Source organism: Sinorhizobium sp. NFACC03 (assembly GCF_900103435.1).
GTDB lineage: Bacteria > Pseudomonadota > Alphaproteobacteria > Rhizobiales > Rhizobiaceae > Ensifer.
The window spans coordinates 491041-936444 of the sequence record NZ_FMXF01000001.1 but is presented as its reverse complement, the minus strand read 5'-3'; the positions used below and the strand labels follow the sequence as shown (position 1 = coordinate 936444).

The window sequence follows — 445404 nt, the reverse complement described above, 5'->3', positions numbered from 1 at the left end:
TCGTAATAGATATCCGGGTCGCGCGAACCGAGTCGAACTCCTCTTCCTTATCGAGGAGGAGGTCGCCGTTGATGCCCTTGGCCGTGGCCGCGAGCGTGTAGCGCTCCATGATCTTGGCGCGGTACCGCTCATCACCGACGTTCTGCATGAAGTCGGGGATACGGATGACGTTGAAAATGATGGCATCGCCGATGCGGACGAACCAACGAAGGAGGCCGGCCCGCTCCGGTATCGGCAGACCGGTATCCTGGTTGATCCACCACGAAATGAACTCGGCGACCCAGCTATCCGCGTCCGGGTTACAGGTCGCCCTGACATACGGCCTGACACCGCACATCGAGCGGTTACGTGACAGCAGGTACCAGAACTGCTTGGCACTGAAGTGGGTGAGCTCGTCGAAGCAGATCAGCGGGATCTGCGAGCCCTGCCAGTTCGATACCGTCTTGTCGTGCTCAAGATGAGCGAAACTGACCAACGATCCTGCAGGAAACGTCCACGACAGGTCCGGCGCCACCTTCGGCTTTGCGTTCAGGCTGGGATAGAGCTTCTCGCTCTCGTCCCATAGGCCGCCCTCGTTTCGGACCTGCACCAGCGTGCGCCGGAAGAACACGGCGCCGAACTGCGGGTTCGCGACATGGCGCAGTGGCTCCATGAGGAGCGCCCACGTCTTGCCACCGCCTGCCGAGCCACCGTAGATGCCGATATCCGCCGTCGAGGCGAGGAATGTTGTCTGCGGGCCCGGCTGTGGCCGGATGATCGTCTGGGCGCCCTGCCCTTGCTCAACCCCTGCCATTATCGGGCAACTGGAAGATCGTCACCGGAGAGACCGGCGTCGGCAGGTCCTTGCCATCCTTGCCGGTGATCTCGCGCCGGTTCGTATATGCGCCGCCGACCTCTTCCGCTGCCTGCTTCAGGAGTGACGATGCCAGCACCATGTTGCCTTGGTTCTCTGCCTTGTCTGCCATGCGCTGAAGAGCGCGGAGACGAACGGCGCGATGGCTGATCGCGATGGTGGCCGTATCCTCAAGGAAGGTCTTGCGGGTCTCATCGAATAGGACGCGCCACTTCGGCGCCAGAGACCTGAAGCCGCCTTCTTGTTCGGATCGTGGCTCTCGACCAGCTGTCGACTGACATCGAGGCCGAAATCCTTCTTGACTGCTGCGGACACAACCGACGGGCTATCGAAACATGCCAGCGCCTGCACGATGTAGGTCTTCACCTCATCGGAGAGTTTTGCTTTCGCCATGGTTGTGTCAAAGTCCCGTCAAAGCCCCGGGGGAATGAAAGCTGATGCAGTCGAAGTCGAAAATCGGTGACGTGAACCGCAACAACCAGCGCTTGGTCGAGAAGACCGAGCATGCCGGCAACGATCACAATCAGCGCATCTGGGTTGTGCAATGCCAAGCGGACATTGAGAACTGCGGCCATGTCTATGGCGTCAACGGCTCTGATTTCTTTCAGCGTAAATGCCCTGCATGCCAAGGTGGCCTGCCGGGTCTCGTGGTGCCTACGCCACTCTAAGCTGGCAGGTGCCGCATGCATGTGCGATCTGCACTCTGGCGATCTCGGGTTTCTGGTTGGCTGCATCGACCATGGCACGAACGCCGGCAGCATCTGCCCCATAGCGTCTGACCACTCCGACAAACTCTTCGACGTCGTGCCCACGGATCACGAATACCGGGCGGCCGGTCGATCGGCTGAACTTCGGTGCGCCGAAAGCATCGACGTCCTGGGCGGCGTGATAGAGCTCGTGCTCGAGCAGCGCCATGAACTCGGCGCCTCCACACTCTCGGCAGTAGTCGGCGTCCATCGTGATGATGAAATCCGGAACGTGGCCGAACCACTGCTTTACCTGCATCTCTGCGCGGGCCCGGGACCACTTGCCCATCGTGCCTTGAGGAGATCCTGTCTCGCACTGGCCGATGACGCGGCGGCCCTTTTTGCTGTTGCCGACCGTGGTCCAGAGGTAGCCGATGTCGGCGGAGCTAAGGTGTAGGTGGTCCGGATTGTGGACCGGCGATGCCGGATCCAGGAAAGTCGCGTCCACCCATGCTGGCATGTCTTCGGCTGGGGCAAAGGTTGGCGAGTTGATGTCGTCGAACATCGATGACCGCGGATGTGGGCGCATCACATACCTCTTGCGTTCACACCGACTCAGTCGCTACTTCTCAACCTGAGATAGGGGGATGGATATGTCCGACGAGTTACCGCCTGTAGGGCGCAGATTTTCTCAGGTCTATTTGCGACCCGACGCACTTCTTCCAGAAAGTACGCGTGCTCGAAGGCGCATGGGCCATGTGGTTGCACATTATATGGACCGGGATACTTTCGGTGTAGTGCTCGCTAAAAAACTGGGAATTCCGGTCCCCTCGAACTACCGATACGGCGATTACTGGCCGAAAATAATGGAGAATTTGGAACTCCGGGACTTCCTAGATACTATTACGGTCCTGTACCAAACACTTGAGAATAAGTTTCAACCAGAACGATCTCGCGTTACTCGGGAACGCCTTCTTCAGGAAGCTCGGGAAATATTCGAAGAAGAGCAGATCGCTTACCAAATTGACGATCAGGGAGGCGTTCATCTAAAGATCGATGCCGCCTTTGAGGGTGAGCGAGCTTCTCTCATTAGTGGCTTGGGAGACGCGCGGTACAACAACGTCCGTTCCAATCTTGACGCAACGTTCCAGGCTCTCGACGAGACACCGCCTGACTACAAGGGTGCTGTGCGAGCCATTTTCTCTGCTGCCGAGGGCCTATTTAAACTGATCTTCTCCAAGCCCCTACAGATGAACACCGCGGAGATACAAGCACGGCTCAAGCCTGCCATTGACCGCATCTATGCAGACAACACTCCCGCCCTTCGCAGTTCACACAAGCAAGTCGAGTCGTTGCGAGACTGGGTCGACGGAGCCCACGTCTACCGTCACGAGTCTGGAACGGAGGAACCGTCACCGCCACCCGCCGAGACCGCAGTTCTAATCGTAAGCCAAGGGATGGCTTTCATCAGATGGCTTGTCGCAATAGATCGGCTTCTTATGCCACAACCTCTACCCTCTCCTGAGGGCACAAGTTGAGACATCGGGGAACCGGGCCTGAGGTCCGGCCCCCTATTCAGGCATGCGGGGTTAGCAGCGTCTTCGGAGATCGAGGAAGGAAGATCGGCTGCCGTCGGTGGATGCAAGGTGCAGGCTGTCGGCGCGCTGGAAACTTCGGGTGAAGACGCGGAAGGTGCCGGTGGGCGCTTCGCAGGTGAGAGCTGCACGATCGACAGTCGCGATTGCCGGGGCCGGATAGTCCGCCTTGATTCGCGCCATCACATGAATGCCGGGGTCGATTGGCACGGACGCGGCGACGGGCATGGTCATGATGGCACTGGCGCACAGCGCCAATGCGCAGAGCGCGATACTTCGAAGAAAGCGCATGCTGGTTCCTTTCGGGCTGGGGAAACGGTTATTCTGCCTTCTCGAACGTCAGCCGATAGACGGCGCCGATCTCGAACTGGTCGATGGCGGCCGGGTTGGTGACGGTCATGGAAAGCTCGCCCTGCGGCGTCCACTTCGACCAGTCGCCATTGCCTTCTGGCAAACCCTGCAGATAGCCGCCGAACGCCGCGGCGAGCTTAATCTCGACGTTCACGTCGCCGGGTTGGCTCGTGGCGCGATGGTTGATTTCCTTCATGTAGAACATTGCTTGGACGGACATTCGTCTTCTCCTTTGATTGGCCCGGTACCGCCGGGCGCGGATCTGGTTCAGGCTCCACGGTTCGAACGTGGGATGTCGGTACCAAAGACCGATGCCTTACCGCTTGGCTAAGCCTGAGAATTGGTTGCGGAGGGAGGATTCGAACCTCCGGCCTCCAGCTTATGAGGCTGGCGAGCTACCGGGCTGCTCTACTCCGGCGAAGGGAATTGCGTGCTACAATAAGCTAGCCTGGTTGATCAGGGAGGGTTTCAGCATGAGCCGAAACAACGTCGTCCTTGGAATTATGCTCACCACCGTGGTGCTCCTTCTCATCCTGCTGATAATACCCAGGAACGAGACGGCAATCGAAAAGTCTACACCGCCGGCTACCACGACCGAGCCGACAACGACGCCTACGACTTCGAGGCCGTCAACCACGACACCCGCTCAATAGACGCGCGGCCACCCTAATCTCATCGAAGCTGGCGGCCGCGCCTCACCATTCTGGCTTTGACGAAAACCCTGAATTTCTACCGAATGTTGAAGTTCTAATACTCGCCGAACGACGAGAGAACGCGCCGTGTACGAAAGACGATTTCTAATCCGTTCGGATTATTGCGAATTTGACACCTGTCAGATCTTGAAGTCGTGGCGTATCGGTAAAACCACGAGAAGCCGCCTCTAATCCGCACCAGAACGATCCGAGAACGACTTCTGTGCCAAAGCAAGACCCTTCAACCCAGTAGATTTATGGGCTCCGGCTTTCGCGGCGAAATGAAGACGACCACCTGTGTGGCGGTCCTTGGGTGGTCGCGATTTCCAGGGGCACAACTTGCATTTGTTGCGACGTTGAGTGAACGTTACGCTTGGGGAAATTTTGAGGGGCAACAGTGAAAAACACGTTGACTGCTACATTACTAATAGCTGGGGCGCTCTCGCTTTGTAGCGCAAACGCGATTGCCGCGAAGAACGGCATTTTTGTCTACGGCTGCACTTCCGACGGGAAACCCGCGCGCATGCGCGTGGTTGCTCCACTCAAGGACAAGGGCGCCGTCGAGGCAGGATTTCGCAACATGATACGGCAGAAAACCTCAGATTGGTTTCTTGCGCAGAAGAAGACTGTCGACCTGACAGAATTCGAGCAAGCCCTCGAAGTCATGATGCAATCAAGCGGCGGTAAGCTCCCAACGCAAAACCCTTCCGCTGTTGCGAGATCTGTTGAGATTGGCAAACGCTCAGCCTCACTGAAACTCTATTGCGGCGCCTAACATGGTGCTGGAAGCGACCGAAGTTTCCGCGCTCCCGCTTCTCTGGGTGACGGGCGAGGCTCTCTGGCGCCGTAACTCGTTGCGGAGACAGGATTCGAACCTGCGACCTCGTGGTTATGAGCCACGCGAGCTACCGGGCTGCTCTACTCCGACTTGACCGGAATTACCTCAGTTGGGGCGGCTTTTGTGCGCTTGAAATAGCTACGAACAGCGAACAAGTTGCGGCAGCCATCTGCCTCACCACCTGTGATCCCGCGCGGCGCTCCGGCGAGCGTGGTATAATCCTAACTTGCTACAGAGCTTCGAACTTTGTTGACCAGTCAGGCCGTCTGGCGGGAAGAGCCCATGTGACGGCGTCGCTCTCGTATGCACAAAGCGGTACCGGCCATGCTTGGTCGAAAGAACTTCCAAGAACCTGATCATCGCTCTTCAGCAGGGCTGCCGGTGAGCATTCTACTGCTCTCCATCCTCGGTATATCGGCCTATCTATTGGTCGAGGGATCCTTACTCGATGGAAAGCGCGTCGGATCCAAGGTCTACCTGCCCGTCTCGCAAACGCAGGATCGTTGAGGTCCTTTCGTGGTTATGCGCTACGCGGCTTACCGTTTACCCTGCCTGCGTAATGGGTGACGAGAGCGCTAAGCTCCCCAGCCGCGCTACTCGTCTATGCTCGCGACTATGGCGTCAGGCTTCGAGTATCTGAAAATGAAGGCGACCACCCTGCGCATAGACTGCGGTCATCGGGTGGTCGCGCTTGCCGGGTCTATCTAGGCTTGCGGCCGGCTCGCATTCGAATTCTAACTGCAGCCAACCAGTCGGCTAGGACAAAAACTCCGAACGCCGCAATTACGAACCGCTCGAACGCTGAGAAAGCCCATCGTTCTTGCGGCACGATCCCCATCGACAATGTGGCCAGCACAAAAATGCTCGCCTTGAAGAATAAGGCGCGTCGCAGTTCGGGATACGGTACATCCGCTAGCCGAGGCACGTAGTCGGGTTCGAGCCAAAGGATAAGGCCGGCAATCAAGCCAAAGGATGCGAGCGCCAATCCATAGATAAGCATGGTGGCTGTTCGGCCTGACACCACGCCATTGTTGTGCAGTATGCCGGCCAATACCGAGATGGCCGCCAAGACGCCTAAAAGCGTCCAGACAAGTTCGCGCTTCTTTCCAGCAAAGACGTACATGCCGCATTTCATAAATGAGTGGCGTTAATAGTTCACTCGTTGCGGGCAGCGGCGTCTCAAGAAATTTCGGCAATATACGGCTATGGCGGGAGGCGGTGACGTCCTCCCTAAGGCCCGGCGAGTATTCCCTCTAATCGAGGTCCGCGTTCAGAACAGCCTGCAAATCACCAATGATTGCAGGAACACTAAGCGACATTGTCAATTAGTTCAAGCGGAAGATCGACGTGAACGAGGCCGCCGAGGTACTGAACCACAGCTTTGACGGTGTTCCGGCCGGTGACGTCGAGGACGGTCGCTAACATGCCGCCAACCATGCGGTGTTCTGGTGCGATACGGATGGCCTTGTCCTTCGGGAATTCCTCCTGCAGCTGCTTGCGGCTGCGCTTCTTCCGGGCGTCACGTTCGCGCTGCAACGAGGCGCCGGCCATCTCCTCGGCCTCACGGATGCTAGAGACCTCGAAATCGGAGATGCGAGCCGGGCAGCCGTCGACGCCGAGGATCGCGGTAACTCCATCGACGCGGGAGAGCCGGTAGAAGTCCCGCGACGGCAGATACACGAACGAGTAGCCGACGATCATCGCAAAACGGCGCTCGATCAGTTCCTTGGTCCGATGGTGTTTGATGTCCTTCCGGAACGACGGCATGAAGATTTCGATGTCCGCGTCCCTCAGGTTTCGCTCGATGATGAACTCGCCCTTGCGCTCCTCGGGCTCGCCGATCCGCGGCGTTGCGAGGCGCTGGGTTCCGGGGCGGGTTTTGATGGCGTACCAGCTCATTGTGCGTTCTCCTATTCGATCCATCCAGAGCGAAGCGCGAGACCAACGAGGCCGGTAGCCTTGTATGCGCCTGCTTTGCTCATGGCATTGATGATGTTGCGATTGACGGTGTGGATGCTGATTCCCATGATCGCCGCCGCCTCTTCCGCGGTCTTGCCGAGGGATAGCCATTTCACGGTTTCGAGCTCGCGGTTGCCGAGCGGGCAACTTGTGGAACCAGGGCGCGGTATGGGCTTAGGCAGCATGGCTCGCCTCCTCGTGCCCTTCGGCGGCGTCAAGCTCCTGCTCGACGCGGCGGCGATAGGCCATCTGCTCGGCACTGATGTCCTTGGCGTCGGGTAGCGCGAGCATCCTTTCGAGCTCGGCCCCGCGCTCCGGCGAGAGTGTCTCGCGCTCACGAACGGCCATGCGCTTGGAGGATTCCACCTTCGACAGGTCGACGAAGCGGGCAACGGCTTCCGGCGCCCATACCTCGTCGATCGCCCTAGCAGCACGGACTTAGCCGGCAGGCCCCTGCTCTTCGCAAGGCTGCCGAACATCTGCTGATTGATGCCGTCGGCAACTTTCACATAGCCGTGGCCGGCCAGCTCCCTCGCCCGTTCCTGGTGGGTGACGCGAAGGTCCTTAAGGCCGAAGCGGGTCAAGGTAGGCGATCCGAACTCGGCATTCTCACGCGCCGCCTTGATCATCTCCGAGGCGCGCATGCGCTCTTCGCGGAGGCTCCGGCATTCGAGGTTCGCCATTGCGGCCATTTCGCCCGGGATTGGCAGGAAGGCGCGGTTCTGGATCTCATACTCGCCGCGCTTCAGCTTGACGAAGACGGTGCGCAGGCCATGGATCGGGACGCCCTTGAGCGCGATCCGGTATTCCTCGATCGGATCCTCGGCCTGGATCGAAGCCGGGATCATCATGCCGGCGTCCATGAGCGAGGCGATGCACTTGCCGACCTCGTCGATGCCGCAAGGCGAAAGCTTCTCAGTGAGAGCGGTAATCTCGCCCTGCAAGGTCGACAGTCTGGCCGGTAAATTCGTCATCTGGTTCACCGTAGAGGTCTCGTTCAAGTTTCTGGCGGATGTCGTGTTGGCGCTGCATGTGAGGGGTCATCCGAGGCGGCGCCTGAGCCTGCGGTTGCTGACGGCCACCGCCGCGGTCCTGATCGCGGGAGAGCCACGAAACGACGAAGCGCTTCATGCCTTTGGTCGTCTTGCGCTTCTGCGGATTGACGTTGAGCCAGGATCGGATCGCGGCGAGTTGCTGACTGACGTTGACGGCGGGGAAAGCCTGCGACCATTCTGAGACGTCGGCCTCGGTGATCGCTACCAATGCGCCTCCGACTGCAGGAAGCTCGATCGCCGTCCACGAGGCCGGAGCGGATTTTTCCGGCTCCGGGCAAACATCCGAACGAAGTGAGGATGTAGATAGGTTATCGGTTAAAGGTGGCACGCGCGTATCACTGCATGTGCTTTGCACTTGCTCTGCATTTGCATTGCTTTTGGATTTGCTATGCCGCGAAGATGCTGCCGATCGGCGCTTCTCAATGATGTCATCAGCCTTGGCGAGCTCGGCATCGATACGCTTATGCTTCCACCCGGGACCGAAGAGCATGGAAAGCATGTCCCTGCTCTCTTCCCACTGTTCCGGGCTGAGCTTGGCGATGCGGGCGATCAAGCGCTCGTTTTCAGGAAGTGCGCCGTTTTGCCAGTAATGCATGATCAGCAGCAGATACGCGCCGTGCTCGGTCGCGGTCAGATGACCGGTGTCAGCAAGGTAATCGGCGATATGGAGAGGCATCCAGGCGCGGTTACTCATTTCCACCAACCATGTCTCTCGGTCTCGTCGAAACCGGCGAAACGCACGAGCCCACGATGACCGGAATGCTGGCGCCCTGCAGCGCGCAGGCGTTCATTTTCACGCCGGAGGTAATCGCCGTTCATCTTCTCGTTGATCAGCATGTCGGCCTCATGCTCTTCGATGTCCAAGGCATCGGCGATGGCGATGGAGTCAGGGCCGAAACGGGCGTAGGCGTCGAGGAAGGTCATGCGAGACCTCCGAAGACGATTTTTTTGACAAGAGGCACCTTCATCCTCTTGAACTCAGGAGGCCGCGAAAATAAATTTTCGACGGGCGCTGAACACCAGCGCTTTCCTTGTTGAAAACCAACGAATTCAGTGAGGTAGCAATGCACTCGAAGATGTTTGAACGGCCAGTTTACCTGCGTGAAAGGAAGGATCTGGTCCTCGAAATCACCAACCTCGACGACGCGATCGATTTCCTTGAGGAGTGGTCCAAAGGAGATCGCGACATCATTCACGACGCGACTCTGAAGACGTGTTACCTGGCCCATGACGGCCACAAGCCAGTTCAGGTGGCGCGCGACGCCCTTCGCTCCTTCGCGAAGAAGAAGGGCATACTCGTCAAGGCCCCGGCGGTTCTGCCGTGGATGGTCAAGGCGAAATCGGGCGGCGGCAGGCTCTCCCCTTAAGCTGACAATCGAGAGCGAGAGGCTGCGCTCGCGGCCTCTCCGGTCCCAGCCTGACGGCGGGTATGGGAGGTGGAGCTTGATCATGCGGCCACCTCGTTCGGCTTTCTCGCGCCTTCGATGCGCCGGACGGCGATGTCGGCATATTCAGGATTGAGCTCGATGAGGATGCTGCGAAGGCCAAGTTGCTCGGCAACGAGGCCGACCGTGCCAGAACCACCAAAGGGATCGAAGACAACGCCCGGGGTCCGGTCGAAGGTCTCGCAGATAGGGCCGCAGCCGCTAGTCGCGCCGCAGCAACCGCAAACGGTCTTAGGAGAACCGGCAGACAGGCAACGTCGCGCCAGTTCGCGAGGGAACGTCGCAAGTGAGCCTCGCGGCAGCCTTCAATGCTGAAGGTCCAAACGTTGCGACCATTGCGCATGTCTGGGGTGTAAGTTTCCACCCATGTGCCCGCTCGGTTCTGACCGGGAGTGCTGCCCTTGGCGGGCTTGTACTGGCCATCCTTGCGACGCGCATGCGCATTGCCGGTCGTCGGCTCTTTGAGCGGCTCTGGGTCAAAGAAGTACTTTTCGCTCTTGGTGAGCAGCCAGACCTTCTCGTGAACGGCGGCCGGCCGGTCGTCGACAGATTCCGGCTTGGGGTTCGTCTTGTTCCAGATGATCTCGGAACGGACCCACCAACCGTCGTCCTGCAGCGCGATGGCAAGACGGTTGGGGATCATGCAGAGATCCTTCGGCTTCATGAAACCGCCAGCGACTACACGACCTCCGCTCTCGAAATTTGATTGGCGATCGCCAGAGGAAAACGCTCCGCGCGCCTTCGAGTGCTTCGGGTCGTAGACCGGGCCAACGGTTGAGAATGGCTTGTCCCGGAAGGTCCGGTCGTCGCTGCCATCGGCCTTGTACGCCTCTGCGCTCTTGCCGTTCGGCGTCGCCGCATAGCAGTCGCCGTAGTTGACCCAGACGGTACCGTGCGCCTTGAGAACCCGACGGATCTCGCGGAAGACGCGGACCATGACATCGAGGTGCTCGCCGAGTGTGCGCTCGAGGCCGATCTGGCCCTCGACGCCATAGTCGCGCAGGCCCCAGTAAGGCGGGCTGGTGACGACACAGTCGACCGAGCCCGAAGGCATGGCGCGCATAACGTCGAGGCAATCGCCAACATGGATAGTGCAGCGCCCGTGGAGGATGGAGCGGGTTTCGAAGCTCATGCCTCACCTCCCCGCTCACGGCGAGCAGCGAACGGATCGAGCTTTTGGAACAAACACCACTTGGTCGCGGTTGCACCACCAAATAGGAGGCGAGCATGCCCAAGACCCCAATTCCGCAGCCACCGGATCCGGTATTCCCGCCGGACCTGCCGCCGGATGTTCCACCAGATCTGCCGGAGCCCCCGATCGAGGAGCCAGAGCCCGACGTCGGTCCGGACGAAGCGCCCGCCATCACCCCCGTCCCCGGCGCGATAATTCCGCCGAAGATGGGAGATTGAGCTTGCCGTAGTGCTACCCAGCACCGCCCCATTGGAACAGCTCTCTCTAATATACGTTTGTGGGAAGCCTGACCCGCGGAGGACACCATGGCTAGCATCTGGGATGCAAACGTCGAGTTGAAGATAGACGATCGTTTTCACGTCATCAGGAACGCCCGAGAGGCGGTCGCATTCCTGATGAAGTCCTGGCCCGAGACGAAGAGCGAGAGTTACGCAACAGCTCGAAAGATCTGCCTGGATGCAGCCAATGGAGAAGTCCCAAGCGCGGAAGCCAGGGCGGCGTTCGAAGCTGCCGCGAAAGAAGCCGGCCTCCTGCGATAGGCCCGCGGTGAGGAACTTAATCATGCTGCCTGCCCTCGCCGCTCAAGCGCCTTCAGGTACGCGGCCTTGATCTCCTCGAAACGGGCGATGTCGTATTCCTTGATGGTGATCTCGTTTTCGGGGCGCGGCTTCTTAGAGCCGTGGCCATGGTCTTCGAGCCAGGTCATAGCGCTGGCGATGCGTCGATCGAGCCAAGCGATCATTTCGGCGGGATCCGTCATCAGTGCGACACCCCGTATTCAGCCTCGATGCTGCTCAGCCACTCCAGCCCCTTCCGCGCGACGCGGCGATGGCTTTCCTGGCAGCAACTGTCGTTCATGCGAACCGAGATGTCGGCCCAGCGCTGGTGCATCATCTTGAGGGCAGCGGTCAGTGCAACCTTGAAACTCTCGTGCTCGCCCCAGAACGGGCCGCCATGTCCGCAATACCCGCCGACACTGTCACCTGTATTGATCGACCAAGTACCGTCACCGTTGGCCATGATGCCGATTTTTCCATAGCTCCAACCGCTCTTATCGAGGTTGGTCTGGAGCCACAGCGGTTCATCGAAGGCGGACGCCGGCGGAGGCATCATCAGATCGAACATCGAAAGCTGCTGCATCACTGGTCGCTCCCTTCCGCGATCTCCGGGCAGATCCATTCCGCGAGTGACGAGCCGATACCGCGCAGCTTCTCAGCGATGATCAGCCGTTGCTTCAAGCTGAGCCAACGCACGAATACGGGCGGTCTTTTCGATGAATTCGACATGGTCCCTCTTTGCTGCGCGCAGCAGCGCTCGTTCTTAAGGACCACGCCGTCTGCATGCAGCTCGTCACCGATGGCTTCATGACCGTTCGGCCCGGGAATGAATTGAGCGGCGGCGATGATGTCTTTCGTGTAACCGATGCCGGCAAGGCTGCAGTTGCCGAGCATAGCCCAGCGCCTCCGAAGCTCACCCGCAGCCAGCAGCGGTATCAGGACTATCTCGATGCTAATTGCTCGATGACCTTCATCGAATACCTCCGGTACCGCGATCGGCGCGACAGGAGGGCAGCATGACGGTCGAACGCTCCATAGCCATCTACATCAGCGAGGGAGCCGCCAAGCGCCTTGCCCTAATCTCCGCCGAGACAGGACGGCTCGTCGAAGAACTCGCCGAATGCTCGATCGAGGAGGCGGCGCTTGATTACTTCCGCCATCGCAAGGACGACCCGGCGAAAGGCGGTGCTGCATGACCGACCTCCATTCCGAAAGAACGATCAAGGCAACGCGCAAGCAGCATCACTGCGAGCAATGCGGCCGTGCGATCGAGGTTAGATCTCCGGCTCACTACGCGTTCGGCATCTACGAAGGCGATACCTACAGCACTCACACGCACGTCGAATGCCACGCCTCTGCCCGCGCTTATGCGGAACTCAACGGCTGCTGGGGAGAAGATTACCCTTGGTTCCAACACATGGACCGAGACATCGATTGGACCTGCTGGCTACTCGAACACCACCCGATCGTTGCTGAGCGTCTGAACATTCAGCCCGTAGAAGACGAGGTGGAATCATGAACCTGCTCCGATCCTTCCGCACATGGCTCTTCCTTCGGAATGTCGACCGCCGGGTCTACCGCAAGCACCCGCAGCTTCGTGAGCGCGCCGAGGCTATTGCGGCCGCGCGTCAGAACCACCGCAAAACGAAACAGCTTCAGGAAGACCAGCAGAACGACATGCTGCGCCTTCTCCGGGAGAACATGTGATGACGGCTCGCTATTTCCACGGCGGGTTCGGTGGCCTCTCGGTCGGCCAGTTCGTTTTGCCACCGGCCAAGACCCGCGCCCCCTCGACCGCTCGGTTCGGCGCCGCAGGCGTCTGCGATCCCAGCAAGGTCTATGTCAGCACCGATGCTGGCGGAGCCTTGATCTACGCCGCCATGCATTTCTCCGGTCGCGGCAAGGTCTATGAGGTTGAGCCCATCGGCGAACTGACGCCGGATCCAGACGCTCGTGTCGATGGCCTCTCATTCGCTTGCGACAAGGCCCGCGTGCTGCGCGTCATCCGCCTCAAGGGCAAGACGATCAAGCGTGTCCAGAAAATCGTTGTAGAGGATGCCTGATGTCAAATCGACAGCAACACCTATCGACTGCTCTTGGGGACCTCTTCGTCGAAACGAGTCTTTTGGCGTCCCGGGTCGTCGTCAAGGATCTCCTCCTCCTCGTCTTCCGGCAAGGCTTCATCCGGCTCCATGTTCGCTTCGTCCCGACTTGGAACGGGCGGCACCCGGCCATTGTCGGCCGGACGCTCGTCGGCATCCTCTACAGAGGACGCTCCAGATCGGTCAGGCAATGGAATCGGCTCAAGATCCATCTCCGGCGGGCGTGGCCTTACAATGGGCTTCGGCATCGTCTCTTTCGTTTCGGTCTTGTTGACCTTGGCGGCTTTCATGTTTCGGCTCCTTTCCAACTGGAAAACGAACCGTTCGCTGTCGGTAAAGTTCCGTACGGGGAGGCAAGCTGATGCGCAGCATCCCAGAATGGATCGGCAAGCACGACGACCAGAAAGTCCCTGATCGCGTCCGCATGCGCATCTTCGACCGTGAGGGCGGCATCTGCCACCTGACCGGCGAGAAAATCGACCCGGTGCGCGACGAGTGGGATGTCGACCACAAGGTTGCCCTGATCCTCGGCGGCGAGCACCGCGAGACCAACCTATTCCCAGCCAAGCGTGAGCCTCACCGCCGGAAGACGGCGGTCGAGATGAAGGTCAAATCCAAGATCGCCCGCACCCGCAAGAAGCACCTGGGCATCGACAAGCCGAAGTCCAGCTTGTCCCACCCGCGTTTCAAGCGCTGCATGGACGGAACGGTCGTTGACCGTAGAACGGGAGAAATCATTCGATGAGCGATCTTCTCATGACAAGACGTGCGGTTTTCTCTGAATGCGGCCTGTACCGCTACCTGCTTGAGCATGACTTCGGCGGCAATGGCCCCGTCATATCGCTCGGAATGGTCAACCCTTCCGACGCGAACGGCGAAAAGAACGATCCGACAATGACGAAGGTGGACGGCTTCGCGATGCGTCTCGGCGCCAGCAAGGTTTCAGTCTGGAACCTGTGCGCGCTCGTCAACAAGGAAGTGAAGGCGCTCGCCGCTGCACCAGATCCAATCGGCCCCGAGAATGATGCCTACATCGCGAGAGCCATCACGAATGCCGACATTCACATCGTCGCTTGGGGACCCGCGTCAAAGCTCCCGAAGGCACTGCGCACAAGATGGCGGGCGGTCGTTGATGTTCTATCGACGGCAGGCGCCAACCCGATGTGTTGGGGCACCGCCCTCGACGGCCAGCCCCGCCACCCATTGATGCTGGCCTATGCCACTCCTCTTGTACCTTGGGAGGCCCCATGACCGCTCCAATGCTGCTCGACAGCGAGCAAGCTGCTGAACTGCTCAATGTCTCGACACGGACCTTGCGTGAATTTGTGAAGGCTGGCGATATAGCCTATGTGCCGCTCGGCGCCGGCAGGTCGAAACCGCGCCTCGGCTTCACCATGGACGACATCAACGAATTCATAAAAAGCCGGAGAACACGCGAGTGTCCGTCTACAAGCCAAAGAACACCCCGTACTACCACTTCGACTTCCAAGTCGCAGGTGTACGATATTATGGCTCTACGGAAACAGCGAACCGACGCGAAGCAGAAGCCCGCGAGAAGGTAGAGAAGGACAAGGCCAAGGCGGCTGCAAAGGCCGCCAAGCACGCCCAGGGCGCCGGCCCCCTCACCCTCGGCATTGCGACCGCAAGATACTGGACCGAGATCGGCCAGCACCACGCCAACAGTGAAACCACCTGGACCGACATCAACCGCCTCGTCGATTACTTCGGCGCGGCGAAGCTCATGTCCGCGATCGGCGACAACGATATCGCCAAGCTCGTCCAGTGGCGACGGGCCCAAACGGCATGGGGAAAGGCAGAGACGAAGGACGGCGAGCCGATGCGGCTCGTGTCGGCCGCAACCGTCAATCGGTCGACGACGCTCGTCATCAAGAAGATTTTCACCCGGGCGAAGCGCACCTGGCGCTATGACTTCCCGCTTGAACCTAACTGGCGCGACCATTGGCTCAAGGAGCCGGTCGAGCGTGTCCGCGAACTGAAGCAGACCGAAAGCTCGTCGCTCTATCTCGCGACCAGGAGCGACTATCAGCCAATCTTCGATTTCGTCCGCGCCACAGGTCTGCGGCTGCAAGAGTGCATTTTGAAGTGGTCCGAGGTGGACTGGCAGACGGGGTGGATAACGAAGCCGGGAAAGAACGATCGACCGGTGCGAACAGCGATCACGAGCGAGGTGCGGGAGATCCTGCTCCCGCTACGCGGGCATCATCACGAATTCGTGTTCACGTATCAGGCGGCCCGCCCGAGGGCTGCCGATGCTTCGTACAAGGGAGATGGGGAAGGACGAAAGAAAGGCGACCGGTACCCGATCACCTACAGCGGGTTGAAAACCCAATGGAAGCGGATCCGCGGCAAAGCCGGCGTCGATGATTTCCGATTCCATGACTTCCGCCACGATCTGGCGACCAAGCTACTGCGCGAAACCGGGAACCTGAAAACGGTGCAAAAAGCACTCAGCCACCGCGATATCAAGACGACGACACGCTATGCGCACGTGCTCGACGAGGAAGTCGCGGGCGCTCTCGAATCGCTTTCGAAGCGCAGACGTGCACAAAGGAAGAACAAATGACCGGGGCGCTTCGGGACTTTTTCGGGACTATCCGTTCCCGAACCCGAGTTTTGAGCGCGATATGTTCCGGTCGCCTCTTCTCGATGAGTGGCGGTAGCGAGCCAACATCATTGAAAATAAAGAGAAAAATGGTCGGAGCGGCGGGATTCGAACCCACGACCCCTTGACCCCCAGTCAAGTGCGCTACCGGGCTGCGCTACGCTCCGAACCGAGGAAACCCCTATATAACCAGCGCTTAGAGCGCAAGCGGGAATTTCGCACTCGGCGTGAAAAAGAAATCTCTGGCGTGGAAAAGCTGCGGGCACTCGGCGGGTCGATCAGAAGAAAAGTCCATTTTGTCGGAAGATCGCCCATGGATCGGCGATCCTCGATCGCAATGGAACCTTCACCAAACCTGAAATCACATCGTTGGAAACGCTGCCCCTGACGTAACGTGAGCTTGCCATCACAACCGATTTGAGGGACAGTTTGGTACTGGCCCTTGAGGCCTGGAGCCTCCCTTTCAGGAGTAGACCATGCCTCTTAAATCTCTGATGGCCGTAACCGCACTTGTCGTCCTGACGCTGTCCGGATGCGCGACGTCCGGTTCGACCAACACAACCTACGCGCAGTGGAACGGCCCCTATCCGCAGCCTGATGTTTCCGCATCCAGCCCCGGTGGTTTCCGTATGTCCTACTAAACGCGGCAACTTTAGTGTGAGCGACAGAACACGGGCCCTGTGGGCATCCCTCAGTCGCTCACGTCAATGCATGCGTGGTTTGCCCCTTCCCTTGGGCCTGCAGCATTTGAATGCGAGCCGCCAATCTCACAAACTGACGATCGAACGAGTATTCGCCGATTGCTCGGCCGGAACCGTCGGCTGACTGTTATGCGACCCACGACCGCGCAAGCGTCACGCCTGCGTCGTCGGTCAATTTTCCTATGGTCTTGAAGGCGGGGCGCCTCGTCGGACGAGCACGCGCTTGGTAGGCGACCGCGGTACTCTCAGCGCACCTGATCGAGCAGGCGTTTGCATTCCAGGAGATCGTAGAGCGCCTCCTGCAGCAGCGCCCGGTCTTCCTTGCCGACGGACGACGATTTGCCGAGCGAGATTTCCGGCACGTCGTCGCTGCCGCCGCCGAACGAGAAGAAGCGGCGGCTCGCCGGTGCCTTGGCGCGGCCGACGATCTGATCTTCTTCCGAAACGCCGGCCTTGGGCGGTGCCGGCTCCTCGTTGCTCGACGCCGCAAGCGCTTCGACGGTTGCGAGATCGCCGCTGGCAATGGCGGCAACGAACTTGTTGCCGTTGGTTTTCAACAGCTTCTGCACGCCCTTGATGGTGTAGCCGTGATCATAGAGCAGATGCCGGATACCCTTCAGGAGATCGACATCCTCCGGCCGATAATAGCGACGACCGCCGCCGCGCTTCATCGGCTTGATCTGCTGGAAACGGGTTTCCCAGAAGCGCAGAACATGCTGCGGCAGATCGAGGTCGTCGGCGACCTCGCTGATGGTGCGGAAAGCGTCCGGGCTCTTTTCCATGTGGTTCCCAATCCATGTCACGCGACTCACGCTCGCGGGCCGCAATGAACCGATATCATACCGATGATGGCACGAATCGGGTCCATTTCAACGGCTTATGGATGGGTTTTCAACCACATTTGTGGCTGAAGCCATGACTTCACGCCGCGGGAGATGCCGGCTTCTGCTTCGCTCTACGGCTGAGATGGGCCTTCAGCACGCGCTGCTTGAGCACGTTGGACGCCTTGAAGGTCATCACACGACGCGGCGAGATCGGCACTTCCTCGCCGGTCTTCGGGTTTCGCCCGATGCGTTCGTTCTTGTCGCGGACCTGGAAGGTCGCGAAAGAAGACAGCTTCACGCTCTCGCCACGCACGATTGCGTTGCATATTTCATCAATGACGGTTTCCACCAACTCGGCAGACTCTGTCCGTGACAGACCTACCTTGCGAAAAACCGACTCAGCCAAGTCTGCTCGTGTTACTGTTTTTCCGCTCATCTTCCCCCACCAACGTCTGGCACGCCGATCAGCGACCGAAGACTATTGCCCTTGCCTATTGTGGTCAAGCGCCTGCGTTGCCTCAGCATTTTTTACCAGCGTATCAGAACGGAGCCCCAAGTGAAGCCACCACCCATGGCTTCGAGCAGAACGAGATCGCCCTTTTTGATCCGGCCATCGGCCGCCGCGGTGTTCAGGGCCAGCGGAATGGACGCCGCGGAGGTGTTGCCATGGAGATCGACTGTCACCACAACCTTATCGAGCGGGATGCAGAGCTTCTTGGCCGAGCCATCGATGATGCGCCGGTTGGCCTGGTGCGGCACAAGCCAATCGATGTCCTCGGCCGTCGTGCCGGTCGCCTCGAAGGCTGCCTCGATAACGTCGGTGATCATGCCGACCGCGTGCTTGAAGACTTCGCGGCCTTCCATCTTGAGATGGCCCACCGTTCCCGTGGTCGAAGGACCACCATCGACATAGAGCTTGTCGCGATGGGCGCCGTCCGAGCGAAGCTTCGCCGTCAGCACGCCACGGTCGGCATTCGTACCCTCGCCTTCCTGGGCTTCCAGGATGATGGCACCGGCGCCGTCGCCGAAGAGCACGCAGGTCGTCCGGTCGCTCCAGTCGAGGATGCGCGAGAACGTCTCCGAGCCGATCACCAGCACGCGCTTGGCAAGACCGCCGCGGATGTAGGCGTCGGCCGTCGTCACCGCATAGACGAAGCCGGAACAAACGGCCTGCATATCGAAGGCTGCGCCATGGCGCATGCCAAGGCGATCCTGGATATTGACGGCGGTTGCCGGAAACGTGTTGTCCGGAGTCGAGGTCGCCAGGATGATGAGGTCGATGTCATCTGGCGTAAGCCCGGCATTGGCGAGTGCGGCGCGCGCGGCGCCTTCGCCGAGCGACGCGGTCGTTTCACCCTCGCCGGCGATGTGGCGCTGCCGGATGCCGGTGCGCTGCACAATCCACTCATCGGACGTATCGACCTTGGATTCCAGCTCCTGATTGGTAACAACGCGCTTCGGCAAAGCTGCGCCGAAGCCGCGGACGACGGAACGGATCATCTATTCAAACCTCATCATTCATGCCGGCGGAAAGGGCCTGCGGCGGTTCTGCACCATGGTACTTCGCCAGATCGAGCTCGATCTTCGACTTCAGGCCATTCTTCACCATGTCGTAGCCGACATCGATCGCGGCTGCGAAACCTTCGGCATCCGCACCACCATGGCTCTTGATCACGACGCCATTGAGGCCAAGGAATACACCACCGTTGACCTTCCTGGGATCCATCTTCTCGCGCAGGCGATCGAACGCACCCTTGGCCAGGATGTAGCCGATTTTGGCAAGCAGGGTGCGCGACATTGCAGCGCGCAGGTATTCGGCAATCTGGCGTGCGGTGCCTTCGGCTGCCTTCAGCGCGATATTGCCGGAAAAGCCTTCGGTCACAACGACGTCGACCGTCCCACGGCCGATGTCGTCGCCTTCGACGAAACCGTAATAGTCAAAGCCATCGATATTGGCTTCACGGATCAGGCGGCCAGCTTCCTTGACCTCTTCCTGTCCCTTGATTTCCTCGACACCGACGTTGAGAAGCCCAACCATCGGTCGTTCGATCTCGAAGAGGGCCCGCGCCATGGCGCCGCCCATCAGCGCGAAGTCCATGAGTTGCTGCGCATCCGCACCGATCGTCGCGCCGACGTCGAGCACGATGCTCTCGCCCTTCAGCGTCGGCCAGATGGCAGCGATCGCCGGGCGCTGGATCCCCTGCATCGTGCGCAGACAGAAGACCGACATGGCCATGAGCGCGCCGGTATTGCCGGCCGAAACGACGACATCGGCCTCGCCGGCATTGATCGCGTCGATCGCCTTCCACATGCTCGATTTGCCGCGGCCGCGGCGAAGCGCCTGGCTCGGCTTCTCGTCCATCGCCACGGCGATTTCACAATCGTAAAAGGTGCTGCTGGCCTTGAGCTTCGGATATTTTCCCAAGAGTTCCGCGCATTGCGCTTCGATACCGAACAACACGAACTTGATGTCCGGATGACGTTCGAGCGCTCTTGCGGCACCCGGGATGACGACTTCGGGACCATAGTCGCCACCCATCACGTCAAGTGAAATTCTGACCACGCGTGTCTTATCCTTCATTTCTGCCACACAACACGTGCCGTCGTGGCGCACTCACCTGGGACGCAATGACGAAACATATTGCTTCTGACGCTTGAGCCAAGCACGCGGCAGATCGCTTCACGGCTCTTTTGGCCGGTTTGGGGCCAAAATACTGCTTTTCCTTTGCGTGACAACCGAATTGTAGAAGAGGCTTTCGCGGCCTCAGTCCTTTTTCCAGTCCTTCAGGACAGCAAACGGGTTCGGCTTCTTGTCGTCCGCTGAGGTGCTCTCGATTCGCTCGCCGAAAGCCGCACCCGGCTTGCGCGGATAGGGGTCGATGGCAAGCGCCACCTGCTCGCTGACGACGACGCCGGCATCGATCGTGTCGCCCGTGAACGTGTCGGGGATGTCGGGACCATCCGGGTCGAGAATCATCTCGCCGCCGTCGTTGCTCGCCTGGCGGGCGAGCCGCGATCCTTCGGGAACCAGGATCGCTTCGACCGGTTCATGGATGTCGGCCTCGACGGGCTCGAGCGTCACCACGCAGCTTTGCACGATGCGGGCCGTGACATCGCCCTTGATCTTGACGCCATCCTTCTTCCAGCGCGCGATCTGCAACTCTGCGCTGAGCGACAGCACGTCCCTGACGCCCCAGAGCTTCGCCAATGCCGCCCTTTCCCGCTCGTTTGCTGAAAGCTGCACGCTGACAGCGTTCGCCGAGATATGCCCCACCTTCACCGGATAGGAGAAGGCCGGCTGGCTATCGTCTTTCATGATCGGATCCTTCCTCGCCAGGGCGATTGATGCCGCCCAGTCGCGAATGCAGCTGCCGCCCGGGTTCCGGCTCGCGGCGCTGATATCTCTTAATAACCGCTCTATTAAACGCCAGCGGATGGAATCTGCAACTGACCGGCCTCGACAACCTCTTCGGCAATGTCGGCGAGGTGCGCCTCGACAGTCAGCAGATAGGCTGCAAGCGCCTCCATCGAGGGTGCTGCATCGCCGCCTTCCGGATGAAAGTTACGCTTGAGTGCCGCTGCCAAGGCGGCCGTATCCTTCGCTTCCAGCGCTGCCGCGTAGGACTCGAGGCGACCGTAATACATGCCGGCCAGCTTCTTCATCTTCTTCGGAACGCCGGCATCGCCCACGCCGAGTTCGCGGATCGAGTGATCGACGTCCTCGAAGAAAGCGTCGATGATCTCCTGCGCGATCTCCTGGCCGGGCCTTGCCGAAGCACGGGTGCGGCGGAAGTAGAGGATCAGCATAGCCGACAGCATCTCGAACCGCCCCATGACCGTGTCCGGCACATTGAGGTCGGTGTAGAGATAAGGTTGGCGCGCGGCCGACGTCAGCAGTGCATACTGACGCTCGACAATCACGGCATTGCCGCTTTTTCTTTTGAACAGTCCAAAAATCATCACAAAGCTCGGGCTTGGCTTTCTCGAAATGCGCGCAAGCGCCCATCCCGTTGTTGCATGACAGCCGAAGCTGGTTTACCGAAGCAGGCACGAATTGCAATGGCGGATCTGCCATCGTTTCTCCAAGGGGAGCTGTCGTTGACGAAGCGGTATTTGAGAAAAAACTTTAAAACCCTCGGCCGCGTGGCGGCCGTAGCTACCATCGCTGGTCTCACCCTTTCAGCCTGCCAGTCCGCCAATGTCGGTGAAGTCCTTCATCAGGGTTATGTGGTTGACCAGGAAACGCTAAACCTCGTTCCCGTCGGCTCCAGCCGCGAGCAGGTGCTCCTGTCGCTCGGCACCCCGTCGACGACCGCGACCTTCGACAACGAAGTGTTCTACTACATTTCGCAGACCCGCAAGCGTCCCGTCGCCTTCATGAAGCCTCAGCTGGTCGACCAGTCGATCCTTGCTGTTTACTTCGACAAGGAAGGTACTGTCAGCCAGCTCGCACACTATACGCTGAAGGATGGCAAGGTCTTCGACATGCTGTCGCGCACGACGCCGACCGGCGGCAAGGAAACGAGCTTCCTCGGCCAGCTGTTGAGCGGACCAGGTGCCGGACAGGCTGCTGCAAAGAGCCTGTTCAAGGACTTCGGCAGCAAGTAGTTAACCCATCACAAAGCAAAAGGCCCGCGGAAGTCTCTTCCGCGGGCCTTTTTCGTTTCAGCGATACAATCAGGCGAGGACGGCCAGAAGCAGCAGCGCCACGATGTTGGTGATCTTGATCGCAGGGTTCACCGCCGGACCGGCCGTATCCTTGTAGGGATCGCCCACCGTGTCACCGGTGACGGATGCCTTGTGCGCCTCCGAGCCCTTGAGATGACGCTCGCCGTTCTTGTCGACGAAGCCATCCTCGAAGCTCTTCTTGGCATTGTCCCAGGCGCCGCCGCCCGACGTCATCGAGATCGCCACGAACAGGCCGTTGACGATGACACCGAGAAGCGATGCGCCGAGTGCTGCGAAGGCCGAGGCCTTCGAGCCCGACAGAAGCAGCACGCCAAAGTAGACGACGATAGGTGCGAGCACCGGCAACAGCGAGGGAACGACCATTTCACGGATCGCCGCCTTCGTCAGAAGGTCGACGGCGCGACCATAGTCCGGCCGCTCCGTGCCTTCCATGATGCCGGGTTTTTCGCGGAACTGTCGACGAACCTCCTCAACGATGGATCCGGCCGCACGGCCGACCGCCGTCATCGCGATACCGCCGAAGAGGTAGGGGATGAGACCGCCGAAGATCAGGCCTGCCACAACGTAGGGGTTGGAGAGATCGAAGGAGATCTGGCCCACATCGGCAAAGTACGGGTACTTGTCACCATTCGCCGCAAAGTAGCGGAGGTCGTTCGAATAGGCCGCGAAGAGCACCAGCGCGCCGAGACCGGCCGAACCGATCGCATAGCCCTTGGTGACGGCCTTTGTGGTGTTGCCGACCGCGTCGAGCGCATCGGTGGATTTGCGCACTTCCGGCGGCAGATGCGACATTTCCGCGATGCCGCCGGCATTATCCGTCACCGGACCGAAGGCATCGAGTGCCACAATCATGCCGGCAAGACCGAGCATGGCGGTGACGGCGATGCCGGTCCCGAAGAGGCCGGCGAGTTGGTAGGTGAAGATGATGCCGCCAACGATGACGATCGCCGGCAGGGCCGTCGATTCCAGCGAGACGGCAAGCCCCTGGATCACGTTGGTGCCATGGCCGGTGACCGAAGCCTGGGCGATCGAGTTCACCGGCCGTTTGTTGGTGCCGGTATAATATTCCGTGATCACCACGATCAGGGCCGTCACTATCAGGCCGAGAATGCCGCAGAAAAACAGATTCCAGCCGGTGATGTCCTTGCCGTCAACCGTACCAATGGTGCCCCATCCGATCGTGAAGGACGTGGCTGCGCCGAGACCGAGGATCGACAACACGCCGGTGACGATCAGGCCCCTGTAGAGAGCGCCCATGATCGAGTTGTTGGTACCGAGCTTGACGAAGAAGGTGCCGATGATCGACGTGATGATGCAGGCTGCGCAGATGGCCAGCGGATAGACCATGACCGTCGCGAGCACCGGCGTGCCGGCGAAGAAGATCGCCGCCAGCACCATGGTCGCGACGACCGAGACGGCGTAGGTCTCGAACAGGTCGGCCGCCATGCCGGCGCAATCGCCGACATTGTCGCCGACGTTATCGGCAATCGTTGCCGGATTGCGCGGATCGTCTTCCGGAATGCCGGCCTCCACCTTGCCGACGAGGTCCCCACCGACGTCGGCGCCCTTGGTGAAGATGCCCCCGCCGAGACGGGCGAAGATGGAGATCAGAGAAGCGCCGAAACCGAGCGCGACCAGCGCGTCGATGACTTCGCGCGAGGCGGGCTCATGCCCGAGGCCGGCCGTGAGGACGACGTAGTAGACGGAGACGCCGAGAAGCGCCAGGCCCGCTACGAGAAGGCCGGTAATCGCGCCTGACTTGAAAGCGATGTCGAGGCCGGAGGCAAGGCTGACGGAAGCCGCCTGGGCAGTGCGGACGTTTGCCCGAACGGAAACATGCATGCCGATGAAGCCCGCAGCGCCCGAAAGGATCGCACCGACCAGAAAGCCGAAAGCGGCGGCGGAAGAAAGAAGAACCCAAGCGGCGATGAAAACGACAACACCGACGATGGCAATGGTCTTGTACTGACGCGTGAGATAGGCCTGCGCCCCTTCACGAATGTAGCCTGCGATTTCTTGCATGCGGGCGTTCCCCTGGTCGGCGGCCATCACCGACTGTGTTGCCCAGATGGCATAAACCACCGCGAGCAACCCGCATGCGATAACGCCCAATAAAATGGTCATTTCGCATTACCCTCCGTTACAACCCGCGGACTCACTCCCGGCCACGGGCCCCTCAAAACCGCGAATCACGCGCCACCTCCTCAAGCAGCACCCCTCACGGCGCGGCCAGAGTGCGGTTGCAACGGGAGATCGTCAAGCCCCGGAAAACGCCAGTGAGAAGGCGCTCCGGCGGCTTTGAATGTCGGGAGAATGGAGTTAGGCGGCGGCGTTCCGCGGTGTGCGCTTCAGGAGCAGCAGAAGTACCAGGCAGACGATGGTGACCGGCCACACGACCGCGTTCAGCATGTCCCATCCATAGGCGGACAGCACTTTGCCTGAGGCAAAGGACGACAGCGCCACGGTGGTGAAGAGGATGATGTCGTGGAAAGCCTGGACCTTGTCGGCTTCCTGCGGACGGTAACTGCTGGCGACGATCGCCGTCGAGCCGATGAAGCCGAAATTCCAGCCGAGCCCGAGCAGCACCAGCGCACCCCAGAAGTTCCAGAGTTCGATGCCCATATGCGCCACAGTCGCACAGGCCATTAGGAGAAGCAGGCCGCAGCCGACGATGCGCTCGGCGCCGAAGCGGCTGATCAGCCAGCCGGTGAAGAAGCTCGGAGCGAACATCGCCAGCACGTGCCACTGGATGCCGAGCGTCGCAAGCTCGGTCGAAAACCCGCAGCCCACCACCATCTCGACGGGAGCACCGGTCATCATGAAGGTCATCAGCGCATAGCTGGAGATGCCGCAGACCATGCCGGTGGCGAAGCGCTGGCTGCGCACGATCACGCCGAGAGGACGCACGGCCTCATGGTGGTGATCTTTCACGATCGCACCCGGTTCGGGCAACCGCAGGGGTGCGAAGAAGAACGCCGCGAGCAGGCAGATCGGCAGCAGCACGACGAAAGCGCCGGCAAAGGCGACGGGCGCAAACAGGTCTCCGGCAAAGATGACGATCTGCGGGCCGAGTACGGCCGAAACGATACCGCCGCCAAGGATCAGCGAGATCGCCTTGGGTTTGTAGAACGACGGGGAAGCATCGGCGGCGGCGAAACGCAGCTTTTGGGTGAAGCCGTTCGACGAGCCGAGCATCGCGAGAGCAAAGGCGAAAAGCCAGAAGCTTTCGCGGAAGAGCGCGACGGCGGCGAGCGCCGCGCCTGCGGCAGCGATCCCGGTCCCGGTCATGAAGGCAAACCGGCGGCCGATCAGGCGCGAGAGCATCGCGACCAGCACGACGCCAAGCGCCATGCCGACGTTGAAGGCGGTGAGAGGTGCTGTTGCCAGCGACTTGTCTTCCGCCAGCAACTGGTAGCCGGCGACACCGCCGATGGAGAAGCAGATCGGTCCGACGACGCCGAGAATGGCCTGCGCGGCAGTCAGATGGAAAACGTTGCGGCGCGCTTCGCGAAGGGTGGCCCCCATGTCATCCGCAGCAACCGCAACCATAAACTCTACTTCCTGGACTCGCTACGAACCTGCTTGGCAATACGATCGAGAACGGCATTGACCAGCTTCGGCTCGTCATCCTCGAAGAAGGCCTTGGCGATCTCGACATACTCGGTGACGATCACCGGAACCGGCACGTCCTTGCGTTCCAGCATTTCGAAGGTGCCGGCACGCAGGATGGCGCGCACGGTAGAATCGAGCCGCGACAGTGCCCAGTCGTCCTGAAGCGCCGAACCGATCAACGGATCGAGCTTGCGCTGGTCGCGCACGACGCCGGCGACGATCGAGCGGAACCAGGAGGCGTCAGCCTTCAGATAGGTGTCGCCGTCGACGTCCTGGCCGAGGCGATGGGCTTCGTACTCGGCAACCACTTCGAGCACGCCGGTGCCGCCAATGTCCATCTGATAGAGCGCCTGCACCGCGGCAAGGCGCGCTGCGCCGCGCTGGTTGACCTGCTTCAGTGGCTGATCCGAGGGTGTCTTCGTCACTTTTCCGTGCCCAGTTTCTTCTTCAATTCAATCATGGTGAGCGCCGCACGCGCAGCAAAGCCACCCTTGTCACCTTCCGAACGGCGGGCGCGTGCCCAGGCTTGATCGTCATTCTCGACCGTCAGGATGCCGTTGCCGATGGCGAGGCTTTCGCTCACGGCGAGATCCATGATGGCCCGCGAAGATTCGTTCGCGACGATATCGAAATGATAGGTCTCGCCGCGAATGACCATGCCGAGCGCGACGAAGCCGTCATATTCCGTACCGCCTTCGTCGGCACCGTCGAGTGCCATGGCGATCGCCGGCGGGATTTCGAGCGCGCCCGGAACCGTCACGATATCATAGGTGGCCCCGGCTGCGTCCAGCGCATGTTTGGCGCCGTCGAGCAATGCATCGGCCATATCGTCATAGAAACGCGCTTCCACAATCAGAATGTGGGCTGCCGTGGTCTCTGCCATGGATCACCTGTCTTTGAGAGTTCGTCGCCGGTTGCGACCGGCAGGCGGCGGTCAAACCATGCCCGGCGCCGAATGGCAAGCAAATTCCGCCGCAAACGGCCTTTTGCCGCGCCGAACAGTGCCAGAATACCAAGCCCGAAGGGCTATCCTTGCCGTTCGGGCTTCGAACACAATCGCATGGTTGCTTGCGGTTTGCCACGCGGAACAGCAAGTTCAGGTACCAGACAGGAATTGAACGAGGCATCCGCATGCTTGCGACCCCGTCAACGATCCGCCTCCCCCGCGCCCCTCAAGCGGTCCTCTTCGATGTGGACGGGCTGCTTTTCGACACCGAGGCGCTTGCCCGCGACGCCATGATGCGGACCGCACCGGATTTCGGCTACGAGATGCCCGCCTCGCTCTACTCGACACGATCGGCCTCCCGGGCGACGCGACGCGGTCCGTGCTGAGGCACAGCGCGCTCCGCCGCCGCGGCTACCGTCATAGGATTGCAAAATCGAGGCATAAGCAACGTAACGTTTATCAATTTCGACGCTTGTCGGTTGACGTTCCCTCGATCGCGCGACACGGATAGGAACGGACCGTGGATGCTTATTGCGAAATGCACGGCGTCAGGGAGATAGACATGACGGAAACGCGAAAACCGATCGTCAATCCGAAGACCCTCAACCTCGACCATTGGACGAAAGGCGAAGGGTTCGAATCGAGCGACGCTTCCTTCGGCGCGTTGCTGGGCCTTAAGGATCTCGGTATTGGCTACGGTGAAGTGCCGCCGGGCAAGTCCGGCTGCCCGTTCCACAATCACCACGTCGAGGAGGAGCTTTTCATCATCCTCGAAGGCGAAGGCACGTATCGCTTCGGCAACGAGCGCTATGCGGTTGGACCGGGCGACATTCTTGGCGCGCCTGCAGGCGGGCCGGAAACGGCGCATCACCTGATCAACACTGGCAGCGTGGCGCTCAAATACTTGTCCATTTCGACCATGGCGGCCACCGAGATCTGCGAGTACCCGGACTCGGGCAAGTTCCTCGCCAAGACGCGCAGTGCTGATGGCCAGAGGCGATTCCGCTTCATTGGCAGACTGGAAGACACTGTCGACTATTGGGACGGTGAGCCCGGCGCCTGAGTTTACCCACAACATAGGATCGAACATGCATAGCGTGCCTATCATCGAGACAGACCGCCTCATCCTGCGCCCCTATCGCCGTGACGACTTCCCCTCCTACGCAGGGCTGTTCGGCGATGCCGAGGTGATCCGCTATGTCGGTGGGGTTCCTTTTACGCGTGAACAATCCTGGACGCGGTTCCTGCGCCAGGTGGGCATGTGGCACTATTTCGGCTTTGGCTTCTTTGCCATTCAGGATCGGGAAACAAGCGCTTTTCTTGGCGAGGCCGGGTTTCACGATGTACACCGCGCCATCACGCCCTCGCTTGAAGGCACGATGGAGACCGGATGGGCGCTTTCACCAAAGGCCCATGGCCAGGGGCTTGCGACAGAAGCGGTCAGTGCGGCGCTGAAATGGGCCGATCACCAGTTTCCCACGCTCCGCAAAACCTGCATCATCGATGTCGGCAACCGTGCCTCAATCCGGGTTGCGGAGAAGCATGGCTTCAAGGAATTCTGGCGGACGACCTACCATGGCAACCACGTGATCATGTTCGAGCGCCATCAGAAGGCAACGACGACGCACAAGTTGCGTGCGCACGCCGAAACATGAACAATTTTTAATTGTTTTCCAGACCCTTACGCCACGGAAACGGCCAGAATCCGGGCCAGCTTTCTAGGCGTTGGCACGACGCGCCCCCGCCCCAAGCCGAGGAAACGCCGCCCCAATCAGTCGAAACCGTCCAGCACGTCTCAATGCGGGTGACGCCACCCGCAATCGACGTTTGCTGGCCGCTGCGGCACGAGATGGTGACCGGTCTCCGAGGCCCATAAGGGTCACCCGTTCGGGTAGGAGCCCGGCAGTCGCGATGTCGCAAGCAAACAAAGAGCATGACTCGCTGCCCTCTCCGCCCTGTCCTTCGGCGGCGTTTCCTACGCGGCAGGCGCAGCGATGAACTGGCCGGCCGAGATCAACCACACGGTTCGCGAATTCAAGGGCGACCAGTTCACCGTCGTTGACGTCAACACGCTCAAGGAATCGAGCCAGACGCGCCTGTGGATCGACGAAGCCACGCCGCAACAACTCTCGTCCCTCCACGCAGCGGTCAACGCCAACAAGCCGCTTGCAGCCAAGCTGAAGGGCCAGAACGTCGAGATGAACAACATCGCCGGCGCTGAACAGGCGGCCGATGGCAACCTGACCTTCTATCTACGCTGAGCCGCCAATCGCCCTCTCAAAACGCCACCGCCCCCAATCGGGGGCGGTTTGCTTTTTTTGAGACATATTCGGCAAAGAATCTCAGACTTCGCTCATGCCGGCTTCGGCGCCGGGAACTCGGCCAGGCGCGCCGCGTAACGGGCCATGGTGTCGACTTCAAAGTTGACGAAATCACCAGCCTTGCGGTCGCCCCAGGTGGTGACCTCCAGCGAATGGCGGATGAGCAGCACGTCGAATTCGGCGCCATCGACCTTGTTGACCGTCAGCGACGTACCGTCGAGCGCGACGGAGCCCTTCGGTGCGACAAACCGCGCCAGATGTTCCGGTGCCCGAAGGCGAAAGCGCACCGCGTCGCCCTCCGACTCCACCGAGAGGATTTCCGCCTTGTCATCGATATGACCGGAGACCAAGTGGCCGCCGAGCTCGTCGCCAATCTTCAGCGACCGCTCGAGGTTGATCCGCGTGCCCTTTGTCCAGCCCGCAATCGTCGTCAGCCGCAGCGCTTCTTCCCAGGCCTCGACCTCGAACCAGCGCTCGTTGCTGCCGGCTTCAGGCAAGGCGGTCACTGTCAGGCACACACCGGAATGGGCGATGGAGGCGCCCATGTCGATGGTCTTCGGATCATAGCTCGTGGCAACACGCAGCTTGATGCCTTCCTTGAGCGGGGTGACGGCATCGACGGTGCCGATGTCGGTAACAATGCCTGTGAACATCAGTTTTCTCTTTCGTATTCCTCGAACAGATCCTCTCCGTAGCGCGCTTCGGCGACACGCGTGAAGCCGGTCGGCACGGACTTACGGTCAAATGGGGATGCAATGCCGTTTTCGCCAATCGTCCCCGGCCCGGTGTAAAGCTGGATACGGTCGACGAGGTCCGCATCGAGAAAGGCGCGCGCCGCGACCGCTCCACCTTCGACCATCAGCGAGGAGATACCGCGCGAGGCGAGGGCCGTCAGAAGGTCCGCAATCGAACCGGCTTCGAGCACCTCAACGCCGGCGGCCTCCAGGGCCGCCTTGCGTGCGGCCCGGCCGTCATCGACATCCGCGTCCGGACCGCCGGATCCGTCACTGGAGACCACGATCACAGGAACATCTCGCGCCGTTCGCACCAGTTTCGAGGAAAGCGGCAGGTCGAGCCGGCGGTCGAGGACGATGCGCAGCGGCGAGCGATTTTCGAGCCCGGGTAGCCGCACGGTCAATTCCGGGTCGTCGGCCGTCGCCGTGCCGATCCCGACGAGGATCGCGTCCGTCTCGGCTCTCAGCATTTGCACCTGCCCGCGGGAGATGGGACCGGTGATGCGGACCTGCCCTGCCCCCTTACGGCCGATCATGCCGTCGGCGGAAACAGCAAGCTTGAGAATCACATAGGGCCGCCGGCTTACCTGGCGCATGAGATAGGCTTCGAGTGCGTGGTGCCCCTCTTCAGCGAGAACGCCGATATCGACGGTGATGCCGGCATCGCGCAGGCGCACGACGCCGCGCCCGGCGACACGCTCATCCGGATCGAGGATCGAGATCACCACGCGGGCAACGCCGGATGCGACAAGGGCGTCGGCGCAAGGCGGCGTCTTGCCGTGATGCGAGCAGGGCTCCAGCGTCACATAGGCGGTCGCGCCCCTCGCTGTCTCTCCCGCCTCTGCCAGCGCCTGGGTTTCCGCATGCGGACGACCGCTTCGCGCCGTCACAGCGCGGCCGACAATGACGCCTTCCTTGACGATCAGGCAGGCGACGGAGGGATTGGTGGATGTCTGTCCGAGATGATGGCGGGCCAGCCTCAGCGCCGCGGCCATGAACCTCTCGTCTTCACGGGTGGGTCCTGCCATGGCTCTATCCAGCTTTCGCCTATTCGCCCGGATCGCGCGCGATCTTGGCGCTGATCTCGGTGATGACCTTCTCGAAATCCTCGGCATGCGAGAAATCGCGATAGACCGAAGCGTAGCGCACGAAGGCAACGTCATCGAGGCTCTTCAGGGCCTCGAGCACCTGCAGGCCGATTTCCTCCGAAGGGATCTCGGTCTCGCCGGAGCTTTCGAGGCGCCGAACGATGCCGGAGACCGCCCGCTCGATGCGGTCGCGATCGACCGGGCGCTTCCTGAGCGCGATCTCGAACGACCGCAAAAGTTTATCCCGGTCGAAAGGAACCTTCCGACCGGTCTTCTTGATAATCATCAGTTCACGCAACTGCACCCGTTCGAAGGTCGTGAAACGACCTCCGCAATCCGGACAAATCCGGCGGCGTCGAATGGCGTTCCCGTCCTCTGCAGGACGGGAATCCTTCACCTGACTGTCTTCAGAACCGCAATAGGGGCAGCGCATGAGCGACCGATCACATGTAGCCGTACATCGGGAAGCGATCGGTCAGCTTGAGGACCTTGTCGCGAACGCCGGCCTCGACGGCAGCATTGCCTTCGTCGGAGTTGGCGACCTTCAGGCCGTCGAGGACCTCGACGATCAGCTCGCCGATTTCCTTGAACTCGGCTTCCTTGAAGCCGCGGGTGGTACCGGCCGGCGTGCCGAGACGGACGCCCGAGGTGACGAACGGCTTTTCAGGGTCGAACGGGATGCCGTTCTTGTTGCAGGTGATGAACGCACGGCCGAGGGCGGCTTCCGCGCGTTTGCCGGTTGCGTTCTTCTTGCGCAGGTCGACGAGCATCAGGTGGTTGTCCGTGCCGCCGGAGACGATGTCGAGGCCGTTGGCCTTCAGCGTTTCTGCGAGCGTGCGGGCGTTCTTGACGATCTGGGCCGCATAGTCCTTGAACGACGGATGCAGCGCTTCGCCGAGAGCAACAGCCTTGGCGGCGATGACGTGCATCAGCGGGCCGCCCTGGAGACCCGGGAAGACGGCCGAGTTGATCTTCTTGGCGACATCTTCGTCGTTGGTCAGAACCATGCCGCCGCGCGGGCCGCGCAGCGACTTGTGCGTCGTCGTGGTGGCGACGTGGCAATGCGGGAACGGCGACGGATGCTGGCCACCGGCAACGAGACCGGCGATGTGCGCCATGTCAACCATCAGCCAGGCGCCGACTTCGTCGGCGATTTCGCGGAAGCGCTTCCAGTCCCAGATGCGCGAATAGGCAGTGCCACCAGCAATGATCAGTTTCGGCTTGTGCTTGCGCGCCTGCTCGGCAACGTTGTCCATGTCGAGCAGGTGATCGTCTTCACGTACGCCGTAGGAGACGACGTTGAACCACTTGCCGGACATGTTGACCGGCGAACCGTGCGTCAGGTGACCGCCCGAGTTGAGGTCGAGGCCCATGAAGGTGTCGCCCGGCTGCAAGAGCGCCAGGAACACGGCCTGGTTCATCTGCGAACCGGAGTTCGGCTGAACGTTGGCGAAGTTGACGCCGAAGAGCTTCTTGGCGCGTTCGATCGCCAGTTCTTCGGCGATATCGACGAACTGGCAGCCGCCATAGTAGCGCTTGCCCGGGTAACCCTCGGCATATTTGTTGGTCATGATCGAGCCCTGGGCTTCGAGCACGGCGCGGGAAACGATGTTCTCGGAGGCGATCAGCTCGATCTCGTGGCGCTGACGACCCAGCTCCTTCTCGATCGCACCGAAGATGTCCGGATCGCTGTCGGCCAGAGAGCGGGTGAAGAAGGCGTCATTGGATTGTTCAAGCATCGGCGCGAGGCTCCTCTCAAGGGTGGCAGTTCTTTAGCTTCCTCGCACGGCAAGAGCAATATCTGCTGTGCGGATTGCGCCATTTCCCCCATCTGCCGCGCCGAAATATCGCGAGCGCTGGCGCATGAAAAAGCCGCGCTTCCAGGGGAAGCGCGGCTTGTCGATCTCGTGTCGCAAATTCGCTTATTGCGGCAGCGCGTCCTGATCGACCGAGCCGGGCGACTGCTCGACGCCATAGGGCGACTGCAGCGCCAGCTCGGTGGCACCGTCGCGCTGGTAGATATCATCGCGGAACTGCACCACGCCATCCTTTGCGGACCAGGCCGTGATGTAGGTGAAGAACACGGGCACTTCCTCGGCGAGCGTGATCGGCGTGTTGACGCCGGTCTTGATGGTCGCCTCGATCTGCTGGCGCGACCAGCCGGGCGTATCCTTCAGCAACCAGGTCGAAAGATCGCGCACGTTCTGCACGCGAACGCAGCCGGAAGACTCGAAACGCATCAGCTTGTTGAACAGACCCTGCTGCGGGGTATCGTGCATGTAGACCTGATGCTCGTTGTGGAAGTTGATCTTCGTCGACGACATCGCGTTGATCTTGCCCGGGTCCTGGCGGAACATCAGGTTCGGCGCCTTCTCGGCGTTCCAATCGACCGTTTCCGGCGACACTTCGCCGCCACTGCCGTCGAACAGACGGATCGAGTTGCGTGCGAGATAGGTCGGGTCCTTGCGCATCAGCGGCATGATATCCTTCTGGATGATCGAGCGCGGCGCGGTCCAATAGGGGTTGAGGATGACCTCGTAGATCTTCGAGTTGAGGATCGGCGACTGGCGGTCGATCTTGCCGACGATCGCCGTATGGCGCAGCGCCACGCGGCCGTTCTCGACCGCTTCGATATAGGCGGCCGGAATGTTGACCATCACGTAGCGGCGGCCAAGATCGCCGGACATCGACTGCAGGCGAACGAGGTTGGTCTGGAGCTGGCCGAGGCGGGTGTTGGCGTCGACGTTGATCGCCTTCAGCGTGTATTCGCCGATGACGCCATCAGCCGGGAGGCCATGGCGAGCCTGGAAGCGCTTGACCGCGCCTTCGACGTAGGAATCGAAGGACGAGGAGACGCCCGCCGACTGCGGCAGATCACCGGAGACCATCAGGCGCTGGCGAAGCTGCTGCACCGACGGATCCGTGACGCCAAGCTCGAGCTTGACGCTGGTCTGGACCATTGGCCAGCCGCCTTGCGAAACGATGTTCTGGTAGTCGAAGATTGCCTGCTGCACGTGAGCGATCGTTTCCGGGCCGAAGACCGGCGTATTCGAAACAACCGTCGTCGCGGTGCGCGATGCCTTGGCATCGTACTGGTCGTCCCAGGAGCCGCGGCGTGGCGAATTGATGATCTCGTTCAGGGCGTCCTGTGCGCTTGCCGCGCCGGCAACTGCCACGGCGCCGAAGGTTGCTGCCGAGCGCAGAAAGGCGCGGCGCGAGAATGCATCAATTCCATTCTTTTTCGACATATTCCTACCATCCCAATGCGTTGGCACGCGCCCTATGCGCTGGCACGCACGTTGCCGGAGCCCTAACACGATCGTGGTTAACAAAGGTCAACCAACGAGCCACCCTGCCCTCACAAGATTTCACGATACCGCGAGTGAGGACCCTCATCCAGCAGGCGAAACGCGAAACGAATCCACGCTCAAGAAAACACGTGGCCGCACCTACCGCATGTCGTCGTCGCTGTCACAGCAATATGGCCAATTCGTGTCTCGGACAGGTTGAACGGCGACATGGCACGCCTTTTGCTTTTCGCCGCAACGGATAAGCCGGCGGACGAGCTGCAGGCGGCAACATTTTGATTTTCTAATACTTTCCGTTTGGAAAGCCGGCCGAACGCAGGAATGGCGTGCCGAAACGGTGCGGCTTTTCCGCAACAGGATGAGAAGCCGGCAAATGGCAAAGGTCGGACACGCAGGGATTGCGCCCGACCCTTGAACTGGAGGTTCTACAGCGCCGCGCGTCTATTCAGACGCGCAAAGGTCGCTGTACCACATTGAGTTTCTGCATAACTTTGTCCTTAGATCGCTTCGATCTAAGGACAAAGTTATGCAGGGCCTGGATTACAGGCGGTACATGATCGAGTCGTTCCAGAAGCGATCGAGGCGCTGCAGGAGCTTGTTCATCTGGGTGAACTCGTCCGAACCGATACCGCCGACCTTCTGGATCGAGCCGATGTGGCGCTCGTAGAGCTTGGCGACGGTTTCGGCGATTTCCTGGCCGTCTTCCGTCAGGCTGATACGAACCGAGCGGCGGTCGACGCGAGAGCGCTGGTGGTTGATCAGGCCAAGGTCGACGAGCTTCTTGACGTTATAGGAGACGTTCGAGCCGAGGTAGTAGCCGCGGGAGCGAAGTTCGCCGGCGGTCAGTTCCGAGTTGCCGATGTTGAAGAGCAACAGGGCCTGAACGGCGTTGACGTCGCTGCGACCTTCACGGTCGAATTCGTCCTTGATGACGTCGAGCAGACGGCGGTGCAGACGCTCGACGAGGTGGAGGGATTCCATGTAGAGACCGCGGATGGCTTCTTCCTGAGGGTCTCGGGGCTGAGCCGCCTGCGGCTTCATCTTCGTGTTCATTTGACTGCCTCACTGTTTTGTTTGGCGGTGTCAGTTTGTCTGCCCGCCTTGAGTGAGACCCTATCGAATACGTCTAAAATTCTACTTAAACCGCAGCCTTAACAAGAGCTTGCCATTTGACGAGCCTGTCTCAGGGTGAATCAACTCTTACCTGCTTGGCCAGCCGCCAGCGCTGAAAGACGAGTGCCGCCCGGAAAAGAACGAAGGTGACGGCAACCGCCACATGCAGCACGACCAGCAAAGGACGGGCGCCGAAACTCACCGGATAGAACTCATACATGGCGATCTCGATCGCCGCTGCGACCACCCAGACCACAGGGCCCCAGGAGACGAGCAACCAGAGGCCGAGCGCCGCAACGGGATAGACGACGGCGAGCGCCGTCGCAGCCGCGCGCCACTCCGGCGACAACAGATCGAAGCGCCCGGCGCCACCATGGGAAAAGCCGATCAGCATGGCCCAGTAGTTAAGTGCGAACCAGATGCACGAGGCAGAGACCAGACGCAGGAAGATACCGAAGAGGATCTCGGTCAGCGATGGTTTCAGCACGTGGGCAGAATCATGAAGCATGGCCAGCAAGATAGGGCGGGTCTTCCTCATCCGCCAGCAGGATCGCAGTTTCCCCTCCCCTGCAGCTATCTTTTTGAAGAGAAGAAATGCCGCAGTTCGTTCACCCGGCGCGCGGTTCCCAATTGCCGCCCCCCCATGATAAAGCGCTTGGCTAACGATGATTTTGACCGGAAAGGCGTGGGCGCGATGAACGACAGGACGAATCTTGTGGACAGGATCACCGGCCACCGCCGCATGCGCCGCAACCGCAAGGCCGACTGGACGCGGCGACTGGTGCAGGAAAACCGCCTGACCGTCGACGATCTGATCTGGCCGATCTTCATCGTGCCGGGCAGCAACATCGTCCAGCCGATCGAGGCGATGCCCGGCGTCAACCGCATGAGCATCGACAAGGCGGTGGAAGCGGTCAAGGAAGCGGCCGATCTCGGCATTCCGGCGATTGCGACCTTCCCGAACATCGACATGGGGCTGCGCGACGAGACCGGCTCCAACAGCCTTGCCGCCGACAACCTGATCAATCAGGCGACGCGGGCCTTCAAGAAAGCGGTGCCCGAGATCGGCATCATCACCGACGTCGCTCTCGATCCCTTCACCAGCCACGGCCATGACGGCATCCTTCGCAACGGCGAGATCGTCAACGACGAAACCGTCGAGATGATCGCAAGGGCGGCGGTCGCCCAGGCGGATGCCGGCTCCGACATCATCGCCCCCTCCGACATGATGGACGGCCGCATCGGCGCGATCCGCCAGGCGCTCGATGCCGCCGGGCACCAGAATGTCGGCATCATGTCCTATGCGACAAAGTTCGCGTCCGGGTTCTACGGCCCCTATCGCGAGGCGATCGGCACCGGCGGCCTTTTGAAGGGCGACAAGAAGACCTATTACATCGACCCGGCCAACGGCACCGAAGCGATCCGCGATGCTGCCCTCGACGTCGAGGAAGGCGCCGACATGCTGATGGTGAAACCGGGCCTGCCCTATCTCGACATCTGCTGGCGCATGAAGGAGGCCTTCGGCCTGCCCGTCTTTGCCTACCAAGTCTCCGGCGAATACTCGCAGGTCAAAGCCGCCGCCGCCAACGGCTGGATCGACGGCGAGAAGGTGATGCTGGAAACGCTGCTCGCCTTCAAACGCGCCGGCTGCGACGGTATCCTCAGCTATTTCGCCGTCGAGGTGGCTCGTATCCTTGCCAAAGGCCGTTAAGCGCAGGCTTCTGTTGCAGGAAATCAAAGTTCTACAGCGACCTTTGCGCGTCTGATAAGACGCGCGGCGCTGTGGTGAGCCTCCAATCCTTGTTTTGCAGGCATCACCATCCCATATCCTGCATTCAACCAAGCGAGGCTTAGACGGATGACCATGCACAACGAAGACCTGAGGCTGCCGAGCAATGACTGGCGCGCCTATCAGGGCGTGCTGTCGCGACGCATCTTTGCCTTCCTGCTCGACTACGCCATCATCGCGCTTCTGTGGATCCCGGCGGCGGTCGTCGTCTTCTTCCTGGGCATCCTGACGCTCGGCCTCGGCTTTATGCTTTACCCGGCGCTCTTTGCGATCGTCGCCATGCTCTATTTCGGCCTCACGGTCGGCGGCCGCGAACAGGCCTCCCCCGGCATGCGCATGATGGGCCTGGCGATCGCCCGCACCGACGGGCGCCCGATGGACTTCCTGACCGCCATCGTCCACCTCGTCATCTTCTGGATCGCCAACGCTCTGCTGACGCCGCTGATCCTGCTGATCGGCCTCTTTACCGACCGCAGCCGCCTGCTGCACGACCTCCTGATTGGCACCGTCACGGTCCGCCGTGACATGTACTGACCGGACGCAGCCATTGTCGGCAACGCTAAAATAACTGGACGGCGGAGGCGGAAGCTGCAAACGAGTGAGTTGACGTTTTCCATTCTTCCGCCATGCTATTGTCATGAACAACCGCGCGCAGAGTGACCTCCGCACTCGATGAACACACAGACCACACCGTCTCCGCAATTCTACCTGACTGCGCCGGCAGCCTGCCCTTATCTGCCGAACGAGATGGAGCGAAAAGTCTTCACCCACATGGTGGGCGAACGTGCGCCGGAACTCAACGATCTCCTGACCCAGGGCGGCTTCCGCCGGTCGCAGAACATCGCCTACCGCCCAGCCTGCGAGACCTGTCGCGCCTGCATTTCGGTGCGCATTCTTGCCAACGAGTTCAAGCCCACGCGCTCCATGCGCCGGGTGCTTGCCACCAATCAGGATGTGATCTCGGCAGAGTATCCGGCTGAGCCTTCCAGCGAACAGTACAATCTCTTCCGCCGCTATCTCGACCGCCGGCATCAGAAGGGCGGCATGTCGGACATGTCGGTGCTCGACTACGCAATGATGGTCGAAGATACGCACGTGCACACGAAGATCATCGAGTACCGCCTGCGGGTCGAAGGCGACGGCATCAGCGAGAAGGCACGCGGGCCACTCATCGCAGCAGCGCTGACCGATCGCATGGGCGACGGTCTTTCGATGGTCTACTCCTACTTCGACCCGGCGCGAGAGGACCGCTCGCTCGGCACTTTCATGATTCTCGACCACATTCGTCGCGCCCGCGAGCGCGGCCTGCCCCACGTCTATCTTGGCTATTGGGTCAAGGGATCGCGGAAGATGGGGTATAAAACAAAATTTTTGCCGCAAGAACACCTTATGGCCCGTGGCTGGGAACGCTATGAAGGCGGAGACGCCACCTTGGAAGCCGCTCCTACGAAAACGGGTTAGACATTGAGTTCATCTTCTGATGCCGCGATGCACCGGCGCGGCCTTGCCATCACCGGCCTGGGTGGCCTTGCCCTTTCCTTCGATATCCCGCTCATCCGTTCCGCCGGTGGCGACGTCTGGTCGCTGCTCGCGGTGCGCAGCCTGTCGACGTTCGTCATCGCGCTCGGCGCGTGGTTCGTGATCAACCGCGTGTTCGGCCGGAAGATTTCACTGTTGCCGGGCAAGACCGGGCTCGTCGTCGGCCTGTTCTACGGCGTCAATTCCTGCACGTTCCTGCTCGCGGTCTTCAACACATCGACGGCGAATGTGGTCTTCATCCTCGCCTTCACCTCGATGTTTGCCGCCATTCTTTCCTGGATCTTCCTGAAGGAACGACCATCGAACGCCACGCTCGTGACGATGTTGATCATGGTGTTCGGCGTCGGATTGATCGTTCAGGACGGGTTGGAAAGCGGCCACCTCTTCGGCGATGCGATGGCAGCATCCTCCGCCTTCCTGCTTGCCAGCGCGATCACGATCAGCCGCGCGAGCAAGCGCGACATGGCACTGGTGCCGCTGGTCACGGCGATCTTCCCGGCAGCGGTCGCTCTGTTGATGCTGTCCCCTTCGGGATTCACGATTGCGGAACCCGGCTATATCTTCTTCAACGGTCTGGTGATGATCCCGCTCGCCTTTTTCTGCCTGGCGACGGGACCGCGTTACCTCTCGGCGCCGGAAGTGGGCATGTTCTACCTGCTGGAAACGATCCTGGCGCCGATCTGGGTCTGGCTGGTCTTTGCCGAAACCCCGACAACGCAGACCTTGATGGGTGGCGCGATCCTGATCTTCGCGCTCATCGGCCATTCGCTCTGGCAGATGCGCAGCAGAGCGCTGAGGTCCGCGGTGGCCTGCGCCGAGTAGCGCTATCGATCAATTTTCACGGCGAGGACCGGTCGGCCGGGGGCGGCGCGACTTCTGTTCGGTTTCGCTGCGGCGGTCGCGAATCGGCGTCCGCTCGGGTACAGGCTCCGGCGCGCCGGAGGCCAGCCGGGTTTCCGGCATCTGCACACGCATCGCCCAAAGCTCGCGGTTGGTGTTGATCCAGGTGGCCGCCTCGCTCAAAGGCGCAGGATTTCCGCTTAGGGATTCGCCTTCGCGGCGCCGCAGGCGCGTGATGAGGCCCGCTGCCTCGAGGAGTGCTATGTGCTTCTCCAATTCTTCGCCGCGCACCGCAACGGCCGAGGCGATATCGGCGACACGCGCCTCACCGGCAAAGAGGATCTCGAAGATCCGCCGGCGTACCGGGCTGGCGAGCGCCAGGAGAATTTCGTCGAGGGCATTGGCGTTCGGCATCGTATCCATCCTGTTGGATGGGCAGTCATCCACGATACAACGGCACATACAAGCGCCGCTTTTCGCTCAAGTTCGACTGTATTTCCAATACCTTAATGCGTGAATTCAATGCCCCGGATTGGGACACCAGCCATGCGGCCCATCGGCCGCACGACTGGTATTTTATGGTCAGCCGCTGAACTTTCCGCTGCGCGGGAAGCCCTTCGGAACGACGCGGCCGGCCGATGCGCGATCGGCCTGCCATTCGATCAGCTCATCCTTCGTCTTGGTAAAGACGCGGCCAGCGCTGTCTTCCCAGATGAGCCCTTCTGCGATCGTGAAGCAGCGAATGTCGGAGATGCCGCCATCCTTGTAACGCTGCAGCCGGACGCCCTTGCCCCGCGCCATCTCTGGGATCTGGACGAGCGGGAAGACGAGCATCTTGCGGTTCTCGCCAACGACAGCAACGTGATCACCCTTGACCGGCACGACCAGCTTGGTTTCGTCCGGCATCGAGACGTTCATCACCTGCTTGCCCTTGCGGGTATTGGCAACGATATCGCTTTCCGTCACGACGAAACCGTTGCCGGCAGCCGACGAGACGATGAGCTTGCGCGCCGGATCATGGACGAAGGCGGTCAGGACGTCCTGGTCGTTCTCCATGTCGACGATGATGCGCAGCGGCTCGCCATGGCCGCGACCGCCAGGCAGCTTGTCGCCGCCGAGCGTGTAGACCTTTCCACCGGTCGTGAAGACCAGGATCTTGTCGGTCGTCTGCGCCGGGAACGCCACCTTGAGCGCGTCGCCCTCCTTGAACTGGAGCGACGACGTGTCGGAGATGTGGCCCTTCAGTGCCCGGATCCAGCCCTTTTCCGAGATGACGACGGTGATCGGTTCCTTCTCGATCATCGCCTGCTGGATCGCCTCCACGTCAGCCTCCGGTGCATCCGCGAAGGTGCTGCGGCGCTTGCCGATTTCGGTTGCCTTGGCAAACTTCTTTTTGACCTCGCCGATCTCCCAGGCGACGGTCTGCCACTGCTTCTCTTCCGACGCGAGCAGCGCTTCGATCTCGGCCTTCTCCTTCGACAGGGCGTCGAATTCGGTGCGGATCTCGAACTCTTCGAGCCGACGCAAGGAGCGCAGGCGCATGTTGAGGATCGACTCGGCCTGCAGATCAGTGAGCGAGAACCGCTCCATCATGACCGGCTTCGGCTCGTCTTCTTCGCGGATGATGCGAATGACTTCGTCGATGTTCAGATAGGCGACGAGATAGCCGGCGAGTATCTCGAGCCGGCGATCGATCGCCGCCAGGCGATGGCGGGACCGGCGCTGCAACACCTCGCGGCGATGCGCCAGCCATTCCGAGAGCACCTCGTTGAGCGCCATGACCCGCGGTACGCGCCCCATGGACAGCACGTTCATGTTCAGCGAGATGCGGCTCTCAAGCTCGGTCAGCTTGAACAGCGACTCCATCAGGATGCCGGCATCGACCGAGCGGCTTTTCGGCACGAGAACGATGCGAACGTCTTCCGCGGATTCGTCGCGAATGTCTTCGAGCAGCGGCAGCTTGCGCGCAACCAGAAGCTCGGCAATCTTTTCGATCAGGCGCGACTTCTGAACCTGATAGGGAATCTCGGTGACGACGATCTGGTAACCGCCCCGGCCGAGATCCTCCTGGGCCCAGCGGGCGCGGACACGAAAACCGCCACGGCCGGTGCGGTAGGATTCGGCCATGCTTTCGCGGCTTTCGACGATCACCCCACCGGTCGGAAAGTCTGGCCCCTCGATGCCGCCCTTCTGCGGATTGGCCGGATCGTAAAGCAGATCTTCGACGGTCGCTTGCGGATGGCGGATGAGGTGCAGCGCCGCGTCGCACAGTTCATGCGCGTTGTGCGGCGGGATCGAGGTCGCCATGCCGACCGCGATGCCGGTTGCGCCGTTTGCGAGCAGGTTCGGGAAGGCCCCAGGGAGCACGGTCGGCTCCTGGTCTTCCTCGTTGTAGGTGGGGCGGAAATCCACCGCGTCCTGGTCGATCCCGTCGAGAAGGAGCGAACAGACGTCCGTCATCTTCGCTTCGGTGTATCGCATCGCCGCGGCGTTATCGCCATCGATGTTGCCGAAGTTGCCCTGGCCGTCGACGAGCGGGTAGCGGATTGCAAATTCCTGGGACAGGCGCACAAGCGCGTCGTAGATCGAGGCGTCGCCGTGCGGGTGGAACTTACCCATGACGTCGCCGACGATGCGGGCGCATTTCTTGAACGACGAGTTGGGTCTGAGGCCCATTTCGCTCATCGCATGCACGATACGGCGATGCACGGGCTTCAACCCGTCGCGGACGTCCGGAAGCGCGCGGTGCATGATGGTCGACAAGGCATAGGCAAGATAACGCTCTTCCAGCGCCGCCTTGAGGTCAACCGGCTGAATATTGTCGTCCCCGCCTGACGGGGGATTAAGGCTTTGTCCCATGGGACCTTGCTAGCGCAACAAACCCGGAACAGCAAGGTTTTCAGGGGATGCGATTGTGGAGAACCCCTTACCCGCCAACAGTTGGCGCGTGAAGCGATCCGCTTGCTCCGGCGCAATGTTCGTGTAACGGTCGGACGGCTATGCGTCGGAGGCGAGCGCTTGGTAACATCCCGGAAAGCATGCCCGACCAGGAACATGTGCGGTTTGGCCAAGCGAATATAATTTCGCCCTGTTTCGTAATAGCTTCGGCTGTAGTTGATTTGGACGATTTGTGAGGGGGATTGCAAGACACGAACTGGCCGCCGAAAACTTCCGGATGTTGCCGTTCGCTCCCAGTTGACGCCCTCTGCGGAGACAAACCAGATTAGCCACGCCTCATCTTCGAAACAGTTACACAATCAAAGATTTTACGAAGGAACTCGACAATGATGCACACGCGCAAGATCCGCCTGATGATGGCGAGCGCCGCGCTCCTCACGCTTACCAGCCCGGCCTTCGCACTCGACGGCGCGGACCTGATGAAGAAGCTCGACGCGGCAACGAACGCGAACGGCACCTCCATCACCTATGACAAGGCCGAAGTGGACGGCGACAAGGTGACGGTGACCGGCGTGCAGCTGAAGTTCGCCAGCCAGCCGGGCGAACCGACGAGCGTGAAGATCGGTGATCTGACCTTCGAAGGTGTCGAGGAAACCGAAGGTGGCGGCTACTACGCCGAAACCGTGTCGTTCCCTGACGTCAATGTCAGCCAGGACGAGGGAAGCATTTCGGTCAAGGACATCCTGCTTTCCGGCCTGACGATCCCCGCCAATGCCAACGGTGGAACGATCAACGACATTCTTCTCTACGAAAGCGCCAGCACCGGCCCGATCGCTCTCAACGCCAAGGGCAAGGAAGTCTTCTCGCTCGAAAGCACCGAAGCGAACCTGGCACGCCAGGAAAATGACGCCGGCTTCGACTTCGACGCGACCGCCTCCGGCATCAAGGCCGACCTGTCGACCGTCGAGGACGCCAAGACCAAGGAGGCGATCGAAAAGCTCGGCCTCACCACGATCGACGGCGCCTTGACGATGAAAGGCAGCTGGGAGGTCGAAAGCGGCAATGTCGCACTCGAAGAATATGCCCTCGACTTCAAGAACGTCGGCCGGCTGAACTTTGCCCTGGACATTTCCGGCTACACGCTTGCCTTCGTGAAATCCATGCAGGAAGCGATGAAGGCCGCCGAGGCCAATCCGAACAAGGAAGAGGCGAACCAAGCCATGGGCCTTGCCATGATGGGCCTGATGCAGCAGCTGACCTTCAACAGCGCCGAAGTCCGCTTCGACGATGCCTCGATCACCAAGAAGGCGCTGGACTATGCCGGTTCGCAGCAGGGCGTTTCGGGTGAGCAGATGGCTCAGTCGCTGAAGGGCCTGGTGCCGATCATGATGGCGCAGCTCAATGTGCCAGAACTGCAGAACCAGGTGTCGGCCGCCGTCAACGCCTATCTCGATGGACCGAAGAGCCTGACGATCAGCGCGGCACCGGAAAAGCCGGTTCCGTTCCCGATGATCATGGGCGCTGCCATGGGCGCACCGAACACCATTCCGTCGGTGCTCGGCGTCAAGGTGACCGCGAACGACTGATCGCTCCGCTTGCTCCGCCCGGAGCAACCGACCTTACCACGAGCTTTGCGCGCCCACCGGGCGCGCAAACTTTAGCGGCTCAGCCTACCTGATTTGCCGTAGCCCACAGGACCTCTGGTCCAGCTTCATTCAGTAGATCTGTATTTTGCACCCGCCGGCCCTCCACAGGACAAGGGCTGTTTCTACTTGCGGCCATGCGAACGGTCGGCACCGTACGTCTTGAAGACGCGCGCTTCGGTTGCAGTGGCCGTTACTCTCTCCGAACGTCGTTCATGGCGCCAAGAAAATTTCACCGCCGGGCGATAGCGTTTTTCATCAAAATCGTGCATGCCACACTCAGGCGGCCGAGAATTCGACGTTCCGTGAACTTGAGAGCGTTTCAGCCTCGACGGGCAATTCTCGGACTCTGTGTAAGAATTACAAATATACGCCTGAATATCATCTTCACGTTACGACAGATCGGACGTAAATGCTCGCCTGGCTCCAGCAATCTGTAAACTTCAGGGAAGAATTGCTGGAGGGAAAGTTTGCTCCCGTCCGTGCCGATTACTACTCGGGTCCGCCAGGTAAGCCGCTACGGCTCCTGCTTCAGGCGCGGACGGATTTCCTGTCGATCTGGCGCGCCAGCGACTATACCGAAACGGTGTCGCAGGTCCGGATTCTCGGCCGGCAGATCATCGTCGTCAACTCGCCCGATCTGATCCGACAGGTGGTCGTCAAGCGACATGAGAACTTCGAACGCAAGAGCCCGCAGATGCGCCGGGCGCTCGAGTTTCTGCTCGGCGACGGGTTGTTCATCTCGGATGGAGACACCTGGAAGCAGCGCCGGCCGCTGGTGGCCGACATCGTCCACGCCAAGAGAGTGCCGTCCTTCGGTCCTGTCATGGAGAAGACGACCAGCGAACTGGTCGAGCGCTGGAACCAGATGCCCGACGGTGCCGAGGTCAACGCCCTGCACGAAATGGCGGGCCTGACCGCCGAGATCATCGCACGCAGCGTCTTCGGCAACCAACTCGGAGACGACAGTGCGGCCGCCGTGACCGAGGGCTTCACCAGCTACCAGTCGCTGGTCGATTCCATCAACATCGGCTATTTCCTCGGCTTCGACGACGGCTTGCCCGTCCTGCGCACACCGAGCCTGCGCCGCTCGGTCAAGCGCATCCATGGGACCATCGACAAGGTGGTGGAGGATCACCTTGCCGGGCGCGGCGATCACAATTCGATGGTCGAACTGCTCATCCGGCGGCAGCAGCGAAATCCGGAGCTGAAGCTCGACCTTGTCGCCTTGCGCAACGAGGCCGCGACCATCTTCATGGCCGGTCACGAGACGACGGCAGCCACACTTACCTGGACCTGGTATCTGCTTTCGAAAGCAGGCTGGATCGAGAAGGCCGTGCACGACGAGATCGCCAGGGTCTGCGGCGACCGGACGCCGACGATCGACGACGTGCCGCGGCTCGAATGGTGCCGGGCCGTCATTGAAGAAACGCTTCGCCTTTACCCGCCGGTTCCGATCCTGGCGCGACAGACGCGCGAGGCGGACATGATCGGCGACGTTGCCGCCGAGCCGGGCTCGCTCGTCCTGATCGTGCCATGGCTCTTGCACCGCACGGAAAGTCTGTTCGAAGACCCACACCACTTCCATCCGGAGCGGTTCACCGAAGGCCGTCGCCCGACGCCCTACAGCTTCATTCCCTTCGCCAGCGGCCCCCGCGTCTGCCCGGGCCTGCATTTCGGCCTGACGGAAGCGATCCTCTGCCTGGCGATCATCGCTCAGCGCTACCGGGTTCGCCTGCGCGAACGCCACGCGGTCGAGCCGATCTGCCGGCTGACCCTCAGACCGAAGGGCGGGCTTCCGGTCACTTTACACAGGCGAGAAGGCACGTCGCATGGCGCCGGATAATCCTGGCGTCAGGGGACCGATTGCCAAGCGCAAGGCCTGGACTTTCGCTGAGGAGCAACCGCCGCGTCTTGGGGACGCATTGGCAGGCGGTGACCGGTCCCGGGCCTTCCGGCGCTATTGGATTACCGACAATCTGTGGAACCTTGCCAATCTCACTGCCCATTTCGGCATGAAGCTTCTGCCGATGGATGCATGCTCACGCCTGGGGGCCGCACTCGGCCTTTTCGTGGTGCCGCGCTTTCACAAGATCGCCACGCAGCGCGCCCGGGATACGATCAAACATCTGCGTCCGGACCTGAGCCCCGAGGAACAGGAAGCCTTGTTCCTCGAAAACTGCCAGGCCCAGGGACGGCTGATGACAGAATTTTCCGTCATCAACAGGTTGCAGCGGCATGGCGAGAGGTTGCGGACCGATGGCCTTGCTCCGATCCGCGACGTGGCGAAAGACGGCCCCGTCGTCCTCGTCGGGCTTCATCTCGGAAATTGGGAAGTTGGGACGATCGCGTTCCGCAGTCTCGGTCTCCAGCCTCATGCCTTCTACGTACCACCCAAGAGCCGTGCCAAAGCATGGATCGCCGAGCGCGTCCGCAGCAAGGCCGGATTGCGGTTTCTGCCGCCGGGCATGGAAGGAATCCGACCGGCGATCAAGATCCTGAAGAGCGGCGGCGTCGTCAGTATGTTCTGCGACGAAGGCTTTGGCGGCATCATCCGCGGACCGTTCTTCGATCGCAAACCTCATCAGGAAGGCAATCTCGCGCTTGCCATCCGCCTGGCGCGCATGACGGGTGCCACGATCTGCCCCTGGTACGGCTTGCGCACCGACGGTTTCCGTTTCGAATGCCAGGCGCTGGAGCCCCTCCGGCTTCCGGCTTCCGATGAGCCGAATGCACGCCTCGTGAAAGATATGCTGCTGTTGAACGATGCGATCGAGCCCGTCGTTCGCGCGCATCTCGACCAATGGTATTTCCTGGACAACGCGCTTCGGCCGGAATGACGCCTCATGGTTTTCCGCCCACTTGGCTTCCATGATATGATCAGCGCTTGATGCCTTCAGACCCCGGCCTATTTACATTGGGCGGGGATCCGAGGTCCCCGCATTCCTGACCGATAAAACGGAAGGAGGAGCCCATGGGACTGAAGCATGCGGATATCACCGCTATCCTTGGCCCGGTCGACGAGACACTGATGGCCGAGTTGCTGGCGACGGGGGCCACGGCCGGCGAACTCGCCGAGGCCATTGCTTGGGTCAACAACGACGAGGCGCTGATCGGCGAAGGCCGCCACTTGCCGGCTGGCCGGGTTGCGGCGTTGATCGATATCCTGACGCCGGACAATGACGAGGAACGGGACTTCGCGACCTAGCCGATCAGGCGGCGAGGCTGCGCTAGTGATTTTTGATTGCATGCAAGGTTGCCCCCGCGCGGCGGGCGGCGGGAGCATCAGGCCACGTGTTTTGTGTTGAGGGAGGTCAACGATGGCAGCCAAGGAAGTCAAGTTCAGTAGCGATGCCCGCGACCGTATGCTGCGTGGCGTCGATATCCTCGCCGATGCCGTGAAAGTGACGCTCGGCCCGAAGGGGCGGAACGTGGTGATCGACAAGGCCTTCGGTGCGCCGCGCGTCACCAAGGATGGCGTCTCGGTTGCCAAGGAGATCGAGCTCGAAGACAAGTTCGAGAACATGGGGGCGCAGATGCTGCGCATGGTGGCGTCACGCACCAGCGATGTTGCCGGCGACGGAACGACGACGGCCACGGTGCTTGCTCAAGCGATAGTCCGGGAAGGCGTCAAGGCAATCGCCTCGGGTATGAACCCGATGGACCTCAAGCGCGGCATCGACCTCGCCGTCGAGGCGATCGTGGCACAACTGAAGATCCATGCCCGCAAGATTTCCAACAACGAGGAAATCGCCCAAGTCGGCACGATCTCCGCCAACGGCGACAAGGAAATCGGCAACTATCTGGCACAGGCGATGGAGCGCGTCGGCAACGAGGGTGTGATCACCGTCGAGGAGGCCAAGACCGCCGAGATCGAACTTGAGATCGTCGAGGGCATGCAGTTCGACCGCGGCTATCTCTCCCCCTATTTCATTACCGACCAGGAGAAGATGCGCGTCGAATTTGAGGACCCGTACATTCTCATCCACGAGAAGAAACTCTCCAACCTCCAGGCCATGATCCCGATTCTCGAATCGGTCATCCAGGCGAGCCGTCCCTTGCTGATCATCGCCGAGGATGTGGAGGGCGAAGCGCTTGCCACGCTCGTCGTCAACAAGCTGCGCGGCGGTCTCAAGATCGCAGCCGTCAAGGCCCCCGGGTTTGGAGATCGGCGCAAGGCCATCCTCGAGGACATCGCCATCCTGACGGGCGGCACGGTCATTTCCGAGGATCTCGGCATCAAGCTTGAAAACGTGACGCTCGACACGCTCGGGCACGCCAAGCGGGTGATGGTCGAGAAGGAAAACACCACGATCGTCGATGGCGCCGGAACGAAGGCGGATATCGGCGGACGTGTCAGCCAGATCAAGGCACAGATCGAGGAAACGACCTCCGACTATGATCGGGAAAAGCTGCAGGAACGGCTCGCCAAACTCGCCGGCGGCGTTGCGGTGATCCGGGTTGGCGGCTCGACCGAAGTCGAAGTGAAGGAAAAGAAGGACCGGGTCGACGATGCCCTGCATGCGACGCGAGCCGCGGTAGAGGAAGGCATTCTGCCCGGCGGCGGCGTCGCGCTGCTGAGGGTCGTCCACGCGCTCGACGGGCTCAAGGCCGCCAATGACGATCAGCGCGTCGGCATCGAGATCGTTCGGCGGGCGCTCGAGGCGCCGGCGCGCCAGATCGCCGAGAATGCTGGCGCTGAAGGTTCGGTGATCGTTGGAAAGCTGCGGGAGAACAGTGACTTTGCCCACGGCTGGAACGCCCAGACCGGAGAGTACGGCGATCTGTTCCGCATGGGTGTCATCGACCCCGCAAAGGTCGTGCGCGCGGCGCTGCAGGATGCGGCTTCCGTCGCCGGCCTGCTGGTGACGACCGAGGCCATGATCGCCGAAAAACCGAAAAAGAACGGACCGACGCCTCCGTCTGGTGCTGGAATGGACTTCTGACGGCCGCCAGACGCTCATTCTCGCATGGCGAACGCGACCGTCGAGGGCTTGGGGCCAATTCAGCCGCGCCGTTCTACGGCAAGCACTGAACCCAGATCACAGGCAGACCATGAAAAAAGCCCGGCGAAACGATCGCCGGGCTTTCGTTTTTGACAGGTCTCTTCGACCTCAATCCTTCTTCTGCGGGATCGGGCGAAGCGCCAGTTCACGCAGCTGGGCCGGCGTCGCCTCGGACGGCGCCCCCATCAGGAGGTCGACCGCCTGCTGGTTCATCGGGAAGATCGAAATCTCGCGCAGGTTCTTCGCGCCGACGAGCAGCATGACGACGCGGTCGATGCCGAATGCCATGCCGCCATGCGGAGGCGCGCCGTACTGGAACGCACGGTAGAGGCCGCCGAACTGCTCTTCGACTTCCTGCTGCGACTTGCCGGTCAGCTCGAAGGCCTTGACCATGACTTCCGGGAGCTGGTTACGGATCGAGCCGGAGGCGATCTCGAAGCCGTTGCAGACCATGTCGTACTGGTAGGCCTTGAGCGACAGCGGATCTTCGGTGTTCAGCGCCTCGAGGCCACCCTGCGGCATCGAGAAGGGGTTGTGGGCGAAATCGATCTTCTTTTCGTCTTCCAGCCATTCGTAGAACGGGAAGTCGACGATCCAGCAGAATTCAAAGCGGTCACGGTCGACGAGGTTCAGCTCCTCGCCGGCGCGTGTGCGGGCTTCGCCAGCAAACTTGTAGAACTTCGAAGGGTCGCCGGCGACGAAGAAGCAGGCGTCGCCGTCATCGAGGCCAAGCTGGGTGCGGATCGCATCGGTGCGTTCCTCGCCGATGTTCTTGGCAAGCGGACCGGCGCCTTCGAGCTTTTCGCCTTCCTTGCGCCAGAAGATGTAGCCGAGGCCCGGCTGGCCCTGGCTCTGGGCCCAGGCGTTCATGCGGTCGCAGAAGGCGCGCGAGCCACCGGTCTTGGCCGGGATCGCCCAGACTTCAACCTTCGGGTTCGAGGCGATCATGTTCGCGAAAACCTTGAAGCCGGAGCCGGCGAAGTGCTCGGTAACCGCCTGCATCTCGATCGGGTTGCGCAGATCCGGCTTGTCGGAGCCGTATTTGCGGATCGCCGTGTCATAGGGGATGCGCGGGAACTTTTCCGTCACCGGCTTGCCATCGGCAAACTCGACGAAGATCTCGCGGATGACCGGCTCCATCGTCGACCACACGTCTTCCTGCTCGACGAAGCTCATTTCCAGGTCGAGTTGGTAGAACTCGCCCGGCAGGCGGTCGGCGCGCGGGTCTTCGTCGCGGAAGCACGGCGCGATCTGGAAGTAACGGTCGAAGCCGGCAACCATCAAGAGCTGCTTGTACTGCTGCGGCGCCTGCGGCAGGGCATAGAAGTTGCCGGGGTGGATACGCGACGGAACCAGGAAGTCGCGTGCGCCTTCCGGTGACGATGCGGTCAGGATCGGGGTCGTGTATTCGGTAAAGCCGACTTCGCCCATGTGGCGGCGCATCGACGAGATGATCTGGGTGCGCTTGACGATGTTCTTGTGCAGCGTGTCGCGGCGCAGGTCGAGGAAGCGGTACTTGAGACGCACGTCTTCCGGATAGTCGGGCTCGCCGAAGACCGGCAGCGGCAGTTCCTTGGCAGCCGAGAGTACCTCGATCTCCTGCGCGTAGAGCTCGATTTCGCCGGTCGGCATGCCTTTGTTGACGGTGTCGTCGGTGCGAGCCTTGACGCGGCCGTCGATGCGGATGACCCACTCGCCGCGAACGGTTTCAGCCGACTTGAAGGCCGGGCTGTCCGGATCGGCGACGACCTGGGTGATGCCGTAGTGGTCGCGCAGGTCGATGAAGAGCACGCCGCCATGGTCACGGACACGGTGGACCCAGCCCGAAAGGCGAACGGTGGAGCCGACGTCCGACTTGCGGAGGGCGGCACAGGTGTGGCTGCGGTAACGATGCATCGTTTTATCCCGGAATTGCGAAAGAGCCGCGCAGGCTCGTGGGACACGGCGCGCGGCACATGGTCAAAATCGGGCGGAAAAGCGCATGATGCGCCGGCTTTGTCAAGCCGCGCGACCGCCGCCGCCCCAGATGGAGATGCGTTCTAAACCAAGGAAACGGCCAGTCCAAGACCGCTTGAGACAGAAGCAGGCCGAAATGCCGCGAAAAGAACGGCAATCGTCACAATTCGGGGCTGTCCGGCCACGGAATGCGGGGCTACACATTGGAAGGCCTCACAATGATCCCCCGAGTCGCGGCCGCTTTCCCGGATGTCGCCTGCCCCATGTCTCAGATTCGCCCGCTCATCCCCCTCCTCGTCACCGCAGGCATCCTCATCGGCGGCAATGGCCTGCAGGGCACCTTCATCTCGCTTCGTGCGTTGGAGGAAGGTTTCTCGACATCCCTGATCGGCGTCGTCGGGGCCGGCTACAATATCGGTTTCGCGCTCGGCTGCGTCTATGTCACCCGCATGCTGCGCGCCATCGGCCACATCCGCACGTTCTCGGCCATGGCGGCAATTGCCTCCGCCGCGGCCATTTCGATGATACTCGTCATCAACCCGCTGATGTGGTTTCTGATGCGGCTGCTTGCCGGCATCTGCTTCGCCTGCCTGTTTGCGACCGTCGAAAGCTGGCTGAACGCCAGCGTCACCAACGCCAACCGGGCGCGTACGCTTTCCGTCTATCGCCTCGTCGACCTTGGATCGGTGACGGCGGCGCAATATGTCATCCCCGGCATCGGCCTCGAGGGCTTCGAACTCTTCGCCATCATCTCCATGGCACTGACACTGTCGCTCGTGCCGATCTCTTTTGCCGACCGGTCGAGCCCGGTGGCACCGGAAGCGATCCGGTTCGACGTCAAGGCGCTCTGGAACATTTCGCCACTCGCGACCGTCGGCTGCATCGTCGTCGGCCTCACCAACGCCGCCTTCCGCTCGCTCGGGCCCATCTACGCCCAGGGCATCGGCCTTTCCGTGACGGCGATCGCCACCTTCATGAGCGCCGGCATCATCGGCGGCGTCGTGTTGCAATATCCGCTCGGCCATTATTCCGACCGGATCGACCGCCGGCTGATCATCCTGATCGCCACTTTCGGCTCGCTGCTCGCCGGCCTGTTCCTGGCCTTCGGCGCCGGCAACGACGAATGGCTGAACTTTGCCGGCATCTTCCTCTTCGGCGCTTTTGCCATGCCGCTCTATTCGCTCTGCTCGGCGCATGCCAACGACCACGCAGCCGAGGGGCAGCATGCGCTGGTATCTGCCGGCATGCTGTTCTTCTGGTCGCTCGGCGCGATCATCGGGCCTCTTTTTGCGTCCTTCCTGCTCGACATCTTCGGGCCGCAGGCGCTCTTCATCTACACGGCGGCGATCCTCTTCCTGTTCATGCTCTACACCCTGCAGCGCATGACGGCGCGCGGGCCAGTGCCCGCCGGAGAGCGTGCGATGCCGTTCCGCAACCTTTTGCGCACCTCGTCCTTCTTCAACAAGCTCGCCGCCGGCAACAACCACAAGCGCAAGGATGGCTGAGCCTGCGGCAAGATGCGCGCAGTTCGGATTATTGCTGAACTCCACAATCAGGTTTAGAACCGGCAGCAACCTGAACAGCAGCCGAGATTGCCGAAATGCCCGTCATCAGCCGCCGTACTTTTCTTCAAGGCTCCGCTGCTCTGGGAGGTGCCTTTGCGCTCGGGGCGGGCATGGCGGCACGCGCCGGGGCCGCGCCGGATCCGCAGACCCTGACGGCACGTCTCACCGAGGCGCAGATCGCCAGGGATGGCGTGACGCCGAAGGTGATGACCTACGGTTTGGGCGAGGCTGAGAACAGCGGCGTGCCGCCGGTCCTGCGCATGCGCAAGGGTGAGCCTTACGCCGCGCGTCTCATCAACCGGCTCGACGAGCCGACGACGGTGCACTGGCACGGCGTTCGCATCGCCAACGCCATGGATGGCGTTCCCGAGCTGACGCAGCCCTATGTCTATCCGGGCGACCACTTCGACTATCTCTTCACGCCGCCGGACGCCGGCACCTTCTGGTACCATCCGCACTGCAACACGCTGACCCAGATGGGCAGCGGGCTCACCGGCGTGATCGTCGTCGAGAACCCCGAGGATCCGGTCTTCGATGCCGAGATCGTGCTCAACCTCCGCGACTGGCGGCTTGGCACGGGCGGCGCCTTCATCGATCCGTTCAAGCCGCGCGATGCCGCGCGCGGCGGCACCTATGGCACGGTGCGCACCGCCAACTGGCAGCAGGAACCGACTTACGACGCACCGGCCGGCGGGCTCATTCGCGTGCGCATCGCCGCGACCGACGTTACCCGCATCTACACGATCGGCCTCGATGGCGCTGAGGCGATGGTGATCGCGCTCGACGGCAACCCGGTCGACAAACCCTTTTCCCTCGATCGCTACGACTTCGGGCCAGGCCAGCGTGTCGACCTGGCGTTGCGCATGCCCGATGGCGAGGGCCAGACCGTTTCCCTCGGCAATTTCCGCGGATCGCATCCCTGGACCATCGCACGCTTCCGGGCGATCGGCGCGTCGCTGAAACGCGACCTTAGGGATGTCGCCCCCCTGCCCGCCAACCCGATCGCCGAGGCGGATCTCTCCGTCGCGACCCGTGTGCCGATCGAGCTGACGGCGACGGCCGAGCACAAGGCGGCGCCTTCGATCTGCGGCTCTCTCGGCTATACGTTCTGGGCGATCAACAAGGTGCCGTGGCCAGGCGACACGCCGGACCCGATCGCGCCGATCGAGGAGATGAAACTCGGCAAGAGCTATGTTCTTGAGGTCGCCAACCGGACGCCGCACGCGCATCCGATCCATCTGCACGGCCTGAGCTTCCGCATCCTCAATTCCAACAAGCGGACTTTCCTGCCGCCGCCGACCGATACGATCCTGCTTTTGCCCGACGAACAGGCGGAAGTGGCGCTAGTAGCGGACAATCCGGGCGACTGGGTCATCCATTGCCACATCATCGAGCATCAGAAGACCGGCATGACGGGTTATTTCAAGATCGTCTGAGAATTTCGATTGTGACAGATGCCGCGAAGAGCTACACGAAAATCTAAGCCGCATTTTTGCCACAGTGATTTAAATCTGATGATTGAAACAACCACAGACCTTGAGGCCGCCTGCGAGCAGCTGGCCCGTTCAAATTATATTACGATTGACACCGAATTCCTGCGCGAGACGACCTTCTGGCCGGAGCTCTGCCTGATCCAGATGGCAAGTCCGGATCTCGCCGTCATTGTCGACCCGATGGCCAAAGGCATCGACCTTTCGCCCTTCTTCGCGCTGATGGCCAATCCTGAAGTCATCAAGGTATTCCATGCCGCGCGTCAGGACATCGAGATCATCTTCCATCTCGGCAACCTCATTCCGCACCCGATCTTCGACACACAGGTCGCGGCCATGGTTTGCGGCTTCGGCGATAGCGTCTCCTATGACCAGCTCGTCAACCGCGTGACTGGCACGCAGATCGACAAGTCCTCACGCTTTACCGACTGGAGCCGCCGGCCGCTGACCGACAAGCAGCTCGACTATGCGCTCGCCGACGTCACGCATCTGCGCGACATCTACAAGTACCTGGCCGCAGAGCTGGAACGCGAGGGGCGCTCGTTGTGGCTGACTGAAGAGATGGCGATCCTTGAGGCACGCGACACCTATGACCTGCATCCGGACGACGCCTGGCAGCGTCTCAAGATGCGCGTCAAGAAACCGATCGAACTCGCCGTCCTCAAGACCGTCGCTGCCTGGCGCGAACGCGAGGCGCGCGCCCGCAACGTACCGCGCGGCCGCATCCTGAAAGACGACGCCATCTACGAGATTGCCCAGCAGCAGCCGAAGGACGCGGAAGCCCTGGGACGGCTTAGGACCGTTCCCAAGGGCTGGGAACGGTCCAGCGCCGGAACTGCGGTCATCGAGGCGGTCAACGAGGCGCTCGCGATCCCGAAGACCGATCTGCCGAAGCTACCGCGCCAAAACCATACGCCGGAAGGCGCCGCTGCCGCAGGCGAAATGCTCAAGGTTCTTTTGAAGCTCATCGCCGAAAAGCAGGGCGTGGCCGCGAAGATCATCGCCAACAGCGACGATCTCGACAGGATCGCCGCCGAAGGCGAGAAGGCCGATGTCGGCGCACTCAAGGGCTGGCGGCGCGAACTCTTCGGTGAAACCGCGCTGAAGCTCATCAACGGCGAAGTGGCTCTTCGTTTCGTCGACAAGAAGATCGAGACGGTGGAGCTCGGCAGCTAGATCACCTTTGCGACAGGTGGCAAATGGTATCGGGCGGAGTCAAGTTTCCGCCCGAATCCGGCTCTAGCTGAAAGCCGGGCGGAACAGAATCACCATCGTCTCGAACGAAGGTGACTACTGCATGTTTCCTTTAATCGTACCCGATTAAAGGGCAAAAACATGCAGAAATTCAAAGTGCTACAGCGACCCTTGCGCGTCTGATAAGACGCGCGCCGCTGTTGGCGTGGCAGAGCGGCAACGTTGCGTGCCGACTGACACGTATGCCGCTTCTTCCGTACCGGGGCTTCCTATGCGTTGGCGCTTCTCCACTTTCGAAGGACTTCTGCTGCTGCTCGTCATCGCGGGCGCAGGGGCAGTTTACGCATGGGTTTTCTATGGAAAGGGCGCCCTGATCGGCGCCACCTACGCGCTCTTTATGTGCCTGCCGATCATTGCCTTCGAGAGACGCATCATCTTCCGGCGCCTCAATCGGCGGATCCACGCCTTCTCGACGCCCGTCTTCTTTGTCGCCTCGCTTGCGATCTACTTCGTGCTTCTCGACGTCGGCTACGCGGCGGCCGGCCTGATCATGCAGACAAGCGGCGTTATGGACGACAACTGGATGGAGGCGATGACGCCATCCAAGACGGTCCTGCTCTTCGCATTGGGCATCTCGGGTTCGCTCGTCTTCATCCTCCGGGTTCGCGAGCTTTTAGGCCGCGATGTCTTTCTGAGCCTGCTGACGGGCCGTTACCGCAATCCGGTTCAGGAAGAGCGCGTCTTCCTGTTCGTCGACCTCGCCGGCTCGACCAGCTACGCCGAGAAACACGGCGACCTCAGGATGCAGGAATATCTCGGCCGGCTGTTCGCGACGATTGCCGACCCTGTGCTGCGCTATCGGGGGTCGATAGACGACTATGTGGGCGACGCTGCCGTCATCACCTGGCCCTTCGACCGCGCCACCAACAATGCGGCCTGCATTCATTGCGTCTTCGACATTCTGGAAATTATTGATGTGGAGGCGCACCGCTGGCAGAAGGAATTCGGCGAGGTCCCGCGCCTGCGCGCTGCCCTTCATGGCGGCACCATCGTCGCTGCCGAAATCGGCCTCGACAGGCACAAGATCACCTATTTCGGCGATACGGTGAACACCACCGCCCGGCTGGAAGGCTTTTGCAAGACACTCGGCCACCAGGTGCTGATCTCCACCGACCTCGCCCGCAAGATGCGTCTGCCGCACTATGTCCGGGTCGAGGATCTCGGCGAGCACGCGATCAAGGGCCGCGGTCAAAAGCTCGGCGTTCTGGCACTGCGTGTCGGAGGCTCAACGCCTGCCCTTGCGCCCAGTGCGGCGGAATAGTCACGGTCGGGCTGTAGCCGCTTCAGCCGTGCAGTTTTGCGCCCTTGGTAATCTTGTCGACCAGCTTCTTGTCCGCATGGATGGCGATGCCGGCGACCGCGGCATCGTCCGGTCTGGTTTCCGCGAAAACCGCGCGATTGGCATTGTCGTGGCCGGTGGCGAACATGCCGTCGACATAGATCGAGGCTCGTATTTCTCTTTCGATCGCACGTCGTTGAATGTTGCCGAGTGTCTTCCCATCTGCAGCGAGCACGATGATCGGCTGGACACTCAGGGCGTTGTAGACGTTGCCGGCGCCGTCGCGATAGTCTTCACCGATGATATCGGGCTTCTGCCCGGCAATACCGGTGGCGAGGAAGGCGGTGACGTTCAGCTTCTGCCAGGTTGCCAGGTCTTCGCGCAATACGATCGCAAATTTGGTATCGAACATGACGGTCATCTCCATTTCAGCCCGACAGGGCGTGCCGGAAGACGCATTATCGGAGGGTGCTGCCGTCGATCTTGAACGATTGTGCGGGACTCAAGGTGACGGTATCCGGGTCGCTCCCGCCGTCGATGGCATCGAGCGCATAGAAGCGCGCCTGCATGGGAAATTCTTTGAGCCGCACCGCCACGACACCTATGCGATCGGCGTGACGCTGGGCGGCATCCAGACATTCCAGTACCGCGGCGAAAGCCGCTTCAGCAAACCCGGGAGCATCATCATCCTCCACCCGGACGAGATCCACGATGGCGGCGCGGGAACGGAGATCGGGCTGCGCTATCGGATGATGTATCTGCAGCCGGAACGCTTGCTAGCCGCGCTCGGAGAAACGGGGCGCGCCCTGCCCTTCGTCGCAGCACCTGTCGTGGGTGACGAGGCCCTGCGGCAGGCGGTCGGAGAAGCCGTGATGGACCTCGACAATGGCATCGACGAGCTGGCGCTTGACGACATCCTCGTTCGGATCGCGGAGGGCCTCTACCGGCATGCCGGCGCCAAGGACATCAAGCCCGGAAAGGCCGACAAGCACGCCGTTCTGGAGGCAACCGAATACCTTCGCGCCAATCTCGAGCGGCCCGTGGGTTCCCAGGAACTCGAGGCCGTCAGCGGGCTCGATCGCTTCACGCTGGCGAGGCAGTTCCGCAAAGTTCTCGGCACAAGCCCGCATCGCTACCTCCTGATGCGCCGGCTGGAGCGCGCCCGGCAGATGATTGCCAGGGGAGAAAGTCTTGCAGGTGCTGCGCTCGAAACCGGCTTTGCCGACCAGGCGCATTTCACCCGCCATTTCAAGCGCGCCTATGGCATAACACCAGGACGCTGGGCGAGCCTCGCCGTCGCCGGCTGAGCCTGTCACCAAAGCTTCATCGGTCTGTCAGACAAGCATCACCCCTTCGTCATCTAAGCCGCCTATCGGGTTGCGGTCTACAGCGCCGCGCGTCTTATCAGACGCGTAAAGGTCGCTGTAGTACTTCGAATTGCTGCATGTCTTTGTCCTTAAATCGAGGGCGATTTAAGGAGGCATGCAGGAGGCTCCAACCCATGGTGACTTTTATGACGAAAACGCTTCTCGCCACCGCGGCGCTCTCACTTTTGATGACGATGGCCGCCTCGGCCGAGGAAAAGTCCTTCACCGCAACGCTGAAGGGTCACGCGATCCTGCCGGCGAACACGATCATCGCCGCTCCCTCGGATGCACCCGATTACCTGAAGACCTCCGGCAAGTTCACCTCCGCGGACCGCAAGCGCGCAGAAGCGCTCGGCACCGTGCCGGGCAAGGACGGCGTTCGCCCGACCGGGCTTTCGCTGCCCTTCAACGGCCAGCCGATGCAAGGCTTTTCCGGCATCAAGGCGATGGAGGACGGTACGTTCTGGAGCCTCTCCGACAATGGCTTCGGCAACAAGCTGAACTCCACCGACGCCATGCTGATGCTGCATCACGTCAAGATGGACTGGGATGGGGGCAAGGTCGAAGCGCTGAAGACCCTCTTCCTCACCGACCCGGACAAGAAGGCACCCCTCCCGATCGTCATGGAAGGTTCTGACAAGCGCTATCTCACCGGGGCGGATTTCGACGTCGAATCGATCCAGCCGGTCGCCGACGGCTTCTGGGTTGGCGAAGAATTCGGACCCTACATCCTCAAGTTCGATCTCGACGGCAAGCTGACGGACGTGGTTGCGACGACGGTCGATGGCAAGCCGGTCCTGTCGCCCGACAATCCGACGCTGACGCTGCAGGCCGACCCGTCGAAGAAGACGCCCGCTTTCAACCTGAAGCGCTCCGGCGGCTATGAAGGCATGGCCCTTTCCAAGGATGGCAGCAAGCTCTATGGCCTGCTCGAAGGCCCCCTCTGGACGGACGGCGAAACGGTCGAGCAGGCCGATGGTCGCCCGGCGCTGCGCATCATCGAACTCGATGTCGCGAGCAAGGCCTGGACCGGTCGCAGCTGGCTCTATCCGCTGGCTGAAGGCGGCGAGGCGATCGGCGACTTCAACATGCTCGACGACAAGACCGCGCTGGTGATCGAACGCGACAACGGCGCCGGCACGGTCGACAAGGCGTGTGCCGACCCGAAGGACCCGAAGCCGGACTGCTTCGCCACCGGCTCCAAGGTCAAGCGCATCTACAAGATCGCCTTCGATGACAGCAATGTCGGCAAGGCCGTCCGCAAGATCGGGTACATCGACCTGCTCAAAATCGCCGACCCGGATAACAAGAAGCGCCAGGGCGGCGGCGAAGGCTTCTACGACATGCCCTTCGTCACCATCGAGAACGTCGACCGCGTCAATGAGACCCACATCATCGTCGGCAACGACAACAACCTGCCGTTCTCGGCCGGTCGCGCGCTCGACAAGGCCGATGACAATGAATTCGTGCTGCTCGAAGTCGGCGATTTCCTGAAGGCCGAATAATCAAAAAGGGCGCGCCAGCCCAGGTTGGCGCGCCCTTTCCGCAAGAAACAAGATTTTCCTCAGCCTCAGCTTTCGAAGTGGAAAGCGAGCCTCTTGCCGGTGAGCTTGCCGAGTTGCTGCAGGCGCCCATCCAGCCGCTCGCCGGCAAACTCCGAATAGGCGGCCGGAACGACGATCTCGAGATCCACGTCCGGCTGGGACGATTTGCGGAACGTCAGGTTCTGCGTAATCCCCGGCATCGACGCCGAGAACAGGTAGGCGACACGAAGCAGGCCGCCGAGCAGCTTCGCCAGTTCCAGCAAGCGCGGCGTGGTGATACCGGCAAGCGCGTTCGTGGCGCCGTCATCGTTCAGCCCTTCGAAGCGGTAGTAGTTGGCAAGCGCGATATAGGCGCGGCCCGCATGGGTGATACCGGAGAAGGTCGAGTGGGCGATGATGTTCAGCGCCTGCAGGCCGCGATAGTCGGGATGCGCGCGCCAGCTGATATCGGCGAGCAGGCACGCGGCCTGACGATAACGGCTTTCCTCTTCCGTCTCTTCTATCCCGAAGAACGGCACCATGCGGCCCGTCCAGTCGGCCAGTTCACGCGCATGCTCGGGTGAGCGGGCGCGCAGGATGGCGATTTCATTCGCCGCCGTCAGCAGCGGATCCTGGGCGCGTTCCTCGTCCTTCAGCAACGAGAACAGATAGCCTTCGCGCACACCGAGTGCCGAGAAGGAAATCCGCTCCGGCTTCATGATCGAGAGCGCTTCCTGCATGGCGATCGCCCCGAAGGGCAGAAGGCTGCGGCGGCTCTTCGAGATCGTCGCATAGGCCGACGGCTTGATGCTCTTCGGCTCGATCACTTCAGGCAGCAGCGCCATCGCCTCGTCGTAGGAAATCTCGTAGCCCTGCATCATGTGCAGCGGATAGTCCCGGGTCTCCATGTGCAGCTTGGCGATCGAGCGCCATGTGCCGCCGACGGCGTAGAAGGTGCGGCCCGTACCGGTCCTCAGCACGGCCGAGTTCTTCATGAACTTGCGCACCCAGGTGCGCGCTTTCGTGAGCGAGCCATTGCTGTGTTCGAACAGCCGGATGCCGCCGAGCGGCAGGGTGATACCCTTGCCGATCTTCGTGCCCGAGACGTCGACGAGCTCAAGGGAACCGCCGCCAAGGTCGCCGACGACGCCATCAGGATCGTGATAGCCGCTGACGATACCCATCGCGGAATAATAGGCCTCCTCCTCGCCAGTGAGGATACGGACCTTATGGCCGAGGATCGCCTCCGCCTTCTCGATGAAGGCCGGACCGTTGCTCGCTTCGCGTGCTGCCGCCGTGGCGAGCACATACATCGATATGGCACGCGCCTGCTTCGAGAGCGCGTGGAAGCGATGCAGCGCCCTGAGCGCGCGCTCGACGCTTTCTTCGTCCATGCGTCCGGTCGCATCGATGCCCTTGCCGAGACCGCACATCACCTTTTCGTTGAACAGCATGGCCGGCGAGCGGCTCAGGCCTTCATAGACGACAAGGCGGATGGAGTTCGAACCGATATCGATAACGGAAACCGGGCGGATGCCGGGCAGACGCCCCTGCGCTTCTGATTCGACCATGCAATTCCAGTTTATTTGTGCCAGCCGCTCTTCCAGCCAGCTATGAGCTTCGGTGCGCTGGACTTCAGGGCTTCACCCCGGCCGGAGAGGCTGGGATTGGTCATGAAATAGTGCTGTGCGTTGAAAGGCTCGGCGTCCTTGCCGACTTCCATCCGGCGAGAGGTGCCATCAGGAAGAATTTCGTAGCTCTGCTGGTTGTCGATGAGATTGCCCAGCATGATCTGCGACAGAACCTGTTCGTGCACAGTCCGGTTGATGAGAGGCACGAGCGTCTCGACCCGCCGGTCCAGATTGCGCGGCATCATATCCGCCGAGCCGATATAGACAAGGGCATTTTCCGATGGAAGCCCATGGCCGTTGCCGAAGCAGAATATGCGGGAATGTTCGAGGAAACGGCCGACGATGGACTTGACACGGATGTTGTCGGAGAGCCCGGGGACTTGCGGCCGAAGGCAGCAGATGCCGCGCACCACGAGGTCGATCTCGACGCCGGCGCGGCTCGCCTTGTAGAGCGCGTCGATGATTTCCGGGTCGACGAGAGAATTCATCTTCATCCAGATCGCCGCCGGGCGCCCGGCCTTGGCATGTTCGATCTCTTCGTCGACGTGCTTGAGGATGCGCGGGCGCAGCGTGTGCGGCGAAACCGCGAGCTTCATGCCGGCTTCCGGCTCGCCATAGCCGGTGATGAAGTTGAAGATGTTCGCCATGTCGTGGGCGATCACCGGGTTGCAGGTGAAGAACGACAGGTCGGTATAGATCTTCGCCGTCACCGGGTGATAGTTGCCGGTGCCGAGGTGGCAGTAGGTCCTGAGCCTGCCTTCCTCACGCCGCACCACCATCGACATCTTGGCGTGAGTCTTGAGTTCGATGAAACCGAAAACGACCTGCACGCCGGCGCGCTCGAGGTCGCGCGCCCAGCGGATATTGGCCTCCTCGTCGAAACGGGCCTTGAGCTCGACCAGCGCCGTCACCGACTTGCCGGCTTCAGCCGCATCGATCAGCGCGCGCACGATCGGACTGTCGTTCGAGGTGCGGTAGAGCGTCTGCTTGATGGCGACCACTTCAGGATCGCGTGCCGCCTGCAACAGGAACTGCACGACGACGTCGAAGGATTCGTAGGGGTGGTGGACCACCATGTCCTTCTCGCGGATCGCCGCCAGGCAATCGCCGACATGCTCGCGGACGCGCTCGGGAAAGCGCGGATTGTAGGGGTCGAAGCGCAGATCGTCGCGCGGCGCCTTGGTGATTTCAGAGAGCGTGTTGAGCGCCAGCAGGCCGGGGAGAACGGCGATGCGGTTTTCCGGAACGCCGAGTTCCTGCACGACGAACTGGCGCAGCGACGCCGGCATTTCCGAATCGGTCTCGATGCGGATCACCGAACCACGGCGACGGCGCTTCAACGCGGTTTCGAAGAAGCGCACCAGGTCTTCGGCTTCTTCCTCCACTTCGATATCGCTGTCGCGGATGATGCGGAAGGTACCGGAACCCTTGACCTCGTAACCGGGGAACAGCCGATCGATGAACTGGCTGACCATATCTTCGAGCGTAATATAGCGGATGACGTTCTTGACGTCGGGCAGCCGGATAAAGCGGTCGAGCGCGACCGGCAGGCGCAAGAGCGCGGTCATCGGCTCGCGGCCAGTCTTGCTGACGAGCTGCAGGCCCATCGAGAAGCCTAAGTTCGGAATGAACGGGAACGGGTGCGCCGGATCGATCGAGAGCGGCGTCAGCACCGGGAAGATCGACTGGTCGAACTCGTTGGCAAGCCAGCTCCTGTCCTGCGCCGACAGCGACGCCGGGCGCACGATCAGGATGTCTTCCTTGGCGAGATACTGCTGCAGGACCGCAAGCGAGGCCTGCTGCTCCATCTGCAGATTGTCGATTTCCTTGAGGATGTCTTCGAGCTGTTCGACCGGCGTCTTACCATCGGGCGAGCGCATGGAAAGGCCCTGGCGCACCTGCCCTTCCAGGCCCGCAACGCGCACCATGAAGAACTCGTCGAGGTTGGCAGCGGAGATCGACAGGAAGCGAATCCGCTCCAGCAGCGGATGTGCCGTATTCAGCGTTTCTTCGAGCACGCGACGATTGAACTGCAGCCAGGAGAATTCGCGGTTGATGAAGCGCCGCGGGCTGGTCAGCAGATCGATGTCCTCCACTGCCGCCTGGTTTTCGTTCACCGCCGATACCGCGTTATCCATGCTCATTCGATCCCATTGCTCCGGCTGCACCGGCTATCTCAGTTTGACGACGGTTCTGTGACAGTCAATCGGACCGCCGCCGATTCCCCAGTTCTTCGAGAACTTCGGAAGCAAGTGCCCGGCTGAGCTTCGTTCCGCGGGAAAGCGCCAGATGGTCGATGCGCTCGACGATCGTCTGCGCCGCCTCCAGCGACCGCTCCATGCGCTGAACGATATAGCCCACGAGCCGCTCGTCGACGAAGAGCTGGCGGTCGGCGAAAAGCTTGATCAGCACCTGCGTCAGCAACTCGTCATCCGGCTCGCCGATCTCGACGATGGTCGCCGCCTTCAGGCGCGAGCGCAGATCCGGCAGCGTAACCGGCCAGGACATCGGCCAGAGCCGCGTCGTCATCAGGAGACCGGTGCCATGCTGGCGCACGTTGTTGATGACGTGGAAAAGCGTCGTGTCGTCAAAGCCGCTGCGGTCGGCGTCCTCGAAGAGGACAGGCTTTTCCGCGGCGATCAGGGCGGCATCGGAGCCGGCGAGCGGATGGATCGTTTCGGCCCCTGCCCGCTCTTTCCAGATGCTGGCGAGATGCGATTTGCCGGAGCCGACCGGCCCGGCGATGATGACGACCGGCGACGGCCAGTCCGGCCAGTGGTCGACGATGGCGATCGCAGCGCTCAGCCTGTCGGAGACGAGCAGGTCCTCACGGCCCGTCGCCGGGTCGTGGCCGAAGGCCAGGGGTATTTGTTCGAATGGGCGTTTTGTCATGCTGTACTCGGGACAATCGTCGGAAATCAGGCGGCCTTGTCGCTCTTCGCCTTCTTTTCCACGGCCTTGCCGTGCCCGTGATAGAGGTCGCTATCAAGGTACCGCTGGATGCCGAAGCGGACAAGCACGCCGATGGCGGCTGCTGCCGGCACCGCCACCAGCAGACCGACGAAGCCGAAGAGCGCGCCGAAGGCAAGGAGCGCAAACATCAGCCAGACCGGATGCAGGCCGACGCTTTTACCCACCAGCTTCGGCTGGAGGATGTTGCCCTCCATGAACTGACCGCTGAAGAAAACTGCAAGCACGAGGCCGATCCAAAGGTAGTCCGGCCAGAACTGCACCAGGGCAACGCCAACAGCGAGCACGAGGCCGACCATGGATCCGACATAGGGAATGAAGCTGATCATGCCGGCGAAGAGGCCGATCAGCAGGCCGAAATTGAGACCGACCAGCGACAGGCCGATACCGTAATAGAGTCCAAGGATGACGCAGAGCGAGCCCTGCCCGCGCACGAAGCCGGCGATCGTCGTGTTCATGTCTCGGGCGATCTGGCGCACATCCGAGACGTAGTCGCGCGGAACCCAGCTGTCGACCTTCTCCACCATCCGGTCCCAGTCGAGCAGAATATAGAAGGCGACGACAGGGGTAACGACCAGCAGCGAAATGACATCGAGCAGCGCCACGCCGGAGTTCCAGATCTGCTGGAAGAGCGTGCCGACGAAAGCGGCTCCCTGTTCCAGCAGCTTGCCGGAGCTCTGCTTGAGCGACGGCATCTGGCTCGCCAGCCAATCGGGGATCAGGCGCGTCTGCGCTTCGTTGACGAGCAATTGCAGCTTGGCGGCGTAGCCCGGGATGTTCGCGATGAAATCCGAGGCCTGGCTGACGACCACGGGAATGATGACCATGAGCGCCAGCACGAAGACCACGACGAAGCCGATCAGGATGACGACCGTCGCCATCAACCGGCTGAGGCCAAGCCGCTCGAGACGGTCGGCGACCGGATCGAGGAAATAGGCAAGCGCCATGCCGGCAAGGAACGGCAGCAGGATAGAGCTGAAAACCATGAGGAAGGCAATGAAGGCGGCAAGCACCAGCAGCCAGAATATAACCTGGCGCTGCAATCCGGAACCGCTGACCTTGATATCCATGACACTCCCTTTAGATCGCGATGATTTTAGGTCGGGTCGACCTAAAATCATAACCGTGGTCGCTTGTCACAAGCGAGGGCGGGATGCGGGCGGAAAACCGCGCACACTTTTCCACATCCCGCGCTGGCGCGCCGCATGCGCCGATCGCGTATCACAACCCTGCAAGGAGATAGGGGGCGGCGCGGGCGCCGGTCAAGTCCAACCGGGTGAGGCCGCACGGTTTGGAGCTATGCTGCTTCGCTTCTATCGTGGGATATGGGCAAAATGTTGAAAAAACGCCGCCAATGCATGCTCTCGGCTTGCACTCCCTTGCCTGCCGTGCCAATCGCATCCGCAAAATATCTGTCGCACGACGAGCCTTGGAGAACGAGCATGAGCCAGTCGGGAAAGAACGGCCTCACCTATAGCGATGCGGGCGTGGATATCGACGCCGGCAACCTGATGGTCGAGAAGATCAAGCCGCATGTGCGCTCGACGAGGCGTCCGGGTGCCGACGGCGAGATCGGCGGCTTCGGCGGTCTCTTCGACCTGAAGGCGGCAGGCTTCACCGACCCGGTTCTGGTTGCGGCCAATGACGGCGTCGGCACCAAGCTCAAGATCGCCATCGACGCCAACAAGCACGACACCGTCGGCATCGACCTCGTTGCCATGTGCGTCAACGACCTGGTGGTCCAGGGCGCCGAGCCGCTGTTCTTCCTCGACTATTTCGCGACCGGCAAGCTCGACCCGGACCAGGGTGCCGCGATCGTCGCCGGCATTGCCAGCGGCTGCCGCGAAGCGGGCTGCGCGCTGATTGGCGGCGAGACCGCCGAGATGCCGGGCATGTATTCGGGTGGCGATTATGATCTCGCAGGCTTTGCCGTCGGCGCTGCCGAACGCGGCCAACTCCTTCCCGCCGGCGACATCGGCGAAGGCGACGTCATCCTCGGCCTCGCATCGTCGGGCGTTCACTCCAACGGCTACTCGCTGGTGCGCAAGATCGTCGCGCTCTCGGGCCTTGCCTGGGACGCACCCGCGCCGTTCGGCGAAGGCACGCTTGCCGATCTCCTGATGACGCCGACGCGCATCTATGTGAAGCCGCTCTTGAAGGCGATCCGCGAGACCGGCGCGATCAAGGCGCTCGCCCATATCACCGGCGGCGGCTTCCCCGAGAACATTCCGCGCGTGCTGCCGAAGCACCTCGCCGCCGAGATCGACCTCGATGCGATCAAGGCGCCGAAGGTGTTCTCCTGGCTTGCACAGACCGGCGGCGTTGCTGCCAACGAGATGCTGCGCACCTTCAACTGCGGCGTCGGCATGATCGTCGTCGTCCCGGCGGACAAGGCTGCGGAGATCGCCTCTGTGCTGACCGACGAAGGTGAAACCGTCTTCACGCTCGGCCGGATGGTCGCGCGCGACGAAGGTGCTGCCGGCACGATCTACAAGGGCACCCTCGCCCTATGACGACTGAGGTCTCGACGGGCAAGAAGCGGGTCGTCGTCTTCATTTCGGGTGGCGGCTCCAACATGCTGGCGCTGGCGAAAGCCGCGGCCGAGCCAGGTTTTCCCGCCGAGATCGTTGCGGTCATCGCCGACAAGGCGGATGCCGGCGGCCTCGTCAAGGCGGCAGCACTCGGTATTGCCACACGCAGTTTCCTGCGCAAGGATTTCGACAGCAAGGACGCCCACGAGGCGGCAATCCTTGCCGAGCTCGATCGCCTATCGCCGGATATCATCTGCCTGGCCGGCTATATGCGGCTGCTTTCGGCAACCTTCATCCAGCGCCATCAAGGGCGGATCCTCAACATCCACCCCTCGCTGCTGCCGCTCTTCCCCGGCTTGCACACCCATCAGCGGGCGATCGACGCCGGCATGAAGGTCGCCGGCTGCACGGTGCACTTCGTGACCGAAGGCATGGACGAAGGCCCGATCCTCGCGCAGGCAGTGGTGCCGGTTCTCCCCGGCGATACATCCGAAAGCCTTGCAGCGCGGGTGCTGACCGTCGAGCACCGCACCTATCCGATGGCGCTCCGGCTGATGGCCGAGGGCAAGGTGCGCATGGAAGATGGTCGCGCGGTGAGCCATAGCGCTGCCGAAGCAACCGCCACGCTGATCTCGCCTGCCGCCTGATTAGAGCACCCCGCTTTCAGTGAAATTACTGGAAGCGGAAGATGCGCTGGATCAATTCATCACTTCGCCGACGCCAGCCTGCGATCGAGCGCATCGAGCACACGCCGCGTCAATGCCGGATAGTCCTCGTCGAAGTGATGGCCACCGTCGATGCCGATGACGTCGACGCCCGTTCCCTTCAATTCAGGGCAGGCATCATCCTCTTCGTCGGTGCCGTAGATGCATTGCACCAGCGCCGGATCGATGCGCTTGATGTCGTCGAGCGGATCGCCGCCCTTGCCATCGCCTTCCGCACCCAGCCAGCCGAGCACCGACACCTTGTAGTCGACCAAGTGCGACAGCGCCATCAGCGTCACCTGGCGGACATGCGCCTTTTCGCCTGATGGCAGCAGGTTGAAGGTTCGCGGCAGAACGTCGGCACCGAAGGAATAGCCGATCAGCAGTACGTTGCGCACGTTCCAGTGCTTGCGGTAGTAGCTCATCACTTTGGCAAGGTCGTCCGCCGTCGCCTGGGGATCGCGTTCCGACCAGAAATAATGCAGGGAATCGAAGCCGACGACCGGCACCCCCTGCTGCTGGAGGACGTCGCCGACTTCCTTGTCGATGTCACGCCAGCCGCCGTCACCCGAATAGATCACCGCCATCGTATCGCGCGTCGGCTTGGCGTCGAGAATGGTCAGCGGCAGGCCGAACGGGTTGCCGGCGTCGCTTTCGCTGTCGATGATATCCGAGAGATGGTCGGACAATGCCGTGAAGGCATCATCGTCACTGTCTTCCTGATCGACATCCGGATGCTTTGCGATAAGCGCGGCCACATGCGAGCGCCCATCCGCGGAGGCTGCCGGCGAGAAGACGACGGAGACCGGGTCCGGCAAGGCACCATCGGTCAAGCCATAGACCATGCGGTCGCCTTTCTTCACCTTATCGGCCGGAGTGCAGAGCTGTTTCCTGAGCGCGATGCCCTCCTCCGGATCGACCGCCAGCGTCTGGCCGATCGTGGCTGGCGGCGTCTGGGCGGCAATCGCGAGCGCCATGGCGCCACCGGCGCCGACACCGGCAACGATCGGCAGTTGGTAGGCATCGCTGCCGATGGCGCGCTGTACCTGCTGGCTGAGCGATTCGATATCGGAGACCATGTAGATGCAGTCGCCGTCATCCTTGGCGAGCGACGCGAGATAAGCCTTGAGATCGACACCGATGACGATGGTCTTGTCACCGGTGAGCGTATCAGCGACCGCCTGCTCCTTGTCCGTCCAGCCTGAAGCATCCGAAAGCAGCACGACCAGTGCGGTCGCCTTTTCCTTGGGCAACATGATGCGCGGCGACGGGATCATCCCGGTATCGTAGCTCTTCGGCGCGTCTTCCGCGGCAGTAGGAAGAATGGAAACCGAAAGCAGCAACGCCGCCGAGGTGAGGCATTTCCAGGCGTTCGCGACACGGATCATTTCTTCACCACTCCCTTGAGACCGCCGCCGATCAGGAATGTCGCATCCATCAAGGCGAGGATCGGATTGATGCCGCCACTGGCGACAAGATAGCGCGGTTGCCACTGCGGATGAAACTTCGACTTGAAGGCGCGCAGGCCCTTGAAGTTGTAGAAGCGCTCGCCGTGTTCGAAGAAGGTACGGCCGGCCCGATCCCATACCGGCGCGATCTGGCGCGTCGACATGCCGGACAGGGGTGCCATGCCGAGATTGAAGGCGCGGAACCCCTCCCCCTTCAGATATTCCATTACCTGGGCGAAGAGGAAATCCATGGCTCCCTTCGGCGCGTCCGGCGAGAAGCGCATCAGATCGACGGTGCCCTCCTCCTTCGTCCCGGTCACGAGGATATTGGCGAAAGCGACAATGCGTCCGTTACATGTGAGGATCGCAACCGGCTGCTCCGTCAGATAGTCCGGATCGAAGGCGCCGAGCGAGAAGCCCTTTTCCTTGGCGTTGTGATGGGCGAGCCAGGCATCGGAAACAGCCGTCAGGTCGGCCATGATTTCAGGAACGTCCGCCGGCGGCACGACCTGGAACTCCAGCCCGTCGCGCTGGGCGCGGCTGACCTGCTGGCGCAAGTTTGCCCACTTGCCGCCCTTCATCTCGAAACGGGCGAGATCGACGCGCGCCAGTTCACCGAGCCGGAAGGCGCGCAGCCCCGCATCGGCATAGTAGGCAAGCCCTTCGGCCGACACCTGGTAGAAAACCGCACGACAGCCGGCGGCTCGCGCCTTCTCGATGAAATGCCAGATCAGTTCCGGCCAGGCGTCGATTGGTCCGACCGGATCGAAGAGCGCAATCCAGGAACGGGCCCGCTGCCCGTACATGATGAAGGCCCGCCGGTCGGCCGAGAACAGGATGCTCTTGTCGCCCATGCGCACCAGATTGGCGTCGGACATGTTTTGCGCCTCGACGATCGCCAAGGCGCGCTCCATCGCATCGTCGGACGCGGGCTCCGCCGCCCCGGTTGCCGGGCGCATCAGGCTCCAGATCGCAAGCATGCTGGCACCGATGGTGACGCCAAGGAGCGCCCGCAGCCCACGCGGCGCCTCGGCCGAAAATTCGAACTGCCACCAGAGCTCGTGGCTGTATTCGACATCGCGGTAGACGAAGAGCAGGACGACCAGTCCGCCGAGGCAGATGACCCCAAGCGCCGTCAGCCACGGTATGGTGAGCGCCTGGCCAAAGAGGGATGCCGGACGGACGAACAGGCGACGGCTGACGAGCAGCCCCAGGAGAAAGAAGGCGAGCATGCCCGCTTCCACCACCGCGATCGCCTTGATCAGCGACAGCAGGAGTGCGGCGATCGCAATCACGATCGACGCCCACCAGGCACCATCCAGGCGCAGCGCCAGGCCGCGGGAGACGACGACGAGCGCAAGGCCGAGCAGGCTTGCGAGGAAATGGGCGCCCTCGACGATCGGCAGGGGCAGCAGGCTTTCAAGAAAGGCCAGATTTTCGTCGGGTGTCGGCGTCACGCTCGAAAGCACCAGCATGATCGCGAGCACGACGCCGAGCGTCGCCAGCAGCAGCGGCGTCATCCGGCCGCCAACGCGCCGCACACTTGAGGCGACCGGATGGCCGGAGAGCTGGCGGAGCTCGATGCCGATAACGACGGCGATCGCAATCACCAGCGGCAGCACGTGATAGATCACGCGATAGAGAACCAGCGCGCCGAGAATGGTGTCGACATCGGTGTTGTGGCCGAGCGTCGCGATGATGATCGTCTCGAAGACGCCGAGGCCGGCTGGAACGTGACTGAGAACACCGACGCCGACGGCGAGCGAGTAGACGGCGAGGAAAGCCGGCCAGCCGATGGTGCCGGCCGGCAGGAGCACATAGAGGACGGTTGCCGAAGCGGCGAGATCGAGCGCGGTCACCAGGAACTGGCGCGAGACCGTGCGCGAATCCGGCAGCCGCAATGTCAGGCGTCCGAGGCTGACCTCGCGGCCGTCGCGCGCAAGGAAGAACACGGTGAACAACCCGCCGAGGATGACGACGGCGATCAGGCGCAGCAAAAGCGGATCGAGCCCGGTCATCGGCGCCACATATTCGCCGACCGCCAGCAGGCTGAGGCAGGTCACCGTCAGAAGGCCGAGCCCAAAGGCAAGCGTCACGAAGGCAATGATCCGGGCAATATTTTCCGGCTCGATGCCGAGGCGGGAATAGGACCGGTAGCGGATCGCGCCACCGCTCAAGGCGCCAAAACCGGCGGTGTTGCCGACCGCATAGGCGCAAGCGGCCGTCAGCGCCACATCGGCATAGGGCAGCTTGCGCCGGACATAATCGAGCGCGCCGACGTCATAGAAGGTCAGCGCCAGGAAGCTCAGCGCCGTGAAGAACACCGCCGCCGCAAGCGACGCCCAGGGCGTATCTGCCAAGGCTTGGACGACTTCATCGTACTGAACTTCGGATGTCAGGTGAAAGATCGCAAAGCCGAAGAGAGCGATCACAAATAGCGTACCAGCGGCCGAAAGAGAGCGACGGTTGCGGCGCAGGAAGGAAATCCAGCCCCCCTCCGCCTGCTGCTCGTCGTCGGTTGCGCTTTCCGAAAGGGAGGATGTCATGGGGCGCCCATGTCAATGATGAGAACATCAGCGCTTTAGCTTACCCGATACCGATCAAAAAGTGAAATATCCGTAATAAATTATCTTCTTATAAAACAATGATTTAGCCGCTGAGTTCGTTGCGGTTGAGCTTTGCCCATTGCAGCAGCATGATCGTCTTGGCGTCGCAAATCTCGCCGGTGGCGATCATAGCGAAGGCCCGATCAAGCGGTATTTCGAGAACTTCGATGTCCTCTCCCTCATGCGCAAGCCCGCCGCCATCCCCACGCTTTTCCGTGACGTCGATGTGGCCGACGAAAAAGCTCGTGCGCTCGGTGAGCGCGCCCGGGCTCATATAGGCATCGAAAAGGTGGGTGGCGCCTTCGACATGGTAGCCGGTCTCTTCCAACGCCTCGCGGGCGATCGCAACTTCCGGGGTGTCGTCGTCCAACAACCCGGCCACCGCTTCGATCATGTAGGCCTCGTCCCCCTGCAAGAGCACGGGAACGCGCAGCTGCCGCACAAGCACCACGCTTTGCCGCTTGGCGTCGACGAGCAGGATGGTCGCGGCACTGCCATGATCATGAACCTCGCGCTTCAAGGTCGCGGTCATGCCGTTCGACATGTCCTGTTCGAGCGTCACTTCCTCAAGATGGATGAACCCGTCCCAAAGCGTGCGGCGACCGATGATCCTGACGCGCGGATCGTGATGTGTGCTCATGCGAAATCCTTCGTTGGCGGCAGCCATCCGGCCGTTCCTGCCTCTAGAGCATCCCGCTTTCAAGTGGAAGCACTCGAAAGCTGAAAGATGCTCTACAATCAAAGTGCTAGAGCGTCCTTTGTGCGTTCGTCTGAACGCACGGCGTTCTAGTGAATGTGTTCCGTTGTCGCGCGGTCTTCGCGCTCCATCTGCAATGTCGTGTGATGCAGGTCGAACTCCTGGCGCAGCCGCTCTTCGATCGCCCGGCGCACCGTTTCACCATCGGCGCCCTCGGCGAGCACCGCATGGGCGGTCAACGACGGTTGGTTTTGGGTGATTGCCCAGAGGTGAAGATCATGCACCGAGATGACACCAGGCACGGCGGCGATCGTCGCGTGGACATCGGCGAGCCGCACGCCCGGCGGCACGCCTTCGAGCAGGATGTTGATGCACTCCTTCAGCAGCACCCAGGTGCGCGGGAAGACCATGAAGCCGATACCGACGGCGAGCAGGGAGTCCACCCATTTCCAACCGGTGAACCAGATGACCGCGGCACCGACGATGACGGCGAGCGAGCCGAGCATGTCCGACCAGACCTCGAGATAGGCACCCTTGACGTTGAGGCTCTCGTCCTTGTGGCTCGTCAGGAGCCGCATCGAGGCGAGATTGACGGGAAGGCCTATGACGGCGATCACCAGCATGCCGCCCGACTGGATCTCCTGCGTTTCCGACAGCCGCTTCCAGGCTTCGTAGAGAATGTAGAAGGCAACGGCGAGCAAGAGCAGCGCGTTGAAGGCGGCCGCGAGGATTTCGAAACGCGCATAACCGTAGGTGCGCAGCAGATCGGATGGGCGGCGGCCCACATGGATGGCGACGAGCGCGATCGCAAGGGCCGCGGTGTCGGTCAACATGTGCATCGCGTCGGAGATCAAAGCCAGACTGCCGGTCAGTACACCGCCGACGACCTCCGCCAGCATGAAGCCGCCGGTCAGGCCGAGCGACGCCCAGAGCCTCGAAACCGGCGTGCTACCGACATCTGCATGGTGGTGGTCGCCGCTCATGGAGGGTTCCGTCTGCCGTTGAACAACCTGATTTAGCGCGCCAATCTGACCCAGACCCTGTTGTCGTGGAAGGCGGCACCGCCATAGGGCGCCACCGCATCGGCACCGGTCAGGACGTTGATCCCTTCCCCGTCGAGATGGGCGCCGTTCGGCCAGAGCCCTTCTGCGATCACAACGCCGCGACGCGTTCCCCCGCCGATCTTCGCATGCAGGCGGATCTCACCACGCTGGTTGCCGAGCTGAACGATATCGCCATCGGCGATGCCGAGCGCCTCGGCGTCTTCGGCATGGAGCATCACTTCCGGGCGCACTTCCTTCTGAATCGAAGAAGGCGTCTCGGCAAAGGTCGAATTGAGGAAGGAACGGGCCGGCGAGGTCGCGAGGCGGAAGGGATGCTCGGCGTCCGCAACCTCGATCAGGTCGACATGGTCAGGGAACTCCGGCAGCGCTGCATGCGGCCCCTGAATGCCCATGGACTTCGGCGGCCGGTTCGCCGCCGGCGTTCCCGTCCAGTCCGGCTTGAAGCGGAACTTGCCGTCCGGATGACCGAAGCCTTTGAGGTAGTGCGCGTCTTCGAATGCCGGCTGGCAGTCCAGCCACTTCTCTTGTCTCATCTCCTCGTAGCCGATGCCGTAGTTGGCAAGCAGCCGGTCGATATGCTGGCGCTCCGTCAGGCCGAAGCCGGCATGGTCGGCAACGCCCAAGCGCTTGGCCAGTTCCTCGATGACGAACAGGTTTGTGCGCACGGTCGACGGCGGCTCCACCACCTTCGGGCCGATCAGGATGTGATGGTGACCGCCGCCACGATAGAGATCGTCATGTTCGAGGAACATGGTGGCCGGCAGCACGATATCGGCGACGGCAGCCGTATCGGTCATGAACTGCTCGTGCACCGCAACGAAAAGATCATCGCGCAGGAAGCCACGCTTCACCAGCCGCTGTTCCGGCGCGACGTTCACCGGATTTGTGTTCTGGATCAGCATCGCCGTCACCGGACCTCGGTGGCGCAGCGCCTCGGCATCGCCGGTCAGCACGCGACCGATCTGCGACTGGTCGAGCATGCGGACATCCGGATCGTGGAAGGCCGAGCCGATCAGTTCGCGCTTGTCGAGCTTGAAGATATCGTTGTTGGAGTGGAAGGCACCGCCGCCTTCATGCTTCCAGGAGCCAAGAACGGTGGCGACGGAGGCGGCCGCATGGATGGCGACCGAGCCGTTGCGCTGGCGGGTAAAGCCGTAGCCGAGGCGGAAATAGGTTCTGGGCGTCGTGCCGACAAGCTTGGCGAAGGCTTCGATTTCATCGACCGAAAGACCAGTGATGGCGGAAGCCCATTCCGGTCCGCGCGACTTGAGATGTGCTTCGAGCCCGGCGGGGTCGTCGGCGAATTCCGTCATATAGGCCCGGTCGGCATAGCCGTCGCGAAAGGCGATGTGCATAACGGCGCAGGCGAGCGCTGCGTCGGTGCCGGGCTTCAAGACGAGACCCATATCTGCCTGTTTGACCGTCGGGTTGTCGTAGATGTCGATGACGACGATCTTTGCGCCGCGATCCTTGCGCGCCTTCACCGCGTGCGTCATCACGTTGACCTGGGTCGCGACAGCGTTCGTCCCCCAGATCACCACGCAATCGGCCTTGGCCATCTCGCGCGGATCGGGTCCGCGCAAGGCGCCGGTCGCCATGGCGAAGCCGGTCCAGGCCATGTTGGTGCAGATCGAGCCGAAGAAGCCGGAGTAACGCTTGGCGTGGCGCAGGCGCTCGATGGAATCGCGCTGCACTTGCCCCATGGTTCCGGCATAGAAGTAGGGCCAGATCGCCTCCGCACCGTGTTTCTGCTCGGCGCGGATGAACTGGTCGGCGATCTCGTCGAGCGCCGCCTCCCAGCTGACGTCCTGCCAGTTCCCCTCACCCTTGTCGCCCTTGCGCCGCTGCGGCACCATGAGGCGGCCGGGATGGTAGATGCGCTCGGAATAGCGCGCCACCTTGGCGCAGATCACACCGGCGGTGTAGGTGTTGGCGGAAGCGCCACGCACGCGGCCGATCCGCCCTTCGGCAGTCAGATCCACCTCCAGCGCGCAAGCGGAGGGACAGTCGTGCGGACAGACCGAATGGCCGATCGATTTTTCTGCTTTGATGGGGGTCGCAACGTTCATGGCTTTTCTATATGGCATCGACAAACGGGCTCAAAGAGCCAATCGTTCACCCATCGCAACAATTGATCTCAGCCATCGGCGGCGCTCATGAACTATCGGCACATCTACCACGCGGGCAATTTTGCCGACGTCCTGAAGCACGCGGTGCTGGCACGCCTCGTCACCTATCTCCAGCAGAAGGAGAAGGCGTTTCGCGTGCTCGATACCCATGCCGGCATCGGGCTTTACGACCTCTCCGGCGAAGAGGCGCAGAAGACCGGGGAATGGCGCGACGGCATCGGCCGGCTTCTCGAGGACGATCTGCCTGTCGAAATCGCTGCGATCCTCGCCCCGTATCTCGAAACCATCCGTACGCTCAATCCCGGCAGCGAGCTGAAGCTTTATCCCGGCTCGCCGAAGCTTACGCGCATGCTCTTCCGTCCGCAGGACCGGCTGTCTGCCATGGAGTTGCACCCGGACGACTATGAAACCCTGCATCGGCTTTTCGACGGCGACTTCCAGAGCCGGATCACCGAACTGGACGGCTGGCTGGCGCTCGGCGCCCATCTGCCGCCGAAAGAGAAGCGCGGGCTGATCCTCGTCGATCCGCCCTTTGAAAAGGAAGGCGAATACGAACGCCTCGCCGATGGCCTGGCGCGCGCCTACCGGCGCTTTGCCGGCGGCATCTATTGCCTCTGGTATCCAGTGAAGCAGGGCGCGCCCATCAAGGCTTTCCACGAAGCACTGAAGGCGCTCGAAATTCCGAAGATGCTCTGCGCCGAACTGTCGGTCCGCAGCGACCGCGAAACCACCGGCCTCTCCGGCTCCGGTCTCATCATCGTCAATCCACCCTTCACGCTGAAGGGCGAACTCGATCTGCTGCTGCCGTTCCTGAAAGCACGGTTGGCGCAGGATCGCTTCGCCTCCGCCCGCTGCTTCTGGCTGCGCGGTGAAGAACAGGCAACCCGAGGGGCTTGACGGACGGGCGCGACACACCGCAATCTCCTGTGACGATATAGGGAGACGCCCATGACTCGCACGCTCGCAGCAACGCTTCTCATCTCGCTTTCCCTCGCCGCCGCCGCAGCGCCGGGCGCATCCGCCGCCGACTATATCGGCAGCGGCCAGGTCCAATCCTATAACGCAGGTGTTTGCAGCGAGTCCTCGGTGCTCGGTTTCATCACTTCGCGCTTCGAATACCGGGATGCGAACTACCTGCACGCCAATCTGTCGATCGCCGATATCCGCAACATGGGACAGAACCGGCAAGAGTTCCGCGATGAGACTCATCTGGTCGAGCGTGAATATTGCTATGCTACGGCGGTCATGACCGACGGCCAGCAGCGCTCGCTCTACTACCTCATCGAACGCCCCTGGGGCTTTGCCGGCGTCGGCAGAAGCATCGAGTTCTGCGTCGGCGGGCTTGATCCCTGGTATGTCTATGGCGCGCATTGCGCCTCGCTCCGCTAATCATGAAAGCAATCCGGAATGCGCGCCGGCTTCTGCCGGCGCTTCTCGTTGCGGCTAGCCTGGCCGGCTGCAGCGATCAGAGTACCGAGAAGGCGCCGCCGGCTGCCGAGACGAAACCTGCAAAAGCAATCGCCGCGGTGCCGGTCGGCAGCGGATTCGATTTCTATGTGCTTTCGCTCTCCTGGTCGCCGACCTGGTGCGGCGACAACGATCCCAACGGAAAATCCAGCCAATGCGAGATCGGCAGCAACCGCGGCCTGATTGTGCACGGCCTATGGCCTCAGAACGAAAGAGGTTTCCCGGATTTCTGCCCGACGCGGCAATCGGACCGTGTGCCCTCCTCGCTCGGCAAGCGGTATCTCGATCTCATTCCGTCGATGGGCCTGATCGGCCATCAGTGGCGCAAGCACGGCACCTGTTCCGGGCTCAGTCAGGAGGACTACTTCGCCGTCACACGCGCGGCCTGGAACAGGCTCGCGCTACCAGCAGAACTCTCCCCGCCCCGGCAACAAACGAACATGTCCGTCAACGCGATCGAAAGCACGCTCGTCGCCCAAAACCCTGGCATGACAAAAGACGCGGTCGCGGTTACGTGCGAAGGCAACATGCTCGAAGAAATCCGGATCTGCTTCGACAAGTCGCTGAATTTCCGATCCTGCCCGGCGGTCGATCGCCAGGCATGCAGGAAAGACAGCGTTTCACTGCCTCCGGCTCCATAGGTATTTGTTCTTAGGCAATTCCGGACGCAATTCCGCTTCGCACTCTCGTCGGAATTGCTCTGGACCAGAAGAAAGACGCTCGATGAAGATACTGTACTCTCCTGCCTCGCCCTATTCGAACAAGGTTCGGATGGCGGCGCATTATGCCGGGTTCTCCGCCGACAGCGTCCTGACCGACACCGGAGCCAATCCACCCGAACTGATCGGCAACAATCCGCTCGGCAAGATACCGACACTCATCCTTAACGATGGGCGTTCGGTCTATGACAGCCGCGCGATCATGCACTTCATCGATCGGGAAACGAAGGGCAAGCTTTACCCGAAGAACGCGGGCAAGCGGACCGATGTCGAGATCCTCGAAGCTTTGTGCGACGGTGTCTGCGACAGCCTGCTGGCGATCGTCTACGAGAAACGTTCACACCCGCCGGAGAAGGTGCATCAGCCCTGGATCGACCGGCAATGGGAAAAGGTCGAACGCAGCCTCGACCATCTGAACGCCAACCTGCCGAAGACCGGAGCCAAGCTCCATGGCGGCCATTTCGCCCTTGCGGCGATGCTGCGCTACATCGAGTTGCGCTTTGCCGGCGAATGGCAGAAGGGTCGCGCCAAACTCAAGAACTGGCCGGAGAAGTTCGAAAAGCACTTTCCCGACTATTCCAAGTTCAAAGCGTAGGAAACGCGCACAAAAAAGGCCGGGTCGCCCCGGCCTTCTTGTTTGATCCGGCGAGAGCCGATCAGAACTTCACGCCCATACCGACGCGAACGCTGTGTTCGTCGTAACCGGAGGAGACGTTGGTGCCGCCCATCCGGAAGTCCTTCGAGCCGTAGTCCGTGTAACGGTACTCGACGCGTGCGGTGATGTTGTCGGTGACAAAGGTTTCCGCGCCGGCACCTGCGGTCCAGCCGACCATGGTGTTCTTGTCGGAAGCGCCACCAACGGTGCCCTTGGCCTGGCCGACGGCGAGACCGGCGGTGCCGTAAAGCAGAACCGGGTTCAGATCGACGCCGACGCGTGCGCGCAGCGAGCCGTTGACGCCCTGCTTCATGCGCAGGTTGCCCTTGCTCGAATCCTGACCGGAGTAGCCGACATCCGCTTCGCCGCCGTATACGATCTGGCCGCTCTGCATGTTGTAGCCGCCGTAGAGACCGCCGCCGAAGCCGGCTGCCGTGTTGCTGCCGGTCGCGTCAAACTGACCATGGTGCCAATCGGCGGTACCACCGACATAGGCGCCCGACCAGTTCTTCTGCGCCGGCTCGGTGTATTCGGCCTGCGGAGCAGCCGGAACTTCGTCGATCGCATCAGCAGCCTGGGCGGCCTGGAAGGCGATGAGGGTCATAGCCGAAGCCATGAGGGTGGTGGTGAGCGTACGCATAAATATTCTCCTTTTCGTACCGATGCCCCTTGGGCTTGGGGTCCCACAGTGAAACATCGGACAACTTTCAATTAACCCGCCCGGTTGAGCTGAAATTGGTCAGCAAATGCGGATTCACAAGAGCCAAAATGTGAAATTTTGGTGGCACAAACACGCCCGAAATTTGATGTTGCCTTGGCGCAACAGGGAATTTATTAACCATGATTCAAGATTAACGAAAGATATACTATACACATACAAAATAATACAATTTACGCCAATTCCATTAATTTTTCGGCAAGGAACTGTCAGGGAGTGTTTCAGGCTCACGTTTCTTGCCTATATCTTGGTCGGCTGACGCGAAGATTCGAAAAAGCGGGATGAAACGTTGAAGAAAGCACGGAAGGCCGCCCTCGTGACCGGGGGCGCCAAGCGGATCGGCAAAGCTATAGTTGAGGACCTCGCGGCCCATGGCTTTTCGGTCGCCATTCATGCCGACGCCTCATTTGACGAAGCGGAAGCTCTGGTCGAAGCACTCTCGAAAGGTGGAACGAAGGCCATCGCGCTTCGCGCCGACCTCACCGATACGGCGGAGACTTCGACGCTCATCGCACGCGCCGCAGAGGCGCTTGGCCCGCTGAACCTGCTCGTCAACAACGCCTCGGTCTTCAAGAAGGACAGCCTCGACGCTTTCGACGAATCAATCTGGGATCAGCACTTCGCCCTGCATGTGAAGGCCCCTTCCCTGTTGGCGCGCGATTTCGCTGAACTGCTTCCGGCGGACGCCAATGGACTCATTGTCAACGTGATCGACCAGCGCGTCTGGGCTCCCAATCCGCGCTTTTATTCCTATATGTTGTCGAAGTCGGCGCTTTGGACCGCTACCCGGACGATGGCGCAGGCGCTCGCCCCGCGCATCCGCGTCAACGGTATCGGCCCCGGGCCGACTTTGCCAAACGAGCGGCAGGACCCGCAGGATTTTGAGGCGCAGGTCGAAGCCCTGATTCTCAGACGCGGGCCGACGCTCGACGAATTCGGACGGACGATCCGCTTCCTGTTCGACACGCCGTCGATTACCGGACAGATGATCGCGCTTGACGGGGGCCAGCACCTCGCCTGGGAAACGCCCGACATCAGGGAGATAGTGGAATGAACGGACGCGTGCCGACAGACGGCGGCATCCTCTATGACGGCAGCGAAGCGGAAGACGACGACGATCTGATCGAGGTCGCAGAAAGCACGAGTGCCACGCCACCCGTCGAGTGGAACGAGAATCGCGCCGAAATGGAAGGCTTGAAGGGCGCAGAGCTGATCCAGGCCTTCGTCAAGCTCCTGCCAAACGGCCCTGGCGTCTACCGCATGTTCAACGAGACCGGCGACGTTCTCTATGTCGGCAAGGCGCGCAGCCTGAAGAAGCGCGTCAGCAACTATGCCCAGGGACGCGGCCATTCCAACCGCATCGCGCGCATGGTGCGCGAGACCGCCAACATGGAGTTCGTGACGACGCGCACCGAGATCGAGGCGCTGCTGCTCGAAGCGAACCTGATCAAGCGCCTCCGGCCGCGCTTCAACGTGCTTTTGCGCGACGACAAGTCGTTTCCCTATATTCTGGTGACGGGCGACAGCCGGGCGCCGGCGCTTTACAAGCACCGCGGCGCACGCAGCCGCAAGGGGGACTTCTTCGGCCCCTTCGCGTCGGCTGGTGCCGTCGGGCGAACGATCAATTCGCTGCAGCGCGCCTTCCTGCTCAGGACCTGTACCGACAGCGTCTTTGAGACCCGGACGCGCCCCTGCCTGCTCTACCAGATCAAGCGCTGTTCGGCGCCCTGCACCCGCGAAATCAGCGACCCCGACTATGCGGAACTGGTGCGCGAAGCCAAGGACTTCCTGTCGGGCAAGAGCCAGGCGGTGAAGGCAACCATTGCGGCTGCCATGGGCGAGGCTTCGGAGAACCTCGACTTCGAGAGGGCCGCCCTTTACCGCGACCGGCTGGCAGCGCTCAGCCACGTCCAGAGCCACCAGGGCATCAATCCCGCCGGTGTCGAGGAGGCCGATGTCTTCGCGATCCATCACGAGGGCGGCATATCCTGCATCCAGGTCTTCTTCTTCCGCACCGGTCAGAACTGGGGCAACCGCGCCTATTTCCCGAAGGCCGACCCGTCGCTGCCGACAGCGGAGGTGCTCTCGCAGTTCCTGGCACAGTTCTACGACGACAAGCCCTGTCCCCGGCAGATCCTTCTCTGCGAGGCGGTGGAGGAGCAGGAACTGCTCGGCCAGGCGCTGAGCGAAAAGTCCGGATACAAGGTCGCGATCCAGGTGCCGCAGCGCGGCGAGAAGAAGGATCTCGTCGATCATGCGCTCGCCAATGCGCGCGAAGCCCATGGCCGCAAGCTGGCGGAAACCGCCTCGCAATCGCGCCTGCTCGAAGGCTTCTCGGAAACCTTCAAACTGGAGCGCGCACCGCGCCGCATCGAGATCTACGACAACTCCCACATCATGGGCACCAATCCCGTCGGCGGCATGGTGGTGGCGGGGCCGGAAGGTTTCGTCAAAGGCCAGTACCGCAAGTTCAACATCAAATCGACCGACATTACGCCGGGCGACGACTTCGGCATGATGCGGGAAGTGATGACGCGGCGGTTCTCGCGACTGCTGAAGGAAGAAGGCAAGCCGGACCGGACCGTAGAGTCTGACGACGGCGCTTTCCCCGCCTGGCCCGATGTAATCCTCATCGACGGCGGCCAGGGCCAGATGACTGCCGTGCGGGCCATCCTCAAGGAGCTCGACGTCGAAGACTGCGTCACCGCGATCGGCGTCGCCAAGGGTGTCGACCGCGACGCCGGACGCGAACGCTTCTTCGCGCTTGGCCGCGACAGCTTCACGCTGCCGCCACGCGATCCGGTGCTCTACTTCATCCAGCGGCTGCGCGACGAAGCGCACCGTTTTGCGATCGGCTCGCATCGCGCCCGTCGCAAGAAGGAGATGGTCAAGAACCCGCTCGACGAAATCGCCGGCATCGGGCCGACGCGCAAGCGTGCGCTGCTGACGCATTTCGGCACCGCGAAGGCCGTCTCGCGCGCGGGCATCAACGACCTGATGGCCGTCGCCGGGATTTCCGAGACGGTGGCCCGGCTGGTCTACGAACATTTCCACGACGATGGTGCCAAATGACAACCGGGTGTCACAATTCACCGGGCGTTCACATGGAATCAGGCAAATATGACAATTGCCGCGTGATGACCTGTTGACCTCCGGTCAGCAAAGTCATTCTGTACCTGACGAACCAGAGAACACGAATCCATGCCCACGCCCGTCGCCTACAGCATCCCGAATCTGCTCACCTATTTCCGAATCCTGATCGTGCCGCTGATCGTCCTTTGCTTCTTCATCGAAGGGCGGCTGCATAGTTCGGATTTCGCGCGCTGGACGGCGGTCACGCTCTTCGCGATTGCGTCGATCACCGACTTCTTCGATGGCTATCTCGCCCGCATCTGGAAGCAGACGTCGAACATCGGCAAGATGCTCGATCCGATCGCCGACAAGCTGCTGGTCGCATCGATCCTGCTGCTCGTCGCTGCCGATGGTACCATCGCCGGCTGGTCGATTTGGGCTGCGATCATCATTCTCTGCCGCGAAATCCTGGTGTCGGGCCTGCGCGAATATCTGGCGGCACTCAAGGTCAGCGTACCCGTCACCCGCATCGCCAAGTGGAAGACGACGATCCAGATGGTCGCGATCGCCTTCCTGCTCGCCGGTCCTGCTGGCGACAAGATTTTGCCCTATACGACGGAAGCGGGTATCGTGCTCCTGTGGATCGCCGCCGCCATCACGCTCTACACGGGCTACGACTATTTCCGCGCCGGCCTCAAGCACGTGGTCAACGAATGAGCACCGTCAATCTCGTCTATTTCTCCTGGGTGCGCGAGCGCATCGGCAAGGGCGAAGAGACCCTGGACGTTCCCTCAAGCGTCGTTACCATCGCCGACCTGCTTCAGCATCTGAAGACGCTCGGCGAGGAATACGAGACGGCGCTCGAACATGAAAATGTGATCCGCGCGGCCATCAACCAGGAACATGTCGACCACAAGGAGCCGATCGCCGGCGCCCGCGAGATCGCCCTGTTCCCGCCGATGACGGGCGGCTGAGCCCATGAACGCGCCGGTGAACGTGCGCGTCCAGCGCGAGGATTTCGACCTCAATACGGAGGTCGCGAAGCTCTCTGCCGGACGGGCCGATGTCGGCGCGGTCGTCACTTTTTCCGGGCTTTGCAGAGATGAAGCGGGCACGCTCGCTGCCCTCGAACTCGAACATTATCCAGGCATGGCCGAAGCGGAGATCGAACGCATTTGCCACGAGGCGGTCGAGCGCTTCTCGCTGCAGGCCGCCACCGCCATTCACCGCTACGGCAAGATCATGCCCGGGGACAACATCGTCCTCGTTGTCGCCGCGTCGCGGCACCGGCAGGCCGCCTTCGACGGCGCCAACTTCATCATGGATTTCCTGAAGACCTCAGCGCCTTTCTGGAAGAAGGAGCACCTTGACGACGGCACCACCGGCGGCTGGGTCAGCGCCAAGGATGCGGACGACACGGCGCGGGACCGCTGGTCGACGAAATAGCGCTGCGCTGGCACGCGAACTTCCGTGGCACATCCGCTAATCAGGGAATGATCTTCTCCTTGCGCGTCACCGCAAGCACGATCACCAGAAAGCCGAAGATTGCAAAGTCGCGCCAGAGGATCGGACCGTAAGCGCTCCACAGCGTTTCCAACAGGCCGATCCCGGCGGCACCGAGTGCGGCGTAGAGCGGCGAGGCCTGGCCGCCGATCGCGGCGATGAACAGCACCTTGACGCCGAAGGTGAGGCCCGTGCCAAAATCCATGTTGCCGTAGTAGGACGCAGCGAGAATGCCGCAGACGGCGGCGATCAAAGATGCCGCGCCATAGGCGGCGATGTAAACGGTCGCGGCGTCGACACCGCAGAGCGCTGCAGCCCCCCTGTCCTCCGATACGGCGCGCCAGAACCGCCCTGCCCGGGAATGCGTGAGATACCAGTGCCCGGCCGCCACGAGCGCAGCCATGAGCACGGTGTTGCCGAGCTGGATGACCGTCAAGGTCACCGGAAAGCGAGGATCGTCCCAGAAGACGATATTCCCGTTCAGGAACGGCGGCAGCCACAGGCTGCGTGTTTCAGAGGCGAGCCGCGCCGCTTCCATCAGCACCAACAGGCAGCCGAGCGAAGCGACGACGACGGTGTTGGCTGACGAAAAGGCGAGCGGGCGCATGACATAACGCCCGGCGACGAGCCCGGCGCCAACGCTGAAGCTCAGGGCCGCGGCCGCGCCGAGGCCAAGGGCGGCCGGCAACACCAGCCACAGCCGGTTCCAGCCGAAATCAGCAAACAGCACGAACATCTGGCCTGAGAAGGCAAAGAGCGCGCCATAGGTGAGATCCGCCCGACGCGTCACCGCGAAGGCGATGGCATAGCCGAAGGCGAGCGCCGCATAGAGCGCAGCGATTGGGACGGCATTGGCGAGCTGCTGCAGAAAATAGAGCATGGCGCATCCGGAGCGTGACAAGATCAATATAACTGGTAAAATCAATTTTACCAGTTAGGATTTTCGCATGACCTTCACCTGGACAGCCCATCGATTTGCCGGCGGCGCATTGGCGCTGGATGTGGCCAATTCCATCATCCTACGCGCCGATCCGGAGCGCCGGATCGACCGTTTCGCCGATGTTGCGGCAATCGATTCTTTTGCGGAAGCGGCCAACCGTTTCGGAGCAGAGAGTGCCCGCTTCGGTGCGCTGGCGCCCGTCGCAGCGGAGAATCGCGGCCGGCTGCTGCAGCTGCGCGAAGCGACTGACCGGCACTTTCGCGCGGCGATATCGGCCACGGGACGGCCGGAGTTCTTGGCCGATTTGCTCGAGGCGATTGCGGCGGTTCTGCGCGGTTCCCTGCCCCACGTCGGCGCACTTTCGCTCGACACGGCGACCGCGCAATCTGCCCTCAGCCTTGCCGCCAGCACCGAGCCCGACCGGCTGAAGATCTGTCCGAATTGCGGATGGCTGTTTCTCGACCGCAGCCGCAACCGCAGCCGGACCTGGTGCGACATGGCCGTCTGCGGCAATCGCACCAAGGCCAAACGCCACTACCATCGCAACAGGGAGGAAACCGGCTTATGACGAGGATGATCGTTACGCTTGCGGCGGCCGCCATCACACTGCTCGCCGCCGGGTGCCAGCGCGAGACCGGTCCGGATCCGCTGAAGCTGACGGGAAAGATGTTCGTCTTCAACTATCGTCTCGCCTATGCGGTCTACACGATCACGCTTCAGAAAACAGAGCCCGTGCCCGAGGGCAGCGTCGTCATTGCCACCTTCGAGAATCCAGTGGGCGGCGCGCCGTTCACGCTGACGCGCAAACTTTTTCCAAAGCTCGACAGGGTGGTGCTGGAAAGTCCTGATTTGACCTGTGTGAAAAAGGAAAGGCCTTATGCGGTGACGATCGAGGTCAAAGGACCTGCCGGCGAAACGCTGCAGAAACTGGAGACCACGGTCGTCTCCGATATCGACCAGGACATCCTGCCGGCGAAGCCGCTGGTCGAAGGCCCCGCTTACGACAAGAACCCCGAGGTCTTCAGGGACGGCAAGGCGCCCGAACGTTTCGAGACGGCGACTTGCCCGATATGAAAAAACCGGAGCATTTCCGCTCCGGTTCAAATCCGAGTCAATTCAAGCCTTTGCGGCTCGAACCGAAGATTTTGAATCAGCCGACGATCTCGGTGCCCGAGAACCAGTAGGCGATTTCTTCAGCAGCGGTTTCCGGAGCATCCGAACCGTGAACCGAGTTTTCGCCGATCGACAGGGCGTGAACCTTGCGGATGGTGCCTTCGTCAGCGTTTGCCGGGTTGGTGGCGCCCATGACTTCGCGGTTCTTGGCGATTGCGTTTTCGCCTTCGAGAACCTGAACGATGGTCGGGCCGGAGGACATGAACTCGACCAGTTCGCCGAAGAACGGACGTTCCTTGTGAACGGCGTAGAAGCCTTCGGCTTCGCGGCGGCTCATCCAGACGCGCTTGGAAGCGACGACGCGCAGGCCGGCATCTTCGAGCATCTTGGTGATGGCGCCGGTCAGGTTGCGCTTGGTCGCGTCCGGCTTGATCATCGAGAAGGTACGTTCAATAGCCATTGGCTCAAATCCCTTGTTTCTTGAGAAGTGGCGGTTCATTAGCCGCCAATCCCGCGCAAAACAAGGGGGTTCACCGATGATTCGGCTCGGGCCAAGCGGGTTTCACGCAGCCGTCACACTACGTCCAAGCCCACCGTGCAGATCGAGGCACCGCTCGAACCAATCGGTGACGGGATCGCCTAGCTGAAGCAGGCGCTGCGGCGAGACGATGCGCGCCCACTGAAACGCGCCGAAGACGATATAGTCAGCGAAAAGCGGCGACGCGCCGCCCAGAAAATCCTGAAACTTCAGCATATGGCGCAAAGGCTCAAGTTTCTCTGCGAGGGTTTCGAGCGCGGCGCCACCGCTTTCGGCTACCGCTTCAAGCGACTTGCCAAAGCGCTTCTCCCGGCTCTGCCGGAAGTAGGCCTGATCGACCGGATCGAGGCGATCGTGAATATCCCTGATGATGATGCGGGTGATGGCGGGATGCAGCGTCGTCTGCGACCAGCCCTCGACGAAGCGGGAGACCGCCATCGCCCCCTCACCGGCGAAGAGCGGCGGGCGATCCGGATAGGTTTGTTCGAGATAAAGCGCGATCTCGAAGCTGTCCTTCACCAGACGTTCACCGTCACGCAGCAGCGGCACCAGGCTCGTCGCTCCATCCTCGACCGCGGGGATCTCGGTGAAGCCGATCGGCACGACGTCGAAATCGAGCCCCTTGTGCGCGAGCGACATCTTCGTCTTCCACACATGCGGCGAGAAAGGACGCGTCCTGTCGGCCCCGCAAAGCGAATAGAGTTTTCTCGACATATAAACTCCCGGTCGGTTGGCGTCCCGTTGAACGACAAATCGGCCACGTCATCAAATCAGTAAATTTCATGAGTGATATCAGCCACAGAAATGCGGTTTCGAGTTAGCTTCGCCGCCCCTTCAAAGGAGATACCCGATGCTCGATCACTTTCGCATGTTCGCCGACTATAACCGCTGGGCGAACCGCCTGATCTATGCCGCTGCGGCAGAACTGACCGATGCCGAATTGCGGGAAAGCCGCGGCGCCTTCTTCGGCTCGCTGCTGGCGACCCTCAACCATATCCTCGTTGCCGATCGGGTCTGGATGAAGCGCTTTACGCACGAGGGCGACGCCCCCACCGCGCTCGACACGATCCTCCATGAGGATCTGCCGGCGCTTGCCGCTGCCCGCACTGTCGAAGACGAACGCATCATTGCCTGGATCGACGGCCTGAGTGATGCACGCCTCGGCGCCGACCTCACCTATACGCCGCTCACCAGCCCCACGGTCATCACGCAGAAGCTGGCGCCGACGCTCGGGCATTTTTTCAACCATCAGACCCATCATCGCGGCCAGGCGCATGCGACGCTGACCGCACTCGGCCGCCCATCGATAGCGCTGGATCTCGCGTATTTCCTGAGAACCGAAGGGTCTCCAACCCAAGCGACCGCAGTGGTCGGAGCTCACGCTCCCGCCACTCCGCAAGCTTCTTGAGCACCAGGCGCTGGCCGAGCCAGGCGACCAGGCCGAGCGCGACACCGCCAACGATCGACAGGACCGAAAACACCACGGACGGCAGCGCCGGCTGCAGCGGCAGCATCAGCAACTCCGGCACGAAGCGGTGCAGGATGTAGATGTGGAAACCCGCCGCCGATAGAGGCAGGATGAGCTGTGCCGCCCAGCGCGGCACATTGATGCGCGGAAAATAGAGCAGCGCCGCGAGGACAGCGATCTGCAGGAGGTACTTGACCTTCGTCCCGATCCACACCCCCTCGTATAGACCGAAGAACAGCAACGCCCCCGTGGCGGATAACATCAGCAACAGGCGCTGCTTGCCGGTTTCTGCGACAGCGGCGCACCAGCCGATGACCGCGAGATAGAAGATCCACGGCAGGGTAAAAATCTGGCGATTGCCGATCGGCCACAGGAGCGGCAGCGCCAGCCGGGCGGCGAGCGCCGCCAGGAGCAGGCTCATACCGGCGGCGAAAGGCCTTGCCGACACGAGCCGCCGGAATTGCGGGATGGCGAAGAGCCCGACGAAGACGAGCATCATCTGGCAATAGGCTTCGATGAACCAGTAGAGATACGGCACCATGCCGTGCGTCTCCGGCAGGGCCACACCGAAATTGCCGACGAGGAAGACCGAGGCCCAGGGCACCTCGCCCCAGGCGACCGCATAGGCGGCGACGATCAGATAGTATGGCACGAGCACCTGGGCGAGTGGGCGCAGGATGGCCAGGCCGTCTCCCGCCAGAAGCGGGCCCATCTGGAAGCGGGCGAGGCTGAAGCCCGCGAGAACGACCATGGCTGCCGATCCGCCGGGGATGGGCCAAAGCAATTCGTGGTGCAGCACGACCAGCAGAATGGCCAGTGCGCGGATCACCAGATCCATCTCGATCCGCCGCGTGGCGGTCTCGCGGCGCTCCTGCGCCGATAACTCGACGATAGACAAGGTCTCCCAGGCGTCGGGAACCTGTCCCAGCGCCTTTTCCAGACCGATCGAGAGCTGAACGAAGCGCAGGGAATCGCCGCCCAGCGACACAAAACTGTCGGAGCGCTTTACCCTTTTCGGATAGAAGACCTGCGCAAAAAGCTCTTCGATGCCGCCGTTGTCGTCGTCAACGTTCGCCGCTGCCTGGCGGGCTGCCATGTTGAGCGCGTTGTAGTCGACCTTGCCGCTGGCAAGCCGCGGCATTTCGGCGAGGGGGGTGGCCTTGAGATGCGAAAGCGTCAGCCCGCTTGCCTGTGCGAGGAACCGTCTGATCTCTTCCGCATCGCGGCTGCCGGCATAAAAGGCGTGAAGGCCGGCATCGTCACCGACGACAGCAGCAGTAATGCCGCGCCTTTCGAGCGCCGCTTCCAGCACATCGTGAGCGATCCTGAGGCCCGCGATCTTGGAAATCCGCTTCATGCGGCCGACGATCTGGAACAGGCCGTCGGCATGGCGCATCGCGAGGTCGCCGGTGCGCAGTTCGGTGAGTTCGGCGCCGCGGCAGAGATCGTCACGCGACGTGGCATAGCCCATCATGACGTTCGGGCCGCGATAGACGAGTTCGCCGGCCACACCGTCGTTTTCAATCGGCGCTCCGCTCTCGTTCTCGATCAAAAGGCGCCCACCGGGGATCGCGACGCCGATCCTGTCCTCGTTGCCGGCAAGCAGGGCGGGCGGCACATAGGCGATCCGCGCGGTGGCCTCGGTCTGGCCGTACATGGCGAAAAAGGCAGCGCCTTGAGCTTTGAGGTGGTCGCTGTACAGACGGATGACGTCCGGGCTCAATCGACCGCCGGCCACTGTCATGAAGCGCAAGCGCGGGAACCGCCGATCGCGGAAGCCCACCTTCTCCAGCAATTCGTAGGAATAGGGCACGCCCGCAAGGTTGGTACTGTCGCTTGCAGCGAGACCTTCGAGAAAATCGGTATCGAGGATCGATCCACCGGGAATATAGAGGCTGGCGCCGACTGCCAGGTGAGAATTCAGCACCGACAGGCCGTAGGAATAATGGAGCGGCAGAATGAGGCAACCGCGGTCATCCGCCGTCAGGCCGAGATAGTCGGCGATGGACGCGGCGTTTACGGAGATGTTTTCCCGGGACAAGCGGACGGCCTTGCCACAACCGGTGCTGCCCGATGTCGAGAGCATCACCGCCAGCTCGGAATGCGGCGCACTGCCATTTTGCCGCAGCGGCTGTTCCGTGCGCCAGCGGCCGTCAATCCGGCGAAAGGCATGATCGGGATCGAAGGCATCGACCCAGGATCCGGCGGCCCCGTTCTTCGGGGCTTGCATCGCCACGGCATGTCCAGCTGTCAGCGCTGCCAGATAAGCGACGATGGCATGTTCGGAAAGCTCGGCCTCGTTCGCCACCAGCCCACGCGGGCCGCGGAAGGACGGCGCCTGGCGCGTGACCCGCTCGCCGAGTTCCCGATAAGTGACAACCCGCTGCCCGGAAAAGACCAGCGCCGGCCGGTCGCCCCATTTCGCCAGATCCGCAATGAACGAGAGGGACATCCTTGACCGTCGCTGTTTGCCTCGGGCCCCCATGCCCGATTTAGCAGCGCCGAATATAATTGGTGACTAAAGGCGTCAAGTATAAAGATTGCCCGGACTGACGGCTGTCAGTTGGCATGCGATTCTCGGTTGCGCCGCCGCCTGGCAGATGAAATTCAGCAACCATACCGGGCAGGAATAGGCGACTGCCCGAAATCTTCAGACTCCCTTAAATGCAGCCTTCCATAGTGCATCGATCCGGACATCACCATCCGACAGGCATTGAGGAACACGACAGAATGACCAGGCAAGTTCCAGCGGACGCCAGCCGATCGCAGGCGAGGCAGGCGGCGATCATTCTGAAGGTGGCGCACGCAATGTCCGCGCACGGTGTCGCTGCCCTGCCCCGCAACTACGAGCTTTTCTACGAGGCGCTGTCCGGTCGCCTGCCCCAGCTTTCCCGGGAGCTTCCCGAGCTCGGGCACAATCCGCAACAGGACTTGCTGGACGCCTTGGGCCTCAAGCATCACCTCGTCTCCCACGCGGCCCTCGCCGCGGACCGGGCGAGAGCCGCAGCCCAGGAAGCCCTCGCCGACATGGCCAGCACGCTCAAGCTTGCGCTGGCGCAGAAGCAGTCATTCAAGACCGAACTCGATCATTTCGCCGGTCGGTTGGCAGCTGACCCTGTCGTCGGCCTGTCGGAGTTCGCGGACGACGCCGCGCGGCTGCGCGAAGCGGCAGGCCGTTTGATGAACGAAGAGAATGCTCTGCAGCACGCCTTGGAAACCAGTGCGCAGCGCATGGCCGAACTCGAGGGAGATCTCGCCGAAAGCCGCCGGTCGCTCACCCGCGACCCCGCTACCGGCTTGCCGAACCGTCTGGCGCTGACGGCGAAGCTCGACTCCATTCTCGAAACGGAGCGAACCGACCAGCCGGTTGCCATGCTTCTCGTCTCTGTCGAAGGACTTCGCGAGATGGCCGAGCACCACGGCGGCACGGTTGCGAGCAAGGCGCTTACCAAGCTGTCGGCGCTGTTTCGCAAGTCGATCAAGAAGAACGACTTCGTCGCCCGCGTGGGTCAGCAGGACTTCGCCTTCGTCTGCCGGGACGCCAGCGTCGAAAACGCCGAAGCCATTGTTCGGCGCCTGTGCCAATCCGTGGAGGAACTGAAGGTAACCCTTCCGGGGCGCGCGCACACCGCCGAGACGCTCTCGCTTGCGGCCGGCATCACCATAGCGCAGCCGGCATCGACGAGCGCCGATCTCCTGACCCAGGCCGAATTGGCACTGGCCGGCGCGCGCGATGGCGCCGGCATCCTCTGTTATTCGGCGGCACTCGGCCGCGACCGCGGCAGGACCTACGGTCAGAACGCCGCCTGAGTGTCGCGCGTCAGGCGGCGACCGGCTGGCGGTTTTCGTCGATCTCCGTCGCCTTCTCCCGCAGACAACCAAGCAGGCGAAAGAGTTCGGTGCGCTCGCAATCATCGAGCGCCGAGAACAATTCGTCGATCGTGCGATGACGTGGCTGTAGCGCCGCTTCCAGTGCGAACCGGCCGCGATCGGTGATCGAGATGATCTTCGCGCGGCGATCCTCCGGGTCCGCGTCACGGACGACCATGCCGTCCCGCTCCAACCCGTCGATCGCTTCGGTGACGGTTCTCGCCGCAAAACCGAGCGCTGAAGCGATATCCGCGCAGCGACAGGGCCCCAGCCTGTTGAGATAGAACAGGAATTTGCTGCGCGCGAGCGAAACGCCTTCCTCCGACATCGATGTGTTCACCAGGCGATGAACGCACTGATAGAGATCGAAGAGCCGCTCGGCGACTTCGATTTTTTCTGTCATGGCAATGTACCTCATTTGGCAACGCCAAAACGAAACAACCCGGCCCCGCGTGGCGGGACCGGGCTGTTCGGTCAACCGTTTGGCGTGACTTACTGTTTGTTTTCGTCGGCCTGGCCGAGAGCCTTGGCGCCGCTGCCGGCGATCGCGCCGGTTGCCGTCGTGTCGACGGATCTGTCTTCGACGCCCGCATAATAGTCGCCGCGGCTGGTCGTGCTCGCGGAGACACCGGTGCCGGCGGACGCTTCGGCGCGGCCGGTGAAGAGCGGCGTGGAGCTCACACCCTCATAGTAGCTGCCGCCGGCCACAGCGGCCGACGCGCCGCCAAGCACGGCGGCCGCAACGAGGATCGCGGCAATGGACTTCTTCATAGATCGGTTCCTTGGTGGAGATAGACGGTGGGGGCTAAGCCCCGCCTGGGCGCTTGGGAGGTCGCCTCATAGGATCATGGCAATGATCAATCAAATCCCTTGAAAGAGGGTGCGGGGAGAAACCCGCACCCCTTCTTCGTCGCGGTTAGCGCGAAATACCCTGATAGTATTCACCTTCGCCGCCGATCACGCTCTTCGGCGCAACGCCGTAGTTGACGACCGAACCGGTCCGGGTGCTGTCAACATAGCCAGCTTCCGAATTGCCGATGGTGAAGGAGGTCTTGCCGGTGACGGCAGGCGTGCGCTCGGTGTAGAGCGGCGTCGGGCTGACGCCTTCGTAGTAGCTGCCGCCGGCGAAGGCAGCGGAGGCGCCACCGAGGATAGCGGTTGCAACGAGAGCGGCGGAAAGAGCGGTCTGGATTGCAGTTTTCATGGTCTTCACTCCTGGGAGGCTCGTTCACATGAACGAGGTTTCATCTAAATTGTCCGTGGCCGGATCGGTCGTCTCTCCAAACGCGGGGCCCTTGCCGATGGCGTTCAGTCGATCGAGGCGGTCAGAAGAGCGTTCCCCGCCCTTCCGTTATTGAGATGGTCCCTCACGATGAGGATGTGTAGTATCGATTGTCGGAACGCCTTGTTCAAAAATCGATAACAATGACCCCTTGAAATCGCGAACGGTCACAAGAGGGTAGCCAAGGCGGATGCGGTCGAGGCCGCGCCTCTTGCCTTCCCGGCCAAGTCCGGGCAAAAGGCCGCAATGATCCAGATTTCCGGCCTTTCCGCCCGCATCGCGGGCCGTCTCCTCATCGAAAACGCATCCGTGACGCTTCCGGCGGGCACGAAGGCCGGGCTCGTGGGCCGCAACGGTGCCGGCAAGTCGACGCTGTTTCGCATCATCACCGGTGAATTTGCCTCCGAGGCCGGCAGCGTCTCCTTGCCGAAGAACGCCCGCATCGGTCAGGTGGCCCAGGAAGCGCCCGGCACCGAGGAACCGCTGATCGAGATCGTGCTGAAGGCCGACAAGGAACGCTCGGCCCTGATCGCCGAAGCCGAGACCGCAACCGATCCGCACCGCATCGCCGAGATCCAGACCCGGCTTGCCGATATCGGCGCCCACTCGGCCGAAGCGCGGGCCGCGAGCATTCTCGCCGGCCTCGGCTTCGATCACGAAGCGCAATTGCGCCCGGCCTCCTCCTTCTCCGGCGGCTGGCGCATGCGCGTCGCGCTCGCCGGCGTGCTCTTCTCCGAGCCGGACCTGTTGCTGCTCGACGAGCCGACCAACTATCTCGACCTCGAAGGCACGCTCTGGCTTGAGGACTACATTCGCCGCTATCCGCACACGGTCATCATCATCAGCCACGACCGCGATCTGCTGAACACTGCGGTCAACGCCATCGTGCATCTCGACCAGAAGAAGCTTACCTTCTATCGCGGACCCTATGACCAGTTCGAGCGGCAGAAGGCCGAGGCCGACGAGCTGCAGATGAAGGCGAAAGCCAAGAACGATGCGGCGCGCAAGCACCTGCAGAGCTTCATCGACCGCTTCAAGGCCAAGGCCACCAAGGCCCGCCAGGCGCAAAGCCGCGTGAAGGCACTTGAGCGCATGGGCACGATTGCGGCGGTGATCGAGGATCACGTCCAGGGCTTCTCCTTCCCGGACCCGGAGAAGGAAGCCGCCTCCCCGATCATTGCCGTCACCGGCGGTACCGTTGGCTACGAGCCCAGCAAGCCGATCCTCAAGCGGCTGAACCTCAGGATCGATACCGACGACCGCATCGCGCTGCTCGGTTCGAACGGCAACGGCAAGTCGACCTTCGCCAAATTCATCTCCGGCCGACTGGCGCCGGAGGCGGGCGAACTGAAGATCGCGCCGAACCTCAAGGTCGGTTTCTTCGCCCAGCACCAGCTCGACGACCTCATCCCCACGCAGAGCGCCGTCGAGCATGTGCGCCGGCGCATGCCGGACGCCCCCGAAGCCAAGGTGCGTTCGCGCGTGGCGCAGATGGGGCTGGCGACGGAAAAAATGGAAACGCCTGCCAAGGATCTCTCGGGTGGCGAGAAAGCACGGCTGCTGATGGGCCTTGCCGCCTTCGACGCACCGAACCTCCTGATCCTCGACGAGCCGACCAACCACCTCGACATCGACAGCCGCAACGCGCTGATCACCGCCCTCAACGACTATTCTGGCGCTGTCATCCTGATCTCGCACGATCGCCATCTGATCGAGGCAACGGCCGACCGGCTGTGGCTGGTGCGCGACGGAACGGTGACGAGCTACGACGGCGACCTTGAGGATTATCGCAGCCTGATCGTCGGCGGACCCAAGCCCAAGGACGACAAGGCCAAGCCGAACGGAGCCGATGACAGCCTCTCGAAGGCGGACCAGCGCAAGGTCAATGCCGACAAGCGCGCTTCGCTGGCGCCGCTCCGCAAGAAGATCAATGAAATCGAATCCTTGACCGGAAAACTGGAGAAACTGATTCAGGCACTTGATGTGGAACTGGCCAATCCGGTGCTCTACGAAAAGTCGCCTGCGAAAGCCGCCCAGAAAGCCAAGGAACGCTCCGACGCGGCAGTGAAACTCGCTCACGCCGAAGAGCAATGGCTTGAGCTTTCCGCCGAGTATGAAGAGGCAATGGCCGGCTGACAGAAGCCTGTCCGACCGGTCAGCCCAGTTCGAACGTGGTGATGCCGTAGATCCGTGCCAACGGCAGCCCGGGGTCGGGCCCGCGATACATGCGCGCCGTCTCGAACGCTGCCCGCAGATTGTAGCGATCGCAAAGCGCCTTGGCCGAGGCGTTCGGTTCGGGGATGTCGAGGTAAATTTCGCTGCCATTGACACCGGCGGCGAGCTTGCGAAAGACCAGATCGGCGCCGGTCTCGGTGTCGGAGAAGAGCGGTCCGATCTTGAAGCCGTTTCGGCAAGCCCGGATCGTTCCATAGGCCGCGACTGCGCCGTCGCGCAGCAGCAGGACACTGCGCCGTCCATCGCTCGACTTCAGCCATTCACGAAGGAACGCCTCGCGACGCGCCGGGACGAAGCGGCGGTCATACTCGGTGAGGAGCGACATATGGACCGGGGCGACCTCCAGGAGGTCGGCGCCCGGCGGCTCGATTACGTCGATGACACCGCCGTAGCGGATGTTCGCATGGGCATAGGTGAAGCCGGACCGCCGATAATTCTCCTGCTGTGCGACCACGCCGTCGAGGCCGACGATGCGGTTCCCGGCGACGACCATCGCCTGTTGCCACAGTTGCCGACCGATCCCCTTGCCGCGGTGTTCCGGTCGCGTGATGTAGAAGCCGAGAAAGGCGTAGCTTTCGTTGTATCGCACCAGCGAGATGGCGCCGACCGGCCCGTCCTCTCCATCGGCTATCCAGTAGCCGTCCGGATCGGCCGCCCAGAAGGGGCCGACATCACCGAGCCCGGGATTCCACCCCTCCTCGGCCGCCCACTCGATCATGACGTCGAGTTCGGCGCGGCTGGCACGACGGATTTGCTGCTGCATGGTTCACTCCTCTTGGGCGGTCAGATCGCCCTATCGTCAGCCCGGTTGACGGGACGAAACGGCACGTCCGGTGGTAGAGCTAGCGCAGTGGCGTTCAGAGGGAATGATAATCTGTCGATTTCCCCGACATTGACGGCATATGCTGGCGACGGACCGGCGCCGCTTGTCCGCCCTGCGCAATCTGCTACAAGAGCCGACAATAAGTCATACAAATCGAGCGGAACACCATGGCCCCCATCAAAATTGCCCTTGTCGGCGTCGGCAAAATCGTTCGCGACCAGCACCTGCCGGCGATCGCCAAGAACAGCGACTATCACCTGATCGCCGCCGCAAGCCGGCATGGCACGGTCGACGGCATCGACAACTTCAAATCGATCGAGGCGATGCTCGAAGCCGTGCCTGCGATCGAGGCCGTATCGCTCTGCATGCCGCCGCAGTATCGCTACGAGGCCGCCCGCGCAGCACTCGACGCCGGCAAGCATGTGTTCCTGGAAAAGCCTCCGGGCGCCACCCTCAGCGAGGTCGCAGACCTCGAGGCGCTGGCGGCATCGAAGGGGCTGTCGCTGTTTGCGAGCTGGCACTCCCGCTACGCGCCGGCCGTGGAAGCGGCAAAATCCTTCCTGGCGGCAACGACGATCAATGATGTCCAGGTCATCTGGAAGGAAGACGTGCGCCACTGGCACCCGAACCAGGAATGGATCTGGGCGGCGGGTGGCCTCGGCGTCTTCGATCCCGGCATCAACGCGCTTTCGATCGTCACCCACATTCTGCCGCGCCCGCTGTTCGTAACCTCGGCCGTGCTCGAGTTCCCCGAGAATCGCGACGCGCCGATTGCTGCCAACATCGCCTTCACGGATGGGAAGAAACTGCCGGTTTCCGCCGAATTCGACTGGCGCCAGACCGGCAAGCAGAGCTGGGATATCGTCGCCCGGACGGCGGCGGGCGAGATGGTACTGTCCGAAGGCGGCGCCAAGCTCGCCGTCGACGGCAAGCTCGTGCATCAGGAGCCGGAACAGGAATACCCGATGCTCTATCGGCGTTTCGCCGAGATCGTCAAAGCCGGACGGTCGGACGTCGATCTCGCGCCGCTGCGTCACGTCGCCGACGCCTTCATGCTCGGCAAGCGCAAGTTCGTCGAAGCGTTCCACGACTGATTTTCCAGACAGGCAGAAACGCAAAGCCCGCGGTATCGGCCGCGGGCTTTGTTTGTCGCAACGCGTTGTAAACTCAGGCCTTCTTTTCCCACCGGCCGTCGCGGTTCTGCTGCCAGTAGGTGAGGTTGTGCCCCTCCCCCTTCAGCCGCTTCCAATGGGCGCGTGCGCCTTCAAGCTGATCCTGATCGTAGCCGTCGAACATGAAGACGATGCGCTCATAGGCCGAAACATCAGGCGGGCTGGCGCCATCGATGACGAAACGCACCGTCGCCGCATTCGCATTGCCTTCGTCGGCCACCAGCAACACCGGCTGGTCGGCAGCGAAATCACCGGCATCCGTGCCATGCGGCAGGAAGCTCTCGTCTCGATAGACCCAGAGATGCGTGTCCAGCGCGTCACGCCGCTCGGCATCGATCGTCTGCACGGCTACCCGCCAGCCGCGCTCGACACTCTTGTCGAGCAACGGCGGCAGCGCGTCTTCGAGCTTCGATTCCGTCAGGTGATAGAACAGGATTTCGGTCATGCCGATTGCTTCCCGCCTTTCGTCACGTCCAGCACGGCGGGTCAGGACTCGTAGCTCGCCCGCACCAGTTCATCGAGCAGTCGTACGCCGAAGCCCGAGCCCCAGGACTGGTTGACCTCATCCGTCGGCGTGCCCATGGCGGTGCCGGCGATATCGAGATGCGCCCAGGGCGTGTCCTTGACGAAACGCTTCAGGAACTGCGCCGCCGTCACCGCACCGCCGTGGCGGCCGCCGGTGTTCTTCATGTCGGCGAACTTGCTGTCGATCATTTTGTCGTATTCCTTGCCGAGCGGCATGCGCCACAGGCGTTCCTGCGTCGCCATGCCGGCGGCAAGGAGCTGCCCGGCCAGACGGTCGTCGTTGGAGAACAGGCCGGCGTGATGGGTCGCAAGCGCAACCATGATGGCGCCGGTCAGCGTCGCAAGGTCGATGATTGCCTGCGGCTTGAAGCGGTCGTTGCAATACCAGAGCGCATCGCAGAGCACGAGACGGCCTTCGGCATCGGTGTTGATCACTTCGATCGTCTGGCCGGACATCGACGTTACGATATCGCCGGGGCGCTGGGCGCTGCCGTCGGGCATGTTTTCCACAAGGCCGATGATGCCGATGGCGTTGACCTTCGCTTCACGCGCGGCCAGCACATGCATGAGGCCGGTGACGGCAGCCGCACCGCCCATGTCGCCCTTCATTTCCTCCATGCCGGCGGCCGGCTTGATCGAGATGCCGCCGCTGTCGAAGACGACGCCCTTGCCGACAAAGGCGAGCGGCCGCTCCTTGGCCTTGCCGCCCTTCCACTGCATGATCACGAGGCGCGGCGGTCGGGTAGACCCCTGGGCGACGCCAAGCAGCGCGCCCATGCCGAGCTTTTTCATTTCCTTTTCCGTGAGGATCTCGACCTCGACGCCGAGCTTCTCCAGTTCCTTCGCCTTGGCGGCAAACTCGACCGGTCCCAGTACGTTCGCCGGCTCGTTCACCAGGTCGCGCGCCAGGAACACGCCTTCGGCCACCGCCTCTGCTGTGCCGAAAGCCTTCTTCGCGGCAATGACGGTACCGGTGACGATCGTGACCTTGGTCGGCTTGCCGGAGGACTTGGCGTCGTCATCGGCCTTCTTGGTCTTGTAGCCGTCGAAGCTATAGGCGTTCATCTCCATGCCGAGCGCGAAATCTGCGGCCGCCCTGCCGGTCACGTCGACCCCAGGCGCATCGACGAATACGGTCACCTTGTCGACTGAGCCGAGTTTCGCCGCAACGGCGCCGCCGGCCTTCAGCCAATCGTGATCCGAAAGCACATCCGCCTCTCCGAGGCCAAACACAATGATTCGGTCAGCCGGCGAGCCATGCGGCGCAACAATATCGAGGCTGGAGAACGCCTTTCCGGTGAACTTCTTCACCTTGGCTGCCTTTGTCACGACGTCTTCCGGATCGGCGACATCCGCGCCGGCCGCGGCTCCGCCACCCGACGTCTTGAGGAGCACGGCAACGCCGCCGCTCGGCCGGTGGGACTTGGCAAAGGTGAACTCGAACTTCATCGGCATTGAAAAACTCCGGGATATTTTCCTGTTTCCGTGCGCAGCCAGAGAATCGAAAGTAGCTTCCGAGAGCCGGGCGCCAGGGCAAGGTGATCTGGCCGCGACGCATCTGGATGACACGGCGAGGCTTGTGGCGATCCGCCCTGTTACCGGGCGGTTACAGTGGAAAATATTCGCAACATTCGCCACCGTCAAAGCTGTGGCCGGCACCCTTCTCGCTTTTCAACCGCTTGGCAAGATGCCCCCGGATGTTTACATGCGGTTAACCGAGGTTCTTCGCCTTAAATTATCCCTGTTGCTTCACAGTTTGAGCGACACGAAATATCGGGTAAGAACCGGGCTTCGGTTTGGACCCGGGCAAATGCCCGGTCCGACGCCGCCGCCGGACAGAAACATGAGCAGGATTTTGGACCGGACACGGGCATGAAGCTGATCGAACGCTACATCTTCCGGCGTGCCTTGGTCATGTTCCTCGCGACACTCCTGCCATTGCTCGGCATTGTGTGGACGACGCAGGCGCTTGCCAACGTCAACCTGGTTACCGACAGCGGCCAGTCGGTTCTGGCCTTCGCCAAACTGGCAACCCTCATCCTGCCTTCGGTCATCCCGATCATCCTGCCCTTCGCACTGGTCATCGGCGTCACCCAGACCCTGACCACGATGAACACCGATTCGGAACTGACCGTGCTCAACGCCGCCGGCAGTTCGCGCATGGCCATCATCCGGCCGGTCATCTATCTGGCCGCGGCCCTGAGCGTCCTGTCCTTCGCGGTCGACAACTTCGTCGAGCCCTATTCGCGCGTTTCGGTACGCAAAATGCTGGCGACCGCCAACGCCGACCTTCTGTCGTCGGTCGTTCAGGAGAATTCGTTCCGCAAGGTTGCCGACGGGCTCTACGTTCAGGTCGGAGCACGGCGCAGCGGCGGCGTATTGCAGGGCATCTTCGTTGCCGATTCGCGCAATCCCGCCTTCGAGCTCGTCTATTACGCCCGCGAAGGCGCGGTGGATGAAAAGAGCTCCGCGCTGGTGATGAAGGACGGCGAGGTGCAACGCAAACTGCCTGACGGCAGCGTCTCGATCATCAAGTTCGATTCCTATGCCTTCGACCTCGCCGACATGACCAAGACCACGCGCGAGGCGACGATCCGGGCGAAGGACCGCGACCTGGCCGGCCTTCTCAATCCCGATCCGAACGATCAGGTCTACAAAAACAATCCGCTTGCCTTCACAGCCGAGATCAACCGCCGCCTGACGGAGTGGACCTTTCCGCTGCTCTTCGGCCTGATCGCACTGGTGTTCAGCAGCGATGCGCGCTCTCACCGGGAAGCACGCGTCCATCCAATGGTGAGCGCGCTCGGAACAGCGCTGCTCATCCGCTGGATGACCTTCTATGCCGGCAACAGCGCCGAGGATTCCATCTGGTTCGTGCCGCTGATGTATATCGTGCCGCTCGCAGCCGGCGGGCTCTGCATTCACCAGCTGGTGAGCAACAAACGTCTGGATATCCCGATGACCGGGCAGGAAAAGCTGCAGGATCTCCTGGTTCGCCTGCGCCTGGTGCGGCGTGACGCCGAGGGAGGGCAGCCATCCTGATGGGCACGCTCGGACGCTATTTCTTCATCCGCTATGTGATCACCACTTTCTGGTTCCTCGTCGGCATCTTCTCGCTGATCTTCATCATCGACTTCAGCGAGCAGGCGAGCCGCCTGGCGAACCTGCCGCACTATTCGATCACCGGCGCTCTGCTGATGACCGCCCTCCGTATCCCGCTGATCCTCCAGCAGACGATACCGTTTGTGGCGCTGTTTTCGGCAATGGCGGCGCTCATCTCCCTCAACCGGCGCTACGAACTGGTCGTGACCCGCGCCGCAGGTATTTCCGTCTGGCAGTTCCTGCGTCCCTTCGTCCTTGGCGCCTTCCTCTTCGGCGTGCTCGCTGTCGTTGCGCTCAACCCGCTGGCGGCCTGGGGAACGAAGCGTGGGGAGGCACTGCTGGCGGAATGGGGCGCCTCGCGATCCTCGGATTCCGGATCGATTCCGTGGCTGCGACAGATCTACAACGGTACCGATACAATCATCGGCGCGCGCTCGGTCCAGGACAATGGCACGACGCTCCTCAACGTCACCGTTATCCACTTCGATCCACAGGGAACGATCATTCTGAGACAGGATGCGACGTCCGCGAAACTCGAAGATGGTTACTGGCTTCTTAACGAGGTAACTGAAACGCGAAACGGGCAGCTGCCGCGGCGTTTGAAAACAGCACAACTCAGCACCAATCTGAAAGCCGAGTTTGTTCAGGAACGTCTTGCAAAGGCTGATTCCATTCAGTTTTTTGACCTTCCGGCAAAGATCGAGGTGGCTCGCTCCTTTGGTTTTTCAACCAATGGCATGGAAACCCAATTTCACTCGATGCTCTCGCTGCCACTGCTTCTCGTCGCCATGACGCTGATAGCCGCCTGCGTGTCGCTCAAGTTTAGCCGGTTTAACCAATCTAGCTCCGTAATTCTCGGTGGCATCCTTTCAGGCTTCGTGCTTTATGTCGTCACCGTGCTTGTCAAAGCATTCGGGAGCAGCGGCATTGTGCCTCCTTTCGTTGCAGCCTGGTTGCCAGTTGTTGTAGCGATGGCGCTGGGCTCGACGATTCTTTTAAATCAGGAGGATGGCTAGTGGCGGTAGTGAACCGCAAACGCATGACGCTGATCAACGCTACCCTGCTTGCAGGCGTGGCGCTGCAGACACTTGCCATGGGAATGAGTGCGCCTGCGATGGCGCAGCAGACTTCGGACCGCCTCGATTCGCTGCGCCCGAACATGCCAGAAGACGCCAAGCTGCTTCTGTCCGCCAATGAGCTCGTTTACAACAAGGACGCCGAGAAGGTGATCGTGCGCGGCAACGTGCAGATCGACTACGGCGGCTATAAGATGGTGGCCCGTCAGGTCGAATACGACCAGAAGAATGGCCGCATCTATGCATCCGGGGAAATCCAGTTCATCGAGCCGGGCGGCAATGTCGTCTACGCCGACAAGATGGACGTCACCGACGATTTCGGCGACGGCTTCCTTGAGCAGATGCGAATCGAAACCACCGATCTGACCCGTCTTGCCGCCACGAGCGGCGAGCGTCGGAACGGTGAGGAGTTCATCTTGAACGAGGCCGTCTACACGGCCTGCACGCCCTGCTCGACCAAGCCGGAGCATCGCTCGCTGTGGCATATCAAGGCGCAACGCGTCGTTCAGAACGGTCGCACGCGGACGATTCGGCTTGAGAATGCCCGCTTCGAACTCTTCGGCAAGCCGATCGCCTATATCCCGGTGATGGAGCTGCCCGACCATACGGTCAAGCGCAAGAGCGGCTTCCTGTTCCCGACGTTCCGCTCGGCCCAGAAGCTCGGCGTCGGCGTCGGCGTCCCCTACTATTGGGCGATCTCGCCCTATATGGATGCAACGGCAACCGTGACGGGCCTGACCCGGCAGGGCTTCCTGCTGGAGGGCGAGTTCCGTCAGCGGTTCCACAACGGCTTCCATACGCTGAACGTTGCCGGCATCAGCCAGCTCGACAAGAGCAAGTTCACGCCGGGCACGGTCGACGCGATGAAGACCAATCGCGGCATGATCGCGTCGCGGGCTGAATTCGAGATCAACCCGCGCTGGACGTTCGGCTGGAACGTCCTCGTCCAGTCGGATGCCAACTTCGCCAAGACCTACGAACTGTCGAACTTCGATAACACGACCTATGTCAACCAGGCCTATCTGACCGGCCTCGGCAAGCGAAACTTCTTCGATCTGCGCGCCTTCTACTTCGACATTCAGGACGCGGACCCGAATAGCATCAATGAAAACCAGCAACCCGTTACGCAGGTCCTTGACTACTCCTACAAGGCGCCAAAGCCCGTGCTGGGCGGCGAGCTTTCGGCAACCGTCAACTTCACGAACGTCAAACGAAACCGGCTGGACCTCGAAACCGTCCCCGGTGTCGTCAATCGTTTCCGCGGCCTTGAGGGCACGACCCACCGCCTGACCGGCGAGCTTGAATGGAAGCGCATGTTCATCGCTCCCGGCGGTCTCGTCGTCACGCCGCTCCTTGCGGCGCGCGGCGATGCCCTCGGCCTCAACATGGACGCGCCGGGACCGCTCTACACCGGCGACTACGACACCAGCGACGCGGCGACGCGGCACATGTTGACCGCCGGTCTCGAAGCCCGTTACCCGATCCTGTTCGTCGGCGAAAACAGCAGCCACGTGCTTGAGCCGATCGCTCAGCTCTACGCACGCCCTGACGAACAGGACGCCGGTGGCCTGCCGAACGAAGACGCCCAGAGCTTTGTGTTCGATGCGACCAACCTTTTCGACCGCGACAAGTTCTCTGGCTTCGACCGGGTCGAAGGTGGTACGCGCGCCAACATCGGCTTCCGCTATACCGGTACCTTCGACAGTGGCTACGGCCTGCGCAGCATCGTCGGCCAATCCTTCCATCTCGGAGGCCTGAACTCCTTCGCAACCGACGACCTGGTGAAGGCCGGCGCGAATTCCGGTCTGGAAACCAAGCGCTCGGACTATGTCGCGATGTTCGGCATCGACGCACCGTCCGGCCTGATGGCGAGCCTCTCGGGCCGCCTCGACGAAAAGGATCTGGCACTGCGCCGTGCCGATGCGACCGTCGGGTATCTCGGCACGACGTGGCAGGCTGCGATGACCTATACACGCATCGAAGCGCAGCCGCTTTATGGCTCGCAGGTGAACCAGGACGAAATCCAGACGGCGGCCGCCTACAAGTTCCATGACTACTGGTCGGTCTTTGGTGCCATCACTTACGACATCAACCAGGACGTCATCACGCGCAACGGCTTCGGCATCACCTACGACGATCAGGACACCCTGTTCTCGCTTGTCTACAAGCAGGAACGCGATACCGGCAGCACGCTGGCGAACGATTGGTCGATCGGCGCCAGAATCAGCTTCCGTACGCTCGGTGACGTGAATGTCGGCGACACCAAGTTCGAAGAGCTGGATTACTATTAAGATCATTGAAACGAGGGGGCGGAACGCGAAGTTCGCCCCCTCGCGCAATTTTGGGCTGCTCAAACGGTCTTGTCATCGTTTGGCCGCATGTATTATGCATTTCCTCCGACAAGATAAGGCAACGGCGCAAAGCCGGTAGGCGGACAAGGCCCGACGGCGGTGATCGTCCGGCAAACAGGAAAAGGTAATGGGCGGGAAAATGTCGATCTTGAGGACGCTTTCGGTATTGGCTGTGGCCGGAGCCCTGAGCATCGCGGCATGTGCCGGTGCGCAGGCTGCAAGCCAGGTCAAGGTAACGGTCAACAACACCGTGATCACCTCGGGCGATATTGCCAAGCGGGTTGCATTCCTGCGTCTTCAGCGCCAGAAGGGCGGCCCCGAGGAAGCGAAGAAGCAACTGGTGGACGAGGTCCTGAAGCGCGCCGAAATCGTTCGCATCGGACAATCCGTCAGCACGCAGGACGTCGATGCCGCCTATGCCCGTTTTGCTGCGGGCAACAAGCTTTCGGCGGAACAGCTCGGCAAGATCCTCGACCAGGCCGGTGTCGGCGCCGATCACTTCAAGCAATTCATCGCCGTACAGATGAGCTGGCCCCGCGCGGTCAACTTCCGCTATGGCAATTCGAGCCGCCTCCAGGGCGCCGATCTCGTCAAACGGATGATGGAAGGCGGCGGCAACAAGCCGGTGACCACCGAATACTTCCTGCAGCAGGTGATCTTCGTCATTCCCGAGAAGAAGCGCGGCGCCATCACGGCAAAGCGGCAGGCCGAGGCGAACGCCTCCCGTTCACAGTTCCCGGGCTGCGAGACGTCGAAGACCTTTGCCGCCAACTATCGCGACGTTTCGATCCGCAGTCTCGGCCGGATGCTTGCCCAGCAGCTGCCGGACGAGTGGAAGCCGTTGGTCGAGAAGGCCGGGGAGAACGGCACGACCGGAACCCGCGTGACCGAAAAGGGCGTCGAGTACCTGGCAATCTGCAAGAAGCGTGAAGTCAACGACGACACGGCCGCAGAAATCGTCTTCCGTGCCGAGGACATCGGCAAGAAGAAGGCCGGCGGGGAAGATCCGAACAGCGAAAAATACCTCGAGGAACTGCGCAAGAAAGCGCAGATCGTCAACAAGTAAGCACAACGGCAACATGCGCGAACCAACCGGCGGACCACTCGCCCTGACCATGGGCGACCCGGCCGGTATCGGGCCGGACATCAGCCTTTCGGCCTGGCTTGGCCGCCGCGAACACGCGACGGCACCCTTCCTGTTCATCGGGGATCCTTCGGTGCTTGCCGCGCGTGCGGCGACGCTTGGCTATTTGGTTCCCCTTCGGGAGACGGATTGTGCCGGCGCCATGTCCGCGTTCGATGCGGCGCTGCCGGTGCTGCCGCTTGCCTGCCCTCACCCGGTCACTGCAGGCGATCCCGACACTGCCAATGCCAGCGCCGTCATCGGCGCGATCGACACGGCAGTACGGCTCGTGACCGCCGGCGAAGCCTCCGCGGTCGTGACCAACCCGATCGCCAAGGCAGTCCTTTACGATGCCGGCTTCCGCTTTCCGGGCCATACCGAGTACCTGGCGGATCTCGCCGAGAAAGCAACGGGGCAACCTGTTCTGCCTGTCATGATGCTTGCCGGGCCGAAGCTGCGCGCCGTCCCCGTCACGATCCACATCCCGCTGAAGGATGTGCCGCACCAGCTGACGCCGGATCTCATCTATCGCACCTGCGTGATAACGGCGGCGGATCTGCGCAACCGCTTCGGGCTTGAGCGCCCGCGCCTCGCGATCGCCGGACTGAATCCACACGCCGGCGAAAACGGCGCGCTCGGCCTTGAGGATGACGCGATCATCCGCCCCGTCATCGACCGGCTGCGCGCTGAAGGCATCGATGCCGTGGGGCCGCTGCCCGCGGATACCATGTTCCACGATCGGGCGCGCGCGACCTACGACGTTGCGATCTGCATGTACCACGATCAGGCGCTGATCCCGGCAAAGGCGCTCGGCTTCGACGACAGCGTCAACGTCACGCTCGGCCTTCCCTTCATCCGCACATCGCCCGACCACGGTACTGCCTTCAGTCTGGCCGGCAAGGGCGTTGCCCGCGACGACAGCTTGAGAGCTGCGCTCGACCTTGCCGCAACGCTCGCGGCCAATATGCCAGGAGATACCCGCTGATGGCCGCGCTCGACGGTCTCCCCCCCTTGCGCGACGTGATCCAGCGCCACGGCCTCGACGCCAAGAAGGCGCTCGGCCAGAATTTCCTGCTCGACCTCAACCTGACACAGAAGATCGCGCGGACTGCCGGTTCGCTCGAAGGCGTGACGGTCATCGAGGTCGGCCCTGGTCCCGGTGGCCTGACGCGCGCCATCCTGGCTCTCGGCGCCAAGAAGGTCATCGCGATCGAACGCGACTCCCGCTGCCTGCCGGCGCTTGCCGAAATCGGCGCGCATTATCCCGGCCGGTTGCAGGTGATCGAAGGCGACGCCCTGAAGACGCGGTTCGAGACGCTTGCCGACGGCGGGCCGGTCAAGATCATCGCCAACCTGCCTTACAATGTCGGCACGCAATTGCTGGTCAACTGGCTGCTGCCCGAACGCTGGCCGCCTTTCTGGCAATCGCTGACGCTGATGTTCCAGCGTGAAGTGGGCCTCAGGATCGTCGCCGAGGCGGATGACGATCACTACGGGCGCCTCGGTGTGCTCTGCGGCTGGCGTACAGAGGCACGGATGGCCTTCGACGTGCCGCCGCAAGCTTTCACGCCGCCACCCAAGGTGACGTCATCGGTGGTCCATCTGGAGCCCGTGGAAAATCCGATCCCCTGCTCCGTTTCATCTCTGGAGAAGGTAACGCACGCTGCCTTCGGCCAACGCCGCAAAATGTTGCGGCAAAGCCTGAAGCCGCTTGGCGGCGAGGCCCTGTTGGCAAAGGTCGATATCGACCCGCAGCGACGGGCCGAGACGCTTTCGGTGGAAGAGTTCTGCCGGTTGGCAAACTGCCTCTAAGCGAGAGACCAATCGCGACCGGTCAACCGCCAGTCGGGCGAGATATGGCGCGATTCGAAAATGGCTCCCGAAGGAGCCATTCTTTTGCAGTTGTCAGAACGGGTTCTCCGTCAGGAGCCCGTTGACGAAGTCAAACAGACCCGGGCGCCGGTCGCGGCGCAGACGCTCCGCCTCGACAATCGCCCGCACCGCAGAAAACGCGCGGTCGAGGTCGTCGTTGAGGACGATGTAGTCGTATTCCCGCCAGTGCTCGATCTCGGCGCGCGAATTGGCAAGCCGCGTGGCAATCACCTCTTCGCTGTCCTCCGCCCGGCGATGCAGGCGTGACTGCAGCTCGGCCATCGACGGCGGCAGAATGAAGATCGACACGACGTCGCCGGCCATCTTTTCCTGAAGCTGCTGAGCGCCCTGCCAATCGATGTCGAAGAGCATGTCGCGGCCGGCGGCCATCGCCGCTTCGACGGCGTCGCGCGGCGTTCCGTAGAAGTTGCCGTGCACCTCGGCCCATTCGAGCAGCGAGTCGGTTGCCCTGAGCGCCTCGAATTCACGGATCGTCTTGAAATGATAATGCCGTCCGTCGATTTCGCTCGGGCGGCGCTGGCGCGTCGTCACGCTGACGGAAATGCTCATCTCCGGATCAGCTTCCAGGAGGTTGCGCGCGATCGTCGATTTTCCAGCACCGGACGGCGAGGAAATGACGAGCATCAGCCCACGACGGGCAATCTTGATGGGCGAAGGGGTCGCCGGGGTCATGCTTTACTCCAGATTCTGGACCTGTTCGCGGAACTGGTCGATGACGACCTTGAGTTCGATGCCGGCGGCCGATACGGCGGCCGCATTCGACTTGGAACAGATCGTATTCGATTCTCGGTTAAATTCCTGTGCCAGGAAGTCGAGCTTGCGGCCAACTGGGCCGCCCTTCGACAACAGATCGCGCGCCGCAACGATGTGCGAGCCGAGCCGGTCGATTTCTTCCCGAAGATCCGCCTTGGTGGCAAGCAGCGCCACTTCGGCGTAGAGGCGTTCCCGGTCGAGCGAGGAGCCATTGTCCATGACCAGGGCCACCTGCTGCGCGAGCCGATCGGCGATCGCCGCGGCGCTGCGCGATGGATCAGCCTCTACCGTCGCCGTGAGTGTCTCTATGCCTTCAACCTGCGCCAGCAGGATCTGACAGAGCGCGGCTCCCTCGTCTTCGCGCATGACGCGGAGATCGGAAAGCGCCAGCCTCAGTCCTTCGAGGATGTCCATATCAAGCGCAGCGCGTTCCTCTTCACTTTCTTCCGGTTCGCGAAAATCGACAATGCCGCGGATGGAAAGCAACGTGTCGAACTTCAGCGGCGCCGGGTCGACGAGATCACCGAGTTGTTCGCGCAGGTTCAAGACCGCCGTCAGCGCACCCTGATTGACCACTGCCTCGACGGTCGCTTCCGCGCCGCTGACGGAAAGTCCGATCTGGAGATTGCCGCGCGAAAAATAATCGGCCGCGAGCCTGCGCACTTCGGGCTCGAAGCGCTCGAGCCCCTGCGGCAGGCGTAACCTGAGATCAAGACCCTTGCCGTTGACGGAGCGCAGTTCCCAGGCCCAACGGCGGCGGCCACTGCTGCCTTCCCTCCGGGCAAAGCCGGTCATCGATTGGAGCGGCATCGTCACCTCCGTTGTGTTTCAGCAGAAGCAATAAGTCGACGGCGCGGCATCCCGCAAGGGATATCCGCGCCGTGATCTATCCGTCCACAATGCAGGCGTTTATTGCGGCTGCGCTGCTGTCGCTGCCGGTTCGGCCGTTCCAGCGTCGGCGGCCGCCTTTGCGGCTTCCGCAGCCTTCTCGGCTTCCACCTTGCGCCAACGCCTTACATTCGCGTTGTGTTCGTCCAGGGTCTCGGCAAAGACATGGCCGCCCGTACCGTCGGCCACGAAGTAGAGCTCCGGCGTGCGCGAAGGATTGGCGACCGCCTCCAGCGCTGCACGGCCCGGATTGGCGATCGGCGTCGGCGGCAGCCCCTTGATGATATAGGTGTTGTAGGGCGTCTGCTTGTCGATGTCGGACTTCAGGATCGGTCGGTCCGCCGGCTTTCCGTCACCGCCGAAAATGCCATAGATGATCGTCGGGTCGGACTGCAGCCGCATGCCCTTGTCGAGCCGGTTGATGAAGACGGAGGCGACCCGTGGCCGTTCGTCGGCGCGGCCGGTTTCCTTCTCCACGATCGAAGCCAGCGTGACGAGTTCCTCGACCGTCGAGACCGGCAGGTTCGGATCACGCTTCTCCCAGATCTGATCGACCAGAACCTTCTGGGCGGCAACCATCTGCTGAACGATCTCGCCGCGCTTGGTACCGCGTGTGAACTTGTAGGTATCGGGCATCAGCGAACCTTCCGGCGGAAGCTCGGTCGGCAGATTGCCAACCAGGACCGGATCGTCGGAAAGCTTGTGGAACATCTGCTTGACGGTCAGGCCTTCGGGCAGAGAAACCGAATAGAGGATCGACTTGCCCGACTTCAGAAGCTGCATCACGTCCTGCATCGACGAGCCGGCCTTGATCTCGTATTCGCCGGCCTTCAGCGTCTCGTTGTCGAGATAGGCCTCCGAGACGAAACGGAAGACGCGCGCATCGGTGATGATGTTGCTGCGCTCGAGACCGCTGGCGATCTCGCTCATGCCGGCGCCGCCCCTGACGATGAAGTTCTGGTTTGCCTGCAGCGGACCCGGCTTCTCGTACTGATGCATGGCATAGTAGACCGTGCCGGCCGCAGCGAGTGCCGCAAAGACGATGATGGTCATCACGAAATTCAGGAAAATCACCACCTGGCTGCGCGCCTTGCGCGACCGCTTCGGGGGCTGTGGCACTTTTTCCGGGCGCAGTGCCTCGTTTGCCGATTTCGGAATGATCGGCCCGTTGCTCGCGTTTTCATTGCGGCCGAATTGCGCCGCGCCGTTATCGTTTGAGTCGCTCACGATTATCCCGAACCCGAAATTCGCAGCCTCATTCTCTATCCTGCCCCGGTGCGAATTTCGGACTGGACCATGGCAGGCTTAAGTCAATTTCATAAACGGCGCCGACCTGGCGGGCGGCATTCCGCAGTCTTCAACACAATAGACCTGCGGCGCGGTGCATTGGCACCCAAGAACCACAGAAATGTGTCGGTTCACCGTCCATTCAAGAGAACGCGACGGGGACCTGACACTTTACAGAACCGCACGTCTTATAGGACGCGTTAAGGTCGCTGTAACACTCTAAATGGCTGCCTGCTTCATCCTTAAACCGGACAGGAGACATGCAGTCGTTCGGAACGCGCCGCCTTCGGTTATCCCTGGGGCGAACGACATGTTCCCGGCAATAGCTAAATGGCAAACTGACAGATATGCCTTGCGCGAACATAGCGGTCGGCAACGCCGCCGCGATGGCGGCGCATCCTCCCAAAGCATGCTTGTAGCGAGCAATGCGGCAAAAGCAGGATCATCGGACCGACTTGTTGGATCGATCCGATGATTGCCAGGGCCCCGATCAGGCGCCCGTGTAACGGCGCAGGACCAGAGAGGCGTTCGTGCCGCCGAAGCCGAAGGAGTTCGACAGCGCCACGTTGATCTCGCGCTTGCGCGCGACGTGCGGCACGAGGTCGATCTTGGTTTCCACAGACGGATTGTCGAGGTTGAGCGTCGGCGGCGCAATATTGTCGCGAATCGCGAGCACCGAAAAGATCGCTTCGACAGCACCGGCAGCGCCAAGCAGGTGACCGATCGCCGACTTGGTCGAGGACATGGAGATCTTCGACGCATGCTCGCCGACAAGGCGCTCGACGGCGCCAAGCTCGATCGTGTCCGCCATGGTGGAAGTGCCGTGGGCGTTGATGTAGTCGATGTCGGCCGCCGTCAGTCCGGCGCGCTTCAGCGCCATCTGCATGCAGCGATAGGCGCCGTCACCATCTTCCGACGGGGCGGTGATGTGGAAGGCATCGCCGGAAAGGCCGTAACCGACCACTTCCGCATAGATCTTGGCGCCACGCGCCTTGGCGTGCTCGAGCTCTTCGAGGATGACGACGCCGGCGCCCTCGCCCATGACGAAGCCGTCACGGTCGATATCGTAGGGGCGCGATGCCTTTTGCGGGTCGTCATTGTGCTGCGTCGACAACGCCTTGCAGGCTGCAAAGCCCGCGAGCGAAATGCGGCAGATCGGCGATTCCGCGCCGCCGGCGACCATGACGTCGGCATCGCCGAGCGCAATCAGCCGGCTGGCGTCGCCGATGGCATGCGCGCCGGTCGAACAGGCGGTGACAACCGAATGGTTCGGGCCACGCAGCTTGTGGCGGATCGACACCTGGCCGGAGGCAAGGTTGATGAGGCGGCCGGGAATGAAGAATGGCGAAATGCGGCGGGGGCCCTTGTCGCGCAGCGTATAGCCACCTTCGACGATGCCTTCGAGACCGCCGATACCCGAACCGATCAGCACGCCGGTCGCGATCTGGTCTTCGTCGGTCTCCGGCTTCCAGCCGGCGTCGGCAAGCGCCATGTCGGCGGCCGCCATCGCGTAGACGATGAACGGATCGACCTTGCGCTGCTCCTTCGGCTCCATCCAGTCGTCGGCGTTGAATGTTGCGTCGGTGCCGTCACCGAAGGGAATGCGGCAGGCGATCTTGGCAGGAAGGTCCTCGACCTCGAATTCGGTTACCTTGCGTGCAGCATTCTGCCCGGCAAGAAGGCGCGCCCACGTCGCCTCAGTTCCGCAACCCAAGGGAGATACCATGCCGGTACCGGTGATAACGACACGTCTCATAGTCCGCGACCCACCCTGACTTTTCAATTTCAGAGCCGGATCGGACCACGTGTAACGAACCCGATCCGGGCATCCATTTTAAGGTTCTCATTCACGATCAGAGGGAAAAGCGGAGAACGCTTGCTGATCGGCACCCGCGCTTGCGGGACAGCCCACTTCCCTGGGCTGAAACGGGCCGCTTTCGGCGGCCCGTCTGCGGCCGTAGCCGCTCAGATATTAGGCCTGAGCCTTTTCGATGAACTTGACGGCGTCGCCGACAGTCAGGATCGAGTCAGCAGCGTCGTCCGGGATTTCAACGCCGAATTCTTCTTCGAAAGCCATGACCAGTTCGACGGTGTCGAGCGAGTCCGCGCCGAGGTCATCGATGAAGCTTGCGCCTTCGCTGACCTTTTCGGCGTCGACGCCAAGATGATCAATAACAATTTTCTTTACGCGTTCTGCGATATCGCTCATGTCGGAGTTCCTCGACCTTCGTTTCTGTAGGCGCCTATTCCGGCACCGGTACTCTTATGTAAGCCTGATAGACCAAGACGGCCTACCCGGCAATCCATCCAACCGGAACTGCGGCAAACCCAGGGCAGCCAAGGCTGCCGGACACCTGGCGGGACCGGTCGACTGCTAACAGTCATGGCCCGATTAACACGGTTTAAGTCTGCCGCAAAGTCCGAAAATGCCTGACATTCGCTTGCTCAACATTGAATTTCAGGCATTTGGCAGGCGGTGTCCCGAGACGTTGAATATCACCCGTCGCACAATCTCGGCGGGCGGCACATCCCGGAAACCGGATCAGATCATGGCCATGCCGCCATTGACGTGAATCGTCTGGCCGGTGACGTAGCCAGCCTCGTTCGACGCGAGATAGACGACGGCCGACGCAATCTCCGCGCCGGTGCCCATGCGCTTCATCGGGATCGCGCCCATGATCGCGTCCTTCTGCTTGTCGTTGAGCTTGCCGGTCATCGCACTTTCGATGAAGCCCGGAGCAACGCAATTGACGGTGACGTTGCGCGTCGCGATCTCCTGAGCCAGCGACTTGGAGAAACCAATCATGCCGGCCTTGGAGGCACAGTAGTTGGCCTGACCGGGATTGCCGGTGACACCGACGATCGAGGTGATGTTGACGATGCGGCCGAAACGGCGGCGCATCATCGGGTGGGTCAGCTCGCGCGTCAGGCGGAAGACGGCGGTCAGGTTCACCTCGAGAACGGCATCCCAGTCCTCGTCGCTCATGCGCACGAAGAGGCCATCCTTGGTGATGCCGGCGTTGTTGACGAGAATATCGACGCCGCCAAGCTCGGCCTCAGCCTTTTCGCCGAGCGCCTTGACTTCGGCGCGGTCGGAAAGGTTCGCCGGGAAGAGCTGCACGCGATCACCGAGTTCATTGGCGAGCGCTTCCAGCTTTTCGACGCGCGTGCCGTGCAGGCCGACGATCGCGCCCTGCGCGTGCAGCATGCGGGCGATTTCTTCGCCGATACCACCGGATGCACCGGTGACGAGAGCCTTGCGGCCGGAAAGATCGAACATCTGATTGATTCCTTGTAACTGGTGCGCTTGTTCGACGGCTTACGCGAGCAGTGCTGCAAGAGCCGTGTCGATATCGGCAGGCGTATTGACGGCGATACCGTTGACAGTCTTGTCGATCCGGCGGGCAAGCCCGGTCAGGACCTTGCCGCAACCGAGTTCATAAAGCGTCGTGACATTGTTGGCGGCAAACCATTCGACCGTCTCGCGCCAGCGGACCTGGCCGGTGACCTGCTCGACGAGCAATCGGGCGATTTCGTCGGCATCGCTGACCGGTGCGGCGAGCACGTTGGCGACCACGGGTACGACGGGATTGTGCTTCTCGACCTTGGCGAGAGCCTCGCGCATGGCGTCGGCGGCCGGCGCCATCAGGCTCGAATGGAAGGGTGCGGAGACCGGCAGCATCAATGCGCGCTTCGCTCCCTTTTCGGATGCCAATGCGGCAGCCTTCTCGACGGCAGACTTCTCTCCGGAAATGACCAGCTGGCCGCCGCCATTGTCGTTGGCGATCTGGCAGGAGCCGAGTGCCGAAGCCTCGCGGCAGACGGCTTCGACATCGGCATGCTCCAACCCGATGATCGCGGCCATCGCACCCTTGCCGACCGGTACGGCCGCCTGCATCGCGTTGCCGCGAATGCGCAAGAGACGCGCCGTGTCGGCGATCGAGAAGGTGCCGGCAGCACAGAGCGCCGAATATTCGCCCAGCGAATGGCCGGCGACAAAGGAGACCTTCGACTTGATGTCGAGTCCCTTGGCTTCGAGCACCCGGATGACGGCCATCGATACGGCCATCAGCGCCGGCTGCGCGTTCGCGGTCAGCGTCAGCGTTTCCTCGGGGCCGTTCCACATGATCTCGGACAGCTTCTCTCCGAGCGCCTCGTCAACCTCGGCGAAGACGGCAGCGGCTTCCGGAAAAGCGTCCGCCAGATCCTTGCCCATGCCGACAGCCTGGCTGCCCTGGCCTGGAAACGTGAATGCAATGCTCATGGGATAGTCCCTTCCCTAGATCACTATGATTTTGGGTCGAATCGACACAAAATCATAGTGATCGGTTCTTATGAGTTAGAGCGGGACGCGGGCGGATAACCGCACACGCTTTTTCTTGCCCCGCTCTGGTTTCCTCTCCATTCACATTCCTGAACGGCGAGTCAAGCGCGCAAGGCCCGCCGAACCGAGCCGCAGCCGCCTTTTGCCCTTGATCTTCACCAATCAAGGCGTAAGTTTGCCGCCCGAAGTCGACCTGCCTTCAACACTCCCAAGGGCGAAGGCTATCACTCCATTTCCGGCGCGCGCACCCCTTGTCCCACGGGGCCGATGCACGTCTTTCACAAGGATCTCCATTCAATGCGTTACAACACGCTTGGCCGCACCGACATCAGGGTCTCGGAAATCTGCCTGGGCACCATGACTTGGGGCTCGCAGAATTCCGTCGCCGAAGCGCATGAACAACTGGACCACGCCTTCGACAAGGGCGTGAATTTCATCGATACGGCAGAACTCTACCCGACGACGCCGCTCTCGTCCGAGACCTACGGCGATACCGAGCGCTTCATCGGCGAGTGGCTGGCAAAGCGCGGCCGCCGCGACGACGTCGTGCTCGCGACCAAGGTCGCCGGCCCCGGCCGGCCCTATATTCGCAATGGCGGTCCTACCACGCCGGAAGGCATCGAACAGGCAATCGATGCCAGCCTTCGACGTTTGAAGACCGACTACGTCGATCTCTACCAGATCCATTGGCCGAACCGCGGTCACTACCATTTCCGCAATGCCTGGTCCTACGACCCGGCCAAGCAGGACAAGGCGCATGTCGCCGGCGATCTCAGGGCGATCCTCGAAAAGCTCGGCGATCTCGTGAAGGCCGGCAAGGTCCGCGCCATCGGTCTCTCCAACGAAACGGCCTGGGGAACGATGAAGTTCATCGACATGGCCGAACGTCACGGCCTGCCGCGGGTCGCCTCGGTCCAGAACGAATACAATCTGCTTTACCGCGCCTATGATCTCGACCTTTCCGAGCTATCGCATCACGAGGACGTGGGGCTGCTTGCCTATTCGCCGCTCGCAGCCGGACTGCTCAGCGGTAAGTATTTGGACGGCGCCAAGCCGACGGGCTCCCGCCTCTCGATCAACGGCGACCTCGGCGGCCGGTTCACCCCGCACCAGGAGCCGGCGGTTGCCGGTTATGTGCAGCTTGCACGCGAGCACGGCCTCGATCCCGCTCAGATGGCAATCGCCTTCTGCCTGACGCGGCCGTTCATGGCGTCCGTCATCATCGGCGCGACATCGATGGAACAGCTGAAGACCAATCTTGGCGCCGTCGACCTCACCCTGTCGCAGGACGTCGTGAATGGCATTCGGCGGCTGCACCGTCTCTACCCCATGCCGATCTAAAGGCGAGAATCGATCGCCGATGGCCGTGCCTCAGACAAAAGCGGAGTTGCTCAAGGCGATCGACGTCCAGTTCGCCAAGCTGATGCGCGAACTGGAACAGGTCTCCGACGACCAATTTCGCGAGCCTTCGCTCGAAGGGCACGCCAAGGGCACCACGATGAGCGTCGGCGATCTCGTCGCCTACCTCATCGGCTGGGGCGAACTCGTCACCAAGTGGATCGACCGCGATCAGCGCGGCGAACCGGTCGACTTCCCCGAGACCGGATATAAATGGAACGAGCTCGGCAGGCTCGCACAGAAGTTCTATGCCGATTTCCGGGCTCTTTCGCCGACGGAGCTCATCGCCCGCCTGAGACGCAGCAAGGAAACGCTGGAAGCGCTGATCAAGGCGCGGGACGATCAGGCGCTCTACGGGAAACCGTGGTACGGCAAATGGACGCTTGGTCGCATGATTCAGTTCAACACATCCTCTCCCTACGCCAATGCCTCAGGGCGTTTGCGCAAGTGGAAGAAGGTCAAAGCGCTGGCCTAGATATCTAAAAGATGCGCCAAGCCTTGCCTTCCGTGGAAAAATGCGTATAAGCGCGCTGTTCGAAATGCCCGGTCTTCTGGCTGGTGGCTGAACGGAGGGCCGGCTTCCTCGAGGGGAGCCGTTAGGATTGCAAGTCTTTCCGGCCTCCCGTGTCTCCGCTCTCGACCGTCTCGATACAACACTTTCTTGCCGGCTGCCTGTCAGCCACTAAGAACAGTCGTTGAGGCTTAGCCGCCGAGGTCCGGGCTGATTAACGCAAGAAAGGCAAGCCACAATGGCTCTTTATGAACACGTATTCCTGGCCCGCCAGGACATCACGCCGCAGCAGGTCGACGGTCTCGTCGAGCAGTACAAGGGCGTGCTCGAAGCAAACGGCGGCAAGGTCGGTCGCGTCGAGAACTGGGGCCTGAAGTCCCTCACCTACCGCATCAAGAAGAACCGCAAGGCTCACTACGTTCTCATGGACATCGACGCTCCGGCAGCGGCTGTTCACGAAATCGAGCGTCAGATGCGCATCAACGAAGACGTTCTGCGCTACATGACGATCGCCGTTGAGAAGCACGAAGAAGGCCCGTCTGCCATGATGCAGAAGCGCGACCGCGACGATCGTCCGCGCCGCGATGGCGACCGTCCGGAGCGCAGCTTCGGCGACCGTGGTCCGCGTCCGGACCGTGGCGACCGCGAAGACCGCCCGCGTCGTCCGCGCGAAGACCGCGCGTAATCAAGAAGCTTTAGGAGATAAAGACAATGGCTGAAGTTTCTTCCGCTCCGGTTCGTCGCCCGTTCCACCGTCGCCGCAAGACCTGCCCCTTCTCGGGCGCAAACGCTCCGCGGATCGACTACAAGGACATCCGTCTGCTGCAGCGCTACATTTCCGAGCGCGGCAAGATCGTTCCTTCCCGCATCACGGCCGTTTCCCAGAAGAAGCAGCGCGAGCTCGCCCAGGCGATCAAGCGTGCACGCTTCCTCGGCCTGCTGCCCTACGTCGTTTCCTAAGAACGGCTGACTCTCCGTTGGTCATCTGACTCGACGGAAATTGACTCCAGGGAGAGGCGCTCCCCTTAGGTGAGCGCCTCTTTCTCTCCCTTCCGCGGTGGGCGCGGATCGGAACAGGTGCGACAGCACCAAAATCCCATGCTGGGGCCGGGCTCTGCCATCCCCTAACTGCACGAAGCAGGACAGCGAACGTGACGAACGTGAACAGGACATCGCTGCTGACCGGCGTTCTCGCCGGCTTTACCGCCGCCCTCTTGTCGATGGGCGCGAACACGCAGTCGTCTCTTGCGATCGTCCTCTATGCCGCCTCCGCACTCCCGATCCTGATTGCCGGCCTTGGCTGGGGCAATGCAGCGGCGATCACCGCGATCGTCAGCGCAGGTGCCACCGCTGCCGCGCTCATCTCGCCCTATTTCGCGCTGCTGATCCTCGTCGTCACGCTGATCCCGGCCGGTTGGCTCAGCCACCTCGCCAATCTTGCCCGTCCGGCCTCCGAACTCGGTGGCCCCGACGAAGCGCTCGCCTGGTATCCGCTCTCCGATATTCTCAGCCACCTCGCGGGTCTCGTGACGGTCGGCATGATCATCGTCGGCTTCATCGTCGGCTATGGCGCCGACATCTCCGACCGCATGGTCGATATCGTCATCCAAGCGGTGAAGGCGCAGGACCCGGGCTACAATCCGGACGTCACTGCCGTTGCCCAGATCAAGTCGCTCTTCACACTCGCTTTGCCGCTCGTCCAGGGTGCGATCTGGGTGCTGATGCTCTTTACCGCCTATTATGTCGCGACCCGCATCGTGCAGATGTCGGGCCGGTCGCTGCGCCCGCGCGAGGATATCCCCTCGACGCTGCGCATGCACCGCAACGCGATCTTCATCTTCCTCGGCGGCCTGGTCCTCACCTTCCTCGGCGGCGCGCCGGCAACGATCGGCGCGCTGATCTGCGGAACCTTCGGCGCAGGCTTTCTGCTCGCCGGCTTCGCCTCCTTCCATTTCCGCACGCGTGGCAAGTCCTGGCGGCTTCCCGTGCTGTGGATCGCATACCTGTCGGTGCTCGTGTTCACGATCCCGGCATTCTTCTTCCTCCTGTCCGGCCTGATCGATACGCGACGCACCATCGCGGTCACGCCGGTTGGAAAAAACTGACCAACGAATTGGAACACTGAAAGGAAAACCAACATGCAAGTCATTCTTCTCGAACGTATCGCCAAGCTCGGCCAGATGGGCGAAACCGTAAAGGTCCGCGACGGCTTTGCTCGCAACTACCTGCTGCCGCTCGGCAAGGCGCTGCGCGCCAACGCCGCCAACAAGGCCCGTTTCGAAGCTGAGCGTTCGACGCTCGAAGCCCGCAACCTCGAGCGCAAGTCGGAAGCCCAGTCGGTTGCCGAAAAGCTCGACGGCAAGACCTTCGTCATCGTCCGCTCCGCTGGCGAAACCGGCCAGCTCTACGGTTCGGTTGCTGCTCGCGACATCATCGAAGTGCTCGCTGCCGAAGGCTTCAACGTCGGCCGCAACCAGGTCGACCTCAACCACCCGATCAAGTCGATCGGCCTGCACAAGGTCACGCTGCACCTGCACTCGGAAGTCGAGATCTCGATTGAAGTCAACGTTGCCCGTTCGGCTGAAGAAGCCGAGCGCCAGTCCAAGGGCGAAAGCCTGACCTCGGCCGACGCCATCTACGGCGTTGACGAAGACGCTCTGAAGCCGGAAGACTTCTTCAACCCGGAAGCCGAATTCGAAGGCGAAGAAGAATAAGCCTTAGCGGCCATCCCATATACGAAAGCCCGGATCATCGATCCGGGCTTTTTTATTGGCCCCAGGGGGTAGAACTAAAATCGCAAGACGCGAGGCGGCAGATTACCCATGCGCAGCGACGGGCACGGCGTCGCTGGTCACCTGATCCGCCGCAGTCCGCGCCGGCGCGTCCTTGTCGACGCGCACGACGACCGAGAGACCGGGCGAGAGCATCTCAGCCAGCGGCTGACCGGGATCGACCACGATCCGCACGCCGACGCGCTGAGCCACCTTGGTGAAGTTGCCTGTGGCGTTGTCCGCGCGGATCACGCTGAATTCCGAACCGGCTGCCGGCGAGAAGCGCTCGATGTGTCCCGTAAGTTCGCTCTTCTGCAGGGCGTCGACCGCAATGGCGACGGGCTGGCCAGCCTTCATGCCGTCGAGTTGCGTCTCCTTGAAATTGGCGACGACCCACACTTCGTTCGGCACCAGCGCGAGCAGTTGTGATCCCGCCGTCACATATTGACCGATCCGAGCGCCGATCTCGCCCAACCTGCCGTCACGCGGTGCAACGATGCGGGTATTTTCGAGATCGATACGCGCCAGTTCGACGGCCGCCTCGGCACCGGTCACGGCAGCTTCCAATCCGGCGCGCGCGCCAAGCGTGGTCGCCAATGCCTGCTTCGACACTTCCAGCCCGGCCTCAGCCTGGCTCACAGCCGCGTCCGCCTGTTCGAAGCCGGCACGCGCCTGATCGGCATCGCTGCGCGTCGACACGCCCTTTTCGGCAAGCGGGCGAATGCGATCCCAGGTGGCGCGCGCCCGATTGAAGGCCGCCTTGGCGCTATCGAGCTGCGCTTGGCTGGCGGCGATACCGGCCTTGGCCGACAGTTCCTGCTGATGGGAGTTGGCGAGCGCCGCCTTCTGCCCGGCAAGCGTCGCTTCGGCCTGCGCCAGCTTCTGGGCGTAGATGCGATCGTCGATCTTCACCAGCAACTGCCCGGCCTTGACCGCCTCGTAGTCGTGCACGGGAACATCGGCGACATAGCCCGAAAGCTGCGGGCTCATGATTGTCACGTAGCCGCGCACATAGGCATTCTCCGTCATCTCCACGGAGCTGTGGAACGGTGGCAGCCGCCAGGCATAGAGCACGAGGGTCACGCCGGCGATGCCGGCGAGAAGCACAATGATGGTGGTCGGGGAACGGAGGAACTTCAGCATGGTCTTCAACTCTTAATCAGGCGGCCGGCGCCGGCGCGGGGCCGGTCAGCCGCTGCGTGAGCCAATTGTAGGACATGTGCAGGAGCAGGCCGGCGAGCGCGACAAGCGCGATCACGGCGGCAAGCAGGAATGCGTCGTTGTAGGCGAGGATATAGGCTTCACGGGTGACCTGCTGCGACAGGAGCACGGTGCCCTCGCCGCCCAGCAAGGTCTTGTCGCCCATCACTTTGCTATAGGCGGCGGAGAGCTGGTTGACGCGCTGGGCAACCAACGGGTTCGACAAGACGATCTGTTCGGAGAGAATGTTGGAGTGGAATTTTTCACGGATCGTTACGAAGGTGCCGAAGGCTGCGGAGCCGATCAGGCTGCCGATGCTCTGGGTGAAGAGGAAGATCACGATGAAGCTCAAGATGTAGCTCGGCCCCTTCGCAAGCGCCGCCTTGAAGCCGCGCGCCATGGCCGGCGGCAGGAAGAGCGCAGTGCCCGCGGCAATCATCGCCTGGCTCAGATACATCTGCTCGGGCCGTGTCAGGCTCGTCGCCTGGCTGTCCATGTAGGCGCCGGTCGCCAGCAGGCCGAGCGCCAGGACGTGCACACGCTCTGCATGCTGCGGGTTCATCAGCACGGCACAGAGCAGGCCGCCGGCTATCGCCGCGGCAAGGATGATCCAATACAGCGTCGCGACCTGTTCGAACTGGAGGCCGAGCTGTTGATAAAAATTCGTCGCGATCGTGGACTGCTCGGAGGCAACCAGGCGGAAGATGAGCAGAACGGCGGCAAAGTGCACGATCTCCTTCGAGGCGATCCAGCGTATGTCGATCAACGGCACCTTGCGATGGAGCTCAATCAGCACCACGGTCGTCAGTGTTGCGATTGAAACGACCAGGAGAACGCCGAGCCAGGGTGCCTCGAACCACCAGTAGAGACGCCCCATGGTCAACACGATGGCTAGGCAGCCGAAGGCAACGGCGACGAACAGATAGCTCAGGATATCCATGCGCTGGATGACCTTGGCATGCGGCACCGGCGTCAGCGGCAGCAGATAGATGATCGGCAGCGCGATCAGTGCCAACGCCATTTCGAGCGTGTAGAGCGCATGCCACTGGCCATATTCGATCAGGGTCGGCGAGATCAGCCGGGTGATCGGCGCGGAGATCGTCGTGCAGGTGAGCGCCAGTGCCAGACCGACTGTCAGCTTGCGCGCCGGCGGAAAGGCTTCGAGCATGTAGAGGAAGCCGAGCGTCGACATCGGTGCAGCAGCAATGCCGCTGATGAAGCGGACGACGATGGCGGAATGCAGGTCGGAAACGAAGACGTTCATCAGCGATACGATGACGAAGCCGACGATGCTGATTTCGGCAAAGCGGCGCAGCCCGTATTGAGCGCGAATCTTCACCAGCGCGATCGACAGGCTGACATTGGGCGCCATGTAGGCCGCAGACAGCCAGCCGGTCTCGACTGAGGTCGCCGAGAGCGAACCCTGGATCTGCGTCAGATTGGCAAGCGCCAGGTTCATGCCCAGGCCCTGCGTCAGGAACAGGAGAACCGAACCGACGACATAGACCGCCGATAGTGCCAGGCCTTTGTCGGCCGGCATTGGGGCGGGCGCCGGGACCGGTGCAGGAGACATTTCCTCCTGGTCGTCGCCGGCCGCGCCCGTCTCCAGCGGAGCGGCGTTGCGGTTGTCGCTTGCAGCAGCAGTCGCGACTGCGCTCATCGCCGTCACTCCCGCGCCAGCGACTGGACGTTGTCGGCGATCGCCCGCACCACCCGCTGCGTCACGGCAAGTTCGGCGGCATCGATACCTTGCAGCACTTCCGCCCGAATCTCGTCGGCAAGCCTCAGGATTTCGTCAGCGACCGAGCGACCGAACTCAGTCATATGGATCTGCTTGGCGCGCCGGTCGGAGGCCTCGACCCGCCGTTCGATGAAACCTTGCTTCTCCATGCCATCGAGCAGACGCACCAGTGTCGGCGTTTCAATATCGAGCTCATCGGCCAGCTCGCGCTGGTTCAAACCATCCTTCCGGGTCAAGCAGAAGAGCGCTCGGGCCCGCGACAGCGTGAGACCCCTCTCCTTCACTCGAGCATCGAACACGGCCCGCAGCTTGCGATTGACCAGCGACAGCGCATCGAACAATTCGCGGTTCACGGGGGGCTGATACATTGGTATCTTTTCCATATTACTAGCATGCTAATTATTTTGACTCTATCTAATCCAAATGCGGGGGATTTTCAAGATCAGGATTTTGAGGTGGGGGAGGACGGCGCTAGACTCCCCCATGCCCGGAAGGCTCGGGTGATTCGTCGCGTCAACGGCCAATTTTGTGGCAAGGCGAGATTCTACGCTTTTGTGAACCTGGCCTGTGGATCAGTCGAACAACGGGAAAAGCGCGAGGCCGCGATGAGACGCTTTGCGAGTGTGTCCCCCCTGCACTTGACCCGGCTCGCGGTAGATCGCAAACCGGTGCCACACCAGACAAAGGCAGAGATAAAACGACATGAATGACGCGGCGCGAAAGCTATCCCCTATCGGCAAGGATCAGGCGGACCAGCACTATCGCGAGGCGCCGAACAACCTTGAAGCCGAACAGGCTTTGCTCGGCGCGATCCTCGTCAACAACGACGCCTTCTATCGTGTCTCGGACTTCCTGAAGCCCGTGCATCTGCACGAGCCGCTGCACCGCAAGATCTTCGAGGTTGCCGGTGACATCATCCGCATGGGCAAGACCGCGAACCCCGTCACCATCAAGACCTTCCTCAAGGCCGACGAGAAGGTCGGTGACCTGACCGTCGCGCAGTACCTTGCGCGTCTCGCTGCCGAAGCCGTGTCGATCATCAACGCGGAAGACTACGGCCGCGCGATCTACGACCTCGCTCTTCGCCGTTCGCTGATCACGATCGGCGAGGACATGGTCAATATCGCCTATGACGCGCCACTCGACATGCCGCCGCAGGGCCAGATCGAAGATGCCGAGCGTCGCCTGTTCGAACTCGCCGAGACCGGCCGCTACGACGGCGGCTTCCAGTCGTTCAACGATGCCGTCGCGCTCGCGATCGACATGGCGGGTGCGGCCTTCGAGCGCGACGGCAGCCTCTCCGGCATTTCCACCGGCATCCTATCCCTCGACGCCCGCATGGGCGGCCTGCAGCGCTCGGACTTGATCGTGCTTGCAGGGCGTCCCGGCATGGGCAAGACCTCGCTTGCCACCAACATCGCCTACAACATCGCCGCCGCCTACGAACCGGAAGTCCAGGCGGATGGTTCGTTCAAGGCCAGGAACGGCGGCGTCGTCGGCTTCTATTCGCTCGAAATGTCGTCCGAACAGCTCGCCACCCGTATCATCTCCGAACAGACCGAGGTCTCCTCGTCGAAGATCCGCCGCGGTGACATTTCCGAGGCCGACTTCGAAAAGCTCGTTGCCTGCTCGCAGATGATGCAGAAGGTGCCGCTCTATATCGACCAGACCGGTGGTATCTCGATCGCCCAGCTTTCCGCACGCGCCCGGCGCCTGAAGCGCCAGCGTGGCCTCGACTGCCTGGTGGTGGACTATATCCAGCTCATGACCGGCTCGGGCAAATCGAGCGACAACCGCGTGCAGGAAATCACCCAGATCACCACCGGCCTCAAGGCGCTCGGCAAGGAACTGAACGTTCCGATCATCGCGTTGTCGCAGCTCTCCCGTCAGGTGGAGAGCCGCGAAGACAAGCGCCCGCAGCTCTCCGACCTTCGTGAATCGGGCTCGATCGAGCAGGACGCCGACGTCGTACTCTTCGTGTTCCGCGAGGAATACTACGTGAAGAACCTCGAGCCGCGCGACGAGTTCGACCCGAAGTACGAAGAGTGGAAGATGAAGATGGAGCAGGTGAAGGGCACGGCGGACGTGATTATCGCCAAGCAGCGTCACGGACCGACCGGCACCGTGAAACTCGCCTTCCAGTCGGAATTCACGCGCTTCACCGATCTCGCCGATCCCTCCTTCACCCAGTACGAAGAACACTAGAGTTCCGTGGGGGCGGCCGGAGCGGGCTGGGAAAAATGTTTGCGGTTTCCCAGCCCACTCTACTTCATAACGAGCCGCCCAAGCGTGATGGGCTCAACCGGCACCGCCTTTTACCAGGCACCGCCTAGAACCTGACGCAACAACGCCACCGAAACCACGCCGACGGCAACGGATGCCAAGAGCGGCAGCCTGGTTGCAGCAACCGCCGTCAAGGCAGCGGCAACCGTTTCTGCCGGGCCGGTGACCACCGCCGTCGGAGCGATGACCGCCATCAGAACCGCTGGCGGAATGGCCTCGAGGGCGCGCTTCTGGTTTTCTCCGATCGTCACATAGCGGATCAGCACGAGACCGCCGATGCGGGTCGCGACCGTCGCGACTGCCATGGCCAGGATCGCAAGCAAAGTGTTGAGATCGACGCTCATGCGTGGGCCTCCTTGTGTCCGCCTGAAAGCATAGCCACGACGACGCCGGCTGCAGCACCCGCCGCAATGTACCAGACGCCCGGCAGCAATTGATGCGTGACCACCGCCGCACAAGCGCTCGCGGCCAGAACGGCACCCGTTTCGCGCCCCTTCCAGAAACCCATGACCAGGATGATGAAAACGGCAGGGAATGCGAAGTCGAGGCCGATGACCTTGGGATCGCCCAGCAGGGCGCCAACCATCGCGCCCGTCAGGCTCGTCAGGACCCAGGCGCAGTAGAAGGGCACGGCGAGGCCGGCATACCAGGCGGGCGTGAGTTTGCCATTGCTCGCGCGCATCTCGGCCATGGCCCAGATTTCATCGGCGAGAAGCAGCATCGAGGCATAGCGCGCCGGCCCGGAGAAACCGTCAAGCTTGCTGCCGATCGAAGCGCTCATCAGCACATGGCGGATGTTGACGAGCAGTGCCGAGAAGCCGAGTGCGGCCCAGGACGCCGGATGTGTCCAGATATCCATGGCGACGAATTGCGATCCACCGGCAAAGACCAGTGCGCTCATCAGCGTCACTTCCGCCGGCGTCAGCCCCTTGGCCGCCGCCACGGCACCGAACACCAGGCCGATCGGCATGACGGCGACGATCAGCGGCGTCATCGCGATCGCCGCGGCCCGAAATTCCTGCAACGCATTTCTTACCTGCAACGTCCCTGTCTCCATTCACACGAAACGGAGAACGTCTATAGGCGGAAGCGGGTCCCGTATTGAACGAAAGTGATCAGCCGGCGCGGAAGGCGCCGGGTGTTACGCCGGTGCGCGCCTTGAAGTGGCGGCTGAAATGCGCCTGATCGGCGAAGCCACACTGATAGGCCGCATCCACCGCCGACCAGCCATGCCTGAGCAAGGTCTTGGCGGTGCGCACGCGCTTGTCGGTCAGAAAGGCATGTGGAGTGATATGGAATTCCTTGCGGAAGGCGCGGATCAGGTGCGCGCGGCTGAGCCCTGCGACCTTGGCGAGTTCCTCGAGCCCGACGTCTTCAGCATAATTCTCGATCAGATAGTCCCGCGCCCGATGCACGGGGGACTGCTCGCGCGTCTCGATCGGGGTGATGATCGTACTGCCGTGCCTCTCGAACATCGCCGCAAGCACGCCGAACATTCTTTCTTCGGCCTCGAGCGTGCCGCCTGCCACCTCAAGCGTTCGGTGCGCTTGATGAAAGGACAAGGCGAGGTCCGGATCCTGCAGCACCCGCCTCGAGAAGGACGGCGTTCCCTTGAAAGCGCGACCCGTTACGTCCTCGATGATGTTCACCAGCAGATCGGCGCTCGGATAGACCATGCGATAACGATAGCCGCTGCCGCCGGGGTGGCCGTCGTGGATTTCGTCGGGGTTGATCAGGTAGAAGAACCCAGGGCCCGCCTCCGAACGTTCGCCCTTGATCTTGCTGATCTGCGAGCCGGCCTCGATCGCGCCGATGCTGAACGTCTCATGTGCATGCGGCGCGAATTCATGGGTAATGAAGGTCGCCGTCAGACATTCCATGCCCATAAAGCGAGGATCGCGCCAGAAGCGCGTGCGCTCACCGCCTTCAATCGGCATGACCTCTATGGCTTCTTCCTGCGAAATCGTCTGCATTGGGCAACCATAGTGACCCGAGGCGATCCCGTCTTGCACAAAAGTGCTCATCCTTCCTTCAGGGCCCGCGTGACGGCGATGCGACAGGCGAGCATTTGCGACCATGGGCCGTTGGCTGTATTGCTCTTCGTATCGTCCACGAAGAGTGTCCGGCATGCTCCCCCCAGAATTTCTTTCCGCCTCCAACCGCCTCACGATCGATCTCGGTGCGCTTGCCGACAATTGGCGGACGATGAATGCCCGCTCCGGCAAGGCGCGGGCGGCAGCGGTCCTGAAAGCGGACGCCTATGGCCTCGGCATCGATGATGCAGCCCCTGCCCTCTATGCCGCCGGTGCGCGCGACTTCTTCGTCGCCAATGCCGAGGAAGGTGCGGAACTGCGCCCCCTCGTTCCGGAGGGCCGCATCTACATTCTCGCGGGCATGTGGCCGGGCAACGAAGAGCTCTTCTTCGACAATGACCTGGTGCCGATCATCAATTCCGACGAGCAGCTTGCGGTGTTCATGGCGGCTCTTTCCGAGCGCGGCGACCACCCCTGCGTGCTGCATATAGATACCGGCATGAACCGGTTGGGCCTCTCGGTCGAGGCCGCCGTGGCGCTTGCCAATGACCCGGCGCGACCCGCAAGCTTCTCGCCAGTCCTGATCATGAGCCACCTCGCCTGTGCCGACGAACCGCAGCACCCGTTGAACGCCTACCAGCTCGGGCGCTTCCGCGAAGCGATAGCTGCCTATGAGGGTGTCGATGCAAGCCTTGCCAATTCCGGCGGTGTGTTCCTGGGCGCCGACTATCACTTCGAGCTCACCCGGCCGGGCATTGCCGTCTATGGCGGCGAGGCGGTCAACGATGCCATCAACCCGATGACCCCGGTGGTAACCGCCGAAGCCAGGATCATCCAGATCCGCGAGGTCGCGGCCGGAGGCACGGCGAGCTACGGCGCCTCCGCCCGCTTCGACAGGGACAGCCGCATCGCCACCGTCGCTGTCGGATACGCCGACGGCTACCATCGTTCGGTGTCCGGCGGCGGCGTGACTCTACGGCAGGCAACGCCATCAGGTGCATTCGGCTTCCTGCACGGCAAGCGCGTGCCGCATGTGGGGCGCGTCACCATGGACCTCAGCCTGTTCGACGTCACCGACCTGCCGGCCGGTGCAGCGCGGCCGGGCGATTACATCGAGCTTTTCGGCCGAAACATCGCCATTGACGACGTGGCGCGCGCCGGCGGAACCATCGGCTACGAGCTGCTGACCAGCCTCGGGCATCGTTACGTCAGGAACTATGTCGGCGCCGTCTGACGTGGCTTTCCCGTGAATTCCTTGCAGCCCTCGCTAAATTCACCTTTTGTTCCGCGATCCGCGGCATTATGTGACGACAAAGATGATTCTCCTGTCGTCGGCGGCATCGCCTCGCATGTGTGCCGGCGGCTCCCAGATTTCGAAAGTCCGATCCTGATGGCGAAAGCCCGTACCCAATTCATCTGCCAGAACTGCGGCACCGTCCACACCCGCTGGGCGGGCAAATGCGAAGGCTGCGGCGAGTGGAACACGATCATCGAAGACGATCCGACAGCGGGCATCGGCGGCGGTCCGACGCGCGCGCCGAAGAAGGGCCGCCCGGTGGCGCTCACCACGCTTTCCGGCGAGATCGAGGACGCGCCGCGTATCCAGACCGGGATTTCGGAATTGGATCGGGTGACTGGCGGCGGCTTCGTGCGCGGCTCCGCGCTGCTCGTCGGCGGCGATCCCGGCATCGGCAAATCGACGGTGCTGATGCAGGCGGCCGCCGCACTTTCGCGCCGCAAGCACCGCGTCATCTATGTCTCCGGTGAAGAGGCCGTTGCTCAGGTGCGTCTGCGCGCCCAGCGCCTGGGTGCTGCCGATAGCGACGTGCTGCTTGCCGCAGAGACCAATGTCGAGGACATCCTCGCTACGCTTTCGGAAGGCAAGCGCCCCGATTTGGTGATCATCGACTCGATCCAGACGCTCTGGAGCGACATCGTCGATTCGGCGCCCGGCACCGTCACCCAGGTGCGCACCGGGGTGCAGGCGATGATCCGCTTCGCCAAACAGACGGGCACCGCCGTCGTGCTCGTCGGTCACGTCACCAAGGAGGGCCAGATTGCCGGCCCGCGCGTTGTCGAACACATGGTCGATGCGGTGCTTTACTTCGAAGGCGACCGCGGCCACCACTACCGCATCCTGCGCACCGTCAAGAACCGCTTCGGCCCGACGGACGAGATCGGCGTCTTCGAAATGTCTGACAAGGGTTTGCGGGAGGTCGCCAACCCGTCGGAACTGTTCCTCGGCGAACGCAACGAGAAATCGCCGGGTGCGGCAGTCTTTGCCGGCATGGAAGGCACCCGCCCCATTCTTGTCGAAGTGCAGGCGCTCGTCGCGCCGACCTCGCTCGGTACGCCGCGGCGCGCTATCGTCGGTTGGGACTCGGCCCGCCTATCGATGATCCTCGCTGTGCTCGAAGCCCATTGCGGCGTACGCCTCGGCCAGCACGACGTTTATCTCAATATCGCCGGCGGTTACCGCATTTCCGAGCCGGCCGCCGATCTAGCTGTGGCTTCCGCACTGGTTTCATCGCTTGCCGGGCTTGCCCTTCCGGCGGATTGCGTCTATTTCGGCGAAGTCAGCTTGTCGGGCGCCATCCGGCCGGTTGCGCATACCGCACAACGCCTTAAGGAAGCCGAGAAACTCGGGTTCTCGCAGGCGGTCCTGCCGTCCGCGTCCACCGAATTGCCGAAAAACGGCAATGGCCGATGGAGCGAAATGGAAAGCCTGCCGGATCTGGTGGCGCGCATCGCGGGATCGCGAAACGCGCTGAGACCGGTGGAGGACGAAGATTGAAGATGCGGGTGTCGCAGACCGTCCACTACTGCATAATTCCTTAGATCAGGATCGATTTAAGGACAAAATTATGCAGCAGGTCTGGGCGCTACAGCGACCTTTGCGCGCCCGAAAGGACGCGCGGCGCTGTAGGGGCCGCGAAGAGGCTGAAGATGCCCTGAACGTCAAGCAGGGCCGATGGCGGATAGGCTTGAGGAGACCCGGACGAACCGGGTCCGGAGTAAGGACAAAATGCCCATTACAATTCTCGACGGTATCGTTCTCGGCGTCGCCCTGTTTTCCGCAATCCTGGCCATGGTTCGAGGCTTCTCGCGCGAGGTGCTCTCGGTCGCGAGCTGGGTGGGTGCGGCCGCGGCCGCCTATTTCCTCTACCCGCAGCTTCTGCCCTACGCCAAGCAGTACACCAACAGCGATACTGTCGCGCTGATCGGATCGGCGGCGGTGATCTTCCTGATCGCGCTGATCATCATTTCCTTCATCACCATGCGGATTGCCGATTTCATCATCGACAGCCGCATCGGCGCGCTCGACCGCACCCTCGGCTTCCTGTTCGGTGCCGCCCGCGGCATCCTGCTGGTCGTCGTCGCCATGCTGTTCTTCAACTGGCTCGTCGCGCCGCAGCAGCAGCCGACCTGGGTAACCCAGGCGAAATCGAAGCCGCTGCTCGACAATCTCGGCAACAAGCTGATCGCGCTTCTGCCTGAAGAAGCCGACGCCACCATTCTCGACCGCCTGCGCGGCAAGGACACCACCGGCGAAGGTGAAGGCGAAGCACCGACGGCGACCCCCGGCCAGACACCGTCGACGACGCCGGAGCAGGCGCCCGCCGACGACGCACCGGCCACCAACGGCTGAGACAGGAACGATTTGCCGACAAAGCCCGCCCCGCGGGCTTTGTCCTTTTGGGGAATAACGCTTGCAGCCGTTTTCAGCTAAGATCGCTTGAAGATGGCGGGCCTGATCACGATATGCGCACCGGTACGGAGCAAAGGCGACAGTGATGACCGATCTGAGATCCATGGAAATCCACGATGAACTCGAAGGCGATGAACTGCACGAAGAGTGCGGCGTCTTCGGCATATTGGGGCACTCGGACGCGGCGGCGCTGACGGCGCTCGGCCTGCATGCGCTCCAGCATCGCGGCCAGGAAGCCGCCGGCATCGTCACCTTCGACGGCAAGCAGTTCTGCACCGAAAAGCGCATGGGCCTCGTCGGCGACCACTACACCGACCCGGCGACGCTGGCAAAGCTCCCCGGCTTCATGTCCATCGGCCACACCCGCTACTCGACGACGGGCGAAGTGGCGCTGCGCAACGTCCAGCCGCTCTTTGCCGAACTTGAAGTCGGCGGCATCGCGATCGCTCACAACGGCAACTTCACCAACGGCCTCACCCTTCGCCGTCAGTTGATCGCCGATGGCGCCATCTGTCAGTCGACCTCCGACACCGAAGTCGTCCTGCACCTGATCGCCCGTTCCAAGCAGGCCTCCTCGTCCGACCGCTTCATCGACGCCATCCGACAGATGGAAGGCGGCTACTCGATGCTGGCGATGACGCGCACCAAGCTGATCGCCGCGCGTGACCCGATCGGCATCCGACCGCTCGTCATGGGCGAACTCGACGGCAAGCCGATCTTCTGCTCCGAGACCTGCGCGCTTGACATCATCGGCGCAACTTACGTCCGCGATGTCGAGAACGGCGAGGTGATCATCTGCGAGATCCAGCCCGACGGATCGATCTCGATCGATTCTCGCAAGCCGGAGGTATCGCAGCCGGAACGCCTCTGCCTGTTCGAATATGTCTATTTCGCCCGCCCGGATTCGGTCGTCGGCGGCCGCAGCATTTACGTGTCGCGCAAGAACATGGGCATCAATCTCGCCAAGGAGGCGCCCGTCGAAGCCGATGTGGTGGTTCCGGTACCGGACGGCGGAACGCCGGCCGCCCTTGGCTATGCCCAGCAGAGCGGCATTCCCTTCGAATACGGCATCATCCGCAACCACTATGTCGGCCGCACCTTCATCGAGCCGACGCAGCAGATCCGCGCCTTCGGCGTCAAGCTCAAGCACTCAGCCAACCGCGCGATGATCGAAGGCAAGCGCGTCATTCTGGTCGATGATTCGATCGTGCGTGGCACGACGTCGGTGAAGATCGTGCAGATGATGCGGGAGGCCGGTGCACGCGAAGTGCATGTGCGGGTCGCGAGCCCGATGATCTTCCACCCGGATTTCTACGGCATCGACACGCCGGATCGCGACAAGCTGCTCGCCAACCAGCATGTCGACCTCGCCTCCATGTGCCGCTACATCGGGGCAGACTCGCTCGAATTCCTGTCGATCGACGGCCTCTATGAGGCGGTCGGCGGCGAGAAGCGCGATCCGAAGGCGCCGCAGTTCACCGACCACTATTTCACCGGGGACTATCCGACCCGCCTTCTCGACCAGGAAGGCGCCAGCAATGTCCGCAAACTCTCGGTTCTCGCCAGCAACGGATAATCAGACAATAAAATGACGATCGATCTCAAAGGCCGGGTGGCCGTGGTCACCGGCGCATCGCGCGGTATCGGCTATTTCACCGCTCTCGAACTGGCCAAGGCCGGTGCCCATGTCGTCGCCTGCGCGCGCACCGTCGGCGGGCTTGAAGAACTCGACGACGCGATCAAGGCGGTCGGCGGTTCGGCGACGCTGGTGCCGTTCGATCTCGCCGACATGGCAGCGATCGACAAGCTCGGTGGCGCCATCAACGAGCGCTGGGGCAAGCTCGACATCATGGTCGCTAATGCCGGCGTGCTCGGCACGATCTCGCCGATCGGCCATGTCGAGGCCAAGGTGTTCGAAAAGGTGATGACCATCAACGCCAACGCCACCTGGCGGCTGATCCGTTCGCTGGAGCCGCTGCTGATCAAATCGGACGCCGGCCGTGCGCTGATCCTCTCTTCGAGCGCCGCGCACAAGTGCAAGCCCTTCTGGGGCCCCTACTCCGCATCGAAGGCCGCCGTCGAGGCGCTGGCCCGCACCTGGGCCGGCGAAACCCAGCGCCTGCCGCTGCGTATCCTCTGTGTCGATCCCGGCGCAACCCGCACGGCGATGCGCGCGCAGGCGATGCCCGGCGAGGATCCGGAGACCGTGCCGCATCCGTCCGAAGTTGCCGCCAAGCTTCTGCCGCTCGTCGGCCCGGAGCAGACCGAGACCGGCAAGCTCTATATCGTCCGCGAAGGCAAGATCGTCGATTACCGGATGCCGGAATAAGCTTCGGCGCGCTTTCCAAACAAAAAGGCCACCGTGTCACCACGGTGGCCTTTTTTGTACCTTAGCTGAAACTCAGTCAGTCCTTGTCACCCGGCAGGCCGTCGCCGCCCGTCGATGGATGGGCCGGCCAGTCGCCGCCATATTTGCGCTGCCAGGAGCGCGCGCCGAAAGGCAGCGTGATCAGGTAGCCAAGGGCCGTCACCGCCATCGTCTCCCAGGTATAGGTCATCAGCGTCGCGACATAGAAGACGACACCGAGAATGGCCGGCAGGACGAGATCGCGGCGCACACGGCTATTTTCCGACTTGCCGGACCAGACCGGCAGACGGCTGACCAGCAGGAAGGCGATCAGCACGGTGTAGCCCGATGCAATCAGCGCGAAGGTGCGCTCGGGCGCCAATCCCAAGAGGCCGAGATAGACCGGAAGCAGGACCAGCATGGCGCCTGCCGGTGCCGGCACGCCAACGAAATATTCCGACTGCCACGGCGCCTTGGACTGGCGCTCGGCCATGACGTTGAAGCGCGCAAGCCGCAGGCCACAGGCGATCGCGTAGATCAGCGCCGCGATCCAGCCGATCGAGCGGGCCTGATCCAGGATGAAGACGTAAAGCACGAGCGCCGGCGCAACGCCGAAATTGATAATATCGGCGAGGGAGTCCATCTGGCCGCCAAAATTCGACGTCGCCTTCAAGAGGCGTGCGACGCGGCCGTCGATGCCGTCGAGGAATGCCGCGAGCAAGACCATGGCAACCGCAAGCTCGATGCGGTTTTCGAAGGCGAGCCGAATGCCCGAGAGACCGGCACAGATCGCCAGCACCGTGATCAGGTTCGGGATCATCAGGCGCAGCGGTATCTCGCGCAGCCGAGGACCACGACCGGTGTCGTTTGAACCGCTCGCGTCGCCGGTAGCTTTCGGCGGTTCGGCTGGGTTTTCCTGTTCAGAGTCTTCCATGTACACTCCTTATGCGCGACGGCTGAGGACCGGGCCCTTGGCCGAGCCGAACTCGGCAAGCACGGTTTCGCCGGCAACGGCAGTCTGGCCGACGCTGACGCGCGGCTCAGCTCCTGCGGGCAGGAAGACGTCGAGGCGCGAACCGAAGCGGATCAGGCCGAAGCGTTCGCCGGCCTCCAGCGAGCCGTTTTCATACTTCCAGCAGAGAATGCGACGGGCAACGAGGCCGGCGATCTGAACGACTCCGATCGCGCCGTGCTTGGTCTCGATCACCAGGCCATTGCGCTCGTTCTCGTGGCTGGCCTTGTCGAGCTCGGCATTGACGAACTTGCCGGCGCGGTAGGCGACGCAGGTGATGGTGCCGGCCATCGGCGCACGGTTCACATGGCAATTGAACACATTCATGAAAACTGAAACGCGGAGCATCGGTTCTGAGCCGAGGTTCAGCTCTTCCGGCGGCAGCACCGTTGCGATCGACGAAACGCGGCCATCGGCCGGGCTGATCACCAGATCGTCGTCGATCGGCGTCATGCGTTCAGGGTCGCGGAAGAAATAGGCGCACCAGGCGGTCAGCACGAAGCCGATCCACATCAACGGCTCCCACAGGAAGCCAAGCACCAGCGACACGACAAAGAAGATCGCGACGAAGCGATAGCCTTCCTTGTGCACCGGTACGAGCGTGTTGCGGATCGTATTGACCAGGCTCATAAACTCTACTCCAGATTTTCCGTGGAACGTGAACTAGCGCGAAATCCCCTGGCGGGCAACGTTGCCCGCCAGACAGCGACAAAACGCGTCGCGCTCAGCAAAGAAAGAAACGCCATCAGATCGCCGGCTCGCCGCGGGTAACGATGCCGAGATCGTCACTTTCGCGCACGCGCTTCAACTGCTCCTCGGCCTGCGTTGCTTCGCGCTGGCGGCTCCACATCGACGCATAGAGGCCGTCGCGGTCAATCAGCTCGCCATGGGTGCCGCGCTCGGCGATGACGCCATCCTTCAGCACGATGATCTCGTCGGCGTTGATGACGGTCGAAAGCCGGTGGGCGATCACGAGCGTCGTGCGGTTGCGCGAGACCACGTCGAGCGCTGACTGGATTTCCTGTTCCGTGCGCGTGTCGAGTGCCGATGTCGCCTCGTCGAGGATCAGGATCGGCGGCGCCTTGAGGATGGTGCGGGCGATTGCGACGCGCTGCTTCTCGCCGCCTGAGAGCTTCAGGCCACGCTCGCCGACCATGGCCTGGAAGCCTTCGGGCAGCGTGTGGATGAAGCCGGCGATCTGTGCCGCCTCAGCGGCCGCTTCGACCTCGGCCTCGCTGGCAGAGACCCGGCCGTAGCGGATGTTATAGGCAATGGTGTCGTTGAAGAGCACGGTATCCTGCGGCACCATGCCGATGACCGAGCGCAGGCTCTTTTGCGTCACGGTCCGCACGTCCTGGCCATCGACGGTGATGGCCCCTTCCTGCACGTCGTAGAAGCGATAGAGCAGCCGGGAGAGCGTCGACTTGCCGGCGCCCGACGGGCCGACGACCGCGACCGTCTTGCCGGCGGGCACTTCGAAGGTAATGCCCTTGAGGATCGGTCGCGCCGGATCATAGGCGAAATGCACGTCCTTGAAGGCGATGGCGCCCTTGCCGATGACGAGTTCGCTCGCATCCGGGCGATCCACCACTTCGGCGCGTACGTCGAGCAGATCGAACATGTGCTCGATATCGGTCAGGCCCTGGCGAATTTCGCGGTAGACGAAGCCGATGAAATTGAGCGGAATTGCAAGCTGGATCAGCATTGCGTTGATGAAGACGAAATCACCGAGCGTCTGTTCACCGCGCTGAACGGCGAGCGCCGACATGATCATCATGACAGCCGTGCCGGCGCCGAAGATCAGCGCCTGGCCGAAGTTGAGCCAACCGAGCGACGTCCAGACCTGGGTCGCCGCGGCCTCATAGCGCTCCATCGACTTGTCGAAGCGACGGGCTTCCATCTCTTCGTTGCCGAAATATTTGACCGTCTCGAAGTTCAGGAGCGAGTCGATCGCCTTGGTGTTGGCGTCGGTGTCGCTGTCGTTCATCGAGCGGCGAATGGCGATGCGCCAGTCGCTCGCCTTGACCGTGAACCAGATGTACAGCCAGACGGTGACGGCCGTCACAAACAGATAGCTGAAACCGTAGCCCCACCAGAAGATCACCGCCGTCAGCAGAAATTCGATCAGGGTCGGCACGCTGTTCAGGATCGTGAATCGGACGATCGTCTCGATGCCCTTGGTGCCGCGCTCGATGACGCGCGAAAGCCCACCGGTGCGCCGCTCCAGATGGAAGCGCAGCGAGAGCTGGTGCATGTGGACAAAGGTCTTGTAGGCAAGTTGGCGAACCGCGTGTTGGCCAACGCTTGCAAACAGCGCATCGCGAAGCTGGTTCAAGCCGGCCTGCAGCAAGCGCGCGAGATTGTAGGCGAGCACCAGCATCACCGCGCCGGTGAGGAACTGAGGCAGGAAACCCAAGGCATCCGGCTTGCCGTTCAGCGCATCGGTTGCCCACTTGAAGGAATAGGGAACGAGGATCAGAACGACCTTGGCGATGATCAGAATGACCGTTGCCCAGATGACCCGGAGCTTGAGATCGGCCCTGTCCGTCGGCCACATATAGGGCCAGAGATTGGCGATCGTCTGCAACGGATTGCTCGTATCGGCCGAAACAGTTTTCTTCTGGGGTGCCACGTTCTGATCCGCTCTTACGTTTCGCGCTGCTTGACGGCTTAGGGAGCCCCACGAGCCTTGCCGCACCGTGCTTTCCCTCTACAGCGCCGTCATCACCGTTCAATGAAAAGCGGCGCCTCGTTGAAGGCGCCGCCCTTGATCGAGAGATAGGCATCCATCGCCGCCGCCGCAATGTTGTTGGCGGGCGATCGACTGCCTATTGCTCGTGTTTCATGTGCTTTCTGTGAATCTCGCGCGATTCATCGTCCGGCAGCGCCTTATCCGGCACACCGAAAACCTGTCCCGGGCGAATGCGGTCCGGGTCTTCGATCTGGTCCTGGTTGGCCAGGTAGATCGTGGTGTAGCGCAAGCCGGCACCGTAGACGCGACGCGAAATCTGCCACAGCGTGTCGCCGCGACGGATGATCACGGAGGATTTGCTCTCCTTGAGCGGCTCCTGCTGGACCGTCTGAGGCTCTTCCTGCGTGGGGGCCGCGGCTGCGGTTTCAGTGCTTGGCGCCGGCGTCGTCGTGGCGTCGCTCGCCACTGCGCTGCCTGCACCCATCGCCTTTGCCAGTTCACCCTGCGCCGGGGCATTGCCCTTCGGCTGGGCCTGCGCGTCCGACGCCGGCGTCGCGCTGCCGCGCTCGGCCAGAACCGGACCGACGCTCGCGTCGACCTTGGCAAGCGCCGAAGCAACGCTCGGCGCATCCTGCGGCGCGGCCTTCAAGGCTGCCAGCGCATCGGCTGCCGCCTTCGACGCCCGTGCCGAGGCCGCGGCCAGCGCCTGATCGGAGCTGTCGGCGAGCCGGAAGTCGGCCAGCGACTTCAGAGCGATCTCTGTTGCGGAACGCGCTGCGGCGAGTTGCTCGCCTGTCGGGACCTTGCCATTGGCATAGAGCCCCTTCAACAGAGCCAGCGCCTTGCCTGCCTCGGCGCGTACGCCGTCAAGACCGGCTGTCGCCGAAGGCGTACCCGACGGTGCCACGGCGGCGACCTGCGAACCTGCGGGCCGGTCGAAGGGAACCGAAGCGCGCATGGCGACCTTGGTGCCATCCTCGTTCAGCATATCGGCGCGGATGATATGGCTGCCAACGGTCAACTCGATCTCGCCATCGACGACGAAATTGCCCTTGTCGTCGGCCTTCATTTCTCCGAGCAGCTTGTCATCCGCATAAACGCGCACCAGCGCACGCGGCCTGGCGCTGCCCGCGACGAACATCTTGCTTCCCTCGATCTCAACGGCACTCACCTGCAAGCCGGGAACGCCGAGCGCCTTTGCCGGAGCCGAGGATGCGTCACCGGTCGCGAGCGGCGTCTGCGTCGCCGTCGATGCGACCTCAGCCGGCTTGTTGTCGGTCCCTTGCTCGCTTTCGGCCTTGGCAGCTTCCGGCGTCGCGATCAGCCGGCTTGCCTCACCTGGCTTCGACACCATGGCGAGCAGTTGCCCGGACGGGTCCTTGGGAACCGAGACGGTCGCAACTTCCTCGGAACTCTTCACCGTGCCGTCTTCACCGGTGCTGCGCAGCGTCAACTGATAGTCGCCAGCCGGCAGAGGCTTGTCGAAGACGGCCGCAAAGTCACCCGTCGAGCCGACATCGGCAGTACCGACAACGGTGTCGCCGCTCAGAATCTCGAGCTTCGAACCGGGCTCGGCGTGCCCAGCGATCACGGTCGATCCATCGGGCTCCACGCGCAGCACATCGAAACCGGGCACGTCCGGATTTTCGGCGGGTGCGTTCGTCGGCGCAGCATTGGCTGTCTGTTCGGCTTCACCGGCCTTGGCGTTCAGCGGCTTCGCGGTTCCTTCGGTCGCCTGCGGGCCACCGGTGCCAGAAGCAGTCTCGTTCGATTGGCTCGCGTTGCCTGCGGCCGGTTCGTCCGCCGGCTTCTTGCCGTCACCACGCAGGTTCGGTTGCACCACGAATACCATCAACGCTGTCGCTGCCACGAGGACAGTAATGGCCACCCAGCCGGCCTTATTTTTGATCATGCCACTCTCCACACGGAGCGGAGCAACGCTCCGCGCATGCCCACTCATCGGCCTGCGGTGCGGGCTTGCGCCATTCATTATAGCGCAACAGCAAGCAACTCGTCCGATTTCTTCAATCAATCCCTGAAATTGCTAGCGATTCGCGATTCGGCATACAAGCAGTCAAGGGCGCCGCAACCGCCGGAAACCCGGCTTTCCCCTCATTTTTCTTGACCCATGCTGCGCTGCAATGTTTTTTGGGGGCATGAGCACTGAGAAAAGCACGATTCGATCCATCTGTGTCTATTGCGGTTCACAGCCGGGACGCGACAACGCCTACATGGAAGCCGGCCGCGCACTTGGCCGCTCGATTGCCGATCACGGTCTTCGCCTGGTCTATGGCGGCGGCACGCGCGGCATCATGGGAGCCGTCGCCAGCGGCGTCCTTTCCAACGGCGGCGAAGTCACCGGGATCATCCCGGAATTCCTGATGGACAAGGAAGCCACCCGCCATTCGCTCGGCCAGCTGAACGAACTGATCGTCACTGCCGACATGCACGAGCGCAAACACACGATGTTCGAACGGGCCGACGCTTTCGTGGCGTTGCCGGGCGGCATCGGCACGCTGGAAGAGATCGTCGAGATCATGACCTGGGCGCAGCTTGGCCGTCACCGCAAGCCGATGGTCTTCGGTAACATCAATAACTTCTGGCGGCCGATGCTGGATCTGCTGCAGCACATGCGCGAGGAGGGTTTCGTACACACGGCGCACCTGGTGCAGCCGCTCGTCGTCAATGATGCGGTCGACATCGTTCCGACCATTCTTGCTGCTGCCAGTGGTGGCAACGGGCGCGAGGGCGAGGCTGAGATCATTTCCAGGCTTTGATCTTTTAATTCCCGGACAACAAAAAGGCGCGCTCACCGGCGCGCCTTTTTCGTTTTTGTCCCATTCGCTTGCGTTACTCGGCCGGACTCGCCTGCAATGCTGCGCGACGCGCACGGCTTTCGGCCAACATCGCGCCCGAATAGATCACCAGCGCCGCCCAGATCAGGCCGAAGGCGATGAGCTTCGCGGTGCCAAAGGGCTCGTGGAAGACGAAAACGGCGATCAGGAAGATCATCGTCGGAGCGATGTACTGCATGATGCCGATGGTCGACAGCCGCAGCAGCTTGGCGCCGTTGGCATAGATCATCAATGGAATGGCCGTGACGACACCGCAGGACATCAGCCAGAGAACATCGGCTGTGCCAGTATCGCCGAAATGCCCCTGCCCGGTCGCCTCGAGCCAGATGATGTAGCCGATCGCTGGAACGCTGAGCAGCAACACCTCCAGGAAGAAGCCCTGGTTCGGACCGACCGGCAGCGTCTTGCGGAAGAAAGCATAGAAGCCCCAGGACAGGCAAAGGCCGATCGACACCCACGGCAGGCCGCCGGCATCGAAGGCGAGCACGGCGACGGCCGATGCCGCAAGCGCGATCGCAACCATCTGCGCCGGGTTCGGCTTTTCCTTCAGCAGCACCGCGCCGAGGAAGATCGAAAACAGCGGGTTGATATAGTAGCCGAGCGCCGTCTCGATCGCGCGGCCGGCGCCAATCGCCCAGACATAGATGCCCCAGTTGATGGTGATCAGCACGGCGGTCAACGCCGCCATGCGCAGCATGCGCGGCGAGCGCAGCGCCACCTTGATGTCATCGGTACGACCGAGCCAAAGCAGAACCAGACCCGCGAGCGGCACCGACCACACGATCCGGTGCGCCACCACTTCCGGCGCCGGAATGTGTGCGACGGCCTTCATGAAGAAGGGCAGAAAGCCCCAAAGCAGATAGGCGGTCAGCGCGAAGGCAAAGCCTCTCGCGGAATCGGTATTTTCGGCGGGTGCTTTTGGCTCAGCCATAACATCTTTTCCTGGTGTGTTTGCCGGAGAGCCATAGTGGCGAAGCGCCGCTCTCCAGTCGTAAGGGAAGGCGCGGCCTACCACCGGCGCAAACTCCCACGGATGCGTCCTACTCCAACGCCCGGGAATGCACCAATTCATTTCCGTGAAGAGATGGTGAGTTTCGCTCATCATCCCACCACAGCGAAGCCTGCCCTACCTTGCCGCCGACGTCATTCGGCGGCAATCAGGCCGACATGGTCGCGGTTCTTCAACAGCTTGAAGATGATGCTGTCCATCAGTGCCTGGAAGGATGCGTCGATGATGTTGTCGGAGACGCCCACCGTCCACCAGCGTGCGCCGGTCCCGTCAGTCGACTCGATCAGCACGCGCGTGATCGCCTCGGTGCCGCCATTGAGGATACGGACCTTATAGTCCGCCAGTTCGAGATCTTCGATTTCCGACTGGTACTTGCCGAGGTCCTTGCGCAGCGCCAGGTCGAGCGCATTGACCGGGCCATGGCCTTCGGCAACCGACATCATCGTCTCGCCGTCGACCACCACCTTCACCACCGCTTCCGATACGGTCTTCAGATGGCCGTTGGCGTCGAAGCGGCGCTCGACCATCACCCGGAAGCTTTCGACGTGGAAGAAATCCGGCACCGTGCCGAGGATGCGGCTTGCCAGCAGCGCGAAGCTCGCATCCGCCCCCTCATAGGCATAGCCGGTCGCTTCCCGTTCCTTGACGATGGCGATCAGCTTGTCGAGTTTCGGGTCGTCCTTGCTGACGACGATGCCGCGGCGCTTCAGCGCGTTGATGAAATTGGCCTTGCCGCCCTGATCGGAGACCATGACCTTGCGCAGGTTGCCGATGCTTTCCGGCGCGACGTGCTCATAGGTGCGCGGGTCCTTGAGCAGCGCCGAAGCATGGATGCCGGCTTTGGTGGCAAAGGCCGATGCGCCAACATAGGGCGCCTGCTGGTCCGGCGAGCGGTTCAACAGCTCGTCGAAAGAATGGGCGAGCTTTGTCAATTCCTGCAGGCGATCGGCATCGATCGCCGTTTCGAAGCGATTGGAATAGGTCTCCTTGAGCGCGAGCGTCGGGATCAGCGTGACGAGATTGGCGTTGCCGCAACGCTCGCCGATGCCGTTCAGCGTTCCCTGGATCTGGCGCACGCCGGCTTCCACCGCCGCCAGCGAGTTGGCGACCGCCTGGCCGGTATCGTTGTGGGCATGAATGCCGAGATTGGCGCCCGGCACGCCGGCAGCGATCACAGCAGTGACGATCTCGCGCACCTCCGGCGGCTGCGTGCCGCCATTGGTGTCGCAGAGCACAACCCAGCGGGCGCCGGCTTCAAAAGCGGTCTTCGCGCAGGCGAGCGCGTAAGCCGGGTTGGCCTTGTAGCCATCGAAGAAATGCTCGCAGTCGACCATCGCCTCACGACCGGAGGCGACCACCGCCTCGACAGAAGCGCGGATGTTGTCGAGGTTTTCCTCGTTCGTGCAGCCGAGGGCGACCTCGACATGATAGTCCCAGCTCTTGGCTACCAGACAGATGGCGTCGCTTTTTGCGGCAAGCAGGGCCGCGAGGCCCGGATCATTCGACGCCGAAACCCCGGCGCGCTTGGTCATGCCGAAGGCGACGAAAGATGCCCTCTGCGTGCGCTTGCGCGTGAAAAACTCGGTATCGGTCGGGTTCGCGCCGGGATAGCCGCCCTCGATGTAGTCCATGCCGAACGCGTCGAGCAGACCCGCAATCGCAATCTTGTCCTCGACCGAAAAGTCGATGCCGGGCGTCTGCTGCCCGTCCCGTAGCGTCGTGTCGAAGAGGTAGATGCGTTCCCTGGTCATGGCTAATCGTCCAAATGCTCGGTTCTTGCTGGTCTTACTCGGTCTTGCCTGCGTATCGGTCCGTCGCCCGGATCAGCCGGTCGAGAATGCCGGGCTCGGAATAGGCGTGCCCTGCTCCTTCGATCAGATGGAGCTCGGACCCCGGCCAGGCCTTGTGCAACTGCCAGGCGTACTTCGCCGGGCACGGCATGTCGTAGCGCCCGTGGATGACGACGCCGGGAATTCCGCGAAGCCGGTGAACTTCCCGCAACAACTGGCCGTCGTCCATCCAGCCGGCATTGACGAAGAAGTGGTTTTCGATGCGCGCGAAGGCATCGGCATATTCGTCGTCGGCGAAAGGTGCGCTCGTCGACAGTTCCGGCAGCAGCGTAATCGTCTCGCCTTCCCAGATGCTCCAGGCCTTGGCGGCGGCAAGACGCGTCGCCTTGTCGTCGCTCATCAGGCGGCGGTGGTAGGCGTGCATCATCTCGTGCCGTTCGTCTTCCGGGATCGGCGCGATGAACCGCTCCCATTTGTCCGGGAACATCTCCGAGACGCCGAACTGATAGTACCAGTCGAGCTCGGCCTTCGTCAGCGTGTAGATGCCGCGCAGCACGAGTTCCGAAACCCGCTCCGGGTGCTTCTCGGCATAGGCGAGCGCCAACGTCGATCCCCAGGAGCCGCCGAAGACCAACCACTTGGCGACCCCAGCCTGTGCGCGCAGCCGCTCGATATCGGCGACGAGATGCCATGTGGTGTTGGCCTCGATCTTCGCGTGCGGAGTCGACTTGCCGCAGCCGCGCTGGTCGAACAAAGTCACATCATAGAGCGCCGGATCGAACAGGCGACGATGGTTGGCAGAAATCGTGCCGCCCGGTCCGCCATGCAGGAAGACGGCAGGCTTGGCGCCTGGCGTGCCGACCTTTTCCCAATAGATCACGTGACCGTCGCCGACATCGAGGTGGCCCGATGCATAGGGTTCGATTTCCGGGTAGAGCGTACGCAGTACAGTCGTCATTTTCAGTCTTTCGTCAGCGGCCAGTGCACGGTGTCGTAGTCCGGGTGCTGGCGGTTCGTTTCGAGTATGATCAGATGGCGGGTGGCGGACACCTCGCTGCCGTCATCCGTCTCTTTTTCGGGCAGTCTGGCGAGCCGCGAAAACCACAGCACACGAGACTCGACGCCGGCCTGATAGACGGGCAACACGTCATCCGGATCGTCGAGCGAACCGAGCGTGATATTGATGAAATCCGCATCCGGCATGTCATAGAACAGCGGCGTGCCGCAGTCGCTGCAGAAGCCGCGTCGAACCAGATGCGACGAGCGGAACCAGGACGGCTGGCCGCGGGTAATATCGAAACTGTCGCGCGCGACATTCGCCAGCGGCATGAAATAGTTGCCGGCCGCCTTCTGGCACATGCGGCAATGACAGATATGCGGATCCGCGAGCGTGCCTTCGGCCCGGTAGCGGACGGCGCCACACTGGCATCCACCGGTATAGATGCGGGCGATGGTCACCGGAATGCCCCCGAAGGGTGCCATTGCTCGGTCTCGTGATCCGGGTGCTGGAAGGAGATGATGCTCTCCTGCCGCGCATAGAAGTCCTGATCCTCCAGCACCGGCTGTTCGAAGATGGTATCGACCCAGGGCAGCCGCGACGCGTGATTGACCTGGATTTTCGGCGCGAGATCGGTGCGATCGTCAAACGTGCCGATCGCGATCTCGAGGCCGCCGGGGTGCCGGTAGGTCATCGGCGTGCCGCATTTCGGGCAGAAGCCGCGATCGATGTTGACCGAGGACTGAAAGTAGCTCGGCTCGTCCCGTACCCATTCGACGCCATCCTTCGGCGCCGTCACCAGCGCCGAGAAGAACGAGCCGAACTGCTTCTGGCACATGCGGCAATGGCAGATCGACGGACGGCCAAGCTGCCCCCGGATACGGAAACGGACTGCGCCGCATTGGCATCCGCCTGTTCGAACGTTTTCGCTCATCGACTTTCCTCCGGGGGCCAGGTTTCGGTGTCGTGGTCGGGATGCTGGTAGGAAACGAGATTGGTCAGAAATTCGATCGCGTCCGGATCTTCCATCGTATGAACGCCCGGCAGATCGGCCACGTGATCGACATAGGGCAGCTTGCCCTCGATGCCCCACTGGATGGTGGGCACGATGCCCTGCGGCTCGTCGAAGGTGGCGATGGCGAGCGCCATGCCATCCGGTGCCTCGTAGGTCAGCGGCGTGCCGCAATCGGCGCAGAAGCCGCGTCGCGCGGCGTTTGACGACTGAAAGCGCTTCGGCTCGCCGCGCGTCCAGGTCACATGGGCGCCGCGAACGGAAACCAAGGGCATATAGAAGTTGCCGCTCGCCTTCTGGCACATGCGGCAATGACAGACGGATGCGTCACCAAGTTTGCCCTCGACGCGGAAGCGGACCGCGCCGCACTGACAGCCTCCGGTATAATAGGGCCTGTTGTCGAGACTCATCGCAACCCCTCCTCAAGCCGGCGCGTGGCAGACGGCTTCGATGTTGTTGCCGTCGGGATCGAGTACGAAGGCGCCGTAGTAATCGGGGTGATAGTGCGGCCGAAGCCCGGGCTTGCCGTTGTCGCGCCCGCCGGCCGCCATCGCCGCCTCGTAGAAGGCATCGACTTCGGCGCGGCTTCTTGCCGAAAACGCATAGTGCCGTCCCGGACCGGTCGTCGCCTCGTGCAACCAGAAGACCGGCCGTTCGCGGCCATAGCCGCCAACCTTGACGCCGCCGGTATGTTCCACCGGCACCATCATCAGCAGCGAGGCGCCGAGCGGAGCGAAGGCCTTGTCGTAGAACGACCGCGCCCGGTCGAAATCCGAGACGGGAATGCCCGTGTGGTCGATCATCGCACGAACTCCTCTTTCATGCATGCTCTCCGCGTTTCCGCCGTTCCTGGAGGCATTGTCCGATCCCGCTCAAAGGGATCGGACAAAATTCGCCGCCGGGCTCGCGATCACCGTTTGATGTCCCAGGTCGTCACACGCTCGCCGGTTGCCGCATCCTTGCCATCCTTGAGCTGGATGCCCTGGGCGAGAAGATCGTCGCGGATCTTGTCGGCCTCGGCGAAGTTCTTCGCCTTCAGCAGTTCCAGGCGGGCGCGGACGCGGCCGTCGATGTCGCGTACCACGCCCTCGTCGAGTTCGACCGCCTCAGGCACAACGCCGATCAGCGCAGCACTGGCAGCGAAGGTGCCGAGCAGCTTCGGATCGGCCGCCGCCTTCTGGGCGAGCGCATGGAGCGCCTGAACCGCAGCGACGGTGTTGAGGTCGTCGGCGAGCGCCGCCACGACGGCCGGATCGGCCTCACCCTTCGCCTCGCCCGGCACCGGCCATTTCGAAAGCAGGTGTTCGGCTTCCTCCAGCCGCTTCACCGAAAAATCGATCGGTTCGCGGTAATGCGTCATCAGCATGGCAAGCCTCAGCACGTCGCCCGGCCACTGGCGGCCGGCAAACTTCTCCGTGTGCAGCAATTCGTAGATCGTGACGAAGTTGCCCTCGGACTTCGACATCTTGCGGCCTTCGACCTGCAGGAAGCCGTTGTGCATCCAGACATTCGCCATCACTTGCGTGCCGTGGGCGCAACGGGACTGGGCGATCTCGTTTTCATGATGCGGGAAGATGAGGTCGAGCCCGCCGCCATGAATGTCGAAGACCTCGCCGAGATAACGTTTGCTCATCGCCGAGCACTCAATATGCCAGCCCGGACGGCCCCTGCCCCACGGACTGTCCCAGCCCGGCTCGTTGTCGGCCGAAAGCTTCCACAGCACGAAGTCGCCGGGATTTTTCTTGTGCACTTCCACGGCAATGCGGGCGCCGGCCTGCTGTTCGTCGAGGTTGCGCTTTGAAAGCTGACCGTAGTCGGCCATCGACTTGGTATCGAACAGCACCTCGCCGCCCGCCTGATAGGCATGCGCCTTGGCAAGCAGCTTTTCGATGATTTCGATCATCTGCGCGATGTTGTCGGTCGCCCGCGGCTGCACGTCGGGATCGAGGCAGCCGAGCGATTTGGCGTCCGCCAGAAACTGCGTTTCGGTCTTCTCTGTCACCCGCCGGATCGCTTCATTGAGCGGCAGGGTCGGATAGTCGCGCAGCGCCCGCGCGTTGATCTTGTCGTCGACGTCGGTGATGTTGCGCGCATAGGTCACGTGCTCCGCGCCATAGACGTGGCGCAGCAGCCGGAAAAGCACATCGAAGACGATCACCGGCCGAGCATTGCCGATATGGGCATAATCATAGACCGTCGGGCCGCAGACATACATACGGACGTTGTCGGGATCGATCGGCCGGAACTCGACCTTCTCCCGCGTCAGCGTGTTGTACAGCTTTAGTGTCGGCGCTCTGCCCATTCCCAATCTCCATACGCATACGACCGTCGAAACACGGCGCCCGGGCGGCCCGCGCGTTTGTCATCTTGGATTTTAGGAGACGAAAACGGCCAGGCCAGCGGGACGCTAGCGAATAATCTTCCGGCAGATAATGCAGATAACCGTTTTCATAGGCTCACTTATCGCGCGTCGCCTGTGCTCGGTCAAGAGGTCAGCCGCATGCAAGCACAGTAAGCAATCGAAACAGAATCGGCGGCCATGGATTTGTCATGATTAAGCTTATCTGAGAGCGCCACGCGGAAAACAGATTCGCGGTGTAGTTGGTTCTGCACCACGGTTCCTGTCTCCGGAGAACAGGGAGGAGCGTCGTTTTCGCGCTGAATGACGAGAACGGCATGTATCCGGTTCAGGTAAGCATCAAGGAGTGAGTGCAAGTGAAAGCCGCAAAGACCAAAGACGTCGCCAAATCCGCAAATCTCATCGAACAGTACCGCCCGCTCGGCCTGAAGGCCGTACTCGCCGCTGCGCTGCAGGCAAAGGTGAAGCCTGCGACCAAGCTGACCAAGCGGCCCGCCTGACCCTCAGAAGAGAGACATCTGTGCGTTAGCGGGTTCGGCCGGTTTGCTCTCGGGTCGAGCGTCCGACACGACATTGGGCGTCACCGCCTCCTGAATGTCAGGGCCGGCATTGGCAACCTTGTTGACTTTGTCGGAAACGGGGATCGCCTCGAAGTAATCCTCCGCCACCGGGCCGAAGAGATCGACAACCTCGCGCGGCTCCTGCGTCTTGCAGTCCAGCCAGCGGGTGAAATCCTCGGGCTTAATGACGACGGGCATACGGTCGTGGATCTGCCGGATCGAGGCATTGGCCGCCGTCGTCAGGATGGCGGCGGTGTCGACTTCCGAGCCATCGGCCGACGACCAGGTCTCCATCAGGCCGGCGAAGGCAACGATCCCGCCCTTGCGCGGGCGCACCCAATAGGCTTGCGACGGCTCGCGGCTGCCTTTCGGTGGCCGTCGCCATTCATAAAAGCCGGAGGCCGGCACAAGCACGCGCCGGTGTCGCATGGCCGCCCGGAACGAGGCCTTTTCGATAGCCGATTCGGCGCGGGCATTGATCAGCAGCGGAAAGTCACGCGGGTCCTTGACCCACCCGGGCATGAACCCCCAGCGCACGAGGACCGCCTTGCGCTCTGGAAGATTGCTGCCGGGCTGAGCCCGTTCGCCGGCAACCACAACCATGATCGGCTGGGTGGGCGCTATGTTGAAGCGCGCCGGAAAGTCTTCGCTTTCCAGCAGCGCAAATAATTCCATCAATTCTTCTGGCGTCGCCGTCAACGCAAAACGTCCGCACATGACACGGATGTGGCACTTCACGTAGGATGGGTCAACGTTACTGAGGCAATTTGATTCCCGATGTCGACCAAGCCTGAACTCGCCTCCTCCGTCATTCTCGAACGCGACGGCCGCTACCTGCTCGTGAGGCGGGCCAACCCGCCGTCGGCCGACATGTACGCCTTTCCCGGTGGACGGGCGGAGCCCGGAGAGACGCCGGCTGAAACTGCGCTTCGCGAATTGTTGGAAGAGACCGGCATAGAGGCCCGCAATCCTGTGCTGTTCGAAACCTACGACCTGCCCGGCAAGGAATCGGAAGGACGGCATTTCCTGCTTTCTGTCTTCCGAGCCGACGCGGGTGGCGACGCGGTAGCCGTTGCCAGCGACGACGCCGCCGGTCTTGGCTGGTTCACGCCGGCCGAAATCTTTGCCTTGCCGATCCCGGACAGCGTGCGCGAATGCGTGGAAAGGCTCGCGGAGATCGACACGGAATCCGGCCGCGGCCTTGAAACCGCCGTCAATTCCGGCTTGGTGGAGCCATGATCACTGCCCCGATGCTTGCGCGGCTTGCCCTGGCCGGCCTCGCGCTGACAGCCGCCACCGGTGCGGCGGCGCAAAAAACGCCGACGAAAGAGACGGCAACCACCGAGGCTGCAGCCCCTGCCGTCGTGGAGGAGAAACCCACACCCTACGACCAGAGGTTGATCCGGCTTTCCGAAATCATCGGCTCCGTTCACTATCTCAGGAACCTTTGCGTCAAGGAGCCGGAGGATGTCTGGCGTCGTTCGATGCAGGAATTGATCGACAAGGAAACGGCCGACGAGATCAAACGACGCGAAAGGATGACCGCCGCCTTCAACCGTGGGTATCGCACCTTTGCCTCTGTTTATACGACCTGCACGGGACCGGCGATCGTCGCCGAGCAGCGATACCGTGCCGAAGGCGCAACACTTGCGTCAGAAATCGTCGCCCGCTTTGGAAATTAGCAATAAATTAACCTCTTTTCTCACGACCCCGTGTCGTTTCGGGAAAAGGCTGCTAAGTTCGTTAAGAGAGTGGTAAGAAGTGGCGAGTCCGTCACAGCCGTTCAGTTGGAGTTCAGCCGGACGGCCAAAGAATGAACCGCTTGCACAATGGAAGTCGCATGGAACGAATGATGGAACCAAGCCTGACCGACATCGATGACATGATCGTCCACGAGAAAATGCAGGCTGCGCTGGAACACCAGAGCGAGGCCTGGGCGGACGGCATGGCTGATGGTATCGAGCCGGAAATCATCGCCGATGCGGCCATCGCGCTCGCCATGCGGGAAACCGTTCGGCTTCATGGCGAAGACGGTGCGGAAGCGATGCTCAATTCGCTTCGCGAACGCGTCCTCGCCGGCGAGTTCTCGCCCCAGCGCACGCTTCAGTAATATCAGGACTGCCCGATGATTCGGAATCTTGCAAACCGGACCCTTCCGGTTCGCCTCGCCACGCTGCTTTTGGCCGGTGTCGCCGTGAGCACCCCGGCAGCGTTTTCCCCCGCCTTTGCTCTCAGCGAATTGCAGGGCGCGCCGCAACCCGTTCCCACCGAACAGCCCGCTACCGGCGACCAGAAGGCGGCGCCGCCTGTGGCCGAACCTGTCGCGGAGGAGCCGGACGAAGAAGAGAAGCTTCCGCTCGAAATCCCGATGCCCGATCCGCTGATCAACAAGTCAGCGACGGCCACCAAGGACGAGGCCCCCGCGGCCGAAGAGCCTGAGACGGCCGGGCCTGTCGAGGTTCTGACAGACGTTTCCAAGATTCCGGCGCCGGTTGCCCGGATGCGTGAACTGATCGTCGAAGCGGCTGCTTCCGGCGATATCGAGCGCCTGCGCCCGTTGCTCGGCAAGGGCCCGACCCAAACCCAGGTCACCGGCGTCACCGGCGACGAGGACCCGGTCGCGATTCTGAAGGGACTTTCGGGCGATCAAGAGGGTGTCGAAATCCTGGCAATCCTGCTCGACGTTCTATCGACCGGTTTCGTGCTGGTGGACAAGGGCACGCCGCAGGAGGCCTATGTCTGGCCCTATTTCGCCGAGAAGAAGCTCTCGACGCTCACGGCACCGGAAAAGGTCGATCTGTTCCGCCTGGTCACCGCAGGGGACTTTGCAGACATGGAAGAGTTCGGCAGCTACAACTTCTACCGCGTCGGCATCATGCCGGACGGAAAGTGGAAATTCTTCATCGCCGGCGACTGACCGCGGGCGACCGAGCTTGCCGATCCTCTCCGAACATCCTACCTCTTCGCCAAGAGATCACGATGGTACCAGGTCGAGTCGACCCGGATCGCGACGTGATCGGTGTTTGTTGTACGCATTTCTGGGCACAAAACCGTTACATACTTTTGCTGGAAATGCTCTAGGTTGAGCGGGTTCCCACCCGCCGAGCAGGATTCGAACGATGCCCAGAGTTCGCCTCGACGACCGCGCGATTGTCGCCGTCTCCGGCAAGGACGCCGAAGATCTCCTCCAGGGATTGATCACCACCGACCTCGATGCGCTGGCGCCCGATGAATCGCGTCCCGGCGCCTTGCTGACGCCGCAGGGCAAGATCCTGTTCGACTTCATGATCTCCCGTGACGGCGACGGCCTTAGGCTGGAGACCGCGCGCGACCAGGCGGAAGCACTGCTGAAGCGCCTGACGATGTACAAGCTTCGCTCGGCGGTCGACCTTTCGATCGATGCGTCCGCGGTCGTCACCGTGATATTTGACGAGGCCCCGCCTGAGGGGGCTTATCGGGATCACCGCTTCGAGAAAGCCGGCGTCGCACTCTTCCGCGCCTATGGCGAAGCAGCCGGCGACACGGCCGGCGTCGAAGAACTCGAGCGGATTCGCATCGCAGCGGGCGTCGCGCGTGCCGGCACTGATTATGTGGCGCAGGATGCTTTTCCGCATGATGTTCTCCTCGACAAGAACGGCGGCCTTTCCTTCAAGAAGGGATGCTACGTCGGCCAGGAAGTGGTGTCGCGGATGCAGCACCGCGGCATGCCGCGCCGCCGGGTCGTGATCGTCTCTGCGCAGACCGCGCTTCCCCCGACGGGAACGACGATTACTGCGAACGATAAGTCCATCGGCACGCTGGGTACGGTTCAAGGCAAGTCGGCACTCGCGATCGTGCGCATCGACAAGGCGGGAGAAGCCATGGCGAACGATGTTCAGTTGCTTGCCGGTGACGTACCGGTGACCATGGTCCTGCCCGAATGGACCGGGCTCACCTTCCCGACGAGCGCCGACGGGGCAAGCGCGTGACGTCGACTCGCGCCTGGCAACGCATGCTCTCCGGCCGCCGGCTGGACCTGCTCGATCCGTCGCCGCTCGACGTCGAAATCGGCGACATCGCCCATGGGCTCGCGCGCGTTGCCCGCTGGAACGGCCAGACGGCCGGCGACCACGCCTTCTCGGTGGCGCAGCACAGCCTGATGGTCGAGGACATCTTTCGCCGCAGCAACAAATGCAGCACCGACGACTGCCTGCTGGCCCTGCTGCATGACGCGCCGGAATATGTGATCGGTGACATGATCTCGCCGTTCAAGGCCGTGGTCGGCGGCGGCTACAAGTCGGTGGAAAAGCGGCTGGAAAGCGCCATTCACCTGCGCTTCGGCCTGCCAGCGCAATGCTCCAAGGAATTGAAGGATCGCATCAAGAAGGCCGACCACGTCGCCGCCTATTTCGAAGCGACCGTGCTTGCGGGCTTCTCGGTCGAAGAGGCGCGCAAGTTCTTCGGCCAGCCACGCGGCATTACCCGCGAAACGCTGCTGATCGATCCCTTGCCGGCCGTCGAAGCGCAGCGGCTGTTCACGGAACGGTTCCAGGTTCTGGAAGCAGAGCGCCTGCCGGCGCGCGCGGAAATCTGACATGCCGGAGATCGTCGTTTCGCCACTCGCCCGCATCGCCGAAATGGCCGTTCGCCATGGCTGCACCGAGATGATCAGCCTTGTCGCCAAGGGCCAGGACTTTCATCGCCCCGGGGTCATCGCCAAGGCGCGGCACCTGACGCTCGGCATGAACGACATCACCTTTGCCGGCACCGGCGACCTCATCGCGCCGCAGGAAGAGCATGTCCGGCAGATCGTCGCCTTTGCGCGCGAATGGGATCGCGCGCGGCCGTTGCTCGTCCATTGCTGGATGGGCGTTTCGCGTTCGCCGGCAGCGGCGCTTATCGCGGCCCTTGCCGCCGAGCCGGACCAGGATGACGCAGAATTGGTTCAGCGCCTGCGGCGCGCCTCGCCCTTCGCAACGCCAAACAGCCGGCTTATCGAGATCGGTGATACGGTGCTCCAGCGTAACGGGCGGCTCATGGCCGCCGTGCGCGGGATCGGCCGAGGTGCGGACACCGATGGTAACGCACCCTTTGTCCTGCCGCTCCTTGCCGAGGGGGCAGCCGTTGCCGACTGAAACGCAGCCGACGACGGTCGAAATCGGCCTGAATGCGGCGATCGTCGCCGTCGTCCAGCGCAGTCCTCGGATCCTTGCCGTCAGCGAAACCGACGGCGACGCGCGAGACAGCCTGCCCTTCGGCCCCTTTGATCCGGCGCTGCATCGGACCTTTGAGACGAGCCTGCGCGATCGCGTCGAAAAGCGCACGGCGCTGAAACTCGGCTATATCGAACAGCTCTACACCTTCGGTGATCGCGGCCGGCAGCGGCTTCCGGGCGAAGAAGGCAAACACATGGTCTCGGTCGGCTATCTGGCGCTAACCAGGACCGACGCCGAAAACACCGAGCGGCTCGCCGAAGCCGGCGCGCACTGGCGCGACTGGTACGGCTACCTGCCTTGGGAAGACTGGCGGCAGGGCCGCCCACCGGTCCTCGATCAGGCGATCCTGCCGGGGCTTGCCCGCTGGGAGACTGGCGCCACCGGCGAAGAACAGGCCGCCCGGATCGCCCGCCGCCGGGCACGCATTCGCCTGGCATTTGGTCTCGACGATTTTCCCTGGGACGAGGAGCGGGTGCTGGAGCGCTACGAGCTGCTCTACGAGGCCGGGCTCGTGCCCGAAGCTGTGCTCGACGGCCACGGCAACGGCCACGACGTTCTGACCGTCGGACAGGCCATGCGCCATGACCATCGCCGCATCGTCGCGACAGCGATCGCGAGGTTGCGCGGCAAGCTCAAATATCGCCCTGTCGTCTTCGAACTGATGCCGCCGGAGTTCACGCTGACCGACCTGCAGGCGACCGTCGAAGCGATCTCCGGCCGTCACCTGCACAAGCAGAATTTCCGCCGCCTCGTCGAAGGTGCGGAGCTGGTGGAACCGACAGGCATGACACTGTCTTCGACCGGTGGGCGCCCGGCCGCCCTCTTCCGCTTCCGCCGCCAGATCCTCGACGAGCGCCCTGCCCCCGGCCTCAAGGTTGGCGGGCGATGATCGCAGTCAATAATCCCTGAAAAGCGGACCTGCGTCTAAAAACATCCCGAGACGCCACCTACATTGCTGGATCATGATATGATTGGTGCAGCGGGTGGAGACGAAACTCACGTATGCCGCCATCTGACGTTTGAGACCGAGGTAAGCCCATGCTGCTCGCACTGACCCTGCTGACGTCGCTGCTCGGAACCTCGCCCCAGTCGGGTATCGACGAGAAACCAAAGATGCCCGACTACTTCAAGAACCAGCAGGGCGGCGGCATGCAGCCGCAGACCACAATTTGCAATCTCAACAGCCAGGATTCGAACGGGCAGTTCAAGACCTGCCGCTACGATTGCGGCACGCAGATCACCGTCGGCGAGCGCTTCGCCTGCCCGTTCATCATGCAGCGATAACGCTGGTTGAACTGCTCGTTACCGGTTGATCACCACATCGAGGCCAATGTCGAGCGTTGGAGCGGCCATGGTGATCTTTGAAGTCGAGATGTAGTCGATGCCGCTTTCGGCAATCGCGCGCACAGTATCGATCTTGACGTTGCCGGAGGCCTCGAGCCGGGTGCGGCGGGCGTCGAGCGCGTAGGCGTCGGTGGAGAGCTGCCAGAATGCCTGGTTGACGGCGACGGCTTCGCGCAGCAGCTCCGGGCCCATATTGTCGAGCAGGATGACGTCGGGCTGGGCGGTCAGCGCCTCGCGCATCTGGTCGAGACCATCGACCTCGACCTCGATCTTGACGAGATGGCCGCAATAGGCCCGCGCCGCGTGGATGGCGCTGGCGACACCGCCGGAAACGGCGATGTGGTTATCCTTGATCAACACCGCGTCGTCGAGCCCGTAGCGGTGGTTGGAGCCACCGCCGAGACGCACGGCATATTTCTCGAGTGCGCGCAGCCCCGGGATGGTCTTGCGGGTACAGCAAACCTTCGCACGCGTATGGGCGATCTCGTCGGCGAATTTCGCCGTATAGGTCGCAATACCCGAGAGATGCATAAGGAAATTCAGGCCCACCCGCTCGGCCGATAGCAGGCCGCGGGCACGGCCGGAGATGCGGGCGATTGCCGTGCCCGGCGCCACCCGGTCCCCATCCGCCGCCAACGCCTCGAAACCGATCGACGGGTCGACCAGACGGAAGGCGGCGCGCGCGAGATCGAGCCCGGCGACGACGCCGGGGTCGCGGGCATTCATGCCGGCCGTTGCCGTCAGCTCCGGTCCGATCGTCGACAGCGTGGTAATGTCGCCGGCGCGGCCGAGGTCCTCAAGCAGTGCGGCGCGCACCTGGTCCTCGATCATCAGTGCGGGCAGTTCGGGGCGGAAGGCTGCGGTCATCTGCTGGCGGTCCTTGAGCTTCAGTCACATGCGAGTGGCGGAGTGCCGGATCACGCCGGTTCCGTTTCAGCCAATTCCTTTGAAAGGCGATTGGCTTCGGCGAGCGTCAGGTAGGTGCGTCGGCGCCATTCCGGCCGCTCCGCCGGGCAATCGGCGCGGAAGTGGCCGCCGCGGCTTTCCGTGCGGCGTAGCGCACCGACGGTGATCAGCTTGGCTGTGGTGATGATGTTGGTAAAGCGCATGCGCGAATTTTCGCGCTCGAGCCGCTCGATCTCTCGGATTGCCTTCAGCAGGCTCTCGCGGGTGCGGATCACACCGACGCAATCGCTCATCACCTGGCGCAGAACCTTGAGCTGCGGGCTGTCCTCGACGGTCACCGGATCGTCATTCTCGCCGGCATTGTCGCCCCACTCGGTGAGCTGCGGCGTCGGCAGCGTGCCCTTGATGTTTTCGGCAATGCGGGCCGCAAAGACGACCGCTTCGAGCAGCGAATTGGAGGCAAGGCGGTTGGCGCCATGCACGCCGGTCGATGTGACTTCGCCGGCGGCCCAGAGGCCATCGATCGACGTGCGGCCTTCCGCGTCCGTCAGCACGCCGCCCATATGGTAGTGGACTGCGGGCACGACAGGGATCGGCTGGGTCACCGGATCGATGCCGGCCGCGGTGCACGAGGCATAGACCGTCGGGAACATGTCGGGGAAGTGCTTGCCCACCGCCTTGGTGCAATCGAGGAAGGCACCGCGCCCCGCCTGGACTTCGGCAAAGACCCCGCGCGAAACGATGTCGCGCGGCGCAAGCTCGCCGTCCGGATGAATGTCGAGCATGAAGCGATGGCCGGCCGCATTCAGGAGATGGGCACCGTCGCCGCGCAGCGCCTCGGTCGCCAGCGGCGCCGGATCCTTGCCGATATTGATCGCGGTCGGATGGAACTGCACGAACTCCGGATCGGCGATGATCGCGCCGGCGCGCGCTGCCATGCCGACTCCCTGCCCGCAGGCTTCCCAAGGGTTGGTGGTGACCGCATAGAGATGACCGACGCCGCCGGAGCAGAGTACGACGGCACGCGCCGGAAACGAGACGCGCTTCTTCGATTGGCCGGCATCCGGCCGCGCGATGACGCCGGAGATGAACCGGCCCTCGCGAACCAGTTCCTCCACGACGTAACCCTCGATCACGCGGATCGACGGCGTCTTGCGCACCGCGGCAATCAACGCTTCCATGATCGCCTTGCCGGCCATGTCACCCTTGACCCGGACAATGCGCCGCTCGGAATGCGCCGCCTCGCGCGACAACAGCAGCTTGCCTTCGAGGTCGCGATCGAAGGGCACGCCATATTCCAGAAGATCGTGAATGCGCGCCGGGCCTTCGGCGACCATCATGCGCGTCATCTTCTCGTCGACGATGCCGGCGCCGGCGGCGAGCGTGTCGGCAACGTGTTTCTCGAAGGTATCGCCCGGGCTCATGGCCGCGGCGATGCCCCCTTGAGCCCAGGCCGACGAGGCGCCGTGGCCGATGGGCGCGGCAGCCAGGATCGTCACCGGCCTCGGGCTCAGCTTCAGCGCGCAGAAAAGGCCGGCCAGGCCGCCGCCGACGATGACGATGTCGTCAATCCCGTTGAAGGATTGCGGGCGGAAGTGGTCGGTCAGCATGTTTCATTCTCCTCCAATGCGCATGCAGAGTTTCTATATTCTACAGCGACCTTTGCGCGCCTGATAAGGCGCGCGGCGCTGTAGGCCGGGCGAACCGCCAGGCGGAATTGCTACTGCTTGAGGTTCACCATGCGTTCGACCGCAAGGCGGGCGCGGGCAGCGATCGCCGGATCGACGAGAACCTCCTCCGTCATGTTGAGCAGGCTGTCGAGGATCTTCGGCAGCGTGATGCGCTTCATGTGCGGACAGAGGTTGCAGGGCTTGACGAACTCGACGCCCTCGATCTCGGCCTGGATGTTCGATGCCATCGAGCATTCGGTGACGAGCAGCACCTTCGACGGGCGGTTGTCCTTGACATAGTTGATCATGCCCGACGTCGAACCGGCGAAATCGCAAACGGCGATCACATCCGGGTGGCATTCCGGATGGCCGATGATCTCGATGCCCGGATTGGCTTCCTTGTAAGCGAGCAGCTCGGCAGCGGTGAAGCGCTCATGCACTTCGCAGTGGCCCTTCCAGGTCAGGATCTTCTTGTTGGTCTGGCGCGCGACATTCATCGCCAAATATTCGTCGGGGATGCAGAGCACCGTGTCGGATTCCAGGCTCTCGACGACGTCAAGCACGTTGGACGAGGTGCAGCAGATATCGGTCTCGGCCTTCACGTCGGCGGAGGTGTTGACGTAGGTGACGACAGGAACGCCGGGGTAACGCTGCTTCAAAAGGCGCACATCGGCGCCGGTGATCGATTCCGACAAGGAGCAGCCGGCTTTACCGTCCGGGATCAGAACCGTCTTTTCCGGGCTCAACAGCTTCGACGTTTCGGCCATAAAGTGCACGCCGCACTGGATGATGATCTCGGCATCGACTTTGCTGGCGTCACGGGCAAGCTGCAGCGAGTCGCCGACGATATCGGCGACGCAGTGGAAGATGTCGGGCGTCTGATAGTTATGCGCGAGGATGACGGCATTGCGCTCCTTCTTCAGCCGGTTGATGGCGTGCACATAGGGCGCATAGACCGGCCACTCGATCGCCGGGATAAAGTCCTTCACCTTCTCATAGAGATGTTCCGTCTCGCGTGCGACCGCTGGCGTGAAGGCAAGTTCGGGTCTTTCGATGACACCAAAGCGCTGGGCAGCGCTGACAAGAACCGGGTTCGCCACCGCCTCTTTGCGGGAAACAACGCGCGTCATCGAGATCTCCTCTCCGCCCTCTTCCCGGGCAGCTTTTTCAATTATGCTCAATCTGAGCATAATTGAACCAAAACAAAAGCGGCAAAGCCGCATGGGTTGATTTAGAAAGTTTTGTGACAGAATTCAAGAATGGAGCGCTGTTTTTCGCAGCGCCCCAGTTTGCACATGCGGTCAGGCCATCGCCGGCCGCACCACGCTCTTCTCCTCGATCGGCCAATGGACGATCGCCGCGAAGATACCGAGCACCACGCCGAGCCACCACACCGGATCGTAGGAACCGAAGTGGTCGTAGAGGTAACCGCCCATCCATACACCCAGGAACGAACCCACCTGGTGCGAGAGGAAAACGATGCCGCCGAGCAGACCCAGATGCCGCGTGCCGAACATGATCGCGACCAGCGCGTTGGTCGGCGGCACGGTCGAAAGCCAGAGCAGGCCCATGACGATCGCGAAGATGACGACGGAGACCGGCGTCTGCGGCAGCAGCAGGAAGGCGGTCACCGCCACCGAGCGGGCGATATAGATCAGCGCCAGAAAGTAGGGCTTCGAGTAGTGCTGGGCGATGAAACCCGCAGACAGCGAGCCGATGATGTTGAAGAAGCCGATCAGCGCCAGCGCGATCACCGCATAGCGCGCGTCGATGCCGATATCGCCGATATAGGCCGGAAAATGCGCAGTGATGAAGGCGACCTGATAGCCACAGACGAAGAAACCGGAGACGAGAAGCAAGTAGCTCTTGTGGCCAAGCGCCTCCTTCAGCGCCTCGCCGATCGACTGCTTGTATTGCGCCTCGCTCTGGCGACCGGAGGAGGCATTGCCACGCAGTGGAATCGCGAAGAACGGCACCAGCAGCATGAGGACGCCGAGATAGACGAGGCTGTCCGACCAGCCATAGGCGGAGATCAGCCCCTGGCTCAACGGCGCGAACAGGAACATACCGGCAGAGCCCGCCGCCGTGCAGATGCCGAAGGCGAGCGACCGCTGATGCGGCGTGACGTTGCGGGCAAAGGCCGACAGGAGAATGCCGAAGGAGCCGGAGCCGACCGCCATGCCGACGAGCACGCCGCCACCGATATGCAGCCAGATCGGCGCATTGGCAAAGGCCATGATGATGAGGCCCGCAGCATAGAGAAGGCCAGACATGGCAAGCACCCGCCAAGTGCCGAACCGGTCGGCGATCGCGCCGAAGAACGGCTGGCTCAAGCCCCAGCAGAGGTTTTGCAAGGCCATGGCGAGGCCGAAAGTCGTCCGATCCCAGCGGGTGTCGGCGAGCATCGGCAACTGGAAGAAGCCCATCGCCGAGCGCGGGCCGAAGGTGAGCATCGCAACGACCGAACCAGCCGCGATGATCAGCCAGGGCATCTCCTGACGAGCATGGGACGGCGCGGATGCTTCGGAAACAGCGGACATGAAATATCTCCGATTGATGGACCGGCATCCTAGGCGGCGGCTAAAACAGATAAAAGCCAATTATATTGACGCCGCGATCACCGGAATTGATGCCTGAGTTACGCAGCGCTTCGGAATCGGTTGCGGAACTCCCTGGGCGTCATGGCCTTGGCCGCCTTGAACTGCCGATTGAAGTTGGCGATCGAGCGATAGCCCACGGCTTCGGCGATGTGGGCGATCGATCGTCCCGAGCCGCTGAGGAGCGCGCAGGCTTCGCCGATCCTCAACCGCATCAGATACTCCGAGACCGGCATGTTGAGGTGGCGCAGGAACAGGCGATGCAAACCGGAAAGGCTGAGGGCGGCAAGGTCGGCGAGTTCCTCCATCGATGGGTTCTCGGCGTAGTGCAGATGGATATGGTCGAGCACACGGTCGAGGCGACCACGATCGACCGATCGGCCCGATGGCGTGACGACACGGCTGGACAACGGCGCCACCTGTTGCTCACGCGCCAGGATTGTCAGCAGAGAGAGGACATCCGGCAGCCGTTCCTCCGGCGCCAGCCTGCGCAACCCTTCAAACAGCGGCCTGACACGGGCGGCAACTTCCGGAGTGAACTGCAAGCCCGGGGCGGATCGCTCGAACATCGCCTTGACACCGGTGAGCTCGACAAAGCCGTCGTCCAGACGTTCCACCCATTCCGGATGAAACCAGAGCACCAGCGCCACGTGCGGTTCGGCACTGTCAATCTTACCCGACGAGTGCCAGGTGTGCGGCAGGTTGGAACCGACGAGCACGAGATCGCCGTCGTCATAGGCGCCGATATGGTCGCCGATGAAGCGCTGGCCGCGCGAGTTGAGCGTCAACGTCAGTTCGAACTCCGGATGATGGTGCCATTGGAACGGAATGGAATCGTCGAGGCGGCGGTCGAGCAGGATCGACGAAGCATTGGTCGCCCGCGGTATTTTCTGCACAACAGGCTTCATGTTGCATGCCTTCGCCTCACGATGCCAGAATAGTATCAATTTTGGCATGCTTCGTGCAACATGGCGTCGACCAGAAGGCTAGGCTTTCTCCATCGACCAATCGAACATTCAAGGCGAGGAGACATTCATGCAGGCGCTCAGAGACAGCCACCCCACGGCTGCCAATCTCGAGGTACAACTGAAGGACATCAAGAAGCGGCTGCCGCTGCGCGTGCTTTCGGAAACGGACTGGCAGCATTGGGTCAGCAAGGGCTACGTCATCGTGAGACAGGCGGTGCCGCCGGCCAATGTCGAGCGCCTCGTCGATCTGCTCTGGCGCTTCGACGAGAAGGATCCGAGCGATCCTTCGACCTGGTATGCGCCGCAGCGGCGCGAGCACAAGATGAAGGAACTCAACAACACCGGCATGCTGGAGATCTACAATCACCAGTATCTCTGGGACAACCGGCAGGAGCCGCGCATCTACGGCGCCTTCGTCGACATCTGGGATCGCGAGGATCTGTGGGTGACGATTGACCGCGCCAACCTCAATCCGCCGAAGAAGGTGAAGGGTAATCCTGACGGATTCATCCATTGGGATGTCGACACCTCGATTCGGCCGCTGCCGATCGGCGTTCAGGGCGTGCTGAGCCTGAAGAAACAGGACGGCGACGTCGGCGGCTTCCAATGCGTGCCGGAACTCTTCGAAAACTTCGAAAGCTGGGAGAAGACGCAAGCTGCCGACCGCGACCCGATGCACCCCGACATGGCCGGTCTCTCGACTGTCAACATCGAGATGGAGGCGGGCGACCTGATGATTTTCAACAGCCTGCTCGCCCATGGTGTGCGCCCCAACCACTCCGACGACCGTGTGCGGATGGCGCAATATATCTCGATGCATCCGGCGGAATGGGACAATGTCGCCGAGCGCGAGGAACGGGTGCGGCTGTGGCGGGAACTCGACCACCCCAAGCGTGACGCCTTTCCCGGCGACCCGCGCCAATGGGAAAAGCTCAATGCCTCCCCCGCCAGCCTCTCGGATCTCGGCGCCAAGCTTCTCGGAATCACGCCCTGGGCGTGATGCGGCCCGGAGCAATTCCGAGAAGAATGTGAAACGGCTTTCCGTCCGGAGTTGCGTCCGATTTAAGCCGAAGCACGCACCTTCATCGGCCAGCGTTCACCGCGCCGGCCGGTGACCTTGACCTCATCGCCAAGCTTGAGGGTGCCTTCGCTGCGCGGCACCGCGTTCCAGCCGAAGAGCACGCCGGGCACGCGCCGATCAGACGACATGCGCTTTTCGGCCAGTCCCTGGATCGGGTTGCCGCCAATACGCTCGCCGGTGATCTGATCCTGTGTCGTCATGATGCAGCGGGCGCAGGGCTTGACGAGATCGAACCGAATGCCGCCGATCTCGACGCTTTCCCAGAAATCCTCATCCCAGGCGTCGTCGCAATCGACGAGGATGTTGGTGCGGAACCGGTCCATGCCGACGGGCTCCTGGCCCTTTTCGGCGAGGGTCCGGTTGAGATCGGCGAGCGAGCCGGTCGTCGTGATCAGGACCGGGAACCCATCGGCAAAGCCGACAGGCGCTGCGGTGCCGGCCCACTCGGCACCGACCAAGCGCTCGGCCGAGGCGTCCATGTGGGCAAGCTTGACCGGGCGGCCGAACCATGCGGACAGCGTCTCATCCGCCGTATCGTCGGAAACGGCGGCATCGACTTCACTGCCCCAGACCTGGACGTTCAGCCGGCGATCCGGATCAAAGCGTACCGAGGTTTCCCGGTCGCCCATCCTAAGATGCACACCGCCATCGATGTGGCTGGCTTCGACCTTCGCCAGCGCCTGCAATTCGCGCTGGGTGATGAAGCGCCCGTCCGGCTCGATCAGCATGAAGCGCCGGTCGCCCTCGACGCCATCGAGGTTGACGGTAACCGTCTCACGGGCGATGGCGCGGCCGCTTTTCAGCGGATGAATGTTGAGACCGGTCACCTTCATGGACAATTCCTTCATGTTCAAAAATAGATTCAAGCGCCTGACGATCCGATTCACGGGATAGCGGCAATATCTTGAAAGAATTAGATTTCATCGAGCATCATGGCAAGCACGTCGCGCAGGCGCTCCTCGCGCTCCGCCGCCAATCGGCGGCCAGCTTCGGTCTTGAAGCCATCGGCCAACCGGAACAGCTTGGTCTCGAAATGATCGATGGCGAACGCCTTGTCATCGAGTTCCCTTGCCTCCGCCAGCGGATCGAGGGGGTCATAGAGACCGCTGCCCATGCGCCCGGCGATATAGAAGCAGCGGGCGGCGCCGACCATACCGATCGCATCCAGCCGGTCGGCATCCTGAAGAATCCTCGCCTCCAGCGTCTCCGGTGCAATGTTGGCGGAGAAGCTGTGGGTCAGGATGGCGTGCGCCACGGCGCCGGTCTCTCCCGTACCCCAGCCGAGTTCCTGCAGAATGCCGGTCGCCTTCTCCGCCGCCAGACGTGATGCCTGGGTGCGCAAGGGCGAGTTCTTCTCGACCGAGACGCAATCATGGAGCAGGACGGCGGCGGCGAGCGAACGCGTATCGCCGCCCTCCTCCGCGTGGATGCGCGCAGCATTCTTCCAGACGCGGATCAGATGCGCGGCATCATGCGAGCCGTCATCGGCGGCAAAGGCATGCGGCAGCAGCACCGCGGCGAGATCCTCATGCGGCGCGAAGGCTGCCGCCAGTTTCGAAATATGTGTCATGACGTCCTATTGCTGTTCGGCAGGATCTGTCGGCGCCGTCGATGCGACGCCGACACCGGACAGGATCTTCTGATAGAAGAGCCCTATCCCGATCAATACCCCGCCAAGGCCGATGAAGGACAGGGCCCGCAGGAAACCTTCGAGGTTGGACATGTCGATCAGGAACACCTTCAGGACAGCGACGAAGACGAGAACGGCCGAAGCGATGCGAATGCTCTTGGCATGGAAACGCGAACCGAGCACGAGCAGCAACACGCCCAGCAGCAGCCAGACAACCGAATAGGTGTAGGTCTCCCCCTGCAGGAAACCCTTCCAATCCGCGATGTCTTCCCCCTGCCATGCCCGGCGGACCGTGAGGCTCGCCCAGGCGAAGGCCAGCACAGCGCCGCTGACCGCAAGCGCCATGACATAGGGCAACGGCCGCTTGTCACGCGCATACCAGGCTAGCCCCGCATAGCCGAGCCCCGGTAGCAGATAGCCGATCAGCAGGAGATCGAAGAACGGGATATGACCGAGAAGCTCGCCGCTGAAGTAAGGGTTGAGGCCGAGGAGATGCGCCGAAAGCACCGACAACATCGAAAGTACGCCGAGGCCCATGCCGCCATAGCGGAAGACCGGGCTCGGCGACTTCATGTCGAGGCTCATGAAGATCGCCGAGGCGCCGATCGCCAGCAGCGTGTAGATCGACTGCTCGCCGAGCGTCGGCACAGCGCTGTCGAGCACGCCGCCGTTCATCGCGTGACGCACGAGGATCGCGAGCGTCAAGAGCACGAAGAGACTGGCGAGCGCCTGCAGGAGGTTGCGTACTCGTGTGTTCGACCAGGATCTCAGGAAATAGGCGGAGCCGGCGAGGAGCGCGGCGGGAATGCCGTAGCCCGGCAGGAGCGCGTTGAAGACAGGCGTGGTGCCGAGATTGCCAGCACCGACGATCGTCGGCTCCCAGGCGATGCGCCCGAGAACGACCACAGCCGCAGCACCGGTCATCCAGGGCAGGATCGGCCAGGTGCGGATGCGTGTCGCGAGCGCATAGGCTGTTCCGAGCACGGCAATCGCAAGTGTGGTGACGAGCCCATCGGTCCAGGCATGAAGGGCAAGGACAAAGAACGCGAACGAACCGGCGACCAGTAATCCAGCCGTGATATCGCGCGCCTCCGCCTCGCCGCCGCGGCGGTAAAGCCAGTCCACTAACGCGAGCAGCGCGGCTCCGGCGAAGAGCGAGAACAGGCCGTGCGGCAGATCGAAGGCATAGTTGCCGGTCATCAGGAACGACATCGCCGTCAGGGCGATCGGGACAACCGCGGCGATGCCGGCCCAAAGGGTCGAATAATGCGGATGGGTGACGAGGCGGCGCGATAGCACGAAGCCGCCGAGCAACACGAACAGCGCCGCAAGCAGCATTGCCGTGATCATGGCGGTGCGGCCAGGCAGCACGATCGTCGGCAGAGCGTCGGCAAGCGAGGGATCGAGATAGGCGAGCACGCCACTCAGCGCCGTCAGGCTCCAGACGCCGGCGACTGCGCCGACGGCGGAAAGTACGGCGGGATAGACCGCCGTCGCTCGCCAGGCTCCCAAGGCAGCGAGGACAGCAATGACAACGGCAAACTCCGTCACCGGATACGTCGCCGCGGAAACCGCCGGGCTGATCAGAAGGAGCGCAAGCACCGTGGCGGCGATGGCCGCGGAAATGGAGATTGCCGCATGCGGCGGGATAAACAACCGTTCCCACTGTCCGGCAACGGCGCCGCGCCGCTGCGCACCCTCAGGCACTTCGGGCGCGGGAGCAGCTTCCGTAGCACCTGGCCAGACGAGGCCGATGCCGACGATCATCACCAACAGCGCAAATGTGACCGGCAGCGGTTCGAATGGCGAGGCCGCAGTGATATAGGCAAGCCCCCAAAGCCCGATGCCGACGTTGGCAAGGGTCGGCACTACCGTCCAAGTCCGCAGCCGCGACGCGAGCAAAGTCGCCAGCCAGACGACCGAGAGGAAACCGAAGAGGACCCAGGGGCGCGGTTCGTCGCTCGAGACGAGTGCCGGGGTTGCGAGCGAGGCAAGCAGACCGAGGCCGGCGAGCGCCTGCCCATGCAGCAGCGACAGACCAACGGTCGCCAGCGAGGTCGCGGCCAGCAGAACGAATGCCGCGCCCGTGCCGATATAGCCGTAGATGCCATAGGCGGCATAGGCGACACCGAACAGGGTGACGGCACCGGCCGCAGTCAGGATGCCGGGGATCATCGCGTTCTGGAATTCATTGGCGATGACAGGCACCGCACGCCTGCGGATGACCTCCCCTGCGGCCATCAACAGGAGGCCGAACAGGGCGGCAAGCGTCAGGCGAACCGCCGGGCTCAGGAGGCCGGCATCAATCGAATATTTGACCATGAAGACGCCGCCGAGCGCGAGCGCAATGCCGCCGACCCAGACCGCCCAACGCGCGCCGAGGCGGCTTTCCAGGCTTTCGGTCTGACGGAGCGCAGCCGGTACCGGCTGTGGCGCTTCTGTGCTGGCGGCAATGGTCTCGCCACCCTCGATGTCTTCCGCCGCCTTCTCCACTTCGCCGAAGATCCGGGCACCCTCGCGCGCGCCGGCCGTCAGGCCGATCGCAGTCTCCTCGACCGTCTCCGGTTCCACCGGCGATTCGGGCGCGGCGGCGAGCTCTTCGGTCGTCGCTTCGGCCTGAACGCCTTCGCCCGATGAGGTCTTCAGCTTTGCGACCTCGGCCTTCAGCGCGGAGATTTCAGCCCCCAGCCGCTCGGCCGTCTTGCGACCGCCGGCGAAGGCGGAAAGAGCGAGGATAAAGGCAAGAAAAGCAAAGAGTTCGAACATGTATACCCCTGACGGTCGCACCGGCGTGCTCGGCGCAACCATACAAACTTTTGTACGCTCGCCAAATCTCTACAGCGCCGCGCGTCTTATCAGACGCACAAAGGTCCCTGTAGCTGCATGTTTTTATCCTGAAATCGAATGGGATTTCAGGAAACATACAATAGACGGCCGAGCGCTGTAATCTCTTCACGGAAATGTCGCAGAACTGTCACCGGGCAACTGGTACAGGCGGATGAACACCGCTGTCTCGGCGCGGTGGTTTCCATCGTTCAACCAGGAGACCCGATCATGGACAAGCATCTCGGCCAGACGGAAGAGACCGAATTCAAGACGCTGACGGAACGCAGGGAAGAGCTGGAAGACATTGGCCACAACTGTTCCACCAACCCGACGATGGGCGACATCATCCATCGCCGTTTCTCGCGCCGCTCCTTCATCGGCGGCTCGCTCGCCGTTGCCGCGATTTCGACGACGGTCAGCCCGCTGGCTCTCCTGACCGCACAAGAAGCACGCGCCGAGGAAGGTTCGCGCTTCGACTTCACCGAGATCGAAGCCGGCGTCGACGAGAAGCACCACGTCGCCGAGGGTTACGATGCCGACATCCTGCTGCGCTGGGGCGACAAGATCTTCGCGGATAGCCCGGAGTTCGACCCGAAGAACCAGACGGCCGCTGCCCAGGAAAAGCTGTTCGGCTATAACAACGACTATGTCGGCTTCATTCCGCTCGACGGCAGCGCCGACCATGGCCTCCTGGTCGTCAACCACGAATATACCAATGCCGAGCTGATGTTCCCGGCCTTCGCCAGCGTCGTGAAGGAAAAGGTGACGAAGGACGGCAAGGAAGTCGAGGAAGAGAAGGTCGTTCTCGGTGAGTACACCAAGAAACTGGTCGACATCGAAATGGCCGCCCATGGCGGCACGATCATCGAGATCCGCAAGGTCGACGGCAAGTGGCAGCCGGTTCTCGACGGCAAGAACAATCGCCGCATCACGGTCAACACCGAGATGCAGATCACCGGGCCGGCCGCCGGTCATGACCGCCTGAAGACGCCGTCCGACCCGACGGGAAAGAAGGTGTTCGGCACGATCAACAATTGCGCCGGCGGGGTCACCGCCTGGGGCACCTACATGATGGCCGAAGAAAACTTCAACGGCTATTTCGGCGGCGAGCTCGCCGAAGACCACCCGGAGTACAAGCAGCTCAAGCGCCTGGGCGCACCGGGCGGCCAGTACGAATGGGCCTCCTTCTACGACCGTTTCGACGTCTCCAAGGAACCGAACGAAGCCAATCGCTTCGGCTGGATCGTCGAGGTCGACGCGCTGGATCCGACCTCGGTACCGAAGAAGCGCACCGCACTCGGCCGCTACAAGCACGAAGGCTGTGAATCGATCGTCAACAAGGATGGGCGCGTCGTGCTCTATTCCGGCGACGACGAGCGTTACGACTATGTCTACAAGTTCGTGACCAAGGGCGCCTTCAACCCTGATGATCGCGCCGCCAACATGGACCTCTTCGACGAAGGCACGCTCTATGTCGCCAAGTTCGACGAGGACGGCACCGTCACCTGGATGCCGCTTACCCACGGCGAAGGCCCGCTGACCGAAGCCAACGGCTTCGCCTCGCAGGCGGACGTGCTGATCAACACCCGCTTCGCCGCCGACGCGCTCGGTGCCACCAAGATGGATCGCCCGGAGGACGTTCAGCCGAACCCGAAGACGGGCAAGGTCTACGTGATGCTGACCAACAACACCAAGCGCAAGGCAGAAGAAGTCGACGCCGCCAATCCGCGCGCCAAGAATGCTTTTGGCCACATCGTCGAGATCACCGAGACCGACGGCGACTTCGCGTCGCTCAAGAGCCGCTGGGACGTGCTGCTGAAGTGCGGCGATCCCGCCGTTGCCGAGGTTGGCGCCTCGTTCTCGACGGCGACCACCAAGAACGGCTGGTTTGGCATGCCCGACAACTGCGCCATCGACACCGACGGCCGCCTCTGGGTTTCGACCGACGGCAACAACCAGAAGGAAACCGGCCGGACCGACGGCATCTGGGCGATCGACACGGACGGCAGTGCCCGCGGCACGTCGAAGCTCTTCTTCCGCGTGCCGGTTGGCGCGGAAATGTGCGGCCCGTGCTTCAACCCGACGTCGGACACCTTCTTCCTGGCCGTCCAGCATCCGGGCGACGCCGGTCTTGCCACTTTCGAGACGCCAGCAACCCGCTGGCCTGATTTTAGGGATGACATGCCGGTGCGCCCGGCCGTCGTCGCGGTGACCAAGCAGGGCGGCGGCCGTATCGGCTGACAAGAGCTGCGATCGCAAAGAAGAACGCCGCGCACTGTCGCGCGGCGTTTCTTGTTTCTGGAGTTGTTTTCACGCCGCAATTCCGGATGGAAACCGCTTCGCACTTTTCCTGAAATTGTATTTGAAGCGACGCAATTCCGGACGGAAAACCGCTTCGCACTTTTCCTGAAATTGCTTTTAACGCCGCAGATTGTCGATCGGGAAGATCGCGCAGGTTTCGGTGCCGTGGGCCAGCAGCTTGCCGTTTCCATCGCGAAGCCAGGCTTCCGAAGTCGCGATCGTCCGTCCGCGATGCACGATGCGCCCCTCGCAGAAGACCTCGCCCATGCCCGGCAGTAGCGGCCGGACGAGGTTGACCTTGAATTCGACTGTCGTATAGGCCTCGCCGGGTTTCACCGTGGTGAAAACTGCACAGCCGAGCGCCGAGTCCATGATCGTCGCCGTCCATCCGCCATGCACCGTGCCGAGCGGATTGAGATGTTCCTCGTTCGGAAATCCCTTGAAGACCACCCGGCCCTCTTCGACTTCGCTCAGTCCGAACTTCAGCGTCTTCGACATCGGCGGCGCCGGCAGCTCGCCGCTCAGCAAGTCCTGCATCGCCTTGAGGCCACCGTCGCGGGCGACGCGGTCCAGCGACAGTACGCCGATACCGGATACGGACATGCCGGGATAAAGTTCTTGATACATTGATAACTCCTGGGGGTCAGGCGGCGGAGGATTGCGCCTTCAGCGCTTTGAGCGCCGCATGGACGAAGCCGTCGCGCGCGGAAGAAACGTCGAGGCCGCGCGGCTCATAGACATGGCGGTGGAGGAAGAAGGCGGTCAGGCGGAAAGCGGCGGCAAGGCTGTCGTGATCGGCAGCTCGGCGCGCTTCGGCGGAAAGGAAATCCGGCAGCGCCAGCATGCGGTCCGCATAACGCTCCCCGGCCGAGCGGCAAACCGCCCTGCCCGATTTCGGCGACACATAGACAAGCTCGGTGCGGGCGCCGGTTGCCACACATTCCGTCAGATCGAGCCCGAAGCCGAGATCGTTGAGAACCGCGAGCTCGAAGCGCACGAACAATTCTCCGGCATCGGCCGGATCGGCGAGATGATCGACAATGACGGTGAGCGCCTCGTAGAGATGCGGATGCGGGTCACGCTCAGGCAGCAGCCGCAGGAGTGATCCGAGCGCCTGAATGCCATAGACCGAGGTTGCCGTTTCCATCAGCCGCGCGGCCCGCAACTCCACCGGCTCGATGCGGAATTCGCCCATATGCTCGTCAAGCCGCGCGCGCCAGGTGACTTCCACCGAATTGCCCGGCTGCAACACCGGCTGCATGATGCGCGAGCGGCCCGAGCGCACCATGCCGAGATGCCGGCCGTGGGTGGCGCTCATGACCTCCACGATGGCAGAGCTTTCGCCGTGCCGTCGTATGCCGAGAATAATGGCCTGATCGCTCCATTGCATGGATATGGCATACACCCGCGGTCGAAAGCGGATCAAGCGATGTTGCGATAGCCAGCGTGACACGGCCGACTGTCACCTTTCGGTCACACTCACCGGTTGCCTCGTTTGCGACATGCTGTCGCCGCCCCGACGCCGTCTTTGACATTAGAACGGAAGAGCGGCAAAAGCCGTGCCTCCCGCCCAAAATGACAATCAGCAGGATAATAAATTTCATTATGTGTGTGTCCCGGAACAGCGCCGGCCGCCTGGCGCAGCTCTTCGCCCTTCTTCTCGCCACCTCGACGCTCGCCAGTTGCATCACCACGTCGGGGCCGGCCAAGCCGAAGGGGCCGGATCCATACTATGTGGCGATGTACGGGCCGCTGCCCAACGAAAAGTTCCCGCTGGATGCGATCGACATCAGCAAGGTCGACAAGCGTTATCTCCGCCAGCAGGTCGCCTACCAGACGCACGAGCCGCCGGGCACGATCGTGATCGATACCCAGAACCGCTTCCTCTATCTCGTCCAGGATGGCGGCATGGCGATGCGCTACGGCATCGGCGTCGGCAAGGCCGGCCTGGAATTCGAGGGTGAGGCCCGCATTGCGCGCAAAGCCGAATGGCCGCGCTGGACGCCGACACAAAGCATGGTGGCACGCGAGCCGGAACGCTACGGCCCGCTTGCCGGCGGCATGGAGCCGGGTGTGCGCAACCCGCTCGGGCCACGCGCGCTTTATCTCTTCCAGGGCAGCCGCGACACGCTGTTCCGCATCCACGGCACCACCGAGGCCTGGTCGATCGGCAAGGCCGTTTCGAGCGGCTGCATCCGTCTCTTCAACCCCGATATCATCGATCTCTACAGCCGTGTGCCGCTCAATTCGCGCGTCGTGGTACTGCAGGCGGAACCGCCGTTGACAGAGCCGGCCGGCGGCGTGCCGATGGCGAGCGTTTCGAACGGCGGCCTGCCGCCGGCCTACTGATACCTGCTTGACGGAATGCCGGCCGCCTACCAGGCGTCCGGCGTCCGCACCATGTGCACGATATTGGCCGGGTTCATGATCCAGCCGCCGCGAAAACCTTCGCCGAGATCTTCCACGGCATCACAGCGCACGACGCCCTTGGCTTCGAGATGATCAAGCGCACCCACATGGTCATCGGTAAAGAGTTCGAGCCAGACCTCGGCCTGGCTGTAGTTCGGCGCCTCGTCGATCCAGAGTTGGTTGGGCCCAAGCTTGAAGCCGATGGCCGGCAGGTTTTCTTCGATGGGTTCGAGGCCGACCGTGTCGCGATAGAAGGCGACGACTGCCTCATATTGATGCGAGGGAACCTTCACGGCGATATTGATGCCGCCTGTGATTTTCGTCATGACGCAATCTCCCATTACCGCCCGGCGCCTGCCGATGCGGCTCATTGTTTGTGTTTCGATTGTCGATAATCGCGCCCGGATCCGGAACGGAAAGCCCGGTGCCGGCTGGCTCAGGCTTGCGGCTCGAGTGCCGGCTTGCCTGAGAGTTCGCTGAGGTAATAGCCCTGGCGCAGGTTGATGCCGTATTCGAGCCAGGCCTTCATGCAGGCAAGCATCTGCGACCAGCCTTCGCAGTTGACATAAGACCCCTTCTGCCCCTGCCCGTTCTCGGGCCATCCCTTTTCGGCGATCGTCACCATAGTGGCGCCGTCATCCAGCGACTGGAAGCACATTTCCACACGGGTCTGGTAGGGCTCCTCGCCCTTGGCGACCATGGCGTCCCAGCGGAAGACGATCCGTTCGTTCTGCTCGACCGCCTCGACCTGCACCGGCACCCGCCCCCACCATTTGACCGTAGCCCCGGCGACCAGCGGCCCGCTGATGCCGCCAAGGGTGACGAAATAGCGACTGAGCTGATCCGGATTGACGACGGCATCGAATACCTGGGCGACCGGGCGATCGATCCGTCCATTCACACGGAATTCGAAGGGCATCTGATGTTCCTCCTATTGAGCCCGAACAGAATATGTTATAAAAACATAACATGTCAACCGAATCGAAAGACGATCTCGTTTTCAAAGCTTTGGCCAATGGATTGCGCCGCCAGATGCTCGACGCCATGAAGCACGCGCCGCAGACGACGGGCATGCTCTGCGAACAATTCGGCAATCTCGATCGCTGCACCGTCATGCAGCATCTGAAGGTGCTGGAAGAGGCAGAACTCGTGCTCGTTCGCCGCGAGGGCCGCGAGCGCTGGAACCACCTGAACGCTTTGCCGATCCAAGCCATTCACGACCGCTGGATCAGCCAATATGCGGGGCACGCGATGTCGGTCCTCTCCGCCCTGCAACAGGGGCTGGACCAACCGTCGGAGTGATGGTTTCGACTTTCCATTGCCCGGCTTTCTTCGTAAGAACGCCCTGACAACACAATCTGGGGACATGGTCGTGCGCTACCTCATCACCGGCACCGCGGGCTTCATCGGCTTTCATCTCGCCAAGCGATTGATCGACGAAGGACATTTCGTGGTCGGCTTCGACGGCATGACGCCCTATTACGACGTGACGCTGAAGCAGCGCCGGCATGAGATCCTGGCGCGTTCGAACGGCTTCAAGGCTGTCGTCGGCATGCTTGAGGATCGGGCGGCGCTCAACCATGCGGCGGAGATTGCCGAGCCCGAGGTCATCATCCACCTCGCGGCCCAGGCCGGCGTCCGCTACAGCCTTGAAAATCCCAAGGCCTATGTCGATTCCAACCTCATCGGCTCGTGGAACATCCTGGAACTGGCGCGGGAACTCGGCCCGAAGCACCTGATGCTCGCTTCGACGTCCTCGATCTACGGCGCCAACGAGAAGATCCCGTTTGCGGAGACCGATCGCGCCGACGAGCCGATGACGCTCTATGCCGCCACCAAGAAATCGATGGAACTGATGGCGCATAGCTATGCCCATCTCTACAAGGTTCCAACCACCGCCTTCCGCTTCTTCACGGTCTATGGTCCCTGGGGCCGGCCTGATATGGCGCTGTTCAAGTTCGTCGACGCCATCCACAAGGGGCAGCCGATCGACATTTATGGCGAAGGCCGTATGAGCCGCGACTTCACCTATATCGACGACCTCGTCGAAGGCATCCTCAGGCTCTCGCACGTGGCACCGGCGGAAGAAAACCGCGTGCCATCCGAGAAGGCCGAGGACACGCTGTCGCGCCAAGGACCGTTCCGTGTCGTCAACGTCGGCGGCGGCCAGCCGGTCGAACTGATGACGTTCGTCGAAACGGTCGAGAAGGCCGTCGGCAAACCGGCACTGCGCAACATGCTGCCGATGCAGCAGGGCGACGTGCCGCGCACCTATGCCTCCCCTGATCTTCTGGAGGCATTGACAGATTTCAGACCCTCAATCCCGGTGGAAGAAGGCGTGGCGCGCTTTGCCGCCTGGTATGAGGAATACTACAATGCTGGCGGGAAAGCCGGATCCTCGGCCTCGCAGGCATAGATACGTGCAAACCAGCATGGTTTCCGCGTTCGCGGACAAGAGCTCGCCAGACAACAAAGGAAAGAGCCTATGAAAATCACAATGATCGGCGCCGGTTATGTAGGCCTCGTTTCGGGTGTGTGTTTTGCGGATTTCGGTCACGACGTCGTCTGTCTCGACAAGGATGAGAGCAAGATCGACGCGCTGATGCAGGGGCGTATTCCGATCTTCGAACCCGGCCTCGACCATCTGGTGGCCAGCAACGTCGCCTCGGGTCGACTGTCGTTCACGACCGATCTCGTGTCCGCCGTCGCCGACAGCGATGTGATCTTCATCGCGGTCGGCACCCCTTCCCGCCGCGGCGATGGTCATGCCGACCTCTCCTACGTGTATGCAGCGGCCCGCGAGATCGCCGAGAACCTCAGGGGGTTCACCGTCATCGTTACCAAATCCACCGTTCCGGTCGGCACGGGCGATGAGGTCGAGCGCATCATTCGCGAAACCAATCCTGACGCCGATTTCGCCGTCGTCTCCAATCCGGAATTCCTGCGCGAGGGTGCGGCGATCGAGGACTTCAAGCGGCCGGACCGGATCGTCATCGGTGTTGTCGACGATGATGCGCGGGCGCGTGACGTCATGACCGAGGTTTACCGGCCGCTCTATCTCAACCAGTCGCCGCTCGTGTTCACGTCACGCCGCACCTCCGAACTGATCAAGTATGCCGGCAATGCCTTCCTGGCGATGAAGATCACCTTCATCAACGAGATGGCCGACCTCTGCGAAAAGGTCGGCGCCAATGTCCAGGACGTCGCCCGCGGCATCGGCCTCGATGGCCGCATCGGCTCGAAGTTCCTGCATGCGGGCCCCGGCTATGGCGGCTCGTGCTTCCCGAAGGACACGCTGGCCCTGGTCAAGACCGCGCAGGACCATGACGCGCCCGTCCGGCTCGTCGAGACCACGGTTGCGATCAACGACAACCGCAAGCGGGCAATGGGCCGCAAGGTGATTGCGGCTGCCGGCGGCGACGTGCGCGGGCACAAGATCGCGATCCTCGGCCTCACCTTCAAGCCGAACACCGACGACATGCGCGACAGTCCGGCGATCGCCATCGTGCAGACGCTGCGGGATGCCGGCGCCCACATTATCGGCTACGACCCGGAAGGCATGGAGAACGCCAAGAAGATCATCGACGGCATCGACTATGCCAGCGATCCCTATGAGGCGGCCAACGAAGCGGATGCGCTAGTGATCGTAACGGAATGGAACGAGTTCCGCGCGCTTGACTTCCGCCGCCTGAAATCCGCGATGAAGACGCCTATTCTCGTCGACCTCAGGAACATCTACCGCCAGGACGAGGTTGCCAAGCACGGCTTTGCCTATTCCAGCATCGGCCGGCCCCTCTGAGGGCTTCGGCTGGCGGGAGGGCCGACTATGCTTTTGGAACTGGCAGCGGCGGCAGAGCTTCCCAACTCTTGCCGGCAAGGATGACGCAGCTACGGCCGTTGACGTCCGTGACGATCAATGTCCAGCTGCCGTTGTCGGCCGCATAGACTTCCAGGATCGCCTGAGGATTGATGAGCGCCGTGGCGGCTGGCTTTTCCCGATACTGCCGCGCCAGAAACTCGATCACCTCGGATCGGTTCGCGCAATTTATCGGGGCCTGCGAAACTGCGGGGACCGGGCGCGCCGTCACCCCGGCTGCCAGAAGGGCGGCCAGCGCGAAGCCGCGGATCACCTTGCGTACCATCACGCAACTCCTTTCACCGGATGCCCGGCGGAGGAGGAGTTTCCGCTAACCTTTTCCGCCGTAAATCCGGCTGCTCCATCGGCGCACTGCTCACAAAACAGCGCAGTTGCCACGATGGAGAGAGTATGGCGGAAAGCCGCGATTATTACAATTATCTAAATTATAGACCATCCATCGGAAACGCCGCGCGTCGTAATGACGCGCGGCGCTGCAGAACCGATGCCGAAGCTGCTATTTGCGCTTCATCGCCTCCATCAGGGCCGCACCAAAGGCGCCCTGCGACGGCGCTTGCGGCTTCTGCGGGCGCGTGGGCGCGCCACGGTTGCCGCCATTCGGTGCGCTGCCACGGGCCTCGCGGCCTGACTCAGCGCCACCATCCTTCCGCATCGTCAGGCCGATGCGCTTGCGGGCGACATCCACCTCAGTGACGCGGACAGTCACGACATCCCCGGCCTTCACCACTTCATGGGGGTCCTTGATGAAACGGTCCGCGAGTTGAGACACGTGGACGAGGCCATCCTGGTGGACGCCGATGTCGACGAAGGCACCGAAAGCCGCGACGTTGGTGACGGTGCCCTCGAGCTGCATGCCGACCTTCAGGTCCTTGATGTCGTCGATGCCCTCGGCAAAGGTCGCGGTCTTGAAGCTCGGGCGCGGGTCACGGCCCGGCTTTTCGAGTTCGGCGAGAATGTCCTTGACGGTCGGCAAGCCGAAGCGCTCGTCCACGAAGGTCCGTGGGTCGAGTTGCTTCAGGGCGACACTGTCGCCCATCAGAGCGCGCACGTCGCGCCCGCAGGCGGCCACGATCTTCTTGGCGACGCCATAGGCTTCCGGATGGACGGAGGAGGCATCGAGCGGCTCCTTGCCGTTCGGGATGCGCAGGAAGCCTGCGCACTGTTCGAAGGTGCGCGCGCCGAGCCGCGGCACTTTCAACAGTTCCTTGCGGCTTCCAAACGGCCCGGTCGCGTCACGATGCGCGACGATCGCCTCGGCCGAGGATTTGCCGAGGCCGGACACCCGGGCAAGCAGCGGTGCCGACGCCGTGTTGACGTCGACGCCGACGGCGTTCACCGCGTCTTCCACCACCGCATCGAGCGAGCGGCTGAGCTTCGACTGGTCGACGTCGTGCTGGTACTGGCCAACGCCGATCGACTTCGGCTCGATCTTCACAAGCTCGGCCAGCGGATCCTGCAAGCGGCGGGCGATCGAGACTGCACCGCGCAGCGAAACGTCGAGGCCGGGGAACTCCAAGGCGGCCGTTTCAGATGCCGAGTAAACCGAGGCGCCGGCTTCGGAAACGATGACCTTGGTCGGCTTCGGCGCCGGCAGCTGCAGGAGCATGTCGGCAACGAGCTTTTCGGTCTCACGGCTGCCGGTTCCGTTGCCGATCGCGATCAGCTCCACCTTGTGCTTGCGGATCAGCGAGGCGAGCTCGGCCTGCGTGCCACGAACGTCGTTCTTCGGTGGGAACGGGTAGACGGTTGTCGTTTCGAGCAGCTTGCCGGTGCCGTCGACCACCGCGACCTTGACGCCGGTGCGGATGCCCGGATCGAGGCCCATCGTGGCCCGCGATCCCGCAGGCGCGGCAAGCAGCAGGTCCTTGAGGTTGCGGGCGAAGACGTGGATCGCCTCCTCTTCGGCACGCTCGCGCAGTTCACGCATCAGGTCGAGCGACAGCGACATGGAGAGCTTCACGCGCCAGGTCCAGCCGATCATCTCGGCCAGCCATTTGTCACCCGGCAGATGGGCGCCGACATTGTAGGCGGCGGCAATCATGCGCTCGACCGGCTTTACCGGCGACGTGTCGTCCTGATCGACGACGATATCAACGGACAGAACCTCTTCGTTCCAACCGCGCAGCATCGCCAGCGCCCGGTGACCGGGCGTCGTCGCCCAGCGCTCGGAATGGTCGAAATAGTCGGAGAACTTGGCGCCGGCCTCCTGCTTGCCGTCGACGACCTTGGCGCGCAGGAAGGCGGCGCCCTTCATATGATTGCGAAGGCGGCCAAGCAGATCGGCGTTTTCGGTCATGCCTTCGGCGATGATGTCGCGCGCGCCATCAAGCGCCGCCTTCACATCAACCACCTCGGCGGTCAGGAAGGCCGTTGCGCGATCGGCCGGCGCGACGGAGCGATCGGCCAGAATCGCTTCCGCCAGCGGCGCGAGGCCACGCTCGCGGGCGATCTCAGCCTTGGTGCGGCGCTTCGGCTTGTAGGGCAGATAGATGTCTTCAAGTTCCGCCTTGGTTTCGACGGCAGCGATCTTGGCTTCCAGTTCGTCCGTCAGCTTGTCCTGCCCGCGGATCGACTCGAGGATCGATGCCCGACGCGCCTCGAGTTCGCGCAAGTAAGTCAGCCGCTCCGACAGCATACGCAATTGCGTATCGTCTAGGCCGCCGGTCACTTCCTTGCGGTAGCGCGCGATGAACGGCACCGTTGCCCCCTCGTCCAACAGCTCGACAGCGGCTTTAACCTGCGAAGGTGCTGCCTTGATTTCGCTGGCAATAATGGCGGCGATGGATTTAGCGGGGTTGGCCATGGGAATTCCGTCTTTCCTGCAGCGCTTGGAAGCACTGCACGTTTTGTCCTTGGATCGGAGATGATCCGCGGAAACAGGCAGTCGTTTGGTCGGCGACCATAAAGGCGCAGGGCTTCGAGGCCAAGTGAAGGCCTTCGGAGGAAATTCCGAACTCCACAGAAGATGGGGGACGGCCATCCCGTGTCGAACTATCGCGACAGGGATGGCCTTAAATCAGACCGCCATTGCAGCCGGTTCGATGTGTTCTTCCGCCGGCGCCTCGTCCCAATTGTTGACCGGTTCGAGCGGCGGCCGACGCTTCTCGAACTCGATCAATTGCCGCTCCCGCTCCTCGATGTAGTCGCGCGAGACCGGCACGGCATCGAGAGAAGGCGAGAGCTGAAGCTGGAAGATGAAGTGTTTGTCGTAGAGGAAGGCCGTTTCGGAAGCCGCCAGATAGAACTCCCACATGCGGAAGAAGCGTTCGTCGTAGAGCCTTACCGCCTCTTCGCGGCGCGCGACGAAACGCTCACGCCAGGCCCGCAAGGTCCAGGCATAGTGCATCGGCAGGATCTCGACATCCTTCACCAGCAGCCGCATACGCTCGACCGACGGCAGAACCTCGGAGAGAGCGGGAATATAACCGCCGGGGAAGATGTACTTTTCGATCCACGGGTTGGTCGCCCAGGGCTTGTAGACCTGGCCGATCGAATGCAGCAGCATGACGCCTTCCGGCGTCAGCAGCTCCTTTATCTTGCTGAAGAAATTTCCGTAATTGCCGATGCCGACATGCTCGAACATGCCGACGGAGACGATGCGGTCGAACTGCCGGCCCTCAAGGGTGCGGTAGTCCTGCAGTTCGAAGCGGACACGATCGGAAAGCCCGCGCCTGGCGGCACGATCACGGGAAACCTTCAGCTGCTCCTCGCTGAGCGTGATGCCCGTGACTTCGACTCCGGAGGATTCGGCCAGATACATAGCCATCCCGCCCCAGCCGGAACCGACCTCCAGCACCTTCTGCCCCGGCTCCAGCAGAAGCTTCGCGGCGATGTGCCGCTTCTTGGCGAGCTGTGCTGCGTCGAGCGATATTCCCCGCGGCTGGAAATAGGCGCAGGAATATTGCCAGTCCTCGTCGAGGAACAGGTTGAAGAGATTGCGATCGAGATCGTAGTGATGGGCGACGTTGTTCCGGTTGCGATTGACCGGCATGCGGCTCACCAACTGCTGGCGCAGCACATGCCACAGGCCTGTGATCGTGTTGGTGGCATTTGCCGCATTCTCGATGCCGTTCGCCTTCACGATCGAAAGCACGTCGAAAATGTCACCTCTTTCGATGACGACGCGCCCATCCATGTACATTTCACCAAAGCGAAGGCCCGGGTCCCGGACGATCGCATTCTCCGCCTCCGCGTCGACGATGCGGATTGATGCCGGTTTTCCGGTGCCGTCACCCAGAACGACCTGTTCGCCGGAAGAAAAAGTCACCGTCAGATTGCCGTTGCGCACCAGACGGCGAAGCAAAGTCAACAATGCTGCATTCATATCTCACCCCTACCAGACCTACCCACGGTGTCCTGGCGCATGAGAGATGCGAAGGGTCGGCTCGTTCGGGGCTTCCGGAGGGTTTGCGCGAGCGCGCCTCGGGAGCAAACGCGAGCGCGTCCGGAAGCGGCGAGAACCGGCTCGGGCGTGGCGTCACGGGCATCCAGCGGGCGTCGTCAGGCTCCTTGTGCTTGCCCCGCCGGAAATTCGTCAGGCCAGCCGCCATCGGGCTCCTATCCATCAGAACTTCCATTAATTTAGGAAGCTTCCATCGATTGGCAATGGGTTCTCTATGGCCCCTCATAGATTTGTTTCCTTAGCAAATGGGGAAACGCGGCTATGCGCCAACGACTCCGCGCCCTCGCAAGCGAGCACGATCATGCGGGCGATCGAAATCCAGCATCGGGCCGGCAGGAACGATGCGGGTCGGATTGATGTGGGCAATGCCGTAGTAGCCGCGTTTGATATGATCGATGCGCACGCTCTCGCGGATACCCGGCCATTGATAGATTTCGCGCAGATAGTTCGACAACGCCGGGTAGTCCTCGATCCGGCGGATGTTGCATTTGAAGGCGCCATGATAGGCCGCATCGAAACGAATCAGGGTGACGAACAAGCGGATGTCCGCCTCGGTCAGGTACTCGCCTGCGAGATAACGGTTGACCGCGAGGTGTGCCTCGACTTCGTCGAGCATGCCGAACAGGCTCGACACCGCCTCATCATAGGCTTCCTGCGTCTTTGCAAAGCCGGATCGATAGACGCCGTTGTTGACCCGCTCGTAGATCGGGCCATTCCAGTGATCGATGTCTCCCCGCAGCGCCTCCGGATAGAAATCAAGCCGGTTGCCGGTCAAGTGATCAAAGGCCGAATTCAGGATGCGGATGATGTCGGCGGACTCGTTGTTGACGATCCGACCCTCCTGCATATCCCAGAGAACCGGAACCGAGACCTTGCCGGTATAGGTCGGGTCGCTCGCCACATAGAGCTCATGATGGAAACGGATCTTGCCGACGCGCTCACCGGCATCGACCGGCTCGTTATAGGTCCAACCATCCTCTCCGAGCACCGGGTTGGCCACCGTAAGCCCGATGATATCCTGCAATCCCTTGAGGTTTCTGAAGGCGATCGTGCGCGAGGCCCAGGGGCAGAGATAGGAAACGAACAGGCGGTAACGCCCGGCCTCGGCCGGCAGAGCCGGCTGGCCTTCCGGGCCTGGGCTCCCCTCTGGCGTGATCCAGCGGTGAAAGCGCGTCGGCTCCCGGTGGAATGCACCCCCTTTCATCTCGCTGGCCGCAACGTCGCCCTTGACCCATTTTCCCTCGACAAGCTGCGGCATCTCTTTTCTCCGGATCGCAAAATCAACGATAGCTACGTCTCACAGGGCTCCGCTGCGGGTCAATCGCGCGCGCGGGTGACACATCGTTCGCAATCCGCGACACGCACGTGAGGCGTGTATCAACATCCTGGCGCCACAATGTCGAGCAATCCGGATTCGAAGAGGAGAATCAGGATGAAGAAGTTCGTTGCTGCCATTGTTCTGTTTGCCGCCGTCGTCTGGCTGATGAACACGTCGCTGTTCGTCACGCCACCGGCAGGCTCGGCGAAACTGCTCGCGCACCGAGGCGTCCACCAAACCTATCCGAAGGCCAATGTCGGCAACGACACTTGCACTGCAACGATCATCGATCCGCCACAGCATTCCTATCTCGAAAATACAATCGCCTCGATGGGGGCTGCCTTCGATGCGGGCGCTGATGTCGTCGAACTCGACGTGCATCTCACGCCAGACAAACAGTTCGCCGTCTTTCACGACTGGACGCTCGACTGTCGGACCGAAGGCAAGGGCGTTACCGAAGAAACGCCGATGGCGACGCTGAAGTCTCTCGATATCGGTTACGGCTATACGGCCGATGGCGGCAAGACCTTCCCCTTCCGCGGAAAGGGCGTCGGCCAGATGCCGACGCTGGATGAGGTGCTGGCTGCCCTGCCCGACCGCAAGTTTCTCGTCAACTTCAAGAGCCGGCGCGCCGAGGAGGGCGCGGCACTCGCAACGCTGATCGAAGCGCGGCCGCAATGGCGGCAGGCTATGTTCGGGGTGTATGGCGGCGAGGAACCGACTCGCGAGACTCTGAAGCGCGTGGAAGGGATGCGCGGCTATGACCGGACGTCGACGATGGCGTGCCTAACGCGCTATCTCGGCTATGGCTGGACCGGTCTGATGCCGGAGGCTTGCCGGAACACTCTCGTCATCGTGCCCGGCAATTACGCGCATTTTCTCTGGGGTTGGCCCGACCGTTTCTCCGCCCGCATGAAAGCGGCCGGAAGCGATATCATCCTGCTCGGCCCTTATCACGGCGGCGACTTCACCACCGGGATCGATACGATGCAGGATCTGGAATTGGTCCCGCCGGGGTTTTCCGGCTACATCTGGACCAACCGTATCGAGATGATCGGCCCGGCCCTGGGAAAGCGGCAGGTCGCTGAGGCCAGGGCGAACTGAGGCGGCATCCAAGGCACGGCTTCCCCCTTGCCGTCATCGTGCGACTTTGCGCGTCTCGATAGACAGGTATCGCTGCAACGCGACGCCCGTCCTGCACGGGTACCGAGACCGTCTTGAACCGGATCGCCCCAGCTTATCGCGGGAATTCGAGGCCCATTTCGCGGAAGCGCTCGGGGTCGTCGCCCCAGTTTTCGCGCACCTTGACGAACAGGAAAAGGTGCACCGGCTGCTCGAGGATCTCGGAGATCTCCTTGCGCGACGCCGTCGAAATCGCCTTGATCGCGTCGCCGTTCTTGCCGAGCGCGATCTTCTTCTGGCTCTCGCGCTCGACGTAGATCACCTGTTCGATGCGAACCGATCCGTCCTTGCGCTCTTCCCACTTCTCGGTTTCGACATGCGAGGCATAGGGAAGCTCCTGATGCAGGCGCAGAAACAACTTCTCGCGGGTGATTTCGGCCGCGAGCTGGCGCATCGGCAAATCGGAAATCTGATCCTCCGGATAGTACCAGGGACCTTCCGGCAACGTCTCGGCGAGATAGTCCATGAGGTCCTTGCAGCCCGAACCGTTCAGCGCCGAGATCATGAAGGTGCGTTCGAACTTGATCGTCTCGTTGGCCGCAGCCGCGAGCTTCAAAAGATCCTCCGGCCGTACCTGGTCGATCTTGTTCAACACGAGGATCTTCGGCTGGTGCACTTCCTTCAGCCCCTCGAGGATCGCTTCCGCATCACCCTTCAGGCCACGCTCGCTATCGATCAGGAGCATGATCACGTCCGCATCCTTGGCGCCGCCCCAGGCGGTCGTGACCATGGCACGGTCGAGCCGCCGCCGCGGCTTGAAGATGCCGGGCGTGTCCATGAAGACGATCTGAGCGTTGTCGTGGATGGCAATGCCGCGCACGATCGCGCGCGTGGTCTGCACCTTGTGGCTGACGATCGAAACCTTGGCGCCGACGAGGCGGTTGACCAAGGTCGACTTGCCTGCGTTGGTCGCGCCGATCAGCGCCACGAAACCCGAGTGGGTCGGCGCGCCTTCAGCGGCCGTATCTTTTTCCATGTCCGTCATTTTTTCCGTCAATTTCCGGCGGAGTTTTTCCGCCACACGCCTTCGCGTTCCAGCAATTTCATCGCGGCGACCTGCTCGGCGCCACGCTTGGACCTGTCGATCCCGGTCTCCGGCGCGACCCCCGCGATCTCCACGGTTACCGTGAAGCGCGGATCATGATCCGGGCCGGAACGATCGTCCGTCCTGTAAGTCGGCGCGATGCCAAACTTGGCATGCGCCCATTCCTGCAATTCGGTCTTCGCATCGCGGCGGGCACCGTCGGCGCGGACCGCCCGATCCTTCCAATGGCGCAGCACGAAGCCGCGGGCGGCCTCAAGGCCCCCATCGAGATAGATGGCGGCGATGAGCGACTCTACCACATCGGCGCGCACATTCATCATCGCCTTGCCGGTAATCTTCTTGACGTCGGAACCGGTGCGGATGAACTGGTGCAGTTCGAGATCGTCGGCGACCATGGCGCAGCTTTCGGCGCTGACGAGCTGGTTCAGCCGTACCGACAGCTCGCCTTCATTTGCATCGCGAAACGTCTGGAATAGAAGTTCGGCAATGCAGAGCCCAAGTACCCGGTCGCCCAGGAACTCCAGGCGCTGATAGTTGGAGCCTTTGGCGCTACGGGCGCTGGAATGGGTGAGCGCCCGATCCAGGCGCTCCTTCTCAGCAAACTGATAGCCAATCACGGTCTCGAGTTTTGCCCGATCCTCCGCGCTCAGCGACCGCGACTTCATTATTCGACCGCCTTGAACAGACGATCGTAACGCAGGTTCGCCGGCCACTTCCAGACTTCGCGGAACGAGGTGTCGTTGCCGAGCGAGAAGAAGATCATGCTGGCGCGGCCAACCAGGTTCTCGGCCGGGACGAAGCCGACGTCGAAGCGGCTGTCGGCCGAGTTGTCGCGGTTGTCGCCCATCATGAAGTAGTGACCTTCGGGCACGATGAATTCGCGGGTGTTGTCGCCGCGCGAATCCGGGAACTGGTCGAGCGTGTCGTAGGACACGCCATTGTCCATCGTCTCACGATAGACCGGGACGTCTCCGCCGGTGTCGTACTGATCGTCGGCGCGGAACGCACCGTCCGGCACGCGGTCGACCGGCTTGTCGTTGATGTAGAGGATGCTGTTGCGCACCTGGACGCGATCCCCCGGCAGGCCGACGAGGCGCTTGATATAGTCGATATCGGGGTTCGGCGGGAAGCGGAAGACGACGATATCGCCACGTTTCGGCTCGCTGGCGAAAATGCGGCCGGAGAACAGATCGGGAGAAAGCGGCAGCGAATACTTGGAAAAACCGTAGGCGAACTTGTTGACGAAGATGTAGTCGCCGACGAGCAGCGTCGGCATCATCGAGCCCGAGGGAATGGTGAAGGGCTGAAAGAGAACGGTACGGATGACTACGGCCAGGAGGAGCGCCTGGATAACGACCTTCACGTTTTCCCAGAGACCGCTCTGCTTCGCTTCTGTCTTTTCTGCCACGCTAGTGTCTTCCTTTATCATGGCAACGCCCTCACCGGGGCTTGCTCTTAACTTTCTTCCGCAGTTCTGATCCCACCTTCAAACTGCGTACAATCCGGTCTCATATGCTGCAGACTGCCTGCCCTTCAATCGCCTCGGACCGGGTTTTCCAGCGGAATGCTCTAAACCGTTCCCTCAACCGGGGCAACGGGCAGCGCTTCGATAATCACGAAGGCCTGCGCCAGAGGAAAATCGTCGGTGATCGTTAGGTGAATGGCCGCCCGGTGATGGGGCGGCAGCATCTGCGCCAGACGCTCCGCCGCACCGCCGGTGAGGTTCATTGTCGGTTTGCCGCCGGGCAAATTGATAACGCCCATGTCCTTCCAGAAGACGCCCTGCGCAAGACCCGTCCCCAGCGCCTTCGAACAGGCTTCCTTGGCGGCGAAGCGCTTGGCGTAGGACGCAGCCCTATTCTTCCGGCCTTCGGACTTGGCGATCTCGATTTCCGTGAAACAGCGCTGCACGAAGCGCTCGCCGAAGCGAGAAAGCGAGTTTTCGATCCGCCTGATATCGATCAGGTCGCTGCCTATGCCAATGATCATGAGGAAGATCCGAAGTCTTTGGTGCGCGCCCGGCGTCGCTTTTGAAAGATGCGAGCAGCGTGGTAGGCCGCAAGATAGGAAATCAGCGCGCCGGCGGCGGCCAGCGGCAGGGAACCGATGAGCATCGGCTTGAAGACCGGTCCCCAAAGGGCAGAGAGGTCAAGGTGCTCGACCATGCGCATCACGTCGGCGCTGCTGGCGGCGTGCGCGCTTTCCACACCCAAGATGGCGATGCCCAACTCATAGGACGCGGTCAGGATCATCGGGATCGTCACCGGATTGGCAAGCGCGGTGGTGATCGCGGCGGCAACCAGATTGCCGGAGAACACGAAGGCCAGAGCGACGGCTATGACGATGTGCAGGCCGAAGAACGGCGTAAACGACGACGCTACGCCCGCAGCCACCCCGACAGCAATCGAATGCGGCGTCGAGGAGAGGCGCAGGATGCGCAAGGCAATGTAGCGCGGACCACGCCGAAAGCCCTTGCGCGGCCACAGGAGTGCGCGGAGCCTTTCGGAAATCGTGACCGGTTTTCTGCGTCTAAATAACATTCTGCCGTCATGACCGCATCTTGGAGCCGTCGACCGGCACAAGACGGCGCGTCCGCCTGTTTGCTGGCCGCAAGATAGGCGTCATGCCTGCGGCTTGCAACCCGCCGGCGCGCCGCGCATATGTCGCAGGCAAGCCATTCACGGAACGCATGACTTCAGCATCCCGCCACCAGACGGGATGCGATCGACTTAGTAGTTGCGGAACAGTCCGCGATCGATCTGGCGCTGACGGTACTCGAGATCGATGCGATCGACCGAACTATTGAGATAGGCGAGCTCACGCTCTTCCTGAGTGGGGACGCGCAGTGCGCGGGTGATCTTCTTCAACTGATTGAACATGGCAAACCTCTTTGTTTACCTCCCGATACAAAAGATAGTTTAGAAGTCCCTTTTCCACCAGTTCCTGGAAAAGGCGGCAGCCATGCAGTCACAGCATGCCTTGCCGCTTTGCCATGCACCTCGTGCCTGTTTTTGAGGCAGCGCCATGTAGAACCGACGGCCACGGCCGCCCTGCAGGCGCCGCGCCGGTTGGCTCATTCAAAGAGGCGCTTCACCGTGGACACGCTCGGAAGCTCCTTGAGCTGCGTGATCAGATGGTTGAGCTGGCGCAGATCCCAGACTTCAAGATCGAACTGCAGCTCGCTGAAGTCCGCCGCCACGCGGCCCATCGAGAGTGAGCGGATATTGACGTCGCTGGTCGCGATCGCCTGAGCCACTTCGGCCAGCGTTCCCGGCTCATTCAGGGCGCTGATTGCAATCCGAGCCATGAAGCGGCTGCTGTTGGCTTCGTCCAGATCCCAGCGCACATCGATCCAGCGCTCCGGTTCGTCGTCGAATTTCTGCAGGATGGGCGACTGGATCGGATAGATGGTGATGCCCTTATCCTTCTCCATGATACCGACGATGCGGTCGCCGGGAATGGCGCCGGCGGGGCTGAAATGCACCTCGGCATTGCCGGAGAGACCGCGGATTGGAAGCGCTTCCGGCCCTTCGACCTGTACTGAGCCGTTCGCATCCTTACCAAGCCCCGGCAGTTTGAACACCATGCCGGCGGCGCTGCGCATGTTGAACCAGCCATCGTCGGCGCTCGGCTTCACCGTCACGCGCTCATCCTGGTGATCCGGGAAGACCGCGCGCAGGACATCGAGCGAAGAGAGCTCGCCGCGACCGACCGCAGCGATCGCGTCTTCGACTTCCTTCTGACCGAGACGATGCAGCGCCGGCTTCAGCGCCTCGCGCGAAAACGTCTTGCTGGCGCGCTCGAAGGTGCGCTCCAGAATGCGATAGCCGAGGCCGGCATATTGCTTGCGAACCGCGGCGCGCGTCGCGCGGCGGATCGCCGAGCGCGCCTTGCCGGTGACGACGATCTCTTCCCAGGCCGGCGGCGGCACCTGAATGCCCGAGCGAATGATCTCCACCTCGTCACCATTGTTGAGGCGTGTGACCAGCGGCATGATGCGGCCGTTGATCTTGGCGCCGACGCAGGTGTCGCCGATGTTGGTGTGTACGGCGTAGGCGAAGTCGATCGGCGTCGCGCCACGCGGCAGCGCGATGAGCTGCCCCTTGGGCGTGAAGCAGAACACCTGATCCTGGAACAGCTCGAGCTTGGTGTGCTCGAGGAATTCTTCGGGGTTGTCGCCCTCCGCGAGGGATTCGATCGTGCGCCTGAGCCAGGAATAGGCGTTCGACGTCGGCGACAGGGCCTGATCCGCCGAGTTCCCCTCCCCGTCCTTGTAGAGCGAGTGGGCCGCGATACCGTATTCGGCGATATCATTCATGCGCCGCGTGCGGATCTGCAGCTCGATGCGCTGGCGCGAAGGGCCGACGATCGTGGTGTGGATCGACTGATAGTCGTTCTGCTTCGGCGTCGAGATGTAGTCCTTGAAGCGACCTGGAACAACGCGCCAGCGGGTGTGCACGATGCCGAGCGCCCGGTAGCAGGACGGGATGTCATCGACGATGATGCGGAAACCCCAGACGTCGGAAAGCTGTTCGAAGGACAGCGACTTCGACTGCATCTTGCGGAAGACCGAATAGGGCTTCTTCTGGCGGCCCTTGACCTGCGCAGCCTTCAGGCCTTCGGCCTGAAGCAGTTCGCGCAACTCGTCCTCGATCTTCTTGATCAGACCTTCGTTGCGCTGGGAAAGCTCTTGCAGTCGCCTAGTGACCGTCTCGAAAGCTTCCGGGTTGATGTGGCGGAACGAGAGATTTTCGAGCTCTTCGCGCATATCCTGCATACCCATGCGGCCGGCGAGCGGCGCATAGATATCCATCGTTTCTTCGGAGATGCGGGCCCGCTTTTCCGCCGACATGTGGTCGAGCGTGCGCATGTTGTGCAGCCGGTCGGCAAGCTTGACCAAAAGCACACGCACGTCGTCCGAGATCGCCAGCAGCAGTTTGCGCAGGTTCTCAGCCTGCTTGGCCTTCTTGGTGACGAGATCGAGCTTCTTGATCTTCGTCAGCCCCTCGACGAGCGCACCGATATCTTCGCCGAAGAGATCATCAATCTCCTGGCGGGTCGCGGTCGTGTCTTCGATCGTGTCGTGCAGCAGCGCGACCGCAATGGTCGACTCGTCGAGCCGCATTTCCGTCAGGATCGCAGCCACTTCCAGGGGATGAGAGATATAGGGATCGCCGCTTGCCCGCTTCTGCTGGCCATGCTTCTGCATCGCATAGACGTAGGCCTTGTTCAGCAAGGCTTCATTGACGTCGGGCTTGTATTTTTGCACGCGCTCAACGAGCTCGTATTGGCGCATCATTCGCTAGCGGTCCTCTGGATCAGGGTGATTTTAGGTCGAAACGACCTAAATCATAAACGTAATCGTTTCTCATAAGGTAGAGCGGGATGCCGGCGGACAACCGCATCCACTTTTCCTCATCCCGCTCCAGAAGAAATCAATAAAAAAGTGCGCCAATCATACGAGTGGCGCACTGCTTTGAAAACACGCAGGAACGGTCGTTCCGCGAAGGATCTCAGTAGTCGTCGCTCTTTTCCGGCGGCACAAGACCTTCGATGCCGGCCAGCAGTTCTTCTTCCGACATGCGGTCGAACGTGATCGCTTCCGGCTGATCTTCGTCTTCGGCAACTTCGGTGAACGTGGTTTCCGCTTCCGATTGAAGCAGCGAAGCCGGATCGGGCTCGGGCTCGTCCACTTCAACATGCTTCTGCAGCGAATGGATCAGATCTTCCTTGAGGTCGCCGGGAGAAAGCGTCTCATCGGCGATCTCGCGCAGCGCAACGACCGGGTTCTTGTCGTTGTCGCGGTCGATGGTGATGGCGGCACCCTGGGAAATCAGGCGCGCGCGGTGGCTGGCAAGCAGAACGAGTTCGAAACGGTTATCGACCTTGTCGATGCAATCTTCGACGGTGACGCGGGCCATTGCCTGTCCTTTTGGGCTCGAAGCGCGGCGGCATCGCCGCTGCACGGATTGACGACACGAAACCGGAACGGCCGTCTAGCGACGGCCTCGTCGGCTCCGATTTCTGGAATTAGCCGCCCGGATACAATCAAAACAAGACAAGTTCAAGTTTTTCCTGCAAGTGCCGCTCACGTAACGTCACACTTCGTGATAAAATGCGATCATAATGGGCTGGAAAACCTTAGCCGCAAACATCTGGTTGCATCATTGGCCTCGACGCCAAAACGCCTGGTAGAAAAGGCACTCCAGGGATGTGGACTATCTATAGCAACTGCTAAAACTAGCTATATTCGCGAGCGCCCTGCTGGAATAATGCAATGCCTAGCCTACATTATTTGCAATATCAGCAATTATTAATGTAACCGACTTATTTTTGCGTATCGGCCGGCAGCGGGCATTTGATGCGCCGGCATTGAAAAGGAAAGACGATGTTTGATCCCCGCGAAAAGATCGCACTTTTTATCGACGGCGCCAATCTCTACGCGGCATCGAAGAGCCTCGGCTTTGACATTGACTATCGCAAACTCCTGAAAGCCTTTCAAAAACGCGGTTACCTGCTGCGCGCCTACTACTACACCGCCCTCATTGAAGATCAGGAATATTCTTCGATCCGCCCGCTGATCGACTGGCTAGACTACAATGGTTACAAGGTCGTGACGAAGCCGGCCAAAGAATTCACCGACTCACTTGGCCGCCGCAAGATCAAGGGCAACATGGACATCGAACTGGCGATCGATGCGATGGAACAGTCCGAGACCGTCGATCACCTCGTCATCTTCTCCGGTGACGGCGACTTCACCACACTCGTCGAAGCGCTGCAGCGCAAGGGCCGCAAGGTCTCGGTCGTGTCGACAATGTCCACCCAGCCACCGATGATTGCCGACGACCTTCGTCGCCAGGCCGATCACTTCATCGACCTCGCAACGCTGCGGGCCGAAATCGGCCGCGAGCCTTCCGAACGCACGCCGCGGCATACGGCCGAACCGGTGGCGGACCCCGTCGAAATCTAAAGCGGCGATCTAGCGGACCAAGGATCGCCTAGATCATTTCATTGTCTCATCGAAACACTGAAGTGATCTAAGTCTTTGAAATTACGCAATTCCGGACGGAAAACCGTTTAGCACTTTTCCTGGAATTGCTCTAGCCACGATCCTTCAGCAGGCGGTTTTTCTGCCGGTTCCAATCGCGCTCTTTCGAGGTCTCGCGCTTGTCGTGGAGCTTCTTGCCCTTGCCGAGCGCCAGTTCGAGCTTGGCCCGACCGCGCTCGTTGAAGTAGATGCGCAGCGGGATCAGCGACATTCCTTCGCGATTGACCGCGCCCTGCAGACGATTGACCTCGCGCTTCGACAGAAGCAGCTTCCGCCGCCGCCGGGTTTCATGGTTGAAGCGGTTCGCCTGCAGATATTCCGGCAGATAGGAGTTGATCAGCCAGATCTCTCCACCTTCGTCCGTCGCATAGGATTCAGCAATGTTGGCCTTGCCTTCGCGCAACGACTTGACCTCGGTGCCGGTCAGAACCAGACCGGCCTCGTAGGTGTCGACGATCTCGTAGTTGAAGCGGGCCTTTCGGTTTTCCGCCACAACCTTGTTGACCGTGCGCTGGCTTCCTTTGGGTGCCATCAGTTCATCAATCCTGCATGCCTCAGCGCCGCGTCGATCGCCACCTCGGTTGCCGGCTCCAGCGTCGACAGCAGCGGCGAGCGCACGGTGCGGCTCATCCGGCCGAGGCGGTTCAGCGCATATTTCGCGCCGCAAAGGCCGGGCTCCATAAAGATCGCCTTGTGCAGCGGCATCAGCTTGTCCTGATAGGCAAGCGCCTTGGCGAATTCACCGGCAAGCGTCGCCTCCTGGAACTCGGCGCAGAGGCGCGGAGCCACGTTGGCCGTGACGGAAATGCAGCCGACGCCCCCATGGGCATTGAAGCCGAGCGCGGTCGCGTCCTCGCCGGAGAGCTGAACGAAATCCGGACCGCAGGCCATGCGCTGTTCCGAAACGCGCTCGATCTTGCCGGTCGCATCCTTGACGCCGATGATATTCGCATAGGCCTTGCTAAGCGCCGCCATGGTCTCGACACTCATATCCACGACCGACCGGCCGGGGATGTTGTAGATGACGATCGGCAGCTTCACGCTTTCGGCGATCGCGGCATAATGCGCGAAGAGGCCCTTCTGCGTCGGCTTGTTGTAATAGGGCGTGACAACGAGGATCGCATCGGCACCAGCCTTTTCGGCATGCTGCGCGAGCTCGACTGCTTCCGTCGTGTTGTTGGAGCCGGCGCCGGCGATCACCGGCACCCGCTTGGCCGCCGCCTCGATGCAGAGCTCGACGACTTTCTTGTGCTCGTCATGGGAAAGGGTCGGAGACTCGCCGGTGGTGCCGACCGGCACGAGACCATGGCTGCCTTCTTTTATCTGCCATTCCACATGCGCGACGAAACCATCCGCATCCACCGCGCCGGTGGCGGTGAACGGTGTTACGAGAGCGGGAATGGAACCCTTGAACATGCACAACTCCTGACGGCGCAAAGACGCAAAATGCACTCATGCTTTGGCCGTAATCGACGGTTAAAAAACTGCCGCACCATAATCATGTGAGGGGGCTGCGGCAAGCGTCGTGACACGGCATTTCACGCCGGTTTTCATGCAAAAGCTTGACGTTCGGCCCGCATAATGGTCCCGCTCCCGCCATAGGCCTGGGGCGGCATGGTGCGATTGCCATGATCAATATTGGCCGCTAGTCTTGCCTCAGACAATCCGGCGGCAGCTGAATGTGAGACACGGGGAACACGGCCTCTTGATGCGCGGATCAAATTTTCTGCCTGTCGCCGCCATCGTCGGCGCTGCGTTGCTCACATCGCCGGCCTTCAGTTCCGAAACGCCGGAACGGATACCGGTTCCGGCGCATAAACCCGACATATCGAACAAGGCCGCGCAGGTTGCCGTCGACGAAACCACCAATGCCATTCCGGCGATCGTCACCCCGGTCAACAGCGATCTGAAGACGGGCCTCGACGCCCTCTCCAACCGGCAGCCGGCGACCGCGATTTCCGTGCGCAATGCCATGAGCCGCGATGCACTCGACCGTCACATCCTGACCTGGGCGATTGCCGTTTCCGGCCAGCGCGGCATTCCTTCCTTTGAGATCGCCGATGCCCAGCGCGAACTTCAGGGATGGCCCGGCCTGAAATCCCTGCGCGCCAATTCGGAGCGGGCGCTCTATCGCGAAAACCCGCCGGCGCCGGACGTCCTTGCCGCCTTTGGCAACACGCAGCCCGAGACAACCGAGGGAACCCTCATCCTGGCTCGTGCCCTTGTCGCCCAGGGACAAACGGAAGCAGCGGCGAAACGGTTGCTCGGAATTTGGCAACGGGACGCGCTCGACAAGGATATCGAGACCCGGATTCTCGCGGAGTTCTCCAGTCTACTAACACCCGTCGATCAGCAGCGGCGCATGGCCATGCTCCTCTACCGCAATCGCGTCGAACAGGCCGAACGCTTTGGCGATCTCGGCAAGGCGCAGTCGCTCTATCGTGCCTGGGCAGCAGTCAGCCGCGGCAACGACAAGGCAGATGCGCTGATCGCGGCGGTCGATCCTTCCTGGCGCAAGGATCCCGCCTATCTCTTCATTCTGATCGAGTCCCTGCGCAAACAGAAGAAGTACGAGGAAGCGGCCAAGTTGCTTGCCCGTATGCCAAAGGACAGAGGGGTGCTCGTCAATCCTGGCGAATGGTGGGTCGAGCAACGCGTTGTCAGCCGAGGCCTGCTCGACGCCGGCGACTTCAAGGGCGCCTACCGGATCGCCGCCGGTCATATGGCCACGGAGGCGACCGATATCGTCGATGCCGAATTCCACGCCGGCTGGTATGCACTACGCGGCATGGAAGATCCGGCGATCGCAGCTCGCCATTTCCGCCGCATCCTCGATGCGTCAAACCGCCCGCTTTCCGCCTCCCGCGCCTGGTACTGGCTGGGCCGGTCGGCCGAGGCCGGCGGACCGGGCAATGCCAGCGAGTATTTCGCCAATGCGGCGCGCTACCCCGGCACCTTCTATGGGCAACTCGCAGCCGCCCGGCTCGGCCGCAAGGCGCTGAATGTCGCCTACCCTGCCCCGTCGGCGGGCGATCGGACACAATTCGAAAATCGCGAGGCGGTGCGGGCGATCTCCCGCCTTGAAAGCGCCGGCCATGCCTGGCGCGCCGACAGTATCTACCGTGCGCTTGCCGAAGAACTGAACAGTCCCGGCGAACTCGCCCTGCTTTCGGCGCGCGCCGAGAAGGCCGGAAACCACCAGCTTTCGCTCCAGATCGGCAAGATTGCATTCGGACGCGGCATCGATGTCGCGGCGCTCGCCTTTCCCGTCGGCGTGATCCCTTCAAGCGCCAATATCGACGGTTCCGGCAAGGCGCTCGCCTATGCGATCGCGCGACAGGAGAGTGCCTTCAATCCCGCAGCCATCTCCACCGCCAATGCCCGCGGCCTGCTGCAACTGATGCCGGGTACCGCCAAGGGCGTCGCCAGCCGCTATGGCCTTGCCTATTCGCAGGACCGGCTGACCAGCGATGCCGGCTACAACGCCACGCTTGGCGCGCACTATCTCGGCGAACAGATCAGTAGTTTTGGCGGGTCCTATATCCTGACCTTCATCGCCTACAACGCCGGACCGCGCCGTGTTCCGGAATGGCTTGGCCGCTATGGCGATCCGCGCGGCAAACCGATCGACGAAGTCGTCGACTGGATCGAGCGCATTCCATTCCAGGAGACCCGCAATTATGTGCAGCGGGTCATGGAAAACTATCAGGTTTACAAGTCGAGGCTCGGGCAGAACGCCGACATCGTCGAAGATCTGAGGGTGGGGCGGCAATAGCCGAACGCGCCACCCGCCGTTCAAGCAATCGTGATGATCGCCGGCGGCACAAAAGGCGGCTTAAGCCATTTCCCTTCTGAAGGTTCGATCTTTCCTGAAGGAAATGGTGAACACAATGAAGACCTTATCCATTATCGCCCTGTCTCTGGCGACGGCAATGAGCAGTGTTCCGCCTGCCAATGCATTCCCGATCGCTCCGCAGGTATCTCGAACGACTGACATTCAAAAGGCTCAGTTCCCATACGAGCGCGGCGAAGCCCGAAAGAACCGCCCCAGTTGTGTCGTTCCTTATTGCGAGCGCGGCGGCCGGCGCGGCTATTACCGGGATGGCGATAGACGCGGATACTATCGGGACGGCTATTACCGGGATGGCTACTATCGCGACCGTTATCGCCGCCACTACCACAACGACAATGATGTCGGCGCTTTCATTGGTGGGCTTGCGGCAGGCGCAATCGTCGGCGGTTTGCTGAGTCAGCCGCGATACTACAATGGGTCGCGTGCAGTCAGCGGCAATGCCCATACGCGCTGGTGCTACGCCCGCTATCGGTCCTATCGCGCCTGGGACAACTCGTATCAGCCCTATGGCGGTCCACGGCGACAATGCTCGCCCTACTGACAAGGCAGATGACCACGTTCGCAAGTAGCGCGCTGTTAGCGAGCCATTCGCAGCGAATGCGCGCTATGCACGCGCCTTGCCCTTTCACCTCGAGCCGCTACGATCCTGCCGTTAGCGGTTGGAGGCAGGCAGACGATGAATCAAGGCGGGTTTCGGGAACATTGGTTCCTCGCGGCTGATGATTTGCAACTCTACGTGCGGAGCTACGGCCTTGTGCGTCCCACACCTGCAGTTCCGATCATTTGCCTGCCGGGCCTCACCCGCAACAGCCGCGATTTTCACGAACTCGCAATCTTTTTGTCGTCACCGTGCGGTGGCGGACACACCGTCTTCTCACTCGATTATCGCGGCCGAGGCAATTCGCAGCGTGACGACGACAAGAGCCACTACTCAATCGCAATCGAAACAACCGACATCATTACGGCCTGCACGCATCTGGGGATTGATCGCGCAGTTTTTATCGGCACTTCCCGCGGGGGGCTGATCCTGCACCACCTCATCGGGGTTGCACCCGGCCTCATTGCAGGCGCGGTGGTCAATGACATTGGGCCCGTCATCGAAATCGAGGGCCTGCTGGCCATCCGGGACTATCTCAACAAGGAGCCAGGCGAGCCGACAAGCTGGTCCATGGCGCCTGGCTATCTGAAAGAACTCCACGGAGCCGATTTCCCGATCCTTGGCGAACGCGATTGGCTACAAATGGCAAAGGCGGTCTACCGCGACGAGGACGGCACGCCGGTGCCAGATTTTGATGTAGCCATCGCGCAGCAACTGCTTGGCCTGACCGCTGAGACATTGTTGCCAGATCTCTGGCCGCAGTATGGGGCCCTTTCCCGGATGCCGCTTTTGGTTATCAGAGGCGAGCACTCCCGGCTACTCTCGGAAGGGACGGTAAGCGAGATGTGCAAGCGACATTCGGGAACGGTAGCATTCACCGCACGAGGTCAAGGCCATGCACCGCTACTGCACCTCGACGGCCCTCGCCAGGCAGTGAGCGCCTTTGTCACCGCCATCACAACTGCGGCGCCAAGCTAGCACCGATCGGCTGCACTCAGAGGGCCATCTCGACCATTGACCTCGACGGGCGCATGCACCCGGCTTAACCGGGTCGCGTCGCCGGCGCGTGGCTGAGCGTTGCACAATTCAGAAACGAAAAAACCCGGCTCGAAAGCCGGGTTTCTCTCTCCTGACCGAAGTCAGACGATATTAGAAGTCGCGCTGCAGGCGGACGAAGCCAAACACTTCATCGTCGCCGTCGTCAGCATCTTCGTACTGAACCGAAACGCGGGTCGCGAGGCCTTCGGTGATCTTGTAGTCAACCGTTACACCAGCGCGCCATGCATCGTCGCCGCCGAAGTCGGTGAGCGAAGTCTGCAGGTTGTCGAAGTACTGAACGCCGGGGGTGATGGCGAGCTTGTCGGTGGCGTTCCAGCGGTACGAAGCTGCAACGGTCCACTCGGAAGCAGCCCAGTAAGCGTTCGGGTTGGAAGCCCAGATACCAGCGATCTGGAAGACGCCCGGACCGAGGTCAGCCGAGAGCAAGCCGCGGATCGCGCCTTCTTCGAGTTCGGAGTCGTAACCGCCGAGCAGGTCGAAGGAAACGCCGCCGACCGAAGCCGAAACGATACCGGAAACGCCGATGCCGTTGGACTTCGTGGAGGTGCCTTCCAGTTCGTCGACCGAGAGACCAGCCTGGAACGAACCGCCGTCATAGAGGTAGGCGATCGAGTTGAATTCGGTGAAGTTGCCGAGCGTGTCGGTTTCGCCGTTCAGGCCCTTATCCCACCAGTTGTAGAAGAAACCAGCCTTGAGGCCACCGAGCTGGATGTAGGCTTCATCAACGTCGATGAAGTCGCTGTCGCCAGAGTCGGTGTCGTTGTCGGCGTTGAACTCAGCAGCGAAGAAGCCGGTGAGCGTGCCGTACTCGGTGTCGCTCTTGGCGTCGAACGAGATGTAAGCGCGCGAGAAGGCATCCCAGTCAGACGTGGACTGACCACCGAAGTCTTCCTGGTTGTAGCGGCTGTCAGCAGCGTCACGACCGAACGAGGTCTGGAAACGGATGAAGCCGCCGATCTTGAGGCAGGTTTCGGTGCCCGGGATGTAGAAGTAGCCAGTGCCGAAAGCGTCGCAAACGCGAACGTATTCCATGGGCTCCGGCTCGGCTGCGACGATTGCGTCGGCTGCCTGTGCGCCGGATACTGCTGCGAGAGCAGCAGCGGAGCCGAGAAGAAGGCTCTTGATGTTCATTTCTGACCTCCAGTCAAAAGTTTCAAACGGGTCTGGGTATTTTGCTGAAGGACAGCTTTCCCTGCCCCATCCCCAACGTTCAAGAAGTCGGACGATCAACCGCCCTTGCTTCCGGAGTTGAAAATACAAGACCGGATCATCGGCGCAACGTCCAACTAGCGAGATCACGTGCTTTGCATCGCCCTTCGCCGAACCCTGTTGCTGAAACGACACAAAATCGCCGCAGACCCCGGAAGAAAATTAACAAAGCATTAAGAAAAGCCTTTGGTGGCAGGGGTTTAGCGTAAGGGAAACACACGCAGCCTGTTTCAGAAAGAGGCAGAAAGCTGCCCAAAATAGGGGAAAGGATGGCCACAAACACCGACTCCACCTCCGCAGGGAGCGGCTAAAACAGCATTCGCTCCAGGAAATGAGAACAGGACGGACCGTTCGCAACCCAAAGATTCATCAGAATCAATGCCGAGATTCGCAAACGAAACGCATCCTTGATTCTGGTTCTGCGAGAATCGTGGCCCTGCACCCGCAGGAAGAGAACATCAATCGACGGACACCGCCCGCAGAGATCTCGGACGACGGATGATGCCGGCCAAGCAGAGAGAGAGAGAGAGAGAGAGAGAGAGAGAGAGAGAGATGCTGAAGCTGAAGCTGAAAACAGAGGGTGAGACAGCAGCCGAGATAGTGAACGCGGTAGGAATAGGCCGTGCGAGCGTCCTTAGGATACTGAAAGAGGCTGCGTAGGGTGAAGATGCAGAACGAAACTGGAGGGCTCGCGGCGAGCCTCCATCGGTGAGATGTTGGGATAAGCCGCCGCTAGAGCAGTCAGTTCATCTCTGACTTCCTTCGAGGTCTTTAGGCCGAAGATCAGTCCATCGGGTTCCTCTGCACCAATCGGGCAATCGTCGTAGGGCCTACCGGAGGACCTTCCTGCCCCGTAACTAATCGCCATTCACTCTCATACACCCACTCGGCCCGGTATTGATCTAAACCGGAGCAAGACTTCGAAAGGGCAAACGTGCCTGGGTGCGGATTGGTCAGGCTGGAGGAGTACAGCGAGGACCCACGTCAAAAGGTCGCCTCCCTAACCCGGAAGGGCAGACATCTGGCCGACAGCCTTTATCGTCTTCTGGAATCTTAGCCCAAGGTGTCCCAAAACATTTCTGGGTCACACGACTGGGTCACAGCAGCAACAAGCCCCATCATTAGGGCTGTCCGCAAATCACTGAAAACTTAGAAGAAATTGGGGCCGCCTGTGACCCAAAAGAACAGTGGCGGAGAAGAAGGGATTCGAACCCTCGATACCGTTTCCGGTATACTCCCTTAGCAGGGGAGCGCCTTCGACCACTCGGCCACCTCTCCGTTAGCGCCTGACTAGTGACACTCAGCGGCCAATGCAAGATTTTTTTGTCGGTTTCCGGCAATTCCCCCCATTTTCCGTGTGGGCCTGGCCGGCAGGAAGCAAACGTGTGGGCGTAGCGACAGGCCACTCGTGCAGCCAAGTAGGAGTAGCTGGAAAGTTTCGGCGCTTGCCGTCCCCCGATTCTCACAAGCAATAGAAATGGAAACCCGAGATCCGCGAGTCTTGCCTCTCATGCCCTACGATTTGCGTGCGAGACGCTCGATCGCCTGCTGAGTGGCGGCACCGAAGTCGCCGTCAATCGGTCCACCATAGTAGCCGCGGTCCTTAAGCAGCGCCTGCATTTCCTTGCGGAACGCCGGCGTGAAGTTGTTGGGCTGCGTTCGCAATTCTTCCAGCTTGGCCGGGTCGCCGCCCTCGATGCTGGCTGCGGCCCAGCGAACCGCCTCCTTTGCGTCTGCCTTGGTACCGAGGCCGTAATCATAGAGACGGCTCAGATTGCCCATGGCGTAGGCGCTGCCGGCATTCGCGGCCATCTCGTACCAGGTGCGCGCCTGCACATAGTCCTGCGAGACACCGTTGCCGATATCGTAGAACCAGCCGAGCAATGCCATGGAATAAGAATCGCCCATATTGGCCGCCTTCTCGTACCAGACCTTGGCTTCGCCGTAGTTCTGCTCCGTCCCCAATCCGTTCTGATAGGCCCATCCGAGTGACGACATGGCATTGGTGTCGCCGCTTTCAGCTGCTTTCTTGTACCAGGACAGCGATTGCGCCAGGTCCTTGGGCAGGCCGAGCCCTTCCCGGTAGAACCAACCCATCGTTGCCATGGCGTTGGCATAGCCCTGGCTGGCCGCCTGCTCATACCACCTCGCCGCCTCCGCATAGTCCTGCGCGATGCCGCCGTAGCCCTCGCGATAGAGCCAGCCGAGTGACGCCTGGCCGTAGGCGTTGCCACCTCTCGCCGCCTCCTCGAACATGCGCTTGCCCTGGTCTACGTCCACCGGACCATCGGTCCCATAGACTGAGAACCAGGCCAGGTTCGTCAGCGCATACATGTTGCCGCCGTCGGCCGCCTTCCGGTAGTTGCGCCGCGCGTCGACATAATTGCGGCCGGCATCTTGCGCCCGACCCAGCATGTTGACGAGCATCATATCGTCCGGGTTCTCGTTGACGGCCTGGGCGCAGGCGGTCAAAGCCCGCTCGGAATCGAGCTTCAGGAAATTGACCCCGAGGAAGCCCGGCATCGATTGCGGCTCGCCCGCCAGCAGATAGCAATCGCGCGAGGCCTGGGTGTCCTTACCGGTCGGCGAGACGTTGAGACCCTTTTGCGGCTCGAGCGCCGCGATCTGCTGCTCGGCTTCGGCTTTATACTTGCTGTCAGGATAACGCTCAATGAAGCGCGTCAGCGCCGCCGCATCGGTCGACTGTTTCAGGGCTTCCCAGGCAATCTCGTCAGGCGTCACGCTCGACGTCTGCTCGGCTTCGGTCAAAAGCTTCAGCTTCTTTTCGGCGAGCATCTTATAGACCGGGTCCGATCCATGCTTCGCCAGGAAGGCGGTTAGCAGATCCTTGTCGGCGAGGTCGCGGATGTTCTGCCAGTCGGCAGCCGCCTCGGATTGGCTGTTCGGCGACAGTTGTCCGCCGTTGTTGGTGATACTGATGTTCACCTCTTTGATATTGAGGAAGATCTGCGCACCACCGAGCGACCCATAAACGAACGGCTCCTGGCCGCGATTGGTCACCGACACCACCTCGTCCCGCACCTTGCCGAGCGCAATGCGGACATCGACGCCGGGTTCGGTCAGGTATTTGGCGAGTGCGGTGGCGAAGGGGCTGTTCTTGCCCTCCCCATCGAGCGCGACCGTGCCGGCCTTGGAGGCAAATGCGACGAGCAGGTCGGCCGATTCCGGTTCGACCCGCGCCAGCCCGCGCGAAACCGCCCTGGTCGAGATCGAGCGTGTCATGCTCTGCTCAAAGGGATTGTTGCGGCAGGCGTCGAGGATGACGAGCTTGAGCTTGGTGGCGCCTTCGAGCGAACGCTGAACCCGGTCGAGCCCGATGGCCTCGTCCTCGACGTCCTTGTCCGTTTTCAATTGCACGTCGACGGGAAGCAGAAAATTCTCGCCGTTCATCTCCATGCCGTGACCGGAATAATAGACGATCGCGACTTCGGCACCGGTTGCGAGGTCTTCGAACTCGCGCAACGCCTTGACCATGTCCTGGCGACTAACGTCGTGCACCGTCGTGACGGTATCGAAACCGGCCTCCTCGAAGGAGGCCTTCATCAGTTCCACGTCATTGGCAGGGTTGTTGAGCGGTGACGTTGCTTCATATTTCTCGTTGCCGATCAACAGTGCGACGCGCTTGGCAGCCCACGCATCGGACGCCGACACAAACAACGCCATACAAAGAATAGAGAGCGGCAGCCAATGCCGCAAATGCCCCATGAACATGCCCTTCCCTCCGGCACCGACCATCGTTCTTCGCCTTGCCCGGCTTGAATGACGAGCGATGCCCTCACCCCTCTGAACCGCGGAATCACCACATCGGGCGTTCCGGTCATGCCGGACCAAAGTATTACGTATGAGGTGGGGGCTTTCAATGTGCGCACGCATCATAATTTATTCCGTGACACGCGCGTGGCCGGCACAAGGTCGAAGCAAGTCGGTGCGCTTAGCTGAAACATGATAGCGGCACGGCTGTCGATTCCATCGACGACGACGTTGCCGGAGGTTGCGAAAGGCTATCGGTCTCGGAGCTTGCCATGTCTATGAAGATGCATGTCGCGGAAGGAAAGCCCGGCCAGCTTGCGACTGCCCATCAGCACTACTTCATCGAGCGGCCCTGCCGCATCCTCGTCATCGGCGAACACCTGAAGGCGAAGACCAAATATCAATGCCTGCTGCGCCATATCTCGATCGCCGGCGCGATGCTCGATTTCAACGCGGCAATCCTGATACCAAAACACTTTTTCCTGGAAATCGAGGGGTTCAAGGAGGAAATCGGCTGTTCGCAGGTCCATCGCGAAGGCGCAGAGCTTGGCGTGCGCTTCAATATGCTGCTTTCGCCGGACTTCCTGCGCCGGCTGATCCGCATGCAATTTTCAAGTGGCGGAATCTGACCTTTCAAAGCAGGCCGTGCGACATTAGATTTTTAGTGATCGATTTCAGGGGATTGCAAGTTTCTCATGCAAAAGTGATTCTAGCATCGGTGGAAATCGCCCACCGATACAATGTGGGACAAATGAATTGTCCGGGGTCAAGGAATGCGGTCAGAAACTGATCGCGTCCGACCCGGTACTGGCGGAGAATGACGCATGCAGAACCAGACGATGTACTCCTGCGTCCCGTCGCCTTTCTACGAGCGGCGCTATGAGCGATTCTCCATCGGGCACGCCGGTACGCTGACCGCTGTGCAGCCGGGGCTCGGCAGCGTCTCCGTGCGATCCTGCCGGATGATCGACATTTCGCGTGGCGGCGCGAGCTTTGCCGTCGACACCAACATCGGCCTGCCCCAACACTATTATCTGCATATCGTCGGCACGCCGCTCAGGATCGGTTGCGCCGAAGTCTATCGCAACGGCGAGCGCATCGGTGTCCAGTTCATCAAGCCGATCGAGCAGACCTTGCTGCGCGAGATCATCCGGCAAGAGTTCTTCACCGGGCAGGTCAAGAACGCAAAGCCGCGGCTGTAGAGCACCGGAATTCCTGCAGCTTTTCTCGCGGGGATGATTCCGAATTGCCAAAGCATGCGATAAGTTCCCCGTGACGCTATTCGAACGGGGCCTATTATTCAACATGTCCGCATTTTCTCGCTTCACGCCGCTCATCCAATCCCTGCCGTCAACAATTCCGTTTGTCGGGCCGGAGGCCATCGAACGCCAGAGGGGTCGCCCGATCGCCGCGCGAATCGGAGCCAACGAAAGCGGCTTCGGCCCCGCCGAAAGCGTGATCTCAGCGGTCCGGGAAGCAGCCGGCGGAACCTGGAAATACGCCGACCCGGAAAACCACGACCTGAAGCAGGCACTTGCGGCCCGCCTCGGCATCAGCCCGGCCAATATCGCGATCGGTGAAGGCATCGACGGGTTGCTCGGCCAGATCGTCCGCATGGTGATCGAGCCGGGCATGCCGGTCGTCACGTCGCTTGGCGCCTACCCCACGTTCAACTATCACGTCGTCGGCCATGGCGGCCGGTTGGTCACGGTGCCCTATGCCGGCGACCGGGAGGACCTCGACGGCTTGCTTGCGGCCGTGAAGCGGGAAAATGCGCCGCTCGTCTATTTCGCCAATCCCGATAATCCGATGGGAAGCTGGTGGCCGGCAGACCGCATCGTCGAGTTTGCCAGGGCCCTTCCGGAAACAACGCTCTTCATTCTGGACGAAGCCTACTGCGAAACAGCGCCGGCAGATGCGGTGCCGGCGATCAGCGCCCTGATCGAGATGCCGAACGTCGTGCGCACGCGCACTTTCTCGAAAGCATACGGGCTCGCCGGTTCGCGTATCGGCTATGTGATCGCCACGCCGGGCACGGCCCAGGCATTCGACAAGATCCGCAACCACTTCGGCATGAACCGGATTGGTGTCGCTGCGGCGATCGCCGCGCTTGCGGACCAGGGGTATCTGAAAGAAGTGACGGCTAAGATTGCGGCCTCTCGCCAGCGTATCGCTGCGATCGGCACAGGGAACGGCTTGTCGCCGCTCGCTTCGGCCACGAACTTCGTGGCGATCGACTGCGGCCGTGATGCGGTCTTTGCCCGCGCGATCGTCGATACCCTGATGAACGACCATGGCATCTTCATTCGGATGCCGGGAGTGGCGCCCCTTAATCGCTGCATCCGTGTCAGTACCGGACCGGAAGCGGAGATGGCCCTGTTTGAGGCCGCGCTGCCCGAGGTTCTGAAAAAGCTGGCCTAATCCAGCTTTCAGAGTCCGGCTGTTGGGCGGCGCCCCTCTGGGGGCCGCTCATTTGGTTCAATGAACCGTCATCCATTCGCGAGCGGCGCGCAGAGCTGCGGCGAGATCTGCCTTGCTCATCGTCATCGCCAGATCGGCGCGCAGATCGACTGCACGGTCGCAGCCCTTGATCGCGGCAATGTTCAGCCACTTGTGGGCGGCGACGAGATCGACCGGGCGGCCGTGGCCGGTCGCATAGGCCAAACCCATTTCACAGAAGATTTCCGCCTGGTTGTCACCACCCATCGCGGCATCCGAAGCAATCTGCATATCAAAGCGTGCCATTGTCTTGTCCCTGTCTTGCCTGGTTGGTTCTTCCGAAGCGGCCCGCCCGTTTGGGGCGAACCATGCTCCAGATCAGCACTTGTTTTGGTCCCTGTTCGACCTTGCCTCTTTGCGGGCCTTTCCGGAGCGCACCGTCTTTTGCGGCGTCGTCTTCGGTGGTTTTTCGGAGCGTTTTTGTCCGCTCGTCTTATGGCTTCACTATGCAGCACGGGCTTCAATGCGCGCTTAAAATGCATGCTTAATTTGCGACAAACAAAGTTCAAACACTTGGTAAACTTGAGTTTTTGTTAAACATCGGAAGTCCGAGAATCCGGCGCATTCGCTTCAAAATTTACGAAAAATTCAACTGCCGATTTCAACCAAACGCTAACCACGAAAAGATCGACGGTGGCAGAGCCGCCAGGATTTCCTAGATTTCGACCTGCTTGAAACGGCCAAGAAAAAGCGGCAAAAGCCGCCGTTTGGCTTGTTTACCTTTACGTGCGCGTAAGCTATCGTGCGCGCGGCAGTGAGGAGACTGCCTTTTTGCATACGAGGACATCTAAAGCTGCCGGCGGAGCGGACCACGCCGGCAGCCTCGATCTGGAGGACTGGAATGTTACGTACCTTGCTCATGACCGCGACGCTCGCCCTTGGCATTGCCGGGACGGCGGCCGCGGCAGAACCGATCGTCGGCAACTGGAAGACCGCAAGCGGCGCGACCGCGGAGATTGTGCCTTGTGGCGGAGCCTTTTGCGTGACGCTGAAGACCGGCAAGCATGCCGGCAAGCGCATCGGCAACCTCGCCGGTACCGACGGCAGCTATTCGGGCGAAATCACCGATCCGGATACCGACAAGACCTATAGCGGTTCTGGCGCCGTCAACGGCAATTCGCTGAAGATGAAGGGCTGCGTCCTGAAAGTGCTCTGCAAGTCACAGACCTGGACGCGCCTCTAAGCGCGCGATACGGCGGCACCGGACACATTGACGAATTGAAAGGGCGGCCATCGGCTGCCCTTTTTGCATGTGCGGTCCATGGACTTCGCTGTTACGCGACCGTTCGCAGCGCCGCCCCCTTGGCTCCTCCTTGCGCACCCACTGTGATCGCGCCGGTCTCGATCTCCCGGTCCGTGCAGCGCGGCTCGCCATGCAACCGAAGATGAACGCCAGATGAACGGACATCTCAGCATCAATTCAGTTTGGGTGTGCGAAAACACACTCAATCGATTTGAACCTGCCTCCAAACAACGGACAGAACCATGGATATCCTTGCTCGGCGCCTCACCATCATCAGCCTTCTGATGGTCGTTTTCGCTGTAACTCTCGCCGCTGCCGTCAGCGCGGACACCGAACGTCGCCGCACCAATACCTATCTCGGTTCGCTGACGGATTGCACCGCGCATACGGCGCAATACTGCCAGGCCAAACTCTAACCCGGGACGAGACGGGCTACGCCCTGCTCCGCCGCCAAGTGAAACCGATCACCGCGTGATCTGATGGAGAAACGAACATGCTGGCCGCTCTTTCGACATCCGCGTTTCTCTCGCTGCGCGTGCTTGCACTGGCCGGCCTGCTGATGGCACCGGTTGGAGCGCTTGCCTACTCCAAGGCCAACGGTGCCGGCATCGGCAAACAGGGCGCGGGCCTCGTCCTCTTCGTCACCCTGCAGCGTCAATCGATGACGTGAGGCGGGTGCCACATGAAAGGGGCGCTCGCGCCCCTTTGTTCTTTCCGACTTGCGCTTGGCGTCCTCTCGCACCTGCAGCGTCGTGCTTCTTTTAAGATACGCCAAGGTTGCTGGCTTGTTTCCCCTAATTGGATACGATTGTGGGATTCGCCACAACAGCCCCTTGTCAGCCCCGATGCCCGCCTATCTCGTCTATACGCTTGCCGCCCTTGCCGAAATCGCCGGCTGCTTTGCCTTCTGGGCGTGGTTGAAGCTCGATAAATCCATCGTCTGGCTTATTCCAGGCATGGCCTTCCTGGCACTTTTCGCCTGGCTCCTCACCTGGATCGACAGCGAAGCTGCGGGCCGCGCCTACGCGGCCTATGGCGGCGTCTACATCGCCGCGTCGCTGCTCTGGCTCTGGCTTGCCGAAGGGGTCAGGCCCGACCGCTGGGATCTGGCCGGCATGACCATCGCCCTTCTCGGCAGCGCGGTCATCCTCGCGGGCCCGCGTTGAACCGATGACCTGAGGCCGCAGCGCGGTTGTGCAAGCCAATATCTTGTCGTTTGCTTGTCAGAAGCCGCAGCCTATAATGCGACATGAACAAGCGAATCTCTTCACACTCCGTCCTTTCCGTCGCAACGCCTGAGCCTTTCGAGCCGCAATACTTCGACGATCCTGCGGCTGCTGTCGATTGCCTCGAGGCGCTCTACGAGCGCAATACCCGGTTCCTCTGCGAAGCGTTCGAGGGCCTGGGCAAGTCCGATGAGCCCCTCACCCGCTATCGTGCCTGCTACCCGCAGGTCAGCATCGAGACGAGCAGCTTCGGACATGTCGATTCCCGCCTGTCCTTTGGCTATGTCAGCGCGCCCGGCGTCTATACGACCACGATCACCCGGCCGAAGCTTTTCCGGCACTATCTGAAGGAACAGCTCGGGCATCTCATACGGAACCACGGCCTCGGCGTCACCGTCTCGGAATCGGCAACCCCGATCCCCCTGCATTTTGCCTTTGGCGAGGGCGCCTATGTGGAGGCGTCGGCGGCAAACACCATCGACATTCCGCTGCGCGATCTGTTCGATGCGCCTGACCTGACGACGACCGACGACGAGATCGCCAACGGCTCCTACGAGCCGGGCCCCGGTGAACCCTCGCCGCTTGCGCCCTTCACCGCTCAGCGCATCGACTACTCGCTGGCGCGGCTCAGCCATTATACCGCGACGAACGCCACGCACTTCCAGAACTTCGTGCTCTTCACGAACTACCAGTTCTATATCGACGAGTTCTGTGCCTGGGCCCGCCAGCAGATGGCCGAAGGCGGCAACGGCTACACGGCCTTCGTCGAGCCCGGCAACATCATCACGCCCGCCGGCGCCGACAAGCCGGAGACCGACTATACGCTCGCACGGCTGCCGCAGATGCCCGCCTATCATTTGAAGAAGAAGGGGCACGGCGGCATCACCATGGTCAATATCGGCGTCGGCCCGTCCAACGCCAAGACGATCACCGACCATATCGCTGTGCTGCGCCCGCATGTCTGGCTGATGCTCGGCCACTGCGCCGGTCTTCGCAACAGCCAACGCCTTGGTGACTACGTGCTCGCGCATGCCTATATGCGCGAGGATCACGTTCTCGACGACGACCTTCCGGTCTGGATCCCCTTGCCGGCGCTCGCGGAAGTGCAGGTGGCACTGCAGGACGCCGTTGCCGAGGTCACCGGCTACCGGGACTACGACCTCAAACAGATCATGCGCACCGGAACCGTCGCAACCATCGACAACCGCAACTGGGAACTTCGCGACCAGCGCGGCCCGGTCAAGCGCCTGTCGCAGGCCCGCGCCATTGCGCTCGACATGGAATCGGCGACGATCGCCGCCAACGGCTTCCGCTTCCGCGTGCCCTATGGAACGCTGCTCTGCGTATCGGACAAGCCGCTGCATGGCGAATTGAAGCTGCCGGGCATGGCGACCGCCTTCTACAAGACACAGGTCAGCCAGCACCTGAAGATCGGCATCCTTGCGCTGCAGAAGCTTGCGGCCATGCCGCCGGAGAAGCTGCATTCCCGCAAGCTCAGAAGCTTCTACGAAACCTCGTTCCAGTAACCATTGGAATTGCGCAATTCCGGACGGAAAACTGCTTCACACTTTTCCTGGAATTGCTCAGCGCCGTCTCCCGAGCGCCATCGACAGCATCGTGCCCGCCACCGCGGACACGATGATCAAGAGATGTGCGTTGACGCCGGCCGCCGCGAGTCGTTCCACTCCGGCGCGATCGGCGCCAGCGCCGAAGGACACTGCCCCGGCCGCGATCGCGGCCGGATAGGTGCCGACGCCAGCGGGCGCATGCATCGGCAGCACCGAGGAAAGTTCGCCGCCGAGGGCACCACCGAAACAGGCGGCCAGCGGCGCAACGCCCATGAAGGCCAGCACCCAGGCAAGGACAAGCACCTTGACCGCCCAGTTGAGGATGGTCATGCCCCAGGCGCGCAGGAACGCGACGATATTGGCCGGGACGCCCGCCTCCAATTCGTCGACAATGACATCGAGCTTTGTCGGCAACAGCCGACGCGCCAGCGCAATCACTTGATCCTTCAGCAGGAAGAAGAGAAGCGGCGAGACGAACGCGGCAAGCCATGCAATCCACAGCGCGGCTGATCCGCGGCCGATGACGAGGCCGACGGCCGCAACGACGAGAAGGGCGTGCAGGTCGAGCAGGCGCATCACCAGAAGAGCGGACGTGCCGCGCGCGAGCGGCACGGAAAACTCCGAGCGCATCAGCAGCGGAAAGCTCGTTTCCCCGGCACGAAACGGCAGCATGATGTTGAGGAGATTATGGACCTGGGTGACGCGAAACAGCGGCAGGAAGCGCCCCGCCGTTTCGTTCGGGAAGTAATCGTAGATGCGATAGCAGCGAATGAAATAGGTTGCGACAAGCAGCACCAGAGCCGAGACGGCGGAACTGAAGCCGATCTCGGACCATTGCCTCAGCAGCGCCGGCCATCCCCAGAACCAGTCGACGAAGGCCGCATAGGCCGCAATGGCACCTGCCGAAAGTAATGTCATCCGGTTGCGGGCGAACCAGGATCGCCGATCGGACTCGCAATCCGAAGTCATCAGGTCTCGATTTCCCGTGTTGAAACGCAAGATTGAACGTTGGTTATCACTGATAACTGTGCAAGAAAACGGTTATGTAGCCCAATCCAAATCTTGCGGCATTGTAAGCGCCGCATGTACGAGCTGTTCCTATGTACCCCATCGAACTATCCGTCGTCATTCCCGTGTTCAACGAAGAGGACAGCGTCCAGCCGCTGATCACACGTGTCCGCGATGCGCTGGCGAACTTTCCGTCTCCGTGGGAACTGATCCTCGTTGACGACGGCAGCACCGACCGAACGCTGGCAAATGCAAGAATGGCTCTTTCCGATCCGGGCCTCGATCTCAAGATTGTCGAATTGCAGAAGAACTTCGGGCAAACGGCAGCGATGCAGGCCGGCATCGACGCTGCCGCCGGGCGCCTGATCGCCACGCTTGACGGCGACCTGCAGAACGATCCGGCCGATATTCCCGAAATGGTCAAGGCGATCGAGGAGCGCGAGCTCGACCTGTTAGTCGGCTGGCGAAAGAACCGGCAGGATGGTCTCCTGCTCAGGAAGATCCCGTCCTGGTGCGCCAATCGCCTGATCGGCAAGATCACCGGCGTCAGGCTGCATGACTATGGCTGCAGCCTGAAGGTCTATCGGACCTCGGTCATCAAGCAGGTGAAGCTGATGGGGGAAATGCACCGCTTCATCCCCGCCTGGGTCGCCGGCGTGGTGCCGAGCAGCCGCATCGGCGAGATGCCCGTTACCCATCACGCACGGCAGCACGGCCAATCCAAGTATGGGATCTCCAGAACCTTCCGCGTGATTCTCGATCTGCTGTCGGTGCTCTTCTTCATGCGTTACAAAGCGCGCCCTGGGCACTTCTTCGGATCGATCGGGCTTGCGACCGGCGCGCTCAGCGCGCTGATCCTGGTCTATCTCGGCTTCGACAAGTTCATCCTCGGCAACGACATCGGAACGCGACCGATGCTGATCGTCGGTGTCATGCTGTTCCTGTCGTCCGTTCAGCTCATCACGACAGGCATTCTCGCTGAGATGATGGCGCGAACCTATTTCCGCGACGACGGTACCACCAACTACATCGTGCGGCAGGTCTTCGTCCGGGACCCGGCCGATGCTTGACGTCGTCAATCGTCGGCCAAACACCGTCGTTGCGCTGATTGCCGGTTACTTTCTGCTCTGCATCGGCTTACGCCTCGCCATTTCCACATCGCTCGAAATCGACGAGTCGGAACAGGCCTTCGTCTCGCAGTTCCTGATGCTCGGCTATGGTTCGCAGCCCCCGTTCTACAATTGGCTGCAATACGGGCTGACCTCGGCCTTTGGGCCGTCGCTTGCGACGATGACGGTGCTGAAGAATGGGCTCCTGTTTCTCTGTTGCCTCTTCTACCGCCTCGCAGCACGCGAGGTCCTCAGCGATCGACGCCTGACCGCGCTCGCAACGGTCGGCGTGCTGACCTTTCCGCCGATTTTTCTGCTCGCACAGCGCGACCTTTCGCATACGGTCGCTGCACTGTTTGCCGTATCGCTGTTCCTTTACGCTTTCATCCGGACGATGACACGGCCAAATCTGTTCGCCTACGTCCTGACCGGAGCGGCGGTCGGCATCGGCGTCATCTCGAAGTACAACTTCGCACTCGTCCCAACCGCCGCGATTCTTGCGATCCTGCCCGAGCCTAAGCTTCGCGCCCGGCTCTTCGACTGGCGCATTCTGGTTGCGATCGCCGTCTGCACGCTGATTGCCCTGCCGCACGGCTACTGGATCCTCGAAAATCTCGGCGCCGCCTCGCGCAATACCCTCAATGAAATGGGAACGGCCCAACAGACGAGCTACCTGACGAAGGCGCTCAAAGGGATCGTTGCGCTGGTCGCCGCCACGCTTCGCGGCGCCGCACTTCCCCTGATCGTCTTCGCTCTCGTCTTCCGCAAGGACCTGCCGACGATCTGGCGCGCCGAAAGCCCCTGGACACGCGTCATCGGGCGTATGTTGCTGCTCTGCCTCGGCGCCGTGCTGCTGATCATGCTCGCCGTCGGTGCCACCCACATGCGAGAGAAATGGCTGGTTCTCTTTCTCGTCCTGCTGCCGCTCTACCTGGCCCTCAAGGTGGAGGCTTCCGGCGTCGACACCACACGCAGCGTTCGCCCCTTCCTGCTGCTCGTCGCCTTCATCATCGTCACCACTTTGGTGGTCGTCTCGGCACGCGCGGTTGTTCGCCCCTGGTTCGGCAAATTGTCGAGGCTCAGCATTCCCTATAGCACCCTTGTCGATACCGTGGTCCGACAGGAGGGAGCCGAGCCGGCGATGGTCATCGCCGCGGACAAGCTGCTTGGTGGCAATGTGCGCACGCGCCTGCACGGTGCCAAGGTCTTCGTCCCCGGCAACAGCAGCAGCTCTCCGATCGAGCATCCGGCCGGACCGCTCCTCGTGGTCTGGAGCGACAACGGCAAGCTCGATGCTCAACCACCTGAAGGGCTTCTCGGCATCTTGAAGTCGCTCGGCGTGCCGGAGGCGGCGATGAAGCCGCAGCAACTCGCCCTGCCCTATCTCCACGGCAATCTGCCGGATCGCTATGGCTTCGGCTACTTCTGGATTACCGACCCGTCGCGGTCGGCGCCGACGAGCAACTTGAGTTCGCCCGGGTGAATGCGAAGCGCGACGTCACGGCCCATCGGCAGGAGCTCCCCGTCGATGACGCAGTTGATCTTGCGTTCTACCTTGGGAAAATGCAGATCGAGCGCATGGCCGCTCATGGCGGTAATCAGCGGGCTGTCGCGGAATTTGCCGCGCATCACATCAAAGGCGAGCTTGGCCACGCCCGGCGGGCTCAGGGGCGGCGCCGTGTAGAAGCCGAGATGGCCGGCTGTGACATCGTCGGCATACATCAGCGTATCGCGGCCGAACGGATTGTTAGAGACTGAAACCGCCGAAACATGACGGCTCTCCTTATGGCCGTCGACGTCGAACTCGATCTCGAAATCGGGCGGATTGAGGATTACGCCCACCGCGGCGCGGGCGCTTGCGGCGATTTTGCCTGCCCTCGAACGAAAGCTGAAAGACTCGCGATAGCGCACCATGCGGGCATGCAGGCCCATCGAAAACTGATGCACGAAGGCCCGGCCATCGGCGCTGCCGATGTCACCGTCGATGATCACGCCATTCGCCAGCACCTCCGGAACCTTCCAGATATCGAGCGGCAGCTTCAGCGTGCGGGCAAAAAGGTTCATCGTCCCGGCGGGAACAACGCCGAGCGGCATGCGGTTTTTCCAGGCGACCCCGGCAGCAGCCGAGATCGTGCCGTCACCGCCGCCGGCGATTATCGCATCGAGGTCATCGCGGCGGCATGTGCGCTCCAAGGTCTCGCGCATCTCGCTTCCGGGAACCGTCGCAATTTCGATCTGGTGGCCGGCGGTATGGAAGACCTCCTCGACCTTCCGGCCATAGACCGCCATATCCGTCGTGCGGAAGGTTCCGCCTTCACGATTGAAGATCGCCTTGATTTTCATGAATGGGTCACTGACTCCGTTGCCGCGGCAAAGCTGCTCACCGCGATCAGATAATCGCGATTGCGGCCAATTCCAGAACTTTGCCGAAACTTAACGGGAATGGAGCGCGTGCCGGTCGGCGCTCGGAGACCGGTAATGGCAACCGTTCAGCGCGGCTCGGGCAACTTCAGTGGCCCGCCGGTCTTGATCGATCGGATCGCGAAGTTCGAACGGATGTCGGTCACACCCGGCAAGGCAAGCAGCGTCTCGGTCAAGAGCGTCTCGTAAGCCGGGAGATCCTCGACGACGACCTCGGCGAGGAAGTCGGCATTGCCCGAGATCAGGAAACAGGACACCACCTCGGGAATGGCGAGCAGCGCCTCCTGCTGCCGCTGCGCATTCTCGCGGCTGTGCCGTCCCACCTTGATCTCCACGAAGACGGTGAGCCCGAGACCGGCTTCCTTGCGGTCGATATCGGCCCGATAGCCACGCAGGATGCCGGATTTCTCCAGATTGCGGATGCGCCGCAGGCAGGGCGACGGCGAAAGATTGACCTTTTCTGCGATCTCGACGTTCGTCGCGCGCGCATCCTCCTGAAGGATCCTGAGGATAGCGAGATCGAATTTATCGAGATTTGGCATGTTCACAAACTTCAGAGGTTACTATTGGCACATTGTTGCTGATAATAGTCTATTTCTGGCATAAATTGCAAGGACATGCCCGGCCTTCCGGGCGTAATCTTCCTTCCAGACCCAAAAGCCCCTCAGATATCCAAATCGGGAAGGAAATTCAAATGGTTGCGCTTACGCTTGCTCGCGGCAATACGTCGCCTGCCACCGCCGGCTATGCCGGTGCCTTCGTGACCGTCCTCATCTGGGCGGGCTGGATTCTCGCAACCCGCCATTCGGCCGGCACCGCACTCAGCACAATCGACCTTGGCCTGATCCGCTACGGCGTACCGGCGCTCCTGCTCGCGCCGCTCTGGCTCAAGACCGGGCTCTTGCCGCGCAAGCTGCCGATCCTGCTCCTCGCCTTGATGGTCGCGGGCTCCGGCGCGGTCTTTTTCCAGGTCTCCGCCTTTGCGATCCACTCGGTTCCCGCCTCCTCCGTCGGCATTCTTCTCGGCGGCTCGATGCCGCTTGCCACCGCCCTGATCGGCATCACGATCTTTGGCGAGCGTCCGGACCGAATGCGGATGGTGGGTTTTGCCGCGATCGTCGCCGGTGTCGCTATCCTGCTGACGCGCAACCTTGCCGTTTCAGTGTCCACAGGGTGGATCGGATACGCGCTGTTGCCCGCAGCGGCCACGCTCTGGGCGATCTACACCCACGCCTTCCGCCGTTCGGGCCTGAGCCCGCTGCAGGGAAGCGCTTTGATTGCGGCCTGGTCGTTCCTGATCCATCTGGCGCTTGCCGCCTGTTTCGGAAGCACGCTTGCCAGCGTTCCGGTCAAGGAGATCGCCCTGCAGATCACCAGCCAGGGCATCCTCTCCGGCCTCATTGCCATGGTCGCCTATGGCTTTGCGGTGAAGAGCCTCGGCGGCACGCAGGCCGCTGCCTTTACGGCGCTGACCCCGGTGCTGGCGATGATCGGCGGCGCGATCCTGCTCGGCGAGCAAATCGGCCCGTTCGAAATGCTGGCCGCAATCGTCACAGCTATCGGCGTGGCGCTTTCGACCGGCATTCTCTCTACCCGCACCTAAACCGAGAAGTTCCCCAATAAGACAAAGGCCCCGGCGCGTTTCCGCTCCGGGGCCTTTTCTTTTCCTGAGATCGCTCGGCTCAGCCGTGGATGATCTCCCGATGCTTCTGCAGGCGATGGCCATAGGCCTGGCTGACACGATCGAAGATGATCGCGATGCCGACGATGGCGAGCCCGTTGAAGATGCCGAGCGTGAAATACTGGTTGGCAATCGCCTTCAACACCGGCTGGCCGAGGCCCTGAACGCCGATCATCGAGGCGATGACCACCATGGCGAGCGCCATCATGATCGTCTGGTTGATGCCCGCCATGATCGTCGGCAGGGCCAGCGGCATCTGCACGTTCTTGAGCTTCTGCCAAGCCGACGAGCCGAATGCATCGGCTGCCTCAAGCACGTCCTTGTCGACAAGGCGGATGCCGAGATTGGTGAGCCGGATCATCGGCGGTATCGCGTAGATGACCACGGCAATCAGTCCTGGAACCTTGCCAATGCCGAGCAGCATCACGACCGGGATCAGATAGACGAAACTCGGCATGGTCTGCATCACATCGAGGATCGGATTGACGATGTTCTGGACCCGGTCCGACCGGGACATGACGATGCCGAGCGGAATGCCGATGGCGATCGACAAAACGGTACAGACGAAGATCATCGAGATCGTCTTCATCGTGTCGTCCCACATGTCGAAGTAGCCGATGAGCAGCAGCGTACCGATGCAGCCGGCGACGATCTTCCAGTTCCGACTCGCCACCCAAGCGATCAGCGCGATCAGCACCAGGATGATCGGCCAGGGCGTCTTCGTCATGAAGCGCTCCGACTGGATGAGGAAGAACTGCAGCGGTTCGAAGAAACCTTCGATTGCGTCGCCATAGGCGCGCGTGAACGACCGGAACCCCTCGTCGATAGCCTTCTTCAGCGCCCGCAGGCTTTCGTCGTCCATATGCGGAAACTGGGTCAACCAGTCCATTCCAATTCCCCTTCACATTTCACCGGCCGCGATTGTTGTTTTGCTGTTGCCGGGGGTCAAACAAAGAGGCGGCGCAAGGATCGCGCCGCCCATGGATTCAATCGGTCGCAATCAGAGCGCGGCCTTGACCTTTTCGGCGACCTCGGGCGAGACCCACTGGGTCCAGATGTCGGGGTTTTCCTGAAGGAAGTGCTTGGCGCCCTCCTCGCCGCTTGCCTGGTTGTCGGTCATCCAGGCCATCAGCTTGTTGACCGTGTCGTTGGTCCAGGCGCGCTTGTTGAGGTAGTCCATGGCCGGGCCGGCGCGATCGGCAAAAGCCTTTGTCACCAGCGTCTGGACCTTGTCCTTCGGCCAGTCGTTCTTCTTCGGGTCCGGGCAGTCGGCAACCGTGTTGCAGCGTTTCCACTCGGCTGCGTCCGCCGCGACCCCATGCCCGAGCTTGACCATCTCGTATTTGCCGAGAAGGGCCGTCGGCGCCCAGTAGTACCCGACCCAGCCCTGCTTGCGCTCATAGGCCTTGGCGATCGAGCCGTCGAGACCGGCGGCCGATCCGGTGTCGACCAGCGTGAAGCCCGCCGCCTCGCCGCCATAGGCCTTGTAGAGCTGCGTCGTCACTACCGTTCCGCCCCAGCCCTGCGGGCCGTTGAAGACGGCGCCCTTGCTGGCGTCTTCCGGATCCGGGAACAGCTCCTTGTGCTTCAGCACGTCGTCGATCGTCTTGATGTCGGGATTGGCGTCAACGATGTATTTCGGGACCCACCAGCCCTGAACGGCGCCATCGGAGAGTGCGACGGCGGCACCGACGAGCTTGCCTTCTTCGAGGCCGCGATTGACGACGTCGGGCAGAAGATCCACCCAGCCTTCCGGCGCGATATCGGGCTGGCCCTTTTCGATCATCGAGGTGATCGTCGGCACGGTATCGCCAACGACGAGCTCGGCGTTGCAGCCATAGCCTTCCGCCAGGATGATCTTGTCGACGCTCGCCAGCACTTCGGCGCTCTGCCAGTTCATATTGGCAATCGTCACATCGCCGCATTCGGCGGCCGAGGCCGCACCTGCAAGGCCAAGAAGGCCGGCGGCCAGGCACGTCGTTGCAAGAAGCTTCTTCATTTCCGTTCCCTTTGTTCTGGCGGTGCATCCCGTCGCACTGCCGATCTCACCGCGGGGATCGGCAGCGTCACAAGGCTCGGTCCAACTCGAAACAACAGGGACCGAAAGGCCTGCGGATTCGTCGGCTTCGAGCCGATGACACCATGAAAGCTAACGGGGTTTGCCGGCAAGGACTTTCCCAATAGCGGCACGGATTGCCTTTTCGATGATCGGACTACCGCTCGACAGGTGCGCGCGAATACAAAAGAGGCGCCGGAGTTCCCTCCGGCGCCTCGAACAATTTCGTTTCCGCGAACCTCGGAGGTCCTGCGGCCGCCATCCAAAGATCACATATTCGGATAGACCGGGCCCTCACCGCCCTGTGGCGGCACCCAGTTGATGTTCTGGTTCGGGTCCTTGATGTCGCAGGTCTTGCAGTGCACGCAGTTCTGCGCGTTGATGACGAAGACAGGCTTGCCGTCCTTCTCCACCCATTCGTAGACCCCGGCCGGACAGTAGCGCGTCGACGGGCCGGCAAAGACGTCGAGTTCCGACGTGCGCTGCAGCTCCGGATCCTTGACCTGCAGATGGATCGGCTGGTCTTCCTCGTGGTTGGTGTTCGACAGGAACACCGAGGAGAGCCGGTCGAAGGTCAGCACGCCATCGGGCTTCGGGTAATCGATCTTCTGGTGCTGCGCTGCCGGCTCCAGCGACTGGGCATCGGTCTTGCCGTGCTTCAGCGTGCCGAAGAACGAGAAGCCGAACAGCTGGTTGGTCCACATGTCCAAGCCGCCGAGCGCAACGCCGATCGCCGTGCCGAACTTCGACCACAGCGGCTTGACGTTCCTGACCCGCTTCAGGTCCTGGCCGATGGCGCTGTCGCGCCAGCCGCGCTCGATCTCGATCGGCTCGTCATTGGCGCGGCCCGCTTCGATCGCCGCCGCCAGCTTCTCGGCCGCGAGAATGCCCGACAGAACCGCATTGTGGCTGCCCTTGATGCGCGGCACGTTGACGAGACCGGCCGAACAGCCGATCAGCGCGCCGCCGGGGAACGACAGCTTCGGCACCGACTGGTAGCCGCCCTCGGTGATCGCACGGGCGCCATAGGAAAGGCGCTTGCCGCCCTCGAAGGTGCCGCGGATCGCCGGATGGGTCTTGAAGCGCTGGAATTCCTCGAACGGGAAGAGATAGGGGTTCTTGTAATTGAGGTGCACGACGAAGCCGACGGCGACCAGGTTGTCTTCGAGATGGTAGAGGAACGAGCCGCCGCCGGTCTTCATGCCGAGCGGCCAACCGAAGGAGTGCTGCACGAGACCCGGGCGGTGATTCTCCGGCTTCACCTGCCAGAGCTCTTTCAGGCCGATGCCGAATTTCTGGACGTCGCGATCCCTGGAGAGATCGAATTTCGCAATCAGCTGCTTGGCGAGCGAACCGCGCACGCCCTCGCCGATCAGCGTATATTTGCCCAAGAGCGCCATGCCACGGGCGAAGTTCGGTCCCGGTTCGCCGTTGCGCTCGACGCCCATGTCGCCGGTGGCAACGCCGATGACGGCACCTTCGTCGTTATAGAGCACTTCGGTCGCGGCAAAGCCCGGATAGATCTCGACACCCAGGGCTTCCGCATGGCTTGCCAGCCAGCGACAGACATTGCCGAGCGAGACGATATAGTTGCCGTGATTGTTCATCAGCGGCGGCATCATGAAATTCGGCAAGCGGATTGAGCCGGCCGGGCCCAAGAACAGGAAGTGGTCGTCCGTGACCTCGGTCTTGAACGGATGATCCGCCTCGTCGCGCCAGCCCGGCAGCAACCGGTCGATGCCGATCGGATCGACGACGGCGCCCGAGAGGATATGCGCGCCGACTTCGGCGCCCTTTTCCAAGACGACGACCGAAAGCTCCGGATTGACCTGCTTCAGCCGGATCGCCGCCGCAAGACCGGCAGGCCCCGCCCCGACGATGACAACGTCGAACTCCATGCTCTCGCGTTCGGGCAGATCTTGCTCGGTCATACCGTCTCTCCAGTCTCACCGGTCTTCTGCCGGTTCAGTTCCCAGGACATATCATTCCGTCATGGCAAATGCAGTTTGGCTTGTCGAGCCGGGATGCGACAGACGATGCCCGCTTTTGCGCATGAGGTCATGAGTTTAGGGCAAATGTTTATATGACGTATACGTAAACGTAAATACATCATTTTGTCGCGTGCCGACGCTATGAGCCATTCGGCCTTGCTTTTGCCGAAGAGCCATGCCACGAGGCCGCCGCACTCTTCCGGCGGTCCGCGCCGGCATATCCCATTCGCAAACGGCACTCGACTCGGCGCCCCTCTGGCGCCCGGACGACGTGTCTTTTGCCGACTTCGGGGCCGGCCGCCTGAACATGCGGAGACGGCCCGACAAAATTACATGTTGCGTTGCGCGCCGCCGGCTTGCTCCGGGCGGCGGAGCGACGCCAGACGCAAGGAGACCACCATATGGCCAAGGCACTGGGCTTCGACTTCGGCACCACCAATTCCGTGCTTGCCGTTGCCGCCGGCGATACCACCCACTCGATGCAGTTCGACAGTCTCGCCGGCACGACCGACGCCATGCGCACCGCGCTTTCCTTCATGAAGGACGCCAACCTTGGCGCCCAGGCACTGAAGGTCGAAGCCGGCCAGGCGGCGATCCGCGCCTTCATCGACAATCCGGGCGACTGTCGTTTCCTGCAATCGATCAAAACCTTTGCCGCAAGCCCCCTCTTCCAGGGCACGCAGGTCTTTGCCAAGCGCCACAGCTTCGAGGATCTGATGCGGGTGTTCCTGAACAAGCTGCGCGACTATGCAGGCGACAGCTGGACGGATCAGTATAGCCGCATCGTCGTCGGCCGACCGGTGCATTTCGCCGGCTCCAGCCCTGATCCGGCGCTCGCGCTTGAACGCTATGGCGCAGCCCTCTCGGAATTCGGCTTCCCGGAGGTGCACTACGTCTACGAGCCGGTGGCGGCGGCCTTCTACTTCGCGCAGAACCTGAAGCAGGATGCAACGGTCCTGGTCGCCGATTTCGGCGGCGGCACCACCGACTATTCGCTGATCCGCTTCGAGACCAAGGCAGGGCGGCTGACCGCAACCCCGATCGGTCATTCGGGTGTGGGCATTGCCGGCGACCATTTCGACTTCCGCATCATCGACAACGTCGTCTCGCCGCTGATTGGAAAGGGGAGTCTCTTCAAGAGCTTCGACAAGCTGCTTGAAGTGCCGTCGAATTACTATGCGAATTTCGGCCGCTGGAATCAGCTGTCCATCTTCAAGACGTTGAAAGATTTCACGGATCTGAAAAAGCTCGTGCGCCAGAGCCTCGAGCCGGAAAAGCTCGAAGCCTTCGTCGACCTGATCGAACATGACGAGGGCTATCCGCTCTACAACGCGATTTCGGCGACGAAGATGCGGCTGTCGCAGGAAGACGAGACCGAATTCTATTTCGCCCCGCTCGGCGAAATGTCGCGCCGCACCGTTCGCCGCAGCGACTTCGAAGGCTGGATCGCGCCGGAACTGGCCAGCATCGAGGGCGCACTCGACGACGTGCTGCAGTCGACCGCAACGGCGCCCGGGTCGATCGACAAGGCGTTCTTGACCGGCGGCACGTCTTTCGTTCCAGCGGTGCGCGGCATCTTCGAGCGGCGCTTCGAGGCCGACCGTATCGAAAGCGGCGGCGAACTGCTGTCGATCGCCCACGGCCTGGCGTTGATCGGCGAGCACGAGGACATTGCCCATTGGACGGCCAATGCGGCGTAAGCCGGACGTCATCGATGACCTTGGATAGGCATGCCGTGGGCCGGAAAAGCGGTTCCGGTCCGACGGCTTATGGGTTAGGTTGGCGGCCATGATTTCCGCCCACGATCTCTCTCCGGCGCAGCTTGCCGCCCTCCTCGCCTTCCATGCGGATGCGGGCGTCGAATGGCTGCTGGAAGAGGAGCCGGTCGACCGCTTCGCCGAGTTCGAGGCAATGAAGGCGGCGCGCGGCAACGCGCGCGCGCCGGCGGCCAACAGCCGTGCGGAGACGGCCGCTTCGCAAGCGCCGGCGCGCCAGACAGCGGCAGCGGCGGCCCCCGCCTCCGCTCCATCCCGCGAAAGCCGTGCACCGGCTCCAGCCGCGAGCGCCCCTGCTGTTGCCATTCCCGATGCGCAGGCGATCGAAGAGGCGCGCTTTGCCGCCGAATCAGCCCGATCGCTCGTCGAGCTCAGGGTTGCGATGGAGGGTTTTGCCGGCTGCAATCTCCGGAACAGCGCCCGCAACCTCGTCTTTGCCGAGGGCGACCCGGCAAGCGGCATCATGATCGTCGGCCCGATGCCCTATGCCGACTGCGATCGCGACGGCCAGCCGTTCGCAGGCCGGCTCGGCGAGATGCTGACCCGCATGCTCGCCGGCATCGGCTTGGCGCGCGAAAGCGTACTGCTCAGCAACGTAGTGCCCTGGCGCCCGCCGGGCAACCGCGTGCCGACGGCGCGCGAAGCCGACATCTGCCGTCCCTTCATCGAACGGCAAATCGCCCTTGCCGAGCCCAAACATCTGCTTTTGCTCGGCAATTTCACCGCCCGCTTCTTCTTCGGCGGCAACGACACGATCCACCAGCTTCGTGGCGAATGGCGGGAGCTTTCGATCGGCGGCATCACGGTGCCGACGCTCGCAACGTTGCACCCGCAGGATCTGATGACGGCGCCCGTCAACAAGCGCTTCGCCTGGCAGGACCTGCTTGCCTTCAAGGCCCGGGTCCAAGGCTGATTCTCGCCGAATTACGGTGCGCCCATGCGGCGCCAACCTGCCTGCCCGCTTTATGAACAAAGAATGAAGAAAGCCATGTGGTTTGCGCATATCAGCGGCGCATTATGACGCATTGCAAAATGAGATGTTGCAGCGCAATATACTGGCTCGGGAGGAATGGAATAAGGAATTGAACCATGACTGCCCGCTTTCGTCCGATCCACAGCAGCTTTGAGACGCTCCGCCACACCGGCGCTGCTTACCGGACGCCGTTCAACCGCTTCGGCACGGCAGCCAACGAGCAGATGACCGCGATCGGCCTTGCCCGGACCACCCGTCCAGCGCAGATTTTCGCCGATTTCATTCAGCGCTGATCCCCACGCGATACGCTTGAGCGCGTATCGCGTGCACAAGTCGCCATGATTGGCCGACGACGAAGAAAGGAACGCAACCATGACCAAGCCCATCGTTAGCCTCAAGGTCCTGTTCGATTCGATCTCCGACATCGGTACTGCCGTGCGTGCCTCGCGCGAATACACCATTCTCAGCACCAAGAAGGATGCACGCCGCGCCCATCGCGTGGCCGTGAGCCCGCTGCTGCCGAACTGATCGCTGCCGGCAAAGAGGCCTAACGCCTTTTTGCCATCGCCTGTCGCAATCGACAGCGCCTGAAAAACTGGATAGAGCCACACTCGCTTTGACCTTGGAGTGTCGGGCTCGTCCGGTATCCGCCAGACCGTCCTCGCTCCACCTGCGCTTGCCTGCCGTCGCCGTCGATGGAGGGGCGCCTTGTTTTCAGGAGCGCCGATGCTGGCCAGCCTCGCTTCCGTCCTCAGCCTGATGGTGTCGACCCTGCTCATGATGGTCGCCTTCGGCCTTCAGAGCTATGTCATCCCGGTGCGCTCGGTCGCCGAGGACTGGTCGACGCTGACGGTTTCGATCATCGCCACCGGCTACACGGTCGGCTTCACGCTCTCCTGCGTCGTCACGCCCAAATTCGTGTTGCGCGTCGGCCATGTGCGCGTCTTCACGGCACTGATCACGCTGCTGTCGATCGCAATTCTGCTCTGCGGCCTCATTGTCGACTGGCGCGCCTGGATCGCGTTTCGCGCCATATCGGGCTTTGCGATTTCCGGAAGCTACCTCGTCATCGAAAGCTGGCTCAACGAGCGCGTCACCAACGAAAACCGCGGGCTGCTGTTTTCGCTCTACCTGATCACGACGATGGTCGGCACGATCGGCGGACAATATATGGTGCCGCTCGGCGACCCGACGAACACATCCCTGTTCATGCTCTGCGCCGTGCTGTTTTCCCTCGCCCTCCTGCCGACGGCCCTCTCCTCCTCGCCGATGCCCGCACCGCCCGCGCAGGCCAAGTTCGACATCCCGACGCTCTTCCGCCGCTCGCCGGTCGCCGTCGTCGGTGGCTTTCTGGCCGGTGCGCTCTCCGGCGCCTGGCTCAATCTCGGCGGCGTCTTCACCCAGAAGATCGGTCTTTCCACGGCCGAAGGTGCAACCCTGCTCGCCTCGCTTTTGACCGGCAGCGCGATCTCGCAGATCCCCATCGGCCGCCTCTCCGACAAGATCGACCGGCGTATCGTCATGATCGGCTGCGGCGTCGTCGGCGTCGTCTCCTGCCTGGCGATGTCGGCAGCAATCGGCAGTTCACCGGCTGTGCTCTACCTGGTCGCCGCTCTCGTCGGGTCGGTTCTGTTTCCGATCTATGCGCTCAACGTCGCGCATGCGAACGACCTCGCCAAACCCAAAGAATATGTCGAGACATCGTCCGGCCTAATGATCACCTATGGGCTCGGCACGATCTCCGGTCCTCTGATGGTCGGTCCGGTCATGGATCGCTTCGGCCCGGCGGCGCTGTTCCTCGTTCTCGCTGTCTATTTCGCCCTCTATGGCGGCTACGCCGCCTGGCGCATCCTGCAGCGCGAGCAGCACAAGGGCCTGGTCGCCAAGACCGATTTCCAGGCAACGAGCGTCATGCCAACACCCGGACCTGACGTGACGAGCCCCATCGCCCAGCAGATGGCGCAGGAACCGCTGATCGATGACGACACGGTTCCTGCCTGGGATAAGCCGCGCTCATAAAGGCCACCGACAGAAGCGAACTCGCGCTTCGTCCTCAGCCCTGCGGCGTCACGTGCTTGCGGGCGCCCCTGCGCTCCAGCCCGAGCCGATGTTCGCGGAAAATGATGAAGATGCCGGCCCCGACGACGATGGCGGTGCCGATCAGCATGGTGGCCGTCGGAGCATCGTCGAACAGAAAATAACCGATGATCAAGCCGAGCACGATCGACGTGTATTCGAACGGCGCGATCGTCGACATGTCGGCATGACGATAGCTCTCAGTCAAAAGGATCTGCGCGACGCCGCCGCAGAAGCCGGCGACCATAAGCAGCAGGAAGGCTTCGCGCGAGATCGACGGCCAGCCGAAGGGCAGCGTCGCCAGCGAGAAGACCGAGGCCGACAGCGAGAAGTAGAGCACGATCGTATGGGTCCGCTCGTTCTTGACGAGCTTTCGCACCAGCACCATTGCCACCGCGCCGAGAGCCGCCGAAACCAGCACCGCTGCGGCGCCCAGCGCCTCCAGCGAACCGAAGCCGCCTTCGCGGAAAAGGGTCAGCCGCGGCCACGTGATGATCATCACGCCGACCAGCCCGATGACCACCGCCGACCAGCGATAAAGCCGCACCGTCTCGCCAAGGAAAAGTGCCGCGAAGGCGACGGCGATCAGCGGCATGGCGTAGCCGATGGCGATCGCTTCGGGCAGCGGCAGATGCACGAGGCCGTAGAAGCCGAAGCTCATTGCGAGAATGCCGACGAAGCCGCGGGCGATATGGCCGGTGAAATCCTCTGTCTTGAAAGCATCGCGCAACTGTCCGCGGAAGGCGAGATAGCCGAGAATGGGCACCATGGCGAAGGCCGAGCGGTAGAAGGTGATCTGGCCGGTGGCCATCTCGTTTCCGGCGGCCTTGATCAACGTCGACATGCAAACGAAAATGACGACGGAAAGGACCTTGAGCAGGATCCCCTTCATCGGGCTTTCGACTTCCGCATCCATTGAGGGCACTTTTCGAACAGCCTCCGCCGGCGATCAGCAGACACGAGGGCTGGTTTGGAGATTTTTAGGCGGAGAAACCGCCACAGGACTTCGTCACCTTAGCGACGCTCGGCAAGAAAGTCGGATCAAACTTCGTGATGAATGACGTTTTTTCTTGATCGATTGCCGTTCGGCAAAACGACGTCGAGCTTTTCTTTAGCTGCCGCGAAAAAAACCTTTCCAATTCATGTCTTGTTAGTCCCACTTCGGTACACGTCAATCCGATAAGGGAGCGGGAAGACCTTCGGGAAGCCATGCCTTTTCTGTCGAAAGTGCGGTCGCCGGCATCACAATCGTGTGGCATTATCCGACTTTTCGCCCCTTGGCCTTTTCACCATCACAGGCGCCCACTACAAATTCTCCAGTAGAACGGCGCAAGCGGGACTGACCATGCGGACAAATACTGGCCAGATTATTCATCTGGAAGACTATCGGCCGACCGACTTCGTTCTGGAGAGAGTGGATCTGACCTTCGAGCTAGACCCGAAGGAAACCAAGGTCGAAGCCCGATTGATCTTCCATCGTCGCGAAGGCGTCGACGCATCGGCGCCTCTGTTGCTCGACGGTGACGAGTTGAAGATGACCGGCCTGCTGCTGGACCAGGAAGAGCTCGCAACCGCCCTCTACGACGTTGCCGACGATACGCTGACCATCCGCGGCCTACCGGAAACCGCACCCTTCGAAATCACCATCACCACGCTGCTTTCGCCTGATACGAACACGCAACTGATGGGGCTTTACCGCACCAACGGCATCTACAGCACCCAGTGCGAGGCCGAAGGCTTCCGCCGCATCACCTATGTCCCCGATCGTCCGGATGTGCTTGCCGTCTACACGGTCAACATCATCGCCGACAAGGCGTCCGCTCCCCTCCTGCTGTCCAACGGCAACTATCTCGGCGGCGCCGACATGGGCGACGGCCGCCATTTCGCCGCCTGGTTCGACCCGCATCCGAAGCCGAGCTACCTCTTCGCGCTCGTCGCCGGCGATCTCGGCGTCGTCGAGGATACGTTCACGACGATGTCCGGCCGCGAAGTCGCGCTGAAGATCTATGTCGAGCACGGCAAGGAGCCACGCGCCTCCTACGCCATGGACGCGCTCAAGCGCTCGATGAAGTGGGACGAAGATGCCTTCGGCCGTGAATACGACCTCGACATCTTCATGATCGTCGCCGTCTCCGACTTCAACATGGGGGCGATGGAGAACAAGGGTCTCAACGTCTTCAACGACAAATACGTGCTCGCCGATCCGGAAACGGCGACCGATGCGGACTACGCCAATATCGAGGCGATCATCGCGCACGAATACTTCCACAACTGGACCGGCAACCGCATCACCTGCCGCGACTGGTTCCAGCTGTGCCTCAAGGAAGGCCTGACGGTTTACCGCGACCACGAATTTTCCGCCGACATGCGCTCGCGTGCGGTCAAGCGCATTGCCGAGGTGCGGCACCTGAAGTCGGAGCAGTTTCCCGAGGACGCCGGCCCGCTGGCCCATCCGGTGCGGCCGACGAAGTATCGCGAAATCAACAACTTCTATACGACGACCGTCTACGAAAAGGGCTCGGAAGTCACCCGCATGATCGCGACGATCCTCGGCCGCGATCTGTTCAAGAAGGGCATGGACCTCTATTTCGACCGGCACGACGGCCAGGCCGTCACGATCGAAGATTTCGTCGCCTGCTTCGAAGAGGCAAGCGGCCGAGATCTCCGCCAATTCGCGCTCTGGTACCACCAGGCCGGAACGCCGCTGGTCACCGCTTCTGGCGCCTATGACGCGGCCAAGCAGACCTTCACCTTGTCGCTCGAGCAGACCGTGCCAGCGACGCCAGGACAGGGCGCCAAGGAGGCGATGCATATTCCGCTGCGCATGGGTCTGCTGCTTGAAGGCGGCAGCGAAGTCGACCTCTCCTCGGTCTCCGGCGCCGACTTGACCGGCGACGTCCTGCACCTCACGGAGCGCAAGCAGACGGTGGTTTTCTCCGGCATCCCGTCGCGCCCGGTGCCGTCGTTCAACCGCGGCTTCTCCGCGCCGATCAATCTGCATATCGAGCAGAGCGCCGAGGACCTCGCACTAATCGCGCATCACGAAAGCGACCTCTTCGCCCGCTGGCAGGCGCTCAACGCCATTGCGCTCAGCAACCTGGTCGAGGCCACGGCGAATGTCCGCGCCGGAAAGCCGGTCGTTTGCGACACGGCGCTCATCGACGGCCTGGTCCGTGCGGCCGCGGATGACACGCTGGAGCCCGCCTTCCGCTCGCAGGCGCTGGCGCTGCCGAGCGAATCCGATATCGCCCGCGAGATCGGCACGAACAACGATCCCGACGCGATCCACGCCGCACGTCAGCAGATCCTGGTGGCCGTTGCCGCTGCCGGACGCAACACCTTCCTCAAGTTGGCCGAAGACCTCGTTTCGTCAGGCGCGTTCAGCCCGGATGCTGCGAGTGCAGGCCGGCGGGCGCTGCGCAACAGCGCCCTCACCTACCTCGTCCAGGGCGATGAAGGGCCGGAGCGCGCCGCCAAGGCCTTTGCCGCCGCCAACAACATGACCGATCTCAGCCATGCGCTGGCGCTGCTCGCGCACCGCTTTCCGGATGCCGCCGAGACCTCGGAAGCGCTTGCGACGTTCCGCAAGCGTTTTGCCGACAACGCACTCGTCATCGACAAGTGGTTCGCCGTCCAGGCGACGATCCCCGGCGCCGCAACGCTCGATCGCGTCAAGGCGCTGATGGCCGAGCCCCTGTTCAATGGCAACAATCCCAACCGCGTGCGCTCGCTGGTGGGCACCTATGCCTTCGCCAACCCGACCGGCTTCAATCGCGCCGATGGTGAGGGCTACCGCTTCCTCGCGCGCCAGATCCTCGACATCGACCCGCGCAACCCGCAGCTTGCGGCCCGTATCCTCACCTCGATGCGTTCCTGGCGCTCGCTGGAGGACAAGCGCGCCGGTCATGCCCGCAAGGCCTTGAAGGAGATTGCCGGAGCGTCGAAACTTTCGGCCGACGTCGGCGACATCGTCGAGCGGATGCTCAAGGCCTGAGTCCTAGAGCATCCGGCTTCAAGTGGAATCACTGCTCTAGAATCAAAGTGCTGGAGCGTCCTTTGTGCGTTCATCTGAACGCACTGCGCTCTGGAACTCATTGATTTTGTTTAGGGCCGGGCCGCTCACGCGACCCGGCCTACTATTTCCCAACGATAAGAAATGGTTAACAAATCTTTACCAACGCCTCTGGACAAGGCGAATCGCCCTGTGATTCATTGAGTCAGATTCGGGCGAGCGGCGCGCCGAATCATCAGAGGGTTTTCAGATTGGGAAAGATGGCGGACGCGCGACAGGCGAGCGCAGCCGACGGGCGGTTGCGACTCAAGTTTCCGGGGCTTGCCGGCCGCCTGGAGCAGGAGTTTATCTCGCAGGCGAAGATCTTTGCCGGACCGACCTCGCGGCGTCTGGCGAGCGCGGAGCCCGTTCTCAAGCGTTCCATCCCGATCCTCATCATCGCATTCCTGATCATCGTCGCGGTCTCGCGCATGTCCAGCATCATGGACGAGCACGCCCGCATGGAAGAGAGTTCGCGCCAGACGGTCGGGCTCGCGGCCGCCATCGCGGTTGCGGCTTTCCAGACGGACGGTGCAGCCCTTTTTGACGAGGGCCGCCGCGCGGACGCGGAACAACGTTTCAGCCAGTATCTGCCAACCGGCATGCTCGATCCCGGCACATTTATCCTTGCGGTCCGGAAGGATGGCCGGATCTTCGCAAGCACCCAGGAAGGCGGACCGCTCATCGGCCGGACGCTGGCGGCGGTCGCGCCGGATATCGCGACGCTGCAGTATTTCGGCGAGCATTCCAGCGTCATGAAGACACCGATCGTCGGTGTCGACCATATCGTGGCACTGGCGCAATTGCCCGATGCGGCCGGGGTGGTGCTGGCCGCGACGCCGATCACCCAGCTAGAAACGACCTGGCGCGACGAGGTGTCACTCAACGTTACGCTCTTTGCGGGCATTTCGGCGATTCTGCTGATGGTGCTTTACGCCTACTACATTCAGGCCAAGCGGGCCCGCGACGCGGATTCGGTCTTTGTCGAATCCAACCTGCGTGTCGAGACGGCGCTGTCACGTGGCCGTTGCGGCCTCTGGGATTTCGACCTTGCCAACCGTCGGCTGTTCTGGTCGCGGTCGATGTACGAGATGCTCGGCATGCCCGGCGAGAGCAGCGTGCTCTCCTTCGGCGACGCCGCGCGGCTGATGCATCCCGATGATCGCGGCATCTACGGCGTGGCACGCACCATCGCGCGCGGCGACGCGCGCCAGATCGACCAGGTTTTCCGCATGCGACATGCGGATGGCCACTATGTGTGGCTACGCGCCCGCGCGGAAATCATCCGTACCGTTTCCGGGCGGGCGCATCTGATCGGCATCGCCATGGACGTCACCGAGCAGCACCGGCTTGCCCAGCGCTATGCCGAAGCGGACCAGAGGCTCGCCGACGCGATCGAATGTACGTCTGAGGCCTTCGTCCTTTGGGACAAGCATGACCGCCTGGTCATGTGCAACACCCACTTCCAGGAAGCCTACAAGCTGCCGGATCACGTGCTTGTTCCGGGCACCGAACGCATTGCCGTGCAAACCGCGGCAGCACGCCCCGTGGTCGAACGGCGCATCGCCGATCCTGACCGTAGCAACCAGTCGCAGACGAGCGAGGTTCAACTTGCCGACGAACGCTGGCTGCAGATCAACGAGCGGCGCACGCGCGACGGCGGCCTCGTTTCCGTCGGCACCGACATCACGCTTCTGAAACGCCACCAGGTGCGCCTGCGCGAATCCGAGCGGCGTCTGATGGCGACGATCGGCGACCTTTCGGCGTCACGCATGACGCTGGAGCGGCAGAAGACCGAGCTTTCGGTCGCCAACTCCAATTACCAGGCGGAAAAGGAACGCGCCGAAGCGGCGAACCGCGCCAAGTCGGAATTCCTGGCGAACATGTCGCATGAACTGCGCACGCCGCTCAACGCCATCCTCGGCTTCTCGGAGATCCTGCAGAACCAGATGTTCGGGCCGCTCGGCTCGGAGAAATACAACGAATACTCGCGTGACATCCACGAGAGCGGCAAGCACCTCTTGAACGTCATCAACGACATCCTGGACATGTCGAAGATCGAGGCCGGGCACATGCGCATCAGCCGCGAGAGGATCGATCTGGCGCCGTTGATTGAAGAGACGCTGCGCTTCACGACAATCCCGGCGGAGCAGAAGAACATCCGTGTGGTGCAACAGATCTCGTCGGGCCTCACCATGGTCGCCGATCGACGCGCCATGAAGCAGGTGCTGCTCAACCTGCTTTCGAACGCCGTCAAGTTCACCAACAATGGCGGGCGCATTTCGCTTCGAGCGCGCAAGGTGACCGGCGCCGTGACACTGACGATCGCCGATTCCGGCATCGGCATTCCGCGCGACGCCCTTCAGAAGATCGGCCAGCCTTTCGAACAGGTGCAGAGCCAATACGCCAAGAGCAAGGGCGGATCGGGCCTCGGGCTCGCGATCTCGCGCTCACTCACCCGCCTGCACGGCGGCAGCATGAAAATACACTCGACGGAAAACGTCGGCACCATCATCTCGGTTAGAATCCCCGACCGCGCCTGAAGCGGGATCAGGAGAAGTGCGAACGGTTTCCGCTCGCATCCCGCTCAGCATATTGATCGCGATGATTTAACGCGTCAGTGAACGACGCTCAGCCTGAAACCACCGATTGGAAAACGCGCCGCACCGCCTTCGACAGGCGGCGGATGTCTGCCTCCAAGGTTTTCAGGTCCGGATAGTCCCCTGCCCGGCAGACGAGATCGATCAGCCCGGCCGGCGCCTCCTTCGGCTCGAACTCTCCCTCAATGCACAGCCGCACGATCTGCGACAACTCGGTAAAGAGATGCAGCGCCTCCAGGGCGACATCGAGATCGTTTGGGTTCATCAAGGCGTCGCCGAGCAGCTTCAGCGCATCGCCGGTATTGGTGCCGGCAGTCAGCGGCTGAACGCCATTCGCCGGCGCGACGAGCGCCAGGTACTGGCTGATAAATTCGATATCGACGAGACCGCCCGGGATCAGCTTGAAATCCCAAATGTCGCTCGGCGGCTTCTCACTATCGATCATCTCGCGCATGGAGATCACGTCGGCACTCACCTTGGCAACATCGCGCTTGCGGCCGAGGATTTCGGCGAAGATCGCATTGGCCTCGGCAATCAGCTTGTCGTCGCCACAGATGCAGCGCGCCCGGGTCAGAGCCAGATGCTCCCAAGTCCAGGCCTCTTCGCGCTGGTATTTGGCGAAGGCGTTGATCCTGGTCGCGACCGGCCCCTTGTTGCCGGACGGACGAAGCCGCATGTCGACCTCGTAGAGAATGCCTTCGGCGGTCGGCGCGGAAAGTGCCGCGATCAGGCGCTGCGTCACCCTCGTGAAATAGCGCGTCGGGTCCAGCGGCTTGGTGCCATCGGACTCGGTTGCCGCCTCATCGTAGTCATAGAGCAGGATCAGGTCGACGTCCGAGCCCGCGGTCAGCTCGTGGCTGCCGAGCTTTCCCATACCGACAACGGCGATGCGGCCGCCGGGGAAATCGCCGTGCACGGAGCGGACTTCGTCCTGCACCGCCTTCACCGCCGCGGCGATGATCAGGTCGGCGAGATCGGTAAAGGCGCGGCCCGCCTGGGCACCCGATATGGCGCCGGTCAAAAGCCGGATGCCGATCAGGAAGCGCTGCTCGGCAGCGATGATGCGCAGGCGGTCGAGCACCTCCTCATAGTGCCGCGCGCCGCCGACGAAATTGGCGATGCGCGGCGCGAGGTAGTCCCGGGTCGGCAGTTCGGCGAGCAGGCCCGGATCGAGCATGCCGTCGAAAACATGGGGACGCGCGGCGATGATTTCGGCAAGCCGCGGCGCCGACGACATGACGTTGACGATCAGTGACAGTAGGCCCGGATTGTTGCCGAGCAGCGAAAAGAGCTGGATGCCCGCCGGCAGGCCGGAAATGAAATTATCGAACCGCAGCAACGCTTCGTCGGCCCGGCGGCTTTCGCCGAAGACGCGCAGAAGCTCCGGCGTCAGCTCGGTCAGCCGTTCGCGCGCTTCCACCGATTGCGTCGCACGGTAGCGGCCGTAATGCCAGGTGCGGATCGTATGGGAGATGTCCGACGGCCGCTGGAAGCCGAGCTTTCGCAATGTCTCCAGCGTATCGGGGTCGTCGCGCTGGCCAGTGAAGACGAGGTTGCCGGTCTCGGTCGAGAGCTTGGCCTCCTGCTCGAAAAGCTGGGCATAGCGGCGCTCGACGGTTTTCAGCACGCGCGACAGCGCCTTGGAGAAAGCGGCCGTGTCCTCGAAGCCGAGCATATAGGCAATACGCTTCAGCTCTGCCTCGGTCTCGGGCAGGACATGGGTCTGCTCGTCGCGCACCATCTGGATCCGGTGCTCCACATCACGCAGGAACCAATAGGCCTCGACAAGTTCGTCGGCTGTCTCCTCGTCGATCCAGCCGGCCTTGACGAGGACCCGCAGCATCGGCTCGGTCGCCCGCTGGCGCAGCTCCGGCATGCGGCCGCCGGCGATCAACTGCTGCGTCTGCACGAAGAACTCGATCTCGCGGATGCCGCCACGGCCAAGCTTGATGTTGTGCCCCTTGACCGCGATCTCGCCATGCCCCTTGTGCGCATGGATCTGCCGCTTGATCGAATGAATGTCGGCGATCGCCGCATAGTCGAGATACTTGCGGAAGACGAAGGGGACCAACTCGCGCAGGAAGCGCTCGCCGCCCTCGATATCACCGGCCACCGGCCGCGCCTTGATGAAGGCGGCCCGTTCCCAGTTCTGCCCCCTGCTCTCGTAATAGAGCATCGCCGCTTCGACCGGGATCGCGAGCGGCGTCGAGCCCGGGTCCGGCCGCAGGCGCAGGTCGGTTCGGAAAACATAGCCGTCGCCGCTGCGCTCCTGCAGGATGCGGATCAGGCGGCGCAGCAGGCGGCCGAAGGTTTCCGAGGCATCATCGCGATCGACGATGATGCCGGATTGCGGATCGTAGAAGACGACGAGGTCGATGTCGGAGGAGTAGTTGAGCTCGAAGGCGCCGAGCTTGCCCATGCCGAGCACGACGACGCCGGAACCGACACTCGGGTAGGCGACGTCCTTGACGATCAGCTTGCCGCTCTCGTGCGCACTCAGCAGCAGGTGATCTATCGTCGCCGACACGGCAGCACCGGCAAATTCGCTGAGCCAGCGCGTGGTTTCGCGGCCGTCGAAATGCCGGGAGAGGTCAGCAAGCGCCACGGCGAAGGCAAGCTCGCGCTTGGCTCTCCGCAGCCGCGCCATGATCTCCGTGTCGGGCAAAGCAGCGCCACCCTCGTTCGGCTTCCAGGCGTCGCGGGCGCGCCGCACCCGTTCTGTCAGGAAGTTCGTAAGATCAGTGGACAGAAGTTCTTCGAGAATGGCCGGGCGGCTGGCACCGGTGTCGCGCAGGAAGGGCGACAGCGCAAAGGCCGAGACGACGAATGTCTTGAACGGGCTCTCCGAAGCGAGCAGGCTTGCGATCTGGTCATGACCCTTGGCCATGTCCTTCAGCACCGAGAGCGCCGCCTTGGCGTCGGCCTGGGTTGCAGGACGGATCGGCGCCGTCTCGATCTCCCAGCACTGCTGCACCTGTTCCTGCATGCCCTCTCCCTTCCGCTGCAGCGGGTGTGGCGGAACAACCGCGCACACATTCCTCATACCGCCTCTTCTCCGGGAACCGGTCTATCAGGTTGCAGCCATCGGGAAAACCATTTGCACGGTCAGACCCTTGCCACCGTCGCCGGCCGCGGGCTCGGTATCGGCAAGACGCAGCGAGCCGTGATGCGTCTCCATGACCGCCCCCACCAGCGACAGGCCGAGGCCCGTGCCCGGTTTGGACCGGCTCTCATCCAGGCGAACGAAGCGCTTCACCACCTCGTCATGCATTGCTGCAGGTATGCCAGGGCCATGATCGGCGACAGACAGCAGCACATACCCATCGCGCTTTTCCAGAGAGACCTTGATCAGCGGATTGTCCGCACCGTCAGCATATTTGATGGCGTTGTCGATGAGGTTGCCGAGGGCCTGTCCGATCAGTTCGCGGTTGCCCGATATCCCGACGTTCTTGATAACCTCGGCTTCGAGTTTCAAGCCGACATCCTCTGCAACGGGCTCGTACAATTCGACGCAATCGGAAACGATCTCAGAAAGGTCGACCTCGCTCATCTCGGCCGCGGACGAGCCGGCCTCGACCTGCGAAATCATCAAGAGAGCATTAAAGGTCCGGATCAGTTGATCGGACTCGCCAATGATCTCCTCGAGCGCGCCGCGCTGGCTGGTTCCCTTGCGGGCAAGTGCGGCTTCCGCCTTGTTGCGCAGGCGCGTCAGCGGGGTCTTCAAGTCATGGGCGATGTTATCGGAGACTTGGCGCAGACCTTCGTTCAACTTCTCGATGCGGCCGAGCATGGCATTCAGCGATTCCGACAGCCGATCGAACTCGTCGCCGGAGCCGCTCATCGGCAGGCGCTGCGAGAGATCGCCGGCCATGATCTTGGTGCTCGCCTCCGACATGCGGTCGATACGCTTCAAGGCGTTGCGGCCGATGCCGAACCAGATGACGAGCGCGCCAAGCCCCATGACGCCGAGCGCCACCATCAGCGCCTGACGCACCAGCGCGCGAAACTTCTGCGGCTCCTGCAGATCGCGACCGACGAGAATGCGCAGACCATTGTCGAGCACCAGCACGTGGGCGAGCGCCACATGGCTGTCCTTCTTCGTCTCGTCCGTATAGCGCTGATAGGCGAAGGGACGTTCGGTCCAGCCTTCGCTATCAAGCAGTCCCGGTTCGAGGCTTGCGACGTTGCCGGCAAGAATTTCGCCGCTCGGCCCGGCGATGACATAGAGATTTGCGCCCGGCTGACGCGCGCGGCGTTCAAGCGAGCGCAGAAGACCGTTCATGCCGGCGCGGTTGTAGACCTGCTCGATCTGCGCCACTTCCGCAGTCACGGCATCGCGGGTCTGCTGCTGCAGCAACCGCTCCGACATGCCGGTGACATAGAAGACGAGGAAGGCCGCACAGAGCGAAAAGAGGATGAGGTAGAGGGCGGAAAGCCGAACCGCGGTCGTTCTGAAGAGAACGCGAAGCTTGCTCATGCGGGGGCCCGGTCATCCTTGATCATATAGCCGGCGCCGCGCACGGTGCGCAGCAGCGGTACATCGAAGTCCTTCTCGATCTTCGAGCGCAGCCGCGACACGTGCACGTCGATGACGTTGGTCTGCGGGTCGAAGTGATAGTCCCAGACGTTTTCCAGCAGCATGGTGCGGGTGACGACCTGGCCGGCGTTCTTCATGAGATATTCGAGCAAGCGAAACTCACGCGGCTGCAGCGGGATCTCCTTGCCCTGGCGGCGGACGGAATGCGACAGACGGTCGAGTTCGAGATCGCCGACGCGGTAGACCATGTCCTGCTCGGGCGTACCCTTGCGGCGGCCGAGCACCTCGACACGCGCCAGCAGCTCGTTGAAGGCATAGGGCTTTGGGAGATAGTCGTCGCCGCCGGCCCGCAGGCCCGTAACACGGTCGTCGACCTGCCCGAGGGCCGACAGGATCAGCACCGGCGTGTGGATATCCTTGCGCCTGAGCTCGGTGATCACAGACAGGCCATCACGGCGCGGCAGCATGCGATCGATCACCAGAACATCGTAGCTGTTCTCGCTGGCCATGAAGAGGCCGCTCTCGCCGTCGCTGGCGTGATCGGAAACGATGCCTGCCTCACGGAAGGCTTTCGCCAGATAGGCTGCCGCCTCGGGATCGTCTTCAATGATGAGAATCTTCATACGCGCGACCATAGTCCCGGACCCCTATCTGTCTCAACCCGTTTCGGCCTTCCGACAACCGGCCAGACAACCGGATTGGCGAATGCCCTCGATCGCGAAAGCATCGGTCGTATGGACCCAAAATCATCGTGATCGATTTTCGTAAGTGAGAGCGGGATGCGGGTGGAAAACCGCACACACCTTTCCTCATCCCGCTCCAAACGGCGAGCGCCGCGAAATCACTTGGAAATCGCGGCGCTCCGGTCAATCATTGACTGCCGCGATCAGCCCTGATCGATCGGTAGGGCCACGAAGCGGCTGCCGTTCTCGGCCTCTATCTGGAAGAGCGCCTTGCTGCGGCCGTCCTTCTTGGCAGCGTTGATGACCTTGAGGATATCGTCGGCAGACTTCACCTCCTGATTGTTGACGGAGACGATCTTCTCGCCCGTCTTCAGGCCACGGTCGCTGGCATCGGAGTCCTCATCGACCGAAGCGATGGTGACGCCCTTGCCGTCGTCGGACGGCACGACGGTAACACCGAGGTCAGCCAGCGCCTGTTCGCTCGAAGGCTGCGTTTCTTCGGACTGGTCGTCCTGGCTCTTGGCTGCTTCCTTGTCATCCTTCGGCAGGGTGCCGATTTCCAGCTTCACGCTTTCGGACTTGCCGTTGCGCCACAGCGCGAGGTCGACGGTCGTGCCCGGACGGATTGCGGCCACCTTGCGGGCAAGATCACGCGGATCCTTGACCGTGTCGCCATTCAGAGCGGTGACAACATCGCCCTTCTTGATGCCAGCCTTTTCACCGGGAGAGCCGGCCTGCGGCTCGACGACGAGCGCGCCGCTTGCCTCAGCCAGGCCGAGCGATTCGGCGATGTCCTTGGTCACCGGCTGGATCTGCACGCCCAGCCAGCCGCGGGAAACCGAACCATCCTTGATCAGGTCGGAGACGACGTCCTTGGCAGTCGCTGCGGGAATGGCGAAGGCGATACCGACGTTGCCGCCCGACGGCGAAAAGATCGCGGTGTTGATACCGACCACTTCACCGGAGAGATTGAAGGTCGGGCCGCCCGAGTTGCCGCGGTTCACGGCCGCGTCGACCTGCAGGTAGTCATCATAGGGGCCGGAGCCGATGTCACGGCCACGGGCGGAGATAATGCCCGAGGTGACGGTGCCGCCGAGGCCGAACGGATTGCCAACGGCCACGACCCAATCGCCGACGCGGACCTTGCTGTCGTCAGCCCAGCTGACATAGGTGAACTTGCGCTTGTCGTCGACCTTGAGCACGGCGAGGTCGGTGCGGCTGTCCTTGCCGATCAGCTTGGCGTCGAGCTCGGTGCCATCATTGAGGATGACGGTGAAGGCTGCGCCGTCTGAGACGACGTGGTTGTTGGTGACGAGGTAGCCGTCTTCGGAGATGAAGAAGCCGGAGCCTTGCGAAGTCGGACGCAGGCGGCCTTCGCCATGCGGACCACGGCGACCCGGGCCGCCGCGCTCAGCACGGTCACCATCGCGCGGGCCGAATTCCTTGAAGAAGCGCTTCAGCGGGTGGTCATCAGGCAGATCGTCGAAACCGCGACCATTGAAATCGAAGGTGAAGTTGTTGCCCTCTTCGGAAACCGGATTGACGCGCGACTGAACGCGCACCGAAACGACGGCCGGCGAAACCGCCTCGACGACATTGGCAAAGCTCGGCACCGACGGTGCTTCCACCTTCACCGCTTCCGCAGAGGACTGGGAGACGCGCGCCGGCAGGCCGGAGGTCAGCATGACGGCGGCAAGGCCGGCAACCGTCGAGGCCTTCAGAACGGTCTTGAGGGAGGGACGCAGGGATTTGGTCGTAAACATCCGTTTTGCCTTTTCTCTTCCTTGATGCTGCCTGAGCGGCCGCACCGAAACCTGGTTGCGATGCCCGTCTCAGGGAAGACGAGCTCGGTTGGCTGACTGGAGGGGCAGCCGATGACGAAAGATGTAACGGATGGGACCTTACTGAGTTCTGTCCGGAAGATGAATTTTTGGTAATGTTCGGCGACAGCGAAGATGGACGCTGCTCAAGCCCGTTCCAAAGCGTGGGCCATCACAAATGGCTCCGCTCTCCAACCGGAGAGATCCCCAACGGTTTCAACATGTTGGCCTGGAGACGAGGAGCGCGAAGCGGCAAATTGCGCCACGTCGCTTTTGGCAGACGTCAGGGCTGAAGCAGTTTCTTCAGCTTTTCCTTTTCATCCTCGGAAAGCGGCGTTCCCTTTGCTTGGGCTCCGCGGCGGCGGGCCGCAATGACAAGGGTGATCGCCCCGACGAGCAGCAGGGTCGCCGGCATGCCCCACAGGATCAGCGTCTTTGTCTCGAAGCGCGGCTTCAGCAGCACGAATTCGCCGTAACGGGACACGACATAATCGATCACCGCTTCATCGCTGTCGCCATTGGCCAAGCGCTCGCGCACGAGCACCCGCAGGTCCTTGGCGAGCTCGGCATTGGAATCGTCGATCGATTGGTTCTGGCAGACCATGCAGCGCAGCTCGGCCGAGATTGCACGGGCACGCGCCTCCAGCGCGGGATCGGCGAGTACCTCGTCCGGATTGACCGCGAAGGCCGAGCCAACAGGCGAGAGGAGCAGCAGGAGCGCTAGCAGCAGACGGATCATTCGGCAGCTCCCACCGGTACTGTCTTCGGCCGCTTCGCCCGGGTCGGCGCGCCGACCCGCAGGCGACGGTCGCTCAAGGACACGAAACCGCCTGATATCATGAACAGCGTTCCGCCCCAGATGCAAAGGATCATCGGCTTCCACCAGATGCGCACGACGATACCGCCTTCGCTGATCTGGTCACCGAGCGAAACATAGAGCTGGCTGAGCCCGAAGGTCCGGATGCCGGCCTCCGTCGTCGGCATGCGGCGTGCCTGATAAAGACGCTTCGACGACCAGACTTCGGACACGGCAACGCCGCCGCGGCTGATGGTAAAGTGACCGGATTCTTCGGTGTAGTTCGGGCCGCTACCGTTACGCATGCCATCGAAGCGCAGGGTGTAGCCACCGGCATCGACCGTCATGCCGGGCTTCATCTCGACCACGGTCTCGGTTTCGAACGCCGTGACGGCGACGATGCCGATCAGGGTGACGCCGAGGCCAATGTGGGCAAGCGCCGTGCCGAAGGCGGAGCGCGGCAGGCCGGTGAAGCGCCGCCAGGCCACGTTGCCCGCGACCTTGCCAAGACCGGAGCGCAAGCCGAGATCCGTCAGGGAACCGGCGATCAGATAGACGCCAAGAGCGATGCCGAAGACCGCCAGGACCGGGCCGCCATTCATTGCGTAATAGTAGCCAGTACCGAAGACGAGACCTATCGCAACCGCAGCGAAGAGCCGCTGGGCGACGCCGACGAGGTCACCGCGCTTCCAGGCGAGCAATGGACCGAACGGCACGGCGAAGAGCAGCGGCAGCATCAAGAGACCGAAGGTCATGTTGAAGAACGGCGGACCGACGGAGATCTTGTCGCCGGTGAGCGCCTCCAGCACCAGCGGATAAAGCGTGCCGGTCAAAACCGTTGCGGTCGCCGTCGTCAGGATCAGGTTGTTGAAGACCAGCGCGCCCTCGCGCGAAATCGGCGCGAAGATGCCGCCGGCTTTCAGGTGCGAGGCGCGCAAAGCGAAGAGTGTGAAGGCGCCGCCGATGAAGAAGACGAGGATGGCGAGAATGAAGATGCCGCGGGTCGGATCCGTGGCGAAGGCATGAACCGAGGTCAGCACGCCTGAACGCACGAGGAAGGTGCCGAGCAGCGACAGCGAGAAGGTCATGATCGCGAGCAGCACGGTCCAGATCTTCAGCGCTTCGCGCTTCTCCATGACCAGGGCCGAATGCAGCAGCGCCGTGCCCGCGAGCCAGGGCATGAAGGACGCGTTTTCCACCGGGTCCCAGAACCACCAGCCGCCCCAGCCAAGCTCGTAGTAGGCCCAGTAGGAGCCCATGGAAATGCCGGCAGTAAGGAACGTCCAAGCGGCAAGCGTCCACGGGCGCACCCAGCGCGCCCAGGCGGCATCGATGCGGCCCTCGATCAATGCCGCGATCGCGAAGGAGAAGCAGACGGAGAAGCCGACATAACCGAGGTAGAGCAGCGGCGGATGAATGGCGAGGCCGACATCCTGGAGGATCGGGTTCAGGTCCTTGCCTTCACCAGGCGCCGGGATCAACCGCGCAAACGGATTGGACGTCAGCAAAATGAAGAGCGCAAAGGCCATCGCGATCCAGGCCTGGACCGCAAGCACATTCGCCTTCAGCGTTTCCGGCAGGTTGCGCCCGAAGGCTGCGACCAGTGCCGAGAAGAACGTCAGGATCAGCAGCCACAGCAGCATCGATCCCTCGTGGTTCCCCCACACACCCGAGATCTTGTAGATCAGCGGCTTCAGGGAATGGGAGTTTTCCCAGACGTTGCGAACCGAGAAGTCCGAGGTCACATAGGCGAAGGTGAGCACAACGAAAGCGAAAGCGACCAGCAGAAAACAGGCGACCGCTGCGCTTGACGCCAGTTCCATCAAGCCGCGATCGTTCAGCCGTGCTCCGAGGATCGGCAAAGCGGCCTGGATGACCGCGGTCGCCAATGCCAGGACCAGCGCGTAGTGTCCGAGCTCGATGATCATTTAATGGTTTCCTTCCCGCTGAGCTCAACGCCCTGGGCCTTCAAGCGGTCGGCGACGTCCTTCGGCATATAGGTCTCGTCATGCTTGGCGAGAACCGTATCCGCCACGAAGACGGAACTCCCTTGAACGAAGGCTCCCTCCGTCACCACGCCCTGCCCTTCGCGGAACAGGTCGGGCAGGATGCCCGTGTAGGTTACCGGCACGCCGGCAAGCGTATCGGTGACGGTAAAGGTGACCGTCTTGCTGTCGCCGCGTTTCACCGACCCCCCTTCAACCACACCGCCGAGGCGGATGCGCGTACCCGGAGAGACGTTCGCCTTGGCGAGATCGCTCGGCACGTAGAAATAGGCGATCGCCTGGCTGAAGGCGAACATGACAAGAAAGGCTGCGAGAACCAGGAAGCCGACGCCGCCGCCGATGATCGCCAGTCTTTTTTGTTTGCGCGTCATTGCGTCACTCCATCGGTCGCAATCCCGAGTTCACGAGCAAGCGTCAGGAGCTGTTTGCCCCCGTCGCCATCGGCCGGGAAGGTCTTCAGGCCCTCCTTTAGCGCTGCCGCGGCCTTGTCTCGTTGATCAAGGACAACATGGGAGCGGATCAGTCGCGCCCAGCCTTCGAGGTTATCTGGATTTTCCTTGAGGCGGCTTTCGAGGCTTTCGACCATGCCGCGGATCATTTCCTGACGATCGCCGGAGCTCATGCTCTCGGCGGCAGCGACATCCTCGGCGTTCGGATTGCCAGGTGCGGCAGCGCTGCTGGTGCCGGCGCCCGTCAGCTCTGCCACATGCTGCTTGACCAGCCGCAGCCATGGCGCGTCCGCAGGCGACGTCGCGACCAGCCTGTTGAAGGCAGTCAGCGCCTCCTCCTTCTTGCCTTCCTGCTTGAGACCGAGGGCAAGGTAGAATTCCGAGCGCGGATCATTGGGGTCGAGCGTCAGTGCCTGCCGGAGCGCCTCCTGCGCCTTCGTCGTCACGAGGCCGTCGGATTGCACAACGAGCGCCTCCGCGTATCCGCCGAGACGCGCCGGCGTCGGCCCCAGCAAGCGGATCGCCCGGTCATAGGCGTCAACCGCTTCCTCAATGCGGCCGTTGCGCATGTAGATCGGTGCGAGCAGATCCCAACCGGCGCCGTCGTTCGGGTTCACCGCAAGGTGGTTTTCTGCCTTGGCGATCAGGACATTGATGTCGCCGTTGGGATCGGCAAGACGAGCGGCAAGCGGCTGCGCCGGCACGCCCGGGCTGCCGGTCAGCAAATAAAGACAGAGCCCAACCGCGGGAAGACAGAGGAGCACGAATATCTGCGCCAGACGATTGGCCCCGCGCCGTGGCGAAACAGCCGTCGCCACAGCGCGATCGCTGTCGCCGGCTGCCAGCAGTCGGCGCGCCACTTCGGCGCGCGCAAGCTCGGCATCGTCGCTGCCGATCAGACCGCTGTCCTGATCGCGCTTCAGTTCGTCGAGCTGGTCGCGATAGACCTCGATGTCATGGCTGTGGGGAGACGATGGGGCTTCCCCTGCCCGCATCAGCGGGAGGATCAGCACGGCGGCGACGGCCGCCGTCAAAGTGGCGACGAGGATCCAGAACAACATGGACGCTCAATACTATGAGGCCCATGCCATTCCAACTCGAAAACCCGTCATGACGGAGATTTGAGGCGTTTCGCCGCAACGGCCGGCCAAGCCCGTCCCTGACAACGCTCGGACGCCTCAGAGAAGCTGCGCTCAGGTCAGCGGCGTCCAGCTGCCGTCGGGATTGCGGCACGCGGCACCCCGGGCCGTCTTCGCCTGGGTCTTGACCGTGACGGTATGGCTGTACTGGCGGCAATTCTGCGATCCGACCTGATAGGGAGCGGCCGCAACGACGGAGCCGCTGACGCCGCGTCCGTTCCAGGTCACAGGCTGGCCACCCGGTGCCGCCTCGAGTGCGCGATACTCCGCCTCAAGCGCCCGCTGGCGGTCGGACGTACCGATATCGAGATCGGCAAGGCGACCGATCACGCCGCCCTGAAGCGCAGCGATGTAGGTTGTCGAGGAGACAGCGCGGGTCGCGGTCGAACCGAGGCCGGCGACACCACCCTTGCCGCCCGAGGTGGTGCCGCAACCGGCAAGAGCCACGGCCGACGCGATCACCACGATCCTACCGCCAACGACAAAAGTCCGTGTCATTTCTGCCTGGTTCCTCATGATCCGCGACACTCAATCATCCCTATCCGAAGCCGCATTCAAGAACCCCATGCATTCGGGTCAAATGACGACTTGTCCTTGATTTTCTTTTGGCATTCCCCGCCTGCCGAGGCAACGGCGTGCCCTGCCGATGTGACATTTTCGAGCACGGGTGTGACACCTAGATCACGAAACCGCGTACGCCCTTCCTCATCTTGCACTAGGCCGCGGCCGGCAACAGGAGCTGCGCGCGCAAGCCTCCTTCGTCCCGTCGCGACAGCTCAATGGTGCCTTGATATTCCCGCACGATCTCGCTGACGATCGAAAGCCCGAGCCCGGTTCCAGGCTTGCTTTCGTCAAGCCGCTTGCCGCGCTTCATCGCCAGCGCAATCTGGTCGGGATTGAGCCCCGGGCCGTCATCATCGATGTCGAGCACGATCCACTGCCTCCCGGGCTCCTTCGCATGCAGCTCGATCGGCGCCGGCCGCACGTTCAGCCACACCTCGCCACGGGCGTGGCGGGCGGCATTTTCAAGCAGGTTGCCAACGGTTTCCTCGACGTCCTGCAACTCCATCGCGAGCACCAATCCCGGCGGGTTGATTGACAGATGGACCTGCTTTTCCGGGTTGAGCTTGCGCATCACCCGAACCAGGCGTTCGAGCGCCGGCTGCGCCTCGGTCCTCGCCAGGACGGATTCCCGCTGCGCCGCGATCCGCGCGCGGCTGAGATAGGACTGAACCTGCATCTGCATCGCATCGACTTGGCTGCGCACCAGTTCGCCGTGCGATGCATCCAGCACGCGGGCCTCGTTGAGGAGCACGGCGATCGGGGTCTTCAAGGAATGCGCGAGGTTGCCGACCTGCATGCGCGCACGCTCGACGATGCGGCGGTTGCTGTCGATCAAGGCGTTGACTTCGTTGGCAAGCGGCTGGATTTCACGCGGGAAGGCCCCGTCGAGCCTTTCGCTTTCGCCGGTGCGGATCTTCTCCAGGGAGCGGCGGACCTGATCGAGCGGACGCAGGCCGAAGAGGATGGTCAGCGCGTTCACCCCGAGACCGCCGAGACCGAAGATGGAGAGCGCGATGGTCAGGTTGCGGGTGAAGCGATTGATGTCGGCTTCGAGCACGTCGCGGTTGCCAGCCACGCGAAAACGCGCGGTGTGGCCTTGAATGTCGAGCACGACCTCGGTCTCGGACACCTCGACCTCGTTACCGAACGGATCCTTGGTGGTGTAGAACCGGACGTAGCCGGTGTCGAACGGAACCTCATCGACGCTGGCGATCGGCAGCTTGCCGTTGCCGAGCGACGTCGAGATCAAGGGCGGTGTGTCGAATTCGCCGATCGGATCGACGATCCAGTACCAGCCGGTCTGCGGCTGCGAAAAGCGGAGATCGCCGAGCTGCGGGCTTCCAGAGAGGACCGTCTTCTCGTTGACCGAAATCGAATTGACGACATTGAAAAGCTGCGCGCGCAAGAGGTCCTTGAAGCCGCGCTCGGAGCCCTGCCGATAGAGTTCGGAAATGACCACGCCGATCACGACCAGGGCGACGACCGCCCAGACGGTGGAAACCGCCAATACGCGGGCTGTGAGCGATCTAATTGCCATTGCCCGGCGCTTGCATTCGGTATCCGAGACCGCGCACCGTTTCGATCAGGTCGTTACCGATCTTCTTGCGCAGCCGGCCGATGAACACTTCGATCGTATTGGAATCGCGGTCAAAATCCTGGTCGTACATATGCTCGACCAGTTCCGTGCGCGAAACGACCTGGCCCATGTGGTGCATGAGATAGGAAAGCAGCCGGAACTCGTGCGACGTCAGCTTGAGGGCCACGCCATCGACGGTTGCCTTGGAACCCTTGGTATCGAGGCGCACCGGGCCGCAGACGATCTCCGAGCTTGCATGGCCGGCAGCACGACGGATCAGGGCGCGGATGCGAGCGAGAACCTCTTCGACATGAAAGGGCTTGGCAACATAGTCGTCGGCGCCGGCATCGATGCCCGCGACCTTGTCGCTCCAGCGATCGCGCGCCGTCAGGATCAGCACCGGCATGGTCTTGCCATCGCCCCGCCACTTCTCCAGAACCGTGATGCCATCCATCTCCGGCAGGCCGATATCGAGGATCACGGCATCGTAGGGCTCGGCGTCGCCGAGATAGTGCCCCTCCTCGCCGTCATAGGCCTGATCGACGACATAGCCGGCCTCCTTCAGCACTTCGGCGAGCTGCCGGTTCAGGTTGGCGTCGTCCTCGACAATCAGAATGCGCATTCGCCTCTACTTCCTCTCGCGGCCATCCCCGCTGCTTGTTTCGCTAAATCCTAGCCGATTTAAGGACAGAAACATGCAGGCATTCAAAGCACTGCAGCGACCTTTTCGCATCGGACAAGACGCACGGTACTGCAGGGATCGCTTACATCGGCACCTTGACGGTCACCTTTTTCGGTCGCCCACCGTTACCGGGAACGAGCACCGTGATCACGCACTGGCCATCGGACGTCGGTTGTGCCGACAACAACTCGCCGCCGGTGTCGGCGACCACCTGTGCAGCGGCCGCGCTGCAATCGCCGGCCACACGGACGACATTATCCGACGGCACGTTGATCGCAGGCGGGCTGAAGCCCGCGAGGCCTGCAGCAAGCGCGGCTATGATCACTGGTGAAGACATGAACGCACTTTCGACTTGGGAAGCATCATGGCAGAAGCAATAACCGAATGAGGCTGAATGGCAAATGAATGTCGGCCTTCCGAGCCACCAGGAACCCATTGGAAAACCCACAGACTCAACTGGAATTCCGACCCTAGATTGCAGCGATTCCATCCCTGACGGAACCCGGGCCAAGGCCCTCGTTCGGCAAGCGATAGCCACTTCATGCGACAGTTTCATCTGCGCGGCTGCTGGGAGAACAGAGCTTGAAGCTCACCGGCCTTGGTCGTGGCAGCCTTTTGTTAAGTATGTTTCGCTAGACTTCAGACGTCGTCATAGGCTCGCGCGTCGCGATGGCCAGGGCATCCGCCATAGCCCGAACACTGAGACAGCACATCAAGCACGAAGCGATTCCCGATTCCTTTGAATCCCTTGGCGGCGATCGTTCGAAAACTGAGTCAACACCCTGCGAGGTTGAGTCAAGTCGATCGCAGCCCGATTCCGGCAGCGTGCCGACGTTCGGCACATCCTATTCGTGCCTGAATACGTGAAGCTTGGCGTTCGCGTACAAAGAATAGACGTTCGCAAAATTACTTCAAAAGAACAGCCAATTTAGTCGCATCTGAACTACCACATCTGTGAATTGACGGACGGCTGTGGATCAACGAAAAATTAATCGATTTAAATATTTTTCAATCGTTTAAATGATTTAAGCCACTGATTTACAAAGTCTTTACGATATGAAATTGTCCGCCGCATCAAACGTCATGAAACCGTCATAGGCCCGGGAGGATCGGATGCAGACGCTCGCCAACAACCAGCCCGCATCTCAGCAGTCCAAAGTACCGCAATCGCTGCTCGACCGTTTCGAAAACGAATGGCGCGCCATGCGCGCTGCCGGCGAAAGCACCCCGAAGCCGATCCAACCGGCTGAGTAACGCCTGTCAACGGCGCATCGATTGTCGCGCGCCATGACCCTCCCAACATAGAGAAGACGCAACACGGAGTTGAACCTTCGGGTCGGGATGAAACACGTCCTGCAATGCCGCGTGTTCCGTCGCCGCTCGAACGGATAGGCGCCGTGGCAAATGCTGCGGCCCTTCGATTTTTGTGGCGATTTTCAGCCTTTTGGCCATTCGGAAAAACCATGTTACTCTTCCCGAATGCTAACCGAAGAGATCGAAAAACTCGCGCTAAGCTTGCCGGGAACGGAAGAAAACGCGCATTTCGGCACACGGGACTTCCGGGTGGGAAAGCGCATTTTTATGAGCTTGCCGGAAGCGGGTCGCGCGGTCTTCAAATTCACGCCTGACCAGCAGCGCATGCTTCTGGAAATGGAGCCCGGGGTCTGCGCTGCCGTGCCCGGCGGCTGGGGAGACCGCGGCTGGACCTCATTCTACTTCGTCGAAGCGGACGAAGGTCTCGTCCGCCAGTCGATGGAAACCGCCTGGCGTAACGTCGCGCCGAAAAACCTCGTCAAGAAGAACGGTGGCAGCCATTAAAGCCTGTCACGCAAAAGTGGGCAGCGGTTTTGCGATAACGACATGCGAAATATCAAAAACTTAAAGCGCAAGGCGCGAATCTGAAAGATCGCGACGCGCATTACGCTGGCTCGAAAAGCGGATAGCCGCCTCGCCGGAATGCAAAGCGCTCCGCTCTCAGGGCGATTGCGAAGCGCCGGCCGGTCCCCTCTCAATCCACGCTTTCCTGTCCCACTTCCAGCGGCCAGGTGACGAGATAATCTTCATAGTCTTCGATATCGATGCCATCCTCGGCGACGGTGCGGCCACGCACCGAAATGCCTGCAGCATGAACCGTGTCCGGGTCGCCTGAAACCAGCGGGTGCCACCAATAGAGATCGCGCCCCTCGGCAACGAGGCGGTAACCGCACGTCGGCGGCAGCCAGGTAATCTCGCGCACGGCCTTGGGTGTCAGTTGGATGCAATCGGGCACCGTCGCCTGCCGGTTTTCATAGTCCTTGCAACGACAGCTCTCGCCATCGAGCAAGGTGCAACGGATCGAGGTCCAGGCGATCTCGCCGGTATCCCAATCCTCCAGCTTGTTCAGACAACAGAGCCCGCAGCCGTCGCAAAGGCTTTCCCACTCCGTATTGGTCATGTCCTCAAGGCTTTTCGCCTTCCAGAAAGGCATTTCGCCCATCGTCATCACACTTTCGTCAAATAGCCCGCGATACAGAAATTTCGCAGAAAATTGCCGGTTTTTTAAGGCCGGCGGCGCGATATGCAAGTAGATTGGAATTTGACGTCGTGCAAATATTGCCCGGCGCCGGCATGATGCCACAAAGCCTTCAGGACGTTGAGACGTGCGGGAACCGAGGAAAGACGATAACCGGCCGAAAAAACGGCACATCTTTCTCAGGGTCGACTCCTGGATCGATTCCACGGTCTGGAATGCCGGCTTCAAGCTGTCGCAATGGTGGGAAGATACCACCATCTTCTTCCGCCGTTTCCGCGTCACAGGCTGGAAAAAGGTCGTCTTCGAGGTGCTCGGCGAAGGCATGAACTGGGGCACCGTCGGCTCCGTGCTGATGCTGGCGCTCGCGCTTCCCGCCTTCGAGGAAACCAAGGGAAACTGGCGCGCCCAGAGCGATTTCGCCGTCACCTTCCTCGACCGCTACGGCAATGAAATCGGCCACCGCGGCATCATTCACGAAGATTCCGTGCCGATCGACGAACTGCCTGACCATCTGATCAAGGCGGTGCTGGCGACCGAAGATCGCCGCTTCTTCGACCATTGGGGCATCGACTTCCTCGGCCTTGCCCGGGCGATGACCGAGAATGCCCGCGCCGGCGGTGTCGTCCAGGGCGGCTCGACACTGACCCAGCAGCTCGCCAAGAACCTGTTCCTCACCAACGAACGCACGATCGAGCGCAAGATCAAGGAAGCCTTCCTTGCCGTCTGGCTCGAATGCAACCTTTCGAAGAAGGAAATCCTAAGGCTCTATCTCGACCGCGCCTATATGGGCGGCGGCACCTTCGGCGCGGCAGCGGCAGCGCAGTTCTATTTCGGCAAGTCGATCACCGATGTCAGCCTGGCGGAATCGGCGATGCTGGCCGGCCTCTTCAAGGCGCCGGCCCGTTACGCGCCGCACGTCAACCTGCCGGCCGCGCGCGGACGCGCCAACGAGGTTCTGAGCAACCTCGTCCAGGGCGGGCTGATGACGGAAGGCCAGGTGATTGCGGCGCGGCTCACTCCCGCAACCGTGATCGATCGCGCCCAGGTGAAGGCACCCGACTTCTTCCTCGATTGGGCCTTTGACGAAGTCCAGCGCATCGCCCGTCCCTTCGCGCAGCACTCGCTGATCGTGCGCACCACGATCGACATGGGCCTGCAGAACGCTGCCGAGGACTCGGTCGAATCGAGCCTGCGCCAATATGGAGAGAGCTTCCATGTGAAGCAGGGCGCGCTCGTGATGATCGAAAATGGCGGCGCGTTGCGGGCCATGGTCGGCGGCCGCGACTATGGCGAGAGCCAGTTCAACCGGGCGACCCGCGCGTTGCGCCAGCCAGGCTCTTCCTTCAAGGTCTACACCTACGCAGCGGCGATGGAAAAAGGCATGACGCCGGAAACGGTCGTCGTCGACGCACCGATCACTTGGCGCGGCTGGTCACCACAGAACTACGGCCGCAGCTATGCCGGGCGTATCACCATCCTGACGGCGATCGCCAAGTCGATCAACACCATCCCCGTGCGCCTCGCCAAGGACAAGCTCGGCACCGATCTGATCGCTCAGACCGCCAAGGCAATGGGCATCGAAACACCGCTGCGCACCGACAAGACGATGCCGCTCGGTACCTCCGAAGTGACAGTGCTCGATCAGGCGACCGCCTATGCCGTGTTTCCGGCCGGCGGCATGCAGTCGCGCCGCCACGGGATCAGCCAGATTCTCAACTATGACGGCGACATTCTTTACGACTTCGGGCGTGACGAACCGCCGGCGCGGCGCGTGCTTTCGGAAACCGCAAATACATCGATGAATTCGATGCTGACGCAGATTCCGATCATCGGCACGGCGCGCAAGGCTGCGCTCGACAACGGCATTGTCGTCGGCGGCAAGACAGGCACGACGCAGGCCTATCGCGACGCCTGGTTCGCCGGCTTCACCGGCGACTATACGACCGCCGTCTGGTTCGGCAACGACGACTACACGTCCACCAACAACATGACCGGCGGCTCCCTGCCGGCGATGACCTTCAAGCGGCTAATGGACTATGCCGAGCAAGGCATCGAGCACCGCGCTATCCCCGGCGTCACCGCCCCGACGGCGCCGGCGAAGCAGCCAGAGGTCGCGACGGCCAAGCCGGACGAGAACGCCCTGCCGCCACTCGTCCGCCCGCGCTCGTTGTCGGCCGAGGTCACCCGCTTGCTGCGCACGATCGGCGAGACCTTCGAAAAGGCCCCAGCACTGAAAGCGCCAGAAAAGGCCGGCGGCAGGCTCGCCGCCCTCGGCGCTGCCGAAGAAAAACGCTCCGGACAGACGGACCCCAATGCCGCCAGCAACTAAAGTCTCCCGGCCAGGCCCGCGGCATCCATCTCATCGTGAGGCCGCGCGCGCCCCGTCAGTCGCCGTTGCGCCGGGCGCCAATTTCGGCGAGATATGGAGGCAACCCCATGTTGCCCCGCCGCCGAACGATTTCCGATAGAGCCGCCCTTGTTTCGAATCCCCTTCCTCGTCGCCCTCGCTCTTGCCATCGCCTTCGGCGGCGGCATTGCCTCGGCCGTATGGGCGCTGAAGGCGACCGTCGGTTTCGGCTCGATCGCGATCGGCCCGTGGGTTGCTTTTCCGGAAGCGCAGACGATCAATGCCGATCCCTATGCCAAGGCGCACCGGGCGCGCGCGGGCGAACTTCTGTACGGTGGCGCCGAAGGATTGATGTTCAGCGCCCAGACCGACGACAAGGGCCAGAAGCTCCAGGCGACCTGCTCCTATGACGTCACGGGGCTGACGCCGCAGGCTCGCTTCTGGACGCTTTATGCCGCGAATGCCGACGGCCTGCCGTTGCGTCCCGGCTCCGACCTGCCCTCGGCCCTCAATTCCTGGATGGTGCTGCGTAGCGAAAACAGCAATTTCACTATCCATGTGTCGCCGAACGCCCAGCCGGACAATTGGCTGGCCGTGCGCCATGCGGGGACCTTCCGGCTGGTCCTGACGCTGCTCGACACGCCGACTGCAGGTTCCTCGGGCCTGATCGACCTCGCCATGCCTGTTATCACCAAGACCGGGTGCGGCGATGCGTAAGGTTCTCTTCGCCACGGTCCTCGGCCTCGTAGGCGCCGCCCTGCTGCACATCATCATCATCCTGTCGCTGCCGCAATTTACCGGCCGCGACGCCTATACCCGCGTGCTGGGGCTGCTCGAGATGGACAGTTTCTTCGCGCTGACGAGCACGCCGGGGTCGACCGGCCTTGCCAATGACGATCCCTATCTCAGGGCGGCCGTTTGCAGCTTCTCGATCTCGGACGGGCCGGCGCGCTTCCTCGCCAGCGGCAGCGTGCCGTTCTGGTCGCTCGCGGTCTTCGACAGCAATTCGAACGAAGTCTTCAGCATGAACGACCACACGGCGGTCAACGGCAAGCTCGATCTTGTCGTCGCGACGCCGATTCAGCTGGTAGAACTGCGCAAGTCTCCGCCGGAGGCACTGGCACAATCGATCATGGTGGAGATGAAGGAACAGGACGGCTACGCCGTTTTGAGAGCGATGGCGCCAGTCGACAGTTTCGAGGAGCAGGTCCGCAATTTCCTTGCGGAATCAAGCTGCGAGCCATTTCGGCGCTAGAGTATCCCGCTTTCAAGTGGAATCACTGGAAGCGGAAAGATGCTCTAGAAACAAAGTGCTAGAGCGACCTTAGTGCGTTCATTTGAACGCACGGCGCTTTAGATGCTTCGGACGTGAAGGCATCTGACCGCGCTGTCGCGGTTGCGCGCGGCAGACAGCCAACGCAAAGACTACGTTCAGTGCAGGAATTATGGTGAAGGACCCTGAGGTTTCGGGCCAAGGACGCGCGCCCGGTCGTAACCGGCCGCCGATGCGGGAAATCGAACGTTACTGCTTCTTGATCCGGCGTCCATCGGGTGCCGTCGGCTGCGGGTCGCGGTCGAGGCGTTCGTAGCGGATACCGGTAAACAGAAGCACTTTGGCCCCGCCCGATATGGCCGGCGGTCTACGCGGCGGTACGCGAACCTTTCGGTCCTGAATTCTGATCACGTCTGCCATGCTCGTCTCCACAAAGTCTTGAGACGGATGAACTACCGTACAGATTTCACCCTGCCCTCTCGGGCCAGCGCATTTTTCCAGGCCTTGCCTGGACAGGCGCGCTTTTCTCGTTTGCTCCTTCTTCCGGTCGCCCGGATGTTGCTCTTCTGGTTCACACGACGCAGCCCGATGATAACGGGTCCGCCCCGATTGAGCCATAGGCTGGTTAACAGATTGCTAATACACCGCTGCGACACCAACCTAGATTCATTATCTCGCCAGACGAGCCCCCGAGATGTATCCGAGGTAACAACCCGGAGCGGCGGTTCGCAAACCGCGGCTTTTCGCTAGCGTCGCGAGATCAGGCCAAACAGAAACGACACCCCGGCAACCGCCACCAGCGTCGACAGCGGCTCCTCGCGCACGCGCTCGCGAACGCGTTCCACCATCAACTCCGCCTCGCCCTGCACGACTGCCCTCGTGCCGCTGCCAATCGCAGAGACTGCTTCGGTCAGCCGGGCGATTTCCGCCCGCAGTTCGGCAATCTGCACATCAACCTCAGCCCGCGCTTGCGCCTGCGAAACGTTTTCGCTGACTGTCTGCACGGCCTCCAGTTTCTTTTCCACCATTACAATGCTCCCTTGTCTGCGCCGTCTCAACGCTCCGGATGGCGTTTGGTTCCGCCAGAAGCTGCAGAAAACCGGAGCGCCGAAAAGCAAACGGGCGGCCAGAGCCGCCCGTTTTCCAGTCCAACGCAAGAACGCCGTTTCAGGCGCTCCACGTCAGTTTTCGCAGTTCGGATCGTCGAACTGGCACCGAACAAACGGTGCCGGGCGGGCGCCTTCGTAGATGCCGTCATCGTTCTGGCGAACGCGCACGCCGTCGCTGCGACGTTCCCATTCGCGGCGCTCTTCACGCACGGTCTGCTCGCGGTTCCATTCGCTCTCGCGGCGCCGCCACTCGTCTTCACGTTCACCGGTTTCCCAGTCCCGGCGCTCGCGGCGGCGGTCACTTTCCCAGTCGCGGCGGTCGCGCTCGCGCTGGCGCTCCCAGTCGCGACGATTCCGGCGGTCGTCGACCCAATCCGGTCCGTGGCGCCAACGATCGCGCTCGCGATAGAAGTCACGACCGCGGTAGTTGCGGTCCCAATAGTTGTCGAACTGGAAGACGACCGTTGGAATTCCGAGCGGGCGATAATAGCGGGGCTCGACGTAAACGCGATTGCGGCGATAGTCGGCCTGGACATAACGCCCGGCGACCCAGCCGCGCCCACCGTAGAACGAGACATCGCACCACGGCAGATCTGCAAGGCATCCGTGGATTTCCACCGATTCGCCGACCGGGATCATCGATACCGCCGGATAGCGGGTGCTCGGACCGGAGCGCATGTTCACATTGGCAGTGGCAAAGCCTTCGGCAGCCTCGGCGACAACCGGGGCCGCGAGGAGCGCACAGACCGCCGCTGCGCGCAGGATAAATTTCTTCACAGTTCCATATCTCCCATGAGAGGCCCCTCTTCATTTGGCCTCCAAACGTCGGCGGGCGTCCGGAGCCCTTGACCGTCGCCGCGATAACTCCTGACCGCATGTGGATTTTTTATGGCTGATGCCGCGGATGTCCCCGAGAAATGCGGGGCCAGCGGGGCGAATGGGCGGCCCTGTCGCGCGCCACGCATGTGCCGTAAGCCTGAATAAAGCTCCAACATCCATAGTTAACAGTGCGCTAACGCTTTTCTTCTAATTTTTGCGACGTGTGCCTTTCCGGATCACCGGAAACGGCGATCATGTTTTGCGTGCAGGGAATTACCGTGACGGATCGCTTTCGTGAGTTGGAAAGGCCACAGACCGGCCGCTTGAAGGACGTTGTCCTGATGGCGACGGTTACCGGTTTCGAAAGCCTGCGCATCCCCCGCAAATCCGATATGAAGCAGTTTGCCGAACTGTTCGAACCGCTCTTCCTCGGCTCCAGCAACGAAGCGCGCCGTCAGGCGGCGGCAGCCCTTTCCCAGTGCTCGCAGATCCCCGAAACAGTCGCCGCATTGATCGGCGGCATGCCGATTTCGATTGCCGCGATTTTCCTGACGCGTTCGAAGGCGATAGCCGACCGCACTCTCATTGCGGTCATCCGCGAGCGCGGGCCGGAACATGCCGCAGCAATCGCGCGGCGTCCCAACCTCTCCCCTCTTGTCGTCGATGCCCTGGTCGAGCACCACAATCCACTCGGGCTTGCCGCGCGCAGCAGCGCGGCAAAGCAGGCGGTGGCGGAACAGACACACCCGGAGGCTGCAGCCGCTTCCTTGCGCACCGCCCGCGAAGAAGCGCTCAGGCACGAGATCAAGACCCTGGCGCGAGCGGGGTCACGCAACCCCACGCCGGCCGCCTCATCCGAGGCAATCAATGACGTGCATGCTGCATTGCTTGTTCGCTTTGCCCGCAGCGGCGAGATCATCCTGTTCTCGCGCGTCCTCGGCCAGGCGCTCGGCACCAAGGACGCCCACGTCGAGCGCATCCTGCTCGATATTTCCGGACAGCGGCTTGCGACGAGCCTCGTCGCGCTCGATGTCCAGGCGACCGATGCCGGTTTCGTGCTTCAGGCCTTGTATCCGCATCTTCGTGAGCCCTTCGGCGAGACGAGCCATGCGGAAGCGTTGATCGGCGCCATGAACCGTACCGCCTGCCGCGAACAGCTCGATGGCTGGTTCGAGGCAGAGGCCGAAGAAAGCGCTCCAGCGGCAAGGCACGAAGCCTACTTTGCCGAAAATCCCGCCAACGATGCGCGGCAGACCGGCGCCCGCAAGATTGCAGCGGCCGCCGGCAATGTGCAGCCCCAGCGGCTTTTCGGCCGGCGACGCGGCTAGGCGCAGAAAATACTCATCCTGCTCCTCGCCTTGACGCGGTCTGCTTCCCGTTTCGGGAACATGCCTGGGCGTACCGGTGAGTCCTCGCCCGCCCTAGAAAAGCTGCTTCATCGCTTCGATGGTCCAACTCCACTCGCGACCCGTCGGAGCCTGCGGTCCTGCGATGCGGCCATTGCGATCGGCAAGACGGTGTCAGGGCCGGCTTGCCCCTTCCTCCGGAACCACCTCGAACAGATCGCCATGGTCGTCCAGCTCGATCTCCACGATCCAGCAATCCGGATCGAAGCGGATTTCGCCTGCGAGCGCCGCATCGACCCGCTCAGTATCGCTGTCGCGCAGCCTCACTTCGAACTTGCGGCCGAGCGCGACTTCGTCGTCGAAGAAATTCTGCGGCGCCGGGGCAAAGAGCGTCTCCGTGCCGAGCCGCGTCCGCTGGCGGATGAAGATCGCACCGGCCTCCTCCGCTCCCTTGCGCAGCACGGCCGCATAGCCGCCGAGCGAAAACGCGCGGCGCAAGAGGGACGAGACGAAGATGTGAGACTTCAGGCGCATGAAAGGCTGATACACGCGCTGGACGGCGCAGGCAAATCGGCGGCGCGGTCAAACCCCACTGGCAATCAGAGTGCGCCGATTTCCTTGAGCTTTTTCAAGACCTGGGCATTCGGTTCACCGGTCTGCGGCAGGCGGTAATGTTTCTCGAAATGGCGGATCGCCGCCCGCGTCTGCGCTCCGGCGACGCCATCGACCGTCACATCCGCATAGGCGAGGTTGCTCAGCCCCTTCTGGATGTTCAGCACCAAGGCGCTCGAAACCGGGATTTCGGCACGCGGAACGAAATTGCTCTCCTTCTCGGAGGAACGAATGGCGGCAGCGACCGGATCGATCTCAACGCCACTGCCCTTGGCCTCGGCGAGAGGTCTTCCCGCCGGCATGACCTGAGCAGCCTGATCGCCAGGTGCCGCCCGAAGTGCCTGCAGCAACTCTGTACTGGCCGAACCCGTCTCGGCGCGGCCGGCCTGCGCTTCGAAGCGCAGGATCGCGGCCGCCGTCCGTGGGCCGCTGCGCCCGTCCGGCGCGCCGTCATAAAGGCCGACGCGGTTCAGTTCCTTCTGGATGTCGGCAACGAGCTTCGAGGTCGCGCCACCGGGCACGCTTGCCACGCGCTCAGGCGACGGTTTTTCCGTCGGCAGATCCGCGGAAGCCGCAGCTATCACGTCCTCGACATTGTCCGCCTTGGCCTCGCCCTCGCGCTCGATGACGAAGGTGGTCACGTTGCGCGGCTCGATCTCTTCGCCCTTGGCGATGGCGATCCGCTGCGCGGTTTCGGCGCTGACGAGCGGCACGCGGGTGCGCATCAGCGGTGACGGGTGCACACCGTGCTGGTACCACATGGCATTGGCGGCAACGAAGGAAAACACGACCAGGAAGGCGGCCGAGCCGCCAGAGACCAGGGGATGGCGCGCCATCAGCCGGCCGGCAAGCCCAACACCCTGTCCGGCAAGAGCCAGCCCGCGCACGGCCAGGCCAGGCGCACGCCGCGCGGCCTTCTTCCGTTCAGGCTGTTTTCGCTTGCGCGGCGCCATATCCCCGTTCCTCGTTCAAACCAACGTCTTCGGACCGCCCTCCTTCGGCGGCCGGCCTCGCCTCTCCGTCGCGTAGGCGCGGCGGAAATTCCACCGTCACCGACGAACGCTGCTCTTCTTGCTCGGCAACGGCGATGCCGGAGCCGTCGCGCGGTATCGTCACGACGATGACGGTCCCCTCACCCTCGCGGCTGCGAATCGTGAGGTCGCCACCATGAAGGGCAACGAGGCCCTTGACCAGCGAAAGGCCAAGACCCGTGCCTTCGTAGCGGCGTGTATAGTCGTTCTGGATCTGGACAAAAGGTTGACCGAGCAGCTCCAGCTTGTCGGCGGCAATACCGATTCCGGTGTCGCTGACCGAGAGCTTCAGCATCGCACCGTCCACTTCAGCGTCGATCGTCACGACGCCGCCATGGTCGGTGAACTTCACGGCGTTGCCGACCAGGTTGATGAGAACCTGCTGGAAGGCGCGCTGGTCGGCATTGACTTCGCCAATGCCGCGGGTGACGCGGCTGACGAGCTTGACGCCCTTTTCCGCGGCCTGGTGCGACAGCATCGCCTCGCAGGCGGCAACCGCCTCGGCGACGCGGAACGGCTCGGGCATGAGCTCGTAGCGTCCCGCCTCGATCTTGCTCATATCGAGCATGGTATTGACGACGGAGAGCAGATGTTCGCCCGACTTGTGGATGAGGCTCACATACTCGCGCTGGCGATCGTTCTCGAGCTTGCCGAAATACTCGCCGCCCAGCACGTCGGAAAAGCCGAGGATCGCATTGAGCGGCGTGCGCAGCTCGTGGCTGACGGCGGCGAGGAAACGGGTCTTGGCATCGTTCGCAGACTCCGCTTCGGCGGTCCGGGCCGCCGCCTCGGCGCGCAGGCCTGCCTCCTGAGAGACATCGCGCGACTGCGCAAGGATCGCCGTCAAGTTGCCATCGCGATCGCGCAAGGGCGCCAAGTCGCAGGACATGTAGACGAACTGTTCGCCTTCGATCGGCAAGGTCCGCCGTTCGATACGGATATCGACCGTCGCCCGATCGCCGCCCTGGCGAAGGATGTCGATCGCGCTCAGGAACGTAATGCGGTCGGAGACGTGGATCTGCTCGATGAAGCCGCGGCCCGCCGGGTCGCGCATCAGCGTCAGGTGCTCGGCGGCATCGCGCCCATGCACGGAAAGGACATTGCCGCGCAGGTCATGCACGGTCACGAGGCCCGCAAACAGGTCATAGGCTGCCGAGAGGTCCCGGAGAACGGGATCGGACGGAGCCGGCGCAGCAGTTTCCGGCGCTCGGCCGCGAGCGATCGCCACGGCTGCCGCCAGTAGCGAAGCGGAAGCCCAAAGAGCGGTTCCGAGCGGCAGGGCCGAGGACACGGGTATGGCGAGCGACAGGGCGAGCGGCGCCACCGGCAGTGTCGTCAAAGACACGGCCGCAACAGTGCGCAAACGTTTCGTGTCGCGGCGCCCGGCGGGCGAAGAAGCCTCACGACGGGGCAGCCACAGGGCCGCGATCTCGTCCACGCGGGACGCCCATCTGCCAGCCATGTTACGCAATACGCTCACGCTTTACCCTGCTACATTTGTTGTTCTTGCGAGGCTGGCGCGACCGATTTCCCCTATTTGGAAACCGCGGTTCAGACCGCCTCGTGACATGTCGGAATCTCGCATCCCCGGCTTAATGAAAGAATAAACGCGCCCGTGCCGGAACGGTGCGAAACGGCCGAAAAATCCCGTTTTGGAGCAAATTGAGCGACCTTCATTTCTTGTGGTTAACGGGGCGTAAGCAACGGATTTCTGTGCATTTTCTGCACAGCGTTAACGATTGTGGCGAGCCCGCCGGCACGCCATTGCCGACGCTTCCGGGCTTCGCACACAGGGTCCCGCCACGAACCTTAACGGCGAAAGCTAAAATGCGACACAAATGCGCGGCAAAGCACTCGGCGGCGGCATTTCATTAAAATTTGAAGCAAATGCCGCGCGATTTTGAAAAGCCGTCTTGTGATTCCCGTCCTAATGTCGGTGTCAACAAAGGGACGGATGCTGCCTCGAAGGCAGCAGCTCCCCGAGGAAACGACGGCAGCGTGAACGGGTATCAGGGGATACGACGGCGCTGCGGGATGCCGAAGGCACAAAAGCCGGCTAGAAGACTGGCGAGCTCAGGCAGCTGAACGAAGTATGGGCAGAACATGTGGTTTCTCATCAAGGCGACATTTTGGTTTTCGCTGGTGCTGGTGCTGCTGCCATTCCTCGATCCGTCGAGCTCGCAGAAGCTGGAGCACGCTCCCAAGGTCGAGCTTGGCGACACCTTCGCCGCCGCCAATGAGGCCTTCCAATACATCAGCGCCATCTGCATCCAGAAGCCTGAGATTTGCGAGAAAGGGGCAGAGACCTTCGTCGCCCTCGGCCACAGGGCCCGCGAAGGCGCTCGTATCGCCTATGAGTTCCTGGATACCCAGTTTGCCGAAACCGATGCGGCCCAACCCGATGCCAAGGTGATGACCGGAACGGTCACACCGGTCATGACCGGCACGGTCAAGCCCGCTGCCGATGTGGCAGCACCCGCCACCGAGGTCAGCACCATCGATGCAGAGCCTGTCTTCAAGCGCACGCCGGTTCCGGAAAAGCGCCTCGATCCCAAGGCCGCGATCATCCAGTAGTCATGCCAAGCCCTCGGTCGAGACCGGCGGGCCACCCATTCGCAACTTAACTGCCTGACTTGCCGCCCTGTCGTGGCCGCCGCGAGGATCCCATCCCCTCGCGGCGTTTTCTTTTCAGGCGCAACCTTTGATCGCCAAGAGCCAGCCACGCACAAGCCGTGGCTGCTTAGGTCCGCCGCACGGCAAGCGGAGGCACCCAATGCAGATCTACGGGCTTTTTTCGAATGCGGGCGTGACGCGGCCAGCGACAGCCGGCACATCGACCGCCGTCGAAGGCAAGAGCCCGGCATCGGCCGCATTGCTCCTCGGCACCGATGACGACACTGGTGACCGCGCCGCCGCAGCAAAGAAGAAGCTCGACGACATCAAGGAACAGCTTCGGATGCTCCGGTTCTTCGCATCGGATCCGGAAACGCTCGCGAGGCTCGCCAAGCAACTCGCTCAGCAACTCGGCACGGCAGCCCAGCAGTTGGCCGGCGCAGACGGTGCCGGAGCGATAAACGGCGTTGCCTCCGCTGCGGCCGTGGCCGCCTTGGCAGATACCGGCAGTGCGCAAGTTGAAGGTGCTATCGCCGGAAACGATGCAGCCACGTCCGCAGAGCCGACAAGCTTTGCGGAGCGCGCCTATCGTGAATTCAGCGACGATGACGGTGAGTCCGGCGCCACCACGAAACTGGCCGCCGAACTCAAATCGCTTGCCGAGCAGATAAAGCAGCTGTTGCAAAAGGCCGAGCAGGAATTGCACACCGAGGGATCTGCCCGTGACGCTGACGATGCGCGCGCGGCCGGCCATGCCTTGTCGGCGGCCGTCGGCAAACTCGGCGGGATCGATGCAGGCGCCGGAAATGCCTTCATCTTCCCGTCAAGCGTTTCGATCTGACCGCGCCGGCGAAATGCCGCCGACACCCAAGGTAACTGTTATTGGCGGTTCTCAATGGGCTTGCCATCCCCTATATGAGGACTGAAAGCCCGCATGCCTGATGGCAAAGGGGCATGAACAGGGACAAAGCTCGTTCGCGGCAAGGACCGGCGGGCGTATAATCCCCTGATAACTGGACCCGGACCATGACGACGCTTGACCAGATCATCGACGATTTCGCCTTCCTCGACGAGTGGGAGGATCGCTATCGCTATGTGATCGAACTCGGCAAAGCTCTGCCGGACATGCCGGAAGCCAAGCGGACCCAGGAAAACAAGGTTCAGGGTTGCGCCAGCCAGGTCTGGCTCGTCACCCAGACGGCCGGCAATCCGGAGGACCCTGTCCTGACTTTCGAAGGTGAATCGGATGCGCATATCGTGCGCGGCCTGGTCGCAATCGTGCTCGCCATCTATTCCGGCAAACATGCCTCGGAGATCACCAAGACCGATGCGATCGATACCTTCGGCAAGATCGGCCTGATCGAGCACCTGTCGACGCAGCGCGCCAATGGCCTGCGCTCGATGATCCGCCGCATCAAGAACGAAGCCGAGCTTCGGCTGGCCGCCTAAAGCGCGTCGCGATCTCTCAGGTTCGCGCCTTGCGCTTTAAGTTTTATGATATTTCGCATGTCGTTATCGCAAAACCGCTGCGCACGTTTGCGCGAAAGGCTTCAAGGCGCCGTCAGGACCTGCCGCAGCGACCGCGCTGTGACAGTACAAAACACAAGAGCCGGACGCTCAGGCCCGGCCCTTGTGTTCAAACCAAATGCCGTCAGGCAAATTGCAGCAACCAGCCGCAAGGCTTCACCAGACGGTTGAAGTCTTATTTGCCACGGCGTTTGCGGCGCTGGCCGAGGCCCATTTCCTTGGCGAGACGCGAGCGTGCTTCCGCATAGGCGGGCGCGACCATCGGGTAGTCGGTCGGCAGGTCCCATTTCTCGCGATATTCTTCCGGCGACAGATTGTGGTGAGTCATCAAGTGGCGCTTCAGCGACTTGAAGGTGCCGCCACATTCGAGGCAGGTGATCTGGTCGTCCTGGACGGACTTGCGAACCGACACGGCCGGCTTCGGCTTTTCAACGGGGATGACGACCGGTGCCGGCGCCGCGGTGTTGTTGAGCGCCGAGTGCACATCTGCGATCAGCGTGGAAAGCTCGGCGACGGGAACCACGTGATTGCTGACGTAGGCGGCAACGATTTCCGCCGTCAGCTCAACCAGAAGTTCATGGCTCGCGCCAAGCGCTGTTTCAGTCATTTCTTTCTCCTATCGGACTTCAGCACAACCCGAAACGGCGTCTCGGGGGGAGGAACGCTTGCAAGAGCCGCCAGGAAGCCTTCGCTGCCTTGGGATGGACCATCAAACGCGGCAAGGACAAACGCCGGCCACGATATCAAGAGTAGGAATTTTGATTACGAAACCTGCTGCCGAGTCACCGGGACGACCGAACTCTCAAAGCAACAACCAACATTCACAACTCAAGCTGGAATTTCAGATCAAAGTATTTCCACGACGACACTTTACATTTACTCGATTAACATCGATGCGTGAAATGTCCAAACATAAATTTGCCGACAGTTAGCAACTTTATCTCCGAATTGCTAAAATGGCCACACTGCATCGCAAAGTTCTGAAATACAGATTCAGAAATGTCATCGATCAGCGATGACGTGGCTCTACTTTTGTGGAAGCTGATCTACAACTGACAGCTTCGTAAGTTTGTAACCGGCCTGATGTGCGGCTTTTGCCAAGAGATGAGCCGAGATTGGTGCAGTCAGAACGAAGAAGAAGAAGCCTGCAAGCGCCCGAATCAGTATCGCTGCATCCAGAGAATGAACGCCCGCAGCCAGCAGCAACAGGCCTGAACCTACGGTGCCGGCCTTAGACGCTGCATGCATACGGGTGTAGAGATCGGGAAAACGCAAGATGCCAATTGCCGCAAGCAGCGAAAAGATCGCGCCGACGATCAACAGAGCGGCAACCAATACAGCAACGGCCATGTCCAGGACGGGGTTCATCGGCGCCCTCCCTTATACTTGCGACGGACCGCATTGGATCTCGGTGCGGACGCGCGCTTTGATTCCGGCGAGCTACGCTCAACGTTGGCCGTCTCTGGCGAAAGCCCGCGAGCCAGGATGAAGCGGGCAAAGGCGACGGTCGCGAGGAAGCCGACCAAGCCAAGGGCAATGGCAATATCGATGTAGAGGTTGAAACCGGTGCGGATCGCGACGACGGCAATCAGGCCAATGGCGATCGCCACCAACATGTCGAGGCCGAGCACGCGGTCCGGTAAGGTCGGGCCGCGGATGATGCGCCAGACAGTAATCAGAAGGGCAACAGACAGCGCGATAAGTGCGAAGCCCGTAGCGAGGGCTTCGATCTGGTCTGGCAGGCTCATTCGAAAGCCTCCTTTATCCGCCGTTCAAAGCCGTTGGCGATATCGCGCCTGAGGCCGCCGGGATCGGCGCAATCGAGCGCATGGACGTAGAGCGTCCGGCGGTCGTCGGAAACGTCGACCGACAAGGTCCCAGGCGTCAGCGTGATGAGATTGGCGAGCAACGCGATTTCGAAATCGCTCCTGACCGTCAAGGGATAGGCAAAGATGCCGGGCTTCAGCTTCATCTTCGGCTGGATGACCATGAGCGCGACCTTTGTGGCCGAGATTGCGAGTTCCTTGAAAAAGAGAGCGGTCAACAACAACAGTCTGAGCGGACGCACCGGATAGGTGATGGGCTGGAGCTCGCGGCGGATCAGCCATAGAGACAGCGCTCCAACGGCGAAGCCGAGGATCAGGTTGGCCAGCGAGAAGCTGGCGCTGATCGCGCCCCAGATCGCCGTGAACAGCAGGTTGATGGTGAGGAACTTGGTCACGGGGCACCTCCCGGGAAAACCGAGTTCAGATAGGCCGAGGGCTCAGCGAGCGAGGCAGCCGCACTTTGAATGGTCGAAAGCAGTGGCTCCGGGTAGAGACCAATCGCCAAAGCCAGGATGACCAAGACGGTGAGCGGCAGCAGCGCCGCCGGCGAGATCGTCGCGGAAACCGTCGTGCCCTCCCCGGCTGCCGCATCGCGCCAATAGGCCAGCAGGAAAAAACGCCCGGTGACAACAGTCGTCAGGAAGCCGGTGAAAAGCAGGGCCGCGGCCAGCCACCAGGCGCCGATATCGAGCGCCGCCTTGACCAGCATGACCTTCGGCCAGAAGCCGGAGAATGGCGGCAGACCGGAAACGGCGAAGGCCAGCATGAGCGTCAGCGCCGCGAAACCGGCATGGCGACGGTAAAGGCCTGCCAGCGACGAAAGCGAGAAGCTGCCGCCGAGCTTGGCCGCAACGCCGGATGCGAAATAAAGCGCAGTCATGACGAGCATCGAGTGCAACGCATAGAAGATCGCACCGCCAATGCCGCCCGGCCCGCCGACCGCAATCCCGGCGAGGATCGAGCCGATGCCGGAGACCACGAGATAGCCGAGCATGCGGCGGAAATCCGATTGCGCCAGCGCCCCGAAGGCACCGACGAGCATGGTGAGCGCGCCGGCAAGGGCAATGACGAAGCTCAGTTCCTCGCGCTGGAGCGGCAGCAGCATGACGGTGACGCGGATCAGGGCGTAAATGCCGACCTTGGTGAGCAGGCCGGCGAAGAGCGCCGACACCACGACGCGCGGCGTATGGTAGGAGGCCGGCAGCCAGAAATTGACCGGGAACGCCGCCGCCTTCATGCCGAAGGCCAGCACGAAGAGCGCCGTCAGCGTCATCAGCGGCGCCGTGCCGGCAAGGCCTTCTGCCTTGCGGGCGATATCGGCCATATTGAGCGTGCCAAAGCTCGCATAGAGATAGCCTGTCGTGATCAGAAACAGGGTGGTCGCGACCAGATTGAGGAAACCATACTTCACCGCTCCGTCGATCTGCTCGCGCTCGGAGCCGAGCACGATGAGGCCGAACGACGAGATCAGCAGCACCTCGAACCAGACGTAAAGGTTGAAGATGTCCCCCGTCAGAAATGCACCCGAAACGCCGGCCATCAGCAGCATCAGGAACGGGTAGAAGCCGTAGCGCCGACCGCTGTCGTTGATATCCGCGAGCGAATAGATCCCGCCGGCGAGTGCCACCACCGAGGCGGTCAACGCAAACAGAGCGCCCGTCAGATCAACGGTGAAGGCAATGCCGAAGGGCGGCAGCCAGCGTCCCATGACCATTGTCACCGGACCGCTCGCAAGCACATGCCGAAGCAGGAGAATGTCTATCAACACGAGACCGGCCAGTCCGAGGACAGCGATGTAAGGGTGCCAATCGATCTTTCGGCGCAGCATGACAAGCAGTGCGCCGATCGCCAGGCACCAGGCGACCGGCAGGATCACCAGCCAATCGGCAGAAGCGGCCGGCTCGAGAACGAGTGCGGCGGAAAGATCTGCGTGGGGAGAAGTTGAAGCGGCCATGGGTCGGTCAGTATCCAAGCGGCGGAGCCGGCTCGTCCTTCGGCTCGGCGACGCGCATCTCGTCGGTATTGTCGGTCTGCAGCACCTCGTAGGCGCGCCACGCGAGAACCAGCAAGAAAGCGAAGAAGGAGAAGGAGATCACGATCGCTGTCAAGATCAGTGCCTGCGGCAGAGCGTTTGCCGCCGGTCCCGTGAGCGCGTCCTGGTGGCCGGGGACGACCGGCGGCACGCCGCGCGTCAGCCGCCCTCCGGTGAAGATCAGCAGATTGACGGCATTGCCGAGAATGGCAACACCAAGCAACACCCGGATGATGGATTTCGACAGCAGCAGGTAGACGGCGACCGTGAAGAAGATACTGACGAGCAGCGCGAACCAGGCTTCCATCATTCGCCTCCCCGCTCTTCGAGCGAAAGCGCAATCGAGCTGATCGCCCCGACGACGACGAGATAGACGCCGCAATCAAACAGCATCACCGTCGAGAGCGGGACTTCCAGGCCGAGAACCGAAGGATAGATCCAGAGACCGGTCATGAAGGGGACGCGTGCCGCAATCGAGATCAGGCCGGCGACCGTCGCTGCGAACAGCCCCGCGCCGGCAATCGCCATCGGGTGAAAATAGATCGCACGGCGCACCGTCTCGACGCCGCAGGCGATGCCGTAGATCGCCAGCGCCGAAACCGCGATCAACCCGCCAATGAAGCCGCCGCCGGGCTCGTTGTGGCCGCGCAGCAGCACGAAGATCGAAAACAGCACCATCAGGCTGGTGAGAAAAGGGGCGACGGCCCGGAAGATCACCGACTTCATGCGCGTTCCTCCGCATCCGGATCATTGTCGGCGATGCGGCGGAGAGAACCAGCCCTCAAGCGGACCAGCGACAGGATGGCAAGACCGGTGACCATCACCACGGCGATCTCACCCAGCGTGTCCGTACCGCGGAAATCGACGATGATGACGTTCACCACATTGGCGCCGTGCGCGATCGATTTCGAATAGAGATTGAAGAATTCCGTCAGCGTGGAGTCAAAGGGAACGCCCGTCGTCTTCAGTAGCATCAGGCCGAAACCCAAGCCGCAGGCGAGTGCAATGGCAAAATCCGGGACCTTCTGGGCAAGCGGCCGATGGTCGGACGGCGAGAGCCTGAGGCGCGTCATCACCAGTGCCAGGACGACGACCGACAGCGTCTCGATCATGAACTGGGTGAAGGCAAGATCCGGCGCACCATAGAGCAGGAAGATGACGGCAACGGCAAAGCCCTGGATGCCGAGCGAGACGATCGCTGTCAGCCGATCCGGAGCGAGCACGACGGCAACGAGACCGATGACCGCGATGGCCATGATCGCAAGCTCGTGCAGTGGCACGTCGGGTGCAAAGAACGGCGCGCGCGGCAGTTCGCCGTAGGTGAGCGGAACGACCAGCAGCACGCAGGCAACCAGGATGAAGGTCGCCGTCATGTAGACGTCGAGGCGGCCGGATTGCAGCCGGCGCGTCAGCCCGACGGAAAAACGAACGAGCCCGCGGATGAGCTGGTCGAAACCACGGTCCGGCCCCCAGCCGATATCGGCAAGGATTGCGGCGATGAAACCACGCAAACGATCGAGCTTCAGGTAGAAAACGATCCCGATCAACGCGGTCGCGGTCGACATGGCCAGCGGCACCCCGACATGCGGAACGACGGACATCGTGACCGCACGCGGTTCGCCTGATATCGCCGATGCCATCGGCGTCGACACGAGTTCGTGGGTCAACCCCGAGAGCAAGGCGGCGGAAAGCCCCTTGGCGGCAAGCAGCGCCGGCCCGAGCCAGAGCAGCACCGGCGCCTCGTGCGCCGCATTCGGCGTCTCCACCTTCGCACCGATGAAAGGCTTGAGGGCGACGGCAAAGGCCACCGCGAACATCAGAGCATTGCCAAGGATCGCGATTGCCGCAAAGACCACGGAGCGCCGGTCGAAGCCGGAGAGCGCGTAGTAGATTTCCTCCTTGGCGATGAAGCCGAAGAAGGGGAACAGGCCGCCCATCGAAAATGCGGCTGCAAGCGCAATGACGAACGTAAGCGGCATGGCGGAGCCCAAGCCCCCGAGCCTGGTCACGTCACGCGCGCCGGTCTCATGATCGATGATGCCAGCAACCATGAACAGGGCACCCTTGAACAGGGAGTGTGCGACAAGATAGAGCGCCGCCGCCTCGATCGCGTGCGGGAAGCCGAGACCGGTCAGCATGACCAGCAGCCCGAGCGAGGCCATGGTCGTATAGGCGAGCATCAGCTTCAGATCGGTCTGGCGGCAAGCAAGAGCTGCGCCGATGACGAGCGTGGCGCCGCCGAAGAGCGGCAGCAGGATCTGCCATTCGGGCGTGCCGCCGAGCACGGGATTGAGCCGCATCAACAGATAGACGCCGGCCTTCACCATTGTCGCGGAATGCAGGTAGGCCGAAACGGGAGTCGGTGCTTCCATCGCGTTCGGCAGCCAGAAATGGAACGGAAACTGCGCCGACTTGGTGAAGGCGCCACCGAGGACGAGAATGAGCGCGGCCAGATAGAACGGGCTTTCGCGCATCTCCGTGCCAAAGGCCATGAGCAGCGAAAGCTGGGTGACGCCGCTGACGTTCCAGATGATCAGGAGCCCCGCGAGCAGAAACAGGCCCCCTCCTCCGGTCACGACCAGCGCCTGAAGGGCTGCGCGCCTTGCGGCTTCGCGCGAATGGTCGAAGCCGATCAGCAGGAATGACGTGATCGAGGTCAGTTCCCAGAAAACGAAGAGCATCAGGAAGCTGTCGGACACGACGAGCCCGAGCATTGATCCCATGAACATCAGGATGAACGAGAAGAACCGTCCCTGCTGCGGATGGCCCTTCAGGTAACCGCCGGAATAGAGCACGATCAGCATGCCGATGCCGGCGATCAGCAGGACGAAAGTTAGCGACAGACCATCGATCAACCAGGAAAAGCTGACATTGAACGACGGGATCCAGGCATAGCCACCGGTGACCACCTCGCTTTTGGCCACGTCCGGCCAGAAGCGGGCGAAATGCAGGACAATGGCCGCTGGGAAGAGTGCCAGAACCCAGGCCGCATTGTGCCCGAGGAGGCGCGTGAGCAGCGGGGCGACCAAAGCCCCCACGAAGGGGAGTGCGAGAGCCAGAAATGTCAGGGCCGCAACATCCATCGTCCTGGCCTGCTCCTTTATGTTTTCACGATACAATCAATCGAAGACCCGACATAAAAGAAGGGTTGTGGCGGCTCAAGCCTTATCCAGATAAAATCGACGTTATGTGCCGTTAAGTCGCTTCGGAGATCGGACGCAGCAGTCCAAGCACTATCAGATTCGTTCGTTTCATGCGGCGGCGGCCGACAACAATTAAAATGCTGTTAGCATAATATTCAGTTGTCGTCGCAGCAGGATCGAACGTCCTAGAATCGGGACAATAAGACGTGGTAGTTGTACGTAAAGGCTTCTTCAATTCAAAATAATACGAAGCCTGGATCCGCCTGCCGGCGGAAACCAACGGCTGCTCGGAACGTCTGCCTTCGACGATATCTGTGAACCGCAAGGCGCCGGCTCATCGACCGTCTTTCTGCCGCAAGCAGCATGAAACGGAACAACACAACGATCACGGGCGAGGCCTGCTTGGAACGATCTCGCATAGTCGTCATCGCCAGTATCCTGGCTGCACTCGGCGCGATCCTGCCGATGATGGCGGCCTATTATCTTTCCTGGTCGATCGCGGTGCGCAGCGAGCAGACACGGCTTTCCCATCTTGCCGACTACGCCATCATGCGCGCCGATGCGGCGCTCGAGGAAGCCTCCCGGGCGCTGAAAGCCGCCGACCGGTTTGACATGCCGCCCTGTATGGCAACACATATCGCAGCGCTGCGCTCCCTCGTCGTCAATACGACCTCCATCGAAGACATCGGCTATTTCGAAAACGGGCTGCTCAGGTGCACGTCGTGGGGCTATCCGCCGCGCCGTCTCACCCGCTCTCCGCCCGCCGATTTCTTCGCGAGCAACGGCGTCGAAGTCATCCCGCGGATGTACCCGACGATCAGTACCGGCGCCCCCATGACGGCGTTTCGCTATCGTTCCTACACCGTACTGACCAACCCGGCTCGATTTGTCGACGTGATTGCGGAGCCCGGCACCCGGCTTGCAGTCGCCACGAAAAACGGCGTCCTGATCGGCACTCTGAACAATCCTGACGCGTCGCTTACGGCCCGGCTCGCCGAACTTCCCGAAACCGGCAGCAACGCCGACGATCTGTTCGCAACCTCCCATGGAGCAAACTGGATCGCCGTCGCGAGCGCCCCCAACATCGCCATTTTTAAGGACATGGACCGGGAGCGCCTGCTGCTTCTGCCGGTCGGCGCCCTGGTCGCAGCGCTTATGGTCGGCCTCGTCGTCTGGCTGTCGCGGCGCCGCCTTTCGCCGCTCGGAGAGCTCTCCATCGCCGTTCAGCGGCGCGAATTCATCGTCCACTATCAACCGCTCATCGAACTGAAGACCGGCATCTGCGTCGGTGCCGAAGCGCTCGTACGCTGGCGGCGGCCCGACGGGCAAATGGTCCGCCCCGATCTCTTCATACCGCTGGCGGAAGAGAACGGCCTGATCGAAGAAATCACCGACCAGGTCATCTATGCCACGATTGCCGAGCTGAAAACGGTCCTCCTTGCGGATCGCTCGCTGCACATTGCCGTCAATCTTGCCGCCGACGACATCAAATCGGGGCGCATCCTGCCGGTGATCCAGGCGGTGCTGGAAAACACCGGCATACTGACCCAGCAGATCTGGCTGGAAGCGACCGAACGGGGCTTCATGGATGTGAAATCGGCCCGCGCAACGATCGAGGAGGCCCGCCGGCGCGGCCACTCGGTGGCGATCGACGACTTCGGCACCGGCTACTCAAGCCTGCAATACCTGCAGGAGCTTCCGCTCGACGCACTGAAGATCGACAAATCCTTCATCGACACGATCGGAACGGACTCTGCCACCAGTTCGATTACGCCGCATATCATCGACATTGCCAAGTCGCTCGATCTCTACATCGTCGCCGAGGGCATCGAGCGGCAGGAGCAGGCCGACTATCTCATCGAACGCGGTGTCCAGTATGGCCAGGGCTGGCTGTTCTCCAAGGCGTTGCCCGCAGCGGAATTCATCGCCTTCTACAACAACAGCAAGCGCCGGCGCGGCGCCGGCCCGACCGTAATCCGCCGCGAGATCGCCTGACGCCACGCCGTCGACCGCAATGCCGGGCCGCGACGTGAATTGCGCGCTTCCGGCGGCATTCCTATATAGTCGCCGCAACGACAGGAGATCTTTCATGACGACCGTTAAGACGCCCAAGGTGGTGAAGACCGATGCGGAATGGCGGGCCATACTCTCGTCGGAACAATACCGCATCACCCGTCAGCAGGGTACCGAGCGTCCGTTCACCGGCCCTTTCGTCAACAACAAGCAGACCGGCACCTATGAATGCGTCTGTTGCGGCCGAGCCCTCTTCCGCTCGGACACCAAGTTCGATTCCGGTTGCGGCTGGCCGAGCTATTTCGCTGCGATCGACGACCAGGCGATCCGCGAGATCGAGGACCGCTCGCACTTCATGGTGCGCACGGAAATCCGCTGTGCCGACTGTGACGCCCATCTCGGTCACGTGTTCCCGGACGGCCCGCCGCCGACGGGGCTTCGCTATTGCCTCAACGGCCATGCGATGACGTTTACCGAGGATTGACACCGGCGCGCGGAAGGAGTGGCATGGGGGCTGCTGTTCCATTAGGAACAGGCCCTGCACCGAAGCCGCGCTATCTAGACTTTGGGTCGAGCAAGCGAGAGGAGGTCCGCATGCTACGCATCCTGACAGCACTCACGCTCCTGCTTTCGTCTGCCCTGGCAGCGGCGGCCGCCGACGATTGGCTACCCTATGCCAATGCGCGTTTCGGCTACGTGCTCGACATTCCGCCTGGCTTCGAACTGCAGAGCCAGGGCGACAATGGCGACGGCGCCAGCTTTCATGCCAACGACAATGGTGCGACCCTTTCGGTCTTTGGCAGCACATTGCTGGATGGCGACTTCGAGACTGACGTCAACGACCGCATCGGGATCGAGCGCGAGGGCGACTGGCGGATCGCCTATGCGCGGGTGACGGCAGCCTGGGCAAGCTTTTCGGGCGTCCGTGGGGAAGAAGTGTTTTATACCCGTGCCATCGCGCTCTGCGACGGCAGCGCCGCCTATTTCCGCCTTCAGTACCGCAAGAGCCGGCTCACCAGTTTCGACGGCGTGATCTCGCGGATGGCGGAGGCCCTCAGGCCATCGGAAGGCTGTCAGCACCCGCCTGTCGCTGCGGTTGCGGGCGAAGCGCCGAACTGACCGCCGCTCAGGCTGCGGCGCTGAAGCAGCTCACCACGGCCGAATAGTGAACGGCCGCACCGGTCACAACGAAACCGTGCCAGATCGCGTTCTGGAAGCGCAGCCTTTCCCAGACATGGAAAATCACGCCGGCGGAATAGATGATGCCGCCGATCAGGATCAGCACCAGCGTCGTTGCCGTCAGCGCCGACAAGAGCGGCCCGACAGCGAGCACGCCGCTCCAGCCCATGGCGAGATAGAGCAGGATCGCCAGCCGGTCGAACCGGCCGGGGAAAAGACATTTGATCGCAACGCCAAGGGCCGCAATCGCCCAGATGCCGATCAGCATCACGAACAGGAACGGGTCTTCCAACCCGCGCTGCAGGAACGGTGTATAGGTCGCGGCGATCAGGATGAAGATCGAGGAATGGTCGAAGCGGCGCAGGAACCATTTGGTCCGCGAGATCGGATAGAGATTGTAGAGAAACGAGATCGACAGCGTCGCGAGCAGCCCTGCCCCGTAGACGGCGGCGGCAGCGAGTTGGCCGCTGGTGCTCCAAAGCGTCGCATAGAAGATCAGTGCGGTGACACCGACGAGCGCGGCGGCAAGACCGATGCCGTGCACGATGCCGTCGGCAATCAATTCCGAGCGGTCATAGTTCCATTTGACGCCAGCGAATTCCACGCGATCCCTCTCCCGGGTCTCTGTCTTTTTCTCGGGCACGCTCGTAGCTGTCGCGCCATCATCGCCATCCTGCCACAGCCCTGGGCCGCCGCAAAGATATGGTGGCGTGGCGAAAGCATCAACTTTTGCAACGCATTACAACAATCGCATGACATATCTGCTGAGTGCGCGGGACCTTGTTCGCAGGCGCGGCGATGACCACATGCGCTGACAAGATTACGCCGATCGGGAGGAGAACCATGTCGAAGTTGCGCACCCCTCAGCCGGAACTGGCGGCCGCGCTCAGCGAGCTTTGCCTGCGATCGAAAGCGGTATGGGGATACGACGCCGCCTTCCTGGAGGCTTGCCGTCCGGCGCTGACGCTGACGGCCGAGGACTGGAAGGATTCGGACCTGCAGATCGCCGTCGATGGCGAGCGGATCCTCGGTCTGGCGCAGGTTCGCTCCGATGGCCAGATCGCCGAACTCGACAAGCTCTTCATCGATCCGGACGCGCGCGCCACTGGCATTGGCCGCAGCCTTTTCGCCTGGTGTGTCAAAGCAGCGCTCAACCGCGGCGCCACGGTCATGACGATCGATGCCGATCCGGGCGCTGCCGATTTCTATCGCCGCATGGGCGCGGTCGATGACGGCGTCATGGCATCGACCGTAATCCCGGGGCGCTTTCTGCCGAGACTGAAGCTGGAACTAAGATAACCATCCGAAGATCGCCGCTGCGGGCACGGCGGCGATCGCTCGATGGTTCATCTTCCGCCCCGGGCAACCTCCGCCGCACATTCCTGACAGAGCGGCGCATGGGGAACAGCTTGCAGGCGCGCTGACGAAATCGGCAGGCCGCAGCGGACGCAGGTGCCGAAGGTGCCGGCGGCGATCCGGTCGAGTGCCGCGTCGATCGCGCGGATCTCTTCCTGCCCGGCAAGCCCGAGGCCTTCCAGAACCTCGTCGCCTTCCCGCTCGGTCACGCGATCCGGCACATCGGCGTTCATGGGCTCATCGAGATCGTGCTCGATCTTGACCAGCCGCCCCTGCAGCTCCTCCTTGCGGTGGGTGAGGCGGCTGCGAAAATCGTCAAGCGCAAACTTGTCCATCTGAAGACTCCTCGGCGGTGGCGGCGCAGGATCGCGCCGCAGCCGCTCTTATTGTTGGTGGGTTACCGGTCGACGAGTACGGCGCAGGGGCAATGGCTGACCACGCGGCTCGCGGTCGATCCGATGAAGTAATCGATCAGGCCCGGCCGGTGGGAGGCGATGATCACCAGATCGGCATTCTCTTCGCTCGCGCAGGCGTTGATGGTGCCGGCAGCACCGCCGGTGCGAATTTCAACACGGCCGTTGATCCCGTGCTTGGTCTTCATGTCCTCGAGCGTCTTTTTTGCCTGCTTGCGGGATTCCTCGACCATCTCCAACGGGAAATCGACGATCATGTAGCCCTGCGCATAGGCATTCAGATCTTCGACAACGTTGAGCAGGACAATCTCGCCCCCTTCGTCGATCAGCTTCTCGGCGATGCCCAGCACAGATTCGCCGTGCTCGAGCTGATCCATGGCAATCGGGACGATGATCTTCTTGTACATGCTGTACTCCTTCTGTTGCCCTCATGGATCGCCGCGCCAGATGTGGCGGGCCAATCCCTCGTCTGGAGATTGCGCCTCGACCGCTTTCCCGGCTTTGATTGAAATCAAATCGAAAGCGCCGCGCTCGCGTGACCCTACTCAAATGGAGGTAGGGCGACGGCAACCACTGTCAACGCTCATCGAACACAACATCAAGCGACTGACGGGCTTCCGTGAACGGACGAGCCGGCCCATATTCCTGACAACAGTTTCAACGAAACTGGGCCGGCAGAGCGGCTACGGTTTCGACGCCCAAGGAGGCAGACATGACGGATACCCCGACCGAACACGCCCTTGCCATGCCTGCGCATGTCGACCACGCACATCTGGTCGTCCGGGATCTGCCCGTTGTTTCGGCCTGGTACCAGAAAATCATGGGCTTGAAGCCGATCGAAACGAGCAAAAGCGGCGAAACGCTCGGCGTTGCCGGCCACCCGCTCCTCAGCCTGACAACCGAGGGCAACGCTGCCAGGGCACCCCGCAATGCGCCGGGTCTCTTCCACAACGCCTTTCTCGTGCCGAATCGTGGGGAGCTCGGCCGTTGGCTGGCCCACGCCGCCCACAACAACACCAGGCTACAGGGCGCTTCCGACCATCTGGTCAGCGAAGCGATCTACCTCGCCGACCCCGAAGGCAACGGTATTGAGGTCTATCGTGACCGGCCGCGCTCCGAATGGAGCTTCAACCCCGACGGCACCGTCGGCATGGACACGCTGCCGCTCAATCTCCAGGCGCTCTATGACGAAGCACCCAAGGACAATTGGGACGGCATGGCTGATGGAACCGCCATCGGCCATATCCATCTGCAGGTCTCCAACATCCCCGAAGCCGACGCGTTCTTCCGCGACGTGCTGGGGCTCGGGCTGATGGCACGCTATCCGGGCGCGAGCTTCTTCGGTTCGGGCAAGTACCACCACCATGTCGCCGCCAACATCTGGAATTCGCGTGGCGCACCGAAGCGCGAAGGCCATATGACCGGGCTTTCGGACTATACGATCCAGTACAAGGACCCGGCCGAACGCGCCGCGGCGCTTGCCAAGCTCGATGCGCTGGAAATTCCGGTCAACCGCGCCGGCGATGGCTACAGCCTCATCGACCCCTGGGGCATCGGCCTCAAGCTGGTCGCCTGACCCCTCTCTCCCGGGCTGCAGACGAATGATGTCTGCGGCAACTCGTCGGCCGCAGCCGCCTCAGGCGCTGCGGTCGTATTTTTGCTGCGCCTCCAGCACCGCCTCGATGTTGTCTTCGGCCCAGCGCGTCAGGGCGGCGACCGTCGACGTCAGCGTGCGGCCAAGCGGCGTGATCGCATATTCAACGGTCACTGGCACGGTAGCATAGACGCTGCGGCTGACGAGACCGTCGCGCTCCAGCTTCTTTAGAACCTGCGACAGCACCTTCTGCGAAATGCCATCGATCTCGCGCTTCAGCTGATTGAAGCGCACCGGCTGTTCGTCAAGCTTGCCGAGCACCAGGACCGCCCATTTGTCGGCAAGCCGGTCCAGCACCAAGCGGGTCGGGCAAGTCTGGATATAGACGTCGTATTCCATCAGGCACGCCCCCACGGCGGTTTCCGGCCGGAAACCATGTCACCAAAACCTGCCTCCTTTACAGCATTTTTCTGGATTTATATCTAGTATCCATCCGCAATATGGTTTCATTTTGATACTAAGGAGCATGACGATGGCAGGCAAGATTCTGGTTCTCGGGGCAAATGGAACGATCGGCAGCAAGGTGGTGCGCGCGTTGATCGCAGCCGGGGAAACGGTCAAGGCAGCATCCCGCAAAGCGACGCCGGTCGAAGGCGCCGAAGCCGTCGCCTTCGACTACCAGGACGCCGCGACCTTTGGGCCTGCGCTAAATGGCGTCGACCGCATCTTTGTATTGACGCCGGGAGGTTACCTCGACCCGGTGAGCCTGCTCGGCCCGATCGTCACCGCTGCTGCCGCACGCGGCATCAAGATCGTGCTGATGACCGTCATCGGCGTCGACGCGGATGACAAGATCCCCTACCGCCAGCTCGAACTGCTTGTCGAAAAGACCGGCGCGCCCTTCGTCATCCTTCGCCCCAACTGGTTCTCCGACAACTTCCAGACCTACTGGATCGAGGGCATCCGTCATGGCGCTATCGCCGTGCCGGCGGCCGAGGGCAAGACGAGCTTCATCGATACGCGCGACATCGCCGAATGTGCGGCAGCCGCCCTCACGAGCGACGCCTTCAACGGACGCGCCTACAATCTCACCGGCCCGGAGGCGCTGAGCTACGACGAAGCCGCCGCGATCCTGTCGCGCGTCACCGGCAAACCGATCGCCTATGCACCGGTCGACGACGATACCTTCGTTGACATTCTGACAGCTGCCGGACTATGCCCGCTTCCTTGCCTCCATCTTCTATCCGGTGCGCGAGGGCTGGGTCGCCAAACCGACCGGCGACGTGAAGACGATGACGGGCCATGAGCCGCGCAGCGTGGAGACCTACGCCAAGGACAACATCGCGGCGCTCAAAGGCTAATCACTATCTGATCGCTCCCGCCCGCCGACTGGCGGGCGGCATGCCGACAGAGAACTATATATTCCTAAAGTTGCGGATGAAGCTTTTTGAAGTCCTGCGTCAACACGTCGCTGGATAGCCGCTGCTTAGTCGATCAATAAACTTGAGTATTTTACTCATATATCTTAACCGCATGCCCAAGTGGCCTCGCCCAAGGCCACATACATGCGGAGTTAATGATATGAAAAATAAGAATATTTTTATAGCTGCCCTGGCAAGCAGCACCCTGCTTTCAAGCCCTGCCCTGGCCGTTGACTTCCGCCCCCAGGCGGAGATCGAAGGCGGCTTCTTCAGCGGTGGTTCGGGTGCCAGTGGCGGCTTTTTCCTGCCCTTCGTGCTCGATTCGGGCAATGCGATTTTCATCGATACACGCGGCGCGATTGAAAATGACTCCGTCCGTCAGGGCTCGATCGGTGCGGGCTATCGCTTCCGCGCCAGCGATCAATGGGTGATCGGCGCCTATGGCTATTACGACTATCTGAAGAGCAGCTACGGCAACTCCTTCAGCCAGCTGTCCTTCGGCCTTGAGGCGTTGAGCGGCGACCTCGAAATGCGCGGCAACTTCTACCTGCCGCTGACGGGTGCCAAATCACTCAGCGCGTTCAATACGGCCTACGTGCGCGACCACGTGCTCGTCTTCCAGGAAGGCAAGGAACGGGCGCGGCGCGGCATCGATGCCGAAATCGGCGGCCGGCTGCCGGTGTTCGAGGAAGACTCCAAGGTGCAGCTCAAGGTCTTCGGCGGCAGCTACTGGTATGGCGGCCGCAACCTCGACGACATGTTCGGCGCCAAGCTGCGTGCGGAGCTGACCTTCGCCGACCTGCCCGGCCTCTCCGACGGCTCGACGGTTTCGCTCGGCGTCACCGGCACCTATGACAACGAGGACAAGCTCAAGGGCGCCGTCATGGCCCGGCTGCGCATTCCGTTCGGAGCGACCGGTTCGACCGGCAACGCCTTCGACCCGATGACGCAACGTGTCGAAAGGTCGACCAGGATCCACACCCACGCAGGCGCCACCGGCGACATCGAAGCGGCCCAGCTCGCCAACAGCGGCCGCAACGCCGGACGGGTCGTCACAGTTTCCTCGGCTTCGGGCAGTGCCTCTGATATCAACGCCCTGATCGGAGCTGCGGGCGCCAACGCGCTGATCCTCACCGACGGCAATCTCGGCGTCGACCAAGCGCTCGCACTCGGCAACGGCCAGACACTTCTCGGCGGCGGCGGTGCGCTTGCCGTGCGCGGCACAAGAAGCGGCGCGACGGCCACCTTCGTCAATGACGGCGCGGCCACGACGATCACCGGCTACAATCCGGCCCAGGACGTGATCGCGATGGCAAGCGGCAGCACGGTCTCGTCGCTTGCGGTCCGCGGCGGTCTCGCCGGCATCTCGGCGACCGATGCAGCGAACGTGACGATCGACAACGTCGATATTTCCGCCACCAATCACGACGGCATTCGCTTTACGCGGGTCAATGGCGCGCTGGTTCAGGACAGCCGCATCCACGATCTCTTCATCTGCGAAAACAACACGACCTGCGAATTCTCGATCTACAATCCGAACAAGGCGCCCTTTGCCGCCGTCAGCTCCGTCGGCAGCCGCCACGTGACAGTACGCGACACCTCGATCGACAAGGTGACCTACGGCGTCTTTGCCGGCGGCGAATTCAGGAAGGTCGGCCGGACAGACTATGAGCTGGTCACCGGCACGGAAAACGTCACGATCGACAACGTGACGATCAGCAACTCCCGCCGCGAAGGTGTGCTGCTCGTCGCAGGCAAGGATGTCAAACTCGATCGTGTCTCGGTCGACAATTCCAAGCAGGATCGCGACATGGATCTCGTGGTGCTCCAAGGCACTTCGAATGTCGCCATCAACGACATGCGGCTCATGGGCGGCATCAACGGCCTGATGCTCGTTTCCAGCCCGAACCTCGATGCGACGACCACCGACGTCAACGTAAAGGGCCTGACGGTCGACGGCACGCGCAATGCCGGCATCTTCTTCAATCCGGTCTCGGGCATCTCGCTTCAGGACGTCGCCGTTACCAATGCCGGCACCTATGGCGCCTACATCTACGGCAACGAATACGAGTTCCTGGGAGGACCGGTGCGCGACATCGTGCTGAAGAACATGACGGTCGACAAGGCCGGCAAGGCGGGCCTCTACTTCTCCGGTCCGACCGAGGACATTACGGGCAATGTCAGCGTCACCAACACGCCGAAGGATTGCCTGCTCGACAACGGCTGGTCGGCGGGAACGATCACCCAGTCGCCCGGCTCGGTGCTGACAGTCAACGCTACCAAACTCGACCAGGGCAACGCCGCGGCCCGTTGCCGATAACGCGCAAGCCACGCCCGGACAGCTGGGCGTGGCTTCTCTTTGTTCCGATCGGGTTGACCTATTCTGGTTGACGGCACTCGAAGGTGACCGGGTGGTCACCGGCGATGCGGGGGACCGCCCCTCCCGGTTTCCGGGACGGTGCCCTGTCAGACCGGCAGGCGGCAGACTGCGCCGACGAGCCTGGCAACGAGCGGTCGCACGAGAAGCACGCAGATGAAGGCGACGGGCATTGCCAGTCCGTAGGAGCTGAGCACGCGGGCCGGATAACCGGCATCGATGCCTGTGTTGGCGCCGACGATGACGCAGCACATCAGAAACGCCATGATCGCCGACATGAAGAAGGCAAAGGCGATGGGCGCCGCTCGGGGCGGCAACTTGCGGCGACGCGCGATCCGCGGAGTCGATAGGGTGTCTTCCATCAGAAGCTCTCCTGAGATGACCGAGGGGACCACCCCTCGCTTCGGACCGAACTTATACGGATCGCGCTGCGGCGATGTAGGCCATTGCAGCCTCCTTCAGAAATAGGCAAAACCATCGAATAGATACCAATATTCGATGGATGGGATTATGGACACGCTGCGCGGGGTGGAGAGTTTCGTCAGAAGCGTCGAAGAGGGCAGCATCGCCGCGGCCGCGCGAAAGCTGGGGATCACCCCCGCATCGGCAAGCCAGAACATTGCGCGGCTTGAACGTACGCTCGGCAGTCGGCTGCTCAGCCGGACAACCCGCCAGCTCGGGCTCACCGAGAGCGGCAGGATCTATTACGAGCGGGTACGCGGTGTCGTTCATGAACTGGAGCTTGCAGCCGCTGCCGTCTCGGCGCTCAACGCCGAACCGCGCGGACCGCTCAAGATCGCTTCATCTGTCGCCTTCGGCCGCCATGTCGTGGCACCCCTGGTGCCGTCCTTCGCTGCCAAATATCCCGATGTCTCGATCGAACTCGTCGTCACCGATCGGGAGATCGACCATATCGGCGAAGGGATCGACATCAGCGTGCGCTTCGGTCTGCAACTGGAACAGGGCTTGATCGCCCGCAAGCTTGCTTCCGTGCCGATGATCATCTGCGCCGCGCCATCCTATCTGGAGCGGCGCGGCCGTCCGCAACGGCCGGAAGACCTCATCCACCACGATTGCCTCGTCTATCGCTATGCCGGGCACGGCCGCATCTTTCGCTGGGCATTCACCCGCGACGGCTTGCGCTTCGAGCCGGAACTGAAAGCGACGATCGTCAGCAACGACATCGACACGCTTGCCGAAATGGCGATCGCCGGCGCCGGCATCACCCGCCTCGGAGCCTTTATCGCAGCGCCGCTGATGGAGCGCGGCCTGGTCGTGCCGCTGTTTGGCGGCGCACCTCGCGAAGGCGTTGCCAACACCGACCACGAGCCCTTCGACTTCTATGCCTGCTTTGCCGATCGCCAGGCGGAAACACCGAAGGTTCGGTCGTTCATCGACCATGCGGTGCAGTCGCTCAAGGGCCGGTGGTAGCCGTCACAATCGCCCGGTAGCCACGCTATAAGGCGGGCACCGCCTGCGGGACATTCTGCTGGTCGGCTTCCTCCGCGAGCTTTGCCTCGCGGCGAAGCTTGAGTTTATTGCCGACTTCGACGATCGCATGGATCGCCGGCACGAATTCCTCACCGAGGTCGCTGAGCCTGTATTCGACCGAAGGCGGTGACGTTGGCACGATCCGCCGTTCGATCGCGCCTTTCTCCTCCATCTCCTTCAGTCGTGTGCTCAGCACCTTCGCCGATATCCCGGGGATATCAATCTTGAGCTCACTGAAGCGACGCGGACCGCCGCTCAGATACCAGATGATGTTGGGCGCCCAGGCGCCGCCGAGCATGACCATGCACTCGCCGACCGGGCAGGTAGGCGGCAAGGGGGCGGCCCTATTCTTTCGAATTTTCAAGCTCATGGGCAAAATTCTCCAGTTACCGCGGGGAAACCGGAAACATCGGTAACATAAAGTTATCTCATATACAAAAGTTATCGCCTGAGGTTAGGTTCCGCCCGTCTTCGACAGAGACCACCATTGCAAAAGGAATTTGGCCATGAAGCTTTTTTATGCCCCCGGCGCCTGCTCGCTCTCGCCCCATATCAGCCTGCGCGAGGCCGGCGTCGATTTTGAGATCGTCAAGGTCGACACCACGACCCACCTCACCGAAGGCGGCGCCGATTTCAAGGCGATCAATCCCAAAGGCTATGTGCCGGCGCTGGTGCTGGAAACCGGCGACGTCGTCACTGAGGGTGCGGCCGTCGTGCAATATATTGCCGACCGTTTTCCTGAGGCCGGGCTGGCGCCCGCCAACGGTACGCTGGAGCGCACTCGCCTGCAGGAGCAACTGAACTTCATCGCTTCCGAATTGCACAAGGCGTTCTCGCCACTGTTCAGCAAGACGGCGAGCGCCGACGCAAAGGAAGCCGCCGCAGCGCAGGTCGGCAAACGCCTCGGCAACGTCGAGACGCTGCTATCCGATGGGCGCGCCCATTTGCTCGGAGACGCTTTTTCCGTAGCCGACGCCTATCTCTTCACCGTCGTCAATTGGACGAGCGTCACGGGTATTTCGCTTGGCCCTTGGCCCCACCTGACAGCCTATATGCAACGGGTCGGCCAGCGCCCGTCCGTGCAGGCGGCAATGCAAGCCGAAGGGCTGATCGCGGCATGAGTGGCGCCCCGAACGATCCGCAATTCGCCGCCATCGTCGAGGTGCTGCAAGGCTACTTCGATGGGCTCTACCGAAGTGACACCAGCATCCTCAAGCAGGTCTTCCATCCGAAGGCACTCTACGCTACGGCGACGGACGGCACCCTGCTGGAACTCGACATGGACAGGTATTTCCCTGTTGTCGACAAGCGTCCCTCGCCCGAAAGCCGTGGCGAGGAGCACGCCGACCGGATCCTTTCGATCGAATTTGCGGGACCGGTGACGGCACTTGCGAAGGTTCAATGCGCTATCGGCGAAAAGGACTTCACCGATCTTCTGTCTCTTGTCTTCGTAGACGGCCGCTGGCAGATCATCGCCAAGGTCTTCCACTACGACATCAAGCCCGCGAAATGAGGAGATGCAAATGCCCTATGTAAACATCAAGATCACCCGCGAGGGCGCGACCGCCGAACAGAAGGCCGCCCTCATCAAGGGCGTGACCGATCTGCTGCAAACGGTGCTCAACAAGGACCCCGCCACCACCTTCGTCGTCATCGACGAAGTAGCGCTCGAAGACTGGGGTGTCGGCGGACTGCCGGTTGACGAATACCGGCGAAAGGTCGGGGAAAAGTCCTAGCTGAACGAGGCCCCTTCTCCACCAAAGGAGGAAGGGGCAACTCAGCCGCCCGATGGCCAACATCCGTTGGGCGGCTCGTTTGCGCTTGATCGCTTTCGACAGGCTCTCTATCTCATTGTCTCCCGCCGCATTGATCCCGGAGACGCATCTTGTCCGTATTCAGCAACCTCCCCAAAGCTCCCGTCGCCGCAAAAAAGCCGGTGAGCGACACGCGCCACGGCATTACCCGCACCGATGACTACGCTTGGCTGCGCGCGGACAATTGGCAAGCGATGTTCCGCGATCCCTCGATCCTCGATCCGGAAATCCGCAAGCACCTGGAAGCGGAAAACGCCTATATGAACGCGGCCATGGACGACACGAAGGCGCTGCAGAAGGCGCTGTTTGCCGAGATGCGCGGCCGGATCAAGGAAGACGACAGCTCGATACCGGTCAAGGACGGCCCGTTTGCCTACGGCCACGCCTATGTCACCGGCGGCGAGCAGCCGCGTTACTTCCGCATTCCGCGCAACGGCGACCACAAGGACGAGGCGATCCGCCAACTGCTGCTCGACGGCGACAAGGAGGCCGAGGGCAAGGCTTATTTCCGCCTCGCGGGCCTCGACCACTCGACCGACCACAGCCTCGGCATCTGGGGCTATGACGACAAGGGCTCGGAATATTTCACGCTGAGGGTTCGCGATCTCTCCACCGGCGAGGACCTGACCGATATCATCGAGAACACCGGCGGTGGCGGCGCCTGGGCGCCGGACGGCAAGAGCTTCTTCTACACCGTGCTCGACGACAACCACCGGCCATCGAAGATCTTCCATCACGTGCTCGGCACCAGCCAGGCGGACGACCGGCTGGTCTATGAAGAGGACGATCCGGGCTTCTTCATGTCTGTCGGCGGCTCGCTGCTCGACGACTTCATCTACATCGACATCCATGACCACGAGACGAGCGAATATCGGCTGCTTTCGACCAGCGACCTGACGGCAGAACCGAAGCTCGTCGCCGAGCGCGTCACCGGTCTCGAATATTCGATGACCGAGGGCGGCGACGTCTTCTACATCCTGACCAACGCCGACGGCGCCAAGGACTTCAAGATCTTGGAAGCGCCGGTAAATGCACCGGGCAAAGAGAGCTGGCGCGAGGTGGTGCCGCACAAGCCGGGCACGCTGATCCTCAGCCACATGGCCTATGCCCGTCATCTCGTCTGGCTGCAGCGGCGTGAAGGTCTGCCGGAAATCGTCATCCGCGACCGAAAGACCGGCGAGGAACATGCGATCGCCTTTGCCGAAGAGGCCTATTCGCTCGGCCTTTCGGGTGCCGCCGAATACGATACCGACGTCATCCGCTTCTCCTACTCTTCGATGACGACGCCGTCGCAGCTCTTCGACTACGACATGGCGACGCGTCAACGCACGCTGCTGAAGACCCAGGAGGTGCCTTCCGGCCACAACCCGGACGACTATGTCACCCGGCGCGTCTTCGCCCCCTCCTGGGACGGCACTGAAGTGCCGGTGACGCTGCTCTATCGCAAGGACACGCCGCTCGACGGCTCCGCCCCCTGCCTGCTCTATGGCTATGGCGCCTACGGCATCACCATTCCGGCCGGCTTCAACACCAATTGCCTGTCGCTCGCCGATCGCGGCTTCGTCTACGCCATTGCCCACATTCGCGGCGGCAAGGATCGCGGCTTTGCCTGGTACGAAGACGGCAAGATGGCCAAGAAGACCAATACCTTCAAGGATTTCATCGCCGCCGCTGACTATCTGAATCAGCAGAAGTTCACATCCTACGCAAAGATCGTTGCCGAGGGCGGCTCGGCCGGCGGCATGTTGATGGGCGCTATCGCCAACATGGCTCCGGAGAAGTTCACCGGGATCATCGCCGCCGTGCCCTTCGTCGACGTGCTCAACACCATGCTCGACGACACGCTGCCGCTGACCCCGCCGGAATGGCCGGAATGGGGCAACCCGATCGAAAGCCGCGAATTCTACGACATCATCGCCGGCTACTCGCCCTACGACAATGTCGGCGCAAAGTCCTACCCGGCGATCCTCGCGCTCGGTGGCCTCACCGATCCGCGCGTCACCTATTGGGAGCCGGCAAAGTGGGTCGCGCGGCTGCGCGAGAAGACCACCGGCAGCGAACCGATCCTGATGAAGACCAACATGGATGCCGGCCATGGCGGCGCGTCCGGGCGCTTCCAGCGGCTCGAAGAGATCGCCTTCGAGTATGCCTTTGCGATCAAGGTCGCCGGCAGGATGTAACCAGTGCGGGATGAGGAAAAGTGTATGCGGTTTTCCGCCCGCATCCCGCTCTAGCTTATGGAATCGATCACGATGGATTTGGGGTCGATCCGACCCAAAATCATCGTGATCTAGGAGGCACTGCCATGCCCGTCCATGTCGCCCTGCTCCGTGCCGTCAATGTCGGCGGCACGACTTCGCTCGCCATGGCAGACCTGAAGGCAATCTGCGAGGGGCTCGGCTTTGCCGACGTCAAGACCTACATCCAGAGCGGCAACGTCCTGTTCCGCTCGGATCTGCCGGCAGCCAAAGCAGCAGCAATGCTGGACGGCGCCCTTCTCGAAAAGTTTGGGAAGGCGCCGGGCGTGATGGTCCGGACCGGCGCACAATTGCAGGCGATCGCCGATCGCGCCCCTTTCCCGGACGCCAAACCCAACCTGCTGCACATCGTGTTCCTCTCGGAGCCCGCACCCGCGGACGCGCTCGACAAGCTTGTCGCCCCGGATGATGAGGAAGTGCGGTTGGCTGGACACGAAATCTACATTCATTTCCCCAATGGCTCGGGACGTTCGAAGCTCAAGCTGCCGGCGGCAAAGGCCGGCACCGCGCGCAACCTCAATACGGTGCGCAAGCTCGCCGCTTTGGCGCTTGAGATGGAAGGTTAGGCGGCGGCCGGCTGGAACAGCAGCCGGACCAGGGATCGGAGTACGAGCAACTGCTGCGGCAGGCTTTCGGGCTGCTTCAGCGCTTTCGACAGGATGATGCCGCCTTCGAGCACGGTCGAAACCATGTCGGCCAATTGATCGACATCCAGCGGTTCGCGGGGCCGATAGACGCGCATGATCTCCGCGAACATCGCGCCGAAGCGTCGACGCCACGCCAACGCCGCCTGCCGGTTGATTTCCTGAGTCTCGCGATCGAAGGCGCGCTCCTGGGTACACATCACCGCAACCAGACATCCGGGGTGGCCGTTCGGCAGGTCGGACAGAGTTTCGGACAGCAGTTTCAAACCGAGCAGGAACGCCTGCAGCGGGTCGTCGGCCAACTGATGGGCTCGACCGAAGATCTCATCGTAGATGCGCTCGTCGTTCTCGATGTAGCGTTCGAGCAGCGCCCGGGCGAGTTCGTTCTTGTCACGGAAATGGTAGAAGAACCCGCTCTTGGTAATGCCGATCTCGGCGATCAGTTCGTCGATCGAGGTCGCGCCGAAACCCTTCGCCAGCACCGCCGCCTCCGCGGTGTCGAGGATTCTCGCTCGCGTTTCCTCACCCTTTCGCATTAGCGGCTGCCCTACCATTGGTGCGGTTTCCGACAACGAAGGGGCCATCAGCCGACGACGCCGTGACGGAACCAACGCAGTAAGTGACTAATTTCGCTACAATATGCGGATATATTAGCAATAGTATACCTTAAGTCGTCTAGTTTAGAAGACGATAAAAAGGCAGTAATTTACGTGGTTCTGCGGGATTGGAGGCGTCCCCGAGCCCCATCAGCAAGACTGAACCGGTGGAGACCGACATGGCCAAATACCGACGGAGCCTGCCACTCTTGAAGGGTGGGCTGTTCCTGAGCGACGGCGGCATGGAGACGACGCTGATTTTCCACGAAGGCGTCACGCTTCCACACTTCGCAGCCTTCGTGTTGCTTTCGACCGCCGATGGGCGGCGTCGGTTGCTGAGCTACTACGCGCGCTACCTCGCGATCGCTCAGCAACATGGCATCGGCTTCGTGCTCGATACGCCCACATGGCGGGCAAGCTCGGACTGGGGCGTAAAGCTTGGCTACAATGACGAGGCACTGGCCGTCACAAACCAGAATGCCGTCTACATGCTTGCGGAACTGCGCGGCGAATATGAGCGCCCGCAGGCACCGATCGTGCTCAGCGGGGCGATCGGGCCGCGTGGCGACGGCTACCGCCTGGGCCGTATGAGCCCTGACGAGGCCGAAGACTACCATTCGCCGCAAATCTCGGCCTTTGCCGTCAGCGATGCGGACATGGTGAGCGCCTATACGCTGACCAGCATCGACGAAGCGACCGGCATTGCCCGTGCGGCCCAGAGCCACGGCATGCCCTGCGCCATTTCCTTCACGGTGGAGACAAATGGTCGGCTACCGGACGGCCGCACGCTTCAGACAGCAATCGAGACCGTCGACGCTGCGACCGGCGGCTATCCGCACTACTACATGATCAACTGCGCCCATCCGAGCCACTTCGAAACAATCCTCGACGCCGAAGGCACCTGGACGCAACGCATTGCCGGCATCCGGGCCAACGCCTCGATGATGAGCCATGCTGAACTCGACAATAGCGAAACGCTCGATGCCGGCGATCCCGCCGACCTCGGGCAGCGGTACAGAACACTGACAGCGCATTTGCCACGATTGCGCATCCTCGGTGGCTGCTGCGGCACCGATCATCGCCATATCGCGGCAATCTGCGAGGCCTGCCTTCCACCGACGGCGCTGAGCGCCTGAGGCACGGGGCCTCGCCCTCCCGGCCCTCTCGCGAGTAATCGCGGGAGGGCGCCGCGTTTTTGGGCTCCCGCAAAGCCATAGTGTTAGGGATGAGGAATGCGTGCGCGGCTTTCCGCCCGCATCCCGCTCACTTCCAAGAATCGATCACGATGATTTTTGGCCGCGCCGACCCACAATCATCGTGATCTCGTGTAGACTTGGGCGGAAAGGACGGCCCCGGGTTATCCCGGCAGACGCCGTTGACCGCTTGATCATGAACTACGCTCCCCCCTCACCGACCGGAAATGCTGAAGCCTTTGTCTTCGACAACAGCTATGCGCGGCTGCCACAGCAGTTCTTCGCCCGCGTCGAGCCGACCCCTGTTGCCGAACCCTGGCTGATCAAGCTCAATAAGTCCCTGGCAGAGGAGCTCAGGCTCGACGTCGCCGCACTCGAGCGCGAAGGTGCACAGATCTTCTCCGGAAACCATGTGCCTGTTGGCGCCGAACCGCTTGCCATGGCCTATGCCGGCCATCAGTTCGGCACCTTCGTGCCGCAGCTTGGCGACGGCCGGGCGATCCTGCTCGGCGAAGTGATCGATCGAAACGGAACGCGGCGCGACATTCAGTTGAAGGGACCGGGCCAGACGCCGTTTTCACGCCGTGGCGACGGTCGCGCGGCGCTCGGGCCGGTGCTGCGCGAATATATCGTCAGCGAGGCGATGTTTGCCCTGGGTATCCCGACGACACGGGCGCTGGCGGCCGTCGTCACCGGCCAGCCCGTCTATCGCGAACAGATCCTGCCCGGCGCCATCGTTACGCGCGTTGCCGCGAGCCACATGCGCGTCGGCACCTTCCAGTTCTTCGCTGCGCGCGGCGACATGGCTTCGGTGAAGATCCTCGCCGATTACGCGATAGACCGGCACTATCCCGACATCAAGGACAAGGACCGGCCGTATCTCGCCTTCTTCAAGGCGGTGACCGCGCGCCAGGCGGAGCTGATCGCCCGCTGGTTGCATGTCGGTTTCATCCATGGCGTAATGAACACCGACAACATGACGATATCCGGCGAGACGATCGACTTCGGCCCCTGCGCCTTCATGGACGCCTACGACCCCAGGAAGGTGTTCTCCTCGATCGACCAGATCGGCCGTTATGCCTATGCGAGCCAACCCGGCATCGGCCAGTGGAACCTCGCCCGCCTCGCAGAGACCCTGGTGCCGCTCTTCGACGATAATGCGGACACGGCGGTCGAACTGGCCAACGATGCGCTCGGCGAATACGGCGCAATCTTCCAGCGCCATTGGCTGGACGGCATGCGGGCCAAGATCGGACTGGCCACGAGCGAAGAGAGCGATCTCGATCTCGTGCAATCACTGCTGACCGCCATGCACAAAGGCGAGGCCGATTTCACTCTCACCTTCCGGCGGCTGTGCGACAGTGCCCGCGATCCGGCAGGCGATGCGATGGTCAGCGCTACCTTTGCCTCGGCCGAGGCAATCCAGCCATGGCTTCAGGACTGGCGCCAACGGCTTTCCCGCGAAACGGCAACGCCCGAAGCGCGCTCGGCGGCGATGAAGGCCGTGAACCCCGCCTACATCCCCCGCAATCACCGCATCGAACAGGCGATCGCGGCGGCAACCGACGACGCGGACTTTTCGCTGTTCGAAGCGCTGATCGACGTCACCGCGAAGCCCTCCGAGGATCAACCGCAATTTGCCGCCTACCAGGAGCCGCCAAAGCCCGAAGAGGAAGTGCAGCGAACCTTCTGCGGCACTTGACCGCCGCCTGAAGCAAGCCAGCTGATGCAACGTCGCCTTGAAGCGATCCCGCACAGTTCCTCCGGTATTGATTCACCGAAACGCTCTATCTTCTTGTTTTTGCGCGCTGCGAAGGCAGCGCCGCTTTCTCTGGCAGCGGGCCGAGCCGAAGCGCATGTCCGCCTTGCCTTCAGCTACCTCGGCGCCTTGAGCACAACCCCATCGCATGCCTCTAAATTTCCGCGCTGCGGAATTGTGGCTATTGAAAGGCAGGTGCGGCGCGTTAGGTGCTACCGGTAAGGGTGCCAAACGCGCCATTCCACGCCAGGCTGCCGCGAAGTTGCTTGCGACCGCCAACTCCGAAACCGACCTGTCTCACGCGGCCCCGAACGGGGACCGGCGTTATGGAAAAAACCGTGCCGCGGCACCGTTCTTCAATGCGGGAGTTTCCATCATGCTCATCCTGACGGCCATCGTCTTCGCTCTCATCGGCCTCGTGCTCGGTGGCGGCGGGGCCAAGCTGCTGATACTCGGCGGCAGCCCCTACTACCTCGTCGTCGGTATCGGTTTCCTGCTGACGGCCGTGCTCCTGTTCATGCGGAAATCGGCGGCGATCTGGCTCTATGCGTTCATTATCGTCGGCTCGCTCGGCTGGGCGATCTCGGAAGTCGGCTTCGACTGGTGGCAGCTTGGCCCGCGCGGCGGCGTCATCGTGCTTCTGGGGCTCTGGCTGCTGCTGCCGGCCGTCCGTCAGCCACTCGGCTTCCAGAGCCCTACGGGCGAGCGCTATGCGGTGAGCGCCTGGCCGCTGGCGATCGCCATACTCATCTCGATCGGCGTGGCGGGCTATGCCCTGATGCTGGATCAGCACGATATCCGCGGCGATCTGCCAAGCGATGTCGTTGCCGCCAACCCGCCGCTGGGAGGTTCGGTGCCTCCGGGCGAATGGCATCAATACGGGCGCACGCCGTTCGGTCAAAGGTATTCGCCGCTCAATCAGATCACGCCGGACAATGTCGGCAATCTGAGGGTTGCCTGGCAATACCAGACAGGCGACGTCAAACGGCCCGACGACGTCGGGGAGACGACCTATCAGGTCACGCCGCTCAAGATCAAAGACACGCTCTATGCCTGCACGCCGCACAATTGGGCGATCGCGCTCGATGCCGCAACCGGTGAGGAAAAATGGAAGTATGATTCCAACTCGGGCATGAACCCCGACCGCCAGCATCAGACCTGCCGCGGTGTCACCTATTGGGCCGATCCGGCTGCCGCGCCGGGCAGCCCCTGCGCCGAGCGGGTCTACCTGCCGACCTCCGATGCGCGCCTGATCGCGCTCGACGCGGCGACCGGCTCCGTCTGCACCAGCTTTGCCGATAACGGCGTGCTGCATCTCGAAACGGGCATGAAGTACAATCCGGCCGGCTACTATTATTCGACGTCACCACCGGTGGCCGTTGCCGGCAAGCTCATTATCGGCGGCGCCGTCAACGACAACTACTCGACCCAGGAACAATCCGGCGTCATCCGTGCCTTCGACATCAACACCGGCGCGCTGATCTGGAACTGGGACAGCGGCAACCCGGATGTAACGACGCCCCTTCCCGAGGGCCAGACCTACACGACCAACTCGCCAAACAGCTGGTCGGTGTTCAGCTACGACGAGGGCCTCGGCCTGGTCTACATCCCCATGGGCAACCAGGTGCCGGACCAGCTGGGCATGGGCCGCAGCGAGCACGTCGAGAAATACTCGTCGTCAATCGTCGCGCTCGACATCAACTCCGGCGCCGTGCGCTGGGTGCGCCAGACCGTGCATCACGACCTCTGGGACATGGACGTGCCGGCGCAACCGGCCTTGCTCGACATCACCAAGGAAGACGGCACAGTGGTGCCGGCGCTGGTCGGGCCGACGAAGCAGGGCGATATCTACGTGCTCGACCGCAGGAGCGGCGAGCCGATCATCCCCGTTGAGGAGGTTCAGGCGCCGGGCGGAGCGATCGCTGAGGATTTCACCGCGCCGACGCAGCCGGTCTCCGGCCTCACCTTCATGCCTGCGCCGCTGCAGGAGAAGGACATGTGGGGCGTCACGCTCTTCGACCAGCTTGCCTGCCGCATCGCGTTCCGGTCGCTGAAATACGAGGGGCGCTACACGCCGCCGTCGATCGAAGGGACGCTCGTCTATCCCGGCAACTTCGGCACCTTCAATTGGGGCTCCGTCGCCATCGATCCGGAACGGCAGGTGATGTTCGGCATGCCGACCTACCTTGCATTCACCTCGCGTCTCGTGCCTCGCGATCAGGTTCCGCCAAAGGGACAGGACGAGAAGGGATCGGAACAGGGCCTCAACCGCAACGACGGCGCGCCCTATGGCGTCTTTATGGGCCCCTTCCTCGGGCCGCTCGGCATTCCCTGCCAGGCGCCGCCATGGGGTTATGTCGCCGGCGCGGATCTTCGAACCGGCAAGATCGCCTACAAGCACAAGAATGGCACCGTCGAGGACATGACGCCGCTGCCGTTGCCGTTCAAGGTAGGTGTGCCAGGCATCGGCGGACCAATGATCACCAAGGGCGGCCTCGCCTTCCTCGGCGCCGCGGTCGACGACTATCTGCGCGCCTATGACCTGACGACCGGCCGCCAGCTCTGGGAAGCACGCCTGCCCGCCGGCGGCCAGTCGACACCGATGAGCTACGCGGTCGGCGACAAGCAATATGTGCTGATCGTCGCCGGGGGCCACGGCTCGATCGGCACGAGGCCCGGCGACTACATCATCGCCTACACCCTGCCTTGAGGTGCGAGAATCATCCCTAATTCTCGCTAGAAGGTTGCATGGGCAAGCTCCGCGCAAGCCCGCAAAAGCAGCTTCCCCCGGACGACAGATTCCGGGGGTTTCCCATGAAGATCGACAACAGCATCTCGAACTACTACTTCTCCCAACGCCGCCAGCAGATGGGTACGGTTTCGCCGATAGAAGAGACCGGCACCGACGCGCGCCCGCGCCAAGCCCCGACGATTGCGCCGCCGTCGACGTTGAATGCGCTCTCCAACGCCTTGTGGGCGACCGCGACCCGCGACGAAACCGGCACGGCCTCGATCACGGACCAGGAAGGGGCGGCTCCCTCAGGCAACTCGGTCAGCGACGAATTCCTGAAGCGCGCGAAGATGAGCCTGGCGGAACAGATCCGCGCGCAGATCCTGGAATCGCTTGGTCTCAGTGAAGAAGACCTCAAGGCGATGGATCCCGATCAGCGCAAGGCTGTCGAGGACGAAGTCCGCCAGGCGATCGAACGTGCGATGGGTGTCGAAAAGCAACGTGATGACGCCGCTACGGACATCGCGAACGGCGGCGATGACATCCTCTGAGCAAGCGGAATTGCCGGTCCGGCTTGCCTCGGTCCGGTTATGGATTGTAACCGCGAGCCCGGCGCGCAAAGCGACCTTCGGCCGGGAGATGGCTGAGCTTGGCGCTGTTCGAGTAGGTCAGGCCAGGATTTGCCGACGCCACAGTCTCGGCATTCGGGAGGGCCTAGATGGGCCCTTCCCTCCCACTGCCATTGACACCCGACAGCGTGTCATTATCTATTGCTCCAGTAGCTATAGGTTTGAGGCGAGCATGTATTCCATCGGCGATCTCTCACGGCGCACCGGCGTCAAAATCCCGACGATCCGCTATTACGAGCAGATGGGGCTGATCGCGGCACCCGAACGGTCCGAAGGCAACCAGCGGCGCTATGAGAAGAGCGAGCTCGAGCGACTTGCCTTCATCCGCCATGCGCGCGACCTCGGCCTGTCGATCGATTCCATCCGCGACTTGCTCGCCCTCAGCCAGCATCCGGAACGCCCGTGCGGCGAAGCCGACCGGATCGCCAGCGAACATCTGGCGACCGTTCGCGAGAAGATCGCCCGGCTGAAGAAGCTGGAGCAGGAACTGGAACGCATCGTCGCCTGCGACGGCAACCATACGGTGGGCGACTGCTATGTGATCCGGGCCCTGGCCGACCACTCGATGTGCGAAAACGAGCACTGAGACTGCCGAGCCACCGTCGCTCGCGCGAAAAAAATCCCGTTGACAAAATCGCGAAAACGAACAATCTAGCGCCCATGATCAAGAACGCACCCATTTGCCGCGTGTATTTTTGGCTGTTCCGATAGGAGCGGCCTGCTGATCATATTCAACAAGGCCGCCATCAGGCGGCTTTTGTTTTTCCGGCTCCTGATGGCGAGAAAACCCGAGGAGCCAAGACATGCTACAGACCGCCATCCCTACCCTTCATCCGGTCCCGTCGACGCGGCCACCGATGGTCACGATCCGCTGCGCCAAGCAGCGCGACCTGCCGGAACTGCGCGAGATGATCGCCGAGCTTGCCGCCCACCACGGCGATGCCGCGCCGATCACGCCCGAACAGCTCGAGCGCGATCTCTTCGGCCGCACGCCCTGGATCACGGCACTCGTTGCCGAGGCCGGCAATCGGCTGATCGGCTACGCGATCCTGGTGCCGATCTACCGGGCAGCCGAAGGTGCACGCGGCATGGAACTGCATCACCTCTTCGTTCGCCCTGAAAGCCGCGGCACCGGCATCGGCCGTCACCTCGTTGCCAAGGCGCGCGAGCAGGCGAAGATGGCCGGCTGCGACTTCCTTTCGGTCAGCGCCGCCACGGGCAACTTCCAGGCGCATCATTTCTACGAATCCGAACGCTTCGTGCCTCGTCCGGTGACCGGCATGCGCTATATGCAGAAGCTTGGATGAGGATCGAACGATGCGTCTTGCAATCGTGCTCTGTGAAGGCTTCGCCGATTGGGAATGTGCGCTGTTGATGGCGGCGGCGCGCACCCATCTCGGCATCGATGTCGAGGTCGCCACAGCCGACGGCGCACGCGTGACGTCGATGGGCGGGCTCGACGTCTCGGCGCATCTGTCGATCGACGCGCTCGATCCTGCGGGCTTCGATGGCTTGGTGATCTGCGGCGGATCGATCTGGGACACGAATGAGGCTCCTGATCTCTCGACAACGATCCGCGCTTTCGATCGCGACAAGCGGGTGGTCGCGGCCATCTGCGGTGGTGTCAATGCGCTCGCCACAAGCGGTCTTCTCAACGGCATCGACCACACCGGCAACAGCGCCGAAAGCCTTGCGGCGCTGCCCGGCTATCGCGGTGGGCCGCACTATCGCGATCAGCCGCAGGCACTGCGCGGCGGCCATGTCGTCACCGCCGCCGGAACCGCGCCGATCAGTTTTGCCGGCGAGATCCTGCACGGACTTGGCCTTGGCTCGACGGAACTCGACGGCTTTCTCGCGCTCTACGGACACGAGCATCGGACGAATGAAAGCGGCAGCGTCGGCTGAGACTTGCGCTAAAGCGCCGTGCGTTCTTATGAACGCACAAAGGTCGCTCTAGCACTTTGATTCTAGAGCATCTTTCTGCCCACAGCGATTCCACTTGAGGGCAGGATGCTCTAGAGCCAGTTCGAGATCTGATCCAACGGCTTTTTCACCTTGCCGGCGACCGGAACGGTCGCATCCGGGGCGGGATAACCGACAACCAGGATCAGGAACGGCTTTTCACTTTTCGGTCGGCCGCAGATCTCATTGAGGAAATTCATTGGCGCCGGTGTATGGGTGAGTGTCGCGAGCCCGGCATGATGCAGCGCCGTGATCAGGATACCCGTGGCGATGCCGACACCTTCGTTGATGTAGTAGTTCTTCTTCAGGTCGCCCGGATTGGGGCCGCCGCGCTTCTGCGAGAAGATGACGATCAGGTAGGGAGCGGTCTCAAGGAAAGGTTTGTCCTCGTCCGTGCCCAGTGGCGCCAATGCGTCGAGCCATTCCTGCGGCGCCTTATCCCGATAGAAGATGCGCTCTTCCTCTTCCGCCGCGCGGCGCACCTCGGCCTTGATCGCGGCGCTCTCGATGACCGTGAAATGCCAGGGCTGATGATTGGCGCCACTCGGCGCCGTGCCGGCCGCCTTCAGACAGGTTTCGATCACCTCCCGCGGCACCGTGCGATCGCTGAAATAGCGTGTGGTGCGCCGACGGTTGATCTCGTCGTAGAAGTCGGCGGCACGCGTCGCCATCTCCTCGGGGCTGCGCTCGATCCACTGGTCATAGGGCACGGTTTCGTGTGGGCGCATTCAGTCTCCTCCTCGTTGTCCTGCAGCAACGCGCGCCCCTCTTGACGCACAAAGGTCGCTGCAGCACTTTGAATTCCTGCATGTTTTTCCCCATCGGGGAAAGCATGCAGAAGGAGTTGAGCGCGCCTCGACGCGAAGATCAAGGGTCAGAGCGCCGGGACCGCCTTGAGATAGGCGGCAATCGCCTCCCGGTCGGCCGGCGTCAGTTTCGCCATGTTCTTCTGCACCTCGACCATCGAGCCGCCGACCGAATCGAATTCCGGCGTGAAGCCGGTTTCCAGATAGGAGGCGATATCTGATGCACTCCAGCCGCCGATGCTCTTGGAACCGGGTGTGATGTCGGGGATGCGGCCCTGGCCCTCCGGATTCGGCGCGCCGGCCAGCCACTGATCGGGCTCGAAACCGCCAATCGCATTACGGGGCGTATGGCACTCGCCGCAATGGCCCGGTCCCTCGACGAGATACTGGCCGCGGGCAAGCTTTGGATCGTTGGCGTCCACCGCGACGCGTGGCTTGTCTGTCAGGAACAGCAGCTTCCAGCCGCCCAATGCCACCCGCATATTGTAGGGGAACGGCAGTTCGTGCGGCGGCGCCACGTAAGCGCTCTTCGGCAGGGTCTTCATGAAACCCCAGAGATCGTTGACGTCATTGGGCGTCATGCGCGTATAGGAGCCATAGGGGAAGGACGGATAGAGATGCTCGCCGTTGCGTCCCACGCCGCGGGTCATCGCATTGCCGAAGTCCGCAAGCGTCCACCCGCCGATGCCGGCGGTCTCGTCAGGCGAGATGTTCGGCGCATGGAAGGTTCCGAACGGGCTCTTCAACGGTGCGCCGCCGGAAAGAACGAGGCGAGCGTCACCTTCGGCGCCCCGCTTGGCGTGACAGCTCACGCAGCCGCCGGCCCAGAAAACCTGTTCGCCGTTGGCAAGATCCGGTTCCCCGAGCCCCTCCCAATGAGACGCACTCCACGGCGCCGGCTTCGTCAGCCACCAGAAGGCTGCTCCACCCACGACGCCCAGCACCACAAGACCCGAAATCAGCTTTCTCGTGCGACGCCCCATTGTCACCCCTCATGCCTAGCCGCAGGCGGGCCGGCTCTAAATGCAGATAGAGGCACGCGGCTCGAAGTCGCGTGCCTCCCTAGTCAACATGATGCGACGTCGCCGCCCCTTAATCCTTCTTCAGGCGATAGCTCTCATGACAGCTGCCGCAGTCCTTGCCGATGCCGCCAAGGGCCGCGCCGACTCCGGCCTGGTCAGCCGGGAGCTGTGCCAGAACCGTCGCGGTATCCGTGCCGAGCTTGGCGGCCTTGGCCTTGAAGTCATCCATGTTTACCCAGATCTTCGGGCTCGCCTCGGTCTCATGCCCCGTCTCCGAACCGGCCGGGAAATGGTCAGGGAAGGTCTTTATCGTTTCGCTGATCGTCGTCAGCGACGCTTTGACGACCTCGGCGTCATAGGGTTTCTCACCTTTGGCGATGCCGGCAAGCGCGCCGGTCGCCGCACCCACCTTTTTCATCAGCTGCTGACGAACCACCTGCGGCTCGTCGGCTGCCGTGACGGCAGTAACCCCCAGGCCCGCAAGAGCGGCAGCCAACATCAGTGCGCGTATTTTCATCAGGTTCTCCCGGTCAATCAAATCTGTTTGGCGAATCTGCCTGGCAAGCCTTCATGTCCAATGCGCCGGCATGATGTCATCTTGATTATTCTGCGGAAGTAACATTTTTTTGATGTGCTTGTTACGACAGCAGAATTTCCAATGATCGCCTCGTATTTCCGGGATTTCGACCGGTCAGAAGTATAAATATGACATTTATAATCATGTTTATACTTCACTCGCGGCCACGATGGACATCAGTTCGCCCAGCCCTGCCAGATGGTGAACGCCGCGACCAGAATGAGCACCACGCCGGCGGCGCGGCCGATCCACATCGTTGCGCCGGGGCTGCCAACCAGGAAATCACGACCGCGGCCGGCGGCAAGCGCCAGGCCGCCATAGATCGCGAGCTGCGTTGTCGCGATCATTGCGGCCATGACCAGAGCCTGCGACCAGATCGGCCCAAACTGGGGTTTGAGGAACTGCGGATAGACCGCCAGCATGAAGAGATAGGCCTTGGGGTTCATCAGGCTCGTCAGCGCACCCTGCCGGAAACTCGTCCAGCGCGAGAGCTTCCCCGAGCCTTCGATGCCGCCGATGGTGATCGAACTCCTGACGAGCGAAAAGCCGATCCAGGCGATATAGGCAGCACCGGCGACGAGCAGCACGTTGAAGAGACCAGGCACCAGATGCAGAATGACGCTGACCCCGAGCGCCGCATAGAGCGTGTGCAGCACGCCGCCCGCCATGATGCCGGCCGTCGCCGACAGGCCGGAGGCCCGGCCGCCGGTCAGCGAGTTCGCCAGAACGAAGACCATGTCCATGCCCGGCACGATGATGATGCCGAACAGCAAGGTGAAGAAGAGCCAGAGATTTTCCGTGTAGGTCATGTCAGTTGTCCGTCGCCTGATTTTTCATTTCTCTATACGAATTGCTGTTTTTTCAATTCGTTGGCTGATGGTATAAATCCGGGCAACTGACAAGGCATTGTCAGGAGCGTTGACGACGGGAGCGGTTTTCGATGCGCAAGGCGGCACGGCTTTTCGAGATCATCCAGATCCTCAGGCTTGCGCGAAAGCCCGTGACCGGCGCGGCGATGGCCGAGACGCTGGAGGTGACGGTGCGCTCGATCTACCGCGATATCGCAGCACTTCAGGCGATGCGGGTGCCGATCGAGGGCGGCCGCGGCATCGGCTATATCCTCAGGCCCGGTTTCGACCTGCCGCCGCTGATGTTCTCGATCGAAGAAACGGAAGCGATCGCCGTGGCGCTGGCGCTGCTTTCACGGACCGGCGACGAAGAACTGAAGGCGGCAGCCGGCCGCGTCAACAAGAAGATCACTGCCGCGGTGCCCGAGCCGCTCCGGCTCGCCTTCCGTTCCCAGGCGCTGCATGCCTGGGGAACGATCGCCCCTTCGCCCGCCGGCATCGATCTCGCTTTGGTGCGCCGGGCGATCCGCGACGAGCAGAAGCTCGAACTCAACTATCGCGACGAACTCGGCCGCGCGACGGAGCGGATGATCCGGCCCGTGGCGCTGATCTACTATTCCGAAACTGCCAACATCGTTGCCTGGTGCGAATTGCGGCAGGCTATCCGCAATTTCCGCGCCGACCGCGTCGAACATTGCGAGGCGGCGGGCGCGTATTTCCCGGGCGAAGGCAACCGCCTGAGGGAACTCTGGGTCAGCGGCTGGAAAACGCCACCGACCGCGGCCTGACCCATCTATTGCCGGAGCGCAGCCCAAATGAAAAGACCCGGCGCAAGCGCCGGGTCCAAACGTCATGCACGGAAAACGAGCGACTTACTTGGCCGCGGCTTCGTACATTTCGAGCACGTAGTCCCAATTGATCAGGCTGTCGACGAAGGCTTCGAGGTACTTCGGACGGGCGTTGCGGTAGTCGATGTAATAGGAGTGTTCCCAGACATCGACGCCGAGGATCGGCGAAGCACCGTGAACGAGCGGGTTTTCGCCGTTCGGAGTCTTGGAGATCTCAAGCTTGCCGTTCTTGACCGAGAGCCATGCCCAGCCCGAGCCGAACTGGCCGGTGCCGGCAGCGATGAAATCGGCGCGGAACTTGTCGTAGCCGCCGAGGTCGGACTTGATGGCCGCGTCGAGCTTGGCCGGCAGGCTGGTGCCGCCGCCGCCCTTCTTCATCCACTTCCAGAAGTGGATGTGGTTGTAGTGCTGGCCGGCATTGTTGAACAGCGGCTGGTTGGTGCCATAGGACTTCTTGACGACTTCCTCGAGCGACAGGTCGGCAAGGCCGGCTTCTTCAGCAAGCTTGTTGCCGTTGGTCACGTAAGCGAGGTGATGCTTGTCGTGGTGGTATTCGAGCGTCTCGCGCGACATGTAGGGCGCCAGCGCATCGTAATCGTAGGGAAGGTTCGGCAATTCGAAAGCCATGTGGGCATCTCCTCTTGGCATGGGATTTCGTCAGGTAAATCTGTGAGCGGGAACATAGGCACCGGCCCCCATGGAGGCAACCGATGCAATGCCAATTTTTCCTCAACCCACGGAATATACTTTCAACATCATTTTGAAAGCATGACACTTTCGAGCACATTGACGCCACGGTTTGCCTGCAGCCTCGCCGCTCTTGCAATCATGCACTAAGGATCACCCATGCCACAGCGCTTGCTCCCCGCTCTCGTTCTCTCCACTGCTGCGGCCTTCACCGCATCCGGTGCCGCGGCCTCTTCCGGCGATGCGTGGGAGACGTTCCGGGCAGAGGTTTCGAAGAAGTGCCTGGCGGCCGCCACCTCCCTGCAAAAGGCCAGCGCCGTCGTCGATCCCTTCGGCTCCGAGAGCTTCGGTCTGGCGCTGGTGATCGGTACGCCAAAGGGCTCCAAGGCCGCGGTCACGCAGATCTGCGTCTTCGACAAGAAAAAGAAGACGGTCGAACTCGGCGGCGAGCTTACGCCCGACACGGTGAAGGTGGGCGTGCCGACAAAGAAGAAATAGCCGAGAGCCGACCTAGACCACGAACTGCCTGCCGTTTGCAGCCAGTTGGCGTCCGCCACAATGAGTTGCGAATCGAACATGCGATCCTGCAAGGCCGATAGGCCGGCAGCCGCAGACTTCGTCTGCCCAGCCGCACAGACCGGCTGGGCGCCTCTGCACCAAGACAATGGCACAAGCGCCTCGACGGCCGCTCGTCGCTTGAGCTTCAACCGACCCGTTGATAAGTCTTGGTCATGGTGAGCGATACCTATGAGAGGATCCTGGACTCAGCCGAACACCTCATGGTGTCGCGGGGCTACAACGCGTTCAGCTATGCCGACATCTCGGGCGAACTGGGCGTCGGCAAGGCGACCATCCACCATCACTTCCCGACCAAGGCTGACCTTGCGGCTATGGTGCTTGCTCGCTACCGCAAGAGCAATCGGCGCCACGTCGAGGGATTGTTTGCCGCCGTCAGCGATCCGGTCGCGCGGCTTGAAGCCTATGTCGGCTACTGGGAAGACTGTATCGCCAGGCAGGATTTGCCCTTCTGCATTGGCGCCCTGCTCGCCTCGGAGTTACCCTCGCTGCCGGACGCTGTCGTTCAGCAGGTACGCGGTCATTTTGCCGACCTTTCCGGCTGGCTCGGCGCAGTGATCGAGGACGGCGTGGTCAGCGGGCATCTGAAGGCGGTGCGAGGGCCGAAGGCAGAGGCCGAGACCCTGATGGCCACCGTCCATGGTGCGATGCTTGCCGCGCGCGTCGCCGGTTCCGATCCGGCCGTTTTTTCCGCGATCGCCCGGCCCGCATTGGACCGGCTCAAGCCGACAGTCGAAGCTTGATCGCCGACCCGAAAGCGCCGGCGATGGAACGAGCATGTGCAGGACGCTGTTCCCGCGGGAACGGTGGACTGTGCAGACCCGCGCTAAAAATCAAAACCAACGGACGCGATGGGCAGCTAAATCCATCGCGTCTCTTTTTCGCCAAGTTATCGACCAACTAGTCGGTCGAAATCTGAAGGAGTAAGCTCATGGCAAATCCGCTTTCCACGCTCGGCATCATTCATACCGCAATCAGCCTCGCGCCCGTCGTTACCGGCCTCTACGGCTTTGCCCGCTACGGCGCGATCGTGCCCGCCACCCGATCCGGCAAGATCTACCTCGCCACGCTCGTCCTGGCGGTCCTGACCGCTGCCGGGCTTTCAAGCACCGGCGGCTTCAACGAGGGTCATGCGCTTGGCATCGTGACGCTGGCGGTCATCGCCGGCAGCTTGGCGATCGAACGGTTGGCCTTCGTTGGCCGCCTGAAACCCTATCTGACGACGTTGGGCTTCTCCTTCAGCTATTTCCTGCTGATCGTGCCGGCAATCGCCGAGACGCTGAAGCGCCTGCCCGCCTCGCAACCGCTTGCCAGCGGGCCGGAATCGCCGATCGTGCAGACCACGCTGCTTGCCTGGCTGGTCATCTTCCTGGCAGGCTTGTCGGTCCAGGCCTACCTGATCCACAAGCGCGCCTTGGTCAGGGCGCGCGCTCCCCGCTCGTACTGAGTGCCCGAACCGACAGCCATTTTGCCCCAGCGCCGAGCGCCGGGGCATTGCATGTGAGCGTGCGTCAGACGTCGCGGACTGCGTGCGCCCAATCCATATAGAGATCGCGCGCCTTGGCGGCGACCGGACCGGCCTGCAGGTCTCGGCTTTCGAGGCGCGTGACCGGCAGCACCTTGGAATAGTTGCCCGTGGTGAAGATCTCGTCGGCCGTTTCGAAGTCGGCCATGGTCAGTGTCGCCTCGACCACTTCGAAACCGGCTTCGCGCAGGAGCGTCATCACGCGGAAGCGGGTGATGCCGGCGAGGAAGGTGCGGTTGGCGGCCGGCGTATAGACGACGCCGTCCTTGACCAGGAAGACGTTGGAAGAGCCGGTCTCGGCGATGTTGCCGAGCATGTCGCGCACCAGCGCATTGTCGAAGCCCCGCGAGCGGGCTTCGGTCAGGACGCGCGCATTGTTTGGATAGAGGCAGCCGGCCTTGGCATCGGTCGGCATCGATTCCAGCGTCGGTCGGCGGAAGGGCGAGAGCGTCAGCGACGAGCCGCCATGGCCGTTGCCCATCGGCGCCTCGAACAGGCAGAGCGCGAAACGGGTCGATTCCGGGTCGATGGCGACGACCCCGGCAGCGCCGTGCTCGGCCCAATACATCGGCTTCACATAGAGCGCTGTCTCGCCGTCGAACTTCTTGGCACCCTCCCAGGTCAGCGCCTCGATCTCTTCCGCTGCCATCGTCGGCTTCAAACCAAGCGCCGTCGCCGAGCGGTTGACGCGCTGGCAATGCAGATCAAGGTCGGGCGCAACGCCGTCGAAGACGCGGGCGCCGTCAAACACCGTCGAACCCAGCCACATCGCGTGCGAGGTCGGGCCGATCAGCGGCGGGTTGCCCGAGAGCCATTCGCCATCGACATAGGTCCAGGTCACTGAGCGGGGGGATGTATCGACGGCCATCGGCGTCTCCTTCAGGTTTTTTGTTCTGCTTACTCGGCATAACCCGAAAAAACAGCATCGTGGTGAATGGGTATATCAAAAAATGTCATGGCGGCCATTCTGGTACCTGGACGGCCTCTCGCTTAGTCTCATGCGCAAAGGAAAGGGACAGCCGTGCGCATCAAGCATCTGGACGAGGACGACGTGGATATCTTCCGCCGCATACGGCTGGAAGCGCTCAACCGCGAGCCACAAGCATTCGCCTCGACTACGGCAGACTGGGAGCGCCTTTCGACGGAGGAATGGCGGGCGCGGCTGACGACCAACGCCGTCTTTGCCGCTCTCGACGGGGACCAGCCTGTCGGCATCATGGGGCTGATGCGCGAACGCGCGAGCCGGCTGGCGCACCGCGCCACGATCATCATGGTTTATGTGCGCGACGAAGCCCGCGGATCCGGCGTGGCGCGGCACCTTCTCACCCATCTGACCGACCATGCCCGCGCGTCCGGCATCCGCCTGCTGGAACTGGTCGTACGCGCCGACAACCCGACGGCCATCCGCTTCTACGCGCGTGAGGGTTTTCACGAAATCGGCCGTGTCCCCGGGGGCATGCTCGACGGAGACGTAGAGGTCGACGAAATTCTGATGGCGCGACACATCGACGGCCGCGCCGTACCCGCATTGCAAGGAGCGCCCCGATGAAAGCCATGTATTACGATGCGTTCGAAAAGACGCCCGAAATCCGAACCCTTCCCGATCCGACCCCGACCGAAAACGGCGTCGTCATCAAGGTCGAGGCCACAGGGCTTTGCCGGTCCGACTGGCACGGCTGGATGGGCCATGACGCCGATATCCGGTTGCCGCACGTACCGGGCCACGAGCTGGCGGGGGTTGTCACCGCCGCCGGCCGCGGCGTGATGCGCTACAAGGTCGGCGACCGGGTCACCGTGCCCTTCGTTTCCGGTTGCGGCCGCTGCGGCGAGTGCCGCTCCGGCAACCAGCAGGTCTGCGAGGCACAGTTCCAGCCGGGCTTTACCCATTGGGGTTCTTTTGCCGAATATGTCGCGCTCGACTTTGCCGACCAGAACCTCGTGCATCTGCCCGAAAGCATGGACTTCACCACGGCCGCGAGCCTCGGTTGCCGTTTCGCCACCTCGTTTCGCGCCATCGCCGACCAGGCGAAGGTGAAGGGCGGCGAATGGGTCGCTGTACACGGCTGTGGCGGTGTGGGCCTGTCGGCGATCATGATCGCAGCCGCCCTCGGCGCCCAGCCGATCGCGATCGACATTGCCGAGGACAAGCTCGCCTTCGCGAAGACGCTCGGCGCGGTCGCGACGATCAACGGCCGAGAAGTACAGGATGTGGCTGCGGCGGTGAAAGACATCACCGGCGGCGGCGCGCACGTCTCGATTGACGCGCTCGGCAACCCGGTGACCTGCTTCAACTCGATCAAGAACCTGCGCCGGCGTGGCCGCCACGTGCAGGTCGGGTTGATGCTCGGCGACCAGGCGACGCCGCAGATCCCGATGGCGCAGGTGATCGGCCATGAGCTCGAGATCTATGGCAGCCACGGCATGCAGGCCTGGCGCTACGACGCCATGCTGACGATGATCGCCGACGGCAAGCTGAAGCCGCAACAATTGATCGGCCGGGAGATCTCGCTTTCAGAGGCGATCCCTGCACTGACCGCCATGGACCGCGCAACCGACCTCGGCATCAGCGTCATCACGCGGTTCTGATAGCGCCATGGGCGGCCGGAAAAGCGCCGTCTACGAGAGGGTGCCGGCAATGCCCATTCCGACTCACGGCCTCAATGCGCTAAACCTTGTTCCGGATCGGGGGCAAGGCAGATGACCATTGGGAGACGGCGAAGGTTGATCAAACGTCAGCGCACCGGCACGGCGCTTGCCATTGCCGCGACGATCTCTTTCCTTGCCGGCATGACCGACGCGATCGGGCTCTTGAGCATTGGCGACTTCGTCTCCTTCATGAGCGGCAACACGACCCGGGCAGCAATCGCCCTCGGCGATGGCGATTTTATCGGCGCCTTGCTGCTCGTCGGCGCGCTCGGGGCGTTCATCATCGGCAACGCACTTGGCGTCATCGCAGCCGCGCGCCTCGGCGTCGTCGGCGTGCTCTCGACGGTCAGCCTCGTGCTGATGCTCTGCGCCGGTTTCGGGGCCCTTATGCCGCGGCCCTTCTATTTCTACGGCGTCGTGCTCGCCATGGGCCTGGTCAATGCGGCGGTCGAACATATCGAGGGCTTGCCGATCGGGCTTACCTACGTGACGGGGGCACTTTCCCGCTTCGGGCGCGGTCTCGGCCGCTGGCTGCTCGGCAACAGGAACCGTCAGTGGCTGGTGCAAATCGTGCCCTGGCTCGGCATGTTCTCCGGCGCGGTCGCCGGCGCTCTCTTGCAGCGCCACTTCGGCGCGGCCTCGCTCTGGGCGTCCTTTGCGCTCGCCGCTGGGCTAGCGCTTGCCACTGTTCTCGTGCCGTCTCGCTGGTCGCGGCGCTATATCCATTCGGGGTGAGCCTCAGCTCCAACGGCAGCTTTTCACCCCTCCCAAGATTTTGCCCTTAAGCGCGGCCGGGTTTCAGGGCAAAATCTGCAAAGAAGAATCACGAGCGAGGTCCTGCCATGGCGCTTGCGGCAGCCGTCACCACGGATGAACTCTATCATCCCATCCTCAAGGCCAATCCGGCGCATCCGGCCGGATGGCCGATCCGGGCAATCGTCAGCTCACAGACCGAAGCGCGACACAATCGCGCGCTCTGGGCGCCAACGCACCTGATCTCGATCCGCGCTCCCGGCAGCCGACTGCTCTCGATGATCGAGCTGCCGCCGGAAAAGCATCTGGAACTCTTTTTCGGCGATACCACCGATCCGGACGAGCCGGATGCGGCGCGCCCGCAAGCCATCGAAGCCACCTTCGCCTTTGTCGACCGCCTGCCCGAAGACGCCCATCTGCTCGTCCATTGCCTTCGGGGCATTGGGCGCGCGACCGCGCTCACCCTCGGCATTCTGGCGCGCTACATGCCACCGGAGGACGCCGCCGCCGCACTCCATGCGCTGCGCCCGGAGGCCAAGCCGAACAGGCATGTCGTCAACCTTTGCGACACGGCGCTCGGGCTCAAGGGCAAGCTCGCCAAGCAGGCACTACGCTTCCCGGCGAAAGTCTGGAAACCAGCCAAAAGCTGAAGCTAGAAATACGCAGCTTGGCCGCCAGCCGTTGTGCATCGCACAAAGATTTGACATGATCCCACGAAAGAACGGTGACAGTTGACTGCCTGATCAGGCATGATGCTGTAAGCCTTTGTTTTCGGACGGGCTTTGACGGGAAGATTCGACCTTGACCCGCCAGCGCCGAATACAAAAGACGGGAGGAAAAGATGTCCCACGCGGCCTATGTGTTTGACGCTTACGGCACGCTCTTCGACGTGCACGCGGCCGTCAGGCGCCACGCGCAGGAAATCGGCCCGGACGGGCAGGCTTTTTCCGAACTCTGGCGGGCCAAGCAACTCGAATATTCCTGGGTGCGCTCGCTGATGGGCAGCTATCAGGATTTCTGGCAACTGACCGAACAGTCGCTCGACTACGCCTTCGCACGTTTTCCCTCCGCCGACCCGAAACTTCGCAAGCGATTGCTCGACGCCTATTGGACGCTCGACTGCTATCCGGAAGTGCCGGCGGTTCTGAAAGGGCTCAAGGAGCGCGGCGCCCGCATCGCCATCCTCTCCAACGGCTCGCCGGCCATGCTCGCCTCTGCGGTCCGCAACGCGGCACTCGACATCGTCATCGACGACGTGTTTTCCGTCGACGCGGTGAAGGCCTTCAAGACCGCGCCTGCCGTCTACGACATCGTCACAACCGGCTACCGGCTTTACCCGCATGCCGTTTCCTTCCAGTCGTCGAACCGCTGGGATATCGCCGGGGCGACGAAATTCGGGTTTCGCACCGTATGGATCAATCGGGCGGACATGCCGGACGAATATCGTGATCACGGGCCGGCGCTGATCCTGCCCTCTCTCGAAAGTCTGCAATTCGGTATCTGAAGGATCTCCCCATGGTCTGGTCGCCTGCGCAGTATCTGAAGTTCGAAGACGAACGCACGCGCCCAGCCAGAGATCTCCTCGCCCAAGTGCCCGACCTGCCCGAAGGCATCGCCTTCGATCTCGGCTGCGGCCCGGGCAACTCCACCGAGCTCATCCGCGACCGGTTTCCCGAGGCCACACTTTCAGGCATCGACAGCGACGAGAACATGCTCGTTGCGGCGGCGAAGCGGCTGCCGGGCATCACCTTCGAAAAGGCGGATCTCGCAAACTGGGTCCCCCCTGCCGGCGCTTCGCTGTTTTACGGCAACGCTGTCTTTCAATGGCTGCCGAACCACCTCACGATCTTCGAAAGACTGATGGGAGCGCTCGCATCAGGCGGCACGCTTGCGGTCCAGATGCCGGACAATCTCGGGGAGCTGAGCCATTTGCTGATGGAGGAGACAGCGCGCAGCTCGGCTTTCACTGACGCCTTTGCCGGCAAGACCGTCCGCCGCAATCCCATGCCGGGCCCGGCAACCTATGTCGAACGCCTGGCGCCACAGGCCGCCAGCATCGAGGTCTGGCACACGATCTACTACCACCGGCTCGCCAATGCCGAAGCGATCGTCGAATGGGTGAAGGGGACCGGCCTCAGACCCTATCTCGATGCCTTGCCGGAAGATAAACGCGACGCCTTTGCTGCCGACTACACGGACCGGATCCGCGCTGCCTATCCGGCCATGAGCGACGGCAAGGTCCTTCTGCGCTTCCCGAGATTTTTCATCGTCGCGGTGAAGGCCTAGCGCCGGGCGACGCTACATGCGTTCGACCAGGAAATCGATGAAGGCACGGATACGGGCGGCGAGATGCTCATGTCCGGCATAGACGGCGTAGACCGTCTCGATCTCGCCCGACTGATAATCTTCGAGCAGCGGCACGAGCGTTCCGGCTTCGAAGTCCGGCTCGACATGGAAACGGCCGATACGGCCAACGCCAATGCCGGCAAGGCAAAGCTGGCGGACGATCGAACCGCTCGAGACCTGCATGTTGCCGAAGACCGAGCGCAATTCCGCAGCCGGCTGCCCCGGCATGCGGAACGCCCATTCGTCGACGCTGCGACGGAAATTGAAACGAATGCAATTGTGGCCGTCGAGTTCATCGGGCGTTTGCGGGACCCCATGCTTTTCCAGATAGCCCGGCGATGCGATCACGACCGGACGGCTTTCCATGAGCTTGCGTGCCTTGAGGGATGAATCGCGCAACGGACCGGTGCGGATCGCCACGTCGGCGCGCTCTCCGACGACATCGATCATGCTGTCCGTCAGCGTCAGATCAAGTTGCACCTCCGGATAGCGGGCGAGGAACTCTGGCGCGAGCGGCATGATGTAGCGCTCGCCAAAGCCGACTGCGGCGTTCACCCGCAACAGCCCGCGCGGCGTCATGCGGCCCCCGGCAGCGACCAGTTGTTCGGTCTCCGCGATTTCCGTGAGAATCCGCTGGGCGCGTTGCAGATAGACTTCCCCCTCCGGCGTCAGCTGCAGGGTCCTGGTCGAGCGCACGAGCAGGCGCGTGCCCAACCGGTCCTCGATACGGGTCACCAGTTTGCTGACGGCCGACGGCGAAAGCTTCAGGCGCCGCGCAGCCGCCGAGAAGCTGCGGGTCTCCGAAACGGCAACGAAGACCTCCATTTCACCTGCCCGATTGTCCATGCGTCACCTTTGAATCCAATTCACAGTCCTTTGTACCATTATGCTGATTATCATGATGAGTGCCAAGGCTCATATTCCGCCCGACTTCAACAACAACCAACGCGCCCGGTTCCTCCCAGCCGGGTGGGAAAGGTCTCGTCGTGCCTATTGCTATCCTTGCGCTGACGATCGCGGCCTATGCGATCGGAACAACGGAATTCGTGATCGTCGGTCTGCTGCCGACGGTCGCCACCGACCTCAATGTCACCCTGCCGCTCGCCGGCCTGATCGTCAGCGTCTATGCGCTCGGCGTCACCTTCGGCGCGCCGGTGCTGACGGCACTCACCGGCCGGATCGAGCGTAAGCCGCTCCTGATCGGCCTGATGGCGCTGTTCATCGTCGGCAATGCTGCGGCCGCCCTGTCGCCGAGCTACGAACCGCTTCTCATTGCGCGGGTCATCTCCGCCTTTGCCCATGGAGTGTTCTTCTCGGTCGGCTCGACCATCGCCGCCGACCTCGTTCCGGAAGACCGGCGCGCATCGGCCATCGCCATGATGTTCATGGGCCTCACCGTCGCGATCGTCACCGGCGTGCCGCTCGGTACCTGGGTCGGCCAGACCTTCGGCTGGCGTGCCACCTTCTGGGCCGTGACCGGTCTCGGTGTCGTCGCGCTCACCGCGATCGTCGCCCTGCTGCCGAACACGCTCTCCAAGGCCCCGCCGGCCAAGCTTATCGACCAGGTGCGCGTGCTCGGGTCCGGCCGCCTGCTGATCGTCTTTGCCATGACCGCGCTCGGCTACGGCGGCACCTTCGTCGCCTTCACTTTCCTGGCGCCGATCCTGCAGGACATCACCGGTTTCTCGGAAGGCGCCGTCAGCCTGATCCTCGTGCTCTATGGCGTCGCGATCGCCATCGGCAACATTGCCGGCGGCAAGATCGCCAACCGCGATCCGGTCAAGGCGCTTATCGGCCTGTTTCTGGCCCAGGCGGCCGTGCTGGTGCTCTTTACGTTCACGGCCCCCTCGCCGGTGCTGACGCTGGTGACGCTCGCCGCACTCGGCTTCCTGTCCTTTGCCAATGTTCCCGGCCTGCAGCTCTATGTCGTGCAGCTTGCCAAGCAGTACCGGCCGGGCGCCGTCGATGTAGCCTCGGCGCTGAATATCGCCGCCTTCAACCTCGGCATTGCCGTCGGCGCCTGGCTCGGTGGCTTGATCGTCGCCTCACCGCTCGGCCTCGGCATGACGCCCGTCATCGGCGCCCTGCTTGTCGCCGCCGCGCTGCTGCTCACGCTTTTGAGCGGCGTTCTTGATCGCCGGGCCGGCGCCGCCTACCAACCGGCTTGAACCGCCGCACCTGAGGACCACCTATAGATCGTTCCTTTTTCGCCCGGCCATCCGGCCGGGCGCTCGCCAAGTACAGCAGGTCAAGTACAAGGAGTTACCCACCATGCATTCCGTCAATTCAAACGGTGCCAACATCCCGGCGCTCGGCTTCGGCACCTTCCGCATGCCCGGCGCCGACGTGCTGCGGGTGCTGCCGGAAGCGCTCAAGCTCGGCTTCCACCATGTCGACACGGCCCAGATCTACGGCAACGAGGCCGAGGTCGGCGAAGCCATCCATAACTCCGGCGTGTCACGCGCCGACATCTTCCTCACCACCAAGGTCTGGGTCGACAAATATGCGCATCGCGACTTCCTCGCCTCGGTCGACGAGAGCCTGAAAAAGCTGAGGACCGACCATGTCGACCTGCTTCTCCTGCACTGGCCGGGCGGCAGTGACGTGCCGATGGCCGAGCGCATCGGCGCCCTCAACGAGGTGCAGAAGGCCGGCAAGGTCCGTCATATCGGCGTCAGCAACTTCAACACGGCACAGATGGAAGAAGCGGTGAAGCTCAGCGACGCCCCGATCGCCACCAACCAGGTCGAATACCATCCCTATCTCGACCAGACCAAGGTGCTCGAGATCGCGCGCAAGCACGGCATGTCGATCACTGCCTACTACGCGATGGCGAACGGCAAGGTCCCGAACGATCCGCTGCTGAAGGAGATCGGCGCACGCCACGGCAAGACGGCCGCCCAGGTGGTGCTGCGCTGGCTGGTGCAGCAGAAGGACGTGATCACGCTTTCCAAGACCGCGACGATCGATCGGTTGAAGGAAAACTTCGCGATCTTCGACTTCGCGCTCGGCGACGGCGAGATGGCAGAGATCCACGCGCTTGCCCGCCCCGACGGTCGCATCGTCAATCCGGAAGGTCTGGCTCCGGTCTGGGACAAGGCCGCCTGATCTACTCTCTTGTAGTGGAGCGGGATGCGGGCGGAAAACCGCTCACACTTTTCCTCATCCCGCTCCGCCATTTCGCCGCCGGCCAATTCCCAGCCGGCGGCGGATACGATATGGACATGCCCCGCAGACACCGATCAGAGGGAGGGGGCGATGTCTTTGCATGAGGCGCAGACGAGCGATTTCGCTCCCGATTGGCCGGCGATCATCGCCGTCGTCCTGGGGGTCACCGCCTTCTCGGTGGCGCAGGGGCTCACCTATCCGCTGATCTCGCTTTCGCTTGAAAGCCGTGGCGTCTCTGCCGGAATGATCGGCCTCAATGCCATGGGCTTTGCCGCCGGTCTCGGCGTGGCGACCCTGCTTCTCGGCCGGTTGACGCGGCTTGCCTCCGCCGACCGGCTGATCATCGCCAGTCTCTGCGGCTGCTCCATCTGCCTCGCGACGCTTGCCTCGACGTCAGAGCTTCCCATCTGGTTTATCGCCCGCTTCGCCCTCGGCTTCTTCGTCAGCATGGTGTTCATGCTCGGCGAAGCCTGGCTGAATACGGCCTGTCCCGACCGGCTGCGCGGTCGCGTTTCCGGCCTTTACGGCGCCGGCATGTGCGGCGGCTTTGCCGCCGGTCCGCTGGCGATCCCGTTGCTCGGCACCAGCGGCGGCCTCGGCTTTGCGCTGCTGGCGATCTATATCGCGCTCGTCGCCTTCCTCACCGGGCTCCTGACCATGGGTGCGCGCACTCGGCCCGAGCCTTCCTCGACACGCGACCTCTTCGCCTTCTTCAAGAAGGCACCGATGCTGATCCTCATGGTGCTGATGTTCGGCATTGCCGATATCGCGGCGATCTCGGCAATGCCGGTCTACTTCGTCAAAACGGGCCACAGCCAGGCCTTTGCCGCGCTCAGCGTGACGGCGCTTGCGATCCCGACCGCGCTGGCGCAGCCCTTCATCGGCGTGCTTCTCGACCGGCTGCCGCGCCGCCGTGTGGCGATCTCAGCAGCCGCCGTCGCCGCCACCGGCTACCTTCTGGTGCCGTTCCTGTCTTCGAACGTGGCTTTGCTGCTGACATTCGCCTTCATCGGCGCCGCCAGCTTCGCGCTCTACACGGCCGCCCTGACGATGCTTGGCGAAGAATATCGCGGCAGCATGCTCGTTGCCGGCAGTGCCGCCTTCTCGCTCGCTTATGCCGCCGGCAGCGCTGCAGGGTCGGGCGCCACCGGCGCGCTGATGAACTTCATCGACCCTATCGCCGGCCCGCTCGGCGTGGGCACCGTCCTCGTCTTCTTCACTCTGATGTTTGCAGCGACAGGGCGCCGTTAGGCCTCGGCGCAGCGCAAGGCAAGCGCCTCACCGAAAACACGGGCAGCCGGCCCGAGCGGCTCATCGATCCGATGCACCAGATAGGCCTCGGCACCGACTTGACTGTTGCGGCCAAGGGCCGTCGTCGGCATGCGCACCAGCCGGCCCTCTTCGAGATCCCGCTCCACCTGCCAGAGCGGCAGCCGGCCCCAACCGAGACCGGCGCAGATCATCGCATGTTTCGTATCCTGGCTGCTGACGCGACAGGTCTGCGGCGAAAGCACGCCGAAATCCCGCCCCACCGTGCGCTGCGACGGATCGGACTGCACGATCTGCAGATGGTCGGCAAGCGCGGCGTTTTCGAGTGCACCATCGCCGGCACTCAGCCCCAGGGGATGATGCGCCGCAACGACTGCAACGATCTGAACCGTCGAGAGCGCCTGGCGGGCGATAGCCGGATCGCGGAAATCCTCGCCGACCATGATACCGAGAGTGAAGCGGCGTTCGACGAGGCCATCCAGCGGTCCGCCCAGCGGTGAAACCGCAAGCCTGATTGAAACATTGGGGTAGATCGTCCGCATCTCGTTCAGGGCGAGCCCGACCGTCTCGATCGGGAAGAGCGTGTCGACGATCAGCGAAAGCTCCAGTTCGATCCCCTCGCCGAGCCCTCGCGCGCGGGCCCGCATGGCGTCCACCCGCAGCAGGATATCGCGGGCATTGGCAAGCAGGGCCTGCCCTTCCTGTGTCAGCACCGGCCGATGGCCCGAACGATCAAACAGAGCGACTCCGAGTTCCGTCTCGAGATTGGCGATGGCATGGCTGACCGCCGACTGCACTCGGGAAAGCCGGGCTGCACCCCCGCGGAAACTCCCGCTTTCGGCGACGGTCACGAAGGTCCGCATCTGATCGAGTGTCAGGGCATCCAGCATGATCGATTCCATAGATCAATTTGATGAAATTTATCTCACTTCATCAGATCATGGAAAGCATCCATCTTCTTTTCCGAACAGCAAGTGCTCAGCAGGAAGGAAGGCCCGATGGCCAGGATACTCGTGCTCTACTACTCATCCTACGGTCATATCGAGACCATGGCGGCGGCGGTTGCCGAGGGCGCGCGCGCCGCTGGCGCCACCGCCGTGCTCAAGCGGGTGCCCGAAATCGTGCCGGAAGCCGTTGCCATCAAGGCGGGCTACAAGCGCGATCAGGTCGCACCGGTCGCGACCGTCGCGGAACTGCCTGACTATGACGCGATCATCATCGGTACGCCGACACGCTTCGGCAACATGGCCGCGCAGATGAAAAACTTCCTCGATCAGGCGGGCGGTATCTGGGCGCGCGACGCTTTGGTCGGCCGCATCGGCAGCGTCTTCACCTCGACCGGAAGCCAGCATGGTGGCCAGGAATCGACGATCCTCGCCACCCATACCGTGCTTCTCCATCTCGGCATGGTGATTGCCGGCCTGCCCTACAGCTTCAAGGGTCAGATGCGCATGGACGAAATCACCGGCGGCTCGCCCTACGGCGCCTCGACGCTCGCCGACGACGGCAACGGCGGCGACCGTCGGCCAAGCGCCAACGAGCTGGAAGGCGCACGCTTCCAAGGACGCCACGTCGCAGACCTGGCGGCGGCGCTGGTCGCCGGTCGTGCGCGCGTGGCGGAGATTGCCTGATGGCCACGGCCACAACCTTCGCTCGGGAGAGAACAGATTGGGCGGGCGTGATGACGGTCGTTGCCGCCGGCGTGGTCGCGGCCATGCAGGTCGGCAAGGGGCTGATTGCCGGTCCGTTGCTTCAGTCCGACCTTGGGCTCGATCTCCCCGCCCTCGGCTGGATCACCTCGGTCTTCGCCATCGTCGGCGTCGTCGGCGGCATGGCGGCCGGCGCGTTCGTCACTGCTGCCGGGGACCGGCGTCTGGTCGGCATCGGGATGGCGATGCTGGCGCTCGGCTCCTTCAGTGGAGCGGCCAGCCACGCGTTCACGCTGCTTCTTCTGTCACGCATCGTCGAAGGCTTCGGGTTCCTGCTTGTCGTCGTCGCCGGCCCGGCCATTCTGATGCGCTTGGTGACATCGGATCGCCGCGACCTCGTCTTTTCGCTGTGGAGCTGTTTCATGCCGGCGGGCATCGCGGCCGCCATGCTGACGGGGCCACTTTTTCCCGATTGGCAAGCGATCTGGAGGAGCAACGGGCTGATCACGCTGGCAAGCCTGGCTTCCATCTTCCTGGCGGTGTCGCCGTCTCGGGAAACATCCAGCATCGCCGCCAGCTTCCGGGATGATGCGACCGAAACGCTTACAAGCCGCGGCCCGGTGCTGCTCTTCGTTCTGTTTTCGCTCTACAGCCTGATGAGCTTCACGCTTTCCAGCTTCCTGCCGATCCTGTTGGTCCAGCGTATGCACGTCTCGCTCGGGACCGTCGGCCTCCTCAGCGCCATCATCACACTGGTGAACGTCATCGGCAATCTTGCCGCCGGCCATCTGCTGTCTCGCAGCTTTGCCCGCGGCCGGTTGATCGCCAGCGCTGCCTTGCTGATGGGTGTGTTCGGCCTATGGATCTTCCTGAGCCAGTCCGGTGGAAATCTGATCTTCGGGCTTTGCGTGCTGTTTTCCGCGATCGGCGGCCTGATCCCCGCCACGTTGATCTCGTCGGTGCCGATCCTGTCGCCGCGTCCGGCGCTTGCGCCGTTGGCAATGGGGCTCTTGATGCAGGGCAGCAATCTGGGGCAACTCGTCGGGCCGGTTGCAGTCGGAACGGCGATCGAACGCTACGGCTGGGCCTCGGGCGCGGCCTTCATCGGCGTCGGCGCCCTTCTCTGCATCCTGCTTGCGAGCACACTGGAGCAGACCCTGCGAAGCAAGGCCCAACGGCGATGATGGCCTGCATGCAAAGAGCAAATCGCAAAGAAAAACCCACCGGCGGCAAACCGGTGGGTTCGGCATTTCCGGCGGATTGTCCGCGGATCAGACGAACTGGCTGAGGCCCGGAACCGAGGCGACGACTTCGTCGACCACTTCATCGCCTGCCTTTTCCTTGGCAAAGGCGATGGTCTCCTTGGCGAGCGAGGTGATTTCGCCCATGCCGAGACCCTGGCTCATCAGCTGCTGGCCGAGCGCCATGACGCCGCCGCCGCCGATCGCCGACATCAGGCCGCCGAGCAGACCGCCGCCACCCGTGCCTTCGCCATTGTACTGGGCGATGAGCTCGGAGGCGCCCGGAATCGCTTCGATCATCTGGGCAACCGGGCCGTCAGCGGCTTCGCGCTGCAGGAAGCCGAGGATCATGCCGACAGCCTTTTCGGCCGTTGCAGGCTCGATGCCGACATTCTCCGCGACGCGCGTGACCAGTTCATTCATGGAAAAACTCCCTCACTTGGATTTTTGACGTTGACGTCAAGGTAAATGATCGCCCACCAAATAACAAGCCGTGAGCAGTGACTATCGGCCCGTCGATAACGCCGCTTTCCGGTCGCGCGCTGGCACAGCCTTGTTGCCGGGCGCAACCGCAGCACCTATAACAGAAAACCAGGCACATTTCGATGACGGGCACTTGCGATCAACCGCGAACCGCCCGCTTTCATTGATGAAACGGAGATGAAGCCCACATGTTGGAAGAAGGCAAGCTCTTTATCGGCACCAGCCGCAAGCCTGATGATTCGATCAACAAGGGCGAGTATCTGGAACTCAAGTTCGGCAACCGCCACGGCCTGATCACCGGCGCCACCGGCACCGGCAAGACGATCACCCTGCAGGTCCTCGCCGAAGGTTTTGCCAATGCCGGCGTCCCCGTCTTCTGCGCCGACGTCAAGGGCGATCTCTCCGGCATCGGCGCGATCGGCGAGCCCAAGGATTTCATCCTGAAGCGCGCCGAGCAGATCGGCCTGCCGACAAATCCTTACGAGTTCCAGGAATTCCCGGTCATCTTCTGGGATCTCTACGGCGAGAAGGGCCATCGCGTCCGCACCACCATGTCGGAAATGGGGCCCCTGCTCCTTTCGCGGCTGATGAACGCCACGGATGCGCAGGAAGGCGTGCTCAACATCGCCTTCAAGATCGCCGATGAGGGCGGCCTGCCGCTGCTCGACCTGAAAGATCTGCAGGCGCTGCTCAACTACATGGGCGACAATGCCAGCGCGCTCTCCAATCAGTTCGGTTTCATCTCCAAGGCCTCGGTCGGTTCGATCCAACGCGAACTCCTGATCCTCGAACAGCAGGGCGCCGAACATTTCTTCGGCGAACCGGCGCTGAAGATCACCGACATCATGCGCACGACCAATGACGGGCGCGGCGCGATCTCGGTGCTGGCGGCCGACAAGCTGATGATGAACCCGCGGCTCTATGCGACCTTCCTGCTTTGGCTGCTTTCGGAACTGTTCGAGGAACTGCCTGAGGTGGGCGACCCGGACAAGCCGAAGCTGGTGTTCTTCTTCGACGAGGCGCATCTGCTTTTCAACGATGCGCCGAAGGTGCTGACGGAGCGTGTCGAACAGGTCGTGCGCCTGATCCGCTCCAAGGGCGTGGGCGTCTACTTCGTCACGCAAAACCCGCTCGACGTGCCGGAAACGATCCTCGGCCAGCTCGGTAACCGCGTTCAGCACGCGCTTCGCGCCTATACGCCGCGCGACCAGAAGGCGGTGAAGACCGCCGCTGACACCTTCCGCCCGAACCCGGACTTCGACTGCGCCACCGTCATCACCAATCTCGGCACCGGCGAGGCTCTGGTCTCGACGCTCGAAGGCAAGGGTGCGCCCTCGATGGTCGAGCGCACGCTCGTGCGTCCGCCGCAATCGCGCGTCGGTCCGCTGACCGAGGCCGAGCGGAAAAAGGTGATGGATGTGAGCCCGGTCCGCGGTCTCTATGACGAGGATTTCGACCGCGAATCGGCCTATGAGATGCTGACCGCGCGCGCCAAGAAGACGGCCGAAGCGCAGGCGCAAGCACAAGAACAGGCCGAACAGCAGACAACGGAAGCGAATACCGGCGGCAGCCGCTGGACGCTGCCCGGCTTCGGCGACGACGAGGCGGCGGCACCAGCGGGCAAGCAGGCGCGGCCACGCAGCTCCGGCTACCAGCGCGAGACGGTCGTCGAAGCCGCGATGAAATCGGTCGCTCGCACCGTCGCGACCCAGGTCGGCCGCGCCCTGGTGCGCGGCATCCTCGGCAGCCTCAGCCGACGCTGAACATAGCCGCGGCAACCGGCAATGCTTGAGGTCGATATTTTGCCCGCGCCCTGATTTCGATCGAGGCGCGTCGTTATTTTGAAAGGAACATTCGCATGGACGTTAAGGATTCGAACGGCGCCATCCTCCAGGACGGCGACAACGTTACCCTGATCAAGGATCTGAAGGTCAAGGGCACCTCTACGACGCTGAAGCGCGGCACGATGGTCAAGGGTATTCGCCTCACCGACAACCCTGATGAAGTCGAATGCCGGGTGGAGAAGATCAAGGGCCTGGTGCTGCGCACCGAGTTTTTGAAGAAGGCATAGCCCACGGCTGACGGCCTTCTCCGTCGGCAGCCACCTCATGCAGCGCCTGCGTGGAGCATCATGATCTCCGAGAACACAAAAGCCCGGCGGAACGATCCGCCGGGCTTTTGGATTCCGATTGGAATTCAGATATCAGGCAACCGTCAGCTTGACGTCGATATTGCCCTTGGTCGCATGGCTATAGGGGCAAACGATATGCGCCTTCTGGACGAGGTCTTCGAGAACCGCCTTGTCGACGCCCGGAGACGTGATCTCAAGCGCGGCATCGATACCGAAGCCGGTGCCATCTTCGCGCGGACCAATGCCGACTGTTCCCGTCACTTTCGTGTCTTCCGGAAGCTTTACCTTCTCCTTGCCGGCGACGAACTTCAGGGCGCCGAGGAAGCAGGCCGAGTAGCCAGCGGCAAAGAGCTGTTCAGGATTGGTGCCGCGGGCGCCGTCGCCGCCAAGTTCCTTCGGCACAGTAAGGGTGACATCGAGAACGCCATCGGCGCTCTTGGCCTGGCCAGCACGGCCACCGGTTGCGGATGCAGTGGTGCGGTAGAGAATAGGCATTGGCGGTCTCCTTTGCGTTTCCAAGTGGATGAGGGTTAGATAGCGCAAAATTCAATTGCGTGCAAATTAATTTTGCAAATTGCATTTTCGCCCTGTTTTTGCGAGAATGCGACCATGGCAAACAAAGCGGCACATATAGATACCATTCCGGAGGAGGCGCTGTCGCTCGGCAAGCAGCTCTGCTTTGCCGTCTATTCGGCGGCGCATGCCTTCAATCGTGCCTACAAGCCGCTGCTCGATCGTTTCGGCCTCACCTACCCGCAATATCTCGTGCTGCTTGCGCTATGGCAACAGGACGAAATGACGGTGAAGCGCATTGGCGAGGAGATAGGGCTCGATTCCGGAACGCTGTCGCCGCTTCTGAAACGCCTGGAGGCAGCCGGCTTTGTCGCGCGCCAGCGCGACCCAGGTGACGAGCGACAGGTAATCGTTCGCCTCACGGAGAAAGGCCGCGATTTGAAAAGCGAGGCCTTCGGTATTCTCATAGATATCGGCAAGGCTTCAGGCTGCAGCCTGGAAGAAGCGGGCGAAATCCGCGAGACGCTGCATCAGTTGACGCGGCAGCTCAATTCCGGCCATGGCGCGGACTGACATTTGCAGAGGCCGCCCCTCGTGACTGGGGGATGCCGCGAGCGACGACGCCCGTGGTTGTTAGATGACGAGGATCGGCGCCTTGCCACGCACGCGATCGTAGAGGTCCATGACATCCTGGTTGAGCATGCGAACGCAGCCGGACGAGACGGCCTTGCCGATCGACTTCCATTCCGGCGTTCCGTGGACGCGGTAGAGCGTGTCCTGACCATTCTGGAAGATGTAGAGAGCGCGTGAACCGAGCGGGTTGTTGAGGCCCGGCGCCATACCGCCATTCTTGGCCGAATAGGGTTTCAGCTGCGGCTGGCGGGCGACCATGCTGTCCGGCGGGGTCCAGCGCGGCCACTTCTGCTTCCACTGGATGACGCCGCGGCCCGACCAGGCGAAACCTTCACGGCCGAGGCCGACGCCGTAGCGCAGTGCCCGGCCGCCCGGCTGGATCAGATAGAGGTAGCGGTCACCGGTATCGACGACGATCGTTCCCGGCTGTTCGCCAAAGGGATCGCTGACCTCCTGACGATAGAAGCGCGCGTCGATCTGACGGAACGGTACCTCCGGCACCTGATAGCCGCCGTCGTACATGGAGGCATAAATATCCGAAACATAGAGGCCCGGCGGCGGCAGACCGGTCGGAACTGGCCCTGGGCCATCCTGCCTTTCATAGATGCCTTCCGCGCGCGGATCGGTAAAGCGTCCTTCGAGCGCAGGATTGCGGAACACAGGCGCCGTCTCATAGCGGAAGACGTCCGTGTTCATCGAGGAGGTGCAGCCTGCAAGACCGGCGGAGGCAAGAGCCAATCCGGACGAGCGGAGAAATTGACGGCGGGAGAAGACGACTGAAGAGGACATCGAACTCTGAAGGGCTTGAGTGCGGCCTGAGGAGTGCTGCATGAAATTGCTTAACGAAATACTACGCACAGCCCCTCGGAATGGGGCGATGCTTGCATTTCCGACTGGACCGAAGCTTGCGTCTTGGCGTGAAACGAAGAGAACTCAGACGCTGTGAGCGTTGAAACGTGGCTGGCGCATCAGTGTTTCAAAATCCGGCGCGGAGAGCGGCCGGCTGAAGAAATAGCCTTGGATCTCGTCACAGCCGCTCTGGCGCAGGAACTCGACCTGGGCCTGGTTTTCCACACCTTCGGCGATGACGCGCAGGCCAAGATTTTGGGCGAGTGAGATGATCGCCGCGGTGATCGCGTTGTCGTCGAGATCGACAGGAATATCCGCAACGAAGGACCGGTCGATCTTAAGGCGGCGCACCGGGAAGCGCTTCAAGGCGCTGAGGCTAGAATAGCCGGTGCCGAAATCGTCGATTGCCAGGTGCACGCCGATCGCCTGCAGCTCATGCATGGTGGCAATCGCCCCCGGCACGTCCTGCATGATCAGGCTTTCCGTCAGCTCAAGCTCGAGACAGCAGGGCTCAAGCCCGGTTTCGGCGAGAATTGCCGCCACGTGACCTGCCCAGTTGCGCTCGCGGAACTGGCGCGCCGAAACGTTGACGCTGACGATCAGCGGCGGCAGGCCGTCATCCTGCCAGTCCTTGGCCTGGCGGCAAGCGGCGCGCAGCACCCAGTCACCGATCGGCACGATCAGCCCGGTTTCTTCGGCAAGCGGAATGAACTCGGCCGGCGAAACCGTGCCGCGCTCTGGATGACGCCAACGAAGCAAGGCTTCGGCTGCGAAAACGCGGCCATTCGCAAGGTTCATCTGCGGCTGGAACTGCAGAAAGAATTCTTCGTGTGCCAGCGCCCTGCGCAGCTCCTCCTGCTGACGCAGCTTCTCGTGCGCCTTGGCGGCCATTTCCTCGGTGAAGACCTGCAGATTGTTGCGCCCGAGCTCCTTGGCCCGATACATCGCCATGTCGGCATTGGCGAGCAGCTCGCCGACGGTCTTGCCCTGATTGGGAAAGCAGGCGACGCCCATGCTGCAGGTGACCTGCAGGCTTCGGCCCTCGATCTGCATCGGCCCCGCGATGGCGCGGCGAATATCTTCAAGCCTTGCCAGCACGACATCCCGTTCGCAGGGAAGGCCGTTCAGAAGCAGAATGAATTCGTCGCCGCCGACACGCACGACCATATCCGACTTGCGCACCGACGAGCGCATGCGGGAGGCGGTGACCTTCAACAGCTCGTCGCCGGCCGCATGGCCGAGCGTATCGTTGACCAGCTTGAAATTATCGAGATCGAGGAAGGCGAGCACCGCCCATTGACCGGTGCCGCGCAGGGCCTCCAGCGCCTCGGCGACCTGCTCCTCGAACAGCGCCCGGTTGGGCAGGCCCGTCAGCGCATCATGATGCGCCATGAAACTGATACGGTCCTCCGCGTGCTTGCGCTCGATTGCAATACCGGCGAGATGCGCCGCCATCGCAATCAGCTCCTTCTGCCCTTCGTTGGGAACGCAGACCGCGCCGGAATAGAGCGCAAATGTGCCAAGCACCTTGCGGTCGCGCGAATGGACGGGAGTCGACCAGCAGGAGCGGAACCCATAGGGTCGAACGAGCTCGCGATAATCGTCCCAGAGAGGATCGGCGAGAATGTCCGAGACGATCACCTGTTCGCCGCGCCAGGCCGCCGTGCCGCAGGAGCCCATGTGAGGGCCGATCTCGACGCCATGGATCGTCGCGCAATAGCTCTCGTCGAGGCTTGGTGCCGCGCCATGGAACAGGTGGCGGCCATCGGCCGACAGCAACAGCACCGACCCCTTGATGCCAGGCATCAGCGCCTCGATCAGCAGGATCATGTCGCGGAAGAATTCGTCGAGCGGTCGGCTGTTGGCGATCATTTCCAGTAGGCGGGCCTGCCCTTCGAGCAGGCGTTCGGCCGCCTTTCTGTCGGAGATATCGCGCGACACGCCGACGACGCCGACAATCTCGCCGCGCTTGTTGCGCAGCGGCACCTTGGAGGTCATCAGCCAGCGGTCGCGGCCCTTGCTGACGATCGCCCGTTCCTCGATGCCGAAAATCGGTTCGCCGGTTTCGATGACGCGGCGCTCGATGTCGGCGATCGCCTGTGCCATGTGCGGCGGATGGAGATCGAAGTCGGTCTTACCGACGATATCCTTGAGACCTTCCAGGCCGTTGTCGGCAACAGTCACCTGGTTGGCGATGAGGAACCGCCCTTCGACATCCTTGGCATAGATGTAGTCGGGCACATGGTTGATCATCGTCTCCAACCAGTAGTGGCGGTCGGCGATGTCGGGTTCGGTCGGAAAGATCCGCGCAACTTCTTCCGCCAGCCGATGGCTGGCATCGATCAGGCGACGTGTATCCTCGTTGCCGCCAGCATTTAAGGCGGCATATCGCGGATTGCGAGACGTGTTCTTCGCCAAGCAAGGCCTCCCGACGCGCTCAGCCGCGTCGCTGGTCGATCTTTCCCCACTGCACGTTAGACGAGCAAGAGTTAGCCTTTCCTAAATAACTTGTAGAAAAATCGTGCAGAGGTTGCAATCTCCAAGTTGCGTGCCTGAAAAGAAGGGGTGACGGCGCCACCCCTTCGTCGATTTCAGGACAGACGTCGGCGCGCCGCCGGCGCGAGCATCAGCAGTTGGTCGGCCACCACCATGATAACGATCGCAAGCCCCGTCAGCGGAAAAGTGAGGCCAAAGAAAATGGCCATGATCCACAATCCTGCATAGACACTGCGCTTCGGCGGCATCGGCGGCACCCCGACGCGCCCCGCCGGGCGACGCTTCCACCACATGACGACGGCGGAGAGCGAGATGAGCACGATGGACAGGCAGGCGGCAAGCATCAACAACTGATTGGCGCGCCCCCACTCCTGCCCCTTGTGCACGTTGATGCTCCATTCGATCGCCTTTCCGAGCGCCGGGTAATCGCCAAAGGCTACATCGACAAGCGGTTTGCCGGAGTACTGGTCGATGTGGATCGTGCGCTCCCGTGCGAGCTCGGCCGGAAAGATCGCGGCCGTGTAGACGCCGCTCTCATCGGTCGGGAGCGCCAGCTCATAGCCGGGCAGCATGCCGGCCTCATCGGCGATCGCGACCGCGCGGTCTATGCCGACCGGCTCGGCGCCGACGCCGACGCCGCTCGACGTCGGGACCGGAGCATTCTCCATCAGCCAGTTCGCCCTGGGGAGGACATCGGTCGAAACCTTGGTCGCGGTTGGCACCTGGTCCCAAAGCACCGCGGGATAGCCGAGCCCCATGGCCGTCAGCTTGCCGTTGACGGTGGCGCCCCAGTAGCCGGACCACAGAAGACCGGAGAAGGCGAGGAAGACGATCAGCAGCCCGGCGACGATGCCGGTCACGGCATGAAGGTCACGCCAGAACACGCGGCGCGCGGGCGTGCCGCGCACGGTCAGCACACCGCCGGTCTGCTGGCGCGGCCACCAGAGATAAATGCCGGTGAAGACCAGCAGAATGGCAAAGCCCGCAACAATCTCGATGATCGTTTCGACCGACTTACCGAAATAGTCGAGGCTGTGCAGGTCCTCGACCACCTGATTGAACTCTTCCGTGGGCGCGACGTGATCGAGGATGGCGCCGGTATAGGGATCGACGAAGACCAGCATTTTGGCCTTGCCGATACCCACCGTGACGCGCGCCGAGCGATCGGCACCGGCGGGTGTGCGATAGGAGACGGCGGCGCTGCCGGGCACGGATTCGACAGCGGTGGCGACGATCGCCGAAGGCGGCAGCCGTTCGGTCCCGGCAGGCACGATGTTGCGATAGGCGAAGACGGTATCGTCGATCTCGTCGTTGAAGAGATAGAGGCCACCGGTGACGGCCAGGCTGATCATGAACGGGATGACGAGCAGGCCGGCAAAGAAGTGCCAGCGCCAGATGGCGCGATAGAGGGAAATGCCGCGCTCGGCGGCGACCGGCTGCGCTGCGGCGCCGGTAAAGGATGCGGTTGTCATGGGTTTCTCCGGGAAATCCGCATTATCGCGGCTTCGCCTCGTGATGGTCGGGTCGGTCGCGGATCACGGCCGGCGACGTCGAACAGCAGTTTCGACGCCTGGGAGGCCGTCAGCCGCCGCTCAAGCGGATATCAGGGAGAAACCCGATGGTGGCGCCCTAGGCCCTGTGCCGCCGCGGAGCACACCGCGAACAAACAGAAGTTCATTGGCAGGAACCGACACATGCCAGGCGAGAGATAGCGGTGGTGCGGCGATCGGATACGGCGCCGGCAGATCAGCGGGGGCGACGAGGCAGCAGGACTGGCATCCATGGCCTCTCGTACCACCTTTTCCGTCGGCATCGTCGTGGCCGGTGAGGCAGAGATCGGCAAACGTTCCATCGGGAAGCGCGTAGGCGGTCGTATCAGGCGCAACCGGCATGGCGACCGCCGGCTGCTGGATCAGGGCCGAGATGACGAGGACAAGCGCGCAGAGCAAACGCGCCGCCATGTCCGTCAACCGATCGCCTAGAAACCGTCGCGCCAAAAGTGCCCCCAAAATCGACTGCGACAGCTAAAGACCAACGGCGCGAAAGGCAAGCGGGCAATGGGCCGCATGGCCTATCAAAAGATTTCATGTGTGGTATCAGCGGCGCCGGCTTTCGCCGTCCAGCACGCTTGGCTTAAGACAAGGTCACGGCAACGACGGGAGGACGACATGCTGACGATCTACGGAGTCTATCGCTCGCGCGCATCGCGCAATTACTGGATGGCGCGGGAGCTCGGAATCCCCTTCACGTCCGTTCCGGTCATCCAGGCGCGCCGGGTTGCAGATCCGCTTGCCGCCGATGCGCCCATCAACACCAAGTCGCCGGCCTTCCTCGCCGTCAACCCGATGGGTCTGATTCCGGCGATCGAAGACGACGGCGTCGTACTGACGGAATCGCTTGCCAACAATCTTTTCCTTGCGCGCAAATACGGCGGCCCGCTGGGACCGGCTGATATCCGTGAAGAGGGACTGATGGGCAACTGGACGATGTGGGCGGCGACGGAGGTCGAGCCGCATGCGGTGCAGATCATCCTCACCTACGACTACGGCACTGAGGAAACCGACCAAGGCAGGGCAACGATCACTACCTGCGCCAAGTCCCTCGACAAGGTGTTTACCCGCCTGGAAGAGCACCTCGACGGGCGCGACTACCTGGTTGGCGATCGCTTCACCGTAGCCGACCTCAACCTCGCGGAAGTCTTCCGCTACGCCATAAGCCAGAAACAGCTCTTCGAGAAGCATCCACGCGTTTCGGCCTGGCTTGCCCGCTGCCATGCCCGCCCGGCTTTCAAGGCGATGATGGAAGAGCGGCTGAAAGAGCCGGCGGATTGAGCCGTCCGGAGGGGGGCTCGTTTCAAGTGATCAGCGCATGGTCGCCGCGTCGAAGCGTACGCGCGGCGCCCTGAGATCGAGCAGGCGCATGCCCTCCTCCACCTCGTCACGAACCCAGCGCTTGAAGGCGGCTGCGGCCTTGCTTTCCCGCCGCGATGGCGAGCTGACGAAGTAGTGGCCGTAGCCGGTGCCCACGCGGATACCGAAGGGCACGACCAAACTGCCTTGGGTGATCGCGAAGCCGGCGAGCGTCTGCCAGGCGAGCATGACCCCCTGCCCCGAGATCGCCGCATCGAGCACCAGCGACGCCTCATTGAACGTGTGGCGAACGGTCATTTCGGCACCGGAGAGGCCGACTTCGCGAAGCCACACCTCCCAGCTGAACATCGAGTGTCCGTCGATCACGGCGGGGAGCTTTAGAATATCTGCAGGTACGCGCAAGTTCTGCGCCACGACCGGCGAACAGACGGGAAAGACCTCCTGCTGCAACAGCAGTTCGGATTTAACGCCAGGCCAGTCGCCCGAGCCCACACGGATGCCGACATCCACATCCGATGTGTCGAGATTGACGAGCTTGGTCGTGGCATCGATGCGCAGGCGAATGTCGGGGTGGCGCTCGGCGAAACGGTTCAGCCGATAGACCAGCCAGCGGGCGGCAAAGACCGGTGCCACCGAGATCGTCAGCACCGACTCGTCGCGTCGCCGAGCCGAGGCCACGGCCTCCGCCAGCTCCTGAAAGGCGTTGCTGAGGCGGACGAGGAAACGCAGGCCAAAGTCGGTCGGGACGAGGCCGCGCGGCGTGCGCTCGAACAGGATGCGGCCAAGCTGGGCCTCCGCCTTGGCAATCTGCTGGCTGACGGCGCCTGAGGTCACGCCGAGCTCCTCGGCAGCAGCCGCCAACGAACCAAGGCGACCGGCCGCTTCCACGGCGCGAAGCCCGTTCAAATGGACGGAATTCAGATCTCTCATATAGTTTTCCTAAACCCGTTCGGTGCTATTCTCAATTGAAAAGACAGCGAGACAGGCAGATCATCCAAGCATCGAAAGGATGGGCCGCCATGTTGAAGCTTCTCTCGATGTTGACCGCATTCGCCACTTTTGAAAGTCGGAAGCAGGATACGCGACTAGCCTGGGCGCGTGACCCGCTGCAGCACCCGGATCTCGAGCGGATGGACGAACGCGAACTCGGTGATCTGCCCTTCCCCGGCTGGCCCTGGCCGCGCGCGGCCGAGTGCGCCAGCGACTGCCTGCAAGCCGGGGGCCGGTGACGGACAATGACCCTGTGATATGCTGACGGGATGAGCGAGGATCTCGACCGCAATTTCGCACGGGTCGTCAAGCTGGCGGAAGCCGCCGGCTTGCCGGAGGTTGCCATCGGCACCTCCTACGGCACGCCGGCACTGCTGGTGAAAGACAAGAGCTTCGTGCGCATGAAGGACGGCGACACGCTTGTCGTCATGTGTGCGCTCGAGGAAAAGGAATTGCTGCTGGAACTCGACCCGCAACTCTATTTCGAGACCGATCACTACAAAGGCTGGCCGGCGATGCTGGTTCGGCTTTCGGTGATCGACGATAAGAGCCTGACCGGGCGACTGGTTGCAGCCTGGCGCCAGAAGGCGCCAAAGCGGCTTGCTGCGAAACTCGCCGGCTGACCGCTTTCAGCTTCGATCCCCGACCTTGTAGATCAGGCAAACCTTGCCGTCATCGACCCTCTTCACGTCATCGAGTTGCACGTAGTGGCGCTGGGCGATGGTTTCGAACAGCGCCTTGCCCTTCCCCACCACCAGGGGATGGATGGTGAGACGCAATTCGTCGATCAGGCCGTGATCCATCAGGCTCGACACGGTGCGAGCGCCGCCGACGACATAGATGGTCCGACCCGGCTGGCGCCTTAGCTGCTCGATCTCGGCAGCATCGCGAACGATGGTGGCGTTGGCCCATTGCACCTCCGAGCGCTCTTTCGAGAGAACATAATGCGGCGTGCTCAAAGCAAAATCCGTATATTCGATCTCCTCCTGCGTCGGCACCTTGCCGGTAAACTCCAGCGGCGCATGCGGATTCTGTTTGATCGCGCTCCAATATTGCTCATAGCCCGAATACATGCCGCTCCCGAGGACGCAGGCATCGATCTCAGGCAGGAGGTCGAAGGTGTCCGACCAGGAATCGACCCAGTCCGTATAGCCATCCGGTCCATCGATCATCCCGTCGATGGACATCTGCATGCCGGCAACCACCTTGCGCATCGTCGTTGTCTCCCTGTTGGCGTTACGCAACAAGGACGTGCGCGCGGCGACTGAGCCGACATAGGCGGTAAAAATCTCGCGCCGGCGGCTGGCGGCATCCAATGAGCGGCCTTCCATTTCAGAGCTCGCGCCTATACCGGTGGAAGCTGACGGCCACACAGGTGTTCTTCCATGATCGTTCGCGACCGCCCCAGCCTTCTGAAACTGTTCTTCATCCTCAGAGGATCGATCATTCAGCGGATCTTTCCGCAGGTGCTGTTCGTCTTCGGCCTTTCCGCCTTCGTCGTCTGGGCACACCGTGCCGATCCCGGCATCGTTCCAAGCGTCAACAGCGGCCCTTTCGCCCTGCTCGGCATTGCGCTCTCGGTGTTCCTCGGTTTCCGCAACAACGCCTGCTACGACCGCTGGTGGGAGGCGCGGAAGGATTGGGGGCAACTGATCTTCACGTCGCGCGATCTCGCCCGGCAGACACTGGTCCTGGTCGACGCGAAAGCATCGGAGAATGCGGCGCGGCAACGGCTCCTCAACACCGCCATCGCCTTTGCTCGCGCCCTGGTTGGCCACCTGCGGCCGGGCAATGATGCCACCAGGGCGCTCGCGCGACTGCCCGACGATCTCGCTCCCGGCTACAAGGCAAGCCGCAACGCGCCGGACTACCTCCTGCGTGAGATGGGCCGCGATCTCGCGGGCTTGCGCGCTTCGGGCGCGATCAGCGACTTTCAGTGGGCCCAACTGGATGGCACCGTCGGCAGGATGTCGGCGATGCTTGCCGCCTGCGAGCGCATCCGCAACACGCCGGTGCCTTTCGGCTACACGCTGCTCCTGCACCGCACCGCCTATCTCTTCTGCTTCCTGCTGCCCTTCGGCTTTGCCGATGCGCTCGGTGGGGCCACGCCCTTTGTCACCGCGCTGGTCGCCTACACCTTCTTCGGCCTCAATGCACTCGGGGACGAACTGGAGGAGCCGTTCGGCGTATTACCGAACGACCTGCCGATCATGGCGCTTGCCGAAACGATCGAGATCAACCTGCGCGAGGCGCTCGGCGAGACTGATCTTCCGCCCCTGCCGCAGCCCAAGGACTACATCCTGATGTAGCCCAGATGGTCGCGCAGCTCAGGTCTTGAGCGCGGCCAGGACCCGGGCAACGGCCGGACGCGCGGTCATGCGGTTGCGGTGATCCAGGATTTTCGGGAAACGCGCGGGATCCACACCGTCCGATTCGAGCCAGCCGGCGATGGTGAAAAGGTAGGGATCGGCAACCGAATAGGTCTCGCCCAGGACGAAGGGGCCTTCCAACATCGTGTTCTCGATCAGTTCGAAGCAGGCCGCCATGTTGGAGGCGACCTTGGCCTTCATTGCCTCGTGCGCCGCCGGATCGTCGGCCCAGCGCGCGCCGCGACGTCCATGGGCATGGGCGACATGCACCGTCGAGCAGAGATAGTTCATGAACGACTGCAACTGCGCAAAAGCAAAGGCATCGCCCCTTGGTGCAAGGTTCGCTGCCGGATTTGTCTCGGCGATATAGGTGAGGATCGCCGGCGTTTCGGTGATGACGCCCCGGTCGGTCAACAGCGCCGGCACCCGGCCCTTCGGGTTTACCGCGAGATAGTCGGGCTTGGTCTGTTCGGCGGTCGAAAAATCGACGCGGCGCGCCTCGTAGTCAGCGCTCGCCTCTTCCAGCGCGATATGCGAAGCCAATGAGCAGGTGCCCGGGGCGTAGAACAATTTCAACACTTCAACTCTCCTCTGCGATCACGCGGATCGGACGACGTGGTGCCGACAGACCCGACCCTGCCCTATCATTCTGGCGGACGGAAGCGGAATGCGTGCGATGAACCGTGCGTTTCCTAACGTTTCAACTCCAGACCAAAGATCGGCGGCAGAAGAAAGGAAGTCAGCCCGATTGACAAGCCCGAACGGATTTCAATAGAAGATCATTGTTACGTTATAACATTATTCGGAGTTGCTTATGAAAACGCTCTTTTCAACCCTCATCGCTGCTGGCCTGTTTGCCGCCGTCGCCACACCCGCCTTCTCCCATGGCGCATGGATCGGCGAGCGCTGGGGAACGCTGGCGGTGATCTACGGCCACGGCCCCGCGGACGAATCCTATGATCCGGCCAAAGTGAAATCGGTCTCGGCCGTTGGCGAAGACGGTCAAGCGCTGCCGGTGACGATCGAGGCGGAAGACAATCACGCTAGGCTGAAACTCGATGGCAAGCCGGCGCTCGTCGCACTGGAGTTCGACAACGGCTATTGGAGCGAAGGCGCAGACGGCAAATGGGTGAACAAGCCCAGGAACGAGGTGCCCGGCGCCAAACAGGCGAGCCATTCGGTCAAATACAGCATCGCGCTGGTGCATGCGCATGGCGCACTGCCGGCCTTCCCGGCACAGCCGCTGCAGATCATCCCGCTCGACAACCCTGTTGGCCTGAAGCCGGGCGAGAAATTTCGCATCCGCCTATTGCTCGACGGCAAGCCGCTCGAAGGCAAGGAAATCACCCTCGACTATGCCGGATTGCCTGAGCTCGTCTCTGAAAAGACGAACGCGAATGGCGAAGCGGAAGTGACGCTGCGCAACGCCGGCGTCAACATTCTTGCCGTCAGCCACGCGATCCCGCTCGAAAGCAACATCGCCGCCGACAAGAAAGGTTTAACGGCCACGCTGACCTTCGTCGCCGAGCCGCACGTGCACGAATAGGCCTCCCGCCTCCCTCACCGCAATGCGGACCCAATCCTCGGGTTGGGGCCGAGATTGAGGTGGAGTTCAGAAGCACCGCCACGGCCCGGCAGGTATCCCTGCCGGGTCGTTTCCGGTCAGGCAACCAGCGCCTCGCCGCAACCGGGCACGTCTTCCAAGCGGTAGTAGACGGGAATGCCGCGTTCACGGGCGATGCGCACGTCGTTGTCGGCACCCTTGCTGTCGCCCGGCAGACGCAGCACCGCGTCGCACAGTGCCAGCAAGCGGCCGGCGACGGGATGGAAAATTTCCTCGTAGAGGTCGTCCCCGATGCGCTCGCCACCCGCCGCATTCCACACCGGCAGCGCCACCCATTCGCCGATGACAGGCACGTGCCCGGCCCGAAACAGCGCATAGGACGGCTCCTCCAGTCGCTTCAGGTTGGCGGCCATCTTGGCCGGGTCGTCTCCGGTTCCCGAGCGATAGGGCCCCGCGATCAAAATCAGCATGATCTTCTCCAAATTTCTGCACGAAATATCCAGATCATTCTGGAATATTCACGATATTTCGTGCAATATCGTGAAGAGTCAAGGAGGTATTCATGCTGACAACACAGAGACGGGCTTTGATTTCGGCACGGTTGGCGCGCGACGGCGAGATCGTCGCCAAGCGCCTGGCGGACGAACTGGACCTCTCGGAAGACACGATCCGGCGCGATCTCCGCGAGATGGCGGCGGAAGGTTTGCTGAAGCGCGTACATGGCGGCGCGCTGCCGCTGGTCCCGCCGCTACCAAACTTTACCGCACGGCAGGAGATTGCCGGCGACGTCAAACACCGGCTTGGGCGAAAGGCCGCGACGATGATCGAGGCGGGCCAGACGATCTTTCTCGACGGCGGCACGAGCAACGCGGAAATCGCGCGGGCACTGCCGCGGGAGATGCGGCTGACCGTCGTCACCCACAGCCCGACGATTGCCGCCGAGCTCGAACGCCACGAAGCCGAAGTGATCCTGATCGGTGGCCGGCTCTACAAACATTCGATGGTTGCGACGGGCGCGGCGGCGCTCACCGCCATCGCCGGCATCCGCATCGACCTGTTCTTCCTCGGCGTCACCGCCATTCATCCGGTTCACGGAGTTTCCACCGGCGACTTCGAGGAGGCGGCCGTCAAGCGCGCGATCCTCGCCCAGGCCGCCGACACCTATGTGCTTGCGACAGCGGAGAAATTCCACGCAGTTTCGCCACATCGCGTGGCCGGAATCGCCGATCTCGCCGGCTTCATCGTACCGGTGGAAATCGAGCGCCAGATGCTAACGCCCTATGACGACGCGAGCGTTGTGATGATCGGCGCCTGACGGTGCCAGCGCGCCGAGGCTGTCCGTGAGGGCTGCAGGCGAGAACCGTCGCCCGCGAACCTCAGGCGGCGAAAGCGTCCGTGATCCTGACGTCGCCGACATGGATGCCGTTCCAGTTGTACATCGAGTGATTTGCCTGCGCCATCAGGGCCGCGTGCAGGTCCGGCTCATCCCTGAAGAAGCGCGCAAGCGTTGCCGCCACCATCGCTTCGGCGGCGCGGGTCGTGCCGTCCTCGCATTTCAGCGCGATGGCGATGCCCTTTTCCGGGATGGCGGCACAGAACACGCCTTCGGCACCGGTCTTGGCGAAGATGCGGCCGGGGGCCGTTTTCATCAGCCGGGTGCAGGCGCGCTTGGTTCCGGCCACGTAGAAGGGCTCGACCATGCAGGCCTCGATCAGCCGCCTGGAGGCCCGGGCGCGTTCGGGTCCAAGACCGACGCCGGTCGCCATCTTGGCAAACCCGTGCGCCAGGCCCTTGAGCGGAACGGCGTAGGTCGGGATCGAGCAGCCGTCGACCCCGCAATTGTCCGTGCCGAGGATCGCCCCGGTCAGGCTTTCCATCGTGCCGCGGATTTCCTGCTGCAGCGGATGCTCGTAGCCGACATAGCCCTTCACCTCGGTGCCGGAATGGCAGCAGGCGCAGATGAAGCCTGAATGTTTGCCGGAGCAGTTGTTATGAAGCGCTGTCGGCGCCTCCAGGCTGCGGGCCTGGCCGATCAAGGTCCTCTGGTCGGACGACCAATGGGCGCCGCATTCGAGCGCCGAGACGTCGAGGCCCGCCGCCGCGAGCATCTTTGCGGCAAGCTCTACATGCTCCGGCTCGCCGGAATGGGAGGAGCAGGCAAGAGCCAGTTCCCTGTTGCCGAAACCGTAGGCGTCGGCCGCACCGCTTTCCATCAAGGGCAGCCCTTGCATCGCCTTGCAGGCGGAGCGCGGGAAAACGGCGGTGTCAGTCTCACCGAGCGAAAAGACGGTCCGGCCATCGCCGTCGACGGCGATCACAAGTCCGCGATGGCGACTTTCGACGAGGTTTCCGCGGGTGACTTCGACGAGAACGGGATTCGACATGCCTTGCCCTCAAATTTCCGAAATTGCTCCGTGCATTTAGCAGGAATCTTAAGGCAGGAAACGGAGTTTTCATGAAATTCGCCCGCAGGCTCGCCGCCGCCTTTCTCATCATCTACCTTCTGCCGGCGCTAGCCTCGGCCGGCTGGTGGTACATGCAGGACCGGCCACAGAGCTGGCGCTCTGCCGACTGGTCCTCGGCGGGCATCCTGCCGAAGACAGCCGAGAGCCCGATGCGGCGATCTACGTCTTTTCGGCAACGACCGGCGGCATGAAGGGCGCCGTCGCCAGCCACGCCTGGATCGTGACCAAGCAACAGGGCGCCCTCGCCTACAACCGCTACGACAAGGTCGGCTGGGGCAAGCCGATCCGCCGCAACGCCTATCCGGCCGATGCGCGCTGGTATTCGAACGAGCCGAGATTGGTTGTTTCGATCACCGGAACCGAAGCCAGCCGGCTGATCCCGAAGATCGAAGCGGCGATCGCAAGCTATCCCTATGACGCACCCGGCGGCTATCGGATCTGGCCGGGCCCGAACTCCAACACCTTCGTCGCCCACGTGCTGCGCTCCGTGCCGGAACTCGGCGCCGTGCTGCCGCCCGACGCCGTCGGCCGCGATTATCTGCCGGAGGGCAAGTTGTTCCAGATCGATGCCGATGGCCGTGACATGCACGCCACGCTCTATGGCGTCGCCGGTATCTCGGCTGGTGTTCGCAGCGGCCTCGAACTGCACTTTTTCGGCCTCGTCGCCGGATTTGATTTCGCGAAGCCCGGCATCAAGATCCCGGCGCTCGGACGCTTCGGGGTGTGATCTGCAAAGTTCCAACAGTTGAGGCTGAAGGCCCGGGCGGGGAATACCGAAAATGGAAAAGGGCCGCCCGAGGCGACCCTTCCCTGAGTTCTGGCCAAGTGAGTGGCCCGGGCTTTAGGCCCGAAGGAAGGCGGGGATCAAGCCGAGGGCTGCCTCGACGTGTTCACCTCTCCCATGCCCTTCACCAAGACCGAAATCCCATTAGACATTGGATCACCTTCCTTTCTGTTCGTTTCAGATGGCAACAAGGTAGGTGATCCCACGGTATTTGCAAGACCGACTAAGGTTTAATGGCGCAAATCACGTGGCGATCCGGGGATCACATGGACATGATGATCTTGCCGATATGGTCGCCGGTCTCCATCTCGCGATGCCCGTCCGCCACCTTGGCAAAGGGCAGCACGGAGTGGATCACCGGCGCGACCTTGCCCGCCTCGAGCAGCGGCCAGACCTTTGCCACCAAACCATCGCGGATCGCCTGCTTCTCCGCCGGCGTACGGGGACGGAGCGCCGAGCCCATCACATGCAGACGCTTTGTCAGGATCGGCGCGATGTTCGCCGCCTCGACCTTGGCGCCGCCGAGGAAGGCGATGATCGACAGGCGGCCGTCCTTCGCCAGCGAAGCGATGTTGCGGTCGAAGTAACGCCCGCCGACCATATCGAGGATGACGTCGACGCCGCGTCCATCCGTCTCTTCGATAACGACCGTTTTGAAGTCCTCTTCGCGATAGTTGATCGCGCGCTTGGCGCCGAGCGACTCGCAAGCCTGGCATTTCTCGGCGCTGCCGGCGGTGACGAAGACCTCGGCGCCGAAGGCCTTGGCAAGCTGGATCGCCGTCGTGCCGATGCCACTGGAGCCGCCATGGATGAGGATCGTTTCGCTCGCCTTCAAGCCGGCCATGTCGAAGACATTGGCCCAGACGGTGAAGAAGGTTTCGGGCAGAGCCGCCGCCTTCACCGCGTCATAGCCCTTCGGCCAGGCCAGCGCCTGGCTTGCCGGGACTGCCGCATATTCCGCATAGCCGCCGCCGTTGGCGAGCGCGCAGACTTTGTCTCCGATTTGAAATCCTTCCGCACCCGCGCCGAGCGCCACCACCTCGCCGGCCACTTCAAGGCCGAGGATCGGACTTGCACCCGGCGGTGGCGGATAGTCGCCCTTGCGCTGCAAGACATCGGGACGGTTGATGCCGGCCGCCTCCACCCGAACGAGGATGTCGCCCGGTTTGATCTCAGGCAACGGTCCCTTTTTCAGGACCATGTTTTCCGGTCCGCCTGGGGCCGGAAGATCGACGAAGTTCATTTCTGACGGAAGGGACATGGCACCACCTCATGCTGCTGATGTGCCACATCTAGCGCTGACGGCGTGCCGCGAAAAGGGTGGCGGTAGTATTGGCCGATCAGGGTTCGGCCGCCAGGAAGGACAGGATCTCGCCAGCCACCAGTGCCGGGCTTTCCCAATGAGGGTTGTGGCCATGGCCGGCCAAGCTGATCGAGCGCGCCGAGCCGATGGTTTCCGCCAGCAGCCGGCGATGCCCAGCGTCGAACAGCGGATCCTCACTGCCGCCGATCGCCAGCACCGGCAAACGCAACTGCCGCGCGGCGGCGCGAAGATCGGTCGCGGCAAGGCCATCGAGGATAGCGAGCCACGTCTGCGTCGGTATCTCTGCGGCCTCCTTGCGCATGTGCGCAAGGAACGCCGGGTCGACTGGTTGGTTGCAGGCGTGCCAGACATCGAAGAACGGGTGTTCCTGATCCAGCGGATCCTTCAACGCGCGGATCGCCCGCGCCGTTGGACTCCTCGCGTCGAGGCCCGGCTGCAGGCTGCCGGATAAAAGAACGAGGGCCCGGACCAGGTCCGGGCGAAGGGCGGCAAGCGCAATGGCGGTCATTGCCCCCATGGAATGGCCGATGACGACGATATCCCTCAGCGCCAGCCTATCGGCCAGACAAGCGAGATCCCGCGAAAAATCGGCAACCGTTGCCCCCGGCCCCGCCTGCGACGCGCCGTGGCCGGCGAGATCCGGAATGATCAGTCGATAGCCCACGAGGTGGGGCGCGACCAGCGAGAAAGAGCGGCTATTGTCGGAATAGCCGTGGAGCAGCAACAGCGCCGGCCCCTCGCCGCGATCGACATAGGCGAACTGGCGCCCGCCGGGCAGTTCGAGCCGCCGCTTCAGCGGCGACCAATCTTGCTGGTCGATGACGATCACAGTCCGAGCGCGGCCTTGACCGCGGCAAGCCCCGGCTGCCCGTCGAAGGTCGTCACCCCGGAAAGCCAGGCGTCGAGCCGCTGCGGCTCCTGCTCGATGGCCTTCTTGCCGGCCTCCTCCGGCGCCAGCCCGTCGCTCATCAGGGAACCCATGCCGCGGTTCTCGAAGTCGATATCGAAGCTCAGATTGTTGAGGAGCCTGGCGACATTCGGGCATTCCTGCAGGTAGCCCTTGCGCACCTGGGTCGAAACGGTCGCCGCGCCAAAGTCCGGTCCATAGAACTTGTCGCCGCCGGTCAGATACTTGATCGACAGGGCCGTGTTCATCGGATGCGGCGCCCAGCCCTGAAAGACGATGAAGGACTTGTCGCGAACCCGGCGCGTGACTTCCGCCAGCATGCCTTGCTCGCTTGATTCCACCACTTCCCAGCCATCAAGCCCGAGGCCCTGGTCCTTGACGGCATCCAGCATCAGCTGGTTGGAGCCGGGCTCGATGCCGTACATCTTCTTCTCGAATTTGTCGGCAAAGGTCTTCAGGTCCGCGAAATCCCTGACGCCCGCCTCCCAGACATAATCGGGTACGGCGAACGTGTACTTGGCCCCCTTCAGATTGGTGCGGACGGTTTCAACCGAACCGTCGTCCTTGTAGGGCTTGTAATAGGAGACCATCGCCGGGTCCCAATAGCCAAGGAAGACGTCGAGATCGCCGCTGCGCAGACTGGTGTAGATGACGTCAATGCCGAGCAGCTTGCTTTCGGGTTCATAACCCAATGCCTTGAGGACTGTCAGCCCGACGCCCGTGGTGAACGCCAGATCGTTCCAACCGGGCTCGGCCAGCCGGACTTGCCGACAGGATTGCGCCTCGCCGGCCAAGGCCGGAGAGGCGACGGCGACAACGGCAATGGTGGACATCAACAGTTTCAGCTTCGGCATCGCATCCTCCAGTTTGTCCATTCGGACTAATAATTGTCCCATGGGTCAACATTTGATCTTTCCGGAAAGTTTGTCAATGTGGGAATCGTTTGGAGGCGGCTGATGCGACTGACGAGGATAAGCGAGATCAGGCGGCGCGAGCTGCGCCGCGCGGCCTTTGAGGTGCTGCAGAAAGAGGGCATGGCCGGCGCGACGCTGGAGAAGGTCGCGACACACGCCGGCGCCTCCAAGGGCATCGTGCTGCATTATTTCGCCAACAAACAGGAGCTTTTCGAACATGCCATGCGCGAGGCGAACGCCGCGCTCAAGGAAGCGGTGGTCGTTCGGCTGAACCGCGCACGCACGCCGCGCGAGCGGCTAGAGGCGATCATTGAGGCGAACTTCGAGGAGCGCTTCTTCCAGCCTTCGGTCTGCCATGCCTGGCTTTCCCTTTGTGCCGAAGTTCCGCGCGAGCCGCAGCTTGCCCGCATCCAGAAGGTGATCCACGCGCGCATGCGCTCGAACCTGCTTTCCGCGCTCGTGGACCTGTTGCCGGCAGAAGACTGCGAGACCGTGGCGCTCGGCATCACTTCATTGATCGACGGCCTTTGGCTTAGGCTCGGATTGCAATCGGAAGGGCTGACGCGCGACACGGCGCTTTCCCAGATGCGCGACTATCTCGCCCATCGCATACCCGCGACCTAAGCGAGCCCGAAGACGGGAAATCAGCCGCCGAGTGCGTCCATGACAAGACCGGCTTCGCTGGTCTTGGCGCGGGATTTGATTTCGGCGATGCGGGCGCTGACGGCCTGGGCATCGGAAAAGACGAAGCCCTCCGGCAGGCCGAGGACGGCGATCGAGCAGCGCATCAGCGCGAATTCCTTCGGCGCACCGTCGCGACCATGGCCGCTGATGCGGCCCTCGGCCTGGTGCTCCGCCGAGTAGAGCTGGCGCACGTCGGAGCGGAAATCGTCCAGCAGGCGGTTCAGCACCGCCTCCAGCTCCTCGACCGAACAGCCGCTGATGCCGACGAAGAAATCATCTCCTCCGACATGGCCGAGGAACTTCTCCTCGCCGATGAAGTGGCGGCGCAGGAGCGCGGCAAACAGCGTGATCGCGAGATCGCCCTTCTGGAAGCCGTAGGTGTCGTTGAACGGCTTGAAGTCGTCGAAGTCGCAATAGCAGAAATAGCGGGTCTGATCGCCGTCGAGGATCGCGTCCTGGACGTAGTCGCGGATGGCGCGGTTGCCGGGCAGGCCCGTCAGCGGGTTCTGCTCCTGCGCCATCTTGAGCTGCTTTTCGTTGATGATCTTCAGAAGCGACGAGGCCGAAAGCGTACCGGCGTAACGCATGTTCTCCGTAAGGATCAGGCAATCGCTGCCGTCCATGCCGGCGAAGATCTTCAGCATTTCATCCGCGGGCGTATCGAGATCGGCGATCGGTGCCGGGCTGACGAAATGCGAGATCCGCCGCTGGTAGATCCGGTTCTTGAGGAGATCACGGCCGAAGGGGTGATAGATCAGCTCCTTGACGTGATACTCATGCAGAATGCCGCGCGGCTCGCCATTGGCGTTCAGAACCGGGAAGAAGCCCTGGCGCGGGTTTCGCCGGAAGAGATCGAAGACGGAATCGAGTTCATCGCTTTCGCGCACCGTCGGCAGTTGCTCGATCTGCTTGCGGATCAGGATACTGTCGAGCGAGGACGAGGGTCGCCTCACGCTGACGCTCTGATCGAGATGCGGATAGGCGGGCAGAAGCTCGCTGAGATGGGTGGTCGGCCGGGCGACGTAATAGCCCTGCACGAGATCGCAGCCGAGGTCGCGGCAGGTGAGGAACTCCGCCTCCGTCTCGACGCCCTCGGCGATGACCCGCGTACCAAGCACATGCGCGGTGTTGACGGTGTGGCGCACGAGGTGGCGCTTGCGGGCGTCAGCCTCGATGCCGGAGATGAAGTGCCTGTCGATCTTCACGTAATCGACCGGCTGGTCGCAGAGCAGCTTCAGCCCGTTGAAGCCAGCCCCGAAATCGTCAATGGCGAGCTTGAAGCCGGCGAGCCGGAGATCGCGCACGAGCGCGGAGAAGTCCGGCATCTTGCCGCTGTCGAAACGCTCGGAAAGCTCGAAGCAGAGCGACGAAGGGGCGATACCGGCGCGCTTCAGATGGTTGACGAGGCGCTCGACGATGTCGCCCTCGCCGCCGACGAGGCGCGAGTCGAAATTCAGAAACAGGGTGCGGGCGGAATGATCGGGCAGCGTCGCGAAGCCGGCGACGGCGCGGCTGTTGATCATGTGCTCCAGCGCCAGCAATTGCCCGGCTTCTTCCGCCTTGTCGAGCAGTTCCAGCGGCGAGGCAAAGCCCAGTTTCTGGAAGCCGCGCATCAGCGATTCGTAACCGAAGACGGTGCCGGTCGCCGCTTCGGTGATCGGCTGGAAGGCACTCTCGATCACCAGCTTGGCGAGCGTGACGATCTGGTCGTCGCCGAACCGGCGCAACGAGAGGATTTCGGCGGGGGCGGCGGACATGCCGGGCTCCAGAGACAGGGGAACGGACGATCGGACGCCGGCAGCATGGCCGCCAACTATCAACGAAGTCTTTCCCCATTATGAAGCTTTGATGAAAGGTATATGACAGTCGCTACCGCCCTTGATCTACTGCAAACATTCTAATGAAATCAGTAGTTTCATGAGCGATTGCTGCGGTTGCCCGGGCGCCGATAACGGCCGCTTTCGTACGGCCGGGCACCCAGCTCGGAACCCCACAGGAAGGGGGCGGTTATCCCTTCGCCAGCACGCCGAAGGCGATCAGCGACAGGCCCTGCATCACCAGGTCGACGGCGAGGAAAAGGCCGAGGATCCAGAGACTGTTGACCGGCCAGCCGGCGGCGATGATGAGGCCGGCGGCAAGCGTGACCAGACCGCCGAGTGCCACCCATCCCCAGCCTTGTACTGGCCTGAGCTTGAGACCGACCCAGATGCGGAAGCAGCCGGCGACGATGAGGGCGATCGCCATCACGAAGGTCAGGAAGGACGAGGCAAGCAAGGGATTGATGAAGGCAAACAGGCCGGCGATCGTATAACAGGCGCCGCTGAGCCCCCAGTAAAGTACGCTTTCCCAGCCCTTGACCTGGAAGGCGTGGGCGAGATTGAAAAGCCCGCCGACCAGCATGATGATCCCGACATAATAGACCGAAGCGACCGTGGCCATCAGCAGATTGCCGAAGGCAAGGCCACCGCACATGATGAGCAGCACGCCGAGTGCTACGAACCACCCCCATTTGCGGGCAACCGCCGTCTTGTCGGCGTGATCGAATGCATGGGTCATTTCAACCTCCAGTCCTTCAGATCGCGGGATCGCTACCGGGAGGATTGAGCCGGATTTCTTCGAAAAAGGGAAGCGAAAACACCGAAGATCTTTATTGATTGATGAGTCAATCAAAAATAAACTGACCTCCGTCAAGGGAGAGACGGATGCCAAAGGTCGGAATGGAGCCAGTGCGCCGCAAGGCGCTGGTGGACGCAGCACTTCGCGTGATCGGCGACCAGGGCACGCTGACCGTCACCATGTCCGAGATCGCCCGCCACGCCGGCGTCTCCCCTGCCCTTGCCCACCACTATTTCGGCAGCAAGGAACAATTGCTGATCGAGACGATCCGCAGCCTTCTACGGCAGTTGCGCGACGACACGGTGACGGCGCTTCGCACGGTGGCAGGCCCACGCGAAAGGCTGAGCGCCTTGATCCGCGTCTCCTTCCAGGCAAGCCAGTTCGCCCCAGATACGATTGCCGCATGGCTCGCCTTCTATTCGGAGGCGCAACGGTCTGAGGAGGTGCGGCGGCTGCTCGTCGTCTATGCCCGGCGCCTGCGCTCCAACCTCATGGCGAGCCTCAAGGCCCTTTGTGCCGACGATGACGCGGAACGCATCGCTGAAGGCGCTGCTGCGATGATCGACGGGCTTTATATCCGCCAGAGTCTGCGCTCCGCGCCGATCAGCATCGAAGCATCGATCGCGCTCACGGAAGACTACGTCAGCTCGCACATCGATCGGCTCAAATACCAGGGAACGGCCGCATGACAGCAAGATCGAACATCCTGATCATCATGGTCGACCAGCTGAACGGAAAGCTCTTTCCGGACGGACCGGCCGCGTTCCTGCATGCGCCGAACCTGAAAGCGCTCGCCGCGCGCTCGGCCCGCTTCCGCAACAACTACACCTCGTCGCCGCTCTGCGCCCCTGCCCGCGCCTCGTTCATGGCCGGGCAATTGCCGAGCCGCACCCGCGTCTACGACAACGCTGCCGAGTACCAGTCCTCGATCCCGACCTATGCGCATCATCTGCGCCGCGCCGGCTACTACACGGCTCTGTCGGGCAAGATGCATTTCGTCGGGCCGGACCAGCTGCACGGCTTCGAGGAGCGGCTGACGACCGACATCTACCCGGCCGATTTCGGCTGGACGCCCGATTATCGCAAGCCCGGCGAGCGCATCGACTGGTGGTACCACAATCTCGGCTCTGTCACGGGCGCCGGCGTCGCCGAGATCACCAACCAGATGGAATATGACGACGAGGTCGCCTTCCTCGCCAATCAGAAGCTCTATCAGCTCTCGCGCGAAAACGACGACGCGACACGCCGTCTCTGGTGCCTGACCGTCTCCTTCACCCACCCGCACGACCCCTATGTGGCGCGCAAGAAATTCTGGGATCTCTACGAGGATTGCGAGCATCTGCTGCCCGAGATCGGCATGCTGGCGGAGGACCAGCAGGACCCGCATTCCAAGCGCATCATGCATTCCTGCGACTATGTCAATTTCGACCTGACGGAAGACAATATCCGCCGGTCGCGCCAGGCCTACTTCGCCAATATCTCCTATCTCGACGAGAAGGTCGGAGAGCTCATCGACACGCTGACGCGCACCCGCATGCTCGACGACACGCTGATCCTTTTCTGCTCGGATCACGGCGACATGCTCGGCGAGCGCGGCCTGTGGTTCAAGATGAATTTCTTCGAAGGTTCAGCCCGCGTGCCGCTGATGGTCGCAGGCCCCGGTGTGACGCCGGGTCTGCACTTGGCCCCGACCTCCAATCTCGACGTGACGCCGACGCTTGCCGATCTCGCCGGTATTTCGATGGACGAGGTGAAGCCGTGGACCGACGGCATGAGTCTCGTGCCCATGATCAAAGGTGAGGAGCGCAGCGAGCCGGTGCTGATGGAATATGCAGCGGAAGCTTCTTACGCCCCGCTCGTCGCCATCCGCGAGGGCAAGTGGAAATACATCCACTGCGCGCTCGATCCGGATCAGCTCTACGATCTCGACGCCGACCCGCTGGAACTGAAGAATCTGGCGGCCCATCCGGAAACGCAGGTGCAGGCGGCAACGCTGCAGGCCTTCCGCGAGATGTGCGCCACCCATTGGGACATGGAGGCTTTCGACGCGGCCGTGCGCGAAAGCCAGGCGCGGCGCTGGGTGGTCTACGAGGCGCTCCGCAACGGTGCCTACTACCCCTGGGATCACCAGCCGCTGCAGAAAGCATCCGAGCGCTACATGCGCAACCATATGAACCTCGACAATCTCGAGGAATCCAAACGCTATCCGCGGGGAGAATGACATGAAAGCCCAACCGCAAGCCTCGCACTTCATCGACGGCGAATATGTCGAGGACATCGAAGGCACCGTCATCGAGAGCATCTATCCGGCGACCGGCGAAGTGATCGCCCGGCTGCATGCGGCAACGCCGGCGATCGTCGAAAAGGCGATTGCAGCCGCCAAGCGCGCTCAACCGGAATGGGCGGCGATGAGCCCGACGGCCCGTGGCCGTATTTTGAAGCGCGCTGCCGAGATCATGCGCGAGCGCAACCGCGAGCTCTCGGAGCTCGAGACGCTCGATACCGGCAAGCCGATCCAAGAGACGATCGTCGCCGATCCGACGTCCGGTGCCGACAGTTTCGAATTCTTCGGTGGCGTCATCGCCACGGCGCTCAACGGCGACTACATCCCGCTCGGCGGCGATTTTGCCTATACCAAGCGCGTGCCGCTCGGCGTCTGCGTGGGTATCGGCGCCTGGAACTATCCGCAGCAGATCGCCTGCTGGAAGGGTGCGCCGGCGCTTGCCGCCGGCAATGCCATGGTCTTCAAGCCGTCGGAGAACACGCCGCTCGGCGCGCTGAAGATCGCCGAGATCCTGGTCGAGGCCGGCCTGCCGAAGGGCCTCTACAACGTCATCCAGGGGGATCGCACCACCGGTCCGTTGCTCGTCAACCATCCTGACGTCGCCAAGGTGTCGCTGACCGGCTCCGTGCCGACAGGCAAGAAGGTAGCCGGTGCGGCCGCAGCCGAACTCAAGCACGTCACCATGGAGCTCGGCGGCAAGTCGCCGCTGATCGTCTTCGACGATGCCGATCTCGAAAGCGCCATCGGCGGCGCCATGCTCGGCAATTTCTATTCGACCGGCCAGGTCTGCTCCAACGGCACCCGCGTTTTCGTGCAGAAAGGCATCAAGGAACAGTTCCTCACCCGGCTGAAGGCCCGCACCGAGGCGATCGTCATCGGCGACCCGATGGACGAGGCGACGCAGCTCGGCCCAATGGTATCGATGCCGCAGCGCGACAAGGTCTTTTCCTATATCGAGAAGGGCAAGGCGGAGGGCGCACGGCTCCTGACCGGCGGCGGCATTCCGAATGCCGTCAACGCAGAAGGCACCTACATCCAGCCGACGGTTTTTGCCGACGTCACCGACGACATGACGATCGCCCGCGAAGAGATCTTCGGGCCGGTCATGTGCGTGCTCGATTTCGACGACGAGGCCGAGGTGATCGCGCGGGCCAATGCGACCGAATTCGGCCTTTCGGCCGGCGTCTTCACCGCCGACATCACCCGCGCGCACCGCGTCGTCGATCAGCTCGAGGCCGGGACGCTGTGGATCAACACCTACAACCTTTGCCCGGTGGAGATCCCGTTCGGCGGCTCGAAGCAGTCCGGCTTCGGCCGCGAGAATTCGGTCGCCGCGCTCAACCACTACAGCGAATTGAAGACCGTCTATGTCGGCATGGGGCCGGTACAGGCGCCGTATTGAGAATTGGGGCCTCCATCGAGAGGCGGCTCCACCTCCCTCATCCTCGGGCGAGCGAAGCGAGTTCCGGGGATCCAGCAGCGCCACGTCTGTGGCGCACAAGAGTCTTCAAGCGACAGACGTCGCTTGGCTGGATTCCTGTGACACGCACAGGAATGAGGGGTGAAAGCGCCAGATAGGTCGAACGCGAGACGCTAGAAGAAAGACCACGCTTATGCAGGCAGATTACATCATCATCGGCTCCGGCTCCGCCGGTTCGGCGCTCGCCTACCGCTTGTCCGAAGACGGCAAGAACACGGTGCTGGTGCTGGAATATGGCGGCTCGGATATCGGCCCCTTCATCCAGATGCCGGCGGCCCTTGCCTGGCCGATGAGCATGAAGCGCTACAACTGGGGCTATCTCTCCGAACCGGAACCGAATCTCAACAACCGGCGCATCACCGCGCCGCGGGGCAAGGTGATCGGCGGCTCCTCCTCGATCAACGGTCTCGTCTATGTGCGCGGCCATGCGGAAGACTACAACCGCTGGGACGAGCTCGGCGCACGCGGCTGGGCCTATGCGGACGTGCTTCCCTATTTCAAGCGCATGGAAAAATCGCATGGCGGCGAAGCCGGCTGGCGCGGCACCGACGGGCCGCTGCACGTCAAGCGCGGCCCGGTCCACAACCCGCTGTTCCACGCCTTCATCGAAGCGGGCCAACAGGCCGGCTTCGAACTCACCGACGATTACAACGGCTCGAAGCAGGAAGGCTTCGGGCTGATGGAGCAGACCGTCTGGCAGGGACGGCGCTGGTCGGCGGCGAACGCCTACCTGAAGCCGGCAATGAAACGGCAAAACGTCTCGCTCGTGCGCTGCTTCGCCCGCCGGATCATCATCGAGAACGGCCGGGCGACCGGGGTCGAGATCGAGCGCGGCGGCAAGATCGAGATCGTCAAGGCGAACCGTGAGGTGATCGTCTCGGCCTCGTCGTTCAATTCGCCGAAACTGCTGATGCTCTCGGGCATTGGTCCAGCACAGCACCTCAAGGACATGGGTATCGAGGTGAAGGTCGACCGGCCCGGCGTCGGCCAGAACCTGCAGGACCACATGGAGTTCTATTTCCAGCAGATTTCGACCAAGCCTGTGTCGCTCTATTCCTGGCTGCCGTGGTTCTGGCAGGGCGTTGCCGGCGCGCAATGGCTGTTCTTCAAGAAGGGCCTCGGCATCTCCAATCAGTTCGAGGCCTGCGCCTTCCTGCGCTCCGCACCCGGCGTCAAGCAGCCGGATATCCAGTACCACTTCCTGCCGGTGGCGATCAGCTACGACGGCAAGGCGGCCGCCAACACGCACGGCTTCCAGGTGCATGTCGGCTACAATCTTTCCAAGTCGCGCGGCAACGTCACGCTGCGCTCCTCCGATCCGATGGCCGATCCTGTCATCCGCTTTAATTATATGAGCCACCCGGAGGACTGGGAGAAGTTCCGCCACTGCGTGCGCCTCACCCGCGAGATCTTCGGCCAGAAGGCTTTCGACCACTATCGCGGTCCGGAGATCCAGCCGGGCGAGAAGGTGCAGTCGGACGAGCAGATCGACGAATTTCTGCGCGAGCACCTGGAAAGCGCCTATCACCCTTGCGGCACCTGCAAGATGGGCGCCAAGGACGATCCGATGGCGGTTGTCGATCCGGAAACCCGCGTCATCGGCGTCGATGGCCTGCGCGTCGCCGACAGCTCGATCTTCCCGCATGTGACCTACGGCAACCTCAACAGCCCGTCGATCATGACCGGCGAGAAGGCAGCCGACCACATTCTCGGCAAGCAGCCGCTGGCGCGCTCCAACCAGGAGCCGTGGATCAACCCGCGCTGGGAGGTCAGCGACCGATAAGGATCGCGTGCACCAGAGCGCCGTGCGTTCAGACGAACGCACGGCGCTCTAGCACTTTGATTCTAGAGCATCTTATCCGCTTTCAGTGATTCCACTTGAAAGCGGGATGCTCTAGGCGGCACGTTTTCCTCGCATTCGACAGCCGCAATGTCTGCGGCATGTCACGTTCGCCGACGCTATCTCGTCCTATCTTCTCGAGTGCCCGAGAAGAAGGAGACGAACATGACACCGAGGCTGGACCTGCTTGCCGTTACTCCAGCGGCAATGCCATCATGGCTCCTCGTGCCTGCCGGCCATGCCATAGCCGATTGCCCCGAACGGCGATGGGGGGCGTGATGACCGACGAAGACGTCAGAACGACCTTCGAGCCGCTGCGTCCCCGACTGATCCGCATCGCCTATCGGATGCTGGGTTCGGTCAGCGAAGCCGAGGATGTCGTCCAGGAGGCATTCCTGCGCTGGCTCGACGCCGACCGCACCGCCGTCAAGGATTCGTCAGCCTTCCTGCGCCGCATCGTGACGCGACTTTGCCTCGATCAGTTGAAGTCGGCGCGGCACCGACGCGAGACCTATGTCGGACCATGGCTGCCGGAACCGGTCGTCGAGGAAAACGACGACCTCGACGACATCACCTTGCCACTGATGATGGCGCTGGAGCGCCTGTCGCCGCTCGAACGGGCCGCGTTTCTATTGCACGATGTCTTCGGCGTCAGCTTCGATGAAATCGGCGAGACGCTCAGCCGCAAACCGGCGACCTGCCGTCAACTTGCCAGCCGCGCCCGCGTCAATATCCGCAGCGCTCGTCGCCGCTTTGTCATGCCCCGGGAACAAGGCCTCGAAATCGCCTGCGCTTTCTTCGCGGCTTCGCGCAGCGGCGACATGCAGCAGCTTCGCTCGCTGCTCGCAACGGAGGCGATCGTCTATGCCGACGGCGGCGGCAAGACAGTGGCGCCGAGATGGCCAATCATGGGCTTCGACAAGGTCATGAAACTCCACGCGTCGCTGGCGCTGATCTTTGCGGAGACGATGTCGCGGCTCGTGCGCTACGACTTCATCAACGGGCTACCCGGTTTCATCACCATCGAAGACGGTGAGATCCTGCAGACAACCGCCCTTGAGATCGAACAGGACCGGATCACCGCCATCTATGTCACGCGCAATCCGGAGAAGCTCAAACATCTCCCGGAGACGCTGAGGCAGTTCGATGGTCACGCCATTCATTGAACGACAGTGACTGCGTCCTGACGATCGCACGCGGTCGCTACTGCATGTTTCCTTAAATCGTAGCCGATTTAAGGACAAAAACTTGCAGCAAGGCAAAGTGCTACAGCGACCTTTGCGCGTCTCATAAGAAGCGCGGCACTGTAGAGCCACCGCCCCATCAACCGATCCTGACCAGCGTTGCCTTCAACGTGCAACGCGCCGCCGGCGCGCGTCTTCGCTCGCGCGCTGCAGATCCATCACCCAAAACCAATGGAGACCAAACCATGAGCAACATATGCATCGCCGTTATCTATCACAGCGGCTACGGCCACACCGCACGTCAGGCGGAAGCCGTCAAAGCCGGAATCGAGCGGGTCGACGGCACGCAATGCCTGCTCTTGACCGTCGACGAAGCACCGGACCGGTGGAACGATCTGCTCTCGGCTGAGGCGATCATCTTCGGCACGCCAACCTATGTCGGGGGTCCATCAGCCGCGTTCAAATCTTTCCAGGAGGCAAGTTCGAACGCGGTGATGGCCAAAGGCTATCTCTGGAAAGACAAGATCGCCGCTGGCTTCACCAATTCGGGAACCGCTTCCGGCGACAAGCTCGCGACGCTGATGCAACTTGCACTCTTTGCTGCCCAGCACGGCATGCACTGGATCAACCTCGATCTGCCGCCGGCCAACCACTCGACCACAGGATCTTCTGACAATCTCAACCGGTTAGGCTTCTGGCTGGGTGCTGGGGCGCAGTCGAATGTCGACCAGGGGGCCGATCTTGCGCCGCCGCAATCCGATCTCGCCACCGCAACGCATCTCGGGCAACGGGTGGCCGAAGCGACGCTGCAGTTCGTGCGCGGCAGAGCGCTCAAGCAGGAGCCAGCCCTCCCCGCGTGGAAAACGGCCAACGACCGATAGAACCAGCATCAGAGAAAGCCGATCCAGCGCCCAGCCAGGAGCGCTGCCGGCCACACCGTCAGCGAGACGGCTGCCGGGATGCGAAGACGCCATGAGACCGGGCCGCCATTTACGGCGGCCCGCCAGGCGCCGCCCATATGCACACTGACAGCGTTGACGGCACCGATCCCCAACAGAGCGATCTTTGCGAGAAAGGCAGCATTCGTGACATAGGCCGCCGGGCGCACGCTGAAGAGGCATAAGCCAGTGGTGATCGCCAATGCTAAGCCAACTGCCGCCGCACGCGACAGAAACGGTCCGAGCACTTCAAGTGAGGTGTTGCCGAAGAAACCGAGCAACCGTAAATCCAACGGCACGATGGTGCCCATCAGCAGCCCGATCGCGAGAATGTGGGCCGCATTGACCAAGAGATAGAGAAGCGCCGAACGCCTGAGCGCAGCGCCGACCGGCCAGCCGGCGATCCATTCGACAAGCTCCGCCCCACTCATCCACCGGCCCGGATGCGTTCCGGATAGATGTCATAGGTCTTGCCGGAGACCGTGATGCGCACCGCCTTCATGCGCTTTTCGTTCGGGTCGAGCGAGCGGTTGCCGAGAACGACGACGGCGTCACCGGCCTTGGCTGATCCCTCCACAAAGCCGGAGCGCTCCGTCTGCCGGGGATTGCCGAGTTCGACGTGCCACATGCCATCCGCGGTCGTTTCCACCTGCAAGGTCGGATGCGGCGGCGCCATCGATATTTCGCGGATGATGCCCTTGAGCTCGATTTGGTCGGCCTCGGCCCAGGACCATCCGTGATGGGCATAGGCGCCGGTGACCAGAAGCGCCGTCAGGACACCCGCTGCAACGCCACGGCGTGAAATGGCTTTCAACATGTGCGTGCTCCTTCGCCTGTTTCGGAGAGGTGGCAGCTTGAACCCGAAGAACGATTTGCGAAAGGATGTGGTCTTCAACACTTCTTGAGCATCGCCAACCGCCTCCTGTGGTTGCGATGACCATGGGTTGCGCGAGCTTTGTCCAACACCTTAAAATTTAGCCACTCTTAATCTCCGGTTGTTATGTCTAGATAAGACGGAGTGAACGCTGGGCGAACGTGCCATGAGGGCAGTTTCGCCGCGTAGTAACGCGTGCTCCATCCCCATCATCGTCATTACTCCCTGCCAAGGCGAGCTCGCTTCCCGATGACCATGCGGCCTTGTCCGCGGTCACCGGCCGAGGATGATTTGCCTTGCGGGCAACCGAGGAGCGTTTTTCATGACAATCAAAGCACGCCTGCTCGTGTGCTTGTCCCTGCTCGCCGTCGCCATGCTGGTCATGATCGTCACGGCTTTCAACGCGATGACATCGATCTCCAAGCGCACCGAATCGATCGTCGCCGACCGGCTGTTGCCGGTGGCGCAGCTCGATACCGTCGCCGACATGTACGCCGTCGAAATCGTCGATACGACCCACAAGATGCGAAGCGGCGCGCTTGGGTGGGCTGACGGCAAGGAGAAGATCAACGCGGCGCTTGCCACCATCGACGAACAATGGCGCGCCTATGAAGCAACGAGACTGACGCCTGAGGAAAAGAAGCTTGCGAAGACCTTCGACGCAGCCCGCGTCGGCAGCGAGCAGGCGGTCAGGGACATGCTCGAGATCATCGATCGACAGGACATCGCCGAGTTCGGCCGGTTTATCGACAGCCGCCTTTACGCGGCCATCGATCCGCTGGCCGAACCGATCGGCGCCCTGGTCAAGCTCCAGCTCGCGGAAGCCGACCAGGAGCTGGAGGCGGCCAAGGTGGAGAAGGACACCCTGACACGCTGGCAGGTCATGATCGCCGCCTTTGCCATCGCGCTTCTTGGGGCAACAGTCTGGTTCGTGGCCGCCGGTCTCTTTCGGCCGCTGACGCAGCTGTGCGAGGCCATGCGGCAGCTTGCAGCCGGCAACCTCAAGGCCACGATCTTCGGCGAAGGCCGCCGTGACGAGATCGGCCAGATGGCGGGTGCCGTCGCTGTCTTCCGCGACAATGCGCTCGAACGCCAGCGGCTCGAGCAGGAAGCGGAGGCGGGTCGAACACTTTCCGAACGCGAGCGCGAGCAGCGCGAGGCGCAGAAGGTCAAGGAAGCTGCCGAGATCCAGACCGCGGTCAATGCGCTCGGCTTCGGTCTCGACCGGCTGGCGGAAGGCGACCTCACCTATCGCATCGACACGCCGCTTGCCGAACGGCTCGACACGCTACGCACGAACTTCAACAGCTCCGTCACCAATCTCGAAAATGCGCTGCGCTCGGTCGGCGAGAACGCCCGCAGCATCAATGCCGGCGCCAGCGAAATCCGCTCTGCGGCCGGTGACCTTTCCAAGCGCACAGAACAGCAGGCGGCTTCGGTCGAGGAAACGGCGGCTGCACTGGACCAGATCGCGACCACCGTGGCGGATGCCAGCCGGCGTGCGGAGGAGGCAGGCACCTTGGTGACGCGCACCCGCGGTGCAGCAGAGAAGTCCGGCGAGATCGTCGGCAATGCCGTCACCGCGATGAGTGGCATCGAAGCCTCGTCGCGGGAGATCTCCAGCATCATCGGCGTCATCGACGACATTGCCTTTCAGACGAACCTCCTGGCGCTGAATGCCGGCGTCGAGGCGGCTCGCGCGGGCGAAGCCGGCAAGGGCTTTGCCGTCGTCGCCCAGGAGGTGCGCGAGCTCGCCCAGCGCTCGGCGCAGGCCGCCAAGGAGATCAAGGTGCTGATCGCCACATCTGGCCAGCAGGTCAAATCCGGCGTCACGCTGGTGCGCGAGACCGGTACGGCGCTCGAAAGCATCATCACCGAGGTCAAGGAGATCAGCAGCCACGTGACGGCGATCGTCGAAAGCGCCCGCGAACAGGCCGCCGGCATCCAGCAGATCAATACGGCGGTAAACGCGATCGATCAGGGAACGCAGCAGAACGCGGCAATGGTGGAGCAATCGACCGCCGCGAGCCATAGCCTCGCCCGCGAGGCCGGCGCGCTCAACGATCTGCTGATGCGCTTCAAGACGGGCAACGGCCAAGCGGCGGCACCACGCCTCGTGACGAGCGAGATTGCTGCCCCTTCGCCCGCACGCGCCTTGGGCCGCAAACTCGCCACGGCCTATCGCAGTGCCCCGCAGGCACAGGAGGCCGGCTGGGCAGCGTTCTGACGGTCTGGCTCTCCCCTTGGCAGGAGGCGCGGGCCCGCAAGGTTCGCGCCTCCTCTTCAAGGGTTGCCGTCGTAGCCATACAGTATAAAATCTAGTAAATTACTAGTCTATATTCGGTTTTTCGCTGCCTTTCGTTCTGAGAGGCAGATTTGCTCCAAACAAACAGCATTAGAAACCGCTATTTCTGTCCATTGTCGCATTGGGCTGCGATATTCCGACCAAGTTGGAACAGGACGCAGCCATGACCACGTCATCCCTCGAAACCACCGCCAAGGCACTGAACGAGACGCTCGAAGGCCTGGATCTCGCCGGCCGGCTGGCGCTTGTCGCAAGCCTTGAAGGGCAGGCCGTCTTCACGACCTCGCTCGGTATCGAGGATCAGGTGATTACCGCGGCCATCGGCGAGAACAAGCTGTCCATCAATGTCGCGACACTGGAGACCGGGCGCCTGTTCAACGAGACGGTCGCCCTTATCGAAAAAACCGAAGAAGCCTACGGGATCCTGATCAAGCGCTACCATCCGGAACAGGCCGACATCGACGCCTATGCGGCGCGCTATGGCCTCAACGGCTTCTACGAGAGCGTCGAGGCCCGGCATGCCTGTTGTGACGTGCGCAAGCTGAAGCCGCTTGCGCGCGCACTCCAAGGGGTAACCTTCTGGGTCACCGGCCTGCGTCGGGGCCAGTCGGGCAATCGCGCATCGACCCCGTTCGCGGAAGCTGATGCCGAACGTGGCCTCATCAAGATCAACCCGCTGGCGGACTGGGACATCGAGACCATCCGTGCTTACGTCGCCGCCAATGCCGTTCCGGTCAACCCGCTGCACGCCCGCGGCTATCCGTCGATCGGCTGCGAGCCCTGCACCCGCGCCATCAAGCCCGGCGAGCCGGAGCGCGCCGGCCGCTGGTGGTGGGAAAACGACGAGAAGCGCGAATGTGGTCTGCACGTTCCGGAAGCTGCCGCCAGTTCCATCATCCCGAATTCGAGCAGCGCCGCCTGAGGCTGGCGCGCTCGTCTGAAGACAAATCCTCCCGGAGACTGAAATGCCCCATATCCATCCGGAAACGGAACTGCACAATCCGCAGAGCGCCAAGCCGCCGCTCGATCCGCATCTGAAGGCACTCGAGAACGAAGCGATCCACATCTTTCGCGAAGTGGCCGCCGAGTTCGAACGCCCGGTCATGCTCTATTCGATCGGCAAGGACTCCTCGGTGCTGCTGCACCTCGCCCGTAAGGCCTTCTATCCTGGCCGCGTGCCCTTCCCGCTGTTGCACGTCAACACCGGCTGGAAGTTCGCCGAGATGATCGCGTTTCGCAACGAGATCGTCGAGCGCTACGACCTCGACCTGATCGAGCACATCAACCCGCGCGGTGCAGCCGAGAACGTCACGCCCTTCAGCCACGGTTCGGCGCTCTATACCGACATCATGAAGACCGAGGCGCTGCGCCAGGCGCTCGACGCCGGCCAGTTCGATGCGGCTTTCGGCGGCGCGCGGCGCGACGAGGAAGCAAGCCGTGCCAAGGAACGCATCTATTCGTTCCGCACGCCGGATCATCGCTGGGATCCGCGCAACCAGCGCCCGGAACTCTGGAACGTCTATAACGGCATGATCCGCAAGGGCGAAAGCGTGCGGGCCTTCCCGCTCTCCAACTGGACCGAAGTCGACATCTGGCGCTACATCCAGGCAGAAGAGATTCCGATCGTGCCGCTCTACTTCGCTGAGAAGCGCCCGATCGTCGAACGCGACGGCATGATGATCCTGGCCGAAGATCCGCGCCTCGAACTCTTGCCGGGTGAGACCAAACGCGAGGAAGTGATCCGCTTCCGCACCCTCGGCTGCTTCCCGCTGACCGGCGCCATCCGCTCCAGCGCGACGACGCTCGACGACATCATCTCCGAACTTGAAACCGCGACCGTATCCGAACGCCAGGGCCGCGCCATCGACCGCGACCAGTCCGGCTCGATGGAAAAGAAAAAACGCGAAGGATATTTCTGATGACTGCACCCGCAACCGCGAATGCCGTTGAGCACGTTGCTGCCGGCGAGGTTCTGGCCTTTCCGGCGCAGGAGCCGGCGCGCGCCGCGCGTGACAGCCGCCCGCTTCGCCTGATTACCTGCGGCTCTGTCGATGACGGCAAGTCGACGCTGATCGGTCGCCTGCTCTGGGACACCAAGGCGGTCAAGGAAGACCAGGCCGCGACGCTCCAGCGCGATTCCAACGGCAAGCAGAACGATCTCGGCCTGCCCGACTTCGCGCTGCTCCTCGACGGCCTGCAGGCCGAGCGCGAACAGGGCATCACCATTGATGTCGCCTATCGCTATTTCTCGACCGACAAGCGCTCCTTCATCGTCGCCGACACGCCCGGCCACGAGCAATATACCCGCAACATGGCAACGGGCGCCTCGACCGCCGACCTCGCCGTGCTGCTGGTCGACGCCCGCGTCGGCCTGCTCGAGCAGACCCGCCGGCATGCGACGATCGCAACGCTGATGGGCATCAAGCAGTTCGTACTGGCGGTCAACAAGATCGACCTCACCGACTACGATCGCGCCCGCTTCGAAGAGATCAACCACGAATTCCGGGAACTGGCATTGTCGCTTGGCGTGCGCCAGGTCACAGCTATTCCCGTCTCGGCTCTGAAGGGCGAGAACGTCGTCTACGACGGCCGCGCTTCCATGCCCTGGTATGACGGCCCGACGCTGATCGAGGTGCTGGAACTGGCAACCACCCGTTCGGCCCAGACCGTCGGCTTCCGCCTGCCGGTACAGCGCGTCTCGCGGCCCGGCGAAAGCTTCCGCGGCTATCAGGGCACGGTTGCCGGCGGCTCGGTGAAGCCGGGCGACAGTGTCGTGATCCTGCCCTCCGGCATGGTGGCCAACGTCACCAAGATCGTCACCTTTGACCTCGTGCGCAACGCCGCCGTCGCCGGCGACGCGATCACGCTCGTGCTCGACCGCCAGGTCGACGTGTCGCGCGGCGACATGATCGTGGCCATCGACAGCCAGCCGCTGACCGGCCTTGCCTTCGATGCCCAGCTCGTTGCCCTGCAGCCGGAAGGCATCCAGCCGGGCAAGCGCTACTGGCTGAAGAGCGGCAGCCGCCGCCAGCGCGTCCAGATCCAGCCTGCCAGCCAGCTCGACCTTAAGACCGGCAAGTGGAACCATGCCGAGCAGCTGCCGATGAACGCCATCGGCAAGGTGCATCTGGCCTTCGACGAGCAGGCGATCTTCGACACCTACGAGCAGAACCGCTTCACCGGCGCCTTCATCCTGATCGATCCGGACACCAACAACACGGTGGCTGGCGGCATGATCACGGCCAAGCGCTCGGCACTCGGCGGCATCCACACGGAAGACGCCCGCGTTATCCTCTCGCTGCCGGCGGACCTCGCCGACCAGCTGATGGCGACCGAACTCTTCGCGGGCCGCCGCGAGGAGGCCGAAATCCGACGCGTCAGCGCCGGCAAGGCGGTCGAGATCATCGACGATATCGACGGCTGATCGACAGCCGCAGCACACACAAAAAAGGGGCCTGACCAAGGCCCCTTTTTCGTTGCTGAAACCGCGGTTGCTACCGGTCGATTTGGGCCTTTTCAAAGAAGTCCGTCGCCCTATGTCCCTGGCGCATGGGAGAAGCACCATGAAAACGGAACATCAAGGCGAGGATGCGAGGCAAAAAGGCTTTCGCGGGCGCATGGTATCGATCGAAGCATTTGCCCGGAAATATCGGCTCGATGCGGAGGAAGCCGAGCGGCTGGAGAACCAGTTCGGTCCGGTCGCCGGCGAAATCGACCTGCTGCAGGCGGCCAGGCGCAACGGCATGCCGGAGGAGTGAACTCCTGCCGGCATTCATCATCAAAGCTGCTGCTCGATCGCCGGGAGAACCATCGTCAACGGCGCCGGTTCGGCGTGCTGCCAAAGCTGATAGCCTACGACGCTGCCAAGTATGGCGGTCCATATGGCGATCTCGCGAAAGGTGAATATCGGTTCCTTCAACATCTGGGCCTCTCGGGCAAGAACAAGTGTTGATGGAAATATCGCCCTGATTGTTCACTCTGATAAGACATCATTCCGTGAACACGTCGTTTCAAAGTGAACAATAAAGCCGCGCATTGCTGGTGCATGAGTGATCCGGCGCTGTTGAATCCGCTTCCCGCCCTGAAGCCGCCACCGTCCCAAAACAGGACAGGGGCTGGCGATCGCTTCACCTTGACCCGAAATCGCACAGATCGCACCTTTTCATCCGTCTCCGCATTCGTAAGTTGGCGCGTCGATCATGAGGATCGATAGGGCTGTTTCACCGTTCCTGGACGTTGTGGGACAGTCCGCCTGACCGTGGCCCGGCAGCAAGGCTCCTGCCCGGCATAGGCGCTCTTCCCTGGCCTCTCCCCCGCCACAGCGCCCCATGTATGCGGGGTATCGATGGACAGAGCCGACCTCTCCGGCGTATCTGGACGACTTTCGCGCAACGATGCGCCGAATCAGGGAGACGAAAAGGTGAGCACGGACAAGCAACCGGAAACCACCGTGAAGGTCGAGAAACGCGTCAACGGCAAATGGTGCTTCGTCATCAAGTATCGCGGCGTCACCTATCCCGCCCAGGGCAATTTCACGTCGATGCTGCAAGCACAGGCCGCGGCCCAATCGACGCTAAAGGCGCTCGAACGGCAGGGCTGACAAGCGGACGGAGCGTTACCATATCGACAATGGAAACGCTCTCCTGCTGCTGCCTGTCCGTTGCGCCCGCTGGTCCCTACTCGACTGCGGAGCGGATGATATTGCAGAGCCCCTCCTGCACCACCTGTTTGGTGGTCACCTGCCCCACCTGAATATCGAACATCGCATCAACCCGCGTGCCTGAACCGCGCTTGCGGGCAACGACGCGCAGCGTCTGCAGCCGTCCGGAGCCGGCGGTATCCTGATAGGCCTCGATGGTCCCGAGCGACTTGTTGATCTCGATTCCCGAAAATCCTTCCGCCGCGACACCCCGTGCCATCCGCTGCAAGGCGGCCTCGGGCTTCAGCTTCGGAAACTCCTGCCAGGTCTTGTAAAAGACCGGCGTCACCAGCGGCACGCCCGAAGCCTTGAAATTCTTCTCGCAGCTCTGCGCCACCGCCACCGAATGGCCGGCCAGAAGCAGAACCGCTGCAATGAATAGATGCTTGATCGACATTCCCGTTCCTCGTCGTCATTGATCGAATGACGGGAACCTAGAACCTTCGCCTTCGCGCAGACAGGCCGACCCGGGTGCGAATGCACGGCTATTCGACCAACGGCTTCGAGGGAGCGACGAACGGCTAACATGGAGGACGAGTGGGCGTAAAGATCGACGCCGGAACAGGCGCGCAAAGCGCAAGCGCATACGGTGCGGCGCCGAGCGGCATGCAAGGGAATGATCGGGTAAAGGATTGATTTGGCTGGTCGGAGTGGCAAGATTCGAACTTGCGACCCCCACGTCCCGAACGTGGTGCGCTACCAGACTGCGCTACACTCCGTGACCAGCGGCGCCTCTATAGAACAGGCATTTTGATTTCACAAGCGCCTATCTCGAAAAACCTTGCGCCTTTTTCAAAAAACTTGTGACGGTGGAAAACTCATGCGGAAATTGCCGTTTTCCGGGGGCGTCGGCGCCTGAAAGCGCGCCCGATAGGGACTTTGTGCAACGCTTCATATTTTCCTGAAATGCAAGGCGCGGCGTGGATTTCCTTTCGCCTGGTTTGGCGCTAGAGGCACAACGGAAAGCGCGGAAAACCAGGGGATACGGGCTTCCGCGCCATGCCTATTTCAGAACGAGAACCAAAGGGACAGAAACATGAACTTCCGTATGATGACGGTGGCGGGCCTTGCGCTCGTGCTTGCCGGCTGCACGACGACCGGAACGGGGATCTCCAAGAACGCGGTCGAAGCGCGTTGGCTCGGCCAGCCGGCCGGCGGCTTTTTCGCTCAATACGGTCCGCCGATCTCCGACGTCGAAAGCGGCAGCTCCACCGTCTATAGCTGGAAGGGCGGCTACAAGACCCGCAAGGTTCCGGCGCAGTACGAAACCACCAAGGACGGCAAGCGCGGCAAGCGCATCGCGTCGGCCCGCACGGAATATCTGAGCTGCGCCGTCCAGCTTACCGTCTCGTCGGACTATGTCATCCGCTCGATCCGCATTGCCGGCGACCGCAAGCGTGCCGATGGCCCGAGCTGGTGCGAAGAGTTCCTGGGCGCGCCGGCGCAGACCAAGCCGGCCGCAACCGCAAGCTAAACGCCAAGAAACAAAAAAGCCCGCCGGTGAAAATCGGCGGGCTTTTTCTATGGAAAGAATGTCGAACTCAGCTGCTGCTGTTGTCCTCGACGGGTGCGTCGGGACCGTTCTTCTTGATCGAGTCGATGGCGTTCTGCGCGCTGGCCTTGGTCTTGTAGCCCTCGGTCGAGAACATCACTTCGCTGTTGTACTTGAAGCGAACCCGGTATTCACCAGCCTTGTCTTTGTAGATTTCGAATTTGTGAGCCATCTTCTCCCTCATACAAGTAGGAATCACCGAAACTAGCGTGTCAGTTGCAGCGTGACTTGACAAGAGTGCAAGTAGAGGCCCGGCCCAAAGCTGGGTTTGGCCGTTCGGGATCGGACGATTGGAAGAATGTGGCTGGGGCGCCAGGATTCGAACCTGGGAATGCCGGTACCAAAAACCGGTGCCTTACCGCTTGGCGACGCCCCAACTGGACTGACGGAAAAACAAGCCCGCCAAATCGAGCGCCTGATTATCAAAGCTCGCCGTCCGTAACAATCACTAAGTTGACACTAAGTTGGTTTTTCGGCGGATTTGTCGATCAGCTGTGCAAAAGGCCGGCGAGCACACCGCGACACAACGTCTGCCGCTGCCGCCTGCACCCTTCCCTTCCTGCATCGCACCTCCTATTGTCCCGCCGAAATGGAGAAGATCATGAGCCAGTTTCGCGCCCGCCCTCCTGCCGTTCCGAGCGTGCTCGTCGATGACGCGGTGGTGCGTATTACCCGCTGGGATTTCGAGCCCGGCGCCGATACGGGCCACCATGTGCACGGTCTCGGCTATGTCGTCGTGCCGATGACCGACTGCCAGTTCCTGCTCGAGGAGGAAGGCGGCAGCCGCCGTGTCGATATCGCCAAGGGAGCGGCCTATCGCCGCGAGGCGGGCATGTCGCACAATGTCGTCAATGCCGGCAGCGAGCCGATGTCGTTCATCGAGATCGAGTACAAGTGAAAGCCAGGAAGAGACGCATGCAGGGGCCAGACTTCGATCTCGATTTCAAGCCGGCCCATGGCGAGGCGGTGACGGTTGCGGACGATGTGCAGCGCATCACCGTCAACAATCCCGGCCCCTTCACCTTCCACGGCACCAACAGCTATATCGTCGGAAAGCGTTCCGTTGCGGTGATCGACCCCGGCCCGGATGACGAGGCGCATTTTCAGGCGCTGATGGCGGCCCTTGCCGGCCGTGAGGTCACCCATATCGCCGTCAGCCATACGCATCGCGACCACTCGCCGCTTGCGCGCCGGCTGAAGGCTGCGACCGGTGCGCTGATCGTGGGCGAAGGCCCGCACCGCTCCGCCCGCCCCTTGCATACGGGCGAGACCAATCCTTTTGCCGAGAGTTCGGACATGGAGTTCGCCCCCGATCTCGTGCTTGCCGATGGCGGGCGGATCGAGGGCGATGGCTGGAGCCTGACGGGGCTGACGACGCCCGGCCATACGGCCAACCACATGGCCTTCGCACTCGACGGCACCGGTATCCTCTTTTCCGCCGATCACGTCATGGCTTGGGCGACAACGATCGTCGCGCCGCCGGATGGGGCCATGGCGGACTACATGGCCTCGCTTGAAAAACTGCTCTACCGAGACGAGCACCTCTACCTGCCCGGCCACGGCGGGCCGGTGACCGAGCCCGCCTCGTTTCTTCGGGGCTTGCGCGCCCACCGCAAGATGCGCGAGCGCGCAGTGCTCGAACGTATTCGCGCCGGCGACAGCCATATCCCGGATATGGTCAAGGTCATCTATGCCTCGACCGATGTCCGGCTGCATGGGGCGGCGGCACTTTCGGTCCTTGCCCATCTGGAAGACCTGATCGAGCAAGGGCGGGTCGAGACCGATGGGCCGCCCTCGCTCCTTGGCGCCTACCGGCTGGCGCCTGGCGGAGCCGGCTGACCATGCGGCGGGTCGCCTACAGCTATCGCAGCGATGCCGCGGTGCCTGCCTTTGCCGACGACAATCCCGTAATCGTCTTCGACGGCGAATGCATTTTCTGTTCCGGCTGGGTACGTTTCCTGCTTCGCCATGACCGGCGAGCGCAATATCGCTATCTCACGGCGCAGTCGCCGCTTGGCCAGGCGCTCTATCGGCACTACGGCCTCGACGCCAGCAGCTTCGAAAGCAACATCCTGATCGAGGACGGCGTCGCCCGCTTCAAATCCGACGGCTCGATGCGGACGCTTGCGCGGCTCGGCCTGCCATGGTCGCTGGTGAACGTCTGCCGTATCCTGCCCGCTGCCCTTCGCGACCCACTCTATGATCTCGTGGCGAGAAACCGCTATCGCATAGCCGGGCGCCGTCAGAGTTGCATGGTGCCGACGCCCGAGGAGCGTGGCCGCTTCATCGCATGACGACGGAAATCATGGTCCAACAGCAGAGCCTCTACCGGCGGATCCTCGGACGCGATTGGGATCTCGTGCCGGCCTCGATCCAAGCCCTGCATGATAGATCGGAAGGACACGCAACCTTTCGCGGACGTGCGGTCGTCGAGCGAGGCGGATCGATCTGGGCCCGCCTTGTCGCCTCTATCTTCGGCTTTCCCAGCGCCGGTGCGGATGTGCCGGTCGAAATCCGCTTCGCATGCGGCAACGGTCGGGAGGTCTGGACCCGGCGCTTCGGCGAAAAGATCCTGCGCAGTTCGCAGCAGAAGGTAGAGAGGCGAAACGAACAACTGCTGGCGGAGGATTTCGGACCGTTCCGCATCCTGTGTGCCTTGGAGCCTGCAGAAGATCGACTGCACCTCTCGGTTCGCGCCTGGTCCTTCCTCGGCCTCCCGCTTCCCTTGCGGCTCGCGCCGGGCGGTCGGACGTTCGAGGAAGATCGCGACGGCCTGTTTCACTTCCATGTGGAGGTCGAAAGCCCCTTGACCGGCTTGATCGTGCGCTATCTCGGCTGGCTTGCACCAGCCGATGAGTCGACGTCGTTGCGGGCGCCCGCCCTCGACCGAAAAGCTACCGCTCAATTCGATGGCCGCGGCGCCGCCGTGAACGACTGACGTCTCCTGGCGGTACTCTGCCGATCAATCGCCGGCAATGCCGAGCAGCTCGGCATCGAGCGCCCGCAGGAACTGATCAGCGAAGGCGGCGCCCATGCCGAGGTCATGCGGGCCATAGCGGGAGGCGACACGCAGGTCTACGAAGGTTGTTTCGGCCTCTTCGCGCAGCCGGATCAACACATCGAAACGGAAGCCGGCGATCAGCGTGCGCCATTCGCCCTGGAGCACGACGTCGCTGGCGCGGCGCCCCGCAATCGCCCCTTCGAGCGAGAGTTCCGGCCGCGCCGCCGGCACCGGTACGTTCTCCGGTTCGACGGTCGTCTCCGCCCCGGCATTCGGCCGTACGGTCAGATCCTCGAGATCGGCGCGGGCGTTTTCGACGCCAAGCTCCTCGGTGATGCCGACGCGGTTCTGTTCGATGACAGTGCGCACGCCCTGGTAAACGCGGTCGAGTGCGCCATCGTAGCGCCGGCCGGTGAGGCCCGGATAGGCAAGGATCTGCGCTTCCCGGTCCTCGGGCGTCACAGCGCCCTTGCGTTTCAGCCAGCTCTCTTCGGTCTGCGGTACCTTGAGCCATGGCGGCGGCGTCACCGTGTCGGTGCTGACATCGTAGATCGCCGGGCGGGTCAGATATTGCACGACGCCGAAGCCGATGAAACCGAGCGCCGGCGCGGCATAGACAAGAGCCGCAGCAGACGCGAGGCCGCCGATCGCGGCGACCTGCCAGAGGCGTGCAAGACCGACGATGGCAAGCAATACGCCGAGCAGCGCGAAAATGCCGGACAGGCCGACAAGAGCCAGGAAATGCGGTGTCGTCAGTGGCCCGAAGCGGTGCGCCAGCAGCGAAAGCAAGAAGAGCACGAAGGAGACACGGGCGAAGCGACGCGCCCAATGGGCGGCATAGGAATAGGGACGCTCGTACCGGACCATCATGTAGTTGAATCAATCCCCTGCCGCGAAACAGATCGCATTCTTAGACCATGCCCCGTGCCGTGAAAACAGGCAATGCCCAGTCGGCCGCCGCGCCGCGGGCCATGCCTGAGGCTTCGCCGCAAAATCGCCATTCTCGTTAACCACCTATCAACACATGGGAATGTGCCCGCGCGCCCAAGGCGCGCGGAGTTTCAATCGGAGGCAACGGCCGCGCACGGCTTCATGTGAAAGTACGCGGCGATCGACGGAGAACCTACATGGGCGCATCGCAGGCAGCCGTGGCCATTGCCACCCCTACCCCTCTTCCCCCGCGTGACGGCGGAATTCCGATGGGGCTCCTCGAGCTCGAACTCTCCCTCGACGGCTTTTCCGGAAACAAGGACGATTTCCCTGGTTTTGTCCGGACCGTTGCCGACAATGCCGGCGGCGAGTTTCTGTTTGCATTGCCTGCTTCGGAACTGGTCGAAGATTGCCTGAGTATCGCCGTGCTCCGGCATGGCGAGCAGGACAGCGAAACATCGATCCTGTTTGCCTGCCTTGATGAGCAGGGCACGACCATCCGCCTCGAGCACCCGGGCGATGGCACGCGAGACCTGGAGCGCTTCGCCGAGTCCTTCGTCGGCGTGCTCGAACGCATGTGATCGCCGCCTGCCGGCGGCGGTTTAAACTGGCTTCAATCGAAAGACCTACGCGCTGACGTGTCGGTTCTGGCGTGCTGATCACGTCGGGCCAAGCCTCAGAAAATCAACTTTCAGGACGACATCGGACGCTTTACGTCTCCCCTGCGTGCGACCGCGCGCCTGCCGCAGAATTGGCGTGGTCCGCTTCGATTTTCGGCGCAACTCCCTATATTAATTGCGATTCGAGAAATGAATACGAAGGCGGCACCCAGGAGACACGAACATCATGACGACCCGATTGACGATCCTAGTCGCAGCCGCCCTGCTGCTGACGGCGTGCCAGACCATGACACCGGAAGAGCGGCGCATCGCCGACGGCAACACCTGCGCCTCCTACGGTTTCCGCCGCGGCACCGACGCCTTTGCCACCTGCCTGCAACGCATCGAACTCGACCGGCGCGCTGAATCGCGCGCCTTCCGCTATCAGAACGACGTGATGATGTGGGGCTGGGACCGCCCCGTCGTCATCATGCGCTGACGGAGGCGTTCAACCGAAGCAACCGGTAATGTCGCGGCTCGACGATCAGCGTATCAAGGCGACCCGGGCGCACAAGCCCGGGTCGCCAAGGAAGGCTACAGGCGGAAGGTCTTGACCGCGTTACCCCGCTCCAGCTCCTTGCTGGCCATGAACAAGGCCGTCTTTTCTTGCTGCTCGTTCCCGGCGGCCTGAGATCCAGAATGGCTTGAAGCCTGCGAATTGCAGTTGCCTTGTTGCGATGCTGCGATCGCTCCTCTCGGCAAACGACCGTGTGGCCCGTGGGGACATGCGTCGCCCGCACGGCGCTATCGGTAGTGTTTTGATGCTGGCCACCGGGCCCGCCGGCCCGCAAGGTTTCGAAGCGCAAATCCCCAAGCTCGATCGTCGGTACGACGCCCAGGAGGCGGCCGGCGCCGGCGTCCGCGCGTTGCATCGTTGCAACACGCAGAGGGCCCCCCTACCCCTTGCCGTTGATCGCCGCCTGGGCGGCGGCAAGACGGGCAATCGGTACGCGGAACGGCGAGCAGGAGACGTAGTCGAGACCGGCGTCCTCGCAGAAGCGGATCGAGGCCGGGTCACCGCCATGTTCGCCGCAGATGCCGAGCTTCAGGCCGTTCTTGGTGCGTCGTCCACGTTCGGCGGCGATCTGGATCAGTTCGCCGACACCTTCGAAATCGAGCGAGACGAAGGGGTCCTGCTCGATGATGCCCTTCTGCTGGTAGGTCGCCAGGAACTGCGAGGCGTCGTCGCGCGAGATGCCGAAGGTCGTCTGCGTCAGGTCGTTGGTGCCGAAAGAAAAGAAGTCGGCCGCTTCGGCGATTACGCCGGCGCGGAGTGCTGCGCGCGGCAGTTCGATCATCGTGCCGACGAGATAGTCGATGCCGATGCCGGCTTCGCCGATCACCGCCTTGGCGACCGCGTCGATGCGCTCCTTGACGTAGTCGAGTTCGGCCCGGAGGCCGACGAGCGGCACCATGATTTCAGGAACGACGGCCGCGCCGGTTTCGCGGGCGGCCTCGACGGCAGCCTCGAAGATGGCGCGCGCCTGCATCTCGGCGATCTCAGGATAGGAGATTGCCAGACGGCACCCACGATGGCCGAGCATTGGGTTGAACTCGTGCAGCTCGTCGACACGCTGGCGCAGTGCCGACGGATCAAGCGAAAGTGCGCCGGCGACATCGGCGATCTCCTCGTCGGTCTTCGGCAAGAACTCGTGCAGCGGCGGGTCGAGCAGGCGGATTGTCACCGGCAGGCCATGCATGATCGAGAACAATTCGGCGAAATCCGAGCGCTGCATCGGCAGGAGCTTGGCGAGTGCCAAGCGCCGGCCGGCCTCGTCGTCGGCGAGGATCATCTCGCGCATGACGTTGATGCGGTCATCCTCGAAGAACATGTGCTCGGTGCGGCAGAGGCCGATGCCCTCGGCGCCGAAGGAGCGCGCCGCGCGCGCATCCGCCGGGGTTTCGGCATTGGTTCTGACAGTCATGCGGCGGCTGGCATCCGCCCAGGCCATGATCTTGCCGAAGTCGCCGGAAAGCTCCGGCTGCAGCATGGCGATCGACCCTTTCAGCACCTGACCGGACGAGCCGTCGATGGTGATGACGTCGCCCTTGCGGAGCGTCACGCTTCCGGCCGTCAGCAATTCGTTGCGAAGATCGACGCGAATGCTGCCGGCGCCGGAAACGCAAGGCGTGCCCATGCCGCGGGCAACGACGGCCGCATGGCTGGTCATGCCACCGCGCGTCGTCAGGATGCCTTCGGCGGCGTGCATGCCGTGAATGTCTTCCGGGCTGGTTTCGACGCGCACGAGAATGACCTTGCGGCCTTCCTTGTCGGCCTGAACCGCCTCCTCGGAGGTGAAGACGATTTCGCCGGTCGCAGCACCTGGCGAGGCCGGCAGGCCGGAGCCGATGATGTCGCGCCGCGCATGCGGATCGATCGTCGGATGCAGCAACTGGTCGAGCGAGGCCGGATCGATGCGGGCGACGGCCTCCTGCTCGGAAATCAGGCCCTCCTCCGCCATATCGACGGCGATCTTCAGCGCTGCCTTGGCGGTGCGCTTGCCCGAGCGCGTCTGCAGCATCCAGAGCGTGCCGCGCTCGATGGTGAACTCGAGATCCTGCATGTCGCGGTAGTGACGCTCCAGCGTATCACAGATCGACCGAAACTCGGTGAAGGCTTCCGGCATCAGCTTTTCGAGCGACGGCTTGTCGGAACCGGAGGCGAGACGCGCGGCCTCGGTGATGTTTTGCGGCGTGCGAATGCCGGCAACAACGTCTTCGCCTTGCGCGTTGACGAGGAACTCGCCGTAGAGTTCGCTCTCGCCGGTCGACGGATTGCGGGTGAAGGCGACGCCGGTTGCCGACGCATTGCCGAGATTGCCGAAGACCATCGCCTGGACGTTGACCGCCGTGCCCCAGGCAGCCGGAATTCCGTGCAGATGACGATAGGTCACCGCGCGCGCGTTCATCCAGCTTGAGAAGACGGCGCCGATGGCGCCCCAAAGCTGTACTTCCGGATCCTGCGGAAACGGCTCGCCGAGCGCCTCTTCGATCGCCTCCTTGTAGCGGGAGATGACATGCTGCCACTCGACCGCGGAAAGCTCGGTGTCCTGTTCGTGGCCGAGACGCGCTTTCTCATCTTCGAGGATTTCCTCGAAGACGTCGTGATCGACGCCCATGACCACGTCGCCATACATCTGGATGAAGCGACGGTAGCTGTCCCAGGCAAAGCGCGCGTCGCCGGCGTCATGGCCGAGCGCGTGCACCGACTCGTCGTTGAGCCCAAGATTGAGAACTGTATCCATCATGCCCGGCATCGAGGCGCGGGCACCGGAGCGAACCGAAAGCAGCAAGGGATGGCTGGTGTCGCCGAAGACGCGGCCCGTCACCTCCTCCATCCGGCGGATACCCTCGCGCACCTGATCGTGCAGGCCGTCAGGCATTTGCCTGTCGTTGTCGAAGAAGTTGTTGCAGGCATCGGTGACGATGGTCAGGCCAGGCGGCACCGGCAAGCCGAGGTTGCACATCTCGGCAAGGTTTGCGCCCTTGCCACCCAACCGCTCGCGGTCACCTGCACGTCCTTCGGCCTTGCCCCCACCGAAGGTGTAAACCCATTTCGTCATGCCTGCTCTCCACCCAGATACAGTGTTTTATGACGATTTACAGTATATGCTTCAGGCTGAAAATGCATCCGGCGAAGATTTATGCTGCACCGCATCATTTTCTGTAACAATGCAACATATTGGCAGGCCGAGGGGCAGAACCCGCACAACATGGGCTTTGCCTCTTCTATCGGCACCACAAATGCTCGCCAGAGGCTTGAGTGTCGACATTGCCCGATCCATTATAAAAACCTAATATAAATGCACGCGATGGGGCGCATCCAAGAATATCCCGTCATGGCGATCCGTTTCAGTCCCGTGGGCTTGGAGGGTAGGTCATGCAATGGCGTGCGAAAGTGAGATCCTGGCTCCTCTCGGTCGCGATGGTCTTGCTCGTGGTCGGGCATGGCCTCGCCGAGGAGAGCGGCAAGCGGCTTGCGCTCGTCGTCGGCATGACGAACTACGTGGCGGCAGGAACGCTGCCCAACGCCTCACGCGACGCCGAAGCATTCGGCACCTTCCTCAACGGGCAGGGATTTGAAACCGATCTTGTGCTCAACGCAGATCGCAGGGGCCTTGCGGCCGCGCTTTCAAGCTTTTCGCGCAAAATCGGCCCGGAGGATGTCGCCCTCTTCTACTACGCCGGCCATGGCATGCAGTTGCACGGCGAGAACTTTCTCATCGGCACGGATGCTAAGCTCGAGAGCGAGTTCGATGTTCCCGCCGAAACCATAGCCCTGTCCGAGATCATTACCGCGCTGGAGAAGCGTGCCCGGATATCGATGATCTTCCTCGATGCCTGCCGCAACAACCCGCTCGCCAACCGGCTGAATACCGAAGTCGAAGGCGCCACCCGCGGCGGCGCGACCAGAGGGTTGGCGCCGATCGAGACCCAGGGTGCCGGCACGCTCATCGCCTTTGCCGCCGCGCCCGGGCAAGTGGCCGCCGATGGAACCGACGGGCACTCGCCGTTTACGCGCGCTCTGATCGCCAATCTCTCCGGCGCTGGCCTGGAGGTCGGCACTGCTTTCAAACGCGTCGTTCGCGACGTGCGCAAGGAAACGCAGGGCAAGCAGCAGCCTCAGATCCTGTCATCGCTTTCGCTCGAATTCTATTTCGGACCGGAAGCGGCCGCGCCGCAGATCCAGGCCGCCCTGCCGGCCGTTGCGGTACCGGCCATAGACCCCGAAGGACTGGAGGCCGAAGCAGATTTCAAGAAGGCCTTGAGGATCGGCACGCCTCGGATCTGGCACTTCTTCATCGAAAAGCATCGCACCGGCGAATATGCGGAACTCGCTCGCCAGACGCTGGCACAGATCGAGCCCGCGGCGGTGCGCAACCAGTCTCATCTGCCACAATCCGTCGAAGCACGGCTGTTGCCGGACAAAGACAAGCGGCGAAACGTCCAGCTCGCACTTGCCGCCCAGGGATTTGCGGCGGGCACGGCCGATGGCGTTTTCGGTGGACAGACGCGCGAAGCGATCAAACTCTTCCAAAGCACCAACCGCCAGCCGGCGAGCGGTTTCATTACCGAGCGCACCGCAGCAGCCCTCGGCATCAAGGTCAACGACAGCGCGGAAGGCATCTACAGCGCGACCAAAGCCCGACGCTACGATGTTGCCAACCTCGAAGGTCTCGAAACCGATAAACGTGTTCTGGAGGCTTTAACCTGCCTGCGCCACTTCGATACCGTATACGGCGCGTTCGGCGGGCATCTCTATGTCGCCGTGCAAACGGGTACGATTCTGGCAGTTTACGCGCGCGGGATAGCCAGCGGTTGCGGCGCGCATCTTGCGGCGATTTCCTCTCAAGAAGAGAACACTTTCGTCGCCTCGCTTTTCAACGCCGACCAAAGGTTCTTCCAGACGGGCTACGATCCCACCGGAAACGTCAGCTACAAGATGGGCCCATGGATCGGCCTTACGCAAGATCCACAGGGCAAGGAGCCCAAGGGCGGCTGGCACTGGGATAATGGCAAGCCGCTGACCTACACGAAATGGTTCCAGGACATGCCGAACGAGGGCAAGAAGGGCGACGATATCGGCATGTACTACGCGCACCGCAACGGCAGAGCCGACACGAAGTCCGTCTATGTCGACACCTGGGACGATATGGGGCCAACCGACGGAACGGGCGGTCTCATTCTCGAATTCGAGTGACCGCCTGGACCACCGCGCAGGTCGGCACGCCCGCATAACTGGATAAATCACAATTATCTAATATAATTCACGCGATGGGGACGCATCCATGAATATCCCGTCATGGCAATCCGTTTCAGTCTCGAGGGCTCGGAGGGTAGGTCATGAAATGGCGTGCGGATCTGAGATTTTGGCTCCTCTCGGCGCTGATGGTCCTATTTGCTGCAGGGAACGCTCTTGCCGAAGGAAGTGGCAAACGGCTGGCGCTGATCGTCGGCATGAGCAACTACGTCGTTGCCGGAACGCTGCCCAATGCCTCACGTGATGCCGAAGCGTTCGACGCCTTCCTCAAGGGCCAGGGATTTGAAACCGACCTCGTGCTCAACGCGGATCGCAAGGGTCTCGCCGGCGCGCTTTCAAACTTTTCGCGCAAGATCGGGCCTGAAGACACAGCCCTGTTCTACTACGCCGGGCACGGCATGCAGCTGCGCGGCGAAAACTTCCTCGTCGGGACCGATGCAAAGCTTGAGAGCGAATTCGACGTCCCGGCCGAAACCGTAGCGCTTTCCGAGATCATCAATGCACTGGAGAAACGTGCCAGGATATCGATGGTCTTCCTCGACGACTGCCGCAACAACCCACTCGCCGAAAGACTCACGCGCGAAGTTGAGGGTGCCACCCGCGGCGGCGCAACCAGAGGATTGGCGCCGATCGAGACCCAGGGTGGCGGAACGCTCGTCGCCTTCGCCGCCGCCCCTGGCCAGGTCGCAGCCGACGGAACCGACGGACATTCGCCGTTCACCCGCGCGCTGATCGCCAATCTCTCCGGCGCTGGCCTTGAGGTCGGCACCGCTTTCAAGCGGGTCGTTCGCGACGTGCGCAAGGAAACGCAGGGCAAACAGCAGCCGCAAATCCTGTCCTCCCTGTCGCTGGAATTCTACTTCGGGCCGGAGATGATAGTGCCGCATACCAATGCCACCCTGCCTGCAATACAGGCACCGGCAGTCGACCCGGCTGCGCTTGGGGCGGAAGCGGATTTCAAGAAGGCCCTGAGGATCGGCACGCCACGGATCTGGCACTTCTTCGTCGAAAAGCACCGCACCGGCGAGTATGCGCAACTCGCGCGCCAGACACTGGCACAGATCGAACCCGCAGCGGTGCGCAACCAGTCGCATCTTCCGCTGTCGGTAGAAGCGCGGCTCTTGCCGGACAAGCAACAGCGCAAAAACGTCCAGCTAGCACTCGCAGCCAAGGGCTTTGCATCCGGCGTGGCCGACGGCGTTTTCGGCGGACAGACACGCGAAGCGATCAAACGCTTCCAAAGCACCAACCGTCAGCCGGCGAGCGGTTTCATCACCGAGCTCACTGCAGCAGCCCTTGGCATAAAGGTCAACGACAGGGCAGAGGGCATATACAGTTCAACGACGGCGCGAATCTATGACATCGACGACCTTACCGGGCTCGAAACAGACGAGCGTGTCCTTGCCGCCATCAAATGCCTGGGTCACGAGCCGTCCGTCTATGGTGCTTTCGGGGGCCATCTCTATGTCGTGGCACGAACGGGGTCGACTCGCGCACCCTATGCCGAAACCGTCGCCAAGAACTGCGGCACATATCTTGCCTCGATCACATCGGACGCGGAAAATGCCTTTATCGCATCGCTGTTTAACGCCGACCCGGGCTTTTTCGATATGGGCTACTACGCTCCGGACAACATCAGCTACAAAATCGGGCCGTGGATTGGCCTGGTTCAGGACCCGCAAGGCAAAGAGCCAAAAGGCGGCTGGCACTGGGACAGCGGCGAGGCGATGACTTACACAAAATGGGTCCCAGGCGCGCCATACGAATTCAAGCCGGGCGCCGATTCCGCGATGTATTTTACCCAGCGTGACGGCCGGCAAGACATGAGGAGTACCTACCTCAACACGTGGCAAGACATGGGGCTCATCAACATGTCCCCGAGCCTCGTTCTTGAATTTGAGTAGTCACGCATATCGATTCCGGCGATGGGGTGCATTCAAGAATGTCCCGTCATGGCGATCCGTTCAGGCTCAGAGGCTCGGAGGGTAGGTCATGAAATGGCGTACAAAACTCACGTCCTGGGTCACCTCGGCCCTGATCGTCCTGCTTGCAGTCGGGCACGCCCTCGCCGAGGAGGACGGCAAACGGTTGGCGCTGATCGTCGGCATGAGCAACTACGTCGTTGCAGGTATTCTGCCCAATGCTTCGCGCGACGCCGAAGCGTTCAAGACCTTCCTCGATGACCAGGGCTTTGAGGCCGACCTCGTGCTCAATACAAATCGCAGGGGTCTCGCCGAGGCGCTTGCGCGCTTTTCGCGCAAGATCGGCCCCAAAGACGTTGCACTGTTTTACTACGCCGGACATGGCATGCAGCTGCACGGCGATAATTTCCTTGTCGCAACCGATGCGAGGCTCGAAAGCGAATTCGACGTGCCAGCCGAAACCATGGCACTCTCCGAAATTGTCAACGCGTTGGAAAAGCGTGCGAAGATCTCGCTGATCTTCCTCGATGCCTGCCGCAACAATCCGCTCGCAGACCGGCTCAATCGCGAAGTGTAGGGCGCAAGCCGCGGTGGCGCCATCAGGGGGCTCGCACCGATTGACACACAGGGTGCAGGCACGCTCGTGGCCTTTGCCGCGGCACCCGGACAGGTCGCCGCAGACGGCACCGACGGGCACTCACCCTTTACCCGTGCGCTGATCGCCAATCTCTCCGGCCCTGGCCTTGAAATCGGCACGGCCTTCAAGCGCGTGATCCGGGAAGTACGCTCAGAGACGGACGGGAAACAGTCACCGCAGATTCTGTCTTCGCTCGATCTGGAGTTCTATCTCGGCCGCGACACAGCCGTTAGCGAGCCTGCCCATTCGGCGGCGACCACCGTGGATCTCGCCGCGCTCGACTTTGGCAAGGCGATGCGTGTCGACACCATTCGAACCTGGAAACGCTTCATCGCCAAACATGGCAGCGGCAGCTACGCCGACGCAGCCCGCCAATCCGTTCGGCGTCTCGGAGCAATTGACGACCTGCGGTCGCCATTGGTAGCGATGGCGCAGGAGCAAAAGGTGTTCGACAGCAGGGAAAAGCGTTCAAGCGCGCAAGAGGCATTGCGCAGCGAAGGGTTCGATACGGGCCAGACAGACGGGACCTTCGGTGGCCAGACGCGCCGGGCGGTAACCTCGTTTCAGACAGCCCGCGGTCTGACGCAATCCGGATTTCTCGACCAGGAGACCAGCGCCGCCCTGGGCCTGGGATTTGCTCGCGTCGACCACCAAATCCTCTCGGCTGCAATCGCACGCCGCTATGATGCCGCCGATCTCGAGGGGCTTGAGGATGCGGCAGTGGTGGCCATGGTGCGTTGCCTGTCGCCGTTGTCCTTGACCTACGGCATGTTCGACGGGCGCCTCTACGCGGCCGCCTACAATGCGCAGCAGATCAGCTGGCAGGAAGCCAAGGCGACTGCCGAACGCTGCGGCGGTCACCTTGCCACGATTGAATCCAGTGACGAAAATGCGTTCGTCGCCTCGCTGGTAAACACGGACGCCAGGTTCTTCAACAGCCTGTTCGAAGGCGGGGAACATCGCCGCGTCGGACCCTGGCTCGGGCTCGTCAACGAGAACGGCATCGGCGACGCATGGACCTGGGTGACGGGCGCCGTTGTCACCTACAGCAGGTGGTTCAGGCGACCGCCGGAGAAGGCAGGCGCTGCGACGCTATATGCGGCATATCGCGCAAACAAAGTCCCCCTGGCCGCCTACATCGATACCTGGGGAGCGCGCGATGCATTGCGGCCGGTGCCGGGGTTCATCACCGAATTCGAGTGAGTGGCTACACCACTTCCCTCAACCGCTCTGCCGTCTGCAGGTCGACGGAGACGAGTTGGGACACGCCCTGCTCGGCCATGGTCACGCCGAAGAGGCGGTTCATGCGGGCCATGGTGATCGGGTTGTGGGTGATGATGATGAAGCGGGTCTCGGTCGAGGCCGCCATCTCGTCCATCAGGTTGCAGTAGCGCTCGACATTGTGATCGTCGAGCGGTGCATCCACTTCGTCGAGCACGCAGATCGGCGCCGGATTGGTGAGGAATACCGCAAAGATCAGCGCCATCGCCGTCAGCGCCTGCTCACCGCCCGAAAGCAGCGTCATGGTCTGCGGCTTCTTGCCCGGCGGGCGAGCGAGGATTTCCAGGCCTGCCTCCAGCGGATCGTCGCTCTCGATCAGTTGCAGCTCGGCGGTGCCGCCGCCGAAGAGGTGGGTGAAGAGCCGCTGGAACTGCACGTTGACCACATCAAACGCGGCGATCAGGCGCTCGCGGCCCTCGCGGTTCAGGTTCTGGATGGCGCTCCTGAGCTTGCGGATCGCCTCGATGACGTCGTCGCGCTCCCTAAGGAGAAGAGCAAGCTTTTCGGAAAGCTCCTTCTGCTCCTCTTCTGCGCGCAGGTTGACGGCGCCAAGCCGTTCGCGTTCGATCTTCAGCCGTTCGAGTTCGCGCTCGATGTTGCGCATGTCCGGCAACGCCGCATCGACAGCGAGCCCGGTCAGGCGCATCACCTCGTGCGGCGCACAGGAGAGCGCTTCCTGGATGCGCGCTTCGATTTCGACACGGCGCTCACGGGCCGAAACCAGCCGCTCCTCTGCGCGGCCACGCTTCTCGCGCGATTCCGCCAGCTCGGAGAGCGCCGTCGCCGCCAGCCGATCCGCCTCGCGCTGGTGATTTTCGGCCTCGGCGAGAAGGTCAGCCGCCTCGCGCCGTGCCGCTTCTGCCTTCTGCAATTCGTTCATCAACGCACGGCGCTTGTCATCGAACTCGTCGGGCGCGTCGATCAGTTCTTCCACTTCGTCGCGAGCCTCGGCCTCGCGGTCACGTAGCGTGGCGATATGTTCCTCGGCGCTCGCGGCGCGCGCCTTCCAGGTCTGGCGCTCGTTGGCTATCGCGGTGATGCGTCGCTGGCGGGCCTCGTTCTCGCGCGCCAGGCCGTCATGGGCGGCACGGGCCTCGGCAACTGCTGCACGATCGGCAGCGACGTCGGCGGTCTGCGTGCGCAGTTTCAGTTCCAGCTCCGAAAGATCGGGAGCATCCGCCAGTGCGTCGTTGGCCGTCTCGATCTGCTCGGCCACTTCCTCGACCTGGACCTCGATCTGGCTGCGCGTTTCCGCCAACACCGCACGGCGGCGAGCAAGATCGCCGGAGGCGCGCTCGGCGGCAGCAAGGGCGTCACGGGCTTCAGCTAGCTGCCGCGTGATCATGCGCTGCGCATCGCGCGCAAGCCGCAGTCTTTCGTCTTCGGCGTGGATGCGTGTACCGGCGGCCGCAAGTTCGGCCTCGGCGCGGCGCAGCGCCTCTGCTGCGCCCTCGGCTTCGGCATCGAGTTCTGCCAGCCGGTTCTTCTGGGCCAGTCGCAGGGCGGCCGCACTCGGCGCCTCGGAGCCGGTCACGTGCCCGTCCCAGCGCCAGACGGAGCCCTGCTTGGTGACGAGGCTCTGGCCTGGCTTCAACAGCGGCAGCAGCCGTTCCGCGTCCGCTTCGCTTGCGACAATGCCAATCTGCTTCAGCGCGCGGGTCAGCGCATCCGGTGCTTTCACGTGCGCAATCAGCGACGTAACGCCCTCCGGCAGGCCGGCGTCGCCGGCATGATCTCCCGGGGCGCGCCAATGGGCCGGCGCGTCCGTTTCGAGCGGTGAATCGAGATCGTCGCCAAGGGCTGCGCCGAGCGCGATTTCGAAGCCTCGGTCGACCTTCATCTCCTCGACGACGGCGGGATAGGTGCCGCCCGATGCCGCTTCCAGCATCCGCCGGATCGTGCGCGCTTCGGTTTCGATGCCGTTGAGAGTAGCGCGTGAACGATCAACAGGCGGACGCGCCTCGACCTCGGCGCGGCGCGCCTCTGCCAGAGCCTCCTCGATCGCAAGCACATTGATTTCCGCTTCTTCGAGCGCGGCCTCGGCAACCTCGACTTGGCCCTGTTTCTCATGCGGATCGGGAAGTGCGGCCATCTGCCGGTTTAGCTCGTCGAGATCGCGCGACTGATCGGCGAGCTGACACGCAAGCCGGGCCTGGCGCTCCGAGAGATCGCGCAGCGTGCGCTCGAGCTGGTTGCGACCGGCCTGTGCCTCGGCACGTTCGGCCGTCAGCCGCGCCAACAGCGCTTCGTTGCCGGCAAGCTTTTCGTTCGCCTCTTCCAGCCGCTCGCGTGCTTCCGTCGCACGGTCATCGGCCTCGGCCAGCATGTCGCTGAGTTCGGCTTCTTCTTCGTCGAGCCGCGCCAGGATGCCGGCATTGTCGACGACAAGCCTCTCTTCGCGGGCGATGTCTTCGGCAAGCTGCGCCAGACGGCGCTGCAACTCGTCGCGCCGCCTGAGGATACGGCCGGCATCCTCTTCAAGCTGCGAGCGGGCGATCTGCAGGCGTTGCAAGGCGGCGGCGAACCGCGCCTCGTTCTCGCGCAACTCCGGCAGCTTCAGGCTGGCAATCGCCTGATCCTTCGCCGCCTGCATCTGCGCTTGCGCCTTTTCCGCGACCAGCGCCGTGATCTGATTGAGCTGGCTCGTCGCCTCGGCCTCCGCCTCCTTGGCGTGCACCCAGCGGATATGGAACAGGATCGCCTCGTGCTTGCGGATATCGGCCGAAAGCATCTTGAAGCGATTGGCCTGACGCGACTGGCGCTTGAGGCTCTCGATCTGGCTTTCGAGCTGCGAGGTTACGTCGTCGAGGCGTTCAAGGTTGGTTTCCGCTGCCCGGAGGCGCAGTTCCGCCTCATGGCGGCGCGAGTGCAGTCCGGAAATGCCGGCTGCTTCTTCGAGGAGTTGCCGACGCGCCTGCGGTTTGGCGGCGATCAGCTCGCCGATACGCCCCTGCCCGACCATCGACGGCGAGCGCGCGCCCGTGGAGGCGTCGGCAAAGAGGAGCTGCACATCCTTGGCGCGCGCCTCCTTGCCGTTGATGCGGTAGACGGAGCCCTGTTCGCGCTCGATGCGGCGCGTCACCTGAATCTCGTCACTGTCGTTGAAAGCGGCCGGTGCCGTGCGATCGCCGTTGTCGAGATAGAGGCCGACTTCCGCCGTGTTGCGCGCCGGACGGTTGCCGGATCCGGAAAAGATCACGTCGTCCATGCCGGAGGCGCGCATGTTCTTGTAGGAGTTTTCCCCCATCACCCAGCGCAGCGCTTCGACGAGGTTCGACTTGCCGCAACCATTCGGTCCTACGACGCCGGTCAGGCCCCGCTCGATGATGAACTCGGTCGGTTCGACGAAGGATTTGAAGCCAAGCAGGCGGAGCTTGTTGAACTTCATGCGGGCGACGCTGGGGCGACGAGATACCCCCCTCTACAGCGCCGCGAAACGAAAAAAACGGGCGCGCGGCTGCTGCCGTCGCCCGTTTTCAGGAAAAGCGAAGGATCAGAGCTTGCTGTCGATGAGGGCCGACATAACGTCAACCGACATGTCCCCCGAATAGTGCTCACCATTGACGAAGAAGGTCGGCGTCGACTGTACGCCGAAATCCTTTGCGCCCCGCTGCATGACAGAGTTCACATCATCCAGAAGTTTTTGGTTCGTCAAGCAGGCCTCGAAGCTCTCCTGTGTAAAACCGGCGAGTTTGGACATTTGCAGCAGCGCATCACGGCCGTTCTGGGCCGCGGCCCACTGCTGCTGCTGCTTGAAGAGCATGGAGATCATCGGGAAATACTGGCCTTCCGGCGCGCAACGCGCCAGCATGAAGGCGGCGGCCGCGCGCGGATCGAACGGGAATTCGCGCACGATGAAGCGGACCTTGCCGCTGTCGATGTACTTCGTCTTGATCGCTTCGAACGTGTTGTTGTGGAAGGCCGCGCAGTGCGGGCAGGTCATCGACATGTATTCGACGATGGTGACCGGCGCATTGGCTTCGCCCAGCGCCATTTCCGGCAGGACGCCCGGCTCGAGCAGCTTTGCCTGATCGACCGAGCCTTCCGAAGAAGGAAGCTCGACCTTCACGGGAGCGGCGGTCGACTGGGCGACTTCGGTGCCTGCAGCCGGCTTTGCTTCGGTGCTTGCAGGGGCCGCGGCCGTCGATGCCGTGGTGATGGCGTCCGTAGCGGGATTTGCCGCCGTCTCGCTCGCCTCGGTCGGCGCGGTTGATGCCGTTTCCTTCTTTTCGTCGCTGCAGGCAGCAAGCACCAGGGCGACGGTTGCGATGGCGGCACCGCTGAGCAGGCGTTTCGTAAGGTTCATTGCGGAAGCGGACATGAATTTGACCCGTGTTCGGAGGGATTTATGGTGTGGATTCGATATCTTGCTGCGCGCGGGGCGGCAAGTGGCCGGTCGTCAACAGAATTCAAAGAATTGTGACCGGCTGATGGCCCTACCGCCGACGCGGCGCGAGCACGGCCGTCCCAAGCCGACGCAAAGCCGCCTTCAGTTCTTCGCTCTCTATGCCCTCGACCATCGCTTCCAGCCGGCGCGCGGGCTCGCCCGAAAGTGGCTTCGGCTTGCCACGGTGTTTGTGCTGCGGCGACACGGGCTTCTGAACGATGCGCAGTTGGCCGATGGCATAGAAACCGAAGAAACCGTTGATGCGCTGGATCAGTTCGCCCTGGGCATGGGTCAGGAAGAGCGCACGTGCGCCTTCACAAGCGACCGTCAACACGCCCGGCTGGTAGCCGCCCTCACCCGAGATTTCCGAGGCGCGGCGCGGCCAGGCGATCTTCTCCGGCCGCGTGCAATCGGCGAAGCCTTCCCCGGCAATTTCGTCCCAGGAGCCGAGCAGCATGGTGTTGATGCCTGCCCGCTTGGCGAGGACGGGGTCGATCAGGCCGTTGGCGACTTCGCTGATCTGGACGACACCCTTGCGGGGCTTCTGCTCACTCACGAAAGCGACTTTCTGTATGCAACGTCGATTGAGCCTTGATGCCGCGGCTCCGCTTCGCCAAGTATAGGCCGGAAAGAGAACTCCCGGCAAATCATGCACGATTCAATCCCAGCGGCCGACGCCGCTCCCCTACTTTTGGAATGGTACGACAGGCACCACCGCGACCTGCCCTGGCGGGTCTCTCCGCCTATGGCGAGCCGAGGGATCGTTGCCGATCCCTATCACGTCTGGCTGTCGGAGGTCATGCTGCAGCAGACGACGGTCCAGGCAGTGAAGGCCTATTTCGAGAAGTTCCTGTCGCTGTGGCCGACAGTCGAGGACCTGGCGCGCGCCGAGAACGAGGACGTGATGAAGGCCTGGGCCGGGCTCGGCTATTATGCCCGTGCCCGCAACCTGAAGAAATGTGCCGAAGCCGTCGCGAACAGTCACGGTGGCCGTTTTCCCGACACGGAAGACGGGCTGAAATCCCTTCCGGGCATCGGCGATTACACCGCAGCCGCGATCGCGGCGATTGCCTTCAATCGCAAGAGCGCCGTACTCGACGGAAATGTCGAGCGGGTGATCTCGCGCCTCTATGCGATCGAAGCGCCCCTGCCGGCAGCGAAGCCCGAAATGCGGGCGCGCGTCGCCATCCTCACGCCTGATGATCGTCCGGGCGATTTCGCCCAGGCGATGATGGACCTCGGCGCGACGATCTGCACGCCGAAGCGGCCTGCCTGCTCGCTCTGTCCCTTCCGTGCGCACTGTCGCGCACTCTCGGTTGCCGATCCCGAGACCTTTCCGCGCAAGGCGCAGAAGAAAGAAAAGCCACTTCGGCGCGGCGCGGCCTTCGTCGCGATCGATGCCGACAATGCCGTCTATCTGCGCAAGCGGGTCGAAACCGGCCTTCTTGGCGGCATGACCGAGGTACCCGGCACCGACTGGACATCGCGACAGGACGGCGACACCTCGCTCGCCTCCCAACCCTTCGTTGCGCCCTGGGAAGACTGCGGAACCATCAGCCACGTCTTCACACATTTCGAGTTGCGTCTCTCCGTCTACCGCGCCAATGTCGCGCGCGCCGGAGCGGAGGGCGACGGCTGGTGGGAACCCGTTCACTCCCTCGGGGCCCAGGCGCTGCCGACGGTCATGAAAAAGGCGATCACCCAGGCGATCCCTGACGCCTTCAAGGCTGAAGGCTGAAAGATCGAGCAAGGAATGCAGCTATGAGCAGCATCGATATCCGCCATATCGTCTTCGACATCGGCAAGGTGCTGATCCACTATGACCCCAACCTGCCCTATAGCCGCATCATTCCGGACGAGGCCGAGCGCGAATGGTTCTTCGCCAATGTCTGCACCCATGACTGGAACATCGAGCAGGACCGTGGCCGCCCCTGGGAGGAAGCCGAAGCGCTTTTGATCAAAGACCATCCGGAACGCGAAGAGCAGATCCGTGCGTTCCGCAAGTATTGGCAGGAGATGGTGCCGCACGCCTATGTCGAAACGGTCTCGCTGCTGGAGCGGCTGATCGCCGAAGGGCGCGACGTGACCATGCTGACCAATTTCGCCTCTGATACGTTCCGTGAGGCCCAGCAGCTCTATCCCTTCCTGACATTGCCGCGCGGCGTCACGGTTTCGGGCGACGTGAAGCTAATCAAACCCGATATTGCCATCTACGAGACGCACACCCGCACCTTCGGGCTTACCCCCTCGGCCACGCTCTTCATCGACGACAGCGTGCCGAATGTCGAAGCCGCACGGCTCGCCGGCTGGCATGCGGTACACTTCGTCGATCCGGAGAAACTGAAGGCCGACCTCGTCGCCTACGGCATCCATCCCTGACGCAGGCCGTCTCGCCGAAAACCAGCCGATGGCCAGCTAAGTTGCGGTATCGTCAGCTTTCGGCCGAAACCATGCGCCACACCACCCAGCCAGCAAGCGCTGCGACCACCAGCCAGATGCATAGGATCGCGACCAGACCGCCGCGGCTGGACGGGCGCCCCTCCTGTGCCGTCGCCCGCTCCCGAAATTCGTGCATCAGCGCCGGCGGCACGAGACGCACCGCCAACAGGATGCCGAGCGGAACGATGACCAGATCATCAAGGTAGCCGAGCACCGGAATGAAATCGGGGATCAAGTCGACCGGCGACAGCGCATAGGCCGCCACGGCGCCGGCAACGAATTTCGCTGAAAGCGGCGTTCGAGGATCTCGTGCAGCGAACCAGAGTGCTACGACGTCGCGTTTGATTTGACGCGCCCATTGCTTCACGCGCTTGAGTCGATCGGGAGAGGTCATGCGGAAGGAACCCCATGTTCGGGTGAAGACTGGTTTCTCCGAACCCTATTTCCGGACGCAAGGACTGGCAATCAGGCGAAGCTTCGTTGCCTATCGCATCAACCCGGCAAGCGTACCGGAAACATACAAATGCCCGGAATCCCCTTTTCGAGGATTCCGGGCATTTAAAGCACTCCTTCCGGGACTGAAGGTACAAAAACCGGTCGGAGCGCTTTTCGAAGGATCCGGCGAACTGGTTGATCAGTTCAGCTTTGCCAGATCATTTCGAATGACGGTTCTGAGTTCGTCGATGGGCTTCAGGGTGTTCCCGTCTTCGAAGTGCCAGAATGTCCATCCGTTGCATGCATCAAGCCCCTGGACCTTGGCGCCCAGGCGGTGAATTGAGCCGGCCTCGCCGCCGGAAGCGACCGTGCCGTCGGCGCGGACGATCGCGCTGTAGCGGCGCTTGGCGTCCGTGAGCACCGTGCCGGGCTTGATCAGCCCGCTTTCGATCAGCGTGTTGAAGGCGACACGCGGTTCGGCCTTCTTGCCGGTCATCACCGACAGCATGGCCTTGCCGAGCGGTTCGACCGCGTCGATGCGTGCCGATGCCGCGTCGATATAATCCTGCTCGCGCTCGATGCCGACGAAATGGCGGCCGAGGCGCTTGGCGACGGCACCGGTCGTGCCGGAGCCGAAGAAGGGATCGAGCACGACGTCGCCAGGCTTGGTGGAGGCCATGAGGATACGGGCGAGCAGTGCTTCTGGCTTCTGCGTCGGATGCACCTTCTTGCCGTCGTCGCCCTTCAGGCGCTCGTGACCGGAGCAGATCGGAAACAGCCAGTCGGAGCGCATCTGCACGTCGTCATTGGCCGCCTTCATCGCATCGTAGTTGAAGGTGTAGCCCTTGGCATTTGCGTTCGGCGTCGCCCAGATCAGCGTTTCATGGGCGTTCTGGAACCGGCGACCCTTGAAGTTCGGCATCGGGTTGGTCTTGCGCCAGATGATATCGTTGAGGATCCAGAAGTGCAGGTCCTGCAGGATGGCGCCGACGCGGAAGATGTTGTGGTAGGAGCCGATGACCCAGAGCGTGCCGGTCGGCTTCAGCACGCGGCGGCAGGCGAGCAGCCAGGCGCGGGTGAAGGCGTCATAGGCCTCGAAGGAGGCGAACTGATCCCATTCGTCATCGACGGCATCGACCACCGACTGATCGGGACGGGTCAGCATGCCGCCGAGCTGGAGGTTGTAGGGCGGGTCGGCGAAAACGACGTCGACAGAATTGTCGGGAAGCGCATTGAGCGCCGCAACGCAGTCACCCTTGATGATGCTGTCGAGCCAGCCCAGCGGGCGGGTGGAACGGGAGACTTCGGCAAGCGAAACAACTGAAGACATGGACAACTCGCAAATACGCTTACTCGGAACGGACTATGGAGCTTATGGTTACCGAAGATGGTTACCAAAGCCTGAAGGCCGTTCCGAAAAAGTTCGTATTCACGCCATGTTAGTGAGAACTTTTGCAGCGGCGTTTCATTTGGCGTCGTGAAAGGTGCGGCTGTCGGCCGGCGCTTCACGGCGCTCGTTCAGCCCGTAATCACGGATGACGGAGGCGATGCGCAGGCGATAGTCGGCAAAGATGCCATGGCGTCCCGCATCCTGCGCAGCGCGATGTTCGGCGCCGTTCCGCCAAGCCTTCACCGCCTCCTCGTCGCGCCAGAAGGATAGGGACAGCACCTTGTCGGGATTGGCGAGACTCTGGAACCGCTCGATCGAGATGAAACCATCGATGTCGTCGAGCAGTGGGCGCAGATCGGCGGCAATGCCGAGATAGGTGTCGCGACAACCCTCGGCCGGCAGGACTTCGAAGATGACGGCAATCATGTTTCACTTACCTCCGGCAGGCATAGATACGTTCTTCAGGAAGATTCGCTCCTCCTTCAGGATAAACCGCTCGCGGCGGGAAAAGGCGTAATTCTCTCGGCCGAGCGGATCGGCGGCAAGCCGGGCGCGATAGGCCTCGTAAGCCGCGAGGCTCTCGATGTTGTAGACCCCGTAGGCCGTTGTCGCCGAACCCTCGTGTGGTCCGAAATAGCCGATGAGATCAGCGCCGCAGCGCGGGATCGCCTCGCCCCAGTTGCGCGAATAGGTGGCGAACTCCTCCTTCTTGAAGGGATCGATTTCGTAGCGGATGAAGCAGGTGATCATCGTCGTCTCCTTGTGGCCACGGCATTTTGCGGGCCTTCGATGAGTGGAGTATGCCCGCTTGTTCGATAGGGATGCTTCGACTACGATCGAAGTATGAAGGAAGGTCCTGACATCGCTCTCATCGGATCGCTGATCGGCGATCCCGCCCGCGCCAACATGCTGACGGCGCTGATGGCCGGCCGTGCCCTGACGGCGACCGAACTTGCGACCCACGCCGGCATCACGCTGCAGACCGCCAGTTCCCACCTTTCCAAACTCGAAGCCGGTGGCCTGCTCACCCAGCGCAAGCAGGGACGGCACCGCTATTTCCAACTCGCGGAAGACGAAGTCGGGCTGATGCTCGAGAACCTGATGGGTTTTGCCGCCAGCCGCGGCATGAACCGCCATCGACCAGGCCCTAAGGATCCGGCGCTCCGGAAGGCGCGCGTCTGCTACAACCATCTCGCCGGCGACTATGGCGTACGCATGTATGACAGCCTGATTGCCGAGAAGCAGATCGAGGTCAAAGGCGACGACCTGGCGCTGACGCCGGCCGGCCAGAGCCGGATCGAGGCGCTCGGCATCGACTATGCCGCATTGAAAAAATCCCGGCGGCCGATCTGCCGCACCTGTCTCGACTGGAGCGAGCGTCGCTCGCATCTCGCGGGATCTCTGGGCGAAGCGCTGCTGACGCTGTTCATCGACAAGGGCTGGGCAAAACGCGAGGCCAACAGCCGCGCCATCCGCTTTACGGCCAATGGCGACAAGGCGTTTTCGGAGCTGTTCCCGCAGTAGTGGCTGCGCGTCTCAATCGACGCAATTCCGGACGGAAAACCGCTTCACACTTTTCCTGGAATTGCTTCGTAGTTAACGCAATTCCGGACGGAAAACCGTCTCACACTTTTCCTGGAATTGCTGCTAGCCGACGATCGAGAAGGCTTCGCGGGTTTCGCCGGCCGCTGTCCTCACCGGCGTCTTCCCGATCCATCCAACATGGCGTTCCAGGATCTTTGCAGCCTCGTCGCCGCGGCCTTCGCGCAAGGCTGCGAGGATCGCGCGGTGATCGTGGTCGGTGCGCGCTTCCCAGCTCGTGCGCCAGGCAGAGAAGAGAAAACGGGCGCTTGCCGCATGCAGATCGTCGATCGCGGCCAAGAGCCTCGGCATGCCGCAGGGCTGCAGGATCAATCGGTGAAAGGCGCGGTTCGCCGCTTCCCAGGAGCGCACGTCGCGCGAGGTGTCGGCGGCGACCGTCGCCGCTTCGGCCCGATCAAGGATCGCCGGCGTCAAATGCGGGATCGCATGGCGTAGAGCCAGAACCTCGAGAACCGCGCGCATCTCCGCAACCTCCCTCACCTCCTTGAGATCGAAGGAGGCGACGCGGACGCCGCGGCGCGGTTCGCTGACGGCAAGCCCCTGGGCCTCCAGCCGCCGAAAAGCCTCGCGAACGGGAACGTGGCTCGCGCCGAATTCCTCGGCGATGTGATCCTGCCGCAAGCGCTCCCCGGGCATCAAAATGCCGGAGATGATCCTCTCGGCGAGTGCCCTGCTGATGCGACTTGCAAGTGTGTCGTCCTGTTGCTTTTCCATCGCCTACAGATAGAGCCGCGAAACAATACTGTCGAGCAAGCGGAACAGCGGTTTCGATAATTTCCAAAGGTTGAGCTTTCGGCCGCCTTCGTATAAAGCTCTGGCGTACGAAAGCCCCGCGCCGCGCAAGCTATCCTCCCCCTGCCTGCGGCGCCTTCTTCTCCCAGGGAACTGTTTCAAATGTCCGGTATCGATCTCATCATTTTTGATTGCGACGGCGTTCTCGTCGATTCCGAAATCATCGCTTCGGAAGTCGAAGCCGCGCTGCTCACCGAAGCGGGTTATCCGATCAGCGTCGAAGAAATGGCTGAGCGTTTTGCCGGCATGACCTGGCACAACACGCTGTTGCAGATCGAGAAGGAAGCGAGCATCCCGCTTTCCGCGTCGCTGATCGGCAAGGTAGACACCATTCTCGACGAACGTCTGGAGCGCGACGTCAAGATCATCGACGGCGTCAAGCCGATGCTGCTGCAGCTCACCCTGCCCCATTGCATCTGCTCGAACTCCACCTCGGCGCGCCTCGCCATGATGCTCGGCAAGGTCGGCATCAAGGACCACTTCGGCCCGCGCATCTACTCGGCGCGCGACCTCGGACCCGATCGCGTCAAGCCGAAGCCGGACATCTTCCTGCATGGTGCCAAGCAGATGGGCGTGGACCCGTCGCGGGTGCTGGTCATCGAGGACTCGGTGCATGGTATCCACGGCGCGCGTGCCGCCGGCATGCGCGTCGTCGGCTTCACCGGCGGCTCCCACACCTTCCCGTCGCATGCCGACAAGCTGACGGAAGCCGGCGCGGAGACCGTGATCTCGCGCATGACGGCCCTTCCGGGCGTGATCGCAGCACTTTCCGAATGGTCGGAATCGCTGACAGCCTGAGACGCCGCGGCCGACCGATTTTGCCCCCTTTCGCCCCGGCCTTCAGCCGGAGCGGGAAAGAAGCCTTCGGCCACCACGGCAGGCGTCCAATTAGGCGTCGAGGGACACGATGACACATTGCAGTCGCGTCGCGTCCCCTAGAAAATCTCCCAGGTTTTCGAAAAGCCGCGCACGAGGGCCATATCAAGCAAGCCCCATCAGGGGTATTTCTAGGAGGAAACACTATGCGTCTTTCAATGTTGACTGGCCTGACCCTGGCGGCCAGCGTCGCCTTCGGCCCGCTCGCCTTTGCCGATATCACCGTTGGCGTCATCACGCCGCTCACCGGCCCGGTCGCGGCCTATGGCGAGCAGGTGAAGAACGGGGCGGAAACGGCCGCTGAAGAGATCAACAAGGCTGGCGGCATCAACGGCGAAAAGATCGTCCTGAAGCTGCTCGACGACGCCGGCGACCCGAAGCAGGCCGTTTCGGTTGCCAACCAGGCGGCTGGCGAAGGCATCCGCTACGTGGTCGGCCCGGTGCTTTCGGGCACCTCGATGGCGGCTTCCGACGTTCTCGCCGAGAACGGCATTCTGATGGTGACGCCGACGGCAACGACGCCTGACCTCACCACCCGCGGCCTCTGGAACGTGCTGCGCACCTGCGGCCGCGACGACCAGCAGGCTGAGGTCGCCGCTGCCTATGTGGTCAAGAACCTCAAGGACAAGAAGGTCGCCGTGCTGCACGACAAGGCTCCTTACGGCAAGGGTCTCGCTGACGGCTTCAAGAAGGCGATCAACGCAGGCGGCATCACCGAGGTCGTCTATGAAGGCCTGAACCCGGGCGACAAGGACTTCAGCGCCATCGTCACCCGCCTGAAGGCCGAGAATGTCGATGTCGTCTACTTCGGTGGCTACCATCCGGAAGGCGGCCTGCTCGCACGCCAGATGCACGATCAGAGCGTGAAGGCACAGATCTTTGGCGGCGACGGCCTGTCGAACACGGAATTCTGGGCAATCGGCGGCGAAGCTGCGACCGGCACGGTCTACACCAACGCCAGCGACGCGACCCGCAACCCGGCATCAGCTCCAGCCGTCGAAGCGCTGAAGGCGAAGAACATTCCGGCCGAAGCCTTCACTCTCAACGCCTACGCCGCCGTGCAGGTGTTGAAGGCTGGCATCGAGAAGGCCGGCTCCGCCGAAGACGCGACTGCGGTTGCCACTGCGATCAAGTCCGGCGAAGCGATCGACACGGTGCTCGGCAAGCTGACCTATGGCGAAGCCGGCGACCTCACCTCGCAGGCTTTCTCGCTCTACAAGTGGGAAGGCGGCAAGAGCGTTCCGGCTGAATAAGCTAGAGCGCGATATAAAATAGAAACGCCGGGGCTTGCCCCGGCGTTTTTGTTTGCAGGCTGCAATCGCAGCTTACTTTTTCTTGCCCTTTGCCGGCGGACCTTCGTCGAAGCCGACATAGACCGTGGCGTTGGAACCGGACCCTGCCGGCAATGTCACGTCGGCCTTGGTGAAGACGAACTGCGCCGAACCGGTCGAAGGAATTTCGACCGCATGCTGCGTCAGCTCGGAATAGAGCGTCTTGTCGTCGTCGGTCGCAGCCACGCGAATCGGCATGGTGATCTTGCCGGGACCGCCGGCGGGACCGCTGACGACGCGGCCCTGGACCACGACAGTAATGGTTATCGCGCTCTCGCTCTGCACGCATTGGCGCGTCGTGTCGGCAAGAGAGGCTTGGTAGACGAGCTTCGACGGGTCGTTTTTGGCACCCTTGGCGTAGCTGGTGAACACATTTGTGCCGTCACGCAGGACGACCTGCGGGCATGCCGCCTGGACGACGGCTGGCGTCGGAGCGGTGGCGCTGCCGCCCGCATCGATCGCTCCGCCGGATTGCGTCTTGTTGCAGCCGGCGAGGACCGCGAGAAAAGATATTGCGAGAACAGGCCGGGATACTTTGCCAAACACGTTGAACAACCTCTGCTGGACCGGTTGAAACTCCTTGACCGAAATCTCGGCCGGAAGACCTTTCATGGCCTTCGGGCATCGTCTATAGCAGCGACAAACTGAAAAATCGATTGGGTCGGCGTGTCCCTTCCGAATTTTCCGAAACCTGATCTACGGTCGGAAATTGCGTCGGTGACAAGAATAGATGCAGACTTTGTCAAGGACTGACGCAATAAGACGGGCAAACCGCGGCGCCGCTTTCTAGGGTCGTCGCGATCGGCAGGTGGGACGAAGGACAATCATGGTGAAGTATATCTCGACGCGCGGCGAATCCGCTCCTCTCGGCTTCTGCGACGCGCTGCTTGCCGGTCTTGCGCGCGATGGCGGTCTTTATCTCCCCAAAGAATGGCCGAAGTTTTCCAAGAAGGAAATCCGCGGCTTGCGCGGCAAATCCTATCAGGAGATCGCGTTCGCCGTCCTCGAGCCCTTCACCAACGGCGAGATCCCGGCGGCCAAGTTCCGCGAAATGATCGACGAAGCCTACGCCACCTTCCGCCACCCGGCCGTGGCTCCGCTCGTCCAGACCGGCCCGAATGCCTTTGTCATGGAGCTGTTCCACGGCTCGACGCTCGCCTTCAAGGACGTGGCGATGCAACTGCTTGCGCGGCTAATGGACTATGTGCTGGCCGAGCGCGACGAGCGCGCCACCATCGTCGGCGCGACCTCGGGCGACACCGGCGGTGCGGCGATCGACGCCTTCGCCGGCCGCGAACGCACCGACATCTTCATCCTCTTCCCGCACGGCAAGGTTTCGCCGGTGCAGCAGCGACAGATGACGACGTCGCAGGCATCAAACGTTCACGCCATTGCCGTCAAGGGCAACTTCGACGATTGCCAGAACCTCGTCAAAGCCATGTTCAACGACGGAGCCTTCCGCGATCGCGTCAAGCTTTCGGGTGTCAACTCGATCAACTGGGCGCGCATCATGGCCCAGATCGTCTATTATTTCACCACTTCGGTCGCGCTCGGCGGGCCGGATCGCAAGATCTCCTTCACGGTGCCCACCGGCAACTTCGGCGACATCTTCGCCGGTTACGTCGCCAAGCGCATGGGCCTGCCGATCGACAAGCTGGTGATCGCCACCAACGAAAACGACATCCTCGCCCGCACGCTGAAGACCGGGCGCTACGAGATGCGCGACGTCAAGGCGACCACTGCACCGTCGATGGACATCCAGATCTCGTCGAACTTCGAACGGCTTCTGTTCGAGGTGAGCGACCGTGATCCGGGCGAAGTGCGCGCGGCAATGGACGGCCTCAAGCAGTCCGGTTCCTTCACCATTCGCGATAAGGCGCTGAAGGCCATCCGCAAGGAATTCCGCGCCGGCCGCGCCTCGGAGAAGGAAGTGGACAAGACGATCGCCAAGACGCTGGAAGAAGCCGGCTATCTTCTTGATCCCCACAGCGCTGTCGGCGTCTTCGTTGCCGAGAAGTACGAGAAGCCGTCTGCTCCCATGGTGACGCTCGCCACCGCCCATCCGGCGAAATTCCCGGACGCGGTAAAATCGGCCAGTGGTATTGACCCGGCGCTTCCGACGTGGCTTGCTGACCTGATGAACAGGGAGGAGCGTTTCGATATCCTGGATGCGGACCTGAAGAGCGTCGAGACCTTTATCGGCGAGCGCACCCGTCTCCGGGGGTAAGAACGAGAAGAAACGTATGATGAAAGTTGAGTGCACCCGGCTCCCTTCCGGGTTGACGGTGGTAACCGAGCAGATGCCGCATCTCGAAAGCGTGGCGCTCGGGGTGTGGATCAAGTCCGGTTCGCGTAATGAAACCCTGGGCGAACATGGCATTGCCCACCTGCTGGAGCACATGGCTTTCAAGGGCACCGCGCGGCGCACCGCCCGCCAGATTGCCGAAGAAATCGAAAATGTCGGCGGCGAAGTCAACGCCGCCACGTCGACCGAGACGACGTCCTACTATGCGCGCGTCCTCAAGGACCATGTACCGCTGGCGGTCGACATTCTCGCCGACATCCTCACCGAATCCACTTTCGACGACGAGGAGCTGCGGCGCGAGAAGCAGGTGATCCTGCAGGAAATCGGCGCTGCCGACGACACGCCGGATGACGTGGTCTTCGACCGCTTCGCCGAGACCGCCTATCGCAACCAGACCGTCGGACGTCCGATCCTCGGCACCCCCGAGACGGTCATGTCGTTTTCCGCCGGCCAGATCCGCCACTATCTCGGCCGCAATTACACGACCGACCGCATGTTCGTGGTCGCCGCCGGCGCCGTCGAACACGACGCGTTCGTTCGCCAGGTCGAGGAACGCTTCTCCTCGCTGCCGCGCACGCCGATCGCGACCCCGGTGCTCGAAACCGCCCGCTACACCGGCGGAGAAAGCCGCGAGACGCGCGACCTGATGGACGCGCAGGTCCTGCTCGGCTTCGAAGGCAAGGCCTATCACGCCCGCGACTTCTATTGCTCGCAGATCCTCGCCAACATCCTCGGCGGCGGCATGTCCTCCCGCCTCTTCCAGGAAGTGCGCGAACATCGCGGCCTCTGTTATTCGGTCTATGCCTTCCATTGGGGCTTTTCCGACACCGGTATCTTCGGTGTGCACGCGGCAACCGGCGGCGAGAACCTGCCGGAACTGATGCCCGTCATCGTCGACGAACTGCGCAAGTCCTCGATGAACATCGAGCAGCAGGAAATCGAGCGGGCCCGCGCCCAGATCCGTGCACAATTGCTGATGGGCCAGGAAAGCCCGGCCGCCCGCGCCGGCCAGATCGCCCGCCAGATGATGCTCTACGGCCGCCCGATCCCCAACGAAGAACTGATGGAGCGCCTGTCCGGCATTACCATCGAACGCCTGACCGATCTTGCCGGCCGGCTGTTCTTCGATACGACGCCGACGCTCTCGGCGATCGGCCCGCTGGAGCAGCTTGCCCCGATGGGCGACATCCTGTCGACATTGACCGGCAAGGCCGCCGTACCGCACGCCGTCGCCAGCTAAACAGGCCCAGATCATTTCATGGTTTCATCGAAACCGTGAAATGATCTTGCCTTTTCGAGGCGACCGCATGTCTCCTTAAATCGACCTCGACTTAAGGACAAAGACATGCAGAAAATCAAAGTGCTACAGCGACCTTTGCGCGTCTGACAAGACGCGCGGCGCTGTAGGCAACTCCTGGCGGAAAGCGTTTGCCACTTTTCCTGAAATTGCCCCGGGCCGCCGAGGACGCAAACACCATATCCAAATGGTGAAGTCTTTGCGCCTTTTCGCAAATTCGGATTCGATTTGCGCGCAAAGTTGTGCAACGTTTCGGTTTGGACAGCGCAAAGGCGCGCTGCCGGGCGGATGATAAAAGGTCCCCGCACGCAAACTGGACGGCCTCGGAGGCAGCTATGACACGATCGGTTTTTCGGTTCCTGTCGCGGCAGCCGGAGGCGATCGAAATTGCCGACCAGAATTATCTGCTGCGGCTCCCGCGCTATGCCGATTATCGTCAATGGTACCAGCTCAGAAGCGAGAGCCGCGCCTTCCTGGAGCCTTGGGAACCATCCTGGCGTACTGACGAGATGACAGAGAGTTCCTTTCGCAGCCGGGTCATCCGCAACGAACAGGAATATTCGTCCGGCCAGGCCGTGCCGATGTTTCTTTTCCACAAGCCAGACGAGACGCTGCTCGGGGGGCTGACCATCGGCCACATCCGCCGCGGCGCCGGGCAAAACTGCATGATCGGCTACTGGATGGGCGCGCGCCACGCCGGCAAGGGCCATATGTACGCGGCCCTGAGGCTCGCTATTCCCTACATCTTTTCGACCCTTGAGTTGCACCGTATTGAAGCAGCCTGTATTCCGGACAACTCAAGAAGCATCCGGCTCCTTGAAAAGGCCGGTTTTGAGCGTGAAGGCTACTTAAGACAGTACTTGAGAATCAATGGCCAGTGGCGAGACCACGTGCTCTTTTCTCTCCTGTCCGACGATGCCCTACCGAACAGGAATATGCCCCTTTGATGCCTCTAGCCCGCTCGCCCTTCGCTTGGTCAGCCTCGAAGCTGGCAGCGTTTCTAATTGCGCTCACGACGTTTTTCTGCGCGCTCGGCGGTGCGGCCCAGGCTCTGGAGCCGGTGAAGATTTCGCGCGAGGACACCGCGCTCGACCTGACGGCAACGACCGAGATCTACAGCGGCCGTAACGAGGCCTTCCAGGTCTCGACCGCGCCCGGAACCGACGGCATCGTGCGCCGCATCGAAGTGCGCTCCAGCAGCGAAGACCATCAGGGCGACTGGGCGGTGTTCGCGCTCGCCAACGTTTCGGCCGAACCGCTCGACCGCGTGATCGTGGCGCCGCATTTCCGGCTGGTGAATTCCAAGCTCTTCTGGCCGGATCTCGGCTCCAAGCGCATCCTTTCGATTACACCCAGCGAAGGCTTCGCGCTCAGCCGCGAGCCGAGCGACGAGGCGGACGTCTTCCGTATCACGCTGGCGCCGGGCGTCATCATCACCTTCGTCGCCGAACTCGCGACGCCGGAGCTGCCACAAATCTATCTGTGGGAGCCGGACTCCTACAAAGACACGGTCAACGCCTTCACACTCTACCGCGGCATCGTGCTTGGCATTGCCGGCCTGCTCGCGGTGTTCCTGACCATTCTTTTCGTCGTCAAGGGAACCTCGATGCTGCCGGCAACGGCGGCGCTCGCCTGGGCGGTTCTCGCCTATATCTGCGTCGATTTCGGCTTCCTGTCGAAGCTCATCAGCGTCACCGCAGGCGACGAACGAATATGGCGAGCGGGCACCGAGGTCTTCCTCGCGGCGGGCCTCGTGATCTTCCTGTTCACCTATCTCAATCTCAACCGCTGGCACCAGCATCTGGGTTACGCCACACTCGCCTGGATCCTGGGCCTCGGCCTGCTTTTCGGCGTCGCCGTCTATGATCCGGCAATTGCGTCCGGCATCGCCCGCCTTTCCTTTGCGCTGACGGCAACCGTCGGGATCGTGTTGATCGCCTATCTCGGCTTCAACCGCTACGACCGCGCAATCCTTCTGGTGCCGGCCTGGCTGCTCATACTCGTCTGGCTCTTCGGCGCGTGGCTGACCGTCACCGGCCAGCTCGCCAACGACATCGTGCAGCCGGCGCTCGGCGGCGGTCTCGTCCTCATCGTGCTCCTGATCGGCTTCACCGTCATGCAGCATGCGGTTGCCGGCAGCGGCTACCAGCAGGGCCTGTTCTCGGATCTCGAACGCCAGTCGCTCGCGCTCACCGGCTCCGGCGACACCGTCTGGGACTGGGACGTCGCCCGCGACCGCGTGGTGACCATGCCCGATATCTCGACGCAGCTCGGCTTGTCGCTCGGCAGCATGCACGGCCCCTTGCGCAACTGGTTGCCGCGGCTCCACCCTGATGACCGCGACCGCTTCCGGGCGACGCTCGACGTGCTTCTGGAGCGCCGCCGGGGCAAGCTCAATCATGAATTCCGCGTGCGCGCCGAGGACGGCCACTATCACTGGCTTTCCATTCGCGCCCGGCCAGTGCTCGGCGCCAACGGCGAAATCATCCGCTGTGTCGGCACTATCATCGACATCACCGAACAGCGCAATTCCGTGGAGCGTCTGCTGCACAACGCGCTGCTCGACAATCTGACCGGCCTTCCGAACCGCCAGGTCTTCCTCGACCGGCTGCAGGCGATCCTGCTGATGGCCGACGGCAGCAATTCGGTGCGCCCGACGGTGCTCGCAATCGACATCGACCGCTACAAGCAGGTCAATGATCTCCTGGGCATCGCCGCCGGCGACAACATCCTGATCGCCTTGACGCGACGGTTGCGGCGGCTCCTGCGCCCGCAGGACACGCTTGCCCGCCTCGGCGGCGACCAGTTCGGCCTGATCCTGATGTCGGAGCGCGATCCCGCCAAGGTCGCGGATTTCGCCGACGCGGTGAGCAAGGCGATCATGGTGCCGCTCAACTACGGCAACCGCGAAATCAACCTGACGGCTTCGATCGGCCTCGTCTCCTGGCTCGACCAGGAGCAAAGCGCAGCAGGCCTGCTCGACGATGCCGAGCTCGCCATGTTCCGGGCAAAGAAGGAAGGCGGCAACCGTGTCGAGCCCTTCCGCCCTGCTTTCCGTACTTCTGGATCGGACCGGCTTCAGCTCGAAGCCGATCTCAAGCGGGCGATCGAACGCAAGGAGCTCTCGCTGGTCTATCAGCCGATCGTCCGGCTGAATGATGCGGAGATCGCCGGTTTCGAAGCGCTGATGCGCTGGGATCATCCGAAGCGCGGCAACATCTCGCCGACCGAGTTCATTCCGATTGCCGAGAATTCCGACCTCATCAACCAGCTCGGCATGTTCGCCTTCGACAAGGCAACGAGCGATCTGACGGAATGGCAAGTCCAGACCGGCGACCTGCCGATCTTCGTCTCGATCAACCTTTCGAGCGCGCAGCTGCTCAACAACGAGCTCTATGACGACGTCCGCGCAATTCTCACCAAAAACCGCTGCGATCCGGGTAAAGTGAAGATGGAACTGACGGAATCGCTCGTGATGGAAAATCCCGAGCAAGCCCGTCTCGTCCTCGAAAAGCTGAAGGAAGCCGGATTGAAACTGGCACTCGACGACTTCGGTACCGGCCATTCGTCGCTTTCCTACCTCACCCGCTTCCCCTTCGACACGATCAAGATCGACAAGGCGCTGGTGCGCGACCCGAGCGACAAACGCGGCATCCTGCTGCGCTCGGTGATCACCATGGCGCGTGAGCTCGACATGCAGGTGGTGGCCGAGGGTATCGAATCCGAAGACGATGCAATCCAGCTTTCACAGATGGGCTGCGACTACGGCCAGAGCTTCCTCTTCGGCCCGCCGATCGGCTCGGAATCGATCCAGCGACTGTTGAAGGAGCGCTTTCCGCTGATGAAGCGGGCGTGAGTTCGGCAACACGACGCCGCTCAGCGCGCACATCGCCATAAGCCCGTCGGCTACAGCCCGGCGGGCTTTTCATTTCAACATGAATGATTGAAGAACGCCGGCTAAGACGGCGATCAGGCGTGGCCTGCGTCCACCGAGAGCATCGCGGCCGACACGCCCATCAGCGCCAGCGCCCGGTCGTATTTGTCGTCCAGCGCCTTGTCGAAGATCAGTTCCTCGCGTGCCGGGCTCGTGAGCCAGCCGTTCTGGGTGATTTCCGCCTCGAGTTGCCCCGGACCCCAGCCGGCATAGCCGAGCATCATCGTCGCCCTGACTGGCCCCTCCCCGCGCGAAATGGCGCGGACGATATCGAGCGTTGCCGTCAGGCAGATGTCATCGCTGACCGGAATGCTGGAATCGCTCAGATAGTCGTCGGAATGCAGCACAAAGCCGCGCCCAGTCTCGACCGGCCCACCGGCCTGAATCTGGAAATCCCGTGTCATCTGCGGAAGCCGGATCGCCTCTTCCTCGTCGAGAATATCGAGGTGGAGCAACACGTCCGGAAAGGTCAGTTGTTGAGGCCGATTGAGCACGAAGCCCATGGCGCCGTCGTCTGAATGAGCACAGATGAAGATGACCGTGCGGGCGAAATTGGCATCAAACATTCCCGGCATGGCGATCAGGAATTGACCGTCAAGGAAACCTCGCTCCCGTCTCTTCTGCGCCATCGGAGTCGACATCATGGGAACAGCCTACCAATTCACCGCGAAATGAAAAGCGCCTCAGCGTCGCGGCCGGGAAATATTGCACGCACGACGTTCACTTCGCCGTGTCCGATCAAGCGATTATGATCGTTGCTCTCTTCGCAGCGTCTGGAGCAGCATCGGCAAAAGCGATATTGCTTCCGACATGATCCAGCGCTCCACACATCAGAACATGGCCCAGTTCATTGGCGCGGCAAGCCTCATCGCCGCTTTTTTTCTTACCGTCGCTGCACAGGCGGCCACCAGCGACTGGGTGACCTCTCCAGGCGGCATGATCCGCCTCGTCGCAGCCCAACCCAGGCAGGATGGTACGATCCCCGCAACGCTCGAAGTCAAGCTTAACGCTGGCTGGAAGACCTATTGGCGCGAGCCCGGCGCAAGCGGCATCCCTCCGCAGGTGACGATCGATCCGGCGAGCGGCGTCGTACTCGAGAAGGTCGGCTTCCCCGTGCCGAAGACGTTCGACGATGGCGTGGTGCGCTACGTCGGCTACGACAAGTCGGTCGCTTTCCCGCTGACGCTGAAGCGCGTCCAGGGCACGGGCGACGTGACCATTCGCGCCTCGGTGTTTCTCGGCATCTGCGAAGACATCTGCATCCCGGTCCAGGGCGAGTTGACGCTGGCGCTGAAGCAGGGCGACTTCGACAATCCGCTCGACAGCGCGCGCATCGATGACGCCGTTGCCGCCCTGCCGGAAGCGCCGTCCAAGGACTTTGCCGTCACGGCGAGCCGCTATGATGCGGAAAAAACCGTGCTGCACCTCTCCGTGCACTTGCCTGATGGCGCGGACCATCCGGAGCTGTTCTTGGCCGGCCCCTCCGGCGTTTCTTTCGGCAAGCCCGAGATCGCGATCGAGGGCGAGGCGGGCCTCAGCGCAGCCGTCCCGGTTCGCCTCTCCGGCAAGGACAGGGAACTCAAGGGCAAGCCGATCGTTGTCACCATACGGGCCAAGGGCCGCAGCATGGAGACGACCCTTGCCTTTGACTAGGCCGCATCTATAGTCCGCCGAGTTCTCCGACGAGTGCGGAGAAGCGAAGACGCAAGCAACGCAAGGAGAGTGCCGTGACCATTGCCGTCGGAGACAAACTGCCAGCCGCAACCTTCAAGGAAAAAACCGCCGACGGTCCGGTGGAGGTCACCACCGATCAGCTCTTCGCGGGCAAGCGCGTCGTGCTCTTCGCCGTTCCAGGTGCCTTCACGCCCACCTGCTCGCTCAACCATCTGCCAGGTTACCTCGAAAACCGCGACGCGATCCTTGCCCGCGGCATCGACGATATCGCCGTCGTCTCGGTCAACGACCTGCATGTGATGGGTGCCTGGGCAACCGCATCCGGCGGCATGGGCAAAATCCACTTCCTTTCCGACTGGAACGCCGCTTTCACCAAGGCACTCGGCATGGACATCGACCTGTCGGCCGGCACGCTTGGCGTCCGCTCGAAGCGCTATTCGATGCTGGTGGAAGACGGCGTGGTGAAGTCGCTCAATCTCGAAGAAAGCCCGGGACAGGCGACCGTTTCCGGCGCTGCGGCGATGCTCGAGCAGCTCTGAGCGCAGAAGTATGTGCAAATGGAAACGGGCCTCAACGGGCCCGTTTTTCATTTCACGAGAAGAGAGTCCGGACGGCGCCCCTTCTTGTAGGGTTCCATGCCCTTGCGGGCGAGCTCGTCGGCGCGCTCGTTTTCCGGATGGCCGGCGTGGCCCTTGACCCAATGCCAGGTCACCTTGTGTCGGCGGTTGGCTTCGTCCAGCGCCTGCCAGAGTTCGCCATTCTTCACCGGCTTCTTGTCCGCGGTTTTCCAGCCGTTCTTCTTCCAGCCGTGGATCCACTTGGAGATGCCGTCCATCACATATTTGCTGTCGGTATGCAGATCGACCTCGCAGGCGCTCTTCAGCGCATCGAGCGCCGAGATCGCCGCCAACAATTCCATGCGGTTGTTGGTTGTCTCGGCTTCGCCGCCGGAGAGTTCCTTTTCCACCTCGCCGTAGCGCAGCACGGCGCCCCAGCCGCCCGGCCCCGGATTGCCGGAGCAGGCGCCGTCCGTGAAGATGTCGACGTGTTTCATGCCCGGCCCTCTTCGCGTCTCAGGCCGTATTCAGCGCTCGAAGCGATGGCGCGGTGGAAGCGGATCTTCGTCAGATATTCGAGCGGATCTTTCTTGACCACGAGCGCGCCGGCAGGCGTCATCAGCCAATCATAGAGCCGCGTCAGGAAGAAGCGCAGCGCCGAGCCGCGGCAGAGCAGCGGCAGGGCGTCGACCTCCGCCGGCGTCAGCTTGCGCACGCTCTCGTAGCCCGAAAGCATCGCCATGCCCTTGGTGATGTTGTAGGAGCCGTTTTTCTCGAAGCACCAGGAATTCAGGCAAACGGCAACGTCATAGGCGAGATAGTCGTTGCAGGCGAAGTAGAAGTCGATCAGGCCGGAAAGCTGGTCGCCGAGGAAGAAGACATTGTCCGGGAAGAGATCGGCGTGGATGACGCCATCCGGCAAGGACTGCGGCCAATGACGTTCCAGATGCTCGAGTTCCGCCGATATCTCGTCCTTGAGACCCGACTGCACCTCGTCGGCGCGCGCCTCGGAATTGACCCAGAGTGGCCGCCAGCCGCCAACCGAAAGCGCATTGGTGCGCTTCAGCGCGAAGCCTTCGCCGGCAAGATGCATGGCGGCAAGCGCCTTGCCGACCTCGTGGCAGTGTTTTGCCTCGGGCTTCCTCAGCCACATGCCCTCGAGGAAGGAGATGACGGCGGCGGGGCGGCCGGAGAGCTCACCGAGCAGCTTGCCATCGGCCCGCGGCAGCGGTAGCGGGCAGGACAGGCCGCGGTCGGCCAGATGGTGCATCAATCCCAGGAAGAATGGCAGGTCATCGGCGTTCACCCGCTTTTCGTAAAGCGTGAGAATGTAGGAGCCCTTGGTCGTGTGCATCAGGAAATTGGAATTCTCGACGCCCTCGGCGATCCCCTTGTAGGAGGTCAGCTGGCCGACGTCATAGGCGGTGAGAAAACGGGAGAGATCGTCTTCCGTGATATCGGTGTAAACTGCCAAGGGCTTCCACTCTCAAGAAATGCGGGCAAGAAATGTGATTATTCGCCGTTGACGAAGGCCATATCGGCTGATGTCAGCGGCACATGGCGGATCTCGCGGTTGACGAGGAAGTTTTCGTTTTCCTCGACCGTATCGGCAAGTTCCACCTTCGCGTCGTAACGTTCGCGGAATGCCTCGATGATCTCGTTGACGATCACTTCGGGCGCCGAGGCGCCGGCCGACAGACCTACCGTCGAGATATCGCCCATCGCATCCCAGTCGATTTCCGATGCACGCTGCACCAGCACGGACTTCTTCGCGCCGGCCCGCAGCGCCACTTCGACCAGTCGCTTGGAATTGGAAGAGTTGGGCGCGCCGACGACGAGGAACAGGTCGCAGCCCGGCGCTGCCTGCTTCACCGCCTCCTGACGGTTGGTGGTGGCGTAACAGATCGAATCTGCAGCAGGCGCCGTCAGGTTCGGAAAGCGCTCGTGCAGCCGCTTGATGACGCCGGCCGTATCGTCGACCGACAGCGTCGTCTGGGTGACGAAGCCGAGATTGTCCGGGTCCGGCGGCTGGTAGACGTCGGCATCTTCGACCGTTTCGACGAGCGACACGGCGCCTTCCGGCAACTGCCCCATGGTGCCGATCACCTCCGGATGACCGGCATGGCCGATCAGCACGACGTGCCGACCGAGGCGGTGATGGCGCATCGCCTGCTTGTGGACCTTGGAGACCAGCGGGCAGGTGGCGTCGAGATAGAAGAGATTGCGGGCGTCAGCATCCGCGGGCACCGATTTCGGCACGCCATGGGCCGAGAAGACCACCGGCTGCTTGCGGTGCTCCGGCGGGATCTCGTCGAGCTCTTCGACGAAGATCGCGCCCTTGGCCTCAAGGCCCTCGACGACATAGCGATTGTGCACGATCTCGTGGCGGACATAGACGGGCGCGCCGAACTCCTTCAGCGCCAGGACGACGATCTGGATCGCCCGGTCGACGCCGGCGCAAAAACCGCGCGGCCCGCAGAGGCGAATGGTGATCGGGGATTTTGCTGCCGCTGATGATGCCATGGATCAGAATGCCAATAGAAGGAAAACAAGCGCTGCGATCGCCGGGCCGCCCTGGATTAAGAGGATGCGCGGCTTGACCGACCACGCGCCATATATAGCGGCAACGATCACGCACACAAGGAAGAACACCTTCAGCTCGAAGGCAAAGGACGGTTCCGACTGGATCAACGACCAGAACAGGCCGGCCGCGAGAAAACCATTGTAGAGACCCTGGTTCGCCGCAAGGACGCGTGTTGTCTCCGCTTGCTCCGGTGTCATGCGGAAGACAGCCCTCCCCCGAGGTCCTGTCCACAGGAACATCTCGAGCACGAGAAAGCCGACATGCAGCAAACCCGTCAACGCAATCAGAGTGTTCGCGATAATCGCCATCCTTGTTCCCCGCTGTCGATCCCTTCAGCAGGGTTAGCACGGCGGCGCCGTCCGGGCTATCGCCCGCGGCGCGCCACGTAAATGCCGCTGACCAGCACCAAAGCTGCCGCCAGCCCATACCAAGTCAGGGCGTATTGCAGATGGTTGTTGGGCAGGTCGAACTGGGTAACGCCGCCGATCGGCAGACCGCCAGGGTTGAGTGTCGCATCGGCATCGACGAACAGCGGCAGCACCTTGTCGGCCGGAAGCCCGACCGACGACGCCATCGTGTCGAGATCCTTCCAGTAGAAGATGTTCTTGGCGAGATCATTGTCCGGAACGAGCGACGACGGCTTTTCGGTGAGCTTCGGTCTTGCAAGACCGTGGACACCTACGAAGGCCGGAAGCTCGCCCGCGAGACGGGTCGACGATTCTTTCTGTTCGAAGGGCACGAAGCCGCGATTGACGAAGAGCACGCGGCCATCGTCGAGCGTCAGTGGCGTGAAGACGTAATAGCCGGTGCGGCCGTTAAAGGTCGCGAAGAAATGCCGCTCCTTGCTGTGATCGAAGGTGCCTGTAACCGTGACGGTGCGGTAATCGATGTCCACCCCATCTGCGAGCATCTTCTCGATGTCGCCAAGCGACACCGGAGGCGCCGACCGACGCTCCTGGATCGCGGTCAGCAGGCCTTCCTTCCAGTGCAGCCGCTGCATCTGCCAGGTGCCGAGCGAGATAAGGATGGCGAAGGCGACGGCGAGCAATAGGAAGGCGCCGAGGCGTCCGAGGAGGCCGCGCTTCTTGACTTCGATCTCAGCCACGGTCGATTTCGCCCGGGCGCGCATTGTTGCGGTACTGCAGGTTGATCAGGACGCCCTTCAGAATGCGTGTCAGCCCGAGGCTGAGGATGGTCGCGAGCGGGATCCACAACAGGAAATGCAGCCACAGCGGTGGGTTGAAGTTGACCTCCGCCCAAAGCGCCGCGCCAACGACGACGAAGCCGACGATCAGGATGACAAAGACCACCGGGCCATCGCCGGCATCGGCAAAGCGATAGTCCAGGTCGCAGCTTGTGCAGGCCGGTTTGACCTTGAGGAAGCCGTCGAACAGCCTGCCCTGGCCGCAGCGCGGGCAAAGCCCCTTGATCCCTGTCATCACCGGGTCCACCGGCGGGAAATGTGCCTTATCTTCGCTCACGGCTTGATCTCGATTGGCGTGTTGTTGGGGACCATCGTCCAGATTTCTTCCATTTCGGCATTGGTAACGGCAATGCAGCCATTCGTCCAATCGAAGCGCTGCGTCAAAAACGCCAGCCAACCGAAATAATTGGGCTGGCCATGGATCATGATCATGCCGCCGGGATCGACCCCATTTGCGACCGCGGCCTTGGTATCTTCCGGCGCCGGATAGGAGACGTGGATGGACTTGTAGTAGCCGCTTCCCGGATTGCGCCAATCGAGGAGATAGAGCCCTTCCGGCGTCCTCTCGTCGCCTTCCTGCCGCTTGTGACCAACGGGGTTTCCGCCGAGCGCGACCGCATATTCGCGGATCAACTGGCCACCGTGGAAGAGCTGCAAGAGCCGCCGTTCCTTGTGGACGACGACCCTATCCGCAACGTCGGCCGCCGCAGCCGAGACGGAGCCGGCCAGCACCGCCATGACCATGATCGACGCAACCCGCATTTCGCACCCCCGTCGCGTTGCCATCATCACAAGCCACCAAAAGAACAAGGCGGCTGCATGGCTGCAACCGCCCTGTTCATAAAGATCGAGATGCTCGCGCTATCAGCCGTGAGCGATCGGCGCACCCCAGCTGCCCCAGATGTAGATGGAGAAGAAGAGGAAGAGCCAGACGACGTCAACGAAGTGCCAGTACCAGGCAGCCGCTTCGAAGCCGAAGTGCTGCTTGGGCGTGAAATCGCCGCGCAGGGCACGAATGAGGCAGACGAGCAGGAAGATCGTGCCGACCAGAACGTGGAAGCCGTGGAAGCCGGTCGCCATGAAGAAGGTCGCGCCGTAGATCGAGTCCTTGAAGGCGAACGGAGCGTGGGCGTATTCGTAGCCCTGAACGAAGGAGAACAGCACGCCGAGCGCGACCGTCAGCATCAGGCCCGAGATCAGGCCCTTGCGGTCGTTGTGCAGGAGCGCGTGGTGTGCCCAGGTGACCGTCGTGCCCGAAAGCAGCAGGATGACGGTGTTGTAGAGCGGCAGGTGCCACGGATCGAGCACTTCGATACCCTTCGGCGGCCAGACGCCGCCGGTGAAGGTGGCGCGGGTTGCCTGGATGGCTTCGCCCGGGAACAGGCTCGCATCGAAGAAGGCCCAGAACCAGGCCACGAAGAACATCACTTCCGAAGCGATGAACATGATCATGCCGTAGCGCAGGTGCAGCGACACGACACGGGTGTGGTGGCCTTCATGCGCTTCCTTCACCGTGTCCGACCACCAGCCGAACATGGTGTAGAGAACGATGATCAGACCGGCGAGCAGGATCCAGACGTTGGCGAGCTCGAGGCCGAAGATCTTCAGCGAGCTGCCCGCGAGGTAGCGCATGTAGCAGATGCCGCCGAACGCCATGACGAAGGCGCCGATCGAGGCAAGCAACGGCCAGGGGCTCGGGTCGATGATGTGGTAGTCGTGATTCTTCTGATGCGCACCGGCCATGTCAGTAATCCCCGAAATGTCTCTCTCTTGTCGCCCTTCCGGCATAGCCGAAAAGGACCTCCAGTCAAAGTTTGTTCTCTTCCGTCTTCACCTGCGCCACCGGTTTCGACGGTTCGCGCGGGTAGAAGGTGTAGGAAAGCGTCAACGTCTTGATGTCCTTGGTCTCCACCGCCTTGACGATCTCCGGATCGACGAAGAATACCACCGGCATCTCCATCTCCTCTCCCGGCTGTAGCGTCGTCTCGGTGAAGCAGAAGCACTGTACCTTGTTGAAATAGGCACCGGCCTGCATCGGCGTGACATTGAAAGTCGCCTGGCCCGTCGTCGGCTTCGACGACAGGTTCTTCGCCCGGTACATCACCTGCACAGTTTCGCCGATGCGGATATCGATGTCGCGCTGGACCGGCTTGAACTCCCAGGGCAGACCGCCCGAGGTGTTCGCGTCGAAGGTGACCCTCACCTTCTCGTCCAGGATCACGTCCGAAGCCTGCTCGACGCGCTGCGTCGTACCGTTATAGCCGGTGACGCGGCAGAACATGTCGTAGAGCGGCACGGCGGCATAGGCCATGCCGACCATGCCGGCGACGAAGGCAAGGCAAGTGCCGACGACGACGCGGTTCGAGCGCTGTTTGGGCGTGGTTTCCGATGAATTCGTCATGCCATCCCGCCTCAGTTGACCATGCCGTTGCCGAACTTGATCAGCGTGACGATGTAGAACAGGACGACAAGCCCGAAGAGGACGAAGCCGAGCGCGATGTTGCGACCGCGGCGCGATTTCTTCTGGGCATCAGTGAGCTTGACGGTTTCCATCAGGCAATACTCCCGGCGTGCAGCCAGATATTGACGATTAGGTGATCCGCCATCAGGGCGGAGAAGATCACGAACAGATACATGATCGAGAAGGCAAACAGCTTCTTGGCGGGCAGCATGCGCTCATCCGTCTCAGGCATGCGCAGCACGCCGATCGAATACCAGATGAAGCCGAGACCGAGTGCCGCTGCCACGAGGCCGTAACCGATGCTCGCGAAACCGAGCAAGGTGGGACAGATACCGATGAGCGCGGTCAGCACGGCATAGATGACGATCTGCTTCTTGGTGGTCGCCTGGCCGCAGACATTCGGCATCATCGGCACGCCGACGGCGCCATAGTCGCCCATCTTGAAGAGGGCAAGCGCCCAGAAATGGGCTGGCGTCCACAGGAAGGTGATCAGGAAGAGAACGATGCTTTCGATCGATACGGCGCCGGTGACGCAGGCCCAGCCGATCATCGGCGGGAAAGCACCGGCCGCACCGCCGATGACGATGTTCTGCGGCGTCGAGCGCTTCAGCCACATCGTGTAGATGACCACGTAGAAGAAGATTGTGAAGGCGAGCAACCCGGCTGCGAGCCAATTGACGGCGAGCCCGAGGATGATCACGGAAAAGGCGGAGAGCGTCAGACCGAAAGCCAGCGCTTCCTGCGGCAGGATCTTGCCTGCCGGGATCGGGCGCTTGGCGGTACGGCTCATGACTGCGTCGATATCGGCGTCATACCACATGTTCAGCGCACCGGAGGCGCCGGCGCCGACGGCGATGCAGAGAATAGCGATGAAGCCGATGAAGGGATTGATGTGGCCCGGCGCGAGCACCAGCCCGGCGAGTGCCGTAAAGACGACGAGAGACATGACACGTGGCTTCAGAAGCTCGAAATAATCGCGCGCAGAGGCTTCGGACAGGCGCGCAACGCCTTCCATGCCGACTGCTTCGTGATTGTCGATGACCGTCATGTCGTGTCCCTGTGCAAGTCCCGGCCGCAATGGCCGTGTGTCGCCGGTTTCCCGGCGGGGTGAAGCCGCCGGAACCGGCGGCTTCTGTTCGTTGCCCGTCACTTGATGCGCGGGAGCTGCTCCCACTGGTGGAACGGCGGCGGCGAAGACAGCTGCCATTCCAGAGTGTTCGCGCCCTCGCCCCACGGGTTGTCGCCTGCGACGCGCTTCTTGGCGAAGGCTTCGAAGACGCCGAAGAGGAAGATCAGCACGCCGACGGCTGCGATGTAGGAGCCGTAGGACGAAACCATGTTCCAGCCGGCATAGGCGTCCGGATAGTCGATGTAGCGGCGCGGCATGCCGGCGAGGCCGAGGAAGTGCTGCGGGAAGAAGATCAGGTTCACGCCAATGAACATGACCCAGAAGTGCAGCTTGCCGACGAACTCGGAGTACATGTAGCCGGTCATCTTCGGGAACCAGTAGTACCAGGCCGCGAAGATCGCGAACACGGCGCCGAGCGACAGAACGTAGTGGAAGTGAGCAACCACGTAGTAGGTGTCGTGCAGCGAACGGTCGAGGCCGGCGTTGGCGAGCTGAACGCCCGTGACGCCACCGACGGTGAACAGGAAGATGAAGCCGATCGCCCAGACCATCGGGGTCGTGAAGCGGATCGAACCACCCCACATCGTCGCGATCCACGAGAAGATCTTAACGCCGGTCGGAACAGCGATAACCATCGTCGCGAAGACGAAGTAGCGCTGCGTGTCGAGCGACATGCCGACGGTGTACATGTGGTGCGCCCACACGATGAAGCCGACAGCGCCGATCGCGACCATGGCGTAGGCCATGCCGAGGTAGCCGAAGATCGGCTTGCGCGAGAAGGTGGAAACGATGTGGCTGACGATGCCGAAGCCCGGCAGGATCAGGATGTACACTTCCGGGTGACCGAAGAACCAGAACAGGTGCTGGAACAGGATCGGGTCGCCGCCGCCTTCAGGCGCGAAGAAGGCCGTGCCGAAGTTGCGGTCGGTGAGCAGCATGGTGATGCCGCCTGCCAGAACCGGCAGCGAGAGCAGAAGCAGGAAGGCGGTGATCAGAACCGACCAGGCAAAGAGCGGCATCTTGTGCAGCGTCATGCCCGGAGCGCGCATGTTCAGGATCGTGGTGATGAAGTTGATCGCACCGAGGATCGAGGATGCGCCGGCGATGTGCAGGCCGAGGATCACGAAATCCATGGCCGGCCCGGGCATGCCCGATGTCGAGAATGGCGGATAGATCGTCCACCCGCCGCCTGCACCATAGGCACCGGCCGGTCCCTCGACGAACATCGACAGGAGCACCAGCAGGAAGGCCGGGATGATCAGCCAGAAGGAGATGTTGTTCATGCGCGGGAACGCCATGTCCGGCGCACCGATCATGATCGGAACCATCCAGTTGGCGAAGCCGCCGATCAGCGCGGGCATGACCATGAAGAAGATCATGATGAGCGCGTGCGCGGTCGTGAACACGTTGAACATGTGCTTGCCGCCGTCGATGGCAGCATCACCCTCGAAGCCGTAGACCATCTGCGCCAGACCGTGGAAGATCTGGATGCCCGGCTCCTGCAGTTCGGCGCGCATGAACACCGAGAGCGTGCCGCCGATGATGCCCGCGAAAATCGCGAAGATCAGGTACAGCGTGCCGATGTCCTTGTGGTTGGTCGACAGAAACCAGCGCTGAAAGAAGCTCAGAGGCTTATGCGCATGGTCTGCGTGGCCATGATCGGAGTGATCATGGCGTTGATCGTGATGAACGGCTGTTCCAGCCATGGGTCGAGCTCCCCTTCCGATTACTGTGCGGCGTTTGCGGCGACGTCGACGGTCTTGGCCGCATCGATGGACGCCATGAGCGCCTTGTTCGCATCGCCGAGATTGGTAGCGGCGGCTGCGAGCCAGGTGTCGTATTTTTCCTGCGAAACAACGCGGATCGCGATCGGCATATAGGCGTGATCCTTGCCGCAGAGCTCGGAACACTGGCCGTAGTACAGACCTTCGCGGTCAGCCTTGAACCAGGTTTCGTTCAGGCGGCCGGGAACGGCATCGATCTTCACGCCGAAGGCAGGCATTGCGAAGGCATGGATCACGTCGGCGGCGGTGACGAGGACACGAACCGTCTTGCCGACTGGAATGACAACTTCGTTGTCGACGGCGAGCAGGCGCGGATATTCCTTCTTGTCTTCCTTGCCGAGGGCGGCGCGATCTTCATCCTTCACCAGCAGGCTGTCGAAGGAGAGCGGGCTTTCGCCGACTTCATATTCATAGGACCAGTACCACTGGTTGCCGGTCGCCTTGACCGTCAGGTCCGGATTGGCCGGCGGCGTGAGCTGCGCGGTCAGGAGCTGGAAGGACGGAATGGCGAGGAAAAGAAGCACGATGACCGGACCGACGGTCCAAACGACTTCGATGGCGGTGTTGTGGCTGGTCTTGGAGGGAACCGGGTTAGCACTCTCGCGGAACTTGACCACGACGATGATCAGCAGGAGGAGAACGAAGAGGGTGATCGGAATGATGAACCACAGGGTATAATGTTCAAACCACGTGATTTCTTCCATGATGCCCGTAGCGGCCGACTGAAAGTTTGTCTGCCAATCGACAGGCTTGTCAGCAAAGGCGCTCGAAGCAAAAAGCAGACAGGCAAGCGCTGCCAGAACTGCATAAGCCTTGTTTTTCACAATATGTCTCCCCAATGCGCTTGATCAGGATCAAACCGGAACGCAGAATCCCTGCGATACTGCTGCGCTTCAAACCACAGTTTGTCCGATGCCGCAACATCTGACCAATCAACCCCATGCGGCATTTTTGCACAAACGCATCTTTTCACACAGGCACCCCTTAGAAGCCGTCACGAATCGACTTATATGACGTCTTCCGCGCCCCTAAAGGCGCGATCGCACGCGGTTCGCGCGGCAACACACGGGATAGGGCGTTAACCCGCCCAATTTCCGCCATATGACGCTGGAATGTGCCCCGCAGGGCTTTTCATTTATTCCCGCGCGCTTCAAGAATAGCCCTGATGATTCGACGTTTTGAGGTTTACATGGGCCTGCCCCTCTTTTCGCGACTGTCGGCCTTCGCCGCCTTCGGCCTTGCCGTTCTCGCTCTCCCCGCTCAGAGCCTGGCCCAGCAGCCCGCCGGAACACCCGGCACGGTCAAGTCCAACCACGGCGCGTGGTCGATCGTTTGCGATCAGCCGGCAGGCGCATCCACCGACCAGTGCGCGCTGATGCAGAACGTCATTGCCGAGGACCGGCCGGAAGTCGGCCTGTCGGTGGTCGTGCTGAAGACGGCGGACCGCAAGGCGAAGATCCTGCGCGTGCTCGCTCCGCTCGGCGTGCTGCTGCCAAACGGCCTCGGCCTCAACGTCGACGGCAAGGATATCGGCCGCGCCTACTTCGTGCGCTGCTTCTCCGACGGCTGCTATGCGGAAGTCGTGCTTGAAGATGAATTGCTGAAGACCTTCCGCTCCGGCGCGACGGCGACCTTCATCGTCTTCCAGTCGCCGGAAGAAGGCATCGGCATCCCGGTCGATCTCAAGGGCTTCGGCGAAGGCTACGACGCGTTGCCCTGACCGGTCGCCGGACCCCACACAAACAAGACACAGGGCCGCGCTTCGAGCGCGGCTTTTTTATTGGCAGGCGCCGGCACAAACGACAAAGCCCGGATCCACGATCCGGGCTTTGTCGTATTCAGAGACGTCGTGCTTTAGATGATGTCGGTTCCGGCGATCTTGATGCCGAAGCCTTCGAGGCCGACATAGTGGCGCTCCCGGGAGGCAAGAAGGCGGATAGAGCTGATGCCGAGATCTTTCAGGATCTGGGCGCCGAGGCCGATTTCCAGCCATTCGTTCTCGCGCGCCTGCGCCTCGTCATGTGCTTCACGATCGTGTTTGCCCTTGCGGGCCGTTTGCGACACGCCGACGCCGACCGAGCCTTCGCGCAGGTAGACGATGACCCCCCTGCCCTCGTCGGCAATGCGCTTCATGACGCGATCGATCTGGCAGTCCTTGCCGAACACGTCGGCGCCGACATTTTCGAGGTGCAGCCGGACCGGGATATCGACGCCGTCGCGAATATCGCCGAAGACGACGGCAAGATGCTGCATCGGATCCCAGGGCAGCGAATAGGAATGACCCTTGGCCGCACCGTAGGGGGTTTCGATATCGAAGGATCCGCCCTGCTCGATCAGCGTTTCCTTGCGCTGGCGGTAGGCGATGAGGTCGGCGACCGAAACCTGTTTCAGCCCATGGGTCTCGGCAAAGCTCGCGACCTGCGGTCCGCGCATGACGGTGCCGTCATCGTTGACGAGTTCGCAGATGACGCCGATCGGCGGCAGGCTTGCGAGCTTGCAGAGGTCGACGGCGGCTTCCGTGTGACCGGAGCGCATGAGAACGCCGCCTTCGCGGGCGACCAGCGGGAAGATGTGGCCCGGGCGAACGAAGTCCGTCGGCCCGACATTGGGGTTGGCGAGGTTGCGCACCGTCAACGTACGGTCATCGGCGGAAATGCCGGTCGTGGTGCCGTGCTTGAAATCGACCGAGACGGTGAAGGCCGTCGTATGGGCAGAATCGTTTTCAGCAACCATGGCATTGAGGTTGAGGCGTTTCGCCTCCTCGCGCGGCATCGGCGTGCAGACGATGCCCGACGTGTGGCGCACGATGAAGGCCATCTTCTCCGGCGTGCAATGCACCGCGGCGACGATCAAATCGCCCTCGTTCTCGCGGCCGTCATCATCGGTCACGACAACGATTTCGCCGGCCTCGAAGGCGCGGATGGCGTCGACGACACGCTTCTGGTCATAGGACATGGTGCTCTTCCCGAAATAGAGGGCGAATTACTTACAGCGCCGCGCGTCTCGTAGACGAGCAAAGGGTCGCTGTAACACTTTAAGTTGCTGCATAATTTTGTCCTTAAATCGATTCCGATTTAAGGAATTATGCAGTAAGCCGGCCGGTCTGGCCGCGGTCACGCAGGTAGTGATCGGCGATCGTGCAGGCAAGCATCGCCTCGCCGATCGGCACGGCGCGGATGCCGACGCAGGGGTCGTGGCGGCCCTTGGTGCGGACATCGACTTCCTTGCCATCGCTGTCGACCGAGCGGCGCTCGGTGAGGATCGACGACGTCGGCTTGATGGCAAAACGCGCGATGACGGGTTCGCCGGTGGCGATGCCGCCGAGAATACCGCCGGCATGATTGGAGAGGAAGACCGGCTTGCCGTCGGCGCCGATGCGCATCTCGTCGGCGTTCTCCTCACCGGTGATCTCGGCCGCACCGAAGCCGTTGCCGATCTCGACGCCTTTGACGGCGTTGATCGACATCAGGTTGGAGGCAATGTCCTGATCGAGCTTGGCATAGATCGGCGCGCCGATGCCGGCGGGCACGCCCTCGGCGACCACTTCGACGACGGCGCCGATCGAGGAGCCGGCCTTGCGGATGCCGTCGAGATATTCCTCCCAAACCGGCACGATCTCCGGATCCGGCGCGAAGAAGGGGTTGTTGCCCACCTCGGCCCAATCCCAGTTGGCCCGGTTGATCTTGTGTTTGCCGATCTGGACGAGGGCGCCGCGCACGACGAGCCCCGGAACGACCTTGCGGGCGATGCCGCCGGCGGCAACGCGCGCCGCGGTCTCGCGCGCCGAGGAACGGCCGCCGCCGCGATAGTCGCGGATGCCGTATTTCAGATCATAGGTGTAGTCGGCGTGGCCAGGACGGTAACGCTTGGCGATCTCGGAATAGTCCTTCGAACGCTGGTCGGTGTTCTCGATCAGCATGGAGATCGGCGTCCCGGTCGAGATCATCGTCTCGCCGTCCTCGTCGAACATCACGCCGGAGAGCACCTTGACGAGATCATCCTCGCGGCGCTGCGTCACGAAACGCGACTGCCCGGGCTTGCGCTTGTCGAGCCAGGCCTGAAGTTCGGCGAGCGTGAAACGTACGCCGGGCGGGCAACCATCCACCACGCAGCCAAGCGCCGGGCCGTGGCTTTCGCCCCAGGTGGTGACGCGGAAGAGGTGACCGAAAGTGTTATGCGACATGAAGGCTACCGGACCTTAAGCAAGCAACGGCCGTACGTTTTTCGTACACGGATGCCCTCTCTTAGTGGAAAGCCGGGGACGGGGAAAGACTTTTGCGCCTGCCGCCGTCGCTTCGTCACGATGCCAGGCGCAGGCCGCGGTCGGTCGCAAAGGCGAGGAACTTCTCCGCGCTCAACGGCCGGGAGAAGGCATAGCCCTGCAGGACGTCGCAGCCGAGGATGCCGAGCATCTCCGCATGTGCCATCGTCTCGACACCTTCGGCAACGGTCTCGATGTTGAGCGAGCGGGCGATCTCGATGATCGAACGGACCAGGGCCTGCTCCCGCCGCGCGCTCAGAACCGGAACGACGAGCTGCCGATCGATCTTCAGCCGCTTCGGCTTGATCTTCAGCAGGCTGACGATCGAGGTATGACCGGTGCCGAAGTCATCGAGCTCGATATCGATGCCGAGTTTCTTGATACCTTCGATGTTGGTGGCAACGATGTCGTCGCTCTCGTCGAGGAAGATCGATTCCACCAGTTCGAAACAGATCTGGCCGGGCGCGATGCTCAAGCCTTCGAGCGAGGACAGCAGATCATCCTCCTGAAGCCGCTTCGCCGAAACGTTGACGGAGATCTTAGGAACTCTGAGGCCGGCGGCCGCCCAGCGCATGTGGTCGATCAGCGATTTCTCCAGCACGAGGCGATCAAGCGCCGCCATGACATTCAATTCCTCCGCGATGCCAAGGAAACGGTCCGGCGTCAGGATGCCCTCACGCGGGTGGTTCCAGCGCACCAGCGCCTCCACCCCGCACAGCGCAAGCGTGGTCGCGTCGAACTGTGGCTGATACCAGGGTTCGAACTCGTCCCGTTCGATGCCTTCGAGGATCTCGTCGGCGATCCGCTTGGCGGTCACCACTTCGGCCTGCAACACCTCGGTGAAGAACTGATAACGATTACGGCCCGCCTCCTTGGCCCGGTAGAGCGCGATATCGGCATTAACGAGCAGCTTGCGCGCATCGATCTCCGCGCCACGGCCCACCGCCACACCGATGCTGACACCGAAGCGGCAGGGAAAACCGTTGTAATCGACCGGCTGGCGCATCGCGGCGATGATCCGGTCACAGCGCGCCGCCAGCGCCGCCTCGCCCGGCGCACCGGTGACCGCGACCACGAACTCATCACCACCGATGCGGGCGATGATATCGCCGGGCCGGATATTTGCCCGGAGGATTTCGGAAGCGTGGATCAGCATGGCGTCGCCGGCTGCGTGGCCGAGCGTGTCATTGATCTGCTTGAAACGGTCGAGATCGATATGAAGGACGGCGATATCCTCGTGATCACCGGCCCTCGCCAGCCGCTCCAGCGCCTTGTCGAGCATGCGGCGGTTTCCAAGACCGGTCAGGGGATCGTGCAGGGCGTTGTGCTCGATCCGTACCCGCGCCTGCTCCAACTCGGCGTTCTTCGCATCCGCCATCGCCTTGGCTGCCCGCAACTGCTCGGTCATCAGCACGTCTTCGGTGACGTCGAGCGCCATGCCGACGAATTTGCGTGCACCATCCGGCGCCACATGAAGCTTGCCGACCGACCGGATGTGGCGGACGCCGCCAGCCGGCAGAAACACGCGCGCCTGGTGCACATAGGTCTCGTCCGCCGCGATTGCGCGGTTGACCGCGTCCAGCGCCGGCGCCCGATCATCAGGATGAAGCGCGGTGAGCCATGTCTCCTCGTTGGTGGTGCCATCGGTGTAGACGAGGCCGTAGAGCTGGTGCATGCGGTCGTCCCAATAGGTCATTCCGCTATCGAGGTCCGCCTCCCACATGCCGCATCGATAGGAATCGAGTGCCAGGTCGAGCCGGCGTGAAAGCAGTTCAAGATCCTGCTCACGCTCGTAAAGACCTTTCAGTGCCTGTTCGAGCTCGAGGTTCTGTTGATCGACCTGGGCCTTGGCCGCAGTCAGCCGCTCGGTCTTCATAACGTCGTCTGTGACATCCCAGCTGATGCCGGTGACCTTTGCGCGCCCATCGGCGCCGCGGTGGCTGGATCCGACGTTGCGGATGTGGCGCAAGGTTCCGTCAGACAGCACGACCCGGTATTGCGAGCGATATTCCAGGCCGTCGTCCAGGCTGCGGAACAGCGCGTTGGCGGCGATGCCGATGTCCTCCGAATGCACTGTTGCACGCCACTCCTCATAGGTCGGTTCCTCCAGATGGACCTCCAGCCCATGCAGGTGGAACATGCGATCGTCCCAAGAGCGCTGCTGCGTTTCGACGTCGATCTCCCAGACGCCGATCTTGGACGCGTCGAGCGCGAGGTTCAGCCGGTGGGAGAGCGTCATCACCTCCCCTTCCCGCGCTTTCAGCTTGGCAATGTTGCGCTGCCGTTCGTTGAAGAGCCCGCCGGTCAAGAGGATCGGGATTACCACGATTGCGACAGCGGCGGCGATCGCCAAGCGAATGGCATCGATGTTTTCGGGAAGCTGGTCCCACTCGCCAACCGGCATGGCTGCGAGCTCCCAAGCGCCACCCGCCAGATCCAGCCGACGCGTCACCGGTGCCTTGCGGAAAAGCGCGTCGTCGCCGAAGAACGCATCCTGGATCCGCTCCTGCTCGGAGATATCCCTGATCGCGAGGTGAACGTCGACGTGGCGATGATCCTTCGTCAGTTCCGGCGTTTCGCTGCCCGCCTCCAAGAGGCGCGCGGCGCGATAGAGCGCCCTTTCATCGATGATGGCCTCGACATAGCCCCAGCGCTCCATCCGTCCCTGGATCTTGGAAAAGACAGGCAAGAAAAGCTCGAAGCCGTTGCGGCCGCTCGGCAAGCGAATGGGGCCGATCATCACGGGTCTCACCGTCGACGATGCGCGTTCTATCGCGTGCCTTGTCGCGCCGAACCTGTTGAAATCGGTGCCGACGAACCATTGCTGGCTTTCACGCGGAAAGGCGATCCGCACAACACCGGCGGGCGCAGCCGAAGCGCGCACCATCTGCGGGTTCTGGAGAAGAAGCTTCGTTGCCATGACGGTAAAATCGTCAGGCGTCATCGCCGGGTGCACGCCGATGCTGTTGGCAAATCCGTTCAGCGCGGCGATGTTGGTGTTTATCTCCGATTGCAACCGGTTGGCGATGAGGTTCAGTTCGTTCTCGACATCGATCCTGAGGTCACTCTGGAAGTTTTCGCGATTCTGCCGCTCATAGACGTACCCGCCGGCAAACACGACGAGGCCGGCGATCGCCGCTGGTATGAGCGATGGTTTCGCAAATCTGGCTGCCGCCCGAATGCGCTGGCGCAGAACGTCGATGATCTTCAATCTTTTCCCCTCGATCCCCAACCAAAGGTAGCGAGCGAACCTTAAGATTGGCTTTCGTCACAAATCCTTGGAAAACCCTATGATTCATGGGGAAATCAATATTCCGCCTCCCCTACTTCGACGCTCCCCCGCTTGAAAAAAACGATGTCGCCGTCCAGTCTTGCGGCGTCGGACAGGCCATCAAAAAACCGGGGCCTGACGGCCAAAAGCCAAGTTACAAGGCAATTTTTGCCACAATCGGGGACCAAGGGTGATGACAAGAATGTTCGCAGAATCGTTGAAAAGGGCAAGAAAGATGCGTTTTGTCATTGCCGCGCTCATGGCCGCCGCCGGCTTGCTTTCGCCTTTGTCCGCTCTTGCGGAAAGCGCCGACGTGGAAGCGACCATTACGGGTGTCGACACGGAACGTCTCAGCCTGCAGCTCGATGACGGCAAGAGCTACCAGGCACCCGAAGAATTCAATTTCGAGGGCCTGAAGGAGGGCGTGAAGGTGCTGGTCTTCTATACCGAAGTCGATGGCAAGCGGGTCATCAACGACCTCGAAATCGTACAGTAAGCAGCGACCCGTCCCTCAGATCACGCAATTCCGGACGGGAAACCGTTCCATACTTTTCCTGGCATTGCTTTGGGGCGGGTTATCGTTCCGGCCGTCAGATCCAGCCGATGGCACCGCCGGAAATGCGCAGAAGGCGATCCTGCGGGATCGCCGCAGACGCAGCCTCTTCGGCCTCCATTTCTCCAAAGAGCTTGAAAAGCGATCGGATGACACCGCCGTGGCTGACGCAGACGGTCGGCTTCGTCACGTCCTTTAGCCAGGCGGCAACACGCCAGGACAGGATTTCGTAACTCTCGGCATCAGGTCCCGGCGGAATGAAGTCCCACTTCACCGCGCGCCGTTCGGCGATCCTTTGCGGCGCCGAGCGCTTGAGCTCGGGAAGCGTGTGCCCTTCCCAGTCACCGAAGGATACCTCCTTCAGCCGTTCGTCGGTACGGTAGGCGGCGGGATCGAGCCCCATCGCCAGCCTCACGCGCTCCATGGTCTCGCGCGTGCGGCCAAGCGGGCTCGCGACGAAATCGAAATGCGCGGCGTCGGTGCCGAGGATACCGGCGAGTGCTGCGCCATTGCCGGTCGCCTGCTGGCGACCGAAATCATTGAGCGGGATGTCCTTCTGCCCCTGGAGCCGGCTTTCGGCATTCCAGTCGGTCTGTCCGTGACGGATCACATAGATCAGCACAACATGTCTCCGGGCAGCGGGGCCGTCGAACCGGCAAGCCGTGCCGATCAGTCCTTGAGCACGGAGATATCGGGCGCGTCCACCGCCTTCATGCCGACGACATGGTAACCGCTGTCGGCGTGGTGGACTTCACCGGTGACCGAACGCGACAGGTCGGAGAGCATGTAGAGGCCGACGTCGCCGACTTCCTCGATCGTCACGGTGCGGCGCAGCGGCGCGTTGTACTCGTTCCACTTGAGGATATAGCGGAAGTCGCCGATGCCGGAGGCAGCCAGCGTCTTGATCGGGCCGGCGGAGATGGCATTGACGCGAATGTTCTTCGGGCCGAGGTCGACCGCGAGGTACTTCACGCTGGCTTCGAGCGCAGCCTTGGCCACACCCATAACGTTGTAGTTCGGCATGACCTTTTCGGCGCCGTAGTAGGTCAGGGTCAGCATCGAGCCGCCATCGGTCATCAGCTTTTCAGCGCGACGGGCAACCGCGGTGAACGAGTAGACCGAAATCTGCATCGTCTTGGCGAAGTTCTCGGGCGAGGTATCGACGTAGCGGCCGGTGAGTTCGTCCTTGTCGGAGAAACCGATCGCGTGCACCACGAAATCGATCTTGCCCCATTGCTTTTCGAGCGTATCGAAGACGGCGTCGATGCTGGCTTCGTCGCTAACGTCGCAATGGCCGGCCATGAAGCCGTCGATCTCGGCGAGCAGCGGCTCGACGCGCTTCTTGAGCGCATCGCCCTGATAGGTCAACGCAACTTCACCACCCTGCGCATGGATGGCCTTGGCAATGCCCCATGCGATGGAACGGTTGTTTGCAACGCCCATAATGACGCCGCGTTTGCCCTTCATCAGACCGGATGCCTGAGCCATGGTAAGTCCCCAATACTATTTCCAGCAACGGCCGGCGCCGGTGCCAAAGTTCACAAATGTCATACACACCCCACCGAACGGGTGCGGCAAATTGTCGAGAATTGCCTATGGCATAGTGGCAAGGGTGGTTCAAGCGCGCCTGAGATCAGGAACTGTTAGTCCCCGTAATATTGGTTCAAAGTGTCAGCGAACTGTCACAAATGGACCGTCACAGATAGAATCCGTCGCGCTGCGACTTCATCAGATCGGTCACCTTCTCATCCGGCGTGTCTTTCAGGACCAGCCGCAGCTCCACCAGGAGATCGCCATGGGTCCCGTAGGTTCCGGGCAGGCCCTGGCCTGCGAGACGGATGATCTTGTCCGAACCGGACCAGGCCGGCACGACGACGGTGACCGGACCAACCGGCGTCTCGATGCGCTCCTCGCAGCCGAGGACAGCACCCTGCAGATCGATCGGTAGGGTCGTGAGCAGGTCAAGGCCACGGGTGCGGAAGGTGCCGCTCTGATCGACCCTGAGCGTGACGACGACATCGCCGCGACTCATGCCGGTGACGCGATAACCCTGTTCCGCCAGGCGAATGGTCTGCCCATCGACGGCACCCGGGGGAATTTGAACCTTCAGGCTCTCGCCATCCGGAAGTTCGACAGTCAGGCGCTGGCGATTGATCAGGTCCTGGATGCTGACAGCCAGATCGACGGTAAGGTCGGGCACCTTCTCGGCGGTCTTTGCTGCGCGGCCGCGGATGCGCCGGACGATGGCTGCGACGAGTTCGGCTGCGGGCGCTGCGGCGCGCTGCATGAGCGGCGTATCCGTCCTGGCGACGGCTTCCGGCTGCGCCTCGGCCGCGGGTTCAGGCTTTACCTCGGCAGCTTGAGCCGTGCGTTCCGGCTCCTTGGCCGCTGTCGGTTTCGGCGCGGGCTTGGGCGATGGGTTCGCCGCCGGCTTCGGCGATGGCCGGGCCGACTTGGCACGTGCTTCGGCGCCGAAGATCTGCGAGATGGCGTCCTCGGCGGTCTCCGCGTCGACGGGCGCCTCCTCCTGCACGTTGCCACGCATCTTTGCCTTCATCGCCTCCATGCGACGAAGCTCGGCCTCGCGGCGCGCATAGTCGTAGCGACTCCTGAGCTTCGGATCGCGCAGAAGCTCATAGGCCCTGCCTGCCTCGGCAAAGCGCTCGGCGGCAGTGGGGTCGTCCTGGTTATGGTCCGGATGCACGGCCTTTGCCAGCGAACGCCAGGCCGCCTTGATTTCGTCCTGCCCGGCGTTGCGCCGGACACCGAGGATCGCATAGGGATCACGCATGGCTTCTACCATCTTCTCTGATCGGCGGCCTCTCCCTGATGCCCGCCTTATGCCCCGATTGAAGGCGTCATTGCCGCCCGTCCACTGAGCACCGATGATCCGGAGAACTTGCTAAATAGTGGTTAGCCGCAACGGTGCCACCAGCTCAGGAATGACCGCCGCGGACGATCGTTCGCACTTTTAGAGAATTGTGGTTAATCGCGAATTTCCGAGTGCTATCTCAGGCGCGCGGGCCGAAGCTCGTCAGATACCAGGCGCCATCGCCGCCCTGGCACGTGCTGCCGTCGAACTTTGCGATGCCCTCGTAGGAATGGCGCGTCGTGGTGAAGCGGCGGCAGAGCATACCGCTCGCGCGGTCTTCCTGAATGATGCTGATGACACCGGCGCTGCCGGAAGTCGCGTTGGCCCAGGGGATCGGGTTGATCGAGCCGCCACCGAGTTCGGCCGATGTCACGGCATTGCGAACCATCACGGCGTCGGAGAGGCCATCGGAGGTCTTGGCAACCGGAACGGTGCCCGTCGAGACCGTGCGGTCGACGCCGCTGCCAAAGAAATCGAGACCCGCGCCCATGCAGCCGGAAAGCGCCAGGACCGGCAGGCAAATTGCCGCGCTACGCAGCAAGGCGAAGGAATACCCCTTCTTGGTATCGATCCACTTTGCTATGTCTTGCACGGCAATCCTGTCAGACTCGCTGGAGCCGCACGCTGCTCGAGAAGGTCAACGTACAGGCTCCGACATTTTTGATGCGGAAATACCGGTCGGGCTCATCCCGAAGCATTTCCGCGCCAGACATCACGGCATTGGAAGGCAATAATGGCGGCGAATGAGTTAACAAGCGGTGACTTCACCGAATCAAATGAGCCCTTTTCCCTGTTTGGCACATGGCTGAAGGACGCGGAAGGCAGCGAAATCAACGACCCGAACGCGGTCGCGCTTGCCACCGTCGACAGCGACGGACTGCCGAACGTCCGCATGGTTTTACTGAAGGGCTTCGACGAACGCGGTTTCGTTTTCTACACGAATTTCGAGAGCCAGAAGGGCCAGGAAATCCTTGGCGCCCGCAAGGCGGCCATGTGCTTCCACTGGAAATCCCTGAGGCGGCAGGTGCGCGTGCGCGGTCCGGTCGAGATCGTGACCGACGAAGAGGCAGACGAATACTTCAAGAGCCGGCCGCGCGGCAGCCGCATCGGCGCCTGGGCATCGAAACAGTCACGCCCGCTTGAAGGCCGCTTCGCACTGGAAAAGGCCGTCGCCGAATACACCGCCCGCCACGCACTCGGCGAGATCCCGCGCCCGAGCTACTGGTCCGGCTTCCGCATCCGCCCGACCTCGATCGAATTCTGGCACGACCGCCCCTTCCGGCTGCATGACCGGATGGAGTTCCGCCGGGCAACACCCGAAGGCGGCTGGGAAAAGGTGCGCATGTACCCTTGATTGGCGGCCGTTCAGGCGCCCGCCAAGCGGAATGGGATACCGGACGCCAGCGCCGAGACGTAACGTGCCCGCTGGAAATGACCATTCAGCGAAATGCGCGGCAGCGCATGAAGGCTGGATGTCGCGCGTTCGACGAGCGTTCCGGGCCGGGTGGTGACCGCGAGGGAAAAACCGAGATCGGCGACGATGCGATGATCGCGTGCCGAGACGGCCGGTGCGTCGCCATAGGGATAGGCGAAGGCCAGAGGCTGCCGGCCGGTAATGGCCTCGACACGCTCCGCCGACTGGCGAATTTCTCGCCTTGCGTCGTCGTCGCTCAGACGCGCGACTGAGCGATGGCTGATCGTGTGCGCGCCGAGGCTGGCCAGCGGGCTTTCGACCAGTTGCCGCAGACCTGCCTGATCCAAAGTCAGCCGTTCCGTGATCGCCAGCGGATCGATACCGTGTTCGATCGCTGCGGCGTTCAGCAATGCAATGGTCGTCGCTTCATCGCGGCTATGAACGACCGCCGCGACACGATTGAAGGCCGCCTGCTTGTCCGCAGTCGTATGCGTTGGCAGCGTCTCGACACCGTGACCGAAGTCGAACCGCAGCGTCTCCTTCGTCGCGAGCACGTCGGCGAGCGTTTCCCACCAGGGCGTATGGGTTCGATCGATGAAGCCCCCAGCGACAAACACGGTGAAGGGTGCAGCATGGCGCTCGAACACCGGCAGCGCATGCGCGAGATTGTTCCGGTAGCCATCATCAAGCGTAAAACAGGCGATCGGCCCGCCACCGGCGGCCAGCACATCCGGCAATTGTTCGAGCGGGATGAAGCGATAGCCGTCACGCTTCAGCGTCGTCAAAGCTGCATCGAGGAATTCCGGCGTGATCTCCAGATGGGCGTTGGGATCGAAGGCACGCACAAGCCTCGGCCGGACATGGTGCAGCGTGAAGATTGCCCCCTTTCCGCGCGCGCCAGCCATCAGCCCGACGCGGCTCAGCCCTCCGGCGACCTCCAACCCGCCGGCGATGGCGGCGCGGCGAATAATTGTCGCGATCGTGTTGATGTTCGGCCCCATGTTTCCCCGCGGCATACAGGCCTGGAAAGTTAACGGCGAGGGCGTTAAACCTTGTTGAACGGAGAGGACATTCATTGGCCATTTACCACGGCCCCGAAAACAGGGCGGGACCGCCACATTCCGCCCTAAAGTTGCAACAAAGACACGCGCCTTGTCACAAGACGAAACAGCATCGCGCCTGGCCGACGGCGCCTTTCGACGGGGATCGATATGAAAACTTTGCGCTGCCTCCTGCTTGCGATTTTCGCTTTCGCGCTTGGGTCCGCAACGGCAATCGCCGGAACCGCCTCGCTGGTACTGGATGCGCGCACCGGCAAAGTCCTCTCGGCCGAAAACCCTGACGTGCTCAACCATCCGGCCTCGCTGACCAAGATGATGACGGTCTACATGACCTTCGAGGCGCTGCGGCGCGGCGAACTTTCGTGGGACAGCAAAATCAAGGTCTCGAAGACGGCGGCGGCCAAGCCGCCGATGCGCCTCGGCCTCAAACCCGGCATGACCATCACGGTCCGCGAGGCGGTGCTCGGCATGATCGTGCGGTCGGGCAACGATGCCGCGACCGCAATGGCGGAAAAGCTCGGAGGGTCGGAGGCAAACTTTGCCAGGATGATGACCGCCAAGGCGCGGCAGCTCGGCATGCGCAAGACGGTCTTCACCAACGCCTCCGGCTTGCCGGCCAGCCAGCAGGTGACGACAGCGCGTGAGATGGCGACGCTTGCCGTCGCGCTGATGCGCGACTTTCCCAGGGAATACCGGCTGTTTGCCACCGAGAGCTTCAGCTTCCGCGGCCGCAAGGTCCGCGGCCACAACAATCTGATGTATCGCTACGAGGGCATGGACGGCATCAAGACCGGCTATACCAACGCTTCCGGCTTCAATCTCGTCAGCGCCGTCAAGGACGGCAATCGCCGGGTGGTCGGCGTCGTGCTCGGTGGGCGGTCGGCGCGCAGCCGCGATGCCAAGATGGCGGCACTTCTCGATCGTCATGTCGGCAAGGCTTCGACGAAGACCGGGCGGCAGCTGGTCGCGTCCACCCGCGGCGGGAAGGTGGTCGAAACGCCGGTCGAGGTGGCGTCGGCGGCGACATCGGACGTTCCGATGCCCTTTGCCGCGCCCCAGCGGGCGAAGCAGGATTCCGTTGCCGCTTTGATTGCGGCAACATCCACAGCCGCTATACCTGCGGAACGTCCCACCGAGGTGGCCGAGATCGAAACGACGGCCGCGGCACCTGCTGCAGCTGGGGGCTGGCAGATCCAGATTTCGGCGGCACCGTCTGCCGAGGCAGCCCGCATGCTGCTCGCTCAGGCACGCTCCGAAGCCGGCGCTCCCCTCGCCGGGGCCACACCCTACACTGAAGCTGTCGGCAAGGGCGCCAATGCCATCTACCGCGCCCGCTTCGTCGGCTTCTCGAGCCGGGACGCTGCGGCCGCGGCCTGCGATGCGCTCAAGCAGCGCTCCTATGATTGCATGATGCTGCCGTCACGCGGGTGAGCGGAGGCGGCAATGGAGGAGGTCTTCATCAGGTTTCCGCGTTGATCCTGCGGAAACGATTGGCGCGCCACCAGTCACATTGCTCCTCGGTGTAGCCAAGGAGCAATCCCTCCTCGCGCTCATCTTCCGCGGCGCCGCACGATCTCGCCAGCATCCCCGTTGAACCTGAGTTCGTGGCTTGGCGTGGCGGTCTCCGGTGACAGAAATCACAGCTTGAAGACCGCTATCGCTATCCTTACGCCTGCGTGCCGCCGACGGTGATCTGATCCATGCGCAGATGCGGCTGGCCGACGCCAACAGGCACCCACTGGCCGGCCTTGCCGCAATTGCCGATGCCGGTGTCGAGCTTCGTGTCGTTGCCGACCATGGTCACGCGCTTCATGGCGTCCGGGCCATTGCCGATCAGCATGGCGCCCTTCACCGGCGCACCGATCTTGCCGTTTTCTATGAGATAGGCCTCGGTGCAGCCGAAGACGAACTTGCCGGAGGTGATGTCCACCTGGCCGCCGCCGAAGGAAACGGCATAGATGCCCTTCTTGACCGAGGCGATGATTTCCTCCGGCGTCCTCTCGCCTGACAGCATGTAGGTATTGGTCATGCGCGGCATCGGCACATGGGCGTAGCCCTGGCGGCGGCCATTGCCGGTGGGCGTCATGCCCATCAGGCGGGCGTTCTGCCGGTCCTGCATGTAGCCGACGAGCTTGCCGTCCTCGATCAGCACGTTGTAGCCGGACGGCGTACCCTCGTCGTCGATCGAGATCGAACCACGGCGCGCCTCGATGGTGCCATCGTCGACGACGGTGACACCCTTGGCGGCGACCTGCTCGCCCATCAGGCCGGCAAAGGCCGACGTCTTCTTGCGATTGAAATCGCCTTCGAGGCCGTGGCCGACGGCTTCGTGCAGCATGACGCCCGGCCAACCGGAGGCAAGCACCACGTCCATGGTGCCGGCCGGCGCATCGATCGCTTCGAGATTGACAAGCGCCTGGCGCAGCGCCTCATCGGCGCCCGTCTTCCAGTTTTCCTCGGTGACGAAATCGCCGAAGCCGCGACGCCCGCCGGTGCCGAAGGAACCACTTTCCTGGCGATCGCCGTCACCGGTGACGACGGAGATGTTGATGCGGGTCATCGGCCTGACGTCATGCACGCGGTGGCCGTCGGCGCGGAGGATGTCGACAACCTGCCAGCTTGCCGCGATCGACGCCGTCACCTGCCGAACCTTGGGATCCTTGGCGCGCAGATAGGCGTCGATCTCCTGCAGCAGGGCAACCTTCGCCTCGAAGCTCGGCTCGCCGATCGGGTTCTCGTCGCCATAGAGCTTTTTGTTGGTGCGCTGCGGCGCGGCCGCATAGGAGCCGGCATAGCCGCGGGTGACCTGCGCCGCCGCATCCGAGGCGCGGCGAAGCGCCGACAGCGAAAGCTCGCCTGAATGGGCGTAGCCGACCGCTTCTCCGGCGACGGCACGAAGACCGAAACCCTGGTCGGTGTTGAAGCTGCCGCCCTTCAGACGGCCGTTGTCGAAGGACAGCACCTCGGCTTGCGCATGTTCAAGAAAGAGCTCGCCGTCGTCGGCGCCGGCGAGCGTCTCCGAGAGAACCTTGCGGATCGTTGCCTCGTCGGCATCGAAGAGGCTCATCAGATCGGTGTTCATGGTGGTGCGCTCCCGCGTCGAGAAATTCTATCGCCTCCATTTAGGAAGGCCGCGGGTTCAAGCCAAGGAAAATATCACGTAAGCGATGCGTCCCAGCCTTCGAGGCGCTCCACTTTTTCGACGCCGGCAAAACGGGCAACACGCTCGAGCTCCGCATCGATGCGCTCCAGGCGGCCTGCCGACGCGCGGACGCCCGTCTCGAGCCAGAGCTTCCGCACGTCGAGGCTGCCGCGCTTGCGGTCCGCCTTCATGTCGATGCGGCCGATCATTCGGTCACCTTCGATCAGTGGGAAGACATAGTAGCCGTATTCGCGCTTGGCCTCGGGCACGAAGATCTCGATGCGATAGAAGAAGCCGAACAGCCGCTCCGTGCGGTTGCGGTCGCGCAGCAGCGGGTCGAAGGGGCTGAGCACCCGGACACGGCCCGGAGGTTCCGGGATATCGCCGAGCGCTTGCGGAAAACCGGTGAAGGCGAAGGCGGCGCGCGGGCGGCCACCATCGATCGCCTCGATCAACACTTCGCAAAGTTCATCGCGATGCTCGGCAACCCAAGTCTTCGCCTCGTCGGGGGATACGAGATCCCAGAAGGCGGCGATCTCGCCGTGGGTGGCAAAGCCCAGGCGTTCGAGCCCACTGCGGCAAGCCCAATCGATGAATTCCGGGTGGCTGACGTCGCCATCCTGATGATGCGGCGGGATCACCCGCTCGGTCAGATCATAGACCTTCTGGAAATTCTCACGCCGCGCGATCGCCAGTTTTCCGGTGCGCCAGAGCACTTCGAGTGCGGTCTTCGAGGGGTGCCAGTTCCACCAGCCGCCGGATTCGTGCTCGGCTTCCTTGAGGTCGCGCGCGAGCACCGGTCCGCCCTCGGCGATGCGCTGATAGGTCTCGTCACAGCCCTTCTCGAAGCCCTCGCCGCGCCATTTTTGCCAGCGCTCGACGATCGTCTCGCCTTCCCATTTGAAGCGGTGCTTCCAGTAGCGGAAGAAGCTGCTCGGAATGATCGAGGCGTCGTGCGTCCAGTGCTCGAACAGGTCTCGATCATCTTCCAGAAGCGCCGTCAGATGTTCGCGGCGATAGGTCTGGTTGCGGGCAAACAGGATCTGGTGATGGGCGCGCTCGACCGTGGCTATGCTGTCCACCTGCACGAAGCCGATATCGTGGATGAGCTTCAGCAAGCCCTCCTTGCCGAGCGCACGGTTCGGAGCGCCGGAAAGGCCCTGCTTGGCGAGGAAGATGCGACGGGCGTCGCTGTTGGAAAGGCGAATCGTCATGGCGATAAGAATAGGCTTTTATTCCCATAATTCAAACTGAAGCAGGATGAGGAAATGCATGCGCCGTGTTCCGCCCGCATCTCTGTCCCGCTCCACCGCATTGCCCTTGTTGTCGGACTTGGCCTATAGAGCACCCCGAAAACGGCGCGGGCCGAAGATAGCGAGGGACGGAATGGACATCCGCTTTACCGATTGCGCGGTCCGCTTCGGCGAGCGGGTGGCATTGCACCCGTTGAACTTGACGCTCAGTGAAAAGCGCGTCGGCATCATCGGTCTCAACGGTTCCGGCAAGACCACTTTCGCCCGGCTGATCAATGGCCTGGTCAAGCCTTCCTCGGGCCGAGTGACGGTCAACGGGCTGAACACGGTCGAAGACGATCGCGCCGTGCTTTCCGAAGCCGGCTTTATCTTCCAGAACCCGCAGCACCAGCTGATCATGCCCATCGTTGCCGAAGACATCGCCTTCGGCTTGAAGAACCGTGGCCTTTCGCGCGAGGAAATCGACCGCCGCATGCAAGGCGCGCTGTCGCGCTTCGGCATCGAACATCTGGCACGACGGCGCGTGCATGAGCTTTCGGGCGGAGAGACGCAGCTCGTCGCCATGGCGAGCGTCGTCGTCACCGATCCGAAAATCCTCATCCTCGATGAGCCGACGAACCAGCTCGACCTGCGCAATCGACGACACGTCGCCGAAACGATCGAGGGGCTGCCGGAGGATACGGTGGTGATCACGCACGATCTCGCGCTTGTCGAGAATGTCGATCGGTTGCTTCTCTTCCACGAGGGCCGGCTTGCGGCCGACGGCAATCCGGGCGAGACCATTCGCCGCTACCACGAGATCGCCGGATGCTGACGAGCCTGCACATCGAAGGCGACAGCCTGTTGCACCGTCTGTCGGTGAGAGTGAAGCTCATTGCGCTCGCAGCCCTGAGCATCGTCCTCTTCCTCAGCGGTTCACTGGTGCTGCAGGCGATCGCCTTCGTCCTTGCCGCCGGCCTCTATCTTTCCGTCGGGCTCCCCCTGAAGGAGGCAATCGCGCGCGTCGGCTTCGTCTTCCTGACGATCTTCTTTCTGGCCGCGGTCAACCTTTTTCTGCTGCCGGTCGGCGAGGTCGCGACCCTGACGTTGAGGCTGATGGCCCTGGTGCTGTTTGCGGCCGCCGTCACGGCGACGACGACGATCAGCGCCTTCATGGACGAGATCACCATCCTGCTGATGCCGCTCGAACGGCTGGGCTTGATGCGGGCGGCCGATGTCAGCCTGGCGCTCGGGCTGGTGCTGCGCTTCGTCCCCGACATCTTCGCCCGCTACGAGGCAATCCGCGAGGCGCACCGCGCCCGCGGCCTGCCGATTCGACCGTTGACGATCATCGGGCCGCTGATCATCCTGACGCTCAAAGATGCCGATACCATCGCTGCGGCGATTGACGCGCGCGGATTTCGTCGCCAATAGATGCGAAAAATCTAATACACAGGGAACCGGAACGTCATGAACACCAGAGATCTCGTCCTCATCGCCCTCTTCGCCGCGATCGTCGTCGTGCTCGGCCTCATTCCGCCGATCACGCTCGGCTTCATTCCGGTGCCGATCACCGCCCAGTCGATGGGTGTGATGCTCGCCGGGTGCATTCTCGGCGCCAAGCGCGGCGCACTCGCCTTTCTCCTGTTCCTGCTTCTGGTCGCCATCGGCCTGCCGGTGCTCTCGGGCGGTCGCGGCGGCCTTGCCGTCCTTGCCGGCCCGTCGGGCGGCTTCATCATCGGCTGGGTCGTCGCCACCTTCGTCACCGGCCTGATTGCCGAGCGCGCGGTGCGCGAGGGCCAGGCGGAAACGCGCCAGTTCATCGGCTTCTTTCTCGCCTCCGTCCTCGGCGGCATCGTCGTGCTCTATGCGATCGGCATGCCCTGGGTTTCGGCGGTTACCGGCACGCCGCTCCTGACCGTTGCCACCGGTTCGCTCGCCTTCATCCCGGGCGACCTCTTGAAGGCAGCGATCGCAACGCTGGCCGCCCGCGCCGTCTACGCCGGCTATCCGCTGCTGCCGGCACGCGCCTGAGCCGATGCCGTTTGCCGCCGCGATCCATCGCCACGCGGACGAACATCCGTATGCCCCGGCCTTCCGTATGGAGGGCCGGGTTTTCACTTTCGATGAGCTGAAGCGCCTCGCCGGACAGCTCGCTGCGGCATTCGACGATTTGGCGGGGAGTGCCGGGCACCGCAGCGTGCTTGGCGGCCGCGCGCGCCTGATCGTACTTGAGGCCGGCAATCATCCACTCTTCGCCGCCGCATTTCTCGCCGCCACCAGCCAAGGCAATTGCGTCGCGCTGATCGACCCCCATCTGCCCGCAGCAACCCGCCAAGTCATGCGCGACCGCTTGTCTCCCGATCTTATCGTCAGCGCCAATGGCGCGGACTTGTCTCTCCAAACTCCGGCGAACGGCGAGACGCGGTCCTTCATCGAGGAGGACGGTGGAGATCGAGCACCGCTCGCAGTCGGGGAGGACGGCGAGCCGTTTCTGGTCGTTTTCACCTCGGGAACGACCGGCACGCCGAAAGCGATCATCCGTGATCGCGGCTCGTGGCGCAGGAGCCTGGCCACCGGCGCGCGCTTTTTCGGCATCGACCATGGCACCCGCACCTTTGCTCCCGGCCCGCTGGCGCACGGGCTGACGCTCTACGCGCTCGCCGAAACGCTCGGCGCCGGCGCCGAATTCATCGGGGCGGCTCATTTCGACGTAGCGCGAGCGCTGACCATCATCGAGACGGAGAAAGTGCAACGCCTGGTGCTGGTACCGACGATGCTGCGGCGGCTCTGCGCAGCGGCCACGAACAGACCGCAGGCCTGCGTCACACATATCACCGTCGCCGGCGCCAAACTGACGGCGAGCGATCGCGCCGTCGCCGCACTCGCTTTTCCGAAGGCGGAGGTCATCGAATATTACGGCGCCTCGGAGCTGGGCTTCATCAGCGTCGCAACAAGGGATGACACCGCTTCGGCCACCGCCGTCGGCCGCGCCTTCCCCGGCGTTGCGCTCAGCATTCGCAATGACAAAGGGGACGAAGTGCCCACAGGCGAAACAGGGACGATCTTCGTTGACAGCGCCCTCATCTCCGACGGTTATGTCGGGCAAAGCGATGGCGCCGGCTTCCGCCGTCTTGGCCAGCTTGCGACGGTGGGCGACATCGGCTTCCTCGACGACGACGGTATACTTCATCTTCTCGGGCGCGCCGGCGGTATGGTGCTGTCGGGCGGCAACAACATCTACCCGCAGGAGGTGGAAGCGACGCTTGTTGCCTACCCTGACGTTCACGCTGCGCTTGTCCTCGGGCTCGATCATCCGGATCTCGGCAGCGAACTCGTCGCCGTCATCGAGCCGGAGGGCAGCATATTTGACCGAGAAGCGCTTGACCGTCATCTCGCTGCCCACCTGCCGCGCTACAAACATCCGCGCCGCATCTGGCTCTGCGCGAAGATGCCGATGACGCAGTCGGGCAAGGTGGCGGCGGGCACGCTCAGGCAATGGATTGCGAATGGAAACGATGCTCTCGAACTCATCGACTGAGCCGGCACGCACACCGGTGATCATTGCCGCGCTCCGGACACCAATCGGCCGGGTCAACGGCACGCTTCGCGATATCGAACCCTCGCAGCTGGCAGCACCGCTGATCGCCCGTATTCTCGGCGATGTCGGGCTGGAAGCGACCGATATCGACGACGTCATTCTCGGCAATGCCGCAAACAGCGCCGGCAATCTCGCCCGGCTCGCAGCGCTCGAAGCAGGCCTGCCGGTCTCGACGCCGGGCGTGACCGTCGATCGGCAATGCGGCTCCGGGCTGGAGGCGATCACGCTCGCGGCGCGGATGATCCAGGCGGGTGCCGGCCGCTTCTACCTGGCCGGCGGCACCGAGAGTGCCAGCCGCGCGCATATCCGCCTGAGACCGCCGCTGGAGCGCGGCGGCGAGCTCGCGCCCGTCAAACGCGCCCGCATGGCGCCGGACGAGATCGGCGATCCGGACATGGGGGTCGCCGCCGAAAACGTCGCGACCGCCTGTAGGATCTCTCGCAAACGGCAGGATGCCTTTGCGCTTCAAAGCCATCGCCGTGCCGTTGAAGCCGAGCTTGCCGGTCGTTTCGTCCGCGAGATCGTGCCGATCGAGACGGTGGCGGGCTTTGTGTCTCGCGATGAATGCCCGCGTCCGAACGCGTCGATGGAAACGCTGCAGCGGCTGAAGCCGGTCTTCGTCGAGGGTGGCACGGTGACTGCCGGCAATGCCTGCCCGATCAATGACGGAGCGGCGCTCGTGTTGGTGACGAGCCTCGCGGAGGCGAATCGGCTCGGCGTTCGCTTCGCGCTCGAATTCGTCGATGCCGCGACGGCGGGCGTTCACCCTAACCTTCTCGGCCTCGGACCGATTCCGGCGATGCAGAAGCTGAAAGTGCGGCAGCCCGCGCTCGATCCGGCCAAGGTCGATTTCGTCGAATTCAACGAGGCCTTCGCTTCACAGGTGCTTGGCAGCCTCGACGGGCTCGATATTGCGGAGGAAAGGGTCAATCTCGATGGCGGCGCCATCGCGCTCGGCCATCCGTATGGCGCATCAGGGGCAATCCTTACGGTCCGGCTTTTCTCGCAAATGTTGACCGCGCCCGCCGGCACCGAAGGACTGGCGATGATGGGCGTTGGCGGCGGCATGGGCATCGTCGCCCTGTTTCGCGCGGTTTGAGCGCGCGCAATTGCGGACGGAAAACCGCTTCGCACTTTTCCTGCAATTGCTTTGGTTCAGACCGTATAGGCCGCCAGCCATTCCCGTGTCGCGGTCGGCAGCGGCAGTGGGGTGTGGCGTTGCGGATCGACCGCCACCCAGACGACCTCCACTTCCGCCACAAGTTGGCCGCGCGCCTCGACCTTGACGGCGAAGCTGATCGAGCTGCCGCCGATCTTTGTTACGTTGACAGTGAAGCGGGCCGGTTCGTCGTAGCGCAGGCCGCGGTGATAGACGCAGGCCGAGCGGCGCACGAGATAGCTCGGCTCGTTCACCACATGCGGGCGGTGGCGCCAGAGACTGGAAAGGGCTGCTTCCGCATGGGCATAATAGGCGGCATTGTGCATATGGCCGTGCATGTCTATATCGCGAAACGGAATACGGATTTCCGTAACGTTCTCCAGCTCCCTGCCGTCCATGCGAGGCTCCCCGACGATGCGCTCCACCCTCGTTAGACAGTTCGGCGACCCCCGGCAAGTGATTGCGGTCGTCGATCGGGAACGCGTCGCACCGGGACCGGGCGACGTCGAAGTAGCGCTGTCGCTTGCCGCCATCAACCCGTCCGATCTCATCCCGGTGACCGGCGCCTACAGCGCCCGCACCACCCTGCCCTTCGTTCCGGGCTTCGAGGGCTTCGGTACGGTGACGCGCGTCGGCGGCGGCGTGACTTCGCTGAAACCCGGCGACCGCGTGGTACCGATCGGAGCCAGCGGCCTCTGGCAGGAGTATCTGCTGCGACCGGCCGAATGGTGTTTCACACTGCCCGACGACATCCGTGAGACCGATGCGGCCACCTGCTACGTCAATCCGCTGACCGCACTGCAACTGGTCGAGGCGCTGCGCGCGCATTTCGGCGCGCTCGACCGGCGCCGCATCGGCGTCACGGCGGCAGGGTCCGCGATCGGCGGGATGCTGATGAAGCTGCTTGCCGGCGAAGGGGCGAAGGCCATTGGCATCGTTCGCAGACAACGCAGCGCCGAGCGGCTTGCAAGCGAGGTTCCCGGCCACGTCGTTCTTGGCGACGAGAGCCGCATACCCGAACTCCGGCTCGACGCGATCATCGACGCCGTCGGCGGTCCGTTTGCCGGCGATCTCATTCTTCGCACCCTCGAACCCGGCGGCGCCTTCATCCAGTACGGGGCGCTGAGCGGTGTGCCGGTATCTCAGGCAGTGATCCAGTCGCGGCCGGATATCCGCTTCTCGTTCCTGTGGCTGCGCACATGGGTACATTCGGCCGGGCGGCTCGCGATCGAGGCCGCCTTTGCGAAAAGTTTCGACGGCCTGCGCACCGGTCTCTTTTCCAGCCGGATCGCGGAGATCTATCCATTGAGCCAGCTCGGCGCGGCGCTTGCGCATCAGGCAGATGCGGGCCGCGACGGCAAACTGCTGCTCGATCCGCGCTTTTGAAAATTCCGCCTTTCGACTGCCTCGCCATGGACCTTGCAGGGTGACAGCACTAGGTTTCGCGACATGACCACGTTCCTCTATGAAAATCCGGTCTTTCTGGAACACGAGGTTCCGGAGGGGCATCCCGAACGGCCGTACCGGCTGAAGGCGCTGAACCTTGCGCTCGAACATCCGAACTTCGCCGATCTCAAGCGGATCGAGGCGAAGAAGGCGAGCGAAGATCTCGTTCTGCTCGTTCACCCGGAAGAACACCTGCGTAACGTCAAGCGCGCCATCCCGGAGGAAGGCATCAACCATTTCGAGGCGGACACCTATGCCAGCCCCTTGAGCCTCGAAGCCGCATTGACGGGCATCGGCGGGGCGACCGCGGCGGTCGACGCGGTCTTTTCCGGCGAAGCCGACAACGCCTTCGTCGCGGCGCGCCCGCCGGGACACCACGCCGAAAAGAACAAGGCGATGGGCTTCTGCCTCTTCAACACGGTGGCGATTGCCGCCCGGTACGCCCAGAAGGCCTATGGCGCCGAGCGCGTCGCGATCGTCGACTGGGACGTGCACCACGGCAACGGCACGCAGGACATTTTCTGGAACGATCCGTCTGTGCTCTTCTGTTCGACGCACCAGATGCCGCTTTACCCCGGCACCGGCGCCAAGGACGAGACGGGCATCAAGGGCAACATCGTCAACGCGCCGCTGTCACCGAACATGGGCAGCGAGCAATTCCGCGAGGCGTTCCGCAGCCGCGTGCTTGCGGCGCTCACCAATTTCCGGCCGGATTTCATTCTGATTTCCGCCGGCTTCGACGCCCATCACCGCGATCCGCTGGCACAGATCAACCTCGTCGCCGAGGATTTCGACTGGGCGACCGGGCGCCTGCACGAGATCGCCGACCGCAGCGCCGGCAACCGCATGGTCAGCCTGCTCGAAGGCGGCTATGACCTTCAAGGCCTGGCCGAATCGGCCGGCCTGCATATCTCAAGACTGATGAGAGGGTAACCATGAACAACACCACGCAACCGGACGTTTCCGCCCTCACCTTCGAGCAGGCCGTCGAGGAACTGGAGCGGATCGTCTCGGCGCTGGAGCGCGGCGACGTCGCCCTCGACAAGTCGATCGAGATCTACGAGCGCGGCGAAGCGCTGAAGAAGCATTGCGAGGCGCTGCTGAAGGCTGCCGAAGACCGCATCGAAAAGATCCGCCTCGACCGGGCCGGCAAACCGCAGGGCGTGGAGCCGCTCGACGCCGATTGAGAAGCGGATTGGTTGCTCCGCGGAAACGCTTCGTATCGGATTGGTCCCTAGCCGCCTCACCGCGCAGGCGCTAGTTATTGATATGACAGCAAGAAACGGGAGCACGCGCCATGTCTTTCTTTCCAGGCCCCGATCCGCTCGCCGGCGACAAGCCCGCCTGCGACGCCATCGAACATCTGATCGTTCCGCGCACCAGCGATATCGGCGGGCTGCAGGTTCGCCGCGCCCTGCCGTCGGCGAAGCGGCGCCTGGTCGGTCCCTTCATCTTCTTCGACCGCATGGGCCCGGCGCTGCTCCGCGCCGGCGAGGCGATCGACGTGCGCCCGCATCCGCATATCGGGCTTTCGACCGTCACCTATCTCTTCGACGGCGAAATCAAGCATCGCGACAGCCTCGGCACCGAGATGGTGATCCGCCCCGGCGACGTGAACCTGATGACCGCGGGCCGCGGCATCGTGCATTCCGAGCGCTCGCCCGAAAACCAGCGCGGCCACGCGCGCTCGATCTCCGGCTTGCAAACCTGGCTGGCACTACCCGACCACAAGGAAGAAATCGACCCGATTTTCAGCCACACCGAGGAGCGCATGCTGCCGCATATGAGCGATGACGGCATCAAGGCGCGGGTGGTCCTCGGCAATTTCGAAGGCGCGAAGTCGCCCGTCTCGGTCTTCACCGACACCATCTATGTCGACCTCAACATCGCTCCGGGCAAAAGCGCCCCCTTTGCCGCACAGTGGGAAGAACGCGCGCTCTACATTCTCTCCGGCGAGGCGATCATCGCCGGCGACCACTTTGCCGACAACCAGCTGCTCGTCTTCCGTCCGGGCGACGAGATCACGGTGACCGCCGGGCCTGAGGGCTGTCACGTCATGCTCTTCGGCGGTGCAGCACTTGGCTCCGCCCGCCACATCTGGTGGAACTTCGTCTCCTCCTCCAAAGAGCGCATCGAGAAGGCCAAGGAAGAGTGGCGCACCGGCCGCTTCGACATCGTGCCTGGCGACGAGGAAGAATTTGTTCCCCTGCCCGAAAGCTGATCGCGACCGCAAGTAGAACGGCATGAGCGCATAAAACCGCGCAACATTGCCTCATGGCGCTTGAATCGATTTCGATTCACAGAATCATGCGCTAGTCTCTTGGTTGACGACGCAGGAACGCCTAATTTTGCATTCAGCAACGATTGCGTCTAAAGAGCCGCTTCGACGGTACCACCAACTATCGCGCGCCTGATCCCACGGCGCGCATGAGGCATGCAGCGTGACACAACTGCCAACCAATCCGATGCCGGCTACTCCCTTGCTCGACAAGGTGACTTTCCCCGACGATCTGAAGAAGATCGACGACAAGGATCTGCCGCAGCTTGCCGGTGAGGTCCGAGCGGAAATGATCGACGCGGTGTCGCGCACCGGCGGCCATCTCGGCGCCGGCCTCGGCGTTGTCGAACTGACGATTGCCATCCACAAGATCTTCAACACGCCGGATGACCGGCTGATCTTCGACGTCGGCCACCAGTGCTATCCGCACAAGATCCTGACCGGCCGTCGCGACCGCATCCGGACGCTGCGCCAGGAAGGCGGCCTTTCCGGCTTCACCCGCCGTGCCGAGAGCGAGTACGACCCCTTCGGCGCCGCCCACTCCTCGACCTCGATTTCTGCCGGCCTCGGCATGGCGGTCGCCGCCGATCTCGACGGCAAGAACCGCAACGTCATCGCCGTCATCGGCGACGGCGCGCTTTCGGCCGGCATGGCCTATGAGGCGCTCAACAATGCCGGCGCGCTCGATGCCCGACTGATCGTCATCCTCAACGACAACGACATGTCGATTGCGCCGCCGACCGGCGCGATGAGCGCCTATCTGGCACGCCTTGCCTCGGGCCGCACCTATATGGGCATCCGCGAGGTTGGTAAGAAGCTGACCGCCTATCTCGGCAAGACCGTCGACCGGGCGATCACCCGCGCTGTCGAGCATGCCCGCGGCTACGTCACCGGCGGCACGCTCTTCGAAGAGATGGGCTTCTACCATATCGGCCCGATCGACGGGCACTCCTTCGACCATCTCCTGCCGGTGCTGCGCAATGTGCGCGACAATGCCAAGGGTCCGGTGCTGATCCATGTGGTGACGCAGAAGGGCAAGGGCTATCCGCCGGCGGAAGCCGCGGCCGACAAGTATCACGGGGTCAACAAGTTCGACGTCATCACCGGCGCCCAGGCGAAGGCCAAGCCGAATGCCCCGGCCTATACCTCGGTCTTTGCCGATGCGCTGACGCAGGAAGCCGGTTTCGACGACAAGATCGTCGCCGTCACCGCCGCAATGCCGTCCGGCACCGGTCTCGACAAATTCGCCAAGGTCCATCCGTCGCGCTGCTTCGACGTCGGCATTGCCGAGCAGCACGCCGTAACCTTTGCCGCCGGTCTTGCTTCCGAAGGCTACAAGCCCTTTGCAGCGCTTTACTCCACCTTCCTCCAGCGTGGCTACGACCAGGTGGTGCACGATGTCGCGATCCAGGGGCTGCCCGTGCGCTTCCCGATCGACCGCGCCGGCTTCGTCGGCGCCGACGGTCCGACCCATGCAGGCTCCTTCGACACGACCTATCTCGCCACACTCCCCGGCTTCGTCGTGATGGCCGCCGCCGACGAGGCGGAATTGAAACACATGGTGCGCACTGCCGCCGCCTATGATGCCGGGCCGATTTCGTTCCGCTACCCGCGCGGCGAGGGCGTCGGCGTCGAAATGCCGGAGCGCGGCCAGATCCTCGAGATCGGCAAGGGCCGCGTCGTCAAGCAGGGATCGAAGGTGGCGCTGCTCTCCTTCGGCACGCGCCTTGCCGACTGTCTGCTGGCCGCAGAAGACCTCGATGCCGCCGGCCTTTCGACGACCGTTGCCGACGCCCGCTTCGCCAAGCCGCTTGACCATGACCTCATCCGCCAGCTGGCCCGTAACCATGAGGTGCTGATCACCATCGAGGAAGGCGCCGTCGGCGGCTTCGCCAGCCATGTGCTGCAGTTTCTCGCTGAAGACGGCCTGCTCGACGGCGGCCTCAAGGTCCGCCCGATGGTCATGCCCGACATCTGGATGGAGCAGGCCAAGCCCGAAGCGATGTATGCCGCCGCCGGTCTCGACCGTGCCGGCATCGTCTCTACTGTTTTCAAGGCGCTCGGCCAGAAGCAGGATATCGGCATCGGCGCTGCCGGCTGACACGAACGGCGCCCCGTTTAAAAGCAAAACCCCGGCTCTGGTCGGGGTTTTGCTTTTTGTGGATACCGTCGGAGTTCCCGTCTGCGCCATCGCTGTGTTCCCACGAGACAAAGATCTGCGGGGTTGAACCACTCGGCGGAGGCAACTGGTGTAGCGCGGCGCAGGCGGCGGACTGTAAGTATTCCCCGATTTCTTGGGTTTCCTAGCTGTTAAGCCCAAAGCGGGTCATCGCTCCGAGCGCGAGGGGCTTGCCATTGGGGCGGCAAGTCGCCATGAGAAGCACATGTCAGAAGAACGCCAGAATGAAGAACACAGAAACAGGGTGCGCCTGGATCAGTTGCTGCTCAACACGGGACTGGTTGCCAGCCGCGCCCGCGCCCGAGACGCGATCCAGCGCGGCACCGTCAAGGTCGATGGCCGCACGGTCACCAAGCCGTCATTGATGTTCGCCGAAAGCGTGACGATCACCATTGATGACCCGGCGCAGGACTATGTCTCCCGCGCGGCGCTGAAACTTGTCGCGGCACTCGATCATTTCGCGCTCGATCCCTCGGGCGAAAGCTGTCTCGATATCGGTGCCTCGACCGGCGGCTTCACCGAAGTGCTGTTGAAGCGCGGGGCAGAGCACGTGGTTGCCATCGACGTCGGTCACGGCCAGATCCATCCGCGCATCGAAGGTGACCCGCGCGTCACCAGCATCGAGGGCCTCAATGCCCGCGCGATGACTGAGGACGACGTCGACAACCGAGAAGTCACCTTCGTCGTCTCGGACGTCTCGTTCATCTCGCTGAAGCTCGCCCTCCCCCCGGCGCTCGAGATGGCGCTTCCCGGCGCGCACTGCATCCTGCTGGTCAAGCCGCAGTTCGAGGCCGGCCGCGATGCAATCAGCAAGGCGGGGCTGCTCAAGGACCCCGACAGCGCGCCGGCCGTTGCTGCCGAACTGGAACATTGGCTCGTGGAGGACATGGGCTGGCAGAGCCTCGGCCTTATCCCCTCGCCGATTGCCGGCGGCGACGGCAATGTCGAATTCCTGCTGGCGGGCAGGAAGCCATGAGCACCGAGACCGTCACCATCAACCGGCTCGGCGCCCAGGGCGACGGTATTGCAGAAGGCCCTGACGGGCCGATCTATGTGCCCTTCACGCTGCCCGGCGAAAGTGTGGCGCTGGCGGTCAACAAGTCGCACGGCACGCTGATCTCGCTGAGGGAACCGTCACCCGAGCGCATCGAGCCGCACTGTCGGCATTTCGGGCCCGATGGTGTCAACGGCACCTGCGGCGGCTGCACGCTGCAGCATGCGTCGGATACGCTCTATCACGGCTTCAAGCGCGACCTCGTCATCGCCGCGCTGAAGTCGAAAGGCCTGAAGCCGGATGTGGCGCCGCTCATCACCGCCGAACCGGGCCAGCGCCGGCGCGCGGTCTTCACCGCCCGCAAGACCGAGAAGGACCTGCTTCTCGGCTTCAACCAGGCCGAAAGCCACCACATCGTCGCGATCTCCGAATGTCCGATCGCGAGCCCGGGCATCGTCTCGAAGCTCGCAACGATCGCCAGAATCGGCACGGCGATGGCCGTCAATGCCGAGCCTTTCCGTATCACCGTGCTCGAAACGCTCTCCGGCCTCGACCTCGCCGTCGACGGCATCAAGAAGCTCGACGACCGCGAGCGCCGTCGCACGGTCGAAGCGGTGCTCGGCGAGCGCGGCATCGCCCGCGTCAGCCTCAATGGCGAGATCATTGTCGAGCCGGTGAAGCCGGTGATCGATTTCGGCGGTGTTTCCGTTTCGCCACCGCCCGGCAGCTTCACCCAGGCGACGGCGCAGGCCGAAGAGACAATGGCGAAGCTGGTGCTCGACCATCTCGGCAAGGCCAAGCGCGTCGCCGATCTCTTTGCCGGCTGCGGCACCTTCGCACTGCGCATCGCCCGCAAGGCGCGCGTTCATGCGGTCGAGGGCGAGGACAAGGCGCTCAAGGCGCTCGATTTCGCCGCGCGCAACACGCAAGGGCTGAAGCCCGTGACGATCGAAAAGCGCGACCTCTTCCGCCGCCCGGTCATGGCCCAGGAGCTGAAGGTCTTTGACGCGATCGTCTTCGACCCGCCGCGGGCCGGCGCAGAGACGCAATGTCACGAGATCGCCCGCTCCGGCGTCAAGAAGATCGTGGCCGTTTCCTGCAATCCGGTCACGCTGGCCCGCGACCTGTCGATCCTGACCGCCGCCGGCTACCGGATCACCTCGGTGACGCCGATCGACCAGTTCCTCTGGTCGTCTCATGTCGAGGCGGTGGCGACACTGGAAAAATGAGGACAAGCCGGCTTTCCGGGCCGCGCCACTGCTCAGCCTTGTCCCAGATTGTTACCTTCCGCTCTCTGTCATGCTCGGGCCTGACCCGAGCATCCATGTACGTCCCCCTCTATGGCGCTGGATCCTCGGATCGAGCCCGAGGGTGACGGGAGAAAAGGTCGGCGGATGACGTCAACAGCATCCCAATGACAAAGGCCCGGTTTCCCGGGCCTTTGTCATGTCAGGTTTGAAGCACTTGCGACACTGATTCACGGCAGTGGTCTTATCGCTTTGTTAATGCGGTGTTCCTCTGCTTAAGCCGCGCGACGACGGCCACCGCTTGCCGTCGTCACTTCACCGAGGTTGAACTGGGCGAGCAGCGCATTGAGCGAAGCGGCTTCGGAGGCGAGACCGTGGCTTGCCGCCGTCTGCTCCTCGACCATCGCCGCGTTCTGCTGGGTGCCCTGGTCCATGGTATTGACCGCCGTGTTGATTTCCTGAAGACCCGTCGACTGCTCGCGCGTCGCCGTGACGATCGCGCTCACATGCTTGTTGATCTCCTGGACTTCGGCAACGATCGTCTCCAGCGCCTTGCCGGTATCGCCGACCAAGGTCACGCCATTGCGCACCTGGTTGCCCGAGGTGGTGATCAGCGCCTTGATCTCCTTGGCCGCATTGGCCGAACGCTGGGCGAGTTCGCGCACTTCCTGAGCGACGACGGCAAAACCCTTGCCGGCCTCGCCGGCGCGGGCCGCTTCGACGCCGGCGTTCAGCGCCAGCAGGTTGGTCTGGAAGGCGATGTCGTCGATGACGCCGATGATGTTGGAGATTTCGCCCGAGGACTTCTCGATCGCGTGCATGGCTTCGACGGCGTTCGCAACGACCTCGCCTGATTTCTCGGCGCCAGCGCGGGTGCGGGCGACCAGCGCACCGACTTCCTCGGCCCGACGGGCAGAGTCCTTGACGGTCGTGGTGATCTCTTCCAGAGCCGCAGCAGTCTCTTCGACCGACGCTGCCTGCTGCTCGGTGCGGCGGGCAAGATCGTCCGCCGCCGAGCGGATTTCCGTTGCACCGGCATCGATGCCCCGGGCGTTGGCGCCGACAGCGCGGAGCGTGTCGTGCAGCTTGGCGACCGAATTGTTGAAGTCGGCCCTTAGACGATCGAGGCGATCGGCAAACGGGTTGTCGATGCGATAGGCGAGATCGCCTTCGGCAAGGCGGCCGAGGCCGGACGCCAGGCCATCGACGGCCTGCTGGATTTCCGCCGCATCCCGCGCCTTCTGCGCCTCGCGCTCCAGACGCTCACGTTCCGACAGCGAACGGTTCGCATCCGCTTCGCTTTCGAGACGCGCGCGCTCGACGGCGTTGGCTTTGAAGATGGCGACCGCGGCGGCCATCGAGCCGATCTGGTCGGTACGCTCTTCGCCGGGGATTTCGACGTTGTGGTTGCCCGAAGCGAGCTTTTCCATCGCACCGGTCATGTCGGTAACCGGGCGGATTACGAGGCGGTTGAGGAAGGTCGCGAGGAAGACGAGCATTACGCCGACCGCGAGGATCGTGGCGATGGTGGCTGCGATGCGGAATTTGTCGATCGCCGAGTAAGCGGCATCGGCATCAATGACGAAGCCGACATACCATTCGACCGAAGGCAGACCCTGCACCGGAACGAAGCTCACCAGCATCGGCTTGCCTCCGAGCTCGGTGTTCATGATGCCGGAGCCGATCGTCGGCGTGTCGATCGGGAATGCGTCGGCGAGCGACTTGGTGACGAGCTTGGCATCCGGATGCACGAGGATCTGGCCGTCCTTGCTGGCGAGGAAGGCGAAGCCTTCGCCGCCGACATCGACGCCCTTGATCATCGCCACCAGCGTATCGAGCGAAAAGTCGCTGGCCGCAACGCCATAGAGCTTGCCATCACGCTTGACCGGGACGGCGGCGCTGATGATCAGCGCGCCACTGGAGGCGTCGACATAGGGCTCGGTCAAGACGCGGGCGTCGGCCTTGACGGCCTGCTGGTACCAGGGGCGCTGGCGCGGATCGTAGCCGGCCGGCATCGGATTGTCCGGCCAGGTGATGAACTTGCCGCTTTCATTGCCGACATAGGTCGACATGAACTCGCTGGTCAGAACGTCGTTCTTCAGGATCGGCTGGATGGCGTTATCGTCCGCGACGTTGCCGGTGGCATCGGCCACCATCGCCGTCAGCGTGACGCGGCCGTTCAGCCACTTGGCGACGCTCTGGGCGGCCTGCGTGCCGGATGAGGCAATGTTCTCCTCGACGGCCTTGGTCGTGGTGCCACGCTGCAGCGTGTCGATGTAAACGGAAAAGCCGGCAAAGGCGCCGACGACGACACAGGACGCGGCAACCAGGATCCGCGTCATGAGGTTCGATCGCTTGGACAAGATGGGCTCCCAATGGGGTGCCGGCGGCTCCCGCCGGACATGAGCTCTCGATGATCTTCGCGCAGCATCCTTCGTCCGCCGGAGGGACGGAGCGCAGACGCCTGCGGGAAAACGTTGAACATGCCAGAAGGCGGAGCCAGCCATGCTTCATGCGGCTGGGGCCTCTCGAAGTGAGGATAGGCCTATCGCGCCCCACGCTAGCGATCGCTATTTAAGAACAAATTAAAATTGATCTATGCAAGTTCGCGATGCCGACGGCAACGCGATCTTTACCGTGCGGCGGCTAGAACACCGCCCCCGAAAGCAAAAACGGGTGCACTGCGGCACCCGTTCTCCCACTCGCAAAAGCCTGGTTGCTCAGCGGCGCATGAAGGCCTCGAAGGCTGCACGCGCTTCGGCGCTCTTCAACTGCGCCGCGAAATGCTTGGCTTCCTCGTCGATGCGCGCAAGAACGTCGCTGCGGTCGCCACGGACGAGGTCGCGGGCGATGCGAAGCGCTTCCGGCGGCTTTTTGGCGAGACGGGCGGCGAGTGCCAGCGTTTCTTCTTCCACCGCGTCCTGGCCGACGATCTTCCAGATCAGCCCTGCGTCCAACGCACCTTTGGCATCGAGCGGCTCGCCCGCCGCAAGCAAGGCGAAAGCCCGCTGATGGCCCATGATGCGCGGCGCTATCAGGCTCGACGCGGCTTCCGGCACCAGCGCCAGATCGACGAAGGGCGTCTTGAACAGAGAGCGCGCGGAAGAGATCGTCAGGTCGCAGTGCAGATGGATCGTCGTGCCGATGCCGATCGCCAGGCCATCGACGCCCGAGACGATGGGCTTGGTGGCGGTTGCGAGCGCCTTCAGGAACTCGATGACCTCCATGCCCATGCTCCCGCCCATGGCGAAAGCGAGGAAATCCGCCATGTCGTTGCCGGCGGAGAAGCAACCATCGGTGCCGAGAAAGGCAGTGGCGCGCAGGGCCGGATCGCTTGAGGCAACGGTCAGCGCATTGGTCATCTTCGCGTACATGTCGCGGGTGATGGCGTTCTTCTTTTCCGGCCGGTTGAAGCGGATCACCTGGACGCCAGGATAGGCTTCCGGCCGTTCGACGAGCACGTGGTCAGTCATGACAGTTCCTCTCAAGCCAGAACGGCGCGGGCGACGGCCAGGCTGTCGGCGCCGTTGACGACACGATCCTTCAGGGCAGCGGTTTCCGCCAGAAGGTTTTCGGCGGTGAAGCGGCAGAGCGCGATGCGCTGGTCTTCCTTGCCGTCAGCCACTTCGGCCAGACCGCCCTTCGCCAGATAGGCGCCGCTCAGCGTCAGGCCGAACAGGCGCTGATAGGCCGTCGCGCCGGCGAGCGCTTCGGCGAGCTTGCCGCCGGCGACGGCCGCGATCAGCCACTCCGTCGCAGCCGAAAGATCATCCAGTGCCGCATCAAGGCGCGCCGCCGTCTCGCCGAAACCATTCCGGTTCGAGGCGCGCACGGCCTGCGCGATCTCGCGCAGTTCGCCGATGAAGCCGCGCACATGCGCGCCGTCGGAGAGCGGCAGCTTGCGGGTGACGAGATCGATCGCCTGGATGCCGTTGGTGCCCTCGTAGATCGGGGCGATGCGGGCGTCCCGCAGGTAGCGGGCGGCACCGGTTTCCTCGATAAAGCCCATGCCGCCATGCACCTGGATGCCCATCGAGGCGACGTCGACGCCGGCGTCGGTCGAGAAGGACTTGGCAATCGGCGTCAGCAGGCTGGAGCGCTCCTGCCAGTATTTTGCTTTTTCGCCTTCAGCCGCATGCGCCATGTCGACGGCGTGGGCACAGGCATAGGAGATCGCGCGCGACCCTTGCGTCAGCGCCTTCATCGTCAGAAGCGTGCGGGCGACATCGGGATGCTCGATGATCGGGCTCATGCCCTGCCCCGTCCAGCCCGGCGCCTTGCCCTGGGTGCGCTCCTTGGCAAAGGCGATCGCCTTCTGGGTGGCGGCATCGGCGATAGCGACGCCCTGCATGCCGACGGCGAGCCGGGCATTGTTCATCATGGTGAACATGCAGGCGAGACCGCGGTTTTCCTCGCCGATCAGATAGCCGATCGCGCCCTTCTCTGCGCCGAACTTGCCGTCGCCGTAGATCATCGTGCAGGTCGGTGAACCGTGGATGCCGAGCTTGTGTTCGAGCGAATGGCAGAAGAGATCATTGCGTTCGCCGAGCGAACCATCGTCCTTGACCAGGAACTTCGGCACCAGGAAGAGCGAAATACCCCTCGTCCCCGCCGGCGCGTCAGGAAGCCGTGCGAGCACCAGATGGACGATGTTGTCGGTGAAATCGTGCTCGCCCCAGGTGATGAAGATCTTCTGGCCGAAGATGCGATAGGTGCCGTCGTCGCGGCGCTCGGCGCGGGTCTTCAGCACGCCGAGATCGGAGCCGGCATGCGGCTCCGTCAGGTTCATCGTGCCGGTCCATTCGCCGGAGACCATCTTCGGCAGATAGGTGGCTTTGAGCGCTTCCGAGCCGTGCTTTTCCAGCGCCTCGACGGCGCCCATGGTGAGTGTCGGACCAAGCGCGAATGCCATGGAGCCGGCGTTCCACATCTCCATGGCGGCGACATGCAGCATGTGCGGCAGGTTCTGGCCGCCGAATTCTTCCGGAGCCGTCAGCCCGTTCCAGCCGCCAGCGATCCAATTGTGATAGAGGTCACGCCAGCCATCCGGCGTCTCGACCTTGCCTTCGACGAGACGCGAGCCCTGGCGGTCGCCGACGTCACCGAGGGGCGCCACCTCCTCCGTCGCGAATCGGCCCGCTTCCGACAGGATGGCATCGACCAGATCTTCGCCGAGGTCGCCGAGCGCACCCGATTGCAGCGCGTCGCCCATGCCTGCCACGTGTTTCAGCGTAAACGCGATCTCGTCGACGGGTGCCTTGTACATGATGATCCTCCCAGATAGTCAGGTCGCGCAGGGCGCATCCTCGTTGCGCCGAACACTATTGATTTTTACGTAAACGTCAACGTCAATTGCCGCACTCTGCCACGACGTCGCGCCGCATCGACTGTAACAAAACTGTCATCAACGGCGCATAGAAGCCAAGGCATAAGGCTTTTGCCAAGGCGTTCAGATGAACCTGATTTCCCCCGAAATACCCGGCATCGTCTGGGCCTATCGTTTCCTGCCAGGCGAAAGCCGCTGCCAGCGCATCGCCACCGACGCTTCGGTCGACAGCCTGCTGACAGGCGAAGGATGGGTCTGGGTTCATCTGGCGCTCTCCGATGCACGCACGCCTGCCCTCATCGAGCGGATCGGCAACCTTCCGCCACTCGCGGTCACCGCGCTGACCAGCCACGACACGCAGGCCGCGATTACGGTTTCGGATGATATCGTACACGGCACGCTCGTCGACTTCGAGCGCACCTTCGATGCCGTGACCAAGACGATCGGCTGGCTGCATTTCGCCGTCAGCGACCGGATCATCATCACCACCCGTCTGCATCCGTTGCGCAGCATCGACCACGTCAAGGCGGCCGTGGAGAAGAGCACGAAATGTGCCCGCCCGATCGACCTCTTCGAGATGATCGTGATCGAGTTCCAGCGCACATTGATCTCGCTGGTTCTGGAATTGACCGAGGAACTGAACGTCATCGAGGATCATGTCTATGGCGCGGCCGGACATCGCCAGCAGCCAGGCCTTGCGCCGCTCCGCCGCACGGTGGTGCGGCTTCATCGGCATCTGCGCACGATCCTGGCTTTGCTGAGGCGGGCGGCCGCCTCGGATGAAGACGAGGTGCCGCCCGGTTTCATCGACGTTGCCGAGCGGCTTTCCGACCGGCTCGAGGCGGTCGACCGCGACGTCTTCGCTTTGCAGGAACGGGCACGACTGCTGCACGAAGAAATCGACAGCAAGATCTCCTCGGAAACCAACCGCCACCTCTACATCCTGTCGCTGATGACCGCATTCCTGCTGCCGCCGACGCTCGTGACCGGTTTCTTCGGCATGAACACCGGGGCGCTCCCCTTCGCCGACGGCACCGGCACGCTCTATGCGGCGCTGTTCATCGCACTTTCCATGGCCTTTGCCTGGTGGATCCTCAGGCGGATCGGCATTCTTTGAATGTCAGAGAAAAGGCCGGCAGCGAAAGCCCCCGGCCCTGCTCACCCCTTAGCTATAGGGCGAATAGCACTGCTGGCGCGGGCCGCCATAGGGCTGATAACTATTGTCATAGGCCCTGTAGGACCGGTACCGGTTGGCGCACCATTGCACATGGCGGCTGGCGTAGACGGGAGCCGGACGCTCGTAGCGCGGCGGCTGGGCGATTGCCCCGCCGATGATCACGCCGGTGCCGAAGGCGGCCATCGGGTACCACCAACCGTTATAGTAACGGTATCCCGGACGGCGGTAGTTATAACCGCGGTAGCCATTGTAGTAGTAATAGTTGCCGCGGCGTTCATACCCCGGCCTGCGATACTGAACGTTCGTCGCCTCGTTCTGCCGCTCGACGCGAGGCGGCGTCGGCATGAACGCCTGCGACGGGGCCGCGGACGTCATCAGAACTGCCGCGGCAATAATCGCAGAAAACCACCGGCTCTTCCCGGTCTTCAGCAAAGTCTTCATCAAAACCTCCATAACCGAATCCACGCTCCGCAGGGTGCCAAAAAATCGGGCGACTACGGGAACTTCAGCCTCTGCGTGATTTCACCCGGTTCGCTGCAAAACCGGGGATGACCCTCAGCCGGGAAAACCGAAACCAGCCAGCAACGCATAAGTCACCGGGTTTGTTCCATCTTCAGACATCGCGGCTGCTGCGGATCAATAGCTGCAGATCGGCAGCAGTGACGGCTTCGGCGCATTCGTTCATCCGCCTGTCGGCGTCGAAGGCATCACGCGACACACCAATATTATGCAAGGCATTGCTCATATACAGCCGGAGGTCGGTATACTTTCGCGCGCCGCTCCAGCACAGTCCGCCTCGGGGGCTGGGATTTACGATACATTAACGATACTGTCGGCAATCTCAGAGAATGGCAAAGCGGTATATCTCCACCACAGGGATGATTCTGCGCCTCGCGACCTTTCTAGGTCTGGCTTTCGCGGCGGCGATCGCACGCGCCGGTGAACTGGAACCCTGGAAGACCAAGTCCAACGCCATCATCGTCGATGCCTATGAGATGAACAGCATCGACTGGGAAACGATGCTTGCGGACAAGCGCATCTCCGGCTTCATCGCCAAGGCCTCCGATGGCCTGCCCGAGAGCTTCTCCTGCACCGGCGACCACAACGGCGACACCTTCAACCACTGCAAGACCATGTGGCGCAAATACGCCGTCAGCCGTGAGCTCTACCAGACCCGGCGCATGATCGCCCGCACACACGGGCTGCTGTGGGGTGCCTACCATCTCGCCCGTCCCGGCAATCCCGTCGACCAGGCGAACCATTTCCTCGACTACGCCGAGCCGCGCGACGACGAGTTGATGGTCCTCGATCTCGAGGGCATCGATGCGGAGAAATACATGTCGCTAGAGGATGCCGCGATTTTCGCCGGCCACGTCAAGACCCGCACCGGACGTTATCCGATCCTCTATACCAACCACATCACGGCCAAATATATCGCCGCGCACCGCGCCAAGCACCGGCTGCTGTCGCGCCTGCCGCTCTGGTACGCGCGCTACAAGCCGGATATCCGCCAGGTCTTCCCGATGGGCAATTGGGAAAGCTATGCGTTGTGGCAGTTCTCGTCCGGCATCAATTGCGGCAAACGGCGTTGCCCCTACCGCGTGCCAGGGACGCTCGACGATATCGACGTGAATGTCGCTGCAAAGTCGCCGCTGGCGCTGAAAGCGATTTGGGCGCAGGGTGCCTTGCTGCCTGAAAAGCCATTGCCGCTCACCCTCGTTGCTCAAGCCGAGCAGGGGACGGGCATGCACGCGGTCGCACGGGCCTCCGCAACGCTTGGCGAGCCGCTGCTCGTCAGCCGTGCCGGTGCCACGAGCGGCGCCGGCAGCGGCGTCGACAGGCTGGTGACGGGCTCGATCGACTTCGCTCGCCACGAGCGCGCCCTACAGGTGGCGGTCGCCGCCGATGACGCGGCACAGGGCGGTTGTATCGGCGCGGTTGCCAATGCCGACAATCTACGGCGCGTTGCAATCAAGCCTGCGCCCTGCAACACGCCCTGATCCTTCAGGCTTCGATCTGGACATCTCCCAGCGGCCGCGAGCAACAGGCGAGGATGTAACCCTCGTCGATCTCGTCATCGAGAATACCGCCATTGTGGTTCATCTCGACCTCGCCCGCGACCTTCATCACCCGGCAGGTGCCGCAGATACCGCCCTCGCAGGCAGCGCCGATCCTCACACCGTTGGCGCGTGCCGTCTGCAGGATCGTTTGGCCGGGTTTCGCCTCGACCTCCTTGCCGCTCATGGTGAAGGCGACCTTGGCCGCCTGAACCTCACCATCATCGCCGGCACCGGCGCGCACGGCGATCTCTTCCGCGGCAGGTGCTGCCGCCGGCTGGAAGCTCTCCTCGTGATAGCGGGCCATGTCGAAGCCGGCTGCCTTCAGCATCTCGCGCACACCGCGCATGAACGGTTCCGGACCGCAGCAGAACACCGTGCGCTCCTGGAAGTCGGGAGCGAGCAACGGTAGCTTGGCACCGTCGATGCGGCCGCGCAGGCCGTGCCAGCCGTGACGCGCCTCGTGCCCTTCGACGATGAAGCCGAGGTTCAGTCCGGACATCTGTGTCGCCAGAACCTCGAGCTCCGAGCGAAACAGAAGGTCGTCCGGCCGGCGCGCGCAGGAGATGAAGGTGACATCGGTCTCCGGCACGCAGTCGGCCATCCAGCGTGTCATCGACATCATCGGGGTGATGCCGGAGCCGGCGGAGATAAACAGGTACTTTTCGCCGGGATGACGGACGAAGCTGAAATCGCCGAGCGGGCCAAAAGCCCGGAGCTTCATGCCCGGCTTCAGGTGATCGAACATCCAGCGGGTGCCGATGCTGTCGGCCTGCGCCTTGACCGTCACGGCGATCGAAAGCGGGCGAGACGGTGTCGACGACAGGGTGTAGGTGCGCATGACCGGATCGTCGGCGACCGGCAATTCGAGGGTGACGAACTGCCCGGGCAGATAACGAAACCAGGCGGGCTTCTCCGCACGGAAGGTGAAGGTCATGACATCGGCGGTCTCGACGACGGCCGATGTGCATTCGAGCATCTGCTGCCGATCGATCCAGACATGCAGTTCGTCGAAATGATGGAAGGAGGACGCCATCTGCATATCAGGCGACCTTTGAGAGCGGAGCCGCATCGCCCTGCAGGCGCTGCTCCATGAACTTGCAGTACCATTCGACGAACTGCATCACGCCGCCCTCGTGCTCCGGCGAATACGGACCGGGCTCATAGGCCGGCGAGCGGATGCCGAAGGCATTTTCCTCGACGATCTGGCGATCCTGGTCGTTGGTCTCGGTCCAGACATGAGTCAGATCCTCGAGCGTGTAGTCGACACCTTCGACCGCGTCCTTGTGGACCAGCCACTTCGTTGTCACCTGCGTGAGTTCCGGCCCGAGCGGCAACACGCGGAAGGTGATGGCGTGATCCGAAAGCACGTGGTTCCAGGTCGTCGGGTAGTGGAACATCAGGAGCGTGCCGATCTGCTTCTGCCTGACATCGGCCGACAGCGCCCTTTTTACGGCGGGCGCACCCGACATGGTGTAGCTTTCGGCATTATCGACCAGCGGCATGCGCGCGGCGCGGAACTGGCCGGTCGGCGACATCCGGAACTCGCTCGGCAGGCCCTCGGCCTCGCACTTCGCCCAATGGGCGGCAATCACCGGATCGTCCTTGGCGCCCTGCACCCCGGTCGCGGTCGGCGCTTCCGGATAGGTCCGGCAGAGTTCGGGGTGATTGGCGGCGCAGTGGTAGCACTCGCGGTTGTTCTCCCAGACGAGCTTCCAGTTGCCCTTTTCGATGATGGTGCTTTCGAAGGCGACCTTGGTCTCTCCCAGCCGGTGCGGCGCGAGGTAGGGGAATGCCAGCTCGCGGAAGGCGGCGAAATCCGCCGGCGTCTCCGACAGGTTGATGAAGATGTAGCCGCCGACCGTTTCGCAATGGATCTGCTTCAGGCTGTGGGCTGCCTTGTCGAAGTCTTCACCCATCTGGCGTGCGAAGAGCAGCGAGCCGTCGAGCTCGTAGGTCCATTGATGATAGGGACAGACGAGCTTTGCCGAAGAGCCCTTGTGCTGCGTGCAGACGCGGGAGCCGCGGTGGCGGCAGGAGTTGTGGAGCGCGCGGATCGTGCCCTGGCGATCGCGGGTGATGACGACCGGATAGTCGCCGACCTGGACGGTGAAATAGTTGCCGGCCCGCGGGATTTCGCAATCGTGGCCGATGAACAGCCAATCCCGATACCAGATGTTTTCCAGGTCCTGCCGGTAATAGTCGGGGTCGATGTAGAAGGCCCGATCGAGGCTGTAGCCGTCACGCCGGCCCTTCAGCTTGCGAAGCATATCGGTCTTGGTATCCATGTCCTGTCCTCATGCGCCATGTTTCGGAGAGGCAGGACAGGAACCCGCATGGGCGCACGCCCATGCGTTTTAGGCTCCGATCCGGCTGCCCGCCGCAACCCGTTACGGTTATGTCTGTCAAGGCTGGTTTCCGGGCTCAGGAGCCGTCCTTCGAAGGACCAGCCCGGCGCCTTCCCGGACGGAAAACCGTCCAGTGGCCTTTTGCCGAGGCTTTCGCTCCACCACCGTTGCGGGGGCAGCGCCGGGATTTGACCGGCTTCCCAATTATCCGCCTTCCCCTTTGGAAGACGACACCTTGAGTAAGGATATGTAAGCGCGGAAGGCGCCTCGGCAGGCGCCGGATAGCGACATTCAATTCCAGAATGACGACACGATCGAAACCGCCTTTTGGAAACGGATGCGAGAATTTTTCACTTTATAAACATATAGATAGATCAAAAATTGGGCAGATGCCGTCTTTTGTGACTGACATGACGCAGACACAGGAAGGCTTCGCCCGTTTGCGACATTCCCATGAATGTGCAGGGGCATCTTCCGCGAACGAAAGGAAATCCTTCATTAACCATAAGCCACTAGGCTTGCCGGCGGACGAAGATGTCCGGCAGGCAGATGGCACACTGACGATCATGGCAAAGTTCAGATATTACGACGCTGCGGCCGAGAAGCCGCCGGCGGTCATGCCGAAGACGGCCGTTCATACCGAGTTTCTGCGCACCGGCAGGATCAACCGCCGGCAATGGCTGCCGAGCGAGCGACGGTATCTGAGCTACGAAGAAGTCGCGGACAGGACCGGCAAGAAGCTCGCGACCGCCGGTGACACGACGCACAAGCGGATCAACGGCTTTCATGCCTCGATCCAGTTTCCCAAGCTGATTTTTCACCGCACGCTCGTCGGCAAGCCGCATCTCGGCTATTGCCATGTGACGGCGGCGCGGACGGCGGTCACGCCTTCCAAGGACATCACCTGGTCGTTCTACTTCGCCAATTTCTTCAGCGACCTTGGTGATGAGACACATTTCTTCGACCGTATCCAGAGCGGCTATTCCCGCATGTATTTCGCGGTCGCGATCGAGCCGAACGCCGAAGACGGACAGATGGTCATCAACCGCAACGTCCGCGACAACGGGCTCCTCTTCCGCACGGACGACCCCAAGGTTGCTCTCAAGAACGTGCTGATGCTGGGTGCCCGGGACTCCGCGCTGCGCCGCATTATCCGCAGTCTCTGAGGCAGCAACCGAACGCCCCCAAAAAAATCGTTCTGTTTTCCCGGCACGTCCGTTAAGGAAGCGTCGGAAAGGAAACGGCATGGCAGAGATCATCGACACAGGCAGGGAACCGGACCGCGCGATCGAACGCGCCTGCGCCGTTCTTGCCGAAGGCGAACCGGTCGCGATTCCCACCGAAACCGTCTATGGCCTTGCCGCCGACGCCACCAATCCCGATGCGATCAGCCGCATCTACGAGATGAAGGGCCGGCCGCGCTTCAATCCGCTGATCTCGCATGTCTCCGACATGGCGATGGCCGAGGCCCATGTGCGCTTCGACCCGATTTCCCGACGCCTGGCGGAAACCTTCTGGCCCGGACCCCTGACGCTGATCTTGCCGCAGCGGCCCGATAGCAGCGTGCATGCGCTGGCCTCGGCCGGCCTCGACACGCTTGGCATCCGCATGCCCGACGGCTTTTCGCGCCGGGTGATCGCCCGCTTCGGGCGGCCGCTCGCAGCGCCCAGCGCCAACACCTCGGGCAAGATCAGCCCGACCAGTGCGGTCCATGTCGATGCGGATCTCGGCGAAAAGCTGAAACTGATCCTCGACGCAGGCCCGGCCGAAATCGGCTTGGAGTCCACGATCATCAAGGTCGATGGCGACGAGATCCGGCTGCTCCGCCCCGGCGGCCTCGATGCCGCAGAAATCGAGCGCCTGCTCGATCGTCCGGTGATCCGACCGGAAACGGCGGGAGCAACGATCGAGGCGCCGGGCATGCTGGCCTCCCACTACGCGCCCGGCGCGGCCGTCAGGCTCGATGTTGCCGATGTGCGTGCGGGCGAGGCCTTGATCCGCTACGGCGGCGGCCGGATCGCCGGCGAGGAACAGGCGGCCATCGTTCTCGATCTCAGCCCGACCGGAAATCTTCACGAAGCGGCAGCCAATCTCTTCGACTACATGAAGCGGGCCGACGCCAGCGGCGCTGCGACGATCGCCTTCGGGCCGATCCCGTCGGAAGGATTGGGAGAAGCGATCATCGACCGGCTGCAGCGTGCGGCGGCGCCGCGAGGGTGAGATCGCGTGCGGCTTCTCCTCCGCACCCCGCCCTCACCGGACGGCCGCGATTGCGGTTATGATCGCAGCCGATAGGAACCGAGGATCGTGTCTTCAGTTCGACCGATCCGATAGCGCGCTCAAGCGCAGTGCGAAGGCAGACTCATGACGACCCTTCCCTCTCCTGAACTCATCGCCTCCTTCGTCGAGATCGTCGGCAGCGCCAATGCGCTCACCGCCGAAGCGGACAAGGCGCGCTATCTCGTCGAATCCCGCGGGCTCTTTCGCGGCACGACGCCGATGGTGCTTCGCCCCGGTTCGGTCGACGAAGTCTCTCGCATCATGAAACTCGCCAGCGCGACCCGCACCGCGATCGTACCGCAGGGCGGCAACACCGGCCACGTGGCCGGACAGATCCCGCGGGAAGGCAAAGCGGACATCGTGCTTTCGCTCGAACGGCTGAACCGGATTCGCGACGTGGATCCGGTCGGCAACGTGATCGTCGCGGACGCCGGATGCATTCTCGCCGACATCCAGAAGGCGGCGGACGATCACAATCGCCTGTTCCCGCTGTCGCTCGGATCGGAAGGCTCCGCGCGTATCGGCGGCAATGTCTCCACCAATGCCGGCGGCACGGCGGTGCTCGCCTATGGCAACATGCGCCAGCTCTGCCTCGGCCTCGAGGTCGTGTTGCCAACCGGCGAAATTTGGGACGGGCTGCGCCGGCTGAAGAAGGACAATACCGGCTACGACCTGCGCGACCTCTTCATCGGCGCCGAGGGCACGCTCGGCGTCATCACCGGCGCGGTGCTCAAGCTATTCCCGAAACCGCTTGGACATCAGGTAGCCTTCGCCGGTGTCGGCAGTGTGGAGCATGCGCTCGCTCTCTTCGAAAAGGCCGCCAGCCTTTGCGGGCCGGCGCTGACCGGCTTCGAGCTGATGCCGCGCCTCGGCGTCGAATTCACGACGAAACATATTCCCGGCGTTCGCGACCCGATGGACACCGTCCATCCTTGGTACGCGCTGATCGACATCTCGACCTCGGATTCGGCCGAAAGCGCCGAGCGCATAGTCAACGACCTCCTGGAACAGGGCTTTGCCGCCGGTCTCGTCGAAAACGCCGTGATCGCCGCCAACGAGACGCAAGGCAAGGCGCTGTGGCATATGCGCGAAAGCATGTCGCCGGCGCAGAAACCCGAGGGCGGCTCGATCAAGCACGACGTCTCAGTGCCCGTTTCCAGCATTCCTGCCTTTATGAAGGAGGCGGACGCCGCCGTCATGAAGGCGATCCCAGGCGCGCGCATCTGCTCTTTCGGCCACATGGGCGACGGCAACATCCACTACAACATTTCGCAGCCGGTCGGCGCCGACAAGCAGGCCTTCCTCGATCGCTGGCGCGAGATCAACGCGATCGTGCACGGTATCGTTCTGAGATATAACGGCTCGATCTCGGCCGAACACGGCATAGGCCAGCTGAAGCGCGACGAGCTCGCAGAAATCCGCGCACCGATCGAGATCGAGCTGATGCAACGGATCAAGCACGCCTTCGATCCGGCGGGCATCATGAACCCTGACAAGGTGCTGCGCGCCGACCGGTGAAGCGGGCAGTCTTCTGCGGCAGGCTTAAGCACCTGCCGCAAAGGGCTCGCTGCACTTCAGGCGACCCGCGTCAGCGACCGCCTGCGCGCAACTGCGAAAGAGACAGGAGCGTCTCGGCGCTGACGCCGCCTCCGCCGCTACCGCTGAGGATCGCCAGCCCCGGTGAGACGTCCGTGTTGTTTTCGACGTCATAAAGTGCCGTGAACCGCTGCAGGAGCTTCTCGAGCTTCGCGGGATCCTGCAGATCCTTGATGTTGACGACGCGCTCGATATAGGCGGCCTGCGCCTCGATCTTGGCGTTCTGCAGCCCCTCCGGCATGCTGTAGGCCGTCTTGATAACCTGGAACAGGGCGGTCTCGGCCAGGATGTCGTAAGCCGTGTTGATCTCCGGGGCCTTGCGCTTGAAATAGAGCGCCAGGCGAACGCCGCCGTTGTCGGCGCCTTCGGACTCCTCGAGCGACTGATTGAGATAGAGGTCGACCGTGGTGATCAATCCGCGCCGGGTCTGGATCTGGCCGGCCTCGCCCCGGACGATCTTGCCGTCTGTGTCGAAGTTGAAGGAGGCGACGATCCCGCGGTACTTCAGCCCGTTCGGATCGGTATTGATGAAGCTCTTGGGATCGTCCAGGTTGGACGTGAACATGTCCTTGAGGTATTCGGTCTTGACCGTTCCCGGATCGATGCCGGACCCGACGAGCACGAAATCGACCAGCCGCCGGTTCGCCAGGAAGGCGTCGAGCGTCTCGATCTTCTCGATCTCGGCCGTGTAGTACTTGGCTTCCTCCTGCGCCTTGACCTTGGCGACCTTCTTCTCTTCATCCGTGCCGAACCGGGACTTGGCGATCACATAGGCCTTGGCCGTATTCATGATGTCGGCTTCGCTCTGTGCGAGCTTTGGTGCGCCGAGCGTGCCGTCCGGATTGAAGTTGAATGCCTTTACCAGCTTGACGTAGCGCTCATCGCGCAGCGTGTTGGCATAGCTTCTGGGATCGTTGAGGTCGCTGGTCAGAATCCGCTTCAGCGTTCGGCTGCTCAGATCCTCATTCTCGAGGCCGAAAGCACGCAGCATGAATTTCTTCATGTCGTTGTTGGCGAGCAATTCATCGACCGATTTCATCGTGCCGATCAGGAGTTTGAAGCGTTTGACCAGCGCTTCGTCCTCGGCATCACTCTTGTCGTTGTAGCGCACCATGTAGCCGTCGGACGTCGTCTTCATCTGGTCCGCATCCTGCGCGGTCTTGCCGGCTGGCAGCGTACCGTCAGTCTGGAAGTTGAAGGCGGCCAGCATCTTCTTGTAGGCGGCGTTGTATTCGCCGCCATATTTGTTGACGTAGCTCTCCGGGTCGTTGATGTCGCTGGTGAGGATGTTTTCGACCGTAGACGGCATCGTCGTCGCGGACGGCAAGCCGAAGGCGGTGATGATGTAGTTGAGCAGGCGGCTATCGGCGACCAGGTCCGAGACCTTGGTAATGCTGCCGATCTTCTGCTCGTAGTATTCCTTGTTGAGCAGCGCCCCGGCGCCGGTCAGTCGCGCAGCGCCCGACGGTGTGACGCCGGGCCTCACGAAGACATAGGCCTCGTTGAGCAGCGCCTTCTTTTCGTCGCTGATCGCCTTCTCGCCGGCAGGCACGCTGCCGTCGGCATTGAAATTGAATGTCGAGGCGAGTTGGATATAGATATCGAGACCGCTGATCTGCCTGGCAAGCGTGTTCACCTCCAGGGAGAGCTGCGCCTTCAGCGCCGGCGCCTGGTCGCGCGGCGGCAGCCGTGCATCGAGGTCGGTGACGATTGCGTTCTGCTCATCAATCTTCGTCTGGATGGCAGGCTTGTCGGCATCGGGCGCCGCGGCCAGTTGGGCTGTCAGGCTGACGATCTGGGCGAGAGCGGTGTCGCGCGCGCCGAGATCCGTCAGCTGCTTGCTCGCTTCGGTCAACCGCGTCTTGGCTGCCGTCTGGTTGGCGGTCAAGGTCGCGGGATCGCTGGTCAACGCATTGCGAACTTCCGTGTACGAAAAGGTCTTCGGGTTCAGTCCGAACACGGTGAAGGCAAAGGAGCGCAGCTTTTCGTTGCCCAGGAACTGGTCGACATCGGTGACCAGATCCATGGCCGCGCCAAAATAGGCCATCTCTTGCCGCATGACTGTATCGAGATCGTTAATGCGGTCGTTGTAGAGGCCGATCAGCGCATCCTGCTGTGCGCTGGTTTGAGCCACCGCGGTTGCCGAACTGAAGTTGAAGGCCTGCGCAAAATTGCGGTAGCGTTCATCCGTGAGACGGTTGGCAAAACTGTTGTCGTCCTTCAGGTCACTTTCCAGAACCTTGCGCATGAAGGCCTTGGCATAGGTCATGTCCTCCAGGCCATGCGCCTTCATCGCGTAGGAGTAGAGCCGGTAGTCGTCGAGGAACGCGTCGACGGTTTTCACGCGGTCGATGTTTTCCCGGTAATATTGGGCCTCGCGCGCGATCTGCGGCTGCTGGGCAACACGATTGAGGCTGCTGCGCAAATCACGCGTGATGCGACTATAGTCGAGATAGGTCGATACCATGCCTGGCCCCGTCGGTTACCCATGGGGCGGCCGAACCAACCCCGAAACAGAATTCTGACGCGTCATGATTGCAGCACTGGCTTGTGTGTGGCTTTTCGCCGGCCGCCGACATGCCGTTTGTTGCGTCCGATCGGAACAAGACCGTCCAACCCGTTGACGAAACGGAAACCCTGAGCGGTCGGCTTTTGCTAACCATCGAAAAACGCAAAGTTTTCTTAACCGCGATTCTTAAGCCGTTCGGAAAGGGGGGCGCCTATTCTCAGCCCATAGAGGACGAAAAAGTCCCGACGAGAAGACCGGAAACGGCTCTCAAGGAAAAACAAGGGCGATTGAAATGCGCAACACACTCTCTCAACCCGCATGGGTCGAAAACACGCTCCGTCTTGATCCGAAGCGCTTTCCACAGCAGGCAAGCTACGCCTTGCGCGGTCACACGGGTAATGTCACGATCAGCCTGGACGAGCGTGGCGCAGTTCTGCGCAAGGTGCTACCATCGAGCGGCCTGCCGCTTTCGATCGCACTGCCGGCGCGGGCA

439 protein-coding genes, 7 tRNA genes, 11 pseudogenes and 1 riboswitch (2 of these 458 cut by a window edge) are annotated in these 445404 nt (G+C 62.3%); of the genes and pseudogenes, 223 read left to right on the top strand and 234 right to left on the bottom strand.

Annotated elements, in window-relative coordinates; all coding sequences use genetic code 11:
* From BLU35_RS35555 to BLU35_RS04640, 3 pseudogenes are all read right to left on the bottom strand, one after another.
* A pseudogene (locus BLU35_RS35555) lies at nt 1-172 on the bottom strand (hypothetical protein); its annotated part reaches 274 nt to the left of the window's first position; the annotation flags it as partial.
* Nucleotides 173-238: 66 nt separating this feature from the next.
* Nucleotides 239-793: pseudogene (locus tag BLU35_RS36015) on the bottom strand (terminase large subunit domain-containing protein); the annotation flags it as partial.
* Nucleotides 780-1246 (bottom strand): annotated as a pseudogene (locus tag BLU35_RS04640) (DUF2280 domain-containing protein). The pseudogenes BLU35_RS36015 and BLU35_RS04640, both read right to left, overlap by 14 nt.
* A gap of 44 nt (nt 1247-1290) precedes the next feature.
* On the opposite strand from BLU35_RS04640, the gene BLU35_RS04635 reads away from it, so the two are divergent.
* Nucleotides 1291-1521: a hypothetical protein gene (locus BLU35_RS04635; protein ID WP_093232231.1), complete on the top strand. Its 231-nt coding sequence runs from the start codon at nt 1291-1293 to the stop codon at nt 1519-1521.
* Here BLU35_RS04635 and BLU35_RS04630 read toward each other — a convergent pair.
* Complete coding sequence (locus BLU35_RS04630; protein ID WP_502688129.1) at nt 1508-2104, bottom strand: putative metallopeptidase; 597 nt, start codon at nt 2102-2104, stop codon at nt 1508-1510. The genes BLU35_RS04635 and BLU35_RS04630 overlap by 14 nt on opposite strands.
* 208 nt (nt 2105-2312) lie before the next feature.
* On the opposite strand from BLU35_RS04630, the gene BLU35_RS04625 reads away from it, so the two are divergent.
* Nucleotides 2313-3077, top strand: coding sequence for a hypothetical protein (locus BLU35_RS04625; protein ID WP_143032889.1), 765 nt, complete (start codon nt 2313-2315; stop codon nt 3075-3077).
* A 51-nt stretch (nt 3078-3128) separates the two neighbouring features.
* Here the strand turns inward: BLU35_RS04625 and BLU35_RS04620 are convergent, their stop codons facing one another.
* From BLU35_RS04620 to BLU35_RS04605, 4 genes are all read right to left on the bottom strand, one after another.
* Entirely contained in the window at nt 3129-3425 is a 297-nt protein-coding gene (locus BLU35_RS04620; RefSeq protein ID WP_093232228.1) for a hypothetical protein, read from the bottom strand.
* Between the two features lie 28 nt (nt 3426-3453).
* The gene (locus BLU35_RS04615; RefSeq protein ID WP_093232227.1) at nt 3454-3705 is read right to left on the bottom strand and encodes a hypothetical protein; all 252 of its coding nucleotides are present in this window, start codon (nt 3703-3705) and stop codon (nt 3454-3456) included.
* Nucleotides 3706-3748: 43 nt separating this feature from the next.
* Nucleotides 3749-3822, bottom strand: a tRNA-Gln gene (locus tag BLU35_RS04610).
* Between the two features lie 4 nt (nt 3823-3826).
* Nucleotides 3827-3904, bottom strand: a tRNA-Met gene (locus tag BLU35_RS04605).
* 670 nt (nt 3905-4574) lie between these two features.
* Between BLU35_RS04605 and BLU35_RS04595 the strand changes: the two genes are divergently transcribed.
* Complete coding sequence (locus BLU35_RS04595) at nt 4575-4952, top strand: hypothetical protein (protein WP_143032888.1); 378 nt, start codon at nt 4575-4577, stop codon at nt 4950-4952.
* 80 nt (nt 4953-5032) lie between these two features.
* Here the strand turns inward: BLU35_RS04595 and BLU35_RS04590 are convergent.
* From BLU35_RS04590 to BLU35_RS04555, 6 genes are all read right to left on the bottom strand, one after another.
* A tRNA-Met gene (locus tag BLU35_RS04590) sits at nt 5033-5105 on the bottom strand.
* Nucleotides 5106-5715: 610 nt separating this feature from the next.
* The gene (locus tag BLU35_RS04580) at nt 5716-6138 is read right to left on the bottom strand and encodes a hypothetical protein (RefSeq protein ID WP_093232224.1); all 423 of its coding nucleotides are present in this window, start codon (nt 6136-6138) and stop codon (nt 5716-5718) included.
* 185 nt (nt 6139-6323) lie between these two features.
* Complete coding sequence (locus BLU35_RS04575) at nt 6324-6914, bottom strand: transcription termination/antitermination NusG family protein (RefSeq protein ID WP_093232223.1); 591 nt, start codon at nt 6912-6914, stop codon at nt 6324-6326.
* Between the two features lie 11 nt (nt 6915-6925).
* A complete protein-coding gene (locus BLU35_RS36595) occupies nt 6926-7948 on the bottom strand; it encodes a response regulator transcription factor (protein WP_353615011.1) in 1023 nt (340 codons plus the stop codon).
* Complete coding sequence (locus tag BLU35_RS04560) at nt 7890-8723, bottom strand: YdaU family protein (protein ID WP_093232221.1); 834 nt, start codon at nt 8721-8723, stop codon at nt 7890-7892. The genes BLU35_RS36595 and BLU35_RS04560 overlap by 59 nt, the downstream gene beginning before the upstream one ends.
* Nucleotides 8720-8953, bottom strand: coding sequence for a hypothetical protein (locus tag BLU35_RS04555; protein WP_093232220.1), 234 nt, complete (start codon nt 8951-8953; stop codon nt 8720-8722). The genes BLU35_RS04560 and BLU35_RS04555 overlap by 4 nt, the downstream gene beginning before the upstream one ends.
* Nucleotides 8954-9093: 140 nt before the next feature.
* Between BLU35_RS04555 and BLU35_RS04550 the strand changes: the two genes are divergently transcribed.
* A complete protein-coding gene (locus tag BLU35_RS04550; protein ID WP_093232219.1) occupies nt 9094-9396 on the top strand; it encodes a DUF982 domain-containing protein in 303 nt (100 codons plus the stop codon).
* A gap of 80 nt (nt 9397-9476) precedes the next feature.
* On the opposite strand, the pseudogene BLU35_RS04545 reads toward BLU35_RS04550, so the two are convergent.
* A pseudogene (locus BLU35_RS04545) lies at nt 9477-10606 on the bottom strand (DNA-methyltransferase).
* A 95-nt stretch (nt 10607-10701) separates the two neighbouring features.
* Here BLU35_RS04545 and BLU35_RS04540 point away from each other — a divergent pair.
* Both BLU35_RS04540 and BLU35_RS04535 read left to right on the top strand, forming a co-directional pair.
* Nucleotides 10702-10884, top strand: coding sequence for a hypothetical protein (locus tag BLU35_RS04540; protein ID WP_082615953.1), 183 nt, complete (start codon nt 10702-10704; stop codon nt 10882-10884).
* Between the two features lie 87 nt (nt 10885-10971).
* Nucleotides 10972-11205 carry a DUF982 domain-containing protein gene (locus BLU35_RS04535; protein WP_058328648.1) on the top strand — a complete coding sequence of 78 codons (234 nt, stop codon included), beginning with the start codon at nt 10972-10974 and terminating at the stop codon, nt 11203-11205.
* Between the two features lie 20 nt (nt 11206-11225).
* Here BLU35_RS04535 and BLU35_RS04530 read toward each other — a convergent pair whose 3' ends face one another.
* The 3 genes from BLU35_RS04530 to BLU35_RS35545 are packed head-to-tail and all read right to left on the bottom strand — an operon-like array spanning nt 11226 to nt 12117.
* A complete protein-coding gene (locus tag BLU35_RS04530; protein WP_093232218.1) occupies nt 11226-11426 on the bottom strand; it encodes a hypothetical protein in 201 nt (66 codons plus the stop codon).
* Nucleotides 11426-11806 (bottom strand): hypothetical protein, encoded by a 381-nt coding sequence (locus BLU35_RS04525; protein WP_093232217.1) that lies wholly within the window; start codon nt 11804-11806, stop codon nt 11426-11428. The genes BLU35_RS04530 and BLU35_RS04525 overlap by 1 nt, the downstream gene beginning before the upstream one ends.
* On the bottom strand, nt 11806-12117 hold the full coding sequence (locus tag BLU35_RS35545) for a hypothetical protein (RefSeq protein ID WP_176907123.1): 312 nt from the start codon (nt 12115-12117) through the stop codon (nt 11806-11808). Before BLU35_RS35545 ends, BLU35_RS04525 begins: the two co-directional genes overlap by 1 nt.
* A gap of 122 nt (nt 12118-12239) precedes the next feature.
* Here BLU35_RS35545 and BLU35_RS04515 point away from each other — a divergent pair, with 122 nt between their 5' ends.
* Genes BLU35_RS04515 through BLU35_RS04500 form a run of 4 tightly spaced genes read left to right on the top strand, consistent with a single transcriptional unit; the run spans nt 12240 to nt 13286 of the window.
* Entirely contained in the window at nt 12240-12419 is a 180-nt protein-coding gene (locus tag BLU35_RS04515; protein WP_093232216.1) for a hypothetical protein, read from the top strand.
* A complete protein-coding gene (locus BLU35_RS04510; protein WP_093232215.1) occupies nt 12416-12742 on the top strand; it encodes a hypothetical protein in 327 nt (108 codons plus the stop codon). Before BLU35_RS04515 ends, BLU35_RS04510 begins: the two co-directional genes overlap by 4 nt.
* Nucleotides 12739-12930 carry a hypothetical protein gene (locus tag BLU35_RS04505; protein ID WP_093232214.1) on the top strand — a complete coding sequence of 64 codons (192 nt, stop codon included), beginning with the start codon at nt 12739-12741 and terminating at the stop codon, nt 12928-12930. The genes BLU35_RS04510 and BLU35_RS04505 overlap by 4 nt, the downstream gene beginning before the upstream one ends.
* Nucleotides 12930-13286: a hypothetical protein gene (locus BLU35_RS04500; RefSeq protein ID WP_093232213.1), complete on the top strand. Its 357-nt coding sequence runs from the start codon at nt 12930-12932 to the stop codon at nt 13284-13286. Before BLU35_RS04505 ends, BLU35_RS04500 begins: the two co-directional genes overlap by 1 nt.
* A gap of 20 nt (nt 13287-13306) precedes the next feature.
* Here BLU35_RS04500 and BLU35_RS04495 read toward each other — a convergent pair whose 3' ends face one another.
* Nucleotides 13307-13615: a hypothetical protein gene (locus BLU35_RS04495; protein WP_093232212.1), complete on the bottom strand. Its 309-nt coding sequence runs from the start codon at nt 13613-13615 to the stop codon at nt 13307-13309.
* Nucleotides 13616-13686: 71 nt separating this feature from the next.
* Between BLU35_RS04495 and BLU35_RS04490 the strand changes: the two genes are divergently transcribed.
* The 4 genes and pseudogenes from BLU35_RS04490 to BLU35_RS04475 all read left to right on the top strand — a co-directional run bounded on the left by BLU35_RS04490 (nt 13687) and on the right by BLU35_RS04475 (nt 15909).
* The gene (locus tag BLU35_RS04490) at nt 13687-14070 is read left to right on the top strand and encodes an HNH endonuclease (RefSeq protein WP_093232211.1); all 384 of its coding nucleotides are present in this window, start codon (nt 13687-13689) and stop codon (nt 14068-14070) included.
* Entirely contained in the window at nt 14067-14576 is a 510-nt protein-coding gene (locus tag BLU35_RS04485) for a DUF1643 domain-containing protein (protein WP_093232210.1), read from the top strand. Before BLU35_RS04490 ends, BLU35_RS04485 begins: the two co-directional genes overlap by 4 nt.
* Nucleotides 14573-14743 (top strand): annotated as a pseudogene (locus tag BLU35_RS36590) (helix-turn-helix domain-containing protein); the annotation flags it as partial. The gene BLU35_RS04485 and the pseudogene BLU35_RS36590, both read left to right, overlap by 4 nt.
* A 20-nt stretch (nt 14744-14763) precedes the next feature.
* Nucleotides 14764-15909 (top strand): tyrosine-type recombinase/integrase, encoded by a 1146-nt coding sequence (locus BLU35_RS04475; protein ID WP_093232208.1) that lies wholly within the window; start codon nt 14764-14766, stop codon nt 15907-15909.
* A 129-nt stretch (nt 15910-16038) separates the two neighbouring features.
* On the opposite strand, the gene BLU35_RS04470 is transcribed toward BLU35_RS04475, so the two are convergent.
* Nucleotides 16039-16115, bottom strand: a tRNA-Pro gene (locus BLU35_RS04470).
* A 309-nt stretch (nt 16116-16424) separates the two neighbouring features.
* Here BLU35_RS04470 and BLU35_RS35540 point away from each other — a divergent pair.
* Nucleotides 16425-16589 carry a hypothetical protein gene (locus tag BLU35_RS35540; RefSeq protein WP_093232207.1) on the top strand — a complete coding sequence of 55 codons (165 nt, stop codon included), beginning with the start codon at nt 16425-16427 and terminating at the stop codon, nt 16587-16589.
* A 305-nt stretch (nt 16590-16894) separates the two neighbouring features.
* On the opposite strand, the gene BLU35_RS04460 is transcribed toward BLU35_RS35540, so the two are convergent.
* The 6 genes from BLU35_RS04460 to BLU35_RS04435 form a co-directional block, all read right to left on the bottom strand.
* Nucleotides 16895-17431, bottom strand: a complete 537-nt coding sequence (locus BLU35_RS04460) for a MerR family transcriptional regulator (protein ID WP_057252555.1) — start codon at nt 17429-17431, stop codon at nt 16895-16897.
* 139 nt (nt 17432-17570) lie between these two features.
* A complete protein-coding gene (locus BLU35_RS04455) occupies nt 17571-17909 on the bottom strand; it encodes an integration host factor subunit alpha (RefSeq protein WP_057252557.1) in 339 nt (112 codons plus the stop codon).
* Nucleotides 17910-18001: 92 nt separating this feature from the next.
* Nucleotides 18002-18973, bottom strand: a complete 972-nt coding sequence (locus BLU35_RS04450; protein ID WP_057252559.1) for a beta-ketoacyl-ACP synthase III — start codon at nt 18971-18973, stop codon at nt 18002-18004.
* A gap of 4 nt (nt 18974-18977) precedes the next feature.
* Nucleotides 18978-20036, bottom strand: coding sequence for a phosphate acyltransferase PlsX (plsX, locus tag BLU35_RS04445; RefSeq protein WP_058320505.1), 1059 nt, complete (start codon nt 20034-20036; stop codon nt 18978-18980).
* A gap of 201 nt (nt 20037-20237) precedes the next feature.
* On the bottom strand, nt 20238-20789 hold the full coding sequence (locus tag BLU35_RS04440) for a YceD family protein (RefSeq protein ID WP_057252561.1): 552 nt from the start codon (nt 20787-20789) through the stop codon (nt 20238-20240).
* Nucleotides 20790-20893: 104 nt separating this feature from the next.
* Nucleotides 20894-21433 carry a ubiquinol-cytochrome C chaperone family protein gene (locus tag BLU35_RS04435; protein ID WP_057252563.1) on the bottom strand — a complete coding sequence of 180 codons (540 nt, stop codon included), beginning with the start codon at nt 21431-21433 and terminating at the stop codon, nt 20894-20896.
* Nucleotides 21434-21571: 138 nt separating this feature from the next.
* Between BLU35_RS04435 and BLU35_RS04430 the strand changes: the two genes are divergently transcribed.
* Nucleotides 21572-22081, top strand: coding sequence for an outer membrane protein assembly factor BamE (locus tag BLU35_RS04430; protein ID WP_057252891.1), 510 nt, complete (start codon nt 21572-21574; stop codon nt 22079-22081).
* A gap of 69 nt (nt 22082-22150) precedes the next feature.
* On the opposite strand, the gene BLU35_RS04425 is transcribed toward BLU35_RS04430, so the two are convergent.
* The 4 genes from BLU35_RS04425 to ribH form a co-directional block, all read right to left on the bottom strand.
* Entirely contained in the window at nt 22151-24286 is a 2136-nt protein-coding gene (locus BLU35_RS04425; protein ID WP_093232206.1) for a sodium-translocating pyrophosphatase, read from the bottom strand.
* Nucleotides 24287-24481: 195 nt separating this feature from the next.
* Nucleotides 24482-25711 (bottom strand): MFS transporter, encoded by a 1230-nt coding sequence (locus tag BLU35_RS04420; RefSeq protein ID WP_286161432.1) that lies wholly within the window; start codon nt 25709-25711, stop codon nt 24482-24484.
* A gap of 5 nt (nt 25712-25716) precedes the next feature.
* Nucleotides 25717-26199, bottom strand: a complete 483-nt coding sequence (nusB, locus tag BLU35_RS04415) for a transcription antitermination factor NusB (RefSeq protein ID WP_058329384.1) — start codon at nt 26197-26199, stop codon at nt 25717-25719.
* Complete coding sequence (gene ribH, locus BLU35_RS04410; RefSeq protein WP_034803742.1) at nt 26196-26657, bottom strand: 6,7-dimethyl-8-ribityllumazine synthase; 462 nt, start codon at nt 26655-26657, stop codon at nt 26196-26198. Before ribH ends, nusB begins: the two co-directional genes overlap by 4 nt.
* Nucleotides 26658-26905: 248 nt before the next feature.
* Here ribH and BLU35_RS04405 point away from each other — a divergent pair, with 248 nt between their 5' ends.
* From BLU35_RS04405 to BLU35_RS04390, 4 genes are all read left to right on the top strand, one after another.
* Nucleotides 26906-27106 carry a hypothetical protein gene (locus BLU35_RS04405; protein WP_093232205.1) on the top strand — a complete coding sequence of 67 codons (201 nt, stop codon included), beginning with the start codon at nt 26906-26908 and terminating at the stop codon, nt 27104-27106.
* Nucleotides 27107-27282: 176 nt separating this feature from the next.
* Complete coding sequence (locus tag BLU35_RS04400; protein ID WP_093232204.1) at nt 27283-27783, top strand: cupin domain-containing protein; 501 nt, start codon at nt 27283-27285, stop codon at nt 27781-27783.
* 25 nt (nt 27784-27808) lie between these two features.
* On the top strand, nt 27809-28375 hold the full coding sequence (locus tag BLU35_RS04395; protein WP_093232336.1) for a GNAT family N-acetyltransferase: 567 nt from the start codon (nt 27809-27811) through the stop codon (nt 28373-28375).
* 339 nt (nt 28376-28714) lie between these two features.
* Nucleotides 28715-28981, top strand: a complete 267-nt coding sequence (locus BLU35_RS04390; RefSeq protein ID WP_286161431.1) for a hypothetical protein — start codon at nt 28715-28717, stop codon at nt 28979-28981.
* 92 nt (nt 28982-29073) lie between these two features.
* Here the strand turns inward: BLU35_RS04390 and BLU35_RS04385 are convergent, their stop codons facing one another.
* The 7 genes from BLU35_RS04385 to BLU35_RS04355 all read right to left on the bottom strand — a co-directional run bounded on the left by BLU35_RS04385 (nt 29074) and on the right by BLU35_RS04355 (nt 35792).
* Nucleotides 29074-29694 (bottom strand): riboflavin synthase, encoded by a 621-nt coding sequence (locus BLU35_RS04385; protein WP_058320186.1) that lies wholly within the window; start codon nt 29692-29694, stop codon nt 29074-29076.
* The gene (gene ribD, locus BLU35_RS04380; RefSeq protein WP_093232202.1) at nt 29694-30803 is read right to left on the bottom strand and encodes a bifunctional diaminohydroxyphosphoribosylaminopyrimidine deaminase/5-amino-6-(5-phosphoribosylamino)uracil reductase RibD; all 1110 of its coding nucleotides are present in this window, start codon (nt 30801-30803) and stop codon (nt 29694-29696) included. Before ribD ends, BLU35_RS04385 begins: the two co-directional genes overlap by 1 nt.
* Nucleotides 30804-30822: 19 nt before the next feature.
* On the bottom strand, nt 30823-31296 hold the full coding sequence (nrdR, locus tag BLU35_RS04375) for a transcriptional regulator NrdR (RefSeq protein ID WP_034803756.1): 474 nt from the start codon (nt 31294-31296) through the stop codon (nt 30823-30825).
* Between the two features lie 10 nt (nt 31297-31306).
* A complete protein-coding gene (gene glyA / locus BLU35_RS04370; protein ID WP_093232201.1) occupies nt 31307-32602 on the bottom strand; it encodes a serine hydroxymethyltransferase in 1296 nt (431 codons plus the stop codon).
* A 183-nt stretch (nt 32603-32785) separates the two neighbouring features.
* Nucleotides 32786-34111 carry a L,D-transpeptidase family protein gene (locus BLU35_RS04365; protein ID WP_057252585.1) on the bottom strand — a complete coding sequence of 442 codons (1326 nt, stop codon included), beginning with the start codon at nt 34109-34111 and terminating at the stop codon, nt 32786-32788.
* Nucleotides 34112-34711: 600 nt separating this feature from the next.
* A complete protein-coding gene (gene ldtR, locus BLU35_RS04360) occupies nt 34712-35224 on the bottom strand; it encodes a transcriptional regulator LdtR (RefSeq protein ID WP_093232200.1) in 513 nt (170 codons plus the stop codon).
* A 130-nt stretch (nt 35225-35354) separates the two neighbouring features.
* Nucleotides 35355-35792, bottom strand: coding sequence for a DUF6163 family protein (locus tag BLU35_RS04355; protein ID WP_093232199.1), 438 nt, complete (start codon nt 35790-35792; stop codon nt 35355-35357).
* Nucleotides 35793-35978: 186 nt separating this feature from the next.
* Between BLU35_RS04355 and hemB the strand changes: the two genes are divergently transcribed.
* From hemB to BLU35_RS04335, 4 genes are all read left to right on the top strand, one after another.
* Entirely contained in the window at nt 35979-36995 is a 1017-nt protein-coding gene (gene hemB, locus BLU35_RS04350; RefSeq protein ID WP_057252591.1) for a porphobilinogen synthase, read from the top strand.
* A 147-nt stretch (nt 36996-37142) separates the two neighbouring features.
* Nucleotides 37143-37607 carry an RDD family protein gene (locus BLU35_RS04345; protein WP_058320193.1) on the top strand — a complete coding sequence of 155 codons (465 nt, stop codon included), beginning with the start codon at nt 37143-37145 and terminating at the stop codon, nt 37605-37607.
* A gap of 138 nt (nt 37608-37745) precedes the next feature.
* A complete protein-coding gene (locus tag BLU35_RS04340; RefSeq protein WP_057252595.1) occupies nt 37746-38534 on the top strand; it encodes an arginyltransferase in 789 nt (262 codons plus the stop codon).
* 3 nt (nt 38535-38537) lie between these two features.
* Nucleotides 38538-39434: a DMT family transporter gene (locus BLU35_RS04335; protein WP_058320195.1), complete on the top strand. Its 897-nt coding sequence runs from the start codon at nt 38538-38540 to the stop codon at nt 39432-39434.
* A 105-nt stretch (nt 39435-39539) separates the two neighbouring features.
* On the opposite strand, the pseudogene BLU35_RS04330 reads toward BLU35_RS04335, so the two are convergent.
* Nucleotides 39540-39866 (bottom strand): annotated as a pseudogene (locus tag BLU35_RS04330) (helix-turn-helix domain-containing protein); the annotation flags it as partial.
* A gap of 168 nt (nt 39867-40034) precedes the next feature.
* Nucleotides 40035-42311, bottom strand: coding sequence for a DNA topoisomerase IV subunit A (gene parC, locus BLU35_RS04325; protein WP_057252599.1), 2277 nt, complete (start codon nt 42309-42311; stop codon nt 40035-40037).
* Nucleotides 42312-42736: 425 nt separating this feature from the next.
* On the opposite strand from parC, the gene BLU35_RS04320 reads away from it, so the two are divergent.
* The 5 genes from BLU35_RS04320 to groL all read left to right on the top strand — a co-directional run bounded on the left by BLU35_RS04320 (nt 42737) and on the right by groL (nt 48939).
* Complete coding sequence (locus BLU35_RS04320; protein WP_093232198.1) at nt 42737-43936, top strand: aq_1923 C-terminal domain; 1200 nt, start codon at nt 42737-42739, stop codon at nt 43934-43936.
* A gap of 469 nt (nt 43937-44405) precedes the next feature.
* Entirely contained in the window at nt 44406-45839 is a 1434-nt protein-coding gene (locus BLU35_RS04315) for a cytochrome P450 (RefSeq protein ID WP_093232197.1), read from the top strand.
* Nucleotides 45826-46833, top strand: a complete 1008-nt coding sequence (locus BLU35_RS04310) for a lysophospholipid acyltransferase family protein (protein ID WP_093232196.1) — start codon at nt 45826-45828, stop codon at nt 46831-46833. The genes BLU35_RS04315 and BLU35_RS04310 overlap by 14 nt, the downstream gene beginning before the upstream one ends.
* A 134-nt stretch (nt 46834-46967) precedes the next feature.
* Nucleotides 46968-47201 carry a hypothetical protein gene (locus tag BLU35_RS04305; protein ID WP_057252607.1) on the top strand — a complete coding sequence of 78 codons (234 nt, stop codon included), beginning with the start codon at nt 46968-46970 and terminating at the stop codon, nt 47199-47201.
* Nucleotides 47202-47313: 112 nt separating this feature from the next.
* Nucleotides 47314-48939, top strand: a complete 1626-nt coding sequence (groL, locus tag BLU35_RS04300; protein ID WP_057252609.1) for a chaperonin GroEL — start codon at nt 47314-47316, stop codon at nt 48937-48939.
* A gap of 168 nt (nt 48940-49107) precedes the next feature.
* Here groL and aspS read toward each other — a convergent pair whose 3' ends face one another.
* Complete coding sequence (gene aspS / locus BLU35_RS04295; protein ID WP_057252612.1) at nt 49108-50895, bottom strand: aspartate--tRNA ligase; 1788 nt, start codon at nt 50893-50895, stop codon at nt 49108-49110.
* Nucleotides 50896-51218: 323 nt separating this feature from the next.
* Here aspS and BLU35_RS04290 point away from each other — a divergent pair, with 323 nt between their 5' ends.
* The 4 genes from BLU35_RS04290 (at nt 51219) to BLU35_RS04275 (ending at nt 56525) form a co-directional block, all read left to right on the top strand.
* A complete protein-coding gene (locus tag BLU35_RS04290; RefSeq protein ID WP_093232335.1) occupies nt 51219-52460 on the top strand; it encodes an MFS transporter in 1242 nt (413 codons plus the stop codon).
* Between the two features lie 95 nt (nt 52461-52555).
* Entirely contained in the window at nt 52556-53956 is a 1401-nt protein-coding gene (locus BLU35_RS04285) for a multicopper oxidase family protein (protein WP_093232195.1), read from the top strand.
* Between the two features lie 78 nt (nt 53957-54034).
* The gene (gene rnd, locus BLU35_RS04280; RefSeq protein ID WP_057252617.1) at nt 54035-55186 is read left to right on the top strand and encodes a ribonuclease D; all 1152 of its coding nucleotides are present in this window, start codon (nt 54035-54037) and stop codon (nt 55184-55186) included.
* A gap of 289 nt (nt 55187-55475) precedes the next feature.
* Nucleotides 55476-56525, top strand: coding sequence for an adenylate/guanylate cyclase domain-containing protein (locus BLU35_RS04275; RefSeq protein ID WP_093232194.1), 1050 nt, complete (start codon nt 55476-55478; stop codon nt 56523-56525).
* 22 nt (nt 56526-56547) lie between these two features.
* Here the strand turns inward: BLU35_RS04275 and BLU35_RS04270 are convergent, their stop codons facing one another.
* On the bottom strand, nt 56548-56955 hold the full coding sequence (locus tag BLU35_RS04270) for a DUF2000 family protein (RefSeq protein WP_093232334.1): 408 nt from the start codon (nt 56953-56955) through the stop codon (nt 56548-56550).
* Here BLU35_RS04270 and BLU35_RS04265 point away from each other — a divergent pair.
* Entirely contained in the window at nt 56954-57850 is an 897-nt protein-coding gene (locus tag BLU35_RS04265) for an AraC family transcriptional regulator (RefSeq protein WP_082640646.1), read from the top strand. The genes BLU35_RS04270 and BLU35_RS04265 overlap by 2 nt on opposite strands.
* 206 nt (nt 57851-58056) lie before the next feature.
* Nucleotides 58057-59415, top strand: a complete 1359-nt coding sequence (locus tag BLU35_RS04260) for an esterase-like activity of phytase family protein (protein ID WP_093232333.1) — start codon at nt 58057-58059, stop codon at nt 59413-59415.
* Between the two features lie 65 nt (nt 59416-59480).
* On the opposite strand, the gene ppx is transcribed toward BLU35_RS04260, so the two are convergent.
* The 4 genes from ppx to BLU35_RS04240 form a co-directional block, all read right to left on the bottom strand.
* The gene (gene ppx, locus BLU35_RS04255) at nt 59481-61004 is read right to left on the bottom strand and encodes an exopolyphosphatase (RefSeq protein WP_058329393.1); all 1524 of its coding nucleotides are present in this window, start codon (nt 61002-61004) and stop codon (nt 59481-59483) included.
* A gap of 11 nt (nt 61005-61015) precedes the next feature.
* A complete protein-coding gene (locus BLU35_RS04250; protein WP_093232332.1) occupies nt 61016-63202 on the bottom strand; it encodes an RNA degradosome polyphosphate kinase in 2187 nt (728 codons plus the stop codon).
* 64 nt (nt 63203-63266) lie between these two features.
* On the bottom strand, nt 63267-63956 hold the full coding sequence (gene hdaA, locus BLU35_RS04245; protein WP_093232193.1) for a DnaA regulatory inactivator HdaA: 690 nt from the start codon (nt 63954-63956) through the stop codon (nt 63267-63269).
* Nucleotides 63957-63982: 26 nt separating this feature from the next.
* Complete coding sequence (locus BLU35_RS04240; RefSeq protein WP_058329395.1) at nt 63983-65104, bottom strand: AI-2E family transporter; 1122 nt, start codon at nt 65102-65104, stop codon at nt 63983-63985.
* 372 nt (nt 65105-65476) lie between these two features.
* Here BLU35_RS04240 and purM point away from each other — a divergent pair, with 372 nt between their 5' ends.
* Complete coding sequence (gene purM / locus BLU35_RS04235; protein WP_058329396.1) at nt 65477-66547, top strand: phosphoribosylformylglycinamidine cyclo-ligase; 1071 nt, start codon at nt 65477-65479, stop codon at nt 66545-66547.
* Nucleotides 66544-67212 (top strand): phosphoribosylglycinamide formyltransferase, encoded by a 669-nt coding sequence (purN, locus tag BLU35_RS04230; RefSeq protein ID WP_057252632.1) that lies wholly within the window; start codon nt 66544-66546, stop codon nt 67210-67212. Before purM ends, purN begins: the two co-directional genes overlap by 4 nt.
* Before the next feature lie 59 nt (nt 67213-67271).
* Here the strand turns inward: purN and BLU35_RS04225 are convergent, their stop codons facing one another.
* From BLU35_RS04225 to BLU35_RS04205, 5 genes are all read right to left on the bottom strand, one after another.
* Nucleotides 67272-68657, bottom strand: a complete 1386-nt coding sequence (locus BLU35_RS04225) for a virulence factor family protein (protein WP_093232192.1) — start codon at nt 68655-68657, stop codon at nt 67272-67274.
* Complete coding sequence (mprF, locus tag BLU35_RS04220; RefSeq protein ID WP_093232191.1) at nt 68654-71263, bottom strand: bifunctional lysylphosphatidylglycerol flippase/synthetase MprF; 2610 nt, start codon at nt 71261-71263, stop codon at nt 68654-68656. Before mprF ends, BLU35_RS04225 begins: the two co-directional genes overlap by 4 nt.
* A gap of 103 nt (nt 71264-71366) precedes the next feature.
* A complete protein-coding gene (locus tag BLU35_RS04215; protein ID WP_058329471.1) occupies nt 71367-71963 on the bottom strand; it encodes an NUDIX domain-containing protein in 597 nt (198 codons plus the stop codon).
* Nucleotides 71964-72109: 146 nt separating this feature from the next.
* Complete coding sequence (locus BLU35_RS04210) at nt 72110-73003, bottom strand: cation diffusion facilitator family transporter (protein ID WP_093232190.1); 894 nt, start codon at nt 73001-73003, stop codon at nt 72110-72112.
* A gap of 32 nt (nt 73004-73035) precedes the next feature.
* Entirely contained in the window at nt 73036-75171 is a 2136-nt protein-coding gene (locus BLU35_RS04205) for a molybdopterin-containing oxidoreductase family protein (RefSeq protein ID WP_093232189.1), read from the bottom strand.
* 69 nt (nt 75172-75240) lie between these two features.
* On the opposite strand from BLU35_RS04205, the gene BLU35_RS04200 reads away from it, so the two are divergent.
* The 4 genes from BLU35_RS04200 to BLU35_RS04185 all read left to right on the top strand — a co-directional run bounded on the left by BLU35_RS04200 (nt 75241) and on the right by BLU35_RS04185 (nt 77994).
* Nucleotides 75241-76110: a 23S rRNA (adenine(2030)-N(6))-methyltransferase RlmJ gene (locus BLU35_RS04200; RefSeq protein ID WP_058329401.1), complete on the top strand. Its 870-nt coding sequence runs from the start codon at nt 75241-75243 to the stop codon at nt 76108-76110.
* Nucleotides 76111-76161: 51 nt separating this feature from the next.
* Entirely contained in the window at nt 76162-76602 is a 441-nt protein-coding gene (locus BLU35_RS04195; RefSeq protein WP_058329402.1) for a hypothetical protein, read from the top strand.
* A 2-nt stretch (nt 76603-76604) separates the two neighbouring features.
* On the top strand, nt 76605-77321 hold the full coding sequence (locus BLU35_RS04190) for a ribonuclease T2 family protein (RefSeq protein ID WP_057252646.1): 717 nt from the start codon (nt 76605-76607) through the stop codon (nt 77319-77321).
* An 82-nt stretch (nt 77322-77403) separates the two neighbouring features.
* Complete coding sequence (locus BLU35_RS04185; protein ID WP_093232188.1) at nt 77404-77994, top strand: glutathione S-transferase; 591 nt, start codon at nt 77404-77406, stop codon at nt 77992-77994.
* A gap of 61 nt (nt 77995-78055) precedes the next feature.
* Here BLU35_RS04185 and BLU35_RS04180 read toward each other — a convergent pair whose 3' ends face one another.
* On the bottom strand, nt 78056-78694 hold the full coding sequence (locus BLU35_RS04180; RefSeq protein ID WP_057252653.1) for an outer membrane protein: 639 nt from the start codon (nt 78692-78694) through the stop codon (nt 78056-78058).
* A 367-nt stretch (nt 78695-79061) separates the two neighbouring features.
* On the opposite strand from BLU35_RS04180, the gene BLU35_RS04175 reads away from it, so the two are divergent.
* The 5 genes from BLU35_RS04175 to BLU35_RS04155 all read left to right on the top strand — a co-directional run bounded on the left by BLU35_RS04175 (nt 79062) and on the right by BLU35_RS04155 (nt 83290).
* Nucleotides 79062-79826, top strand: a complete 765-nt coding sequence (locus tag BLU35_RS04175; RefSeq protein WP_057252655.1) for an SDR family oxidoreductase — start codon at nt 79062-79064, stop codon at nt 79824-79826.
* Nucleotides 79823-81844 (top strand): excinuclease ABC subunit UvrC, encoded by a 2022-nt coding sequence (gene uvrC / locus BLU35_RS04170; RefSeq protein WP_093232187.1) that lies wholly within the window; start codon nt 79823-79825, stop codon nt 81842-81844. The genes BLU35_RS04175 and uvrC overlap by 4 nt, the downstream gene beginning before the upstream one ends.
* Before the next feature lie 129 nt (nt 81845-81973).
* Complete coding sequence (gene pgsA, locus BLU35_RS04165) at nt 81974-82561, top strand: CDP-diacylglycerol--glycerol-3-phosphate 3-phosphatidyltransferase (protein ID WP_057252657.1); 588 nt, start codon at nt 81974-81976, stop codon at nt 82559-82561.
* Nucleotides 82558-82818, top strand: coding sequence for a molybdopterin converting factor subunit 1 (moaD, locus tag BLU35_RS04160; protein WP_093232186.1), 261 nt, complete (start codon nt 82558-82560; stop codon nt 82816-82818). Before pgsA ends, moaD begins: the two co-directional genes overlap by 4 nt.
* A 4-nt stretch (nt 82819-82822) precedes the next feature.
* Nucleotides 82823-83290, top strand: coding sequence for a molybdenum cofactor biosynthesis protein MoaE (locus BLU35_RS04155; RefSeq protein ID WP_093232185.1), 468 nt, complete (start codon nt 82823-82825; stop codon nt 83288-83290).
* Between the two features lie 40 nt (nt 83291-83330).
* Here BLU35_RS04155 and BLU35_RS04150 read toward each other — a convergent pair whose 3' ends face one another.
* A complete protein-coding gene (locus tag BLU35_RS04150) occupies nt 83331-84227 on the bottom strand; it encodes a branched-chain amino acid ABC transporter permease (RefSeq protein WP_093232184.1) in 897 nt (298 codons plus the stop codon).
* A gap of 67 nt (nt 84228-84294) precedes the next feature.
* On the opposite strand from BLU35_RS04150, the gene BLU35_RS04145 reads away from it, so the two are divergent.
* A complete protein-coding gene (locus BLU35_RS04145) occupies nt 84295-84855 on the top strand; it encodes a CGNR zinc finger domain-containing protein (protein WP_093232183.1) in 561 nt (186 codons plus the stop codon).
* The gene (locus tag BLU35_RS04140; RefSeq protein ID WP_162728060.1) at nt 84852-85361 is read left to right on the top strand and encodes a hypothetical protein; all 510 of its coding nucleotides are present in this window, start codon (nt 84852-84854) and stop codon (nt 85359-85361) included. The genes BLU35_RS04145 and BLU35_RS04140 overlap by 4 nt, the downstream gene beginning before the upstream one ends.
* 76 nt (nt 85362-85437) lie before the next feature.
* Here the strand turns inward: BLU35_RS04140 and ndk are convergent, their stop codons facing one another.
* Both ndk and BLU35_RS04130 read right to left on the bottom strand, forming a co-directional pair.
* Nucleotides 85438-85860, bottom strand: coding sequence for a nucleoside-diphosphate kinase (gene ndk / locus BLU35_RS04135; RefSeq protein WP_034803877.1), 423 nt, complete (start codon nt 85858-85860; stop codon nt 85438-85440).
* Between the two features lie 102 nt (nt 85861-85962).
* Nucleotides 85963-86652 carry a glutathione S-transferase family protein gene (locus tag BLU35_RS04130; RefSeq protein ID WP_093232182.1) on the bottom strand — a complete coding sequence of 230 codons (690 nt, stop codon included), beginning with the start codon at nt 86650-86652 and terminating at the stop codon, nt 85963-85965.
* A gap of 136 nt (nt 86653-86788) precedes the next feature.
* On the opposite strand from BLU35_RS04130, the gene BLU35_RS04125 reads away from it, so the two are divergent.
* Complete coding sequence (locus BLU35_RS04125; protein WP_093232181.1) at nt 86789-87346, top strand: DinB family protein; 558 nt, start codon at nt 86789-86791, stop codon at nt 87344-87346.
* Here BLU35_RS04125 and BLU35_RS04120 read toward each other — a convergent pair.
* Nucleotides 87312-89858 (bottom strand): annotated as a pseudogene (locus tag BLU35_RS04120) (non-ribosomal peptide synthetase); the annotation flags it as partial. The gene BLU35_RS04125 and the pseudogene BLU35_RS04120 sit on opposite strands and share 35 nt — an antisense overlap.
* A 278-nt stretch (nt 89859-90136) precedes the next feature.
* Between BLU35_RS04120 and BLU35_RS04115 the strand changes: the two are divergent.
* Nucleotides 90137-91216 carry a GGDEF domain-containing protein gene (locus BLU35_RS04115; RefSeq protein WP_176907121.1) on the top strand — a complete coding sequence of 360 codons (1080 nt, stop codon included), beginning with the start codon at nt 90137-90139 and terminating at the stop codon, nt 91214-91216.
* 10 nt (nt 91217-91226) lie between these two features.
* On the opposite strand, the gene BLU35_RS04110 is transcribed toward BLU35_RS04115, so the two are convergent.
* The 3 genes from BLU35_RS04110 to BLU35_RS04100 all read right to left on the bottom strand — a co-directional run bounded on the left by BLU35_RS04110 (nt 91227) and on the right by BLU35_RS04100 (nt 92480).
* Nucleotides 91227-91679 (bottom strand): MarR family winged helix-turn-helix transcriptional regulator, encoded by a 453-nt coding sequence (locus BLU35_RS04110; protein WP_093232179.1) that lies wholly within the window; start codon nt 91677-91679, stop codon nt 91227-91229.
* Between the two features lie 89 nt (nt 91680-91768).
* Nucleotides 91769-92047 (bottom strand): hypothetical protein, encoded by a 279-nt coding sequence (locus BLU35_RS34855; protein WP_143032887.1) that lies wholly within the window; start codon nt 92045-92047, stop codon nt 91769-91771.
* A 145-nt stretch (nt 92048-92192) separates the two neighbouring features.
* The gene (locus BLU35_RS04100; RefSeq protein WP_057252679.1) at nt 92193-92480 is read right to left on the bottom strand and encodes a hypothetical protein; all 288 of its coding nucleotides are present in this window, start codon (nt 92478-92480) and stop codon (nt 92193-92195) included.
* A 324-nt stretch (nt 92481-92804) separates the two neighbouring features.
* Between BLU35_RS04100 and BLU35_RS04095 the strand changes: the two genes are divergently transcribed.
* Nucleotides 92805-94694, top strand: coding sequence for an ABC-F family ATP-binding cassette domain-containing protein (locus BLU35_RS04095; RefSeq protein ID WP_057252683.1), 1890 nt, complete (start codon nt 92805-92807; stop codon nt 94692-94694).
* Between the two features lie 19 nt (nt 94695-94713).
* On the opposite strand, the gene BLU35_RS04090 is transcribed toward BLU35_RS04095, so the two are convergent.
* The gene (locus tag BLU35_RS04090) at nt 94714-95556 is read right to left on the bottom strand and encodes a GNAT family N-acetyltransferase (RefSeq protein WP_093232178.1); all 843 of its coding nucleotides are present in this window, start codon (nt 95554-95556) and stop codon (nt 94714-94716) included.
* 227 nt (nt 95557-95783) lie between these two features.
* On the opposite strand from BLU35_RS04090, the gene BLU35_RS04085 reads away from it, so the two are divergent.
* Nucleotides 95784-96710 (top strand): Gfo/Idh/MocA family protein, encoded by a 927-nt coding sequence (locus BLU35_RS04085; protein ID WP_093232177.1) that lies wholly within the window; start codon nt 95784-95786, stop codon nt 96708-96710.
* 73 nt (nt 96711-96783) lie between these two features.
* Here BLU35_RS04085 and BLU35_RS04080 read toward each other — a convergent pair whose 3' ends face one another.
* Both BLU35_RS04080 and BLU35_RS04075 read right to left on the bottom strand, forming a co-directional pair.
* A complete protein-coding gene (locus BLU35_RS04080; RefSeq protein ID WP_058329417.1) occupies nt 96784-97233 on the bottom strand; it encodes a DNA polymerase III subunit chi in 450 nt (149 codons plus the stop codon).
* A gap of 41 nt (nt 97234-97274) precedes the next feature.
* Complete coding sequence (locus BLU35_RS04075) at nt 97275-98768, bottom strand: leucyl aminopeptidase (RefSeq protein WP_093232176.1); 1494 nt, start codon at nt 98766-98768, stop codon at nt 97275-97277.
* Here BLU35_RS04075 and BLU35_RS04070 point away from each other — a divergent pair.
* The 7 genes from BLU35_RS04070 (at nt 98746) to rsmA (ending at nt 106777) form a co-directional block, all read left to right on the top strand.
* A complete protein-coding gene (locus tag BLU35_RS04070) occupies nt 98746-99189 on the top strand; it encodes a hypothetical protein (protein WP_143032886.1) in 444 nt (147 codons plus the stop codon). The two genes, BLU35_RS04075 and BLU35_RS04070, sit on opposite strands and share 23 nt — an antisense overlap.
* Nucleotides 99186-100355 carry an LPS export ABC transporter permease LptF gene (lptF, locus tag BLU35_RS04065; RefSeq protein WP_058329472.1) on the top strand — a complete coding sequence of 390 codons (1170 nt, stop codon included), beginning with the start codon at nt 99186-99188 and terminating at the stop codon, nt 100353-100355. Before BLU35_RS04070 ends, lptF begins: the two co-directional genes overlap by 4 nt.
* Nucleotides 100349-101431, top strand: coding sequence for an LPS export ABC transporter permease LptG (gene lptG, locus BLU35_RS04060; protein ID WP_093232174.1), 1083 nt, complete (start codon nt 100349-100351; stop codon nt 101429-101431). The genes lptF and lptG overlap by 7 nt, the downstream gene beginning before the upstream one ends.
* On the top strand, nt 101431-103782 hold the full coding sequence (locus tag BLU35_RS04055; protein WP_093232173.1) for an LPS-assembly protein LptD: 2352 nt from the start codon (nt 101431-101433) through the stop codon (nt 103780-103782). The genes lptG and BLU35_RS04055 overlap by 1 nt, the downstream gene beginning before the upstream one ends.
* A 187-nt stretch (nt 103783-103969) precedes the next feature.
* Complete coding sequence (locus tag BLU35_RS04050) at nt 103970-104908, top strand: SurA N-terminal domain-containing protein (RefSeq protein WP_057252696.1); 939 nt, start codon at nt 103970-103972, stop codon at nt 104906-104908.
* A 13-nt stretch (nt 104909-104921) separates the two neighbouring features.
* A complete protein-coding gene (pdxA, locus tag BLU35_RS04045; RefSeq protein WP_057252698.1) occupies nt 104922-105950 on the top strand; it encodes a 4-hydroxythreonine-4-phosphate dehydrogenase PdxA in 1029 nt (342 codons plus the stop codon).
* Nucleotides 105950-106777, top strand: coding sequence for a 16S rRNA (adenine(1518)-N(6)/adenine(1519)-N(6))-dimethyltransferase RsmA (rsmA, locus tag BLU35_RS04040; protein ID WP_057252700.1), 828 nt, complete (start codon nt 105950-105952; stop codon nt 106775-106777). The genes pdxA and rsmA overlap by 1 nt, the downstream gene beginning before the upstream one ends.
* A 93-nt stretch (nt 106778-106870) precedes the next feature.
* On the opposite strand, the gene gmk is transcribed toward rsmA, so the two are convergent.
* The 7 genes from gmk to fabD form a co-directional block, all read right to left on the bottom strand.
* Nucleotides 106871-107530, bottom strand: coding sequence for a guanylate kinase (gene gmk, locus BLU35_RS04035; RefSeq protein WP_057252701.1), 660 nt, complete (start codon nt 107528-107530; stop codon nt 106871-106873).
* A gap of 3 nt (nt 107531-107533) precedes the next feature.
* Nucleotides 107534-108421, bottom strand: a complete 888-nt coding sequence (locus BLU35_RS04030; RefSeq protein WP_058329419.1) for a YicC/YloC family endoribonuclease — start codon at nt 108419-108421, stop codon at nt 107534-107536.
* Nucleotides 108422-108520: 99 nt separating this feature from the next.
* The gene (mltG, locus tag BLU35_RS04025) at nt 108521-109726 is read right to left on the bottom strand and encodes an endolytic transglycosylase MltG (protein WP_058320228.1); all 1206 of its coding nucleotides are present in this window, start codon (nt 109724-109726) and stop codon (nt 108521-108523) included.
* 550 nt (nt 109727-110276) lie between these two features.
* On the bottom strand, nt 110277-111542 hold the full coding sequence (gene fabF / locus BLU35_RS04020; RefSeq protein ID WP_057252706.1) for a beta-ketoacyl-ACP synthase II: 1266 nt from the start codon (nt 111540-111542) through the stop codon (nt 110277-110279).
* A 216-nt stretch (nt 111543-111758) separates the two neighbouring features.
* Complete coding sequence (locus BLU35_RS04015) at nt 111759-111995, bottom strand: acyl carrier protein (protein ID WP_003531676.1); 237 nt, start codon at nt 111993-111995, stop codon at nt 111759-111761.
* 333 nt (nt 111996-112328) lie between these two features.
* Entirely contained in the window at nt 112329-113066 is a 738-nt protein-coding gene (fabG, locus tag BLU35_RS04010; RefSeq protein WP_057252708.1) for a 3-oxoacyl-[acyl-carrier-protein] reductase, read from the bottom strand.
* A gap of 39 nt (nt 113067-113105) precedes the next feature.
* Nucleotides 113106-114050: an ACP S-malonyltransferase gene (fabD, locus tag BLU35_RS04005; RefSeq protein WP_093232172.1), complete on the bottom strand. Its 945-nt coding sequence runs from the start codon at nt 114048-114050 to the stop codon at nt 113106-113108.
* A 357-nt stretch (nt 114051-114407) separates the two neighbouring features.
* Here fabD and BLU35_RS04000 point away from each other — a divergent pair, with 357 nt between their 5' ends.
* The 6 genes from BLU35_RS04000 to rplI all read left to right on the top strand — a co-directional run bounded on the left by BLU35_RS04000 (nt 114408) and on the right by rplI (nt 118733).
* Nucleotides 114408-115451: an aldo/keto reductase gene (locus BLU35_RS04000; protein WP_093232330.1), complete on the top strand. Its 1044-nt coding sequence runs from the start codon at nt 114408-114410 to the stop codon at nt 115449-115451.
* A 19-nt stretch (nt 115452-115470) separates the two neighbouring features.
* Nucleotides 115471-115983: a ClbS/DfsB family four-helix bundle protein gene (locus tag BLU35_RS03995; protein ID WP_057252711.1), complete on the top strand. Its 513-nt coding sequence runs from the start codon at nt 115471-115473 to the stop codon at nt 115981-115983.
* A gap of 274 nt (nt 115984-116257) precedes the next feature.
* Nucleotides 116258-116704, top strand: coding sequence for a 30S ribosomal protein S6 (rpsF, locus tag BLU35_RS03990; protein WP_057252714.1), 447 nt, complete (start codon nt 116258-116260; stop codon nt 116702-116704).
* A gap of 26 nt (nt 116705-116730) precedes the next feature.
* On the top strand, nt 116731-116979 hold the full coding sequence (gene rpsR, locus BLU35_RS03985) for a 30S ribosomal protein S18 (protein ID WP_025426448.1): 249 nt from the start codon (nt 116731-116733) through the stop codon (nt 116977-116979).
* 191 nt (nt 116980-117170) lie between these two features.
* A complete protein-coding gene (locus tag BLU35_RS03980; RefSeq protein ID WP_057252716.1) occupies nt 117171-118124 on the top strand; it encodes a YybS family protein in 954 nt (317 codons plus the stop codon).
* A 33-nt stretch (nt 118125-118157) separates the two neighbouring features.
* On the top strand, nt 118158-118733 hold the full coding sequence (gene rplI, locus BLU35_RS03975) for a 50S ribosomal protein L9 (protein ID WP_093232171.1): 576 nt from the start codon (nt 118158-118160) through the stop codon (nt 118731-118733).
* Nucleotides 118734-118835: 102 nt separating this feature from the next.
* On the opposite strand, the gene BLU35_RS03970 is transcribed toward rplI, so the two are convergent.
* The 3 genes from BLU35_RS03970 to BLU35_RS03960 all read right to left on the bottom strand — a co-directional run bounded on the left by BLU35_RS03970 (nt 118836) and on the right by BLU35_RS03960 (nt 122099).
* Nucleotides 118836-119933 carry an HlyD family secretion protein gene (locus tag BLU35_RS03970; RefSeq protein ID WP_093232170.1) on the bottom strand — a complete coding sequence of 366 codons (1098 nt, stop codon included), beginning with the start codon at nt 119931-119933 and terminating at the stop codon, nt 118836-118838.
* 16 nt (nt 119934-119949) lie between these two features.
* Nucleotides 119950-121530: an MFS transporter gene (locus BLU35_RS03965; RefSeq protein WP_286161443.1), complete on the bottom strand. Its 1581-nt coding sequence runs from the start codon at nt 121528-121530 to the stop codon at nt 119950-119952.
* 125 nt (nt 121531-121655) lie between these two features.
* Nucleotides 121656-122099: a MarR family winged helix-turn-helix transcriptional regulator gene (locus BLU35_RS03960; RefSeq protein ID WP_093232169.1), complete on the bottom strand. Its 444-nt coding sequence runs from the start codon at nt 122097-122099 to the stop codon at nt 121656-121658.
* A gap of 334 nt (nt 122100-122433) precedes the next feature.
* Between BLU35_RS03960 and BLU35_RS03955 the strand changes: the two genes are divergently transcribed.
* Nucleotides 122434-123936 (top strand): replicative DNA helicase, encoded by a 1503-nt coding sequence (locus tag BLU35_RS03955; protein ID WP_058320236.1) that lies wholly within the window; start codon nt 122434-122436, stop codon nt 123934-123936.
* 110 nt (nt 123937-124046) lie between these two features.
* Here the strand turns inward: BLU35_RS03955 and BLU35_RS03950 are convergent, their stop codons facing one another.
* From BLU35_RS03950 to BLU35_RS03940, 3 genes are all read right to left on the bottom strand, one after another.
* Nucleotides 124047-124358 (bottom strand): AzlD family protein, encoded by a 312-nt coding sequence (locus BLU35_RS03950; RefSeq protein ID WP_093232168.1) that lies wholly within the window; start codon nt 124356-124358, stop codon nt 124047-124049.
* Nucleotides 124355-125008 carry an AzlC family ABC transporter permease gene (locus BLU35_RS03945; RefSeq protein WP_057252904.1) on the bottom strand — a complete coding sequence of 218 codons (654 nt, stop codon included), beginning with the start codon at nt 125006-125008 and terminating at the stop codon, nt 124355-124357. Before BLU35_RS03945 ends, BLU35_RS03950 begins: the two co-directional genes overlap by 4 nt.
* Before the next feature lie 121 nt (nt 125009-125129).
* Complete coding sequence (locus tag BLU35_RS03940; RefSeq protein ID WP_093232167.1) at nt 125130-125987, bottom strand: AraC family transcriptional regulator; 858 nt, start codon at nt 125985-125987, stop codon at nt 125130-125132.
* Between the two features lie 154 nt (nt 125988-126141).
* Between BLU35_RS03940 and alr the strand changes: the two genes are divergently transcribed.
* The 5 genes from alr (at nt 126142) to BLU35_RS03915 (ending at nt 132085) form a co-directional block, all read left to right on the top strand.
* Complete coding sequence (gene alr, locus BLU35_RS03935; protein ID WP_093232166.1) at nt 126142-127281, top strand: alanine racemase; 1140 nt, start codon at nt 126142-126144, stop codon at nt 127279-127281.
* A 156-nt stretch (nt 127282-127437) separates the two neighbouring features.
* Nucleotides 127438-128841 (top strand): DNA repair protein RadA, encoded by a 1404-nt coding sequence (radA, locus tag BLU35_RS03930; protein WP_057252727.1) that lies wholly within the window; start codon nt 127438-127440, stop codon nt 128839-128841.
* Nucleotides 128842-129072: 231 nt separating this feature from the next.
* Nucleotides 129073-129696 carry a CvpA family protein gene (locus BLU35_RS03925; RefSeq protein WP_093232165.1) on the top strand — a complete coding sequence of 208 codons (624 nt, stop codon included), beginning with the start codon at nt 129073-129075 and terminating at the stop codon, nt 129694-129696.
* A gap of 145 nt (nt 129697-129841) precedes the next feature.
* Nucleotides 129842-131332: an amidophosphoribosyltransferase gene (purF, locus tag BLU35_RS03920; protein ID WP_057252730.1), complete on the top strand. Its 1491-nt coding sequence runs from the start codon at nt 129842-129844 to the stop codon at nt 131330-131332.
* A 12-nt stretch (nt 131333-131344) separates the two neighbouring features.
* Entirely contained in the window at nt 131345-132085 is a 741-nt protein-coding gene (locus BLU35_RS03915) for an SDR family NAD(P)-dependent oxidoreductase (RefSeq protein WP_093232164.1), read from the top strand.
* A gap of 76 nt (nt 132086-132161) precedes the next feature.
* Here BLU35_RS03915 and pssA read toward each other — a convergent pair whose 3' ends face one another.
* The 4 genes from pssA to BLU35_RS03895 all read right to left on the bottom strand — a co-directional run bounded on the left by pssA (nt 132162) and on the right by BLU35_RS03895 (nt 137719).
* Complete coding sequence (gene pssA, locus BLU35_RS03910) at nt 132162-133037, bottom strand: CDP-diacylglycerol--serine O-phosphatidyltransferase (protein ID WP_093232163.1); 876 nt, start codon at nt 133035-133037, stop codon at nt 132162-132164.
* A 9-nt stretch (nt 133038-133046) separates the two neighbouring features.
* Complete coding sequence (locus BLU35_RS03905; protein WP_093232162.1) at nt 133047-133745, bottom strand: phosphatidylserine decarboxylase; 699 nt, start codon at nt 133743-133745, stop codon at nt 133047-133049.
* A 115-nt stretch (nt 133746-133860) separates the two neighbouring features.
* The gene (locus BLU35_RS03900; RefSeq protein WP_057252736.1) at nt 133861-135747 is read right to left on the bottom strand and encodes an ABCB family ABC transporter ATP-binding protein/permease; all 1887 of its coding nucleotides are present in this window, start codon (nt 135745-135747) and stop codon (nt 133861-133863) included.
* 196 nt (nt 135748-135943) lie between these two features.
* On the bottom strand, nt 135944-137719 hold the full coding sequence (locus tag BLU35_RS03895) for a LysM peptidoglycan-binding domain-containing protein (protein ID WP_093232161.1): 1776 nt from the start codon (nt 137717-137719) through the stop codon (nt 135944-135946).
* A 244-nt stretch (nt 137720-137963) separates the two neighbouring features.
* Between BLU35_RS03895 and BLU35_RS03890 the strand changes: the two genes are divergently transcribed.
* Nucleotides 137964-138584 carry an LOG family protein gene (locus tag BLU35_RS03890; RefSeq protein ID WP_057252740.1) on the top strand — a complete coding sequence of 207 codons (621 nt, stop codon included), beginning with the start codon at nt 137964-137966 and terminating at the stop codon, nt 138582-138584.
* A gap of 73 nt (nt 138585-138657) precedes the next feature.
* Here BLU35_RS03890 and rarD read toward each other — a convergent pair whose 3' ends face one another.
* The 8 genes from rarD to cysS all read right to left on the bottom strand — a co-directional run bounded on the left by rarD (nt 138658) and on the right by cysS (nt 145772).
* A complete protein-coding gene (rarD, locus tag BLU35_RS03885; RefSeq protein WP_093232160.1) occupies nt 138658-139593 on the bottom strand; it encodes an EamA family transporter RarD in 936 nt (311 codons plus the stop codon).
* Nucleotides 139594-139805: 212 nt separating this feature from the next.
* Entirely contained in the window at nt 139806-141422 is a 1617-nt protein-coding gene (cimA, locus tag BLU35_RS03880; RefSeq protein WP_057252743.1) for a citramalate synthase, read from the bottom strand.
* A 34-nt stretch (nt 141423-141456) separates the two neighbouring features.
* Complete coding sequence (gene pip / locus BLU35_RS03875; protein WP_093232159.1) at nt 141457-142419, bottom strand: prolyl aminopeptidase; 963 nt, start codon at nt 142417-142419, stop codon at nt 141457-141459.
* Between the two features lie 2 nt (nt 142420-142421).
* On the bottom strand, nt 142422-142943 hold the full coding sequence (locus tag BLU35_RS03870) for a GFA family protein (protein WP_057252746.1): 522 nt from the start codon (nt 142941-142943) through the stop codon (nt 142422-142424).
* Nucleotides 142916-143392 (bottom strand): GFA family protein, encoded by a 477-nt coding sequence (locus BLU35_RS03865; protein WP_058320245.1) that lies wholly within the window; start codon nt 143390-143392, stop codon nt 142916-142918. The genes BLU35_RS03870 and BLU35_RS03865 overlap by 28 nt, the downstream gene beginning before the upstream one ends.
* Nucleotides 143389-143880 carry a GFA family protein gene (locus tag BLU35_RS03860; RefSeq protein WP_058320246.1) on the bottom strand — a complete coding sequence of 164 codons (492 nt, stop codon included), beginning with the start codon at nt 143878-143880 and terminating at the stop codon, nt 143389-143391. The genes BLU35_RS03865 and BLU35_RS03860 overlap by 4 nt, the downstream gene beginning before the upstream one ends.
* 12 nt (nt 143881-143892) lie before the next feature.
* Nucleotides 143893-144273 carry a VOC family protein gene (locus tag BLU35_RS03855; RefSeq protein WP_058320247.1) on the bottom strand — a complete coding sequence of 127 codons (381 nt, stop codon included), beginning with the start codon at nt 144271-144273 and terminating at the stop codon, nt 143893-143895.
* Nucleotides 144274-144380: 107 nt separating this feature from the next.
* On the bottom strand, nt 144381-145772 hold the full coding sequence (gene cysS / locus BLU35_RS03850) for a cysteine--tRNA ligase (protein ID WP_093232158.1): 1392 nt from the start codon (nt 145770-145772) through the stop codon (nt 144381-144383).
* Between the two features lie 413 nt (nt 145773-146185).
* Here cysS and BLU35_RS35535 point away from each other — a divergent pair, with 413 nt between their 5' ends.
* Nucleotides 146186-146329 carry a hypothetical protein gene (locus BLU35_RS35535; protein WP_176907119.1) on the top strand — a complete coding sequence of 48 codons (144 nt, stop codon included), beginning with the start codon at nt 146186-146188 and terminating at the stop codon, nt 146327-146329.
* A 3-nt stretch (nt 146330-146332) separates the two neighbouring features.
* Here BLU35_RS35535 and BLU35_RS03845 read toward each other — a convergent pair whose 3' ends face one another.
* Nucleotides 146333-147106, bottom strand: coding sequence for an SOS response-associated peptidase (locus BLU35_RS03845; protein WP_093232157.1), 774 nt, complete (start codon nt 147104-147106; stop codon nt 146333-146335).
* A 60-nt stretch (nt 147107-147166) separates the two neighbouring features.
* On the opposite strand from BLU35_RS03845, the gene BLU35_RS03840 reads away from it, so the two are divergent.
* The 9 genes from BLU35_RS03840 to BLU35_RS03800 all read left to right on the top strand — a co-directional run bounded on the left by BLU35_RS03840 (nt 147167) and on the right by BLU35_RS03800 (nt 152868).
* Nucleotides 147167-147628, top strand: a complete 462-nt coding sequence (locus BLU35_RS03840) for an NUDIX hydrolase (RefSeq protein ID WP_057252757.1) — start codon at nt 147167-147169, stop codon at nt 147626-147628.
* A complete protein-coding gene (locus tag BLU35_RS03835) occupies nt 147625-148071 on the top strand; it encodes a TIGR02301 family protein (RefSeq protein ID WP_093232156.1) in 447 nt (148 codons plus the stop codon). Before BLU35_RS03840 ends, BLU35_RS03835 begins: the two co-directional genes overlap by 4 nt.
* Nucleotides 148072-148229: 158 nt before the next feature.
* Nucleotides 148230-148499: a hypothetical protein gene (locus BLU35_RS03830; RefSeq protein ID WP_093232155.1), complete on the top strand. Its 270-nt coding sequence runs from the start codon at nt 148230-148232 to the stop codon at nt 148497-148499.
* 15 nt (nt 148500-148514) lie between these two features.
* Nucleotides 148515-149306, top strand: a complete 792-nt coding sequence (locus tag BLU35_RS03825; RefSeq protein WP_058329437.1) for a hypothetical protein — start codon at nt 148515-148517, stop codon at nt 149304-149306.
* Between the two features lie 202 nt (nt 149307-149508).
* Nucleotides 149509-150357 carry a CAF17-like 4Fe-4S cluster assembly/insertion protein YgfZ gene (gene ygfZ / locus BLU35_RS03820; protein WP_093232154.1) on the top strand — a complete coding sequence of 283 codons (849 nt, stop codon included), beginning with the start codon at nt 149509-149511 and terminating at the stop codon, nt 150355-150357.
* Entirely contained in the window at nt 150354-150962 is a 609-nt protein-coding gene (locus tag BLU35_RS03815; protein WP_057252762.1) for a YfbR-like 5'-deoxynucleotidase, read from the top strand. The genes ygfZ and BLU35_RS03815 overlap by 4 nt, the downstream gene beginning before the upstream one ends.
* 1 nt (nt 150963) lies before the next feature.
* Nucleotides 150964-151503, top strand: coding sequence for a tyrosine phosphatase family protein (locus tag BLU35_RS03810; RefSeq protein WP_057252763.1), 540 nt, complete (start codon nt 150964-150966; stop codon nt 151501-151503).
* Nucleotides 151445-152473, top strand: coding sequence for an NUDIX hydrolase (locus BLU35_RS03805; RefSeq protein ID WP_057252765.1), 1029 nt, complete (start codon nt 151445-151447; stop codon nt 152471-152473). Before BLU35_RS03810 ends, BLU35_RS03805 begins: the two co-directional genes overlap by 59 nt.
* Before the next feature lie 149 nt (nt 152474-152622).
* A complete protein-coding gene (locus BLU35_RS03800; protein ID WP_058320251.1) occupies nt 152623-152868 on the top strand; it encodes a hypothetical protein in 246 nt (81 codons plus the stop codon).
* Between the two features lie 18 nt (nt 152869-152886).
* Here the strand turns inward: BLU35_RS03800 and nadC are convergent, their stop codons facing one another.
* The 5 genes from nadC to BLU35_RS03775 form a co-directional block, all read right to left on the bottom strand.
* Nucleotides 152887-153795, bottom strand: coding sequence for a carboxylating nicotinate-nucleotide diphosphorylase (gene nadC, locus BLU35_RS03795; RefSeq protein ID WP_093232153.1), 909 nt, complete (start codon nt 153793-153795; stop codon nt 152887-152889).
* 50 nt (nt 153796-153845) lie between these two features.
* Nucleotides 153846-155444 (bottom strand): L-aspartate oxidase, encoded by a 1599-nt coding sequence (locus BLU35_RS03790; protein WP_058329440.1) that lies wholly within the window; start codon nt 155442-155444, stop codon nt 153846-153848.
* Nucleotides 155445-155554: 110 nt separating this feature from the next.
* Complete coding sequence (gene nadA / locus BLU35_RS03785; RefSeq protein WP_057252773.1) at nt 155555-156634, bottom strand: quinolinate synthase NadA; 1080 nt, start codon at nt 156632-156634, stop codon at nt 155555-155557.
* 171 nt (nt 156635-156805) lie between these two features.
* A complete protein-coding gene (locus BLU35_RS03780) occupies nt 156806-158044 on the bottom strand; it encodes an MFS transporter (RefSeq protein WP_093232152.1) in 1239 nt (412 codons plus the stop codon).
* A 98-nt stretch (nt 158045-158142) separates the two neighbouring features.
* Nucleotides 158143-159009 (bottom strand): helix-turn-helix domain-containing protein, encoded by an 867-nt coding sequence (locus BLU35_RS03775; RefSeq protein WP_093232151.1) that lies wholly within the window; start codon nt 159007-159009, stop codon nt 158143-158145.
* A gap of 127 nt (nt 159010-159136) precedes the next feature.
* On the opposite strand from BLU35_RS03775, the gene BLU35_RS03770 reads away from it, so the two are divergent.
* The gene (locus tag BLU35_RS03770) at nt 159137-160069 is read left to right on the top strand and encodes a phytanoyl-CoA dioxygenase family protein (protein ID WP_057252777.1); all 933 of its coding nucleotides are present in this window, start codon (nt 159137-159139) and stop codon (nt 160067-160069) included.
* Nucleotides 160070-160131: 62 nt separating this feature from the next.
* On the opposite strand, the gene BLU35_RS03765 is transcribed toward BLU35_RS03770, so the two are convergent.
* The 3 genes from BLU35_RS03765 to BLU35_RS03755 form a co-directional block, all read right to left on the bottom strand.
* Nucleotides 160132-160983 carry an MOSC domain-containing protein gene (locus BLU35_RS03765; protein ID WP_057252779.1) on the bottom strand — a complete coding sequence of 284 codons (852 nt, stop codon included), beginning with the start codon at nt 160981-160983 and terminating at the stop codon, nt 160132-160134.
* 80 nt (nt 160984-161063) lie between these two features.
* Nucleotides 161064-161720, bottom strand: a complete 657-nt coding sequence (locus tag BLU35_RS03760) for an HD domain-containing protein (RefSeq protein WP_057252781.1) — start codon at nt 161718-161720, stop codon at nt 161064-161066.
* 6 nt (nt 161721-161726) lie between these two features.
* Nucleotides 161727-164546 carry a DUF2339 domain-containing protein gene (locus BLU35_RS03755; RefSeq protein WP_057252783.1) on the bottom strand — a complete coding sequence of 940 codons (2820 nt, stop codon included), beginning with the start codon at nt 164544-164546 and terminating at the stop codon, nt 161727-161729.
* 288 nt (nt 164547-164834) lie between these two features.
* On the opposite strand from BLU35_RS03755, the gene BLU35_RS03750 reads away from it, so the two are divergent.
* The gene (locus BLU35_RS03750) at nt 164835-166847 is read left to right on the top strand and encodes a PhoX family protein (protein ID WP_093232150.1); all 2013 of its coding nucleotides are present in this window, start codon (nt 164835-164837) and stop codon (nt 166845-166847) included.
* Between the two features lie 177 nt (nt 166848-167024).
* On the opposite strand, the gene BLU35_RS03745 is transcribed toward BLU35_RS03750, so the two are convergent.
* The gene (locus tag BLU35_RS03745; RefSeq protein ID WP_093232149.1) at nt 167025-167534 is read right to left on the bottom strand and encodes a PaaI family thioesterase; all 510 of its coding nucleotides are present in this window, start codon (nt 167532-167534) and stop codon (nt 167025-167027) included.
* A 16-nt stretch (nt 167535-167550) separates the two neighbouring features.
* Nucleotides 167551-168297, bottom strand: coding sequence for a DNA repair protein RecO (recO, locus tag BLU35_RS03740; RefSeq protein ID WP_093232148.1), 747 nt, complete (start codon nt 168295-168297; stop codon nt 167551-167553).
* Nucleotides 168298-168512: 215 nt separating this feature from the next.
* Between recO and BLU35_RS03735 the strand changes: the two genes are divergently transcribed.
* On the top strand, nt 168513-169256 hold the full coding sequence (locus BLU35_RS03735; protein WP_093232147.1) for a L,D-transpeptidase: 744 nt from the start codon (nt 168513-168515) through the stop codon (nt 169254-169256).
* Nucleotides 169257-169282: 26 nt separating this feature from the next.
* On the opposite strand, the gene BLU35_RS03730 is transcribed toward BLU35_RS03735, so the two are convergent.
* Nucleotides 169283-169642, bottom strand: coding sequence for a hypothetical protein (locus BLU35_RS03730; protein ID WP_286161430.1), 360 nt, complete (start codon nt 169640-169642; stop codon nt 169283-169285).
* Nucleotides 169643-169752: 110 nt separating this feature from the next.
* Complete coding sequence (locus BLU35_RS03725; protein WP_093232146.1) at nt 169753-170235, bottom strand: SRPBCC domain-containing protein; 483 nt, start codon at nt 170233-170235, stop codon at nt 169753-169755.
* Between the two features lie 50 nt (nt 170236-170285).
* On the opposite strand from BLU35_RS03725, the gene BLU35_RS03720 reads away from it, so the two are divergent.
* The 3 genes from BLU35_RS03720 (at nt 170286) to rkpK (ending at nt 173115) form a co-directional block, all read left to right on the top strand.
* The gene (locus BLU35_RS03720; RefSeq protein ID WP_057252795.1) at nt 170286-170618 is read left to right on the top strand and encodes an ArsR/SmtB family transcription factor; all 333 of its coding nucleotides are present in this window, start codon (nt 170286-170288) and stop codon (nt 170616-170618) included.
* A gap of 70 nt (nt 170619-170688) precedes the next feature.
* Nucleotides 170689-171732 carry an NAD-dependent epimerase gene (locus BLU35_RS03715; RefSeq protein WP_057252909.1) on the top strand — a complete coding sequence of 348 codons (1044 nt, stop codon included), beginning with the start codon at nt 170689-170691 and terminating at the stop codon, nt 171730-171732.
* A gap of 69 nt (nt 171733-171801) precedes the next feature.
* Nucleotides 171802-173115, top strand: coding sequence for a UDP-glucose 6-dehydrogenase (gene rkpK / locus BLU35_RS03710; RefSeq protein WP_058329452.1), 1314 nt, complete (start codon nt 171802-171804; stop codon nt 173113-173115).
* Between the two features lie 25 nt (nt 173116-173140).
* On the opposite strand, the gene BLU35_RS03705 is transcribed toward rkpK, so the two are convergent.
* The 4 genes from BLU35_RS03705 to BLU35_RS03690 all read right to left on the bottom strand — a co-directional run bounded on the left by BLU35_RS03705 (nt 173141) and on the right by BLU35_RS03690 (nt 178853).
* Nucleotides 173141-173458: a hypothetical protein gene (locus BLU35_RS03705; protein WP_057252797.1), complete on the bottom strand. Its 318-nt coding sequence runs from the start codon at nt 173456-173458 to the stop codon at nt 173141-173143.
* A gap of 231 nt (nt 173459-173689) precedes the next feature.
* The gene (locus tag BLU35_RS03700; protein WP_057252799.1) at nt 173690-175996 is read right to left on the bottom strand and encodes a Tex family protein; all 2307 of its coding nucleotides are present in this window, start codon (nt 175994-175996) and stop codon (nt 173690-173692) included.
* 213 nt (nt 175997-176209) lie between these two features.
* Nucleotides 176210-177517 (bottom strand): cyclopropane fatty acid synthase, encoded by a 1308-nt coding sequence (locus BLU35_RS03695; protein ID WP_093232145.1) that lies wholly within the window; start codon nt 177515-177517, stop codon nt 176210-176212.
* A gap of 337 nt (nt 177518-177854) precedes the next feature.
* On the bottom strand, nt 177855-178853 hold the full coding sequence (locus BLU35_RS03690; protein ID WP_093232144.1) for a glutathione S-transferase family protein: 999 nt from the start codon (nt 178851-178853) through the stop codon (nt 177855-177857).
* 174 nt (nt 178854-179027) lie between these two features.
* Here BLU35_RS03690 and BLU35_RS03685 point away from each other — a divergent pair, with 174 nt between their 5' ends.
* Nucleotides 179028-180017 carry a glycerophosphodiester phosphodiesterase family protein gene (locus tag BLU35_RS03685; protein ID WP_093232143.1) on the top strand — a complete coding sequence of 330 codons (990 nt, stop codon included), beginning with the start codon at nt 179028-179030 and terminating at the stop codon, nt 180015-180017.
* Nucleotides 180018-180150: 133 nt separating this feature from the next.
* On the opposite strand, the gene era is transcribed toward BLU35_RS03685, so the two are convergent.
* The 8 genes from era to rpoZ all read right to left on the bottom strand — a co-directional run bounded on the left by era (nt 180151) and on the right by rpoZ (nt 187061).
* Nucleotides 180151-181080 (bottom strand): GTPase Era, encoded by a 930-nt coding sequence (gene era / locus BLU35_RS03680; protein ID WP_057252807.1) that lies wholly within the window; start codon nt 181078-181080, stop codon nt 180151-180153.
* A gap of 8 nt (nt 181081-181088) precedes the next feature.
* Nucleotides 181089-181805, bottom strand: a complete 717-nt coding sequence (rnc, locus tag BLU35_RS03675; RefSeq protein WP_093232142.1) for a ribonuclease III — start codon at nt 181803-181805, stop codon at nt 181089-181091.
* On the bottom strand, nt 181805-182548 hold the full coding sequence (gene lepB / locus BLU35_RS03670; RefSeq protein WP_058320269.1) for a signal peptidase I: 744 nt from the start codon (nt 182546-182548) through the stop codon (nt 181805-181807). Before lepB ends, rnc begins: the two co-directional genes overlap by 1 nt.
* A 161-nt stretch (nt 182549-182709) precedes the next feature.
* The gene (acpS, locus tag BLU35_RS03665) at nt 182710-183129 is read right to left on the bottom strand and encodes a holo-ACP synthase (protein ID WP_058320270.1); all 420 of its coding nucleotides are present in this window, start codon (nt 183127-183129) and stop codon (nt 182710-182712) included.
* Nucleotides 183126-183581 carry a DUF2062 domain-containing protein gene (locus BLU35_RS03660; RefSeq protein WP_245296263.1) on the bottom strand — a complete coding sequence of 152 codons (456 nt, stop codon included), beginning with the start codon at nt 183579-183581 and terminating at the stop codon, nt 183126-183128. The genes acpS and BLU35_RS03660 overlap by 4 nt, the downstream gene beginning before the upstream one ends.
* A gap of 288 nt (nt 183582-183869) precedes the next feature.
* Nucleotides 183870-184019: a DUF3563 family protein gene (locus BLU35_RS03655; RefSeq protein ID WP_065377015.1), complete on the bottom strand. Its 150-nt coding sequence runs from the start codon at nt 184017-184019 to the stop codon at nt 183870-183872.
* A 194-nt stretch (nt 184020-184213) separates the two neighbouring features.
* Nucleotides 184214-186439, bottom strand: a complete 2226-nt coding sequence (locus BLU35_RS03650) for a RelA/SpoT family protein (protein ID WP_093232140.1) — start codon at nt 186437-186439, stop codon at nt 184214-184216.
* 214 nt (nt 186440-186653) lie between these two features.
* On the bottom strand, nt 186654-187061 hold the full coding sequence (gene rpoZ / locus BLU35_RS03645; RefSeq protein ID WP_057252814.1) for a DNA-directed RNA polymerase subunit omega: 408 nt from the start codon (nt 187059-187061) through the stop codon (nt 186654-186656).
* 467 nt (nt 187062-187528) lie between these two features.
* Here rpoZ and BLU35_RS03640 point away from each other — a divergent pair, with 467 nt between their 5' ends.
* The gene (locus tag BLU35_RS03640; RefSeq protein WP_057252816.1) at nt 187529-188110 is read left to right on the top strand and encodes a LabA-like NYN domain-containing protein; all 582 of its coding nucleotides are present in this window, start codon (nt 187529-187531) and stop codon (nt 188108-188110) included.
* Between the two features lie 130 nt (nt 188111-188240).
* On the opposite strand, the gene smpB is transcribed toward BLU35_RS03640, so the two are convergent.
* Together smpB and dapA are read right to left on the bottom strand one after the other, a co-directional pair.
* Nucleotides 188241-188720: an SsrA-binding protein SmpB gene (gene smpB / locus BLU35_RS03635; RefSeq protein ID WP_057252818.1), complete on the bottom strand. Its 480-nt coding sequence runs from the start codon at nt 188718-188720 to the stop codon at nt 188241-188243.
* A complete protein-coding gene (dapA, locus tag BLU35_RS03630; protein WP_058320272.1) occupies nt 188720-189604 on the bottom strand; it encodes a 4-hydroxy-tetrahydrodipicolinate synthase in 885 nt (294 codons plus the stop codon). Before dapA ends, smpB begins: the two co-directional genes overlap by 1 nt.
* Nucleotides 189605-189896: 292 nt before the next feature.
* Here dapA and BLU35_RS03625 point away from each other — a divergent pair, with 292 nt between their 5' ends.
* From BLU35_RS03625 to BLU35_RS03615, 3 genes are all read left to right on the top strand, one after another.
* Nucleotides 189897-191963 (top strand): lytic transglycosylase domain-containing protein, encoded by a 2067-nt coding sequence (locus BLU35_RS03625; protein ID WP_176907116.1) that lies wholly within the window; start codon nt 189897-189899, stop codon nt 191961-191963.
* Between the two features lie 115 nt (nt 191964-192078).
* Entirely contained in the window at nt 192079-192582 is a 504-nt protein-coding gene (locus tag BLU35_RS03620; protein WP_082615971.1) for a BA14K family protein, read from the top strand.
* Between the two features lie 135 nt (nt 192583-192717).
* Nucleotides 192718-193617, top strand: coding sequence for an alpha/beta fold hydrolase (locus BLU35_RS03615; protein ID WP_093232138.1), 900 nt, complete (start codon nt 192718-192720; stop codon nt 193615-193617).
* Between the two features lie 171 nt (nt 193618-193788).
* On the opposite strand, the gene BLU35_RS03610 is transcribed toward BLU35_RS03615, so the two are convergent.
* Nucleotides 193789-194829: a porin gene (locus tag BLU35_RS03610; RefSeq protein ID WP_093232137.1), complete on the bottom strand. Its 1041-nt coding sequence runs from the start codon at nt 194827-194829 to the stop codon at nt 193789-193791.
* A 579-nt stretch (nt 194830-195408) separates the two neighbouring features.
* On the opposite strand from BLU35_RS03610, the gene BLU35_RS34845 reads away from it, so the two are divergent.
* A complete protein-coding gene (locus BLU35_RS34845) occupies nt 195409-195567 on the top strand; it encodes a recombinase family protein (protein WP_143032885.1) in 159 nt (52 codons plus the stop codon).
* A gap of 528 nt (nt 195568-196095) precedes the next feature.
* On the opposite strand, the gene BLU35_RS03605 is transcribed toward BLU35_RS34845, so the two are convergent.
* Both BLU35_RS03605 and BLU35_RS03600 read right to left on the bottom strand, forming a co-directional pair.
* Nucleotides 196096-196185, bottom strand: a tRNA-Ser gene (locus BLU35_RS03605).
* A 237-nt stretch (nt 196186-196422) separates the two neighbouring features.
* Nucleotides 196423-198663, bottom strand: a complete 2241-nt coding sequence (locus BLU35_RS03600) for a caspase family protein (protein ID WP_158539365.1) — start codon at nt 198661-198663, stop codon at nt 196423-196425.
* Nucleotides 198664-198950: 287 nt separating this feature from the next.
* Here BLU35_RS03600 and BLU35_RS03595 point away from each other — a divergent pair, with 287 nt between their 5' ends.
* The 3 genes from BLU35_RS03595 to BLU35_RS03585 all read left to right on the top strand — a co-directional run bounded on the left by BLU35_RS03595 (nt 198951) and on the right by BLU35_RS03585 (nt 201099).
* A complete protein-coding gene (locus BLU35_RS03595; RefSeq protein ID WP_058320515.1) occupies nt 198951-199307 on the top strand; it encodes a hypothetical protein in 357 nt (118 codons plus the stop codon).
* Nucleotides 199308-199502: 195 nt separating this feature from the next.
* Nucleotides 199503-199880, top strand: a complete 378-nt coding sequence (locus BLU35_RS03590; RefSeq protein WP_058320279.1) for a PilZ domain-containing protein — start codon at nt 199503-199505, stop codon at nt 199878-199880.
* A 103-nt stretch (nt 199881-199983) separates the two neighbouring features.
* Nucleotides 199984-201099 carry a pyridoxal phosphate-dependent aminotransferase gene (locus BLU35_RS03585; RefSeq protein WP_093232135.1) on the top strand — a complete coding sequence of 372 codons (1116 nt, stop codon included), beginning with the start codon at nt 199984-199986 and terminating at the stop codon, nt 201097-201099.
* Nucleotides 201100-201156: 57 nt separating this feature from the next.
* Here the strand turns inward: BLU35_RS03585 and BLU35_RS03580 are convergent, their stop codons facing one another.
* Nucleotides 201157-201423 carry a sel1 repeat family protein gene (locus BLU35_RS03580; protein ID WP_057252835.1) on the bottom strand — a complete coding sequence of 89 codons (267 nt, stop codon included), beginning with the start codon at nt 201421-201423 and terminating at the stop codon, nt 201157-201159.
* A 595-nt stretch (nt 201424-202018) separates the two neighbouring features.
* Between BLU35_RS03580 and BLU35_RS03575 the strand changes: the two genes are divergently transcribed.
* The 5 genes from BLU35_RS03575 (at nt 202019) to BLU35_RS03555 (ending at nt 205172) form a co-directional block, all read left to right on the top strand.
* On the top strand, nt 202019-202360 hold the full coding sequence (locus BLU35_RS03575; RefSeq protein ID WP_057252837.1) for a DUF2147 domain-containing protein: 342 nt from the start codon (nt 202019-202021) through the stop codon (nt 202358-202360).
* Between the two features lie 302 nt (nt 202361-202662).
* Entirely contained in the window at nt 202663-202836 is a 174-nt protein-coding gene (locus tag BLU35_RS03570; RefSeq protein WP_093232134.1) for a hypothetical protein, read from the top strand.
* 77 nt (nt 202837-202913) lie between these two features.
* Nucleotides 202914-203090 carry a hypothetical protein gene (locus tag BLU35_RS03565; protein ID WP_162261310.1) on the top strand — a complete coding sequence of 59 codons (177 nt, stop codon included), beginning with the start codon at nt 202914-202916 and terminating at the stop codon, nt 203088-203090.
* A 175-nt stretch (nt 203091-203265) separates the two neighbouring features.
* Nucleotides 203266-203586 (top strand): YnfA family protein, encoded by a 321-nt coding sequence (locus BLU35_RS03560; protein WP_093232133.1) that lies wholly within the window; start codon nt 203266-203268, stop codon nt 203584-203586.
* 83 nt (nt 203587-203669) lie between these two features.
* Nucleotides 203670-205172 (top strand): AMP nucleosidase, encoded by a 1503-nt coding sequence (locus BLU35_RS03555; protein ID WP_057252842.1) that lies wholly within the window; start codon nt 203670-203672, stop codon nt 205170-205172.
* A gap of 57 nt (nt 205173-205229) precedes the next feature.
* On the opposite strand, the gene BLU35_RS03550 is transcribed toward BLU35_RS03555, so the two are convergent.
* Nucleotides 205230-206183, bottom strand: a complete 954-nt coding sequence (locus BLU35_RS03550; protein ID WP_093232132.1) for a lysylphosphatidylglycerol synthase domain-containing protein — start codon at nt 206181-206183, stop codon at nt 205230-205232.
* Between the two features lie 131 nt (nt 206184-206314).
* Between BLU35_RS03550 and BLU35_RS03545 the strand changes: the two genes are divergently transcribed.
* Nucleotides 206315-207292, top strand: coding sequence for a glycosyltransferase family 2 protein (locus BLU35_RS03545; RefSeq protein WP_058320283.1), 978 nt, complete (start codon nt 206315-206317; stop codon nt 207290-207292).
* Nucleotides 207285-208814 carry a glycosyltransferase family 39 protein gene (locus BLU35_RS03540; RefSeq protein ID WP_093232131.1) on the top strand — a complete coding sequence of 510 codons (1530 nt, stop codon included), beginning with the start codon at nt 207285-207287 and terminating at the stop codon, nt 208812-208814. Before BLU35_RS03545 ends, BLU35_RS03540 begins: the two co-directional genes overlap by 8 nt.
* On the opposite strand, the gene BLU35_RS03535 is transcribed toward BLU35_RS03540, so the two are convergent.
* Together BLU35_RS03535 and BLU35_RS03530 are read right to left on the bottom strand one after the other, a co-directional pair.
* Nucleotides 208751-209674, bottom strand: coding sequence for a diacylglycerol/lipid kinase family protein (locus BLU35_RS03535; protein WP_093232130.1), 924 nt, complete (start codon nt 209672-209674; stop codon nt 208751-208753). The genes BLU35_RS03540 and BLU35_RS03535 overlap by 64 nt on opposite strands.
* A gap of 146 nt (nt 209675-209820) precedes the next feature.
* Nucleotides 209821-210294 (bottom strand): Lrp/AsnC family transcriptional regulator, encoded by a 474-nt coding sequence (locus tag BLU35_RS03530; RefSeq protein ID WP_058320285.1) that lies wholly within the window; start codon nt 210292-210294, stop codon nt 209821-209823.
* 152 nt (nt 210295-210446) lie between these two features.
* Here BLU35_RS03530 and BLU35_RS03525 point away from each other — a divergent pair, with 152 nt between their 5' ends.
* Nucleotides 210447-211355, top strand: a complete 909-nt coding sequence (locus tag BLU35_RS03525) for a DMT family transporter (RefSeq protein WP_058320286.1) — start codon at nt 210447-210449, stop codon at nt 211353-211355.
* Between the two features lie 79 nt (nt 211356-211434).
* Here the strand turns inward: BLU35_RS03525 and BLU35_RS03520 are convergent, their stop codons facing one another.
* From BLU35_RS03520 to BLU35_RS03510, 3 genes are all read right to left on the bottom strand, one after another.
* Complete coding sequence (locus tag BLU35_RS03520) at nt 211435-212322, bottom strand: ABC transporter permease (RefSeq protein ID WP_057252855.1); 888 nt, start codon at nt 212320-212322, stop codon at nt 211435-211437.
* Nucleotides 212323-212433: 111 nt separating this feature from the next.
* Nucleotides 212434-213432 (bottom strand): ABC transporter substrate-binding protein, encoded by a 999-nt coding sequence (locus tag BLU35_RS03515; RefSeq protein WP_058320287.1) that lies wholly within the window; start codon nt 213430-213432, stop codon nt 212434-212436.
* Between the two features lie 326 nt (nt 213433-213758).
* Nucleotides 213759-215420 (bottom strand): electron transfer flavoprotein-ubiquinone oxidoreductase, encoded by a 1662-nt coding sequence (locus tag BLU35_RS03510; RefSeq protein ID WP_093232129.1) that lies wholly within the window; start codon nt 215418-215420, stop codon nt 213759-213761.
* Between the two features lie 461 nt (nt 215421-215881).
* On the opposite strand from BLU35_RS03510, the gene BLU35_RS03505 reads away from it, so the two are divergent.
* From BLU35_RS03505 to BLU35_RS03485, 5 genes are all read left to right on the top strand, one after another.
* On the top strand, nt 215882-217180 hold the full coding sequence (locus BLU35_RS03505; RefSeq protein ID WP_093232128.1) for an Hsp70 family protein: 1299 nt from the start codon (nt 215882-215884) through the stop codon (nt 217178-217180).
* Between the two features lie 88 nt (nt 217181-217268).
* On the top strand, nt 217269-218168 hold the full coding sequence (locus BLU35_RS03500) for a uracil-DNA glycosylase (protein WP_057251075.1): 900 nt from the start codon (nt 217269-217271) through the stop codon (nt 218166-218168).
* A gap of 176 nt (nt 218169-218344) precedes the next feature.
* Nucleotides 218345-218521 carry a hypothetical protein gene (locus BLU35_RS03495; protein ID WP_089043882.1) on the top strand — a complete coding sequence of 59 codons (177 nt, stop codon included), beginning with the start codon at nt 218345-218347 and terminating at the stop codon, nt 218519-218521.
* A gap of 79 nt (nt 218522-218600) precedes the next feature.
* Nucleotides 218601-218756, top strand: coding sequence for a hypothetical protein (locus BLU35_RS03490; protein WP_093232127.1), 156 nt, complete (start codon nt 218601-218603; stop codon nt 218754-218756).
* 198 nt (nt 218757-218954) lie between these two features.
* Nucleotides 218955-220247 carry an MFS transporter gene (locus tag BLU35_RS03485; RefSeq protein WP_057250365.1) on the top strand — a complete coding sequence of 431 codons (1293 nt, stop codon included), beginning with the start codon at nt 218955-218957 and terminating at the stop codon, nt 220245-220247.
* A gap of 34 nt (nt 220248-220281) precedes the next feature.
* Here BLU35_RS03485 and BLU35_RS03480 read toward each other — a convergent pair whose 3' ends face one another.
* Nucleotides 220282-221220, bottom strand: coding sequence for a DMT family transporter (locus BLU35_RS03480; RefSeq protein WP_093232126.1), 939 nt, complete (start codon nt 221218-221220; stop codon nt 220282-220284).
* A gap of 429 nt (nt 221221-221649) precedes the next feature.
* On the opposite strand from BLU35_RS03480, the gene pepN reads away from it, so the two are divergent.
* Together pepN and BLU35_RS03470 are read left to right on the top strand one after the other, a co-directional pair.
* Complete coding sequence (gene pepN / locus BLU35_RS03475) at nt 221650-224298, top strand: aminopeptidase N (RefSeq protein ID WP_057250368.1); 2649 nt, start codon at nt 221650-221652, stop codon at nt 224296-224298.
* Nucleotides 224299-224567: 269 nt separating this feature from the next.
* On the top strand, nt 224568-226898 hold the full coding sequence (locus BLU35_RS03470) for a PAS domain-containing sensor histidine kinase (protein ID WP_057250371.1): 2331 nt from the start codon (nt 224568-224570) through the stop codon (nt 226896-226898).
* A gap of 88 nt (nt 226899-226986) precedes the next feature.
* On the opposite strand, the gene BLU35_RS03465 is transcribed toward BLU35_RS03470, so the two are convergent.
* The 12 genes from BLU35_RS03465 to feuN form a co-directional block, all read right to left on the bottom strand.
* Entirely contained in the window at nt 226987-229941 is a 2955-nt protein-coding gene (locus BLU35_RS03465) for a bifunctional [glutamine synthetase] adenylyltransferase/[glutamine synthetase]-adenylyl-L-tyrosine phosphorylase (RefSeq protein ID WP_093232124.1), read from the bottom strand.
* Between the two features lie 84 nt (nt 229942-230025).
* Nucleotides 230026-231432: a sensor histidine kinase gene (locus tag BLU35_RS03460; RefSeq protein WP_093232123.1), complete on the bottom strand. Its 1407-nt coding sequence runs from the start codon at nt 231430-231432 to the stop codon at nt 230026-230028.
* A complete protein-coding gene (locus tag BLU35_RS03455; RefSeq protein ID WP_093232122.1) occupies nt 231429-232127 on the bottom strand; it encodes a response regulator transcription factor in 699 nt (232 codons plus the stop codon). Before BLU35_RS03455 ends, BLU35_RS03460 begins: the two co-directional genes overlap by 4 nt.
* Nucleotides 232128-232378: 251 nt before the next feature.
* Nucleotides 232379-233938, bottom strand: a complete 1560-nt coding sequence (locus tag BLU35_RS03450) for a Do family serine endopeptidase (RefSeq protein WP_093232121.1) — start codon at nt 233936-233938, stop codon at nt 232379-232381.
* A 340-nt stretch (nt 233939-234278) separates the two neighbouring features.
* The gene (locus BLU35_RS03445) at nt 234279-234734 is read right to left on the bottom strand and encodes a cytochrome c-type biogenesis protein (RefSeq protein WP_058320294.1); all 456 of its coding nucleotides are present in this window, start codon (nt 234732-234734) and stop codon (nt 234279-234281) included.
* A complete protein-coding gene (locus tag BLU35_RS03440) occupies nt 234731-236719 on the bottom strand; it encodes a heme lyase CcmF/NrfE family subunit (RefSeq protein WP_058325576.1) in 1989 nt (662 codons plus the stop codon). The genes BLU35_RS03445 and BLU35_RS03440 overlap by 4 nt, the downstream gene beginning before the upstream one ends.
* Nucleotides 236716-237168 (bottom strand): cytochrome c maturation protein CcmE, encoded by a 453-nt coding sequence (gene ccmE, locus BLU35_RS03435; RefSeq protein ID WP_057250386.1) that lies wholly within the window; start codon nt 237166-237168, stop codon nt 236716-236718. The genes BLU35_RS03440 and ccmE overlap by 4 nt, the downstream gene beginning before the upstream one ends.
* Nucleotides 237165-238307, bottom strand: coding sequence for a c-type cytochrome biogenesis protein CcmI (gene ccmI, locus BLU35_RS03430; protein WP_093232120.1), 1143 nt, complete (start codon nt 238305-238307; stop codon nt 237165-237167). The genes ccmE and ccmI overlap by 4 nt, the downstream gene beginning before the upstream one ends.
* A 132-nt stretch (nt 238308-238439) precedes the next feature.
* A complete protein-coding gene (locus BLU35_RS03425) occupies nt 238440-238883 on the bottom strand; it encodes an RT0821/Lpp0805 family surface protein (RefSeq protein ID WP_058325574.1) in 444 nt (147 codons plus the stop codon).
* Between the two features lie 217 nt (nt 238884-239100).
* Entirely contained in the window at nt 239101-240486 is a 1386-nt protein-coding gene (locus BLU35_RS03420; protein ID WP_058325573.1) for an ATP-binding protein, read from the bottom strand.
* Entirely contained in the window at nt 240476-241147 is a 672-nt protein-coding gene (feuP, locus tag BLU35_RS03415) for a two-component system response regulator FeuP (protein ID WP_034789361.1), read from the bottom strand. Before feuP ends, BLU35_RS03420 begins: the two co-directional genes overlap by 11 nt.
* 142 nt (nt 241148-241289) lie before the next feature.
* Complete coding sequence (feuN, locus tag BLU35_RS03410) at nt 241290-241544, bottom strand: two-component system FeuPQ modulator FeuN (RefSeq protein WP_057250394.1); 255 nt, start codon at nt 241542-241544, stop codon at nt 241290-241292.
* A gap of 776 nt (nt 241545-242320) precedes the next feature.
* Here feuN and BLU35_RS35530 point away from each other — a divergent pair.
* The gene (locus BLU35_RS35530; protein ID WP_173515957.1) at nt 242321-242461 is read left to right on the top strand and encodes a hypothetical protein; all 141 of its coding nucleotides are present in this window, start codon (nt 242321-242323) and stop codon (nt 242459-242461) included.
* 225 nt (nt 242462-242686) lie between these two features.
* Nucleotides 242687-243025 carry an MmcQ/YjbR family DNA-binding protein gene (locus BLU35_RS03405; RefSeq protein WP_057250396.1) on the top strand — a complete coding sequence of 113 codons (339 nt, stop codon included), beginning with the start codon at nt 242687-242689 and terminating at the stop codon, nt 243023-243025.
* Between the two features lie 190 nt (nt 243026-243215).
* Here BLU35_RS03405 and BLU35_RS03400 read toward each other — a convergent pair whose 3' ends face one another.
* Nucleotides 243216-243683: a YcgN family cysteine cluster protein gene (locus BLU35_RS03400; RefSeq protein ID WP_057251076.1), complete on the bottom strand. Its 468-nt coding sequence runs from the start codon at nt 243681-243683 to the stop codon at nt 243216-243218.
* Nucleotides 243684-243846: 163 nt separating this feature from the next.
* On the opposite strand from BLU35_RS03400, the gene BLU35_RS03395 reads away from it, so the two are divergent.
* The 3 genes from BLU35_RS03395 to BLU35_RS03385 all read left to right on the top strand — a co-directional run bounded on the left by BLU35_RS03395 (nt 243847) and on the right by BLU35_RS03385 (nt 247321).
* Nucleotides 243847-246048 (top strand): transglycosylase domain-containing protein, encoded by a 2202-nt coding sequence (locus BLU35_RS03395; protein WP_057250398.1) that lies wholly within the window; start codon nt 243847-243849, stop codon nt 246046-246048.
* A 147-nt stretch (nt 246049-246195) separates the two neighbouring features.
* Nucleotides 246196-246783 (top strand): DUF1214 domain-containing protein, encoded by a 588-nt coding sequence (locus tag BLU35_RS03390; protein WP_057250400.1) that lies wholly within the window; start codon nt 246196-246198, stop codon nt 246781-246783.
* Nucleotides 246776-247321, top strand: coding sequence for a DUF1254 domain-containing protein (locus tag BLU35_RS03385; protein WP_057250402.1), 546 nt, complete (start codon nt 246776-246778; stop codon nt 247319-247321). The genes BLU35_RS03390 and BLU35_RS03385 overlap by 8 nt, the downstream gene beginning before the upstream one ends.
* A 267-nt stretch (nt 247322-247588) precedes the next feature.
* Here the strand turns inward: BLU35_RS03385 and BLU35_RS03380 are convergent, their stop codons facing one another.
* From BLU35_RS03380 to BLU35_RS03370, 3 genes are all read right to left on the bottom strand, one after another.
* Nucleotides 247589-247759, bottom strand: coding sequence for a hypothetical protein (locus tag BLU35_RS03380; RefSeq protein WP_176707512.1), 171 nt, complete (start codon nt 247757-247759; stop codon nt 247589-247591).
* 326 nt (nt 247760-248085) lie between these two features.
* Nucleotides 248086-248367, bottom strand: coding sequence for a hypothetical protein (locus BLU35_RS03375; RefSeq protein ID WP_057250404.1), 282 nt, complete (start codon nt 248365-248367; stop codon nt 248086-248088).
* 153 nt (nt 248368-248520) lie between these two features.
* The gene (locus tag BLU35_RS03370) at nt 248521-249225 is read right to left on the bottom strand and encodes an SH3 domain-containing protein (protein ID WP_082615819.1); all 705 of its coding nucleotides are present in this window, start codon (nt 249223-249225) and stop codon (nt 248521-248523) included.
* Between the two features lie 296 nt (nt 249226-249521).
* Here BLU35_RS03370 and BLU35_RS03365 point away from each other — a divergent pair, with 296 nt between their 5' ends.
* Nucleotides 249522-250595 carry a DUF2336 domain-containing protein gene (locus BLU35_RS03365; RefSeq protein WP_093232119.1) on the top strand — a complete coding sequence of 358 codons (1074 nt, stop codon included), beginning with the start codon at nt 249522-249524 and terminating at the stop codon, nt 250593-250595.
* Between the two features lie 192 nt (nt 250596-250787).
* Here BLU35_RS03365 and BLU35_RS03360 read toward each other — a convergent pair whose 3' ends face one another.
* The 3 genes from BLU35_RS03360 to BLU35_RS03350 form a co-directional block, all read right to left on the bottom strand.
* Complete coding sequence (locus BLU35_RS03360; protein WP_057250408.1) at nt 250788-251147, bottom strand: DUF1491 family protein; 360 nt, start codon at nt 251145-251147, stop codon at nt 250788-250790.
* A gap of 65 nt (nt 251148-251212) precedes the next feature.
* Entirely contained in the window at nt 251213-252178 is a 966-nt protein-coding gene (locus BLU35_RS03355) for a peptidoglycan-binding domain-containing protein (RefSeq protein WP_093232118.1), read from the bottom strand.
* Complete coding sequence (locus BLU35_RS03350; protein WP_057250412.1) at nt 252150-253718, bottom strand: sensor histidine kinase; 1569 nt, start codon at nt 253716-253718, stop codon at nt 252150-252152. The genes BLU35_RS03355 and BLU35_RS03350 overlap by 29 nt, the downstream gene beginning before the upstream one ends.
* A 641-nt stretch (nt 253719-254359) precedes the next feature.
* Here BLU35_RS03350 and BLU35_RS03345 point away from each other — a divergent pair.
* From BLU35_RS03345 to BLU35_RS03335, 3 genes are all read left to right on the top strand, one after another.
* Nucleotides 254360-254830 (top strand): DUF5330 domain-containing protein, encoded by a 471-nt coding sequence (locus BLU35_RS03345; RefSeq protein ID WP_057250413.1) that lies wholly within the window; start codon nt 254360-254362, stop codon nt 254828-254830.
* 199 nt (nt 254831-255029) lie between these two features.
* Entirely contained in the window at nt 255030-255710 is a 681-nt protein-coding gene (locus BLU35_RS03340) for a peptidylprolyl isomerase (RefSeq protein ID WP_057250415.1), read from the top strand.
* Between the two features lie 185 nt (nt 255711-255895).
* Nucleotides 255896-256318 carry a SufE family protein gene (locus BLU35_RS03335; protein WP_093232117.1) on the top strand — a complete coding sequence of 141 codons (423 nt, stop codon included), beginning with the start codon at nt 255896-255898 and terminating at the stop codon, nt 256316-256318.
* A gap of 253 nt (nt 256319-256571) precedes the next feature.
* On the opposite strand, the gene mucR is transcribed toward BLU35_RS03335, so the two are convergent.
* From mucR to BLU35_RS03295, 8 genes are all read right to left on the bottom strand, one after another.
* A complete protein-coding gene (gene mucR / locus BLU35_RS03330) occupies nt 256572-257003 on the bottom strand; it encodes an exopolysaccharide biosynthesis transcriptional regulator MucR (protein ID WP_034789336.1) in 432 nt (143 codons plus the stop codon).
* A 419-nt stretch (nt 257004-257422) separates the two neighbouring features.
* A complete protein-coding gene (gene mnhG, locus BLU35_RS03325) occupies nt 257423-257746 on the bottom strand; it encodes a monovalent cation/H(+) antiporter subunit G (RefSeq protein ID WP_057251077.1) in 324 nt (107 codons plus the stop codon).
* 14 nt (nt 257747-257760) lie between these two features.
* Entirely contained in the window at nt 257761-258144 is a 384-nt protein-coding gene (locus tag BLU35_RS03320; RefSeq protein ID WP_057250419.1) for a cation:proton antiporter, read from the bottom strand.
* Nucleotides 258141-258617 carry a Na+/H+ antiporter subunit E gene (locus BLU35_RS03315; RefSeq protein WP_057250421.1) on the bottom strand — a complete coding sequence of 159 codons (477 nt, stop codon included), beginning with the start codon at nt 258615-258617 and terminating at the stop codon, nt 258141-258143. The genes BLU35_RS03320 and BLU35_RS03315 overlap by 4 nt, the downstream gene beginning before the upstream one ends.
* Nucleotides 258614-260176: a Na+/H+ antiporter subunit D gene (locus tag BLU35_RS03310; protein ID WP_057250423.1), complete on the bottom strand. Its 1563-nt coding sequence runs from the start codon at nt 260174-260176 to the stop codon at nt 258614-258616. Before BLU35_RS03310 ends, BLU35_RS03315 begins: the two co-directional genes overlap by 4 nt.
* A 7-nt stretch (nt 260177-260183) precedes the next feature.
* Nucleotides 260184-260561, bottom strand: a complete 378-nt coding sequence (locus BLU35_RS03305; protein WP_057250425.1) for a Na+/H+ antiporter subunit C — start codon at nt 260559-260561, stop codon at nt 260184-260186.
* Entirely contained in the window at nt 260561-260980 is a 420-nt protein-coding gene (locus BLU35_RS03300) for a Na(+)/H(+) antiporter subunit B (RefSeq protein WP_057250427.1), read from the bottom strand. Before BLU35_RS03300 ends, BLU35_RS03305 begins: the two co-directional genes overlap by 1 nt.
* Nucleotides 260977-263337 (bottom strand): putative monovalent cation/H+ antiporter subunit A, encoded by a 2361-nt coding sequence (locus BLU35_RS03295; RefSeq protein WP_093232116.1) that lies wholly within the window; start codon nt 263335-263337, stop codon nt 260977-260979. The genes BLU35_RS03300 and BLU35_RS03295 overlap by 4 nt, the downstream gene beginning before the upstream one ends.
* 462 nt (nt 263338-263799) lie before the next feature.
* Here BLU35_RS03295 and BLU35_RS03290 point away from each other — a divergent pair, with 462 nt between their 5' ends.
* The 3 genes from BLU35_RS03290 (at nt 263800) to BLU35_RS03280 (ending at nt 266529) form a co-directional block, all read left to right on the top strand.
* The gene (locus tag BLU35_RS03290; protein WP_082640666.1) at nt 263800-265392 is read left to right on the top strand and encodes an EAL domain-containing protein; all 1593 of its coding nucleotides are present in this window, start codon (nt 263800-263802) and stop codon (nt 265390-265392) included.
* Nucleotides 265393-265486: 94 nt separating this feature from the next.
* Nucleotides 265487-265894 carry a peptide-methionine (R)-S-oxide reductase MsrB gene (msrB, locus tag BLU35_RS03285; protein ID WP_057250433.1) on the top strand — a complete coding sequence of 136 codons (408 nt, stop codon included), beginning with the start codon at nt 265487-265489 and terminating at the stop codon, nt 265892-265894.
* A 110-nt stretch (nt 265895-266004) separates the two neighbouring features.
* The gene (locus tag BLU35_RS03280) at nt 266005-266529 is read left to right on the top strand and encodes a hypothetical protein (protein ID WP_057250435.1); all 525 of its coding nucleotides are present in this window, start codon (nt 266005-266007) and stop codon (nt 266527-266529) included.
* Between the two features lie 7 nt (nt 266530-266536).
* On the opposite strand, the gene trhA is transcribed toward BLU35_RS03280, so the two are convergent.
* Nucleotides 266537-267193: a PAQR family membrane homeostasis protein TrhA gene (gene trhA, locus BLU35_RS03275; protein WP_057250437.1), complete on the bottom strand. Its 657-nt coding sequence runs from the start codon at nt 267191-267193 to the stop codon at nt 266537-266539.
* 239 nt (nt 267194-267432) lie between these two features.
* On the opposite strand from trhA, the gene BLU35_RS03270 reads away from it, so the two are divergent.
* Nucleotides 267433-267888 (top strand): GNAT family N-acetyltransferase, encoded by a 456-nt coding sequence (locus BLU35_RS03270; RefSeq protein ID WP_162733631.1) that lies wholly within the window; start codon nt 267433-267435, stop codon nt 267886-267888.
* 47 nt (nt 267889-267935) lie between these two features.
* Here the strand turns inward: BLU35_RS03270 and BLU35_RS03265 are convergent, their stop codons facing one another.
* A complete protein-coding gene (locus tag BLU35_RS03265) occupies nt 267936-268280 on the bottom strand; it encodes a TraR/DksA family transcriptional regulator (protein ID WP_057250441.1) in 345 nt (114 codons plus the stop codon).
* A gap of 62 nt (nt 268281-268342) precedes the next feature.
* The gene (locus tag BLU35_RS03260) at nt 268343-268765 is read right to left on the bottom strand and encodes a universal stress protein (RefSeq protein ID WP_057250443.1); all 423 of its coding nucleotides are present in this window, start codon (nt 268763-268765) and stop codon (nt 268343-268345) included.
* Nucleotides 268766-269070: 305 nt separating this feature from the next.
* On the opposite strand from BLU35_RS03260, the gene BLU35_RS03255 reads away from it, so the two are divergent.
* Nucleotides 269071-269934 carry a VOC family protein gene (locus tag BLU35_RS03255; protein ID WP_057250445.1) on the top strand — a complete coding sequence of 288 codons (864 nt, stop codon included), beginning with the start codon at nt 269071-269073 and terminating at the stop codon, nt 269932-269934.
* 60 nt (nt 269935-269994) lie between these two features.
* Here BLU35_RS03255 and BLU35_RS03250 read toward each other — a convergent pair whose 3' ends face one another.
* Nucleotides 269995-270351, bottom strand: a complete 357-nt coding sequence (locus BLU35_RS03250; RefSeq protein WP_057250447.1) for a winged helix-turn-helix transcriptional regulator — start codon at nt 270349-270351, stop codon at nt 269995-269997.
* A gap of 133 nt (nt 270352-270484) precedes the next feature.
* Between BLU35_RS03250 and BLU35_RS03245 the strand changes: the two are divergent.
* Nucleotides 270485-271313, top strand: a pseudogene (locus BLU35_RS03245) (SDR family oxidoreductase).
* Between the two features lie 220 nt (nt 271314-271533).
* On the top strand, nt 271534-273693 hold the full coding sequence (locus tag BLU35_RS03240; protein WP_162770916.1) for an inverse autotransporter beta domain-containing protein: 2160 nt from the start codon (nt 271534-271536) through the stop codon (nt 273691-273693).
* A gap of 146 nt (nt 273694-273839) precedes the next feature.
* Here BLU35_RS03240 and BLU35_RS03235 read toward each other — a convergent pair whose 3' ends face one another.
* Complete coding sequence (locus tag BLU35_RS03235; RefSeq protein ID WP_093232113.1) at nt 273840-274112, bottom strand: DUF2798 domain-containing protein; 273 nt, start codon at nt 274110-274112, stop codon at nt 273840-273842.
* A 148-nt stretch (nt 274113-274260) separates the two neighbouring features.
* On the opposite strand from BLU35_RS03235, the gene BLU35_RS03230 reads away from it, so the two are divergent.
* The gene (locus tag BLU35_RS03230; protein WP_176907112.1) at nt 274261-275181 is read left to right on the top strand and encodes a LysR family transcriptional regulator; all 921 of its coding nucleotides are present in this window, start codon (nt 274261-274263) and stop codon (nt 275179-275181) included.
* Nucleotides 275182-275206: 25 nt separating this feature from the next.
* Here BLU35_RS03230 and BLU35_RS03225 read toward each other — a convergent pair whose 3' ends face one another.
* Entirely contained in the window at nt 275207-275539 is a 333-nt protein-coding gene (locus BLU35_RS03225) for a winged helix-turn-helix transcriptional regulator (RefSeq protein WP_286161429.1), read from the bottom strand.
* 208 nt (nt 275540-275747) lie between these two features.
* On the opposite strand from BLU35_RS03225, the gene gstA reads away from it, so the two are divergent.
* The 5 genes from gstA to BLU35_RS03200 all read left to right on the top strand — a co-directional run bounded on the left by gstA (nt 275748) and on the right by BLU35_RS03200 (nt 279879).
* Nucleotides 275748-276362, top strand: coding sequence for a glutathione transferase GstA (gstA, locus tag BLU35_RS03220; RefSeq protein WP_057250459.1), 615 nt, complete (start codon nt 275748-275750; stop codon nt 276360-276362).
* The gene (locus tag BLU35_RS03215; RefSeq protein ID WP_093232111.1) at nt 276359-276754 is read left to right on the top strand and encodes a nuclear transport factor 2 family protein; all 396 of its coding nucleotides are present in this window, start codon (nt 276359-276361) and stop codon (nt 276752-276754) included. The genes gstA and BLU35_RS03215 overlap by 4 nt, the downstream gene beginning before the upstream one ends.
* 10 nt (nt 276755-276764) lie before the next feature.
* Nucleotides 276765-276977 (top strand): tautomerase family protein, encoded by a 213-nt coding sequence (locus BLU35_RS03210; protein WP_093232110.1) that lies wholly within the window; start codon nt 276765-276767, stop codon nt 276975-276977.
* A gap of 149 nt (nt 276978-277126) precedes the next feature.
* Nucleotides 277127-279235, top strand: coding sequence for a S9 family peptidase (locus BLU35_RS03205; protein WP_057250465.1), 2109 nt, complete (start codon nt 277127-277129; stop codon nt 279233-279235).
* A gap of 125 nt (nt 279236-279360) precedes the next feature.
* Entirely contained in the window at nt 279361-279879 is a 519-nt protein-coding gene (locus BLU35_RS03200; RefSeq protein ID WP_057250467.1) for a DUF1697 domain-containing protein, read from the top strand.
* Here BLU35_RS03200 and BLU35_RS03195 read toward each other — a convergent pair.
* Nucleotides 279876-280493 carry a TetR/AcrR family transcriptional regulator gene (locus BLU35_RS03195; RefSeq protein ID WP_093232109.1) on the bottom strand — a complete coding sequence of 206 codons (618 nt, stop codon included), beginning with the start codon at nt 280491-280493 and terminating at the stop codon, nt 279876-279878. The two genes, BLU35_RS03200 and BLU35_RS03195, sit on opposite strands and share 4 nt — an antisense overlap.
* Nucleotides 280494-280732: 239 nt before the next feature.
* Between BLU35_RS03195 and BLU35_RS03190 the strand changes: the two genes are divergently transcribed.
* The 7 genes from BLU35_RS03190 (at nt 280733) to BLU35_RS03160 (ending at nt 288770) form a co-directional block, all read left to right on the top strand.
* Nucleotides 280733-281689: a homocysteine S-methyltransferase family protein gene (locus BLU35_RS03190; protein WP_057250471.1), complete on the top strand. Its 957-nt coding sequence runs from the start codon at nt 280733-280735 to the stop codon at nt 281687-281689.
* 253 nt (nt 281690-281942) lie between these two features.
* A complete protein-coding gene (locus BLU35_RS03185; protein ID WP_058320517.1) occupies nt 281943-283448 on the top strand; it encodes a protein adenylyltransferase SelO in 1506 nt (501 codons plus the stop codon).
* A 433-nt stretch (nt 283449-283881) separates the two neighbouring features.
* Complete coding sequence (locus BLU35_RS03180; protein ID WP_502688128.1) at nt 283882-286215, top strand: glucose/quinate/shikimate family membrane-bound PQQ-dependent dehydrogenase; 2334 nt, start codon at nt 283882-283884, stop codon at nt 286213-286215.
* Between the two features lie 38 nt (nt 286216-286253).
* Complete coding sequence (locus BLU35_RS03175) at nt 286254-286787, top strand: hypothetical protein (RefSeq protein WP_093232107.1); 534 nt, start codon at nt 286254-286256, stop codon at nt 286785-286787.
* Nucleotides 286788-287037: 250 nt separating this feature from the next.
* Nucleotides 287038-287451 (top strand): MerR family transcriptional regulator, encoded by a 414-nt coding sequence (locus BLU35_RS03170; protein WP_057250475.1) that lies wholly within the window; start codon nt 287038-287040, stop codon nt 287449-287451.
* Between the two features lie 217 nt (nt 287452-287668).
* Nucleotides 287669-288172 (top strand): GNAT family N-acetyltransferase, encoded by a 504-nt coding sequence (locus BLU35_RS03165; RefSeq protein WP_057250477.1) that lies wholly within the window; start codon nt 287669-287671, stop codon nt 288170-288172.
* Between the two features lie 10 nt (nt 288173-288182).
* The gene (locus tag BLU35_RS03160; protein WP_057250479.1) at nt 288183-288770 is read left to right on the top strand and encodes a DJ-1/PfpI family protein; all 588 of its coding nucleotides are present in this window, start codon (nt 288183-288185) and stop codon (nt 288768-288770) included.
* A 110-nt stretch (nt 288771-288880) separates the two neighbouring features.
* On the opposite strand, the gene BLU35_RS03155 is transcribed toward BLU35_RS03160, so the two are convergent.
* From BLU35_RS03155 to BLU35_RS03140, 4 genes are all read right to left on the bottom strand, one after another.
* Nucleotides 288881-289555, bottom strand: coding sequence for a nitroreductase family protein (locus BLU35_RS03155; RefSeq protein ID WP_093232106.1), 675 nt, complete (start codon nt 289553-289555; stop codon nt 288881-288883).
* A 146-nt stretch (nt 289556-289701) separates the two neighbouring features.
* On the bottom strand, nt 289702-290616 hold the full coding sequence (locus BLU35_RS03150; protein WP_057250483.1) for a c-type cytochrome: 915 nt from the start codon (nt 290614-290616) through the stop codon (nt 289702-289704).
* A gap of 109 nt (nt 290617-290725) precedes the next feature.
* On the bottom strand, nt 290726-291172 hold the full coding sequence (locus tag BLU35_RS03145; RefSeq protein WP_057250485.1) for a c-type cytochrome: 447 nt from the start codon (nt 291170-291172) through the stop codon (nt 290726-290728).
* Nucleotides 291173-291408: 236 nt separating this feature from the next.
* Nucleotides 291409-292041 (bottom strand): LysE family translocator, encoded by a 633-nt coding sequence (locus BLU35_RS03140; protein ID WP_093232105.1) that lies wholly within the window; start codon nt 292039-292041, stop codon nt 291409-291411.
* A 131-nt stretch (nt 292042-292172) separates the two neighbouring features.
* On the opposite strand from BLU35_RS03140, the gene BLU35_RS03135 reads away from it, so the two are divergent.
* Nucleotides 292173-292868, top strand: a complete 696-nt coding sequence (locus BLU35_RS03135; RefSeq protein ID WP_058325546.1) for a helix-turn-helix transcriptional regulator — start codon at nt 292173-292175, stop codon at nt 292866-292868.
* Between the two features lie 84 nt (nt 292869-292952).
* On the opposite strand, the gene BLU35_RS03130 is transcribed toward BLU35_RS03135, so the two are convergent.
* Nucleotides 292953-293555: a superoxide dismutase gene (locus BLU35_RS03130; RefSeq protein WP_057250491.1), complete on the bottom strand. Its 603-nt coding sequence runs from the start codon at nt 293553-293555 to the stop codon at nt 292953-292955.
* 219 nt (nt 293556-293774) lie between these two features.
* Between BLU35_RS03130 and BLU35_RS03125 the strand changes: the two genes are divergently transcribed.
* The 3 genes from BLU35_RS03125 (at nt 293775) to BLU35_RS03115 (ending at nt 295638) form a co-directional block, all read left to right on the top strand.
* Complete coding sequence (locus BLU35_RS03125; RefSeq protein ID WP_057250493.1) at nt 293775-294113, top strand: hypothetical protein; 339 nt, start codon at nt 293775-293777, stop codon at nt 294111-294113.
* A 233-nt stretch (nt 294114-294346) separates the two neighbouring features.
* A complete protein-coding gene (locus tag BLU35_RS03120; RefSeq protein ID WP_057250495.1) occupies nt 294347-294934 on the top strand; it encodes a TetR/AcrR family transcriptional regulator in 588 nt (195 codons plus the stop codon).
* 188 nt (nt 294935-295122) lie between these two features.
* Nucleotides 295123-295638 (top strand): hypothetical protein, encoded by a 516-nt coding sequence (locus tag BLU35_RS03115; RefSeq protein ID WP_093232104.1) that lies wholly within the window; start codon nt 295123-295125, stop codon nt 295636-295638.
* A 64-nt stretch (nt 295639-295702) separates the two neighbouring features.
* Here the strand turns inward: BLU35_RS03115 and BLU35_RS03110 are convergent, their stop codons facing one another.
* On the bottom strand, nt 295703-296584 hold the full coding sequence (locus tag BLU35_RS03110; RefSeq protein WP_057250498.1) for a branched-chain amino acid aminotransferase: 882 nt from the start codon (nt 296582-296584) through the stop codon (nt 295703-295705).
* 153 nt (nt 296585-296737) lie between these two features.
* Here BLU35_RS03110 and BLU35_RS03105 point away from each other — a divergent pair, with 153 nt between their 5' ends.
* The 6 genes from BLU35_RS03105 (at nt 296738) to tam (ending at nt 301401) form a co-directional block, all read left to right on the top strand.
* Nucleotides 296738-297265 (top strand): GNAT family N-acetyltransferase, encoded by a 528-nt coding sequence (locus tag BLU35_RS03105; RefSeq protein ID WP_057250501.1) that lies wholly within the window; start codon nt 296738-296740, stop codon nt 297263-297265.
* Nucleotides 297262-298302, top strand: a complete 1041-nt coding sequence (locus tag BLU35_RS03100) for a zinc-dependent alcohol dehydrogenase family protein (protein WP_057250503.1) — start codon at nt 297262-297264, stop codon at nt 298300-298302. Before BLU35_RS03105 ends, BLU35_RS03100 begins: the two co-directional genes overlap by 4 nt.
* A 111-nt stretch (nt 298303-298413) precedes the next feature.
* Nucleotides 298414-299097, top strand: a complete 684-nt coding sequence (locus tag BLU35_RS03095; protein WP_057250505.1) for a YoaK family protein — start codon at nt 298414-298416, stop codon at nt 299095-299097.
* Nucleotides 299098-299204: 107 nt separating this feature from the next.
* Entirely contained in the window at nt 299205-299765 is a 561-nt protein-coding gene (locus tag BLU35_RS03090) for a hypothetical protein (RefSeq protein ID WP_058320334.1), read from the top strand.
* A gap of 191 nt (nt 299766-299956) precedes the next feature.
* Entirely contained in the window at nt 299957-300619 is a 663-nt protein-coding gene (locus BLU35_RS03085; protein WP_057250509.1) for a haloacid dehalogenase type II, read from the top strand.
* A gap of 11 nt (nt 300620-300630) precedes the next feature.
* Nucleotides 300631-301401 carry a trans-aconitate 2-methyltransferase gene (gene tam, locus BLU35_RS03080; RefSeq protein WP_093232103.1) on the top strand — a complete coding sequence of 257 codons (771 nt, stop codon included), beginning with the start codon at nt 300631-300633 and terminating at the stop codon, nt 301399-301401.
* A 12-nt stretch (nt 301402-301413) separates the two neighbouring features.
* On the opposite strand, the gene BLU35_RS03075 is transcribed toward tam, so the two are convergent.
* Nucleotides 301414-302307, bottom strand: a complete 894-nt coding sequence (locus tag BLU35_RS03075) for a LysR family transcriptional regulator (RefSeq protein WP_057250513.1) — start codon at nt 302305-302307, stop codon at nt 301414-301416.
* Between the two features lie 140 nt (nt 302308-302447).
* Between BLU35_RS03075 and BLU35_RS03070 the strand changes: the two genes are divergently transcribed.
* The 3 genes from BLU35_RS03070 (at nt 302448) to BLU35_RS03060 (ending at nt 305880) form a co-directional block, all read left to right on the top strand.
* Nucleotides 302448-303629, top strand: coding sequence for an MFS transporter (locus BLU35_RS03070; protein ID WP_093232102.1), 1182 nt, complete (start codon nt 302448-302450; stop codon nt 303627-303629).
* Between the two features lie 103 nt (nt 303630-303732).
* Nucleotides 303733-304569 (top strand): aldo/keto reductase, encoded by an 837-nt coding sequence (locus BLU35_RS03065; RefSeq protein ID WP_058320335.1) that lies wholly within the window; start codon nt 303733-303735, stop codon nt 304567-304569.
* 150 nt (nt 304570-304719) lie between these two features.
* A complete protein-coding gene (locus BLU35_RS03060; RefSeq protein ID WP_057250519.1) occupies nt 304720-305880 on the top strand; it encodes an MFS transporter in 1161 nt (386 codons plus the stop codon).
* Here BLU35_RS03060 and BLU35_RS03055 read toward each other — a convergent pair.
* Nucleotides 305877-306788, bottom strand: a complete 912-nt coding sequence (locus tag BLU35_RS03055) for a LysR family transcriptional regulator (protein ID WP_057251080.1) — start codon at nt 306786-306788, stop codon at nt 305877-305879. The two genes, BLU35_RS03060 and BLU35_RS03055, sit on opposite strands and share 4 nt — an antisense overlap.
* Nucleotides 306789-306896: 108 nt before the next feature.
* On the opposite strand from BLU35_RS03055, the gene wrbA reads away from it, so the two are divergent.
* Complete coding sequence (wrbA, locus tag BLU35_RS03050; protein WP_057250521.1) at nt 306897-307529, top strand: NAD(P)H:quinone oxidoreductase; 633 nt, start codon at nt 306897-306899, stop codon at nt 307527-307529.
* Nucleotides 307529-308731: an MFS transporter gene (locus tag BLU35_RS03045; RefSeq protein ID WP_200964173.1), complete on the top strand. Its 1203-nt coding sequence runs from the start codon at nt 307529-307531 to the stop codon at nt 308729-308731. Before wrbA ends, BLU35_RS03045 begins: the two co-directional genes overlap by 1 nt.
* 87 nt (nt 308732-308818) lie before the next feature.
* On the opposite strand, the gene BLU35_RS03040 is transcribed toward BLU35_RS03045, so the two are convergent.
* Entirely contained in the window at nt 308819-309211 is a 393-nt protein-coding gene (locus BLU35_RS03040) for a DUF2780 domain-containing protein (protein ID WP_057250522.1), read from the bottom strand.
* Nucleotides 309212-309459: 248 nt separating this feature from the next.
* Here BLU35_RS03040 and BLU35_RS03035 point away from each other — a divergent pair, with 248 nt between their 5' ends.
* Both BLU35_RS03035 and BLU35_RS03030 read left to right on the top strand, forming a co-directional pair.
* On the top strand, nt 309460-311034 hold the full coding sequence (locus BLU35_RS03035; protein WP_093232101.1) for a helicase HerA-like C-terminal domain-containing protein: 1575 nt from the start codon (nt 309460-309462) through the stop codon (nt 311032-311034).
* 95 nt (nt 311035-311129) lie between these two features.
* Nucleotides 311130-311342 (top strand): alkylphosphonate utilization protein, encoded by a 213-nt coding sequence (locus BLU35_RS03030; protein WP_057250526.1) that lies wholly within the window; start codon nt 311130-311132, stop codon nt 311340-311342.
* 132 nt (nt 311343-311474) lie between these two features.
* On the opposite strand, the gene BLU35_RS03025 is transcribed toward BLU35_RS03030, so the two are convergent.
* Complete coding sequence (locus BLU35_RS03025; protein ID WP_057250528.1) at nt 311475-311897, bottom strand: organic hydroperoxide resistance protein; 423 nt, start codon at nt 311895-311897, stop codon at nt 311475-311477.
* A gap of 114 nt (nt 311898-312011) precedes the next feature.
* Here BLU35_RS03025 and BLU35_RS03020 point away from each other — a divergent pair, with 114 nt between their 5' ends.
* Nucleotides 312012-312488 carry a MarR family winged helix-turn-helix transcriptional regulator gene (locus BLU35_RS03020; RefSeq protein ID WP_057250530.1) on the top strand — a complete coding sequence of 159 codons (477 nt, stop codon included), beginning with the start codon at nt 312012-312014 and terminating at the stop codon, nt 312486-312488.
* A gap of 60 nt (nt 312489-312548) precedes the next feature.
* On the opposite strand, the gene BLU35_RS03015 is transcribed toward BLU35_RS03020, so the two are convergent.
* From BLU35_RS03015 to BLU35_RS34840, 4 genes are all read right to left on the bottom strand, one after another.
* Nucleotides 312549-313337, bottom strand: a complete 789-nt coding sequence (locus BLU35_RS03015) for a L,D-transpeptidase family protein (RefSeq protein WP_093232100.1) — start codon at nt 313335-313337, stop codon at nt 312549-312551.
* A 144-nt stretch (nt 313338-313481) separates the two neighbouring features.
* Nucleotides 313482-315815 (bottom strand): putative bifunctional diguanylate cyclase/phosphodiesterase, encoded by a 2334-nt coding sequence (locus BLU35_RS03010; protein ID WP_057250534.1) that lies wholly within the window; start codon nt 315813-315815, stop codon nt 313482-313484.
* 173 nt (nt 315816-315988) lie between these two features.
* Complete coding sequence (locus tag BLU35_RS03005; protein WP_093232099.1) at nt 315989-317365, bottom strand: PepSY-associated TM helix domain-containing protein; 1377 nt, start codon at nt 317363-317365, stop codon at nt 315989-315991.
* A 120-nt stretch (nt 317366-317485) separates the two neighbouring features.
* Complete coding sequence (locus BLU35_RS34840) at nt 317486-317854, bottom strand: hypothetical protein (RefSeq protein ID WP_143032883.1); 369 nt, start codon at nt 317852-317854, stop codon at nt 317486-317488.
* A 207-nt stretch (nt 317855-318061) separates the two neighbouring features.
* On the opposite strand from BLU35_RS34840, the gene BLU35_RS02995 reads away from it, so the two are divergent.
* Nucleotides 318062-318724 (top strand): glutathione S-transferase family protein, encoded by a 663-nt coding sequence (locus tag BLU35_RS02995; protein WP_093232098.1) that lies wholly within the window; start codon nt 318062-318064, stop codon nt 318722-318724.
* Nucleotides 318725-318754: 30 nt separating this feature from the next.
* On the opposite strand, the gene BLU35_RS02990 is transcribed toward BLU35_RS02995, so the two are convergent.
* Nucleotides 318755-319693, bottom strand: coding sequence for a LysR substrate-binding domain-containing protein (locus BLU35_RS02990; RefSeq protein WP_057250542.1), 939 nt, complete (start codon nt 319691-319693; stop codon nt 318755-318757).
* 89 nt (nt 319694-319782) lie between these two features.
* On the opposite strand from BLU35_RS02990, the gene BLU35_RS02985 reads away from it, so the two are divergent.
* Together BLU35_RS02985 and BLU35_RS02980 are read left to right on the top strand one after the other, a co-directional pair.
* Nucleotides 319783-319992, top strand: a complete 210-nt coding sequence (locus tag BLU35_RS02985; protein ID WP_057250544.1) for a hypothetical protein — start codon at nt 319783-319785, stop codon at nt 319990-319992.
* A 30-nt stretch (nt 319993-320022) separates the two neighbouring features.
* Nucleotides 320023-320376 carry an MmcQ/YjbR family DNA-binding protein gene (locus BLU35_RS02980; RefSeq protein WP_057250546.1) on the top strand — a complete coding sequence of 118 codons (354 nt, stop codon included), beginning with the start codon at nt 320023-320025 and terminating at the stop codon, nt 320374-320376.
* Between the two features lie 6 nt (nt 320377-320382).
* Here BLU35_RS02980 and BLU35_RS02975 read toward each other — a convergent pair whose 3' ends face one another.
* Nucleotides 320383-321084: a dihydrofolate reductase family protein gene (locus tag BLU35_RS02975; protein WP_082640654.1), complete on the bottom strand. Its 702-nt coding sequence runs from the start codon at nt 321082-321084 to the stop codon at nt 320383-320385.
* 54 nt (nt 321085-321138) lie between these two features.
* Here BLU35_RS02975 and BLU35_RS02970 point away from each other — a divergent pair, with 54 nt between their 5' ends.
* Nucleotides 321139-322062 carry a bestrophin family protein gene (locus BLU35_RS02970; protein ID WP_093232097.1) on the top strand — a complete coding sequence of 308 codons (924 nt, stop codon included), beginning with the start codon at nt 321139-321141 and terminating at the stop codon, nt 322060-322062.
* Between the two features lie 18 nt (nt 322063-322080).
* On the opposite strand, the gene BLU35_RS02965 is transcribed toward BLU35_RS02970, so the two are convergent.
* Nucleotides 322081-322701 carry a glutathione S-transferase family protein gene (locus BLU35_RS02965; RefSeq protein ID WP_093232096.1) on the bottom strand — a complete coding sequence of 207 codons (621 nt, stop codon included), beginning with the start codon at nt 322699-322701 and terminating at the stop codon, nt 322081-322083.
* Nucleotides 322702-322936: 235 nt separating this feature from the next.
* Between BLU35_RS02965 and BLU35_RS02960 the strand changes: the two genes are divergently transcribed.
* On the top strand, nt 322937-323668 hold the full coding sequence (locus BLU35_RS02960) for a DUF4198 domain-containing protein (protein ID WP_093232095.1): 732 nt from the start codon (nt 322937-322939) through the stop codon (nt 323666-323668).
* 116 nt (nt 323669-323784) lie between these two features.
* Here the strand turns inward: BLU35_RS02960 and BLU35_RS02955 are convergent, their stop codons facing one another.
* Nucleotides 323785-324156: a hypothetical protein gene (locus BLU35_RS02955; RefSeq protein WP_057250555.1), complete on the bottom strand. Its 372-nt coding sequence runs from the start codon at nt 324154-324156 to the stop codon at nt 323785-323787.
* Between the two features lie 92 nt (nt 324157-324248).
* On the opposite strand from BLU35_RS02955, the gene BLU35_RS02950 reads away from it, so the two are divergent.
* A complete protein-coding gene (locus tag BLU35_RS02950) occupies nt 324249-325001 on the top strand; it encodes a DeoR/GlpR family DNA-binding transcription regulator (RefSeq protein ID WP_093232094.1) in 753 nt (250 codons plus the stop codon).
* A 61-nt stretch (nt 325002-325062) separates the two neighbouring features.
* On the opposite strand, the gene BLU35_RS02945 is transcribed toward BLU35_RS02950, so the two are convergent.
* A complete protein-coding gene (locus BLU35_RS02945) occupies nt 325063-326070 on the bottom strand; it encodes an asparaginase (protein WP_093232093.1) in 1008 nt (335 codons plus the stop codon).
* 71 nt (nt 326071-326141) lie between these two features.
* Here BLU35_RS02945 and BLU35_RS02940 point away from each other — a divergent pair.
* Nucleotides 326142-326878, top strand: a pseudogene (locus BLU35_RS02940) (DUF3750 domain-containing protein).
* Nucleotides 326879-327197: 319 nt separating this feature from the next.
* On the opposite strand, the gene BLU35_RS02935 reads toward BLU35_RS02940, so the two are convergent.
* The 3 genes from BLU35_RS02935 to choX form a co-directional block, all read right to left on the bottom strand.
* Nucleotides 327198-328196 carry an NAD(P)H-quinone oxidoreductase gene (locus tag BLU35_RS02935; RefSeq protein ID WP_057250563.1) on the bottom strand — a complete coding sequence of 333 codons (999 nt, stop codon included), beginning with the start codon at nt 328194-328196 and terminating at the stop codon, nt 327198-327200.
* A 79-nt stretch (nt 328197-328275) separates the two neighbouring features.
* Nucleotides 328276-329088 (bottom strand): alpha/beta fold hydrolase, encoded by an 813-nt coding sequence (locus BLU35_RS02930; protein WP_063893296.1) that lies wholly within the window; start codon nt 329086-329088, stop codon nt 328276-328278.
* Nucleotides 329085-330020 carry a choline ABC transporter substrate-binding protein gene (gene choX, locus BLU35_RS02925; RefSeq protein ID WP_057250565.1) on the bottom strand — a complete coding sequence of 312 codons (936 nt, stop codon included), beginning with the start codon at nt 330018-330020 and terminating at the stop codon, nt 329085-329087. Before choX ends, BLU35_RS02930 begins: the two co-directional genes overlap by 4 nt.
* 102 nt (nt 330021-330122) lie before the next feature.
* Between choX and betI (BLU35_RS02920) the strand changes: the two genes are divergently transcribed.
* Nucleotides 330123-330704, top strand: a complete 582-nt coding sequence (gene betI, locus BLU35_RS02920; RefSeq protein WP_057250567.1) for a choline-binding transcriptional repressor BetI — start codon at nt 330123-330125, stop codon at nt 330702-330704.
* A 20-nt stretch (nt 330705-330724) separates the two neighbouring features.
* Here the strand turns inward: betI (BLU35_RS02920) and BLU35_RS02915 are convergent, their stop codons facing one another.
* Both BLU35_RS02915 and BLU35_RS02910 read right to left on the bottom strand, forming a co-directional pair.
* Nucleotides 330725-332521, bottom strand: coding sequence for a GGDEF domain-containing protein (locus tag BLU35_RS02915; protein ID WP_058320347.1), 1797 nt, complete (start codon nt 332519-332521; stop codon nt 330725-330727).
* A 250-nt stretch (nt 332522-332771) separates the two neighbouring features.
* Nucleotides 332772-333320: an HdeD family acid-resistance protein gene (locus BLU35_RS02910; protein WP_093232092.1), complete on the bottom strand. Its 549-nt coding sequence runs from the start codon at nt 333318-333320 to the stop codon at nt 332772-332774.
* Between the two features lie 146 nt (nt 333321-333466).
* Here BLU35_RS02910 and betI (BLU35_RS02905) point away from each other — a divergent pair, with 146 nt between their 5' ends.
* The 6 genes from betI (BLU35_RS02905) to BLU35_RS02880 all read left to right on the top strand — a co-directional run bounded on the left by betI (BLU35_RS02905) (nt 333467) and on the right by BLU35_RS02880 (nt 341049).
* Complete coding sequence (betI, locus tag BLU35_RS02905) at nt 333467-334069, top strand: transcriptional regulator BetI (RefSeq protein ID WP_057250573.1); 603 nt, start codon at nt 333467-333469, stop codon at nt 334067-334069.
* On the top strand, nt 334066-335601 hold the full coding sequence (gene betC, locus BLU35_RS02900; protein ID WP_093232091.1) for a choline-sulfatase: 1536 nt from the start codon (nt 334066-334068) through the stop codon (nt 335599-335601). The genes betI (BLU35_RS02905) and betC overlap by 4 nt, the downstream gene beginning before the upstream one ends.
* Nucleotide 335602: 1 nt before the next feature.
* A complete protein-coding gene (gene betB, locus BLU35_RS02895) occupies nt 335603-337066 on the top strand; it encodes a betaine-aldehyde dehydrogenase (protein WP_057250578.1) in 1464 nt (487 codons plus the stop codon).
* Nucleotides 337067-337277: 211 nt separating this feature from the next.
* Entirely contained in the window at nt 337278-338927 is a 1650-nt protein-coding gene (gene betA / locus BLU35_RS02890) for a choline dehydrogenase (protein ID WP_093232090.1), read from the top strand.
* Nucleotides 338928-339262: 335 nt separating this feature from the next.
* Entirely contained in the window at nt 339263-340150 is an 888-nt protein-coding gene (locus BLU35_RS02885; RefSeq protein WP_093232324.1) for a sigma-70 family RNA polymerase sigma factor, read from the top strand.
* Between the two features lie 263 nt (nt 340151-340413).
* On the top strand, nt 340414-341049 hold the full coding sequence (locus BLU35_RS02880; protein ID WP_093232089.1) for a flavodoxin family protein: 636 nt from the start codon (nt 340414-340416) through the stop codon (nt 341047-341049).
* An 8-nt stretch (nt 341050-341057) separates the two neighbouring features.
* On the opposite strand, the gene BLU35_RS02875 is transcribed toward BLU35_RS02880, so the two are convergent.
* Nucleotides 341058-341537, bottom strand: coding sequence for a DUF2214 domain-containing protein (locus tag BLU35_RS02875; protein WP_093232088.1), 480 nt, complete (start codon nt 341535-341537; stop codon nt 341058-341060).
* Entirely contained in the window at nt 341534-341923 is a 390-nt protein-coding gene (locus tag BLU35_RS02870) for a DUF6152 family protein (protein WP_057250589.1), read from the bottom strand. The genes BLU35_RS02875 and BLU35_RS02870 overlap by 4 nt, the downstream gene beginning before the upstream one ends.
* Nucleotides 341924-342302: 379 nt before the next feature.
* Between BLU35_RS02870 and BLU35_RS02865 the strand changes: the two genes are divergently transcribed.
* From BLU35_RS02865 to BLU35_RS02845, 5 genes are all read left to right on the top strand, one after another.
* Nucleotides 342303-344207, top strand: a complete 1905-nt coding sequence (locus tag BLU35_RS02865) for a HAMP domain-containing methyl-accepting chemotaxis protein (RefSeq protein WP_093232087.1) — start codon at nt 342303-342305, stop codon at nt 344205-344207.
* A gap of 241 nt (nt 344208-344448) precedes the next feature.
* Entirely contained in the window at nt 344449-345207 is a 759-nt protein-coding gene (locus BLU35_RS02860) for a phosphoadenylyl-sulfate reductase (protein ID WP_093232086.1), read from the top strand.
* A gap of 43 nt (nt 345208-345250) precedes the next feature.
* Nucleotides 345251-346204 carry a sulfate adenylyltransferase subunit CysD gene (gene cysD / locus BLU35_RS02855; RefSeq protein WP_057250597.1) on the top strand — a complete coding sequence of 318 codons (954 nt, stop codon included), beginning with the start codon at nt 345251-345253 and terminating at the stop codon, nt 346202-346204.
* Nucleotides 346204-347709: a sulfate adenylyltransferase subunit CysN gene (cysN, locus tag BLU35_RS02850; protein WP_057250599.1), complete on the top strand. Its 1506-nt coding sequence runs from the start codon at nt 346204-346206 to the stop codon at nt 347707-347709. Before cysD ends, cysN begins: the two co-directional genes overlap by 1 nt.
* Nucleotides 347710-347848: 139 nt before the next feature.
* Entirely contained in the window at nt 347849-348043 is a 195-nt protein-coding gene (locus BLU35_RS02845; RefSeq protein ID WP_057250601.1) for a hypothetical protein, read from the top strand.
* A gap of 20 nt (nt 348044-348063) precedes the next feature.
* Here the strand turns inward: BLU35_RS02845 and BLU35_RS35525 are convergent, their stop codons facing one another.
* Nucleotides 348064-348207: a hypothetical protein gene (locus BLU35_RS35525; protein ID WP_093232085.1), complete on the bottom strand. Its 144-nt coding sequence runs from the start codon at nt 348205-348207 to the stop codon at nt 348064-348066.
* 498 nt (nt 348208-348705) lie between these two features.
* Here BLU35_RS35525 and BLU35_RS02835 point away from each other — a divergent pair, with 498 nt between their 5' ends.
* Nucleotides 348706-348885, top strand: a complete 180-nt coding sequence (locus BLU35_RS02835) for a hypothetical protein (RefSeq protein WP_057251083.1) — start codon at nt 348706-348708, stop codon at nt 348883-348885.
* A 76-nt stretch (nt 348886-348961) separates the two neighbouring features.
* On the opposite strand, the gene BLU35_RS02830 is transcribed toward BLU35_RS02835, so the two are convergent.
* Nucleotides 348962-349381 (bottom strand): hypothetical protein, encoded by a 420-nt coding sequence (locus tag BLU35_RS02830; protein WP_502688127.1) that lies wholly within the window; start codon nt 349379-349381, stop codon nt 348962-348964.
* Between the two features lie 245 nt (nt 349382-349626).
* Nucleotides 349627-349703, bottom strand: a tRNA-Pro gene (locus BLU35_RS02825).
* Between the two features lie 317 nt (nt 349704-350020).
* Here BLU35_RS02825 and BLU35_RS02820 point away from each other — a divergent pair.
* A complete protein-coding gene (locus BLU35_RS02820; RefSeq protein ID WP_057250603.1) occupies nt 350021-350458 on the top strand; it encodes a hypothetical protein in 438 nt (145 codons plus the stop codon).
* Nucleotides 350459-350525: 67 nt separating this feature from the next.
* Here the strand turns inward: BLU35_RS02820 and BLU35_RS02815 are convergent, their stop codons facing one another.
* Nucleotides 350526-350708 carry a YegP family protein gene (locus BLU35_RS02815; RefSeq protein ID WP_057250604.1) on the bottom strand — a complete coding sequence of 61 codons (183 nt, stop codon included), beginning with the start codon at nt 350706-350708 and terminating at the stop codon, nt 350526-350528.
* Between the two features lie 129 nt (nt 350709-350837).
* A tRNA-Gln gene (locus BLU35_RS02810) sits at nt 350838-350912 on the bottom strand.
* Nucleotides 350913-351137: 225 nt separating this feature from the next.
* Here BLU35_RS02810 and BLU35_RS02805 point away from each other — a divergent pair.
* Genes BLU35_RS02805 through BLU35_RS02790 form a run of 4 tightly spaced genes read left to right on the top strand, consistent with a single transcriptional unit; the run spans nt 351138 to nt 353474 of the window.
* Nucleotides 351138-351434 (top strand): cupin domain-containing protein, encoded by a 297-nt coding sequence (locus tag BLU35_RS02805; protein ID WP_057250606.1) that lies wholly within the window; start codon nt 351138-351140, stop codon nt 351432-351434.
* 17 nt (nt 351435-351451) lie between these two features.
* Entirely contained in the window at nt 351452-352375 is a 924-nt protein-coding gene (locus tag BLU35_RS02800; protein ID WP_057250608.1) for an MBL fold metallo-hydrolase, read from the top strand.
* Nucleotides 352376-352377: 2 nt separating this feature from the next.
* Nucleotides 352378-352830 carry a thiol-disulfide oxidoreductase DCC family protein gene (locus tag BLU35_RS02795; RefSeq protein ID WP_057250610.1) on the top strand — a complete coding sequence of 151 codons (453 nt, stop codon included), beginning with the start codon at nt 352378-352380 and terminating at the stop codon, nt 352828-352830.
* Nucleotides 352827-353474, top strand: coding sequence for a DUF4166 domain-containing protein (locus BLU35_RS02790; protein ID WP_093232084.1), 648 nt, complete (start codon nt 352827-352829; stop codon nt 353472-353474). Before BLU35_RS02795 ends, BLU35_RS02790 begins: the two co-directional genes overlap by 4 nt.
* Before the next feature lie 24 nt (nt 353475-353498).
* Here the strand turns inward: BLU35_RS02790 and BLU35_RS02785 are convergent, their stop codons facing one another.
* On the bottom strand, nt 353499-354407 hold the full coding sequence (locus BLU35_RS02785; protein ID WP_093232083.1) for a DUF1499 domain-containing protein: 909 nt from the start codon (nt 354405-354407) through the stop codon (nt 353499-353501).
* A gap of 257 nt (nt 354408-354664) precedes the next feature.
* Between BLU35_RS02785 and BLU35_RS02780 the strand changes: the two genes are divergently transcribed.
* Nucleotides 354665-355048 carry a hypothetical protein gene (locus BLU35_RS02780; RefSeq protein WP_057250616.1) on the top strand — a complete coding sequence of 128 codons (384 nt, stop codon included), beginning with the start codon at nt 354665-354667 and terminating at the stop codon, nt 355046-355048.
* A gap of 265 nt (nt 355049-355313) precedes the next feature.
* The gene (locus BLU35_RS02775; RefSeq protein ID WP_057250618.1) at nt 355314-355565 is read left to right on the top strand and encodes a hypothetical protein; all 252 of its coding nucleotides are present in this window, start codon (nt 355314-355316) and stop codon (nt 355563-355565) included.
* Here the strand turns inward: BLU35_RS02775 and BLU35_RS36825 are convergent.
* Nucleotides 355555-355998, bottom strand: a complete 444-nt coding sequence (locus tag BLU35_RS36825; protein ID WP_502688126.1) for a peptide chain release factor family protein — start codon at nt 355996-355998, stop codon at nt 355555-355557. The two genes, BLU35_RS02775 and BLU35_RS36825, sit on opposite strands and share 11 nt — an antisense overlap.
* A 24-nt stretch (nt 355999-356022) precedes the next feature.
* Nucleotides 356023-358689 (bottom strand): pyruvate, phosphate dikinase, encoded by a 2667-nt coding sequence (ppdK, locus tag BLU35_RS02765; protein ID WP_057250621.1) that lies wholly within the window; start codon nt 358687-358689, stop codon nt 356023-356025.
* A 317-nt stretch (nt 358690-359006) separates the two neighbouring features.
* On the opposite strand from ppdK, the gene BLU35_RS02760 reads away from it, so the two are divergent.
* The 4 genes and pseudogenes from BLU35_RS02760 (at nt 359007) to BLU35_RS02745 (ending at nt 364649) form a co-directional block, all read left to right on the top strand.
* The gene (locus tag BLU35_RS02760; protein WP_057250623.1) at nt 359007-360827 is read left to right on the top strand and encodes a caspase family protein; all 1821 of its coding nucleotides are present in this window, start codon (nt 359007-359009) and stop codon (nt 360825-360827) included.
* Between the two features lie 143 nt (nt 360828-360970).
* The gene (locus BLU35_RS02755) at nt 360971-362791 is read left to right on the top strand and encodes a caspase family protein (RefSeq protein ID WP_093232082.1); all 1821 of its coding nucleotides are present in this window, start codon (nt 360971-360973) and stop codon (nt 362789-362791) included.
* An 88-nt stretch (nt 362792-362879) separates the two neighbouring features.
* Nucleotides 362880-363644: pseudogene (locus BLU35_RS02750) on the top strand (caspase family protein); the annotation flags it as partial.
* A gap of 63 nt (nt 363645-363707) precedes the next feature.
* Nucleotides 363708-364649: a peptidoglycan-binding protein gene (locus BLU35_RS02745; protein ID WP_143032882.1), complete on the top strand. Its 942-nt coding sequence runs from the start codon at nt 363708-363710 to the stop codon at nt 364647-364649.
* A gap of 4 nt (nt 364650-364653) precedes the next feature.
* Here the strand turns inward: BLU35_RS02745 and smc are convergent, their stop codons facing one another.
* From smc to BLU35_RS02730, 3 genes are all read right to left on the bottom strand, one after another.
* Nucleotides 364654-368115 carry a chromosome segregation protein SMC gene (smc, locus tag BLU35_RS02740; protein WP_093232079.1) on the bottom strand — a complete coding sequence of 1154 codons (3462 nt, stop codon included), beginning with the start codon at nt 368113-368115 and terminating at the stop codon, nt 364654-364656.
* A gap of 105 nt (nt 368116-368220) precedes the next feature.
* A complete protein-coding gene (locus tag BLU35_RS02735; protein ID WP_058320367.1) occupies nt 368221-369048 on the bottom strand; it encodes a DsbA family protein in 828 nt (275 codons plus the stop codon).
* A gap of 115 nt (nt 369049-369163) precedes the next feature.
* Nucleotides 369164-369670, bottom strand: coding sequence for a DUF721 domain-containing protein (locus BLU35_RS02730; protein ID WP_057250635.1), 507 nt, complete (start codon nt 369668-369670; stop codon nt 369164-369166).
* 93 nt (nt 369671-369763) lie between these two features.
* On the opposite strand from BLU35_RS02730, the gene mutY reads away from it, so the two are divergent.
* Nucleotides 369764-370852, top strand: a complete 1089-nt coding sequence (gene mutY / locus BLU35_RS02725; RefSeq protein WP_093232078.1) for an A/G-specific adenine glycosylase — start codon at nt 369764-369766, stop codon at nt 370850-370852.
* Nucleotides 370853-370875: 23 nt separating this feature from the next.
* Complete coding sequence (locus tag BLU35_RS02720) at nt 370876-371493, top strand: HAD family hydrolase (RefSeq protein WP_057250639.1); 618 nt, start codon at nt 370876-370878, stop codon at nt 371491-371493.
* Between the two features lie 52 nt (nt 371494-371545).
* Here the strand turns inward: BLU35_RS02720 and BLU35_RS02715 are convergent, their stop codons facing one another.
* The 4 genes from BLU35_RS02715 to BLU35_RS02700 form a co-directional block, all read right to left on the bottom strand.
* Nucleotides 371546-371947, bottom strand: coding sequence for a YkvA family protein (locus BLU35_RS02715; RefSeq protein ID WP_057250641.1), 402 nt, complete (start codon nt 371945-371947; stop codon nt 371546-371548).
* 240 nt (nt 371948-372187) lie between these two features.
* Nucleotides 372188-373318, bottom strand: a complete 1131-nt coding sequence (locus tag BLU35_RS02710) for a site-specific DNA-methyltransferase (RefSeq protein ID WP_057250643.1) — start codon at nt 373316-373318, stop codon at nt 372188-372190.
* Nucleotides 373319-373453: 135 nt separating this feature from the next.
* Nucleotides 373454-373804: an antibiotic biosynthesis monooxygenase family protein gene (locus tag BLU35_RS02705; RefSeq protein ID WP_057250645.1), complete on the bottom strand. Its 351-nt coding sequence runs from the start codon at nt 373802-373804 to the stop codon at nt 373454-373456.
* Nucleotides 373805-373807: 3 nt separating this feature from the next.
* Nucleotides 373808-374128, bottom strand: a complete 321-nt coding sequence (locus tag BLU35_RS02700; RefSeq protein WP_057250647.1) for an NIPSNAP family protein — start codon at nt 374126-374128, stop codon at nt 373808-373810.
* 93 nt (nt 374129-374221) lie between these two features.
* Here BLU35_RS02700 and BLU35_RS02695 point away from each other — a divergent pair, with 93 nt between their 5' ends.
* Nucleotides 374222-374902, top strand: coding sequence for an ArsR/SmtB family transcription factor (locus tag BLU35_RS02695; RefSeq protein WP_057250649.1), 681 nt, complete (start codon nt 374222-374224; stop codon nt 374900-374902).
* A gap of 123 nt (nt 374903-375025) precedes the next feature.
* Here BLU35_RS02695 and BLU35_RS02690 read toward each other — a convergent pair whose 3' ends face one another.
* Nucleotides 375026-375694, bottom strand: coding sequence for a GntR family transcriptional regulator (locus BLU35_RS02690; RefSeq protein ID WP_057250651.1), 669 nt, complete (start codon nt 375692-375694; stop codon nt 375026-375028).
* A 180-nt stretch (nt 375695-375874) separates the two neighbouring features.
* Here BLU35_RS02690 and BLU35_RS02685 point away from each other — a divergent pair, with 180 nt between their 5' ends.
* Nucleotides 375875-376570, top strand: coding sequence for an HAD family hydrolase (locus BLU35_RS02685; protein WP_057250653.1), 696 nt, complete (start codon nt 375875-375877; stop codon nt 376568-376570).
* Nucleotides 376571-376794: 224 nt separating this feature from the next.
* The gene (locus BLU35_RS02680) at nt 376795-377901 is read left to right on the top strand and encodes an ABC transporter substrate-binding protein (RefSeq protein WP_057250656.1); all 1107 of its coding nucleotides are present in this window, start codon (nt 376795-376797) and stop codon (nt 377899-377901) included.
* Nucleotides 377902-377973: 72 nt separating this feature from the next.
* Here the strand turns inward: BLU35_RS02680 and BLU35_RS02675 are convergent, their stop codons facing one another.
* The gene (locus tag BLU35_RS02675; RefSeq protein ID WP_057251086.1) at nt 377974-378525 is read right to left on the bottom strand and encodes a hypothetical protein; all 552 of its coding nucleotides are present in this window, start codon (nt 378523-378525) and stop codon (nt 377974-377976) included.
* A gap of 280 nt (nt 378526-378805) precedes the next feature.
* Between BLU35_RS02675 and thrC the strand changes: the two genes are divergently transcribed.
* The 4 genes from thrC to BLU35_RS02650 all read left to right on the top strand — a co-directional run bounded on the left by thrC (nt 378806) and on the right by BLU35_RS02650 (nt 385437).
* Nucleotides 378806-380206, top strand: a complete 1401-nt coding sequence (gene thrC / locus BLU35_RS02670) for a threonine synthase (protein WP_093232077.1) — start codon at nt 378806-378808, stop codon at nt 380204-380206.
* Between the two features lie 16 nt (nt 380207-380222).
* Complete coding sequence (locus BLU35_RS02665; protein WP_093232076.1) at nt 380223-381524, top strand: M16 family metallopeptidase; 1302 nt, start codon at nt 380223-380225, stop codon at nt 381522-381524.
* Nucleotides 381525-381916: 392 nt separating this feature from the next.
* Complete coding sequence (locus BLU35_RS02655; protein WP_093232075.1) at nt 381917-382528, top strand: GNAT family N-acetyltransferase; 612 nt, start codon at nt 381917-381919, stop codon at nt 382526-382528.
* Nucleotides 382528-385437 carry an EAL domain-containing protein gene (locus BLU35_RS02650; protein WP_093232074.1) on the top strand — a complete coding sequence of 970 codons (2910 nt, stop codon included), beginning with the start codon at nt 382528-382530 and terminating at the stop codon, nt 385435-385437. Before BLU35_RS02655 ends, BLU35_RS02650 begins: the two co-directional genes overlap by 1 nt.
* A 113-nt stretch (nt 385438-385550) precedes the next feature.
* Here BLU35_RS02650 and BLU35_RS02645 read toward each other — a convergent pair whose 3' ends face one another.
* A complete protein-coding gene (locus BLU35_RS02645) occupies nt 385551-386156 on the bottom strand; it encodes a YqgE/AlgH family protein (RefSeq protein WP_057251089.1) in 606 nt (201 codons plus the stop codon).
* A 169-nt stretch (nt 386157-386325) separates the two neighbouring features.
* On the opposite strand from BLU35_RS02645, the gene BLU35_RS02640 reads away from it, so the two are divergent.
* Complete coding sequence (locus tag BLU35_RS02640; RefSeq protein ID WP_093232073.1) at nt 386326-387168, top strand: protein-disulfide reductase DsbD domain-containing protein; 843 nt, start codon at nt 386326-386328, stop codon at nt 387166-387168.
* A gap of 74 nt (nt 387169-387242) precedes the next feature.
* On the top strand, nt 387243-387728 hold the full coding sequence (locus BLU35_RS02635) for a peroxiredoxin (RefSeq protein WP_057250664.1): 486 nt from the start codon (nt 387243-387245) through the stop codon (nt 387726-387728).
* Nucleotides 387729-387775: 47 nt separating this feature from the next.
* On the opposite strand, the gene rnhA is transcribed toward BLU35_RS02635, so the two are convergent.
* The 13 genes from rnhA to coxB all read right to left on the bottom strand — a co-directional run bounded on the left by rnhA (nt 387776) and on the right by coxB (nt 397732).
* On the bottom strand, nt 387776-388243 hold the full coding sequence (gene rnhA, locus BLU35_RS02630; RefSeq protein WP_057250667.1) for a ribonuclease HI: 468 nt from the start codon (nt 388241-388243) through the stop codon (nt 387776-387778).
* Nucleotides 388240-389220, bottom strand: a complete 981-nt coding sequence (locus BLU35_RS02625) for a homoserine kinase (protein ID WP_057250669.1) — start codon at nt 389218-389220, stop codon at nt 388240-388242. The genes rnhA and BLU35_RS02625 overlap by 4 nt, the downstream gene beginning before the upstream one ends.
* 38 nt (nt 389221-389258) lie before the next feature.
* Nucleotides 389259-390269 carry a 4-hydroxy-3-methylbut-2-enyl diphosphate reductase gene (gene ispH, locus BLU35_RS02620; protein ID WP_057250671.1) on the bottom strand — a complete coding sequence of 337 codons (1011 nt, stop codon included), beginning with the start codon at nt 390267-390269 and terminating at the stop codon, nt 389259-389261.
* 3 nt (nt 390270-390272) lie between these two features.
* Nucleotides 390273-390638 (bottom strand): DUF1304 domain-containing protein, encoded by a 366-nt coding sequence (locus BLU35_RS02615; RefSeq protein ID WP_058320379.1) that lies wholly within the window; start codon nt 390636-390638, stop codon nt 390273-390275.
* 56 nt (nt 390639-390694) lie between these two features.
* Nucleotides 390695-391459 carry an SURF1 family protein gene (locus BLU35_RS02610; protein ID WP_057250675.1) on the bottom strand — a complete coding sequence of 255 codons (765 nt, stop codon included), beginning with the start codon at nt 391457-391459 and terminating at the stop codon, nt 390695-390697.
* On the bottom strand, nt 391428-391811 hold the full coding sequence (locus BLU35_RS02605; RefSeq protein WP_057250677.1) for a DUF983 domain-containing protein: 384 nt from the start codon (nt 391809-391811) through the stop codon (nt 391428-391430). The genes BLU35_RS02610 and BLU35_RS02605 overlap by 32 nt, the downstream gene beginning before the upstream one ends.
* Entirely contained in the window at nt 391808-392296 is a 489-nt protein-coding gene (locus BLU35_RS02600; protein ID WP_057250679.1) for a L,D-transpeptidase family protein, read from the bottom strand. Before BLU35_RS02600 ends, BLU35_RS02605 begins: the two co-directional genes overlap by 4 nt.
* A 102-nt stretch (nt 392297-392398) precedes the next feature.
* On the bottom strand, nt 392399-393277 hold the full coding sequence (locus BLU35_RS02595; RefSeq protein ID WP_057250682.1) for a cytochrome c oxidase subunit 3: 879 nt from the start codon (nt 393275-393277) through the stop codon (nt 392399-392401).
* Nucleotides 393278-393341: 64 nt separating this feature from the next.
* Complete coding sequence (locus BLU35_RS02590; RefSeq protein WP_057250684.1) at nt 393342-393935, bottom strand: cytochrome c oxidase assembly protein; 594 nt, start codon at nt 393933-393935, stop codon at nt 393342-393344.
* 11 nt (nt 393936-393946) lie between these two features.
* Entirely contained in the window at nt 393947-394087 is a 141-nt protein-coding gene (locus BLU35_RS02585; RefSeq protein WP_043619862.1) for a cytochrome c oxidase system small membrane protein, read from the bottom strand.
* Nucleotides 394087-395043: a heme o synthase gene (locus BLU35_RS02580; RefSeq protein WP_057251090.1), complete on the bottom strand. Its 957-nt coding sequence runs from the start codon at nt 395041-395043 to the stop codon at nt 394087-394089. The genes BLU35_RS02585 and BLU35_RS02580 overlap by 1 nt, the downstream gene beginning before the upstream one ends.
* Before the next feature lie 98 nt (nt 395044-395141).
* The gene (gene ctaD, locus BLU35_RS02575; protein WP_057250686.1) at nt 395142-396830 is read right to left on the bottom strand and encodes a cytochrome c oxidase subunit I; all 1689 of its coding nucleotides are present in this window, start codon (nt 396828-396830) and stop codon (nt 395142-395144) included.
* A gap of 20 nt (nt 396831-396850) precedes the next feature.
* The gene (gene coxB, locus BLU35_RS02570) at nt 396851-397732 is read right to left on the bottom strand and encodes a cytochrome c oxidase subunit II (RefSeq protein WP_057250688.1); all 882 of its coding nucleotides are present in this window, start codon (nt 397730-397732) and stop codon (nt 396851-396853) included.
* Nucleotides 397733-398073: 341 nt separating this feature from the next.
* Between coxB and BLU35_RS02565 the strand changes: the two genes are divergently transcribed.
* The gene (locus BLU35_RS02565) at nt 398074-398628 is read left to right on the top strand and encodes an invasion associated locus B family protein (RefSeq protein ID WP_373419799.1); all 555 of its coding nucleotides are present in this window, start codon (nt 398074-398076) and stop codon (nt 398626-398628) included.
* Nucleotides 398629-398762: 134 nt separating this feature from the next.
* Here the strand turns inward: BLU35_RS02565 and ribB are convergent, their stop codons facing one another.
* The 3 genes from ribB to BLU35_RS02550 all read right to left on the bottom strand — a co-directional run bounded on the left by ribB (nt 398763) and on the right by BLU35_RS02550 (nt 404380).
* Nucleotides 398763-399863, bottom strand: a complete 1101-nt coding sequence (ribB, locus tag BLU35_RS02560) for a 3,4-dihydroxy-2-butanone-4-phosphate synthase (RefSeq protein WP_057250692.1) — start codon at nt 399861-399863, stop codon at nt 398763-398765.
* Between the two features lie 127 nt (nt 399864-399990).
* Nucleotides 399991-401091: a chorismate synthase gene (gene aroC / locus BLU35_RS02555; RefSeq protein ID WP_058320384.1), complete on the bottom strand. Its 1101-nt coding sequence runs from the start codon at nt 401089-401091 to the stop codon at nt 399991-399993.
* 115 nt (nt 401092-401206) lie between these two features.
* Complete coding sequence (locus BLU35_RS02550; RefSeq protein ID WP_286161428.1) at nt 401207-404380, bottom strand: bifunctional diguanylate cyclase/phosphodiesterase; 3174 nt, start codon at nt 404378-404380, stop codon at nt 401207-401209.
* Between the two features lie 295 nt (nt 404381-404675).
* On the opposite strand from BLU35_RS02550, the gene BLU35_RS02545 reads away from it, so the two are divergent.
* A complete protein-coding gene (locus BLU35_RS02545) occupies nt 404676-404936 on the top strand; it encodes a DUF1344 domain-containing protein (RefSeq protein WP_057250698.1) in 261 nt (86 codons plus the stop codon).
* Between the two features lie 94 nt (nt 404937-405030).
* On the opposite strand, the gene BLU35_RS02540 is transcribed toward BLU35_RS02545, so the two are convergent.
* From BLU35_RS02540 to BLU35_RS02525, 4 genes are all read right to left on the bottom strand, one after another.
* The gene (locus BLU35_RS02540; RefSeq protein ID WP_058320385.1) at nt 405031-405615 is read right to left on the bottom strand and encodes a histidine phosphatase family protein; all 585 of its coding nucleotides are present in this window, start codon (nt 405613-405615) and stop codon (nt 405031-405033) included.
* A 47-nt stretch (nt 405616-405662) separates the two neighbouring features.
* Nucleotides 405663-406481, bottom strand: coding sequence for an enoyl-ACP reductase FabI (gene fabI, locus BLU35_RS02535; protein WP_057250703.1), 819 nt, complete (start codon nt 406479-406481; stop codon nt 405663-405665).
* A 208-nt stretch (nt 406482-406689) separates the two neighbouring features.
* The gene (locus BLU35_RS02530) at nt 406690-407796 is read right to left on the bottom strand and encodes a DnaJ C-terminal domain-containing protein (protein WP_093232072.1); all 1107 of its coding nucleotides are present in this window, start codon (nt 407794-407796) and stop codon (nt 406690-406692) included.
* A 208-nt stretch (nt 407797-408004) separates the two neighbouring features.
* Entirely contained in the window at nt 408005-408457 is a 453-nt protein-coding gene (locus tag BLU35_RS02525; protein WP_093232071.1) for an RT0821/Lpp0805 family surface protein, read from the bottom strand.
* Between the two features lie 141 nt (nt 408458-408598).
* Here BLU35_RS02525 and pdxH point away from each other — a divergent pair, with 141 nt between their 5' ends.
* Complete coding sequence (pdxH, locus tag BLU35_RS02520; protein WP_057250709.1) at nt 408599-409219, top strand: pyridoxamine 5'-phosphate oxidase; 621 nt, start codon at nt 408599-408601, stop codon at nt 409217-409219.
* 11 nt (nt 409220-409230) lie between these two features.
* On the opposite strand, the gene BLU35_RS02515 is transcribed toward pdxH, so the two are convergent.
* On the bottom strand, nt 409231-410280 hold the full coding sequence (locus BLU35_RS02515) for a polysaccharide deacetylase family protein (protein ID WP_093232070.1): 1050 nt from the start codon (nt 410278-410280) through the stop codon (nt 409231-409233).
* A gap of 219 nt (nt 410281-410499) precedes the next feature.
* Between BLU35_RS02515 and BLU35_RS02510 the strand changes: the two genes are divergently transcribed.
* Entirely contained in the window at nt 410500-411771 is a 1272-nt protein-coding gene (locus BLU35_RS02510) for a serine hydrolase (RefSeq protein WP_502688134.1), read from the top strand.
* A gap of 235 nt (nt 411772-412006) precedes the next feature.
* Here the strand turns inward: BLU35_RS02510 and tldD are convergent, their stop codons facing one another.
* Together tldD and BLU35_RS02500 are read right to left on the bottom strand one after the other, a co-directional pair.
* A complete protein-coding gene (gene tldD, locus BLU35_RS02505; protein ID WP_093232068.1) occupies nt 412007-413422 on the bottom strand; it encodes a metalloprotease TldD in 1416 nt (471 codons plus the stop codon).
* Between the two features lie 74 nt (nt 413423-413496).
* Nucleotides 413497-414696 carry a winged helix-turn-helix domain-containing protein gene (locus BLU35_RS02500; RefSeq protein ID WP_093232067.1) on the bottom strand — a complete coding sequence of 400 codons (1200 nt, stop codon included), beginning with the start codon at nt 414694-414696 and terminating at the stop codon, nt 413497-413499.
* Between the two features lie 172 nt (nt 414697-414868).
* On the opposite strand from BLU35_RS02500, the gene BLU35_RS02495 reads away from it, so the two are divergent.
* The 5 genes from BLU35_RS02495 to BLU35_RS02475 are packed head-to-tail and all read left to right on the top strand — an operon-like array spanning nt 414869 to nt 419414.
* A complete protein-coding gene (locus BLU35_RS02495) occupies nt 414869-415549 on the top strand; it encodes an energy-coupling factor ABC transporter ATP-binding protein (RefSeq protein ID WP_093232066.1) in 681 nt (226 codons plus the stop codon).
* Nucleotides 415543-416148 carry an energy-coupling factor transporter transmembrane component T family protein gene (locus BLU35_RS02490; RefSeq protein WP_093232065.1) on the top strand — a complete coding sequence of 202 codons (606 nt, stop codon included), beginning with the start codon at nt 415543-415545 and terminating at the stop codon, nt 416146-416148. The genes BLU35_RS02495 and BLU35_RS02490 overlap by 7 nt, the downstream gene beginning before the upstream one ends.
* Nucleotides 416149-416184: 36 nt before the next feature.
* A complete protein-coding gene (locus BLU35_RS02485; protein ID WP_057250719.1) occupies nt 416185-416748 on the top strand; it encodes a biotin transporter BioY in 564 nt (187 codons plus the stop codon).
* Between the two features lie 4 nt (nt 416749-416752).
* Nucleotides 416753-418255, top strand: a complete 1503-nt coding sequence (locus BLU35_RS02480; RefSeq protein WP_093232064.1) for a class I adenylate-forming enzyme family protein — start codon at nt 416753-416755, stop codon at nt 418253-418255.
* Nucleotides 418233-419414 carry a thiolase family protein gene (locus BLU35_RS02475; RefSeq protein ID WP_093232321.1) on the top strand — a complete coding sequence of 394 codons (1182 nt, stop codon included), beginning with the start codon at nt 418233-418235 and terminating at the stop codon, nt 419412-419414. Before BLU35_RS02480 ends, BLU35_RS02475 begins: the two co-directional genes overlap by 23 nt.
* A gap of 56 nt (nt 419415-419470) precedes the next feature.
* On the opposite strand, the gene BLU35_RS02470 is transcribed toward BLU35_RS02475, so the two are convergent.
* Nucleotides 419471-419872 carry an acyl-CoA thioesterase gene (locus BLU35_RS02470; protein ID WP_057250723.1) on the bottom strand — a complete coding sequence of 134 codons (402 nt, stop codon included), beginning with the start codon at nt 419870-419872 and terminating at the stop codon, nt 419471-419473.
* Nucleotides 419873-419888: 16 nt separating this feature from the next.
* Here BLU35_RS02470 and BLU35_RS02465 point away from each other — a divergent pair, with 16 nt between their 5' ends.
* From BLU35_RS02465 to BLU35_RS02435, 7 genes are all read left to right on the top strand, one after another.
* Nucleotides 419889-420860, top strand: a complete 972-nt coding sequence (locus tag BLU35_RS02465) for a zinc-dependent alcohol dehydrogenase family protein (protein ID WP_093232063.1) — start codon at nt 419889-419891, stop codon at nt 420858-420860.
* A 63-nt stretch (nt 420861-420923) separates the two neighbouring features.
* Entirely contained in the window at nt 420924-421853 is a 930-nt protein-coding gene (locus tag BLU35_RS02460) for a histone deacetylase family protein (protein WP_093232062.1), read from the top strand.
* A gap of 2 nt (nt 421854-421855) precedes the next feature.
* A complete protein-coding gene (locus BLU35_RS02455) occupies nt 421856-422107 on the top strand; it encodes an exodeoxyribonuclease VII small subunit (protein ID WP_058320395.1) in 252 nt (83 codons plus the stop codon).
* Nucleotides 422108-422217: 110 nt separating this feature from the next.
* Nucleotides 422218-423141 (top strand): pirin family protein, encoded by a 924-nt coding sequence (locus BLU35_RS02450; RefSeq protein WP_057250730.1) that lies wholly within the window; start codon nt 422218-422220, stop codon nt 423139-423141.
* A gap of 244 nt (nt 423142-423385) precedes the next feature.
* On the top strand, nt 423386-425299 hold the full coding sequence (gene dxs / locus BLU35_RS02445) for a 1-deoxy-D-xylulose-5-phosphate synthase (protein WP_286161442.1): 1914 nt from the start codon (nt 423386-423388) through the stop codon (nt 425297-425299).
* A gap of 283 nt (nt 425300-425582) precedes the next feature.
* On the top strand, nt 425583-426353 hold the full coding sequence (locus tag BLU35_RS02440; protein WP_057250733.1) for a TlyA family RNA methyltransferase: 771 nt from the start codon (nt 425583-425585) through the stop codon (nt 426351-426353).
* Nucleotides 426350-427600: a class I SAM-dependent RNA methyltransferase gene (locus tag BLU35_RS02435; RefSeq protein WP_093232060.1), complete on the top strand. Its 1251-nt coding sequence runs from the start codon at nt 426350-426352 to the stop codon at nt 427598-427600. Before BLU35_RS02440 ends, BLU35_RS02435 begins: the two co-directional genes overlap by 4 nt.
* A 293-nt stretch (nt 427601-427893) precedes the next feature.
* Here the strand turns inward: BLU35_RS02435 and mcpU are convergent, their stop codons facing one another.
* From mcpU to BLU35_RS02420, 3 genes are all read right to left on the bottom strand, one after another.
* Nucleotides 427894-429981: a methyl-accepting chemotaxis protein McpU gene (gene mcpU, locus BLU35_RS02430; protein WP_093232059.1), complete on the bottom strand. Its 2088-nt coding sequence runs from the start codon at nt 429979-429981 to the stop codon at nt 427894-427896.
* 357 nt (nt 429982-430338) lie between these two features.
* Nucleotides 430339-431091 (bottom strand): crotonase/enoyl-CoA hydratase family protein, encoded by a 753-nt coding sequence (locus BLU35_RS02425; RefSeq protein WP_093232058.1) that lies wholly within the window; start codon nt 431089-431091, stop codon nt 430339-430341.
* Between the two features lie 11 nt (nt 431092-431102).
* Nucleotides 431103-432884, bottom strand: coding sequence for an acyl-CoA dehydrogenase family protein (locus BLU35_RS02420; protein WP_093232057.1), 1782 nt, complete (start codon nt 432882-432884; stop codon nt 431103-431105).
* A 187-nt stretch (nt 432885-433071) separates the two neighbouring features.
* Between BLU35_RS02420 and BLU35_RS02415 the strand changes: the two genes are divergently transcribed.
* Nucleotides 433072-434061 carry a transporter gene (locus tag BLU35_RS02415; RefSeq protein ID WP_093232056.1) on the top strand — a complete coding sequence of 330 codons (990 nt, stop codon included), beginning with the start codon at nt 433072-433074 and terminating at the stop codon, nt 434059-434061.
* A 48-nt stretch (nt 434062-434109) separates the two neighbouring features.
* Here the strand turns inward: BLU35_RS02415 and BLU35_RS02410 are convergent, their stop codons facing one another.
* Together BLU35_RS02410 and BLU35_RS36010 are read right to left on the bottom strand one after the other, a co-directional pair.
* A complete protein-coding gene (locus BLU35_RS02410) occupies nt 434110-434562 on the bottom strand; it encodes a BA14K family protein (RefSeq protein ID WP_093232320.1) in 453 nt (150 codons plus the stop codon).
* Nucleotides 434563-434734: 172 nt separating this feature from the next.
* Nucleotides 434735-434866, bottom strand: coding sequence for a hypothetical protein (locus tag BLU35_RS36010; RefSeq protein ID WP_286161427.1), 132 nt, complete (start codon nt 434864-434866; stop codon nt 434735-434737).
* Between the two features lie 103 nt (nt 434867-434969).
* On the opposite strand from BLU35_RS36010, the pseudogene BLU35_RS02405 reads away from it, so the two are divergent.
* A pseudogene (locus tag BLU35_RS02405) lies at nt 434970-435980 on the top strand (glycoside hydrolase family 25 protein); the annotation flags it as partial.
* A gap of 145 nt (nt 435981-436125) precedes the next feature.
* Here the strand turns inward: BLU35_RS02405 and BLU35_RS02400 are convergent.
* Both BLU35_RS02400 and BLU35_RS02395 read right to left on the bottom strand, forming a co-directional pair.
* On the bottom strand, nt 436126-437220 hold the full coding sequence (locus BLU35_RS02400) for an FAD-binding oxidoreductase (protein WP_093232055.1): 1095 nt from the start codon (nt 437218-437220) through the stop codon (nt 436126-436128).
* Between the two features lies 1 nt (nt 437221).
* Entirely contained in the window at nt 437222-438466 is a 1245-nt protein-coding gene (locus BLU35_RS02395; protein ID WP_057250748.1) for an aromatic ring-hydroxylating oxygenase subunit alpha, read from the bottom strand.
* Nucleotides 438467-438570: 104 nt separating this feature from the next.
* Nucleotides 438571-438779: riboswitch (cobalamin riboswitch) on the bottom strand.
* Nucleotides 438780-439092: 313 nt separating this feature from the next.
* On the opposite strand from BLU35_RS02395, the gene BLU35_RS02390 reads away from it, so the two are divergent.
* The 3 genes from BLU35_RS02390 to BLU35_RS02380 all read left to right on the top strand — a co-directional run bounded on the left by BLU35_RS02390 (nt 439093) and on the right by BLU35_RS02380 (nt 442324).
* Entirely contained in the window at nt 439093-439692 is a 600-nt protein-coding gene (locus BLU35_RS02390; RefSeq protein ID WP_057251094.1) for a DUF6656 family protein, read from the top strand.
* A 79-nt stretch (nt 439693-439771) separates the two neighbouring features.
* Nucleotides 439772-440746 carry an L-threonylcarbamoyladenylate synthase gene (locus BLU35_RS02385; RefSeq protein ID WP_057250750.1) on the top strand — a complete coding sequence of 325 codons (975 nt, stop codon included), beginning with the start codon at nt 439772-439774 and terminating at the stop codon, nt 440744-440746.
* A 144-nt stretch (nt 440747-440890) separates the two neighbouring features.
* Entirely contained in the window at nt 440891-442324 is a 1434-nt protein-coding gene (locus BLU35_RS02380; protein WP_093232054.1) for an FAD-binding oxidoreductase, read from the top strand.
* 70 nt (nt 442325-442394) lie between these two features.
* Here the strand turns inward: BLU35_RS02380 and BLU35_RS02375 are convergent, their stop codons facing one another.
* A complete protein-coding gene (locus BLU35_RS02375) occupies nt 442395-444869 on the bottom strand; it encodes a DUF1217 domain-containing protein (protein WP_093232053.1) in 2475 nt (824 codons plus the stop codon).
* A 334-nt stretch (nt 444870-445203) separates the two neighbouring features.
* Here BLU35_RS02375 and BLU35_RS02370 point away from each other — a divergent pair, with 334 nt between their 5' ends.
* Nucleotides 445204-445404: the start of a DUF6101 family protein gene (locus tag BLU35_RS02370; RefSeq protein WP_057250756.1), read on the top strand. The gene runs 366 nt beyond the window's last position; 201 of the gene's 567 nt are visible here — the first part of the coding sequence; it begins with the start codon at nt 445204-445206; its stop codon lies beyond the right edge, outside the window.

What these genes read in the sequence shown, in the direction of transcription:
- BLU35_RS04015 (WP_003531676.1), bottom strand. Translation starts at nt 111,995, where the DNA reads ATGAGCGATATCGCAGAACGCGTAAAGAAAATTGTTATTGATCATCTT.
- BLU35_RS03620 (WP_082615971.1), top strand. Translation starts at nt 192,079, where the DNA reads ATGAAGACCTTATCCATTATCGCCCTGTCTCTGGCGACGGCAATGAGC.
- BLU35_RS03805 (WP_057252765.1), top strand. Translation starts at nt 151,445, where the DNA reads ATGGTAACGCACCCTTTGTCCTGCCGCTCCTTGCCGAGGGGGCAGCCG.
- BLU35_RS03780 (WP_093232152.1), bottom strand. Translation starts at nt 158,044, where the DNA reads ATGTCCGCTGTTTCCGAAGCATCCGCGCCGTCCCATGCTCGTCAGGAG.
- BLU35_RS02880 (WP_093232089.1), top strand. Translation starts at nt 340,414, where the DNA reads ATGAGCAACATATGCATCGCCGTTATCTATCACAGCGGCTACGGCCAC.
- BLU35_RS03925 (WP_093232165.1), top strand. Translation starts at nt 129,073, where the DNA reads ATGCCCATTACAATTCTCGACGGTATCGTTCTCGGCGTCGCCCTGTTT.
- BLU35_RS34840 (WP_143032883.1), bottom strand. Translation starts at nt 317,854, where the DNA reads ATGGCGGCGCGTTTGCTCTGCGCGCTTGTCCTCGTCATCTCGGCCCTG.
- BLU35_RS04485 (WP_093232210.1), top strand. Translation starts at nt 14,067, where the DNA reads ATGAGCGATCTTCTCATGACAAGACGTGCGGTTTTCTCTGAATGCGGC.
- BLU35_RS02600 (WP_057250679.1), bottom strand. Translation starts at nt 392,296, where the DNA reads ATGCGGGTTGCGTCGATCATGGTCATGGCGGTGCTGGCCGGCTCCGTC.
- BLU35_RS03185 (WP_058320517.1), top strand. Translation starts at nt 281,943, where the DNA reads ATGAACTACGCTCCCCCCTCACCGACCGGAAATGCTGAAGCCTTTGTC.
- BLU35_RS03955 (WP_058320236.1), top strand. Translation starts at nt 122,434, where the DNA reads ATGAATGACGCGGCGCGAAAGCTATCCCCTATCGGCAAGGATCAGGCG.
- BLU35_RS02860 (WP_093232086.1), top strand. Translation starts at nt 344,449, where the DNA reads ATGACCACGTCATCCCTCGAAACCACCGCCAAGGCACTGAACGAGACG.
- nadA (WP_057252773.1), bottom strand. Translation starts at nt 156,634, where the DNA reads ATGACGCGCGTTGTTTCCCGCAAAGAGGCGGTGGCGAACCCGGTTCTT.
- rarD (WP_093232160.1), bottom strand. Translation starts at nt 139,593, where the DNA reads ATGGCTGAGCCAAAAGCACCCGCCGAAAATACCGATTCCGCGAGAGGC.
- BLU35_RS04000 (WP_093232330.1), top strand. Translation starts at nt 114,408, where the DNA reads ATGCGTTACAACACGCTTGGCCGCACCGACATCAGGGTCTCGGAAATC.
- BLU35_RS03995 (WP_057252711.1), top strand. Translation starts at nt 115,471, where the DNA reads ATGGCCGTGCCTCAGACAAAAGCGGAGTTGCTCAAGGCGATCGACGTC.
- ribD (WP_093232202.1), bottom strand. Translation starts at nt 30,803, where the DNA reads ATGGCAGGACCCACCCGTGAAGACGAGAGGTTCATGGCCGCGGCGCTG.
- BLU35_RS02485 (WP_057250719.1), top strand. Translation starts at nt 416,185, where the DNA reads ATGAACACCAGAGATCTCGTCCTCATCGCCCTCTTCGCCGCGATCGTC.
- BLU35_RS02495 (WP_093232066.1), top strand. Translation starts at nt 414,869, where the DNA reads ATGGACATCCGCTTTACCGATTGCGCGGTCCGCTTCGGCGAGCGGGTG.
- tam (WP_093232103.1), top strand. Translation starts at nt 300,631, where the DNA reads ATGGTCTGGTCGCCTGCGCAGTATCTGAAGTTCGAAGACGAACGCACG.
- ribB (WP_057250692.1), bottom strand. Translation starts at nt 399,863, where the DNA reads ATGTCCTATGACCAGAAGCGTGTCGTCGACGCCATCCGCGCCTTCGAG.
- BLU35_RS04200 (WP_058329401.1), top strand. Translation starts at nt 75,241, where the DNA reads ATGAACTATCGGCACATCTACCACGCGGGCAATTTTGCCGACGTCCTG.
- BLU35_RS02875 (WP_093232088.1), bottom strand. Translation starts at nt 341,537, where the DNA reads ATGAGTGGGGCGGAGCTTGTCGAATGGATCGCCGGCTGGCCGGTCGGC.
- BLU35_RS03490 (WP_093232127.1), top strand. Translation starts at nt 218,601, where the DNA reads ATGACCAAGCCCATCGTTAGCCTCAAGGTCCTGTTCGATTCGATCTCC.
- BLU35_RS02760 (WP_057250623.1), top strand. Translation starts at nt 359,007, where the DNA reads ATGCAATGGCGTGCGAAAGTGAGATCCTGGCTCCTCTCGGTCGCGATG.
- BLU35_RS03400 (WP_057251076.1), bottom strand. Translation starts at nt 243,683, where the DNA reads ATGGGCGAAATGCCTTTCTGGAAGGCGAAAAGCCTTGAGGACATGACC.
- BLU35_RS35530 (WP_173515957.1), top strand. Translation starts at nt 242,321, where the DNA reads ATGCAGACGCTCGCCAACAACCAGCCCGCATCTCAGCAGTCCAAAGTA.
- BLU35_RS03615 (WP_093232138.1), top strand. Translation starts at nt 192,718, where the DNA reads ATGAATCAAGGCGGGTTTCGGGAACATTGGTTCCTCGCGGCTGATGAT.
- BLU35_RS03580 (WP_057252835.1), bottom strand. Translation starts at nt 201,423, where the DNA reads ATGGCACGCTTTGATATGCAGATTGCTTCGGATGCCGCGATGGGTGGT.
- BLU35_RS04420 (WP_286161432.1), bottom strand. Translation starts at nt 25,711, where the DNA reads ATGGTTGCGGTTGCTGCGGATGACATGGGGGCCACCCTTCGCGAAGCG.
- BLU35_RS03045 (WP_200964173.1), top strand. Translation starts at nt 307,529, where the DNA reads ATGGCCACGGCCACAACCTTCGCTCGGGAGAGAACAGATTGGGCGGGC.
- BLU35_RS02450 (WP_057250730.1), top strand. Translation starts at nt 422,218, where the DNA reads ATGTCTTTCTTTCCAGGCCCCGATCCGCTCGCCGGCGACAAGCCCGCC.
- BLU35_RS03655 (WP_065377015.1), bottom strand. Translation starts at nt 184,019, where the DNA reads ATGTTCAATCAGTTGAAGAAGATCACCCGCGCACTGCGCGTCCCCACT.
- BLU35_RS03755 (WP_057252783.1), bottom strand. Translation starts at nt 164,546, where the DNA reads ATGTTCGAACTCTTTGCTTTTCTTGCCTTTATCCTCGCTCTTTCCGCC.
- BLU35_RS03190 (WP_057250471.1), top strand. Translation starts at nt 280,733, where the DNA reads ATGGCCAAATACCGACGGAGCCTGCCACTCTTGAAGGGTGGGCTGTTC.
- BLU35_RS03365 (WP_093232119.1), top strand. Translation starts at nt 249,522, where the DNA reads ATGTTTTGCGTGCAGGGAATTACCGTGACGGATCGCTTTCGTGAGTTG.
- BLU35_RS03125 (WP_057250493.1), top strand. Translation starts at nt 293,775, where the DNA reads ATGCCACAGCGCTTGCTCCCCGCTCTCGTTCTCTCCACTGCTGCGGCC.
- BLU35_RS04615 (WP_093232227.1), bottom strand. Translation starts at nt 3,705, where the DNA reads ATGTCCGTCCAAGCAATGTTCTACATGAAGGAAATCAACCATCGCGCC.
- BLU35_RS02655 (WP_093232075.1), top strand. Translation starts at nt 381,917, where the DNA reads ATGACACGATCGGTTTTTCGGTTCCTGTCGCGGCAGCCGGAGGCGATC.
- BLU35_RS02590 (WP_057250684.1), bottom strand. Translation starts at nt 393,935, where the DNA reads ATGACGAATTCATCGGAAACCACGCCCAAACAGCGCTCGAACCGCGTC.
- feuP (WP_034789361.1), bottom strand. Translation starts at nt 241,147, where the DNA reads ATGCGCATTCTGATTGTCGAGGACGACGCCAACCTGAACCGGCAGCTC.
- BLU35_RS03295 (WP_093232116.1), bottom strand. Translation starts at nt 263,337, where the DNA reads ATGGATGTTGCGGCCCTGACATTTCTGGCTCTCGCACTCCCCTTCGTG.
- BLU35_RS03735 (WP_093232147.1), top strand. Translation starts at nt 168,513, where the DNA reads ATGTGTGTGTCCCGGAACAGCGCCGGCCGCCTGGCGCAGCTCTTCGCC.
- BLU35_RS02585 (WP_043619862.1), bottom strand. Translation starts at nt 394,087, where the DNA reads ATGGAAACCGTCAAGCTCACTGATGCCCAGAAGAAATCGCGCCGCGGT.
- BLU35_RS36010 (WP_286161427.1), bottom strand. Translation starts at nt 434,866, where the DNA reads ATGAGCAATGCCTTGCATAATATTGGTGTGTCGCGTGATGCCTTCGAC.
- BLU35_RS04050 (WP_057252696.1), top strand. Translation starts at nt 103,970, where the DNA reads ATGGGCGGGAAAATGTCGATCTTGAGGACGCTTTCGGTATTGGCTGTG.
- BLU35_RS03775 (WP_093232151.1), bottom strand. Translation starts at nt 159,009, where the DNA reads ATGAAGCCTGTTGTGCAGAAAATACCGCGGGCGACCAATGCTTCGTCG.
- BLU35_RS04505 (WP_093232214.1), top strand. Translation starts at nt 12,739, where the DNA reads ATGAACCTGCTCCGATCCTTCCGCACATGGCTCTTCCTTCGGAATGTC.
- BLU35_RS03550 (WP_093232132.1), bottom strand. Translation starts at nt 206,183, where the DNA reads ATGACTTCGGATTGCGAGTCCGATCGGCGATCCTGGTTCGCCCGCAAC.
- BLU35_RS03705 (WP_057252797.1), bottom strand. Translation starts at nt 173,458, where the DNA reads ATGGTACGCAAGGTGATCCGCGGCTTCGCGCTGGCCGCCCTTCTGGCA.
- BLU35_RS04555 (WP_093232220.1), bottom strand. Translation starts at nt 8,953, where the DNA reads ATGACCTTCCTCGACGCCTACGCCCGTTTCGGCCCTGACTCCATCGCC.
- BLU35_RS03790 (WP_058329440.1), bottom strand. Translation starts at nt 155,444, where the DNA reads ATGCTGACCGACCACTTCCGCCCGCAATCCTTCAACGGGATTGACGAC.
- ispH (WP_057250671.1), bottom strand. Translation starts at nt 390,269, where the DNA reads ATGGCATCATCAGCGGCAGCAAAATCCCCGATCACCATTCGCCTCTGC.
- BLU35_RS03845 (WP_093232157.1), bottom strand. Translation starts at nt 147,106, where the DNA reads ATGTGCGGACGTTTTGCGTTGACGGCGACGCCAGAAGAATTGATGGAA.
- BLU35_RS04110 (WP_093232179.1), bottom strand. Translation starts at nt 91,679, where the DNA reads ATGACAGAAAAAATCGAAGTCGCCGAGCGGCTCTTCGATCTCTATCAG.
- BLU35_RS02580 (WP_057251090.1), bottom strand. Translation starts at nt 395,043, where the DNA reads ATGACGGTCATCGACAATCACGAAGCAGTCGGCATGGAAGGCGTTGCG.
- BLU35_RS02440 (WP_057250733.1), top strand. Translation starts at nt 425,583, where the DNA reads ATGTCAGAAGAACGCCAGAATGAAGAACACAGAAACAGGGTGCGCCTG.
- acpS (WP_058320270.1), bottom strand. Translation starts at nt 183,129, where the DNA reads ATGATCATTGGCATAGGCAGCGACCTGATCGATATCAGGCGGATCGAA.
- BLU35_RS02795 (WP_057250610.1), top strand. Translation starts at nt 352,378, where the DNA reads ATGCGGCGGGTCGCCTACAGCTATCGCAGCGATGCCGCGGTGCCTGCC.
- BLU35_RS34845 (WP_143032885.1), top strand. Translation starts at nt 195,409, where the DNA reads ATGCCGGCCAAGCAGAGAGAGAGAGAGAGAGAGAGAGAGAGAGAGAGA.
- BLU35_RS04075 (WP_093232176.1), bottom strand. Translation starts at nt 98,768, where the DNA reads ATGCCGATGAAGTTCGAGTTCACCTTTGCCAAGTCCCACCGGCCGAGC.
- BLU35_RS03075 (WP_057250513.1), bottom strand. Translation starts at nt 302,307, where the DNA reads ATGGACAATCGGGCAGGTGAAATGGAGGTCTTCGTTGCCGTTTCGGAG.
- BLU35_RS04115 (WP_176907121.1), top strand. Translation starts at nt 90,137, where the DNA reads ATGACCAGGCAAGTTCCAGCGGACGCCAGCCGATCGCAGGCGAGGCAG.
- BLU35_RS02410 (WP_093232320.1), bottom strand. Translation starts at nt 434,562, where the DNA reads ATGAAGACTTTGCTGAAGACCGGGAAGAGCCGGTGGTTTTCTGCGATT.
- BLU35_RS02845 (WP_057250601.1), top strand. Translation starts at nt 347,849, where the DNA reads ATGAAAACGGAACATCAAGGCGAGGATGCGAGGCAAAAAGGCTTTCGC.
- BLU35_RS03965 (WP_286161443.1), bottom strand. Translation starts at nt 121,530, where the DNA reads ATGCCGGCCGACAAAGGCCTGGCACTATCGGCGGTCTATGTCGTCGGT.
- BLU35_RS04080 (WP_058329417.1), bottom strand. Translation starts at nt 97,233, where the DNA reads ATGACCGAAATCCTGTTCTATCACCTGACGGAATCGAAGCTCGAAGAC.
- BLU35_RS04305 (WP_057252607.1), top strand. Translation starts at nt 46,968, where the DNA reads ATGGGACTGAAGCATGCGGATATCACCGCTATCCTTGGCCCGGTCGAC.
- BLU35_RS02790 (WP_093232084.1), top strand. Translation starts at nt 352,827, where the DNA reads ATGACGACGGAAATCATGGTCCAACAGCAGAGCCTCTACCGGCGGATC.
- BLU35_RS03825 (WP_058329437.1), top strand. Translation starts at nt 148,515, where the DNA reads ATGATTCGGAATCTTGCAAACCGGACCCTTCCGGTTCGCCTCGCCACG.
- ldtR (WP_093232200.1), bottom strand. Translation starts at nt 35,224, where the DNA reads ATGAACACGAAGATGAAGCCGCAGGCGGCTCAGCCCCGAGACCCTCAG.
- BLU35_RS02490 (WP_093232065.1), top strand. Translation starts at nt 415,543, where the DNA reads ATGCTGACGAGCCTGCACATCGAAGGCGACAGCCTGTTGCACCGTCTG.
- BLU35_RS02815 (WP_057250604.1), bottom strand. Translation starts at nt 350,708, where the DNA reads ATGGCTCACAAATTCGAAATCTACAAAGACAAGGCTGGTGAATACCGG.
- BLU35_RS03250 (WP_057250447.1), bottom strand. Translation starts at nt 270,351, where the DNA reads ATGGAATACGACGTCTATATCCAGACTTGCCCGACCCGCTTGGTGCTG.
- BLU35_RS03380 (WP_176707512.1), bottom strand. Translation starts at nt 247,759, where the DNA reads ATGGCAGACGTGATCAGAATTCAGGACCGAAAGGTTCGCGTACCGCCG.
- rsmA (WP_057252700.1), top strand. Translation starts at nt 105,950, where the DNA reads ATGGCCGCGCTCGACGGTCTCCCCCCCTTGCGCGACGTGATCCAGCGC.
- BLU35_RS03575 (WP_057252837.1), top strand. Translation starts at nt 202,019, where the DNA reads ATGTTACGTACCTTGCTCATGACCGCGACGCTCGCCCTTGGCATTGCC.
- BLU35_RS04145 (WP_093232183.1), top strand. Translation starts at nt 84,295, where the DNA reads ATGACCTTCACCTGGACAGCCCATCGATTTGCCGGCGGCGCATTGGCG.
- BLU35_RS04400 (WP_093232204.1), top strand. Translation starts at nt 27,283, where the DNA reads ATGACGGAAACGCGAAAACCGATCGTCAATCCGAAGACCCTCAACCTC.
- BLU35_RS04515 (WP_093232216.1), top strand. Translation starts at nt 12,240, where the DNA reads ATGACGGTCGAACGCTCCATAGCCATCTACATCAGCGAGGGAGCCGCC.
- gmk (WP_057252701.1), bottom strand. Translation starts at nt 107,530, where the DNA reads ATGACCCCGGCGACCCCTTCGCCCATCAAGATTGCCCGTCGTGGGCTG.
- BLU35_RS04550 (WP_093232219.1), top strand. Translation starts at nt 9,094, where the DNA reads ATGCACTCGAAGATGTTTGAACGGCCAGTTTACCTGCGTGAAAGGAAG.
- nadC (WP_093232153.1), bottom strand. Translation starts at nt 153,795, where the DNA reads ATGACCGCAGCCTTCCGCCCCGAACTGCCCGCACTGATGATCGAGGAC.
- BLU35_RS04180 (WP_057252653.1), bottom strand. Translation starts at nt 78,694, where the DNA reads ATGCGTACGCTCACCACCACCCTCATGGCTTCGGCTATGACCCTCATC.
- BLU35_RS02435 (WP_093232060.1), top strand. Translation starts at nt 426,350, where the DNA reads ATGAGCACCGAGACCGTCACCATCAACCGGCTCGGCGCCCAGGGCGAC.
- BLU35_RS02995 (WP_093232098.1), top strand. Translation starts at nt 318,062, where the DNA reads ATGCTGACGATCTACGGAGTCTATCGCTCGCGCGCATCGCGCAATTAC.
- BLU35_RS03260 (WP_057250443.1), bottom strand. Translation starts at nt 268,765, where the DNA reads ATGTACAAGAAGATCATCGTCCCGATTGCCATGGATCAGCTCGAGCAC.
- BLU35_RS04530 (WP_093232218.1), bottom strand. Translation starts at nt 11,426, where the DNA reads ATGACGGATCCCGCCGAAATGATCGCTTGGCTCGATCGACGCATCGCC.
- BLU35_RS02455 (WP_058320395.1), top strand. Translation starts at nt 421,856, where the DNA reads ATGAACAACACCACGCAACCGGACGTTTCCGCCCTCACCTTCGAGCAG.
- BLU35_RS03525 (WP_058320286.1), top strand. Translation starts at nt 210,447, where the DNA reads ATGGTTGCGCTTACGCTTGCTCGCGGCAATACGTCGCCTGCCACCGCC.
- rpoZ (WP_057252814.1), bottom strand. Translation starts at nt 187,061, where the DNA reads ATGGCCCGCGTCACCGTCGAAGATTGCATCGACAAGGTCGATAACCGT.
- BLU35_RS03255 (WP_057250445.1), top strand. Translation starts at nt 269,071, where the DNA reads ATGACGGATACCCCGACCGAACACGCCCTTGCCATGCCTGCGCATGTC.
- msrB (WP_057250433.1), top strand. Translation starts at nt 265,487, where the DNA reads ATGACGACCGTTAAGACGCCCAAGGTGGTGAAGACCGATGCGGAATGG.
- BLU35_RS03890 (WP_057252740.1), top strand. Translation starts at nt 137,964, where the DNA reads ATGAGCACTGAGAAAAGCACGATTCGATCCATCTGTGTCTATTGCGGT.
- BLU35_RS02945 (WP_093232093.1), bottom strand. Translation starts at nt 326,070, where the DNA reads ATGTCGAATCCCGTTCTCGTCGAAGTCACCCGCGGAAACCTCGTCGAA.
- BLU35_RS03500 (WP_057251075.1), top strand. Translation starts at nt 217,269, where the DNA reads ATGATTTCCGCCCACGATCTCTCTCCGGCGCAGCTTGCCGCCCTCCTC.
- BLU35_RS03950 (WP_093232168.1), bottom strand. Translation starts at nt 124,358, where the DNA reads ATGAGCGTCGATCTCAACACTTTGCTTGCGATCCTGGCCATGGCAGTC.
- BLU35_RS04425 (WP_093232206.1), bottom strand. Translation starts at nt 24,286, where the DNA reads ATGACCATTTTATTGGGCGTTATCGCATGCGGGTTGCTCGCGGTGGTT.
- BLU35_RS03625 (WP_176907116.1), top strand. Translation starts at nt 189,897, where the DNA reads ATGCGCGGATCAAATTTTCTGCCTGTCGCCGCCATCGTCGGCGCTGCG.
- BLU35_RS03030 (WP_057250526.1), top strand. Translation starts at nt 311,130, where the DNA reads ATGGACGTTAAGGATTCGAACGGCGCCATCCTCCAGGACGGCGACAAC.
- fabI (WP_057250703.1), bottom strand. Translation starts at nt 406,481, where the DNA reads ATGGCTCAGGCATCCGGTCTGATGAAGGGCAAACGCGGCGTCATTATG.
- BLU35_RS04490 (WP_093232211.1), top strand. Translation starts at nt 13,687, where the DNA reads ATGCGCAGCATCCCAGAATGGATCGGCAAGCACGACGACCAGAAAGTC.
- BLU35_RS02500 (WP_093232067.1), bottom strand. Translation starts at nt 414,696, where the DNA reads ATGACGATTCGCCTTTCCAACAGCGACGCCCGTCGCATCTTCCTCGCC.
- BLU35_RS02960 (WP_093232095.1), top strand. Translation starts at nt 322,937, where the DNA reads ATGAAAACGCTCTTTTCAACCCTCATCGCTGCTGGCCTGTTTGCCGCC.
- BLU35_RS35525 (WP_093232085.1), bottom strand. Translation starts at nt 348,207, where the DNA reads ATGTTGAAGGAACCGATATTCACCTTTCGCGAGATCGCCATATGGACC.
- BLU35_RS03130 (WP_057250491.1), bottom strand. Translation starts at nt 293,555, where the DNA reads ATGGCTTTCGAATTGCCGAACCTTCCCTACGATTACGATGCGCTGGCG.
- BLU35_RS03455 (WP_093232122.1), bottom strand. Translation starts at nt 232,127, where the DNA reads ATGGTCGCGCGTATGAAGATTCTCATCATTGAAGACGATCCCGAGGCG.
- BLU35_RS04500 (WP_093232213.1), top strand. Translation starts at nt 12,930, where the DNA reads ATGACGGCTCGCTATTTCCACGGCGGGTTCGGTGGCCTCTCGGTCGGC.
- BLU35_RS04440 (WP_057252561.1), bottom strand. Translation starts at nt 20,789, where the DNA reads ATGAAAGACGATAGCCAGCCGGCCTTCTCCTATCCGGTGAAGGTGGGG.
- BLU35_RS04395 (WP_093232336.1), top strand. Translation starts at nt 27,809, where the DNA reads ATGCATAGCGTGCCTATCATCGAGACAGACCGCCTCATCCTGCGCCCC.
- betI (WP_057250573.1), top strand. Translation starts at nt 333,467, where the DNA reads ATGCCAAAGGTCGGAATGGAGCCAGTGCGCCGCAAGGCGCTGGTGGAC.
- BLU35_RS03730 (WP_286161430.1), bottom strand. Translation starts at nt 169,642, where the DNA reads ATGACGAAAATCACAGGCGGCATCAATATCGCCGTGAAGGTTCCCTCG.
- BLU35_RS03505 (WP_093232128.1), top strand. Translation starts at nt 215,882, where the DNA reads ATGGCCAAGGCACTGGGCTTCGACTTCGGCACCACCAATTCCGTGCTT.
- BLU35_RS03510 (WP_093232129.1), bottom strand. Translation starts at nt 215,420, where the DNA reads ATGACCGAGCAAGATCTGCCCGAACGCGAGAGCATGGAGTTCGACGTT.
- ctaD (WP_057250686.1), bottom strand. Translation starts at nt 396,830, where the DNA reads ATGGCTGGAACAGCCGTTCATCACGATCAACGCCATGATCACTCCGAT.
- lptF (WP_058329472.1), top strand. Translation starts at nt 99,186, where the DNA reads ATGAAGCTGATCGAACGCTACATCTTCCGGCGTGCCTTGGTCATGTTC.
- BLU35_RS04290 (WP_093232335.1), top strand. Translation starts at nt 51,219, where the DNA reads ATGTCTCAGATTCGCCCGCTCATCCCCCTCCTCGTCACCGCAGGCATC.
- BLU35_RS03225 (WP_286161429.1), bottom strand. Translation starts at nt 275,539, where the DNA reads ATGCTCGGCGGCGCCTGGGCGCCCAACATCATCTGGTATCTGAGCGGC.
- thrC (WP_093232077.1), top strand. Translation starts at nt 378,806, where the DNA reads ATGGTGAAGTATATCTCGACGCGCGGCGAATCCGCTCCTCTCGGCTTC.
- BLU35_RS04250 (WP_093232332.1), bottom strand. Translation starts at nt 63,202, where the DNA reads ATGGATAACGCGGTATCGGCGGTGAACGAAAACCAGGCGGCAGTGGAG.
- BLU35_RS03495 (WP_089043882.1), top strand. Translation starts at nt 218,345, where the DNA reads ATGACTGCCCGCTTTCGTCCGATCCACAGCAGCTTTGAGACGCTCCGC.
- BLU35_RS03265 (WP_057250441.1), bottom strand. Translation starts at nt 268,280, where the DNA reads ATGGACAAGTTTGCGCTTGACGATTTTCGCAGCCGCCTCACCCACCGC.
- BLU35_RS04575 (WP_093232223.1), bottom strand. Translation starts at nt 6,914, where the DNA reads ATGAGCTGGTACGCCATCAAAACCCGCCCCGGAACCCAGCGCCTCGCA.
- BLU35_RS02955 (WP_057250555.1), bottom strand. Translation starts at nt 324,156, where the DNA reads ATGCTGATTTTGATCGCGGGGCCCTATCGCTCGGGAACCGGAGACGAC.
- purF (WP_057252730.1), top strand. Translation starts at nt 129,842, where the DNA reads ATGACCGATCTGAGATCCATGGAAATCCACGATGAACTCGAAGGCGAT.
- BLU35_RS03135 (WP_058325546.1), top strand. Translation starts at nt 292,173, where the DNA reads ATGCGCAAGGCGGCACGGCTTTTCGAGATCATCCAGATCCTCAGGCTT.
- purM (WP_058329396.1), top strand. Translation starts at nt 65,477, where the DNA reads ATGAGCCAGTCGGGAAAGAACGGCCTCACCTATAGCGATGCGGGCGTG.
- BLU35_RS02395 (WP_057250748.1), bottom strand. Translation starts at nt 438,466, where the DNA reads ATGGATACCAAGACCGATATGCTTCGCAAGCTGAAGGGCCGGCGTGAC.
- BLU35_RS03720 (WP_057252795.1), top strand. Translation starts at nt 170,286, where the DNA reads ATGTCAACCGAATCGAAAGACGATCTCGTTTTCAAAGCTTTGGCCAAT.
- BLU35_RS03115 (WP_093232104.1), top strand. Translation starts at nt 295,123, where the DNA reads ATGGCAAATCCGCTTTCCACGCTCGGCATCATTCATACCGCAATCAGC.
- BLU35_RS03055 (WP_057251080.1), bottom strand. Translation starts at nt 306,788, where the DNA reads ATGCTGGATGCCCTGACACTCGATCAGATGCGGACCTTCGTGACCGTC.
- BLU35_RS02715 (WP_057250641.1), bottom strand. Translation starts at nt 371,947, where the DNA reads ATGACCTCTCCCGATCGACTCAAGCGCGTGAAGCAATGGGCGCGTCAA.
- BLU35_RS03745 (WP_093232149.1), bottom strand. Translation starts at nt 167,534, where the DNA reads ATGTATCAAGAACTTTATCCCGGCATGTCCGTATCCGGTATCGGCGTA.
- BLU35_RS04150 (WP_093232184.1), bottom strand. Translation starts at nt 84,227, where the DNA reads ATGCTCTATTTTCTGCAGCAGCTCGCCAATGCCGTCCCAATCGCTGCG.
- BLU35_RS03085 (WP_057250509.1), top strand. Translation starts at nt 299,957, where the DNA reads ATGTCCCACGCGGCCTATGTGTTTGACGCTTACGGCACGCTCTTCGAC.
- BLU35_RS03015 (WP_093232100.1), bottom strand. Translation starts at nt 313,337, where the DNA reads ATGTCCTCTTCAGTCGTCTTCTCCCGCCGTCAATTTCTCCGCTCGTCC.
- BLU35_RS03195 (WP_093232109.1), bottom strand. Translation starts at nt 280,493, where the DNA reads ATGCGAAAGGGTGAGGAAACGCGAGCGAGAATCCTCGACACCGCGGAG.
- BLU35_RS03610 (WP_093232137.1), bottom strand. Translation starts at nt 194,829, where the DNA reads ATGAACATCAAGAGCCTTCTTCTCGGCTCCGCTGCTGCTCTCGCAGCA.
- BLU35_RS02700 (WP_057250647.1), bottom strand. Translation starts at nt 374,128, where the DNA reads ATGATCACCTGCTTCATCCGCTACGAAATCGATCCCTTCAAGAAGGAG.
- BLU35_RS03765 (WP_057252779.1), bottom strand. Translation starts at nt 160,983, where the DNA reads ATGAAGGTGACCGGTCTCAACATTCATCCGCTGAAAAGCGGCCGCGCC.
- BLU35_RS03025 (WP_057250528.1), bottom strand. Translation starts at nt 311,897, where the DNA reads ATGCCTATTCTCTACCGCACCACTGCATCCGCAACCGGTGGCCGTGCT.
- BLU35_RS04130 (WP_093232182.1), bottom strand. Translation starts at nt 86,652, where the DNA reads ATGTCGAGAAAACTCTATTCGCTTTGCGGGGCCGACAGGACGCGTCCT.
- BLU35_RS02420 (WP_093232057.1), bottom strand. Translation starts at nt 432,884, where the DNA reads ATGTACAAGGCACCCGTCGACGAGATCGCGTTTACGCTGAAACACGTG.
- BLU35_RS02645 (WP_057251089.1), bottom strand. Translation starts at nt 386,156, where the DNA reads ATGTCGACTCCGATGGCGCAGAAGAGACGGGAGCGAGGTTTCCTTGAC.
- BLU35_RS03440 (WP_058325576.1), bottom strand. Translation starts at nt 236,719, where the DNA reads ATGATCATCGAGCTCGGACACTACGCGCTGGTCCTGGCATTGGCGACC.
- BLU35_RS04450 (WP_057252559.1), bottom strand. Translation starts at nt 18,973, where the DNA reads ATGATCCGTTCCGTCGTCCGCGGCTTCGGCGCAGCTTTGCCGAAGCGC.
- rplI (WP_093232171.1), top strand. Translation starts at nt 118,158, where the DNA reads ATGCAAGTCATTCTTCTCGAACGTATCGCCAAGCTCGGCCAGATGGGC.
- BLU35_RS02475 (WP_093232321.1), top strand. Translation starts at nt 418,233, where the DNA reads ATGCTCTCGAACTCATCGACTGAGCCGGCACGCACACCGGTGATCATT.
- feuN (WP_057250394.1), bottom strand. Translation starts at nt 241,544, where the DNA reads ATGTCTTCACCAGTGATCATAGCCGCGCTTGCTGCAGGCCTCGCGGGC.
- BLU35_RS03540 (WP_093232131.1), top strand. Translation starts at nt 207,285, where the DNA reads ATGCTTGACGTCGTCAATCGTCGGCCAAACACCGTCGTTGCGCTGATT.
- BLU35_RS04455 (WP_057252557.1), bottom strand. Translation starts at nt 17,909, where the DNA reads ATGAGCGGAAAAACAGTAACACGAGCAGACTTGGCTGAGTCGGTTTTT.
- BLU35_RS03530 (WP_058320285.1), bottom strand. Translation starts at nt 210,294, where the DNA reads ATGCCAAATCTCGATAAATTCGATCTCGCTATCCTCAGGATCCTTCAG.
- BLU35_RS02460 (WP_093232062.1), top strand. Translation starts at nt 420,924, where the DNA reads ATGACCACGTTCCTCTATGAAAATCCGGTCTTTCTGGAACACGAGGTT.
- BLU35_RS36595 (WP_353615011.1), bottom strand. Translation starts at nt 7,948, where the DNA reads ATGACGAATTTACCGGCCAGACTGTCGACCTTGCAGGGCGAGATTACC.
- smpB (WP_057252818.1), bottom strand. Translation starts at nt 188,720, where the DNA reads ATGGCACCCAAAGGAAGCCAGCGCACGGTCAACAAGGTTGTGGCGGAA.
- BLU35_RS02415 (WP_093232056.1), top strand. Translation starts at nt 433,072, where the DNA reads ATGAACCTGATTTCCCCCGAAATACCCGGCATCGTCTGGGCCTATCGT.
- BLU35_RS04310 (WP_093232196.1), top strand. Translation starts at nt 45,826, where the DNA reads ATGGCGCCGGATAATCCTGGCGTCAGGGGACCGATTGCCAAGCGCAAG.
- BLU35_RS02735 (WP_058320367.1), bottom strand. Translation starts at nt 369,048, where the DNA reads ATGTCCGCTTCCGCAATGAACCTTACGAAACGCCTGCTCAGCGGTGCC.
- BLU35_RS02400 (WP_093232055.1), bottom strand. Translation starts at nt 437,220, where the DNA reads ATGCAGATGGCGTCCTCCTTCCATCATTTCGACGAACTGCATGTCTGG.
- BLU35_RS03140 (WP_093232105.1), bottom strand. Translation starts at nt 292,041, where the DNA reads ATGACCTACACGGAAAATCTCTGGCTCTTCTTCACCTTGCTGTTCGGC.
- BLU35_RS03170 (WP_057250475.1), top strand. Translation starts at nt 287,038, where the DNA reads ATGTATTCCATCGGCGATCTCTCACGGCGCACCGGCGTCAAAATCCCG.
- BLU35_RS04030 (WP_058329419.1), bottom strand. Translation starts at nt 108,421, where the DNA reads ATGCCGCTCCAATCGATGACCGGCTTTGCCCGGAGGGAAGGCAGCAGT.
- BLU35_RS03940 (WP_093232167.1), bottom strand. Translation starts at nt 125,987, where the DNA reads ATGCAGACGATTTCGCAGGAAGAAGCCATAGAGGTCATGCCGATTGAA.
- BLU35_RS03585 (WP_093232135.1), top strand. Translation starts at nt 199,984, where the DNA reads ATGTCCGCATTTTCTCGCTTCACGCCGCTCATCCAATCCCTGCCGTCA.
- hemB (WP_057252591.1), top strand. Translation starts at nt 35,979, where the DNA reads ATGAACGACAGGACGAATCTTGTGGACAGGATCACCGGCCACCGCCGC.
- BLU35_RS04460 (WP_057252555.1), bottom strand. Translation starts at nt 17,431, where the DNA reads ATGGAAAAGAGCCCGGACGCTTTCCGCACCATCAGCGAGGTCGCCGAC.
- aspS (WP_057252612.1), bottom strand. Translation starts at nt 50,895, where the DNA reads ATGCATCGTTACCGCAGCCACACCTGTGCCGCCCTCCGCAAGTCGGAC.
- BLU35_RS03405 (WP_057250396.1), top strand. Translation starts at nt 242,687, where the DNA reads ATGCTAACCGAAGAGATCGAAAAACTCGCGCTAAGCTTGCCGGGAACG.
- BLU35_RS03155 (WP_093232106.1), bottom strand. Translation starts at nt 289,555, where the DNA reads ATGCGCCCACACGAAACCGTGCCCTATGACCAGTGGATCGAGCGCAGC.
- BLU35_RS04190 (WP_057252646.1), top strand. Translation starts at nt 76,605, where the DNA reads ATGAAAGCAATCCGGAATGCGCGCCGGCTTCTGCCGGCGCTTCTCGTT.
- BLU35_RS02885 (WP_093232324.1), top strand. Translation starts at nt 339,263, where the DNA reads ATGACCGACGAAGACGTCAGAACGACCTTCGAGCCGCTGCGTCCCCGA.
- mutY (WP_093232078.1), top strand. Translation starts at nt 369,764, where the DNA reads ATGCACGATTCAATCCCAGCGGCCGACGCCGCTCCCCTACTTTTGGAA.
- BLU35_RS03685 (WP_093232143.1), top strand. Translation starts at nt 179,028, where the DNA reads ATGAAGAAGTTCGTTGCTGCCATTGTTCTGTTTGCCGCCGTCGTCTGG.
- BLU35_RS03520 (WP_057252855.1), bottom strand. Translation starts at nt 212,322, where the DNA reads ATGGACTGGTTGACCCAGTTTCCGCATATGGACGACGAAAGCCTGCGG.
- rnc (WP_093232142.1), bottom strand. Translation starts at nt 181,805, where the DNA reads ATGAAGTCGCGGTCGCTGAGCGCGGAGGATCGGGCAAAACTCGAGACC.
- BLU35_RS03385 (WP_057250402.1), top strand. Translation starts at nt 246,776, where the DNA reads ATGCGTAAGGTTCTCTTCGCCACGGTCCTCGGCCTCGTAGGCGCCGCC.
- BLU35_RS04100 (WP_057252679.1), bottom strand. Translation starts at nt 92,480, where the DNA reads ATGAAAACTGCAATCCAGACCGCTCTTTCCGCCGCTCTCGTTGCAACC.
- BLU35_RS04205 (WP_093232189.1), bottom strand. Translation starts at nt 75,171, where the DNA reads ATGCCATATAGAAAAGCCATGAACGTTGCGACCCCCATCAAAGCAGAA.
- BLU35_RS02545 (WP_057250698.1), top strand. Translation starts at nt 404,676, where the DNA reads ATGCGTTTTGTCATTGCCGCGCTCATGGCCGCCGCCGGCTTGCTTTCG.
- BLU35_RS02780 (WP_057250616.1), top strand. Translation starts at nt 354,665, where the DNA reads ATGGGCGCATCGCAGGCAGCCGTGGCCATTGCCACCCCTACCCCTCTT.
- BLU35_RS04285 (WP_093232195.1), top strand. Translation starts at nt 52,556, where the DNA reads ATGCCCGTCATCAGCCGCCGTACTTTTCTTCAAGGCTCCGCTGCTCTG.
- BLU35_RS02805 (WP_057250606.1), top strand. Translation starts at nt 351,138, where the DNA reads ATGAGCCAGTTTCGCGCCCGCCCTCCTGCCGTTCCGAGCGTGCTCGTC.
- BLU35_RS03150 (WP_057250483.1), bottom strand. Translation starts at nt 290,616, where the DNA reads ATGGGGCGTCGCACGAGAAAGCTGATTTCGGGTCTTGTGGTGCTGGGC.
- BLU35_RS02465 (WP_093232063.1), top strand. Translation starts at nt 419,889, where the DNA reads ATGCGCTCCACCCTCGTTAGACAGTTCGGCGACCCCCGGCAAGTGATT.
- groL (WP_057252609.1), top strand. Translation starts at nt 47,314, where the DNA reads ATGGCAGCCAAGGAAGTCAAGTTCAGTAGCGATGCCCGCGACCGTATG.
- BLU35_RS02975 (WP_082640654.1), bottom strand. Translation starts at nt 321,084, where the DNA reads ATGGAAGGCCGCTCATTGGATGCCGCCAGCCGCCGGCGCGAGATTTTT.
- BLU35_RS03335 (WP_093232117.1), top strand. Translation starts at nt 255,896, where the DNA reads ATGACGACGCTTGACCAGATCATCGACGATTTCGCCTTCCTCGACGAG.
- ccmE (WP_057250386.1), bottom strand. Translation starts at nt 237,168, where the DNA reads ATGACGCGCAAACAAAAAAGACTGGCGATCATCGGCGGCGGCGTCGGC.
- ppdK (WP_057250621.1), bottom strand. Translation starts at nt 358,689, where the DNA reads ATGACGAAATGGGTTTACACCTTCGGTGGGGGCAAGGCCGAAGGACGT.
- ppx (WP_058329393.1), bottom strand. Translation starts at nt 61,004, where the DNA reads ATGGTCGAATCAGAAGCGCAGGGGCGTCTGCCCGGCATCCGCCCGGTT.
- BLU35_RS34855 (WP_143032887.1), bottom strand. Translation starts at nt 92,047, where the DNA reads ATGAAGAAGTCCATTGCCGCGATCCTCGTTGCGGCCGCCGTGCTTGGC.
- BLU35_RS03120 (WP_057250495.1), top strand. Translation starts at nt 294,347, where the DNA reads ATGGTGAGCGATACCTATGAGAGGATCCTGGACTCAGCCGAACACCTC.
- BLU35_RS04525 (WP_093232217.1), bottom strand. Translation starts at nt 11,806, where the DNA reads ATGCAGCAGCTTTCGATGTTCGATCTGATGATGCCTCCGCCGGCGTCC.
- BLU35_RS03270 (WP_162733631.1), top strand. Translation starts at nt 267,433, where the DNA reads ATGTCGAAGTTGCGCACCCCTCAGCCGGAACTGGCGGCCGCGCTCAGC.
- BLU35_RS02685 (WP_057250653.1), top strand. Translation starts at nt 375,875, where the DNA reads ATGTCCGGTATCGATCTCATCATTTTTGATTGCGACGGCGTTCTCGTC.
- BLU35_RS03590 (WP_058320279.1), top strand. Translation starts at nt 199,503, where the DNA reads ATGCAGAACCAGACGATGTACTCCTGCGTCCCGTCGCCTTTCTACGAG.
- BLU35_RS03570 (WP_093232134.1), top strand. Translation starts at nt 202,663, where the DNA reads ATGGATATCCTTGCTCGGCGCCTCACCATCATCAGCCTTCTGATGGTC.
- BLU35_RS04510 (WP_093232215.1), top strand. Translation starts at nt 12,416, where the DNA reads ATGACCGACCTCCATTCCGAAAGAACGATCAAGGCAACGCGCAAGCAG.
- BLU35_RS04405 (WP_093232205.1), top strand. Translation starts at nt 26,906, where the DNA reads ATGCTTGCGACCCCGTCAACGATCCGCCTCCCCCGCGCCCCTCAAGCG.
- BLU35_RS03465 (WP_093232124.1), bottom strand. Translation starts at nt 229,941, where the DNA reads ATGCAGGAACAGGTGCAGCAGTGCTGGGAGATCGAGACGGCGCCGATC.
- BLU35_RS03565 (WP_162261310.1), top strand. Translation starts at nt 202,914, where the DNA reads ATGCTGGCCGCTCTTTCGACATCCGCGTTTCTCTCGCTGCGCGTGCTT.
- BLU35_RS35545 (WP_176907123.1), bottom strand. Translation starts at nt 12,117, where the DNA reads ATGCTCGGCAACTGCAGCCTTGCCGGCATCGGTTACACGAAAGACATC.
- BLU35_RS03915 (WP_093232164.1), top strand. Translation starts at nt 131,345, where the DNA reads ATGACGATCGATCTCAAAGGCCGGGTGGCCGTGGTCACCGGCGCATCG.
- BLU35_RS03445 (WP_058320294.1), bottom strand. Translation starts at nt 234,734, where the DNA reads ATGATCCGTCTGCTGCTAGCGCTCCTGCTGCTCCTCTCGCCTGTTGGC.
- BLU35_RS03345 (WP_057250413.1), top strand. Translation starts at nt 254,360, where the DNA reads ATGTGGTTTCTCATCAAGGCGACATTTTGGTTTTCGCTGGTGCTGGTG.
- recO (WP_093232148.1), bottom strand. Translation starts at nt 168,297, where the DNA reads ATGCAATGGAGCGATCAGGCCATTATTCTCGGCATACGACGGCACGGC.
- BLU35_RS04345 (WP_058320193.1), top strand. Translation starts at nt 37,143, where the DNA reads ATGACCATGCACAACGAAGACCTGAGGCTGCCGAGCAATGACTGGCGC.
- BLU35_RS02695 (WP_057250649.1), top strand. Translation starts at nt 374,222, where the DNA reads ATGAAGGAAGGTCCTGACATCGCTCTCATCGGATCGCTGATCGGCGAT.
- BLU35_RS03800 (WP_058320251.1), top strand. Translation starts at nt 152,623, where the DNA reads ATGCTGCTCGCACTGACCCTGCTGACGTCGCTGCTCGGAACCTCGCCC.
- BLU35_RS03485 (WP_057250365.1), top strand. Translation starts at nt 218,955, where the DNA reads ATGCTGGCCAGCCTCGCTTCCGTCCTCAGCCTGATGGTGTCGACCCTG.
- BLU35_RS02970 (WP_093232097.1), top strand. Translation starts at nt 321,139, where the DNA reads ATGATCGTTCGCGACCGCCCCAGCCTTCTGAAACTGTTCTTCATCCTC.
- BLU35_RS02935 (WP_057250563.1), bottom strand. Translation starts at nt 328,196, where the DNA reads ATGTCCCTTCCGTCAGAAATGAACTTCGTCGATCTTCCGGCCCCAGGC.
- betI (WP_057250567.1), top strand. Translation starts at nt 330,123, where the DNA reads ATGCGACTGACGAGGATAAGCGAGATCAGGCGGCGCGAGCTGCGCCGC.
- fabG (WP_057252708.1), bottom strand. Translation starts at nt 113,066, where the DNA reads ATGTTCGATCTTTCCGGCCGCAAGGCTCTCGTCACCGGTGCATCCGGT.
- ndk (WP_034803877.1), bottom strand. Translation starts at nt 85,860, where the DNA reads ATGGCTATTGAACGTACCTTCTCGATGATCAAGCCGGACGCGACCAAG.
- cysD (WP_057250597.1), top strand. Translation starts at nt 345,251, where the DNA reads ATGCCCCATATCCATCCGGAAACGGAACTGCACAATCCGCAGAGCGCC.
- BLU35_RS02425 (WP_093232058.1), bottom strand. Translation starts at nt 431,091, where the DNA reads ATGACTGACCACGTGCTCGTCGAACGGCCGGAAGCCTATCCTGGCGTC.
- betA (WP_093232090.1), top strand. Translation starts at nt 337,278, where the DNA reads ATGCAGGCAGATTACATCATCATCGGCTCCGGCTCCGCCGGTTCGGCG.
- BLU35_RS03240 (WP_162770916.1), top strand. Translation starts at nt 271,534, where the DNA reads ATGAAAAATAAGAATATTTTTATAGCTGCCCTGGCAAGCAGCACCCTG.
- BLU35_RS04365 (WP_057252585.1), bottom strand. Translation starts at nt 34,111, where the DNA reads ATGTCGAAAAAGAATGGAATTGATGCATTCTCGCGCCGCGCCTTTCTG.
- BLU35_RS04535 (WP_058328648.1), top strand. Translation starts at nt 10,972, where the DNA reads ATGGCTAGCATCTGGGATGCAAACGTCGAGTTGAAGATAGACGATCGT.
- hdaA (WP_093232193.1), bottom strand. Translation starts at nt 63,956, where the DNA reads ATGACAAAACGCCCATTCGAACAAATACCCCTGGCCTTCGGCCACGAC.
- BLU35_RS35540 (WP_093232207.1), top strand. Translation starts at nt 16,425, where the DNA reads ATGCCTCTTAAATCTCTGATGGCCGTAACCGCACTTGTCGTCCTGACG.
- BLU35_RS03060 (WP_057250519.1), top strand. Translation starts at nt 304,720, where the DNA reads ATGTCTTTGCATGAGGCGCAGACGAGCGATTTCGCTCCCGATTGGCCG.
- BLU35_RS02385 (WP_057250750.1), top strand. Translation starts at nt 439,772, where the DNA reads ATGGCAGAGATCATCGACACAGGCAGGGAACCGGACCGCGCGATCGAA.
- BLU35_RS02650 (WP_093232074.1), top strand. Translation starts at nt 382,528, where the DNA reads ATGCCTCTAGCCCGCTCGCCCTTCGCTTGGTCAGCCTCGAAGCTGGCA.
- pepN (WP_057250368.1), top strand. Translation starts at nt 221,650, where the DNA reads ATGCGGACAAATACTGGCCAGATTATTCATCTGGAAGACTATCGGCCG.
- BLU35_RS04260 (WP_093232333.1), top strand. Translation starts at nt 58,057, where the DNA reads ATGACGAAAACGCTTCTCGCCACCGCGGCGCTCTCACTTTTGATGACG.
- BLU35_RS03835 (WP_093232156.1), top strand. Translation starts at nt 147,625, where the DNA reads ATGATCACTGCCCCGATGCTTGCGCGGCTTGCCCTGGCCGGCCTCGCG.
- BLU35_RS03960 (WP_093232169.1), bottom strand. Translation starts at nt 122,099, where the DNA reads ATGTATCAGCCCCCCGTGAACCGCGAATTGTTCGATGCGCTGTCGCTG.
- BLU35_RS04355 (WP_093232199.1), bottom strand. Translation starts at nt 35,792, where the DNA reads ATGCTTCATGATTCTGCCCACGTGCTGAAACCATCGCTGACCGAGATC.
- BLU35_RS02615 (WP_058320379.1), bottom strand. Translation starts at nt 390,638, where the DNA reads ATGGCGATTATCGCGAACACTCTGATTGCGTTGACGGGTTTGCTGCAT.
- BLU35_RS04315 (WP_093232197.1), top strand. Translation starts at nt 44,406, where the DNA reads ATGCTCGCCTGGCTCCAGCAATCTGTAAACTTCAGGGAAGAATTGCTG.
- parC (WP_057252599.1), bottom strand. Translation starts at nt 42,311, where the DNA reads ATGGGACAAAGCCTTAATCCCCCGTCAGGCGGGGACGACAATATTCAG.
- BLU35_RS04540 (WP_082615953.1), top strand. Translation starts at nt 10,702, where the DNA reads ATGCCCAAGACCCCAATTCCGCAGCCACCGGATCCGGTATTCCCGCCG.
- BLU35_RS02390 (WP_057251094.1), top strand. Translation starts at nt 439,093, where the DNA reads ATGGCAAAGTTCAGATATTACGACGCTGCGGCCGAGAAGCCGCCGGCG.
- BLU35_RS02950 (WP_093232094.1), top strand. Translation starts at nt 324,249, where the DNA reads ATGCTGACAACACAGAGACGGGCTTTGATTTCGGCACGGTTGGCGCGC.
- BLU35_RS03350 (WP_057250412.1), bottom strand. Translation starts at nt 253,718, where the DNA reads ATGGCTGGCAGATGGGCGTCCCGCGTGGACGAGATCGCGGCCCTGTGG.
- uvrC (WP_093232187.1), top strand. Translation starts at nt 79,823, where the DNA reads ATGAACGGACGCGTGCCGACAGACGGCGGCATCCTCTATGACGGCAGC.
- BLU35_RS04155 (WP_093232185.1), top strand. Translation starts at nt 82,823, where the DNA reads ATGAACGCGCCGGTGAACGTGCGCGTCCAGCGCGAGGATTTCGACCTC.
- BLU35_RS03425 (WP_058325574.1), bottom strand. Translation starts at nt 238,883, where the DNA reads ATGACACGGACTTTTGTCGTTGGCGGTAGGATCGTGGTGATCGCGTCG.
- BLU35_RS03320 (WP_057250419.1), bottom strand. Translation starts at nt 258,144, where the DNA reads ATGAGCCTGCCAGACCAGATCGAAGCCCTCGCTACGGGCTTCGCACTT.
- BLU35_RS02830 (WP_502688127.1), bottom strand. Translation starts at nt 349,381, where the DNA reads ATGTCGATCAAGCATCTATTCATTGCAGCGGTTCTGCTTCTGGCCGGC.
- betC (WP_093232091.1), top strand. Translation starts at nt 334,066, where the DNA reads ATGACAGCAAGATCGAACATCCTGATCATCATGGTCGACCAGCTGAAC.
- BLU35_RS02530 (WP_093232072.1), bottom strand. Translation starts at nt 407,796, where the DNA reads ATGGTAGAAGCCATGCGTGATCCCTATGCGATCCTCGGTGTCCGGCGC.
- BLU35_RS04275 (WP_093232194.1), top strand. Translation starts at nt 55,476, where the DNA reads ATGCGTTGGCGCTTCTCCACTTTCGAAGGACTTCTGCTGCTGCTCGTC.
- BLU35_RS03090 (WP_058320334.1), top strand. Translation starts at nt 299,205, where the DNA reads ATGGCGCTTGCGGCAGCCGTCACCACGGATGAACTCTATCATCCCATC.
- mprF (WP_093232191.1), bottom strand. Translation starts at nt 71,263, where the DNA reads ATGACATCCTCCCTTTCGGAAAGCGCAACCGACGACGAGCAGCAGGCG.
- BLU35_RS03235 (WP_093232113.1), bottom strand. Translation starts at nt 274,112, where the DNA reads ATGGAAGACACCCTATCGACTCCGCGGATCGCGCGTCGCCGCAAGTTG.
- BLU35_RS04580 (WP_093232224.1), bottom strand. Translation starts at nt 6,138, where the DNA reads ATGTACGTCTTTGCTGGAAAGAAGCGCGAACTTGTCTGGACGCTTTTA.
- BLU35_RS02710 (WP_057250643.1), bottom strand. Translation starts at nt 373,318, where the DNA reads ATGTCTTCAGTTGTTTCGCTTGCCGAAGTCTCCCGTTCCACCCGCCCG.
- BLU35_RS03215 (WP_093232111.1), top strand. Translation starts at nt 276,359, where the DNA reads ATGAGTGGCGCCCCGAACGATCCGCAATTCGCCGCCATCGTCGAGGTG.
- BLU35_RS04125 (WP_093232181.1), top strand. Translation starts at nt 86,789, where the DNA reads ATGCTCGATCACTTTCGCATGTTCGCCGACTATAACCGCTGGGCGAAC.
- mnhG (WP_057251077.1), bottom strand. Translation starts at nt 257,746, where the DNA reads ATGGCCGTTGCTGTATTGGTTGCCGCTCTGTTGATCGTCGGCGCGATC.
- rnhA (WP_057250667.1), bottom strand. Translation starts at nt 388,243, where the DNA reads ATGAAACACGTCGACATCTTCACGGACGGCGCCTGCTCCGGCAATCCG.
- BLU35_RS02610 (WP_057250675.1), bottom strand. Translation starts at nt 391,459, where the DNA reads ATGCGCGCCCGGGCGAAATCGACCGTGGCTGAGATCGAAGTCAAGAAG.
- BLU35_RS03310 (WP_057250423.1), bottom strand. Translation starts at nt 260,176, where the DNA reads ATGGCCGCTTCAACTTCTCCCCACGCAGATCTTTCCGCCGCACTCGTT.
- BLU35_RS04195 (WP_058329402.1), top strand. Translation starts at nt 76,162, where the DNA reads ATGACTCGCACGCTCGCAGCAACGCTTCTCATCTCGCTTTCCCTCGCC.
- dapA (WP_058320272.1), bottom strand. Translation starts at nt 189,604, where the DNA reads ATGTTCAAGGGTTCCATTCCCGCTCTCGTAACACCGTTCACCGCCACC.
- BLU35_RS03855 (WP_058320247.1), bottom strand. Translation starts at nt 144,273, where the DNA reads ATGATCGACCACACGGGCATTCCCGTCTCGGATTTCGACCGGGCGCGG.
- BLU35_RS03970 (WP_093232170.1), bottom strand. Translation starts at nt 119,933, where the DNA reads ATGCTGAAGTTCCTCCGTTCCCCGACCACCATCATTGTGCTTCTCGCC.
- BLU35_RS03305 (WP_057250425.1), bottom strand. Translation starts at nt 260,561, where the DNA reads ATGGAAGCCTGGTTCGCGCTGCTCGTCAGTATCTTCTTCACGGTCGCC.
- BLU35_RS02980 (WP_057250546.1), top strand. Translation starts at nt 320,023, where the DNA reads ATGAGCGAGGATCTCGACCGCAATTTCGCACGGGTCGTCAAGCTGGCG.
- BLU35_RS02595 (WP_057250682.1), bottom strand. Translation starts at nt 393,277, where the DNA reads ATGGCCGGTGCGCATCAGAAGAATCACGACTACCACATCATCGACCCG.
- BLU35_RS03175 (WP_093232107.1), top strand. Translation starts at nt 286,254, where the DNA reads ATGGGCAAGCTCCGCGCAAGCCCGCAAAAGCAGCTTCCCCCGGACGAC.
- BLU35_RS02480 (WP_093232064.1), top strand. Translation starts at nt 416,753, where the DNA reads ATGCCGTTTGCCGCCGCGATCCATCGCCACGCGGACGAACATCCGTAT.
- BLU35_RS03695 (WP_093232145.1), bottom strand. Translation starts at nt 177,517, where the DNA reads ATGAATGCAGCATTGTTGACTTTGCTTCGCCGTCTGGTGCGCAACGGC.
- BLU35_RS04625 (WP_143032889.1), top strand. Translation starts at nt 2,313, where the DNA reads ATGGACCGGGATACTTTCGGTGTAGTGCTCGCTAAAAAACTGGGAATT.
- BLU35_RS04390 (WP_286161431.1), top strand. Translation starts at nt 28,715, where the DNA reads ATGAACTGGCCGGCCGAGATCAACCACACGGTTCGCGAATTCAAGGGC.
- BLU35_RS03450 (WP_093232121.1), bottom strand. Translation starts at nt 233,938, where the DNA reads ATGTTTACGACCAAATCCCTGCGTCCCTCCCTCAAGACCGTTCTGAAG.
- pdxH (WP_057250709.1), top strand. Translation starts at nt 408,599, where the DNA reads ATGGCGGCGAATGAGTTAACAAGCGGTGACTTCACCGAATCAAATGAG.
- BLU35_RS04265 (WP_082640646.1), top strand. Translation starts at nt 56,954, where the DNA reads ATGACGGTCATCTCCATTTCAGCCCGACAGGGCGTGCCGGAAGACGCA.
- BLU35_RS03460 (WP_093232123.1), bottom strand. Translation starts at nt 231,432, where the DNA reads ATGAGCAAGCTTCGCGTTCTCTTCAGAACGACCGCGGTTCGGCTTTCC.
- BLU35_RS04085 (WP_093232177.1), top strand. Translation starts at nt 95,784, where the DNA reads ATGGCCCCCATCAAAATTGCCCTTGTCGGCGTCGGCAAAATCGTTCGC.
- BLU35_RS03340 (WP_057250415.1), top strand. Translation starts at nt 255,030, where the DNA reads ATGCAGATCTACGGGCTTTTTTCGAATGCGGGCGTGACGCGGCCAGCG.
- cimA (WP_057252743.1), bottom strand. Translation starts at nt 141,422, where the DNA reads ATGACCAGGGAACGCATCTACCTCTTCGACACGACGCTACGGGACGGG.
- BLU35_RS03750 (WP_093232150.1), top strand. Translation starts at nt 164,835, where the DNA reads ATGGACAAGCATCTCGGCCAGACGGAAGAGACCGAATTCAAGACGCTG.
- BLU35_RS02755 (WP_093232082.1), top strand. Translation starts at nt 360,971, where the DNA reads ATGAAATGGCGTGCGGATCTGAGATTTTGGCTCCTCTCGGCGCTGATG.
- BLU35_RS03040 (WP_057250522.1), bottom strand. Translation starts at nt 309,211, where the DNA reads ATGAATGAACTGGTCACGCGCGTCGCGGAGAATGTCGGCATCGAGCCT.
- BLU35_RS02720 (WP_057250639.1), top strand. Translation starts at nt 370,876, where the DNA reads ATGAGCAGCATCGATATCCGCCATATCGTCTTCGACATCGGCAAGGTG.
- BLU35_RS03700 (WP_057252799.1), bottom strand. Translation starts at nt 175,996, where the DNA reads ATGGCCAACCCCGCTAAATCCATCGCCGCCATTATTGCCAGCGAAATC.
- BLU35_RS04210 (WP_093232190.1), bottom strand. Translation starts at nt 73,003, where the DNA reads ATGAGCGGCGACCACCACCATGCAGATGTCGGTAGCACGCCGGTTTCG.
- BLU35_RS03865 (WP_058320245.1), bottom strand. Translation starts at nt 143,392, where the DNA reads ATGAGCGAAAACGTTCGAACAGGCGGATGCCAATGCGGCGCAGTCCGT.
- BLU35_RS03860 (WP_058320246.1), bottom strand. Translation starts at nt 143,880, where the DNA reads ATGAGTCTCGACAACAGGCCCTATTATACCGGAGGCTGTCAGTGCGGC.
- BLU35_RS04095 (WP_057252683.1), top strand. Translation starts at nt 92,805, where the DNA reads ATGATCCAGATTTCCGGCCTTTCCGCCCGCATCGCGGGCCGTCTCCTC.
- rkpK (WP_058329452.1), top strand. Translation starts at nt 171,802, where the DNA reads ATGAAAATCACAATGATCGGCGCCGGTTATGTAGGCCTCGTTTCGGGT.
- BLU35_RS03760 (WP_057252781.1), bottom strand. Translation starts at nt 161,720, where the DNA reads ATGACACATATTTCGAAACTGGCGGCAGCCTTCGCGCCGCATGAGGAT.
- BLU35_RS02565 (WP_373419799.1), top strand. Translation starts at nt 398,074, where the DNA reads ATGATTCGACGTTTTGAGGTTTACATGGGCCTGCCCCTCTTTTCGCGA.
- BLU35_RS02910 (WP_093232092.1), bottom strand. Translation starts at nt 333,320, where the DNA reads ATGACCCATGCATTCGATCACGCCGACAAGACGGCGGTTGCCCGCAAA.
- gstA (WP_057250459.1), top strand. Translation starts at nt 275,748, where the DNA reads ATGAAGCTTTTTTATGCCCCCGGCGCCTGCTCGCTCTCGCCCCATATC.
- BLU35_RS03640 (WP_057252816.1), top strand. Translation starts at nt 187,529, where the DNA reads ATGTTTGATCCCCGCGAAAAGATCGCACTTTTTATCGACGGCGCCAAT.
- BLU35_RS02800 (WP_057250608.1), top strand. Translation starts at nt 351,452, where the DNA reads ATGCAGGGGCCAGACTTCGATCTCGATTTCAAGCCGGCCCATGGCGAG.
- BLU35_RS03650 (WP_093232140.1), bottom strand. Translation starts at nt 186,439, where the DNA reads ATGATGCGCCAATACGAGCTCGTTGAGCGCGTGCAAAAATACAAGCCC.
- BLU35_RS03300 (WP_057250427.1), bottom strand. Translation starts at nt 260,980, where the DNA reads ATGAAGTCGGTGATCTTCCGGGCCGTCGCCCCTTTTCTCACCAGCCTG.
- purN (WP_057252632.1), top strand. Translation starts at nt 66,544, where the DNA reads ATGACGACTGAGGTCTCGACGGGCAAGAAGCGGGTCGTCGTCTTCATT.
- BLU35_RS03035 (WP_093232101.1), top strand. Translation starts at nt 309,460, where the DNA reads ATGTTGGAAGAAGGCAAGCTCTTTATCGGCACCAGCCGCAAGCCTGAT.
- BLU35_RS03480 (WP_093232126.1), bottom strand. Translation starts at nt 221,220, where the DNA reads ATGGATGCGGAAGTCGAAAGCCCGATGAAGGGGATCCTGCTCAAGGTC.
- pdxA (WP_057252698.1), top strand. Translation starts at nt 104,922, where the DNA reads ATGCGCGAACCAACCGGCGGACCACTCGCCCTGACCATGGGCGACCCG.
- BLU35_RS02870 (WP_057250589.1), bottom strand. Translation starts at nt 341,923, where the DNA reads ATGTTGAAAGCCATTTCACGCCGTGGCGTTGCAGCGGGTGTCCTGACG.
- BLU35_RS04635 (WP_093232231.1), top strand. Translation starts at nt 1,291, where the DNA reads ATGCAGTCGAAGTCGAAAATCGGTGACGTGAACCGCAACAACCAGCGC.
- BLU35_RS04270 (WP_093232334.1), bottom strand. Translation starts at nt 56,955, where the DNA reads ATGTTCGATACCAAATTTGCGATCGTATTGCGCGAAGACCTGGCAACC.
- BLU35_RS03355 (WP_093232118.1), bottom strand. Translation starts at nt 252,178, where the DNA reads ATGGCGCCGCGCAAGCGAAAACAGCCTGAACGGAAGAAGGCCGCGCGG.
- BLU35_RS04385 (WP_058320186.1), bottom strand. Translation starts at nt 29,694, where the DNA reads ATGTTCACAGGCATTGTTACCGACATCGGCACCGTCGATGCCGTCACC.
- era (WP_057252807.1), bottom strand. Translation starts at nt 181,080, where the DNA reads ATGACGGACATGGAAAAAGATACGGCCGCTGAAGGCGCGCCGACCCAC.
- glyA (WP_093232201.1), bottom strand. Translation starts at nt 32,602, where the DNA reads ATGCTTGAACAATCCAATGACGCCTTCTTCACCCGCTCTCTGGCCGAC.
- dxs (WP_286161442.1), top strand. Translation starts at nt 423,386, where the DNA reads ATGCCGGCTACTCCCTTGCTCGACAAGGTGACTTTCCCCGACGATCTG.
- BLU35_RS03840 (WP_057252757.1), top strand. Translation starts at nt 147,167, where the DNA reads ATGTCGACCAAGCCTGAACTCGCCTCCTCCGTCATTCTCGAACGCGAC.
- BLU35_RS03280 (WP_057250435.1), top strand. Translation starts at nt 266,005, where the DNA reads ATGCTACGCATCCTGACAGCACTCACGCTCCTGCTTTCGTCTGCCCTG.
- BLU35_RS04320 (WP_093232198.1), top strand. Translation starts at nt 42,737, where the DNA reads ATGATGCACACGCGCAAGATCCGCCTGATGATGGCGAGCGCCGCGCTC.
- BLU35_RS03945 (WP_057252904.1), bottom strand. Translation starts at nt 125,008, where the DNA reads ATGACGCCGCTGATCGTCGCCGTCATGCCGATCGGCCTGGTGTTCGGT.
- BLU35_RS03690 (WP_093232144.1), bottom strand. Translation starts at nt 178,853, where the DNA reads ATGCCGCAGCTTGTCGAGGGAAAATGGGTCAAGGGCGACGTTGCGGCC.
- BLU35_RS03725 (WP_093232146.1), bottom strand. Translation starts at nt 170,235, where the DNA reads ATGCCCTTCGAATTCCGTGTGAATGGACGGATCGATCGCCCGGTCGCC.
- BLU35_RS03545 (WP_058320283.1), top strand. Translation starts at nt 206,315, where the DNA reads ATGTACCCCATCGAACTATCCGTCGTCATTCCCGTGTTCAACGAAGAG.
- BLU35_RS03870 (WP_057252746.1), bottom strand. Translation starts at nt 142,943, where the DNA reads ATGGCACCCTTCGGGGGCATTCCGGTGACCATCGCCCGCATCTATACC.
- BLU35_RS04215 (WP_058329471.1), bottom strand. Translation starts at nt 71,963, where the DNA reads ATGAGCACACATCACGATCCGCGCGTCAGGATCATCGGTCGCCGCACG.
- BLU35_RS04560 (WP_093232221.1), bottom strand. Translation starts at nt 8,723, where the DNA reads ATGAGTAACCGCGCCTGGATGCCTCTCCATATCGCCGATTACCTTGCT.
- BLU35_RS02375 (WP_093232053.1), bottom strand. Translation starts at nt 444,869, where the DNA reads ATGGTATCGACCTATCTCGACTATAGTCGCATCACGCGTGATTTGCGC.
- BLU35_RS03560 (WP_093232133.1), top strand. Translation starts at nt 203,266, where the DNA reads ATGCCCGCCTATCTCGTCTATACGCTTGCCGCCCTTGCCGAAATCGCC.
- BLU35_RS04340 (WP_057252595.1), top strand. Translation starts at nt 37,746, where the DNA reads ATGAACACACAGACCACACCGTCTCCGCAATTCTACCTGACTGCGCCG.
- nrdR (WP_034803756.1), bottom strand. Translation starts at nt 31,296, where the DNA reads ATGCGCTGCCCCTATTGCGGTTCTGAAGACAGTCAGGTGAAGGATTCC.
- BLU35_RS03595 (WP_058320515.1), top strand. Translation starts at nt 198,951, where the DNA reads ATGTCTATGAAGATGCATGTCGCGGAAGGAAAGCCCGGCCAGCTTGCG.
- ribH (WP_034803742.1), bottom strand. Translation starts at nt 26,657, where the DNA reads ATGGCAGAGACCACGGCAGCCCACATTCTGATTGTGGAAGCGCGTTTC.
- BLU35_RS02775 (WP_057250618.1), top strand. Translation starts at nt 355,314, where the DNA reads ATGACGACCCGATTGACGATCCTAGTCGCAGCCGCCCTGCTGCTGACG.
- BLU35_RS02665 (WP_093232076.1), top strand. Translation starts at nt 380,223, where the DNA reads ATGATGAAAGTTGAGTGCACCCGGCTCCCTTCCGGGTTGACGGTGGTA.
- smc (WP_093232079.1), bottom strand. Translation starts at nt 368,115, where the DNA reads ATGAAGTTCAACAAGCTCCGCCTGCTTGGCTTCAAATCCTTCGTCGAA.
- choX (WP_057250565.1), bottom strand. Translation starts at nt 330,020, where the DNA reads ATGCCGAAGCTGAAACTGTTGATGTCCACCATTGCCGTTGTCGCCGTC.
- BLU35_RS03360 (WP_057250408.1), bottom strand. Translation starts at nt 251,147, where the DNA reads ATGCGCCTGAAGTCTCACATCTTCGTCTCGTCCCTCTTGCGCCGCGCG.
- rpsR (WP_025426448.1), top strand. Translation starts at nt 116,731, where the DNA reads ATGGCTGAAGTTTCTTCCGCTCCGGTTCGTCGCCCGTTCCACCGTCGC.
- BLU35_RS02865 (WP_093232087.1), top strand. Translation starts at nt 342,303, where the DNA reads ATGACAATCAAAGCACGCCTGCTCGTGTGCTTGTCCCTGCTCGCCGTC.
- BLU35_RS03210 (WP_093232110.1), top strand. Translation starts at nt 276,765, where the DNA reads ATGCCCTATGTAAACATCAAGATCACCCGCGAGGGCGCGACCGCCGAA.
- BLU35_RS03810 (WP_057252763.1), top strand. Translation starts at nt 150,964, where the DNA reads ATGCCGGAGATCGTCGTTTCGCCACTCGCCCGCATCGCCGAAATGGCC.
- BLU35_RS03600 (WP_158539365.1), bottom strand. Translation starts at nt 198,663, where the DNA reads ATGGTCGGTGCCGGAGGGAAGGGCATGTTCATGGGGCATTTGCGGCAT.
- BLU35_RS04185 (WP_093232188.1), top strand. Translation starts at nt 77,404, where the DNA reads ATGAAGATACTGTACTCTCCTGCCTCGCCCTATTCGAACAAGGTTCGG.
- pip (WP_093232159.1), bottom strand. Translation starts at nt 142,419, where the DNA reads ATGACGACTGTACTGCGTACGCTCTACCCGGAAATCGAACCCTATGCA.
- BLU35_RS36825 (WP_502688126.1), bottom strand. Translation starts at nt 355,998, where the DNA reads ATGCAACGCGCGGACGCCGGCGCCGGCCGCCTCCTGGGCGTCGTACCG.
- mucR (WP_034789336.1), bottom strand. Translation starts at nt 257,003, where the DNA reads ATGACTGAAACAGCGCTTGGCGCGAGCCATGAACTTCTGGTTGAGCTG.
- wrbA (WP_057250521.1), top strand. Translation starts at nt 306,897, where the DNA reads ATGGCCAGGATACTCGTGCTCTACTACTCATCCTACGGTCATATCGAG.
- BLU35_RS04620 (WP_093232228.1), bottom strand. Translation starts at nt 3,425, where the DNA reads ATGCGCTTTCTTCGAAGTATCGCGCTCTGCGCATTGGCGCTGTGCGCC.
- betB (WP_057250578.1), top strand. Translation starts at nt 335,603, where the DNA reads ATGAAAGCCCAACCGCAAGCCTCGCACTTCATCGACGGCGAATATGTC.
- BLU35_RS02985 (WP_057250544.1), top strand. Translation starts at nt 319,783, where the DNA reads ATGTTGAAGCTTCTCTCGATGTTGACCGCATTCGCCACTTTTGAAAGT.
- BLU35_RS02680 (WP_057250656.1), top strand. Translation starts at nt 376,795, where the DNA reads ATGCGTCTTTCAATGTTGACTGGCCTGACCCTGGCGGCCAGCGTCGCC.
- rnd (WP_057252617.1), top strand. Translation starts at nt 54,035, where the DNA reads ATGATTGAAACAACCACAGACCTTGAGGCCGCCTGCGAGCAGCTGGCC.
- tldD (WP_093232068.1), bottom strand. Translation starts at nt 413,422, where the DNA reads ATGAACACCGATCTGATGAGCCTCTTCGATGCCGACGAGGCAACGATC.
- BLU35_RS04090 (WP_093232178.1), bottom strand. Translation starts at nt 95,556, where the DNA reads ATGCAGCAGCAAATCCGTCGTGCCAGCCGCGCCGAACTCGACGTCATG.
- BLU35_RS02640 (WP_093232073.1), top strand. Translation starts at nt 386,326, where the DNA reads ATGATCCAGCGCTCCACACATCAGAACATGGCCCAGTTCATTGGCGCG.
- cysS (WP_093232158.1), bottom strand. Translation starts at nt 145,772, where the DNA reads ATGGGCAGAGCGCCGACACTAAAGCTGTACAACACGCTGACGCGGGAG.
- BLU35_RS03165 (WP_057250477.1), top strand. Translation starts at nt 287,669, where the DNA reads ATGCTACAGACCGCCATCCCTACCCTTCATCCGGTCCCGTCGACGCGG.
- pssA (WP_093232163.1), bottom strand. Translation starts at nt 133,037, where the DNA reads ATGGAAGACTCTGAACAGGAAAACCCAGCCGAACCGCCGAAAGCTACC.
- BLU35_RS04435 (WP_057252563.1), bottom strand. Translation starts at nt 21,433, where the DNA reads ATGATTTTTGGACTGTTCAAAAGAAAAAGCGGCAATGCCGTGATTGTC.
- BLU35_RS03515 (WP_058320287.1), bottom strand. Translation starts at nt 213,432, where the DNA reads ATGAAGAAGCTTCTTGCAACGACGTGCCTGGCCGCCGGCCTTCTTGGC.
- BLU35_RS02470 (WP_057250723.1), bottom strand. Translation starts at nt 419,872, where the DNA reads ATGGACGGCAGGGAGCTGGAGAACGTTACGGAAATCCGTATTCCGTTT.
- BLU35_RS02690 (WP_057250651.1), bottom strand. Translation starts at nt 375,694, where the DNA reads ATGGAAAAGCAACAGGACGACACACTTGCAAGTCGCATCAGCAGGGCA.
- ccmI (WP_093232120.1), bottom strand. Translation starts at nt 238,307, where the DNA reads ATGTTGTTCTGGATCCTCGTCGCCACTTTGACGGCGGCCGTCGCCGCC.
- BLU35_RS03770 (WP_057252777.1), top strand. Translation starts at nt 159,137, where the DNA reads ATGCAGGCGCTCAGAGACAGCCACCCCACGGCTGCCAATCTCGAGGTA.
- BLU35_RS03200 (WP_057250467.1), top strand. Translation starts at nt 279,361, where the DNA reads ATGCCCGTCCATGTCGCCCTGCTCCGTGCCGTCAATGTCGGCGGCACG.
- BLU35_RS03230 (WP_176907112.1), top strand. Translation starts at nt 274,261, where the DNA reads ATGGACACGCTGCGCGGGGTGGAGAGTTTCGTCAGAAGCGTCGAAGAG.
- BLU35_RS02915 (WP_058320347.1), bottom strand. Translation starts at nt 332,521, where the DNA reads ATGTCCGCCGCCCCCGCCGAAATCCTCTCGTTGCGCCGGTTCGGCGAC.
- BLU35_RS04240 (WP_058329395.1), bottom strand. Translation starts at nt 65,104, where the DNA reads ATGGATATCAAGGTCAGCGGTTCCGGATTGCAGCGCCAGGTTATATTC.
- BLU35_RS04140 (WP_162728060.1), top strand. Translation starts at nt 84,852, where the DNA reads ATGACGAGGATGATCGTTACGCTTGCGGCGGCCGCCATCACACTGCTC.
- BLU35_RS03065 (WP_058320335.1), top strand. Translation starts at nt 303,733, where the DNA reads ATGCATTCCGTCAATTCAAACGGTGCCAACATCCCGGCGCTCGGCTTC.
- aroC (WP_058320384.1), bottom strand. Translation starts at nt 401,091, where the DNA reads ATGTCGCATAACACTTTCGGTCACCTCTTCCGCGTCACCACCTGGGGC.
- BLU35_RS03145 (WP_057250485.1), bottom strand. Translation starts at nt 291,172, where the DNA reads ATGAAAATACGCGCACTGATGTTGGCTGCCGCTCTTGCGGGCCTGGGG.
- alr (WP_093232166.1), top strand. Translation starts at nt 126,142, where the DNA reads ATGCTCCCCCCAGAATTTCTTTCCGCCTCCAACCGCCTCACGATCGAT.
- BLU35_RS02705 (WP_057250645.1), bottom strand. Translation starts at nt 373,804, where the DNA reads ATGATTGCCGTCATCTTCGAAGTCCTGCCGGCCGAGGGTTGTCGCGAC.
- pgsA (WP_057252657.1), top strand. Translation starts at nt 81,974, where the DNA reads ATGCCCACGCCCGTCGCCTACAGCATCCCGAATCTGCTCACCTATTTC.
- BLU35_RS03100 (WP_057250503.1), top strand. Translation starts at nt 297,262, where the DNA reads ATGAAAGCCATGTATTACGATGCGTTCGAAAAGACGCCCGAAATCCGA.
- BLU35_RS04630 (WP_502688129.1), bottom strand. Translation starts at nt 2,104, where the DNA reads ATGTTCGACGACATCAACTCGCCAACCTTTGCCCCAGCCGAAGACATG.
- BLU35_RS03160 (WP_057250479.1), top strand. Translation starts at nt 288,183, where the DNA reads ATGCGTCTTGCAATCGTGCTCTGTGAAGGCTTCGCCGATTGGGAATGT.
- BLU35_RS04495 (WP_093232212.1), bottom strand. Translation starts at nt 13,615, where the DNA reads ATGAAAGCCGCCAAGGTCAACAAGACCGAAACGAAAGAGACGATGCCG.
- radA (WP_057252727.1), top strand. Translation starts at nt 127,438, where the DNA reads ATGGCGAAAGCCCGTACCCAATTCATCTGCCAGAACTGCGGCACCGTC.
- fabD (WP_093232172.1), bottom strand. Translation starts at nt 114,050, where the DNA reads ATGAGCATTGCATTCACGTTTCCAGGCCAGGGCAGCCAGGCTGTCGGC.
- BLU35_RS03830 (WP_093232155.1), top strand. Translation starts at nt 148,230, where the DNA reads ATGGAACGAATGATGGAACCAAGCCTGACCGACATCGATGACATGATC.
- BLU35_RS03895 (WP_093232161.1), bottom strand. Translation starts at nt 137,719, where the DNA reads ATGATCAAAAATAAGGCCGGCTGGGTGGCCATTACTGTCCTCGTGGCA.
- BLU35_RS03555 (WP_057252842.1), top strand. Translation starts at nt 203,670, where the DNA reads ATGAACAAGCGAATCTCTTCACACTCCGTCCTTTCCGTCGCAACGCCT.
- BLU35_RS03110 (WP_057250498.1), bottom strand. Translation starts at nt 296,584, where the DNA reads ATGGCCGTCGATACATCCCCCCGCTCAGTGACCTGGACCTATGTCGAT.
- cysN (WP_057250599.1), top strand. Translation starts at nt 346,204, where the DNA reads ATGACTGCACCCGCAACCGCGAATGCCGTTGAGCACGTTGCTGCCGGC.
- fabF (WP_057252706.1), bottom strand. Translation starts at nt 111,542, where the DNA reads ATGAGACGTGTCGTTATCACCGGTACCGGCATGGTATCTCCCTTGGGT.
- rpsF (WP_057252714.1), top strand. Translation starts at nt 116,258, where the DNA reads ATGGCTCTTTATGAACACGTATTCCTGGCCCGCCAGGACATCACGCCG.
- BLU35_RS02380 (WP_093232054.1), top strand. Translation starts at nt 440,891, where the DNA reads ATGACGACCCTTCCCTCTCCTGAACTCATCGCCTCCTTCGTCGAGATC.
- BLU35_RS03905 (WP_093232162.1), bottom strand. Translation starts at nt 133,745, where the DNA reads ATGAGCCTGGTCAATACGATCCGCAACACGCTCGTACCGGTGCACAAG.
- BLU35_RS02785 (WP_093232083.1), bottom strand. Translation starts at nt 354,407, where the DNA reads ATGATGGTCCGGTACGAGCGTCCCTATTCCTATGCCGCCCATTGGGCG.
- BLU35_RS03535 (WP_093232130.1), bottom strand. Translation starts at nt 209,674, where the DNA reads ATGAAAATCAAGGCGATCTTCAATCGTGAAGGCGGAACCTTCCGCACG.
- moaD (WP_093232186.1), top strand. Translation starts at nt 82,558, where the DNA reads ATGAGCACCGTCAATCTCGTCTATTTCTCCTGGGTGCGCGAGCGCATC.
- ygfZ (WP_093232154.1), top strand. Translation starts at nt 149,509, where the DNA reads ATGCCCAGAGTTCGCCTCGACGACCGCGCGATTGTCGCCGTCTCCGGC.
- BLU35_RS03375 (WP_057250404.1), bottom strand. Translation starts at nt 248,367, where the DNA reads ATGGTGGAAAAGAAACTGGAGGCCGTGCAGACAGTCAGCGAAAACGTT.
- BLU35_RS03020 (WP_057250530.1), top strand. Translation starts at nt 312,012, where the DNA reads ATGGCAAACAAAGCGGCACATATAGATACCATTCCGGAGGAGGCGCTG.
- BLU35_RS03420 (WP_058325573.1), bottom strand. Translation starts at nt 240,486, where the DNA reads ATGGCAATTAGATCGCTCACAGCCCGCGTATTGGCGGTTTCCACCGTC.
- BLU35_RS04225 (WP_093232192.1), bottom strand. Translation starts at nt 68,657, where the DNA reads ATGATCCGTGTCGCGAACGCCTGGAAATGCCTCACCTCGGCGGCGTTG.
- BLU35_RS03180 (WP_502688128.1), top strand. Translation starts at nt 283,882, where the DNA reads ATGCTCATCCTGACGGCCATCGTCTTCGCTCTCATCGGCCTCGTGCTC.
- BLU35_RS03005 (WP_093232099.1), bottom strand. Translation starts at nt 317,365, where the DNA reads ATGACAACCGCATCCTTTACCGGCGCCGCAGCGCAGCCGGTCGCCGCC.
- BLU35_RS02515 (WP_093232070.1), bottom strand. Translation starts at nt 410,280, where the DNA reads ATGGGGCCGAACATCAACACGATCGCGACAATTATTCGCCGCGCCGCC.
- BLU35_RS02990 (WP_057250542.1), bottom strand. Translation starts at nt 319,693, where the DNA reads ATGAGAGATCTGAATTCCGTCCATTTGAACGGGCTTCGCGCCGTGGAA.
- BLU35_RS03095 (WP_057250505.1), top strand. Translation starts at nt 298,414, where the DNA reads ATGACCATTGGGAGACGGCGAAGGTTGATCAAACGTCAGCGCACCGGC.
- BLU35_RS02820 (WP_057250603.1), top strand. Translation starts at nt 350,021, where the DNA reads ATGAACTTCCGTATGATGACGGTGGCGGGCCTTGCGCTCGTGCTTGCC.